Here is a 461,373-nt window from a genome sequence, read left to right as displayed (position 1 = left end):
CGCAGTCGTCGTATCACGCCATTCTGTGGGCGTTGTTGCCAGTCAATGTGATGGCTGCGGCACCAGGCATCAATCTTGAGGTCTCGCCGGTAGGTCCAGTCGTTACCGGTTTCTTCAGATGACCAGAGCGTGAAGCGGCCATATAAACGATAGAGCTCCGTCAGTACATCGTTCACCGAGCCCTGGCGAATCAATAGGGAATGGTGCTGTTGTGCCAGGCTGCTTTGCAGATCAAGAAGACTGTCACGGCAAAAATGCCAATGGCGTGCAGAGTGATCGGGCAGGCGCCAATACTCCGGTTCGATCACGAACAGAACGAGAACAGGTCCTTGATTTGCAGCTTCGTGCAAGGCCGGATGGTCGGCAAGGCGCAGGTCTCGTTTAAGCCAGACAAGCTGCAGCTGAGAAGAATTTATCATGCAGCTCATTACGTGCCGGCCATTGAGGTGGTTCAGTATGGCACTCGCTCCTGTTCATAGGTCAGCAGGCAGAGGTCTGTGCCATGAATCTTTCTGCGGTGCGAAATTGATGCGCCGATAAAGCCTCTATACTGATGGATGACCTTCTAAATCACGCAGGGCAGGGACTGTGTCATGTTGCGATTTCAAGCTGCGAGTGTGCTCAGGCTCTGCCTGGGGCTACTGTCAGTCATTGTGTTGACAGGGTGCAATGATGACCAGGGGACTGTCTCTCCGGCAGTCCACGAGATTGAGCGTCCGGCGCGCATTGAGCCGGTGACTTCTGCCAGTGCCACCGGACTGGTTTTCAATGGCACCGTTCGCGCAGCGCAGCGTGCTGAGATGGCGTTCAAAGTGGCGGGCAGGATTGACAAGCTTCTGGTCAACGAGGGCGATCGTGTTTCGCAAGGTGATCTCTTGGCTCAGTTGGATGATCGCCAGTTCCGCACAGCGCTGGCATCTGCTCAGGCCGAGTATGCCAGCGCCAATGCCGACTATCAGCGTGGGTTAACGATCTTCAAGCGCAGCCAGGCGATCTCGAAAAGTGATCTTGAGAAGCTGGCGACTCAGCAAAATCTCGCATCGAATCGGCTCAAGGAGGCGCAGTTAGCCTTGGATGAAGCCCGTCTGACTGCCCCCTTTGATGGTGTCATTGGACGCAAATTGGTGGAGGATTTTGCACGTGTCAATGCCAATCAAACGGTCCTGGTGTTACAGAATTTGCAGGATCTGGAAATCGTCATACAGGTGCCGGACCAAGTCATTTTGCGGCGTCAGCGAGAGCATCAACTGGTTGCTCGTGTGGCCGGGCTGGAGCGTGAGTTTCCGTTAAGTTTGCGTTTTTTTGCTACGGAGGCCGATGCGGTGACACAAACCTATCAGGTGGTCTTTGGGCTGGAACAGAAAGGCGATATACCGGTACTTCCGGGCATGTCTGCGCAGGTCTACGCCATTGGCAGCAGCTCGAATAATGAAGCTCGGGTAACGGTGCCGTTAAGTGCGATCATTCCCGATAATCAGGGCCAGCAGTCGGTATGGCTGGTGAATGACCAGGGACGAACGGAACGGCGTGGTGTCGAGGTGGGGCCTTTGTTGGGGGATCGCGCGGTGATTACGCAGGGGTTAGCGCTGGGGGATCGGATCATCACGGCAGGTGTGGCCAGTGTGCGTGAAGGCATGCCGGTACGTCCGCTGAACGAACAGGAGTAAGTGGACAATGGATATTGCCCGTTATTCCATCGCCAAACGCACCAGTCTGTGGGTTGTGGTCCTGTTGGTCTTGCTGGGTGGCTATATCAGCTATGGCAAGCTGGCGAGGTTTGAAGATCCGGAATTCATTATTCGTCAGGCGGTCATCGTGGCCAGCTATCCTGGTGCCAGTGCTCAGGAAGTTGCCGATGAGGTGACCGACAGGCTGGAGGCGGCCGTGCAGGCCTTGCAGGAGCTGGAACAAGTCAAGTCTGTCTCCAAACAGGGGTACTCCGAGGTCAGTGTCGAAATCAAGATGGAGTTTGCCCGTACGCACGCAGAGCTGCAGCAAGTGTGGGATAAACTGCGGCGCAAAGTGGTGGACGTTGAGCGTACCCTGCCGCCGGGGGTTGGCCCGGTGATCGTCAATGACGACTTCGCCGATGTATATGCTCTTTTCTACGCCATTACGGGAGAAGGCTATAGCGATCGCGAGCTGCAAACCTATGCTGATTGGCTCTCACGTGAGTTGGCACTGGTGCCGGGGGTGGCGCGCACGGCGTTGCTGGCCGATCGTGACGAGCGCATCTTCATTGAAATATCCCGTGAGCGTCTTGCCGGCTTTGGTCTGGAGGCTCAGCAGATTTACCAAGTGTTGCAGAAGCAGAATATGGTCACCGTTGCCGGCGAGATGGAGGCCGATGGCATGCGAGTGCCGGTGGTCCCCGTACGTGCGGTCAGTGATTTCTCCGACCTGCAGACACTGCAGGTAGGTCTTGGGCCGGATAATACCGTTCTGCGATTGTCCGACATTGCGGATGTCGTACGTGGCTATCAGGAACCTGTTGCCCTGAAGATGACCTATGACGGTCAGCGGGCCGTCGGTTTGGGTATCTCCAATGTTCTGGGTGGGAACGTCGTGGCAATGGGTGATGCGGTCAAGCAGCACCTGGCTGAACTGGAAGGGCAGCGACCCATAGGTATGGAGTTGCACCCGATTTCGCTGCAGTCCGATGCCGTAAGGGCATCAGTGTCGGCCTTTGTAAGCAATCTTGCGGCAGCCGTAGGCATCGTTTTCGTGGTGTTGTTGGTGTTCATGGGCTTGCGCATTGGGCTGATCATCGGCTTTGTGCTGTTGCTGACGGTTGCCGGCACCCTGATCATCATGCTGTTCGATAATATCGCCATGCAGCGCATCTCGCTGGGCGCGTTGATTATTGCACTGGGGATGCTGGTTGATAATGCCATTGTCGTCAGTGATGGGGTATTGGTGCGGTTGCAACAGGGAGAGGTGCGTGAAGCGGCGATTTCTGCAGTGGTTAAAAACACCATCTGGCCGCTGCTGGGGGGAACGCTGGTCGGGATTCTGGCATTCAGTGCCATCGGTCTGTCCCCCAGTGATATGGGTGAGTATGCCGGTACGCTGTTTTGGGTGATTCTATTCTCCATGCTGCTCAGCTGGGTCTTTGCCATCACGGTGACACCGCTGTTGTGCTATCAGTTTCTGAACGTTCAACCTCAGTCGGAACCACAGCCTCCGGGCAGGATGACGCGGGGATATGCGGCGATTCTGCGCTGGGTGCTGTCCCACCGTCTGGTAGCGGTCGTCATGCTGCTCGGGACGCTTGCGGCCGCGGTTCTGAGTGCGCGGCTGGTCCCGCCCGGATTCATGCCGGATTCGGAACGGCCTCAGTTTGTGGTCGATCTTTACCTGCCTCAAGGGACGGACATCGAAACGACTGCCGAGCGCATGGCCCGGGTTGAACAGGTGGTGGCCGCCAAAGATGGTGTCACCCATGTTACAGGGTTTGTTGGCGGCGGCGGGTTGCGCTTTATGCTGACCTACGCACCAGAGCCAAGGAATTCCAGTTATGCCCAGTTACTCGTCGATGTGGATGACTATCGCCGCATTGCCCCTTTGGTGGCCGAGTTGCAACAGGAGCTTTCAGAGCAGTTACCGGATACTTCGGTGAAGGTGTGGAAGTTCATGCTGGGGCGCGGCGGTGGCAAGAAGATCGAAGTAGCCTTTAGCGGTCCTGACGCTCGGGTGCTGAGGCGGCTTGCAGAAGAGGCCAAGGCGCTGATGGAACAGCAGCCCTCTCTGATTGCGATCCAGGACGACTGGCGTGATCAGGTGCCGGTCGCTCAGCCGGTATGGTTACAGGAGCCGTTGCAGCGGCTTGGTTTGACTGAATCCGAGGTCAACGCGGCGTTGGCGCAGACCCTCAACGGTCGTCAGGTTGGCGTGTATCGTGAAGGTGATGAGCTGATACCGTTAGTGGTCAGAGCCCCCGAGAGTGAACGTGAGCGTCTGCGAGCGATTGAGAACAGCTCAGTATTCAGTCCCAGTGCCGGCGTCACCGTGGCCATGAACCAGCTGCTGTCGTCGGTAAGCCTTGTGTGGCAGGACGCCTTGATCCGTCGTATCGATCGCCAGCCGACCATCATGGTACAAGCGGATCCGGCACCGGGTGTGGTGACCAATACCGCCTTTGCCCACATCAGACCGAAAATAGAGGCAATGGCGCTTCCTCCCGGCTACAGGCTGAAGTGGTATGGCGAGTATGAATCTTCTCGTGAGGCCAATGCCGGTCTTGCTGCGTCAGCTCCTTATGGCTTTGCCGCGATGATTTTGGCTGTGGTTTTCATGTTCAATGCGCTGCGTCAGCCGCTGGTCATCTGGATGACGGCACCCCTGGCACTCATTGGGGTCGTTGTTGGACTCATTCTGTTTCAGACACCGTTCGAATTCATGGCGATTCTGGGATTTCTCAGCCTGATCGGCATGATGGTCAAGAATGCCATCGTGCTGGTTGACGAGGCTGATCAGTATATTCTTGAGGGACAAGTTCCCTACAACGCCGTGGTCAATGCCTGTCTCAGTCGTGCTCGCCCAGTCGTACTGGGTGCCCTGACGACCATATTGGGTGTCGTGCCCTTGCTGGTGGATCCTTTCTTCAAGAGCATGGCAGTGACGGTAATGTTCGGTCTTTTGTTTGCGACCGCACTGACGCTGGTCGTGCTGCCGCTGTTTTATGCGCTGGTGTTTCGCATCCCTGCGAAACCCGGCGCTGATAAAAGTCTGACCTGATTGATCACGTCAGCCAGGTGATCATCTGGTGATACAGCGGAATACCGATGATCACGTTGAACGGGAAGGTAAATCCCAGCGAGGCGAGCATGGCCAGGCCGATGTTCGCCTGGGGGATGGCCGCACGAATGGCCGCCGGTGCCGCAATGTAGGAAGCACTGGCGGTCAGGCTGGCGAGCACCAGGGTTGTGCCGATCGGCAGCTCCAGCAGTAGCCCCGCGCCGATACCGAAAAGGGCCAGCAGGCTGGGAACCGCAGTGGCGAATGCCAGCAGGCGCCAGTGCTGCCATGGAATGGGACGCAGGGTTTCAGCAGCCGTAAGACCCATCTCAAGCAGGAAAAGAGCCAAAACAGCCTTGAAAGCACCGGTGAACAGGTCGGTGACCGGAGCACCGTTCATCGGGCCATACAGGTAGCCGATCACAACACCACCGGCGAGCAGGACCACACCACGGTTGGTCAGAGTTTCATGCAGCAGGCTCAGCCGAGAGTGGGTGACACCGGTGCTGCGATCAAAGTGGCGGAACAGGGCGATACCGACCATGATGGCAGGCAGTTCAAGCAGTACCAGGTAGAGTGTCACTTCCGGCCCGGTGATGAGCTGGTTGCTTTCGGCATAGGCCAGGGCAACCGCAAATGTACCGGCACTGACCGATCCGTAGTGTGCACAGATACTGGCACTGTCGGCCAGTGAAAGATTGACCAGTTTGCGCAAGAGTGGGAACAGCAGCAGCGGAATGATGCCGCCCAGCGCCATGACCAGCAGCAGTTCGGGTACCAGACTCAGCGTCAAGTTGCCATGCAGTCCCATACCTCCCTTGAGACCGATGGTGAGCATCAGCAGCAGGCTGAGCGTGTCGTAGGCGGCCTTGGGAATATTCAGGTCCGATTTGACCAGTCCAGCCACAACCCCCAGCAAGAAAAACATCACAACGATATCCGGCATAGACTCCCCTTGGTGATCAGTTTATTGAGTGGCGAGGATTGTGCATGGATCTGGATATTGTCTCTAATTAATTGTATAGATGTTATGTATAGATAATAATCTATGTATCGAGGAACTCATGAATCTGCGCCATCTCACATTCAGGCTGCTGGAAGTATATGTCACCGTTGTCAGGACCGGGTCGGTGACGGCTGCTGCTAGACAGCTGCACCTGACGCAGCCAACGGTCTCCCAGCAGCTGAAACGATTGGCAGAAACGGTGGGTGAGCCTTTATTTGAAGCGCATTCTGCTGTTACTGAGCTGACGGATGCCGGGCGTGAGCTTTACCGTACGGCCCTCGATGTCACCGGGCGCTTTGCGGATTTTCAGGACTATCTGGCGGAGCTGCATGGTGGACAGCGCGGCCGCTTCAGTATTGCTTTGGTCAACACTGCGCAGTATGTATTGCCGAAGCTGTTGGGGCCCTATTCCCGGGCTTTTCCCGACGTGGATATGACCGTTGAGATTGGCAACCGACAGCAATTGATGGAGCGTTTTGAGCGACAGTTGGATGACATCTATGTATTCAGTCACCCACCGTCGCTTGAGCAGGCTCATGCGGCGCGTTTTCTGCGTAATCCGCTCGTCATGATTGCACCTGCCCAGCACCCGCTGGCTCAGCAGGATGTGGTCACGCTTGATGAGCTGCTTCAGGAGCGTCTGCTGTTGCGTGAGCCGGGCTCGGCAACGCGAATGCTGTTCGAGAGCTGGTTGCAGGGGCAAGGGGCGCAATGGTCACACGGCCTGCAGATGGCCAGTAATGGTGCCATTCGCGTAGGGGTTGCTTCGGGGATGGGGGTAGCGGTGGTGTCGCGCCATGTATTGCCTGCCAGCCATCCTGGCATTGCGATTCTGCCGGTGGAGGGTTTTCCGATCGAAAGCCACTGGCATTTCATCATCCGGCGGGATCGCCGCCTTCCCCATGCGGCAAGGGGATTTCTTGAATATGCAGCCGGGTCACTTGAGCAGTGTTTGCCGGCTGAATATCTCTGTAACGAGGTCTCTGAGCTGTTTAATCAAACGACGGCAGGTGTGCACTAAGCTTTTGGCCTCTGTGTGGAGATCAGTCGTGCCAGAGGCGATACCAGCCATTCCTTTGAGTGACTTTCAGAGGGGTTTCGTAGAGTGCTGAAAGGCAATCGTCGGTCAAAACGTCTCCCTTGGGGCCGTCTGCCAGTATCTGTCCCCGTTGCAGCAGTATGACTCGATCGACCTCGGGAATGATCTCATCAATGTGATGGGTTGCGATCAGCACCGACCCGCCCTGTTGGCAGAAGTGTCGCATCAGCTGCAACAGCTTCATGGATGCTCCCATATCAAGCCCACTGGCGGGCTCATCCAGAATCAGTGCATCCGGCTGGTGGATCAGAGCGCGGGCGAGCAGCAGGCGGCGCTTCTGGCCGGTAGAGAGGCGTTGATACATCTGCTGGCGATATTGGGTCAGTCCCATCTCATCCAGCAACGCTTCTGCCTTGAGCAACTGCTCATCGTTTGCCTGCAGGTGGTCATGTCGTCCGATGCTGCCGAAAAAGCCCGATACAATAACGTCCAGAGCGCTGGCGTATGGCGTGTAGTCATCCTGAAGGTCGCCGGAGACAAAGCCGATACGCCGGCGCAGATCCCATAGATTGACGGTTTCGCTGCCATAGAGGCGAACATGGCTGCCGTCCTTGACGACAGGGTACAGCTCACGGCTGATCAGTTTCAGCAGGGTACTTTTACCGGCCCCATTGGGCCCCAGTAGTGCCACCTTTTCGCCTGCACGAATCTTGAGGGTGAAGTTTTGCAGTACGGCGGTCTGCTGTTGATAAACCGTGACATCTTGAATATCGATCATGGTATGGCTTCACTTGCGATTTTTGGCTTCAATCCACTGCGCCATGTATTGGGTGCTCTTCATGCTGTGGTGTCTGAGCATGGCTCCCGTGAAATTGGCCAGACGGTGGCTGTCGAGCCTGGACTTAAGCTCTTCCAGGGACTCGATCAATTTATCGGCGTGATGCTCAAAGTCAAAGCGTCGGTTATGCAACTCGAAACCGGACGTCTGAGCAGTAAGCCAGAGCTCAGAGTCGGAATAGAGTTGCACGGCCCTCTCGGCAAAGGCATCAGGGGCATCAGTTACAGGTTGGGGCCAGGGGTATTCGCCACCCATGCCTTCAGCACCGACGCTGGTGGTGACTGACGGAGTTCCACAGGCAAGTGCATCGACAAGTTTGCCTTTCAGGCCAGCGCCAAAGCGGAGAGGTGCCAAGTTGATGCGGGCCTGTTGCATCACCTGATCCACATCTTCTGCCCAGCCCTTGATCATGAATCCCTGTTTGGGGTTATGCAATTGCGTGGCTTTGGGCGGTGGATAGGCGCCATAAATATGCAGTTCGGCTTCGGGCAAGCGTTGTCGGATCAAGGGCCAGATGGTCTGCTTCAACCAGAGTACGGCATCCCAGTTGGGCGCGTGGCGAAAATTGCCAATGACGATGAAATGCTGGCGTTCGTGGTAAGAAGGAAGTTGTTGCTGCTGTTCTGGTGGCACCTTAGCTTGCATGAATGGACAATCCAGTAACAGGGACCGGTCAACCTTGAACTGTTCAGTCAGGAGCTCGATTTCTGCTCCGGATATCATCAAGGTCATATCGCTGCGCAAAATGGCGGCTACCTCCCGTTTGGCGTGTTCTGAAAACAACAGTTCAGGGGCAACGCTCAGGTTGACTCTGTCATCCTGTTTGCAGGCCTGGTGGCGGGCGTGTCGCAGGCAGGACAGGTCTTCAGTGTCCAGTAGCCGGATGGCCTGAGGGCAGTGTTTCTCAACTCGCCAGCCAAACTGTTCCTCCATCATGAAGCGGTCGAACATGACGACGTCCGGTTGTAGCTCGCAGATAAAGTTATCGAAGCTGGAACAGTTCAAGGCAATGTTAATTTCCGTGATGCCCAGAGCGGGCAGGTCGGCGCGATGGATGCTCTTCTCGGCGGGACTGGCAAAAGTGACTTGCCAACCCTTGCGGCGAAAGGTTTTCAGCAAGGCCAGCATGCGATAGCCGGCCGCACTTGAGGCCGGCTCGGGCCAGACATAACCAATCACCAGAACCTGCGTAATATGCTGCACGATGTCTCGTTGCCTCTTGTGAACCGTTCAACGGGGCAAGGATCTTAACACCTGCAGCAAGGGGAGGGTACGTAAGTACTACCCCAGGATGGCGAGCAGGGATGTCAGGGTAACAAACGACAGCGCGGTCGTGGCCAGAAGCATGCCGGCACATGGGCGGCCGTAGCCAAAACTGCCGGCAATAACCGGGAACATGCTGAACATCGGCATGGCCGCGGCCAGTACCACCGCTTTTTGAAGTTGAGGGTCAAAGTCTCGCCACAGCATTACCAGTATAAACATGAAGAAAGGGTGCATAAGCAGCTTGCCTACAGCGACCAGGCCCGTACTGCCGAGGCTGTCACTGATGCGAATGCCCACAAGGGAACCTCCGATGATGAAAAGCGCCGTTCCGGCAGAGGTCATGGCCAGCATTTCCAGGCTGCGATCCAGGGTGTCGGGTAAGGGAATCTGCAATCCCGAAAAGATCAGGCCCGCAAGGATAGCGATGATCAGCGGGTTGCGGATGACCCTTGCGAGGATGCGGCGCCAGATTTTTAACAGGGAGCCATCCTCACTGCTGTCCTGCTTACCGTATTCAAGCAACACCAAAGCGATAGGTAAAATCAGGGCGGTTTCCACTATGATCGCCATGGTAAATGGCTGCGTGGGCGGCTCTCCAAACACCTGCATAAGCACCGGGTAGCCGATGAATGCGCTGTTGGAAACGGACATTCCCATGCCGTAAAGGCTTGCTGCAACAGAACGGGTACCGAACAAAAGTCGGTGCAGGATTATCCCCGTCAAGAGCGTTGCAAGTGACCCGATAGCATAAATTGCCAGGAAGTCGATCTGTATGACCTCACTCACCTGCATACTGGAAAGCGTGCCAAATATGAGGGCGGGAAGAGAAAAATAGAGAACGAAACGGCCAAGCAGTGGCATTGCATCCTGAGAGATCAATCCGCTTCGGACAGACAGGTAACCGACAGAAATGATGATGAAAATGGGCGCGGTGATCGAAAGTACTTCAAGCATGGTGCTGAATTCCCTGTGGACATGCATTCCGAAAGTCAGTCTGGGCTCAGAGTGTGACAAACCGCGTGGATTGTTTCACATGTTCAGGTAGAAATGCGCTGTAAGGCCCAATAAGTGTTAGCGCATGGATGCGCATGTACACAAAAGAACGTGTTCGGCGATCAGGACAAAGCGAGATATAAGAAGAAATGGATGTAGAGAAGATACTTCAGGGAGTTAAGTGGTCGGAGCAGAGGGATTCGAACCCCCGACCCTCTGGTCCCAAACCAGATGCGCTACCAGACTGCGCTATGCTCCGACACTTTAGAGTGGCTCCCCGAGCTGGACTCGAACCAGCGACCAATAGATTAACAGTCTACTGCTCTACCAACTGAGCTATCAGGGAAAACCGATTACGGTAAGGTTTGGCTCCTCGAGCTGGACTCGAACCAGCGACCAATAGATTAACAGTCTACTGCTCTACCAACTGAGCTATCGAGGAACACCTCAACCGTGGTGGCGTATATTAGTGATGCATCCTCTGCCCGTCAAGCATATTTTTGAAAAAATTTTCCTGTTGCATCAATCATGTAGTGATCAATTAATGCTCAGCCCATGAGGCATATTGTGTGGTTGAAGATTCATGATGGTGAATACTGTAAGGCAGGAACAAAACAGAGGCGCATTCTGTATCAACATTGAAACAGCGCTTTCAGGTGGAGTCCTTCAGTTCGGCTGTGCTGAAGGTTTAAAACTGATCTGAATCAATACATTCAGGAGCAGGTGTACCAGAGTACAGTTGTTGAAACACCTTCCAGAGTCTTTAGTTAACAGTAACAAAAACCAAAAACAGGATTGCGGCGATGAGCATGGTAATCGGTTCAGTTTCATTCGTAGAAGGACAAGTGGTTGCAGTAGCGCCGGACGGTACCGAGCGTGTGCTGGCGCTTGGTGACCAGGTAATGGCAGATGAAGTTATCCGCACAGGGCCTGATGCAAGCATCGAAATTACCATGATGAATGGCGAACCGGTTGCTCTGGCGTCAGGCCAAAGCTGGCTGGCAGCTGAAGCCGGAATGGCAACGGCTGGATTGGAAGGTGGTATTGGTGTGGTATCTGTCACTGCCGGACAGGTGGTTGCCGTGGCAGCAGATGGCAGTGAGCGTGTGCTCATGGCGGGTGATGTGATTTTTGCCGATGAAGTGATTCGCACTTCGCCTGATGGTCGAGCCGAAATTACCATGGAAAGCGGCAACGCGTTTACCCTCTCCGGTGGTCAAAGCTGGTTGGCCAGCGCTGATACCTACACTCCAGCAGATCAGTTTGATACCAGTGAGGCAACGGCCGACATCGCAGCGCTGCAGCAGGCAATTCTTGCCGGGCAGGACCCGACCGAGCTTCTTGAGCCTACTGCTGCTGGTGCACCTGCAGCTGGAGCACCTGCGACGGGTAACGAAGGGGCTGATTTTGTTCAGCTGGACCGGACTGCAAGTGAGACTACACCTGAAGCAGGCTATGACACCATTGGGCTGGACTACACAGTTGTGACGCCTGAAGGTGAGGAACCCTTTATTGAAGTACTGCCGGTCGTCAGCGTCTCTGTTGAAGTGGAAACACCGACTGATCCCGGTGACCCCACGGATCCGACCGATCCTACTGATCCGACCGATCCAGAACTTCCGGACACCCCGACCCCCGAGCATCCGGTTCTGGTGAGCGGTAACAGTGTCAGCATTCTGGAAGGTTCTGACGTCGAGAATGTCAAGGAAGTGACTTTCAATCTCGTACTGGACAAGGTATTTGATCAGGATGTTACTGTCACTTACAAGCTCAATGGCGGTAGCGCCATCTACGGTGAAGACTGGCTGGATGGCCCAAGTCCGGACCACACCTACACCGTCACGATTCCGGCCGGTGAGTCAACTATCCCTGTAACGGTATACATCATCCAGGACAAAATGGATGAAGCTGATACCGAGTCGTTGGGCATCCAGTTGCTGAGTGCCGAAAATGCGACAATCAACCCTGATTCCGATTCCGGCACCATCACTATTTACGATGATGACACCACGCCGATGGCAGAGGATGACATTGCAGTTATTGGGCCTCAGGATAATGCCGTCGAAGGTAATGTACTGGCAAATGATACCGACGAAGATGGTGACTCCCCCTTCGTTGTAATTCCAGACGGTCAGCAGAGCATTCAGTTGAGTCATCAATATGGCGATCTGACCATTAATAGTGATGGTAACTATTCGTTTGTGCTGAATCAGGCGGGTGTAGAGGCGCTGCAAGCACTCGGTGATGAGTCTTTAAGCATCACCTTTGATAACGCATATCAAGTTACTGATGGCTTCAACAATGGTAATTATGCAAACCTTATAGTTACTATCAACGGCACCAACGACGGTCCGGTGGCAACCGCGAACACGGCCGCCGTGACCGAAGACGGCCCGGTCAGTGACAGTGGCAACCTGATCACCGATGATGACGGCAATGGCGTGGATACAGATCTGGATGGCGACGTCCTGAGCGTGACCGCCGTGGACGGTGACACCAGTGGCAGCATCGCGGGTACCTACGGCACCCTGACCTGGAACAGCACCGGCGGCTACACCTACACGCTGTACACCGAACAGGAAAACGCCGAGGCCTATGCAGCGGTGCAGGCGCTGGACAGCGACGACACGCCGCTGACCGAGACCTTTACCTACACGCTGAGTGACGGTGACGCCACCGACACGGCGGATCTGGTGGTGACCATCAACGGCACCAACGACGGTCCGGTGGCGACCGCGAACACGGCCGCCGTGACCGAAGACGGCCCGGTCAGTGACAGTGGCAACCTGATCACCGATGATGACGGCAATGGCGTGGATACGGATCTGGACGGCGACGTCCTGAGCGTGACCGCCGTGGACGGTGACACCAGTGGCAGCATCGCGGGTACCTACGGCACCTTGACCTGGAACAGCACCGGCGGCTACACCTACACGCTGTACACCGAACAGGAAAACGCCGAGGCCTATGCGGCGGTCCAGGCATTGGACAGCGACGACACGCCGCTGACCGAGACCTTCACCTATACGCTGAGCGACGGTGACGCCACCGACACGGCGGATCTGGTGGTGACCATCAACGGCACCAACGACGGCCCGGTGGCGACCGCGAACACGGCCGCCGTGACCGAAGACGGCCCGGTCAGTGACAGTGGCAACCTGATCACCGATGATGACGGCAATGGCGTGGATACGGATCTGGACGGCGACGTCCTGAGCGTGACCGCCGTGGACGGTGACACCAGTGGCAGCATCGCGGGTACCTACGGCACCCTGACCTGGAACAGCACCGGCGGCTACACCTACACGCTGTACACCGAACAGGAAAACGCCGAGGCCTATGCAGCGGTGCAGGCGCTGGACAGCGACGACACGCCGCTGACCGAGACCTTCACCTATACGCTGAGCGACGGTGACGCCACCGACACGGCGGATCTGGTGGTGACCATCAACGGCACCAACGACGGCCCGGTGGCGACCGCGAACACGGCCGCCGTGACCGAAGACGGCCCGGTCAGTGACAGTGGCAACCTGATCACCGATGATGACGGCAATGGCGTGGATACGGATCTGGACGGCGACGTCCTGAGCGTGACCGCCGTGGACGGTGACACCAGTGGCAGCATCGCGGGTACCTACGGCACCCTGACCTGGAACAGCACCGGCGGCTACACCTACACGCTGTACACCGAACAGGAAAACGCCGAGGCCTATGCAGCGGTGCAGGCGCTGGACAGCGACGACACGCCGCTGACCGAGACCTTCACCTATACGCTGAGCGACGGTGACGCCACCGACACGGCGGATCTGGTGGTGACCATCAACGGCACCAACGACGGCCCGGTGGCGACCGCGAACACGGCCGCCGTGACCGAAGACGGCCCGGTCAGTGACAGTGGCAACCTGATCACCGATGATGACGGCAATGGCGTGGATACGGATCTGGACGGCGACGTCCTGAGCGTGACCGCCGTGGACGGTGACACCAGTGGCAGCATCGCGGGTACCTACGGCACCCTGACCTGGAACAGCACCGGCGGCTACACCTACACGCTGTACACCGAACAGGAAAACGCCGAGGCCTATGCAGCGGTCCAGGCATTGGACAGCGACGACACGCCGCTGACCGAGACCTTCACCTATACGCTGAGCGACGGTGACGCCACCGACACGGCGGATCTGGTGGTGACCATCAACGGCACCAACGACGGCCCGGTGGCGACCGCGAACACGGCCGCCGTGACCGAAGACGGCCCGGTCAGTGACAGTGGCAACCTGATCACCGATGATGACGGCAATGGCGTGGATACGGATCTGGACGGCGACGTCCTGAGCGTGACCGCCGTGGACGGTGACACCAGTGGCAGCATCGCGGGTACCTACGGCACCCTGACCTGGAACAGCACCGGCGGCTACACCTACACGCTGTACTCCGAACAGGAAAACGCCGAGGCCTATGCGGCGGTCCAGGCATTGGACAGCGACGACACGCCGCTGACCGAGACCTTCACCTATACGCTGAGCGACGGTGACGCCACCGACACGGCGGATCTGGTGGTGACCATCAACGGCACCAACGACGGCCCGGTGGCGACCGCGAACACGGCCGCCGTGACCGAAGACGGCCCGGTCAGTGACAGTGGCAACCTGATCACCGATGATGACGGCAATGGCGTGGATACGGATCTGGACGGCGACGTCCTGAGCGTGACCGCCGTGGACGGTGACACCAGTGGCAGCATCGCGGGTACCTACGGCACCCTGACCTGGAACAGCACCGGCGGCTACACCTACACGCTGTACACCGAACAGGAAAACGCCGAGGCCTATGCAGCGGTGCAGGCGCTGGACAGCGACGACACGCCGCTGACCGAGACCTTTACCTACACGCTGAGCGACGGTGACGCCACCGACACGGCGGATCTGGTGGTGACCATCAACGGCACCAACGACGGCCCGGTGGCGACCGCGAACACGGCCGCCGTGACCGAAGACGGCCCGGTCAGTGACAGTGGCAACCTGATCACCGATGATGACGGCAATGGCGTGGATACGGATCTGGATGGCGACGTCCTGAGCGTGACCGCCGTGGACGGTGACACCAGTGGCAGCATCGCGGGTACCTACGGCACCCTGACCTGGAACAGCACCGGCGGCTACACCTACACGCTGTACACCGAACAGGAAAACGCCGAGGCCTATGCGGCGGTCCAGGCATTGGACAGCGACGACACGCCGCTGACCGAGACCTTCACCTATACGCTGAGCGACGGTGACGCCACCGACACGGCGGATCTGGTGGTGACCATCAACGGCACCAACGACGGCCCGGTGGCGACCGCGAACACGGCCGCCGTGACCGAAGACGGCCCGGTCAGTGACAGTGGCAACCTGATCACCGATGATGACGGCAATGGCGTGGATACGGATCTGGACGGCGACGTCCTGAGCGTGACCGCCGTGGACGGTGACACCAGTGGCAGCATCGCGGGTACCTACGGCACCCTGACCTGGAACAGCACCGGCGGCTACACCTACACGCTGTACACCGAACAGGAAAACGCCGAGGCCTATGCAGCGGTCCAGGCATTGGACAGCGACGACACGCCGCTGACCGAGACCTTCACCTATACGCTGAGCGACGGTGACGCCACCGACACGGCGGATCTGGTGGTGACCATCAACGGCACCAACGACGGCCCGGTGGCGACCGCGAACACGGCCGCCGTGACCGAAGACGGCCCGGTCAGTGACAGTGGCAACCTGATCACCGATGATGACGGCAATGGCGTGGATACGGATCTGGACGGCGACGTCCTGAGCGTGACCGCCGTGGACGGTGACACCAGTGGCAGCATCGCGGGTACCTACGGCACCCTGACCTGGAACAGCACCGGCGGCTACACCTACACGCTGTACACCGAACAGGAAAACGCCGAGGCCTATGCAGCGGTCCAGGCATTGGACAGCGACGACACGCCGCTGACCGAGACCTTCACCTATACGCTGAGCGACGGTGACGCCACCGACACGGCGGATCTGGTGGTGACCATCAACGGCACCAACGACGGCCCGGTGGCGACCGCGAACACGGCCGCCGTGACCGAAGACGGCCCGGTCAGTGACAGTGGCAACCTGATCACCGATGATGACGGCAATGGCGTGGATACGGATCTGGACGGCGACGTCCTGAGCGTGACCGCCGTGGACGGTGACACCAGTGGCAGCATCGCGGGTACCTACGGCACCCTGACCTGGAACAGCACCGGCGGCTACACCTACACGCTGTACACCGAACAGGAAAACGCCGAGGCCTATGCAGCGGTGCAGGCGCTGGACAGCGACGACACGCCGCTGACTGAGACCTTCACCTATACGCTGAGTGACGGTGACGCCACCGACACGGCGGATCTGGTGGTGACCATCAATGGCACTAATGATACCCCAACATTAACCATTCAGGTCGGTGACAGTGAGGTACAGGAATCTGGTCTACTGTCTGGCTCGAGTCCAAGTGAAGCTGACCGTACCGATAGCGGTACTATCACCCTCAATGATACAGATGGGCTTGATGACCTTGACAGCGTGCGCTTCACAGTTAGCAGCGTTGAAACTGTATTCACTATGGATCAGTTGGAAGGCATCGATGCCAGCGATGCTGGTACTTATCTGACCTTTGATGGAGTGCATGGCACTATTACCCTGACGGGCTACAGCAACGGCGTGATCAGCTACACCTACGAGCTGACAGAAGCGACCACAGATGTGGTAAATGTGGCTGAAACCGACGGTTTCCTGGTTGCGGTATCAGATGACGGCAGCACCTTCTCCACTGATGAGTCGGTTGTGATTAACATCGTTGATGACTTGCCGGAATTAACTGTCGAGTCAATATCCGTTAATAGAACCTCTGGTGTCACTAGTGGTGACATTACCTATTCAAGTGGTGCCGATACCATTGAGTTTGTTGATGATGCTGTCACCGGTCTGGTGTGGACGAATATGCCGGCTGAGTATTCATTTGGCTTGAAGACTGGCACAACTGATACCTATGAAGCGACGTATTTGGACGGCGGCCAGACCAAGACCTTCTTTGAGGTCACCGTTAATGCTGATAGCACATACAGCTTTAACCTGGTGAATCCGCTGCCTTCGTTTACAACGGATTCTGGAGACCTCTTCAGTGCAATAGGAACACCTGTCGACACAGACAATGACGGTGATGCTGATACGGCTACGATTGATAGCGCGGTATTTAATGGGGTCTTTTCCGTTGTCATCACCGGTAAAGGTAGCGGGCTGGATTATGGTGACGCCAAACTGCATAAATCTTCCACCGACATGGGTGTCAACGGGAATACCTTGCAGTCCAACAAAGGCGATAGCATCAAATTTGATATCCAGCAGCAGCCGGGTTATCAGAATGCAACCTTGAAGTCGTTCACGGTTGTGTGCGCTACTCAGGGAAGCCTGGCGGTAGGTGATCAGGTCGTTTTGACTATTACTTATCTGACTGGGCAATCAGAGCAGGTGCTACATACGGTCACTGATGCCGATCTCAATACAGCGGGTGATTATGAAATTACCTTGGCTATCGATGGGGTAGTCGGTACTAGCACCGGATTGATCGTAGACTATGTGGAAATCGCCCCTGCAGTGCCAAATAGTGGTAACACAACCATGAAGATTGTCGGTGTTTCGATGGAATACACAGAGTCCATTGATCCATCCGACATGGCGCTTGAGTTCGATATGACAGCCAAAGATGCCGACAATGATGTGGATGTGGGTTCGTTTACTGTGGACCTGCTGTCGGGTACGGCCGGAAATGACACCATTGTTTCAGGTAACAGCGATGACACGCTGAGCGGGAATGATGGTAACGATACTCTTATTGCGGGGGGCGGTAATGACATCCTCATCGGTGGCGAAGGGGATGATATTTTGATTGGCGGCCTGGGAAGTGACAGCCTGTCCGGTGGTCTGGGGGCTGATAGCTTTGTATGGGCTGCCGGGGATGCTGATGGTGGTACGGATACTATTACGGACTTCAGCATTACGGAATCGGATGTGCTGGATCTTTCAGATCTGCTGGACCCAGACGGTATTTATGAAATCAACAGCAATAATCTTAGTGCTTATCTGAGCGCCAACTTCGACAGCAATACTGGGGAAACCACTATCCAGGTCTTCTCTGGAGGCAATGCTGGAGCGGCGGATGCTACTCCAGACCAGGTCATCATCGTTAATGGCGATTTGGAAAGTAATCTGACCACTCTTGTCAATAACGGCACCATCGTGGTCGACAACAGCTAAGGTAGATCCTTGCAAGCCAATCAAAGCCCGCCCTATGGCGGGCTTTTTGCTTCTGCTCAACTCTGCAGACCATTCCCCTTATCTCGCTCCCGGTTTTTCGCTAACATAACCCGCTTAAGCTAACCGATCACAACCGGACGACCCAGTGCTGTTCAACAAGCTTCCAGAAGACATATTTCTCCCGCTTTCGGGGCAGAACCGGCAGGTGTACCAGTCGGTCCTGTTGGAATTGGCCGATCTCTTCTTTGACGAGGACCTGATCGACCCCTTTATTCCTCGTGATCTGGTGCGTTCCACCATCGAGAATGCCGTGGTGCGTCTTGGCGTACGTCGCTGGGAACATGAGGTTGGGGAAGACGCGGCTGCCGAGTTGCCGCGATCGACCGCAGAATACACCAACCGCATCTACCGCCGTCTGGTTCAGACAGGTTGGTTGGAGGAAGAGCAGAAGGTTTACCGTACCTATGTGCTGCTGTCGCCAGCGGTGAGTCACCTGCTGCGCTCATTGGTCAGTATCGCCAAACTGGAGAAGCGCAGTTACGGCGGCGCTGTGCTCAACGTGCTCAGCTCGCTTGAGTCAGCGGTCAATGACCCCGAAGGACGCGGTATCACCTTGGCGGAAGCGGCGCAGACAGCGGCAGACTTCAGTGCACACCTGACTGACATGATGCTCAGTCTGCGTGAGCTCAAGATCAACCTGTCTGCCAGCAACAATCCTCAGGAAATCGTGCGCGGCTTCTTCGAGCGTTTTGTTGAACAGGTGCTGGTTTCCGACTACAAGACGCTTAAAACGCGCAACAACCCCTTCCGTTTCCGGCGTCAGATTTTGTCGATGTTGCGGGATTTGCAGTTTGATCCGCTCAAGCTGAAGCAGTTGGCTGATCATTACAGGCAGCAGCTGGATGTTTCCTATGACGTTGCAGAGGCGCAGGTCCATCAGCATATCAACCGGATCATCCGGATTTTTGAATCCGTTGATCAGCGTTTGGCAGCTATTGACGACTTCCGCTATCAGCTGGAAAAGCGTGTGGCTGATACCGTGCGCTACATGGACAAGACGACACCGGGTATGGCTGCGCGATTGTCGCGGGTGATCGCGGCGGCTGCCAAGTTGCCTGAACATGTGATTCCGCGGGTGGATACGCTGGAAGAGGTTGGTTTCATCTCTCCGGCCAGTGTGCGGGCGCCGGTGCGTCGCCGTATCGAGGCCAAGCCTCGGGTGATCACTCAGCAGGAGATTGATCCCAAGGTGCTGGAATTGCGTCGCCTTTTCAAGGAATGGAAGGAGCGTCGAGAGGTCAATGTAGACCGCATCGAAACCTATCTGGAAAGTCAACTGGCCGGTCGTGATCAGCTCAAGGCAACGGACTTCCGCATCACGACAGTGGAGGAGTACATCTGCTTCAGCTATGTCCGCCACATGAACTCGCTGGGCAAGAAGGCACAGCAGATGCGCAAACGTTTCCGAATTCAATTTGAAGACCACTACGTCAACGTCTCCAACATGGTGGAGTGTCGTGGTTTTACCATCCACAGGAATACCTAAATGCTTGGTGATCTGCAGAAAATCGTCTCCCGCAATGAACAGCACGACGCTGATGACTTCATCCGCGCCGCCGGTCTGTTGCTGAGCAGCCAGTTCCTTTATGCGGACCGCCCGGTACACCGTGACAGCTACTTCCTGATCGCGAGCAACCTGGACTACTTCCGTAACCTGTTTGAAGCAATCGGCTGGACGCTGGCATATCAGCCCGATGAAGCCTTTCTGGGCATCATCCCCCAGGGCGAAGAGCGGGTCATGAAGCTTAAGCTGGATGAGTCCCTGCTGATGCTTTGCCTGCGTCAGCAATATGAGCAGAAGCTGGAAAACTTCGAAGTCGAGAGTGGCAAGGCCTATACCAGCACTGACGAGCTGTTGCGCCTTTTCTCCAGCCTGACCGGCAAGGATATTCCTAACGAGACGCGACTGAAGGAGATTCTGTCCCTCTTTACGCGTCACGGTCTGGTAGAGCGGGGCAAGATTGAAGAGACCGACCCGAAAAATATCCCGCTGCGCATTAACCCCACCATTCGTCAGGTAGTGGTTGAAGATTACATCGGCCAGCTCGAAGCGCTCTGCGATATGGATATTCGTGACCGAGTCGAGACTGATGAAGAGGTCGAAGACGCCGGTGCCGATATCCAGGAACAGGCTGTTACCTCCAGTGATGACACATCGGATAGTGCTGCAGAGGACGAACCTGTAACGACTGTGGATGAGGACTCAGCCGTGCCCGCTGCATCGGATGAAGCCCCTGTCGCTGCCGATAATGAAGAAGATGAACAAGCCGCCGATAAAGCGGAGGACACCCCGTCATGAAACAGCTTAACCGCATCGTTCTGGTCAACTGGTATGTACTGGGTGCCGTTGAAATTCCGATCAAGGGAAATGTGGCTATCGTGGGCCCAAACGGCTCCGGTAAATCCTCCTTGCTGGATGCGATCCAGACCGTACTCATGGGCGGGCACAAGCGTCATCTGAGTTTTAACGCTTCTGCCGGCGAAAAGAGTGAGCGTTCGCTGCGCACCTACTGCTTGGGTTTCATGGACGACCAGGGCAAGAAAGCGACAGCGCGTGAAGACTCTCTGACCTATATGGCGCTGAGTTTCTTTGATACGGAAACCGCGAAGGAGAGCTGTATCGGCATCGCCATCAGCGCCTCCACGGCCAGTGCCGAGGAAGACGTGCTGGGTCGATTTATCCTGCCGGATTTCTCCGTATCCCTGGATGACTTTTCCGTAAAAGAAGGGGCGGGTCGCATGCCGCGCCCCTGGAACGAGGTGCGTGACAGCCTGCTCAAGCAGTGTCCGGACATGATTCTCGAGAAGCGGGCCAACCGATTCATCCGTGACATGGTGACCCATCTGAGTCACGACCCGCAGATGCCGAACGACGACGACAAGTTCATCAAGAATTTCAAGAACGCGTTGAAGTTCGTGCCGATCGATAGTCCGACTCGTTTTATCCGTGAATTCGTGCTGGATGAAAACATCGTTCATGTGGGGGCCTTCCGCAAGTCGCTGGATGAATACCGGGCGATGGAGCAGAAGACTCAGGAGGTTGCCAACCGCATTGGTGAGCTTGAAAAGGTTCAGGAGCTGTGTGGGGGCATCAGCCGTAACATCAAGAATGCGGTTGAGTATGAGTGGGTAGTACACGAAACTCGTTTCGAGAATGCTGACCTGCGCAAGGAAGATACCGCGGAACGACTGGAGGAAGCGGCTGAACAGGAAGAGTCGCTGCAGCAGCAGCTGGAAGAGAACAGCGCTCGCCTGAACCAGGCCATGCAGGATTTGGCAGATGCCCGTGCCGAGCTGAATACCAGCGATTCCGCTCACAAGATCAGCGCGCTGGAGTCCACCATCAAGGCGCGTCAGCATGAGCAGAGTGTCGTGCGTGACAAGATTCAACAGGCATATAACCTGCTGCGCACCACGGTGAGCTTTGCCAACTACAACGACCTGCTGCCCGATGACTTTCGCCCCCTTGTCGAGCGCTCGGTTGAACTCTGGCGTTCCGGCGAGAGCCTGAATGCAGACGAGTGGCCAGCGGAACCGGTCAGTGTCGACAAGGTAATCGAACAGCTCAAGGCTCAGGTGGATGATGTGCGCAAGTCAATTGCGCGCCGCTACGAAGAGTCGGTGATTCGCATCAACGACCTGCGCAGCCTGATTCAGAATCAGAAGAGTGCAGTGGAACAGCTGCAGCAGGGACGTGCGCCTATTCGCCACAACACCCGCGAGCTAATGGAGCTGCTCAATGAGTACGGCATCGAGTCGACGCCGATTTGTGAGTTGGCCGACATCAATGACGACAAGTGGCGTATCGCCATTGAATCCTTCCTGGGAGCCCGCCGAGAGGCGCTGGTGGTGTCGCCGGACCGGCTTAAGGAAGCGATTACTCTGTACCGTCGCAAGGGCCGTCACCTGAAAGGCTGCCGGATCATCAATACCACCAAATCCGGTGACTGGCTGCATCGCAGCAAGCGTGGCTCGCTGGCTGAGTTTATCGACACGGATAACGACCATGCGCGCGCGTATCTGAACCGTGCGCTGGGTGGCGTGATGGCGGTGGAGACCGAACACGAGTTGTTGCAGCAGGAGCGAGCACTGACGTATGACTGCATGCTGCAGACCGAGGGCTCTACGACCTCGATCAACGAGCTGAGCCCGATCATGGGTATCCGTCGTCGTCAGGATCAGCTGGAAGTTCAGGGACGTCAGGTAGACGAACTGATTGCCGAGTTCACCAGTCTTGGGCGCCGTCACGAGTCGCTGGAGAAATTGCGTGATGCGCTGATCAATATGACATCTGGCCTGACTCAGATGACAGAAAGCGTGTTCAATCTGGTCAACCAGCGTGAGCAGTTGGGTTCAGAGATCGCCGGTTACGAGCAGGCGGTTGTGGACCTGCGCAACCACGATGACAGTGGTATCCAGAATCGTATCGCCGATCTGGCCGAGCAGCAGAAACAGATTGATGCCAAGCAGAAATCGCTGATGGAGAAGCTGCAGAAAGTCCGCACCAGCATGATCAAGGATAACGCCAGCCTTGAAGTACTGGAGCAGGAGCTGGTTGAGCATGCACAGGCGCGTACTCTCTGTGAGGAAAAGCCGCATTTCGACGCGCAATCGGCTCAGGAAAAGCGTGACTACCTCGATGAAAGCTGCGGTGGTGAACTTGAGCGAGTCATTTTCGAGGCCGCCAAGCGGGCACAGTCCGAAATTCAGCTGCATGAGAAAAAGAAGAACGCCGTTCGTGATGCAGTGGCTCAGTACAAGGCTCGCTACCACGGCGGTGGCATGAGTCATCAGGAACTGGACAATATCAGTGCTGATTCCACCCACGAAGATCTGGAGTTCTACGTTAATCAGACGGTCCAGGCGCTGCGCGACTCCGAACTGGCCGAGTACACCAAGCGAGCCGAGCGTGCCCGTCTTGAGGCGGAAACAACCTTCCGTTCAGACTTCGTTGCGCACCTGAATGATCAGATCAACAAGATCAAGGACCTGATCCGCGAACTGAACAGTCACCTGAAGAACCGTCCGTTCCATCAGGAAATGTACAGTTTCGAAATGATGCCAAACCCGGAACTCAAGGATATTCTCGAGCTGGTAGAAGCATATACGCGTCTTGATCAGGCCAACGTGGGTACGCTGTTCGATATCCAGCATCAGGGTGACAACGACCACCGTGAAGCGCTGAACAAGATCCACGAGGTGCTCAGCGACGAAGGCGAAAGCAGTCTGCTGCAGGATTATCGTAACTTCTACAACTTCGAACTGGTGGTGAAGGACCTTGAGGGTAACCGCAAGACCACGTTGACGCAGCGTATCAAGACAGGCTCCGGTGGTGAGCACCAGGTGCCTTTCTACGTGGCGATGGCGGCGGCACTGGGTGCGACCTACCGTCTGAAAGAGAGTGGTGATGGTCGACCTGTAGGGGGCATGAGCCTGTCGGTATTTGACGAAGCGTTCAACAAGCTGGACTCCGAGAACACCGTAACCTCACTGGGCTTCATGTCGGATCTCGGTCTGCAGACCATTATCGCGGCACCGGATGAGAAGTACTCGTTGCTCTCGTCCTGCATGGATACCATCATCAACGTTTGCCGTGATGGTCGTGTGGTCGATCTTGACGTGGAGTTCCCGACGGAGCTGGGCAAGGAACTGCTGGCTTCTGACCATCCCTACAAGGTTCTGGCGGCAGAGGCTGAGGACGAATCCCTGTCAGTCTGATTTCAGCGTACCGGGGCCGGCAATGAGGTCGGTCCCGTTTTCTCCACTGGTGTGTGCATTCAGATCAGTGATCAAACTGGCCAGGACCTTGCCGCGATAGGCAAGCTGTAGTCGTGGGCCGAAAGGTTGTGCCTGCCAGTCTTCATTGTGATCCAGCAGATCCAGCAAAACCGCAACAGGCCCGAGTGGCATTTCTTCCTGTTCGCAGCGCCAGTCTCGATACTGGCGGTTGGCCAGCAGACGTTTCACGCTCTCACCGTCCCATTGAGTCGGGCATGTCTTTAGCGGCGCAAGATGCCTGCTGCTCGCAGGGGCATGCAAGTGTGGGTCGCGAGGACGTGAGCGGCGTGCACTGAGGTCGCTGTGAACACCCAGCAGTTCGTTATCTCTGACGTTGCCACCGAAGTCCAGTGTGTTCAATCCTTTGACGAGTGCGCTCAGGCTCCACTGACAGCGTTTGATCAGCTGCCAGGCAGGGTCCATGGAACTGCGTGAGCCAAGTGTATAGCGCACGGGATCTCCCTTGCCAAACAGGGTCAGCTGCAGAAAATGGCTTTGAAAATCGACCAGGCAGGCGGGCGTGTCTACCAGACAATAGGGCGTCTCGCGGCGACAAAAGGCGATCCATTCTTCACGGCTTTCCAGTTGTGGCAGAACACGGACAATCATAGGCAACTCTTACAGGTATAGGCCGCAAGTATAAGGCAAAGGCCGACGCATTGACGATCCATCAGGGGTGTTCATAAGCGAAACAATTATTTAAGGTTGGTTTTTTTGCCTGGACCCATTGATGAATATCCATCCGCTGCGATCACATCTGTACGATGAGCTGCATTCTCGCCCTTTCCAGGTCATCCCCAGTCCTGCGCGCATTACTCATATTGCGGTGCTGTGCTCGGAGGCCGAAAAACAGGCCCAATATGATCATCTTCAGGAGTTGCACGCCGTCTTCGGTTGCCCGGTCAACCATCATGACCAGAACTGCTATGAATACGACTGCGGCAACTTTCGTCTGCGCCGAGAGAAGCATACCGAATTCACGACCTATACCTTTATCAATCTCGAAATTCCTGAAGACAGTGAGCCTTTTGATGTAACCGGGCTGACCCCTTTGCCGGATGGCTGGATCGAATCCTTGCCGGGTGAAGTGGTGGGTGCTTTCCACGTCAGTATCGAAGATGCCCGTCAGTCCCCCGAGCCGAACCTGCCGGATGTCAAGCGGGCCTTTGAAGAGATGCGCCTGGTCGGCAGTAGCCCCCAGAACGGCGATGCACAGGTCTGGGCCAGTTTTCAGCTGCATTCGGACGGTTTTGGTCGGATGATGGTGGTCAATAAACAGATGAGTGACAGTCAGTTGGGTCGTCTGACACAGCGACTGATGGAGATCGAAACCTATCGTTTGATGGCTCTTCTCGCGTTGCCGTTGGCACGTTCGGTGTCACCCGAGCTGGTCCGAATGGATGACCGTCTGGCACAGCTGACTCAACAGCTGGCCGGAGAGGGTGAAGTGAATGAGCCCGAATTGCTTGCCGACCTGATTGACATGGCGGCGGACATTGAGTCCTGGCGCGCGCGTTTGACGTTCCGCTTCAGCGCTACCAAGGCCTATCACGCGCTGGTCTTGACGCGCCTTGAAGAGCTGCGAGAGGACGAAGTGTCGGGTCACTTGACGTTGACCGAGTTCATGACCCGTCGCCTGACCCCGGCAGTGAGAACCTGCCAGGCCAGCGGAGAGCGCCTGGAAGACCTCTCAAGGCGTGTTGACCGCGTTTCCGATATGATGAGAACCCGTGTTGAACTGGGCATTCATCAACAGAACCAGCAGCTTCTCAGCTCCATGGATCGGCGTTCCCGAATCCAGTTGATGATGCAGCATACGGTTGAAGGGTTGTCGGTCGTTGCGATCAGCTATTACCTGATCGGTCTGCTGAAATATGTGTTCGAAGCGTTGTATGATGCCGGCATCCCGATCGACAAGTCGCTGGCAACGGGAATCTCGGTACCGGTGGTGGCCATGACGGTCTGGCTGGCGACTCGGCGCATACATCACCATTTTATTCAGTTGGCGCGCAAGGATCAGATCCGAGACTGATCGTGCTTCAGGCTTTGGCGCCAGATGAGCGGAGTTTACATGAGCGTTGCAGAACAACTGGAAAACCTGCTTCAGGCGGGTCTGAATATCCAGCATATTCAGCTGGAGAACGAGAGTCATATGCACTCGGGACCGGCGACTGAAAGTCACTTCAAACTGGTGCTGGTCAGTGCGGACTTCGAAGGCAGGCGCCTGGTTCAGCGCCATCAGCAGGTCTATGGTCTGGTCGCTGAACTGATGCAGAACCCTATCCATGCGCTGGCGTTGCACCTTCATACGCCGGAGGAGTGGGTAGCGCGTAATGGAGAAGTGCCTTTGTCGCCGACCTGCAAGGGGGGCTCCAAGGTCGATAAGGGCTGATTTTTGCTCGTCAGAGCAACTTCCCGCGTGCGCAATTACCGGCGTACGCGGGAAGGGCAGGATCAGCGCGTGATCTGCGCGAACAGCTGGAAGTATTCCGGGAATGTCTTGCGCGTGCAGCCCGGGTCGTTGATGGTGATGGGAGCATCACCGAAAGCGGCCAGTGAGAAGCACATTGCCATGCGGTGATCATCGTAGGTATCGATGGCTGCACTCTGGAGGGTCTCAGGCGGCGTAATCTCGATGTAATCCTCGCCCTCGATTACCTCGGCACCGACCTTACGCAGTTCAGTCGCCATGGCGCTCAGACGATCAGTTTCCTTTACACGCCAGTTATACACGTTGCGAATCGCTGTAGGCCCCTCGGCAAACAGCGCTGTCGTGGCAATCGTCATCGCCGCATCCGGGATCGCGTTCAGGTCCAGATCAACGCCCTTAAGCTCACCCTTGCTGACCTCGATCCAGGTCGGGCCATAGCTGACATGGGCTCCCATCTTGCCCAGTACTTCGGCAAAGGCCTTGTCACCCTGTACGCTGTCGGCTCCAACGCCGTATACGCGAACAGTGCCCCCGGCGATGGCCGCTGCGGCCAGGAAGTAGGACGCGGATGAGGCGTCACCTTCCACCATAACCTCTCCCGGAGAGCAATACTGCTGGCCGGCCTTGACCACAAAGCGCTGATAGTTCTGGTTATCCACTTCAACGCCGAACAGTTTCATCGTATGCAGGGTAATGTCGATATAGGGTTTGGAAACCAGCTCTCCCTCGACGTTGATGATCAGATCACCACTGGCCAGGGGTGCCGCCATCAGCAGAGCGGTCAGGAACTGGCTTGAAATGTTACCCTTGATGCCGACTTCACCACCTTTGAGACCACTGGCCTGGATGCGCAGCGGGGGGTAGCCGGGCTCGCCGAGGTATTCGATGTTCGCACCCAACGGCAGCAGTGCATCCACCAGGTCTGCGATGGGGCGTTCGTACATCCTTGGCTCGCCGGTGAGGGTAAACTCGCCCTGGCTGGCACAAAGTGCAGCGCATAGCGGGCGCATGGCGGTACCGGCGTTGCCCAAAAACAGCTCCAGCGCCTGCTCAACATTGAATGCCTGTCCCAGTCCTTCCAGTTCGCAGCTGCGACGGTCTTCAGCCAACACGTAATGTACGCCAAGAGCCTGAAGCGCGTTGAGCATATGACGCACATCATCGCTATCAAGCAGGTTGGTGATGCGAGTCTTGCCCTGGGCAAGGGCCGCAAGCAGCAGAATTCGATTGGACAGGCTCTTGGAGCCCGGAATCTGAACTTCGCCATTGGCATGGGCCAGCGGCTGCAGGGTCAGGGTATCCATGGATGGCAGCTTCACTCTAAGCAGGGGGTGGGCTGCATAAGCTACCGTTTATCGGCGCCGAGGTCGAGTATCCGATGGTGTATTACTCGCAGGCATGACGCGGTAGCGCTCAAGAGTGTCGGCCTGCTTGAGGGGAACCTGTTCCAGTTCAAGCAGGCGGATCTTGGTTTCCAGACCGCCACCATATCCGGTCAGGGAGCCATTGGTGCCAACGACGCGGTGGCAAGGAATAATAATGGAGATCGGATTGCGATTGTTGGCCATCCCGACTGCTCGGCTTGCCTGCGGGCTGCCGATCGCTTTGGCGATATCAGCATAACTGCGCACTTCGCCATAGGGAATCGCTTGCAGGGCATCCCATACTTTGCCCTGAAAAGCGGTGCCGACCGGTGCAAGTGGAATATCGAAGGTCGTTCGTTCGCCACGGAAATAGGCTTCAAGCTCGTTCACGGCTTGATCGAGGACTGGGTGCCCGGAAGCATTGGCAGCAACCGTTGCTCTTTGTCCAAAGTCGACGCGGCAGAGTCCCCTGGTATCGGCTTGCAGGGTGAGTGAGCCGACAGGTGTGTTCTCCATCACATAGGTGTAGATCATTCGGCCTCCTCAATCAGGTCTTGATACGTATCAATGACGTCCTTGTATGGTTGCAGGATAGTGAATGTGCGACATGACAACAACTTCAGGAAGAAATGACGAATGACCATTGAACACCATGACCTGATTCACGAACTGCCAGAGTACCGCGAGCAGATCCATACTCTGAAAGTGGAAAATACACACTTCGCTCGACTGTTCGATGAATATCACGCGGTCACTAAAGAAGTTGAGCGCATGGAAGCAGAGATTCAGCCGGTTTCTACCAAAACCGAAGAGGAATATAAGCTCAAGCGACTGCAGCTCAAGGACCAGTTGTACGCAATGCTCAAGGAAGCAGGTAACTGAGCGCGACAGACCAGGTTCTGCAAGACACCCGCTTCTGCGGGTGTTTTTCTATCCGGGGCTGGCGTACATTGAACATCAGGTAGACGTGTTTCTGCGTATACAGCTGTGATGTTCTCGGTTGCAAGGAGCTTCGGGTGTCTTTGTCCACGCCTTCCAGTTATACCTGGCGTTATATTTTTAATATCGCGCTTGAACACAAGCGTGAGCTGATACTCGCCAACCTGATTGCGATTGCCGCAACGGTGATGAGTGTGCCTCTTCCGTTGTTGATGCCACTGCTGGTCGATGAAGTCCTGCTTGATCAGCCCGGTGTCGTGGTCGCGAGTGTTAATGCACTTTTCCCGACTTATTGGCAAGGTCCACCCTTGTACATTGGTGCCGTGCTTTTGTTGACGGTGGTGCTCAGGCTCCTGGCGCTTGGGCTCAACGTACTTCAGGCGCGCCAGTTCACGATTATCTCCAAGGACATTATCTACCGCATTCGCGGCGGACTGCTTGAGCGTCTGCAGCGAATCTCCATGGCTGAATATGAGACGCTGGGCAGCGGCAACGTGGCATCTCATTTCGTGACTGATCTGGATACGGTGGATCGCTTTGTCGGCAGTTCGGTCAGCCGTTTTCTGGTGGCCGTTCTGTCGATTTTCGGTACTGCTCTGATCCTGCTCTGGATGCATTGGCAACTGGCTCTGTTTATCCTTTTTTTAAACCCCTTTGTAATCTGGCTCACCATGGCCGTGGGTAAGAAGGTCAAGCACCTCAAGGCGCGCGAGAATTCAGCATACGAGCTTTTCCAGTCAGCCCTGACCGAGACCCTTGATGCCATTCAGCAAATCCGTGCCTCTAACCGTGAGAGACACTATCTGGTTCAGCTGACGGAGCGGGCTCGGGAAGTGCGGGATCACTCGACCAGCTATGAATGGCGTTCGGATGCAGCCAACCGCTTCAGTTTCATGCTGTTCATGATCGGTGTTGACCTGTTCCGCGCCGTTTCCATGTTGATGGTGGTGTTTTCGGATCTGACGGTAGGCCAGATGATGGCCGTGTTCGGCTATCTTTGGTTCATGATGGGGCCGGTTCAGGAAGTGCTGGGGATGCAGTACGCCTGGTTTGGCGCACGGGCGGCGCTGGAGCGGGTTAACCGTTTGCTGGCCTTGAACCTTGAGCCGCGTTACCCACAGCTGCAAGACCCTTTTGCGGGCAGAAAGACCGTCAGTATCAGCTTGCGTGATCTGCACTTCAGCTATTTTCCGGGTCAGGAAGTTCTCAGAGGCATCACGCTGGATATTCCGGCCGGGCAGAAAGTCGCCCTGGTCGGTGCCAGCGGCGGTGGCAAATCGACGCTGGTTCAGGTGCTGCTGGGGCTCTACCCCCCACAACAGGGAGAGGTTTTGTTTGATGGGGTGCCAGTACAGCGGATTGGGCTGGAGCGGGTGCGCGAACATGTCGCGACGGTATTGCAGCAGCCCGCGCTGTTTAATGGCAGCGTCCGCGATAACCTGGTGATGGGACGCTCTTTTTCCGATCAGCAGCTATGGGACGCTTTGGAAGTGGCGCAGCTGAAGAGCTTTGTCATGGCTCTGGAACAGGGACTGGATACCATGGTTGGACGGCAGGGCGTTCGCTTGTCGGGTGGGCAGCGTCAACGGCTGGCGATTGCGCGGATGGTGCTGTCAGATCCGGCCGTGGTCATATTGGATGAAGCGACCTCAGCGCTGGATACCCAGACCGAATACGCGCTGCATCGGGCAATGTCCGAGTTTCTGCAGGGACGAACCACTGTGATCGTTGCACACCGTCTCAGTGCGGTGAAGCAGGCGGACCGGGTTTACGTGTTCGAGGATGGCCAGATCATCGAACAGGGCAGTCATGACGAGCTGCTGGATCAACAGGGCCTTTATGCACGGCTCTACGGCCAGCGGCAGGTGTAGAGGGAAGCATCTGAAGTTATGCGACAGCATTTTAACTGGCACGGTGGAAACCGGGTCGAGCTGATGGTGGATGGGGAAAACTTTTTCCCGGTCATGCTGAAAGCGATTGAGCAGGCAGAGTCGAGCTTGCTGCTGGAATTCTATCTGGTGATTTCCGGCAAAATCATGAATCGTTTCTCACAGGCATTGGCTGATGCGACTCGCCGTGGCGTGACCGTGCGGTTGGTCATAGATGGTTTTGGGGGGCGTCACCTTAGCCGTGCCGATCGACAGCGCCTCCAGGCCGCAGGGGTGGAACTGGTGATCTACAACCCCCTGCAACTGAACAAGTTGACCCGTAATTTTGCCCGTGACCACCGCAAGCTGATGGTGGTGGATGAGCGTATCGCCTTCATCGGGGGAACAGGACTGGCGGATGAGTATTGGCTTTCCGAGCGACCCGGATGTCCCTGGCATGAAGTGATGTGCCGGGTTGAAGGCCCCGTTGTGGCTGACCTGGTTGGTTTGTACAACCGTCTCTGGTTGCGCTGTACCGCCCAGCAGTTGCCGCCACCCTCGCCACAGCCAGAGAAAGGCAACGCGCTGATGCGAGTGACCACCGTTCAGGGCCTTTATCAGCAGGATATCAAGGTTGCCTTCCTGAATCATGTCAACGGAGCCAATGACCGCATCTGGCTGGCGACCGCCTATTTCATGCCGTCCTTCTCGATTCGAGCCGCGTTGCGACGGGCGGCAAATCGAGGTGTCGATGTGCGCATGCTGGTTGCCGGTCCCTATACCGATCAGTTCTGGGTTTACCATGCCTCCAAGCGCTATTACCGTCGGTTGCTCAAGGCTGGAGTACGCATCTTTGAATACCAGCCTCGATTTCTGCATGCGAAGATCGGTCTGGTGGATGATTGGGTTTCGCTGGGGTCCTGCAATCTTGATCACTGGAATCTGCGCTGGAATCTGGAGGCCAATGTCGAGATCATTGAACCCGAGATGACACGACAGGTTGAACAATTGATGCTGGCAGATCTCGAACAGTGTGCTGAAATTACAGTTGAGGAGTGGTCAAAACGGCCTTGGCATCGCAAACTCAAGGAACTGGTGTGGGCTTTGATCAGTCAACTGGTATTGAAGATTAAATAGAGATACGGATATGAAGAGATTGGTAGCTGTGGTTGCCCTGTCGGCAGTCACTGTTCTTGGGGGCTGTGCGCAGCAGGGATTGTATGGCACCAGCTATAGCCGCAGTCAGGTTGGGCATGCTCAGACGGTTCAATACGGCACCGTAGAGTCGGTCACGCCGGTTCGCATCGAGGGCCGTACAGACGGCATCGTCGGCAGTGGTACCGGTGCAGTCGTGGGTGGTATCGCCGGTAACCAGGTAGGGGGAGGCAGTGGCCGGACGCTTGCAACGGTGGTGGGTGCCGTAGCCGGTGGCTTGATTGGTCAGCGGGTGGAACAGGCTGCCACTGAACGTCAGGGACAGGAGATCACCATTCGTCTCGATAATGGACAGGTGATGTCAGTGGTTCAGGAAGTGGAGAATGGACAGTTTTTCCGCCCGGGTGATCGTATTCGCGTTCTGGGACAGGGGCGATCCCTGAAAGTGACGTACTGACAGCTCCGCAGGCCGGTCAGGTCAGTACATGGCCTGACTGCATTGCGAAACGGGTGAGGCTGCCACTCTCGCCTCACCCAGGGGCTGCTGTTACTTGTCCGGGGCGTGGAAATGCAGGTAGAGGTCGACCAGGACCTCAGGGATTTGTACGCACATTTCTTCGCGCAAGGCGCGGTCCTGGCTGATCTCACGGACTTCCTCATCCTCGAACAGATCTGAAGCGACCATGATCGGCAGCAGCAGGCCGGCTACGGTTTCTTCATCCTGACCGAACCAGGCATCTTCCTTAAGGAAAACGCCTTCCATGAATGACTGCGCCCATATAGTGAGCTCAGTCATCTCTTCATCATCTTCCGGCTCAAGGCTCAGTTCGCAGGGCAGCAGGATTTCCTGATCGTTGTAGAGGTCATTACCAATGGTGCGATAGAGCTTGCGAATCAGCTCAATGATTTCGTGCTTTTCTGCTTCAGATGCCCATTTGGGTTCACCGTCGAACAGCTGCTCCAGCCATTCGGACTCGGCAACAGTCTCAGGACTGATATTCAGTGCGCAGAGAAAACCGTGGGCACCAATAAGGTCCAGCGCTTCGTCGGAAACCGCCGGCGAAAACAGGAATTCTTCCAGGCGATCCAGTTCTTCTTCAGTAATGAGGGCAATATTGGCAGTCATGGCAGCAAAATCCGCAACGAAGGAAACAGCGCTGATTCTACCCTGAAGCGGCTCAGAGGGATATGGTTGCAGGATGACTTCATGCGGGGGATCACGGATAATGCCGCGCATGATTGAACGCGCCCGACAAATACTCGCCGATGTATTCGGCTTCGAGTCCTTCCGTCACCCCCAGGATGAGGTTGTGGCCACCCTGATTGAAGGGCGTGATGCGTTGGTGATCATGCCGACCGGTGGCGGCAAGTCGCTCTGCTACCAACTGCCCGCTTTGGTCCGCGAAGGCTGTGGCATTGTGGTGTCGCCGCTTATCGCTCTGATGCAGGATCAGGTCAGTGCCCTGTCTCAGTTGGGGATCAGGGCCGGTTGTCTGAACTCCTCGATGACGCTGGAAGCCCTGCAGGAAACTGAACAGCTGCTGCGAAAGGGCGAGCTGGACCTGCTTTATGTCGCCCCGGAGCGGCTGCAACAGCCTCGTACCCAGCAACTGCTCAACCAGTGCACGCTGGCTCTGTTTGCGATTGATGAAGCGCACTGCGTATCCCAGTGGGGGCATGACTTCCGGCCGGAATACATGCAGTTGAACCAGCTGCGACACCTGTTTCCCGGAGTGCCGCGCATTGCATTGACGGCCACCGCCGATGCTCGTACCCGGCAGGAGATTCTGGACCGGTTGGAGCTTATCGATGCCCGTGCTTTCGTTTGCGGCTTTGATCGTCCCAACATTCGTTATCGCATTGGTCAGAAAAACCGTGCTCGTGAACAGTTGCTCCGGTTTATCCGTGAGGAGCATCCGCAGGATGTGGGCGTGGTTTACTGTCTATCGCGCAAACGGGTTGAAGAGACAGCGGCCTGGCTCTGCGAGCGTGGCTTTAACGCCTTGCCTTATCACGCCGGCCTCGATGCTCATTTGCGACAACACCATCAGCACCGCTTCCTGACTGAAGAGCCGGTGATCATGGTCGCAACCATCGCCTTCGGCATGGGGATCGATAAGCCCAATGTGCGATTTGTCGCCCACCTCGACCTGCCACGCTCTATCGAAGCCTATTATCAGGAAACCGGTCGCGCGGGGCGTGATGGTCTTCCGGCGGATGCGTGGATGGTGTATGGCCTGCAAGATGTGATTTTCCTGCGCCAGATGCTGGAAGGTTCGGGCGCAGAGGACGCACAGAAGCAGATAGAGCGACAAAAGCTGGAAGCGATGCTGGGGCTGTGCGAAATCACCAGTTGCCGTCGCCAGGCACTGCTGGAGTACTTTGGCGAGACGGAGCATCAGCCCTGCGGTAACTGTGATACCTGTCTGGAACCTGTGCCGATATGGGATGGCACCGAGTCAGCCCGAAAGGCCCTGTCGGCGGTGTACCGCAGCGGTCAGCAGTATGGTGTCAACTACATCATCGATATCCTGCGCGGAGAGTCCAGCGACAAGACACGCCAGCGTGGACATGAGCAGCTGTCAGTATGGGGCATCGGTAAGGCGCTGGATCAGCAACAGTGGCGTTCGGTGTTCCGCCAGCTGGTGGCTCGCGGTTACCTGAACGTTGATCCTCAGGGATTTGGTGTGCTGCACCTGAGTGAAAAGTGCCGTCCGCTGCTGAAGGGGGAGGAAACCCTTGAGTTACGTCGTGATCTGCGTCAGCAGGCGCCGTCAGCCGGCAGCGGCAAGGGACGCAGTGCCGCGTCACAGCAGCGGCTCGATGCTGATGAGTCCCGTCTTTGGGATGCGTTGCGAGCGCTGCGCAAGCAACTGGCGCAGGAGCAGGATGTCCCGCCTTATGTCATCTTTCATGATGCTACGCTGATGGAGATGGTGCTTTACCGGCCGCTGAGTGCCGAACAGCTGCGCCGTCTCAGTGGAGTCGGAGAACGCAAACTGGCCTTGTACGGTCAACCCTTCCTGGATCTGATCGCGGAACATGCCGAGGGGGCTGACAGTGGCAGCGATCAGGCGGAACAGTCGCTGCTCCTGTACCGCAGTGGCATGACGGTAGAGCAGGTTGCACGTCAGCAGAAACTGTCTCCCAACGTTATATACGGCCACCTTGCCCAGGGAATCCGCCAGGGGATGATCTCGGTTGAAGAAGTGGTTGAGCTGCCTGCCAGTGAGCGTGTCGAAATCGAGAACACCATCCGTTTCTGTCGTCAGCAGTTTGGAGATTCCCTGAAGTCGGTTCACGAAGCGCTGGAAGGTCGTTATGAGTACGGCCTGTTACGTTGCATCCGTCAGGGAATGGACATGTGAGCGACGCGCTGCAAGGGCCGCTGGGGCTGTTTTTCAGTGCGCTGATCTCGTCAACGTTGCTGCCGGGCGGGTCTGAAGTGATGCTGGCCTGGCTGGTATCCGAGGCTGACTATTCTGCCTGGCTGCTGTGGAGCAGCGCAACGGCGGGCAATGTGCTCGGTAGCATGCTGACCTGGGGGATGGGGTACTGGATCGCCGCTCGCTATCCTCTAAAGGCATTGGACCGACCGCAGCATCAGCGTGCTCGCCAGTGGCTGGAGCGCTATGGCCCTTTGGGCCTCCTTTTGGCGTGGCTGCCGATCATCGGTGATCCGCTTTGCCTGGTGGCCGGCTGGCTCAGGATTGGTTTTGTTGCCAGCCTGGTGATGATTACTCTCGGCAAGGGGCTGCGCTATGCTGTGGTTATCGGACTCTTCGGCTAAACCAGGTGGCGGCACAGCCTATGACCCGCACTTTGCTGCTCAGGATCATCCAGTTGATTCTGCTGATCATATTGATGTTATTGCTTGCCAATCTTTGGCTCGGGCGTGCCAGTGAAGTCTGGTGGCAGCGCCCCGTCGTGATGACAATCTACCCGATCAATGCCGACCGGCACCCGCTCACCCAGGCATTTATCGATCAGCTGCAACCCGAACACTTCAGCAGCATTGAAGCTTTCTTCGGCCGTGAGGCAGCGCGCTACAGGCTTGCTCTGACGGCTCCCGTTAAGGTTAAGCTTGCCTCTCAAGTACACGCTCTGCCTCCACAGGTGCCCGATGATCCAAGCATCCTCGACGCTATACTCTGGTCCATCAGAATGCGACTCTGGGTATGGCGATACGATACCGGGGAAGGGGAGGTGGATGCACGGATCTTTCTGAATTATCACTTGCCCGGCAATGACCTTGCCAGACCCCAGCACTCCCTGGGGTTGCAGCGTGGCATGATTGGCCTGGTCAATGCGTATGCCGGTGTCGATTATCAGGGACAAACCAGCCTGATTGCCGTCCATGAGTTTCTGCATACGATGGGTGCCAGCGACAAATACGACCCTGATACTCAGCAGCCGATCTGGCCGGATGGATTTGCCGACCCGACACAGGCTCCTTTGTTTCCCCAGACCCGTGCCGAGATCATGGGGGGGCGTGTGCAGGTCAGCCCCGGTTGGGCACTTTTGCCGCCCGATCTGAGGCAAGTCACTATCGGCTCGGCTACCGCGATCGAGATCAATTGGCTGGCTGCGCCCCCAGCACCCTGAAAGGTGCTTCCTTGACCCTTTACGCCGCCCTGTAGGACAATAATAGACATTGTCACTCAGTCTGATTGGAGGTTTTTAGCGGGTTATCGCGGTTTTTGCAGGGTTTATCCTGCTAGTTTGCTGCTTTTTTGCTGTACAGATCCATTGTGCAACCGCCCGTTACACTTGGACTCTCCTCTCGGCTGGTATTGCTTTTTCCAGCTTATCTGAGTGCCCCTTTCATCTGTTTTGAATACAGCGCCTCCATGCTGGGAGACGCTATTGCATTTTTCCTTAACCAAATTTTGCAAGGGAGCTCATGAACTCACACACCCCCATTGATGCCATTCAGATTGCCGACCTGGACATTCCTCCGTTCAAGGTTTACACCGCCCGCCACCTGCAGCAGATACCGCAGTTGCAACGACTTCCCTCCCAACTCAAGCATGAGATGGACGTGGTTGCATCCGTTTTGCCATTTCGGGTGAACAACTATGTGATTGAGCAACTCATCGACTGGGATGACCCGATCAATGATCCCATGTTTCAGCTGACCTTTCCGCAGCGCGGTATGCTCAAACCTGAGCATTACGATGCGGTTGAAGCGGCGCTTGCGACCGAGGACAAGGTCGAAATAAAGCGTGTGGTCAATGAAGTGCGTCAGGCATTGAATCCCCATCCGGCGGGTCAGATGGAGCACAACATCCCGCGTGTGAACGGTGAACCGGTCAACGGTATCCAGCACAAGTACAACGAAACGGTACTGTTTTTCCCCAGTTCCGGCCAGGTCTGTCACAGCTACTGTACTTTCTGCTTCCGATGGGCTCAGTTCGTGGGCGACCAGTCGCTGAAAATCGCGGCCAAGGAATCCGGGCAGCTATGTGATTACCTGCGCGAGCATCCTGAAGTAACCGATGTGCTGATCACCGGTGGTGACCCCATGGTGATGAAGACCAAGAACCTGCGTGCCTATCTGGAGCCGCTTCTGGAGCCTGAGTTCGACCATATTCGTACCATTCGCATCGGGTCCAAGGCACTGACTTTCTGGCCGTATCGTTTCGTGACCGATGAAGACAGCGATGATTTGATGGCACTCTTTCGCGAGATTATTGAGGCCGGCAAGCATCTGGCGTTCATGGCGCACTACAATCACTGGCGCGAGATGGAAACCGATATTCACCGTCAGGCAGTGGCGCGAATCCGTGAAACGGGCGCCCATATCCGCAGTCAGGGGCCACTGTTGAACCATATCAACACGAGTGCCGATGACTGGGCACGCTTGTGGCAGACTCAGGTCGAGCTGGGTATTCAGCCGTACTACATGTTCGTTGAGCGTGATACCGGTGCCCAGCACTACTTCGAAGTCCCCCTGGCGCAGGCCTGGCAAACCTACCGTGATGCCATGAAGCAGGTCAGCGGTATTGCGCGTACAGCCCGTGGCCCATCCATGTCGGCAACGCCGGGTAAGGTCGAGATTCAGGGTGTTACTGAAATCAATGGTGAAAAGGTGTTCGTGTTGCGCTTTATTCAGGGCCGGAACCCGGACTGGGTACAGCGTCCGTTCTTTGCTGCCTATGACGAACAGGCGACCTGGCTGCATCATCTGAAGCCCGCCTTCGGGGAAGAGAAGTTCTTCTTCGAAAGTTGATCAAAGCGGAACATTCTTGAAAAGGCTGCCTGCGGGCAGTCTTTTTTAAAGCCAAGTCCCCAAAAGTTGTGTGGGTCTGGCATAATTCGCCGCTTCAATCACAGGAGAGGCGATCATGACACTCGAACAGGCACTGCACACACGTAGCGAATCCAAATGCGAACTTTGTGGCGCAACTGACGCGCTGGGTGCTTTTTCGGTGCCGCCATCTGCCGATGACAGTGTTGACCGATCGGCTTTGCTATGTGACACCTGTCGTAGCCAGATCGAAAACCCTGATCAGGTCGATCCCAACCATTGGCGTTGCCTGAACGATAGCATGTGGAGCCAGGTGCCGGCGGTTCAGGTGCTGGCGTGGCGCATGCTTAATCGTCTGCGCGGAGAAGGTTGGCCACGGGACCTGCTCGACATGATGTACCTGGATGATGACACCCTGGTCTGGGCTCAGGCGACCGGTGATCACCTGTCAGACGATGAAGTCGTGCGTCACCTGGACAGCAACGGTGCTGTGCTGGAAGCCGGTGACACCGTTACCCTGATCAAGGATCTGAATGTGAAAGGTTCCAGCCTGACGGCCAAGCGAGGCACCGCGGTGCGCAACATCTCACTGGTGCTGGATAACCCGGAACAGATCGAGGGGCGTGTCGAAGGTCAACAGATTGTCATTCTGACCAAGTTCGTCAAGAAGCAGAAATAATCGAGGGGGCCAACAGGCCCCCTTTCTTGATTAAAGAGAGAAGCGGGTCAGCAGGCGCTGTTGTTCCTGAGCATATTCCAGTAACTGAAGGCTACTGGCTGATGCCTGATTGGCCCCTTGAGTGGTTTCCTGAGCCGTGTCGTTAAGACCGTTCAGCGTACGGCTGACTTCCTCGACAGCGTCGGTCTGTTGACGGGCAGCTTCGGTAATCTGAGTACTGAGGCTGCCGATGTGAGCGATGGCAGCATTCAGGGAATCCAGCGATTGCTGAGAGGCGTGAGCATGGTCAACGCATGTGCGGGTCTGGGCGTAACTGGACTGCATGACGTTGACGACCTGAGCAATGCTCGCCTGCATGTTTTCCACCATCTGCTGGATCTGCCCGGTAGAGTTTTGCGTCCGGCTCGCCAGTTCGCGAACCTCATCGGCGACGACAGCAAAACCACGGCCGTGCTCACCGGCACGTGCCGCCTCAATGGCCGCATTGAGCGCCAGCAAATTGGTTTGCTCGGCAATATCGCGAATGGTCGAAAGTATGCTGTCGATTTCGCTGCTGTAGCTGGCCAGCTGGTCGCTGACGCTGACCGCTTGCTGAATACCTTCTGCCTGGGTTTCGATGCTGCTGAGGGTCTCACGCACATTTTCGGTCAAGCTTACACTCAAGTCTTCGCACTGATGAACAGCGCTCAGGGTTGTCTGGCTGTGATCGGCGACTTCGGCAACGCTGCTGGAAATCTCAGTGGCTGCTGAGGCGGTTTGTTGCAGCTGATCACTCTGCTGCGACATTGCCTTGGTGGTTTGCTCACTGATCGCTGAGCTCGCACTGGCCAGACTGGCCAACTGGCCGGAGCCACGGGTAATGGTATCGACAATCTCACGCAGCCCTGCGACCACATCATTAAGCGCCTGTCCCAGTTCGCCAAATTCGTCACGGCGCTCCTGGTCAAAGCTGACCCTGAGGTCACCGTCGCGCAGCATGGTCAATTGGGTTCTGATGGTGGAGAGTGGCTTGCGCAATGCCTGAATGGTCAGCACCGCGATACCGGTGGCCAGCAGGATGGCTGTCAGAGTGACCGCAAGAATGATGGTGTTGCTCAGGGTAACGGCCTGCTGGCCCTGATCACGCGCCTGTCGAGCCTTGGCACGCACGCTCTCGACCAGCTGGGTAGAAGTGGCGGTGAAGCGATCAACCTGGGTCGAGAGGGCCGCCAGGGTTGAATTCATGTTAACCCTTGTTTCTTCGACCTGGTTGTATAACCGGATGATGCCGTTCTCGGCAAACAGACCGGAGTCCAGCTGTTCTACGAGCTTGTCGATCTGCTTGGCTTTGGCATCAACAGCGCTGAAATTGTCAAAGGCTTCTCGAAGACCATCTCGGTTGCTCTGAGCATCAGAGTTGAGTGCCTGCAGATTCTGGTTACGCTGATAGTTGAACAGCATGAATCTGTAGGTGTTGGCAACTCGAGTGATGGGGCGAATCAGCTGGATGCCCTCGGAGTTGTCAGTGGATGCCAAATAGTTTCGAGCCCAACTGGCGAGCGCGTCGTTCTGAGTAAAAAACAGGACCGACTTCTGAGAGACCTCTGTTTCCAGCTTGCGAGACTGGTGATAAAGCGTGAACAGTGTGGCGGATAGCTGCTCGAGCTCCGCGACCTGTTGCACAAGCTTCGAAGCTGTTGCTTGCTGGCTCTCATCAAGCTCGGGCTGCAAAGACAACTGTTTCAGTTGCTCGGTCAGGTTCTGGCGACTTGTGTCGAACTGACTGCGATACTGCTCGAACGAGTTTTCATCGCGTTGTGCCAGTGCACCATAAAGTTGGGTCGTGGCGGTGCTCACTGCCAGCGTCTGCTCGTAGCTGCGTTCCATCAGTGGAATCAGCGCTTCGGTCAGTGTCGAAACATTCTGGCCCAGGGTACGGCTTGCATAGAGTCCACTCGCCCCAACCAGAATAATGAAGAGTACCAGCACAGATAATCCCAGCGCGATACGCTGAGTAATGTAAAGTTTCATGTGAGACCCTACAGTTATTGTTATTAAAGGGTTTTGCTTAAGGGTATTTGCTTATTGCTCGGGTGTAAATAGATGTTTTCGCCCCCTTTAAAGCGCCCGAATTGAGTAATGATCAACACAATATCTGATGTCTCAGCACGTCGGTCAATGGCTATGGCCTTCGTTGTGCTGTCGAACTATGCTGTCACATCTCTCGCATCAGGATCAGGAAGGAATTGATGTTCAAGTATTTATCAGACAAAAAGTCCATTCGCTATCGGATAGGCAAGGCACTGGAACGTACGCTGGAAACGACAGGTCTGCGTTCACTCGATGCGCAGTTCATGTTTTCGTACATCCTGATCTTTTTGCTGACGGCGGTTATTGGTGTTTCGGTCTGGTTGGCCGGCAGCGACGATGCTACGGCAATAAATGTTGCCGGCAAACAGCGCATGTTGAGCCAGCGCCTTGCCAAGGAAGCTCTGCTGCTGCAACAGGGGGTTGTCGCAGCGGATGTGCCGGCTGCTACCATGCGAACCTTCGAAACAGCACACCGTGCTTTGCTGGATGGCAGCGAAGAAATGGGCATAAAGGCGACCTCCGACACCGAGACCCGCGCCCAGCTGGAACGTGTCGGTCAGCTATGGCGTCATTATCGCGGTCTTGTTGAACAATTGATTCAAGGACAGGGAGCACCGGAGTCGTTGGCACAACTGCAGTCCAGCTCACTTCAGGTCCTGACCGAAATGAACAAGGCCGTCGGCATGATGGAGCAGACATCCATCGCTGAGCAGACGTTGCTGAAAAATATTGCCTTGGCTGTAACCGCGGTAGTTCTGATACTGATTGTAATGGGACGAGCTTTTGGTCTGACGGTGATGTTTCGCCAGATCAAGAATTTGCGCGACCATCTCAGAATTCTGTCACAAGGCAACTTTTCGATTCCTATTGAGATTGATAACCCCAATAACGAAGTGGGTCAGAATTACACCGCGTATAACCAGATCATCCTCGAAATAGGCGATCTGCTGCACAAGGTGGCTCAGACATCCAGCCGCATCAGTACAGGGGTCAGTCAGGTTAATTCAGACCTTGCCGACACCGATCGTGGTGTTTCTTCTCAGCAGGCGCAGATTGAGATGGTTGCAGCTGCCGTCGCTGAAATGGCAGCGACCGTGCAGGAAGTGGCTCACAGTGCCTCCAATGCGGCGGCAGCGGCCGAGTCCGCCAACGATTCGGCCAAGGGCGGTCAGCATTTGATAGCGGAAGTGAGCGATCAGATAGGAGCCGTAGCCGATCAGGTGCGCAGCTCGGTAGGCGTTATTCATGATCTGGCAAAAGGCAGTGAAGAGGTTATCCAGATCCTTGAGGTCATCACATCGATTGCCGAGCAGACCAACCTGTTGGCTTTGAATGCGGCCATAGAAGCTGCCAGAGCGGGTGAGCAGGGGCGTGGCTTCGCCGTAGTCGCTGATGAGGTCCGCACGCTGGCGCAGCGAACACGACAGTCCACGGACAGCATTGCCCGCATCGTTGAACGCCTGCAGCGCCAGTCAGCTTCGGCGGTTGATTCGATCGGTACCAGTCAGCGACTGGCCGAGGAAAGTGTGGCCAATGCAGAGGAAGCCCGCAGCGTGATTTTGCGCATCGTTGACGCTGTAAGTGTCATATCCGATATGAACGCACAGATTGCAACGGCAGCAGAGGAGCAAAGCCAGGTTGCGCATGACATGGATCGGCATATCAATGAGATCGCTGTTCAGGCCAATAGAACAGCGGTCTACTCCAAACAGTCAGTTGGGGTGACACAGGCTATCAGTGGTTATGCCAATGACCTGATTGGCGAGGTCAATCGATTTGAAACCAATGTTCAAGGCATTGATCTGAGCGCAGCCAAGGCAGCGCACTTGTCCTGGAAAACACGCCTGCGCAGCTTCCTTGATGGGGAAGCGACGTTGACTCAAAAGGAAGCCGTTTCACACTTCGACTGCGCGTTTGGTAAATGGTACTACTCCGACGGCAAGCAGAAGTATGGCCAAATGCAGGAATTCACCGGTATCGAAGCGCCTCATGAGCAACTGCACGCGCTGGTCAAGGAGGCAATTCAGTTCAAGACGAAGGGAGATCTTGCCCGTGCCGAAGCCTGTTATGATCAGGTTGCCAGCATATCAGGTGAAATTGTTGCCAAGCTGACGGCATTGGAAGACAGGGTCGAAAAGATGGGTAAGCGGTGAAAGTAAGGAAGGGGGCGCTGAGCGCCCCTTTTTTGATATCAGGCTCTCAGGGACCAGAAATGGTCGGAGAGTTGCTTCAGGTTCAAGGACATTCTGCTCATCTGTTCAACGGAGGCTTCGGTTTCTCGACCGTTCTCCAGGTTGCTGCCAGCAACGTCCTTGATCAAATCCACGTTACGTTCCACTTCGCTGCTGACTGCCAACTGTTGCTCAACGGCAGATGCGATCTGAGTATTCATGTCACTGATGTGGGTGATGCCGTTGGCAATTTGCTGCAATGCTTCAGCGGCTTCAAGAGCGCGTTCAACCGTTGTTTCGGCTTTCTGACGGCTGAGCTGCATGGCGCTGGATGCTTCTTGTGAATCGTGATGAAGGCTTGCAAGCAGTTGCTGGATCTCGCTGACTGACGACTGGCTCTGCAGTGCCAGGTTCCGCACTTCTTCTGCCACGACGGCAAAGCCTCTACCCTGTTCGCCTGCTCGTGCGGCCTCTATGGCGGCATTCAGTGCCAGCAGATTGGTTTTCTCGGCAATGGCGGTGATGACATCCAGAATGCGGTGAATATTGTTGCTGCTGTCAGCCAGGTGGCTGATGACACAGGTTGTTTGTTCAATTTCATTACTGAGGACGTGCAGTGCTTCCCGAGCTTCTGACATCAGGGAACTGCCGTTCATGGCAACCTGGGTTGAGCCGTCTGCACTGTCTGCACTGAGCTGGGCGTGGCGTGCGACATCGCTGATGCTGGCAACCATCTCGGCCATGGCTGAGGCGATAGCAGCCGTTTCGGCCTGTTGGTGGTGCAGCCCCTCGCTGCTTCGTTGGGCTGCTTGAGACAGGCGCTCGGCATTTTCACTCAACTGTTGCGCTGAGTCGTTGATTCGACCGGCGATTGCACTGGCTTCTGAACGTAAAAGAAACAGAGCGTATTCCAGCTGTCCAGCTTCATCGTTTCGGCCTGTATAGATATGTCGGGCCACAGGGTCGTTTGATACCTGGTGGCGGGTGCTTTCAACGACCCGGTGAACAGGCATGACAACCAGCAGACACAGCAGGCTGGTCAGCAGTGCTGCAGCCAGAGCCGGTAGGGCGGATTCCAGAGAAATGATCCCCGATGCCAGCACGGCTGCGATAAGCAAGCTTGTCAGTACACCGGCGGCTATGCACTTGACCGGGAGGTTCGTGCGGGCAGCCAGGCTATCAGGGAGCTTCTTGCCAGCATTCAGCCTGCTGTAGAGCGACTCTGCGCGCGCAACCTGTTCCGGATTGGGACGGGTACGTACGGATTGATATTCTACGGTCTGCCCATGAGCCTGAATCGGCGTGACATAAGCGTTCACCCAATAATGGTCACCGTTCTTGCAGCGATTCTTGACCAACCCCATCCAGGAATGCCCACTTTGAATTCTGTCCCAGAGCATTTTGAAGGCTGCCGGGGGCATATCAGGATGTCGGACAACGTTGTGGCTTTTGCCAACCAGTTCTTCCTCTTCAAAACCTGAAATATTGATCAGGGCCTGATTGACGTATGTGATGCGTCCTTTGAGATCGGTAGTGGAAAGGATATTGGTATCGTCGGGGAAATCAACGGCACGTCCGGTTACCGGGAGATTTGTTTTCATGGGCATTTTATCCTTGTTGTCGCCATGGAAATCTGATTATCAAAACAATATAGACTACCTACAAAAATTGTGGAAATTATTTGATGTATAAAAAAGGCGACTCTGTAAAGTCGCCTTTAGGATAGTTTTGCTTCCAATAAGGGTCAGTCTTTGACCACGTCTACGAAGTAAGCGTCTTTCCCATTGACCTGCTCCCGTACCAGACCATGGACATCGGTCTCGAAGCCCGGGAAACGGGAGTTGAAGTCACGGGCGAATTGCAGGTAGCGCACAATGGTCTTGTTGAAGCGTTCACCCGGAACCAGCAGCGGGATGCCTGGCGGGTAGGGAGTCACCAGCATGGCGGTCACACGGCCTTCGAGGGCATCAATAGAGACACGCTCGACTTCACGGTGTGCCATCTTGGCCCAGGCGTCCGCAGGCGTCATCGCCGGTTCGATGTTGGACAGGTACATCTCGGTGGTGATGCGTGCAACATCGTACTGCTTGTAGACGTTGTGGATCTCGGTACACAGGTCACGCAGGCCAGTGCGCTCATACTGTGGGTGCTTCTTGGCAAACTCCGGCATCACACGCCACATGGGCAGGTTGCGGTCATAGTCGTCCTTGAACTGCTGCAGCTCGGTCACCATGGAGTTCCAGCGGCCCTTGGTGATACCGATGGTGAACATGATGAAGAACGAATAGAGACCGGTCTTCTCGATGATGATGCCATGCTCGGCCAGATACTTGCTGACGATGGCGGCAGGAATGCCAACGTCGTCAAACTCGCCCTTCAGGTTAAGTCCCGGGGTGATAATGGTGGACTTGATCGGGTCCAGCATATTGAAGCCGGAGTCGATCTTGCCGAAACCGTGCCAATCGTCATCGTCATGAATGATCCAGTTGTCGCGGTCACCCAGGCCTTCTTCAGCCTGAATATCCGGCCCCCAGACCTTGAACCACCAGTCGTGCTCACCGAACTCTTCGTCTACCTTGTGCATGGCGCGACGGAAATCGATGGCTTCCAGCAGTGACTCTTCAACCAGAGCTTTGCCGCCCGGGGGCTCCATCATCGCCGCGGCTACATCGCAGGACGCGATGATCGCGTACTGCGGGCTGGTGGAGGAGTGCATCAGGTATGACTCGTTGAAACGATGGGTGTCCAGCTTGCGGTTGTTGCCGTCCTGTACCAGGATCTGTGACGCCTGTGACAGGCCCGCCAGCAGCTTGTGCGTAGACTGGGTGGCGAACACCAGGGTTTCATCCGAGCGCGGACGTCCTTCACCGATGGCGTGCATGTTGTGGTAGAAGTCGTGGAAGGAAGCATGCGGCAACCAGGCTTCATCGAAATGCAGCGTATCAATGGTGTTGCCCAGCATTTCCTTGATCGTCTCAACGTTGTAGACGATGCCGTCATAGGTACTCTGGGTGATGGTCAGAATACGCGGTTTCTTGTTCTTCGCTTCGCGAGCGAAGGGGTTGGCCTCGATCTTCTTGCGGATGGTTTCCGGATCGAACTCACTCTTCGGAATCGGACCAATGATGCCGTAGTTGTTGCGGGTCGGCATCAGGAACACGGGGATCGCGCCAGTCATGATGATCGAGTGCAGGATCGACTTGTGGCAGTTACGGTCGACCACCACGATGTCGCCCGGTGCCACGGTGGAGTGCCAGACCACCTTGTTGGAGGTGGAAGTACCGTTGGTGACGAAGAACAGGTGATCGGCATTGAAGATGCGTGCGGCGTTGGCCTCACTGGCGGATACCGGGCCGGTGTGGTCCAGCAGCTGGCCGAGCTCTTCCACCGCATTGCACACGTCGGCACGCAACATGTTTTCACCGAAAAACTGATGGAACATCTGGCCCACGGGGCTTTTCAGGAAAGCAACGCCGCCGGAGTGGCCCGGGCAGTGCCAGGAGTAAGAGCTGTCGCTGGCGTAATCCATCAGCGCACTGAAGAACGGCGGTGCCAGGCTTTCCAGGTACTTGGTGGCTTCACGGATGATGTGGCGTGCCACGAACTCCGGCGTATCCTCAAACATGTGAATGAAGCCATGCAGCTCGCGCAGGATGTCGTTGGAGATATGACGCGAAGTCCGTGTCTCACCATAGAGGAATATCGGAATGTCGGCATTGCGCTTGCGCACTTCGCCAATAAAGTCGCGGATCGACTCTAGAGCCTTGTCCACATCTTCATCGGAGCCTGAACCAAACTCTTCGTCGTCAATCGACAGGATAAAGCAGGAGGCACGGCTGGCCTGCTGTGCGAACGAAGTCAGATCACCGTAACTGGTGAAGCCGACCACTTCCATCCCCTGGCTGCTGATGGCTTCGGCCAGGTCACGAATGCCTGAGCCCGAGATGTTTTCGGAACGATAATCTTCATCGATAACGATGACCGGAAAACGAAATTTCATTCACACATCCTGCTGATTGAGTGCGGATTTCAAAGGCTGAACAGTTCGCAATTGTAGCAGTGGCGGGAGGCGTGTAAAGCGCAGTCCTGTCATTGGATCGTCATTGAGCAGCGCTAGGATGACGCGTATTGCAACTCCTGTCAGTAGAAATGAACAAGCCATGAATGCGCAGGTTTCGATTTTAAATACCAATGAGCAACGCGCACTGGAAAACGTCGTCGCGCCTAACCGTATACCGGTCAAGGTGGATGTGGCCGGTCGTGTCTGGCTGGAGGGCAAATTACTGACATGCCCGCCGCGGTTTCCCTGCTGCAGCCGGGGGGAACTGGTGTTCTCACCCTGTGACGTGACGCTGTTGTTGGGGCCCTGGGGGCCTGACCCTGACAATTACCTGACCCTTTCAGGGTGTTACTCAGCCCAGAGCGGTGACTCAGTAACCCTTGTGCTTGATAGTGGGCTGAAAATTCGCGCTTCCTTGCCGGGCGGTATTCGGTGTTCCTCAACATTGAAGCCGCTGCAGAAAGTCTGGCTGGCAATCCCTCTGGCCAAGCTTCAGTTTTGCCAGTGAGCCTTTTACAAGCCTTTATCTGGCATGATGGTATTCAGGGGCAGGCGTAAATGTATATGCTTCCCCAGTTTATCCTGTGAGCCCAGTTCCCAAAGCAGAGCCAGCCTGATGTCCCGTACCGATTATCCCGTATACCTTCAGCTTCGTGACCGCCTCTGGGAGTGGATCGAAGCCGAACAGTTGTCCAGCCAGCAGCGCCTGCCATCCGAGCGTGAGCTGTCCGAACGTTTCGGGACTACCAGGGTAACCGTGCGTCAGGCGCTGTCCCAGCTGGAGGCCGAAGGGTTGATTTTCAGGTCAAACCGGCGTGGCTGGTACATCACGCCGGAGCGCTTGCGTTATGATCCCAGTCGAGATCTTGGCTTCAACCGCTATGTCACCGAACAGGGCTTTTGTCCCCGTACCGAAACCCTGTTCAAGCAGCTGACGGAAGTGCCGCAATGGTTGAGCGAGATCAGTGGCCTTGAGGCAGGTACACCGGTCTATCATGTGTTCCGGCGCCGGTATGTGAATGAGCGCGGGCTGCTGGTGGAGCATAACTACATCAATCCGGCGCATTGTCCCGGCCTTCTCAGTGAGAGTACCAATCTCTCGATCTGGCAGCTGCTGCGCGATAAATACGACCTGCGTCCAGAGCATCGGGATATCGAGATCTACCCGCTGGCGCTGAAAGGGCTTGAAGCCGAGTCGCTTCATGTCAATCAGGGAACAGCTGGCCTTTATATTCAACGCCTGAGCTTTGATCAGCACGGTGATTTCCTGGAACTGGATCGGGAATACTGGCTTCATGACGCGCTGAAGATTTCCGTTCGTATTGGCGACCGTCATTAACTCTCACATCTGATACGCCACTCGCCGCAACATTACTGTCACGGGTCTGTCACCTTGCGTCTCGATAATCTGGTATATACCAGATTGGAGTTTGAAACATGCAAGACGCTTCGACCGACTTCCTGATCATAGGCGGTGGCATTCTTGGTGCCGCCACAGCCTGGTCTCTGGCGCAACGGGCGCCTGTGGGGACACGTATTCGTCTCATAGAGGCCGGCATGCTGGCATCGGCCACCACCAGTCAGGCAGCAGCTCTGCTGACACGGGTGCGTCCGGACCCGGCCATGGCAGCGCTGGTAGCAGAAACCTTTGTCGCCATAGAGCAGTTGAATGCGGTGCTGGATCAATCGCTGCCACTGCGACAGGTCGGCAGTTTGCATCTGGCCAGCCATGACGCAGGCAAGTCATATCTGCGTGAAACCTGGCATACGGCTCGGTCATTGGGTCTGAAAGCCGAATGGCTGGACGGCAAGGGTGCACAATCCCTGGCGCCGTGGTTGGCCCCCGGAGAAGGGAGCGAAGCACTCTTTGTGGCTGAGGATGGCTACATGGATCCGGTGCAATTGGCACAGGGCTATTTCTCCGCCGCGCGCAAACTGGGCGTGGAGGTCATGCAGAACTGCCGAGTTGAAGCGCTGATAAAGGACCAGGAGCGTGTGCTGGGGGCTCGCACCAGTAACGGAGACATTATCGCCGGCACGGTGATCTGTTGTGCCGGTCCCTGGTCTGTCAAGCTGCTGGCCGAGAGCGGCATTCAGCTGCCGATGGCACCGGTGCGCAGTCACTACTGGATTACCGAAGACAACACCGAGCTGTTTCTCGTCGAGTCACCCATGGTGATTCTGCCGGATGCCAATGCCTATGCGCGCCCCGAGGTAGGAGGGCTGCTCTTTGGTCTGCGTGATCAGCAGGCTGTTTACGGTGATCCTGCCGGATTGCCGGAAGATATTCATGGCTATCTGTTCAACTGCGATCCTGAGGGTTGGGAATGTCTTGAATCCGGCTGGACTGATCTGGCCGAGGTGTTTCCGGCGATTGAACACCTGGGCGTGGCACATTACCTGACCGGTGTCTCAAGCTACACGCCAGACGGCAAGCCTTTGTTGGGCAGGACCGCGCTTGCGGGGCTGCTGGTCGCAACCGGTTGTTCCGGCGGCGGTATTGCACTATCCGGTGGCATCGGGCGGTTACTGGCCGAACTGGCGCTCGAGCAATCATCTTATATCGACACCACGCCATTCGCGCCTGAACGCTTCGGTCCGGTGGACCCCTTCAGTGAAGCCTTTCGCATCCGCTGTGCGCTGGCTCGCAGTCAGAAACGTTCCGGTTAAAACCTGTGCAACCTTTTGTTCATCGTACTGCAATAAAGTGCTGCAAGAATTATCTGGTATATACCAGATTAAGCCCGCTTGCATTAACAGACTGAAAACGGATTCAAGGATCGCATCATGACACTGAGCCTGAACAAGACACTGCTTGCCGCTGCACTTGCCCTGACAGCTACGGCTACCCAGGCAGCCACTGAGTTGACCGTTTATACCGCTCTGGAAGCCGACCAGCTTAAGGCCTATGCCAAGGCTTTCGAGAGTGCCAACCCGGACGTGAAAATCCGCTGGGTGCGTGATTCCACCGGCATCATCACCGCGCGCCTGCTGGCTGAAAAGGAAAACCCCCAGGCGGATGCCATTCTGGGCGTTGCCGCGACCAGTCTGCTGGTGCTGAAAAACCAGCAGATGCTGGAGCCTTACAAGCCCAATGGTGTTGAAACGCTGAGTACCCAGTTTGTTGACAAGGATGAAGTGCCGTCCTGGGTTGGCATGAACGCCTGGGTGGCGTCCATCTGCTACAACCGGATTGAGGCCGAAAAGCATGGTCTGCCGATGCCGACCAGCTGGCAGGATCTGACCAAACCTGTATATCAGGGGCACCTGGTCATGCCGAACCCGAACTCCTCGGGTACCGGCTATCTGGATGTCAGCAGCTGGTTGCAGACCTTTGGTGAGGAGGGCGGCTGGGCCTTTATGGACAGCCTGCACCAGAACATCGACCGCTACACCCACTCCGGCTCCAAACCCTGCAAGATGGCGGCAGCCGGTGAAACCCCGATCGGCATCTCCTTTGCCTACCGTGGTGCCAAGCTGATCAACAAGGGCGCTCCGATCGATCTGGGTTTCCCCTCTGAAGGTCTGGGCTGGGATATGGAGGCCGCGGCTATCGTCAAGGGAACCGCCAAGCTGGCGGCAGCCCGGAAGCTGATGGACTGGGCCGTTACCCGTGAAGCCAACACGCTCTACAACGACAACTTTGCTGTCGTTGCCATGCCGGGGGTTGCCAAACCGGTGCCGAACTATCCGGCTGATATCGCGGACCGCATGATCGACAACGACTTCGAGTGGGCCGCCACCAACCGTGCGCGCATTCTCAAGGAATGGCAGCAGCGTTATGACGGCAAGAGCGAAGCCAAAAACTGAGCCTGAGCCGACGCTTAATCAGGAGGGTTGCAGCGGCAACCCTCCCTGCCTGTTTTACGGAGATTGATCATGAATACACCCACCCCTTATCTGCGGATTCAGCATCTGCGCAAATCCTTCGGCAGCTTTATCGCGCTGGATGATATCTCGCTGGAAATCAAGGAAGGCGAGTTTATCTGCTTCCTGGGTCCATCCGGTTGCGGCAAGACCACGTTGCTCAGAGCCATTGCCGGTCTGGAGCAGCAGGAGCAGGGGCGTATCGTGCAGGCAGGGCAGGATATCTCGACGTTGCCGCCGCAGCAGCGAGATTTCGGCATTGTGTTTCAGTCCTATGCGCTGTTTCCGAACCTCACGGTCAGCGAAAACATTGCCTATGGTCTGGCCAATATGAGGCTGCCGCGCCGTGAGCGCCGACAGCGAGTGGAGGCGCTGCTGGAGCAGATTCACCTGCCGGGGATCGGTGACAAGTTTCCCGGTCAGCTTTCAGGGGGGCAGCAGCAACGTGTTGCTCTGGCACGAGCGCTGGCAACGGAACCTGGCCTGTTGCTGCTGGATGAACCGCTTTCTGCGCTGGATGCTCGCGTTCGTCTGCACCTGCGCAATGAAATCTGTGCGCTGCAGCGCAAGTTTGGCATCACTACCATCATGGTCACCCATGATCAGGATGAGGCGCTGACCATGGCTGATCGTATCGTGGTCATGGATCACGGCCGTATCGCACAAGTGGGCACGCCGGAGGAAGTCTATCGTCAGCCCGCCACCGAGTTCGTTGCTCGCTTTGTCGGCAGCATGAACCTGATGCCTGCCGAGGTTCTGGATCATTGCAGTCTGATGCTGGGGAGCCGTGAGGTGAAAGTTCCGATGACACTGCCTGTCTGTGAACGCGGAACGCTGGGCTTTCGACCCGAATGCGCCCAACTGCAGTCAGCCCCCTTTGGCTTAAGCAGCGATCACAATCTGGTGCTGCAGGCTCGCCTGGATCACGTGCATTTCATGGGGGCGTTTGTTCGCCTGGAGATGATGCTGGATGAGGAGTTGCCGCCAATTCATATGGACCTGCCGGTGGAGCAAATGAGCAGTCTGAAACCCTCTGTTGGCGAGTCTTTGTGGTTGAGCGTGCCGCGTGAGGCGTTGAAATTTTACCCGGCTGAATCGCCGGGTCATGGGGAAGTATTGCCTCGATCCATTGAGGCGGATCTGCCGCAGGATATGGCGGCCATGCAGGTCACGGGAGCTTGATGATGCCTGCGACACTGTCCCTTACCTCGAGCCCGCGCGCCCTGAATACGGAAACCTGGTTACAGCGTCTGATTGTCGCCGGCGGCTTATGCTTCCTGCTGGCTGCGTTGTTGATGCCATTGCTGACCATGTTGGTCAAGAGTCTGCAGAATGCTGCCGGTGAATTTGCCGGCCTCAGTAACTTTATCGAGTATTTCAGCAATCCGGCGCTTACTCGATCGATTCTCAATTCGCTCAATATTGCTTTCTGGACCACTGTGATCGTGGTTTCAACCGCCTTTGTATTCGCCTATGCGCTGACCCGCAGTGGGATGGTGGCCAAAAGGGGATTCCGTCTGCTCAGCATGCTGCCGTTATTCGCCCCTTCGTTGCTGCCAGCGTTGAGCATGATCTACCTGTTCGGCAACCAGGGCATTCTCAGGGACTGGCTGCCGGTAGACAGCATTTACGGTCCGGTGGGTATCGTCATGGGGTTGAGCTTCTGGGCATTTCCGCATGCACTGATGATTCTGATCACTGCGTTCAGCAACAGTGATGCACGCTTGTATGAAGCGGCCCGGTCAATGAAAACACCATCCTGGCGCGTGTTTCTGACCGTAACGCTGCCATCGGTTCGCTATGGCCTGATCAACACCATCTTCGTGATTTTCACCCTCACCATTACTGACTTCGGCGTTGCCAAGGTGATCGGGGGGCAATACAACGTGCTGGCAACCGACATCTACAAGCAGGTGGTTGGACAGCAGAATTTCCAGATGGGAGCGGTCGTCAGTGTGATTCTGCTGTTGCCAGCGCTTATCTCCTTTGCTGTTGAACGCCGGGTTCAGCGCCAACAGTCGGCACAGCTGTCGTCCCGTGCCGTGCCGATGACACCGCAAAAATCACCGCTTCGTGATGCTTTGCTGGCGCTGTTCTGCGCGTTGGTGTGCGGTTTTCTGCTGCTGGTCATCGGCATGGCCGTGTATGCCTCTTTTATCACGTTCTGGCCGTACAACATGGCGCTGTCGTTCAACAACTACCGCTTCGACATGATGGATGGCGGTGGTTGGGCCTCCTATTTCAACTCGCTGCAGATGTCTGCCTGGACGGCCTTTATCGGCACGGCCATCGTCTTCCTGATTGCTTACATGAGCGAGAAGATCAAGCCAATGCCGCTGGCTCGCCGTCTGCTCCAGCTGTTGGCCATGCTGCCGATGGCGGTGCCCGGCATTGTGCTGGGTCTGGCCTACATTTTCTTCTTCAATCATCCCCAGAACCCGTTCAATGCGATCTACGGCACCATGTTCATTCTGGTGCTCAATACCCTGGTGCATTTCTACACCGTTTGCCACCTGACGGCGGTCACCAGTCTGAAGCAGATCGATAGCGAATTCGAAGCGGTGTCGGCGTCACTGAAGGTGCCGTTCTATACCACGCTGCGTCGCGTGACCCTGCCTTTGGCACTGCCGTCAGTGCTGGATATCTCGGTTTACCTGTTCGTTAACGCCATGACCACGGTTTCCGCGGTGGTGTTTCTGTACTCGTCGGAGACGACCCTGGCTTCGGTGGCGGTGATGCATATGGACGAAGCGGGTGACATCGCTCCAGCGGCAGCCATGGCGGTATTGCTGATGCTGACATCGCTGGTTGCCAAAGGTCTTCACTGGCTGATCAGCCATCAGATTCTGCAACGGACCCAGCGCTGGCGACAGCGCTGAAGCGGGATGGCATCGACCGGTGCCGCCTGGCGATGAAGCGGTGATTTTTTTTGCGTCGAAATACTGGTGTAGACCAGAAAGAGAGAGAAGTGATGAAAACAGAACAGCCCTATCTACTCACCCCCGGACCGATTACCACCACCCTGAGCGTCAAACAGGCGATGCTGCAGGATTGGGGCTCCTGGGATGCTGACTTCCGCGCCATGACGGCCCAGCTGTGTCAGAGTCTGGTGGAACTGGTGGACGGTGAAGGCAGTCACGTCTGTGTGCCGATGCAGGGGTCGGGTACCTTCGCCGTGGAGGCCACGCTGGCAACCCTGGTCCCGAAAACAGGCAAGCTGCTGATTCTGATGAACGGCGCCTATGGTCAGCGCATGGGCAAGATCATGGATTATCTGGGCCGTGCCTATGTCGCCCTGGACAAGGGCGACTACGAGCCACCGCGCGCTGAGGAAGTTGCAGCTCTGCTGGCTGCGGACCCTGAGATTACCCATGTGGCGGTGGTCCATTGCGAAACCAGCTCCGGCATTCTGAATCCGGTGGAAGAGATCGCCGAAGTCGTTGCACGCCAGGGACGCCGTTTGATTATCGATTCCATGAGTGCCTTCGGTGCGGTCGCGATCAGTGCCAAAAAAGTGGCTTTCGATGCACTGATCTCCTCGGCCAACAAGTGTTTTGAGGGTGTGCCGGGCTTTGGCTTTGTGTTGATTCGGCAGAGCGTGCTGGAAGCCGCCGCGGGCAATGCTCATTCATTGAGCATGGACCTGCTGGACCAGTGGCAGTATCTGGTCAAAACCGGGCAGTGGCGTTATACCCCGCCGACCCATGTGGTCGCGGCCTTTCTGCAGGCCTTGAAGGAGCATGCGGAAGAGGGCGGTGTCAGCGGTCGACACGCACGCTACCAGCGCAACCAGCAGCGACTGGTGGCAGGCATGCGTCAGCTTGGCTTTGAAACCCTGCTGAGTGATGAATGGTTGTCGCCAATCATCATAACTTTCTTCTCCCCGGGGCATGCCAATTTTGATTTTCAGACCTTTTACGATCGCATCAAGGCCCGTGGTTTCATCATCTATCCCGGCAAGCTGACCGAAGCGGACAGTTTCCGTCTGGGCTGTATTGGCCAGCTTTATGACACTCAGATCGATGCCGTTCTGGCCGCCGTGGCAGCGGTGCTGGATGAGATGAGCATTCCTGACGGTACCCCGGCACACGTATTGGACTCACTGGCAACCGCCTGAATTAAAGACAGATTATTGAATACAGGAGCAACCCCATGACCTTGAATTATCAATTTGAACGCCGCTACACAGGTCCGATCGAAGCTGTGATCATGGACTGGGCCGGCACTACCGTGGATTTCGGGTCCATGGCACCGATCCGTGCGTTCCAGCGTCTCTTTGCCGAAGAGGGAGTGCCTATCAGTGAAGCCGAGGCCCGTGGCCCGATGGGCACTGAGAAGCGTGAACATATCCGGCAATTGTGTGCCCATCCTCGTATTCGGGATGCCTGGCAGGAGGCAAAAGGGGCCCTGCCGAGTGAGGCGGATATTGACCGCATGTACGATGACTTCGTGCCGCTGCAGATCGATGCCATTGCCCAGACGGCTGACCTGATCCCGGGACTGATCGATGCGCTGGAGTGGATGCGAAGCAACCGCATCCGTATCGGTGGCAACACCGGCTATGCCGCCAGCATGATCGAAGGGTTGCTGGCGCGTGCAGCCGAGCAGGGTTATGCCCCGGACAGCAATGTCTGTGCTACCGAAGTGCCAAAAGGGCGTCCCTACCCGCATATGACCCTCAAAAACGCTATGGATCTGGGCGTCCAGCATCTCTGCGCCTGCGTCAAAATCGACGATACCCTGACCGGTATCGAAGAGGGCCTGAATGCCGGCATGTGGACCATCGGTGTGGCCGTCAGCGGTAACGAAGTGGGCATGAGTCTGGATGAGTGGCTGGCGCTCAGTGAAGCCGAACAGGAAGTGCGTCGCGCTGGCGCGTACCAGCGCATGGCCGCCAGTGGTGCACATTACGTGATCGACAGCATCGCGGATGTGGTGCCCTGTCTGGAGGAGATCGCCGCTCGTCTGGCCATGGGCGAAAAGCCGTGACGCCTGCCGCCATTGGTTTGATTCTGGTTTCAGCCCTGCTGCATGCAGGCTGGAACCTGATCGGCAAACGCACCGCTCAGACGGTGCGTTTTTATGCCTGGGCGATGGGGCTGGGCATGCTGATGTTCAGTCCGCTGCTGTTCCTCGTCTGGTCTGAGGTTGTCGAGCTGCCTGCTGAATTCTGGTGGCTGCTGCTGGGCTCGGGTTTATGCCAGACCCTTTATCTGACGGGGCTGGCCAAAGCATACCGTCATGGCAACCTGAATCTTGTCTATCCGCTGGCACGGGCGTTGCCGGTACTGATCGTCCCGGCCGTGGTGTTAATCACCTACGGACAGAGTCAGTTGCGGGTGCAGGATCTGTTCGGCATGGGGCTGATCATGTTTGGTTCGCTGGCCCTGCCATTGGGATGCTGGCGGGATTGGCACTGGCGTAACTACTGTACGCCAGCGATCGGCTGGGTCCTGCTGGCCGCAGGGGCAACCGCCGGCTATTCCGTGCTCGACAGTGCCGCCATTGGGCTGATGAAAGCACAGGGGATGTCGGCCTTCGGTGCCGGCAGCAGTTTTGTTGTCCTTCAGGCTGCCGCCTGTCTTCTGTGGATGCTGCCACTGGTGCGCTGGGGCTTTGGCGAGTCACTTCGGGCTTTGCCTGACCTTGGCTGGACGGTACTGGCGGGCGTCTTCATCATCGGCACCTACTTGCTCATTCTGGTCAGTATGTCGATGGTGGCTGAAGTCAGCTACGTGGTGGCACTGCGACAGGTCAGCATTCCGCTGGGCGTCCTGATCGGTGTGTTCTGGTTGCAGGAATCGATTAGCCTGCCGCGGTTGCAAGGGCTCTGCCTCATGGTGCTGGGGCTGGTGCTGGTCTCCCTCCAGGCGTGAGTGACTGACCGGATCAGGCAAGTTTCCGGTATCGGTGTCATGGCCTGTTCATGCCGGGACGCTAGCCTTGGTGTTTTGTGACCACCAAGAGGCTTCCTGTCGTGAAACAATTGTCTTTTGAACCGCTGCTGGAGCGCGAAGTGTTGATCAGTGATGTCAGCTTTGGTCGCTTCAACGAGATTGGCGCGCGCTGCAAGATCGTGAATACCTCTCTGGGTGACTACTCCTACATTGGTGACGATTCCGATGTCATCAACACCGAGATCGGTCGCTTCTGCTCCATTGCTGCCCATACCCGTCTGAATCCCGGAAATCACCCGGTCGAAAAAGCGGCGATGCATCATTTTACCTACCGCAGTTCACTGTACGGATTCGGTCAGGATGACAGCGAGTTCTTCCAATGGCGGCGAGATCAGCCGGTAACGCTGGGGCACGATGTCTGGGTTGGGCATGGAGCCGTGATTCTGGCGGGCGTGAGTGTCGGCAATGGGGCGGTGATAGCAGCAGGTGCAGTGGTATCCCGAGATGTAGCGCCCTACACCATTGTGGGCGGTGTTCCCGCCAGGCCGATTCGCAAGCGCTTCAGCGATGAGGTGATAGCAGGCTTCGAGCGCCTGGCCTGGTGGGAGTGGTCACATGAATTGCTGGCTGAACGCTTGGACGATTTTCGTCATTTGTCAGGAGAGGCTTTTCTGGCGAAGTACCTGGATTAATCGGGTCGTAAGAAAAGCGCAATCTACTGGTAAAGAAACCAACATGTATAGATAACCTCGGTGTCACATAGCCCCTCTAATCTGGTTCTACAGGATTCAAGAGGGGCCAGTCATGCCTGCTATCAAAATTACAGACCTTCATAAAACCTTCGGCGATGCCCGGGTGCTCAAGGCGATCTCGCTGGAAGTGGCCAAGGGCGAGATGGTTGCTCTGATCGGGTCGTCGGGATCAGGCAAGTCCACGCTGATGCGACACCTTTCCTGCCTGACCCTTGCGGACAGAAGCAGCAGTTCCTGCGTTGAGGTGCTGGGGATTCCGGTGCAGAAACAGGGGCGTGCTGCCAGGGATATTCGCAAGACCCGTGCCCGGATCGGCAACGTTTTTCAGCAGTTCAATCTGGTTAACCGTCTGAGCGTGCTCACCAACGTGTTGATTGGCGGCCTCAGTCGCGTGCCGGTCTGGCGCAGCATGCTGGGCTGGTTTACCCGTGAAGAAAAGCTTGAAGCGCTGAAGGCGCTGGAGCTGGTCGGGTTGCGTGAGCACGCGCTCAAGCGTGCATCTGAGCTGTCCGGGGGGCAGCAGCAGAGGGTCGCAATCGCACGAGCGCTGATGCAGAAAGCCGAAGTGATTCTTGCCGATGAACCTATCGCGTCACTGGACCCGGAGTCGTCCCGACTGGTGATGGAAACCCTGGAACGCATCAACCGGGAGTTGGGGATCACCGTCATTGTGACCCTGCATCAGGTCGATTACGCCCAGAAATACTGCCAGCGTGCCATTGCCTTGCAGGCAGGCGAAATCTTTTTTGACGGACCGATCGCTGCCATGGACGGGCAGATGCTCAGTCGCCTTTATGGCACTCAGGTGGGTGCGGAAAGTCCGGCCCACGTTGATGAAACACCCGCCCGAAATCCCGTTTACGAACTCACACCTGCTTGATAACCCAATATGGAGCCTTCCATGAAACTCAAGAAGTTGTTTTCCGGCCTGACCGCAGGCATTGCCATGACCGCTGCACTGATCGCACCTCAGGCGGCTCAGGCCGACGAGATGAAGACCCTGAACTTCGGCATCATCTCAACCGAGTCTTCGCAGAATCTGCGTACCGTATGGGAGCCGTTCCTGGCCGACATGTCTGAAGACCTGGGTATGGAAGTGAAGCCGTACTTCGCTTCCGACTATGCGGGCATCATTCAGGCGATGCGTTTCGACAAGGTTGATGTGGCCTGGTACGGCAACAAATCGGCCATGGAAGCGGTTGATCGCGCCGGTGGTGAAATCTTCGCTCAGACCGTCGACTCTTCAGGCAACCCGGGCTACTGGAGTCTGTTGATTGCGCACAAGGACAACGATGCCATCAACTCCGTTGAAGACATGCTCAAGCAGGCCGGCGAGCTGGCTTTCGGTAACGGTGACCCGAACTCTACTTCCGGTTTTCTGGTGCCGGGCTACTACGTCTTCGCCAAGAACGGTGTTGAACCCAAGCGTGTCTTCAAGCGCATGACCAATGCCAGCCATGAAGCCAACTTCCTGGCGGTGGCTAACGGTCAGGTGGATGTGGCGACCAACAACACCGAAAACCTGGCGCGTATCCAGGTGACCCATCCGGACAAGTATGACCAGGTCAAGGTGATCTGGAAATCTCCACTGATTCCGTCCGACCCGATCGTATGGCGCACCAGCCTGCCGGAAAGCGCCAAGTCCAAAATCTATGACTTCTTCATGAGCTACGGTGCGTCCGGCGACGCCAAAGAACTGGCCGTGCTTGAAGCTCTGCAGTGGGCACCGTTCAAATCTTCCAGCAATGACCAGCTGCTGCCGATCCGTCAGCTGTCGCTGTTCAAGGCTCGTGCCTCCATCGCCAACGATGACAAGCTGTCTGCTGAAGACAAGGAAGCCAAACTGCGTGAAATCGACGACCAGCTGGCTGCGCTGAACCGTCGTATGGATGCGCTGGAAGCCGCTTCTTCCAACTGATCTGCCCAAAGAGTCGGTGCCTTTGTGGCGCCGACCTTACCTCAACACACAATCGAGTTTACTCATGACCGAGTCAGCTGCTCAGAGAATCACACTTGAACACAAGCCGTTCAACTGGATTGCCGCATTAAGCTGGGTTGCTCTGTTTTCAGTTCTGTCCTGGGGATGGAGTGCTGCAGAGATCAATCCACTGTTGCTGATTACCGAAAGCGGCAATATGGCTGAATTTGCGGGTGATTTCTTTCCGCCGGATTTCAGTGATATTTCCCTCTACCTCGAAGAGATGGTCATCACCATCCATATCGCGCTCTGGGGCACGGTATTGGCCATCATCCTGTCCATTCCCTTTGGCATTCTCAGCTCCGAAAACCTGATGCCGGTGTGGATCTATCAGCCGGTGCGCCGCCTCATGGATGCGACTCGTGCCATCAACGAGATGGTGTTCGCCATGCTGTTTGTCGTTGCCGTGGGACTGGGACCCTTCGCCGGTGTGCTGGCGCTTTTCGTTCACACCACCGGTGTCCTTGCCAAGCTGTTTTCCGAGGCGGTCGAAGCCATTGACCCGCGCCCGGTCGAAGGTGTTCGTGCGACCGGCGCCAACATGCTGGAAGAGATCATCTATGGCGTGATTCCCCAGGTGCTGCCGCTCTGGATCTCCTATTCCCTTTATCGTCTCGAGTCCAATGTGCGTTCCGCGACCGTGGTGGGCATGGTCGGCGCGGGTGGTATCGGCGTGATCCTGTGGGAAAGCATTCGCGGTTTTCAGTTCCAGCAAACCTGTGCCGTGATGATCGTAATTATTGTCAGCGTGACCCTGACCGACCTGCTGTCACAGCGGCTGCGCAAGGCGTTTATTTGAGATAAATGCCGCCGAAAGGACTTGTATAGACAAATGACTCTGTATCGCAAAATCGCGACTCAGTTGCGTGATGAAATCATGTCCCAGTACAGCGCCGGTGACCTGTTGCCGGCAGAAAGCTCGCTGGCCGAGCGCTTTGAAGTCAATCGCCATACGGTGCGTCGTGCCATCGATGAACTGGTACAGGATGGACTGGTGCAGCGCTACCAGGGATTGGGGTGCAAGATCGTGCAAACCCCCATCGATTATGTGCTGCATGACCGCGCGGCCTTCTCACATAACCTCAACCAGATCGGTCTTGGTCTGGAAACTGAAATCCTGAGCTGCCAGGTCATTGAACTGCCGCAGACGCTGGCGGCGCAGCTGGACAAGCGTGCCGGTCTGCCGGTCTGTGAGCTGAAGACGCGTCGGTTGATTGAGCGGGAGCCGGTCTGCCTGATCCGTCATTACCTGTTCGATCTGCCAAAGGGTGCGCTGGACGCCTATCAGGGCGGTTCCTTGCACCAATACCTGCGTGACAACCATGACCTGGAACTGCGACGAGGGTCGACCCGTCTGCGCGCGCGTATGCCGACGCTTGAAGAGCGCAGCCTGTTGGAGATCAGTCGCGGTGTGCCGGTGATGGAGGTCCATACCCGCAACCGCTGCCGCCGGACCGGTGTGCTCCGAGAGTACTCCATCGCCCGCAGTCGCAGTGACCTTTTTGAATACAGCGTGGAGCCATGAGCATGAACAGTATTCAGCAACAGCGTCAGCACTGGATGTCGGTGTTGGCCAGAGCCCCCTCTGACCTGCTTTACCGCCTGTCGGACGAGGCCATCAAGGAGATCGGGTTCGAAATCATCCGAGCCCCAGAAATCGGCCTGACGCAGGTGCGTGCGCGCATGGGCAACCAGGGTGACAGGTTCAACCTGGGCGACATGACCCTGACGCGCTGCGTGGTGCGCTCCGAGATGGACACCCTCGGCTACAGCTATATCGCCGGTCGCAACCAGCAACATGCGCTCAGAGCCGCACAGCTCGATGCGTTGCTGCAGACGCCCTGCATGGGGGAAGCGCTGCAGGAGCGGGTGATCAAGCCGATTGAAGCGGCACTGGAGCAGGCTCGCAGCGCCAAACAACAGGAAACAGACGAGACCCGCGTGGATTTCTTCACGCTGGTTCGGGGAGAGGATTGAACATGACCACTGCCCAACTGCAACAGGGGTTTATGGAGCCGGTTCATGATGCCCAGCAGGCCTTTCGAACGCTGATGAAGGTGATGAGTGAGCCGGGTCTGCTGCGAACATTGAATCAGGCTGATGGCATAGCGCCAATGTCACCCGCTGCGGTGACCACCCTGCTGGCGCTGCTGGATCAGACGACGTCACTTTGGCTCAGCCGCTCGCTGAGCACCGCAGCGGTGTGCTCGAATCTGAGTTTTCATAGCGGTGCGCCGCTGATTGATGACCCTGCCATTGCCGACTTCGCGATCGCGGTGCCGGCTGAGCTGCCCGAACTGGACCGACTCCGCATCGGTGAGCCGGATTATCCCGATCGCAGCTGTACCCTGCTGGTACAGGTGGAGCAGCTTGCAACGGAAAAAAATACCGCAGCCTCCACCGGGTTACGGTTGTCCGGCCCCGGTATTCCGGGGCAGAGAACCTTGTATCTCTCCGATCCAGGGGCGTCCCTGCTGCGCTATCTGGTGGCAAGGCCTGATCCCTTTCCGCAGGGCATTGACCTGATTTTGCTCGCCGGTGATTGCGTCACGGCCATCCCGCGCACAACCCAAGTGGAGGTGATCTGATGTACGTCGCAGTCAAAGGCGGAGAGAAGGCGATTCAGGCAGCGCATGAGCTGCTGGCACGTCGTCGCCGCGGGAACCCTGAGCAGCCGGAAGTCGCGGTGGCACAAATACAGGATCAGCTTTCGCTGGCGGTGGATCGGGTGATGACCGAGGGTTCTGTTTACGACCCTGAACTGGCGGCGCTGGCCATCAAACAGTCTGCCGGTGATCTGGTTGAAGCCATCTTCCTGCTGCGGGCCTATCGCACCACGCTGAACCGCTTCTACTCGAGTGAGCCCATCGATACCGATGGCATGGCGATCGAACGGCGCATCTCGGCCACCTACAAGGATCTGCCGGGTGGTCAGGTACTGGGACCCACGTTCGACTATACCCATCGACTGCTGGATTTCACCCTGCTCGCGGAAGGGAACGCCGAGGCCGAACTCAGTGAACATGCAACAGCCGAGCGCATGGAAGAGGTGGTCGCCCGCGTTTCGTCACTGCTCGAGCAGGAGCAGCTGATGGTGAGAGAAGAGGATAGCGGAGCGGAACCTGCCGATATCACCCGTGATCCGCCGACCTATCCTGCCGACCGCAGCGCACGCTTGCAGGCGCTGGTTCGTGGCGATGAAGGCTTCCTGCTGGCGCTGGGGTACTCCACTCAGCGAGGCTACGGTCGCAATCACCCCTTTGCCGGTGAGATCCGCATCGGCGAGGTCGGCGTCAGCATCATTCCCGAGGAACTCGGCTTCGAAGTCGACATCGGCAGCATCCGCGTCAGTGAATGTGAAATGGTCAATGGCTTCAAGCGTCAGGCGGATGGTGATGTGAAGTTTACCCGCGGCTATGGGCTCGGTTTCGGCCAGTGTGAGCGCAAGGTGATGGCGATGGCACTGGTCGATCGCGCCTTGCAGGCAAGTGAGCATGACGAGGAGATTACTTCGCCAGCCCAGCAGGAAGAGTTTGTCCTGTCTCACTGTGACAACGTAGAAGCGGCCGGCTTCGTGTCGCACCTCAAATTACCGCATTACGTGGATTTCCAGTCGGAGCTGGAACTGCTCAGGCGCATCCGTGCTGCCGAATCCACACCGACAGAGGAGGAGCCGTCATGAGCGCTGACAACATTCGCGCGGGCTACAACTTCGCCTATCTCGATGAACAGACCAAACGGATGATCCGCAGAGCCCTGCTGAAAGCGGTGGCCATTCCCGGCTATCAGGTTCCCTTTGGCGGTCGCGAGATGCCGATGCCCTATGGCTGGGGGACGGGTGGCATGCAGGTAACGGCGGCCATCATCGGCGCCGACGACTGCTTGAAGGTGATCGATCAGGGCGCTGACGATACCACCAATGCGGTCAGTATCCGGGCCTTTTTCCGCGACTTGACCGGAGTAGCCACCACGGAACGCACCGAGGAGGCCAGCCTGATCCAGACCCGTCACCGCATACCCGAGAAAGCGCTGAAGGAAGACCAGATTCTGGTCTATCAGGTACCGATTCCCGAGCCGCTGCGCTTCATCGAGCCCAGTGAGGTTGAAACCCGCAAGATGCATGAGCTGGAAGACTATGGCGTCATGCATATCAAACTCTATGAAGATATCGCCCAGTTCGGTCATATCGCGACCTCCTATGCCTACCCGGTTCGGGTCAACGGCCGCTATGTGATGGACCCGTCGCCGATTCCAAAATTCGATAACCCCAAAATGCATCAGTCTCCGGCATTGCAGCTGTTCGGTGCCGGGCGCGAGAAGCGCATCTATGCGATTCCACCCTATACCGACGTGCGTAGCCTGGATTTCGAGGATCACCCGTTTGAAGTGCAACGCTGGGAGGCAAGCTGTGCAATCTGTGGTTCACGTGACAGCTTCCTGGATGAAGTGATCATGGATGACAAGGGCGGACACGAATTTATCTGTTCCGATACCGATTATTGCCGGACACGCATGGCTGAACAGGGGGAAATCGCATGACTGCCAAACCGTTACTGCAGGTCAGGGACGTGACCAAACTCTATGCCGCCGGGAAGGGCTGCGCCAATGTGAGTTTTGACCTCTATCCCGGTGAAGTGCTGGGCATCGTGGGTGAATCCGGTTCCGGCAAATCAACCCTGCTGAGCTGCCTCTCGGCCAGGCTGGCGCCTGATCAGGGTTCGATCCACTACGTGAACGCCGAAGGTGAGCAGCTTGATCTCTACGGTCTGAGCGAGTCCCGGCAGCGTCTGTTACAGCGAACCGAATGGGGCATCGTGCATCAGCATGCCCGTGATGGTCTGCGCATGGGGGTTTCGGGCGGTGCCAATATCGGCGAGCGTCTGATGGCGACCGGTGAGCGTCATTACGGAGACCTGCGTGCCACCGCCGAGCGCTGGATGGCTGATGTGGAGCTGGACATTGATCGCATCGACGACAAGCCGACGACTTACTCCGGTGGCATGCAGCAGCGCCTGCAGATTGCACGCAATCTGGTGACCCATCCACGGCTTGTCTTCATGGACGAGCCGGCGGGCGGGCTTGATGTCTCGGTGCAGGCACGCCTGCTGGACCTGTTGCGCAGGCTGGTCACCGAGCTGGGGCTGGCGGTCGTGATTGTTACCCATGACCTGGCTGTCGCGCGTCTTCTGGCCCAGCGCCTGATCGTGATGCGTCGTGGGCAGGTCGTGGAAACCGGGCTGACCGACCAGGTGCTCGACGACCCCCAGCATGCCTATACCCAGCTGCTCGTTTCTTCCGTGCTGACACCGTGATTTCAGGATTCTCAACATGCAAACCATGATCGAAGTACAGGGACTGACCAAGGTCTTTACCCTGCACAATCAGGGCGGCATTCAGTTGCCCGTATTCAGCGGCATCGACTTCAGCGCACGTCAACACGAGTGCACGGTCCTGTTTGGCGAAAGCGGCTCGGGCAAGAGTACCTTGCTGCGTTCGCTCTATGCCAATTACCTGCCCACCAGCGGCACCATTCGGGTTCGACATCGTGGTGAAATGGTCAACCTGACCGGTGCGCCGAGCCAGACGTTGCTGGAAATACGCCGCGAAACCATCGGCTACGTGAGCCAGTTTCTGCGTGTGATTCCGCGCGTTTCCACGCTGGATGTGGTATCTCAGCCGTTGCTGGAACGGGGCGTTGAGCAGGCTGAAGCCTACCGCAGGGCGGGAGAACTGCTGAATCGGCTGCACATTCCCGAACGCCTCTGGTCACTGGCGCCGGGTACTTTCTCCGGCGGTGAGCAGCAGCGGGTCAACATCGCACGCGGCTTCATCGTCGATTACCCCGTGTTGCTGCTGGATGAACCGACCGCGTCCCTGGATCAGCGCAATGCTGCTACGGTCGTCGAGCTGATTCGGCAGGCGCGTGATCGCGGTACCGCCATTGTCGGTATTTTCCATGACGCCGAGGTCCGTGATGCCGTGGCGGATCAGGTGTTCAAGATCAAACCCGAACAGGCTGTTGAAGTGGAGAGGGAAGCATCATGATTTTGACCAATGCGCATATCGTACTGGAAACTGAGGTGATTCACGGCTCTCTGGAGGTCAAGGACGGGCGAATCGAGGCTGTCGACACCGGTGTGATCACGCTGCCCGGTGCGGTGGACTGTGCGGGGGGCTTCCTGATGCCGGGCCTGGTCGAGCTGCATACCGACAACATGGAGAAGCACTTTACGCCGCGTCCCGGCGTCGCATGGCCGGGCATGCAGGCGTTCAAGGTGCATGATGCCCAGATGATCAGCGCCGGTATCACCACAGTATTCGATGCCATCTCAGTGGGCGATGTGGTCGAAGGCAGCGAACGGCTCAACAACCTGAGCCGGATGGCTGATGCCCTCAATGAGAGCCGTGCCCGAGGCCTGACCCGAGCCGACCATCTGCTGCATCTGCGCTGCGAGGTCAGCCACAAGGATACGCTGCACAACTTCCGCCAGCTGATGGAGGCGCACCCGCCGCAACTGGTCTCCATCATGGATCATTCGCCGGGGCAACGTCAGTTCGCCAACATCGACAAGTACCGACAGTACTACAAGGGCAAGTACAAGCTTTCCGACGCCGAGCTCGAAACGTTTATCGAGCGCCAGGTCGAAGCCAGCCGGTTGTACAGCCGCGGTTATCGGCGAGCCATTGCCGATATTTGTCTGGATAAGGGCATCCCCCTGGCCAGTCATGACGATGCCACACTTGAACACGTCGAGGAGTCTCTGGCGCACGGTATGGAAATCGCCGAGTTTCCAACCACGCGAGAGGCGGCGGCTGAAGCCCACCGGCGTGGAATGGCGGTGCTGATGGGTGCTCCGAATGTGGTGCGTGGCGGTTCGCATTCGGGCAACATCGCGGCTCATGAACTGGCGGCGGAAGGGCTGCTGGATGTGCTGTCCAGTGACTACTATCCCGCCAGCCTCATGGATGCGGTCTTCAAACTGGCTGCTGATGAGCGCAATGCCTATGGTCTGCCGGCTGCCGTGAAGCTGGTCAGTCAGCGGCCGGCACAGGCTGCCGGTCTGGATGACCGAGGTGCGATTGCAGTTGGCAAGAAGGCGGATCTGGTGTGGTGCGACAGACTGGACGATCACGCCCACATTCATCATGTCTGGAAAGATGGCAAGCGGGTATTCTGAGGTGAAAATGGCACGGGTGTTCTATTTGATGGGACCGTCCGGCAGCGGCAAGGATTCGCTGATCAACGGTTTGCGCGCGCGGTTTGGTGGGCAAAGTCCGATTCTGTTTGCTCACCGCTATATCACCCGCTGCTGGCGTTCCGGGGGGGAAAATCACTTCGAGCTTACCGAGGAGGAGTTTGATCAGCGTCTGAAGTGTGGCCTTTTTGCCCTGCACTGGGAAGCCAATGACTGTCGCTACGGTATCGGGCGCGAGGTTGAAAACTGGCTGGACTCCGGTTTCTCGGTGCTGGTAAACGGCTCCCGCGGGCACCTGCAGGAGGCTCAGGCCCTGTTTGGTGAGGCACTGGTTCCCGTGCTGGTGAGCGTTGACTCGGAGCAATTGCGTCAGCGCCTGCTGTTGCGCGGGCGGGAAGACCTGGCGCAAATTGAGCAGCGTCTTGAGCGCAATCGACGGTTCGAAAGTGCACTTGAGGGGCAGGCCCAAGTGCTCGATAACAGTGGCGATATTGAACAGGCGATCGAGAGCTTTGCCGAACTGCTTTACCAGTACAGCGGGGCCACGACTCATGTTTGAATTTCAATTCATGGGTACAGGCAATGCGGGCGGTGTTCCTCTGTGGGGGTGCGATTGCCCGGCCTGTGAAGCGGCGCGCTTGGACAGCAATCGCCAGCGCCGAAGCTGTTCGGCGCTGATCCGCACGGATGAGGGCATCACCCTGATCGATGCCGGTGTGGCGGAGCTTGGACAGCTGTTCCGTTTCGAGGAGGTTCGTCGGGTCTTGCTCACCCATTTTCACATGGACCATGTTCAGGGACTCTTCCCCCTGCGCTGGTCCGAATGTGAACAGCGCATTCCGGTCTTCCGGCCTGACGACCCCGAAGGGGCGGATGACCTGTACAAGCACCCGGGCGTATTCGAGTTTCGGCCTCCCAGTGCTGACTTTGAAACGATTGAATTACCCGGCTTCAGTCTGATGACGCTGCCGCTGATTCATTCCCGGGTCACCCAAGGGTTTCTGATTCGTCATGGCGATTGGCGTCTGGCTTATCTGACCGATACCCGTGGTGTGCCTGAGCAGACGATGAAACGGCTGCAAGATGAACCGGTGGATGAGCTGGTGCTGGATTGCAGTGAGCCGCCACGAGTGCCTGCGCCGCGAAATCACAACGACCTGACGCTGGCACTGGCGGTCTGGCGGCAGAGCGGGGCGAAACGACTCTGGCTGACCCATATCAGCCACCGGTTGGACCTGTGGCTGCAGCAGGGCGGGGAGTTGCCAGACGGTGTATACGTGGCTTCAGACAACCTGGTACTGAGCCCCGATGATGTCGCTTGATGCCCAGCTGGCCATCCTGATCTCGGTGGCCATGCATGTTACCTGGAATCTGATTGCCCGCCATCAGCCCGCCGCGGCGCTACCGCTGTGGTGGGTGTTGCTCGCACATCTCGTGCTGCTTGCTCCCTGGGGCTTCTGGTCATTGCTGACTCGGGTCAACTGGACCACGGAACTGGCACTGATGCTCTGTATTTCCGCCATTGCCAACACGGTGTACTTTCTGGGGCTGCGTCAGGCCTACCACCATGCATCGGCTGCGCTGGTCTACCCGCTGGTGAGGAGCTCACCCCTGCTGATCGCCCTGTGGAGCCTGTTGCTGCTGGATGAAAGACTGCCGGCAGGGGCCTGGTTGGGCATTGGTGTCAGTGTTGCGGGCTTGCTGCTTATGGCGTCCAGCACCGGAGGCAGTCGTGACAGGAGCGCCTTGCCCTGGGCATTTCTGGCCATGTTTGCCACCAGTGTCTATTCCATGAGCGACAAGGTGGCGGTTGCCCAGTTGCCCGATATGGGGGCTGTCGTCGGTTTTGTATCAGTGGGCTATCTGGCGTCCTGGTGTGCATTTACGCTGTTGCTGAAACGGGAGCAGGGCCGCTGGTGGCCAGCGCAGCGCATCGGCCTGCTGCCTATGCTGACGGGGGGGCTCTGTATCGGCCTGGCCTACGCTTTGGTGGTCTATGCGATGCGCACCTTGCCTTCTGCGGTGGTCGTCGCCTGTTCCAATGCCGGCATTGTGATCGCTGCACTGATCTCGATCGTTTGCTTCCATGAGCGTACCGCATGGCAACGTCGATTGTTCGGTGCTGTGGTGATTCTAACGGGAATTCTGGGCCTGCAATTGGCCTGAACAGGCCCCGCACAGCTGACTCAGCCGTGCGGGGGCTTTTGTTGCCCTTTACTGAACGGAGGGGCGCTGGGACATCTGTTGATGCCAGCGTTTGAGGTTTGACAGGGTATCATCCAGTTCAATGTCGAGTCTGCTCAGGAAACCACAGAGTATCCAGGCCGTGATGTCGGCAATGGAGTAGCGTTCGCCGGCAATCCATGGATGTTGGCTCAGCTGTCGATCCAGAGTCGGCAGGAAGGCGATCAGGCGCTTGCGAGACTCTTCCCCCCATTCCTTGATGCAGGTTTCGCGATCACTGAAAAAGCCTGAAATGTTGCGAAATGCCTGAAATGCCGGGACGACACCCTGGAACTCCAGAATGCGTTGCCACATCTCCACTTGCGCTTGTTCCAGCGGAGTATTGCCGAACAAGGCCAGTTCATTGGGGGTGATGGCGTCAAGATAACGACAGATGGCAACGCTTTCGCAGATCCAGGTACCATCATCCAGCTCCAGGACCGGAATCAGTCCATTGGGAGCCTTTTCCATAAAAGCTTCCGAGCGGTTTTCTGCTGCCCGAATATCCACATCAACGCGGTCAATATCGATACCCAGCTCGCGCATGAAAATATGTACGCGTTGGGCACTGGGAGTGGTTGCTTTCTCGTGGAGTTTCATAAAGGCCTCTTATTACTGTTATTGAATGCCTGGGCACAGTTAAGCATGCTCAGGCCTGCCCGGCCAGCCTTGTAGAAAGGCGTTGAACCACTGGCCCGAAGATGAACGAAATCACACCCGCTGCGGGCCAGGCCATACAAAAGGCACGGAACCACTTCTCCAGATAGAGTTCACTGAAGCCCAGATTCAGCCAGGTGACGTAACCGGTCATGAAAAACGTCAGCACAAGTGACATCAGAAAGGTAAACCAGAGTCTCAGTTTCATCTTTTTGGAATCCTGTGCGTTTGGAAAGCGGTGAGTGTATATACTTGCTGAAATATTCGAAATTGACGTTTATGTATTCTTGAATTGCATTTATGAAACCATCATTTGATGACCTTGCCCTGTTCGTGCAGGTGGCCAGGCGGCGAAGCCTGGCCGCTGCGGCTGAATATATGCAGTTACCAGCAGCCACCGTGACGCGACGGCTGAAGCGACTGGAAAGTGCGCTGGGATATCAACTGGTCCGACGCTCGGCACGTCACTTCAGCCTGACCAGTGAGGGAGAAATCTGCTATCAGCGTTATGCAGGACTCATGGACGAGCTGGAACTGACCCGTGCCCGATTGAGCAGGGATAACGAGGAGATGAGCGGGCTGTTGCGGGTATCGGCCCCGACCAATCTGGCCACCGGTCTGCTCAGACCCATGTGGACCGAGTTTATGCGCCAGCATCCCGGCATCCGACTGGAGTTGATGCTCAGTAACCGCACCGAGGATATGCTGGATAAGCGGATCGACATCGCCTTGCGCATCGGCCCCCAGGCGGACTCCGGGCTGTTTCAGAAAAAGCTTGGCTGGGTCAAAACCCGTCTGGTGGCGTCACCTGAGTATCTGCTTCGTGAGGGCATGCCTGAAAGGCTTGAGCAGCTGCAGCAGCACCAGACACTGGTATTCAAGCAATTCTCTCCCTGGCGTCTGCAGGAGCGTGACAACGGTCGTTTCACCGATGTTCATCTCACACCGGCTGCCTGGGCTGATGACCTGGCACTGGTGTGTCAGTTCGCCTGTGACGGTCTGGGGATCGCCCTGCTGCCCGACAACGAAACCCGGCAACCGCTGGCATCGGGAAAGCTGCAGATCATACTGCCTCAGTGGTCAGGCCCTCGCCGCGACATTTTTGCGGTCTGGCCTGACGGCAAATTACTCAATGCCCGAGCACGTTGTTTGAGAACGTTCATGCAGGGCTATATTGGTGAATTGGACGTTTTGCAGGGCGGTGATGCAAGAACAAGCGGGTAAAAAAAAACCGGCCCCAGAAGGGGCCGGTCGAAACTTGAACGCAGCAGACCCGAAGGGGTAGGCCCGCTGCGCCGTTCCAGTCCTTAGAACTTCACGCGCATACCGGCCAGGTAGCCCATGTCGGTGTTGGCAGCGTCATTGTCTGCAATTTCAGCAAACAGACTGACATTCTTCTGATTCGGGAACTTGTAAGTCACGTTCGCGTACCACTCGGTAACGTCAGCACCGACTTCAGATTCAACGTTTGTCATACCAATACCAATTTTTGTGGTCTTGGCAGCTTTGAATACTGCAGCAATGTTGTACTGGTCAGAGTGGTCTTCGCGGTCACTGTAATCAGCTGCGAAAGTGGCAAAGCCTGCGTCGTAAGAAGCGCTAACACCCCAAACATCATAGTCATCAGCACCGATGATGGGAGTAGCGTTCTGGTATGCAGCTGCCAGAGTCAGGTTAGCGAACTCGGTAGACGCGAACAGGTCGAAGTATTCGCCGTTTTCACTGCCCGCGCCTTCAGCTTCCATTTCGTAAGAAGCGGCGATATAGGCGTTTTCCAACTCGATATCCAAACGGATAGTGTCGTCACCAGCGGTTTCAGAGGCGTCGAAACGGTCTTCCTTCTGCCCCAGCTCAATGGCTTCTTCAATACCGAATTCGTCAGAAGCAAGATTCATCTTACCGAAAGAAACCGAGGTGTTACCGAAAGCCAAGCCGACATAGGCTTCTTCCAACGCAACATCTTCCTCGCCTTCTACATCAACGGAGTTGTTGGCTGCGTCCTTAAAGCCGAAATCCACACGACCGAAGGCTTTCATGTCGTCGCCCAAGTCGTAGCTGACGTAGTTTTTGATCTCAAGATCATCGAACTCAACGTCAGCTTCCTTGTCATCGCCGATTTTTTGACGAAGCTGAATCTGCAGATCACCGTTGATCTTGTAGGTGAGGCCGTTGCCCTCATAGATGGTCGCGGCGCTAGCAGAGCCGGCGGCAACGGATACTGCAACAGCCAGAAGAAGCTTTTTCATGTGCGAGACTCCAAGTATTAACAAAAAATAAAGTGAGATTTAAAGGCTGGTTTCAATCCAGCTCTTGAATTTATTCCTGGTTTCTTCATTTGCCTGCTCAAACCAGAACTGCAGCATCTTTCCAACCATTTTCTGGTCGGGATGTGAGTTGTCAGCAGGTTGATGAGAGGGGGTGTTGTTGTGGAAATTGTGAGTTTCCACGGTAAGTGAACCCAATGCCGCGTCGGCATTTGTTCGATTGAATACTTTCAGTTCTTTTTCAATGTCCCGATCAAGCTGGAAGCCTTCTTTTTCCAGTTTTCCGACATGGTAGGAAATACTTCTTCCCTGGTTATCCAGAAGCTGCCAATTCCCTTCTCGATTAAATGCTTTCAGGTCGTATTGGCTGGAAATTTCCGGTGCGCGAACAGTGACAGTAGTGTCCGATGCATCAAAGGTAATTACAAAAGTGTCACTTTTTTCAAGGATATAGTCATCAGCTGATTCAACGATCTCCGCAGTGTACTCAGCAACGATCTGGGCTTTGCCATTTGCAATCTTGAGCTGGGGTAAACCAGAAAAAAATGTTTCTGACTCCACTGGTTTTCCGTTGATGGCAATAATGTCCACCCCATTGGATGGGTTTATTTTGATTTCTGCGAGCGAAAGGGTTGGATAAAGCGCGCAGGCTGCCATAAATGATGTCAGATTTTTTTTCATGCATTACACCAAACGTGAAGCGTGTTTTAAAAGTGTGGTGCATGTTATTTTTCGATTATTACATTTCGGTTTATGTTCTGTTAAGGTTTTGTTTATTTCTATGTAGTGTTTCCTTAATAATCAATAGTTCTGCCACCATCATAATCCTGTCATTTAACTTTCTTAGTGTACGCGTCTCCATTTCATAACAGGATGCCAATCACCATGCAGTCTTTTGCTTCACGTCTTTCAGCCCTGGCGCTGGCGATCGCCGCAACCGGTGCTCAGGCGGATCAGTTCAACCGTATTGCCAGCTTCCCTGTCAGCCACAACCTGCCTGCAAACGAAATGAGTCAGGAAACTTCGGCGGAGATCATCACCGCCACAGCTGATGGCCAAATGTTGATCTACTCTGACAGCCCTCGTGGTGGTCTCGGATTCATCGACATTCGTCAGGCTAAACAGCCCAAGCCTGCGGGTTTTATGGCGCTTGATGGCGAACCGACGTCAGTCAGTGCGCTGGGCAATCAGGTAGTGACTGCGGTGAATACTTCGGGAAGCTATGTCGAGCCTGCCGGTTTCCTGGCGCTGGTGTCTCCGCAGAACAAGCAAATCCTGAGCCGCTGTGACCTGGGTGGGCAACCGGACTCTGTCGCCGTCTCTAAGGACAAGCGTTTTGTCGCGGTCGCAATCGAGAACGAGCGTGATGAAGATCTGAATGATGGTCAGATTCCCCAGTTGCCGGCAGGTGACCTGGTTATTGTGCCGGTGAAGGATCAGGGTCTGGATTGCAGTAACCTCAAGCGTGTTGACCTGACCGGTCTGGCCGAGATCGCACCGACCGACCCGGAACCCGAGTTCGTCGACTTCAATCGTCTTGGGGAAGTGGTTGTAACGCTGCAGGAGAACAACCACCTGGTGATCGTGGACGCTGCCAGTGGCAAGATCGTTAACCACTTCTCGGCCGGGAGCGTGGATCTGAACCGGATCGATACCGAAAAGGATGGTGCTCTGGTTTTCACCGAAAGCCAGCAGGGTGTGAAGCGCGAGCCGGATGCGGTGAAATGGCTCGATGATGATCGTTTCGTCATTGCCAACGAAGGCGACTACGAAGGCGGTGCACGCGGGTTCAGTATCTTCCACAAGGATGGGCGCCTGTTGTTCGAGTCGGCTGAGGCGTTTGAGCACGAAGTGATTCGTGCCGGTCATTATCCTGACAAGCGTTCCGGCAAAAAGGGCGGTGAACCTGAAGGTCTGGAAGTCGCTCGTTATGGCGATCAGACCTACATCTTTGTGATGTCAGAGCGAGGTTCAGTGATCGGTGTCTACCGTGACACGGGTGCTGAGCCGGAGTTTGTTCAGATTCTTCCGTCCGGCATCGCACCTGAGTCGGCCATTGCCATTCCTGAGCGTGGCTTGCTGGTAAGCGCCAACGAGAAAGACCTGATTGAAGATGGTGGTGTGCGTGCGCATGTGATGATGTTCCAGCTGTCCAAGGATGAAGCGCAGTATCCGCAGCTGGTATCGATGAATGATGAAGCTGGCGCACCGATCGGCTGGGGAGCTCTGTCGGGCCTGACTGCTGATCCGAAGCAACCGGGTATCCTCTATGCCGTGAATGACAGCTTCTACAAGAACCAGCCACGCATTTTTACCATCGATGCCAACCAGCATCCGGCCAAGATCATTGCGGCCACCGATGTAACCCGTGACGGTAAAGTGGCGAAGAAACTCGATCTTGAAGGTATCGTCGCCGATGGCAAGGGTGGCTTCTGGCTGGCCTCAGAAGGCAATGCCGACAAGGAAGTTCCGCATGCACTTCACCATGTGAATGCAGCAGGTGAGATCACTCGGACGATTGCTCTGCCGGAAGCTCTTTTGGCACACCAGACCCGTTTTGGTGCCGAGGGTATCGCACTGGTCGGTGATATGCTTTGGGTTGCCGTTCAGCGTCCCTGGGGGGATGACCCGGAGCATCATGCCAAACTGCTGGCCTACAACCTCAAAAGCGAGCAGTGGGGCGCGGTTCACTATCCGCTGGAGAAAGCAGCCGAAGGCTGGGTAGGTTTGTCCGATCTGGAATTGCACAGCGACCATCTTTACGTGATTGAGCGTGATAACCAGATCGGTGATAAGGCAGCGATCAAGCGTCTTTACAAGATCGCACTGTCCGATCTTGAGCCTAAGGCACTGGGGCAGACACTGCCGGTTGTCTCCAAGACGCTGGTCCAGGATCTGATACCACAGCTGAAGTCACTGAATGGTTATGTCACTGACAAGGTTGAAGGTTTTGCCATCGACGCGAAAGGCAACGGCTATCTGGTGACGGATAATGACGGTGTGGATGACAGCTCGGGTGAAACCTTCTGGCTGAAGCTCGGACAGCTGTAACACGCTCAATCCAATGCTTGGAAAAGGCTGCCCAATGGGCAGCCTTTTTTGTGGGCTGCAGGTCAGCCTCAGCGTTGTACATACCGGTGTCAGGACGAAAAAGGCATATCGGGCAGTGCCGGCTGCAAAAAAATTTAAAAATTCACATTTTGGCTTGTCGCCATTATTCAACGCTTTGGGTAAATAGTGTTCAGTTTGTATGACACACGCATAGCGGCCTGTGGTCAGGCGTCAGTTTGGGAGAGTTCTGTCTAAGATTTTGAAATTAAATGGTTTTAGTGATTTTTTCGCCTTGAATACCAGTTTTGTCTGCTTGAAGAGGGGGGGCTGAATGCCGGAATTGGCTGAATTCCAAGTGAACAAATCCGTTCGTAAGCACCAGAAAAGGGCGTTTTTGGGCTGTATGAAACGGGTGTTTCGGGCAAGGGGTGTTAATTGTCGCTTTTTGGAACACTGGTCAATATTTGATCTCAAAGCCAAAATCACACCAGCTTAAATTGTTCAATAAATGAACTGTGAGGTAGTGAGAAATGAGACCTAGCAAGCGCGAATCAGTCGCCGAGATCAAACGTCACCTGTTCAAGTACAACCTGATCTCCATGGCGGCGTCACTGGTTATCGCTGTTTGCATCTATGCACTGGCAACAGGAGAAGGAGCTTCTATCCACGCATGGCTGGGAGACCAGTCTAACGTGTTTGATCTGTTGATAGGAGCTGGTGTAATAGAATTGCTGGTGATGGCCCGCATATCCCGTTTGAACAAGCTGAAGCAGGGTGTCACGTCGCGTCGTCGAGTCATGTCCCGCGCCTGATTCCTTCCCTAACCCGGGCAGCTGTGACACACTTTGTGCCCTCCAGCTGCTCGGAGTATCTGTTTAATGATCGTTCGTAAACGCCCCGGTGCATTGGGGCTGATGCTGGCCTGGAAAGGGTCGGTCGTTCCCCATGTTCTTCCCCATATCATTCTGGCCGGTCTGTTTGCCTGTGCGGTGACCTGGGTCGCGCGTCATCACTATCTTGACGGCATTGTGGAATATACGCTGCTGCCGTTCACACTCCTGGGGATCGCCCTGTCGATTCTGCTCAGTGTGCGCAATACTGCCACCTATGATCGCTGGTGGGAGGCACGCAAGCAGTGGGGACAGATGGTTTACGAAGTGCGCAGCCTGGCACGTATCAGTGCGATTTATCTGACTCCGGAATCGCGTCGCGCGTTGCTGCTGAGGGTTCTTGCCCATACCCACCTGCTGCGCGGGCAGTTGCGTGGTGAAGATGTGCGATCAGAACTGCCATCCACATTACCCTCAGAGCTGGTGGAGGATGTCCTTGCCAAGCGTAACCCGGCCGAATTCATGCTGCAGCAGGCTGGACAGGTACTGGCTGGCGAGCGTCAGGCCGGTCGGCTGGACAGCGTTGGCGCCGCCGCGCTGGATAAACATCTGCATGCCCTGGCGGGTGTGCAGGCAGCTTCGGAGCGTATTGCTCATACGCCGCTGCCTTTCGCCTACACGCTGTTGGCACACCGTACCGCCTACATTTATTGCTACCTGCTGCCTTTCGGTCTCGTCGGCGCTGCAGGCTGGTTCACACCGGTGTTCACTGCCATCGTTGCCTATACCTTTTTCGGACTGGACCGCCTGTCGGAGCAGCTGGAGTTTCCCTTTGGCCGTGACAGCAATGACCTGCCGCTGGATGCGATCTGTCGTATCAACGAGATCAGCGTTGCCGAGGCTTTGGGTGAGCCCGCGCCTGAACTGTTGCAACCGGTGGAGTTCCAGCTGCAATGACTCTTGCGCGTTGCCCACTGTGCGGTGGGGAATCTCTGCGTCCAATCTTGTGCAAGGAGCGTCTGTACCATCGTTGTGAGCGCTGTGAACTGATTCATCTGGAACCCTCACAGCGGTTGTCCGAAGCGGATGAGAAGGCGGTCTACGACGATCACGAGAACGAGATCGATGATCCGGGCTATCGTCGTTTCCTCTCCCGTACCTTTGATGAGGTCTTGAAGCGCAAGCCGGCTCCGGCCCGAGGACTGGATTTCGGCTGTGGTCCCGGGCCTGCGCTGGTGGCGATGGCGCAGGAGGCGGGTTACCGGATGGCGCAATACGACAAGTATTTCCATCCGGATGAAGCCGCGTTGACCGGGCAGTACGACTTTATTACCAGCACTGAAGTGGTGGAGCATCTGTCGGAGCCGCTGCCGATACTGGATCGGTTGTGGTCATTGTTGGCGCCGGGCGGCCTCCTGGTGCTGCAGACCAAACGGGTGCTGGATGACGAGCGTTTTCGCAGCTGGCATTACCGTAACGATCCGACTCACATCACCTTTTTTGCCGAAGCCAGTTTCAACTGGCTGGGTGAGCGCTGGTCCAGCAACCCCAAGTACCCGCACGCCGACGTGGTCTGCTTTCAAAAGAACGCCTGAATCCCGGTTTGAGCCCGCCCAAGAATGAGGGCGTGAATATCCTGAGTGCCCTCGTAGGTATTCACCGTTTCCAGATTCATCAAGTGACGCATCACGCCGAAATCTTCCGTGATGCCATTGCCGCCGTGCATGTCTCGCGCCATACGGGCAACCTCCAGCGCCTTGCAGCAGTTGTTGCGCTTGATCAGCGAGACCATCTCCGGTGCCCAGTTGCCCGCGTCCATCAGGCGGCCCACCTGAAGCGCGGCCTGCAGGCCCAGGGTAATCTCGGTCTGCATGTTGGCCAGCTTCAACTGAATTAACTGGTTCGCGGCCAGCGGTCGATTGAATTGCTTGCGATCCAGCGTGTACTGGCGGGCGGCATGCCAACAGAATTCGGCGGCGCCCATACTGCCCCATGCGATGCCGAAGCGCGCCTTGTTCAGGCAACCGAATGGGCCAGCCAGTCCGGTGGCGTAGGGCAGGAGGTTTGCTTCGGCCACCAGGGCTTCATCCAACACGATTTCACCGGTAACCGAGGCTCTCAGGCTGAGCTTGCCCTCGATTTTCGGCGTCGAAAGACCTTTGGTACCCCGCTTGACGATAAAGCCGCGAATGGCGCCGCCGTGGGCATCGGACTTGGCCCAGACAATCGCGAGATCGGCGATGGGGCTATTGGTGATCCAGGTCTTTTGACCGCTGAGCAGGTAGCCTCCTTCAATCTTCCGAGCGCGGGATTTCATTGATCCCGGGTCGGATCCGTGGTCCGGCTCCGTCAGGCCAAAACAGCCTACCCATTCACCTCGGGCCAGTTTGGGCAGGTAACGTTGCTTTTGCTCTTCACTGCCATAGGTCTCGATGGCATGCATTACCAGCGATGATTGAACGCTCATGGCCGAGCGATAACCGGAATCGACCCGTTCCACCTCACGTGCAATCAGCCCATAGGCCACGTGACTGATGCCCGCGCCGCCGTATTTGGGAGAAATCGTCGGGCCAAGTAGACCCAGTTGGCCCATTTCCCTGTATATGTCGCGATCAAAACGCTCCTCGCGGAAGGCACTGATGATCCGGGGTTGCAGGGACTTTTGGCAGTACGCCCGCGTCGCATCACGGATCTGTCGCTCTTCGGCGGTGAGCTGTTGCTCCAGCAACAGAGGGTCTTCCCAATTGAATTGAACGGGGCTGGACATGCATGTACTCCCTTTCAAGGCTTCATCTGAACGGCCAAATGCCACCCGGGCCATACTCAACATTTAGCACCAATTGACCCATCCGACCCGCTTGGGTTGCTCATTTTTGCCAAATTTGCTGCCGAATATTGTCATGGCAGCGTTTTCGATCCTGAGACACACTAAGGTCATTCCCTTATATAGCACTGTTGCCAGGTGCAGCAGTCCAACGAATAAAACAAGGTGAGAGTGTTATGGATTTCAAGAATGTACCCGCAGTGGTAACCGGTGGCGCTTCAGGTCTGGGTGAGGGCGCTGCCCGTGCATTGGCTGCTGCCGGTGCCAAGGTTGCCATCTTCGACCTGCAGGAAGAGCGTGGTCGCCAGATCGCCGAAGAACTGGGTGGCATCTTTGTGCGTTGCGACGTTTCTTCTGCCGAAAGCGCTGAAGCGGCCTTTGCGGCAGCACGTGAAGTCCATGGTCCCTGTGGTATCGCCGTCAACTGTGCCGGTATCGCTCCGGCCTGCAAGATCGTCGGCAAGGAAGGCCCGATGCCGCTGGCCGACTTTGACAAGGTGATTCAGGTCAACCTGGTCGGCAGCTTCAACATCATGCGCCTGGCTGCGGCTGAAATGGCGACCCGTGAGCCGAATGCTGATGGCGAGCGCGGGGTCATCATCTCGACCGCATCCATCGCCGCGTACGAAGGCCAGATCGGTCAGGTCGCCTACAGCGCCTCCAAGGGCGGTGTTGTCGCGATGACGCTGCAGGCGGCTCGTGAGTTGGCGCGCAGCGGTATCCGCGTCAACACGATCGCTCCGGGCCTGTTCCTGACCCCGATGATGTCCGGCTTCCCGCAGGAAGTGCAGGACAGCCTGGCGGCCACGCTGCCGTTCCCGCAGCGACTGGGCCACCCGGATGAATACGGCATGCTGGTTGAGCAGATCGTGAAGAACCCGTTGTTGAACGGCGAAACCATCCGTCTGGATTGCGCACTGCGCATGGCTCCGAAGTAAGCAGACGTCAGGGGAGGTGAGCAAGATGAATGCAGTGGCTATCGACAACGAAGAACTGGAACTCTTTCGTGAAATGGTACTGCGCGCCCTCGAGCGTGAAGTGGCCCCGCACTATGAGCAGTGGGAACAGGACGGTATCACTCCGCGTGAACTCTGGCGCACGCTGGGTGAGGCGGGACTGCTGTGTGTTGACGCGCCTGAAGCGCATGGTGGCTGCGGCGTGCCATTTGAGTACTCCGTAATGCTGGTGACCGAGATGGCGCGCCTGGGCTACGGGGCCCTGGCTACCAACGTGATGGTTCATTCCGACATCGTGGCGCCTTACATCGCCCATATTGGTAACGACGAGCAGAAAGCCCGCTGGCTGCCGGGCATGGTGTCAGGTGATGTGGTGGGTGCGATCGCCATGACCGAGCCGGGTGCCGGCAGCGATCTGGCAGCCCTGCGTACCACGGCGGTACTGGACGGTGACGAGTACGTCATCAACGGTTCCAAGACTTTTATCACCAACGGCCAGCATGCCGACATGGTGATCGTGGCGGCGAAGACCGACCCGTCTGCCGGTGCCAAGGGTGTCAGCCTCTTCCTGGTCGATACCACGCTGCCGGGTTACAGCAAGGGCCGTAATCTGGAGAAGATCGGTCAGCACTCTGGTGACACATCGGAACTCTTCTTCGAGAACCTGCGCGTACCCAAGTCCGCGCTGCTGGGCGAAGAGGGCAAGGGCTTCATGTATCTGATGAAGGAGCTGCCCCGCGAGCGTCTGGTGATAGGCGCTATCGGTGTCGGTGCGGCCCGCGGCTCGCTGGATATGACCATCCAGTACGCTGACGAACGTACTCTGTTTGGCCAGAAACTGAAGCAGCTACAGAACACCCGTTTCCGTATCGCCGAAATGGAGACCGACTACCGCGTCAACAAGGCGTTCATCGACCAGTGCATCAGTGAGTACTCCCGTGGCGAACTGGATGCGGCGACCGCTTCCATGGCCAAGTATACCGCGACCGAGATGCAGTGCCGCGTAGCCGATGGATGTCTGCAGCTGTTTGGTGGCTATGGGTATACCACTGAGTATCCGATATCTCGCGCATTCATCGATGCCCGTGTCCAGCGTATTTACGGTGGTACGTCGGAAGTGATGAAAGAAGTGATCGCCCGCTCGGTCCTGGGCCGCGACTAAAGCGAACCTGAACGAATAACAACGACTTAACAGGAGCAAGAAGATGTCAGACAACAGCATTGTGATTCTGGGTGCGGCCCGTACGCCGATGGGCGGAATGATGGGCTCCCTCAGTGATGTCCGTTCACCGGATCTGGGTGCAGTCGCGATCGAAGCCGCCATCGAGCGTGCAGGTCTGCAACCGAGCGATATCGACGAAGTAATCATGGGCTGCGTACTGCCCGGTGCGCTGGGACAGGCTCCGGCCCGTCAGGCATCGCGCAAGGCCGGTATCCCCGATGCTGCCGGTGCAACGACCATCAACAAGATGTGTGGCTCCGGCATGAAAGCGGTCATGCAGGCGCACGACCAGATCAAGGCTGGCAGCGCTGACATCATGATCGCCGGTGGCATGGAAAACATGAGCCAGGCACCTTACATGCTGCCCAAGGCCCGCGCAGGCATGCGTATGGGCCACGGTCAGGTGATCGACTCCATGTTCTTCGACGGCCTTGAAGATGCCTACGAAGGCGGTCTGATGGGCGTGTTTGCGCAGCGCTCGGCTGATGAGTACAACATCACCCGCGAAGCGATGGACGAGTTTGCCATCGGCTCCCTGACCAAGGCGCTGGCCGCTATCGAGAATGGCTGGTTCAAGGACGAAATTGCTCCCGTCACCGTCAAGGGCCGTGGTGGCGATGTGGTTGTCGATACCGACGAGCAGCCGGGCAACGCCCGCCCCGACAAGATTCCGCAGCTGAAGCCGGCGTTCAAGAAAGACGGCACCGTGACCGCCGCCAACTCCAGTTCCATCAGCGATGGCGGTTCCGCATTGGTGCTGGCTACTCAGGCCGAAGCCGACAAGCGCGGCCTCAAGCCGCTGGCGCGTATTGTGGCGCATTCTACCCACGCCCAGCTGCCGGCTGAGTTTACCATCGCCCCGATCGGTGCCATCCAGAAGGTGCTCGACAAGGCGGGCTGGACCAAGGATGACGTGGATCTGTACGAGATCAACGAAGCCTTCGCCGTTGTCTCCCTGCTGGCAATCAACGAGCTGGGTCTGGATGCCGACAAGGTGAATGTCTACGGCGGCGCCTGCGCCCTGGGCCACCCGATCGGTTCCTCCGGTTCACGCATTCTCGTCACACTGCTTAATGCCCTTAAGCAGCGCGGCCTGAAGAAAGGGGTTGCATCCCTCTGTATCGGTGGTGGTGAAGCGACAGCCGTCGCAGTCGAGCTGCTCTGATACGCCTTAACTTGCACATCTCTGCCTTTGGCTCTTGGATTGGAGTAGGCCACCTTCGGGTGGCCTTTTTTCCCATGTCTTGAAGCAACCTTTTCACTGGCTGTTGGCTGTCAAAACCGTGTTAAGATGGCGACTATTGCCTTCTTGCTGGAGACGATCATGCCTGCGGTATTAATAGTTGAAGACTCTCAGGTCGTGATAAAGGTGCTGCGTTTCATTGCCCAGCGTACCTTGCTGACCTTTGACGTTGTCTTTGCAACCAACGCGACCGAGGCATGCCGGGCGATTGCCTCGCGTAATGACTGGTTTGCTGCCATTGTCGATTTGAATCTGCCGGATGCGCCCAATGGCGAGATGGTGGATTTCACGCTGGAAAACAAAATTCCGACCGTTGTGCTCACGGGCTCTATCGGCAATGACAAGCGTGATGCGCTGCATTGCCAGGGGATCGTGGATTATGTCCAGAAAGAAGGCCTGTACAGCTATCAGTATGCGGTTAACCTGATTAACCGGCTTTACCGAAACCGTAACATCAAGGTGATGGTGGCCGAGGATTCGTCGGTGACCCGCTCGTTTATTGTTTCACTGCTGCGCCGGCACCAGTTCCAGATCGTCGAAGCCGAAAACGGGCAGCAGGCACTGGACATGATTCTGGCGGATGATTCGATCGATATCCTGCTGACCGACTACAACATGCCGGAGATGGATGGCTTCAGCCTTATTCATGAACTGCGCCACCAGCATGAAAAGACTGAGCTGGTCATCATTGGCCTCTCGTCGGCCGATGACAAGTATTTGTCGGCCAAATTCATCAAGAACGGCGCAGATGACTTCCTTTACAAGCCGTTTTCCCATGAAGAATTTTTCTGCCGGATTAACCATGCGGTCGAGGCGATGGAGCGCAATAAGGAGCTTCACCGCATGGCGTATACCGATGCGCTGACCAACATCCATAACCGCCGGTATTTCATTGAGCAGGCACGCAAGCTGCTTCCCAAGGCCGAGAACACGCAGAAGCCTCTTAGCCTGGCTATTCTCGACATCGACTACTTCAAGCAGGTGAACGATGAATACGGCCATGATATTGGTGACCTTGTGCTGGTGTCATTCGCCAGTTCTCTTGCCAAGGCGTTTTCCCGCTTTGTCTTGGCCAGAACAGGAGGGGAAGAGTTCTGCATCCTGTTCTCGGGTTTGACGGTCGAGCGTGCAGCGCAATTGCTGGATGCGGTCAGGGAGCAGATCGAGAACAGCTCGGTGGAAATCGCTTCGGGCGCGCTGAGTTTTACCTTCAGTTGCGGTGTGGCCGAGCTGCCCGCTGACAGTCTTGAGTCACTGATGAAAGAAGCCGATCGGCGGCTCTATCATGCCAAGGATAGCGGTCGTAACTGCGTCGTATACCAGGGATAAAAGGTGCCGTCGGGGGGGACGGCACCCAGTGTTTCGTTTAGATCCCGAGGGCTGCGCTGCGGGCCTGATTGCGGCCAGAGTAGGAAAGGCGGGTCAGTTCCTTGGGCACGCTGATCAACAGCTCCGGGGCCGGCATGCCGATGAGTTCGCCTTGCGAGAAACTGATTCCCAGGCGCAATACTTCCATCTGCACCGCAGGCGAGTGCACGAACTCGGCTACCGTTTCGATCTTCATGCTGCGCGCAAGACCGACGATACCCCGTGCCACTCGGCGTGAGTTCGGGTCCTTGTCCAGGTTACGGATAAGGCTGCCATCGATCTTGATGAAGTCCACCTTCAGCTGCAGCAGGTGCTCAAAGTTGGAATAGCCGGTACCGAAGTCGTCGATGGCGATCCGGCAGCCACGTTTTTTCACTTCATCGACGAAGTGCCGTACCTGATCGTAGTTCTCGATATGGTCTGATTCCAGCAGCTCGAAAATCACCCGAGGGCCTACTCCGGTCTCATCAAGCCGCTGCAGGATAAAAGCGGTGAGTTCTTCCTGCTGTAGGTCGCTGTACGACAGGTTGATGGAAAACTGCATGGGCGAGTCTGCAAAACGTGTGAAGCACTTTTCCACCATGACACGGGTGATGTGGCCTTCCAGACGAAGCTTGCTTGCGACGCCGAGGAACTTGCCGGGGCTGACTACCTCACCGTTGGTGTCCAGCATGCGCACGAGGCATTCATATTTGTCGATGCGGCCGGTGGTATTGTTCAGAATCGGCTGGAACCAGGCAACGAGTCCCTCTTCATCCAGCGCGTCGCGCAGTTTGCCGGCCCATTTCTGGTTGTGCTCGAATTCCTGTTCAAGCGGCTCAGAGCCGTCAAAGACGCGGCAGTGAAGCCCTTTCATGCGTGCTTCGCGCAGTGCTTCGCGAGCATAAATGTACAGGCTGTGCTCTTTGGGTGAGTTAACCCAGGGGACGGCTGCCCCCGCTGTCGCGCTCAGTCCGATTTCGTGGTTGCGCCAGAACACCGGACTCTGGCGAACGCAGTTCAGAATAGCTTCCAGTTGCTGCAGTACCAGTTCGGGACGGCGGCGGGGCAGGGAGAGGGCAAATTCATCACCGGTGACTCGGTAGAGTCTGCCGCCACGGTTTTCATCCGAGGACATGAAAGACTCCAGGCGCAGAGCCACCTGTTTGAGAATCAGGTCGCCACATTCGTCCCCGAAAAGGCTGTTTACTTCACGGAAACGGTCCATGTTGACCAGAATAAGGCTCACTGAGCTGTCACGCTCAAGATCCTGCAACAAACGCAGACGGTTAGGCAGGCCGGTCAGCTTGTCATGGTCAGACAGGCGCATGTTGCGCAAGGAAGGCAACAACCGAATCAGGCCAAAGAGCGTCAATAGCAGCATCACGCCGCCGAGGACAATCAGGTAGGTGCTGCTGCGCTCCTGAAGGGATGCCAAGGGGGCGTCCAGCTCGTCCAGCGGAATGGCGACGGAAAGTTTCAGGCCGCTTTCTGCACGCGTGTAGTACAGCATGACCGGGTGTTCCGGCAGGTTCAGTGGTTGATACTCGAAGTCGCTGACAAAAATGGCCTGTGGGGTTGTTGCCTGAGCCTGAGTCATCACGGTATGAACCCGCTCGCGACGATGATCCTGATAGGGAGGGGCCAGTTGCAGGTTGCGGCTGTCAGTGAGCCAGACCAGCGTCCCCGGCGTTGCCTCCGCGTCCCTGGCCAGCTCGAGAATGGATGCTACCTGCCAGTCGAGACCCAGTAAGCCCTGCAGAACACCCTGTTCCGAGAGGATGGGCCGTACCAGTGTAATGACGGGCTCCTGACTGCCTGACATCCGGTGTACCGGACTCCACCAGACCGTATCCGCAGTGGGGTTGACCTTGAAGCTTTCCGGCAACTGCTGCAGCCATTCGGGAGCAGCGTTCGCATCGGTCTGATTGCCCTGAGGGCGCAGGGTCAGCAAGGGTGAGTGTTTGGTTTCTGCCGAATAGAGACCTGCGCCGATCAGGTCTGGTGCCATTGCCAGTGTCTGTTCAAGCAGCTGCTGTCTGGTGGACATGGACGTAAGGCGGTTGCTGAGCTGGCGCGCAAGCACCGACGCTTTATGCTCAATCTCGGCGGTACGGCGGTCCATGCTGATGAGGGCACTGTCGAAGCGGTCAAGAATGCGCTGCTGAAACTGGGCATTGACGGACTGCTTGGTGGTGTCAACGGTAATGTAGGTGTAGACCCAGAACGATGCCCAGGACAGCAGTGTGATCAGCAGAATGTTTATCAGAATCGTGTTTTGAGCGATGAAGTCCAGGTACTTGCGTTTCGGGGTGATCAAGGGGGCCGGCCTCCTGCCTGCATGTGTCCGCTACATGCTACAAAACTTAAATGTTTGTTTAATTATGCCTGAGCATCATGAGATTACTATTCCGTGACTATGACCCTGATCAGTCTCTGTGCTACAACTTGAAGCATTTGTCTTTTATTAGGGTGTGAAGGGGATAAGACAGACTGACGGCTGACTGTTACCAAATGGTTGCAGTCTATAAATCCGGCTTATAAACATAACCGCCGCTTTCTTTGTTTCATAAATCTATCTTCTCGGTGTAATCGTTTGATCATTCAGCGCTTCTAGCATCTGTATCCGAAATTACCACCGGCTGAGGCCGGAACCGGATGGATGCTGTATGAGTGCACAAAATTCCGTAATTCTGATCATCATCGATGGCCTGGCGGCCAGCACGGCACGGGACTGCATGGGTTATTTGCAGGCGCTGTGTGACCACAAGCTGGCGAGCCGCTATACCCTTGAGTCTGAGTTGCCGTCACTGTCTAGGCCCTTGTATGAAACCCTGCTGACCGGCACGACACCGATCGAAAGTGGGATTACTCACAATCGCAAGGTTCGCCTCTCTACCCAAAGCAGTGTGTTCAGCCTTGCGCAGCGTGCCGGACTGACCACCGCGGCGGCGGCCTATCACTGGTTCAGCGAACTCTATAATCGCGCACCCTATGAAGCCGAACGGGACCGCTTCACGCAGGATCCAGAATTGCCGATCCAGTTCGGCTGCTTTTACCACCTTGACCATTACCCGGACGAACATCTGCTGCTGGACGCGGATTGGCTCATGAGTACCCGTAACCCGGACTTCATGTTGATCCATCCGATGAATGTTGACGACGCCGGGCACAAGTTCGGCTTTGACAGCAGCCAGTACCGTAACGCCGCCCGCCGCATGGATGGCTATCTGTCGCAGCACCTGCCGCGCTGGATGGAGCAGGGATACCAGATTTTGATCACGTCGGATCATGGAATGAACAACGACCGCAGCCACGGCGGCACCTTGTCAGAAGAGCGCCAGGTGCCACTTTGGGTGATCGGTGATGCCTTCACCCATAGCCCTGCTTGCATGCCGCGCCAGGTTGAGGTCTGTGGTGTGGTCTGCACGTTGCTGGGCCTTGAAAATCACGGCAAGCCGGTGGCGGCCGAGATGCTGGAGGCGCTGCAATGAGGTTGGCGATCTTCGATCTGGATGACACTCTCATCGACGGCGATTCCGCGTCGCTGTTCTGCCGCTTTCTGGTGGAGCAGGGGCTGGCTGATGTGGAACTGTTGGCGCAGGAAGCGCGGCTGATGCGGGACTATGCCAATGGCTCCCTGGACATGGCCGCCTATATCCGGTTGATGACGGCACCGATCCGGCAAATGAAGCCGGATGAGCTTGAGGCGCTGACCCACCGCTTCGTCTGTAACCAGATTGTCCATCGACATTATCCGCAGGCCAGGCAGCGCCTGCAGGAGCACCGGGAGGCAGGCGATCTTTGCCTGATCGTTTCGGCAACCGCCGAGTTTATCGTGCGACCGGTGGCCGACACGCTGGCGGTGGAACATGTGCTGGCGATCGAGCTGGAGCGCGATGCGCAAGGCTGCCTCAGTGGCAAGATCAAAGGCATCCCGAGTTTCCGCGAAGGCAAGGTTCAGCGCCTGCAGGATTGGCTGTCCGAACTGGGACAGACGCCTGAAGAGCTGCTGTTTTACAGCGATTCCAGTAACGATCTGCCGTTGCTGGAGTGGGCGGATCGCCCCCATGTGGTGAACCCCGATCCGAAACTGAGCGCACTGGCCCGTCAGCGTGGCTGGCCGGTGTTGCACTGGATGCGTGCCAACGATTCCCAATCCCCCAAGACTCACTGACCAAGAGAGCATCTGTGATGAGCAAGCGTTTCCTGACCCTGAGCATTGCTGCACTGACGGCCATTCCTGTCTGGGCAACTTGCCCGGCCGTAACCGGACCTGATGCCGGTGGCGAATTTCTGCACCTGTTTGAGCGCTCTGCCTATGAGCAGCAGAACAGCTGTCGCCTGAGCTTCAGTGCCAACCCCGCCAGTGCGGAGCTGAACCGCCGTATTCTTGGCAACCCCGAGCTGCCTTCACTGGAGCAGCGCCTGCCGAAAGAACCCCTGATCATCGCCCCTTATGAGCGTATCGGTCAGTACGGCGGTGTGCTGGACGGGATCTCCAAGGCAACCGAATCCGGTACCTCCGACCTGCTGTCGGTGCGTCACGTGAACCTGGTGCGCTTCAGTGACGATCTGAGTACCATCGTGCCCAACGTCGCCAGGAGCTGGGAGTGGAACGACGACTTTACCGAACTGACCCTGCACTTGCGTGAAGGGCACAAATGGTCGGATGGCGAGCCGTTCACCGCCGAAGATATCGCATTCTGGTACAACCACTTGATCATGGATAAGGAGATCACCGGTGCACCGAAGGACCGTTTCCTGTCCGACGGCAAGCCGATGAAGGTGGAGGCCCTCAGCCCGACTCAGGTGCGTTTCACCACCAACGCCCCACGTCCGGGCCTGACCGCCATGTTTGCCACCGACTATGCCCAGCCGTTCCAGCCGAAGCACCTGCTGGGCCGCTTCCATCCGGCAATCAATCCTGAAGCGGACACGCTGGCGAAATCCCTTGGTTTCGACAATGGCTATGCAGCACTCAAGTTCTACTATGGCCAGTCCGACTGGAAAGATATCCCGACACCGCTGCTGAAGGACAAGGAGCAGGTGAAGCGTCTGCTGGCTGCCGGCTTCCCGGCGGTTGCCCCCACGCTTGAGTCCCACATCGTGGTCGAAGAGTCACTGGAAGGGCGCCGTCTGGTGGCCAATCCCTATTTCTTCCAGGTGGATACGGCCGGTAACCAGTTGCCTTACATCAACGAGATCAACGAGGTCTATATTGGTGACGAGGATATCCAGACCGCCAAGATGATCGCGGGCGAGGTGGATTACAAGGCTCAGGCGGTGAACCTGCCGTCGGCGCCGGTGCTGCTGGAAAACCGCCAGCAGGGCAACTACGAAGTGGCGTTGCGTCCAATGGTGCCGCTGCCCACGCTGGCGTTCAACCTGACCGACAAGGATGCGGAAAAGCGCGCCCTCTTCAACGAACTGGATTTCCGGCGCGCCATGTCGCTGGGCATCAACCGCGAACAGATCAATAAGGTCGCCTTCTTCGGTTTGGGCAAGCCGATGCAGTACACCGCCTTCGATCCGGATACCGCACCCTTTGTAACCGATGCCCAGAAAACGGCGTATATTGAACATGACCCCGAGCGTGCCAGGGCGCTGCTGGACAAGATTGGCCTCAAGGATCAGGACGGGGATGGCTGGCGCGATCTGCCGTCTGGCAAGCGCTTCGAGCTGGACATCCGTTATGCCACTCAGGGGATCGCCACCAAGGTGGTGGAGATCGTGGCGGCCAACTGGCGTGAGCTGAGCGTCCGTACTTCGATCAAGGAAGTGACCTCGGACGAATACCGCAGCTCTCAGACCGCGAACGATCTGAGCGTATTGAGCTGGGCCATGGGACGTCCTCAGCCGGTTCTGGCCAGCGACCCATCCTGGCTGACACCGCCTTACGGGACCTACTTCGACCTGCGTACCGGCATGGAATGGGCACGCTACCTGCAGACCGATGGTCAGGAAGGTTCCCGTCCACCGCAGACGGTCATGGACATGCTGTCGCTGGCAGAAGCCTTTACCCGGGCTGAGCTGGGCTCCGAGGAGTCTGCCGAGGTGGGGCGCAAGATTGCCCAGCTGACTGTCGATGACCTCTTCATCATCGGCACCGTCAAGGCCGTGTCTCCGGTGTACTACAGCAAGAAACTGAAGAACTTCGAACTGCCCAAGACCTCATCCTACGACTACTACCGCATGTATCCCTACCTGCCAACCCAGTGGTTCCTGGAAGAGTAAGACCCCCAGCCCCGGCCCAAGGCCGGGGCCTCGTACCAACCGGATAAAACATCATGCAAGCATTCCTGACCAACACCTGGCTGCTCTGGCTTCTGAGCGGGACCGCTGCCTTACTCTGGTGGCGGGGACGCAGCAGTCAGCTGTTTTATTACATCTTCAATCGCTATCTGCTGGCTCTGGGAACCTTGCTGCTGGTCAGCGGCATCGTCTTCAGCCTGATGGAAGTACTGCCGGGCGACTGTGCCGAGAAGATGATCGCGTACAAGAACACTCAGGGCGAGGTGATTACACAGGCCCAGATTGACGCCGAGCGGGCTCGCATGGGGCTGGACCAGCCACTGCCGGTACGCTGGGCGAGTTGGGTCGCCGACCTGACCCTTAAGGGTGATCTGGGGTTCAGTTGCGCCAAGCGCCAGTCGGTCAACATGGCACTGGGGGATCGCTTCTGGATGAGCCTCGGTTTCTGTATTGCCGGTCTTTTGTTTGCCTATCTGATCGCTGTGCCCTTCGGCATCCTGTCGGCCTGGTCTCTGAACAAGCCCTGGCTTGACCGCAAGCGTCATCACACACCCTTGCGCCGGCTGCGCAACAGTATCGGTCTGGTGATCGCCAAGCTGGTGGATCTGCAATTGCGCCTGATCAGCTATCTCGGGCTGGCATTGCCCAATTTTCTGCTCGCGCTGAGCATCATCCTGCTCTATGTCTTTGCCGGCGAACCGACGCCAACCGGCCTGTTTTCCGATGAGTGGCGGGGGCAGCCCTGGTTTGCCGAACAGGGCTTCCAGTGGGGCAAATTGAACGATTTCATGGGACATATCTGGCTGCCGATCCTGGTGATCGGCTGGGCGGCAACGGCGCTGCAGCTGCAGACCGTGCGTGCGCTGGTGGTGGATGAATCCAACAAGCTGTATGTGGAAGCCGCACGAGCCCGAGGCATCGATGGTTTCCGTCTCTGGTCCCGCTACCCGGTGCGCCACTCGATCAGTCCGCTGTTCAACTCGGTGGGATTCGACTTCCAGCGGATCTTCAACGACCTGCCGATCGTGGCCGTAGTCATCGGCTTGACCGATGCCGCTGCACTGCTGATCGAAGCACTGGCCATGACCAACGATCAGGAACTGGCGGCGGGCATTCTGTTTCTGGTGGCGCTGGTGGTGATCGGCATGAACTTCATTACCGATGTGATTCTGGCGGTGCTGGACCCACGGGTGCGCAACAGCGTCATGCAGGCAGGAGGACACTGAGATGAATGCATTGATTGCTCGTTGGCGAGGTCAGCCCAAGGCTCGGACTCCTGATGAATCCTACTATACGGCCGGGCAGTTCGCGCTGATCCGTGCCCGTTTCATGCGCAACACCACCGGCGTTATCGCCGGCGGCATTCTGTCGGTGTTGCTGCTGATGGGGCTGTTCGCACCGTTTTTCTCGCCCAACGCACCGGGCATTGAAGGCGCCAACCCCGATTACCGGCGCGGTGCGCCCCAGAGTATCCATTTTTGCGATGCGAACGGCTGCTCGTGGCGGCCTTTTACCTACACCTATACCCGTGAAGCTCCGGCATTCGACTTGAGTGCCTTGGCAGGCGGTGACCTGAGTGCCCTGGATGCCATCACCTCCGGTGACAGCCTGAATGCCTCAAGCCAGAACCGTTTTGTGGAACAGACCGACCAGCGCCGCTATCTGCACTTCTTCGTGTCAGGCTGGGAGTACAGCTTGCTCAAGATTGAGTGGCTGGGCATCGATATTCGCTCCGATCTGCACCTGTTCGGCGTTGATCAGGGACAAATCCACCTGTTCGGCACCGATGAAGACGGCAAGGATGTGTTCAGTCGCACCCTGCATGCGATCTGGGTCACCATCAGCATCGCGTTGGTGGCGCTGGCAGTGAAGCTCTTTGTTTCCCTGCTGGTAGGGGGTGTCAGTGGCTATTGCGGCGGCAGGGTCGATGCGGTGCTGATGGCGATTACCGAGGCGGTGCGCGTGATTCCGCCGATTCCGGTCTATCTGGCCTGTGCCGTGGCCCTTTCCCAGATCGACCTGACGCCGGTGCAGCGTTACTTTGCCATCGCGGTGGTGATCGGCGCGCTGGATTTTGCGGCGTTGGGCCGCCGGCTGCGCACCCATATCCTGACCGAGCGCAATCAGGACTATGTAATGGCGGCTAAGCTGTCGGGTGCAAGCAGCAGCCGGATCATCTGGCGTCATCTGGTGCCCAGTTTTTCCAGCTACATCATTGTCGATACGCTGATCAACTTTCCCTACGTGATCCTGGCCGAGACCAGTCTGAGCTTCCTTGGCCTCGGTCTGACCGAGCCGGTCAACAGTCTGGGTGTGTTGCTGCAGAAAGCGCAGGACCCGGATATTCAGCAAAACATGGTGTGGCAGTTCGCCCCTGTCGGCGTGTTCGTGCTGCTGATCATGGCCTTTGTCTTTGTCGGTGATGCCCTCAGGGATGCCGCCGACCCCTATTCGGAGCGCAAGCGATGAGCATCAACGAGAGAATTTCCGCCCCCTTGCTCGAGATTCGTGATCTGGGCATCGATTTCCACACGCCGGAAGGTGTGCACCGGGCCGTAAGCAATCTCAATCTGAGCCTGCAGCCCGGTGAGGTGATGGGGCTCGTCGGTGAGAGCGGGTCCGGCAAGTCGATTACGGCCAAGAGCATCATGCGCATGCTGCCCGGTAACGCCGAGCTGACACCCGAAAGCCGCATTCGTCTGCACGATGGCGAGCGCCCCGTGGATGTCATGGGGCTTCATGGCCGCGACCTGCGTCTGGTCCGTGGCGGTCAGGTATCGATGATCTTTCAGGAGCCGATGGCGAGCTTTGCACCGGCCATTCGTATCGGTGATCAGATTGTCGAGACGCTCCAGCTGCATACCGGCGTGGACTATGCCAGCGCTCGCCGGCAGGGGATCGAGCTGTTCGAGCGAGTGGGTATCCGGGAGCCGGAGCGGCGCTTCGACCAGTATGTGTTTGAACTCTCGGGGGGCATGCGTCAGCGGGCGATGATCGCCATGGCGCTGTCGACTCGGCCCCGGTTGCTGATCGCCGACGAACCGACGACTGCGCTGGATGTCACCGTGCAGGCACAGGTGCTGGAGCTGATGCTGGAGTTGCGTGAGCAGTTCGGCATGGCGATGCTGTTTATCACCCATGATCTTGGGGTGATTTCGCGCATCGCTGACAACCTGACGGTGATGAAACGGGGCGAAGTGGTTGAAGCCGGCAGCTGTGATCGTGTGCTGTTTGCCCCTCAGCATGAATACACCCGTCGCTTGCTGGATGCGCTGCCGCATCTGGAAGCGCTGCCACCGTCACCGGCGCACCGGCCTGAGCCGCTGGTCAGCATTCGTGACCTGTCGATCACCTATCCGGCCAGCGGTGCGGGGCAGTTGCCTTTCAAGGCAGTACCGCAGATGAATCTGGAGCTGCCGGCCGGGCAGATCATCGGTCTGGTCGGGGAGAGCGGGTCCGGTAAAACCTCGCTGGGCAAGGCGCTGCTGGGCGCAGCACCGGTGTCCGCGGGCGAAGTTCACTACCATCTTGAAACCCCAATCAGACTGGGGGCGGGACGCAAAATCAAGCGCAAAGAGCTGGCCAGAGTCGCGCAGCTGGTGTTTCAGGACCCCTACAGCTCTCTGAATCCGCGCATGACGGTGCGTGATATCATCGCAGAGCCCTTGCAGGCGCTGGGGCTGTGCCGTAATCGTGAGGAAATCGACCAGCGGGTGATCGAGGTGGCCAAACGCTGCCACATTGAAGTGAGCCATCTGCGTCGATTTCCGCATGCCTTTTCGGGGGGGCAGCGGCAGCGGATCAGTATTGCGCGTGCGCTGGTGGTCAACCCGCGTTTCCTCGTCGCCGATGAGGCGGTTGCGGCGCTGGACGTATCCATACAGGCCGAAATTCTGGGGCTGCTCAAGTCACTGCGCGACGAAATGGGGCTGACCATCCTGTTCATCTCCCATGATCTCAGTGTAGTTGCCAATCTCTGTGATCATGTCTGTGTGATGCAGCATGGCCGGCTTGTGGAAGAGGGCAGCGTACAGCAGATCTTCCTGCAGCCGCAGCAGCCCTACACCCGTGCCCTGATCGGCGCCATTCCAACACTGCGGCGTCCGGGACAGATGAACTCAGTGGTTTCGAATGAGGCTGGAGCCCATGCGTGACGCGGACCTTTCGCTGCCGGAGGTGCGCGCCTTTAATGCCGTGGTCTCAGCGGGCAACTTCACCCGTGCTGCTCAACAGTTGGGTGTTAGCCAGCCGGCGGTGACGGCGCAGATGCGTAAACTGGAAGCGCGTTTCAAGGGTCCCTTGCTGGAGCGGGTCAGTCATGGCGTGCGTCTGACGGAACTGGGCCAGCGACTGTACCGCATCACGGCTCAGTTTGCCGAGCTTGACCATAACGTACGTGCGCTGATCAAGCCCGGCAGTGCATCCAGTCTGGAAGAGATACGGCTGGCGACGGCTTCGCCACTGGTATTCATGCCGCTGATCGCACGTTTTGTGCGCGAGTACCCTGAGGTGTCGCTGAAGCTGCATACCGCCACGACAGACGAGTGCTTCAAGGTGCTGGCCAATCGCGAGGTGGATATCGGCCTGTTCCCGATGCACTGGGATGATCGACAACTCTCCAGGCTTGCCTATCGTGACCATCACCTGGTCGCGATATTGCCTAGCACGCATCCTCTGGCGGGGTTATCCCGCCTGTCGTTGCATCAACTCCAGGATGAGTCGCTGATCTTTTCTCGCCGCTATTCCTACACCCAACAGCTGCTTGATCGCCTGATCCAGCAGGAGGGTTTGGCGTTGAAATCCAGCATCTGGATCGATTCCAGAACCGATATTTGCGAAGCGGTGGCTCACGGCCTTGGGGTGGGCTTCGCTTTCAAGGGCGATATTCCTGCTCAGGGCGAGTACGCGGTGGTTCCCATCGCCGAGGCTGCCGAAGCGATTACCGAACACGTGGTTTGGCTGAAAAGTCGATCCGACCTGCCTGAAGTGCGCTGTTTTGTCGATCTCGCCCTGCGGGTACTAGGCGAGTCTCAGGCTTCCTGTTTGCGGTAGGCCAGGGGGCTGACACCGGTCCAGTGCTTGAATGCGCGCGAGAAGGCGCCGGGCTCGGCAAACCCCAGTTGGCTGGAGATGTCACTGATGCTCAGGTTTTGCCGTGTCAGCATGATGATGGCCTGGTCACGGCGCAGGTTGTCCTTGATTGCCTGATAGGACGTGCCTTCTGCCTTGAGTTTGCGGGACAGCGTGTAGGAGGTCGTGTGCAACTGGTCGGATACCCAGTCGAGGTTCGGCAGGCCACCTTCATCGAAGCTCTCGAGCAGGCCTCGCACTCGCGTGGTCAGGCTGTCATCTTCCACAGTCCAGATCAGCAGGTCACGTGGTGAGCTGAGAATGAACTCGTCCAGCTCGGCGGGCGTTCGCGTGACCGGCATGCTCAGGTAGTTCTTGCTGAAGAAGATACTGTTGCGAGGCTGCTCGAAGTGGCATTTGCAGGGGTAGATAAATCGGTACTCGTCAAAATGGGCCGGCAGGGGGTGGCTGAAATGAGCACGGCTGAGCACGATCTTGCGGCCGATCAGCCAGCCGATCAGACGGTGCCAGACCATCAGCAGCCACTCGGCCAGGAAGCTGTCCGGGTCCAGTTCGGGGTGGTGGTGGATCAGGCTCAGCTCTGCTTCCTCTCCCTCCAGATTCAGGCGAATCTCGATATCATCCGAAAACAGCCGGTAGCAGCGGATGCTCTGGCGGATCACTTCTTCGAGATTGGCACAGTGGACCACCAGCGATCCCATTAAATGAAAATGACCGATACGGACGGGTGCGGAGGTGCGGCCCATGAACTCGTCGTTCAACTCCCGCCAGATCAGTCGGAAGAGGTGAATGAACTGACCGGTACGAATTCGTGCCTTGGGCTGGCTGATGACGTCATGATCGATCTGGCAGGCGTCCAGCAGGGCGTCGATATCTAGACCTTGCGTCCGGGGGCCGTGCAGGAGGGCACGGGCGTAGTGGGATGAGAAGGTCAAATTTTTCATGGTTGCGATTGCCGGGCCTGAGAAGTTTGATGGGTTTAAATCAACGAATTAGTCGACGAATCCGAGTTGCAAAAAATGTCAATTTATCTGTCGGAAGTTGTCATTCTGTTGCCACCGACGATTGCATTAACCTGCGATCACAAGCGATGAATAAGGGAATTCCCTTGTTCGTTGTCCAGCTGCTGCGCGTGCCACATGTCAGGAAGATGGCAGCCCCATTAGAAAAATAAACAGGTTTCAGTATGGATAAAATCAGCTACAACGACTTCATCAAAGACTTCACGCCGGAGTCGATCATACAGAACTTCGTGGGTGATTTTAACGAAGGTCTTAACGTCTGTGAGGAGATCTGCGACCGTTGGGCGAATGATCCCGCCAAGGTAGCCCTGCGCTATGAGCTGGTAGATGGCACTTCGGGTGAAATGACCTTTGTCGAGCTGATGAAACGCTCGGCTCAGTTTGCCAACTTCCTCAAGTCTCAGGGTATCGGCAAGGGCGATCGCATTTCAGCGTTGCTGACGCGTACTCCGGAACTGATGGTCGCCGTACTGGGTGCTCTGCGTGCCGGTGCAGTCTATCAGCCGATGTTTACCGCCTTTGGTCCCGGTGCCATCGAGTATCGCGTACAGAAGGCCGATACCAAACTGATCATCACCAACCCGGAGCAGTGGTCCAAGCTGGCGGATGTGAATGGTCTGCCCAAGACCATGCTGGTCGCCGAAGACGGTCATGAGCTGGCGGGAGCCGCTGACTTCCTGTTCCATCAGACTCTGGATCAGCAGTCTGACCAGTTCGAGCCGGTCAAGATCGGCGCCGAAGATCCCTTCCTGCAGATGTTTACCTCTGGCACCACCGGCAAGTCCAAGGGCGTCACCGTACCGGCCAAGGCGCTGCCAGCATTTTATGTGTACATGCGCTATGCCATCGGCCTGCGCGACAGCGACAACTTCTGGAACGTGGCTGATCCGGGCTGGGCTTACGGACTGTACTATGCCGTGGTGGGTCCGCTGCTGCTGGGCTGCACGACGCACTTCAATGAAGCGGGCTTTACCGCTGACAACACCTTCGAGTTCCTGCGCAAGTACAAGATCACCAATCTGGCGGCTGCGCCAACCGCATACCGCATGCTGAAGGCCAATGATGCCCTGCTGAAGAACTATCCGGAGATCGATCTGCGTGTAGCCAACAGTGCCGGCGAACCGCTTAACCCGGAAATCGTGTCCTGGGTGCAGCGTGCCTTTGGCTGCCTCGTGTGTGACCAGTATGGTCAGACTGAAACCGGCATGACCTCGGCCAACTTCCACGAGCTGGATCATGAGTTCCGTGATGCCAGCATGGGATACCAGTTGCCGGGCTACCGTCTGGTCGCGCTGGACGCCGATTTCAACGAAGTGGGTCCGGGCGAGAGCGGTGAGCTGGCGATCGACATGGAGAATTCACCGCTGTACTTTTTCCAGGGGTACACCTGGGGCGAGAAGAGCCCGTATCACGGCAAGTACTACCTGACCGGTGACGTGGTGATCAGCAATGGTGACGGCTCTCACTCCTACACGGGACGTGATGACGACATTATTGCGTCTGCAGGCTACCGCATCGGCCCGGCGGACGTGGAAAGCACCCTGCTGGAGCACGAAGCTGTGGTTGAAAGTGCAGTCGTGGGCAAGCCGGATGATAAGCGTGGCGCCATCGTCAAGGCCTACGTGGTTGTTCACCCGCAGTTTGATGCCGATGAAAAGCTGGCTGAAGAGCTGCAGCAACATGTACGTAACCGTCTGTCGACTCATGCCTTCCCGCGTGAAATCGAATTTGTAACGGATCTGCCCAAAACCTCCAGTGGCAAGATCCAGCGTTTTCTCCTGCGCAAGCAGGCGGCTGAAGAAGTTGCCTCGGACTGAGCAATCAGGAACAGGTTCTCTGAGTGAGCCTTTAGGCCCGAAAGGGCCACCTTTTCCAGCCGAATAGATTAAAAAGGTAATAACGATGAAAGTACTGGTAGCCGTCAAGCGAGTGATCGACTACAACGTCAAGGTGCGCGTCAAGTCTGACCGCTCCGATGTCGATCTGGCCAATGTCAAAATGGCCCTGAACCCTTTCTGTGAGATCGCCGTTGAAGAAGCGGTGCGCCTGAAAGAAGCAGGTACCGCTTCTGAAGTGGTGGTTGTGTCCATCGGCAGCAAGTCCTGCCAGGAGCAACTGCGCACCGCACTGGCACTGGGCGCTGATCGCGCCATCCAGGTGGAAGCGGCGGATCAGCTCGACTCCCTGTCGGTCGCGCGTATCCTGCAGAAGATTGCCGAGGAAGAGTCCGCTGACCTGATCCTGCTGGGCAAGCAGGCGATCGATTCCGATAACAACCAGACCGGTCAGATGCTGGCGGCGTTGATGGATCGCCCGCAGGCGACCTTTGCCTCCGAAGTGGTTGTAGAGGGTGAAACCCTGAAGGTCACCCGTGAAGTTGACGGCGGCCTGCAGACCCTGAGCCTGAAACTGCCGGCTGTGGTCACCACCGACCTGCGTCTGAATGAGCCGCGTTACGCATCTTTGCCCAACATCATGAAAGCGAAGAAGAAACCGCTGGATGTGAAAACCCCGGAAGAGCTGGGTGCCCAGCTGGCTGCGGGTGTTGAACTGGTCAGCGTAGAACCGCCGGCCGAGCGTCAGGCGGGTATCAAGGTCAGCTCTGTTGAAGAGTTGGTGGACAAACTGCGTAACGAAGCAAAGGTGGTCGCATGAGCATTCTGATTATTACCGAACATGATAACCAGTCCCTGAAGCCGGTTACTTTGAATCTGGTGACCGCTGCTCAGCAGATCGGCGGTGATATCGACCTGCTGGTGGCCGGTGAAAATGCTCAGGGGGCTGCAGAGGCAGCAGCTACCATTGGCGGAGTTCGCAAGGTGATTCTGGCTGACAATGCGGCCTATGCACACCAGTTGGCCGAAAACGTCAGCAAGCTGGTCGTAGAGCTGGCTGACGGCTACAGCCACATCCTGGCACCGGGTACAACAACCGGTAAAAACATCGCCCCGCGTGTGGCGGCACTGCTGGGCGTGAATCAGCTGTCCGACATCATTTCGGTGGAAGCCGCGGATACCTTTAAGCGTCCGATCTATGCCGGTAACGCTATCGCAACCGTCAAGTCCGCAGACGCTGTAAAAGTGATGACCGTTCGTGGCACAGCCTTTGACGCGGCTGAAGCGGCTGGCGGCAGCGCGGTGATTGAAGCCTGTGGTGCTGTCCACCAGCATGCGGATGTGAGCTTCGTCGGTGAAGAGCTGGCCAAGTCGGATCGTCCCGAACTGACCGCAGCCTCTGTCGTGATTTCCGGTGGTCGCGGTATGGGTAACGGTGAAAACTTCGAGTTGCTGAACAAGGTGGCAGACAAGCTGGGCGCTGCGGTGGGGGCTTCTCGTGCCGCCGTTGACGCCGGCTTCGTGCCCAATGACATGCAGGTGGGACAGACCGGCAAGATGGTTGCACCTGAACTCTACATCGCCGTTGGTATTTCGGGTGCCATCCAGCATCTGGCCGGTATGAAGGACTCCAAGGTGATCGTGGCGATTAACAAGGATGAGGAGGCGCCGATCTTCCAGGTGGCTGACTACGGTCTGGTTGCAGACCTGTTCGAAGCGGTCCCCGAACTGGAAAACCGCCTCTAATGTGACTGGCCAGCCGGACACTAGTGTCCGGGCTGGCCTTTTCCTGTCTGACCTGCGTTGATGGCAGTCAGTGTCTCGTTAATGTCGAAGATGCGGCTGCGAATCTGTTCTGCACCCATCGCTTCCACTCGTTTCGAGTGCATCTCCAGATAGGCCTGCGCCGAGGCCCTGTCAGTAAAGTGATAGATACCGCCTGCTTCGCCGGTTGCTGCATTTTCGGTCCAGATCTTGGAGATGAATCCCGGTTCCTGATTGATCGACTCTGCCAGTTCGCGCGCTGCGTTGGTCAGGTTTTCACCGAGCATCTCGGCAGGCATGGTAAAATCGATCTGCAAGATAACAGCCATATTAGACTCCACTGATAATGCTTGCCCAAGCATAGTGATCTTCGGCTGTTGCGACAACAACAGGAGTGCACTCCTGCTCAGGCAGGAAGAGAGGGGAATCTATGGTTGCAGGTATGCTGAAACGAATCGGTTTGGTCACTTTGCTGTCGATGACTGCGGCGGGTTGCGCGGTATCACCCACTGGCCAGAAGACGCTGTTGCTCAACTCACCGGCACAGATGAACGCAATGGGGACCCAATCCTTTGAGCAGATGAAGGAGAAGCTCTCCGTCGAAGACGATACTCGGGTGAATCGTTATGTTCAGTGTGTGGCCGATGCCATCGTCATGGAGGTGCCCGGGGAGTATGGCTATGCGCCTCAAGACTGGGAGCTGGTTGTATTCAAGGATGAGGCGGTCAATGCCTTTGCGCTGCCCGGTGGCAAAATCGGTGTCTATACCGGTATGCTCAAGATGACGGATAACCAGCATCAGTTGGCGTCGGTGATCGGTCACGAGGTGTCACATGTGCTGGCGCAGCACGGCAATGCACGCATGAGCCAGCAGATGCTGACCCAGTTGGGCATGGCTGCAGCCACCATCGCCATGGCCGACCGGGTGGACTCCAAAACCCAGCAGGCGGCGATTCTGGCACTGGGCTTGGGGGCGCAGTATGGCATTCTGCTGCCATACAGCCGCCAGCATGAATCCGAGGCGGATACACTCGGGCAAGCGTTGATGGCGCAGGCAGGGTTTGATCCACGAGAGGCGACCACGCTTTGGCAAAAGATGGGACAAAAGGGCGGCGCAACGCCTCCTGAACTGCTGTCAACGCATCCCGCTCCCAATACCCGTATTCAGCAGCTGAATGCTCAGGTGGAGCAGTACATGCCAGTTTATCAGCAGGCGAGAGCGTCTGGACGCAAACCCGATTGCGACCGGCTGAAGCCGCGCTGAGTGTAAAGCTCCAATATACAAAGGGCCGCCGGTCGAATGGACAGGCGGCCCTTGTCATCTGTGGAACAGATCAGTCGATCAGGCCGTACTGGTCGCGCAGGATCTCAATGATTTCCGCTTTCGGGTTCTCCGACAACTCGATCCTGTGGCCAACGATCTTCTCGGCGATATCCAGATAGGTGCGGGACACGTCCATCAGAACCTCGGTCGGCAGGGCGTTGTCACGGGCCAGCGCTTCACGTTCCGGCATGCGATCCTTGTTGAGCAGGATGTCCGGATCCGGGAAGTGGTTGAGCAGCAACTGACGGAAACCTTCTTTCGACTTCTCGATAACCTTGCCATCACGATAGGCTGGGCCGTCCCAGATACGGGAGGAATCCGGTGTGCCGACTTCATCCATGTAGATCAGCTTTTCGTTGCCGGAAGCATCAGTGACGTAGCCGAACTCGAATTTGGTGTCGACGAAGACCTGATCCAGCTCGGCCAGAGCATCGCTGATCACGCCAAAGCCTTCCTTGAGCAGCTTCTCGTATTGAGCGATGTCATCAGCCGAGCGGAAGCCGAAAGCTGCGAAGTTGTCGGCGATATTGGCGCGGGTGATATTAACGTCATCCGCTTCAGGAACGCCCGGGATGCCGCGCAGAATGCCCTTGGTGGACGGCGTGATCAGCAGTTCGGGCAGCTTTTGGTCCTTCTGCAGACCTTCCGGCAGGGTGATGCCACAGAACTCACGCTCGCCCTTGCTGTAGGCACGCCACATGGAGCCGGTGATGTACTGGCGACAGATCGCCTCGATCATCACCGGGCGGGCCTTCTGTACGATCCAGACGAAGGGGTGCGGGATATCAACGATGTGGCTGTCGGCCAGGCCTTTCTCACGGAACAGGCCAAACCAGTGATTGGAGATCGCATTCAGTGCGGCCCCTTTGCCCGGTACGCCGTTGAGACCACCTTCACCGTGCCAGATGCAGTCGAACGCGGAAATGCGGTCGCTGATCACCATGATCGCCAGCGGCGCATCAAGGGCAACATCATAGCCCTTTTCTTCAATCAGACGACGGCTGTCCGCTTCGGTCAGCCAGTACACGGAACGTACCTTGCCGCTGTGAACGGGGCGGTCGGTACGGATCGGCAGGTCGTTGTTTACGGCCAGAACGGATTGCGCGAGGCTCATGGTGTTACAGGTCCTGTAGCTTGGATTGATCAGCCATCATGGGCAGACATGAATAGCGCGATTCTAGCACAAGGTTGGGTCATGGGCGGTAACGAAACAGGCCCCTTATTTGGCCGGGACCTGTTTTTTGATCAGCAGGCGAGCGGGTTACTTGAGCAGATGCTCATAACGCTGGTCGGTCAGTGTCTTGAGGAAGGCAACGAGCGCATCGACACGTTCATCGTCCAGTGCTGGCCCCTTTTCCAGTTCGTTCAGTGCAAGGTTGTCGGCCACTTCCGGCTTCGCCCAGGGCTTGCCTGTTTCAGGGTTAAGGGTTCGGGTCGGGTTGTTGTACTTGTCATAGAACAGCACGACGGTCCGTAGATCCTTGAATACCCCGTTATGCATGTAAGGTCCGGTCACAGCGACGTTGCGGAGGGTCGGTATCTTGAATTTGCCGGCCTGTGCGGGATCGTTTACGACCGGGTTGTTCAGCAGGCCCTGATCGATTGCATTTGCGCCTGAACCGTTGGCCAGTCGCAGTTCGGTATTCACCGGGGTGCCGATATTGCGGTATTCATAATTGGTAAAGGTTTCATCCCGCGCGCGGGCACTTTTGCGTAACTGATGACACTGGTTGCAGTTGGTGAATTGCTGCGAGAAGAACAGCAGACGTCCCAGTTCCTCCTGATCGCTCAGCCTGGCTTCACCACGCAGAAAGCGGTCATATTTGGAGTCGAAGGGCGCGAAGAAATCAGTCCTCTCAAAGGCTGCCAGGCTTTCAGCCATGGCGATATAGCCCTGCTCGGGGTTGTCGAGAATACCGTCACCAAAGAAAGCGTCAAACTGGCGGACATATTCCGGATTTTCCTTGAGACGGGCGATAACGCCAGCCTTGTCCGGCATGCCCATTTCAATCGGATTCAGGGGAGGGCCGCCGGCCTGGTCTGCGAGAGTCGCTGCACGTCCATCCCAGAACTGGCCGCCCACCCATTCACCACTGGCCTTGCGATGAAATTCGGGACTGAAAAGGGCATAACCGGCTGAAGGGGCATTTCGATCCCCGAGCGAGTGACCGTCATCACCCAGAGAGGCTCCCAGCTCGGTACCGTCTCGGTCGTCAGCAAACCCTCGGGCGGGCGAGTGGCAGGAAGCGCAGGATTGGCTGCGGTTTTGGGACAGGTTTACATCAAAAAACAGTTGCTGGCCCAGTTGTGCCTTGTCTGACGAGGAGGCGGTCAAGGGGGTGCCCGCATTGACCGCAAAAGACAGCAGGCTGATGGTGAAGGTCAGCGGCAGCAGGATTGCCTTCATATGGATATACCTGATTATTAGAAGCATTCTCATTAGCAGAAAATCTTAACATGCTGCTTCCATGACTGCAGCGTCTTTGAGCGCAAGAGTTTGACGCAGAGCAAAATCAGACCGGTGAGGTTATCTCATTGGTGAGATACAGCGAGGCATTTGACCGTAATGTGCTGCAAGAGAGTGTTATCCGTGGATAGGGCTTGAACCCTTATGGCTCAAGCCCCCTGTGCAGGGTGTGCACAGCAGTCCCCGCTCTTCATGCATTATTTTTCGAGGGGCGTTACTGGACAACGATCAACTTGCGCAGTTGCTCCAGTTCCTGAATACGTTTTTGGGTTTCCCTTATAAATGCCTGACCGGCTGCAAAACGTGCAACTTCGCCATCCTCATCATTGAGGAAGGCTCGGGTCATCGCTTCGGCGCGCTGGTCCAGCCAACGGTTCTGCAACTCGACTTCATGACGCTGTGCCTCTTCTGGCAGGTAGCCCAAAGTATCCTGAAACAGCAGGTAAAGCTGTGCATCCCACAGGTAGGCGATACTCGAGAGCGTATGGTTCTTGGCCAGCTGTGTCTCTTCAAGCGCCAATTGGGCCTCCAGCTGAGCGATAGGCTGATCCAGCTTGGGCTCCCAATTCAGGTCAGAGCTGGCGGGCAGGACCTCAACGGTCTCGGGTGCAAGAGGCTGAGGGTCTTCCGGCTGGGCAACCGGCTCAGGCGCTGGCTGAGGCTTGTTTGCAAAGGGCATAGGGATGGTCTGGCATCCTGCCAAAGTCAGGCTGAGCATCAGGCAAGCAACAGTTCCCAGTCGTGCAGTCATCGTAAACCCTTCATTTTTCATCATTGTGATATGCCGTCATTCTACCCGAGTCATTCTGACAGGCCAGTGTCGGGAGCAATTTGCCAGTGACAAACCCTGCTGCTATTATTGCGTCCGCTCTTGGGGGAGTAATCTTCTGTCCGACCACTGTCGGTAGAGTGGCTGTCAACATAATTGAGCCTCAAGCTCATGGCAGTCGCGTCCCATTTTGGGATTGATGAGACCTGAGACATGACGCACTGTCCTGGCGGGCCGGTGTGTGATGTCTTATGGAATCAACAAGCCCGCCGGAAATCGTTAAATGGACGCATTCTTGCCTTCGACCCTCGCGGTCGCCATCGCCGAAATCGGTGACAAAACCCAACTTCTGACGTTGTTCCTGACCGCTCGCTTTGCGCAGCGCAACGCGATCATTCTTGGCATCTTCGTAGCGACCCTCCTCAACCACGGCCTTTCTGCCTGGCTTGGGGCCTGGCTGGTGCAGTGGATTCCGGAAAACTGGGTGCCCTGGATCATTGGTCTCAGCTTTATTGCCGTTGGCCTCTGGGTGCTGATTCCGGACAAGGATGACGAGGATGACGCAGCCGTTCTTAAATACGGGGCTTTCATTGCAACCTGTGTGCTCTTTTTTATCGCCGAGATCGGTGACAAGACTCAAGTGGCGACTGTCATCCTGGCCGCTCGTTATGACAGTCTGTTCTGGGTCATCATGGGAACGACCATCGGCATGATGCTGGCCAACGTGCCTGTTGCCTATGCCGGTAACTGGCTGATGCAACGGATCCCTCTCAACCTGGCTCGCTGGTCGGCCTGTGGCCTTTTCGTGGTTTTGGGCGTACTCTCGATCGTGGCCATCTGATGGGTGGTTGTTCAGACAGTGCTCAGCTCCATCCCTTATACTGCGGAGCACTTGTCATGTTGAAATTCAAAAGGAGCGATGAATATGAGCCTGTATAAAATGCTGGGATCTGTTGCCTTGGCATCGACCGTGTTGCTGGTTGGATGTGGTGATGACCAGAAGGCAGCCGAGGACCAGCCTGCGGCTCCGGTGGTTGAAGAGTCCTCCTCCAAGCCTTCTGCAATGGATACCCTGAAAAAAGAAGCAGGTGAAACTCTGCAGGCGGCCGGTGAAGTGATGAAGGAGACCGAAGAAGGTCTTCGGGAGAAGGCGGACGAAGTGGTCGATAAGGCCGCAGAAGTAGGCGAGCAGGTTAAGCAAGACTCAATTGAGGCCTACCAGAAGGCAGAAGAGGGTGCTCGTGAGTTGGGCGAGAAAGCGTCTGAAGCGGCAAAAGAGCTGGAGCAGGATGCTCGTGAGCAGCTCGACTCCATGCAGCAGGAATCCGAGTCCGAAACAGCTAAATAACAGCGATTCCTCCCTCTTTGATACGCGGCCTTCGGGCCGCGTTTTTTGTCATATAAACGTCATGCATGGGTGTTAGCTTTGCTGTCGCCTTATGAATACAGTCGATCGAAAGTTCGAGCTTGAACAGGACGTTTGTTTGAATCCACCTTTGGAACGTAATCCCGCATCGCTGAATGCTCCTCAGTGGGGGGTAGCAGTATTCGCGCTGCTGCTGATTGGCATTGTCTGGCTATTCACCTTTATTCAACTCAGGGACAGTCGTGAGCAGGCACTGGCCATGCAGTCCACGGCTTTGGTCAACCTGTCCTTCATCGTGGCCGAAAATCTGGAGCAGGTTCTGGATCGTGCGAAAACTCTGCGTATTCTGGTGCAGGGCTTTCAGCAGGACGCGCAGCTGCGGGTCAACTCCGACATGTCAGCGGTGATATTGTCGGATCCGGTGTTCAACCGGCTCAGTTTGTACGATGATCTTGGCCATTTGCGTTACAGCACCTCGCCTGGAACGCTGACATACCTCGAGTCTGAATGGCGTTACCCCGATGCAAGGGGCTCCGGCGATTTATGGGTGTTGCCACGCAGCGCCTGGCAACACCCCTGGTCCATGCCTCTGCTGATGCCCTATACCGCGGATACGGGTAGCCAACATTCATTCCTCTTGCTTGAGCTGGACCTTGGTTATCTGCTCAGGCTTTATCAGAACCTCGATCTGGGCGCTCAAGCCAGTATCCATATTCTGACCTCCACGGGTGATGAGCTGTCGCAAGTGGATCAGAGTGGGTTGGTCATGGCAAAAGGGAACTTTGATAACAGTGTTATCCTGAGAACGCGCCTGCGGCATGGGCAGCTTACGGCTCTGGATCGTGAAAGGGGGCAGCCCTTTGCCAGTTTCTTTTATCACTTGGAGTCCTTCCCGTTCGTCGTAGTGGTGCGTCAGGCAGAGAGCGAAATACTGGCTCCCTACCGAGAGCAGCGTTCCATTTATATTTTTACCGTGCTGATGCTTAGCCTGGTGGTATTGATTGGGCTTGGCTGGCTGCTTTGGATGATGCACGGACGTGAAACGCATCTGAGGGCGCTGCAGCACTCGGAACAACGCAGTCAGGCGTTGCTGGAGAGGCTGCAGCGAGAGCATCGCAAGACACTGGAAGCAGCCTCGCGCGATGCCCTGACGGGGCTGTATAACCGTCGGCTTTTCCTTGAATTGGCGCACTCACATTTGCTCGGAGCCAAACGCCAGGGGCGTTTTGCCGCTGTGGTCTTTATCGATCTGGATCGGTTCAAATCGATCAATGACACACTGGGGCATAAGGTGGGGGATCAGCTATTGCAGTCGGTTTCCCGACGGCTCAACAATACGCTGCGTGAAAGTGACATTATCAGTCGTTTTGGGGGCGACGAATTCGTGCTCATGCTGACCGGTGTCCGGCGGCGTGAGGATATCGAGCACCGAGCCGGAGAACTGGTGTCGGCCCTCTCCGCACCATATGACGAATTGCAGGGATCGGGGCTCAGTACCAGCCCCAGCATTGGTATCGCGCTGTCGCCGCAGGATGGCATGGAAATCGACACTCTGGTCAAACATGCCGATATCGCAATGTATACGGCCAAACGTGCCGGGCGCGGGCGCTATGCCTTCTTTGATGCGGCCCTCAACCATCAGGAGCTGAATGCGGCTGATCTGGAGCAGCAGCTACCGGGTGTACTTGAACAGCAACTGCGCATTCATCTGCAACCCCGTTTGTCATTGCCCGGTTATCAGCTTTGTGGCTTTGAAGCGCTGGTACGCTGGGATCATCCGGAATTCGGACTCTTGCCCCCCTCGCAGCTGCTGCCGCTGACCGAGTCTCTGGGGCTCATGCCGGCACTGACGCGGCAGGTGCTGGAACAGGCATGCGAACAGTTGATGCAATGGTTGGCTGAGCAGGTGCCCATGGTGCCTGTTGCGCTCAACGTGAGCCTGTCCATGCTCAACGGGCCGGAATTGAGTCGTCAACTCAAGGCCGCCATTGAACGTTATGAGATCGACCCCGCCTGGCTGGAGCTGGAAGTCAACGAGCGTGACCTGAAACAGCTTGGAGCCGAACATCTTGGGCAGCTGCATGAGCTGCGCGAGTTTGGTATTGGGCTGACGCTCGATGACTTCGGGAGCAGTGGGCTTGATCCGGAGGAAATTCGCCGTCTGCCCTTCAGTCGCATCAAACTGGACCGTTCATTCATCCGTGATATTCGCAACAGTTTTGACGACAACGTCCTGTTGTCGGCCACGATCTCCGTGGCGCAGCGACTGGGTTTGAAGGTGGCTGCCAAGGGCGTAGAGACACCCGATCAGCTGGTTTATCTGAAACTGGCCGGCTGTGATGAGGTCCAGGGGCATCTGTTCAGTCGGGCGCTGAATGCTGAAGAGGTGCAGCAGTACCGCCAACAACCTGAACAGGAGCTGGTCGTATGAAACTGATTGTGCGGGTTTTGATCGTGATGTTGTTGTCTGGAGCAGGGTGGGCAATCGCCGAACCCGGATGCAAACAGCCGGAGGTGCTGCATTTTGCCACCATTCCAAAGAAGAGTCTGGTTCAGCAGTATCAGGAGTTCGAGCCCCTGCGCCTTGAGCTGCAGCGTGTGCTTGGCATCCCGGTCCAGACGGTTTCGGTTCACTCCTACCAGGCGGTGATTGAAGGCGTGTTGTCTGGGGCTGTTGATCTGGCTGAACTTGGGCCTGCTGCCTATATACAGACCAAGTCCAGAGACCCCGGGGTGCAGGCGTTGGCGGCATACAGCTTCAAAGGGGGAGCATTTACGCCAGAAGGCAGTTACTACCACTCGCTGCTGCTGACTGGAACCGGCGTCAACATCAAGTCCATCCACGATTTAGAGCATAGGTCTGTGGCGCTGACCGACCCCGGCAGTACCTCCGGGGCGTTGATTCCGATGACTGAGTTCAAGCGTGAAACCGGTGTGGTTCTGGCTGACTATGTTGGCAAGTTGATCTATGCCGGTTCCCATGATCGTGCGATTGAAGCCGTACTTTCCGGGGCGGTAGATGCGGCCTTCGTATCCAGCCGCAGAGCGGACGACTACATAGGCCGTGGAGAGGCGGCCAGCTCGGATCTGCGTGAGCTATGGCGCTCACGGCCAATCCATTATGATCCGTTCACGGTCAGCAGCCATCTGTGTCCCGAGGTTCAGGCACGGATTCGCCAGGTGCTGCTAACGCCCTCATCGGCCCGTCGAGTGCTGCTGGAAACAAAAGGGGCAGTAGGGATGCAGAGTGTCAGTGATGAGGACTACCGCTGGCTGGAACCTTTGGTTCGTCAGCTGGATTAGCGCCCAGGCCGTAACGCCGTTGCAGTTCGCTCAGACTCAGCCGGCAGAGCTGTTGCAACCTGTCCATCGTTTCCATGGATCGTGTGGGGCGTAGCTCCAGCTCCCGGCTCAGTTCAGCAGCTTGTTGCATACCGAAGTTGCTGAGCGTGCCTGCCAGCTTATGCAGTAACGGGGGCTGCTGGTCAGGAAGGGCTTCTCCCAATTGTTCCAGCAGTTCGAAGCATTGGGCCTGCATCTGTTGGCACAAACTATGGAACCGTTCATGTCCTAGCATGCCAAGGTGCTGGTCGAGCAGGGTTTGATTGAGCAGTGTGGCAGAGGTTTCAGACACCGGACTGGTCGTTTGATCCATCATCGGTTGCTGTCGGAGCAGGCGGTTGAGTTCGTCGAACTGCAACGGCTTGCTGACGACTGCATCCATCCCGGCTTCCTGATAGCGACGGATCTCTGTCGGCGTGACCGATGCGGTCAGGGCAATGATGCGAACAGCTGCCCGAGACGGGTCAGGGTGCTGACGCATGCGACGAGAGGTTTCGATCCCGTCCATGTCGGGCAAGTGAATATCCATCAGTACCAGATCGTAGTCATGATCGTTGTGCATCGAAAGCGCAGTGTAGCCATCGTCTGCAACGCTGACGCTGTGGCCTTCCGACTCCAGCAGACCTACCGTGACCTGCTGATTGATCGGGGTATCTTCCACCAGCAGAATATCCAGTCGCGGCTTGCCGCCTTCCTCGCGAAGATGCGAGACGGATGTGTGATTTTCTGCCTGTCTGGCAAGGGGGTATTGCAGCTCCACCCAGAAGCGGCTGCCTTTTCCCGGCTGGCTGTCAAAGCCGATCTCACCGTCCTGAAGCTCCACCAGCCGCTTGCAGATTGACAGGCCCAGGCCAGTGCCACCGAATCGGCGCGTGATGGAGCTGTCTGCCTGGCTGAAATGCATGAAAATGCGCGAGTGAGCCGATTCGGGAATGCCGATGCCGGTGTCTTCAACTTCAAAGTGAACACGGCACTGATCATCCCCCTCGGACATCAGCGGGCGAACTTTCACCAGTACATAGCCTTCATGGGTGAATTTGAGTGCATTGGTGCAGAGGTTCAGCAGGATCTGGTTCAGAGCCCGGGGATCACCGCAGACCCGATCGGGCAGCTCGGGGTCCAGTCGCAGGATCAGGTCCAGGTGTTTTTCCTGGGTCATCGGTGTCAGCAGCTGGCGCAGCTGTTCGAGTTGTTCATGCAGGCTGAACTCCACCTGCTCCAGCTCCATCTGACCGGCCTCGATCTTGGTAAAATCGAGCACGTCATTAAGAATGCTCAGCAGGGTCTGGCCGGAGCGGTAAATGGAATCCACCTGTTCCTGTTGTGCAGTGCTGAGTCCAGAGCGCATCAGCAGCTGAGCCATCCCCAGGATACCATTCATCGGGGTACGAATTTCGTGGCTCATGGTCGCCAGAAACTGACTTTTGGCCTCACTGGCGGCCTCGGCCTTTTCCCGTGCCAGCTCGGCCTGTTCCTTGGCTTTACGCTCACTGATATCCGTCAGCGAGCCTTCGTAGTAGCGAAGATTCTGTTGTTCATCGGTGATGCGATGAGCCGAGATCGAAATGCTGACCTCACTGCCGTTGCGGCGGCGCCAGCGGGTTTCAAATCCCAGTACGCGCTCATCTCGGTTAAGCCGTGCGAGGAATTGACGGCACTCTTCCCGATCCACGAAGCAGTCCCGGATGACATCGGTTACGGTGCTCAGAAACGCGTCAGCGCTGGGATAGCCCAGCAGCTTTACCAGTGCCGGATTTGCCGATATGAAGCGGCCACGGCGGTCGATGCGGAAGATCCCCTCGCTGGAGTTTTCAAACAGTGAGCGGTACTCCCGTTCGGACTGTTCCAGGCTTTGATAGAGCTTGGCGTTCTCGATCGAGATGGCAGCCTGAGAAGCGAGAATCTGCAGGGTCTTGAGTCGGTCTCGATTGAAGATGTCACGGCTTTCCGAGTGCTCGAGATAGAGAATGGCGGTGAGCTCGCCATGGTAGAGAATCGGGATCGCCAGCAGGGAGCGAGGCTGATGCTCACGGATGTAGCTATCCTGCTGGAACATTTGATGTTCCGTGGCATTGCCCAGTACCACGTCCTCTTTGGTGCGTGCCACGTAATTGATGATGCTCAGCGGCAGTAGTGCCTCGCTTTGCTCCAGCGGTTGGGCATTGAACAGACGAGGTGGCTGATTGAGACAGATCTCCGCTTCCAGAAAAAGGCCCTGATGACGGCGCAGGATGAGAATGGCACGCTGGGCCCCGGCGTTCTGCAGCGCCAGCTGCATGAGTCGTTCAAGCAGCCTTTCCAGCACGATCTCATCGGAGATGGCCTGAGACGAGTGGATTACCGAGTTGATGTCGAAGGCCTGGTTGTCCAGCGTCTGGCTCAGGGCCGGAGACTCTTTGGGCTGATTATCATCAAAGTGACGCAGAGGACGCTCCAGAGTGAACGGGTAGCGTTCCTGCATTTGTTCGAGTTTGGCTCGACCGCCCCAGTCTGCATAGCGCTCATAGGCGTCCTGCAGGTAGGTGCGGGCGATTCCGGGTTTGTCCCATTCCAGGTAGAACTGGCCTGCAAGCTCGGTGGCCATGGCTTCGTCCAGAATGAAACCCTGCTGGCGAGCCTGCTCGATCGCTTGCTCATAAAGGTCCATCGCCTTGGTGTGCTGGTGCTGACTGCGATAGAGCTCCGCTTCCAGAAGGTCGGCATGATGTCGGTGGTTTTCCGGTGAGTAACGTGCCAGCTTGCGCAAGGCGCGAAGGGTTTGACGGACCTTCTGCAGGCGTGCCGGTTGCTGCAGGATGCTGGTATGCGGCAGCTGAGCCAGAATGCTGAGTGCGTTGAGCTGTTGTAACCAGGGCACAGTGAGTGTACCGCTGATGGAAGCGCGCAGCTCCATGCCTGCATCACTGTGACGCAGTGCGCCGGCGTAGTCACCGAACAGATAGCAGAGCAGACTTTTATAGAAATGATGCAGGCTGATGGCGGTACGGTGGTTTTCCCGTTTCAATTCGGCCAGGTTGCGTTCTTCATGATAGAAGCGGCCGTCGAATCTGGTCGGGTCCGCGCTGTGACCGCGCAGATTTTCCATGGTTTGCAGGACGAACTGGGAGTACTGCAGTGACTGCTGTTGTCCAGATTCTTCCAGCAGTGCGGCATATTGCTCAAGTCTCGGCTGCAGCTCGTCCAGGTTGCGGCACAGCGGAAAGGCATACTGGATATAGGCCGCCAGTGCATAGGCACTCCATTCCATGTCACCGGCATCCAGCCCCAGTTGATGGGCGTTGAGCAGGGATTCCATGCAGTTACGCAGGGGTTCGCGATAATGGCGAATGTAACTGTTGAACAGGGACAGGGTGCGGTGATGGGTCAGCACCGAGGGCATCTGCTGGTCCAGTTGCAAAGCCAGCTTGCCCAGACGGTAGCCCTGCTCGATGGCGTTGAATTGACCGCAGAGAACACCACCATATCCCGCAAACGCCATGGCGGCAGAGGGGTTGAGCCCGTGTTTTAGCGTCAGTTCGACCTGGCGTGCCATCACCAGCGGGCGAAGCTCCGAGCTGGAAAACTTGATGGCACCGAACATGCTGGCGAGGATCGGCATTGCGGCCAGCAGCTCGGGGTCCTTCATTTTGGGCAGCTGAAGAATTTTTTCCGGTGTCATCCGGCGCAGCATCCACTGGGTACGGGCAAGTCCGTAGGCCAGTTGGCTGTCACGCGGCTTGGCCGGGATATTGACGCCCAGCTGCTGCAGTGCCAGTTGCGCTGTCTGCAACGCCTGGTGGAAAGCGTTGTTGGCTACCTGCGACTGGATCAGGATTTCATACACCCTGATACGGTCGAGCAGCTGGGACGCATGCGCTTCGACGGTGCGGATCAGCGTCAGCATGAGTTCATGCTGTCCCTTGATGTTGGCGATTTCCGCCGCAGTCGTGTGCAGTTCCAGTGCGAGGTTGTAGTCATGCAGCCAGCCGTTCGCCGGCAACAGACTCAGGCCCGTATTCAGGTATTCCATTGCAGAGTCAAATGCGGCTGACTCTTTCGCCTTTTGACCGGCACGAAGATTGAGCCGAGCCAGTTGCAGTCTCTCCTCGTCCGACGACAGGCGCTTCTGCGCCTGATTGAGATGGTTGCTGATCTCGAAGATACGGTTATCGATCTCATCTGGCTGCAGGCTTTGCTGCAACTGACGACCGATCTGCAAGTGCAGCTCTTCCAGCGTGTCATCTTCGATCAATGAGTAGGCTGCCTGCTGCACCCGGTCATGTACGAAGCGAAAACGGGTGCGCTCCGGTTCGAGGTTCTGAAACAGCCGGTAGCTGTCATCCTGAGGCACGATCAAGCCTTCGGTCAGTGCCGGCCAGAGCCGGTCGGTGGCCGCGCGTGGCTGCAGTTCGCTGACCACGGACAGGGTGCGCAGGTTGAAACTGCTGCCGATACAGGCGGCCAGCGGCAATACCTGCTGAGTGGCAGCAGGCAGGCGTTGAATCTTGCTGACCATCAACTCGATCACATTATCGGTGATCTCCTGATCACGTATTGCATCCTCATCCCACTGCCAGCGCTGCTCGCGGAAGGTGATAAGACCATCCTGATGCAGAGCATGCAGGAACTGATTCAGGAAGAAGGGGTTGCCCTGGGTCTTTTCCATACAGGCCTGTGCCAGAGACCGACAGGCCAGAGGCTCGACGCGCAGGGTGTCAGCGACCAGCTGGTTGACTTCGGGCAGTTGCAAGGGGTGGAGGCTGATCTCCAGCGGTGCCTGACCATTGTGCTGAAGGCGCTCCAGAGCGGTGCGCAGCGGATGGGTCGCGCTCAACTCATGATCACGATAACTGCCGATCAGCATCAACCCCGGTGGGGCACTGACACTGACCAGCGTTTCGATCAGGTGCAGCGAGGCGAGGTCGGCCCAGTGCAGGTCATCCAGAAACAGTACCAGCGGGCGATTCGGGGTCGCCAGCACACGCAGCATCTGGATGAAAATGCGTGAAAACCGATTCTGCTCTTCAGCCGGCGGCAAGGGGGGCAGTATGGGCTGATTGCCGATGATCAGCTCCAGTTCGGGAATCAGCTTGACCAGCACCTGAGCGTGACTGCCCAGGTTGTCGACCAGCCGCTTGCGCCAGCGGGCGATGCGTTCTTCAGGTTCGGTCAGCAGTTGGCGAACCAGTCCCTGGAGGGCCTGAACGATCGCGAAGTAGGGGCGACTGCGGCGAAACTGATCAAATTTGCCGGCGTTGAAGCTGCCCCCTTGTTCGTTGACGTACTGACGCAATTCGTTGACCAGGCTGGTCTTGCCGACACCGGCATAACCGGTGATCAACACCAGTGGCTGTCCGCCGCGGCCACAGCTGCGATATTGCTCGCGCAACTGTGCCAGCAGAGGCTGGCGACCGTAGAGTCGCTGCGGTATCTGGAAGCGAGCAGACAGGTCACGCTGGCCAGGTTGAAAACGCAGGTCATACTCCTGGCGTAGCTGCGCACGCAGGCATAGCTGCAGGTCATGGATCAGCCCGACGCTGGACTGGTAGCGCTGTGCCGCATCCTTGGAGAGCAGCTTGAGGATCACCAGTGACAGCATTTCCGGCAGTTGGGGGTTGATCAGGTGGGGGGCTTTGGGCTGTTTGGCAATCTGGTCATGCACCAGACTCATGCCATCATCACTGGTGAAGGGCGGGCGGCCGGTCATCAGCTCATACAGGGTGGCACCGAGGCTGTAATAATCGCTGCGGTAGTCGATGCTGCGGTTGATGCGCCCTGTCTGCTCCGGAGCGATATAGGCCAGCCCTTCACGGCCAAAGTCTGGCGTATGCCAGTTCGCCTGTTCACGACTCAGGCCGGTGCTGCGTGAAAAGCCGATGAGCTCGACCATCCCGGTATCGGGATTCAGCAACAGATGATCAGGGTTGATCTGCTTATGGGTAATACCCGCTTCGTGCAGACGGCCGAGCAGTTCACTGATACGGATGGCGATCGGCAGCCATTGGGGCCAGGAGAGCTGTTGTTCTGCGATCAGCTGACGCAGCGGACGGGAGCCTGAGTCCGAATAGATAATCGCGGGCCCAGTCTCCAGCTGGAGCAACTCAAAGGGTTCGATAACCCCACTGATGCGCAGGCGCGAAAGGATATCAAACTCGTGTTGAAAGCGGCTCAGCCGACCGCGGCTGCACTGACTGCGATCAAGCTGTTTGATGATGACGTCAGAGCCATCCTGCAGCCGCACGGCGCGGCTGATGCGACAGTCACCGGAGCGGTGCAGCTGGCGGTAAAGACGATAGCCTTCGGGGGCTTTCATGAGCCAGTGTTGCCGGCAAACATGTAGCCGGCGCCGTGGGCGGTCAGGATCAACTGGGGATTGGACGGGTTGTCACCCAGTTTGCGTCTCAGGCGGCCGATCAGTACGTCTACCGAGCGGTCGTTGGGCGTCCATTCACGGTCATGGATGGCATCCATCAGCTGATCGCGTGACAGCACCTGACCGGGATGGTTGACCAGCGTTTGCAGCAGCTTGAACTCGCCTTCCGGCAGGCGCTCGTGGTGGCCTTCCGGGCTGGTCAGCTGACGTTTGTAAGGGTCCAGTTGCCAGCCTTCAAAGGAGTAGATCATCTGGCTACGGCTTTCACCATTCCGCTTGGCGGTGTCGGCAATGAACATGCGCCAAAGCAGGTTCTTTGCCCGGACGAGCAGCTCGCGTGGATTGAAAGGCTTGGTGACGTAATCGTCGGCACCCAGCTCCAGCCCCACAATGCGGTCGATCTCGTCCCCCTTGCTGGTCACTAGAATGATGCCAACGGCCGAGTTGGCTCTGAGTTCACGGGTTACGGTGAGGCCGTCCTTGCCGGGCAGACTGATATCGAGCAGCACCAGATCCACCGCATCCTGATCGATTCGTTCGGCCAGATGGTCCGCGTTGTCCGTTTCCGAGACACGATAGCCTGCGTTCTCGAAGTAACTGACGAGCAGTGACCGTGAGGCCAGATCGTCTTCCACGATGAGGATGTGAATGTCAGCGGGTGTGGTCTTCATCGTAAAGCTCTCTACTGCGTGAAGCCGGGGCGGCTACCGGGACGGGTGAATCCAGGGGGCAATATCAACCGAGTGGCGGAAAAGTGAAAGTCCTTTTTACATTCTGTTACATCTGAGCACAACTTAGCACAAAAGGTGAGAAATTAATTTACATGCTAGGTTTAGCTTAGCGACAAGCACCGATTTGGGCTGAGCCATAGTGCCGTTTTGGCACTTGGGCGAACAACAAGATCCATCTCATCAGTGAGGGAGTGATGGCATTGAGTAATAATAATTCGAAGCGTGCAGCTCTGGGTACGGGCCTTCTGGCTCTGGCCGGGCTTGTCAGCACACCGGTGCTGGCTCAGGACGCACAACAGATCATCCGGGACCGCTGCCTGGCCTGTCATACCGAGACCGGTTCGGCCGAAGCGCCAAGCTTCTCACGCATCAGCGAGCAGCGTAAAACCCCTGAAGGCTGGTTGATGACGATCAACCGCATGACTCACCTGCGTGGCCTTGAACTGACCCGCGAAGAAAAACGCGCACTGGTCAAGCATCTGGCTGACACCCAGGGTCTGGCACCTGAAGAGACAGAAGGCTATCGCTATCTGCTCGAGCAGGATACCAACCTGGTTGAGAACAGCATTGATCAGGGGCTGGCTGAAACCTGTGGCCGCTGTCACTCCGAGGCGCGTTTTGCCTTGCAGCGCCGCACTGAGCAGGAATGGAAATACCTGGTCGACTTCCACATGGGGCAGTTCCCGACCACCGAACTGCACTCCCTGGCACGTGACCGCCAGTGGTACCAGATCGCCAGCAACGATACTGCCGCTGATCTTGGCAAGCGTTTCCCGCTGATTACTCAGGAATGGAACAACTGGCAGAAGGCCAGCAAAAGCGATCTGATGGGTCGCTGGCGCGTGACCGGCTTCGTTCCGGGCAAGGGCGAATTTGATGCCTGGATGACCGCCGCCAAGACCTCCGAAGGCCATTACGACGTAACGCTTGAAGGTCTGTATGCCGATGGAACCGCGCTCAACGGTGAAGGCAAGGCAACTGTATACACCGGCTATGAATGGCGAGCCAGCCTGACCATCGATGGTGTGAAAATGCGTCAGGTCATGGCAGCAGACAAGCAGGGCAACAGTCTGGAAGGCCGTATGTTTGTTGCGGCTGAGCGCGAAATCGGCGGTGAGCTGAGTGCTGTGCGTGATCAGGGTAAGGCTGCGGTGGTGGCGGTTCAGCCGTCCTATCTGCGTGCGGGTGAACCGGCAGAGCTGACCCTGATCGGACAGAATCTGAAAGGTGACATCAACCTTGGCGAAGGGGTTGTAGTCGAGAAGGTACTGTCTCGCGCCGATGATCGTATCACTGTGCTGGCCAAAGCCACCGGCAATGAAGGTCTGCGAACCGTCCGTGTTGGACAGGCCGCAAGCGAGTCTGCTTTGGCTGTATACAGCGAGCTGGCGCGTGTCGACGTGACGCCGGCCAATGCGGTGACCCGTATCGGTGGTGCCGGCGGTAATCTGCCGAAAGTTCGTGCCTCCTATCGTGCAGTAGGCTACAGCGCCGGTGCTGATGGCAAGCCGGGTACCGAGGACGATCTGCGTCTGGGTTACATGCCTGCCAGCTGGAGCATCAAGCCGGCTGACGAAGTGGCGGCTCATGACAAGGATGACAAGTACGCTGGCAGCTTCAATGCCGCAGGTATCTTCACACCTGGTGATGCGGGCCTTAACCCGGAACGCAAAATGTCGGCCAACAATGTCGGTCGTCTGACTGTTGTGGCAACCGTTGCTGACGGTAGTACCCAGGTCGAAGGCGAAGGCAGCATGCTGGTAGCGGTGCAGGATTTTGTCCGTCGCGTACTGGATTAAGCCCGAATCAAACCTGAACAAGTAGCCACCCAACAGAACAACAAAGAGGTGAATATGGGCGCCATGACGCTAGTGAAACCGAATCTGCACCGTGTCGATGTCGATGCACGGCAGATGCTGTTTCACATTCCCAGCAGCAGTATCTTTGAGCTCGATGAGCTGGGCCGTGAGCTGCTGCAGGTGTTCGATCGCCATGATCAGGTGTTGCCTGAGCATCTGGCCGAACTCCGGGCGCGCTATTCGCAGGATGCGGTTAACGAAGTGCTGGATGAGCTGCGAACCCTGGAGGTGATCTCCGACGCAGGGATCGTTGCTCGCATTAACCCGGACCCGCAGAAGGTGGAGAAGTTTCCGCTCAACACCGTTGTGCTGAACGTCAACACCGGCTGCAACCTCAGCTGCACCTACTGCTACAAGGAAGACCTGACGACGCCCTCAAAAGGGGAGAAGATGGCCTACGACACAGCCATCAAGTCGGTCGAGATGCTGCTGAAGGAGTCGCCGGGACAGCCTGCCTACAACGTGGTGTTTTTTGGCGGTGAGCCCCTGTCCAACATGCCCCTCATTCGTGAGGTTGTGGCGTACTGCGAAAAACGTTTCGCGGATCTGGAGGCAACCGTTGATTTCACCATGACCACCAACGCCACCCTGCTTACCGAGGAGCTGGTGGACTGGTTCAACGCGCACCGTTTCGGTCTGACCATCTCAATGGATGGGCCCAAGGCGATGCACGACAAGAACCGGATTACGGTGGGCGGCCAGGGCACCTACGATGTGGTCAAGCGTAAGGTGGACATGCTGCTCAAGCGCTATACCGCGCGTCCTGTCGGCTGTCGCGTGACCCTGACCCGGGGCATCACTGATGTAGAAACGATCTTTGATCACCTCTACAACGAGCTGGGCTTCTTTGAAGTCGGTTTCGGTCCGGTGACGTCCGGTGACATTGCCGAATTCAACCTCACTGGTGAAGAACTGGTCGAGGTGTTTGCAGGCATGAAGCGTCTGGGCAAGCGTTATCTGGAAGCCGCACTGCGCAATGCAAACTTCGGTTACGGCAACATGCACCAGCTGATCACCGACATGTACGAAGGCAACAAGAAACTGGTGCCTTGCGGTGCCGGTATCGGTCTGCTGGCGGTGGACAAGGATGGGGGGCTAAACCTCTGTCATCGTTTCACCGGCTCTGACCTGCCGACCTTCGGTGATGTGGAAAACGGCATCGACAAGGTCAGCCTGGGCCAGTTTGTCGAGAAGCGTCTGGACCGCAGTAACACCGGTTGTGAAACCTGCCGTATTCGAAATCTCTGTTCGGGTGGTTGCTACCACGAAAGTTACGCCAAATATGGAGATCCGACGCATCCTTCCTACCACTACTGTGACCTGATGCGAGACTGGGTCGATTTCGGCGTGGAAGTGTATTCGCGGATCATGCTCGAGAACCCCGGGTTCTTCGAAGCATACGTCTCTCCCAGGAGGAGTGCCTGATATGAAACATCTGAAGTCTCTGAACAAGAAAGCACAGCTGATCAACAAAGCGGTCAGCCCGGAAGAAGTTGAAGACGTGGTCGCCATGCAGACTGTGGTGGGCTGTACTGCCACCACTGACCCGGGTTGGGAACTGGACCCCTTCGGTGGTCTGGGCTCGCTCTGCCAGCCGATGGAATCCGACCTCTATGGTTGCGCCGATGCCTGCTGGTGGCCGGCACAGGTTCCGGACACCATGAACACCTATCCCGAGTGGGGTGACGGTGTGGCGAAGGCCGACAAGGACTGGCGCAAGCTGGATGGTATTTTCGAGGATGCTGAGTAACAGGAGTCTGGTAATGAAATTGAACAAGCTGTTTAAGTCAGCCGGACTCGTCGGCTCCCTGGCGCTGGGTAGCGCTTTGTCAGCAGTTGCACCCACGGCCATGGCCGACCAGGAGTACCTGCTGACGGTGACCCGTCCGAACCAGCTGCACGTGATCGACATGAGCACCAACAAGATCGCACGCACCTGTGATATCCCGGGACCGTTTGGCTCCGGCGCCATGGCCGTGTCCAAGGATGGTACTCATGCCTACGTGCTGGGTAACAACTGGGAAGATATTTACGGTTTCGATATCCGTAACTGCGAAATGACCTTCAGCGCCGTACAGTCGACGCCCACCATTCAGGTGAAGTCGTTCCAGTCGGTAGCGGTCAGCGCTGACGGCAAGGAACTGTACACCGTGCAGAACCCGATCAAGAAACATCGTGACCGTTTTGAGGTCATGGAACCGCGTCTGGCCGTGTTCAACATCGAAGATGGCCTGAATGCCAAGCCGGTACGCACTTTCCCGGTGGATCGTCGTATCACCAAGATTGCTGCGACCGAGAAGGGCGAAGTGATTCTGGGCGGTGCCGACGTCAAGGCAATCAACCCGCAGAATGGCGAAACCCGTGTTGTCACCAAGCTGGCCAACTGGGAAAAAGGTCCGCTGTGGTTGCCGCCTGATGCCTTTGCCATGCACTCCCAGGGTGAGCAGGCAAACGAGTACATCATGCCGTACATCACAGCCAAGTTCGATTCTGAAGAGTGGAACTTCGAAACCGCCGAGTGGTGGTGGGGCATGAGTCGCGTGGATCTGGCAACCGGTGAAGCTGAGCGCATGGAGACGATTCCGTTCGAATTCATCATCTTCAACTTCATCACTGACCCGCGTGATTCCAATATCCTGTACGGCAGCTTCAATACGCTGTCCAAGCACGATATCAGTGAGAACAAAACCCTCGCGGTCTATGAGATGCCGCACACCTACTACAACCTGAACATCTCGGGTGATGGCAAGACCATCTATGTAGGCGGCACCAGCAGCGATATCTCGATCCATGATTCCGATACGCTGGAGAAGATCGGCTCCATCCAGCTGACCGGTGACATGACCACATCCGACCTGCGTGTGGCCACCATCAGGGATTGATACCTGACTGAGTGCTCAATTCAGGTATAGTCAACGGGAGGTGCCGGCAGCGGCCCTCCCGTTTTTGTTTGCTGACTGGGCCTGCGTAACAGAAGGAAAATAGTATGTTGAACTGGCTGGTGCGCGCGATTCATGCTCCTGATCGCAGTCGTCTGGAGCAGGGATTTCGCTGGTTGTACAGCTTCGTCAAACCCCAGAAGAGAGCAATTGCCGGGCTGCTTGGCCTGTCATTTATCGGTTCGGCACTGGTGTTGCTGCAGCCCTGGCTGACCAAGTTGCTGATCGATGAAGGTTTGATCGCCAAGGATTATGGCATGCTGATACAGCTGGCCGTGGCGATGGTGCTGGTGGGTATTCTGGGGACGGCCCTTTCAGGGGTTAACCGTTATTTGCATACACGACTGTCCGGTCGCATTCTGTTTGCCCTGCGAACCGACCTCTACGCACATCTGCAACGCTTGTCACCGTCCTTCTTCGGTGGCCGCCGCATCGGCGATCTGCTGTCGCGCATCGATGGCGATGTGGCCGAAATCCAGCGTTTTGCCGTCGACAGCCTGTTTTCGGCGGTCAGCAGCATTATCGGCCTGGTGGGTGCGCTGGTACTGCTGGTGACGCTGTCCTGGAAACTGTCGCTGCTGGTGCTGGTACTGATTCCGCTGGAGGTGGTCTGGCTGCGCTGGATGCGGCGCAAGGTGGAGGTGCGTACCCGTGAAATGCGAGAACGTTCGGCGGACCTGTCCAGCTTTCTGGTTGAAACCCTGCCGGCGATGAAGTTCATCCAGTCCAGCGGTCAGGAGGGGCGTGAGCGCAAACGTCTGGGAGGGCTCAACGACAACTACCTGGATCAGCTACTGAAGCTTCAGGTGACCGAATTCTTTACCCATGCCATTCCCGGCACTCTGACCTCCATGACCCGTGCCACCGCCTTTCTGATCGGAGGCTGGTGGGTGATTCAGGGGCAATGGCAGCTGGGGTCGCTGATCGCCTTCTCTACCTATCTGGGCATGGCCACCGGGCCGGTCAACAGCCTGCTGGGGCTTTATGTCGCCATCCAGCGGATGAGTGTCAGTCTGAACCGGGTCAGCGATTTGCGCCTGACGGATGCCGATATTGACTCGCCGGCCGAACCCAGGCCTTTGCCGCAGCCTCTCAAGGGCGAGCTGCAACTGGAGGGTATCAGCTTCGCCTACGCGGACCGCGACCCCGTGCTGAACAGGGTCAGTGTCTTGCTGCCCGCCGGACAGAAGATTGCGTTGGCAGGGGCATCAGGAGCGGGCAAGTCGACCCTGATCGATCTGTTGCAGCGCCACTATGATCCCGCAGAGGGACGTGTGCTGCTGGATGGTGTGGATATCCGCGAGCTGGGGCTGTCTGATTTGCGTCGCAGCGTGGCAGTAGTGTCCCAAGAAATTACCCTGTTCCGAGGCTCACTGGCAGATAACCTGCGTTATGCCTGTCCTGAAGCGACCGATGAACAGGTGCGTGAGGCGGCACGTGAGGCTCAGCTGGAAGAGCTTATCGAGCGTATGCCCCAGGGTCTGGATACTCCGCTGGGTGAAAGGGGGCAGCAGCTCTCGGGTGGCCAGAAACAGCGAATTGCGATCGCCCGTGCCCTGTTGCAACAGCCGGCCGTACTGGTGCTCGATGAAGCCACGTCGGCGGTGGATGAAGCCACTGAACAGCAGGTGATCGCAGCGGTCGACAGGCTCTTTGCCGACCGAACCCGTATTCTGATCAGCCATCGCCCCTCCACGCTGGCCGGGGCCGATCTGCGCCTGCTGTTGCAGAATGGTCACTTGAGGGAGGTTGAGGAGGTGGCTGATGTCGGTTGAGACCATTCGCATTGGTGTCGTGGACTCTGGCTGCTCTGACGCGCAGCAGGTGAGCGAGAGCGCCGCTTTCGTGCTGGCCGACAGTCAGCTCTGGATGGCCGAGGCCGAACCCGACCGTATTGGGCACGGCAGCCGCATCATCGACATCATCCAGCAGCTCGCGCCCCAGGCCGAAGTGCTGTCGGCACAGGTCTTTCATGATCGCTTCACGACCACGGCGGCACAGGTGGCTGCAGCAATCGACTGGCTGGTTGATCAGGGGGCACAGGTGATCAACCTGAGTCTGGGGCTGCGCCATGACCGTGATTCCCTGCGCGAGGCCTGCGCACGTGCGCTGCAGAAGGGAGTCATTCTCTGTGCTGCCAGCCCGGCGCGAGGTGAGCCGGTGTTTCCCTCCGGTTACCCTGGTGTTTTTCGGATGACCGGCGATGCCCGCTGTGAGCGTGAACAGATCTCCCATCTCGAAACCGAGTTTGCCGATTTCGGTGCCTGCGTCCGACCGTTGGATGACAGTGTCGGACAGTCGGGTGCCAGCCTGGGATGTGCGCATCTGAGCGCTCATCTGGCACGTTATCTGAGCCAGACAGATGCCCCAAACCTGAGTTCAGCCCGGCAGTGGTTGATTGCTCAATCCCTTTATCATGGTCCTGAGCGCAGAGGAGGTGCTGATGATTGAGTCCGATGTTCTGGTTCTGGGGGGCGGTCCCGCCGGTGGCGCCGTTGCTATCGGGCTGCGCCGTCTTGGGTACAGCGTCACACTGATCGGAGAACCGCGTCCTTTCGATGCGGTTGAAGGCATTTCTGACCGTGTCATTCAGGGAATGAAGGGAGCCGGGTTCAATATCGCACTGAATGAAATGGCTGATCCGTCGCCGCGTCAGGTGACGTGGAACGGCGTGACCAGCGCAGCCAATACGGAGCGTCTGGTGCCCCGTCAGCGTTTCGATCAAGCCTTGCTTGTGGATCTTTCTGAGCAAGGCGTGCAGGTGATCCAGGGTCGGGTCAAGACTTGCCAGGCAGAAGGCAGCAGGCATATTGCCGAGGTGGCGCTGGCTGAAGGTGGTGAACAGCAGCTGTCTGCGAGCTTTCTGGTGGAAGCTCGAGGGCGAGCGGCCCCGGCGGCCGGGGTGCCCCGAGTCAAGGGTGCACAGACGGTATCCCTGCTGCAATATTGGCAAGGACCGCAGGCAGAGTCGCGTTCGGCCGTGCAGAGCTTTGAGGATGGCTGGGCCTGGATGGCGATGCGCAATGACGGTCGTCGTTACCTGCAGCTGACCTTGGACGTGGCCAGTGCCAACCTGCCGCCCAAGCGTGAACTGGGTGACTGGTGCCGCGCGCGGCTTGAACAGCTGGAGCAGGCACAGCCGTTCATCGAGGGGGCGGAACCGGCCGGTGACGTGTATGCGCGTACCAGTACCCCCGTACTCTGTGAACACAGTGCCGGTGACAGCTGGATTCGGGTGGGCGATGCCGCCATGGCAGTGGACCCGCTTTCCGGCAACGGTATTTTCCAGGCGCTGTCTTCGGCGCTGCAGGCCCCTGCCGTGGTGAACACCCTGATCAGGCACCCGGAACGTGCCGAACTGGCCAAGGCCTTTCACGAGGCGCGCATCGAGGGACTGTTCTACCGTTTTGCCCGTATCGGGCGCGACTTTTATGCCCAGGAAACCCAATGGCCGCTACGACCTTTCTGGCAGGAACGAAGCCAGTGGCCCGATAGCCAGCCGTTGCATCTTGAAGTCACACCGGATCAGGTCAGCATCGGTATGCGTCCCGTAGTGCAAGACGGAGTGATCACAGAGGCCCCGGTCGTGATTACGCCTGATCAGCCACTGGGCATCTGGCATCTGAATGGCCTGCCATTGGCTCCCTTGCTGGAGGCTGTGCGAGCCGAGTCGGACCGAACGGCTGATGAGGTGCTCGCGGACAGTCTCGGGGATGACAACGGCAGACGCCTGGCGCTCTGGATGCAAAATCAGGGATGGATCAAGGTCTGACCGGGTTTATGCCCTTGGTCAAGTAAGCACCTTCTATACTGTGAAAGATACTGAATCGGAGGGTGCTTGATGAAAGTGTTGGATAACGCTCAGGGTATGCTGATTGACCTTGATGGAGTGCTTTATGTAGGCAATCAGGCGATTGATGGGGCACAAGAGGCTCTGGCGCATATCCGCAAGCTGGCGTTGCCGGTTCGATTTCTGACCAACACAACCACCCAGTCACGTGGCAGTCTGTCCCGGAAACTCAAAGCCCTGGGCTTTTCCATCGAGCCTGAGGAAATACTGAGTACCCCCTCTGTCGCCGCCAACTATCTGCATCAGGCGGGTGTGCGTTCCTGCTTCCTTGCCATATCCGATGCCATTAAAAGTGAATTTGAGGCATTTGAACCTGTCGAAAATGCTCCTGATGCCGTGCTGATTGGAGACATCGGACGGGCCTGGAATTATGACCTGATCAATCGGCTTGCCCAAATGGTGATGTCAGGGGCCAGGCTGGTGGCGCTGCACAAGAACAGGTACTGGCAAACAGAGGAAGGTTTTAGGGTCGATATCGGTGCTTTTGTCGCGGCGATTGAATATGCCAGCGGTGTGGAAGCCACGATCATCGGCAAGCCTTCGGCCGCTTTCTTTCAGGCGGGGGCCCAGGCGCTGAAATGCCAACCTGAATATCTGGCCATGATCGGGGATGATATCGAGTCGGATGTGGGGGGCGCTCAACACTGTGGCATGAAAGGCGTTCTGGTGCGCACCGGGAAGTTTCGGCCAGAGCAGATGGTAAGCTCCTCAATTGTGCCGGATGTTGTGCTGGATTCCATTGCCCAGCTACCGGAACATCTTTGAAGTCTGAACAATATGGGACATGAAAGAGGCCTGACCGGGGCCTGACTGGAAAAACACCCGGTACGCGAGGCGTATCGGGTGTTCGAGAGTTTGTTCAGTGTTATGACTCAGTGATCAATCGACCAGTTCGGGCTCCATGATCTGTACCGCCTGTATATGCCGGGCGGGATTGTCAAAACGTTCCTCCAGCATTGCCCAGCGCTCTTTTGCCTGTGCAAGGTTTCTCTCCTTCACGTGACCAAAGCCCTTGATCTGCTGAGGTACGGCCGCTATCGCGATGGCTGTTTGCAGATTGTCGGTGCTGAGATTGACGATAAGCTTCTCGATCCGTTTGCGGTATTCAATGATCAGCGCGCGTTCCTGCTTGCGCTCTTCGCTGTAACCGAACAGGTCCAGTTTGGTACCACGCAGGCCCTTGAGGCGGCTCAGCAGCTTCAGGGCACCGTACATCCAGGGGCCGAACTCTCGTTTTTTCAGGTGGCCGGTTTCCGGATCACGCTTGGACAGCAGCGGTGGTGCCATGTGGAACTTCAACTTGAAGTCCCCCTGGAACTGGCGCTTGATGTTAGCCAGCCAGGCGCCGTCGGTATAGAGGCGCGCCACCTCATACTCGTCCTTGTAGGCCATGAGCTTGTACAGACTGCGGGTAACCGCTTCGGTCAACGCAATGCTGTCCTGCTGGATGGCGGTTTCGGCTCTGCGGACACGCTCAACCAGTTCGCGGAAGCTGGCGGCGTACTTCTTGTCCTGATAGGCGATCAAATCACGCTCTCGACGCTCGATCATCTGGTCAACGTTATCAGACAGAATGCGCCACTCCGGAGTGGGGAAGCCCTGCTCCATAAGCTTTTCGATCTGCTGCGGGTTATGCGCCATCAAACGCCCCAGCTTGAACGCACGCAGATTGTAGGGTACCGCTACGCCGTTCTTTGCGATTGCTGATTCCAGCGATTCGAGCTTGACCGGCAACCATCCCATCTGGCAGGCGTATCCAAGCAGCATTATATTGGCGCCGATGGTATCTCCGGTCAGGCGCAGGGCCACGTCGGTAGAGTCAAAGAAGTGTGCATTGCCCTTGCCAGTGAAACGTTCAATCGCTTCACGCATGGCCTTGACCGGAATATGAAAATCACCGTCGCGGGTGAACGCGCCGGTCACGGTTTCATGCTCGTTGACCACGGCCTGGGTAACATCGCGGCGCAAACGGGACAGGCCTTCATTGCTGGCGCTGGTGACGATGTCGGCACCGATCAGCAGGTTGGCCTTGCCGCGTGACAGGCGAGTGGCGTTGAGATCATCGACGGAGTCGCCGATCTTCAAGTGGCAATACACCGCTCCGAACTTCTGTGCCATGCCGGTCAGGTCGAGAACCTGAGAGGCCTTGCCTTCCGATTGGGCCGCTTCCCCCATCAGCGAGGAGATGGTGACAACCCCGGTACCACCGATACCGCAGACCAAAGCACCAAAAACACCCTCGGAGCTTGCAACGGCTGGTTGTGGCAGATCAGTGAACATGTCTTCGGCGATTTCGATCCCCTTGCCCTTGGCCAGATCGCCACCTTCTATGGTGACAAAGCTGGGGCAAAACCCGTTAACGCAGGAGAAGTCCTTGTTGCAGGCCGACTGGTCAATGATGCGTTTGCGGCCCAGTTCGGTTTCGACCGGTTGTACCGACAGGCAGTTGGATGCCTCACCGCAATCGCCGCAACCTTCACACAAACGGTAGTTGATGTAGGCGCGTTTGGCAGGATCTTCAGCCTGGCCGCTCTTGCGGCGCCGGCGCAGTTCGGTGGCACAGGTCTGCTCATAGATCAGAACAGTGACTCCGGGTGTCGCCTCGAGCTCTTTTTGTACCTTTATCAGGTCGTCACGGTGGTACAGGTCGGTCCCGGCGGCAAAGCGATGCTTGTCGAATTTGCCCGGGTCTGCACTGACGACGACGACACGCGTGGCGCCTTCCGCCTTCATCTCATGGGTGATCGCTTCGACACTCAGTGGGCCGTCGAAGGACTGGCCGCCGGTCATGGCGACGGCATCGTTGAACAGGATCTTGTAGGTGATGTTGATGTTGGACGCGATCGCCTGACGAATAGCAACGGAGCCGGAGTGGTAGTAGGTACCATCACCCAGGTTGACGAAAGCATGCTGCTGATCGACAAACGGGGCCGCACCCGCCCAAGTGGCACCTTCACCACCCATCTGGGTATAGCTGACGCCGTCACGCTCCATCAGGTGAACCAGATAGTGGCAACCGATACCGATCAGCTGATTGGCGCCCTCTGGCACTTTGGTTGAGCTGTTGTGCGGACAGCCGGAACAGAAATAGGGGGTGCGGTCCACGTTTTCACGCGGCACCGCGATCTCGGTATCGGTGTTATCCAGTACCTGCATCCACTGCTGCATGGATTCGGTGGCATTATCCTTGCCGAACCAGTTGACCAGCACGCGGGCGATCATGGATGGCGTCAGCTCGCCGTTGGATGGCAGCTGTTCCTTGCCGTCGTGATCACGTTTGCCCAGAACACGCGGACGCAGTTCGACAGGCATATCATACAGCACATCCTTGACCTGGGTTTCCAGGAACGGCCGGGACTCTTCCAGCACGATCAGCTCATCGACGGTCGCGGCGAATTCACGCAGCAGGCTCTCTTCCAATGGCCAGATGCAGGCCACCTTGAATACGGCCAGTCCCAGCGCGTCACGCTGCTGCTGGTCAATACCCAGGTCTTCGAGGGCCTCCAGAGTATCGAGATAGCTTTTCCCTGCCGAAACGATACCCAGACGGCGCTTGCTGGCGTCATGAGTCACCTTGTTCAGCCTGTTGGTACGGACGAATGCCTTGACTGCCGGAATGCGGGCCGCTGTCATGCGATAGTCCTGGTCCACGGACTTGTCCGGCCAGCGGATATGTACGCCGCAGTCGGGAATGTCGAAATCGTCTGGTAATACGGTTCGGGTACGGGCCGGATCAACATCGACCATATACCAGGACTCAGCGATGTCAGAGACCGATTTGACCGCAACCCAAACACCGGCATAGCGCGACAACTGATAACCGATGAGGCCGTAGTCGTAGATGTCCTGTACTGAAGAGGCGTGGAACACCGGGATGCACAGGCCGGACAGAACATGTTCGCTCTGTTGCTGGATACTGGAGGAACGGCTCATCGGGTCGTCACCGACAGCCATTACCACGCCACCGTTCTTGTGCGTACCCCAGAGGTTGCCATGGTGCAGGGCGTCAGCGGCGTGATCAACGCCTGGTCCCTTGCCGTACCAGAGACCGAACACGCCATCAAATTTGCTGGAATTGAAAAAGTCGATCTGCTGTGAGCCCCAGACTGCCGTGGCGGCCATCGCTTCGTTGACGCCGGGGTTGAATTTGATATTGCGTGCCGCGAGAGCCTTGCCGACTCTTTTGGCATCCTGATCGAAGTGGCCGAAAGGAGAACCTCGGTAGCCGGAAATGAAGCCGGCTGTGTTGAGTCCCGCTTCCCGGTCACGGCGGTGCTGTTCAAAAGTAAGACGAAGGTAGGCCTGGTTGCCGGACATGAATACCGGTCCATCCTGCTGAACGTAGGTCTGCTCTGGTGTTTTCTGGGGTGCGGACATGTTTTCTTTCCATTGAAATGCGCAAATTTTTTGACCGGCAGCTACGAAAGCGAGGCCGGTCCTGATGCAGGGGCCTGTTTGGAATCATTCCATTGCTTGCTTGACCTTCAGGGGAATCGGCTTGACCACGCCCTCACCCGTAATGATTTTCTCACCTTGCTCGTCAAAGCATTCGGTACTCAGCGTGACGGTGTTGGTGTCACTGTCGATCGCCTTGACGGTAACCACAGCGCGATAGAGTCGACCAAAAAAGGCAGGACGCAGGAACTCGACACTTTGCTTGAGCCAAAGAGTCCCAAGCCCCGGCATCTCCATGCCAAGCAGTCCGGAGAACTGCGCGACTGAAAACATGCCGTGTGCAACACGTTCCCGAAAGATACTGTTGGCAGCGTAAGCTTCGTCATGGTGGGCCGGGTTCCAGTCTCCCGAGATTTTTGAAAAGGTGACTGCATCGTCGTAATGGATGCTGTATTCCTTTTCGGCAGACATGCCAATCCTGAGATCGGCAACTGTCATGCAGGCTTTTGGCTGGGGTCGTTCCATTTGTTTTCCGTCCTTCGTCAGTTGCTGAACAGGAGTTGGCAAAGACTGAAGTGAGCAGTTGTTTGCGACTAAAGTCTTATCTCAATCCTATACAAGTTTCCTGACAGATAATGCGGAAAATCAGAGGTAACGACGGGAACTCAGGATGCCATTTTCAGGATCGATGTCGGTCGAATGTTGCTGAAACCCTCGGTATCGAAACACAGAGGGTTTTGGGGGCAGGAGTGTGAAAGATCGTCTCCAGAGCATTAAGCAGGGGAAGGGAGCATGGTTAGATTAGTGAAGAGTCAGTCGGTTAGGCTGAAATGATCACTGCGGTACGCAAGCCCTCCTTGCCGAAGCGGGCCATGCGCCAGAATCTGCTGCGAGGCACGGGTACATTCTGCGTATCCAGCAGGGTCTTCTCCTCATCCTCATCCACCTCAGGATCGTGCAGGTACACGTAATGTTCATCCATACCCGTGATGACAACCCAGTGTGGACTCTTCTGGCGGCTGAAACTCCAGCAGCTGATCAGCATCAGCGCATAGGCACCGGATGACAGTGCCTGTTCCAGCGCTTCCAGACTGATCTCTTCATCATGCTCCGGAATCCCGGCGGCCTCGACCTGCTCCTTGAAATCCTGATGGACCAGTTCCAGTACCTCTTTTTTGAGCTCGGTACGGACGCCATGGATGAACAGGGGGCCTTCACGGTTGATGTACAGTTCGACCTTGAAGCCACGTCGAGCAGCGGCCAGTGCCAGCCCTCGCGGACCGCAGCCGCCATGACCGGTGGTCATGAAAATGGAGGTGGCTTCTCGCCAGATCTGTAACTCGTGACGGCGGTCCATCTGAATATCGGGGTTGAGTGCTTTCATCGCCATCAGCAGTGAGGCCGGGCCACAGGTGAAGGGCAGCGTCTGACCATACCAGGGGACAACACCCGGCGCCTGGGTTCTGACCGCCAGTATGCGTTTCTGGAATCGCAGAGCCGGGGCATGATCGGCGTAGTAGTCGCTATACATGCCGAACTGACGGTAGCCGAGTTTGCGATACAGCCGTATGGCACTGTCATTGTCGGTGCGAACTTCCAGTCTCAATGCCAGGCAATCCTGTTCCAGCGCCGCAGTTTCAGCAGCATGCATCAGTCGCTGAGCTACACCAAGACCACGCATCTCCCCATTGACGGCCAGTGAATAGATTCGACCCAGTGAGGTGCCGCGATGGAACAGTACCAGAATATAGCCGGCCAACGCCGCTGCTTCGGCTTCGGCGACAATCAGTGCACAGTGCCCGCGCTTGAGCATCCAGCGAAACTGGCGTCGGCTGATCCGGTCTTCGGTAAAACATTGCTGCTCCAGGTGGAGCAGTGCAGGCAGATCGTTGAGAGTAGCGGGACGTAAACGGACACTTTCGGACATGGTGGTGATCCGCAGGGGTGAGAAGTACTAGGCTAATGCCAGAGCCCCTTGTCTGTCAGCAGAGCGAGAAAATATTTTTTCGCGCAGATTGCACGCCCGCTGAAACAGCTTGATAGTGGGCAAGAGTTAAACATAGCAGGATGCCGCATGACCAAGCTGATGATTATCGTTGACAGAAAAGAGGACTGGCAGGCGTTTTATCCTGCCGAGCAGTTGCTGAGTGCCCATGAATATCTGGCGCAGGGCAGCCGGAAATCCCGCACGCCGGTACAGATCATCAATCTCTGTCGTCATTACCGTTACCTGAGCTACGGTTACTATACCTCTTTGCTGGCCGAAGCGCGGGGCCACAAGGTAATCCCTTCGATTCAGACCATCAACGACCTGGGCCGCAAATCCATTTATGGTCTCAGCATGAAGGACCTGAACCTGACGCTGGGCAAACTGGTCAGCAAGCACAGCAGCCTGCGTGAACAGCTGGAGGCCGACCAGCGCCTCAAGGTGACGATCTGTTTCGGTCAGACGCTGTTTGCGCCGCTGCAGGATTTGGCACGCCAGCTTTTCGAGCAGTTTCCCTGCCCGATTCTGCATCTGACTTTCCGCAAGGGAGACGCCTGGGAAATTGAAACCGTTAAGGCCGGAGGCCTTAATCAGCTGCAGGAAGCGGAGGAAGATCTTTTCGCGTCCGCTATCGATGCCTTCAGTCGCAAGCTGTGGCGCAAGCCGGTGGCGCGCAAGAAGTATCGCTACGATCTGGCCATTCTGGTGGACCGTGAAGAACAGCAGCCACCCTCGGATGCACTGGCGATCAAGCGATTCATCCGCGCAGGGCGTCAGCTGGGCATCGACGTTAGCCTGATCGGCAAGAAGGATTTCGGTCACTTGGCCGAATATGATGGTTTGTTCATCCGTGAGACCACGTCGATCAGTAACCATACCTACCGTTTCGCCAAAAAGGCCGAACGTGAGGGGTTGGTCGTCTTCGATGATCCTACCTCCATTATGCGCTGCTGCAACAAGGTGTTTTTGTCGGACCTGTTGGCGACGAACGGGGTGGAGATGCCGGAAACGCACCTGTTGTACAAGGACGATCGCAAAGAGCTGAAGGCGCTGGCTCAGTCGCTGAGTTATCCGCGGGTGATGAAAATCCCCGATGGAGCCTTCTCCAAGGGGGTGGTCAAGGTCAATTCCGCTGAAGAGTTGATCAGTCAGGCAGAGACGTATTTCAAGCAATCGGCCATCGTGCTGGTTCAGGAGTTCATGTATACCGAGTACGACTGGCGTATCGGTATTCTGAACAACAAGCCGCTGTATGCCTGCAAGTACATGATGACGCGTGGACACTGGCAGATTTACAACTACAGCAGCGGTGATACCGAGTCCGGTGATTTTGAAACGCTGCCGATCCATGAAGTCCCGGCCAAAGTGGTCAAGACCGCATTGAAAGCCACAAAAATGATTGGTGATGGCCTTTACGGTGTGGATCTTAAGCAGTCGGGTGACCGGGTGGTAGTCATTGAAGTGAACGACAATCCCAGCATCGATTCCGGGGTGGAAGACCTGTACCTGAAGGACAGTCTGTACCGAATGATTATGGAAGAGTTCCTGCGTCGAATGGAGAGACGCAGGCTCGGTATTGGGCACTAGGGTTTTTGTGATAGCCACTTATGGTGTTGAATTGCTGAGATAAACCATGAAAAGAGGGTACGAAAACAGTACCCTCGGTGCCGAAATTCAGAAGCCCGGCCATTCGTCCTTGCTGCCCGGGCCAGATGACAAGGAATATGTGTGAAGTTTGATCCCCCACTGGAAACGGTCACTCTGCTGAAACGTTACAAGCGATTTATGGCTGACGTTCGGCATGAGGATGGCAGCGAGATGACGGTTCACTGCCCCAATACCGGCTCCATGAAAAACTGTGTTCTGCCCGGTGTGCTTCAGCCCGCATTGATCTCGGACAGCGGCAATCCCAAACGCAAGTATCGCCATACACTGGAAGCTGTGCAGGTTGCCCACGGGCATTGGGCCGGCGTCAATACCGGTCGTACCAATGCCCTGGTGGAAGAAGCCATACGGGCCGGCTTGATACATGAACTCTCGCCCGCTAGTGGCGTGGAACGCGAAGTTCAGTATGGCGATAGCCGGTTCGACCTCGCATTGGGTTCTCGCGCCGAGCCCCACACCTTTATCGAGGTCAAGAACGTGACGTTGGGCCCGGGTCCGGAGGATGAGGATGACGGCATCATTGCCTTTCCCGATTCGGTAACCGAGCGTGGGCAAAAGCATCTGCGCACTCTGATACAGGTGGCCGCTGAAGGCAGAACAGCCGTCCTGTTGTTCTGCGTGCAACACAGCGGCGCCCGAGCGGCAAGGCCAGCCGATGAAGTGGATGCTTGCTATGGTCAGCTGTTGCGACAGGCGGCGCAGGCTGGTGTGAAGGTGATGGCTTGGAAAGTACGCATAGGGCCAGATAGTTTCACGCTTGAAAAGCCAATCCCGGTTCTGCTCTGAGAGCATCATTTACGTTCATCACAGTGAAAGCATTTGCCCGCTTTGACCGTAATGAACTGATAATGTGATACAGAATGGCCGGGCTTTTGGTGATTTCCCGTATTCAGATCAATGGATATAGCTGATCTGCCTGCCTTAAGGTGTCTTTAAGTGTCAGGATTTGTCAGAATTACCATTAAGCCGACGTTCATTTCCGGTGCTCTGGATTGCCTTTGAACATCGGGAATACTCATCTTCGAGAAGCAGTCGCACATGAAGTACATTCTGATTCTCCTGTTGGCCTGGTTTTCCCTCCCGGTCAATGCTCAATCCGATCGTAACCGTCCTGTCTACACCGTCGGGGTTGTCCCGCAGTTTGCCCAGCGAAAGCTTTTTGATATCTGGCAGCCGATTCTGCAGGCACTTGAACATGAACTGGATTTCGATCTGGAACTGGTTGGAAGTCCCAAGATTCCCGTGTTCGAGAAGAAGTTTCTGGCGGGGGAGTACGACTTCGCCTACATGAACCCCTACCATATGCTCAAGGCTCATGACTCTCAGGGCTATGTGCCGCTGGTGCGTGATGGTTCGCGTCAACTCAAGGGCGTGCTCGTTGTTAAGCATGACAGTGCTTACCAGAGCGTTGCTGATCTGAACAAGAAAATCATCGCATTTCCTTCACCCAATGCTCTGGGGGCCTCGTTGTTGATGAGGGCCGATCTGGTCGGGTTGCATGATCTGGAGTTTTTCCCCCGCTACGTGCAGACGCACAGCTCGGTCTACCTGAATGTCGCGCTGGGCCAGACTGAGGCCGGCGGCGGGGTGTTGAGCACCTTGCAGAAACAGCCTCCTGAAGTACGAGAGCAGCTGCGCGTCATTTATGAAACCCGAGGTATACCGCCGCATCCACTGTCGGCGCATGCCCGTGTGCCTGAAGAAGACCGAGAAGCCATGCGGCAGGCGTGGCTTAAGCTGGCCAAGACCGAAGCGGGTCGTCAACTGATGGCCCGGATACCCATGTATCAACCGATTCATGCCGATTTGGATGAATACTTGCCCATGCGTGAGTGGGGGCTGGACAGGTTCTATATCGTTGAATAACGCCATGATTGGACAGTAAAGATGGGACTGCGCGCCAAGTTCACACTGCTGTTGGCCATTCTGGCCTGCCTTTTTCTTGCCTATGTGCATTTCTGGGTTGCTCCACAAATGAGCAATCGCGCGCTAGTGATTGAGGAAAATGCACATCGTGCACAGCTGAGCCTCACGGCGGAAGCAATTATTCCACCACTGCTCGAGAATGATCTGGCCAAGGTGTATGAACTGCTGGACGCTATTCGCTACGACAATCCGAGTTGGGTCGAACTGCAGCTGTTCTCCTCGGAAGGGGGCAGGCTGTATCCGCTGATGAAACCGTCCGTTGTTGATGGCCATTTCCCGCAGCTTTATCTTGAGCAAGCCGTCGGTTTTTTGCAGCCGCCCATTGCCAGGCTACAGCTGGCAGTGGACATGACCGAGAGCAGGCAGGCCGCCATCCAGTTTGAAACCTCCTTATGGACGGCTTTGCTCCCATTTATGGTGTTTCTGCTGGCAGTGATCTGGCTAAAGGTCGAGTGGATCATTCGACGTCCCATTGAACAGATGGTCCGGGCTTCGCGCCAGCTGGTCAGGGGCAGCTTTGACCACCCGGTTCCCAGTCACAAGCGTGATGAACTGGGTGAATTGGCACGTGCCTTTGATGACATGCGTGCATCCATTGAGCGTCACCATATCAATATTGCCGAAGAACTTGATCAGCAGCGCAAGCGTGCTTTGCTGCTGGAACAGGAAAAGCAACTGGCCGAATTTGATGCCATCCACGATGCGCTTACGGGGCTGCTGAACCGTCGTGAGCTTGAACGTCAGGTCAAAATTGCACTGGACGAGGTGCAGAGTCAGCACTGGAAACAGCATGTGTTGCTGTATATCGACCTGGATCACTTCAAGGCGGTCAATGACAACTGTGGGCATCAGGCGGGTGATCAGCTGCTCTGCGACATCAGTCGAGTCATGCGAGAGCGAATTCGTGAGAAAGATTTGCTTGCTCGTGTGGGAGGTGATGAGTTTGCGATCCTGTTGAAGGACTGCCCGCTAGAGGTTGGTGTTCGCATTGCCAACGATATTTGCAGTGCTGTGCATGACTATCGATATGTATGTGAAAAAGGCAGCTATCAAGTCGGCAGCAGTATCGGTGTGGCGCCCGTATTACCCGAAAATGCCAGTCTTGAGCATATGATAGCGGTTGTTGATTCAGCCTGTTATGCAGCCAAACGCAGGGGGCGCAATCGGGTGGAGGTTGCTGTGGGTGAAGTGCTGAAAAAAAGTGATCAGGTAGCGTGAAGCAGCCGGAGTGTTTCGCAAGGCTCCGGCTGCAGGCACGTTTATTGACGTGACAGCCACTGGTCCGTGCTGACAACTTCAGCATAGGCAAATGCCAGTGCGGCCATGAAGGCGGCATGGACCTGAGCAGCGGGAACATGTACGCCATTGAATTCAAGGTCCAGTGTGGCACAGGCATCATGGATCAGTGTGTTACTGTAGCCCAGGTCGGCTGCCGCACGTGTGATGGCGTCGATACAGATATGGCTCATCGCGCCCGCAATCACCAGCTGAGTGATCCCTTCGCGCTGGAGCAGCTCCCGCAACTCGGTGCCCTTGAAGCCGTTCACCTCGTGTTTCAGAATCTGGAACTCACCATCGGCCGGCGACAGGCTCTCATGGATGTGTGCCCCTTCGCTGCCGGGTGTAAAGAACGGAGCGTCGTTCGAGGCAAATTCATGACGGACGTGGATGACTGGCTGGCGACTTTCGCGGAATGACGTCAGCAGGCGGGCAGTATTGCCGGCGGCGGCCTCGATGCCCCTGAGTGTCCATTTGCCGTCGGGGAAATAGTCGTTCTGCATGTCGACGATAATCAGTGCGGTCTTGCTCATCATGTTGTCCCTGTTGATTGGCTGTCGCCCATCCTAGCGGTCCCTGTTAGGCTGTGCGGGTGTCACAACTGACAATAACAAGGCTGAAACTGACATGCCTCAGACAATCCATGTCGCTATCCTGACGATTCCCGGTACGGCCATGTCGGCCGTTTACGGCCTGATAGACCTCTTTCATACGGCAAACCGTATTCTTGCCGAGCTGCAGCAGGCACCAGAACTCAGCTTCCAAAGTGCATGCTGGCAGCTTAATCAGGGCCGGCTGTGTCCTCCTGAGGATGCGGATTCACGGCCGTCGCTGGTTATCGTGCCGCCAGTACTGGACGGGCACGTTTATCTGGACCCTCAGCCCGAGATCTGTGAACGACTGCAGGGGTGGCATCGACAGGGGGCCATCATCAGTTCTGCCTGTGCCGGCTCTTTTTTGCTGGCGCAGGCAGGGCTTTTGCAAGGGCGAAAGGCAACGACCCATTGGCAGCTGGAGGGGGCCTTTCGGTATGCCTATCCTGAGATCGAATTGGATACCGACGCCATGTTGCTGATGGATTCGGACCTGGTGACAGCCGGAGGTGTGATGTCATGGATGGATCTCGGGCTTCACCTGATAGGGCGTTACACGCCACCATCCGTCATTCAGGCGATGGGGCGTTTTCTGCTGGTCGATACCGGAGTGCGGCAGCAGAGTTATTACCGAAGTTTCATGCCGGTACTGGATCATAGTGATCGGGCGATACTTTCGGTTCAGCACCATATTCACCGTGACTTCGGCAAGCCGCTTTCAGTCAGCCAGATGGCGGCCCAGGCAAACCTGTCCGAGCGTACCTTCATTCGTCGCTTCTCTAAGGCCACTGGACTCAGGCCAGGCGAATATCTGCAGTTGCAACGGGTGCATAAGGCACGGGAGCTATTGGAAAATTCGGCAACGACCGTTGAGAGAGTGGCGTGGCAGGTCGGCTATGAGGATGTGGGAGCATTCAGGCGCATGTTTCAGAAGCAGACCGGCCTTACACCAAGCCATTACCGAGAGCGTTTCAGTCGTAATGGTGTCGGGCCAGGGGATTCCGTCAGTGTGCTGAGCTGAGCCTTAGTGCAGGCTCATCCTCATGACGCTATGATGAACTGACGAATGTTCTCATCAAAGGGACTGGCCATGTGGGCGGCACTCTGGCTGATTGTTTACCTGTCTGTATTCGTCTGGTCGGCATGGCAACCGGCTGATCTTGTCATCTGGTTTCTGGAAGTGCTGCCCGCGATTCTGGCGCTGCTGATTCTGGCGTTGACTCGGCAGCGATTTCCGCTGACACCGCTGGTATACCTGCTGTTACTCGCACACTGTGTCATTCTGATGGTGGGTGGGCACTACACCTATGCCGAGGTTCCCTTGTTCGACTATCTGCGGGACCTGACCGGGGGGATCCGCAACAACTACGACAAGCTTGGCCATTTTGCTCAGGGATTTGTTCCGGCCCTGGTTGCAAGAGAGCTGATTATTCGGTTGCAGCTGATTAATGGAAGGCTTTGGTCAAACTTCTTCATTCTCTGTTTCTGCCTGGCCGTGAGCGCCTTCTATGAATTGATCGAATGGTGGGTAGCGCTGCTGTCTGAAGAAGCGGCCGAATCTTTTCTGGGCACTCAGGGATATGTCTGGGATACCCAGTCTGATATGGGCTGGGCACTGTTCGGGGCGTTTCTGGCGCTTTTGCTGCTTGGACGCTGGCATGACCGGCAGATCCGGCAACTGAGCTCGGCAGGCAGGGCAGGGTAATCAGAGACTGATCTTGCCCTCAGCGCGCAGTGGCTTCAGTCAGGTCTTGGGTCCAGGTTTGTTGCGTTGCAAAGTAAAGAATATTAATCCTTGCCAACAGGACAACCAACCCGCTACCGTTCAATGTTGCCCAACCTGTCATGATACTGTTCTGAATCGGCGGTAACATACTGATTCAGAACTTGTACAACCTCACCCAAGGACATTGGCCCCATGTTGAATTTTCGAACAGTCGCTTCCGTCGCTTTGGCCGCTTCCCTGCTGTTTGGAGGTGCTTTTGCACATGCCGATACACTGGAAGAGGTAAAACGTCATGGGGACATACGCTGTGGAGTGTTTCCTGATGATCCCGGGCGCAGCGCCATTGACCTGAATGGCGAGTGGCAGGGTTTTTATGTGGACTTCTGTCGTGCGACGGCGGCCGCTTTGTTCGGGAATCCCGATCGTGTGCAGTATGTCGAGGTCGATGCGACGACCCGTTTCACCACTCTGCAACACCGGCAGACGGATGTGGTGATGTACAGCACGACCTGGACCATCGGGCGTGAGAACCGTTATCAGGTTGCTTTTCCGGCGATCTACCTGTTTGATGGTCAGGGTGTCATGGTGAGAGAACACTCAGGCATTGAGCAGCTGCAAGACCTGAGTGGCAAGACCGTTTGTGTTACTGAAAATACCTCGACCCATCAGAATCTGGTGAGTGTGTTGGCGCGTCACAAGATCGATGCGCAGATTCAGTTCAGTAATGGTGACAGCTTTTTTCGTGGACACTGCGATGCCTACAGTGCCGATCGCATGAACCTGGCCACCAACAGGGCCAATCGTGCGGACGATCCGAAAGCCTATCGCCTGCTGCCCGACAATCTGTCGCGTGAGCCCATAGGACCAATGGTGCGTAACGATGATCCCCGTTGGCAGCGAATCATACGGGCTGTGGTGGAAGGTCTGATTCTGGCAGATGAAAAAAGGATTTCCCGAGAAAATGTGGCCTATATGCGTGAGCGCAGTTCAGATCCTGAAGTGCAACACCTGTTGGGAGTAACCGGCGATTTTGGCTCACAGTTAGGACTGCGGGATGACTGGGCCTTTCAGATGCTGGCCAGCGTGGGCAACTATGGCGAGATCTATCAGCGACATTATGGCCCGGGAACGCCGATCAATGTGGAACCCGGGTTTAATCAACCCTGGTCACGCGGTGGCTTGCTCTTTGCTCCCTTGTTTAGATGAATCTACGAGTCTGGCTGAATGTTTGTACAGCGTCATAGCATAGGTACACGGCTGAATCTGATCATCGGTGTCATATTCGGTCTTTATCTGATCGTGGTATCGGCAGTGGGCTATGTCATGTACCGGCAATATGATGGCTTCAGCAATCTGGCCAGTACCCATTTCGGACGTGCGATGGCGGCGGCTGAACTGACACGGGATGCCGAAATCATCGCGGCTGAGGTTTTCGAGATCATGGTTGGCAGCCGTCGCTCTATCAGTGCCGGTAATCAGAGGACTGAAAACCTTGCGAGTCTTTACCAGACGGCTCGCGACCGGCTGGAACAGCTGGGGGCAACTGAGCAGCTCGATTCTCAAACGCGTGCTGAGCTGGAGCGTTGGCAGGAGCCATTTTTTGAGAGCCTCAGCCAGCTTGGTGACCAGCTGGACAGAGAGGAGTCATTGCGGGTGTTTCAGTTGCAGCGCTTTGATGAGCTGTTCCTTCTGCTGCAACAACTGCCGCTTGATAGTCTCAACAGCTTTTCGACGAATGAGCATCTTTTTGTCAGTCATGCTCTGGCCGCACTCACATCCGCCGCTGCTGGAATGAGTGCCGAGCGTCCAGGTCACATAGAGCAACTGGAGAAGAGCTGCAGGCAGTCTATCCAACGCATGCAAGCTTTACCGATGGACGACATTAAATGGAAAAGGCTGGCAGCCAAATTTGATCTTGTCCTGCCGGCAACGTTTGAAAGTCGGCAGCCTTTTTTGCAAAACGCCCGAGCGACCCTGGCAACCGCGCGCCATACTCGTGTATTGGCACAGAAACTGACCAGCGCAACTTACAACTATCACTTGCAACTGAAAGCTTCTGCACAAGAGGCTATTGCAGACTATCAGCGGTTGATTCGTCATTCGTTGCTGGGGTTGTTGTTGTCCTCCCTGGCTTTGATTGCCGTAACCATCGGTGCGATTCTGTATATTCGCCGCCACATTGTGAGCCGGATCAACCGTCTGAGCCACGCCATGCAAGATCATCTGAATGGCAACCCGGTGCCGATTCCTCAAAGTGGGCAGGATGAGATAAGTGTCATGGGAGCGACTTTCTCGGTGTTTGTGGATGCAAGACGAGAGGCAGAGCGTCAGCTGGAGACAGCCAATCAACACCTGCACCAGGTGAATCAGAACCTGAAGGAATTGAGCGTTACGGATGCACTCACAGGCGTTTATAACCGGCGCCAGTTTGATCAGAAATTGGAACAGGAGTGGCGACGTGCACGGCGGCAAGGTGAAAACCTGGCCCTGATCATGGCGGACGTGGATCTGTTCAAACGCTTCAACGATGCATTTGGGCACCAGCAAGGGGACAGCTGCCTGCGAAGGGTGGCTCAGGAGATGCTGTCCCAGCTTAACCGCAGCGGTGACATTATCGCCCGCTATGGGGGTGAGGAATTCATCATCCTGTTGCCGGGGCTGGACCTTCAGCAGGCCGCACAATTGGCTGAAAAGCTGCGTAGCGTCGTATATGCCCTGAATATTCCACATCATTCACCTTCCGGACGGGTGACGATCAGCCTGGGAGTTGCGGCAGAGGTCCCTTGTCAGGAGCGGCGAATGGAATCACTGGTTCATGATGCCGACCAGGCACTCTATTCAGCCAAGGATCAGGGACGTAATCGTGTCTGTCTGAGTGCCCCAGAAGTGTCCGAGTAAGCCAGGCGGTCAGTATGTTTGAAGCCCGGGGATTTGAATTTTTACGGCAGGCGATGGATGCCTATTCTCCCCTGTCGGATTCCACCTGGCAGGCATTGGTGAGTTTTTGTCGTTATCGACAGTTGGCACGCCATCAGATGTTGTGTCGGGCGGGGGAGATACCGCGCAGTTTTGCCTTTGTCTGCAAAGGGTTGTTCCGGGTATTTGCGCTGGATGACAAGGGGCATGAATACAACAAGAATTTCTTCACCGAAGGTCAGTTTCCGGGCTCGATGACGGCGCTTCTGCGTAATCTGCCATCACGGCACTCGCTGCAGGCGCTTGAAGATTCGGCCATTATCGAGATCGATTTTGGTCGTTTCCGCGAATTGCTGTACTGCTCTAAGGATCTAAAGCTCTTCCAGATTCATTATCTGGAAGCCAACTGGCTACTGGCCAAGGATGAGCGGGAGACCCAACTGGTTCAACAGGACGCCGCCGAACGCTATATGCGATTTCTGGTCGAGCGGCCGGACCTGGCTGAGCGTTTGCCGCAGTATCATATCGCATCCCACCTGGGGATTACGCCAACACAGTTGAGTCGTATCCGAAAAAAAGTCTGATTTCTCAACCTATGTAAATGAGCCTTGTGGCGCCGGTGCTTAATCTGGTTGCAGTTGGCAGCAGCATGCTGCCTGTGGCAGTCCGATTTCCAAGTACAGCACCGGAGCCGATGATGAAACTGCTTTCAGCCCTGAACAGACGCTATGCCGTCAAACGTTTTTCCGATACCTCCCTGGATGCCGAACGACTCGATACGCTGATGGAAGCGATTCGCCTGAGCCCGTCTGCGTTTGGCCTTCAGCCCTACAGGTTGCTCTTGATTAACAACCCGGTGGTGCGCGCTTCACTGGTTCATCATTCGATGGGGCAGGATAAGGTGCTTTACTCGTCACACCTGCTGGTGTTTGCGGCCTGTCGCTCGGTGGACTCAGTGATGGTGGATGAGCTGGTTGAGCTGTTGGCCACCCAGCGTGGAGAAAAGAAGGATGCCTTTGATAGTCTGTCACAGCATGTAAAAAGCTACCTGAACGACATGAATGCAGCGGAAAAGGCCGTCTGGGCAGAGCATCAGCTGTATATTGCGCTGGGCAACTGTCTGACCAGCGCAGCCCTGCTCGACATCGACTGCTGCCCGATGACGGGCATTGATCCCGAGGGCTATGATCGCGTCCTGCAGCTTCGGCCCGCAGGGTTGAGGACAGTAGCGGTGTGTGCATTGGGTCTGCGTCATCCTGAGGATACTGCTGCTACACAGTTGAAGGTTCGCCTGCCGAGCGGGGAGTTGATTCGGAGGTGGCCGTGACACATTTGTTGCCCTGGTTGGCGCTGTCTGCTGGTGCCGCCATTGCGGTTCAGGCCGGGATGAATGCCCGTCTGGGGGTGGTGCTTGGGAATACGATGCTGGGGACGAGTATCGCCTTTGCCGTTGCCTGCCTGGTATCGCTGCTGGTAGTGGTGCTGCAATTGGCTCGATTACCTGATTTTGACCGGGTTGGAGACGTGCCGAATTATCTTTGGTTGGGCGGGGTGATCAGCGCTTTTGGCGTCGGCATGTTCTATTTTCTGATTCCACGCATGGGGGTAGGGCCGATGATGGCGTTTGCCCTGACCGGACAGATCATTCTGGCCGTGATATGTAGCCATTTTGGCTGGTTTGACCAACCGGTACGGCCGATCAACACAATACGGCTGATCGGTTTACTGGTGCTGATTGCTGGCGTCAGTCTGATCTACTGGGAGTAAGGGACAATGAGCGTTTCAATCGACAAGGCCAATATCGACAACTTGACCAGCCTGTGGCGCCTGATGGGAGCGACCCAGATTACTGATGGCCTGCAGCAGTCAATCGGTTGGCCTCGCCGATGCTGGCTGGACTGGGACAACCGAAATGACTCGGTTCAATTTTCTCTCGTCGACAGAGTGCCTGAGGGCTACCTTTGCCCAATCTGGGCGGCCGGTGTGGAAACGGCCGAGCTGGAGGAGGGGCTGCTGGCGGCCGGGTTTGAAATGGGGTTGCAGCAGCGGGCTATGGTTTTGCCTTTGCTGGGGGCTGAAAGGATAGCGAATACCGGCAGGCTACAGCTGAGTACCCCTGGCAATGCAGATGAGGCAGCCGCCTGGTCTGAGCTCTGTGGTCGTGCCTTTGGCTATCAGATCGATGCTGAAATCATTGACCGGGTACGTCAGCAGCCAGACGTTGAGGTTTTATGGGGCGTCCGGGATGGGGTGCCTGTCGCGACCGCAATTGTCTATCACACAGGTTCGATCCTGGGCGTGCATCAGGTCGGAGTGTCACCTGAACAACAGGGGCGAGGGGTTGCTCGTGAACTGATGCAGATGCTTGTGGCCAGAGCGCAGGCTCGCAAAGCCCGGTATCTTTGCCTGCAGGCCTCGGCGGCGGGGGAACCCCTGTATCTCCGGATGGGGTTCCAGCCGCAGTTCACCATCCGCAGCTACCGTCGTGCCTGAGATGACTTGACAGCGGACTTGCCGCTGTCAGCTGATGGTTAGACTTTCATCAATACCGATTTGATTTCGGTATAGTGCTCGATACAGGCGGCTCCCATCTCGCGCCCCAATCCTGACTGCTTGAAGCCTCCAAACGGCAGGGAGGGGTCAAGCGCCGTATGACAGTTGACCCAGACGCTGCCGGACTTGATGCGAGGGACCATGCGGTGTACGGCCGAGAGGTTGTTGGACCAAATGCTGGCACCCAGCCCGTACTGGCTATCGTTCGCAATGCGTATGGCATCTTCGATGTCATCAAAGGGCATGGCTACCAGAACCGGGCCAAAAATTTCTTCCTGCACCAATGTTGACCGCTGATCCACATCGACAATGACGGTCGGTTGAACAAAAAAACCGGGTCCTTGAGTCCCACCGCCTGTCGTAATGCGTGCACCTTCCGCCAGACCTTTCTCGATAAAGCCATGAACTCGCTGCTGCTGAACGGCAGAGACCAGCGGACCCATCTCGGTGTCAGGGTCCAGACCATTGCCCAAACGAATATTGCTCGCTATATCGGTAATATCAGCCACCAGATTGTCGAACAATTTGCGCTGAACATAGAGTCGTGAGCCAGCACAGCAAACCTGACCCTGGTTGAAGAAGATGGCATTTGCCGCTCCGGCCGCCGCTTCCCGCGGGTCAGCATCGTCCAGCACGATGGTGGGTGACTTGCCGCCCAGTTCAAGGGTTACGCGTGTCATATGATCCATTGCTGCCTTGCCGATCATTTTGCCGACACCGGTGGAACCGGTGAACGTCAGCTTATCTACGTCGGGGTGAGCAGACAGGGCCGCGCCCGCATCATGACCAAGCCCGGGTACAACATTGAGTACGCCAGCCGGATACCCGGCCTCCAATGCCAGTTCACCCAGTCGAAGGGCTGTAAGCGGGGTATCTTCAGCCGGTTTCAGAACGACCGTACAGCCGGTGGCCAGCGCCGGTCCAAGCTTCCAGCAGGCCAGCAATAGTGGGAAGTTCCAGGCGACAATGGCCCCGACGACACCGACAGGCTCACGTGTGGTGTAACCATGAAACTGTGCACCCGGCATGAAGGGGACAGACGGCTTTACACTGCTGCCGTCGATTTTGGTAGCCCAGCCGGCCATATAACGCAGGAAGTTTACGGCAAGTTGAATATCCACGGCTTCAGCGATCGCGGCGCTTTTGCCATTATCGAGACATTCAATCTCCGCAAGAGACTGTGCATTGGCTTCAATCAGGTCAGCATATCGCCAGAGCAGGCGTTCACGCTCCACCGGAGTCATCCGGCTCCAGGCTGAGTCTTCGAAGGTCCGGCGGGCGGTCGCAACTGCCTTGTTGATGTCGGCCGCTGTGCCTCGAGCAACCTGAGTCAGTTTGTCGCCGGTTGCCGGGTTGATGACATCTATAGTGCCGCCATCACTGCCGCCAAGGCGCTGATCGCCAATCAACAGTGCGTGATTACGTTTGATAAACGCCTGAGTGTGAGGATGGAGGGAAAACTCAGTCATGGCATACCTCTTGTCTTTATCGTGATAGCTGTAGGCCATGGATCGCAATGGTTGTGCCAGTTTTGAATATCGATCTTAACCTTTTGAAAATAAATGTATTTCTTGTGGCGGGTTCGTGGTTGATGGCTACATATGGATGTCTCAGATTGAGACAGCTGTCTGCTTTTGATTCAACAACCGCTTACTGCGCAGGGAGCTGCAGGGCGCTGTGACGCAAGAGTGTTTCACGTTGATGTCGCAGATTGAAACGGATGTCTCGGAATAAGACAGAAACCGCACGGGGCAAATAGGGGTCGAAAGTCGTAAATAATCAAATAAGTTATTGTTTTGTAGCAATTAAAGCATTCTGGCACAGGCTGTGCTTCCTTCCCAGTGAGTCAACATGCCCCGGATCTCAACGGGTGTCTCGGCATTGAGAAACTCAGTTATGACCACTGAAGGAGGTCGGACCTTGAAAACAACAATACTAAAACCCTTTGGGGGAGGCTTGCTGGCGCTGGCCGTAGCGCTTGCAACCCAGAGTGCCCAGGCTGCTTCCGAAGCAGAGAAGATCATTCAGGACAACTGTCTGGCGTGTCATTCCGAGCAGGGAGAAAGTCAGTGGAGTCGCATCAGCCATCAGCGCAAAACCCCTGAAGGCTGGCTGATGACCATTGCGCGCATGCAGGTCATGCATGGGCTCAAGATCAGCGATGAAGACCGACGTACGCTGGTCAAGTATCTGGCAGACCGTCAGGGTCTGGCACCCTCGGAAACCGAAGGCGCGCGCTACGCTCTGGAACGTCGCCTTAATACTTCCGAATCCTTTGATTCCCAGAATTTCACTGAAATGTGTGCACGCTGTCACTCTGGTGCGCGGGTCATGCTGCAGCGACGCCCGGCATCCGAATGGGAGCACCTGGTTCACTTTCATCTGGGGCAGTGGCCGACAACCGAATTTCAGGCACTGGCTCGTGACCGTGACTGGCTGGATCTGGCCTTGAACAAAATGGTCCCTGAGCTGGCAGAAACCCTGCCGATGGACTCCGCGGCCTGGGAGCAATGGCAGCAGCAGGCTGAAGCGCCGGTGGCGGGTGAGTGGACCCTGGCGGGCCATATGCCTGGGAAGGGGGCTTTCAATGCCCGCATGAGTGTGACATCCGCACAAGGCGAGGATGAATATTCTCTGACGTTGACCGGACAGTATGCCGATGGCAGTGCGCTCAAGGGTAAAGGCCAGGCCGTGGTGTATACCGGCTATGAATGGCGCGCCAATGTCGAGATTGATGGTCAGGTAATGCGTCAGGTGTTTGCGCTCAAGGAAGGTCAGTTATCTGGCCGCATGTTCCTGCGTGACAAGGATGAAGTGGGTGCTGACGTAGTCGCGGCACGTGATGCTGCAGGAGTCAGCCACATTCTTGCGCTTCAGCCAGCGTATATCAAAGCCGGCAGTGAAGCCGACATCACCATCGTGGGTTCCGGTCTCAGTGGTCTGCCGGTGCTGGGTAAAGGTGTTGATGTCATTGAGGTCATCAGTGAAAGCTCCAGCCTGATCAAGGTGCGTGCCCGTGCAGCTGGCGATGCATCCGGTGTGATGACGCCAAGTGTGGGTAGTACCGAAGGTGGTCGTTTTGCCGTTTATGATCGCATTGCCAGCGTCAAAGTGGTGCCTGAGTTTGCCGTAGCGCGTGTGGGCGGAAACGGCGGCTCCACTCCGAAAGTGGAAGCCCGCTTCGAAGCAGAGGCCTGGGCGGCGGGTGCTGATGGCAAATCGGGTACAGCCGATGATTATCGTATCGGTATGGTACCGGCGACCTGGTCCGTGGCGCCGTTCGACGAAGTTGCAGAAGCCGACCGTGACGTGCATTTCTCAGGTCGAATGAACAGTGCAACCGGTGTGTTCACTCCGGCGGCAGCCGGTCCCAACCCTGAACGTCGCATGATGACCAACAATGCCGGTAACCTGAAAGTGCAGGCCACCGTGCAGGATGGTGCTGACACGCACAGTGCTGAAGGTCAGATGATTGTCACCGTACAGCGCTGGAACAATCCCCCGATCCCCTGATGAGAGGAGATGAAACAACTCAGGTGGGTGCCGTCAGGCACTTGATGTGAAATCTGAAAGGGGAGACCGGATATGGGTGCTGTACTCAATCTGGTGGAGCAAAACCTGCATGAGGTGCAGGTCGGGGAGACCCGGATGCTGTTCCATATTCCATCCAGCTCGTTGTTTGCGCTGGACAGCCTGACCTCGGGTATTCTGGACCGGCTTCGCAGCGGTTCCGAAACGGCCGAGTCGCTGGTTTCAGGCTTGAGCAGCCGCTTCTCGGCGCAGGAGATCACGGAAACGGTGCGTGAGCTGCTGGCGCTGGAACTGGTCAATGACGGTCGGCCGTTAACCGACGAGATCGGTGTGCGCCAGGTCGATCAGTTTCCGCTGACAACGGTGGTGCTGAACGTTAACACAGGCTGCAATCTCAGTTGCACCTACTGCTACAAGGAAGATCTCGATATTCCATCTGCGGGACGCAAGATGGAACTGCATACGGCCATCGACTCGGTGGAAATGCTGTTGCGTGAATCGCCAAATGAGGATCGCTATACGGTGGTGTTCTTTGGAGGCGAGCCGCTCAGCAATCGCTCGCTGATCGAAGCGATGGTGGAGTATTGCGAACGCCGCTTCGCCGAGCTCGGCAAGCAGGTGGAGTTCGTCATGACCACCAATGCCACGTTGCTCACCGATGAGATCATCGATTGGCTTAATGCACATAGGTTCGGTTTGTCGGTCAGTATGGATGGGCCCAAAGCGATCCATGACAAAAACCGGATCACGGTGGGTGGTCAGGGCACCTACGACGTCGTGCGCCGCAAGGCCCTGCGACTTCTGGAGCGCTATTACTCTCGTCCCGTCGGGGCTCGGGTTACGTTGACCCGCGGTACCACTGAAGTGGAGCGGATCTGGGACCACCTGTTCAATGAGATGGGGTTCTCCGAGGTCGGTTTTGCGCCAGTGACCTCCGGTGATATCAGCAGCTACAACCTCACTTCCGAGGAGCTGATCGAGGTGTTTGCCGGCATGAAGCGACTGGGACAGCGTTACCTGGAAGCCGCGCTGGAGCATCGCAATATTGGCTTCTCCAACATGCACCAGCTGATCACCGACCTGCATGAAGGGCATAAAAAAGCACTGCCATGCGGGGCCGGTCTCAAGATGCTGGCCGTGGATCACGAGGGCGGCCTCAATCTCTGTCACCGCTTTACCGGTTCCGACATGCCAACCTTCGGCAATGTGAAGAGTGGCGTACAGCAGGTGGAACTGGGCGATTTCCTGTCCAAACGGCTGGACCGTACCGACACCGGTTGTGCCAGCTGCCGGATTCGTAATCTCTGTTCAGGCGGCTGTTATCACGAGAGCTATGCCCGCTACGGAGACCCGACCCATCCGACCTACCACTACTGCGACCTGATGCGGGACTGGGTGGATTTCGGCATCGAAGTCTACAGCCGCATCATGGCGGCTAATCCCGCCTTCATTGACCAGTTCATCTCGCCTCGGAGGGCGCACTGATATGAAACATCTCAAAGCGATCAACAACAAGGCTCAGCTCTTGAGCCAGGCCGTGGCCGATGACAGCGTGGAAGAGGTCGTGGCCATGAGTTCTCTCGCGGGGTGCACCGCGACCACCGACCCGGGCTGGGAAATCGATGCTTTTGGTGGCGTGACCTCCCTGTGCCAGCCAATGGAAGCCGATCTCTATGGCTGCGCTGACCCTTGCTGGTGGCCAGCACAGGTGCCGGACATGATGAACACCTATCCGGACTGGAACAAGGACGCGATGAACTCGAAAGAGGACTGGCGCAACCTGGGGACCGTGTTCCCGAAAGACAAGAACTAAGCCGAAGGTGACCTGATAATGGATAAGAAACGACTCTCATCACTGATGCCCGCGGCCGCTCTGGTTCTGGGGACGGCACTGTCCGGCAGTGTGCTGGCCAAGGGGCCGGCGCTGGAAGAAGGCCATGAATACATGGTGGTGGCCAACTACCCCAACAACATGCACGTCATTGACCTGCAGAGCGACTCACTCTACAAGAGCTGCGAGCTGCCGGATGCCTTCGGTCCCGGTGTGACCCAGATGGCGCCGGATGGCAAAACCGCCTACATCCTCAATAACCACTACGAGGACATTTACGGCGTCAACCTGGACAACTGTGAAGTGACATTCCACGCAGCCATGTCCTTGCAGCAGAATGAGCGCACCAAGGCGATCTTCTCCTTTGCCATCAGTGCCGATGGCAAGGAACTCTATGCGGTGCAGAATCCGACCATGCTCAACCGGGACCACTACCGGGTCCAGCCGTCCCGACTGGCAGTCTATGACACCAGTGCGGGGTTGAACGCCAAGCCGGTTCGTACCTTCCCGTCACCGCGGCAGGTGACTGTCATGCAGACCGGTGAGGACGGCACGCTTTATATGGCCGGTGCCGAGATCTATAAGGTAGACGTCAAGACTGGCGATGTTGACGTGGCGATCCCGAGCCGCAGCTGGCAGCGCCCCTTGTACGCACCGCCGGATGTCCTGAACGCCTGGCCGATCCAGTCTCCCTCGAAGGATTTCACCATCCTGTACACAACAGCGAAGTTCCAGGATGAAACCTACAATCTGGATACCGCTGACTGGATCTACGGCTTCATGAACGTGAACCTTGAAACCGGTGAGACACAAACCACGGACTTCGGACCGATTACGGAGATCTATTTCTCCGGCATTCTCTCGCCCAAGGATCCCAACATCGTCTATGGCGTGCTCAACCGTCTTGCCAAATATGACATCGAGAAGAAGGAACTGGTGGCAGCTGCCGAGCTGGATCATTCCTACTATTGCATCGCCAGCAACCATGAAGGCAGCAAGATCTATCTGGCCGGTACCTTCAACGATGTGGCTGTCTACGATGCCGATACATTGGAAAAACTGGGCAATATTCCGCTGCCCGGCGGTGATATGGCGATCTCGACATCTCAGGTATTCATACGTTAATGGGTCCCCACAAACCTTTCATCATCCCCTGTCTGCACTCATAGCCTGACCGGGTTTGCCCGGACGATAAGTCCGGGCCCTTTTGACAGGGCCTAAGGAGAAACTTGATGCAAAAAATGATTCTGGCTGCCACCGTTGCAGCTCTAATGTCGGCGCAGGCATCGGCTTACAACCTTTACAGCGAACAGGGCACCGAGCTTAACCTCGATATCGAGGCGATACTGGGTGTCTTCACCAGTGAAGAAAACTATGGCCTGGGTGCCAAGACAGAAGCAGGCGGCTCCGATTGGCAGGAAGGCTATATCAAATATGGCCTGTCCGGCTCCCATACCTATGATTCGGGTGCCAGTGTCTATGCCGGCCTGAACCTGATCAGCTCGGCCACCTGGGGGGACGGTGATGCCGGCGGCTTTACGTCCGGTAACGAAAGTGACACCGACCTTGAAGATGCCTATCTGGGCTGGCGCTCAGGCAATCTGATACCGGCTCTGGGCGAGAATGGCCTGGACCTGTCATTTGGCCGTCAAAACTTCTCGATTGGTGACGGCTTCCTGATCAACGGTGATTCGTTGAACCTGGGTGATGCACTTAATGGTGGCGGCTACGACTTTGACCGGGGTGGTGCCTACTGGCTGGCCGCACGCAAGGCGTTCGATCGCACTGCGATCGCCCGTATCGGGGGTTCTGAAGGGCTGCGAGCCGACCTGTTCTGGATCGAATCCGATAACCCCGCTCAGGCGATGACCGAGCTGGCCGGTATCAATGCCGAGTATGTGATCCCTGAAGGCACCTTCGGACTTGCTTACATCAAAGGTCTGGATGTCGACGAAAAATATGCGGACCCAGACGTTATGGGGTTAACTCACCGTGACGGCCAGAAAACCCTGAGTCTGAGATATCAGGGTAATGCCGGGGTCGAGAATCTGTTCCTGTCCGGTGAGTTCGTGACTCAGGATCAGGGTGACAACAGCCGTGAAGATGGTGATGCCTGGTACGTCGAAGCGGGCTGGACCTTCGCCGATCTGCCCTGGTCACCCAGTGTGAACTATCGTTATGCCACTTTCGATGAGGGCTTCGATCCGCTGTTCTTCGGCTTCAGCCGTGGTTATGGCACCTGGTTCCAGGGCGAGGTGGCGGCCAACTACGCGGGTCCGTTCAACTCCGATGCTGACGTGCACCACATCGGCATTAAGGCCTCGCCAACCGAAATGCTGAGCCTGGGTGCCCTGTTCTTTGATTTCAGTGACACCGGTGCCGGCATTGGCGCACTGGACGGTCAGGAGATCGACCTTTATGCCGAGTGGGTGGTTACGCCGAACCTGATCATCAGCCCGCTGATCGGCTTTTACACGCCGGATAACAGCCTTGCTGACGAGGGCTCCCAGATCGGCAATAACGATACCAATGTTTACGGTCAGGTGATCGCAATTGTGCCTTTCTGAAACTGAAGGCTAGACCCTCTCCCTTTCACATTCGGGGCAGCCTTCGCTGCCCCTTTTTTCAGTTCCTGTTGGGCACCAGAATAATGGGCCGCATCATGAAGGGGCTGTGCAGGAAAGGATCACAATCGCAGCGTTCGGGCGGATCCTTGATTTCAGGCCACAGGTGAATTGTGCCGGTTTCCAGAACCGGAAAGGCATAAGGCTGTTCGCCAACCTTGTCTTGCTCGATGGCCGTAAATCTGCCCAGCGCTGTGACCAGTCGGCCGGGGGCATAGATCGCCGGGTCGATGAAGCCCGGTATCCTGATGCGAAAACGTCCTGTACTTATATCACTCTTCAGGGGACGACCACTGGTATTCAATGCAAACTGCACCACCTCCACCACGCTGCCGTCCGGCTGGTTGCGCACAGACGCAATTTCGCCACCCCAGCGCGCTTCAGCCGGAGGAGACATATGCAAGGCTTCGCTGAAGGGCAACAGAGCCTGCTCGTTGATCGGGCGCAGCTCATCCGGCAAGGACGCACAGCCTCCCAGCATCAAGAGCAAGATCAAAACACCGCATCGATTCCACATGAATCCTCCGTTTGATCAGTGAACTCTTTTCTCATCTTTTTGTGACAGCGACATACGCATTCGAGTTCGTTTAATCCTTGGTCCGGATATTGCTAAAGAATATTGCTAAGAGTGTAGGCAGACGCCGGGATATTTGCACCCGGGTAGTGTTTGACGTATACAGGAGTGAGCTTAATGTCCTTGCACTATCGGGAAAATAAAAATAAAGAGGCCGACATTATGGCACCCCGTTTACGTCAGGATCTCATCAGTGATCCTGTTCAGGCGGCACGCATTGCGCGTGAGCGTCTTCAAGCTGAAGGTGAGTTGCCCAGCGGTTACCTGCGCGATGAGATCGAGGCTTCCTGGCGCCGAAGCCTGGAGGCAGGGCTGGATTGTTCCGGCGACCACGGTGACATCATCGACGAAGTTCCGGATCTGAAGGCATTTAAAGAGCAGCATGAATTGCTGGTTCAGGTTGCGATGCCCGAAATCGAGCAGCTGACGCACCAGTTTGGTGACCAGGGACTTATCATGCTGGCCAACGCCGATGCGCGCATCCTGGCTTTGGAGGGAAGCGATCATCTGATAACCCCTTCACGGCAGCTTGCGTTGCGACAGGGAGTGTCCTGGAGCGAAGCGAATCGCGGCACCAACGCTGTAGGGACCGCCGTCATCGAGCACCGTCCGGTGCTGATCAATGAAGAGGAACACTTCCTCGATAAAGTTGCCCATTTCTCCTGTACGGCTTCTCCGCTGTTTGATGCCGATGGTCACCTGATGGGTGTGCTGGACCTGACTCGCGTAGGCCACAACAGTCAGCCGCAGGATACGCTGGGGGTTATCCAGTTGGCGGCACGCAACATAGAAGGACGACTCTTTACCAGCCAATACCAGAACCGGATCGTGCTGGCCTTCCATACTCGCCAGCAATATCTGCGCTCGGCCTGGCAGGGTTTGGTCGCACTGGATGAAGAGGGGCGTCTGCTGGCGATCAATGAGCAGGGGTGCCAACTGCTGGGTCGTGGACGCGAGCTGATAGTAGGCAAGACCATTGATGAGCTTGTCGGTCAAAGCGTAGGACTTCTGCTCAGTACCTGCATGCGTCAGCGTATTGCCTCGGTACAGACGCGAAGCGGTGAGCTTTACTGCGAACTGTTACAGTTTCCCAACCGACTGCTGCCGGTTGCTCCGGTTGTACGGCCTCCCTCTGTCTCTTCACCGTTACCGAATTCTGATCCCCTGGAACGTTTCGCAACGGGAGAACCCCGTTTGCAGCGCGCCATGCGTATGGCCGCAAAAGCGATGAAACAGGATATCCCGGTGCTCCTCAGTGGCGAGACCGGTAGTGGTAAGGAAGTCGCGGCCAAAGCGCTCCATGATGCCGGTGAACGTAAGGAAAAATCATTCGTCGCCGTTAACTGTGCCGCCATTCCTGAAGGCCTTATCGAATCCGAGCTGTTCGGGTATCGGGAAGGTGCCTTTACCGGTTCCCGCAAGGGTGGCATGGTCGGGCGTTTTCAGCAGGCGAATGGCGGAACCCTGTTTCTGGACGAGATCGGCGATATGCCGTTGTCTCTTCAGGCGCGGCTGCTGAGGGTTCTGCAGGAACGCAAGGTGGCGCCTCTCGGTGGCGGAGAGGAAGTGACGCTGGATATCGCGCTGATCGGGGCAACGCATCGGGATCTCAAGCAGATGGTGGCGGAAGGTCGTTTTCGAGAGGACCTCTATTATCGGCTTAACGGTGTGTGTGTACGTCTGCCTGCAGTGCGTGAGCGTCAGGATTTTGCCGGTTTGTGCGAACGGCTGCTCAAGCATCTGGGACGTGCCGATGTTGCCATAGAACCGGACCTGCAAATAAGGCTGGCCGACTACAGCTGGCCAGGCAACTTCCGCCAGTTGGAAACGGTGCTGAAAGTGGCACTGGCATTCATGGAAACGGATGAGTCCGTCTTGACTGAAGAGCACCTGAGTGATGATTTCCTTGACGAGCTGGACAGCCTTCCTGCTGGAAAAGGCACGTTGCAGGAAACTCAGGAAGCCCTCATCCGTGAGACTCTGAGTCAGCACGACGGCAAGGTGGCGGCAGCAGCCAAGGCTTTGGGCATCAGCCGTGCGACACTCTATCGCAGAATGAAAGTTCTCGGCATTGAATGACAAACCACCTGGTCCGCAGGTTGACTGGATTCGTTTAATCAATAAATCTCAAACAATATAGTTTATATGTTAACTATATCGCCGATGCTATCATCGACTTTCAGCATATCGTTGCTCTTGAATGAAAGGTTTGGTGCATGATCTCGGGTTATAAACCGCTGCTGTTGTTGCTGGGGTATCTGTTGGTGTCTTTGGTTCATGCTGAGGAGTCGACTCTGTGTATACAGTGTCACGCCAAGGAAACTGCGCAGTGGCAGCAGTCTCAGCATTCGGTTTCAATGCAAGTGGCTACAGCCGAGACGATACTGGGTAACTTCGTACAGGGTCATTTTACGGATGAAGGGTTGAAAGCCGACTTCTTCAGTGAAGACGGTGTTTACAAGATCAAATTGACCGAGGCTGATGACAGCCAGATCTGGCAGGTCAAATATGCTTTTGGCATTTATCCTCTGCAGCAATACCTGATTGATACAGGTGACGGGAAACTGCAGGCACTGAATATAGCCTGGGATACCAGGGATGCCGAAGAAGGGGGACAGCGCTGGTTTCGCCTGGATGACCCCGACCATCAGAGTCCCGGGAGCAGTTTGCACTGGCGTGGGGTTTACCAGAACTGGAACAGCATGTGCGCCGACTGTCACAGCACCGGTCTCATTAAGGGTTACCAGCCTGATACAGGCCGCTTTTCAACCCGTTTTGATCAGATCAGCGTCAGTTGCAGTGCCTGCCATAGTCGTGCACAGGCTCATGCTGCTGCGGCGGAGCAGGGGAAGAGTCTCCCCGCGGGTGAGGATCTTGCACCCAAGGGCAGCTGGGTACCCGGAACAAGGGACCGAAAGCCTCAGCATGTCGGCCCTGAATCATCCGCGGCGCAGATTGAAACCTGCGGGCGATGTCACTCGCTGCGTACCCGTTTGTCCGTGCAGCCGAATGGTCGTATGCATGACCAGTATGCGCTGACACGCCTGCATGCGCCTTTGTATTTCAATGATGGCCGCGTTCGTGACGAGGTTTTTGTGCTCGGCTCCTTCCTGCAGAGCAAAATGCACCGTGCCGGTGTTGTCTGTACCAACTGTCACAACCCGCATACCGCGAAGCCCATTCTAAAAGGCAACCAGCTCTGCAGTCAGTGCCACCAGAGCAGCGTTTTTGACAGTGCTGATCATCATCAACATGAGGAAGGTGGGCCCGGCAGTCAGTGTGTCGACTGTCATATGCCGGAACGTACCTACATGCAGGTCGATCCTCGCAGGGAACATAATTTTACCACCCCGAATCCTCGTGCAGCTCAGCGTGCGGAGAGTCCTGATCCCTGTCTGGCCTGTCATCAGGATGCTGATCGCCAATGGTCGATCAATCAGGTACAGCGCCTGTGGCCCGAACACGTTGAGCGGTCAGAATGGCTGGATGTGCAACAGGCTGAACTGCCGGCCATGGTTGCGTTTCTTGAGGATGGCCGTCAGGCAGACCTGCACCGCGCAACGTTGCTCGAGCAGCAGGGGGCGCGGTTGTCGGCCGCGGCGCCCAACGTAATTCTGCAGCATTTGCAGTCACCCAAAAGTCTTTTGCGAACCAGTGCCTGGAAAACGGCCGCCACTCTGGAGCCGACCTTACTGGTGCCCTATGCGGCTTTCGGCTTGGGGGATAGCTCACTGAGTGTTCGCCTGTCAGCCTTCGAAACCCTGCAGGGCATGAATGCTCTCCCGCGGGATGTGGGGGATGTACGTGAAGAGTATGAAGCCTATCTTGACCTGCAGGCCGATCGCCCCTCCGGGCGCACCTTGCGTGCACGTTATGCCATGTGGCAGGGGCAGATTGATTCGGCAGAGCGGGATTTGCGGCGGGCCATTGAGATGGATGACGCCTATGTTCCTGCATTCGTACTGCTGAGTGATATTTTACGAGGCCAGAGGCGCTTCGAGGAGGCCGTGATACTGCTCGGCAACGGTCTTGAAGCCCTGCCGGGCAACGCAACTCTACTGCACGTGAGAGGCCTTGCCCGGCTTCAACAGAAGCAGTTGCCCGAGGCATTGGGCGATCTCAAAGCGGCCTGGTCCGGCGCGCGAGACAATCCCGATTTCGGCTACCGTTATGGACTGGCTCTCTATCACACCGGGCATAAACAGCAGGCCCGCATCGTTTTTTCTGAACTCCAGCAGGCGTTTCCAGAGTATGCGGCAAGGGCCGGTTTGAGTGCTCTGATGAGAAACTAATCGGCTGTTTTGGCAGCGGATAGGGTTAATACTTAATATGTAAACCAAAAAGCGCATCCTGTTGCAACCTGTTACATCAATTAACATATTAACTAAATGTTTTTGTCTTTCTTGAGCTAGAGTTATCAGTGTTCGGGGGCGTTAGGCAGTGCTCCTGATGTAGCCCCCAACAATAATAAATGGCTGAGCCTCACGGCTGCATGGCAGTCGGTATGGCCCGGATAACAGTGGTAACCTGATGATGAATAGCAAGCTCCTTTCCCTTGCCATGGTGACGGCCGCTTCGGCCGCAAGCCTGACTTTCAGCCAGCAGCTGCAGGCTGCCTCCATTGACCCTCAAAAGCCCAATATCCTTGTTGTCGTTGCGGATGACCTGGGCTTTGCCGATCTTGGCAGTTTTGGTGGCGAGATTGAAACGCCAAATCTGGATGCTTTGGCACAATCCGGCGTACGAATGACCAACTTTCATACCGCACCCGCCTGCTCACCTACGCGTGCGGCCTTGCTGACCGGTGTCGATCCGCACAAGGCTGGTCTTGGCAATATGGCTGAAGAGATGGCGCCGAACCAGGAAGGTAAGCCAGGGTATGAGGGATATTTGAATAACCGTGTGGTTTCCCTGGCCACCTTGCTGAAGGACGCAGGGTACAACACCTACCTGAGTGGCAAGTGGCATCTGGGCAGAGGAGAGGGCAAGACCCCGGATGCCCGCGGCTTTGAACGCTCTTTCTCTCTGTTGGTGGGTGGTGCCAGCCATTGGCCTGATATGCGCCCGGCCTATGCGCCCACACCGGAGGCAAAAGCTCCCTACACAGAAGACGGGGTGCTGTTGACCCGCCTGCCGGACACTTTCAAGTATTCGTCCCAGTTTTACGCCGACAAGATGATCGAGTATATCGCGGCCGACAAGGATAACGGCGCGCCGTTCTTCGGCATGCTCAGCTTAACGGCTCCGCACTGGCCCCTGCAGGCTCCCGATGCTGCGATCGAGAAGTACAAGGGCCGTTATGACGCCGGTTTTGACGCACTTTTTGCCGAGCGTCTCCAAAAGCAGAAAGAAATGGGGCTGGTGCCGTCGAATGCCGAAGGTGCGCCTCGTCCGCCCAAAGGGCGAGCCTGGGACAGCCTGAGTGCGGAAGAGCAGAAGGTCGAAAAACGCGCAATGGAAGTGTATGCGGCGATGGTTGACGAGATGGATGTTCATACCGGCCGTGTATTTGACTACCTGAAACAGCACGGCCTTTACGAGAACACGGTCGTCGTGTTCCTGTCCGATAATGGTGCGGAAGGACATGATCTCGATGAAACCTGGCCTGCCGATCAGTTTCCGAAGATCCGCAAGACCATCGATGAGACAAACGACTTCAGTTACGAGCAGATGGGACGTCCCGGCTCCTATACCCTTTATGGACCCAACTGGGCTTGGGCTGGAGCTCCGGCCTTCAAGCTTCATAAGGGGTTCCCGACAGATGGTGGCACCCGCTCTATCGCAATTATCAAGGCCCCGGGTGTTCAAGCCAACGCGATCAACGACAGTCTTGCTGCGGTCGAGGATGTTACTCCTACTCTGTTGGAGCTGGCCGGGGTCAAACACCCGGGCGATGAGTACAAAGGCAGAGAAGTTGAGCCTGTTTCTGGGCTTTCGCTGATCCCGGTGCTGAACGGCAAAGCTGAAGCTGGCGAACGTGTGTTGGGTGGAGAACTCTTCGGCAAGCGTTTCATTCGTAAAGGGGACTGGAAGCTGGTGCATCTGTCCAAGCCCTGGGGAACGGACGAGTGGGCGCTTTACAACCTCAAGGATGATGTGGCTGAGCGCAACGATCTCAGTGCAGCAAACCCGCAGAAGCTTGCGGAGCTGAAACAGGTTTGGGAAGCCTATGCCGAGCAGAACAACGTGATTCTGCCGAGTTGGGTGAGCGGCTACTGATCCGGCTCATCGGGAGGGCGGAAGATCTGGCCTCCCGTTATTTCGGCCCCCTAACTGCAATCATTTCGAGTCGTTCAATATGAAAACAAAAATCATCAAAACAGCCGCTTTGGCGCCGGTCATTGGCACTCTTTTGGCGGCCCCGGCGGTCATGGCCCAGGATCACGATCTGTCCGTTACTTTCCGAACTCATTACGGGCAGGTTGATCGTCACTTTGGCCCCCAGGATAGTGAAGAGATGAGCCAGGCCATCCGTCTGGACTACCGTTCTCCCTATTTCAACGATCTCATTGGCTTCGATGGGTCCTTGTATGCCGTACTCAAATTGCATGCTGCCAAAAATACAGCCGGAATTCCTCTTCTGGATGAGGATGGGGACGGTTTCTCCAAGCTGGGTCAGGCGAATATCAAGTTGAAGCTGGGTGATGACTGGCATCTTCGTGCCGGGCGCATGCGCATCGTGTCCCCGTTGATGACGGATACAGATGGGCGTTCCGAGCCAAGCACGCGTCGTGCGATCAAGCTGGACGGTTCCATTGCCGGTGTGAGCCTGTACGGTATCTATTCGGATGAAGTGTCCACCACAGGCGAGAACACTTTCAAGGAATACACAGCGGACGGTGATGCAGTCTCCATTCTGGGTGGCTCCTATGAATTCGAAAACGGCCTGGCCCTGCACCTGTCACACGGTCATTTGGCGGACGCCAAGCGCCAGACGTTCATCAATGCCAGTTATGGCATGCCGTTGGGTGATGGCACGTTGCTGTTCGATGCCTACCACTACATGGCCAAGGAAGTCGGTGATGGTTCCAATCTGGCGGATGATCCCGGTGCAGATGGTGAACTGGATACCTACCTGAGCAACCTGGCGGTCGCTTACAAGCAGGGAGACCTGAAATATACCCTGTCCTGGCAGACGGTTGGGGATGACCTTTATGAACCCAGCTGGGATGGCTTCAATAATGATCGTTCCGTACTCTGGTCATGGAACTCGGTACAGATTCTGGACTTCTACAATGCCAACCAGGACTCCTGGCAGGCTCGAGTGGACTACAGCTCTTCTGCAGTACCCGGGTTGAGCATGATGGGACGCTACACCGAGGGCGACTACACCCAGGGTGGGGTTCGTTATGAGGACAGCGAATTCGACTTTGAGACCAAGTACGTTTTGCAGACCGGGCCGCTCAAGGATCTCAGTTTCCAGCTGCGCTATGCCGATGTCGAGATCGGTGGCGTGGGTGACCTGGAAGACATCCGCGTGATTGCCGAGTACACAAAAACCTTCTTCTAGAAAGGAGGGCTGTGCCCCGGCCAGCCGGGGCGCGGCTGTGTTACATGCTGTTACAAACTGCCACAAGTTCCTACATCCAGTGCGTAACTGGTTTACAGCCGTGTTCTATGCTTAGACAGATAGGAATAACAGCACTCAGGCAGTTTCAGGCATTCAGCTGATCGGCCTGCCATTCTTGAGGGATAATGCCCATGAAAAAACAGATCGTACGTCGTACTTCCGGATACCTGCTGAGCGCAGCTGTGGCAGCAGCCATTGCCGCTCCAGCCTCGGCTTACAACCTTTACTCTCAGGACGGCTCAGAGCTGAACCTGGATATCGAAGCTGTCTTTGGCGTGTTCTCCAGCGAGGAGAACTATCTGCTGGATGGCGATACAGGTGGTGCCGATTGGCGTGAAGGTTACATCAAATACGGTCTGTCGGGCAGCCATGCCTACGCTGAGTCCGGTGCCAGCGTATATGCAGGTCTGAACCTGATCAGCTCGGCTACCTGGGGTGATGGCGACGCCGGCGGTTTTACGTCCGGTAACGAGAGTGAAACCGACCTTGAAGATGCTTACGTCGGCTGGCGCTCCGGTAACCTGATTCCGGCACTGGGTCAGGATGGTCTGGATATCTCCTTTGGTCGTCAGCAGTTTGCCATCGGTGACGGCTTCCTGATCAACGGTGATTCTCTGAATGCTGGTCAGGGTATAAGTGATGTTTTGGGAGAAGATCTTGATCGCGGTGGTGCCTATTGGCTGGCGGCGCGCAAGGCCTTTGATCGTACCGCGATTGTCCGTCTGGGTGGTTCTGAAGGCCTGCGAGGCGACCTTTTCTGGCTTGAATCCGACAACAGGATTCAGGCTGAGATGGAGCTGGCGGGGATCAATGTCGAGTATGTGATGCCGGAAGGCACGATTGGGGCGACTTACATCGAAGGTTTGGAGGTTAATGACCAGCTGGCAAATCTTCTCGACTATACCTATCGTGACGGCCAGCAGACAGTCAGTCTGCGCTATCAGGGTAATGCAGGCGTCGAAAACCTGTTCCTGTCCGGTGAGTTCGTCACTCAGGATCAGGGCGACGCTACCGGTACTGACGCCGATGCCTGGTACGTTGAAGCCGGCTGGACCTTTGCTGATCTGCCCTGGTCACCGAGCGTGAACTATCGCTACTCAACCTTTGATGCCGGCTTCGATCCGCTGTTCTTCGGTTTCAGCCGTGGTTATGGCACCTGGTTCCAGGGTGAAGTCGCTGCCAACTATGCCGGTCCGTTCAACTCTGCTGCTGATGTGCACCACATTGGTATCAAGGCTTCTCCGACCGAAATGCTCAGCATTGGTGCGCTGTTCTTTGACTTCAGCGACGCGGCTAACCCGTTCACTGGCGATGCTGGCGGTGTTAACGGTCAGGAAATCGACCTCTATGCCGAGTGGGTCGTGACCCCGAACCTGATTGTCAGCCCGTTGATCGGTTTCTATTCGCCGGACAACAGCGCCGCTAATGGTGGTACTCAGGTTGGCAATGACGACACCAATGTCTACGCACAGATGATTGCCATCGTGCCGTTCTGATTTGACTAAGCGTTAACCCGGGGCTGTCGGCAGCGGACGCCGGCAGCACCCATTATGAACTAAGGATCCCGAGATGCAGACGGTATCGACTCTTTTTATCAATGGTCAGGCGGTCGCCGGTGAGCGTGAAGCCTTTCCGGTGATCAATCCGGCAACAGGCGACGCTTTTGCACACTGTCCTGCCGCTTCTCCGGAACAGGTGGATGCCGCCGTTGCTGCGGCTCGCGCCGCATTCAAAACCTTCCAGCATACCCCCGATGCTGAACTCAAGGCGATGTTGCATCGCATTGCGGATCTGATCGAGGCGAATGCGGACGAGCTGGCACAACTGGTCACTCTGGAGCAGGGTAAGCCGTTGGCACTGGCACAGATGGAAGTGGGTGGCGCTATCAACTGGACACGCTATACCGCCGATCTGGATATTCCGGTGAAAGTTATCGAAGACAGTGAGGCCCGCCTCGCCGAACTTCACCACAAGCCTCTGGGTGTCGTGGGCTCCATCACGCCCTGGAACTGGCCATTGATGATCGCGGTATGGCACATCATGCCGGCCATCCGTACGGGTAACACTGTTGTCTCCAAGCCGTCTTCGTTCACGCCGTTCAGCACCCTGAAACTGATTGAGCTGATCAATCAGGTCGTGCCGGCGGGCGTGATCAACATCGTGACGGGTGAGGGCGGTATTGGTCGTGCGATGACACAGCATATGGGTATCAACAAGATTGTCTTCACCGGCTCCACTCCGACCGGGCAGGACATCATGCGCAAGGCTGCCGATAACCTTAAACGCCTGACGCTGGAGCTTGGCGGCAATGATGCCGGTATCCTGCTGCCGGATGCCGATCTTGATCGTGCGCTTCCGGGCATTTTCCAGACCGCTTTCCTCAACATGGGACAGACGTGTGCCGCGCTCAAGCGTCTTTATGTGCACGAGTCTCAGTATGAAGAGGTGTGTCAGCGCTTGAGCGCCATCGCCAACGAACAGGTGGTCGGTAACGGCCTGGAAGCTGGCGTGACCTTTGGTCCGGTACAGAACAAGGCCCAGCTGGACCTGGTGATTGAGCTGGTTGAAGACGCCAAGGCCAACGGGGCACGTGTGCTCTGTGGTGGTGAGGCTCAGGCCGGTAACGGCTACTTCTACCCGCCGACCATTGTAGCAGGCGTCAGCAATGGCGTGCGTCTGGTCGACGAGGAGCAGTTTGGCCCCGTCTTGCCGGTAATTGTTTACAAGGATCTTGAAGACGCGATTGCCATGGCCAACGACAACGTCAACGGTCTTGGTGGATCCGTATGGGGATCGGATATTGAAAAGGCGCGTTCCGTGGCGACGCGTCTTGAGAGCGGTACTGCCTGGATCAACAACCACGCAGAAGTCCTGCCCCACTGCCCCTTCGGTGGATGCAAGATGTCGGGTGTGGGTGTTGAATTTGGCGAAGAAGGTCTGCTCGAGTACACCCAGCCACAATTGCTCAGCATCAGCCGCGGCTGATCACTGCATCATCTCACTTTCCAGTCTGTGCTACGGAAGTGCTTGCCGGGGCTTGTGCCCCGGCTTTTTTGTTACTGGCGTAACAGTTATTACACTTTTTTGCTGCACTCATTAGAATGTCCCTGTCACGCCAATAGAAACCGGGGGCCAGGATGACAACCGCTGATCCAAATGATGTCTACTCTTCAGCCTCCACACGCTGGTTGGCACTGATCAGTATCTGTGTTGCGACCTTCCTGATGCCGATGAGCATGTCGGCGGTTAATGTGGCCCTGCCAGCCATTGCGGCAGATCTGCGGGCCGACGCGGTACTGGTCAGTTGGATTCCGACCATGAACCTGCTGGGCGCTATCGCACTCCAGCTGCCGGCCGGTCGCATTGCCGACATGATCGGTCGCAAGAAGGTGTTTTTGTGCGGGCTGTTGCTGTTTGCACTGAGTTCTCTCGTCGTAATATGGGTCAGCCATATTGGCTGGCTGCTGTTGATGCGCCTGCTACAGGGCATTGGAGGTGCCATGGTGTTCGGCACCGGCATGGCAATTGTGTCCCAGGTGTTTGCCCAGCACGGGCGGGGGATGGCGCTTGGTTTGACCTCAACATCTGTTTACCTTGGATTGACCTGCGGTCCACCCATCGGAGGCTGGTTGACTGAGTGGTGGAACTGGCATGCCGTCTTTGTTGCCCCCTTGCCACTGACGGTGCTCTGCGCGGTGCTGGTGGCCATTCATGTTCGTGAAACCCAGCGGCAGCATGATCAAAAGCTGGACTGGGTTGGCAGCCTGCTGTTTATTGTCGCTTCGAGTCTCTTGTTTGTTGGGCTTTCTGAACTGCCCGGGCTGATGGGCGGTCTGCTGGCATTAACCGGATTACTGTTGCTGGCGGGTTTTATCTACCAGCAGGAACACTGCCCCTATCCGTTGATCCGGCCACGCAGAATGGTGCAGAACCTGACCTTCTTTCGCTCCATACAGGCCAGTTTTCTCATGTATGCAGCCAACTATCCCTTGCAGTTCCTGCTGAGCCTTTACCTGCAGTATATCCGCGGACTTTCTCCGGCGGAGGCCGGGCAGTTGATGCTGTTGCAGGCCATGATGATGGCAATACTGGCACCTTTGGCCGGGCGCTTGTCGGATCGTATGGAACCCCGTATCCCGGCCACCCTGGGGTGTGTGCTGTTTGCCATTGGATTTCTGATTCTTGCGCTGCTGGACCAGCAGAGTGGCCTGACCCAGGTTGTGATTGCGCTGCTGGTGATGGGAACCGGATTTGGGCTGTTTTCCTCGCCCAATAACAACGGTGCCCTGAGCGTCGTGCCTCATGACAAACTGAGTATTGCCTCCTCCTTGCTCAATATCTCGCGCACGCTTGGCAATATGCTGGGCATGGCGGTTGTGGTGTTCCTCTTTAACCTGCTGATCGGCAACGCTCAGCTGGTGCCGGAACAGTTTCCTGCGCTGATGCGCTTGCTGGAGATCGCCTTCATACTTTGTAGCGGCTACGCGCTGATCGCGGCCTGGAGATCCTGGTCAAGAGGCAAGGTGCGTTCGAGCTAAAGAAAGGCTTTACGGAGAGGGTTTTCATTGCGCCTGAAGTCATGACTGTTCCCGGTAAAGCCGGGAACAGTCATGCTTTGTGAGGCACCCGCAAAGGGGGGCGCAGGGGTATCAGAAATTGAAATTGATACCCACGTTCAGCTGGTTGGAGTCCTCAACGCCGTAGAGACTGCCGTCCCAGGCCATGAATTCAGCCCATACCAGCACTTTCTCGTGCAGGGTGCGCTGGTACGCCAGGATGGCAGCCGTAAAGTCCCCGCTATTGTCGTCGGCGGAGAATTCGGACAGGCCAAGGGTGTACAGGTTCTTGCCGGACGGGATGCCGAGGATCGCATCGATACCCTTGCCGGCGTTTTCTCGATCCAGGTAAGCGCCGTTGATATAGAATCCTTCACCCGAATAGTAGGCTGACAGACCATAGAGGTCATCGCCTCCCTCGGTGCCTGTGTATGCGGCTCCCAAAGTCAGGTTGCCGGTACTGTAGGTGGCACCCAGCTGAGTCTGTTCCTGATGGGTGTTGTCTTCGTCGTCGACCTGATACAGAGCTTTCAGCTTGACGCCATTCAGATCGGGGCTGCTGTAATAGACGGACTCACGGACTCTCAGAACGCCATCCAGTGTGTAGTAGACCGGTGCCGAATTCCACCACATGTAGTCGGCGGCGACGCCAACCGCTTCGTAGAAGGGAGAGTCGACCTTGCCCAGGGCAAGCGTGCCATAGCGGGTGTCGGTAAGACCGATATGCCCATAGCGCATGTCGCCAACGGTGTCGCCATCGTTACCCAGATCCAGTGCGACTTCATACTTGGCAAAGGCACTCAGATATTCGTCGAGCGCGTAAGCGCCCTTGATGCCAACACGTGAGGACGCATCCTTGTACTCGGTGTCGTCACTGTCTTTTTTCTGTTCCAGCATGATGCGCAGGCTGCCATAGACATCAATACCGGTGTCGGCGATGGGTACGGCGCAGGCAGGAGCAGCGGTTGCCAACAAAGTACATGCAGCGAGTAGTTTCTTCATTTGGTCATCTTTCCAATTGTTATTATGGTATTTCGGTGAGCGATTTCGCTCGCATGAGCTCTTGCAGGAAGGGGAGGCCGCAAGAACTCATGCGCGAGGCCGAATGCGGCCTCAGGTTGACTTCCGGGTCAGGCGCGAATGATGTCCGCAATTGCCTGGCCCAGTTCTTGAGTGCTGGCGTTGCCACCCATGTCGCGAGTCAGGGCGAGCTGGTCCCGAATGACGGTTTCGATGGCACCCATGATGGTGTCATGCATGTCATCGCATCCGAGGTGCTGCATCATCATGGCCGCGGCCCAGACGGTGCCGATCGGGTTGGCAATGTTCTGGCCGGCAATATCCGGTGCCGAACCGTGGACAGGTTCGAACATGGAGGGGAACTCTTTCTCCGGATTGATGTTGGCAGAGGGCGCAATGGCGATGGTCCCGGTACAGGCCGGACCAAGGTCGGACAGGATGTCACCGAACAGGTTGGAGCCCACAATCACGTCGTAGAATTCGGGCATGCGCACCAGATTGGCCGTGAAGATGTCGATATGGAACTGGTCCACCTTCACGTCTGGATAGCGTTCAGCCATTGCTTCCACGCGGCTGTCCCAGTAGGGCATGGAGTGGAACAGGCCGTTTGACTTGGTGGCCGAGCTCAGATGTTTCTTGTCACGTGACTGAGCAAGATCAAAGGCGTATTTCAGAATACGGTCTGTGCCCTTGCGGGTGAAAATGCTCTGCTGGGAGACCACTTCGTCGTCAGTACCTTCATACTGGATCCCGCCAATGTTGGAATATTCACCCTCGACATTCTCACGTACTACGTAGAAATCGATATCGCCGGCCTGCTTGTTGGCCAGGGGGGACTGCAAGCCTTCGAACAATCGCACTGGGCGCAGGTTGACGTACTGGTTGAAGGCGCGGCGGATCGGCAGCAGCAGGCCCCACAAAGAGATATGATCGGGTACACCGGGGAAGCCAACTGCCCCCAGGAAGATGGAATCGAACTGTTTCAGCTGATCCAGGCCATCTTCAGGCATCATACGGCCGGTGCGATGGTAGGTTTCGCAAGACCAGTCGAAATGGGTGAAGTTCAGCTCAACGCCGTGCTTGGCCGCCGCGGCTTCCAGCGCCTTGATACCTTCAGGGATGACTTCGGTGCCGATACCGTCTCCGGGAATGACGGCGATGTTGAATTGTGACATTGGCTACACCTTTTATTGTCTTAATGGGCAACTTGGTAAACCAGTTTAAGCATTACTCTGATAAGATGTAGGCACGAAGTGTAATCTGTGGGTTTACAGAACGTGGACAAGCTTCCTGCGCTTGAAGATATCAAGGTTTTCGTTACCGCGGCCCGTGTCATGAGCTTTGCAAGGGCGGCAGAACAGTTGATGGTTTCGCCGGCCTACATTTCGAAGCGTATTAAACTGCTCGAGGAAAACCTTGGGTTTACGCTTTTTTACCGTTCGGCCAGGTCGATTAACCTGACGCTCGAGGGTGAAATCGTGCTGCGTACAGGCACCCAGATGTTGCAGGATCTCGATGGCATGATGGATGAGCTGCTGGCCTGTCGTCAGGAAACCCGTGGTCTGCTCCGTATCAGCTGCAGTACCGGTTTCGGAACTGAATTCCTCAACCCGTTTATTCTCTCGCTGCGGGACCGTTACCCCTTGCTGGGAATCGACCTTCGACTGGTCGATCGCAGCGTGGACATCGTGACCGAGAATGTGGACCTTGATATCTGTCTGGGCGGCAACATTCCGGAACAGTTCATTGCCCGCAAGCTGGCACCCAATTATCGGGTGTTCTGTGCCTCGCCTCATTATCTCGAAAAGCATGGTTGCCCCTTACATCCCCGAGACCTCGAGCATGCACATGCCTGTATTTCAATTCGCGAGCGTAATCATAGCCCGGCCTCATGGAAGATCGAGCGAGGTCAGGAGCGGCTCACGGTGATCCCCAACAGTCAGCTGAGCGTCAACAACGGTAATGTCGCCAAAGAGTGGTGTCTCAAGGGAGAGGGTATCCTGCTGCGCTCGATTTGGAGCATTCGCAAAGAGTTGGCAGAAGGCAAGTTGATACAGGTCTTGCCTGAATGGCAGCAGCCCGCCGATGTCTTTGCCGTTTACACGCGGCAAATGGGGACGAGTGCCAACCTGAAAGTATTCATTGAGCAACTGGAGCTGTATCTGAAGCAGCAGATGGCTTGAGCCCCAAAGGAGAAAGAAAAAAGGATATGAGTGGAGAAGAGTTCGGCAAACGGTTGCTTGCGCTTCTGAAGGAGCGAAAGTTCAGTCAGATCAAGGTGGCCAAGGCGCTTGGAGTGTCACGCACGGCGGTCAACAAGTGGACCAAGGGCGGCATGATCGATGACAACAACCTGGAAAACCTGGCCGGCTTCCTGAACGTCGACAAGATTTGGCTCAAGTACGGGGAGTACGTTGGCGGTAACGGTGACTCGGGACGCGAAGGGCGGAATATCAACGAAGTACATATGCAGGAAAACGTTGAGATCGTGACCTGGGAATGGGATCTGTTGACTGGAGAAGTCACCTATTCCGACAACGTGGAATCGGTTTACGGCGTCAAGATCGCCAGCAACGACGATTTCTGGTCCTTGATGAGTGAGGAGTCCAGAGACAAGCTGACCAAGGGCTATGAGCAGATCATGCGTGAGGGCGGTGCCCATGAGATGGACTTCCGTGTCGGACATGATGGGCAGTATCGCTGGATTACATCGCGGGCGACCGGGGTAAAAGGGCCCAACGGCAAGGTGACCAAACTGGTCGGTATCAGTATGGACAACACCGAGCGCAAAACAGCAGAGTTGCACCTTCGGGGTATCAACCGCCTGTTTCGTGCACTTCTTGCACACATGGGGTGTCTGGTCGTGTTCACGGATGTGGCAGGCGAAATTCTGGCGACCAACCATGAAACCCGTGCGGAAAAGATCGGTTATCTCGAGCTTCAGTCACTGTTGTATCAATTCGTGCTGAAGAATGGGGAGCTGCTTGATCAGCTGAAGGCACAGGGGAGTGTTAAAACACGCTTTCAGGGCAGGAAAATGGCCGTGCATTATCATGAAGACGAGCAGGCACAGCCATTTCTGATGTTCGAGTTCGAGTAATCAGAGATCCAGTACCAGGCGTTTACCCTTGGCGCGGGATACACAGATCATCATGGTTTCCTGCGCTGCCTGCTCATCTTCGTCCAGATAGTGATCGCGGTGGTCGGCTTCACCTTCCAGAATGGTCGTTTCACAGGTGCCACAGACGCCGTTGCGGCACAGGCACTCGATGCTGACGCGCTTGTCTGCCTCGATTGCCTGAAGTATGGACTCGCCTTCTCCAACCTGAAGGCTGAAGCCTGAGCGATGGAAGTGCACCTCAAACGCATCACCGTTGCTGGCGACTTCGCCGAAGTTCTCAAAGTGTGTACGTGCCTCGCCCAGCACGCGGTTGCCGTTGGCGATAACGTCATCAATCAGAGGCTGAGGGCCGCACACGTAGACGTGGCTTTCGGCCGGCAGCTGCTCGATCAATGGGCCGACAGACAGGCGCTCTGATTTGACGTTATCGTAGGTGAACAGTCGGTCACCCAGGCGTTCCCGGAGTTCCTCGACAAACGCAGCGTTGGCACCATCTCTGAAGCTGTAGTGCAGTTCAAAGTCCAGTCCCTTTTCTTCCAGTTCATACAGGTATGAGAGGAAGGGGGTGATGCCGATACCACCGGCAATCAGGACATGCTTACTGGTGTCGTCATGAACCAGAGGGAAAAAATTCTCCGCCGGTGACAGCTGCAGCGTGTCGCCCTCAGATACACGCTGATGCATATAGGCCGAACCGCCACGGGAGTTCTCATCCAGCAGCACGGCGATGCTGTAGCGATCAGCCTGTTGAGGGTTACTGGTCAGCGAATAGGCCCGGCGGATACCGACCTCGTCCATGTGAACGCTGACGTGGCTGCCCGCAGTGAACGTCCCCAGATCATCATTCGGAGCGGTGAACTCGAACTGCTTGATGTTGGGTGTCAGTTGTTCGACGCGGCTGACTGTGACGGTAATTTTGTTCTGATTCATGACGCATTCTCACTCGTTGTAACTCAGGCGATGTCGACGCAGAGGTATTTCACCTTCAGGTAGTCTTCAATGCCGTAACGCGAACCTTCCTTGCCCAGACCTGACTGCTTGACGCCACCAAATGGAGCTACCTCGTTGGATATGATTCCGGTATTGATGCCGACCATGCCGCTTTCCAGTTTTTCGGCAACACGATAGACACGGCGCACATCATTGCTGAAGAAATAAGCGGCCAGGCCGTAGATGGTGTTGTTGGCATGGTGCAGGACTTCTTCTTCAGTCTCGAAACGGATCAGTGTCGCGATCGGGCCAAAGATCTCATCGTTGGCGATGTCCATGGAATGATCCACGCCGGTCAGTACTTTGGGGTTGAAGTACTGGCCGTGTTCCTCGATCTCGTTACCCAGGGTGATCAGCCTGGCACCTTTGGTCAGGGCGTCGTCAAGCAGGGCCTGCATGCCTTCGATGGCGCGGCCGGTAATCATGGGGCCGATGTCGGTATCGGCGTCCAGTCCGTTACCCACCTTCAGCTTGGCAACGGCAGCGGTGAATTTCTCCAGGAACTCGTCATAGACGGCGTTGTGGACATAGAAACGGTTGACGCAAACGCAGGTTTGGCCGCCGTTACGGAACTTGGCTATCACGCCACTGGCGACAGCCTTGTCGATATCCGCATCGTCAAACACGATGAACGGTGCGTTACCGCCCAGTTCAAGCGAGGTTTTCTTGATCGTAGGAGCGCACTGTTCGTACAGTGTGCGACCGACCGGAGTCGAGCCGGTAAAGGAAAACTTGCTGATCATCGGATGCTGGGTCAACTGCTCGCCCAATACACGGGACGCACCGGTCACGATATTGAAGACACCGGCAGGAATGCCTGCCTGATCGGCCAGCTCAGCCAGGGCCAGGGCCGTGAACGGTGTTTCTGAAGCGGGCTTGATGATGATGCTGCAGCCGGCGGCCAGTGCCGGAGCGGCCTTGCGGGTAATCATTGCAGCCGGGAAGTTCCAGGGTGTAATCGCACTGCAGACACCGACCGGTTGCTTGATGGTGGTCAGGCGGTTGGTGCTGACGGTCTGCGGGATGGTTTCACCGTAGATACGCTTACCTTCTTCGGCGAACCACTCGATAAAGGAAGCGGCATAACGAATCTCGCCCTTGGCTTCGTGCAGCGGTTTGCCCTGCTCCAGGGTCATGATGAGGCCAAGGTCATCAATGTTGGCTTCGATCAGATCAAACCAGCGACGCATAATCTGCGCGCGTTCCTTAGCGGTGCGTGCTGCCCAGGCCGGCATGGCGGCATGGGCCTGCTCGATAGCCGTCTCTACCTGTGCAACGCTCAGGCTGGGTACGGTGCCCAGACGTTCGCCGCTGGCCGGGTTGGTGACATCAATGTTGGTTTCCGCCTCTACCCACTGGCCGTTGATATAGCAGGCTTGGCGGAAGAGTGAAGGGGATGTGAGGGTGTTCATGGGGTACATCCTTTCGGCGGGGCACCGAAGTGCCCCGGATAAATGGGCTTAGCTCAGGTGATTCTTGGCGATCAGATGGTGGAAGTGGGCAACGCCGTGCTCACTGATGCCACTGCGCTGACGGTCGGCCATGATGCGGCCCTGACCACGGTAGCCGCGCGATTTCAAACCGCGCTGTACGCTTTCAACCAGACGCAGGTCCTCAGGGCGGAAGACATCGCGGTACCATTCAATCAGGTTCTTCTGGTATTCCGTCAGCTCTTCATTGAGGAAGTAGATGTCGTAGTGCTGCAGAGTCTCGTTGGCACTGACCGGGAATTCATAAATGACGGTCATGAAATCGCCGCCCGGCGGCATGTTGAACATGGTGCACGGCCATACCCAGAAACCAAAGAACTTGGGATCGGTGACCGACTCGTCGACCTGGAAGGAAGATTCGGAAGAGCGCGCTTCTCCGATCTGGACGGTCCAGTTACCGTTGAGCTGGTGCTCGTACACATCCACGTTAACCGAGCTGGCAAAGCTGACGTGGTTGGTCGGGCAGTGGTAACACTCGATGTAGTTGTCGACGATGGTCTTCCAGTTTGCCGGCGTGTGGCTGACGAAGCGTGCGGCCAGTTTGAGGTCTTTGATGACGCTGCACGCCTCGTTCATTTTGTCTGCCAGGCCCGGCAGCTGCTCTTCGATCGGCTGGGGTTCGCCTTCGCACAGGTTGATGAAGATGAAACCTGCATGCTCGACGACGTGGAAAGAGGTCAGACCCAGGGCGTCGGATTCAAAGTTGTTGACGTTTTCGCAGTTGGTGGCGAGAGCCAGTTTGCCATCGAGCTTGAAGGCCCATGCATGATAAGGGCAGGTGATTACATTTTTGGCCTTGCCTGCGGACTCGCTCATCAGCTGGTGTCCACGGTGCGGGCAGACATTATAGAAGCCGCGCAGAACACTATCGCGACCACGAACGATTACCAGGCTTTCACCGATGATTTCACGGGTGATATACGCGTTCTTCTCTGCAACTTCACTGCCGTGAGCAACACATACCCATGAGTTGGCAAAGAACTTTTCTTTTTCAGTCTCGAAGATCTCTTCGGACGTGTAGTACTGAGCAGGGATGGTCCACGCGTTATCGATGTCGGTGAAGTCATCCAGAGAGAGAGGGTGCTTTGTGTTCATCGCAGGCTCCATTCTTGTTTTGTAAACTAACAGTTAACATATAGCCGGATGCTATCCCCGCGATCAGCGATAGTCAACTACCGGTGACCAAAAAAAACATTAATAAAAGTCAATTCATGATAAGAAATGATCAATGAAACTCAGCTTTCATCGGCCTTGGATCAATAAATACAATTTTTTAGGCTTGATTTATTTGTTGTGTCACTATTGACAGGGGTGTTTGGGAGTCATTAGATTGTAAACCGCTAGTTTATTTGTCTCGGTTCTAATGCTGTCCTTTTCCTTCTGCACCCCGTGTAAGAAGCAGGAATAAGTGGCTTGCTCGCAAGAGCGGGTTCGGGTTGAGAAAAATACGCTTGCCACACTGATGTTGGCTGTTTGGGTGCGGGTCCCGCCCGGTCGGTAACAGCTGACTCAGAACTGAAAAAGAGGGTTGTGCAGCACTGGCTGCCCCTGCCAGATGCTGCCGATCTAATAATAATTAAATGATAGGTATCTCGAATGAGTACGAATCACAACAATAATAAGATGGCGATTGACCCCGCTATCCTCTGGCCTGCCGTCATGATGATTCTTGCTACCAGCATCCCGCTGGCCATCTACCCTGAAGCGGGTAAGGCTATTGTGGGAGATCTGCTGGGCTGGTTCACCGGTCAGTTTGGCTGGTTGTACCTGCTGTCCGGTATCGGTAGTTTTTTCTTCATGTGCTGGTTGGCTTATGGTCCGGTTGGCAAAATCAAACTGGGCGCACCGGAAGACAAGCCTGAATTCAACAAGGCTTCCTGGATCGCGATGCTGTTCTGTGCTGGTATCGGTATTTCCATTTGTAACTGGGCCTTTGTCGAGCCTCTTTACTTCCTTTCTTCTCCTCCTCTGGGTGTTGCGCCCAATACACATGCCGCGGCCGAATGGGCAGCCATGTACCCGATGTTTCACTGGGGGGTGGTGCCCTGGGCGCTGTATCTGATGCCGGCGCTGCCGATCGGCTACGCCCTGTATGTCCGCAAGGTTCATGTGTTGCGCCTGAGTGAGGCATGTCGTGGTGTGCTCGGTGACCTTGTGGATGGTCCTCTGGGTAAAATCATCGATATTGTGGTGATCTTCTCAATCGTCGGTGGTGTGGGCACCTCTCTGGGTCTGTCGGTCCCACTGGTATCGGAACTCTTTCAGGAGATGTTCGGTCTGGAAGATTCGTTCGGTTTGCAGATGTTCATCCTGGCGGCCTGGATTGCCATGATTGCCTGGAGTGTATACAACGGCCTTAACAAGGGCATCCAGACGCTTTCCAATATCAATGCTGTACTGGCGTTTCTTCTTCTCGCCTTTGTACTGGTGGCGGGTTCGACGGTCTTCCTGCTCAACCTGTGGTCCAACAGCTTTGGCCTGTTCATGGATAACTTCTTCCGTATCAATTTCTGGACTGATCCGATCGACAAGGGTGGCTTCCCGGAAGGCTGGACCATGTTCTACTGGGCCTGGTGGATTGCCTATGCGCCGATGATGGGGCTGTTCGTGGCACGTGTTTCCCGTGGTCGTACCATTAAGGAGCTGATCGTAAACGGTGTTGTCTGGGGCAGTATCGGCTGCTGGGCCTTCTTCGCCATCTGGGGCGGTTATGCCATCGATCTGAGCGTGAATAACGGTGTGGATCTCCAGGGCATCCTGAGCAGCCAGGGGATTCCTGCTACCGTTGTGGCGGTGCTTCAGCAGTTGCCGGGAACCGAGCTGCTGATTCCGGTATTCACACTGCTGTGTTTCGTCTTTCTGGCGACCACAGTGGACTCATCAGCCTACATGCTGGCTGCAATCTGCACCAAAGAGATCACCGGCTATCAGGAGCCTGCACGCTGGAACCGTATCCTGTGGACTCTGTTGCTGGCAATGGTGGGTATCGGGCTGCTGTCAGTCGGTGGACTCAAGGCTGTTCAAACCTCTACGATTCTGGTCGCACTGCCGATGATCCCTGTCCTGTTCATCATGGGCGCGTCACTGCTGCGCTGGGCGTATGAGGACTTCGGCGCAGACTTGGCTCCGCATGCGATTGCCCGCTGCCAGGTGAAGGGTGAGAACGTCAAGGTATGCACCTATGAGGGTGCTGTAAATAAGGCATCCAGCTAAGTACATTCAGGCAGCCCGGGGCTGCCTGGTTACTCTCCCGCGTTGATCTGGCGGCGAGAGTGTTGAACCCGATATCCGGTCTGCCGGTATCGGGTTTTTTATTGCCGCAGTTCTGAAAGGGACTGCGGCCTTGCAGCAGGTGAGGTTTGGGGGCGGGTGTGTTTTGTATCATTCGTCGAATGAGGCCTGCTGCAGGCTTCAACGGGCAGTGGCGGTGGTCGGGATGAGCTTCGTCAGGGCGGTTAAAGTAGGCGCGTTGTGTGCCCTCAGGGAGCTCGCGACGTGACAGGTATCGTTGGTGACAACAACAAAAAGCCCCCGGAGGAGGTTGCCGTCCGGGGGCTATTGGGCTTTGCGTTTAAGCTGAAGTCGTTACAGCAGGTTGTACAGGAAGACCACAGCGATACCTGCAGGAGTCAGGAAGCGCAATACGAACATGAAAGCTCGGTAAACCGCTCCCTGCAGACCAATCTCCTGATCCAGACCTTCGCGCTTCATGGCCCACCCGGCAAAGAGCGCGATAGCCAGGCCGCCCAGCGGCATCATCAGGTTGGAAACCAGGAAGTCCAGCAGATCGAATACGGTCTTGCCTTCAAAGAAGGGGATGAAAGCCAGCGGGTGGAATTCGGCCCAGTCGTTGAACGACAGCACGGTGCCGATACCGACCAGCCAGATTGCCAGGCCGCCGAAAAATGCGCTCTTGGCACGGCTGACGCCCTTGTGTTCTTCCAGCCATTCGACAACGGGTTCCAGCATGGAAATTGCGGAGGTCAGTGCCGCAACCAGCAGCAGTGCAAAGAACAGGGTGCCGAAAACCACGCCGCCGCCCATCTGGCCGAATGCCAGTGGCAGAGTAACAAAGATCAGCCCCGGGCCTGCGCCGGGCTCCAGGCCGTTGGCAAATACCAGCGGGAAGATCGCCAGACCCGCCAGCAGCGCCACGCCGGTATCCATGAACGCGATGGTCATGGCCGTGCGAGCAACGTTCACCTTCTGCGGCAGGTAGGAACCGTAGGCCATCATGACGCCGATACCGATGCTGAGGGTAAAGGCTGCATGACCCAGAGCAGTGAGGACGCCTTCAGTGGTCAGCTTGCTGAAGTCCGGGGAGAACATGAAACTGACCGCTTCGCCGAACTTGCCGGTTGTGGTGGCATACCCCACCATGATGAACAGCAGCAGGAACAGCAGGGGCATCAGGGTATTGATCGCTTTTTCCATGCCGGAGCGAATGCCGCGGCCGACAATCAGTACAACAATTGCCATGAACACGCTGTGCCAGAGCAGCAGGTCGCCCGGGCTGGCGAGCATACCGCCAAAGGCACCGCCGATGGTGTCGGCGTCAGCACCCGTGAACATGCCGGAAGCCGCCTTGCCCACGTAGGACAGGGACCATCCGCCAATAACAGAGTAGAAGGAAAGTACCAGGAAGGAGGCGATAATGCCGTTCCAGCCAATCAGGCGCCAGCCTTTGGAGGTGCCTTCAGAGGTGGTCAGTTCGCGCATGCTGGCGACCGGACTTTGGCCGCCGCGGCGACCGATCATGACCTCGGCGATGAGTACAGGAATACCAACGATGGCAATACAGGCCAGATAGACCAGAACGAATGCACCGCCGCCGTTTTCGCCGGTGATATAGGGGAACTTCCAGATGTTGCCCAGACCTACAGCGGAGCCAACGGCTGCCAGGATGAAGGCCATGCGTGAAGACCAGAGGTTTCCAGCCTGCTGGTGAGCTTTGGGTGTTGCTTGACTCATTATTAAGAGTTCTCCGGTATCGTTATTGTTATCGGTCAGTGCCGGTACTGAAAAGCCTCCACCGTCGGGGAACGGCAGAGGCTTGTTTCTGGCTACTCAGTACGTCCGAGCACATCCTGCAAGGCGTTGGCAACCTGTGGCAGGGTGGCAGCGGACAAACCGGCAATATTGATCCGACTGGAGTCCAGCATGTAGATGCCGAACTCGTCGCGCAGGATCTGTACCTGTTGCGGGGAGATTCCCAGGAAGGAGAACATCCCACGCTGCCGCTCGATAAAGCTGAAATCACCGGCAGGGGCCAGTGACTGGCTCAGGGCTGCACGAAGCTCGAGGATGCGAGAACACATCGCGCCGAGTTCGTGCTGCCATTGCTGCATCAGCTCGGGGGTGTCGAGGATCATCTCGACAACCGCTGCGCCATGCGAGGGAGGCATGGAATAGTGCGACCGGATTGCACTCAGCAGCTGGCTGGTGGCGGCCTGTCCCTGCTGGGCATTGGCTGCAATCAGCATCAGGGCACCGGTTCGTTCACGGTAGAGACCGAAGTTCTTGGAGCAGGAGGAAGCCACGATGACTTCCGGCAGGCGTTCTGCCATCAGACGAACGCCATGCGCATCCTGTTCCAGTCCTTCGCCCAGGCCCTGGTAAGCGATATCGATAAACGGCAGCAGTCCCTTGCGCTCAACCAGGTCCGTGATAGCGGACCATTGGTCGGCGTCCAGATCTGCGCCGGACGGATTATGACAGCAGCCGTGCAGGAGTACCACATCGCCAGCTTCGGCCTGTTCCAGGCAGGAGATCATGGCATCGAAGTCGACGCTGAGTGTTGCCTTGTCCAGATAGGGATACTCGCGAATGGTCAAACCGGCGCCGCCCAGCAACGGGATATGGTTGGCCCAGGTCGGGGTGCTGACCCAGACGGTTGTATCCGGCTTGCACAGCTTGAGGAACTCGGCAGCCATGCGCAGTGCGCCACATCCGCCCGGTGTCTGTACCACATTGACGCGGCCATCCTTCAGCACCGGGTGCTCGGCACCCAGCAGCAGCTGCGCCATCAGGCGGTTGAAGCCCTCTGCGCCGGCCGGGCCGATATAGGCCTTGGTGGTTTCGGTTTCCAGCAGGCGCTGCTGGGCAGCCTGCACCGCTGCCATGATCGGGGTCTGGCCGGCTTCGTCACGGTAAACGCCGACACCCAGATCCACTTTGTCGGTGCGTGGGTCTTCACGAAAGAGCTTCATCAGTCCCAGAATCGGGTCCTGGGGCAGGGTTTTCAGTTGTTCAAACATGTGCTTTCTCCTCTGCCTGGGCAACCTTGATCAGCGTGGCCTGTCCGGTCTCGAAGGCTTTCATCAGGAGTTTGCGTTTTTCCGCCACACCCTCAGCCGCCTGCTCACGAACCGGACCGTAGCCGCGGATTTCGGACGGCAGCTCGGCCAGTTCGACCGCAAACTCGTAGTTGCCGGTATTCAGGTCTTTGGCAATGCGGTTCAGCAACTCGCGGTAGTCTGCCAGCAATGTGCGATCCAGCTTGCGATCGGCAGAAAAACGGAAGGGGTCGAACGCAGTGTTACGGAGCCCCTTCAAAGGTGCCAGAACTTTCAATGCCTTCAGCATCCATGGGCCGAACTGACGCTTCACGGGGCGGCCTTTTGCATCCTTCTTGCCACCCAGAATCGGCGGTGCCAGGTTGAAGTTGATGCGGTAGTCGCCTTCGAAGGTCTGTTCAACCTCTTTCAGGAAGTCGGTCTGGGTGAACAGACGTGCAACTTCATATTCATCCTTATAGGACATCAGGCGGAACAGCTGTTGGGCAACGGCGCGAGTCAGTGCCATATCCTGCTTGCCCAGAGAGAGTTCAGCAGTACGGGTCTGTTCAACCAGTTGCTTGTACTGCGCAGCCCAGTCTGCATCCTGATAGTCGGTCAGGTGCTTCATGCGGCGCTCGATCAGCTGCTCCAGTGTCTCTTTTTCCGGGCTCACCGGCTTTTCGCGAGCCTCTTCACTCAGCAGAGACATGACGTAGTCACGGTCAGTGGCAGCAAGACGTCCCCAGCCAAAAGCCTGCTTGTTGCGATCGATGGCCACGCCGTTCAGCTCAATGGCGCGCATCAGTGCCTCAAGTGTCACCGGTACCAGGCCTTTCTGCCAGGCAAAACCAAGCATCATGACGTTGGAGAATACGGTGTCGCCCAGCAGCTTTTCGGCGATCAGGTTGGCATTCAGCTGGTCAAAAGCGTCCTGACCCACGGCATCCTGCAGCAGCTTCAGGCGCTTCTCGGCCTGCATGTCGGCATCGCGGTACAGTACGTAGTCGGCAGTGGCGAGTTCGGCTTCGTTCGCAACGATGCGGGTGTGGTTCGGGCGCAGAACGTTCAGCGCTTTCTGCGATGTGGCCACGACCATGTCGCAGGCGACCATGGCGTCGGCCTGACCGTTCTCGATACGCACCTGATGCAGGCTGTCCGGGGACGGGGCCAGACGCACGTAGCTCAGTACCGTGCCGCCTTTCTGGGCAAAGCCCATGAAATCGAGTACCGAAGCACCCTTGGACTCCAGGTGCGCGGCCATGGTGATCAGCTGGCCCACAGTGACCACACCGGTGCCGCCGACGCCGCCGACCAGCAGGTCATAGCTGCCGGACAGTGCCGGAATGGACGGTGCGCTGATTCGGCTCAGGCGCTGTTCCAGCTCGCTGCCCAGATCAAGGCCCTTGGACTTGCGCAGCTGGCCGCCCTCGATGGTCACGAAGCTCGGACAGAAACCGGTGACGCAGGAGAAGTCCTTGTTGCAGGAGGACTGGTCGATCTTGCGCTTGCGGCCCAGCTCGGTCTCACGCGGAATCACGGACAGGCAGTTGGACTGAGTGGAGCAGTCGCCACAGCCTTCACAGACGTGATGGTTGATGAAGGCGCGTTTGGCCGGGTCCGGGAACTGGCCGCGCTTGCGACGACGGCGCTTTTCGGCGGCACAGGTCTGATCATAGATCAGCACGGTACAGCCCGGGATTTCGCGCAACTCGCGCTGAACGGCATCCAGCTCGGAGCGATCATGGAAGGTCACGCCCTGCGGGAACAGGTGTTCGTTGCCTTTGTACTTCTCCGGCTCGTCACTGAGTACCACGACGCGCTTGGCGCCTTCGGCCGAGACCTGCTTGGCGATGGCATCTACGGTAATCTGGCCGTCAACCGGCTGGCCGCCGGTCATGGCTACGGCATCGTTGAACAGGATCTTGTAGGTGATGTTGATCCCGGCAGCGATCGCCTGGCGGATTGCCATGGAACCGGAGTGGAAATAGGTGCCTTCTCCCAGGTTCTGGAAGATGTGCGGATTACCGGTGTAACGGCTCTTGCCGATCCAGTTCACGCCTTCGCCACCCATCTGAATCAGGGACTCGGTGTCGCGTCCCATCCATGACGCCATGAAGTGACAGCCGATACCGGCCAGCGCCTTGCTGCCTTCCGGGACCTTGGTCGACGAGTTGTGCGGGCAGCCGGAGCAGAAGTACGGCATGCGACGCACGCCACCCGGGTCGGTAATGCCCAGTGAGCAGTTGATCTGCTCCAGGCCATCGGTGAATTTCACCCCGAAGAAGCGATCCAGTCGGGCAGCCAGGTAACCTGCCAGCAGTTTCGGGCTCAGCTCGCCAACGTAGGGAATCAGCGGCTCGCCGTTCTGATCCTGCTTGCCGGTGATCAGGACTTCGCCCGGACGGTCAGGTTCGGACATGTATTCCTTGATCTGGCTTTCGATGATGCCGCGCTTCTCTTCGATCACCAGCACTTCTTCCTTGCCGTGAACGAAATCAAGAATGCCCTTGCGCTCAAGCGGCCAGACCATACCGACTTTATAAATGTCGATACCCAGCTCCTTGGCGCGGGCTTCATCGATACCCAGCAGCTGCAGCGCTTCCATCAGGTCCAAATAACCCTTGCCGGTGGTTACGATACCGAAGCGCGCATCCGGGTGATTGAAAATGCGGCGATCGATAGGGTTGGCACGGGCAAAGGCCTGGACCGCGGCGAGCTTGTGCTCGATACGGGTTTCCAGCTGAGGACCAGGCAGATCCGGCCAACGGTAGTGCAGACCGTCAGCCGGCGGGGTGAAATCGGTAGGAGTTACAAATGTCGGCAGCGGCTTGAGTTCGACAGATGCCGCGCTTTCCACGGTTTCCGAGATTGCCTTGAAGCCGACCCAGCAGCCGGAGAAACGTGACAGGGCGTAGCCCCAGAGACCAAATTCCAGATACTCGGAGATGTTGGCCGGATTAATGGTTGGCATGAACCAGGCCATGAACGCCACATCGGATTGGTGAGGCATGGACGAAGACACGCAGCCATGGTCGTCACCGGCGACAACCAGTACACCACCATGGGGTGAGCTGCCGTAAGTCGTGCCATGCTTAAGGGCGTCACCGGCGCGGTCTACGCCCGGTCCCTTGCCGTACCAAAGGCCGAATACGCCATCGACCTGTTTGGCTTCATCGGTCTCGACCTGCTGGCTGCCCAGTATAATAGTGGCACCCAGGTCTTCGTTGATGGCCGGGACGAAATCGATCTTGTGCTCATCAAGCAGTTTCTTGGACTGCCAGAGTGCCTGGTCGTAGGCGCCCAGCGGCGATCCACGATAGCCACTGATCAGGCCGGCAGTGTTGAGGCCGTTCTGCTTGTCGAGGCGAGCCTGCATCAGGGGGATGCGTACCAGTGCTTGAGTACCGGTCAGGAAGACGCGACCTGTGTCGCGCAGATAGCGGTCCTCGAGACGATAGTCATCGAGCGCGGGTGTATTGGCAGACATACCCGGATACCTCTCTGTGTTGGATCTTGTTGTTATCGGGGCCGGCGCCGGATGGCAAAGCGACAACACCCGTATTCATGGAATGGAATTGTAGGGAGAAGGCCGATAAAGGTGCTTGCTATTTAGGGGGGGGAGGACGTTATTTTTGCAAGAAGCTTCCAAATTATAGTCAGATAGGAAAGAATGTTTTAAAAATCTGGAGTGTTACAAAATGAAACGGGTTGAGCTCGACGGTTATGACCGCAAGATTCTGCACCACCTGCAGCAGGATGGCCGCATCAGTAACCAGCAATTGGCCGAAAAGGTGGGGTTATCTCCGGCGGCCTGCTGGCGCCGTGTCAGGGCGCTGGAGGAGCAGGGCGTTATTGAGGGGTACAGTGCGCTGCTCAATGCTGAAGTGATGGGGCAAGCCATGAGTGTATTTGTACTCGTGTCCCTGCAGCGCCACAACCTCGACAGTACCGAAGAGTTCGAGCACCAGGTGATGACCTACCCCGAAGTGTTACAGTGTTTTGCCGTGACCGGGAATGCGGATTTTGTGCTCAGGGTCGTGGTACCCGATATGCGGTCCTATGACCGGTTCCTGAATGAAAAGATCTTTACCTTGCAGGGAATTGCTCAGGTGCATTCCAATTTCGCCCTGCGCGAGATCAAGAATACACAACATTTGCCGCTTTGAGATCGGTTATCGTTTGCGATACCTCTTTGCGTGGTGATATAAAACTGCAACTTGTATCTTCGTTCGGTGTGGCATGGATAGATCCGAACGAGAGCTGTTACATATCTGCAGAGACTTGAAGATGTCACTTATCATCAATGCAGACACCTTGCCACGCTACCAAACTCGAGTGATCCTCGGCATGGTCAGTGTGTTGATGCTGGCCGTGTCCGCCTTCTTTATTTTCAATGCCTACCGTTCCGGTCAGGCACACATTCAACAGCAGTGGCAAACACAGCTGGAACGAAGTCACCAAAGCCTGCGCGATCATGTCGATGCTACGCTGGACTACATCGAGTATGTGCGGCAGCAAACAGAGTCCGTACTTAAACGACAAGTCCGCGATGAAGTGCGTCAGGCCATGACGCTGGCCAGGTCCATCTATGCAGAAGAGCAAATTCGTAATCCTGATGATTCGGAGTCGACGGAGCGATTGATACGAGAGGCGCTGCGGGATCTGCGTTTCTTTGACGGTCGCGGTTATATCTTCATCGACACCCTGGAGGGTCAGTGTGTATTGCTGCCGACCTTGCCGAGCGTTGAAGGCCAGTCTCTCTATGATAACCAGGACGACACCGGCCATTACATCATGAGGGGGCTGATCGATGCGGCCCTGCAGCCAAGAGGGACAGGCTACTCGCGTTACCGCTGGTATGCCCCCGATTACCCGGACGAGATGCGGGAAAAAATCGCCTATGTTGAACTCTTTGAGCCGCTGAACTGGATCATTGGCAGCGGTGACTACCTGTATCAGGTTGAAAACGATCTGAAGCAACAGACGCTGTCACGACTGCAAACCCTCCGGCTCGACAATGAAGGCTACATCGCGGTGCTGAAGCGGGATGGTCAGGTTCTGCTGTCGCCCTCCAGGCCCGATACCGAGGGTCTGTCGCTGGACGAGCTGGATGAGGCCCATCAGCGAATGGTGAGTTGGCTGATTGCTCAGGCTTCTCCGGAGGGGCGGTTTGTCGAATACCAATGGTATGGCCCGAATAGCAATGAAACTGAAGACAAGCTGGCGCTGGTGCAACTGGTACCTGAATGGGACTGGGTACTGGTGGCGGGTGTTTATCAGAAGGAGTTGACCAGAAGTCTTGATGAGCAGAAGCGCCGTCTGGAGTCGGGTTTACATAAGGACTTGCAGGCACTGGTGATGTTGCTGGCATTGGCGCTGGTGGTTGCCATGGGCGTAACCCTTGTGATTACTCGCTGGCTACGTGTATTGATGAAGCGCTATCAGCGCCAGATAGATGATCAGCGTGAACAGCTGCAGGCCCGTTCCCGACAGTTGCAATTGGCTGGTCGGGTGTTCGAGTCGGCTGGCGAGGGCGCGATGATCAGCGATGCCAACAACCGCATCATGGCGGTGAACCCCGCGTTCTGTCGCATCACAGGCTACAGTGCAGATGAGGTCGTAGGGCAGACCCCTGCGTTGCTGGCATCCGGTCGTCACAGTCAGGCCTTCTTCAAGGAAATGTGGAAGAAACTGCATGAGGATCACCGTTGGCAGGGGGAAGTGTGGAATCGTCGCCGCAACGGTGAAATCTATCCCCAATGGCTGTCCATAACTCTGGTTGTCGATGAGGAGGGTCAGCCGAGCAATTATGTGGCGATGCTCAACGATATTACCGAGCGCAAAGCCGCCGAGGATCAGGTACGTTATCTGTCCGACTTCGATGCCCTGACCGATCTGCCCAACCGGCAATTACTGCGTGAGCGTACCCGGCAGGCGATCGACTGGGCGAGAAGCCGTGATCAAAAGGTTGCGCTGGTTATCTTCGATCTGGACCGCTTCAAGAACATCAATGACACCCTGGGCCATGGTGCCGGTGATTCCCTGCTGCAGATGGTTTCTCAGCGGTTATCGAATGAGCTGCGTGGTGGCGTGACGTTGAGTCGTATCGGAGGGGACGAGTTCGTGGCACTGCTGTCGAATACCACCGCTCTGAAGGACCTGAATGCGGTGGTAACCCACTGCCTGGCACAGGTCTCTCGTCCGCTGAATCTTGATGGTCACTCTCTGGTTGTAACCGCCAGTGCCGGGGTGGCGGTCTATCCCGATGATGGCGACAACTTTGAAACGCTCCTGAAAAATGCCGATACGGCACTCTATTACGCCAAGGGGCAGGGGCGAAACAATTTCCAGTGCTTTACTTCATCGATGAACGAGAAGGTATCTGAACGGTTGCTGTTGGAAACTGGACTCAGGGATGCGCTGTTACGGGATGAGTTTGAACTCTACTACCAGCCTCAATACGATTTTGCCCGCAATCGTCTGTCGGGCTGCGAAGCCTTGATTCGATGGAACAGCCCGAGCGGGATGGTGATGCCGGATCGATTCATCCCGCTGGCTGAAGAAACGGGGCTGATCATCTCGATCGGGGCCTGGGTTCTGGAAGAAGCCTGTCGTCAGGGGGAATTGTGGAACCGGGATTCAGTCGAGCCGCTGTCGGTTGCGGTTAATGTTTCCGCGGTGCAGTTCCGTCCCGAGCTGGTGGATGAAGTGCGTAATGTTCTGGATAGCACCGGTTTTGATCCTGAGTTGCTGGTACTCGAAGTCACCGAGAGTGTGCTGATGAGCGATGTCGACAGCTCCGTGCTGTTGCTGCAGCAGTTGCGTGATCTGGGTATTCGAATCGCACTGGATGATTTCGGTACCGGATATGCGAGTCTGGCATATCTGAAGCGATTCGTACTGGACAAGTTGAAGATCGACCGCGCCTTCATCATGGGCATTCCAGAAGACAGGGACGATGTCGCCATCACCTCATCGATCATCGATATCGCACGCCACCTGAATATCATGACCGTGGCTGAAGGGGTTGAGACGGAGGCGCACTGTGAGTTCCTGCGTGCCGCCGGCTGCAATCTGGCGCAGGGGTACTATTTCGATAAGCCATTGTCAGCCGACGAATTTACTCAACGGCTGAAATGAAAAGGGCTGGTTACAGCCAGCCCTTGTGCTTGAAAAACAGGTAAGGCGAGATCGCTGATACCACCATCAATCCCAGTGCCATCGGATACCCGAAGACCCAGTCAAGCTCCGGCATGGTATGGAAGTTCATTCCATAGACCGTGCCAACCAGCGTGGGGGGCAGAAACACCACGGCGGCGATTGAGAAGATCTTGATGATCTGGTTCTGGCGGATGTTGATGAAACCCTGGGCCGCGTTGAGCAAGAAGTTGATCTTCTCGAATACGAAGGTGGCGTGTGCCATCAGAGTATCCAGGTCGCGCAGGATCTCACGGCAGGTATCCACCCCGGCCGTATCTTGACGGATGTGGCGCAGCAGGAAGGACGTCGAACGCTGGGTATCCATCAGACAGAGTCTTATCTGGCCATTGCTGTCTTCCAGTTTGGCCAGCCGGTCCAGTTGCTCGCCCAGGTCGGCTTCCCGGTTTTCCAGTACCTCATTACTGACCTGCTCGAGGCTGCGATGCAGATCCTCCAGCTGGTCTGCCAGGTTGTCGACCTTCTGCTCAAACAGCGCAATCATGACCTGCAAGGGGGAGCTGGCTTCAATCCAGCCGCGTCGTGCCCTGAGGCGTGTCAGACGGAAGTCGGGCAGTTCCACATCACGGGTGCTGATCAGGCGATGCGGGTTCAGGGTGAACGCCACGGTCGCGGTACGGAATCGGCCTTCGCTCTGGTACAGGAAAAGTGAGTGCACGTGCAGGTCGTCGCCTTCAACGAAGTAGCGGGCACTGGACTCGATTTCCTCAACCTCGTTGGCATCGGGCAGGCTCTGCGGGAACAGACGTTCAATCGCCTGGCGCTCGTTCTGCTCTGCATCCTGCAGATCAATCCAGCTGGCGCTCTGGAGATCAACCTCAGAGGGCGGATCTGCCAGCTCCTGTTCACGCAGTTTGCCGCTTTCCAGTGCAAAGGTACGGATCAAAGGCGTTGCTCCTGTCGGACTTAGGCGTTTACGACACCGTATACCAGATAGCCGGTGTAGGCGACAAAGATGGCAAGCAGCAGTCCACCCTCGGCACGGTTGATACGGCTTTGTCCACGGAATCCGTAGCCGAGCACAAACAGTGACAGGGTCAGGCCTGCCATCACAACCCAGTCGCGGGTCAGCACTTCAGGGCTAACACTCATTGGATGAATGGCACCGGCAATACCTACGACCGCCAGGGTGTTGAACATGTTTGAGCCGATCACGTTGCCCAGCGCCAGGTCATGTTCGTTCTTGCGTACGGCAATGATCGAAGACGCCAGTTCCGGCAGAGAGGTACCGATCGCGACTACGGTCAGACCGATGATCAGATCACTGACACCCATGGCGCTGGCAATATCCACGGCACCCCATACCAGAATACGGGAGCTGGCAATCAGCAGTATCAGACCGATCAATAGCCAAATCAGGGCTTTTCCCAGCGGCATGATCACGTCACTGGCGAGTTCATGCTCGACGTCGCTTCCGAGTGTGTCGCCACGCTGACGCATGCCTTGAACGATTGACCAGCCCATCATCAGGAAGAAAACGCCCAGCAGAGTCCAGGCTTCTGTCGCGGTGATCTGACCGTCCATCAGCTGGTAGCCGGCCAGCAGGGTGATGACGGCCAGCAGTGGCAATTCCTTGCGCAGAATCTGTGAGTGCACGGCGATGGGGCTGAGCAGTGCGGTAATGCCCAGAATCAAGGCGATGTTGGTGATATTGGAACCATAGCCGTTACCCAGCGCCAGATTCGGGTTGCCCTGAAGGGACGCAAAAGCCGATACAACCATTTCCGGTGCGGAGGTGCCAAAGCCGATAATGACCATACCGATCAATAAGGGTGGCATACCGGCATGTCGAGCCGTTGCGGCAGCGCCATCAATGAACCGGTCAGCACTCCAGACCAGCAGAGCCAGTCCACCCACTACGGCTAAAATTGCCATCAACATTTGAATCAGAACTCCTCGTTGTTCACATCGTCAGTGCAGTTGCGCATCATACTCTGACACGGCCTCTGCGTCTGCGTTATGGCGAAAGTGAAAAAAAATTAGGGGAGGGGGTTGTGCTTTGAAAACAACGATCTATAATACGCGCCATCATTTGATGAGGCGCTGCCTACCGCGGTAACAAGACATCGAATGCAATATGGTCAGGTGTCCGAGTGGCCGAAGGAGCACGCCTGGAAAGTGTGTATGTCGAAAGGCATCGAGGGTTCGAATCCCTCCCTGACCGCCATTATTTATCAGAAAAGCCCGCTTAGCGCGGGCTTTTTTGTGCCTGTCACCATGCAGTCTTTCTTACAGCCTCCTCTCAAAAAACCGCCTGAGTTAATTCTCTTTCGATCCGTATTTCACTGCTTCTGCCGACGCAAGCTCTACAGGGGTTGCTATATTCAATGCAGGCCGGACGTTTTGGCAGGAGCCTTCAGGTAGCATGGGAAGGGCGCGTCCTTGATAGCGGGTATCGAGTTCGGGAGAGTTCCACCTGATCTCGAGGTCAAAAAAGGCATCCTGTCATGATCACGCGGCACCTTCTCCTGATCGTTTCGAGTGTTCTCCTGTTTCTAGTCACTATGACGTCGGCACAGTCGGCTTCTATCGCCGAGGCTGGAGCAAAAGCGGAGGCTTACAACTTGCCGCCGGACATGCGGCTTGAAAGGACGTTCAAGCTGCAGGGCGGGCTGTCCTTCGAGCGTTATCAGCAATACCACGGCAATGCCCGTGTATTGGGTGGACAGATTACCCTGTACCGTAATCCAAGCACCGAGGTCGAACCGGTGATCGGCGCGCATTACCCGAAAGTTCTCCCCGTCAATCGGGTCGGCATCAGCCGAGCGCAGGCGATGGCGGCGGTAGATCCTGATATCGGCCCGGATCTGGATCGGCGTGCAGAGCTGATGATTGACCCTGCCAGCGGTCGATATTTTTATCGTATTGAGAGCCGCCGGCCGAATAGCCGCTGGGTACACTGGATCGATGCTGGTTCGGCAGCAGTCCTGAATCGTTATGACGCTTTGATGACCGAGTGCGCAGGTCGCCTGTCAGCCCCCTGCGGTCAGGGTGCGCACTTTGATTTTCCCGGCGGCATCACAGCCGATATCAAGGACCTGGCCGGCCTGACGACGCCTTCCGGCAGCGGATATCTGCTCTTGAATGCGCGTGTGGTCACCCACGATCAGGGCTCTACCCGCCGTCCGTTTCTGGGTCCGGTCGCTGCGGACAGCAACGATGAGTGGATCACGGAAGGACGTGAGTCACCGGGACAGGGGGCTCTTGTCGATGCCCATTATTACGTCAATCTGGCTGATGACTACTTCCGTGACACTCACGGCTTCAATCTGGGCGTCTTTCACCCCATGCCGTTGGAGGTGCATGCCCACTACACCAAGAACTATGTCAATGCCTTCTGGAATGGCAGTTATCTGGCGTTTGGTGATGGTGACGGCGTTGACTATGACGAGCTGACATCCCTGGATGTGGCCGTGCATGAATTCACCCATGCGGTCACCGAGTACACCTCTGGCCTTATTTATCAGAACGAATCGGGGGCTCTAAACGAATCCTTTTCCGACATCATGGCAACCAGTGTTGAGCTGCTCTTCATCGAGCCGGGCGAGGGCGATTGCTCCGGCGTTGGTGACGTGTTGTGTCCGGACTGGCTGATTGGTGAGGATTTTGACCGCACCGGAGATGCCATGCCCGGATTCCGTAACATGGCTGATCCTGAAGAGGATGGCCTGAAGATTGACCATTACAGTGAGCGTTACACCGGAACCAGTGATAATGGCGGTGTGCACTGGAACAGTGCCATTCCCAACCATGCCTATTACTTATTGGCGCAACCGATGGGCACTCTGACCTTGAATGCCAGTTGCGCCAGTAAGGCTGATCATGCCTCTGCGCACTGTGATGATCTGCTGGATCGGCAGGACAATGACCGAACGGTTGCCGGGATTGGTCTTGCAGATGCAGAACAGGTTTTCTTTCTCGCTTTCATCGGTCTGAACGCTGATGCGGACATGTGTGAGGCCCGTGCCGCGACAGAAGCCATTGCATCGGCACGCTTTGGTAAAGACTCCCCGCAGAGAGTCTCTACGGCCGATGCCTGGATCGCAGTGGGCCTGACGGATATTGTCTGTGGGGGAGCAGGGTCAGGTCCCGCAGATAATCCACCCAGTGCATCCATTATCAATCCGTTGGACGGAGCAACTGTTACCGGGCTGGTCAGGGTGCAAGTCAGCGCAACTGACGATCTCGATCCTGTGAACACCCTGGATGTTGAATTGGTGATTGATGGGATCGCGCATGGCGCCACCTTCAATGCGCAGACGGGCTATTTCGAGTATGACTGGGATACGGCTCCACTGGCCGGTGGCAGTCTTCACTCACTGGTTGCCAGGGTGACTGACAGTGGTAACAACAGTAGCGACAGTCAGGAAGTTCAGGTTAGTGTTCAAGGCTCCACACCATCCGGTAATGGCAGTCATATTTCGGATCTTGATGCCTACGCCTCAAGTCAGGGGGGAACCTGGACAGCGGATGTGGAGGCTGAGGTACGTGATACCGGAGAGCTGGTTGCGGGCGCTGTCGTTGAAGGTACCTGGTCATTGGCCGGTGCCGTATCATCCGCCTGTACAACGGATACCTCAGGGCGCTGTCGAGTCAGTCATGCTGGAATTCGAAAGCGGGAGGGGCAGGTGACCTTTACCGTTACCCGTATCCGTGCAACCAGCTCGTATAATGCAGAACTGAATTTCGACCCGGATGCAGACAGTGATGGCACCCGCATAACGGTCTTAAAGCCCTGAAGCGGTTAATGAATGCACTGTCTGAACTTCGCCTGGAAGTGGGGGGTACCCCCCAATCGAACATTTATCCCGGATCGTCGTTAAAATGCACGGGCGGTATGACTTGGCGATTCACTTCAAGCTTGAACAGGTCGGGGCGGTTGTAATGCCCGCTGACATCAAGCGCTTTTCTTGCCGCCCGCGCCTCTTCCAGGTCGATATCGGCGTAAAGAATTGCCTTCTCCTGATGCAGAGGGCCGGCAATCACACCACCGAAGGGCTTGATCACCACGGCATCGCCAGGGTTGATCCATTCATCCGGTGTGAACAGTCGGTCACGTTCAGGGAAGCTCTCTGGAAGGTCGCTCCCCTGAACAGCGGTTGCCGTGCTGAGTACGTAGCAACCTCCCTCACGGGCAATATGATTCATCGAGGCCCGCCAGGTTTCGCCAGAATCCCAGGTAGGGGCCAGGTACAGCTCGATATTTTGCGCATAGAGGGCAAATCGGGCCAGCGGCATGTAACTTTCCCAACAGATCAAGCAACCGATCCGTCCGACCGCTGTGTCGACCACTTTCAGCCCTGATGCATCTCCCATGCCCCAGACCATGCGTTCAGGGTTGGTTGGCATCAGTTTTCGATGCACATTCAACAGCTTGCCATCACTGTCGATAACGGCCACAGAATTGAACAGGGTCGTACCGCTATAGTGTGAATCGAGTTCATGCATGCCAATGACGACTACGGTACCGGATGTCTTGACCGCTTCACGAAAGCTGTCCAGGTCTCCATGAGCCAGATCGACGGCATTCTGCCGCAGGCGACTATGCAGCTGATTGCCCAGCGCCATGTCGCCGCCCGGTTTGAGTCGCCATATCCACGTCGGGTAGCCGGTCAGGTAGGCTTCCGGGAACATGACCAGCTGCGCACCCTGATTAGCGGCTTCCTGCAAGGATTCAGTCGCTGCTGCCAGTGTCGCGGGGAGATCCAGCCAGACGGGGGGCTTTTGGACGATGGCAACCTTGATTGATGAGGCCATATTGAGCCTCCCCATACTTCTTAGATTAGAAGGGTGCAGCCAGGGAGAAACAGCATGAGGCTGTCCGAGAGTATGTTCTAAGCCTAGTGGATCATGATGGGCTGTCAAAGTCGCAGATGCGAAGACTTGCGATCATGCTTGTCGATAGAGGCTGGGTGACACGCCTGTCCATTGCTTGAAGGCGCGGGTGAACGCAGCTGGCTCGGAAAAGCCCAGTCGGCGCGATATCTGAGAAATCGGCAGTGACGATTGGCTGAGCAGGTGAATGGCGGTATCGCGGCGTACGCCGTCTTTAAGCTCCTGAAAACTGGTGCCCTCGTCGGTCAGCTTGCGCCTGAGGGTACGAGAGGTCATATGAAGCTCGGCCGAAACGACTTCCATGCAGGCTGCGGCAAGGTCATCGCTGCTCTCCAGGTAATCCATCACCCGCCGGGTATAGACCGAGTAGTAGGCCTGCCGCTTGAACCAGTCCAGCGGCAGTGAGCGCAGATACGCTCTCAGAGTGTGAGATGTCTGGACAACCGGCGCGTTAAGCAGGTCAGCATCGAACACGAAGCTGTTCGTTGGCTGGCGGTACAGCACTTCGCAGGGGTACATCAGCCGATGCTCTTCCCTGTGCGCAGGGGCTGGAAAGTCGAGAGTGACATAACGCAAGGGGATCTTCTGGCCGATGAGCCAGCTGGGGAAACGGTGCAGGAGCAACAGCATAAACTCACGTAAGGTAAAATCCGGGTCCTTATCCGGTTCAATTAACGTCAGCGAAAATGAAGCGGTATTTTCTTCAACTCTGAACTCCAGCCTGAACGCATCACCGACCAGGTTATAGAACCTGCTCATATTGTAGAGCACCGGTCGGAGCGTGCGGCAACGCACGACCTGTTTCGCCATCAGTGCAAACACGCCATGTCGGGAGGGCCGACTCCCCATACAAAGAAACTCGTCATCAGCCTGACGCCATATCCCCTGTGTCAGGCGGCTCAACTGTTCTGGTGTGATTCGAAGTCCCGGCGTGTTGATCAGCTGCTCAGTCAGCCCGGCGTCCTGCAGCAATGTGTCATGGTCCAGGTGATGCCGCTTCGCCGCCGCGATCATGGTACGAGCAAAGTGGGTTGAGACTGAATGACGGTCGTTGCGCATGTCCGTTTAGGGTAGTCCTTCGAGGCCAGAGTGTTGAGCAGGTATATAGAGTTTAGGCAAAGTGTCCGAAAATGTTAAGTATCGGGCTGAATTGGTTATTGTTGACCAGACCGCATATCGGGACACTGGCTGGACATTTTGATAGCGAGCTTTCAGGTACGGGAAACGAATGCCGGGCTCAGCATTTAATGGCCAGTTGTTCAACTCCAAGGCAGAGAGCACGCATGATGACAGAGGTTCCGAGCCTTGCGGAATCCAGGAGCAGAAGCGATGAGCGAATACAAGCATCCCCTGAAGGACACCGAGTTTGTGTTGAATGAGGTGGTCGGTCTCGATGATCTCTGTCATGAAAGCGGCTTCGAGGAGATCAATGCCGAATTGGCCTCGGCAATTCTGACGGAAGCGGGCAAGTTCGGATCGGCTGTCCTGTCACCGCTGAATGTGGTCGGTGATACTCAGGGCGTCAAACTGACTGAGAAAGGCGTTGAAGAGACGTCGGGTTTCAAGCAGGCCTACCGTCAATTTGCCGAAGGTGGCTGGAACTCGCTGATCGCTGATGAGGCGTTTGGCGGCCAGGGACTGCCTAACGTACTGGGAACGGCGGTGAATGAAATCTGGCAGTCCGCGAACCTCTCTTTCGGGCTCTGTCCGCTGCTGACTCAAGGTGCGGTAGAGGCGATCTCCCACCATGGGTCTGACGAACTGAAGCAGACCTGGCTGCCGAAGATGATCTCTGGCGAGTGGACCGGCACCATGAATCTTACCGAGCCGGATGCGGGTACCGATCTGGCTGCGATCAAGACCCGGGCCGTACCCGAAGAGGACCATTACCGAATCATCGGCCAGAAAATCTTCATCACCTGGGGTGATCATCAGATGACCGGAAATATTATCCATCTGGTACTGGCACGTTTGCCGGATGCACCGGCCGGAGTGAAAGGCATTTCCCTGTTTGTAGTACCCAAGTTCCTGCTGGACGAAAACGGCCACCCTGGTAAGCGCAACGATGTTCATTGTGTCTCCGTTGAACACAAGCTGGGCATTCATGGCAGCCCTACCTGTGTCATGAGCTACGGTGACAATGAAGGAGCGATCGGCTATCTGGTCGGCGAACCTCATAAGGGGCTGTCCTGCATGTTCACCATGATGAACTGTGCCCGCCAGGCTGTCGGGCTGCAGGGCGTAGCCATTGCCGAGCGTTCCTACCAGCAGGCATTGGCGTACGCCAAGGAGCGCCTGCAGGGTACAAACCGGGATGGCAGCCGTTTCTCGATCATCAAATTCCCCGATGTGCGTCGCATGCTGATGCAGATGAAGTCCTCCATTGAGGCGATGCGCTGCGTGGCATTGGTCGGCGCGGCTTCCGTGGATCGTGCCGGTCGCGCTCAGGATGAAGCGACTCGGCGCAAGGCGTTGGCAAGGCTGGAACTGCTGACCCCGATCGTCAAGGGGTGGTGTACTGAGCTGGCGCAGGAGGTGACTTATCTGGGTACCCAGATCAATGGCGGGATGGGCTTTATCGAGGAAACCGGTTCGGCCCAGCACTACCGAGATGCCCGCATCCTGACCATCTACGAAGGTACCACCGGTATTCAGGCGCTGGATCTGGTAGGGCGTAAAACCCTGCTGAACCGAGGCGAATCGCTGGCGGAACTCATGACCGAGATCGAACAGACTGTGATGGCGCTAGAAGATCAGGCGACCTTGGCCGCTCAGGGCCGTGCGCTGCGCAAGGCGCTGGACGCCGGTCAGGCTGCCCGTCGCTGGTTGCTGGACAATGCCTCCAGCGATCCTTCGGCTGCTGGCAGCGTGAGCGTCCAGTTCATGATGCTGTTTGGCTACCTCTGTGGGGGCTGGCTGATGGGGCACTCGGCCTTGCGTGCACAGACACTCCTCGGTGCGGGAAAGGGTGATCCTGAATACTTGAAGGCCAAGCTCGTCACAGCCCAATTCTTTTCCGAGCAGCTGTTGCCCCGCACTCAGGCCAGCCTTGAAGCGATTCAGGCCGGTAGCGGCAGCATTATGGCACTGAATGAAGACCAGTTCTGACCAAGCGTGTCCCCTGAATGTAGTGGTGGTCGACTTTCTCAGACCACTGCCGTCAATACCCTGAGCCAGCTCAGCTGGAAAGGCTGTTTTGCAGGGATAACAAGAACGAAATGAGCGATGGGTTTAAAGGCCCATCGGTAAGAGAGGTTGAGCATGAAAGTACTTGTCGCCGTCAAGCGCGTCATCGACTACAACGTCAAGGTGCGCGTCAAGTCGGACCACACCGACGTGGATCTGGCCAATGTCAAAATGGCCCTGAACCCCTTTTGTGAAATCGCCGTGGAGGAGGCCGTGCGCCTGAAGGAAGCTGGCACCGCTTCTGAAGTCGTGGTGGTATCCATCGGCCCCAAGGCGTGCCAGGAGCAGATCCGTACCGCGCTGGCGCTGGGCGCTGACCGAGGTATCCAGATCGAAACCGACACGATGCCGGAGTCCCTGAACGTGGCCAAACTGCTGGCCAAGGTGGTCGAGGCCGAGCAGCCGCAACTGGTGATTCTGGGCAAGCAGTCCATCGATGCCGACAACAACCAGACCGGACAGATGCTGGGCGCGCTGCTGGACCTGCCGCAGGGGACCTTTGCGTCTGACGTGAAGGTTGCCGGCGATAAGGTCAACGTCACCCGTGAAGTGGACGGCGGCCTGCAGACGCTGGCACTGAACCTGCCGGCGATCGTCACCACCGATCTGCGTTTGAATGAGCCGCGCTACGCCTCGCTGCCGAACATCATGAAAGCGAAGAAGAAGCCGCTGGAGGTGAAGACCCCGACCGATCTGGGCGTCGAGCTGAAGTCGCATACCCGACTGCTGAACGTGACGCCGCCAGCGGAGCGCCAGGCCGGGATCCGCGTCAGCAGCGTGGACGAGCTGGTCGATAAACTGAAAAACGAAGCCAAAGTACTCAGAGGGGGGTGAATCCATGGCCATTCTGATCGTTGCAGAACATGACAACCGCACCCTGAAGGGTGCCACGCTGAACGCCGTCAGCGCCGCGTCTCGGATCGGGGGCGAACTGCACCTGCTGGTCGCAGGCGAAGGCTGTGGCGCGGTGGCTGAAGCTGCTGCACAGGTCGCTGGTGTCAGCAAGGTACTGGTCGCGGATAACGCGGCCTACGGCCACCAACTGGCTGAAAACCTGTCTCGGTTGGTTGCAGAGCTGGGCAGAGACTACAGCCACCTCATCGCCCCAGCAACCACCACTGGCAAGAACGTCATGCCCCGTGTGGCCGCGCTGCTGGACGTGGCGCAGCTGTCCGATATCGTTGCGGTTGAGTCCGAGAACATCTTCAAGCGTCCGATCTATGCCGGTAATGCCATCGCCACCGTCGAGTCACTGGACCCGATCAAGGTGATCACCGTGCGTGGGACCGCCTTCGATGCCGCGGCTGAAACCGGTGGTTCCGCCCGCGTGGAAAACCTGAGCGCGGTTCATGATGCCGGTACGTCTGCCTTTGTCGGCGAGGAAGTGGCTCAGTCCGACCGTCCCGAGCTGACCGCTGCCAAGGTCGTTGTGTCCGGTGGCCGGGGCATGGGCAACGGCGAGAACTTTGCCCTCCTGGAACAGCTGGCCGACAAGCTGGGTGCGGCGGTTGGCGCGTCCCGTGCCGCGGTGGATGCCGGTTTCGTACCCAACGACATGCAGGTCGGCCAGACCGGCAAGATTGTCGCGCCGGAACTGTACATCGCCGTGGGTATCTCCGGTGCAATCCAGCATCTGGCCGGGATGAAAGAGTCCAAGATCATCGTGGCGATCAATAAGGATGAAGAAGCGCCGATTTTCCAGGTGGCCGACTACGGGTTGGTGGCGGACCTGTTCGAGGCGGTGCCGGAGCTTGAATCCCGGCTCTAATCCTCAGCACCTGCTCTACATCCGACGTGCCCTGGGCTCACTGTGAGAACAGGGCATTTTTGTTTTCTGACTGATCAGTCAACAGAGCCGTTGCCGGGGACATTACGTTTTCGATGCTGGGTGGAAGACCCAGCCACAACGTGTTTATGTCCTCGGTGCTGTGAATACACGTGCATTGAAGGTGAAGAGTGACAGTCTCAGAGCGCAAGCTGGTAGCGACGTTCGGGGCGCCCGACAGTACCGTAGCTGACGCCTGCCTTGAGCTCTCGGGTACTGACCAGATATTCCAGATAGCGTCTGGCGGTAGTGCGGCTGGCGCCGATGGCGTTGCCGACCTCTTCTGCGCTCAACGGCTCCTTCTCTCCGGTGAAAACGGCACGAATCTTTTCCAGCGTGAGGCTGTCGATACCCTTGGGTAGGCGGGATTCTTGACCGGGACCGGGACCGGGACCGGGACCGGGAGCGGGAGCGGGAGTGCTTGCTGTGCTGTCGGGCGAATTCGATGTGCGGCGTGGAAGCATGCTGTCCACGTCGGCCTGAGCCAAAGAGTCCAGCGCGTGCAGTCGGTTGAGATGATCGCGGTAGTGTTGCAGCGCTTCCTGCAGGCGTTCAAATACCAGAGGTTTGAGGATGTAGTCAAAAACACCGCCACGCAGGGCTTCTTTCAGGGTATCAACTTCCCGAGCGGCCGTGATCAGGATGACATCGGTTGCGCTGTTATCAATGCGCATCTCGCGCAGCAGCTCCAGTCCGGTGCCGGTGGGAAACTGGATGTCCAGCAGAAGCAGCTCCGGCTTGAGCACTTCCACCAGATCCCTTGCGGTATCAAGGCTGTGTGCGATACCGACCAGCTCGAAACCCTGAATGCGGTCAAGAAAGCGCTGCTGTATTTCGGCAATTTGAGGGTCATCTTCAGCGATCACAACTCGAATAAGCTCAACCATGCATGCCTCCCGGGTGTTTGGGGATATAGATGGTGATACGAGTACCGGCAGACGTTCCCGGTTCGATGGTCAGCGTCCCGCCAAGCTGTTCAAGCTGAGTACTTACCAGGTGCAGCCCCAGGCCGTGACCGGGCTCGCTCTTGCTGGTGACGCCCTTGGCGAAAATCTGTTGCTGGGTTTCGGCGGGGATGCCGGGGCCTTGATCCTCAATCTCGAAAATCAGGTCATCACCCAGGTCGGTCATGCTTAGTGTGATGACCGGTTGTGTGCTGCCATGACTCAGCGTGGCCTCGAATGCGTTGTCGAGCAGGTTGCCGATGATGCTGACCAGTTTCTCTCGTGGCAGCTCTGGTGGCAGGTCCCGCATCTGACTATCGGGATCGATAGTCAACATCAAACCCAGTTCACGTGCCCGGTTGTATTTGCCCAGCAGGCAACCGGCCAGAATAGGGTCCGGTACCGCTTCTACCAACAGGTGAATCAGAGCCTGATGATCACGGGTTTCCTGCCCGATGAGGTTGAGCGCCTCGTCGGTGGCACCGATCTGGATTAAACCGGCAATAGTGTGCAGCTTGTTGGAGTATTCATGGGCCTGACTGCGAAGACTGTCTGCGTACTGACGGATTCGGGTCAGCTTGCGACTGAGCAGATCCAGCTCATCCTTGCGCCGAAAACTGGACACAACCCCCGTGACTTTATTGCCCTGGTGCAATGGCAGCCGGTTGACAATGAGTTGAAGGTCGCCGACCCGCACCTCCTGATCAAACTGAGGGGTGTCACTGGTCAGTACCTCCAGCATGCGGGTATCGGGAAACAGCTGCTGGATCGGTGTGCCAATCAGAGCAGTGTGCTGTGGCAAGGAGAGCATGCGGCAGGCGGCCTGATTGACGGTGGTGATCTGCCCCTGTGAGTTAATGGCGATGATGCCTTCACGAACAGATTGGAGCGTGGCATCACGCTCCTGAAACAGACGCCCGATCTCTTCAGGTTCAAGTCCAAAGATTGCTTTTTTGAAGTGGCCGGCAAACCAGATAGCGGTCAGTACACTGAAAGCAAAGGCAGCCAGGATGACCAATGCCAGTGTCAAGCGGTAGCGATCGACGAGGGCTTCGACACTGTCCAACAGATAACCAACTGAGACAATGCCGATTATTCGGTTGCCATCAATGCTCCAGATGGGGGCCCGTGCGCGCATGGAACGCCCCAGACTTCCTTCGGCACGCGTCACCTGAGCCAGTCCCTGATGCAGGGTGGGGGAGAGGACATCATCGTCATCTTCAGACATGGACAGCCCCAGCCGTTCGGGCATTGGGTGGGCCAGACGCAGTCCATCCGCATCACCGATGACGACGAATCGTGCCTGGGACGTCCGTGCCAGGAGGCTGGCAAGAGGTTGTAGCTCAGAGGAGTCGCGCGCATCAACGGCATTGATGATTTGCGGCATGGCTGCAATGGTTTTGGCGACGTGAAGGGCGCGCTCGCCCATCTGCTCCTGAAGGGACTGGCTTAAATGGTGCAGAGCGAAGAGGCCCAGTGCGCCGGTCTGCAGCAGCGCAATCAGTCCCAGAATCAGAACCATGCGCGTTTTGAGCGGGTAGTGCCGGATGGAAAATCGCATAGGCGTTATTATCGTTATGGTTCCCCGGATGATACCTGAAGCTTATGTAAAAACCTCGTGAACAGTATGAACAAAATGTCGTTTAAACACTAAAAGATCTTTAGTTTCATAAGCTTTTTGCACAACACAAGGCTGCATACCCTTTCCTCAAGGCTCAGGCTGACACAACAATAAAAGAGGAAAAGCTATGCTCTCCAAAATGATTTCTCGTCGCCGCTCCACTCTGATGGCTACTGCACTGGTGGCCTGTCTTGGCACTGGGGTGGCACAGGCCGCCGTAGACAGTGTTCACTTCCTGATCCCCGGCGGGGCCGGTGGTGGCTGGGATGGTACTGCCCGTGGTACGGGTGAAGCGCTCTCCAAGTCCGGTCTTGTTGAGACTGTGTCCTACGAGAACCTCTCTGGTGGCGGCGGTGGCAAGGCGATCGCTCACCTGATCGAGATCGCCGACCAGTCTCACGATACGCTGATGGTCAACTCAACGCCCATCGTGATCCGGTCCCTGTCCAAGATGTTCCCGCAGTCCTTTCGTGATCTCACCCCGGTTGCGGCTACCGTTGGTGACTTTGGCGCATTTGTCGTTAAGTCCGATTCCCCATATACCAGCTTCAACCAACTTGCCGATGCCTACCTGGAGAACCCGCGCTCGGTAACCGTCGTGGGAGGGTCGGCACGTGGCAGCATGGATCATCTGGTGGCGGCTATGGCGTTCAAGGCGGCTGGCGGTGATCCGCGTCGAGTGAAATATCTGGCCTATGACGCAGGTGGTAAGGCAATGGCCGGCCTGCTTTCCGGTGAGGCGGATGTGCTCTCGACCGGATTCAGTGAAGCGCTGGTACTGGCTGAAGCCGGCGAGGTACGCATCCTGGCGATGACCGGCCACGAGCGCTCTTCAGCCGCGCCCGATGTGCCGACGCTGAAGGAGCTGGGCTATGACACCAGTTTCGTAAACTGGCGTGGTTTCTTTGGCGCTCCCGGCTTGCCGCAGAGCAAGCGTGATGAATTCATCGCTGTGCTCGAAAAAATGTATGACACCCCCGAATGGAAAGTCGTGCGTGATCGTAACGGCTGGGCCGAGGATTTTCGTCCGGGTGACGAGTTCGTCAGTTTCTTGGAGCAGCAGGAAGAGGAGATCGGTGCATTGATGCGTGAGCTTGGGTTCCTGAAGTAACCCGCAGTTTGGCCCGGGCGCGCACCCGGGCTTGCCAGGGAAGGGACGATGATCGTTGTCCCTTCCTGTTCCGTTTGAGGAGTTTCCCATGTCCATTACCAAAGACCATATCGGTGGCCTGGTTTTCCTCTGCCTCTCAGTGGCCTATGGCTACTATGCAGGTCAGATTCCGCTGCTGCCTGGGGATGAATATGAGCCGTTCAACGCTCAGTCGCTGCCCAGTGCATTGGCAATCATAGGCGGTGTGCTCTCGATCGCGCTGCTGGTAACCGCCGACCGTTCTGTTGAAGGGCGCCTGAAGCTGGCCGGATATGATTTCTGGCTGGTGGCCAAACTGTTGTTGCTGGTGTCCCTGTTTGCCATGGCGCTGCCCTGGATGGGTTTCACGCTGTCGACCATCCTGTTTCTGGTGGGTGGCTACTGGCTGCTGGGGGTTCGCAGCATTAAAACATTGTTGGTGGCCTCGGTGCCCTTTGCGGTCGTGCTCTGGTTCCTGTTGTCCCAATTGCTGGATATCTATTTGGCACCGGGGCGTTTTTTCACCCTAATGCTGGGAGTCTGAAGCCATGTGGGATGGAATTCTGACGGGGCTGACCACTGCGGTCATGCCTTTCAATCTGCTGATGGTTGTGGTTGGCTGTTTTGCGGGCACGTTCATCGGCATGCTGCCAGGGCTGGGCCCCATCTCTGCCGTTGCGTTGATGATCCCGATCACCTATGGGCTTGACCCTGCGTCCGGCATCATTCTGATGGCGGGGGTTTACTATGGCGCGGTGTTCGGTGGTTCCACGTCTTCAATCCTGATTAACGCACCGGGGTGTGCCAGTACCGTTGTCACGGCGTTTGATGGCTACCCTATGGCTCAGCAGAACAAAGCCGGCAAGGCGCTGGCATTGGCGGCCTATTCGTCGTTTACCGGCGGCACCATCGGCGCCATCATTCTGCTGTTTGCTGCACCGGCTCTGGCGTCAGTGTCCCTGAGCTTCCAGTCCGGCGATTATTTTGCCCTGATGCTGCTGGGCCTGACGGCGGTTGCGGCATTTTCCGGCAAGGGACAGGTCATCAAGGCGCTGCTGATGACCGTGTTTGGCCTCATGATTGCCACGGTCGGCACCGACATCACCTCGGGGACCACCCGTTTTACCTTTGGCAGCGTTGATCTGATCGATGGGGTCAGCTTCCTGTTGCTGGCGATGGCAACGTTTGCATTGACGGAAGTGGTTATGACGGTCATGCGTGGTCAGCACAACGAACAGGAACCCGAGATGGATATGGCGGCGCTCGGCAGCATGAAACTGAGTCGTGAAGAGGTGAAGGAGGTCGCACCGACCATTGGCCGCTCTTCGGTATTCGGCTTCATCGTGGGAGTGCTGCCGGGAGCTGGTGCCACCATTGCTTCCTTTCTGGCCTATGGACTGGAGCGCAATCTGGCTTCGGCCAAGGAGAAACTGAAATTTGGCAAAGGAGCACTGCGTGGTCTTGCGGCGCCGGAGTCTGCCAATAATGCGGCCTCTACCGGCTCATTCGTACCGCTTTTGACTCTGGGTATTCCAGGTTCAGGTACTACCGCTATCATGCTGGGGGCGCTGATCGCCTATGGTATTCAGCCGGGACCGCGTCTGTTCATGGATAACCCCGATGTGTTCTGGTCGGTTATCATTTCCATGTACATCGGCAACCTGGTGCTGCTGATCCTGAACCTGCCGCTGATTCCTTATATTTCGCGTCTGCTGGCCATTCCGCGGCCGATCCTGATCCCGCTGATTCTGTTCTTCTCGATCACCGGGGTGTATCTGGTCAGCTTTAATACCTTCGATATTCAGATGATGGTGCTGATCACGGTGATCGCCATCTTCCTGAAGCTGTTGGAGTTTCCGATGGCTCCCATGCTGCTGGGCTTTATTCTTGGGGGCATCATGGAAAAGAACCTGGGGCGTGCCCTGACTATGACCGATGGCAGCTTCTCCTTTCTCTGGGATCGGCCCCTGACGCTGACAATCACTCTGATAGCGGTGTTTGTACTGCTGTTCCCGCTGTTGTCCGCGATGATTGGCAAGGCACGTACCCGCGGGGCTGAAGTGGCTGTCAATGAAGGTGAGGGGTGAAGTTCTGATTGAAGTTGTGAGCGTGCTCGGTCAGCGACAGCCAGAAAATTAGCTGCGCTGACCATTTCAGATGCCGGCAGATGCCGGCATTTTTTTGCCAGTTGAAAGTCTGTGAGGTGGGGTCAGTTGAGAAAGCGAACCTGGCAAAGGCTGGCCATGATTCCCTGGTTGACGAAAAACGTCATCCAGAGTCGCTGGTGATCCTGCAGTCGGTCGTTGGGTCCTTTTACTTCAATCAACCTGTAGTGATGCTGTTCAGGGTCCAGCCAGATCAGATCTGGCATTCCACGGCGGTGATGCCTCAGATCGAGCAGCAGGTGTCGGAAAATGGCGTTTAAATCTCTGGCCGGAATACAGGCCAGAGCATTTTCAATCAGCGCGTCATCAAGCGTGGGCCAGTGGATCAGGCTACAGCGGATTCCCCGCTTTTGTTGCAGCGTATCCAGAATGGTATCGCGATAACGGCCATCCTCGAGTTGTTTGAACCCTTCGTCGATCAGAGCCTGTCGCTTACCCGCAAAATCAGGTCGATAGAGGTCTGCAGGCCCTGCCTGGAAGGGGTGGAAGAAGGCGCCTTTGACGGGGGCAAAAAGTGCGGGCCAAAAAAGCAGAGCAAAGAGCCCGGTAAACAACCGGTTCTCGACATGGTATGCCTGCCCCGATTCGGTTTGCAGATGTTGGATAACCAGCGCTTCCACACGTAATTCGCCGGATGGCTGCAGCTCGAGTGTCTGTTGCGGAATCACTGTTTGGGAGCTGGGTGTGAAGGGGCGCCCCGCTTTTTTTGCACTCCGCTGCAGAATGCGCTCGATACGGATACGCGCTTCCGGCTGTGTTATCTGCTCCATGGCCAGTTGGGCCGATGTGAAAGTCCGTTCCGGTGAAGCGGATTTCTCCATCAGACGCAGGAATCGAAGACGGGCTTCTCGGTGTGGGTTGTCCCGGTACATTGCAAGAGCGGCTCGGGTATCGCCTTCACGCTCGATGACCTGGGCGAGGGCAAATGCCAGTTTCTGACGGCGGTTTTCCAGCCAGCGGTTTTGGCATTCCCCCGGTAGCTGATCACACAGCTGTTTTGCATCGGCCCCCTCATCCAGATCCTGTTGCAGCCGGAACAGCTGAACGTAGAGGTCCACCTCGGATCTACAGCTGAAGGCACGGTTATCGGTAGCCAGCTGGACAGTCTCATAGCGTTGATGTCCCAACTCTGTCAGCACAAACTCTGACCAGTCCTGATGCAGGTTGCCGAAAAACATCAGTCGCATGCGATCCATCAGTGGCATGCAGGTCAGTCGAATCAGCCTGAAAGGTGCCAATGGCCACCAGTCGAGCAGAGCTTGCGCCGGGCGCTTCGGCTCGAGCAACATCTGCATCAACTCACGCTTGCGTGTCTGTCTGGGAAGCGGTTTGTCCGGCCAGAGGTACTGACACAGTTGCAGCAGCTCATCCTTGCGACAGAGCGCAGCAAGCGTCTCGGCCTCGCAGCAAGGGGCGGTGTCGATCAGGCCCGTCTGTTCCAGGGTATTCAAGGCCTCGTCGATTTCAGTCAACTCGCCGTATTTCAACTGGTCGCGGCGGAACCACTCACCCTTGCGCATGACCATTCTGAACAGCAGGCCCTGGGCCTCATCTGGTAAACTGAACAGCTGTTGTAACAACTGCGTCTCGTCGGTCTGCAGGAGGTCGCCGTGGGCCTGCATCACCCATGACAGCAGCGTGCGGGCGTTGTGCAGATAGTATAACGGGTCCGAAAGATCGGCCGGGCGCAGGGCAGAGAAAGATGGGTTCACCACGGATGATCGGGAAGTGCCTGAGCAACTGTTGGATGTTGGAAAGTCGGGAGCAAGTCATGACGATACAGAAAAAGGCATTCTATCGCCAGGGGCCGGATCACCGTCGGGGCCAGGCAGTGGATTTCGTCGATATCCGTCGTCGTTTTGATTTTCGTTCAATCGAGCTGGGACGCTGGGTGACTGCCGCCGAGCGGGAAAGAGCAGCCCTGCTGTTCTACGATGCGCTCTGCGATCTGATGCAGATCTTGCGTGGCCCTGAACCGCTGATTTCGCTGCGAGGTACTCTGGGGCTGCAGTATGGTACCGGAGGTCGGCCGGGTGTATCAGCACATTACGATCCGACACAGCGAACCTTTGCGCTGGCCAAGAACGCAGGGCCGGGCAGCATCGCTCATGAATGGTTTCATGCTCTGGACCACTATCTGGCCGATAAGGTGTTCAGTGATGTGCCGGCAGGCATGTTTGCATCTTCGGCCTGGTTGAAAGATGCAACGCCTGTCGTCCACCCATTGAATGACCGCTTCTTGCGGTGTCTTCAAGCTGTTTTGCTGGCGCCCGATGGAAAGGAGGCCAGTGATCTGTTTCGATGCTCGGCCGCGATGGATCGACGTTTGGGCGTGGTGTACTACAGTCGTCCAGAGGAGTTGTGTGCACGCGCTTTTGAAGCCTTTGTTCAGGACAGTGCAATCAAAAATCACTTTCTGGTTAAGGGTACGCTGCAATCTGAAGAAGCCAAAGCAGGTTTGTATCCTCGAGGCCTGCAACGGGATAGCGTCAATTCAACTTTTGCAGACTATTTTTCAGCACTGGGATCTGCCTTGAAAAAGGCGTCATCATAGGTGCAACACAATGTTGCCGTATTAGCCTAAATGTCCATTGTTATCTGATAGTTACGTACCTAGAATCGCGCGCTCTTTCCATCCGACAACATAGAGCGCATATGTCTAAGGCACACACTTCGAGCTACCAGGGACGGCGAAAACCACGTGCGGAATTTGCCACGCGTGCCGACTATCTGGATCACGAACTGCAGAGCATGGAGCCACGGCGCTGGCGCCCCAATCTTCCGTTCCGCGATTATCGCTTCGAAATAGAAGACTGGGTACCGGCCATGGCCGCCACCATCGGCAAGATCGTGATGGTGGCGGCGATTGTCGCTGCATTTGCAACGCAGTTGGGCTTGCCCGACGCGTTTGTGATCGAAAACGTCCGTTACGAGTTGCTGATTGCCGCCGTACTCTTTGTCATTCTGGTGTCGGGTTTCCTGAACCCGACGGCTAACCTTGCCGGTACTCACGGCCCTCTGATTCCCTTGATCCCGCTGATCGTTGCCTCAGGTGGCCACCCCATGGCTCTGGGACTTCTGGTCGGGGTGTTCGGGTTTATCCTGGGCATTACCAAAGGTGGAAGCCTGCTGGCTAAACTCACCAGTAATGGGGTGTGTGGCGGCCTGTTGTTGTATCTGGGTTTTATCGGCGTGACCGGCCAGATCAAGAAGCTTTTTGCCTGGGCTGAAGGGTTTGATATGGCCTATCTGGCCTTCATCGTTATTCTCGGCACCATCATCATGTATGCCTATCTGGAGCATATTCAGAAGCGCTGGTTGGCGGTACCGCTGGGTGCCTTGCTGGCTGCCGGGCTGTCCTTTGCTTTTGGCGCACCTTTCGAATTTACCACTGAACCCGGTATACCCAACCTGAATCCGATGTATTGGTGGGGTGATGAGACCGGCTGGCAGTTGGGCTTGCCGCAACTGCATCACTTTATCGCGGTGGCGCCGTTTGCCATTCTTGCTGTCGCCATGTGGTCTCCGGACTTTCTGGGGCATCGTGTGTTTCAGGAGATCAATTATCCTCCCAAAACCGAAAAAGTTTTGATGGATATCGACGATACGATGGTATCGGCATCGGCGCGGCAGGTCACCGGAAGCCTGCTGGGGGGCGGCAACATTACGTCCTCCTGGGGAACTTATATCGTACCGGCCGCCATTGCCCGCCGCCCAATTGCGGGAGGCGCCATCCTGACGGGGCTGCTGTGTATTGTGGCCGCCATTTGTGGCTACCCGATGGACCTGGCGATCTGGCAGCCGGTATTGAGTGTGGCACTGATTGTGGGAGTCTATTTGCCCTTGCTTGAGGCAGGCATGCAGATGACCCGTGAAGGCAAGACCACTCAGTCGGCTGCGGTGGTGATCTTCTCCTCGGCACTGGTGAACCCTGTGTTTGGCTGGTCTTTGACCGTATTGCTGGACAATCTGGGGCTGATCGGCTGCAAGGAGCGTGGCAAGGAGCTTGGCCATGTGGGCCGCTGGGTTGTGCCTGGCTGTGTCTTCGTAATCCTTTGTGCACTGATGGCCGCTATCGGCATGTTTCCTGGTTTGCCGCCACTGCTTGAATCTTTCCATACCTCGCAGTAATTGCTTGTCATGAGGAGGCCGGATAGATGCCGGTCTCCTGCTTTCGCTGAATATTCAGCACCATCCCGGCTCTTCTATTGTTTCAACCCTCTCCTAATCCGTTAAGATTGGATTAATGTGTCACAAATGTCGTTCTTTTACTAAAAGTCTTATGTTAGCATTATCTGTTAAAGCAACTATGTTTGTTTAAGATGAAAACGCTCTCACTCTGGTGGTGAATGAGAGTTGGAAGGGGGGCTTGCCTTGACGATAAAAGGCACGATCAGTGGTGCAAAAACTATCCTCATTGTGGACGATGTGCCCGAGAATCTGTTGTTGCTAGGGGAAGTCTTGCAGCCGGAGTACCGTGTGCTTGCAGCGAATTCTGGTCAGACCGCTTTAAAGGTTGCCGGCAGCGACCCTCGACCTGATCTGATATTGCTGGATGTCATGATGCCGGGCATGGATGGTTATCAGGTCCTGGAAAAGCTGCAGATGCAAAAGGATCTCCAGCACATCCCGGTCATTTTCATTACTGCATTGGGTGCAGCCGAAGATGAGGAAAAAGGGCTCGAATTGGGCGCAGTGGATTACATCAGCAAGCCATTCAGCCCTGCTGTCGTTAAAGCACGAGTTAAAACCCATCTTGAACTTAAAGCTTCACGTGATCGTCTGGCTTCCCACAATCGCTGGCTGGAGGGTGAAGTGAATCATCAGGTTCAGGAAAATCACCTGATTCGTGACCTGAGTGTGCGTGCTCTGGCCTGCCTGGCTGAAATTCGTGATCAGGAGACCGGTTTCCATATTGCACGAACACAAGCCTATGTTGAGATCCTGGCAAACCGCTTGTCCGATCACCCTCGTTTCAGAGAGGCCCTGAAGGGCAGTAAACTCGAAGAGATCGTACGCGCGGCACCATTGCATGATATCGGCAAAATAGGAATCCCGGATTCCATTTTGCTCAAACCGGGCAGCCTGACGTCCGAAGAATATGAAGTGATGAAAACTCACTCCGAGATTGGCAGTTATGCCATTGATAATGCGATTGAACAGGCTCTCGCCGGGGTGAAGGAATACAATTCGGAGCAGGCACAGGAAGCGGTCAGCTTTCTGCATATCGCCAGTGAAATCGCGCGATACCATCATGAAAAATGGGATGGTAGCGGCTATCCGGCAGGACTGTCTGGAAATGATATACCCGTGTCTGCTCGGCTGATGGCGTTGGCTGACGTATTCGATGCCCTGACCAGTCACCGTGTCTACAAGGATGCCATGGAGATTGATGAAACACTCCACATCATTGCGTCGGGCAGGGGGACTCACTTTGACCCGGATGTGGTGGATGCCTTCATGGCCTGCCGGGATCAATTCATCGCTATCTCACACACCTTACGCGAAAAGTGTTCCATTTAAGTGGTAGCCGCCTGACTGCGCGGAATGACAGTGTTCGTCCACGCTGGGTGATTCACGAACTCAGATCAGCGAATGGAGAACCCTGATGATCTGCTCATGGCTTAAAGCATCTATTTGGGTGTTGTTGGCTCTGGCAACAGTGGTAATGCTGTGCAGCAAACCGGCACGCGCTGACGCTGAGCGGCCACCTCTGCGCGTGGTGGTTGCCGACCGCCAACCACCTTTCGCATACAGAGATTCTAATGGTGAGTTGCGTGGGCTGATCATCGACCGCTGGGCCTTGTGGCAGCAAAAGACGGGGCGGATGGTTCAGCTTGAAGGCATGCCATGGGCTGAAGCCCTGCGTCGTGTACAGCACGGTGAGGCCGATGTGGTTGATGCAATCGCAACATCCCCTGAGAGAATGCAGACCTTCCTTTTTTCCGAGCCCTGGATCCAGGCTGATGTGGTGCTGTTTTTTCATGAGGAAATCAGAGGAATTACGGATGCAGCTTCTGCAGAGGGCTTCCTGATCGGGGCACGAAAGGGCGATCTGTGTTCTACCTATTTGCAACAACAGGGCTTGGGTAACCAGCTTCTCTTTGAAACTTATCCGGAGATGGTTGAGTCTGCCGCACAGGGCAATATCCATGTCTTTTGCGGGCATTCTCCGATTGCTCACTATTTTCTGGGGCAGAAGGGACTGGAATCGCAGTTCCGCCATACCGCTCCCCTATACACCGCCTCCGGCCGCTGGGCAGTCGGGATTGGTAATGAGCAGCTGAAAATCGAAGTGGAGCAGGGGTTTGGTCTGTTCTCCGCTGAAGAAGAGCAGGATTTATCGGACTATTGGCTTGGTATTGCGCTTAACCCAGCCAAAACACCGGCTTGGGTTTCCTGGGTCCTCTATACCTCTCTATTCCTGCTGTTGGCACTTCTGGCTGCGTTGGCATGGCTGAGAACCCTTAGCCGGGCAGTCGAGCAAAGGACAGCAGCACTGACCGATAGCGAAGAACGCTTTCGTATGCTGTTCGAGAATACACGTCAGGCAATCGCATTAATTGAGAACGGCCATTTCATAGCCGCGAACCAGGCAACACTGGATATGCTGCAGATGCAGAGTTTCAAGCAGTTGAAGGGATTGACGCCCCTGGATATCTCGCCTGAAGTGCAGCCTGACGGAGAGCGTTCAGCCGTTGCATTGCTCAAGATACTGGCGACGGCTGAAACAAAAGGCAGCGTCCGTACGGAGTGGCAAAGTCTTAGAGCCAGCGGACAGTCCTTTCCGGCCGAACTGATGATTACCGCCATTCGCCGCGACGAGAAGGACATTCTGCATGTGGTGTCGAATGACATTTCCGACCGCAAAAAAACCGAGGAAGAGCTGCAGCAACATCGTCTGCATCTCGAGGATCTGGTTGAAGCACGTACCCGAGAGCTTAGTGCATTGGCGCAAAGTCTTCAGGAGGCAAACAGCCAGCAGCAGGCTTTGTTTGACGCGGCCATGGCGGGCATTGTGTTTGTTCGTAATCGTGAGATTTTGCGCTGCAACCGCTGTCTTGAACAGATGATGGGCTACGAGGCCGGTGAACTCATAGGTCAGTCAACCCGATGCTGGTATCCAGACGAGTGTGCTTTTGTTGAGGTAGGCAAGCATGTCAAAACTGATATAGGGGATCGAGGCTTTTTCGCCGAAGAGCGAGAGCTGGTGCGTAAGGATGGATCACGTTTCTGGAGTCGAATGCAGGCACGAGCGGTAGACCCGGATGATATGAGCAAAGGCCTTGTCGGCATGCTGATTGATATATCGGCTGAGCGTCAGGCGATGGAGCGCATGGAGCAGGCCAGGCGTCTGGCAGAAGACGCTGCACAAACCAAGGCTGATTTTCTGGCGAATATGAGTCACGAAATACGCACGCCCATGAATGCCATTATTGGCATGACTCATTTACTGCAACAGACCGAGCTTGATGAACGTCAAAGCAATTATATGAGCAAGGTCGAACAGTCCAGCAGGCACCTCCTGAGCATCATTAATGACATTCTCGATTTTTCCAAAATTGAGGCCGGCAAGCTGAAGCTGGAGCGAGTGGAATTCAGCCTCGAAGAACTGGTCAGCGAAATGACCGACCTGTTGGCTCCAAAAATCGCAGAGAAGGGGGTAGAACTGATTGTCCATCTGGATGAGCAGCTGCCTGACCGGCTCATGGGTGACCCCCTGCGCTTGCAGCAGATTCTCCTTAATTTTGCCAATAATGCGGTCAAGTTCACTGACAAGGGTGAAATTGAAGTGCGTGCCGAGCTGAGTTGTCGTCAAGGCTCTGCAGGAGATCTTGAGCTGAGTGTACGTGACACGGGCATAGGTATTTCGGAACAACAGCAGAAAAAACTGTTTCACAGCTTTGCCCAAGCGGATGGTTCTACCACGCGCAAGTATGGTGGTAGTGGTCTGGGGTTGGCAATTTCCAGGCATCTGGTCGAGATCATGGGAGGTTGCATAGGGGTAGAAAGTGCGCTGGGCGAAGGCGCCCGATTCTGGTGCACCCTCCCGCTTGATCCCGCAACCGGGCAACGAGAGAACCGTTTCCAGCCCGGGCATGATCTCAGGGGACTTTCGGTGCTGGTTGTCGATGACAATGCGTGTGCCCGCGAGGCGATAGCCGCCATGTTGGCTCGGATGCAGTTCAACGCTGATATTGTGGCTTCGGCAGATGAAGCGATGGGGCAACTGGCTGCTTCCCGGTTGCAAGGACACGTCTATGACGTGGTTCTCCTGGACTTGCACATGCCCCATCAGGACGGAATATCGACAGCCAAACAGATTCGCAAAGTATATCCGACTGCGCTTCCTCGGGTGATTTTGATGACGCCTTTTGGTGAGGCGTTGACCGATCAAGTCAGTAACCTGCTGGATGCCATTCTGACCAAGCCGATACAGCCCTCGCTGTTATTTGATGTCCTGACTCAATCGCCCGGCAAGCATCATGCGGCTGATGCCCGCAAACAAGAGCGGTCGCGTTCTCTGGCCTGGCGGGTTGGGCTGCGAAATACTCTGCGAGGGTCGAATGTGCTGCTGGTAGAAGACAATCTGCTCAATCAGGAAGTAGCTGTTGAGCTGCTGAAGCAGGTGGGCGTGGAGGTCAACGTTGCCAATAACGGTGCTGAAGCCCTGCAGATGATCGGCAAAAACCGTTATGACCTGGTATTGATGGACATGCAGATGCCGATCATGGATGGCTTGACTGCGACCCGCAAACTGCGGGAGCTACACAACCATCAGACCCTTCCTGTTGTGGCGATGACAGCCAATGTGATGAGTGATGATCGTGAAGCTTGTCTGGCAGCAGGAATGAACGATTACCTGGCCAAACCGATTGATCCTGAGCGGCTCTGGGATGTCCTGTTGAAATGGATGAGGCCGGCTCAAAAGAATGCGATCAGATCACAGACCGGCCCGGAAACGCCCTCAGGGGACCTGACAGCACTCCAAATCGATGGTGTGGATACCTTGACGGGATTGCGCCTGGCGATGCATGACCACTCCCTCTACAGACGACTTCTGCAACGATTCATTGTCGGCCAGCAGGCGTGCATTGCGCTGGTAATCGGCGCCCTGCGAAGGGATGACAAGGAAGAAGCAAGACGATTGATACATTCCTTGAAGGGCAGTGCAGGGCAGATCGGTGCTTATAAGGTTGCGCAGCTTGCCGCAGAGTACGAGCAGCAGGTGAAAGACGTGCTGTCATCAGGGACAGGTGGGGTGCCACACCCGCCGGCTGAATTGAAAGAGAGCCTGCAGTGCTTGCTTGCCGCATTGAAACGACTGGATCTTACTGAAGCAGAAGCCCCTGAAGCCAGCCTTGATGTAACAAGAGATACCTTGGATTCGATCTGTGATGAGCTGGAGCAGTTGTTGGATGCGGCTGATTTTGAGGCTGTCCGGTTTTTACATGACCAGACTGCCGTGTTGAAGTTGGTATTGGGCAATCAGTTTGATGTTCTCTGCAAGGCAGTAGATGAATTCGACTATGAGCAGGCACAAGTTATCCTTCGGCAACAGCGGGGCGCTATTGACCAATGCAGGAATTAGTCTAAATTATCCAAATGTCTTAAATGTCACTTAAACGCTAAGCGCATATGGCCGTTACAATCGTCTCGGGCTGTAGCGAGGTACAGGATGAAAACACTCACCACCGGTGAAATTGCCAAGATGTGTGACGTTAACCTGCGGACTGTAATCCGTTGGATTGACCGTGGTGATTTGAAAGGCTTCAAACTGCCCGGGCGAGGGAATAACCGGGTTCAGATAGAGGACTTCGTCCATTTCCTGAATGAGCATGGTATGCCGATCCCGCCTGAGCTCGTCGGAGAGGGCAACCGCCGCATTCTGATCATTGATGACGAAGCGGCAGTGGCGCGCTCCATCGGTCGTGTGCTGAGAACTGCCGGTTATGACACCACTATCGCGACCGACGGTTTTCAGGGAGGCAGTTTGCTGATGAAGCAGCAGCCTGCGCTGGTGACCCTGGATCTTCGCATGCCGGGTATCAGCGGCTATGACGTACTCAAGTTCATACGCACCACTCCCGAAACCGCGGCTACCAAAGTTATCGTCATTTCAGCTCTGGATCAGCTCTCTTTACAGCGAGCTCTGGATGAGGGGGCTGATGCGGTTCTTGCCAAACCATTCGACAATCAGCAGTTAATGAATCTGGTCAAGAAGATGGTACCGCTGGCCAGTGAACATGTTACCCATTCGGTGGAATAAGCCCTAAAAGTCGGTGGAGAGCGGTTTGGATGGAAAACCCGTCAATTTTTTTTATTGATGACGAACCCAGGGTCCTGAATGCGGTGCGCAGAATGCTGCGGTTGAGCCATCGCGATTGGGAGATGCACTTTTTTAACTCGCCAGATCAAGCACTGGAAGCACTGAAGTCTATTTCGCCTTGGGTTGTCGTCGCAGACAAGCACCTGGCGCATATGGATGGCGTCGAGCTGTTGCAAAAAGTTGCTGAAGTGTTACCCGAAGCTCTGCGGATATTGCTGACGGGGGATGCTCGGTTGAACAGTGCGGTGCAGGCGACGGCCGCCGCCCATTTCATTATGCGTAAGCCCTTCGAGCAGGAAACGATCGAGAATGTGCTGACCAAAGCTCGGGTACTGCACCAATTGCCGATAAGCCTTCATCGTCGGCAGCAGATGGGGCAACTGAATGGCCTGCCTGTTTTACCTAAAGTTTACCAGCGCATCACACAGGAGCTTGAAAGCAAGGAACCGGATGTGGCAAATGTAGCGGCCTTGATTCGTGAGGATCAGAGCCTTTTGAGCAAGATACTGCAGCTGGTCAATTCACCATTCTTTGGCTTCAGTTCACGGACCCAGGAAATCGAAGTGGCGGTGATGCGTTTGGGATTGGAAACCATTCACAACCTGGTGCTGATAGCTGAACTCTATCATCAGGGCCCCTCACGCTTGCTGAAAGTGGGTGATCGACTGATGCGTGAGGCTTTGCTGTTGGCGGAGCAGGTGTGTGTCGTGTGTGATCTGCACAGAGTCAGCAAACCGGTCAAAAATCTGGCGATTATCAGTGCGCTGCTGCACAACGTTGGTCAGCTGGTCCTGGAACTGCATGTTGAAAAAAACTTGGCAGAGGCTCCCACTGACCTCCACGAAGCGTCAGTTGTCGGTGCTTACCTGCTTGAACTTTGGGGGTTTGATCCCGAAGTTGTCGAAGCGGTTCAGCACCAATGTGATGATGAGCTTCCAGGTGAGTGCGAGCCCGTTAGCGAGATGTTGAATCTCGCCCTGAAAATGAGGCACGGCGGGTTCGATAACGAGCAGATAGTGCAGATGGTTCCAAATGGTTGAAGACGGTAATGTCTCGACCGCAGGGGTATCCTCGCGGGCGGTGGCCGATGTTGAGCGGGATCAAAACGATGCGTCCGCGTTGCCGGGAGGCCGGACAGTGGATCACCGTATGTTGCAGTCTGAAAAACTGGCCACCCTGGGGAAACTGACCTCCGGGGTTGCGCATGAGCTTAATAATCCGGTCTGCTATGTCAAAACCAACCTGCAAACATTACAGCATTACACGGGCAATCTGGATCAGCTGCTGAGTGAAGTGCTGGAACTGGTCGGTACGACAGGTAATGCCGAAATGGTATCGGCTATCAAACAGCTCAAGCAAAAATTCGACTATGAATACCTCCATGATGAGTTGCCGATTCTGCTCAGCGAAACCTCTGATGGTTTAAACAGAGTCGAGGAGATCCTCTCAACACTGCGCGATTTTGTTCGCAATGATGCCGATGATGCACGGTGGGTTGAGTTGAACCCCCTGATCGATGCAGCGCTGAAACTGGTGCATCACGAGCTCAAGTACGTAGTAACCGCAGTACGGAAATGCTACGGCGACATTCCCCCGATCTGGGGACATCCTTCGCAGCTGTCTCAGGTCATCATTAATGTGCTCGTTAATGCGGCTCAGGCAATGCCCAAAGGCGGAGACATTGAGGTGAGTACGCGTCTTCTCGAAGCCGAGAACATGATTGAAATCTGTGTCTGCGACCAGGGAGAAGGGATAGCGGATGAGATCATGCCGTTGCTCTTTGAACCTTTCGTTACGTCGAAACCGTCTGGTGAAGGAACCGGGCTTGGACTGTCTGTCTCGCATCAGATTATCAAGCATCATCAGGGTTCAATTTCGGCGACCAACCGCGAAGGTGGTGGAGCCTGTTTCAGTATCCTGTTACCGGTTACCGCCGGAGATTAATCCTTCAATTCGAGAGCTGAACATGATCAAGCAAGGCCTTGGTAAGGGAAAAAGCGTTTTTCGAGTACTGTGGGGAACCTATATTCGGAACGCCCTGATTCCTATCATTTTTATCGAATTGGCCTTGATTGTCGCATATCTGGTGACGAACTATCTGGTTCGAGACCAGAACATAGCGACCATGCAGCGCAGCGCTCAGGAATCGTTGCTGGAGACTGCCCGGATCGAGTCAGACGTGATTACAGCCCAGTTGCAGGGCGTTGCCGAAATGACCGATCTTTTCGCTGCGCTTGTAACCCAGGCTTACGACCAGCCCTATGTGCCTGATGACGTTGAGCTTTCCCGCTATCTCCACAGTGACAGCGGGGTCTGGTATACCCGGCCTGAAACGCCTGGGGCTGCAATGTTTTATTCTTCGATCACAGATATTGGCGATGCCGAAAGAGCCAAGGCCTGGCAACTGGTTCAAATTGATCCGTTGATGAGACAGTTGGTCGAAAGCAGTGCGCTGGTGACTCAGGCTTATCTTAACACCCATGATTCCATGAACCGGATTTACCCCAGTTTCAATGTCCTGGAGCAGTATCCGGTTGACCTCAATGTAAGGGATTATAACTTCTACTACGAAGCAGATGCTGAGCATAACCCGGAGCGGCAAGTGGTCTGGACCGATGTCTACATCGATCCAGCGGGACAGGGCTGGATGGCTTCTGCCATTGCGCCGGTCTATCGCAAGGGGTCCGATTTTCTTGAAGGGGTGGTTGGGCTGGATATTCAGGTGTCAGAAATTATTCGACAGGTTCTGGCTCTGAAACTGCCCTGGGACAGTTACGCGCTGTTGGTGGACAGTACCGGTACGATCATGGCGATGCCGCAAAGCGCAGAGTATGACTGGCAGCTGAGAGAGTTAACCGACCACGATTATGCAACGGCGATAAAGCAGGATACGTTCAAACCGGAGGAGTTTAACCTCTTTCGTCGCATTGACAGCCGACCCCTGGCCCAGAACCTCGATCAATCCTCTTCGGGGGTGGTTGCGCTTGAACTGAACGGACAGCCGAAACTGGCTGCCTGGTCACGTATACCGGGAGCGGACTGGCATCTGTTAGTGGTGGCAGACCAGGCTCGTCTGTATGCGGATGCCAACGCGCTGAAAGATCGTGTCGATCAGATTGCGGTTGCCATGATTCTGGCTTTGTTGGCCTTCTATGTACTGTTTATGATCTATCTCTACCAGAAATCGGTGAGCGTCAGTTTGCGACTATCCGAGCCCATGCGAGCTCTGCGTCAGATGATTCGGCTCATTGGTCAAGGACAGTATCGTACTCAACCTGTGGAATCCGACATCCTGGAGCTGTCTGCAGTATCGGCAGGCTTGTCGGATATGGCCACGACACTTGAGCACAGTCGTAGCCAGCTGGATGAGGCTAATCGACGTCTTGAGGGTATGAACCAGGCCTTGGAGCTTCGAGTGGAGGAGCGTACCCAGAAACTCAAGCAAGCGAATAAGGAGTTGCGTCACGAACGTGAGGCTCATGCCGGATTGATTCGCAAGCTCAAGGAGACTCAGGCCCAGCTGGTTCAGTCCGAAAAAATGGCCTCTGTTGGCGTGTTGGCGACTGGTGTGGCCCATGAAATCAATAACCCTTTAGCCTTTGTCAGTGCCAACGTAGCGATCCTCAATGACTATGTTCCCGCCCTGGTACGTTTATATCAGGGAGCAGTTGAGCTGATAGACGAAGGGGAACGCACGGTTTTGAAGAAGATGGAGCAGCGGGAAAAGTTTGCCTATATGGAGGAAGACTTGCCCGACCTTCTTGCAGATTCGCTGGAAGGTATTCGTCGCATACGGCACATCACGGAAAGCCTGTTGGAGTTCTCGCATGCGGGTGATACCGCATGGCAGGAGTGCGATATCAATCATTGTGTCGAAACGACGCTGGTGATTTGTCGTCATGAGTACAAGAACAGGGCAGAAGTCATAACAGAACTGGATCCAAAGTTGCCAAAAATCCAGGCGGTACCTGCGCAAATCAACCAGGTCATCATGGCGTTGGTGGTCAACGCTGCACAAGCGCTTCAGCTTAACGGCTGCATTCGGATCTCAACTTCGCGAGAGGACGGTGAAATTCGTCTAGTGGTTGACGATAACGGCAGCGGTATCGCCCCGGAAGAGCTGAATCATATCTTCGAACCCTTTTATACCACCAAGGATGTGGGGCAGGGTACTGGACTGGGACTGGCGGTCACCTACGGCATCGTCAATGCTCATCATGGACGCATTGAAGTAGACAGCACTCCGGGTGAAGGCAGCCGCTTCACGGTCATCCTGCCGATAAATCAGGGAGCTCAGTCATTTACGTCTGACATGGAATGATAACTGCACCATCAGTTGCCGAATGGGGTACAGATACGCGTCGAGGTTTGCATCAATCCCGGGTAGAGGCAGCCGGCCGCGGCCGGGATTGATGTAGCGTGTTAACTGATTCATGTATAATCCGCGCATAGTTTTTAACCCGTGGATCTCACAGCGACCTATGCACATCGACAGCCTCGACAAACAGACCAAAACCCGCCTCAACAAGCTGCAGAAGCGTCTGCGTCGAGAGGTAGGCCAGGCCATTGAAGCCTTCAACATGATCGAAGAAGGCGACAAGGTGATGGTGTGCCTGTCGGGTGGCAAGGATTCCTATGCCATGCTCGATATACTGCTCAATCTGCAGAAGAGTGCGCCGATCCGCTTCGAACTGGTGGCAGTAAACCTCGATCAAAAACAGCCGGGCTTTCCCGAAGACGTTTTGCCCAATTACCTCGAGTCGATCGGGGTGCCTTTTCATATCGTCGAGCGCGATACCTACTCCATCGTCAAATCCGTAGTGCCGGAAGGCAAGACCACCTGTGCGCTGTGCTCACGTTTGCGTCGAGGCACCCTGTACGGGTTCGCTGACGAAATCGGCGCCAACAAGATTGCATTGGGCCATCACCGTGACGATATTCTGGAAACCTTTTTCCTCAACATGTTCTACGGTGGCAAGCTGAAGTCCATGCCGCCGAAGCTGGTGTCAGACGATGGCAAGAATATGGTGATCCGTCCGCTGGCTTACGCCCGTGAAAAGGATATCGCCGAATACGCCGAGCTTCGCGAATTCCCGATCATCCCCTGTAACCTCTGTGGTTCCCAGGAAAACCTGCAACGTCAGGTGATCAAGGAGATGTTGCAGGGCTGGGACAAGAGCCACCCCGGTCGTATCGAAACCATGTTCCGTGCCCTGTGCAACGTAGTACCTTCACATCTGGCCGATCATCAGCTGTTCGATTTCAAGGGCCTGCAGCTGGGCTTCCCACATGGCATTGCTCCGAATACTGGCAGTGTGCTTGGCCCTCTGGGGGATGATGAAGAGACTGGTGCCAATGGCTCCGGCGTTCAGGTGATGGAAAAGATCGATATCCTTTCGGTTTGACCGTTCGGTCAAAGCCAAATGCTTGACCTATGACTCCCTTTTGCGGATATTCGGGCTTACCCTAATAAATAAGCCGAATAACAACAAAAGGGAGTTCGCATGTCTCAGTCACTTCTGCAGCGGCAGGACCATGAGGGTGTCGCCACCCTGACGCTGTCTCGTCCTGATGCCTACAACAGTTTATCTTTGGAGCTGATGCAGGCTTTACACGCCGAACTGGACATCATCGCCGAGGATGTTGAGGTGCGTTGTGTCGTGGTACGCGGTGCCGGCAAGGGGTTCTGTGCTGGTCATGATCTCAAGCAGATGCTGGGAGAGGGCGAGGAAGACTATTACCGGTGTACCTTTGAAACCTGCTCCAAATTGATGCAGCGTATCGTCAGTCTGCCGGTACCGGTGATTGCACAGGTACACGGTGTCGCGACGGCGGCAGGGTGCCAGCTGGTTGCCAGCGCTGACTTGGCCGTGGCTGCTGACACTGCCCGCTTCGCAACGCCCGGGGTTAATATAGGACTTTTCTGCTCTACCCCGATGGTAGCACTTAGCCGTGCGGTACAGCCCAAGCATGCAATGGAGCTGTTGCTCACCGGAGAGTTGATCAATGCGCAACGTGCCTTTGATATCGGATTGATCAACCAGCAGGTTGCAGAAGAAGAGCTGGATCAGACGGTTAATGCTCTGGCTTCAAAGATCGCTTCAAAGTCTCGCAAGGCGCTGCAGATCGGCAAGCAGGCGTTTTATCGTCAGCGTGAAATGCCATTGGCCGACGCCTATGCGCTCTGCAGTGAAGTGATGGTCGGCAACATGCTGACCGATGATGCACAGGAAGGTATCGACGCATTCATCAATAAGCGCAAGCCGCAATGGAAGCACCGTTGATTTCCGGTGCCAATGCTTGGACGTAAATAGATAAAAAGGCGGCAATTGCCGCCTTTTTTAATGCAACTCCAGCTGGATATGGAAGGTGGTACCCACCTCAAGATCGGACGTAACCGCCATATGTCCCCGGTGCTGCTCGGTAATGACGAAGTAGGCAAACGAAAGCCGCCTGTCGGCCGCAGCTGAAGGCTGCTCCACGTTTGCGCTGTTCACATAGGGCTCGAACAGGTGCATCTGCTCCTCGTTGCTCAGGCCGGTACCGTTATGCTGGATACGGACCGACAGGGCATCATAGGACTGGCCGACATAGAGCTTGATGGTGGGTACGAAGTCCATGCCTTTTGCCTTGGCTTTTTCGGCCAGAGATTGATAGGCATGGCGGAACAGGCTCAGGAATACCTGTTGCAGCTCTGTGATATGGCAGGGGGCCAGCGGGATTTCCTTTTCAAAGTGGCGCTCAACGTTGATCTTGCCAAACGGAATGGCATCCGGCAGCGACAGAGCCTCGCTGGCTTGAGTCAGGGAGTGCTCCAGAATGTCGACAACGTTGGCCGGCTCGGCCGTTGCATTTCGGCCTCGTGCGAACTGCAGCAGGTTGCGAATGACGGATTCAACCTGGCGACCATTATCGGAGGCATGTTCCAAAAGACCTTCAAGGCGTTTGAATTCACTGTCCTGCTGGCTGTCCTTGGGCAGCAGTTGGCCGCTTTCAAGCGCTTTATGGAAACTGCGCAGGTCGAACAGAATGGCCTGCAGAGGGGTGTGAATGTCATTGGCCATGGCTGTAGCCAGCTCACCCATGGACGAGAGCTTGTCATGCTGAATCAGCATGTTCTCGGTAATCACCCGTCGGGTGACATCATCCACCAGCACCACTACGCCGGGTTCCACGTAGTTTTCCAGCGGATAAACGGTGATATCCATATGGTAACTGCCTGGCTGGCTGTATCTCAGTGTGACCGGTTTGCGCTTTGCCAACGCCTGCTTGATATGCTCGGGCGTGACCGTGATATCAGGGTAAATGGACCAAAGGTTCCGGCCGATAGCCGCTTCAGCCTTGGTGCCTGATACCTGCTCTGCACGACGGTTCCAGTGAGTGACCACACCATCCCCGTTGACACCTACCAATACCAGAGGCATGGAACTGAGGATGTTCTGGATGTATGACTCCGATGCCTGAAGTCTCTGTGTGGTGACGACATGTTCCGCCACCTCTTTTTCCAGTTTTGCCGTGCGGTCCTGAACCCGTTCCTCCAGGTGGCTGCGAATCTCTTCCAGTTCGAGGTTATAGCGTCGAGCACGACGCCAGGTGACGAACAGTACGACGGCCGCGATGGTCAGCAGGATGATCAACACGCCACTGGAAAAGTTGGCGACATATTGCCAACGTGTACTGCCGTCCTCATTGCGGAAAGGCGCCAGTAGACTGGCATGAGTCAGGGGAGCAGTCAGTAACAGCGTCGTCAGTAAAAGAAATCGAGTCATGATGGTGTAGGGGCAGAATGTCCGCGTGGCAAGGATGAATGAACGTTGACTGGAAGTATAACGGATAGCGGGGGGGCTTAGGTACGTTGTTGCCGATTTAACGTTGGCCGTGGACACGACAGGTGTGCACCTGACTGTAAGGACTTCCACTGAGACAGGTCTGAAGCGGTGTAGAAGATCTGTACCTGCGTTAATGGGGGTCGAAAGTGCTGGTCAAAACAGTCTTATCGTATAAGAGAAATGGATTGACAGAGTTGTAAGTATAAGAATTGGCACAAAGCGGGATACCCCATAAACAAAGCCGGAGGGATCGCATGCGCAGATTGAGGTCCACCCTGTGGGCAATGATGGCGTCCTGTGCCTTCTGTGGCCCTGTAACAGCGGTCACGCAGGAAGAGATGATACGGTTGGGGCGCGACATCTACCACGACAAGAGTCGGGGCAATTGTATTTCATGTCATAACATCAGCGACCCTGTAACCAATCTCCCTGGCAACCAGGGACCCATGATGATCGCCATGAAACAACGCTATCCCGACAGGCGCAAGTTGCGTGCCCAGGTTTGGGATGCAACGGCTGCAAACCCGTTGAGTATCATGCCTCCTGTTGGCAAGCACTGGATTTTGTCAGAGGACGAAATTGATGCGGTCGTGGAATATATCTACCAGTATTGAGGCCCCTGTCGGGGCAACGGGGGAGACCTCTAGATGACAATAAAGCGGCGAACTCTGGTCAAGGCCCTTGCAACGGGTGGTGGCCTGCTTGGATTGTGTGCGTTGGTGCCCCAGTGGGCAATGGCGGCCTGGATGCGAGAGGCCTTTGCGGCCGGAGAAACCAATGCTGCGATCAAGGCGCTTTACGGAGGCGATTTGCCTGTAGAAAGTGCCGAAGTAATGCTAGATGCGCCTGATATTGCGGAAAACGGCGCCGTTGTGCCGCTCACGATCAGTACCACTCTGCCTAATGTTGAGACGGTGAGTGTTTTTATCGCAGAGAATCCCTCTCCTTTGGCTGCACAGTTCATTATTCCGGAAGGGACGCTGGCTGAGGTTTCTACCCGTGTTCGTATGGGACAGACCACTCATGTCACAGCTGTGATTCAGTCGGATGGCAAGCTCTATAGTGCAACCAAAGAGGTCAAAGTCACGATTGGTGGCTGTGGCGGCTAGACAGGACAGAATTTCAAGAGGTACATCATGGGGATCATAAGAGTCAAGGCCAGGGCGATGAACGGCAAAACCGAAGTGAAGATGTTGATCAAGCACATCATGGAAACGGGGCGGCGCCGTGATACATCCGGCAATATCATCCCGGCAGAGTTTCTGTCTGAACTGGTGGTCAGGCATGCCGGGAAATTGGTCTTTGCCGCCAATCTTGGGCCTTCGGTTTCGAAAAATCCCTTTTTCTCATTCAGTTTCGCCGGTGGGGCTGTTGGCGATACCCTGGAGCTGAGCTGGAAGGAAAACACAGGCAAGTTCGGCATCGAGACTGCCGAAATCACATGAAATCCAGTTGCCGGGTTTTTATGCATGTACGAAGAGGCAGTTTGCTTGCACTCAGCTTGATGCTCGTGTCTCAGGTGATGTTGGCGGCAGAAACGGGGACTCAGCTTCAAAGGGTTGATCCTGAGGCAGACCGCCTCGCGCTTCAACAGTACTACCTGAAGCGGTTTCCGCATGTCCCAATGGATGAGTATGTGAACGGTATTTATGCTGTTGATGCGGACTCGCGCAAGCAGTGGGATGCGCTGATGGCGTTTCCACCCTATGAATTTGATCTGGAGGAGGGTGAGGCGCTGTTCAATACGCCCTTTGCCAACGGCAAAGGGTATGGAGACTGCTTTGAAAATGGCGGTATCGGCATACGCCATCAATATCCCTATTGGAATCGAGAGGAAGGCACCGTCAAAACCCTCGAGCAGGAGATTAACGAGTGTCGCGTTGAGAATGGCGAGGCACCCTTGCCGTGGAAAAGGGGGGATATCGCCAAAATCTCCGCTTACATGGCATTTACTTCCCGTGGAAAACGGTTCGCTATCCAGATCCCTGAGGATGACCCCAGAGCACTCCAGGCGTATCTCGACGGCAAGAAATTCTTCTATTCCAAGCGTGGCCAGTTGAATCTTTCCTGTGCCAACTGCCATTTGCAGGGTTCCCGGATACTCATACGTGCAGACTTGCCGGGGCCTGCTCTGGGCCATCCAACGCACTTTCCGGTTTTTCGCTCCAAATGGGGTGAAATCGGCACCTTGCATCGCCGCTACGAAGGTTGTCACCGTGATACACGCTCGGTCCCGTTGCCTCCCCAATCAGACGCGTTTCGCAAGCTCGAATACTTTCAGACATATATGAGTAACGGCTTGCCTGTGAACGGGCCCGGGGCTCGCAAGTAAGGAGGCAGTGTGATGAAGAGGAAGATGCTGGTTCCGGCTGTTGTCACCTTGTTGCATGCCCAGGGGCTTTATGCCGCTTCTTTTGAGCAGGTGTTCAATGAGCAGCGGGCGTTGTACGGCAAAGGGCACGAGTTCAGCTACGGGGGCAAGATCCACACAACCTTCCACCCGGAAGAGATCGAGGCGATGGCTGAGCCTAATGCCGCCAATGCCAGAGCGTTGATTGACGGCGCAGAAGCCCTCAGAGTGGAATCGGCAGCGGTGGGATACGAATGGCGAGGTCCTGCCATTTATATACGCCAGGCCCGTGAAGCCTTGGCAGCAGGCCGGTATCAATCTGCAATGGAGCTGGCAGCCCGCGCCAAATACCTGGCGCGTATGTCGCTCAAACAATACCGTAACGCAGAAGCCAACTGGCAGCGGGCCGTGCCGGAATAGACCTTTGCCAGTCACTCTTGCTCGTTAATCGAGTGAAAGCGTCCAGGCCCTTTCAGGGGAATGCCATGTCGATGACACGCCGTGAATTTGCAAAGATGCTGGGTATCGCCGGCATGGCTGGAGTACTGCCGTTAAAGACGGGAGCAGCCAGCAGGGAGGCTTCTGATCTATATGAAGTCCCCCGGTTCGGCAACGTGCGCCTGTTGCATATGACAGACTGCCATGCTCAGCTACTGCCGATCTACTTCCGAGAGCCCAGCGTTAACCTTGGAGTGGCGCAGGCGGCAGGCAGGGTTCCTCATTTGGTCGGTGACCGACTGCTGCAGCATTTTGGCATTCAGCCCGGCAGTCTCGAAGCCCATGCATTTACTCACCTCGATTACGCCGATGCCGCTTTGCAATATGGCAAGGTGGGCGGCTTTGCTCATCTGAAAACACTGGTTGAGCGCTTGAGAGAGGAATTTGGTCGCGAGAATACCCTGTTACTGGACGGAGGCGACAGTTGGCAGGGTTCGGGAACGGCATATAAAAGCCGTGGCATGGACATGGTGGAAGCCAGCAATTTGTTGGGCGTGGACATCATGACCGGTCATTGGGAGTTCACCTACCATCAGGCTGAAATTCTCAGCAACATCAAAGCTTTCAACGGTGAATTCCTGGCGCAGAATGTGTTCATCACTGAAGAAGCAATGTTCTCAAGTGATGTGGAGTACCTGTATGACGATTTTTCGGGGCGTGTTTTCAAGCCTTACACCATCCGTGAGCTTGGTGGTGTTCGTGTTGCAGTGATCGGCCAGGCTTTCCCGCGCACACGAATCACGAACCCGGCTCGCTTTATTCCCGACTGGACCTTCGACATCTACGATGACCGGTTGCAGATGCTCGTTGAGCAGTTGCGGGCCAAGGAAAAAGTGGATCTTGTGGTTCTGTTATCGCACAACGGCATGGATGTGGATCTGGCCATGGCCCGTCGGGTATCGGGCATCGACCTGATACTGGGCGGACACACTCATGATGCCGTGCCGGCACCGACTCTGGTCAAGAACAGCGGGGGGCAGACGCTGGTCTTCAATGCAGGTTCACACGGCAAGTTTCTCGGGGCTTTGGACCTGGATATCCGCAATGGCAGGCTTGAGGGCTACCGCTACTCACTGCTCCCGGTATTTTCCAAACTCATTCCGGCTGATGCAGGCATGCAGGCGCTGATTCACGAAAAACGTGCCCCCCATCTTGATTGGCTTAACGAAGAGTTGGCAATCGCGGGGGATCTGATGTTCCGCAGGGGCAACTTTAACGGCACTTTTGATCAGGTGATCTGTGATGCTCTGCGAGCGGTGGGGGATGCACAGATTGCACTTTCGCCCGGATTTCGCTGGGGCTCCACTGTACTCAAGGGGCAAATGATCACTATGGAGCGGGTGTTGGATCAGACCTGTCTGACCTATCCGGAAACCTATGTGCGTGACATGAAAGGTTCTGAATTGAAACTGATTCTGGAAGATGTGGCCGATAACCTATTCCATCCCGATCCCTACCTTCAATCCGGAGGAGACATGGTGCGCGTAGGCGGCTTCAATTATGTCTGCGAGCCGGGCCAGCGTATCGGGTCGCGCATCAGTGAAATGACCCTGGATAACGGCGACAGAATTGACGCAAACAAAACCTACAAGGTGGCCGGTTGGGCCACGGTCAGGGAGCCCTCGGCTGGCCCGGCTGCCTGGGACGTAGTGGCTGAGTACCTGCGTGACCGTAAAGAAGTTCACGTCAGTAAACTCAATACTCCTGTACTCAAGGGTGTCAGAGGCAATCCGGGATTGTCGGAATACCCGAACAATGTCACCGGTTAGGCTCCATGCAAAGGTTTCGATAGAATAGGCTTTTTCGACTCACAGAGGCCTGTGCATGTGCTTGATACGACCCTGTGTCGCCGTGTTGGCGATGTTGCTCGCTGGTTGTAATGCTGCCACTCCAACTCAGCCAGCATCTTCTTCTGCTCCTGAAACGACAGCGTCAGCTCAGGATCAACGGTTGCCTGACGCCAGCCAGTCCAATACAGCAGCTCCGTCACGGACGATTGATGCAGCTTCAAGTCAACGCCAGTCGCAGGCCAATCCAGTACAGAGTGGTTTTGATCAGCTCAGTGGTCGGTTGACGCTGTTGCAGGAGCAGGTACTGCAGCTGCGTACCGACAGCCAGCGATTGCTTGAACAGAATCAGATGTTGCTTAATCGTCTGCAATTGCTAAGCACTGAACCAGAGGCAACGAATGACCCGGACAGTGCAAAGCCGGCCACAGATGGTGCTGCATCCGAGCAGCTTGATGCCGCCATTGGACAGTTGATGCAGATGCTGAATCAGATGGAAATGCCGTCGGACGAGGGTGGGCAGTTTGGTATTGCGACTACCTATACTCGACAGGGTGGTTGGGTTCTGGTGCGCTTTGATCGACGCACCGGGGAAACCTGGCTGGCTGATGCCGGACGTTGGCAGCCCCTCGCGGATGTGGACTTCATGAATCTGTCATCCTACAGGGTGTTGGTACATCGTGCCGATCAGGATGCCAAGGGATATGTTGCCGTTCGTTTCGATGAGCAGACCGGCATGACCTGGTGGCTAAACGGAAATCGCTGGCAGGAGTACGAACAGTGAGCACGCCGGATTACCAAGTGCTGATTGAGATGTTCGATCGGCTTTTTTTGCCGACCTATAACACCGTGCTGGTGGCTGGCGATGATGAGCCCATCTACCTGCCCGCTGATGCCGAACATGCTCATCATCGGGTTATTTTTGCACATGGTTTCTATGCCAGTGCGCTGCATGAAATTGCCCACTGGTGTGTGGCGGGCCCACAGCGGCGATTGCTGGAGGACTTTGGCTACTGGTACAAGCCAGACGGGCGCAGTGCCGCCGAGCAGGCCGAGTTTGAACGGGTCGAAGTTCAGCCTCAGGCATACGAATGGATCTTCAATCAGGCGGCAGGGCGCAAGTTCCATTTCAGTGCCGACAATCTTTCGGCAGGACTGGGAGCGAGTGAAGAGTTCAAGCAAAACGTGCTGAACCGTGTACACCAGCTGCTTGCGGATGGGCTCCCGCCTCGCGTGCAGATGCTGGTGGATGCGCTCAGAGAGCATTATGACACGCCTGAACTTGTGCCCGAGCAGTTTGAGCTACAGCAAGAGTGGGCATGTCATGCGTAATCTCAGGGTTTTGGCCAGTGATTGGATTTCCTGTCTGCCCAGTGAGCCCTTCGTCATGCCAGAAGGTGAGGAGCTGCTGACGCTGGAAAGTTGTGGCTATGACGACTGGCACTACCAGCGCCTTGCTGTGAGCCGTTTGGAAGAACCGTTCCATTACCTCTATGCTTCTTCATCTGAAGGGGTATGGGTGCTGGGCGTCTTTGATACGCCGGGTCAGGCAGACGTTTTTCTTGCATTGCACAACGAAAATCCGCTGAAAGTGCCGGCATTGAAGCAAACGGGGCTTATGGGTGACGCTGTCAGGGTAGAGGAAGGCGTGCTGAGCTATCCGCGATATCAAGGACTGTATCGAGTTGGCTTCAAGTCCTATCAGGTGAACCCTGATCCGCTTGATGCACGTCAGAGGCTATTGACCTATGTGGATCGCTATAACAGTCAGGGATTGGGATCACTGCCGGAGAAAGAAGCCTGTCTGACAATATACAGCCACTTCGACGGGCGTCTTCGTGGCTGCAAGATGTGTTGACGGGATCAAACCTGGCCTAGTTGCGCTTGTCGTGTGACATCGACTGGCCATGCCCCATGCCTGCAGGCATCACGTGTTGAACCGGAACCATCAGCGCTTCTGATGTACCATCTGCGAACTCCAGCACCATGTCGATCTGGCTGCCAGCCTTGAGCGGGGACTCCAGCCCGATCAGCATGATATGAAGGCCTCCCGGTGCCAGTTCGATCTGGCTCTTTGCCGGCAATTCAATGGCATCTATTTTGCGCATGCGCATGACGCCTTGATCATGCAAGTGTGCATGCAGTTCAACCACTTGGGCTGCGTGGCTGCTGGCTCCCACCAGGCTGGTGGCATCTCCGCCGTTACCTATCTGCATGAAAACCGCACTGTTGGGCTGCCCGGGCGCGGTTGCGCGTGCATAGGCGCCTTCCACGGATATGTCGGCTGCCGTGGCCGCACTGCTGAGCAGCAGGCTGCTGGTGAAAAGAGTAAGCAGTTTCTTCATGGTGCTATCCCTGATTGGTAAGAATCGCTTTAAGGCTGTCAACAAGCGCTTGCGGTGAGCTGTTGTGCAGCAATGTTTTTTCCAGATGACCTTCCTGATTCACCAGATAAAGCCTTGATGAATGGTCCACTGCGTACCCCATGGCAGAATCTTTCAGCTCTACCTTGCGATAAAAAGCGCCGTATTGTCTTACGACCTTGTTAATCTGATCGGTAGTGCCTGTAACACCGATAATTCGAGGCGAAAAGAAGGCAGTATATTCGGCCAGTTTTTGCGGAGTATCCCGCTCAGGATCAACACTGATAAAAATGCCCTGTATCTGCTCGCGCTGGTCTTCGGGTAATTGTTTGATTGCCTGAGTCAGCACGGCTAGCCCCGTGGGACAGACGTCCGGGCAGGAGGCGTAGCCGATGAAAATCACGCTGACCTTACCGCGAAAATCGGACAGGGAAACGGGACCCTGTGCGGAGGTCAGGGTGAAGTCTCCACCGAGGTTGGTATCGCCCATGGCAAGCCTGGTATCCACCGGCTGGGGACGAAGCACAAATGCCAATGCAAGGCCTGCAAGCAGACAGGCAGTCAGTAAAAGCAAAATTCTGAGTGTTTTCAACTGCGTATTCATTGTGCTTCAAACTCGAAAAGATGTTGTTGCAGCCCCGCTGGAGTTTCTATCTTCAGAGTGAGCTGCCAGGTCATTCTCCCGGTTACGCAAACCGCCAGTTCGGTATGACCCCGCCAGCGCAGCGCTGAATCACGCTGAAATTCAAACTGGTTGACACCCATATACATGTCGGCACCTTGAAGATCGGCCCAGATGCGGCGTGCGTCCAGACCTTCCAGATTTAAAGTCAGATTCAGCTGGCTCAGCGAACGTATTGGCAGAGGTCCGGCTTCCAGCTCGAGGCGACTGTTGTTAAGCTCTATATAACAGAGGCCTTGCTGCAGGTCGCAATCGTGGCGAACCGTGCCATCCTGTGGAGCCAGCGTTTGCTGGTACCAGCTGGCGCCCGCCAGTACTGCCAGCAAGAGCATGCCAAGCAGGGCAAACTTGATCAAAGCGTCTTTTTTCTCAGGTTCCTGATTCTGGTGACGTTGCAAGGTCATTAGGGTCTCAGTCTAGATAGGCCGGGCTGGGAGTGGAAGTGACAGATTGTCGCACCTGTGTCACCAAAGAGTCGAGTTTGTCTGGCATGGTTGAACCGTATTCGCTATCGTGAGGCCTCAGCGACAGGCAATAACAGAGATTGAATTCGATGAGTGATAACACCACTATGCAGGCCGAAGGGGAAAACGCAGTATCCAGCCACAATCTGATGCAGCTGATGGATACCCTGGATGAGCTGGTGATGGTACTGAGTCTTGATGGAACCTGCTCCTGGTGCAACCTGGCGTTTGCCGAGCTGCTGGGTAAAACCCGTGAGGAGCTTCAGGGTAGGGCTTACCCGTTGTCCCAATTGCGTGAGCTGATGGTGGCCGAACCTCAGCAGTCAATTGAGGCCTGGATTGAGACCGCAGCAAAAGGGATGCGCCTGATCCGGTTCCGTGCGGTGACCGGCCAAGACGCCGAGGGCTGTGTCGAGTCTTTGCTGATTACTGGGCGCGATATGACGCCGCTTTATCGCCTGCAGCATCCATTGCATGTGAACGGAAACGCTGAACTTCTGCCCGTAACAGCTCCGCAGACGGCAGCACGAATTGAACATGCCCTGCAGCGTGCAAAGCGAGCAGAAGAGTATGTTGTCTTTCTGGCATTGCAGATCAGCGGTGCCGAACCTGCCGTTACCGAAAATGGTTACAGTGCGTCTCTGGAGAGAATGGCCACTGCTTTACAGCAGAAAATTCGTCAAGGCGACACCTTGGCACGTCTGGACTCGGGTGCATATCTGATCGTGCTGGAGCAGGTGGACTGTCCTGAAGCGATTGCGGCCGTTGTCGACAAGCTCTCATCGACGCTGAGTGAGAACCAGCCGGCTGACTTGCCTGCGCTGGCGGTTAACATCGGGGTTGCGATCAGCCCGGATGATGGTACTGAGGCGCTTGAACTGGTGGATCGCGCACATCAGGCGTTGCAGCGCGCCATCATGACTGACGAGCAGATCTGTTATTTCTGATCCGCTTTATATGCCAGGCTTGTGCGGTTATCGCACGGGATGCGTTAAACAGAAAAGGGAGGCCATGAGGCCTCCCTTTTGTTATGGGGTTCTGTAAGCTGGTTAAAGTCCCAGCTTCTGCGCCACGTAATCGGCGTCCTTGTCTCCACGACCGGACAGGTTAACCAGGATGGTCTGCTCCCTGGTCAGAGTGGGGGCGGTACGGATAGCCCAGGCAACTGCGTGGGAGCTTTCCAGAGCCGGGATGATGCCTTCAACACGAGACAGGGTCATGAAAGCATTTAGACACTCATCATCGGTGGCGGTGTCATACTGCACACGCCCCAGGTCCTTGAGGTAGCTGTGCTGCGGGCCAACGCCCGGGTAATCCAGGCCGGAAGCAATGGAGTGTACCGGCATCGGCGTGCCATCTTCCTGTTCGAGAACGTAGCATTTCATGCCGTGGATCTCGCCCGGTTTGCCCAGTGTCATGGTGGCAGAGTGCTTGTCGGTGTCCAGGCCGTAACCTGCCGGCTCGACACCGACCAGGCTGACATCCTCGTCATCCAGGAATGCGGTGAACATGCCAATGGCATTGGAACCACCGCCGACGCAGGCAGTGACATAATCCGGCAGTTTGCCTTCACGCTGCTCGAACTGCTTGCGCGCTTCGTTGCCGATGATGCTCTGGAAGTCGCGTACCATTTTCGGGAAAGGGTGTGGGCCGACGACTGAACCGATGGCGTAAATAAAATTCTTGGGGTCTTTAAGGTACTCTTCAAACGCACTGTCGACAGCGTCCTTGAGGGTAGCGGTGCCACGGGTCACGGATACCAGCTTACATCCCAGAATCCTCATCTTAACGACGTTGGGGTGCTCTTTCTCGATGTCGACCTGACCCATGTGGATCTCACAGGGAATACCGACGAGTGCACAGGCTGTAGCGAGCGCGACACCGTGCTGGCCGGCACCTGTCTCCGCGATCACCTTGGTTTTGCCCATGTACTTGGCCAGCAGGGCTTCGCCAAGGCAGTGGTTGATCTTGTGGGCTCCCGTGTGATTGAGGTCCTCGCGCTTGAGGAAGATGCGAGCACCGCCCAGCTGGTCGCTCAGTCGGCGGGCATAAAAAATGGGGCTGGGTCGGCCAACATAGTCTGCGAAGAGATCGGTCAGTTCCTGCTGGAACTCCGGCATCTGGCGGATCTCTTCGTAGGCTGTGTTGATTTCGTCCATCACGGTTTTCAGTTCAGGCGGGATCAGCTGGCCACCGTATTCGCCGAAATAACCGTCAGCATCAGGCATTGGGGAAAAATCGAATTTGCTCATACTCACTCCACGTGTACGGGCCGCTAGCAGTTGTCAGCTTCGTTTGGCTGGCTTTGCTATATCACAGCAACATTTGCTTAGGGTAAGTGACTATAAAGCGCTGTAGAGAGAGTGCCAAGCAGCAGTCGACAAAAACTCAACTGAAATCAAAGCCTAGCTGTTCTTCACGGCCTTGCTTGCGGCGGAAACCCAGCTGGCGCTGTTCACGTCCGATTTCGCGCAGCAGCTCGAGAGCATCGCTGTAGGAGTTAACCAATGTGTGGTTAAAGGAACTGGAACCCTGATTGTTGCCCCAGCACTGAGTGACCACCCAGTCGCCTACGAGGTCGCGATAAATCCTGACGACCAGGTAATCGTTTTTTTTCTGCCAGCGCACAACCAAGGAAGCGTTACCGTTCAATGACCCGGAGGGAGTATGTCTCTATAATGTGGCGCGTGATTGAGCCTGAATCCCCGGCGTTTGTAAAGCCCTGTGCATGAATAAAGGACATCTTCAGTGACAGCAGTACCCCATTTGACCATTGTGGCTGACGAGAATATACCCGCCCTGGTTCCCCTGTTTCAGCGCTTCGGGACTTTGCGTACCTGTGCCGGGCGAAGTATGACCGCTGAGGACCTCAAGGACGCCGATGTCCTGCTGGTGCGCTCCGTGACGCGAGTCAGCTCCGAGCTGCTGAAGGATACTCCGGTGCGCTTTGTAGGTACGGCGACCATCGGTACTGACCATGTTGATCAAGAGTGGTTACACCAGCAAGGCATCGGGTTCAGCAGCGCCCCGGGCTGCAATGCTGACTCGGTAGTGGAGTACGTGCTCAGCAGCCTGCTTCAGCTGGCGTTTGAACAGCGTTTCAGTCTCCTCGACAAAGCGGTTGGCATTGTGGGTGTCGGCAATGTGGGGGGGCGTCTGCAGCAGCGTTTGCAGGCGATGGGTATTCAAGTGCTGCTCTGTGATCCGCCCAGACAGGCAGTGGAAGGTGGTGATTTTGTTTCGCTTGACCATGTCCTGAAAGAGGCTGACATTCTGGCCTTGCATACGCCATTGACCCGAGAGGGCGACTGGCCCACCTATCATTTGCTTAACGCGAACAACCTGCCGCGTTTGAAGCAGAACGCTGTTCTGCTGAATGCGGGGCGTGGCCCTGTCATCGATAATGCTGCATTGCTGGCGGTGAGTCAGTCTCGTCCCGATCTGACACTGGTGCTGGATGTCTGGGAGCATGAGCCTGCTGTTGATGTCCGGCTTGCCGAGCGGTGCGCTATCGCGACACCACATATCGCCGGTTATTCCCTGGATGGCAAAATCCGGGGGACGTGGATGCTGTACAAGGCTCTCTGTGAGCACCTTCAGTTGCCGGCAGAGCTTGAGCTTGGCGAGGTGCTGCCGCCGTCTACGGTGCGCGAGTTGAGAGTCTCAGATGCTGAAGATCTGCTGACCCCGGCGCGGCTTGTCTTTGATCCTTACCGGGATGACCGGGCATTTCGCAAGACGCTGTATTTGCCTGCAGATGAGCAACGGCTCGCGTTTGACCGCTTGCGGCGCGAATATCCGGAACGAAGAGAATACTGCACGCTGAAACTGGTGATTGAAGGCGACCGGGTTTCCAGTCCACTGTGGGCTATGGGTTTTGACTGTGCCGGGGGAGGCGCATGACGGATATCGCTGCTTTGCTTAAAGGGCGCCGTGACGCCACCCTGGCTGAAATTGGTCCGCAGCCCGGTGAGAAGATTCGGCTTGAAGTACGCTCACCTCACCAGCGGTTGATGGTGCAACTGCTTGGTTTGAAGGAATTTCAGAGTGTGATGGTAAGCGCTCCCCGCCAACAGGGAACGGTATTGATGGAAGGGGTGAGGTTCACCGCACGGCTCATGAGTGGCAATTATTTATGCACCTTTGAGACGCGTCTGCTGCAGTCGCAGTCTCGTCCCTTCGCCTACTGGCATCTTGAGTATCCCGACAGGGTTGAGATGCATCGAATACGTGCCCATACACGGGTACCGATCATCCTCAGTGTTCGAGTCGAGCATGATGAACCCGGTATGCTGGTGTCGAACGGGTCACAATCCGCCATCTGCCGTGACATCAGTCTGCAGGGGGCACAGCTCGAATGCAGTCAGCCTCTGGCGCAGCCGGGTGAAAGTCTCTTTGTGACGGCTCGTGTACAAGTAGCGGGTATCGATCATCTGCTGTTGCTGCCAGCAGTCGTGCGTAACGTTCAGCAATTGGAGAGCGGTCTTATCAGTGCTTTCACTCATGGTGTTGAATTTGTGGATCTCGAAGAGGAAACGCGACTGGTACTGGCAGGTTTTGTCTATGAGCAGCAATTGATAAGTTTGGGTGAGCTGGAGGGGGTTGAGTCATGAGCTTTCGCCTGGGATTGATCGTGAATCCGTTTGCTGGGCTCGGGGGCAGCGTGGCGCTCAAGGGGAGTGATGGCGCCGAGGTGGCGCGTCAGGCGCTGGCGCTGGGAGCTGTGCCGCGTGCGCAAGAGCGCACTCGTGCAGCTCTGCAGCCTCTGCAGGGGCTGGACGTGGAGGTGCTGACCTGGGCAGGCGAGATGGGGGGCGATTTGGCCTCTGACATGGGCTTTGTGACCCACATACTTGGACAGGCTGAAGATGTGCCGAGTACAGCAGAGGATACCTGTCGCGCGGCTCAAGCGCTGTTGGAAGCGCGTGTCGATCTGGTGCTCTTTGCTGGCGGGGATGGCACTGCTCGCAATATTTGTGAGACGGTGGGCGAACGTATCCCGGTATTGGGAGTGCCGGCGGGGGTCAAGATCCATTCCGGCGTTTATGCTCTTACGCCACAGGCCGCTGGCCAGCTGGTGGCCATGTTGGTCCGGGGCGAACTGGTTTCCATAGATGAACAGGAAGTTCGTGACCTTGATGAAGAAGCCTTCAGGGAAGGTAAGGTACGGGCCCGCTTTTATGGCGAGATGCGTGTGCCTTCTGAGCATCGTTATTTGCAGCATGTCAAAAATTCCAGTAACCGAGAAGACGAGACCCTGGTACTGGATGAGATTGCTGCAGGCTTTGTAGAACAGATGGAACCGGAAGTGCTCTACCTGATGGGCTCGGGGTCGACTGTCGCGGCAATCATGGAGGCGCTGGGACTGAACAATACCCTGTTGGGTGTGGACGCTGTGCTGAATGGCGAAGTGATAGCGGCCGATTGTACCGCTCAAGAATTGCTGGCATTGAGCCAGGGGCGGGATGTGCGCATCGTGATTACCTTAATTGGTGGTCAAGGGCATATTATCGGGCGCGGTAACCAGCAACTCAGCGCTGAACTGCTCAAGCATGTCGGGCGTGAAAACCTGTACCTGGTGGCGACAAGAACCAAATTGAACGCGCTGGAAGGGCGCCCGCTGATCATCGACTCGGGAGAGCCTCAGCTGGATCACGACTGGAGTGGTCTGATAGAGGTTCATACGGGCTACCGTGATGCCGTGCTCTACCGTATCGCGGTTCCTTGATCGGAATGGCAAGCAGAAAAAAGGCACCCGAGGGTGCCTTTTTTGATCAAATCATCATCGCTGCTGCTTAAGTGCGGCGATGCGATCATCCAGCGGCGGGTGGCTGGAGAACAGCTCCATGAAACCTTGCTTGAGATGGCTGTTGATGCCGAAGGCTGTCATCTGTGACGGCATCTGGTCAGGGATGCCATACTCGGCTTTCAGGCGGGCCAGTGCGCCGATCATGGCGTGCGGGCTTGCAAGCTGAGCGCCGGCTTCGTCGGCACGGTACTCGCGACGGCGCGAGAACCAGGCCACGATCATGGACGCAATAACACCAAAAATGATTTCGAATATGAATGTTGTAATGTAGAAGCCGATGCCTACGCCACCCTGACCTTCTTCGTCACGGCGCAGAAAAGAGTCGACTGCGTAGCCGACGATGCGGGCGAAAAACATCACGAAGGTGTTTACCACGCCCTGAATCAGCGCCAGGGTGACCATGTCACCGTTGGCCACATGGCCGATCTCATGAGCCAGAACTGCTCGGATCTCTTCAGGACGAAAACGCTGCATCAGACCTGCACTGACAGCTACCAGGGCATCATTTTTGTTCCAGCCGGTGGCAAAGGCGTTGGCCTGCTGCGCCGGAAAAACACCGACCTGCGGCATTTTAATACCTGCCTGCTGTGAAAGCTCGGCAACGGTATCAAGCAGCCAGCGTTCCTCTTCGCTGCGCGGTTGCTCAATCAGCTGAGTACCCGTGGACATTTTTGCCATGGTTTTGGACATCAGCAGCGAGATAATCGAGCCGGCAAAACCAAATACGGCACAGAAGATCAGCAGTGACGTCAGGTTGAGGCCGGAACCACTCAAATAGTGGTCAACGCCCAGCAGGCTCAAAGTGACACTGGCAACCAGTATGACGGCCAGGTTGGTGGCTAGAAAGAGGATGATTCGCATCATGGTGGTTCATCGTTCCTTAAGTTGGGTTTGCTGATTAGATATGGGCGTCAGCGTAAAGTTTCAATGTGCGTTGTCTGTACTTTCCAGCAATGGTTATACTGCGCGACTTTTGTTAAGGAAATAGGCATGCAGTCGATCATCGAGTGGATGGAGCAGCAGCTGCGAAAAGCAGAAGGCGAAAGTCGTCGGCTATTCCATGGGCGGGGTGGCATGGTGCCCGGCTATGAGTGGCTGGTGGTCGACTGGTTGCCGCCTGTTGCCGTCATTCGGGTCTACAAGCAGCCTGCCGAGCCTGTCGAAATTGACAGGGTTATCTCCTGGCTATCATCACAGGTCGAGATCGAAGCAGTGGTATGGCAGGCACGAGGGGTGGGTGCTGAGGGTGATGTCAGGGTTCTTCAGGGTGAAGTGCCAGAAAGGCATGTTATCCGGGAGGCCGGGCTTCACTATCAGGTTGACGCTTTGGCACCTCAGAACTCCGGTCTGTTCTTGGATATGCGTCCTGGACGTCAATGGGTGCGTGATCATGCGCAGGGGGCTCGTGTACTTAACCTGTTTGCCTATACCTGCGCGTTTTCCGTTGCTGCAGTGGCAGGGGGCGCAGCCTGTGTGGTGAATGTCGATATGAGTTCGCGCGCACTTTCGGCGGGGCGACAGAATCACCGGCTGAATCAGCAGGAAAAGGCCGACGTGCGTTACCTGGCAGTCAACTTGCTCAAGTCGTGGAGCCGCGTGCGCAAGCCGGGGCCCTATGAGCTGGTAGTGATTGATCCACCCAGCTTTCAGCCGGGCAGTTTTGTGGCTGTAAAGGATTACATCAAGGTTTTGCGGCGCTTGCCGGAACTGACCGTTCCAGGCTCAAAAGTGGTTCTGTGCCATAATGACCCTAAGGAAACACGACAGTTTCTTGAGGTGCTGATGGAGGAAAACCTGCCGGATTTCACCTGCATTGAATGCTTTGGCGCCGGTGAGGATTTCCCCGAGTTGGGCACGCTGCAGGGGCTCAAGGTAACGGTCTATCAGCGAGAGGAGTTGACTGCTTGATCTGTATTGACCTGGAGGCCAGTGGTCTGGCACGTGAATCTTATCCGATCGAAATTGCCTGGAAATGTACTGAAACAGGTGCGTTCGACAGCTTCCTGATTAATCCCGAGAGTGTGCCTGACTGGCAATACTGGGATGAGTTTGCCGAGGAGCTTCACGGCATTGAGCCTGAGCTATTGCAGCAGGAAGGGATCAGCGCTGAGCAGGCTTGCATACGACTTAATCGTGCCCTGAAGGGACGTGAGGTGATCAGTGATGCACTGGAGTACGACGGCTTCTGGTTACGCCGCCTGTTTAATGCCTGTGACATACAACCGGGCTTTCACCTTGTTGGGCTGGAAGCGGTTCTGAGCGCCGAGGAGCGAATACAATACCAGTTCATTGCCCGTTCTCAGTTCAGGCGACACCGGGCGCTACAGGATGTTGAGGATCTAATCCTGGCCATCGCCGCAGCCCGCAGTGGTGTCGTCAGCTAATCATTTTTAGAGGTTGCCGACCTGCGCTTCGATCAGGTTGCGTAGCTCCTCGTAGGTATCCACGTTCTCGGGCGCAAAGTAGAGCTTGTAGTACTGGCGTTCGACCAGTCTTCCTTTGTTGCCGTTGATGGTTTCCTTGTAAGTTGCATAGAGGTAGGCCATTTGCAGATGAATCACTCGGCTCTGCAGCGGCAGTTCAAGCTCATGCCCTTCCAGATCAAGGCGCGTTTTGCGCTCTTTTATGGTGTAGAAAGAGACTTCTGCAACCTGATCCAGATTGAGTAGAAAGTTTGAGGTCACGGGCACCAGGCGGCCTTTTTCCAGACCATTGTGTTCCATCTGAATGCCGCTGTTTTTCTTGATCTTGATAAACATGGGAAGGCTCTCTGTCAGGGGTGGCTACTGACTAGAGTATATGTCGAACTGATGACATTTTGCTGACAGCCCTCCGAAAGGAAGAGGGCTGTACTCAGGGAGCGTTATTGCTCGTAGGTGCGCAGGAAGGTTTCCAGTCGCTCGATTGCGTCGCTGAGGATCTCTTTCGAAGGCAGGAAAACCAGACGGAAATGCTGAGTGTCAGGGTGGTTGAATCCGCTGCCCTGGACGATCAGCACCTTTTGCTGCTGAAGCAGGTCCAGGGCGAATTTCTCATCGTTACGGATTGTATAGCGAGCAGGGTCCAGTTTCGGGAACAGGTACATGGCCCCCTTGGGCTTGACGCAGGACACCCCTGGAATGCTGTTCAGCATCTCCCAGGCCAGAGTGCGCTGCTCGTGTAGCCGGCCTCCGGGCACGATCAATTCGTTAATGCTCTGGTAACCGCCCAGTGCGGTTTGAATGGCATGCTGGGAGGGAACATTCGAGCACAGACGCATGTTGGACAGCATTTCATAACCTTCAATCAGGTCGCGAGCCTTGTGCTTGGGCCCGCTAATGATCATCCAGCCGGAGCGAAACCCTGCCGCTCTGTAGGTTTTGGACAGGCCGTTGAAGGTGACGCAAAGCACATCATCTGCAAGTGAAGCCAAAGAGGTGTGTTCGCTGCCGTCATACAGAATCTTGTCGTAGATCTCGTCAGCAAACACAATCAGCTTGTGCTCGCGGGCCAGCTCCAGAATTTCCAGCAGCAGTGATTCGGGGTACAGGGCGCCCGTTGGATTGTTCGGGTTAATGACCACGATCCCACGGGTATTGGGCGTGATCTTGCTGCGGATATCATCTATGTCCGGGAACCAGTCCTGCTGCTCGTCACAGACGTAGTGGACCGGATTGCCACCGGCCAGACTGACTGCTGCTGTCCAGAGCGGATAGTCAGGGGCCGGAATGAGCATCTCGTCATTATCATTCAGCAGGCCTTGCATCGCCATCACGATCAGCTCGGACACGCCATTGCCAATATAGATGTCTTCAATGCCGACATTGCGGATATTCTTGCGTTGGCACTCCTGCATGACGGCTTTACGAGCGGAAAACAGCCCTTTAGAGTCGCAATAGCCTTGAGACGCAGGGAGATTGAGGATGACGTCCTGCACAATCTCTTCTGGTGCTTCAAATCCCCATGGCGCAGGATTGCCAATATTCAGCTTGAGGATGCGATGACCTTCCTCTTCGAGGCGCTTGGCCTCTTGCAGGACGGGGCCCCGAATGTCGTAGCAGACGTTTATCAGCTTGTTTGATTTGCGAATTACAGACATCTTCTCGTTCCTGAGAGCTCCAGGAGCGACGGACGGAGGTGGTAACAATAACCGGGCGTGGCTCTGACTGGACAGCAAATTTAAAGTGCCCAATCATACGCGCTCGGATGTGGCTGTGACAATGGCTGCACGGGCTCCTGCCGGTAAGGTCTGGGCAGGTAGTTACCGAAGGTCAGGCATCAAATTCAGATGAGAAGGAATCTATGAAAAGCTGGTCGGATTTATGTGCACAGGCGATGAATTTCCATCCCGAGAGTTCACTGGATGAGTTGCTGGGTCAGGCGCCTTTGCGGCGTGAAGAGCTGTTGGTGCTGGCTGATGATCGAATATTCTCGACACTGACGCGACGTATTTTCCGTGCCGGGCTAAAACACTCGCTGGTGGATGCCAAGTGGCCTGCATTTGAAGAGGCTTTCTATCATTTCAATCCTGAAGCTGTTCAGGAGATGAGTGACGAGATGCTCGAAGGGCTCATGCAGAACGATCAAATCATTCGTCATTTTGGCAAGATCAAGGCGACGCGAGCGAACGCCATGCTGATGGTGGATTTGGCGCAAGAATACGGCAGTGTGGCAAAAATGATCGCAGACTGGCCGGAAGAGGAAATTGTCGAGCTTTGGGCATTGCTGAAAAAGAGGGGTAAGCAGTTGGGGGGCAACTCCGCGGCCTATTTTTTGAGAATGTTAGGCAAGGATACTTTCATGCTGACGGATGATGTGGTGACGGCGCTCAAGGCTCAGGGGGTCATTGATAAAAAGCCGACAGCACATAGAGATCTTATACAGGTGCAGTCGGCGTTCAATCAGCTGCGAGAACAATCCGGCAAGCCTCTGTGTCAAATCAGTCGGCTGTTGGCGCACAGTATTGGTCAGGTTTGATCATCAATCGCCAGAGGCATCAGGGTAAGCAGAAAATCGGCCATTGAGTTGGCCAGCTTTTCTTCCGGTGCCTTGCCTGGGCGCTCAAGCCAAATACTGCCATCCTGATTGTCCAGGCTGAGGAAATAATCACTCTCGGGCTCAAGCGTGGCGAAAAACAGTGTAAGAGGGCGCTTTTGTTTATGCTTGCTGAGTGCGTGCCCGATAAGGTTGCTGCGAAGACGCTCCAGGTCCTCCGAATTCCAGGTTTGCAACAGGCAGATGCGGCGACCATCAGGAAGCTGGGCGGGCAGGGGGTCTGACCAGTAGCGACTGAAATACTCGACGATGGCCGGATGTATCCCAATCTCCAGGGCCTGTTCCAGCCGTTGAAACATGTCGGTGCCTTCAGTGTTCAGAACAGGGCGCCAGCCTACGGCGATGCCGTTATCCGCGGTTTGTAGATAGCAGTGACTTGGCCAGTCTGAATCATAGGGGAGGCGGGGCCAGCCGTTAGAGGCATGAAGCTGTTCCAGCTGTGACATAAAATGGTCCAGTGCTTTTGCTGTATTGGCGTCTATCATGTTCCTACCACTGTTTATGCGACTGGTGTGGACTCTGGCTGAACAGAGTCGTTACCGCAAGTGCTTGTTACAGATTGATTAATCTTTGTACTGCCCTGTAATGAAAAGAAATTTTTTGAATATAGTGATTGACAACTTTCAGAAACTCCTTAGAATGCGCACCTCATTCACGGGGTGTATTCGTAAGAGCATATCCTGCTGAATGATTTGTACGGAGCGGTAGTTCAGTTGGTTAGAATACCTGCCTGTCACGCAGGGGGTCGCGGGTTCGAGTCCCGTCCGTTCCGCCACTTCTTCTCGAAGCGCTGAGGAGTCGTAACAAGCCACCATGTTTTGGGCGAATAGCTCAGTTGGGAGAGCATCTGCCTTACAAGCAGAGGGTCGGGGGTTCGAACCCCTCTTCGCCCACCAAAGCACGGAGCGGTAGTTCAGTTGGTTAGAATACCTGCCTGTCACGCAGGGGGTCGCGGGTTCGAGTCCCGTCCGTTCCGCCACTTCTTCTCGAAGCGCTGAGGAGTCGTAACAAGCCACCATGTTTTGGGCGAATAGCTCAGTTGGGAGAGCATCTGCCTTACAAGCAGAGGGTCGGGGGTTCGAACCCCTCTTCGCCCACCAAAGCACGGAGCGGTAGTTCAGTTGGTTAGAATACCTGCCTGTCACGCAGGGGGTCGCGGGTTCGAGTCCCGTCCGTTCCGCCACTTCTTCTCGAAGCGCTGAGGAGTCGTAACAAGCCACCATGTTTTGGGCGAATAGCTCAGTTGGGAGAGCATCTGCCTTACAAGCAGAGGGTCGGGGGTTCGAACCCCTCTTCGCCCACCAAAGCACGGAGCGGTAGTTCAGTTGGTTAGAATACCTGCCTGTCACGCAGGGGGTCGCGGGTTCGAGTCCCGTCCGTTCCGCCACTTCTTCTCGAAGCGCTGAGGAGTCGTAACAAGCCACCATGTTTTGGGCGAATAGCTCAGTTGGGAGAGCATCTGCCTTACAAGCAGAGGGTCGGGGGTTCGAACCCCTCTTCGCCCACCAAAACGCGGAGCGGTAGTTCAGTTGGTTAGAATACCTGCCTGTCACGCAGGGGGTCGCGGGTTCGAGTCCCGTCCGTTCCGCCAATTTTGAGAGATGAGAGGTTAGAATACCTGCCTGTCAGCTCACGAGGAGTGTTCTGGGTCGCGAGTCCAGTCTATTCCGCCACTTCTTCTCAAAGCGCTGAGGAGTCGTAACAAGCCACCATGTTTTGGGCGAATAGCTCAGTTGGGAGAGCATCTGCCTTACAAGCAGAGGGTCGGGGGTTCGAACCCCTCTTCGCCCACCAAAACGCGGAGCGGTAGTTCAGTTGGTTAGAATACCTGCCTGTCACGCAGGGGGTCGCGGGTTCGAGTCCCGTCCGTTCCGCCAATTTTGAGAGATGAAGAGGTTAGATGCCAGCCTGTCAGCTCTCTATGGAATGTTCTGGGCCGCAAGTCCAGGGTTCCGTCAATTTCAAATTCAATGCCTATTTCTGGCAAGTCTTGCTGAAGTCGCGGGGCGTAACGTCCTGAGAACATCCGGTCTTTCAATTCCCCTTACTCGTATTCGTCTCGGTTAATTCGATGATGGCCTTCTTTCTGGCCGTTGGTGCGATAAAAAACATACCTTTGGACGATTCTGGTCGCGCCCCGCTTTGAGCTTGATGCTGTAGAATCAAACTTATTTGTCTGGCGTCTAGCATGTCTGCTTCCCCTTTTGCCTTATCTCCGTCTGAAATCGCTCTGGACAGAATTCCAAGCCGCTTTTTTGCCCGCCATGGAATTATTCTGTCCGTGTTGAGACTGGACCTCACTGATGCCGCGATCAGTGGCAATAAGTGGTTCAAGTTGATGCCTGTCCTTGAACAAGCTTGTCAGGAGGGTATGGCGTTGCTCAGCTTTGGTGGGGCCTGGTCAAATCATCTTCATGCCTTGGCATATGCCGGTCATTCTCTTGGTATCAAAACGATAGGGATAGTTCGCGGGGAGCCTGAATATGCAGCAAATGCCATGCTCTCTGATGCGCGTCGCTGGGGCATGCAATTGGAATTTGTAACCCGCGATGAATATCGGCGTCGATACGACTCCGATTATCATGACAGGCTTCGTGCACGGTATGGTGCTATCCGGGTAATACCCGAGGGAGGTACCAATGTCGCGGCTGTACACAGTGTTCAGGAGATCTGGGGTTTACCGGCCCTGAAGCATGCGGCGTGTGATTACATGGTGACAGCGGTCGGTACCGGAGGGACGCTTGCGGGTCTGGTGGCCGGGCGACCAGCTGGCGCGAAGGTGCTGGGCGTGCCTGTGCTCAAATACGGCGAAAGGCTGCTTCAGGATGTGAAACTGCTACTTGAGTCCACAGGTGTTGATCAGGATGCCGGCTGGTCGTTGATTCCGGATGGGCATTTGGGCGGATACGCACGTTTGTCACCCGAGTTGGCGCGTACGCTGGTCGAGATTGAGCAGCGTTATCAGTTGCCTCTTGATCCTGTTTACACTGTGAAAGCGTTTATGGCATTGGTTCGCCATGTTTTGCGAGGTGGCATAGGGCGGGGCAGTCATGTCATTCTGTTGCATACCGGTGGCCTTCAGGGGCGTAGAGGAATGGCGACCCGGTTGCAAGGTCTGACACCTGATTTTGTCGGCCCCCTGGCTTTATAATAGTGAAATCAAAATATACTCGGACTGGAGTCGTGGCTAGGAATGGATAACTTTCGAAATATTGGTTTGATCGGGCGGCTTGGCAGCAAATCCGTGATCGACACCCTGAAAGAACTGATCCGTTTTCTGGATGACAGGGGGTTGAACGTTATTTTGGATCAGACCATCGCTGAAGTGATGCCTGGCCATGGGCAGCAGGTTTGTAAGCAAAAGATGATGGGGGAGATCTGTGATCTGTGCATTGTCGTAGGAGGTGATGGGAGCCTTTTGGGGGCGGCGCGTTCACTGGCACAGAACAATATTCCGGTACTGGGTATCAATCGTGGCAACCTGGGATTTCTGACTGACCTGCCACCTCAGGACTTCGAGGATAAGTTAAGCCAGGTTCTGTCAGGGCGCTATACCGTTGACACCCGGTTCCTGCTGGATGTGGAGATCAAGCGTAATGGTGAGCCGGTTGGTGAGATGACGGCCTTGAACGACTGTGTGTTGCACCCGGGTAAGGCAACGCGAATGATCCAGTTCGAGTTGTACATTGAAGGCCAGTTTGTTTACACCCAGAAATCGGATGGCCTGATCGTTTCGACTCCAACTGGATCTACCGCTTATGCCTTGTCCGGGGGTGGTCCGATTATGCATCCGAAACTGGATGCTTTGGTGTTGGTGCCAATGTTCCCGCATACGCTTTCCAGCAGACCGATCGTCGTTGACGGTAACAGTGAGCTTAAGCTGGTGATCAGCGAAGAGAACAAAACCTATCCATCCATTTCCTGTGATGGCCAACTTAACCATAGCCTTGCGCCCGGGGATAGCGTGACCATTCGCAAGAAGTCGCACAAATTGAAGTTGCTCCATCCTCTGGATTACGACTTCTATCGTACCTGTCGAGAGAAATTGGGCTGGGGTACCAAACTGGGCGAACAGGAGTAAGTTGTGAGTTGCCAAGGATATGACCTGATCGGAGATATACATGGCTGTGCTCTTAGCCTGCGCATGCTGCTTGCGCGCATGGGTTACCGCCAGGTCAACGGAGTGTACCGACACCCTCAGCGGAAGGTGATATTCATTGGTGATGTGATTGATCGTGGTCCACACATCCGTGAGGCGCTGCAACTGGTTCGTGAAATGGTTGAGGCGGGTCAGGCTCACATCGTTATGGGCAATCACGAATACAACTACCTCTGCTACATGACCCCTCATCCTGACAAGCCGGGTGAGTACCTCAGGGCACATACTGCCCGACATCAGCGCATTCTTCAGCAGACTCTCGAGCAGCTCTCGCCTTATGAGGGTGAGCAGCAGGATTATCTCGACTGGTTTCAGCAGTTGCCCCTGTTCCTCGAGTTTGAACGTTTTCGAGTAGTGCATGCATGCTGGCATCAGGAACTGATTGATCGCTTTCGAAAGGAATATGGTGGCAACTGCATCGATAAGGCATTTCTTTATCGTTCAGCGGTCGAGGGCAGTTTTGAATGGGAGGTGATGGATCGGCTGTTGCGTGGTACGCATCTGCGCTTGCCCAACAATGAAGTCATGGTCAGCAAGGATGGTTTCAGGCGTCATTTTTTCAGAACCAAGTTTTGGATGCCTGATCCTCAGTATCTGGTTGATGTGGTGTTTCAGCCTGATCCCTTGCCTGCGCATTTGGCGCGTTTACCCATCACTGACGATCAGCGTCAGGATCTTCTGTGCTATGGAGCGGAAGAAAAGCCGCTGTTCATTGGCCATTACTGGCGTCAGGGAACCCCTCAGCCAGTGACATCCAATATCGCCTGTCTCGATTACAGCGCCGTTAAATTCGGCAAGCTGGTCGCTTATCGGCTTGATGACGAGAGCCGAATCCTGCCGGAAAAATTCGTTTGGGTGGATGTCGCGCGTGAAGTGCATTTGGCCAATGCCGAGGTTGGCGCTTCATGATTCCCGTTATTGAAGCGCCTCTGCAGGAAGATCTAACGGAATTCACCGCCTTTTTGTGGCAACACTCGATTCCACATCGGGTGTTGGAAGAAGGCGAGCGCCAAGTGCTTTGGGTTGCAGACACTCAGGATCCTGTCCAGCTTCAGGAGCTCTACCGTTATTGGCGAAATGGAGGTGACCTGGCGCGGGTTCAGGTCCAGGAAGAAGGTCGACGTCGTCGCATACGGCCCGTTGACTGGACGGAGTTGCCGGTTACCTTAAGCCTGATTGTGCTGAGCTTTGTGGTCAGTTTTTTTATCGGTTTCGGTGCCGACCTGGATCGGATGTCATGGTTCAGCTTTACGCCTTTTGAGGTCAGGGGTAATGCCATGCTCCATGCGCTGCTGGGCCAGACGCTGATGTCAGGAGAGGTCTGGCGACTGGTGACCCCGATCTTCATGCATTTCAGTCTGTTGCATATCCTGTTTAACCTCTTATGGGTCTGGATCGTTGGTACCCGTATGGAGCCTTCTCAAGGCAGTTTGTCTCTGTTGGCTTTGGCGCTGTTCAGTGGCATCGCTTCCAACCTTGCGCAATACCTGGTTAGTGGGCCCATGTTTGGAGGCATGTCTGGGGTGGTATTTGCGCTGTTGGCTTACAGCTGGCTATGGGACCGTCAGGGCGGACGGCCGCGTATCGGTTTGCCGCCGGCGCTGATGGGAATGCTGCTGCTTTGGTTGGCGCTCGGATTTACGGGTGTACTTGAGGGAGTTGGGCTTGGTTCGATCGCCAATACTGCCCATCTGGTTGGTCTTCTGGCAGGGTTGTGCTGGTTGCCCATCGGGCGTCTGCTGAACAGGCGCCAGGGTTAGTGGCTGTGCTAGAATCGAAGCCATTAGATCGAGAGAGTAGTGATCATGACATTCGACAAAATGATTGAGGCGATGACGCCTGACGTCTATCAGTCACTGAGACGCGCCGTTGAACTGGGTAAGTGGCCAAATGGTGAGCGCCTGACTCAGGAGCAGCGGGAAACCAGCCTGCGTGCGGTCATTGCCTATGAGCACAAGCACAATGTGGCTGAAGACCAGCGTGTCGGCTTTATTGACAGAACTCGGCCGGATGGCAGTCAGCATGGTACAGATCCCCTGCAGCCACAGGTTTTGAAGATCCTGACTGATGGCTGAAATGAATACCGGTCTGTGTGGCCCGCTTCGAAAAATGCACACTCGTCTGGATTCACCGGTTACGTATCAGTTGCCATTGGGAGATACCCTGGTTGACCTCAATGTTCATCTGGGTAAACCGATCAAACTGGTGCATACCGGTGATATCAACTGCCTTCACTGCGGCCGCAAGACCAAGAAAAGCTTCAATCAGGGCTATTGCTACCCCTGTTTTACGCGTCTGCCGCAATGTGACAGCTGCATCGTCAAACCTGAGAAGTGCCATTTTCAGGAAGGGACCTGCCGTGATCCCGCGTGGGGAGAGCGACACTGCTTTCAGCCGCACGTGGTATACCTCGCCAACTCATCCGGCGTCAAAGTGGGCATTACGCGTTGTGAGCAAGTGCCGACGCGATGGATGGATCAGGGTGCCATTCAGGCCCTGCCTATCCTTGAAGTGGACACCCGGCTGCATTCCGGCCTGATCGAGCAGATCATAGCCGCCCATGTCAGTGACAAGACCAACTGGCGGACCATGCTGAAAGGTCAGGTTGAGCCGATCGACCTGCTGAGCGAACGTGATCGTCTGCTCGACTTGTGTGCGTTGCAGCTGGATGCCCTGCGTGACCAGTACGGTCAAGCGGCCATCCGAGCCCTTGATGCTGATGTGGTTGATATTGATTATCCTGTCCTTGAGTATCCGACCAAAGTCGCCACGCATAATTTTGACAAGAATCCTGAAGTGGCCGGTGTACTTTTGGGCATCAAGGGGCAATATCTGATCCTTGATACGGGTGTGATCAATATTCGCAAGTTTGCGGCGTATAACGTGCAGCTAAGTTTTTAACCTGGAGTTGTAATGTCATCTAAGCAGCATGAAACCATTTATCTGGAAGACTATCAGCCGCCGGCCTGGTTGATCAGTCATACCGAGCTGCGGTTCGAACTGGAAGAAGAACAGACTCTGGTGCGTGCACAGCTCAGCGTCCAGGCCAATCCGCTGGTATCCGATAAACGCAGACCACTGGAGCTATTCGGCGACGTCGATATGGAGCTCTGTCGCCTTAGTATCGACGGTGAAATTCTTGAGGCCTGCGATTACCAGCGCAAGGGCGATCGGCTCCTGATAGAGAATGTGCCCGAGAGCTTCACGCTGGAGTGCGTGACACGACTTTTGCCGCATGAGAACACCGCACTGGAAGGGTTGTACAAGTCGGATGGCATGTTTTGTACTCAGTGTGAAGCGGAAGGTTTTCGTCGTATCACCTTTTTCCCGGATCGTCCTGATGTGATGTCAATTTTCAGGACGACGCTGGTTGCAGATAAAGCGCTGTACCCTGTACTGCTTTCCAACGGCAATCCGATCGAGTCGGGCGAAGATGGAGAAGGGCGTCACTGGGTGACCTGGGATGACCCCTGGCCCAAGCCCAGTTATCTTTTTGCCCTGGTTGCCGGCGATCTGGCCATGCTGGAAGATCGATATACCACGACATCAGGGCGAGAGGTCGCACTTCGCATCTATGCTGAGCCCAAGGACCTGGACAAGCTCGACTACGCCATGCAATCCCTCAAGAACGCCATGCGTTGGGATGAGGATGTATACGGACGTGAATATGACCTTGATATCTACATGATCGTTGCCGTTGACTTCTTCAACATGGGGGCGATGGAGAACAAGGGACTTAACATCTTTAACACTTCCTGTGTGTTGGCGCACCCTAAAACGACGACTGACCAGGGTTTCCAGCGAGTGGAAGGTGTGGTCGCGCATGAATACTTCCATAACTGGTCCGGAAACCGTGTGACCTGTCGTGACTGGTTCCAGCTGAGTTTGAAAGAAGGCTTCACGGTTTTCCGGGATGCCGAGTTTTCCGCAGACATGAACTCCCGAACCGTCAAGCGAATCGAGGATGTATCCCTGCTTCGCACAGCGCAGTTTGCCGAGGATGCGGGACCCATGGCGCATCCGGTGAGGCCTGAGTCTTACATGGAAATATCCAACTTCTACACCCTGACTGTCTATGAAAAGGGTGCTGAGGTGGTGCGCATGCTGCATACCCTGCTGGGGGCAGATTTGTTCCGCAAGGGCAGTGACCTGTACTTCGAGCGCCATGATGGCCAGGCTGTGACCACCGATGATTTCGTTGCCGCCATGGAAGCTGTATCCGGTCGGGATCTTGGCCAGTTCAAGCGCTGGTATTCCCAGGCAGGTACGCCGCGTCTGGAGGTCAGTGACAGCTACAATCCAGAGACTTGTGAGTATACCCTGACGGTGCGTCAGAGTTGCCCTCCGTCTCCTGGCCAGGATCATAAGCAGCCTTATCTGATTCCATTGAATATCGGGTTGCTGGCCGAGGACGGGCAGGAGCTCTACAGCGGCATGCTGGAGTTGACCAAGGAAATCCAGCAGTTCCGCTTTGACAACATCGCCAGTCGACCTGTGCCGTCCTTGCTTCGTGGTTTCTCCGCGCCGGTTAAGCTGGAGTATGACTACAGCGACGAACAGCTGTTGATGTTGCTGAGTAATGATCCTGATGGATTTAACCGTTGGGATGCGGGCCAGCGTCTCTGCATTCGACTTTTGCAACAGCAGATGCAGCGCTACCGAGACGGAGTGCCGATGACCTGCCCTGAGACATTGGTGACAGCCTGGCGACAGCTGCTGTTGGATGAATCTCTCGATCCTGCCATGGTTACCCAATGTTTGCGCCTGCCATCTGAAGCTCAACTCGCTGAGTTGGCTGGCGTGATTGACGTAGCAGCCATTCATGATGCAAGGGAGTTCATGCGAAAAGCGTTGGCCGAAGCGCTGGAGCAGGAATGGCTGATGGCTTATCAGCGTTGCGATACGGGTGAAGCCTACTCGCCAGATGCTGAATCGACAGGACGACGCAGTCTTAAAAATCTGGCACTGGCCTATTTGATGGCGACGGGGCGTGAACCCTGGCTTGAGTTGACTCGTCAGCAGTATGAGCAAAGCGACAATATGACCGACCAACTGGCTGCCTTGTCACTGGTTGCACATTCGGAGTTCCGTGAAACAGCGGAAGAGCTGTTGCAGGAGTTTTATCAGCAATGGCAGCATGAATCTCTGGTCATGAATCAATGGCTCGCCGTTCAGGCTTCTGACCCAACAGAAGGGGCGCTGGAACGAGTAAAAGAGCTTGCTCAGCATCCGATCTTTGATGCGCGTAACCCGAACAAGCTGCGCTCGCTGATAGGCTCATTTTGTGCGCAGAATCTGTCCAGCTTCCATGCCGAGGATGGATCAGGCTACATTTGGCTGGCAGACTGGATTTTGAAGCTGGATAAGCAGAATCCGCAGGTAGCAGCTCGCTTGCTGACCCCTTTGACTCGCTGGAAGCGCTACACAGCCGAGCGTGGCAGTCTGATGCGAGCTCAGCTTCAACGAATTATCGATACCAACGAACTCTCGGCTGATGTATACGAGGTTGTGAGTAAGAGCCTCATATGAAGACGGGTATTCATGCCCCGACATGTTTACGATCATCGGGCTGCAAGTGCGGCCCAACAACTTTTAGCTGTGAAGGATACGCAGATGGAACCCTATTTTGATGCGAGTGATAAGTTCGATCTTCAGCAGAACTACCGTCGTTACCTCAAATTTCATGATCAGAGCCTGGCGGCCAATGAAGTGCTCAAGGATGCCAGAGCCAGCCGGGTGTGGGTTGCAGGGATTGTGCTAATGGTGTTTGCCCTGGCGTCCGAGTTCTTTCTCGGTGCTGCAGCAGGTTTGTTTGGTCTGTATTTCTACCGTATTTTGGCAGCATGGTACCGAGTCAGTCAGGCTGAAGAAGGGCTGGAAGAAACGACTCGCTGGTTTGCGGGCAAGGGCCTCAAGTTTGAAGGCCGCATTCTGTACCCCCGCACTGATGAACAGCTGGAGCGCCCGCTGGATCCGTTCAATGAAGCGCTGTACCGCTGATTAGAGCGAAACCATGCAGCGTGAATATCGACGCTTAAGCCGCCGGACTCAGTACCTGCTATCGTTGCCCGAGGGCTTGAATGTCGATTTCAAACGCGAGACGCAGGCGGTCAAGAGTTCGGATCTGGTCGCCTTTGCCAACACCCCTCAGGGGGGCACCCTTCTTATCGGTATTGATGAGTACACGGCCGACAATGGTGTACAGCGCGGGCGTGTAGTGGGGTGCGACGTCGATGACAAGGCCCGTTTGACTCTGGTGAACAAGTCAACGGGCTGTATCCCCAACGTTGAAATTCTAATCTTCACGGAAAACCTGGCGGCATCCAAGCCGATATTCAGGGTCGAGATTCCTCCGGGCCTGCACAAGCCCTATTGCACCCAGCGTGGAGAATATGCGATTCGAACTGATGGTCGCAATCGTGCCCTGTTGCCAGAAGAGCTGTTGGCGATCTTCATGGAGCGTGAAGGTGAGCAGTTTCTGTCCCGTTTTCGTGATGCGGTTTACCAGCTGGAGAATCAGCTGGGAACAGTCAGTCATGCGCTGAGCGAGGGCATGCTAGGCGTCAGTGATCGCCTGTATGAACTCGATCATCAGTTGCAGCGCACCCTTGGTCGTATCGAACAGCTCACAGACAGTAACAAAAAGCGCTCGCGGAATTTAATGCAGGCATTACGGCAAAGTCAGGCCGGCATTGTGCAGTTGGAGAACAGTATTGCGCCGGTCATCAATGATCAGGGCCAACATCTGCTTCAGGATATCGAGCATAAATTGGGCATGCTGCTCGATTTGCTGGATATCGACAGCAGTAATGGTGGTCAAAGCCATTGAGAAGCTCATGTACTTCGCTTGATGCGCATCAAGAAGAGGTATACAGAGTCGTCTATAGTGAAGTGAAACTTCCTGATCCGGAGATAAGCGCTATGGATATACTGTCAGAACTGCACCAGGATCATGTTAACCTCAGCCGACTGCTTGAAATACTTGATCGGAAGGTCGACCGTTTAAGGGCGGGCAACCATCCCGATTTTTCCCTCATGGCCGAAGTGGTCAGTTATGTCGGCAGCTATGCCGATCAGCACCATCACCCTCGCGAAGACAAAATGTATGCTTTTTTCCAGGGGCGTGACGACGAGCTGGATAAGGCGCTCTCACGTTGTGAAGAAGAGCATAAGCAGCTGAAGCAGCTTTCCACGCATCTGGAGGAGTCCATTGACGGTATTCTCAATGATGTAGTAATGCCAATGGACAGGTTTACTGACCAGCTTGATGAGTTTGTGCAGGCTGAAAAACGCCACCTCGACTTTGAAGAGCAGGAGATTTTCAGGCTGCTGCGCAGTCATGCCAGTGAAGCAGACTGGCAGCAGTTGGATCAGCAGCTGCCGCGGTCAGAAGACCCTCTGTTTGGTGAGAAACAGGCTGATGAGTACCGTGCCCTGTACAAGGCACTGATGGAAGACATGAACCGCACCGACTCAGCGGGCTGATTCGTTCTGTAAAGCCATATACCGCTGAACGGTGTCGACTACCGCCTGGGTTTGGGGGTCGACTTCCAGGTTGACGCTATCACCGACCTGCAGTAGGCCAAAGGTGGTCTGTTTCAGTGTTTCCGGGATCAGGGAGATGCTGAAACTTTCAGTGTCGACTTCTGCCAGCGTCAGGCTGCAGCCGTTCAGGCCCACAAAGCCCTTGGGGAGCAGATAGGGGGCTGCCTCGGCTGGGGTGGCAAAACGAATCTTCCGATTGTTGCCGCTGGATCTGACTTCGACGATTTCGGCTCGGCAAAGAATGTGGCCGGACATCAGATGACCACCAATTTCGTCCCCGATTCTGGCGGCGCGTTCAAAATTGACCTTGTCACCTGCCGCGAGTGTACCCAGGTTGGTCAGTTGTAAAGTGGTATCTATGACATCGAAGCGAACACGATTTCCATTGTATTCTGTGATGGTCAGGCAGGTGCCGTTGACGGCGATGCTGGCACCAAGTGAGAGCTTGTCCGCATGGGTTTGCGGCAACTCAAGCTCAAGCTGCATGATGCCTGCATTCTGCTCGCAACCAGTAACGCTTGCCATACCCTGAACAATACCCGTAAACATGCTGTGCTAACCTCTAATTGTGCGATCCGAATCTTCATCCAAGACGTAATCTTACCCCAAAGGGCGAAGGAGAATGCAAAATGCGAGTGCTGATTACCGGAGGGAGCGGCTTTATCGGCCAGGCATTGACTCAGGCATTGCTGGGCAGGGGGGATCAGGTTGTTATCCTCAGTCGACGGCCTGATGGCATACCAATCAGGTCCGGCCAGGAATGTGTCGCCAGTCTGAATCAAATCAAGGGGCAAGTTCATGCCGTGGTCAATCTTGCGGGTGCTCCCATTGTCGATCGCAGGTGGAGTGATGCACGCAAGCAACTCTTGCGTGACAGCCGAATTAAAACAACTCGTGAACTGGTGAGCTGGATTGCCCGGCAGGAAAAACCGCCTGCCGTCTTGGTCAGTGGATCGGCAATTGGTTATTACGGCTCTCATCAGGATGAAGTGCTGGATGAGACGGGTGATATTGCACCAGGGTTTCCGCATGAGTTATGCCGCGACTGGGAACAGGAAGCACTGGAAGCTGTTTCTCAGGGGGTGCGGGTCTGTTTGATCAGGACAGGTGTAGTACTGGGCAAGGGGGGTGGTGCTCTTGCCAAAATGCTGCCGGCTTTCAGGCTAGGGCTGGGTGGCCCGATCAGCGACGGTCAGCAGTGGATGTCATGGGTGCATATGGATGATGAGATCGGAGCGATTCTCTATCTGCTGGATAATCCTTCGCTGCAGGGGCCTTTCAACCTGACGGCGCCGGAACCGGTGAGCAATGAGGTATTCACCCAGACCCTGGCCGGCGTGCTCGGGAGACCTGCTTTTATGCGTGTGCCTGGATTCATGATGCAGCTCTTGCTCGGGGAAGCCAGTGAGTTGCTGGTTGAAGGTCAAAGGGTGGTTCCGGCGAATTTGAATACCGCAGGTTACCAGTTCAAATACAAGAGCCTTGAGCCAGCATTGAAGGCATGCTTGAGGTAATCAACGTCATGATGCCATCTTGAGTGATGAGATTGGACTGTCGTCGTTGATTTCGTTATCGCTGCGCAACCGTCGGCTGCGCAGTTTTTCTATGGCTTCGAGCAACAAGTCCCCCTGCCACGTATAAGGGTCCTGGTGCAGGTGGTGGTCCAGATCGAGCACCAGGAAGTCAAGTGTTTGGCTGCGTCCTGCTTCGCAAAGGGCTTCCAGGCTATCAATGCTATGTTCAGGCCAGAAGTTCTGGCCCCATTCGACCAGGCGCAAGCGTGCGTTCTCTGCATCATTTTGTTGGCAGGCGATTGCGAGCGCCTGGAAGGTATTGCGTTCGGCACGTTGATGGGACAGCAGTAGTTTTTGCGCACGCCGCTGCTCTTCCTCTTCACCTTGCTGCTGGCTTTTGTTTTTGAGCTGGCGCAGCTGTAACCAGCTGTATGCCCAGCCGCCACTTGTAGTCAGGCATAGCAAAGCCAGAAGTCCAATAATGGCATAAAGACTATTAGAGTCTGAGCTGTTTGCAGTAGGCTGGACATCGTTGGCTGGAGACTGAGCGTCATAGGCCGCTTCCATAAGCGCGGGTGGCTGAACGTCCAGGGTGCGTGAGGGTAAGGTGGCCGTCGATGCGCGATCTGCCAGTGTGTTCCACCAGTTCAGATCAATAGAGGGAAGCGTCAGTAACCCTGGCCCAAGAGGTTCAATTCGTATGCGCTCGATTCGAGTGCTGATGAGCCCCTGAGGGGTAAGTTTCTCTGTCAGACTGACATCTTCCACTTGTGCGAAGAAACTGTCGCTATCGGTGCTGAACAGACTGGGTAATGCATCTGATGGCAGGCCCAGAGCCGTCAGCTTTATTTCACGAATGAAGCTGTCTCCTGGCTGAAGCACTGCAGGTGGTTGCCAGTTTTCCTCAAGGCTAAGACGCTCTGAAGGGAGCCAGTAACCTCGGCTGTTCTGGTGGGCGGCGGGTAGCACTTCGATCTCAAAGGTCTCACGCTTGTCACCGGCAATCACGGGCTCACCATCAACCAGCACGCTCGCTCCAATCAGAGTGTGTAGTCCTGTTGTGGACGGAAAGAGCGCGAACGTCTGCTCAAGCACGTCCCATTTATCGCCGTCACGCTCGGTCGTATAGCGGCGAGGCTCGTTAAGGGTCAGTACCAGTGCCCCGGGGAGCTGCGGCGCCCCGAAGGTGATGCTGTCCTCAAAAGGTTCTTGCTGGAACAGCCGAGCGGTGAATAGTAGCTGAGCGTGGGAGTAAAGCTGGTCCTGGCTGATCAGACTGTCCATGAAGCGGCCAGCGCCCTGTGCCTGCGCGGGCGTACGGCCGCTGACATGCACCTCAAGGGGAGCGCTCAGTTCACTGCCCAGCCGAATGGGAGGAATGACCAGTGTTCCAGTATTTCGGGGCTTGAGTTGCAGGTGCCATCGGGTCCAGACATCGCGATTGGCAGAGGTATGACTGGACACGATTATCTTTTGGCTGCTTTGCAGACGGAAATCCGTTTCAAGCACGCTCAGGTCCGGTCGCTGCTCCACCTGCTCCGAAACCTCAAGCGTCAGAGTCAGGGTGTCTGCAGCAGTCACAGCATAGCGATCAAGAGTTGTTCTGATCTCAGCAGAAAGAACCGGCGAAATAATAAACAGCAGCAGTGCCAGAAATGCACGCATGAGCGGTGCCCGTTTTGAAAATAAAACACGAATATACCGACTTATTATCAGTCATGAACCGAATCAGATCAATTTAAATACTGGACATTAACCCGTGTTTTTCTCATTGATAGCGACTGTAGCGGGTGACTTGAATAAGACTTTAACTATACTGCTGAAAAATGAACCATTAAATTCAAGCAGAGGATGCATATGTCCCGTCGAGCAGCTGAAAACAAGACCGAAATGCTCAAGCAATTGAAGGCGATGGTGGCAGAGCGGTTGCCGGATAAGCGTTCGGAGCCTCTGGTCCGTTTTATTGAAGGTTATTTTGCCCATGTGGCTGAAGCTGATTTACTGCAGTGGCGACTTGATGATCTATATGGTGCCACGTTGGCTGCCTGGCAATTTATGCAGGATCGGTCTTCCGATGAAACCCTAATCCGGGTTTTCAATCCCGATTATGAACGGCATGGCTGGCAGTCTACCCATACGGTCATTGAGGTTTTGCAAAGTGATATGCCGTTTATAGTCGATTCACTCAGAATGGAGTTGAATCGACGAAATCTCTCGATTCACGCCATTTTGAATACTGTATTCAGCACGCGTCGCGACAAGGACGGCAAGCTGGTAGAGCTGATGGAACGTGATGCTCGCGGTCGTGGTGTTCAGCAGGAGTCACTGGTAGCCATCGAGGTTGATCGTCACACCAATCCGCAACAGCTTGATGAATTGAAACAGGCATTGCTGGATGTTTTGAATGAAGTGAAAGCCGCTGTAAGTGATTTTGATGCCATGCTGGCCAAGGCAGATGAATTGCTGGAAGGTTACGCTCAGGTACCGCAGGGGTTTGATGAAGCCGATGTGCAGGAAACCCGGGATTTCATTCGTTGGCTAAAACAGCATTTCACTTTTCTGGGCTATGACGAGTATGCACTGAAGGCTCAGGACAAGCAGCAAGGGCTGGAACTGGTCAGTGGCAGTGGGCTGGGGTTGTTGAGGCATGACACCGTCCGCAGTGGGCAGGCGCGCCTTTCGACAGAAGCACAGGATGCCGGTGTGTTTACCCTGATTCCTGATCTGTTGTCTTTTACCAAGTCGTCTCGCAAATCCCGTGTTCATCGTCCTGCCTATCCTGACTACATCAGTATTCAGCGTTTCGATGGCCAGGGTAAGTTGATTGGCGAAGTGCGTTTCCTGGGGCTTTATACCTCAGCGGTATATCTGCATGGTGCAACTGAAATTCCGGTAGTTCGCCGCAAGATTGAAGAAGTTATGAAACGCTCCGGGTTGCATCGGCATGGTCATGACTGGAAGGAGCTGCAGCAGATTCTGGAGATATATCCACGCGATGACCTGTTTCAGTCCAGCATCAATGAGTTATTCGATATAGCGACCGGTATTCTTCATATTCATGAGCGTCGTCAGATCAGGTTGTTCCTGCGCAGGGATTATTATGGCCAGTTTTTCTCAGCTCTGGTCTATGTGCCCAGGGAGATCTACAGCACTGATTTTCGTCTTCGGGTCCAACAAATACTGCAGCAAGCCCTGGGGTGTGACCAGGCCGAATTCACGACCTATTTCTCCGAGTCGGTACTGGCGCGGACCCAGTTCCTGCTCCGGCGCAGTGATCATAAGAAGGTGACTGCCAAGTATCGTGTAGATGAGCTTGAGCAGCAGGTTAGTCACGCAGCCAGCAGCTGGAGTGAAGAGCTCTACGAGGCCCTGATCGACTCGCTTGGCGAAGAGCAGGGGATTCGAGCCTATAACCACTACCACTCGAGTTTCTCGGCGGGTTACCGTTCGGACTTTGCGCCACGCGCGGCAGTGGTCGACATTCAGCACATGGAAACGCTGGATAGCGAGCGCAAAATGGCTTTGAGTTTCTACGAAGCGCTGGAGCGAGAACCGGAAGAACTGAACTTCAAACTGTATCACCATGGCGAGGCATTGCCGCTGTCTGATGTGCTTCCCATCCTGGAGAATCTGGGGTTAAGAGTCATTGATGAACATCCCTATCAGGTCGAAGTCAACGGTGAGTGCATCTGGATTCATGACTTTAATCTGCGTTATACCGGCTCTCAACAGGTTACGACCAGCACGATGCAAAGTGTCTTCGAAGAGGCCTTTCTCAATGTCTGGTATGGCCGTGCAGGGAATGATGAATTCAACAAACTGGTGCTGGGAGCTCAGCTGCACTGGCGAGAAGTGGCCCTGTTACGAGCCTATGCCGGCTATATGAAGCAGATCCATTTTCCGATTGGGCAGGAAGCGATCAGTATCGCACTCAGACATCATGTCGACCTGACGCGGTTGTTGATAGAACTATTCGAAGCACGTTTCGACCCTAAGCAGGCTTCGGTCAAAAAGGAAGAGAAGGTCAAGGAGAGGATTCTTGAAGGGCTTGAGCACGTTGCCAGCCTGAACGAGGATCAGGCCATTCGACAGTATCTCACCCTTATCGAAGCGACCTTGCGCACGAATTTCTATCAGTTGGTGCAGGGGCGACCGAAAGAGTATTTTTCTTTAAAACTGTCGCCACGTGATATTCCCCAGGTGCCAGAGCCCAAACCCTTATATGAAATCTTCGTTCACTCTCCACGCGTCGAGGGGGTACATCTGAGAGGTGGCAAGGTGGCGCGTGGCGGACTTCGCTGGTCGGACCGTCTGGAAGACTTCCGTACAGAGGTTTTGGGGCTGGTGAAGGCGCAACAGGTCAAAAACGCCGTGATCGTTCCCGTTGGGGCCAAGGGTGGATTTGTTGCCCGTCAGCTTCATACCAATATGACTCGTGAGGAGTGGATGCAGGAAGGTATTGCATGCTATCGCACCTTCATCCGAGCGTTGCTGGATGTAACCGATAACCTGGTGGATGGCGAGGTTGCACCACCGGACCAGCTGGTCCGTCATGACGAAGATGATACCTATCTGGTCGTGGCTGCAGACAAGGGTACAGCGACTTTTTCCGATATCGCCAATGAGATTGCGGCCGAGTATGGTTTCTGGTTGGGCGATGCCTTCGCTTCAGGGGGCAGCCAGGGGTACGACCACAAGAAAATGGGGATTACCGCAAGAGGAGCCTGGGTTTCGGTTGAGCGGCATTTCCGTGAGCTTGGAATTAATACAGCCACTGATCCCTTTACGGTTATCGGTGTAGGCGATATGTCCGGAGATGTATTCGGCAATGGCATGTTGCGCTCGGACAAGATTCGCCTTGTGGCGGCATTCAACCATCAACATATCTTTATCGACCCCGATCCTGATCCGGCGACCTCTTTCGCTGAGCGCGAGCGACTTTTTGCTCTGCCTCGCTCCGGTTGGGCAGATTATGATGCCGAGTTGATTTCCCGGGGTGGCGGCGTATTTCAGCGCAGTGCCAAGTCCATTACGTTGACGCCTGAAATCAAGGAGATGACCGGGCTGAGCGGCAGCCGAGTCACTCCCACCGAGCTGATCTCTGCCCTGCTGTGTGCCAAGGTTGACCTGATCTGGAACGGCGGCATCGGCACCTACATCAAGGCCAGTGACGAGAGCCATGCCGAGGTGGGAGACAAGTCCAATGATAGCCTGAGGGTCAACGCAGGAGATGTTCGCGCCAAGGTGATTGGCGAAGGGGGGAATCTTGGTGTGACTCAGCGTGGTCGCATGGAATTGGCTGCCAAAGGCTGTCGTCTGAATACCGACTTCATTGATAACGCGGGTGGCGTGGATTGCTCAGACCATGAAGTGAATATCAAGATTTTGCTGAACACTGCGGTCAATAACGGAGACATGACCGCGAAGCAGCGAAATCGACTGCTCAGTGACATGACTGACGATGTGGCAGAGTTGGTGCTACAGAACAACTATCGTCAGGTACAGGCGATTTCGTTGGCTGAAGTGCGCTCAGCGGTCTCGATGGCAGAATATCGACGCTTTATAAATGCACTCGAGGCTCAGGGCAAACTGAACCGGGCATTGGAGTTTCTGCCAGGTGATGACCAATTGGCTGAACGTCAGAACGCGCGTGAAGGGTTCAACCGGCCGGAGCTGTCGGTGCTGGTTTCCTACAGCAAGGCCGATTTGAAGGAGCAGCTGCAGACGTCGTCGGTTGCCGATGAACCCTATTTGGCGAAGGAATTGATGACAGCCTTCCCCGCGCGGCTGCAGAAGTCTCACAGCGGCGAGCTGGAACAACATCGTCTGCGGCGTGAAATTATAGCGACTCAGATTGCCAACCAGATGGTCAATCTCATGGGCATTAATTTTGCCGAGCGTTTGCTGACATCGACCGGTGCCGAAATTGAACATGTCGTACGTGCGTATGTATTGGCCAGGGATGTGTTTTCGCTGCAGCCGATCTGGGAAGGGGTCGAGGCGCTGGATTACCGGGTGGATGCAGGGGTCCAGCTGGATATGATGCATGATCTGCAGCACCTGATCAGAAGAGCGACGCGCTGGTTTGTGCGTAACCGCCCCTCGTCACTTGACTGCCAGAGTGAGCGGGATCACTTTGCACCGCACCTTGAAGCCATTACACGTAATCTTGGCGAACTGTTGTGTGGCGAGCCCTTTGAAATCTGGCATTCTGCCTATAGTCGCTATACGGACGCAGGGGTACCTGCACGCCTTGCCCAAGTCGTTGCCGGGTCCAGGTCACTGTATTCTTCATTGAGTATCATTGAGGTTGCCAGCAAGCTGGAGGTCACGGTTGAGGCGGCTGCACAGGCCTTCTTTGGTCTCGGTGAACGCCTGGAGCTGCAGTGGTTCAGTTCCCAGTTGAACGAATTGAGCATCAGCAGTTATTGGCAGGCCCTGGCGCGCGATACCTTCAGGGATGATCTGGATGCGCAGCAGCGTGCACTCACCGCCTCAGTGTTGCGGGCGGCACAGCATGACAACAAGCCGGTGCCGGAGCAGTTGGCCAGTTGGCTGGAACAGAATCAGCCCCACATTGAACGCTGGTTGAATGTGCTGGCAGAGCTGAGAAACGCCACCACTCAAGACTATGCGATGTATACTGTCGCGGTTCGAGAGCTGGCCGATATGGCACGTTGCAGTGCGCAAATGGAATAACAATGTTGTATGAACGAAATAATCGTTGATCTCAGGATCAGCAGCGATGAATACCTGAAGCTTTATCGAGGGCATTCTTGCATGGTTTCAACCCGCGCCCGTGACGGGCGCCGGGTACATTTTCCTGCCAATATTCTGCGTCCCTGGGTGTTGCATGATGGCATCAGGGGCTGTTTTCGCATCCGTTTCACTGCCGATGGCAAATTTCAGGATATTCAGCGTTTGAGTTGAGCTGTGTTCATAATAGGCTGGCTCGCCTATAATGCGCGCATCCGAAAATTAACCATCAGTGAACATCATGCTATACGATCTTGCACGCGCACTAATGTTCAGGCTGGATGCCGAAACCTCGCATGAGCTGGCACTGGGCAGCATGAACTTTGCCGCCAATGTGGGGCTGCACAAGCTTTTGGGAGCGGGTACACCCTCGCTGCCGACCAAGGTGATGGGTATTCGTTTTCCCAACCCTGTCGGCCTTGCTGCCGGCTTGGACAAAAATGGCACCGCCGTTGATGGTCTGGCGGCCATGGGGTTCGGCTTCGTGGAGGTTGGTACGGTTACGCCTCGCCCGCAGTCCGGCAACCCTAAGCCACGGCTGTTCCGTATTCCGGAACATCAGGCGATCATCAATCGTATGGGGTTCAATAATGCGGGTGTGGATCAGTTGCTGAAGAACCTTGATCGCAGCAGCTATCAGGGTGTTCTCGGAATTAACATCGGCAAGAACAAGGATACCCCCAACGAGCAGGCACACCTTGATTACCTGCTTTGCCTGCGCAAGGTTTATGCTCGTGCCAGTTATATTACGGTTAATGTTTCATCGCCGAATACGCCGGGACTGCGGACGCTCCAGTTCGGTGAATCGCTGAACAGTCTGCTTGATGCCCTGAAAACCGAACAGGCCAAGCTGGCAAGCCTGCATGGGCGCTATGTTCCGATTGCAGTCAAAATCGCACCCGATATGACGGATGAAGAGCTCGGACTGGTGGCAGGGTCGCTTAAGACCTACGAAATTGACGGGGTAATCGCAACCAACACCACGCTCTCGCGCGAGGGAGTCGAGGACAGTCCCGTATCGGAAGAAGCGGGTGGGCTCAGTGGTGCGCCGGTACGTAATCGCTCGACAGCAACCATCCGCTCTTTGGCAGAGCATCTGGATGGTGCGCTGCCAATCATCGGTGTCGGAGGTATTACCGAAGGATTTGATGCAGCCGAGAAGATCGAGGCGGGCGCTAGCCTGGTGCAGATCTACACCGGTTTCATCTACCGGGGGCCGTCTTTGGTCCGTGATGCTGTTGCGGCGATCGCTGAACTGAAGCAGCAATCCTGACGCAGAAACGAAGACAGGCTCCTTTTGGGAGCCTGTCGATCAGTAAAAGGGATGTGTTATCAATGTAATGAAGGGTTGGCCTGAATTGCAGAAACACCGGACATTCCACCCCAATGCGCTTCACGTCCTTCGCGCCAGCCACTCATCCAGTGACTGCGCAGTTCAACTGTCTGGACTGGGCATTCTTCACGGGATCGCCCGTTGATGCCAGCCATGAATCCACGATTAAACAGAGTAGATGTACGATCCCGTTTCTGTTTCTTCATATTGCGCCTCACATATTCTGATTATACTCTCCCCGTCGGTTGAACTGCTGTCGATGGGGATGCGCTGTTCTATCGTTTCTCTGTGACGTCACCCCTCATTGATAACTGAAAACGCAGGCTGTGGCGATTTAAAAAAACTATACTGTTACACAAGTGTCATAAAGTTTGTCCGAGCGCATCTGCAGCATTTCATTGTGAAACAATGGCTTATTGGTCGATCGCCTTGTGTGCGATGGCGTTGAATTTTTTTCACCTTGCAATCCAGTCATGGCACTGTATTGCCAGGTGTTCCAGTATCGGAGTCTTCCTGCCTCATGAAATTGTTTATTACCTGCCCCAAAGGTCTGGAGAATCTCCTTCAGGATGAGATCGAGCGCCTTGGCGGGCAAAATACCCGTCAGACGGTAGCCGGTGTCTACACCGAGGGTGAGCTGGAGCTTGCCTACCGTATCTGTCTCTGGTCTCGATTGGGAAACCGTGTGCTGATGCCGGTAGCAGAGGGTGATGTTGAGGAAGCCGATGCACTTTATGCGCTGGTGCAGCAGGTGGACTGGTTGGCACACCTGCGGCCTTCAGGCACTTTGACTGTTGACTTTAACGGCCGTTCCCGAGCCATCAACAACACCCATTTTGGCGCGCTCAAGGTCAAGGATGCGATCGTGGACCAGATTCGCACTGCGACGGGACAGCGCCCTACGGTTGAACGGAATCAGCCTGATCTTCGGATCAATGTGCACCTGCATCGAGGTAAGGCCGTGGTTGCACTTGACCTGTCCGGCGAAAGTTTGCATCGACGTGGCTATCGTCTTAAAGCCGGTGCGGCTCCGATGAAGGAAAACCTGGCAGCGGCTGTTTTGGCCAGATCAGGCTGGCCTTTCGCCAGCAGCGAAGCCCCCTTGGTCGATCCCATGTGTGGTTCGGGTACTTTGCTGATTGAAGCTGCGCTTATGGCCGCGGATATTGCACCGGGTCTGTTCCGCCAGCGTTTCGGCTTCAGCCGCTGGCTGGGTCACGACGGACGAGTGTGGACTGCCTTGCTGGAAGAGGCCCGAGAGCGCAGAGAGCAGGGATTGGCGGATCTGTTGGCGGTCTATTTCGGCTTTGATGCCGATGAGACGGTACTGGAGCGTGCTCGTGAGAATGCCAGGCGTGCGGGTGTAGCCGATTACATCCGGTTTGTACGGCGCCCTCTGGAGCAGTTGGTGTCACCGGGCAATGATGTGCCCGGTTTGTTGGTGACCAATCCGCCCTACGGGGAACGTCTGGGGGAAGCGTCATCTCTGATGTTCCTGTATCGCACGTTGGGAGACAGGCTGAGAGTCGGTTTCACGGGTTGGGAGGCGGCTGTTTTCACCGCCAACCCGGAGTTGTGCAAGGTGATGAAGCTGCGAGCTGACAAGCAGTACCGCATGTTTAACGGCGCGCTTGATAGCAAGTTGTTGCTGTTCAAGGTGCATGAGCGTGACGAAAGCGAGCAGAAGGCTCCCGAGACCGAGGCCGCAACGGGGCTGAGTGAGCAGGCGCAGATGTTTGCTAACCGTTTGAAGAAAAATCTGAAGCAGCTGGCACGCTGGGTTAAACGGGAACAAATCAGCTGTTACCGTGTGTATGATGCCGACATGCCTGAATATGCCGTGGCGATCGATGTGTATCCCGGTCATGCAGTCGTGCAGGAGTATGCGCCGCCGGCCAAGGTTGATCCTGTAAAAGCCTTCTCACGACTGCAGGATGTGATGCAGGCGGTACCGGTTGTATTGGAGCTGCCGGCTGAGCGTGTCGTTCTCAAGCAGCGTAAGCGCCAGCAAGGGCAGCAGCAGTATGAACGTCAGGACCAGACTGGGCATTTTATGGAGATCATCGAGCATGGCTGCCGCCTGCAGGTGAATCTGCATGACTACCTGGACACCGGCCTGTTTCTGGATCATCGTCCGGTACGTCATCGTTTGCAGCAGCTGGCCCAGGGCAAGGATGTGCTCAATCTTTTCTGTTATACCGCCACTGCCAGTGTGCATGCAGGCGTGGGCGGTGCAGCAACCACGACCAGCGTCGATATGTCGGCAACCTACCTTGAATGGGCGCGTCGTAATATGGAATTGAACGGCTTACCCAAGGCGCGGCATAAGCTGGTGCAATCTGATTGCTTCAAGTGGTTGGAACAGCCGCATGCTGAGCGCTATGACCTGATCTTCATGGATCCACCGACATTCTCCAATTCCAAGCGCATGCAGGATGTACTGGATGTTCAGCGTGATCATGTGCGCCTGATCGAAGGTGCCATGCAGCTGTTGAGGAAGGATGGCCTGCTGATCTTTTCAAACAACTATCGGCGTTTTGTCATCGATCGTGAGGCCTTGTCGGCTTTCGATATCAAGGATATTACCCCGCAAACTCTTGATCCTGATTTCAAGCGCAACGCCAAGATTCACTGCTGTTTCGAGATTCGACACGGCAGTTAAAGCGGATTGTTACTGATTGCGCATCAGTCTGTTCCGTATTTGGCACGAATCCTGCTTAAGATACAGCCCAAGTGATGCCCAATTCTGGTGCGGCCCGTAATACGGCTGCACCAAAGCGGGCTCCGTCATTTTGAGCAGCAGGTGCTATGGTGAAAGTGCTGTATTTTGGTGCAGCCGCACTTTTTTGGAGCACCTGAAACCTTTACGGAGGGAAAAGCGTGGAATCGATCAGCAGTGCGATCAGTGAAATCTCGCAGAGCGCGAATACAATGTTTATCCTGCTGGGGGCGATCATGGTGTTTGCCATGCATGCAGGATTTGCCTTTCTTGAGGTCGGTACTGTCCGCCGCAAGAACCAGGTGAACGCCTTGGCCAAGATCATGAGTGACTTCGGCTTTTCGGCGTTGGCCTACATGATCGTCGGCTATTGGCTGGCGTATGGCATCACCTTCTATGACAGTGCCGAGGTGCTGTCAGAAGGCAATGGATACGAGCTGGTCAAGTTCTTCTTCCTGATGACGTTCGCTGCAGCCATCCCGGCGATCATCTCTGGCGGCATTGCGGAACGAGGGCGTTTCTGGCCGTTTCTGACAGCCTCTGCTTTGGTCGTTGGACTGGTCTACCCGCTGTTTGAAGGTATTGCCTGGAACGGCAACTATGGGGTTCAGAGCTGGTTGGAGAACCAGTTTGGTGCACCTTTCCATGACTTTGCCGGCTCCGTTGTGGTGCATGGCGTGGGTGGATGGCTGGCACTGGTTGCCGTTGTCTTCCTGGGTATCCGTAATGGTCGCTATAAAGGCGGTAAGCTGGTGGCTTTCCCGCCGTCCAACATTCCCTTCCTCGCCCTGGGCGCCTGGATTCTCTGCATTGGCTGGTTCGGTTTCAACGTGATGTCCGCACAGACACTTGATGGCATCTCGGGGCTGGTAGCCGTGAACAGTCTGATGGCCATGGTGGGAGGTATCATCAGTGCGCTGATTGCCGGTCGAAATGACCCGGGCTTTATTCACAACGGCCCGCTGGCCGGTCTGGTGGCAGTGTGTGCCGGTTCCGACGTTATGCACCCCTTTGGTTCCCTGCTGGTAGGTGCTGTGGCTGGTGTCCTGTTTGTCTGGACGTTCACCCTGGTACAGAACCGCTGGAAAATCGATGATGTGCTGGGTGTGTGGCCGCTGCACGGGCTCTGTGGCGTTTGGGGCGGTATTGCTGCCGGTATTTTCGGCAGTGAAGCGCTGGGAGGCCTGGGTGGTGTCAGCTTCATGTCACAGTTGTTGGGTACTGCACTGGGGGTGATCATTGCCCTTGTCGGTGGTGTGATCGTGTATGGCCTGATCAAGAAGCTCGTTGGGCTGAGACTGGACGCGGAAGACGAGTACAACGGTGCGGATTTGAGCATTCACCGTATTGAAGCGACTTCCGACGATCGCTGAATGCGAAGTGCCTCCTGTCCGCAGGCAGGAGGCTCAGTGGTCAAACAAAAAATCCGGCTCCTGATACAGGGCCGGATTTTTTTGATGCGTCACAGCCGCAGCGACATTCTGCCGCCGAGGTTACGGCTTAGTGGTGATGGCCACCCGCACCGTGAGCATGACCGTGCTCGAGTTCTTCCTCGGTAGCATCACGTACTTCAACAACTTCAACGTCGAAGGTCAGGGTCTGACCGGCCAACGGGTGGTTGCCGTCCAAAGTGATACTGTCTCCTTCGACCTTTACTACAGTAACCGGCTGCTCGCCCCAGGGAGTCTGCGCCATGAACTGCATGCCGATCTGGATGTCATCGATACCGGTGAAGGCGCTGCGGTCAACGTCCTGAACCAGTTCTTCACGCACCGGGCCGTAACCTTCTTCAGGCTCAACGGTCACTTTCAGGCTGTCACCAACGGATTTTCCGACCAGCGCATTTTCCAGACCAGGAATGATGTTGCTGGCACCCTGCAGGTAAGCCAGAGGCTCCTGACCATTGGAGCTGTCCAGTACGTTGCCTTCGGCATTGGTCAGTGTGTAGTGAATCGATACGACGGTTTTTTCGGCGATCTGCATCAGGTGTCTCCTGGTTGCAAGGAGATGCTTCGATGCTCAGGCTACCAGTGACATGGCCCCTGCCAGTGATGACACAGGGCTCAATGAGCCGGTAACAGGGCAGCTTGGCAGGGCTCCCGGTTGGTTTGAGAGACATGCTAACGGTCGTGTCCCAAGGGTGCAACCTGAAACCTGCCCGTGAGTGATCCCACCTTGTAAAAAATGCGTAATTGCGAAATTTGGACGGGAGAACACGATGTTCGCGGACGAACGAATTGCAGTGATCGGTGCCGGGCTTGCCGGGTGTCTGGTAGCGCGTCAGTTGGCTGACCGGGGGGGGATGCCAGAGGTCTTCGAAAAAAGCCGCGGAACCGGTGGCCGGCTTGCTGCAGCACGTTTGGGTGGTGCGTCGGCAGATCTGGGTGCTGCCCTGATCGATTCCAAGGCAGCCATGCACCTGCTCGATGCGAGGGCACAGCTGCCGTTGGAGCAATGGCCTCACAAACGATCAGATATGAAATTGATGACCTGTGCAGAAGAGGAAGGCTGGGTGCCAATGCCGCGTGCCAGTTCGTTGACGCGTGCTTTGTTGGAAGGTGTGCCGCTATACACTGAAACGCGCATCGTTGCTCTAGAAGAACATAATCAGGGTGGCTGGTGGCTACATACAGAGGCGGGTGAGACAAAAGGACCCTATACGCGTGTTGTACTCGCCGTGCCGGCTCCTCAGGCGGTGCCATTACTGGCGGCTTCTGACCCGTTGCAGCGAGCAGCCTCGAGTGCACGCATGACGCCATCCTGGGTGTCGCTGCTGGAACTGCCTGAAAGGCCAGTCAAGCTGGCTGAAGTGGATGTGCTTGAAGGTGACCATCCGATACTGGCGCGTATCTGTCGTGACAGTAGCAAGCCCGGTCGCTCAGGTGAAATTTGGCAGCTGCAGGCCAATACTCGATGGTCGGAGCAATATGTGGATGCCGACCCTGGTTGGGTGGGCCAGCAGTTGATCGGGGCGCTTTCGGCACTGCTGGGAGAATCCGTGAAGCCAGACGCTCTGCGTGTGCATAGGTGGCTCTATTCCAACGTTGAGTCGAGCCAGAAAATAAGGCCGGTTTCTTCTTGCGGCAGTCTGGCGGTATGTGGTGACTGGGTGTGTGGTCAGGGGATTCTGGCAGCGGTAGAGAGCGCTAATCTCTTGATCCGGGCACTGGAGACGAATGACTGAGCGCTGTTAGACTTGCGACCACATTAGGAGGGCGTGGTTGTGGTTGAAACACTAAGGACACATATTGATCAAGCACTGAAATCGCTGTCATCAGTGCTTCTGGGCAAGGAGCGGCAGGTAAGGCTGGCGCTGACCTGCCTGTTGGCCGAGGGGCATCTGCTGATCGAGGATTTGCCCGGCATGGGGAAGACGACGCTTGCTCACGCGCTGGCCCGAGTGCTGGGCCTGGATGACAAACGTATTCAGTTCACCAGTGATATGCTGCCGGCCGACATCATCGGTGTATCCATTTTCGAACCTCGAGAGAGTCAATTCCGCTTCCACCCGGGTCCGGTGTTCACCCAGCTGCTGCTGGCCGACGAAATCAATCGTGCAACACCGAAGACGCAGTCTGCCCTACTGGAAGCAATGGAGGAAGGGCAGGTCAGCGTGGAGGGAGAGTCTTACACCCTGCCCAGGCCTTTTTTCGTGATCGCCACTCAGAACCCTTCCAGCCAGTTCGGGACATTTCCGCTACCGGAATCCCAACTGGATCGTTTCTTGATGCGTGTCACCCTGGGTTATCCGGCGCCCGAAGTGGAGCGTGAGCTTTTGGCGGGCGGTGGTACACGTGAGCGCGCACAGCAGCTGGAACAGTGTTTGACGCCCCCGCAGCTGAAACAGGTGCAGGAGGGCTGTCGTCAGGTGCACGCCTCGGCAAGTCTGATCGACTATGTTCAACGATTGCTGCAATACACCCGTGAGTCCGAAGAGTTCAGCTATGGTGTGTCGCCCCGGGGCGGCTTGGCTTTGCTGCGTTGCGCACGCTGCTGGGCCTGGCTGGCAGGGCGTGACCATGTGGTTCCCGAAGATGTACAGGCTGTGCTGGGGGCCGTGGTAGCGCATCGTGTTCGCTCGGCAAGTGACCTGTCTGGGCATGAAGGTGAACGTTTGGTTGCAAGGCTGCTGGCTGAGGTTGATGTCATTGGCCACTGAGTTGCGTCGATACCTGCAGACAAAAATCAGGCAGTGGACACTTGCGCGTCAGCGGCGTGCGCCGTCACATACCCTGACTCAGAATCGTATCTTTATCCTGCCCACGAAAGCCGGTTGTGCCTGGTTGCTGTTGCTGCTCATGCTGCTGGTTATGGCGATCAACTACGAAAACAACCTGATCTATGCGGTGACGTTCCTGCTGTTGGGCGTTTTCCTGACGGCCATTTTCCACACCTATGCGAATCTGGCTGGTATTGAAGTAAAGGCGCTGCCCTCCCGACCCTGTTTTGCCGGACGACAGGCCGAGTTTGAACTGGAGCTGCAGCGTCACTCGACCCGCTGTTTTGAACAGCTTCACCTCAGGCTTGAGTCATCTGAGGAGACTCAGGTCGTTGATCTGCTGAATGACCGTCAAAGAGTGCGGCTGTATTGCCCGGCACCAAGGCGAGGCTGGCTGAGCCCTGGAGGGGTTAAGCTGGAAACCTGTTATCCGTTGGGGCTATTTCGTGCCTGGTCATGGCTGAATCTTGAGATTAAGACACTCGTCTATCCCGAGTTGTTGGTCACGCCTTTGCCAAGCTCGTTACAGGAGCCGTCAGCCAAAGGATGTGATCGCATGAGTACCCGAAGTGGTGACGATGACTTTGCCGGCCTCGAACGTTTTCAAGCGGGCATGTCTCCCCGTCAGGTCGACTGGAAGAGCTATGCGCGGGGCAGGGGGCTGCACGCCAAACACTTCGCAGGACACCAGGACCCGGATCTATGGCTCGATCTTGATGCAATGGGGGGCGAAGCGCTGGAACGGAGGCTGTCGCGGCTCGCGGCCTGGGTTGAGGCCTTGTCTGTACGCGAAGTGAGGTTCGGACTTCGTTTGGGTAGCTTTAGCCTGGCACCGGCCATGGGGGAGTCACATAGAAGCCGCTCGCTTGCCGCCTTGGCACTTTACGGTCTGGAGGATCGTGAATGAAAGGTGGGCTCATAAGCCGTACGGCGGTCGGTTGGCAGTTGCTTGTGGTGCTGTTATCGGTGTTACCCCATATGGAGTGGCTGCCATTATGGGTGCCTGCGCTGGTGGTCAGCACCGCTGGCGCAAGGTTGATGATTCACAGCGGGCGCTGGTCTTTCCCTCACTGGTCAGTCAAGACCGCATTGGTCATTGCTGCCTGTATGGGCCTGATTCTCAGTTTCAATCAAACGGCAGGACCTGAAACCATGGTGGCGCTGCTGGTTGTCGGCCAAGCGTTGAAACTGTTGGAGATTTATCATCGAAGAGATGCCCTTGTGGTGCTCTTTGTCACTCTGTTCGTGACGGCGACCACGTTTCTGTTCAATGAAACGGTTTGGATGGCCGCTTATGTTTTTCTGGTCGTGACGCTGGTACTGGCCGCGATGAACAGTATTCAGCAATCCGATCATAATAACCTGTATGCAGACCATCTCAGGAATGCGGTACGACTTTTGTTTCCGGCGATTCCCTTTATGCTGGTACTGTTTTTTCTGTTCCCCCGCCTGGAGCCCTTTTGGTCTGTAACGCTCGATACGGGGCAAGCCCAAACCGGTTTGTCTGACGAGCTGTCACCGGGTGATGTCAGTAAGCTGGCACAGTCAAGTGCGCTTGCCTTCCGTGCCTCATTCTCCGGGCCTGTGCCGCCTCCCGAGCAGCGTTATTGGCGCATGCTGGTTTTGAGTGAGTTCGATGGACGTCGCTGGACTCGACCGGCACTTCAAGTGCGCCGTCAGTTGAGGACCGAAAAACTGTATCCACTGGTTGAAGGGCAAAATTATGAAGTGATTATGGAAGCCAGTGGTCGACCCTGGTTGCCTGCATTGGATCAGCCCATGAAGGCCGAGGCTGGATTTTTCATGACACCTGTCAGGACGTTGCGTGCGAGTCAGGCAGTTGATCGTCGTCTTCAATACCGGCTCCAGTCGGTGCCTCTTTACCGGCTTCAGCCTTTGCTGACAGCTCAAGAGGAACAGCGTTATCTGCAGTTGCCGGCAAGGGGTAACTCGGACAGCCGGGAGTTGGCACGTCAACTGGTGGCAGACAGTGGCGGTGATACGAGCCGGGTGATTCGACAGTTGATGGAGCTTTTCAATCGGGAATTCATTTATACGCTGGAGCCCGGCCGGCTTGGGCGAGACAGTGTGGATCAGTTCTTATTCGAAGCCAAGCAGGGATACTGTGAGCATTTTGCCAGCGCGACTGTATTCGTCTTGCGCAGTGCCGGCATACCGGCCCGTGTAGTAACCGGGTATCAAGGAGGTGAGTGGAACCCCTATGAAGGGTATCTTCAGGTACGTCAGTATGATGCCCATGCCTGGGTTGAATACTGGACTCCCGGTTCAGGTTGGCAGCGACTCGATCCGACCGCAGCGGTTGCACCGGAACGCATTCGGTCCTCGGCGCAGGAGTATTTTCGTGCCTATGAAAACCGTTTCGCCGGGGCTGTCTCGAGATTGGGGGCTGGTTGGCTGCGCGATCTGGCGCAACGTTATGATGCCTTCAATTATGCCTGGCATCGATGGGTGCTGAATTATGAAGGGCAGCAGGCAGACCTGCTCCGTGATTGGCTGGGTGGTGGTGAGCAATGGCGGCAAGTGCTGGCATGGATAGTGCCGAGTGCTATGGTTTTTGGTGGCCTCGCCTGGTATCTGATGAGACCCCGTCGGGCATCACCCCGGGATCCTCTGGAGCGTGTGTTGCAACGTTTGCAGCAGCGCTTGTCTGTATTGGGTAATGAGCGCTTGCCGGCTGAGTCGCTGTCAATGTGGCTGCGGCGATCCGCTGATGACTGGCCGCGGCAGAAGGGTATGCTTCTGAAGCTGGCGCTGCTGGATGATCGACTGCGTTATGCGGAACAGGCAGACCCTGAGCAACGCGGTGAAATGATCCATTTGAGTCGACAATTATTGAGAGAGCTACCTCGCGGGAAAAGGCATGAATCCTGAATACCAGTTGCTGCTCAGCGCCAGGCGCAAGACTCTGTCCATTCAGGTACGCGATGGTCAGGTGATCGTGCGCGCGCCTGAGCGAGCCAGTCAGGCGGTGGTGGAGGCCTTTGTGCAAAGTCGCCGGGAATGGATCCACCGACATCAGCAGCGACAGCAGAATGAAATCGAAGCCTTGCGCATATGCCTTCACCAGGGAGGCGCTGTGCCCTGGAACGGCGAGATGCTTGCCCTGAACTGGAAACGTGGGTCTGCCAGCGGAGTCGAGCGGGGAGTTGGGAGCATTCATGTGACTCTGTCACACCGGGTACGTCGCAACGAAACAGATGCAGTGGCAGAACAGTTGAGGCGTTGGTTCTCCTCACAGGCGGAGGAACTGTTGATTGCACGAACTCACGAGATATCTGCCCGGACGGGTCTGGTCCCCACTGAAATAGGCATTGGCAACTGGCGAGGGCGCTGGGGGCAATGCTCAAGTCGTGGTGAGGTGAAGCTGAACTGGCGGCTGTTGCATCTGCCAGCAGAACTGCAGGACTATGTGATCCTGCATGAACTTTGCCACCTGCGGTATCTCAATCATGGCCCCTCATTTCATGCCTTAATGTTGCAGCATTGCAAGGAGCACAGAAACCTGTATCGAAAAATGCAACGTTATACGTCCTGGCTGAGGTGGTGAACGATACCTTCGGAGGATGGTGATTGATTGAAGGCTGTGGCAAAAATAACACACCTGTTACGTGGGGCCATTGGATTGGCGCAAATCCGTGATAACGATAATTAACGGGATGACCATGAGCCTTTACACTGCAATAGAAAAAGCGGCATTCAATACACTGACAAAGAAAATAGTAGGTAACGTGCTTTTCCTGCTATTGCCACATTTAATCCTTATTGTCCTTGGCAGCTATTTTGCGGCCGATATCCGTCAGGTGGTGGCTAATCTGGCGCTTAGCCCAGACCAGCAGCAGGCGATAGAAGGCAGCCTGTCCGCATTGCTGTGGACGACGGGTATCACTATCAGTGTGGCGTTGGTAGCAGGTATCGGAACCATCTTTTTCATGCGTCATCTGTTTTTGCGTCCGATCCGAGAAATCACCAATGTCTTAAGAGCGATCAAGGACAAGGATGGCGATATCTCAGGCACCTTGCCAGAGTATACCCACGACGAGATATCCGAGATGGCAGCGGCATATAACGAGTTTGCCGACAGCCTCAAGAAGATGATTGCTGAGAGCCAGCGTCGTTCAGTCAGCGTGGCGCTGTCCGCAACTCGTCTGCAGAAAGTCGTCATGCAGGCGCATGCCTCTGCCGAAAACCAGGAGCAGCAGGCACAGCTGGTGTTTCAGTCCAGCCAGGAATCCACTCAGGCGATTGATGAGATCGCCGGCAGCACTCTGACAATCAGCGAGCAGAATAACAGCAACATGCAAGAGGTTCATGCCTCACGAGATGAACTGCGTCGTGTACATGAGCAGGTCAGTGCTGTATGTGAACTGGCTGCCGGTTTCCAGCAGACGGTGGACAAGCTCAGTGAAAATTCCGGTAATATCACCAATATTCTGTCAATGGTTAAGGACTTTTCGGATCAGACTAACCTGCTTGCGTTGAATGCTTCCATTGAGGCCGCGCGTGCTGGAGAAGCTGGACGGGGCTTTGCCGTAGTGGCAGACGAGGTGAGAACGCTGTCACAGAAAGTCAGTATTGCGACTCAGGAGATTGATAAGAACATCAGTGAGATGTCTTCACTGGTGGACGATACCCGCTCCAGTGCGCATAACATTCTGGAATACGTCGAAAATACCGATCGCTTTATTACTTCTACCAACGAGCAGTTTGCGCGCATGGTTTCTGATTTCGAGGAGGTCAATGCCCAGTTGACCGGAATCAGTGCCGCAATTGATGAACTGTCTCATACCAACCGAGAGTCTCATGGACATGTGCAGTCGATCACAGAGCTGTCGACCGAGATTCGTGACGAAATGGCAGAATCCCGCAGTTACTCTGAACGACTGGAGATTTCCACCGAGGAAACCCAGGAGCTGCTGTCACGCTTTGTAATCGGTTATGGTGGCTTTGAACGCATGATTCAGACCGGCAAGCAATGGAGCCAGCAAACGGTCGCAGCCATGGAACAGCTGCAGGCGGAAGGGGTTAATCTGTTCGATCACAACTATCGCCGTACCAATGAGGGTCAGACCCCCGAGAAGTTTGACTGCAGTTACACGGATCGTTTTGAAAGGGTGCTGCAACCGATGTTCGATCGCTTCATTTCCGAGCGTCCGGAATTTATCTATGCGATTGCAGTTGATCGCAACGGCTATGCACCTGCGCATCATGCCAAGGTTTCCAAACCGATGACTGGCGATCCCAAGGTCGACAATCTTCAGAGCCGTCATCGCCGTATCTTTGCGGGCAACCGTGCTGAGAAGCGTCGTGCTTCACATACTTCACCGTTCCTGCTGCAGACCTTTATTCGTGATACGGGCGAGGTTTTGAATGACCTGTCGATTCCGCTTTACATCGACGGCAAGCACTGGGGGGCTTTGATCATGGGCTTCAATCCTGAACAGCTGCTCAAGGATGTAAACTGATCGAAAGGTAACTGTGGCACCGATCTACTGATCGGTGCCCGTGGTGAACTGACGAACCATCTGTTTCAGAGTGTCATAGTTAAGCGGTTTATTGCAGATGGCAGAGACCTCGGCGCTCTGAATGGCGGCCAAACGGCTCTCATTCTGTTCGGAAGTAACCATCATGACCGGAACTGTCGGCTGGTCGCTGTAGTGTCGAATGTGTTCGACCAGTTCAAGGCCGTCAATGTTCGGCATGTTGTAGTCTGAAATTACCAAATCGAAGCGACGCTGCTTCATGATCTGCAAGGCTTCAGCTCCATCCTTGGCTTCCAGAATATGCTCGATGCCGATGGCGTTCAGGCCCTTGCGGATGTACTTGCGTGACATGGAGCTGTCGTCAACGATCAGAATCTGCATGAACTCCAGGTCTGAGTGCTCTTCATTCTCAAGCTCATAGAGATCACGAATGTAATGCATGGTGTTGCGCAAAGCGGTTGCCAGCTCTTCCTTGCGGAACGGCTTGGGCAATATGGCGATGGCACCGGCCTGACGAATCGGTTCCAGGTAGCGGTAGTGCGTCTCCGAAGAGATCAGCAGGAAGGTAACATCCATCAGATCCGGACTCTTTCGCATCTGGGTAACCAGATCGGTGCCGGTCATGTCCGGAAGGTGCATGGACGAAACGACAATATCAGGCACCACCTGCTGCATACGTTCAAGTGCAGGCGCCGCCTCCTCAAAAGCCTCTATCTCTTTGAGGCCGATCTCACGCAGATAGTCAATGATGATCGTGCGTTGCAGCTTGGAAGGCTCAATCACCAGTACCAGCAGTTCATCGAGAGTCATATTCTGTTTCATCCAGTTAAGGCGGCAGATCAATACAGGTGGTAAACCCTGTATTGTGCAATATACAAAAACTGAGCCTCAGTGTCTCAAATTATGCACGCTAAATCTTCCTCTTCAGGTTTACGCGTTCTTGGTTCTGAGCGGTTCAATGGAGCCGCTGGCTTGCATAGGGACGCAGGAACGCCTTAAATGAGCGATCGTTTTATATGAGATTGTTATATGAATAGAGATGTTTGGCTGTTGGCGCTTTGTCAGGCGTTGCTCAATACCGGCAATGTGTTGCTGGTGTCAGTCAATGCTCTGATCGGGCAGCAGCTAGCCCCATCGGAAGCGCTGATTACCTTGCCTGTTGCTTTTCAGTTTGTCGGCTTGATGTTGGCAACGATTCCGGCATCACTGATCATGCAACGTATCGGTCGGCGCAATGGCTTCCTGCTGGGTAATTGCATAGGACTTGCGGGTGCAATCACCTGTTTGCTGGCGTTGCAGGTTGCTTCATTTTCGCTTTTCTGTCTCGGGACATCGCTCTTGGGCGTTGGCATAGGGTTTGGCATGCTCTACCGCTTTGCGGCGGTGGAGGTCTGCGAAAAGGGCTATGAGAGCCGTGCGATCTCAATGGTGATGCTGGGTGGCATCATCGCTGCAGTACTGGGACCCAACCTGGCCGTTTACAGCCGATCAGTGTTGTGGGAGGTCGATTTCAGTGGGGCTTTTGCCGTTTTGGCTGGGGTCTATTTGCTGGCGCTCATGCTGCTGATGTGGATTCGTATTCCACCCATGCCACGCGACATCCAGGGCAGCACGCGACCACTCAAAATAATCATGTTGCAGCCTCGTTTCCTGATGGCCGTGCTGGCTGGCATGGTCAGTTTTGCAGTCATGAATCTGCTGATGACCGCAACACCTTTGGCGATGGGACGGTGCGGCTATAGTTTTTCCAGTGCTGCCAATGTCATTGAATGGCATGTGCTGGGCATGTATTTACCATCATTTTTTACCGGTCACTTGATCCGCCGTTATGGTGAAGTACTGTTGATGAAAACCGGTGCCGTGATCATGCTGATCTGTATCGCCATCAACTTGCATGGACAGACTGAGTGGCACTTCTGGACCGCCTTGCTCCTTCTGGGCGTAGGCTGGAATTGGATGTTCATCTGTGCAACATCCTTCCTGACGAAGGCCTATGAGCCGGCAGAAAAGGCCAAGGCACAGGCTGCCAACGAATTTCTGGTGTTTGGCATGGTGACCTGTTCGGCTCTGGCGGCCGGTTGGCTGGAAGCCAGTGTCGGCTGGGCGACCATGAACGTGTTGATGATCCCTGTGGTGGCCATTACGCTGGTGGCATTGTTTATGCTGGAATCGGTAAGGCGCGACGCTGAAGCCGTTGTGCAGCCATTGAAGGTAAGTTGAACCATGTGTGAACTCCTGGCGATCACCACTTCAGAGCCCGTTGAGCTGTCTTTGTCACTGGCCCGTTTTGCTCGGCATGGAGGCCGGGATGGGCTTCATGGTGACGGCTGGGGCTTCGCCTGGTACGAACAGGGCGACGTTCAGCTGATTCGAGAGGCCGGAGCTTGTGCACATAGCGAAACAGCTCGTTGGTTGACCGAGCGTCACCGCCCATCTCAGTTGTTTCTTGGTCATATTCGCCATGCGACCCAGGGAGAAATTGCGCTGCGAAATACTCAGCCGTTCCAGCGAGAGACGGGTGGGGCGACACATCTTTTTGCGCATAATGGTGATCTGAACAGGTTTATTCATAATCCCAAGCGCTTTCCGAGCGGTCATTTTCGGCCTGTAGGAGAAACGGATTCTGAACGGGCTTTTTGCGTGTTGATGGCACGTATGGCCGCGGTTTGGCAGGAGGGGCGTCCTGAGTCGGATGTGCGGCTGGCAGTGGTGGCAGACTTTGCAGCCCGCCTGCGCCAGCTGGGGCCCGCAAACTTCCTCTATTCAGACGGTGAATTACTGTTCGCGCACAGCGATCGCCGGCGCCAGGCCAGTGGTGAGATCTCGGCCCCCGGGCTGCACTTGCTTCAGTGCGAAGCCAGTGGCAGTCGCGATATTGATGGCCTTCAGCTCGAGCAGCGTGAAGGCGTGTCAACGGTCATGCTGGCAAGCGTCCCGCTGGATGACCGTCCCTGGGAGCCCTTGCCCGAAGGTGAGGTGTTGATGTTCAGAGATGGTGTGCTACTGGAAACTTGCCCGCGGCTGACTCTCTGGCACGAAACCCTGGAAGCAATGACCGACTAGGGGGCTTCCTCACTGGTAATGGCGGCCGGGTCGTTGGCCGACAGGCGGCGTACAGCCTTCTGCAGAACAAGGTTGTTCGGGTAGTGAATGGTTTCCCCATTGTCACATTGAATGTGCAGGTGAAAGAGGCTTATCTCGGTGATCACACCGGTAATATCATCATCCTTGTCCAGGATCTTGATGCGATCACCGATACGGTAGGGAAAAGCAAAGAAAATGATGATGCTGCCGGTAATGTTGCTCAGGATTGACCATTGGGCAAAGAGCGCCACACCGATGACGGCGAAGGCCGACGAGAACAGAATCATCAGTTCGGCATAATCCACGCCCCAGATAATACAGATCAGCATCACCGTGATAATCAGTTGCAGCAGGCCGAAAAAGCGTTTGACCATCAGCAGGCGGCGGTTGGCAACCTGCTTCTGAAGACCGATACGGTCCAGAATCCGGCTGCTGATCCAGCGTGCGGCAAAGAGCGCGCCAATCGCAACCGCCGTCAAGGTGAGCTGTGTCTCCCACATGTTCAGACTCCTGTCCTGATTCAGCGAATGCAGTTCACCAGATACGTAATCTCCGGACTGCAGCTTTGAGGGTTTAACAGACTGTGCGGCAGGTAGGCAGGTGATTCAACGAGTCCACGTGCCAGCAGTTCATTGATCAATGGAAGGTAAGTGAACCCGGTCTTACCCACGTACAGACCAGTGATATCTCCTTCGCGCCATAGCTTCAGTGCCTGGCTGAAGCCGCTCAGATACAGGTGGTCCTTGGTAAATCCTCCGCCACGGTGAACGCGAGCCGTAATCTTGAACGCCTCCTCCTCCTGGCAGTGGTAATCCTCGACCAGCGTGCGCCAGGTCCGACAGAAGTCGTTGTAACGCAGCATCTGGTCAACCGCAATCACTCTAAGAGCAAGCGTTTTCAGTCGCTTCAGTGTCATATGGCCGCAGAGGTACTCGCTCAGGATTGCCAGCCCTTCTTGAGCATGGGTGTTGCCCGGCAGACCAAGGGTAAACACTTTCAGGGGCTGTGCTGCGGCATTGAGCGACGTTACCATGTGCACACCCAGTTCGTGGTGGGCCAGAGCATGCAGTTCAGACTCACTGGCACTGGTGCTGCGGCGAACCAGGAGGGCTTTTCGGCCATTGTTGACCATTGCTTGAGCCAGCAGCCGATCCGACAGTTCCACTCGACATTCGAGCCCCCACTCCTGAGCTTTCTGCTCAAAAAACGGGATCATTTCGTCGGCGCTATAGCGCCGTCCGTTGCTTTCCTCTGGCCTGTCCATGGCATGCAGCAGAAAACGCGCATTGGCCAGGTCTTCCGGTGTCGGCTCACCATAGTAACGCAGCGAATTGTAGAGGAAGCGATCACTGCCGATGCTGACCAATAGGTCGATACGCTCGGCAAGCGCATCGATCACCTCGCGATAGAGCTGGCGCAAGGCCGGATCGCGGATGCGGTCAACGGGAAGGCGATAGAGTTGCTCCCGGTGTACATAGGGGTCAATGCGCAATTGACGATAGCGAAACTGCGGCTGGTAGCGCCCCTTGCTGCGCATAAATTGGCGTTCTTCCCGAGCAATATTGATCGGGTTGATGTAGAGCAGAGTTTCCAGTCCTTTCGCCAGTTTCTTCAGCGCGCGGTCAACCCTGAGAACCTCTTTGGGCAGCTCACTGGGCATCAGGTCGTGCCCACTCAATGGGCGGTTGGACCCCTGGCGGGCCAAAGTTGCGGCCGCTTCATACAGACTGCTGTGCAGGCCATTACGCAATGCGTCGACAACCAGCGGGTACAGGTTGCCACTGCTATCCCTGAAGATAGGATCAATCTGTAAAGGGACTGTCAGCGTTTGTTCGTGTCGTGTGTTGACGTGGGCGCTGAGGTAGTCGCCCTGATAAGCAGACTCGCCACTGGATGTGCTGACTTCCTGATGAGGTAGCTCAATGGCCTGCAGTTGATCGCGCAGGCAGTTGATGACCGTCTCGCCCTCCGGCATCCGTACCTGGCTATCGATGATATGGAAGACGCCGCTGTCGCTGTCGAAGCTACGAGGCTGGCTGTTGAGGTCAACCAACAGACACTGGCCATGATCTTCCTCCAGTGCATCCAGAAGAGAATCCAGCAGATGATAGAAGCGCTGATGGCGTCGGTGGGCGTACTGCTGCATCGCCTTGGTTGGCGGTCGCCGCCAAAGGCTTCGACCGTCCAGCCGTTTCCGCATGCATTGAGTCAATGAGAAGTTCAAATCACAGGCCAGACGTGATTCTTCAGCGATCAATGTGATCGGCAGCAAGTCAGCCAGTTCTGCCGTCCCTGTAGACTCGAAAAGACGCCGCTGTTCACTACTGATCAGCAGTCGTTTCTCTACATCAGCCTTGAGCTGGGTGCCAGAGTGCAAAACGGTACAAACCAGCGGAACGTATTCATCGATTCTGATTACCAGGCCGCCATTACGAAGCCGTGCATGAACCGGTTCTCGATTCTGGATGCGGGCTAGAATGGCGGCTTCAGACAGCGTCTGCATCTTCGATCACCTTGCGGAAGGCACTCTTGCGTTGTTCAACCATGTTACGAGCCTCGATCACATTCTCGACAAAGTCGATTACCTGGCGCTGCAGGCGAACACGATTGAGCTTATTGATGCGTACGATGCCGCCCGGTGCCATGACGTTGACCTCAATCAGTTTGCCATTGATTACATCCAGACCGGTGAAGTAAAGGCCGTCGCGAACCAGTTTGGGACCGATGCTGCGACATAGTTCCAGCTCTTCTTTGCTCAGAGTATGTTTCACCACACGGCCACCGGCGTGAACATTGGAGCGGACGTCATTATCTGCAGGAATGCGGCGCATTGCGCCAATCGGCTCACCATTCAGCATCAGGATGCGAACGTCACCGTTTTCTGCGCCATCGACATATTCCTGAAGAATAACGTAGTTGCTGTTGCTGCCGCTACCAATGTAGAAATCCAGCAGGGAGCGGAAGCTCTGGCGTGCGCTTTTCTCGATCACGATCACGCCCTTGCCGCCAAAACCGTTCAGGGGTTTGAGGATCATGCGCTCGCCTGGTGACTCCTCGAGGGCTTTTTCCAGGTATTCCTTGTTCTTGGACACGTGGGTGACAGGCATGTACTTGGATGCGGGACCATTGAAGGCAGCGGTATAAAGTTTGTTGTTACCGATACGTAACCCGTCCAACCCATTCATGATGAAAACATCACCATGAATCGAATCAAGGAAGTTGAGCACAATCGTGTCCAATGGCGGGTTCAGGCGAACGATGATGGCATCAAAACCGGCCAGCGGAAGTCGGCTGCGGCGGAATTCGGCATGACGGTAGAATGACGGAATATTTTCCGATACCTTGCCCTTGCGCAATACGTTGCAGAAAGCGCTGCTGATGTTGTCACGGATGGTCAGGTTCGCCGGAGACGTGATGGCAACAGTGTGACCCCGTAAGGCGGCCTCATGGACCATGCGCAGGGTAGTGTCGGTATCCGGTTTAACCTGTTCCCAGGGGTACATCAGAAAGCAGATTTTCATCATCATTCTCCTGCAGACAGATGAGTGTAGCGGGCGACATGGCGTGCCCTTGGCAATGGCTGTCGGCGTTGGGTAATCAAATAGGAAATGTGCCAGGGCTCAGGGCTGAGCGACCTGTGGCAAGTGCGCGCATTGGACGCCATAACCCCGTGTTGGGCAAGCACTTTTGTGCCCGCAATACGTTATTTTTTTTCATCTATCGTTGGCAGTATAGTGCCTGATTTCACAATGATGGCGCAGATGCCATAAAGTGATAAAAATGCGCTGGTGCCAAAGCCCTGTGGAGCTTAATATCGCGCCATCTTTTTTCAGGAGTTGCATAACCGATGCTGGGCTGGATTCTGTACAAGTCCGATCATACTCTGGTCAAACAGGAAACTTACGAAATAGAGCGACTGGTCGCTCAAGCCAGTGCGCACGGCATTGATATCAAGGTCTATACCCCAGAGGCTTTCGACCTCACAGTCACCCGTGATGACCGTAACAGTGTCATGATTGATGGTGAGCCAACACCGCTGCCGGATTTCTTTCTGCCGCGTATGGGGGCCGGGACCAACTATTTTGCACTGGCCGTCATTCGGCACCTTGAGCGCCTGGGGGTGCACAGCTTCAATTCGGCCGAGAGTATCGATACGGTCAAGGACAAACTCTACAGTCATCAGATTCTGGCGCAGAATGGCTTGCCGGTGCCGAAAACGATGCTGGTCAAGTTCCCGGTTAATCCGGAACTGGTCAAGAAACAGATTGGCTTTCCCGTCGTGGTTAAAACCCTGTCGGGCTCTCAGGGCAGTGGCGTTTTCCTGTGTGAGACGCTGAGCCACTTCGAGGACCTGATGCAGTTGGTAGAAGTGACCAACCCCAAGGCGAACATCATTCTGCAGGAGTTCATTGCCGACAGTCGTGGGCGGGATCTGCGCGTCATCGTGATCGGCGGTCGTGCCGTGGCCTGTATGGAGCGAATAGCGGAAGAAGGCAGCTTCAAGGCCAACTTCTCAAGGGGCGCATCGGTTCGAGAATTTCCAATGACGCCTGAAGTGGAATGGCTGGCGATCGAGACAGCCAGAGTGCTCGGGTTGGAGATCGCCGGAGTAGACCTGCTGTTTGCCGGTGATCACTACAAGGTTTGTGAAGCCAACTCTTCACCTGGGTTCGAGGGTGTCGAAAGCTGCTGTGAAGTGGACGTTGTCAACGAAATCTACAACTTCCTCAGAATCCGGTTGGGGCACTTCCAGTAAGTTGAAGGCGCTCATTGAGCGCCTTCTGTTTCCTCGTCCGGCAGGTTGGGGCGTTTGTCCTGCCTCCACCCGACCTGCTCCAGTACCGGCGCAACCAATGCGCGCACTTCGGCTTCACTGCTGCACTGACGACTTTGCTCCAGCAGATCCGAAAGCGATTCGCGACTGATCGAGCGGATCAACAACTTTACTCGTGGGATGTTATAGGCGCTCAGACTCAGGCAGCGATACCCCATGGCCACCAGCAGAAGCACGGCTGCAGGGTCTGAGGCCATTTCTCCGCAGAGTGAAACCGGAAGCGAGAGCGCTTCACACTGCTGCTGGATTTGTTCCAGCGCAACCAGCACAGCCGGGTGCAAGTGGTCAAACAGGTTGGAAACCCGCGGGTTATTACGGTCGACGGCCAGCAGGTATTGGGTCAAGTCATTGGAGCCGATCGATACAAAGTCGATATAAGGTGCCAGTCTCGGCAGCAGCAGCATGGCAGATGGCACTTCGATCATCATGCCGATTTCCGGCATGCGAACGGCAAAGCCTTCTCGGGTCAGTGCATCAACCGACTTTTCCACGTAACGGCGAAAGCTCTGCATCTCGTCAACGCGGCTGACCATGGGGACCAGCAAGCGCAGGTTGTTGTTATCTACATCAGCACGCAGCATGGCGCGGATCTGGGCAATCAACAGCTGGGCGTTATCCAGACTGAAGCGGATGCCGCGCCAGCCCAAATAGGGATTGGTCTCTGTGATATCGAAGTAAGGGAGCTGTTTGTCACCACCGATATCCAGGGTGCGCATGCTGACTGGCCGCGGTGCATAGGCTTCCAGAACCTTGTGATAGAGCATGAATTGCTCATGCTCGGTCGGGAAGCTGTCATGAATCATGAACGGGATTTCGGATCGGTACAGCCCAACGCCTTCTGCACCCCGCTGCAAGCCAGGAGTCGCGTCGGCCAAGAGGCCTGTATTGGTCAGCAGGCTGACTGTGAAACCGTCCGTTGTCACTGCCGGCTGGTCACGAAGACGCTCAAGTCCCTGCATGAAGCGTTGTTCTTCGTCGATCATGCGACGATATTCGGTCAAAAGTGCCGCTGGAGGATTCAGCACGCATTCGGCTCGGTGACCGTCAGCGATCAGCATGGCGCCTTTATGTTGCTCCGGCTCAAACTGCTCGACGCCCATAACGGCGGGTATGCCCAGCGCATTGGCCAGAATGGCAGTATGAGAAAGTGTTGACCCCTGAGTGCAGATGATGCCGTGAATCTGGTGTAGCGGAAAATCAGCGAGATCGGCAATACTGATCAGCTCGCCTGCCAGTATGAGCGCTTCATCAGGGGTCTCCATGGATGGCCGCTCACGTGAAATCAACTGATTCAGAATACGCTGGCCAATATTGCAGATGTCCTCGGCACGGGCTTTAAGATAGGGATCATCGGCTTGTCTGAACTGCTCGGCCATGGCCGTGATGGTTTGCTTGAGCGCCCAGGGAGCATTGTCACCTGCATCAATACGTGCGGTGATCTGCTGGCTCAATTCAGGACTCTGCAGCATCATCTGATAGACATTGAAGAGGGCATGCAGGTCGCCCGGGAGGTGTTGGCCCAGATGGCCGGAGCCGGATTCCAGCTCCTCGCTGACCGCCGCGATCGCCTCGGTAATGGCAGTCTTATCCTTTTCCGGCTCAGCGGTGCAGGCGGCGCGTACCTGGTCAAGCGAAAGATGTGGCCGCACAAGCCAGAGCTTGCCCAGTCCCAGTCCCGGTGCACCCTTGAGACCATGAAACCGCCGGTATCCCCCCCGTGTGCTCTTTTTTTCATACCAGCCGCCTTTGCTTTGCAGCTGTGACAAGGTGCCGGCCAGCTGAGAAGCAACGGTAATCAGGAAGGCTTCGGCTTCCTGAGGGAAGGGCTCACGCTCTCGTCCCTGAATCACCAAAACGCCGATCAATTTCCGCAGGTGTAGCAGCGGGACACCCAGGAAACGGTGGTAAGGCATTTCATGGGTTTCGGGAATGAAGACAAAGCGATCATCTGCAGGGGCGTCGCCAAGGTTCAGGGTGCTAAGGGATGCGGCAATGTGACCTACCAGACCTTCGTCCAGCCCCAGTTTCGCCTTGCCAACAGACTGTGGAGACAGTCCTTCGGTAGCGGCAAGAATGAGATGCTGAAAGTCAGGTGTGCACAAGTACAGGCTGCAGACCTCAACGTGCATGATATCCCGCAGGCGCTGGACAATATTGCTCATCACCGTTCTGGGATCTCCGGTGCGGGCAATCTGTTCAACGATGGAGGTCAAGGCACTGAGAGAGGGTTGCTGCATCACCGTAATTCCGAGTCTTGCGGGGTAGGTGCTTGATGCTGGCACAGTGGGCGAATCAGGGCAATCCTTCTAAGAAAGTAAATGATTGGGAGCTGATCCTTATCTGCCCTCAAATTGAAACAGCTGTGATATTCTGCGTCAATGAACGATAACTCCCGACATACAACTCCACTGAAAGTGGCCTCTATCTGTCAGCCTGACATCATCAGCATCGAGCTGGGTGAGTCGCTGGCTCGAGCGCTGGAGCTCATGGTTGCGTACCATGTTGGCTCCGTTGTGGTTGAAGAGTTGGGTCTGGCTCAGGGGGTTCTCACTCGGCGGCAGGCGATAGGGATGGCGCTATCTGACCAAGGCGATGTGGCGATAACCCGAGAGGCGTTGCAGCCAATCCCGAAGGTCAATGCCGATCTGGAGCTTGGTGAGTTGGGACTTGAGCTGATCAGCAAGAACGTCAACCATGCGATGGTGTATTCAGCCGCGGGGGAGCGGCTGGGTATTGTCAGCCAGAGTGATATCGTCAATCACCAAGGGCTGGAGCATGACCTTTTCTTGAAGCCTCTGCAGGAAGTTACACATTACGAAGTGCTGCGTTTGAGCAAGCACTGCAGTTTCCGCAAGGCAATGGAGCGGATGCACGGAGTCAACTACTCCGCAGTTCTGGTTGGCGAAGAAGAGAGCGGGTGGCAAATCATGACGGAAACGGATGTTGTTCGTTTCCTGAGAGCAGGTGTGGACCCGGACTCGGCTTTGGAAGATCTCGAACTGCCACGCCTGATTTGTGTCGACAGTGACATGAGTCTCTTCAATGTGCGCAGCTATTTCAAACGTCATGAATTTCGCCATATCGGTGTCCGGGATGCCTCCGGGAAAGTGGTGGGGTTGGCTTCCTACGCCGACATTTTGCGCAGTGTTGAAATGGACTACGTGTACCGCTTACGCGAGTTGTTGAATGATCACAGTCGTGCTCTGAAACAGTCACAGCATGACCTGAGGCTCATTGAGAAAGTGATCAATGCCTCCCGAGAAGGAGTCGTCATCACCGATGCCGATGGCTGCATACAGAGTGTGAACCCTGCGTTTACGCTGATCACCGGTTATGAAGCCTGGGAAGCTCTGGGCAATAATCCGAGCATGCTCAGTTCGGGGCGTCATGATAAGCAATTTTACAGCGAACTTTGGCAGACACTGGTGGAAGACGGTAGCTGGCAAGGCGAGATCTGGAACCGGCGAAAAGACGGCAGTGTATATCCTGAGTGGCTCAGCATCACCGCGATTGAAAATGATCAGGGTCTGGTCTGCCAGTATGCCGCGATTTTCCACGACCTGACCGAATTAAAGCGGTCTCAGGCCAGAATGCAACAGCTGTCCTGGTTTGACGCGGTGACGGGGCTCGCCAACCGGCGCTTGTTCGAAGACCGCTTGCAGTTGGCATACAACTACAGTCGAGAACAAGGGCAAATGATGGCATTGCTTGCGCTTGATATTGACCTGTTCAAACAAATAAATGACCGCTTTGGTCATAAAGGCGGCGACTTGTTGTTGCAGCAGGTTGCCGAGCGAATTGGGGCGACCCTTGGCGATCGTGGAACCGCAGCACGTCCTGCGGGGGATGAGTTCAATATCATCCTGACAGAAGTGGCGGATACGAGCGAATTAACGGCCTTTCTGGATGAGTTGACCCGTGTATTGTCGATGCCTTTCTGGCTTGAACGCGATGAAGTTCGTGTGATGGTCAGTATCGGTGTGGCCGTTGCTCCAGGTGATGCGGGTTCCGGTGAAGCGCTTATTCGCTGTGCTGAAATTGCGTTACAGCATTCCAAGGAGCAGGGGCGAAACAGTATTTGCTTCTTCTCACCGGCCCAGCATGAAGCGACCCTAAGCCGCTATCGTATAGCCGGGCTATTGCAGCAAGCGCTTGATAATGATGAGTTCCACATGGTGTATCAGCCTCAGATCGAGGTCGACTCCGGAAAGCTGATCGGTGTGGAAGCCTTGATACGCTGGTATAGCCCTCAGCTTGGGCAGGTGTCACCGGAAGTCTTTATTCCGGTTGCGGAAGATGCCGGTCTGATCGAGGCCGTTGGCTACTGGGCGCTGGAACAGTCTATCGCTGAAACGATGAAGTGGCTTGAGAAGGGTCTTGAACTGAAAATTTCAGTGAACTTCTCTGCAAGGCAGTTTCAGCGTGGGGAAGTGGCCAGTCGATTGCTGGCTTTGCTGAACAAGTATCAGTTGCCAGCGGAGCTGTTTGTCGTTGAGTTGACCGAAACCTGCTTCGTGCATAGTGCCGAGGCAACCGAGTGCGAGCTGGTTCGGCTTCGTGAGCACGGCGTGCGCATTGCCATTGATGATTTTGGTACCGGCTTTTCGAGTCTGAGTTATATCCGCAATATGTCGCTGGACATGATCAAGATTGACCGCAGTTTCATCAGTCAGATTAATGCTGAGAATTCAGGTGGGCGGCTGGTACAAGCCATGATAGACATGAGTCATGCCATGGAGCTGGAGGTTGTTGCTGAAGGAGTGGAGTCTGCGCAAGATCTTGCGGTGCTTAAACAGCTTGGCTGTGACATGGCACAGGGATACCATATTGCGCGTCCCATGACAGCAAGCGACCTGGAGGGCTGGGCCATGAGTTATGAGCCTGGTCAGGCGAGCGGCTGAGGCATCTGATCCATGTATGAACGGAGTACGGATTGAAGAGCTATATCTTTGCCACTGATAATGACCGTGGCGGTGTTATTCTTTGCGATATCGAAACCCTGGAGGAGGCGGTTGGCTATCTTCAGCAACGCTTCAAAGGTGTGGTAAGGGTCGAGCAGGGACGCAAGTACTGGGCCGATGGAGAGGGCTACGGAGAACTCGAACCGCTGAAGCCTGAGGCGACTCACAGCGGTTGAGTGTTGAAGGCTGAAACCGTCGCGCTCTTTAGCGCCGACGTCGGCGAACAGGCGGGTGTTCAACCCGGATGCGCTGGGGGCGCATCGAGGAGCCTAGCACTTTGACTTCTCGGGCAAGCAATATGCCAGCCCCAACGGCAATCGCCAGTACCAGTGATGTGGTTAATAGTGTACTCAGCATGGTGTCATCTCCTGTTGTCTAAGGCTATGACCATCAAAACTCAGCCGGGTTTCCCTTTCTGGCTGTCGCCTGACTTGTCACTACCTTGCCGTAAGCCTATGCGAACCATTTAAGCGGTTCGGTCACAACAAAGCAAAGCTATCTCGACTAGGTTATCAAAGCTCCGTGAGGCTGCGGTCAGCAGCCCCGCATTACTCTGATATCAATGTAAAGTTACGCCAAACCGCAGGTTGTGCAACTTATTTTGCCGGTCTTGCCGAAACTCCAATTCTTTACGCAGGATGCATGCCTCGGGATCACTAGAACCAGTCGTCGCTGCGTTTACGTCTGCGCGGCAAATGGGGAACGATCAGGCCCAGAACGACACCCCCGAAAGCGATCAAGCCGCCATACGTCAGCCAACGCATCAGATTGCTTTGATCCATATTGGCAATTTGAGACTGCAGATCACGAATTTCTGTTTTCAAAGAGCGTATCTGGTCAGTGTAGGTGCTGCTTTCATTTTGCAGCTGTTCCAGACTGCTGTTGAGCTGCTCAATGGTGTCGGCTTGTTCACTGATAGTGCTGCGGCTTTGTGCCAGGGCGGCTTCAAGTTTGGGCAGCTCGATCAGTTTGCTCTCGCCTTGGCCAACCAGAGCGTCGGGCAGCCAGCCTGTTTTACCGTTGGACGTCCGAATCTGTACATACTCCGTCTGACTGTTGCGATCCAGAATGTCCACGGATTCGCCGCTGTTAACGCGTCCAATGATTCGGTACTGATTGCTTGGTCCGCTATGAAAAAACACATAGGCATCATCTGCAATATGACCTTTCGCGGCCCAGGCCGGCATGGAGGCGCAGAGTAGAGCGCCAATGAACAGAACTTTTTTCATACTGATTCCAACAACTGAAGCGACAAATACATGATTTTACACTACAAACACTTTATCGTTTAGGAGCTGTCCCGAATCTTAACGGCAGCCTGATTGATGCTTCCTAATTTGCATTCAAAGGGGAATTTACATGGAGTCCTTCTCTCAAGACTATATTTTGCCTTGGGTGATCAATATTGCCCTGGCCATTGCCATTTTTATGGTCGGTCGCTGGGTCGTCAAGTTGTTGATTAACCTGCTCGGACGAATGCTGCGCAAAACCAAAATGGACAACATGCTGATCAACTTTGTCAGCTCCATTGCGCATGCTCTGTTGCTGCTGTTTGTTGTGGTTGCGGCATTGGGTCAGCTGGGTGTCGACACGACCTCGCTGATTGCCCTGATTGGTGCCGCCGGTTTGGCAATCGGTCTATCGCTGCAGGATTCACTGAAGAACTTTGCGGCCGGTGTGATGTTGATTGTGTTTCGACCTTTCCGTGAGGGTGACTTCGTTGAGGCTGGCGGTGTCAGCGGGATTGTTGAACATATTACTATTTTCAATTCGGTGTTCCGCACCGGTGATAACCGCGAGATCATTTTGCCGAATGGCAAGATCTACAGCGACTGTATCATCAACTACTCCAAGCGCGACACGCGTCGAGTTGATATGGTGTTCGGTATTGGTTATGGCGATGATCTGCTGAAGGCCAAGCGCGTTCTGATGGAAATTCTGGAGCAGGACGAGCGAGTGCTCAAGGATCCGGCCCCGGTGGTGAGTGTGGCGGCACTTGGTGACAGCAGTGTCAACTTCAATGTCCGTCCCTGGGTGAAAACGTCTGACTACTGGGCCGTGCTTTGGGATACCACCGAGAAGGTCAAGCTGGAATTCGATCGCCAGGGTATCAGCATTCCTTTCCCGCAGATGGATGTGCACCTGCATACCGAGAAAACGGTCGAAGACTAAGTCTGCGACCGTGGCAGTACCGAGGTGTCGACCTGACCCTCGGTCAACAACTGCTGTCGCAGCGCCTCGTTCTCATGCCGCAGGCGCTGCGCTTCTACCCGATAGTCAAAGATCTCCTGATACTGCCGCTCCAGTTTGGCTTCCAGTTGTTCAAGTTCGCTGCCTTGCTGGTCTATCTTGAGCTGCATGTGCTCAAGCTGATCCTGCAGGTCGTCCAGCATTTCAAATCCACGGCTTTGCGGCTCGTTGGCCTTGTCAGGGTGGAAACGATAGGAGCCTTGTAGCTCGTTGACGATATGACTGTACAGCGCAGTCAGGTCCGAGCGCTCGCGATCGGTGTAGCGAATGTTTTCCTCAATGGCTGTGTGCGCACTGGCCGCGCCAATGGCTCCGGCCAGAATTTGCTCCAGCATGCGGTGAAACTCCATCAGTTCAACGACAGAGATATGGCTCTTGTCGTAAACCTGGAGGTCTTCAGCGATACGATTTACGCTTTGTTGTGCCTTCTCATCACCGAGGTAACGGCGCAGCAGTTGTTCAGCTTCAATAAGCTTGGGAGCCAGCTCTATGTAGGCATTGAGCCCGGTCGGGCGTGCTTTCTCCTGAGTGCGAAGTGCACGAGTGGTATAAAGAAACTCGGTGGTCAGTGTGCGTTCATGCTTCTGTGGATTATAGAACCAGGAGCCCAGCATGTAGGCCAGTACATTTAAAGTCAGTGACCAGAAAACGGCATGTGGAATCTTGGGCAGCTCAAGACCAAAAAGTGCCAATGGCGATAGCCAATGGATGCCGAAAGGTCCCTCCTGCAGCAGCTCAATGGGTAGCCAACCTTCTTCAACCCACGCGGGGACAATCAGCGTCCATGTCCAGATGCCGAATCCGGCCAGCAGGCCAAGCATGGCCCCCATGCTGTTGCCTCGATTCCAAAAAAGTCCGATGAAGGTTGCTGGAGCAAACTGAAGTGCAGCAACAAAGGAGATCATACCTACGGCAACCAGCATGTAGGTATCGGTCAGTAGACGAGCCAGCAGCAGGCTGCCAAACAGAATGCAGGCAACCAAAATCCATCGGACCTGCAGCAGCCAGGTTCTCATCCAGGCAAGCTGCTGGAACTTCTCGCACACTGGCAGCAGGAGGTGGTTCGAAACCATGGTGGCCAATGTCATGGTGGTAATGATCACCATACCGCTGGCAGCAGCGAAACCGCCCAGAAACGAAAGCAAGGCCAGATAAGGCTGATCGAGAGCCTGAGGAACCAGCAGCATGAAGAAATCTGCTGACTTCTCAGGCAGGCCCAGGATGCTGCCAGCTGCAGCTACCGGAACCACAAACATGACAATCAGAACGGTGTATACCGGGAGCACCCAAAGAGCACGTCCCAAGTGGTTGGGCGATACATTCTCAACAACACTGACGTGGAACTGACGTGGCAGCAGTTGCACGCCCACGAAGCTCAGAACGATCAGGGTGAGCCATTGTATTCCGCTATCCTCTCCACCCAGGCTGATCAGGTGCTGCAGGTTGTGCTCTTCAATTTTGTGGTAAATATCGATTGGGCCATCAAAGAACTGATAGCTGATGAAGAAGCCGATGATCAGATAGGCCAGCAGTTTGACGATACACTCGGCCACCAGCGCCAGAATCATGCCCTGATGGCGTTCGGTCGGATCTAGGCGTCGCACGCCGAAAATGATGGTGAAAACCGTCATCAACAGAGTGATCAGGATGCCGGAGGAACTCCAGTGAATATGTCCTGCGCCTTCGTGTGTTATCAGGCGTAGAGACCGAATGACCGCTTCGAGCTGGAGGCTTATATAGGGCAGCAGACCAAACAGTGCAATCAGGGTAACCAGCGCGGCAATACGCTGGGAGCGGCGATAGCGTGTCGAAATCAGGTCGGCAATGCTGGTAATGTGAAAGGTCTCTTTAACGGCAATCATCCGCCTGATGGTGAAACGCCAGAAAAACAGAGATAGTAAGGAACCAACATAGATCGCAAGATAAAGCAGGCCTGACTGAGAGGCGAAGCCAACACTGCCGTAGAAGGTCCATGTGGTGAAATAAACACACAGCGACAGCGCGTAAATGGTGGCTGAATTGATGGGGCGCCCGCGTCGGGTGCGGTGTTCGCCCCACTGCGCCAGGCCAAACAAGACTCCGGTATAAACAGTAATAACCAGCAGGACACTCAAGGGGGAAAACATCAGTACACCTCTAACTGGCGGATATTGCTTATTTATTCAGTGTAGTCGGTAGCGGTGGAATCATTTCGCTGGCCAGAATGTTGGCAGCGTGGCGGAACAGGATCGAGTCCGCCGTCAGAGTAGGGGTGGCAACGCAGAAGGCGGCGAGTGCCCAGGTACACACCTTTGAGTACGCCATGCAACTGGATCGCCTCGATCATGTAGCTGGAGCAGCTGGGATAAAACCGACAGTTGTTGCCAAGGAAGGGACTGATGGCGACCTGGTACAGCCTTACCAGCAAAATCAGAAAGTCAGTGACCAGGCGGTTGATCATATGCAGGCATCCCTAAAACGTCTGTTGCAGATGATAGCCGCTGGCACGTGAAGAGACCAGCTGTGAAACGAAACCGGGAGCCCTTGGGCTCCCGGTGGTAGATCAGGACTGTCGATCCAGTTCAAGAACGGACAGGGTCCGGGCGCGGACTTGTTGCATCAGCTCAGCATCTTCAGTCAGATTCTGGCCGTAGGAAGGAACCAGTTCACGGATTTTCTGTTTCCAGCTGTCTTCATTCATGCGGTCGGCGAAGCAGCGCTCAACGATGCTCAGCATCGCGCTGACGGCGGTAGAAGCACCCGGGGAAGCTCCCAGCAGGGCTGCGAGGCTGCCGTCCTGGGCCGTGATGACTTCGGTGCCGAATTCCAGTTTGCCGGCAGTTTCGGTGCCCGGCTTGATGATCTGAACACGCTGGCCGGCGTAGGACAGCTCCCAGTCATCATCCTTGGCTTCCGGGAAGAAGTTACGCAGGGAATCAACACGAGATGAGTGCGACTGCATCACTTCGCTGATCAGGTAACGTGTCAGGTCCATGTTGTTCTTGGCGACTGACAGCATCGGCTTGAGGTTGCTCATGCTGATGCTGCAGGGCAGGTCCATGAAAGAGCCCTGCTTGAGGAACTTGGTTGTGAAGCCGGCGAACGGACCAAACAGCAGCGACTTCTTGCCATCAATAATGCGCGTGTCCAGGTGCGGCACTGACATGGGAGGCGCACCGATAGGGGCCATGCCGTAAACCTTCGCCTGGTGCTGCTCGATGATCTCGGGGCGTTTACACACCAGCCACATGCCACTGACCGGGAAGCCGCCGTAGCCCTTGCCTTCAGGAATTCCTGACTTCTGCAACAGCGGGAGAGCGCCACCGCCGGCACCCAGAAACACAAAACGGGTGTTGATGACTTCACTGCCACCCTTCTCGGTATTTTTGAGCTTGACGTTCCAGGTGCCATCGGCCTGCTGGGTCAGATCATCAACGATTCGGCCAAGCAGCAGATCGAAGTTGTCCTGTTGCTCCAGATTCAGCACCATAGAACGCGCTAGAGCGCCGAAGTTGACATCTGAGCCGTAACGCACACGAGTGCCAGCCACTTTATCAGACGGGTCTCGGTCTTTCATGACCAATGGCATCCACTCACGCAGCGTCTCGTGGTCCTCGCTGTACTCCATGTCCTTGAAACAGTGATGCTGGCTCAGCGCCTGATAGCGCTTGCGCAGGAATTCAACATTCTTTTCACCCCAGACGAAACTGGAGTGAGGGGTCGGGTTGATGAATTCCTTGGGAGCGGGCAGGTTGCCCTGCTCGACCAGGTATGACCAGAACTGCAGGCTGACCTCAAAGGAGGTGTTGATCGCAAAGGCCTTGGTTGTGTTGATACTCCCATCAGGCTGCTCCGGAGTGTAGTTCAACTCACAGTAGGCAGCGTGGCCGGTACCGGCGTTGTTCCAGCCATCGGTACTTTCACGGGCAACATGGTCAAGACGTTCGACCATACAAATCTTCAGGCTCGGATCCAGTTGCTTGAGTATCATCCCGAGAGTGGTACTCATCGCGCCGGCACCGACTAGCAGCACATCTACAGTTTTAGTGGTCATATGAGTTCGCCATTTGATCGTAAACAATGGAGTTGGAGACAACGGAAGGTGGCTTTTGGCACGCCCCGGCCCGCATTCTATGCCTGGCCCTCAGGACTTCCGGGTCTCACTGCCGCTTGCATCATCCGATTGGGTGATGTGCGTGGCAGATTGCTAGATTATTTACGCTTAGTACTTAGGTGCGGTGCATTATATTCAACTGTCTACAGAATAAAACTCGAAGTGTCGGCAAAGATGAAGCACAGAGGCTGGTCACAAGGCTGTAACCCGCATGGTGTAAGGATTTAGTCCGATTTTTAGACTTTGGTCTGGCGAAAGGAAAAGCTGTGTTGCAGTGGGCAGCGCCCACTGCAGGAGGGGGTTCAGAGATGTTCTTCGGCGTACTCGGCCAGGCGAGAGCGGAAGATTCCCTCGAAATGAACGCTGGCAGAGCCTTCGAAGTCACGGAAACGCTCAACGATATAGGTAAGACCTGATGTGAGCGGAGTCAGGTAGTTGGAATCGATCTGAGCCAGGTTGCCCAGGCAGACCATTTTGGTGCCTTTGCCGCAGCGGGTGATGATGGTCTTGAGCTGCTGTGGCGTCAGGTTCTGAGCTTCATCGATCAGCACAATGGCGTTCTGAATGCTTCGGCCGCGGATGAAATTGAGTGATTTGAACTGGATATTGGCTTTTTCCAGCGCGTACTTCACGCTGCTTTGAGGGCGCTCATCCTGTGCGTGCATGGCTTCCAGGTTATCGTTGATTGAACTCATCCACGGTGTCATTTTCTCTTCTTCGGTGCCGGGCAGGAAGCCAATATCTTCAGCCACTGGCGGTGTGGAACGAGTGACGATGATCTTGTTGAAGCGCTGCTCCTCGATCACCATCTCCAAGGCACAGGCCAGTGCAATAAGAGTCTTGCCCGATCCCGCTGCACCCAAAAGAATACTGAGGTCAATCTCTGGATCCATCAATGATTGCATGGCAAATGCCTGCTGTACGTTGATAGGCTGAATGCCCCAGCAAATCTGATTCATCAGTCGCTCATAACCCAGATCGAGCAGAGTAACGCTGGTTTCGTCCATGGAGACAGTGCGAGCGGCAAAGTCCTTGCTGTCATCGTAGATGAATTCATTGGGGTAGGTTTCAGGCAGCAGGCTTCGATCCACCTTGTGGTAGGTTCTGCCCTCCTGCTGAAAACTGTCGACCTTATCGACGCCTTCCCAGAAAGGCGTTGCCAAGTGTTGGTGACCCGCAGGCAGCATCTCGATATCCGATACCAGCTGGTCGGTACGGTAGTCTTCTACGCGCTGTAATCCGGCACCCAGCGCCTTGAGGCGCATATTGATGTCCTTGGTGACGAGGATGATCTGGCGGTGCGGGAAGGTGGCCTGCAGGTGCAAGGCGCAGTTAATGATGCGGTTGTCCTTGTTGCTTTCGTCCGGCAAGAAACCCTGTCGGCTGGTCAGTTCATGGTCCGGGAAAATCGAGAGCTTGCCCAGCTTTTGTTCACGTTCCTTGCCTTCGATAAGAATCCGAACGCCCTTGGTAATCTGGCTGGCGCTGCTGGCAGAGGACAGGATATTGTCGATGACGCGAATGGCATGGCGGGCCTCGGCGGCCACGCTCTGTTTGCGATCCTTGATCGAGTCAAGCTCCTCCAGCACTGTCATAGGGATCGTGATGTCCTGTTCCTTGAACTGAAACAGACACTTGGGATCGTGCAACAGCACGTTGGTGTCGAGGATATACAGTTTTGATGCAGACATCGAAGGGCTTCCTTGTACAGCGGTTGTTGTATTCAAGCTAATTCAAGGTGGGCGCAATTACAATTGCCATCAGCGGGTTTCTGGCAGCGGCTTGAGCCTGGTGGCTGTCATCGGCTTGTCACGAGATGGTAGTAAATCTCATCGAGTGAGTTCATAGTTAAATAGACACGTACTTTCATGTGTTTAGCAGTATCCGCACGGAACAAGGAGGTCAGCATGATGACCGAGCACTACATTACGTCCAGCGTGACGCCGCTGGACAATCTCGATGTTCTTTCTCCCTACGAAGTGGCCAGACTGCAGGATAAAAGCCAGGGTGGGCTCTACAACCTTTTCCGCCAGTGTGCCCTGGCGGTGCTCAACTGCGGCAGTGAACTGGACAGCACTCGCAAGGTGCTTGACCGTTTTCGCGACTTCGATATTCAGATCAGTCAGAAGCATCGTGGAGTACAGCTGGATCTGATCAATGCCCCGGCAACCGCTTTTGTCGATGGTGAGTTGATACAGGGTATCAACGAGCACCTGTTCTCAGTGCTCAGAGACCTGTTGTATGTCGCCGATAAGGTCGAATACTGCTGTGAAGGGCTGGATCCATCGGCCATGATCACCAACCAGGTATTCAATCTGCTCAGGCATGCAGACGCTTTCAGGCCTCATGTGAAACCCAATATGGTGGTGTGCTGGGGTGGTCACTCGATTGGCCATGCAGAATACGAGTACACCAAGCACGTGGGGTATGAACTGGGGCTACGGGGAATGGACATCTGTACTGGCTGCGGGCCCGGCGCAATGAAGGGGCCGATGAAAGGGGCAACCATTGCGCATGCCAAGCAACGTCTCCTGGATGGCCGTTACGTCGGTATCTCCGAGCCGGGCATCATTGCGGCCGAGTCTCCCAATCCGATTGTCAATGAATTGATCATTATGCCTGATATCGAGCGCAGGCTTGAGGCGTTTGTTCGCCTGGGGCACGGCATTGTCGTATTCCCGGGGGGGGTGGGAACAGCAGAAGAGATTCTCTACATTCTTGGCATCCTGCTGCAGGAGCGAAACAGTGCTCATCCGTTTCCATTGATCTTTACCGGCCCTGCGGGCAGTGAAGAATACTTTGAAACAGTGGATCGTTTCATTCGCGCGACGTTGGGTGAGCGGGCAGCGCAGTGCTACCAGATCATCATTGATGATGCGCACGAAGTGGCGACGCGCATGCGAGATGGTCTTGCTGAAGTCACCACCCACCGCAAGGCAACCGGTGAGGCCTATCACTACAACTGGCAACTGCATATACCGCTGGTGTTGCAGCAGACGTTCGAGCCGACGCATGACGCCATGCGTGAGTTGTGCCTGTCACGCCGTCAGCCCGATCATGAACTGGCGGCACAGCTGCGTTGTGCGTTGTCCGGGATAGTGGCCGGTAACGTCAAGGAGCCGGGCATTCGAGCCATTGAAGAGCACGGGCCTTTTGAGCTGCATGGAGAGCCGGACGTGATCGAAGCGCTGGACAGGTTGTTGCAGGCCTTTGTCGATCAGCGTCGCATGAAAATAAATCACGAAGAGTATGAGCCTTGCTTCCGTCTGGCGAAAGCAAGCAGAACTTCCTAGCCTATTCCCGTCGGCAAGTGATGGCACGTTCGCGGACGAATGCCATCAGGTAGTTGGGCCCTCCATAAAGAGGGCCCGTCCCCGAGAAGCCGGAGCTGCCAGCCGGGTGGATGCTGGCACAGGTGTCGGACAACGGGCGGTTAACAAGCAGACGACTGGCCTGAAGTCCATCCACTGCCCGGTCAATCAGGGCATCATCGTTTGAGTAAATGCTGCATGCCTGACCCGGACAATAGCGATTTATCTCCGTAATGACCCTGCCCAAACCTTCTTGATCAAAACGAATCAAATGCAGCAGCGGGCCGGGGGTTGGTGTTGGCAGCTCATCAAGGCTGTATAGACGCAGCAAGGTAGGGGAAACATAGTACCCGTGATCATGCTCTTCCCCCGGTTCCAGTTGGGTAATGATTCTCTGACGCAGTCGGAAGCGCTCAATGTGCTCATGGCATTGTGTCATCAGGTTTCGATGGCTCATCGGGCCGATATCCGTCTCAAGTTGCAGCGGGTCTCCCATCTGCAGCAGCTGCAGACTGTCAGCTAATTGCTGCTCTATTTCGTCTGCAACGGTGCTTTCGATATATAGAATGCCAAGGTTGGTGCGTTTTTGGCCTGAATGGCTGAAGGCGCTTTGGAGAGTTTCACGTATTTCCAGTGTGGTCAGGCGACGCGTGATGATCTGGGTGCCCGGGATGCTGCTGTGTGATAACAAAGGCACCACCGGGGCGCCCTTGCGATTGCTGAGCACAGCATTCATCGCAATGGTTTGTCCCGGGTCCGTAAAGCAGATGGCGCCAGCGACGCGGTAATCTTCCAGCATCCACTGGTAGACCTGCTCGTCGCCAGGGAGCAGGGACACCAGCCCTGATGGCAATCCCGATTTCAAAAGGTGATCAATGACGAGATTCAGGCTGGCTGTACAGCAAGGATCAGGATTCAACAGTACCGCATTGCCACAGACCAATAGCGCCGAGAGTTGGCCTATGGCAGTAGCGAAGGGTTCATTATGATCGGTTACGGCAACGTATATGCCTCTGCCATGCAGCTCGAGTCGGTTGGCTTCCTGCTGATGACCGTGCAAGGGGCGAGAGGAAAGCTTGGTGAGTGCCTGATTACAGTAGTAATGGCAGAGGTTAATCGCAGTGCGCAGATCTGACGCGGCATCACGAATGCTTAAACCTGTCTCATGGATGCAGCAGGCGAGCAGTTCGTGCTGAGATTGTTGCAGGCGCTCGGTCCAGCGCTGAATGATCGCGATTCGGTGCTCAATGAGCAGTCGATTCCACTGCGGTTGAGCGTCGGAAGCCAGTGAAAAAGCGCGCCTGATCTGATCTTCGCTGGCGGGATGAAATTCACCGATTGTCCGTCTGACGTCAATGGGGCTTGAGCGTTCCAGATGCGTTTGGGAGCCCAGACTTTCGCCGTTCAACACGGGATAGGCGTTGAGCGGCTTTTCGCCATATGCTTGGAGGGTTCTTGCTAACGCGATATCGGCAAGGGTTTGACCCGCAGGTGCCATCGTTGCATTGCTGCGAATGGGCAAAAAGATATCGGATGGCGGCGGGGGAGCCTGATAGTGTTTAGGTATCGGGCGGTGCAGCAAGCGACTTGCGCGCAGGCGTGAATTGTTGCTGCTAAGCAGAAACTGGTGACAGCATTCAAAGTTGCTTCGGCAATGGTCAGGATTGGTCAAAACCGGGTAACACACATGGCCTGCGTGTTGGGCTTCACGAATCTCTTCCCTGGTCGGCATGCCGCTGATCAGCTTGACGGGAATATTGGTATTCAGTGAGCGCCCCAGATGTTCCAGCCAGCCCAGAGTGGGAAGTGCGCGCTTGCTGCATGTCTGCAGACAGATGCCCAAATGACCCCAGTGTTCAAGGCCCGGCAAGGTCAGTGTGCACGCCAGAATCTCCAGCGTAAGTTCGACTGTAGCCTCATTGGGCGCTCTTAGCACAAGCTGGTGCATGTTCTCTCTGGCCTGCAGGGCCAGAACGTGCAGGCGGTTACAGATACCTTCCCGAATTCGGTTTCGATTCAGGGCTTCATATCGTGGATGAAGGTCGGCCGGGTTGATCACCAGAACGCAAGAAGTCACCTGTTCCAGTCGCTTCAGATATTCGTTGAACCGCTGGTTGGCTTCTACGGCATTTAAGGGGGGCTCTGAGTGAGGGGCATCTATATGGTGTGTCCCAGCTTCCATGATATCGCCGGCAGACAAAGAGGGCAGTGCGTCTTTTAATGTCTTCCATTCCAGCATCAGAGTCTGATCCGGCAGGACAAAGTATTGGCCGATGCCCTTTGCCAGCTGTTGGCGAGACAGCAGTCTATATTCGTCCGAGAAAAATATGCTGAGCGGTAACATCCCTCTACTCCGCAACGTTGCTGAAATCTGAGCCCAAGTCTAACGTAAAACCTGGCTCTGCTGTGGGAGTTCAGCGCATGAAGGTGTTGTCCTGCCAGATTTGTACGTAGAGCTGGTGTCGGTAATCGCTTATAGTTGCTCATTTTGATTTACAGGGTATCTCTTTTGCGACGCAAACTTGTCCTGACAATGACGACTCGCCATGGGTCGCGGCAAATTTTTCTGCACCAGCTTTTGGCTTATCTGCTGTTGACCTTTGTTCTGCTCTCAAGCCTCAGTTTTTTCGTTTCCAACTGGTTACTGGTCAAAACCCATGATGACCTGTCAGACCTGACACGAGACCATCAGGATCTCAATGAGCAATATCAGTTGTTGCTCGGGACGCAGCAGCTATACATCTCTGAGCTGGACGAATTGGGCAGCTCACTGTCTGAACTCAGCGCTGAGCGTGAGCGGTTATTGGAGGAAAATCAGGAGATTGGTGCGACACTCAGTACGCTGGAGAATCGATTGGGGCTATTGCAGGAGCCCAAGGGAATGAGTGTGGAGGAGCGGTTACAGTTGACACGTATGGCCGCACGGCAAAGGCTGTTCCTTCTGCACAGTATCCCTAACGGAGTGCCTATTTCAGCAGAGAGAGTGAATGACAGCTATGGGATGCGTTTGCACCCGGTTCTCAAGACACGAAAGATGCACAACGGCATGGATTTCAAGGCGGATATCGGCACCCCTGTATATGCCACTGCAGACGGAGTGGTTGAGTACGCCGGCTATCGCAAGGGGAGTGGTTTTGGCAACCTCGTGGTTTTACAGCATAATTTCGGCTTTAAAACCTATTACGCGCATTTGCAGAAGGTGTTGGTCAAAAGTGGCACCTTTGTACACAAGGGGCAGCAGATCGCGCTGAGTGGGAATAGTGGCCGTTCTACCGGTGCACATCTGCACTACGAAGTGCGATTCATGTATCGTCCCTTGAATCCTGAGCCGTTCCTGCAGTGGGGGCTGGACAGTTTTAATGCCCTGTTTACAGAAGTTGAGGAGGTACCTTGGGAATCCTTAAGCGCGATGTATCCGCTAAATCAGGCCGGAACGCAGTAACCATCATCGCTCGGGGGAACCATCTGTCGGGTGATATGCGTGTCAGTGGCAAGGTGCATGTCGATGGTGTTGTCGAGGGACGGCTTGAGGTGACAGATGATGTGACCATCGGGCGTCATGGTGTGGTGCGTGGTTTTCTGACCGCTCAGCATGTCAATGTCAGCGGTCTGATAGAAGGTGATGTTTTCTGTGATTCCCTGCACATAGAGCGAGGCGGCAAGGTCCGGGCCAGAGTGTGCAGCGAAAAATTGACCATTGATCCTCAAGGGTGCTTTCTCGGCGAGCGGCATTTGCAGAAAGCGACACCACGCCTGGAATATCACCCTGATCTGACTGCTGAAAAAGAGGCTACGGGTGAAGTGCTCGATTATGCGTTGATCGATACCTTGCCAGATCGAATTACCCTGAGCCGAGGGGAGGGCTGATAAATGTGCGAATTGCTCGGGATGAGCGCCAATGTGCCGACAGATATCTGTTTCAGTTTCACCGGGCTGATGCAGCGTGGTGGCCGCACAGGGCCGCACCGTGATGGCTGGGGGATCGCTTTCTATGAGGGCAAGGGTTTGCGCTGCTTTCATGATCCCGAGCCCAGTGCCGATTCGCGTATAGCCGGTTTGGTGGCTGAATATTCGATCAAAAGCCGTGTTGTGATCAGTCATATCCGGCAAGCCAATGTGGGTTCGGTATGCCTGGAGAACACGCATCCTTTCAGTCGAGAGCTTTGGGGCTATACCTGGACCTATGCCCACAACGGACAGTTGGACAAAACGCTTTTTGATTGGCCCTTGGACTTCTATCAGCCCGTCGGGACCACTGATAGTGAGTATGCATTTTGCTGGCTGCTAGGTCAGCTGCGCAGTCGTTTTCCAGAGCGGCCTGAAGACTTTGCCGAGTTACAGCGTTTCATCCACGAATGCTGTGAGCAATTGAGGACACTTGGGGTCTTCAATATGTTGCTCAGCGAGTCGACCCATCTGTTCTGCTATTGTACGACCAAGCTGGCATGGATTACGCGACGTTCACCCTTTGGTGAAGCCAGGCTTAAGGATTGTGAAGTCAGTGTTGATTTCGGTGCCGAGACAACACCCAATGATATAGTGACAGTCATCGCAACGGAGCCCTTGACCGATAATGAGCGTTGGCAGAAGCTCGAGACCGGCGAGCTGGTTGTGTTTGTTGATGGTGAGGTTGTGTCTCAGTTGAAGGAGTAGCCTGATGCAGGCTGTCAGCCCGGACGTTGCCAGTTTATCTGATTTGCTGATTCAGTTGGCGCGGCGCTTTGACGAACGGCCTGCCTTTGGTCATCTGGGGGCACGTATCAGCTTTGCTGATCTTGACCGTTTCTCCCGACGTTTTGCGGCCTGGGTGCAGCATGAAACCGACCTTCAGCCGGGTGACAGGATCGTACTTCAGTTGCCCAACCTGATGCAGTATCCGATACTGCTGTTTGGTGCTCGTCGTGCGGGGCTGGTGGTCGTGAACGCCAACCCCCTTCTTGGTGTCGAAGAAGCTACCCTGTTGCTGCGTGATTCGGGCGCGCGTGCGCTGGTCAGGCTGGCGCCGCTGCCGGTCGAGAGCCTGCAGGCACTGGTCAACTCTCCAGTCGAGTATCTGATTACGACAGAACCCGGTGATCTGCATCCTGTTGCGGGCCGTGTGCTGCTGAACCTGTTGTCAAGGTTCAAAAGTGGAGGTGTTGGCAGAGCGAGGTCCAATGGGCGAATTGGCCCAGCAATCGAACAGGTGTCTTTGAGTTCGATCATGCAAAAGGGGGCTGGTTTGGTTTGGTTGCCTCCTGAGCGATACCCAGAGCTGGCGTTGCTGCAGTACACAGGCGGGACTACGGGGCCAGCCAAGGGGGCCATGCTCAGTGAGCGAGCGTTGCTGAGTAATCTGGCGCAGCTTCAGGACCGGATGCAGCCTTTCGTCCTCCCCGGGCGCGAGCGCCTGCTGCAGCCGCTACCGTTTTACCATATTTATTCTTTCACTCTCACTCTGCTGATGTTGAGTATTGGTAGTTACATTGAGCTGGTTCCGGACCCGCGGCGCACCCGGTCTCTGGTGCGTTGCTGGGATAGGCTCAATCCGACCATTTTGGCTGGCATCAATCCTCTGTTTATCCATTTGTGCCAGCAGCCCGAATTTCAGCGACTGGATTTTTCAGCGCTGAAACTGACCGTTTCGGGAGGGATGGCACTGACGAGATCCGTTGCCTCACGGTGGAAGGAGGTTACAGGAGGTGAGATCTGTGAGGGGTATGGCCTGACGGAATGCTCTCCGGTCGTCAGCGTCAATCGCCCTGATGCCATTCGTTTGGGCACGGTTGGCAAACCTTTGAGTGGAACCGAAATACAAATCCTCGATGAGGAGCGCAAACCATTACCTCATGGTGAAGTCGGTGACATTTGGGTACGAGGTCCGCAATTGATGTCAGGCTATTGGCATCAGCGTGAAGCAACCGAAAGCGCCATGCCGGCTGGCTGGCTGGATACGGGTGATATTGGCCTGATTGATGGTGAAGGGTTTCTCAGAATCATCGACCGTCGTAAGGAAGTGATCAATGTGTCCGGCTTTAAAGTCTATCCCAGTGAGCTGGAGGATATCATCGCCTGTCATCCGGATATTCTGGAATGTGCCGTGGTGGGTTTGCCAGAGCACTGTGGTGGTGAGCAGATCAAGCTTTATGTGGTTCCTGCCAATCAGCAGCTCTCCATACGGCAGGTGCGCGACTATTGTCGAGAGCGGCTCACGGCCTATAAGGTGCCCCGATCGGTAGAGTTTTGTCGCTGGCTACCCCGAACCCCCGTGGGGAAAGTGTCCCGGAGGGATCTGCGCGAGATGGCGCTGCAAGGGCGTCGACCACATTAGTAATTGGATGTTCCATGATGGATAATGTGCGGTCGTTCCATTCATCCGCCACAGGGTCGTAGCAGTTTGTCCATCTCCATCAAGACACTCCAGCAGCAACTGATTCACTGCCGCATTGCCGATCGATTTTCTTTACGCCGAGAAATCGACAGATTAAAGCGCCAGTCTCCCCCGGATAACGAGAAGCTGGCGAGACTGGCCGAGCGTCTGGAGGCGTCCCGTCAGCGGGTCGAACGGCTTAAAGCCTTGTCGGCTCAGCCGGAATATCCGGACCTGCCGGTTTCGGAACGTCGACAAGAGTTGCTCAAGGTGATCGCTGACAATCAGGTGGTTGTTATTGCGGGCGAGACCGGTTCGGGCAAGACGACACAGATTCCCAAGCTGTGTCTTGAATTGGGGCTTGGTTGCTACGGTGTGATCGGTCATACCCAGCCCAGACGGCTTGCCGCTCGAACAGTTGCCTCGCGTATTGCCGAGGAATTGAAAACGCCTTTGGGCGAGCGTGTAGGCTATCAGGTCCGTTTTCATGACCAGGTGTCCGACAATACCCAGGTCAAGTTGATGACGGACGGTATTCTGTTGGCCGAAACCCAGCATGATCGTTTTCTGGAACAGTACGAAGTCCTGATCATCGATGAGGCGCATGAACGCAGCCTCAATATCGATTTCCTGCTGGGCTATATCAAACGCATTCTGCCACGACGCCCTGACCTCAAGGTGATTATTACCTCGGCAACCATCGATCTGGAGCGTTTTTCGCAGCACTTCGATAATGCGCCGGTCATTGAAGTGTCTGGGCGAACCTATCCGGTCGAAACCCTTTATCGTCCATTGCATGAAATGGAAGCAGAGGACGAAAAAGCCGTCGATCTGCAGCAGGGCATTCTGGCAGCGGTTGATGAATTGATCGAAATCGATCGTGCGAAACAGAGTGGCGGGCCGGGGGATATTCTCGTGTTCCTGCCCGGTGAGCGAGAGATCCGCGAAACAGCGGACTCCCTGCGCAAGGCGCAGCTGCGTGATACCGAGATTATCCCACTCTATGCCCGTTTGTCGCTCGCGGAGCAGAATCGCGTATTCCATGAAAACCGCAAGGCGGGTCGGCGTATCGTATTGTCGACCAATGTGGCCGAAACCTCGTTAACGGTGCCGGGTATTCGCTATGTCATTGATCCCGGTGTGGCGCGTATCTCGCGATACAGTTACCGCTCAAAGGTTCAGCGGTTGCCTGTCGAGGCGATCTCGCAAGCCAGTGCGAACCAGCGGGCAGGGCGGTGTGGTCGTGTGGCTCCGGGTGTTTGTATTCGCCTTTATTCGGAAGAAGACTTTCTGGCCAGGCCTGAGTTCACGGATGCCGAAATACGACGGACGAATCTGGCCGCCGTTATTCTGCAGATGCTGCAATTGAAACTTGGGGATATCCGCGAGTTTCCCTTTGTTGATCCACCCGATACGCGCCTTATTAACGATGGTTACAAGTTGCTGGAAGAGTTGGGTGCGGTCGATGATCGGCGAGGTATTACGCAAATCGGGCGACAGTTGGCGCGTTTGCCGGTCGATCCCAGAATTGCACGGATGGTGATTGAGGCTTCGAAGCAGGGCGCGTTGCGGGAAGTGCTGGTCATCGCCAGTGCGCTCAGCGTGCAGGACCCAAGGGAGAGGCCGCATGATAAGCGTCAGGCGGCAGATCAAAAGCATAAGGAATATGCAGACGAAGAGTCTGACTTCATGACCTTGCTTAATCTCTGGCAGTTGTGGCACGAACAGCGGGAAGAACTGAGCCAGAGTCAGTTGCGTCGTTGGTGTCAGAAACAGTTCCTGTCGTTCATGCGGCTGCGAGAGTGGCGAGATGTGCATCGACAGTTGCTGCTGAGCGTTCGAGACCTGGGCCTGAAAGAGAATACCGAGCCGGCCGAATATCCGGTGGTGCATAAGTCACTGTTGGCCGGTTTGCTTAGTCATATCGGTTTCAAGCAGGAAAAGGGGGAGTACCTCGGTGCTCGCAATCGTCGCTTCAAGATATTCCCGGCCTCGGGCGTGTTCAAGAAAGCGCCCAAGTGGGTGATGGCGGCTGAATTGCTGGAAACCAGTCAGTTGTTTGCACATCAAGTGGCGCGTATTGAACCGGAATGGATCGAGCCGCTAGCCAAGCATCTGGTCAAGCGCAGCTGGATGGAGCCGCACTGGGAAAAGAAAAGGGCTCAAGTGGTTGCGACTGAGCAGGTTAGCCTGTTCGGAGTGATCATTGTGCCACGTCGCCGAGTTAACTACGGTGGCATCGATCCAGTGGTATCACACGAAATCTTTATTCGCAGCGCACTGGTCGAAGGTGAATACCAGACTCAGGCGCCATTTTTTGCTCATAACCGACAGTTGCTCGAAAGTGTTGCTGCGCTGGAAGATAAATCCCGTCGGCGTGATCTTCTGGTCGACGAAGAGCAGCTTTACCGGTTCTATGCTGAGCGCCTCGATAAGCTGAATGGCTCCCATGTGGTCAATGGCAAGGGGTTCGAGCATTGGCGCAAGCAGGTTGAGCAAGATGATGCTGAGGCGCTGTTCATGCGTCAGGAAGATATCCTGCAGCGGGGGACCGAGCATGTCAGTGGTTCACTTTATCCCGATGTGCTGTCGATTGACGGGGTAGACCTGCCGTTGAGTTATCACTTCGAGCCTGGTGCCAAGGATGACGGCGTCACGCTTGAGCTGCCGCTGGCGTTGCTGCGCATAGCTCCCTTGCAGCGTTTGGAGTGGCTGGTGCCGGGAATGCTAGAGGAAAAGGTGGTTGCCATTCTCAAGGGGTTGCCTAAACAGTTGCGCAAGCATTTTGTACCTGTACCCAATTATGCCGAGGCATTCTGCAATGCGGTGGTGTTTGCCGAAGGTGATCTCTATGAGGCTCTATCACTTCAACTGTTGCGCATGACGGGCACAAAAGTGACCGTGGAGGCCCTGCGTGCGGTAGTTCTGGAAGAGCATCACCTGTTCAACCTGCGCCTGAGAGATGATCGAAACCAGGTCATCGGCAGTGGGCGTGATTGGGAATTGCTGAACCGACGTTTTGGCGTCCAGGCTGAGGAAGCATTGCAGTCGGGCCCGTCAGAGCAGTGGGGGCAAGCCAATTTGACTGATTGGAGCTTTGGAGAGCTGCCAGAATCGATTCATCTGCGTCAGGCAGGAGGGATTGAGGTCGAGGCATGGCCGGCGCTGATTGATCGCAAGGACAGCGTGGAGCTGAAAGTGCTGCCGTCCAGTGAAATGGCACACCATGAAACTCTGCGCGGGGTGGCTCGCCTGTTGTTGTTGTCATTGCCTGCGCAACAGGTCAAATACCTGCGTCGTGATATTCCCAGGCTTAATGAGAGCCTGATTCTTGCAGGAAAGCTTTTTGAGCGAAAAGCCCTTGAAGATGATGCCTTGGTGCTGGCAGCCCAGAGGGCTGCGTCATTGTCAGTCGATAACTTGCCACGTAATAAAGAAGCGTTTGAACAGCAGCGCGAACTGATGAGAGCGAATATAGCGGATGAGCTCGAAAAGTTGGGCCGCTTTATATATGCCTGTCATCAGTCAGTTCATAGAATCAATAAGCAGCTTAATGGTCGTATTAACTTGCAGGCCGTGCCGGTTTTGAATGATATCAAACAACAGTTGGCCGAGTTGATGCACAAGCATTATCTGGTTGAAAGTGATCAGGCTTGGCTGCAAGAGTTTCCGCGCTACCTGCAGGGGATTGAAATTCGGCTTGATAAATATCAGCGAGACTTGCGTCAGCAATGTCTCTGGTCGGAGCAGTTGGCGCAGTTTCGACAGCAGTATTTGAAAAAGCTGCAGGAGCATGTGGCGCGTAATGAGCGGCCGGAGGGGCTGGTACGCTTCCGCTGGTTGCTGGAAGAATACCGAGTCTCGCTGTTTGCCCAGCAACTGGGCACCCGGGAAAGTGTATCTGAAAAGCGCCTTAAGCAAGCATTAGAGTCATTTTGAACCTAAAGAATGCAGGTTGTTTAAGTTTTCTTGTTGATGGGTATCAAACAATGGTCTAGCACCGGCCATTAAAGGGATTCAGAGCTTGCGCCTCTGGTGGGTGTATGGTGTAATGCCGGCAATTTAGGTAGTTGCTCAGCCGCAGCGAGCCGAGTTCGTCGCTATGGAAAGCAGTTACCCGCTAGAATCGCAGGCAAAATGACACAAAATATAAAATCTTTTTGTCGTCATTGGTTTGCAATAATCTGGATTTATAGTATTTTTCTGGGAGCACTCCATGTGCTTAAGAAAAACTAGAATTCACTACTAGTATGTTGAATGAAGGGGAAATGTTGATGAAAAAGTCACTGATCGCTCTGGCTGTTGCTGGCGCAATGACTGCTCCGATCGTCGCTCAGGCTGACGCTACTCTGTACGGTTCTATCCGTGTAGGTCTGGCGAATGCTGATACTTCTGATAACGATGGCGACTGGCAGGTTACTGATGAAACCTCTCGCATCGGTATCAAAGGTGATGTTGACCTGGGTCTGGAAGGCACTACCGGTTATTTCCAGTTTGAAACGCGTCTGCGTGCTGATAATGGTGAATTTGCTGGTGTGGGCGAGAAGAACGCTCGTTTGGCACTGGTAGGTGCTAAGGGTGCATGGGGTGCTGCACAGGCCGGTCGTATGTACACTCCGCACTGGCTGTGGACTTCTTCAGTAGCTGACGCTGGTTGGAACCACGCTAACGCAGGTGTAATCCGTGAAGTGGGTCTGCGTCAGCCGAACACTGTTGCGTACATCTCTCCGGACATGAGCGGCTTCCAGATTGCTGGTGCGGCAATCATGGGGGGGGTCGCTGGTGATGCTGCCGGTGGTGATGAAAATGACAATGATATGGATGCTTACAACGTTGCAGCTAAGTTTTCTGCGGCCGGTGCGTTTGTAGGTCTGTCTTACATGTCTGTTGATAGCGATTACATTGGCGGCTCCGACTACGATATCCTGGGTGTTGCGGCTTCCTATACCGTAGATGCGTTCAAAGTCTACGCGCGCTACCAGGACGAAGAAAGTGTTCTGGGTACGGTTGGTGATGATATCGAAACCACTCAGGTTGGTGGCTCTTACACTATCGGCGACACCATTCTGCAGGCTCGTTGGACTAACATCGATAGCACTGCGGCAGGAACTGATGGTGATCAGTGGATGGTAGGTGTACAGCAGAATCTTGGCAAGCGTGCTCGTGTGTGGGTTGAATATGCTGATGTAGACGACGAACTCGTCGAAATCGGTGAAGACTTCACAAATGAAGCACGTGGTTTTGCTAACACCGGTGGTTTCGGTGATACTCTGTCCATCGGCTACCGTCTGGACTTCTAATATCCCTTGATATTAGTCTTGTCTACGAAAAGGCTCCTTCGGGAGCCTTTTTGCGTTGTGGGTAAATGTCATTGTTGGGGTAAAGGCTTCTTACAATGCTTTCATCCCGTTGCATGCCTCGCTAAAATAGCCTGACATGTGAATCGGCTTATCAAGGATAAATTATGCTGACTTCTTCTCTGCGTAGCGGTATTACGGCGGCGAGCTTGGGTGTGGTGCTGGTGGCTGCGCCTGTAATGGCGGAAACCGAGCAGGATCCCTGGGAGGGGTTTAATCGCTCAATCTACAGCTTTAATGAAACTGTTGATCGCTATGCGCTGAAGCCGCTGGCGCAGGGTTATCGTTATGTAACGCCTGATGTTGCCGAGAAAGGTGTCAGCAACTTTTTCGATAATATCGCCGATGTCGGTAACCTGTTTAATAACCTGTTGCAGTTTAAGTTCGAGGCAGCGGGTAAAACCTTTGCTCGCCTGACGTTTAACAGTACTTTTGGTCTTGCCGGTTTGATTGATGTTGCCACGCCGATGGGTATTGAAGCGCATGAAGAAGACTTCGGCCAGACTCTGGGGTACTGGGGGGTAGGTTCAGGTCCGTATCTCATGCTGCCGTTGCTGGGCCCGAGCACCGTGCGTGACGGGTTGGCCAAGCCGGTTGACTGGATGGTTGACCCTGTTGGTGATGTAGACCATGTGCCCACGCGAAATACTCTGTATGGCCTGCGACTGGTTGATACGCGCAGCCGTTTGCTGAAAGCGGAGCAGATTATCAGCGGTGACAAGTATGCCTTCATCCGTGATGCCTATCTGCAACGTCGTGAATACCAGATCAATGATGGGGCAGTTAAGGTCAAATACGACAGCGACTTCTAATCGACTTGCAACGTCAGTGGCTTGGGGATACTGTTGAGGTTCCTGCAGCAGTATCACATGAACGGCTGATCAATGGGTCCTATCACGCAAAGGGTGCTGCTATTATCGGCTTGCACCCACACGATCGATCGAGTTTTTGAGCTATGCGAGCAGTGCGATCATCAGCAACTTCGTCTGGTCGTGTGTTCGGATGCTGATGAAATTGATCAGCAGCTCGAGCATTTCGATACATCCCTGATAATCTTCGACTTGGCCACCATTGGCAGCAGTCTGTTGATGGATCGGCTGGCTCAAAGAATAAGTCCAAAGCCATTGTTGGCTCTTATTCGCGAAGGTACCGCAGAACAATTGGTTGCGGCCTTGCGCAGTGGTGCGGACGATGTGTATGTGGCGGGTGAGCTTGATCTTCATCCTGAGCTTTTTGTTCGATCCGTTGATCGCCAGCTGAGGCGCGCACGCTATATCGAAGAGGTGCACAGCCTCAGAGATAGCCTGGAGCGGAGTCTGGATGAGCTGCGTGAAGATCAGCATGCCGCCCAGCAGGTGCAGCAGAACCTGTTGCCGCCTGAGCACCAGCGCATCAATGGTATTGATTTCGACTATTGCCTCAAGCCTTCGCTGCTTTTAAGTGGCGACTTTGTGGATGCGCTGGCCATCAATGAAGAGTTGAGTCTTTTTTATCTGGCTGATGTTTCCGGTCATGGGACTTCATCCGCGCTGGTGACGGTGCTGTTGAAAAATATGACGCACCGTTTGCTGCGTAATTACCGCCGTAATTCCAGTTTCGATATCCTTTCACCCTCGGATACACTCCATCGCATCAATAAAGAGCTCCTTTTAACTTCGCTGGGCAAGCATCTGACCATGTTTGTGGGGCTTATTGATCACACAAAAAATACGCTGCGTTATGCGGTAGGCGGTCATCATCCGATGCCGATCCTGCAACAAGGTGGAGAGTTGCGCTATCTTGAAGGCAGGGGAATGCCGCTGGGTTTGTTTGAGGCTCCGGCATTCGATGAGTGTGAACTGGGTCTTGAGAATGACTTTACCCTGACGCTGTTTTCCGATGGCATTCTTGAGGTTTTGGCCGGGGATTCCCTGTTGGATAAAGAGCATCAATTATTGCAGCTTTGTCGAGACAATATGGGGTCGCCAGCGGCGTTTTTGCAGAGTATGATGCCTGCGGAGAGGGTTCATCCCGATGATGTGGCGATCATGACTGTACGCAGAGAATCTTTATGAGCGATGGCGCGATTTATTACGCGTGCTGTGACGGGCACTATGTCCTGAAATTTGTCGGTGATGTGCGTTTGACTTTGTGCTCAACGATTGAGCGGCATCTCGAGGCGGTATTACAGCGTGAAGATGTCACTGATACGCTGGTTGATTTGACCGAAACCGAAAATATCGATAGCACTTCACTGGGTTTGATTGCAAAGCTGGCAATCAAGGCGACCGAGAAAGGGATGCCTCAACCGACGTTGGTGTCCACTAATGAGGATATTACCCGCATCCTGTTAAGCATGGGCTTCGACCGGGTATTTGTGTTGCTTCAGCAATTGCCGACCAGTTGTTGTGACCTGAAACACGTGCCTTTTGTTCAAGAGTCCGAAGAAGAGGTAAGGTTGCGTATTCTGGATGCCCACAGGGTTCTCATTGGTCTCAATGAGAAGAACCGTGAGGCGTTCAAGGATCTGGTCGCCACCCTGGAAAACTGCCGCTGAGGGCGTTCAGGGTGGCGTGCCGGCAAGGTCGCTCTAATCAGGATTGACCCAGCAGGCTCTCCAGTTTGATTTGATCACTGGCGAAGTTGCGGATACCTTCTGCCAGTTTCTCCTGTGCCATTACATCTTCATTCATTGCCCAGCGAAAACCGCTCTCGTCCAGAACATCTTTGCTGTCATTGCTTTCCATGTCGGGTCGCAGGCGTTGTATCAGCGCACCGTCATTGTCTGCAAGCTCCTGCATCAGTGCCGGGCTGATGGTCAGCCGGTCACAGCCGGCCAAGGCCTGGATTTCACCTGTGTTTCGGAAGCTCGCACCCATGACAACGGTGTCATAGTTGTGTGCCTTGTAATAACGGTAGATGCGGCTGACTGACTGTACGCCGGGGTCCTTTTCAAAACTGAAATCAGCCTCAGGCTGGCGCTGCTTGTACCAGTCCAGAATGCGTCCAACAAAAGGCGAAATCAGGAAAATGCCGGCATCAGCGCAAGCCTGCGCCTGAGCGAAGCTGAAGAGCAGAGTCAGGTTGCAGTTGATGCCTTCGCGTTCAAGCTGACGGCCGGCCTCAATCCCTTCCCAGGTCGACGCGATCTTGATCAGCACGCGGTCGCGGCTAATACCCAGAGCTTCATACTGCTCAATCAACTGATGTGCCTTGGCAATGGTGGCCTGAGTGTCAAACGACAGGCGGGCATCCACTTCGGTGGAGATGCGGCCTGGTATAAGGCCTGAAATTTCCCGGCCGATTAATACACCAAAACGATCCGTCATGAGTGCAAGGCGGCTATGTGACGTATCTGTGTGCTGGCGGGCCCACTCGCGTGCTTCGGTCAGCAGGTGAGCGTATTTGGCATCCTGAGCGGCTTTTAGCAGCAAAGAGGGGTTGGTAGTGGCATCCACTGGCTGAAACTGACGAATGGCGTCGATGTCGCCGGTGTCTGCAACGACCGTGGTCATCTGCTTTAGCTGTTGTAACTGGTCCATCGTTTGGTGTCCTGTGCCCATTCCTGAAATTCTTAATGATCCTGTTGGGAAACGCATGCCAGTGCGGCTCTAAAGGTATCTTCCGCGGCGCCACGTTTGTGGCCGTTCTCGCTGAGGTAGCGTCGAAATTGCTTGCCGCCCCGCTGGCCGTGGAAAAGACCCAGCAGGTGTTTGGTAATTGCATAGAGTGGTGCGCCTTCAGCAAGGCGTTTCTCGAGATAAGGGATGAAAGCCAGAGCGACTTCCATCCGGCTCGGTATTGCGTGGCTGTCACCAAAGTATCGAGAGTCCACCTGGCTCAGCAGGGGCCAGGGATTCTGGTATGCCTCGCGTCCGATCATCACACCATCGACATGTTGCAGATGTGTGTCACACTCTTCGAGCGTTTTGATGCCCCCATTGATGATGACTTCCAGATCCGGGAATAGCTCCTTGATGCGGTAAACACGGTCGTACATCAGGGGGGGGATGTCACGATTCTCTTTAGGGCTCAGGCCATCAAGAATGGCCTTGCGCGCATGAATAGTGAAGCTACGGCAGCCGCTTGTGCGTACGATTTCGATGAATTGGTGCAGGTGCTCGAAGCTGTCAAGATCGTCAATGCCAAGGCGGTGTTTGACAGTAACCGGAATCCTGACCCCGGCCTGCATCTCGGCCAGGCAATCGGCAACACGCTGCGGATGTGCCATCAGACAGGCGCCGATCATGTTGTTCTGCACGCGGTCGCTGGGACAGCCCACGTTCAGGTTCACCTCATCGTAACCCCATTCCTCTGCCATACGGGTACAGCGCGCAAGCTCCTTCGGATCGCTGCCGCCCAGCTGCAGCGCAACAGGGTGTTCACTGTCATGATATTGCAGGTGCCGTGCGGCATCGCCATGAATAAGAGCGCCTGTAGTGACCATCTCGGTATAGAGCAGAGTATGCCTTGACATCAGTCGATGAAAGACACGGCAGTCACTGGTGGTCCAGTCCATCATCGGTGCAACTGAGAAGCGTCGACAGACAGTGTCTTGGGTGACTTCGGGTTTCTGGTGCAAGGGGGCTGGTGCTGCTGCGGGATGGTTTGAGCTCATCAATCGCCTGTGTACATGTTGTCGCGGCCTCTGCGGAGCAATGTATTGTCACGTTGGGCGCGAGATCATTGATTAATGGCGTAATGATACCATGTTGAGTAAAACTGAGGGGCAGCGGGATGAATTGGCAACAAAAAAAGCCGGCTGTAAAGCCGGCTTGTGGTGTCACAGTAGCATTTACATATTGGGATAGTTCGGGCCGCCTGCACCTTCAGGAACAACCCAAGTGATGTTTTGGGCTGGGTCCTTGATGTCACAGGTCTTGCAATGGACGCAGTTCTGGGAGTTGATCTGGAACTGGGGGCCATTGTCACCTTCTACGACTTCGTACACGCCAGCCGGGCAGTAACGTTGTGCCGGCTCAGCAAACTTCGGCAGATTCTGGCTGATCGGGATGCTCGCATCCTTCAGCTGCAGATGACAGGGTTGGTCCTCTTCGTGGTTGGTATTGGAGAGGAAAACTGACGACAGCTTGTCGAATGAGATCACCCCATCGGGTTTAGGATACTGAATTTCCTCACACTCGCTGGCAGGTTTGAGCTGCTCGTGATCCTTGTGGGTGTCATGCAAGGTGACCGGTATCTTGCCGCCAAACCAGTTCTGATCGATATAGTTGAATGCGCCACCCAGGTAGGGACCAAACTTGTGCATAGCCGGTCCGAAGTTGCGGGCGCGATATAGTTCGTCATACAGCCAGGAGGACTGATAGGCTGTAGTGAAGTTGCTCAGGTCCTTGCCGCCTTCGTCGCCGTTTTTAAGGGCTTCGACGATGGACTCAGCTGCCAGCATGCCGGACTTCATGGCCGTATGGATGCCCTTGATCTTGGAGAAGTTCAGGGTGCCGGCATCGCAGCCGACGAGCAGTGCGCCGGGCATGGTCATTTTGGGTAGAGTGTTGAAACCGCCCTTGGTGATTGCACGGGCACCGTAAGCGACCCGTTTACCACCCTCAAGATACTGTTTGATCTCGGGGTGATGCTTCATGCGCTGGAACTCATCAAACGGACTCAGGTAAGGGTTTGAGTAGTTCAGATCAATGATCAGACCCACGACTACCTGATTATCTTCGGCGTGATAGAGGAAGAAGCCGCCGCTGGCGCCGTCAGTCAAAGGCCAGCCTGAACCATGTACAACCAGGCCGGGTTTGTGCTTGGCAGGATCGATATCCCAGAGTTCCTTGATACCAATGCCGTAGTGCTGCGGATCGGCATCCTTGTCCAGAGCGAATTTTTCGATCAGCTGTTTGCCAAGGTGGCCGCGACAGCCTTCAGTGAAAATGGTGTATTTGGCGTGGAGTTCCATGCCGGGCATGTAGTTGGGACCCTGCTCGCCGTTGGCTGTGACGCCCATGTCACCGGTGGCAATACCTTTGACGCTGCCATCTTCATTAAAGAGTACTTCTGCAGCGGCGAAACCGGGGAAAACTTCAACGCCCAGTTGCTCTGCCTGCTCGGCAAGCCAGCGAGTTACATTGCCCAGGCTCACGATATAGTTGCCGTCGTTGTGCATGGTCTTGGGCACGAACGCATTGGGCAGCTTGGCGGCGCTGGTTGCGTTCTTCAGCATGAAGACCTGGTCCTCGGTTACCGCTGTTTTCAGCGGTGCGCCACGCTCTTTCCAGTCCGGAAAGAGTTCATCCAGTGCGCGGGTTTCCATCACGGCTCCGGAGAGTATATGTGCTCCGACTTCAGAGCCTTTTTCCACCACACAGACGGTCAGTTCCTGCTCGGCAGCCTGAGCCTCTTGCATCAAGCGACATGCAGCAGACAGTCCTGCCGGGCCTGCGCCGACGATTACTACATCAAATTCCATCGATTCACGATTCACGGTTGTTCCTCCATCGGTGTGGATGGTTGATTCTTCTAATTATTGAGTGCCACAGCGTATGCTATTAATGTATGCAGACATAATAAGTAAAAACCCTTATTTGTAAAGTTTGAGGCGCGGTAATTGACAGTTTTGAACTCGCCATTAGCCTGTGCTGCTTTTGTATAAGGGATATTGCTTATTTTCGTTCTGTGGTTATGATGCAGAACAACACCCATAAGAGGTGAGGCTGCCGAGCGCGGCTCATAACACAATCAAAGGGTATGACGATGAAGGTCCTGGTAACGGTAAAGCGAGTAATCGATTACAACGTCAAGGTGCGGGTCAAATCCGATAATACCGACGTTGATCTGAATAATGTCAAAATGGCGATCAACCCCTTCTGCGAAATTGCAGTCGAGGAGGCTGTTCGTCTGAAAGAGTCCGGCCAGGCCAGTGAAGTGGTAGTGGTTTCTCTGGGGCCCCAGGCGGCTCAGGAGCAGCTTCGTACAGCGCTCGCACTGGGCGCCGACCGAGCGATTCTGGTTCAGAGCGAAGACAATCTGGAATCTTTGTCCGTGGCCAAGCTGCTGGCCAAGATTGTCGAAAAGGAGCAGCCTGATCTGGTGTTGATGGGCAAGCAGGCGATCGATTCCGATAACAACCAGACCGGCCAGATGCTGGCGGCATTGACCGGCATGGGGCAGGGAACCTTTGCGTCCGAAGTGAAAATCGACGGTGATCAGATTCTGGTGACTCGAGAAGTGGACGGTGGTTTACAAACCGTTGCGTTGAACAAGCCGGCAGTCGTTACTACAGATTTGCGCTTGAACGAGCCGCGATATGCCTCTCTGCCGAATATCATGAAAGCCAAGCGCAAACCGCTTGAGACGTTGACTCCGTCAGATTTGGGCATCGAAATCAAGGCGCATACCAAGCTACTGAAAGTTGAGCCACCTGCTGAGCGCTCTGCGGGCATTAAAGTGGCTGATGTGGCTGAGCTGGTCGACAAACTGAAAAACGAGGCGAAGGTGATCTGATGAGTATTCTGGTAATTGCTGAACATGATAATCAGACGCTGAAGCCGTCTACCCTGAGCACTCTGGCCGCAGCAGCGCAAATCGGCGGTGATGTGACTCTGCTGGTGGCGGGTAATGGCTGCAGTGCAGCTGCTGAGGCCGCATCCAAAGCGGAAGGCGTAGCCAAGGTGCTGCTGGCCGACAACGCCGCGTATGACCACGAGATCGCTGAAAACATGTCAGCCTTGATCGTTGCTATCGCTGATGGTTACAGCCATATTCTGGCGCCGGCGACGGCCAACGGCAAAAACTTCATGCCGCGTGTGGCGGCTCTGCTGGATGTGGGGCAGATCTCAGACATCATTAAGGTCGAGTCGGCAGATACCTTTGCGCGTCCGATTTACGCGGGCAATGCTATTGCAACGGTCCAGTCCCTTGATGCAGTTAAAGTGATCACCGTACGTGGCACCGCGTTTGATGCGGTGAGTGCTGAAGGTGGCAGTGCTTCCATCGAATCCTTGGAGCAGGTTGAAGATACCGGCCTGAGCTGTTTTGTCAGTGAAGAAATGGCAAAGTCTGATCGTCCGGAACTGACGGCAGCCCGGGTAGTCATTTCCGGTGGTCGCGGCATGGCTGACAGTGAGCATTTTCATCTGCTTGAGAAAGTGGCGGACAAGTTGGGTGCTGCGGTCGGTGCCTCTCGTGCTGCCGTTGATGCCGGCTTTGCGCCGAACGATATGCAGGTCGGTCAGACGGGCAAGATCGTGGCGCCTGAGCTGTATATCGCCGTTGGCATTTCAGGTGCCATCCAGCACCTTGCGGGCATGAAAGATTCCAAGGTGATAGTGGCAATCAACAAGGACGAGGAGGCTCCGATCTTCCAGGTCGCTGATTATGGACTGGTAGCAGATCTGTTTGCGGCGTTGCCTGAGTTGGATAGCGCACTCTGATTGAAAACAGCCACAGCTTTGCTGTGGCTTGCATAACAAGACCGCGAAGCATGGCTGGCGCGGTCTTTTTGTTTTCAGGGACGAGTCGTTTATTGCAGGCGGGTACTGCTTGCATGCTGGGGGTGGTTGGCGACGAAATGGCGCAGGGCTCCATACAGAAGCGCCTGCTTATTACGATCACCGCAGCGCTTTGCTCGCTCGATATCATCAAGAATGAAGCGCTGAATCCTTTGTTCACCATCGTGGGTGATCAGGTAATGCCCAAGAGCGACTGCAATCATTGGGTCCATGTGTTCATGTTCGGCGATGGCGGAGATATCGTCAGACGTCAGGTCGCTCATCTCCAGACACTCTTCATAGGTCAACATACCGCTAATCCTCCTCGGTTCCTCTGCCAGGCATGAAGTAAAAGAGCAAGTTGTGCAGGGACTCTCAGTGTAGGCGGCTTTGAATGGAAAACGAGGAGAGGAGGGTGCGTTTTTTTCATCATGGTTCTTAAACACAATCATTCAGGCTCATGTTGCGGTTGCACATAATCTGAGTATGGCCCGGGGCAGGGGTGTTATGATTTGCGGCTAACTGAGAAAAGTGCGGAGCAGCAATGATATTTTCAGCACACACAATGGCCTCAACCGATATCTATCACACATTGACCCAGATCATAATTCCGCGACCGGTTGCCTGGGTTTTAAGCCCTAACGATGAAACCGGAAGCAGTCATAACCTGGCACCCTTTTCGTTTTTCAATGTCGTGTGCAGTGATCCGCCTGTGCTGATGCTGTCGATAGGTGTCAAATCGGACGGTACCATGAAGGACAGCTGCCGCAACCTGCTCGAGCGCAAGCGCTGTGTCATCCATATTGGATCGGACGATCAGGCACAAGCCATTTCGGATACGTCACGGGAGCTGGCATTTGGTGAGTCGGAGCTTGAAATGATCGGCAATGGGCTGGTTCCATTTGAAGGTACCGATATGCACCGTTTACAGGATGTGCCGATTGCGCTGGCATGCCGGTTGTATCAGCACATTGAAGTAGGCAACAAGCCACAGCATCTGTTGTTGGTCGAGGTGGAGCAGTTCTGGATCGATGATGCTGTGTGTTATGTCGACAGTAAGGGGCGAAGCCGTGTGGATGCCGATAAGTTGAGACCCTTGGCACGTTTGGGTGGCTCGGAATACGCCCGCCTTGGTGAAGTGTTTCGGATTGAGCGGCGCTAAGTTGGTTTGACAACACGGCAGTACTGCTGCAGAGTTCGCGCTTTTTTACCATTTGCCCCCTCAAATCCTTGGAGAAAAATTGATGAATGCTGTACTCGCAGCGGTGGTCGTGATGCTGGCGCTAAGCCTGTTGCGTACACCGGTTGTGGTCGCACTGGTATTGGGTGCGCTGACTGCCGGCTTGCTGGCGGGAATGGGACTTGAACAAACCATGGATGCGTTTACTGGCGGTATCGGTGGCGGTGCCGAAGTGGCGCTCAGTTATGCCATGCTGGGCGGTTTCGCCGTGGCGATCGCGCAGTCCGGTTTACCCCATGCAATGGCTGATCTGGTGCAGCGTAAGCTGGGCAGTGGAGAAGGGCAGGCCAGCAAAATGGTCAAATACTCCCTGATCCTGGTGTTGGTGGCTGTTGCGATCTCTTCACAGAACCTGATTCCGATTCATATCGCTTTTATTCCATTGCTGGTGCCGCCCTTGCTGATGGTGATGGGCAAGATGCAGCTGGACAGGCGTCTGATCGCATGCGTTCTGACTTTTGGCCTGGTAACGCCTTACATGTTTCTGCCCGTCGGTTTTGGTGGCATTTTCCTGAATAATATTCTGCTGAAGAATGTCGCTGATAATGGTTTGGTCACTGAAGGTGTCAACGTGATGGCCGCCATGTGGATTCCTGCCGCAGGCATGTTGGTCGGTCTGTTGCTGGCGCTGTTCAATTACCGCAAACCGCGTCGCTACGACATGGAGCGCCTGCAGGCAGCAGAGCGGGTTGAAGTCAACTACAGTACGGCCCGTCTGGTGGCCGTGGTTGTCGCTATGCTGGCTGCCTTTGGTGTGCAGTTGTGGACCGGATCCATGGTTTTGGGTGCGCTGTCCGGCTATATGATCTGCACCCTGACCGGGATTATCCGCTGGAAACAGGCTGATGGTGTGCTGATTGATGGCATGAAGATGATGGCCATGATCGGGTTTATCATGATTACAGCAGCCGGTTTCGCTGAAGTTATGCGTCAAACGGGTGAGATTTCAACTCTGGTCAACAGCACAGCTGACTTGATTGGTGACAACAAAGGGCTGGCGGCGCTGTTGATGCTGATGGTGGGGCTGCTGGTCACCCTGGGTATCGGCTCTTCGTTTTCTACCATCCCCATCATCGCGGCAATTTACGTGCCCTTGGCTTTGTCGCTGGGGTTCAGTCCTTTGGCGATCGTGGCTTTGGTGGGTACCGCCGGTGCGTTGGGGGATGCCGGTTCGCCGGCTTCCGACTCAACACTGGGTCCAACCGCTGGCCTGAACGTGGATGGCCAGCATCACCATATCTGGGATACGGTGGTGCCGACTTTCTTGCACTACAACCTGCCGCTGCTGGTGGCCGGTTGGGTGGCTGCGATGATCCTTTGATAGGTCTCTATTGATCTGGCTGTTTGAACGGCAGCCAGGTTGTTAACTGCGTGATCTGTTGTTCCATCAGATCGCGCTCCTCCTCCAGGAATACTTCTACGGCCCGTTCAAACCTTGGGTCTGCCATGTGGTGAAGGGAAAAGGTCCGCACGGGCTCGAACCCGCGCTGGATTTTGTGTTCACCCTGAGCGCCGGGATCAAAGCGTTGAATACCCTTCTCGATGCAATATTCGATGCCCTGATAGTAGCAGGCCTCAAAATGCAGGCTGTCATGTTCTGAGTGGCAGCCCCAGTAACGACCGAATAAGGTGTTCTTGCCGATAAAATACAGGGCGGCCGCAATGGCGGTATTATCCCGGCAGGCCTGGACCAGCAAAAGCCGTTCCGGCATGACCTTGAGTAACTGGTCGAAAAACTCAGCTGACAGGTATCCTCTGCGGCCTCGTTTGAGATAGGTCGACTGGTAGAAATGATAAAAGGTTTGCATATCCCGGTTTTTAATCTGCCTGCCGGACAGGCGTTCAATAGTGATCCCCTGTTCCTGAATCTTGCGCCGCTCGCGTTTAACCGACTTGCGTTTGCGTGAATTGAACCTGCTTATAAAGTCATCGAAATCACGATATTCATGATTGAACCAGTGGTACTGGCAGCCGAGTCGAGTGAGGCAGGAGTCTGGTGCCTGCTGAATTTCGTTCGGGTCCGGGAAGAGGCAGTGCCATGAGGATGCCTTTATCTGAGTCATCACCTGATTCAGCAGTTGTGGGAGCAGAGCCCAGGCTTCATCTGCGGGCAGTGAGCTGCCAAACCTGGGACCGCTTGCGGGTGTAAACGGGACGGCATTGACCAGTTTGGGATAGTAATTCATGCCATTGCGTTCGTAGGCATCTGCCCACGCCCAGTCAAACACATATTCCCCCCAGGAGTGGGATTTGATGTACAGAGGCATGACCAAAATAGAGTTGTCCTGATCTGTCACCTCAATGTGAAGTGGTTGCCAGCCGGTATCGGCACCAACGGAACCCGAAGTTTCCAGTGCCTTGAGGAAGGCATGGCGAAGGAAAGGGTATTCGGGATCGCATAGTGTGTCCCAGCGGTCTGCCGGTATGCCATCGATACTGGTGTGTAGATTGACTTTATACATGCTGACCTATACTAATTCTGGTAACACTCGGATTAACAAGCATATTTTAAGGAGCAGGGCGATGGACGAACTGGAGCTGGAATTTGAACTTGACCCCAGGCTGGTGACGGACACCATAGCACTTGGAGACTTCCCGTTATGCCGCCTGCTGTTGATGAATGACAGTCAGTACCCTTGGTTGATTCTGGTGCCTCGCCGTGCCGGAGTCACAGAGCTTTATCATCTCCCCGCCAGTGAGCAACAGCAACTGATCCATGAAGTCAGTGAGTTGTCGGAGACGTTGGCTGACCTCTTTTTGGCGCGCAAAATGAATGTTGGTGCCCTTGGTAATATGGTGCCTCAGCTGCATGTGCATGTCATCGTACGAAAAGAGTCTGACCCGGCATGGCCTGGGCCTGTTTGGGGCAGGCATCCAGCCGTACCCTATACGGATGAAGAACTGGCGCGGGTGAGAGGGAAATTGGAGCGGCTGCTCGACGGCGAGTTGGCATTTGAACCTCACGACTGACCCCGGTCTATCAAACCCTGCTGCCGGGCCTGTCAGGCCCGGCCAAATCGGTTATAATTCCCGCCTTTGATTTCCATGTTGCATTCGGATACAGGAACAGGACACTATGCGCAGCCATTATTGCGGCGACCTCAGAGCAGATCATATTGGAGAAGACATCACCCTGACTGGCTGGGTTCACCGCCGTCGAGATCACGGTGGTGTCATCTTCCTTGACCTTCGTGACCGTGAAGGCATTGCCCAGGTTGTATTCGACCCGGACCGTGAAGAGAGCTTCAATCTGGCTGACAGCGTGCGTAATGAGTACGTGGTTGAAGTCCGTGGTACTGTCCGTGCGCGTCCTGAAGGTACTGCCAACAAGGAGATGGGTACCGGCGAGATCGAAGTACTGGGCAAAGAGCTCGTTATTCTGAACAAGGCCGAAACCCCTCCGTTCCAGCTGGATGAACACCAGCAGGTAGGCGAAGATGTTCGTCTGCGCAACCGTTTCATCGATCTGCGTCGCCCTGAAATCCAGCGCAAGCTGCGTTTCCGCTCCAAGATCACCCACAACATCCGTAACTATCTGGAAGAGAACGGCTTTCTCGATATCGAAACGCCGATTCTGACCCGTGCAACTCCGGAAGGCGCGCGTGACTACCTGGTGCCGAGCCGCACCCATGAAGGCAGTTTCTTTGCGCTGCCGCAGTCGCCGCAGCTGTTCAAGCAGCTTTTGATGGTGTCCGGCTTCGACCGTTACTACCAGATCGCCAAGTGCTTCCGTGACGAAGACCTGCGTGCCGATCGTCAGCCCGAATTTACCCAGATCGACCTTGAAACCTCGTTCATGGACGAGGAAGGCATCATGGGTCTGACCGAAGGGATGATCCGCAAGCTCTTTATCGAGCTGCTCGATGTGGATCTGGGTGAATTCCCGCGCATGCCTTACTCAGAAGCAATGCAGCGTTACGGTTCCGACAAGCCGGATCTGCGCATTCCTCTGGAGCTGGTGGATGTTGCTGACCTGCTGCAGGATATCGAATTCAAGGTGTTCGCTGGCCCAGCCAAGGATCCGAAGGGCCGCGTAGCTGCCCTGAAGGTGCCGGGTGGTGCTGAGTTGACCCGCAAGATTATCGATGAATACACCAAGTTCGTTGGTATCTACGGTGCCAAGGGGTTGGCTTGGATCAAGGTCAATGAACTGGAGAAAGGTGCTGAAGGCCTGCAGTCTCCAATCGTCAAGTTCCTCGGTGACGATGTGGCCATGAAAGTCATGGAGCGCCTGGAAGCCAAGAACGGCGATATCGTCTTCTTCGGTGCTGACAAGGCAACCATCGTCAATGAGGCGTTGGGTGCGCTGCGTATCAAGGTCGGTGAAGACATGAACCTGATTGAGCGTGAATGGGCGCCGCTGTGGGTTGTTGACTTCCCGATGTTTGAAGAGACTTCTGATGGTGGTTTGACCGCGCTGCATCACCCGTTTACTGCACCGAGCTGCACACCTGCTGAATTGCTGGAGCAGCCTGAGGGTAAACTGTCCCGTGCCTATGACATGGTGCTGAACGGTACCGAGCTGGGTGGTGGTTCTGTTCGTATCCACGATCAGGAAATGCAGCGAGCAGTATTCAAGGTGCTGGGTATCAATGATGAAGAAGCTGAAGAGAAGTTCGGCTTCCTGCTGAATGCACTGAAATTCGGTGCGCCGCCGCACGGTGGATTGGCATTTGGTCTGGATCGTCTGGTTATGCTGATGACTGGCTCATCTTCCATCCGTGAAGTGATTGCATTCCCGAAAACTCAGAGTGCAGCGTGCTTGCTGACCGACGCTCCTGGAGAGGTCAGCGCCGCACAGTTGCGCGAACTGAATATCAAGTTGCGCAAGACTCCCTGATTGCGCAACCGGGCGGCTACGAGTGCCGCCCCATTACAGTTAAGACACGCATTTGGATCACAGGGTCTTGCCAGGCCCTGCTATCAGTCGAGGATGTTTTATGGCAGGTCATTCCAAGTGGGCTAACATCAAGCACCGCAAGGCGGCTCAGGACGCCAAGCGAGGCAAGATTTTCACCAAACTTATTCGTGAACTGACAGTAGCCGCCAAAGAAGGTGGTGGCAGTGTGGAAGATAACCCGCGTCTGCGTGCGGCTGTCGACAAGGCGCTTGGCGCCAACATGAAGAAGGACACTATCGAGAAGGCGATCGCGCGTGGTGCCGGTGGTGGAGAAGGTGAAAACTACGATGAGCTGACCTACGAGGGTTATGGTCCCAATGGTGTAGCGATTCTCGTTGAGTGCATGACTGATAACGTCAACCGCACAGTGTCCCAGGTGCGTGCTGCTTTCAACAAGGCAGGTGGTAACCTGGGTACCAATGGCTCAGTGGCTTACCTGTTCGAAAAGAAAGGTCAGATCACCTTCGGTGAGGGTGCCGATGAAGACGCCATCATGGAAGCAGCCCTGGAAGCAGGTGCGGATGATGTGGTGACCAATGAAGATGGCTCCATTGATGTATTTGCACCTTGGCAGGACTTTATGGACGTTAAGCAGGCTTTGGTGGATGCTGGCCTGGAGCCGGTCTATGCCGAAGTGGGCATGATACCTGCCACAACTGTTGAGCTGGATGTGGAGACCGGTATCAAGGCCTATAAGCTGATTGATGCCCTGGAAGATCTGGACGACACCCAGAACGTCTACCACAACGCAGACATCCCTGAAGAAGCGATGGAGTGATCATCGCTTGGGAGCGTAAATCAGAAACCGGGGTCGCTCCCCGGTTTTTTTATGTTCAGGGCATTCAGAGGCTGAGGGCAGTCGTTCAGATGACCGGGATGTAAGGAGCTGCACATGTTGATACTGGGAATTGATCCTGGATCAAGAATTACCGGGTACGGCGTGATCAATGCCGTGGGCGCCCGAATCGAGTATGTGGCCAGTGGTTGTATCCGTATCAGTGGTGATATTCTGGCCGAGCGTCTGCAGCAGGTTTATGCAGGTGTTACCGAGGTGATCGAACGCTACCAGCCGCATGAAATGGCCATCGAACAGGTCTTTATGTCACGTAATGCGGATTCGGCCTTGAAGCTGGGACAGGCGCGTGGCGTTGCGATTGTCGCAGGAGCCAACCAGGCATTGCCTGTGGCAGAGTATGCCGCGCGGCGGGTAAAACAGTCCGTGGTGGGTAATGGGGGGGCCGACAAGGTCCAGGTTCAGCATATGGTAGCCCATTTGCTCAAGCTCCCGGGGCTGCCGCAGGCAGATGCTGCCGACGCTTTGGCAATAGCGCTCTGTCATGCCCATACCACTGCCGGTCAGGTACAGCAGGCTCGGAGCAGGGCGGCACGGCGCTGGCGTTATTGATTTTTTATGGAGACAGTTGATTCGTGATCGGACATCTCAGAGGTCGAATTCTGGAAAAACAGCCGCCCTGGCTATTGCTTGAGGTTAATGGTGTCGGCTACGAGGTTGAGGCCTCGATGAACACTTTCTACAAGCTGCCCGAGCTTGGTGCGGAAGTTGGGTTGCATACGCATTTCGTGGTACGTGAAGACGCCCAGCTGCTCTATGGCTTTGCGGATCAGAAGGAAAAGCAGCTGTTTCGATCCTTGATAAAGGTGAACGGTGTTGGGCCCAAGATGGCTTTGGCAATCCTCTCGGGTATCAGTGCAGAAGACTTTATTCGTACGGTTCACAGTGAAGATACAACTGCTTTGGTGCGTGTGCCTGGAGTGGGCAAGAAAACGGCTGAACGTTTGATTGTCGAAATGAAAGACCGTCTTGACAAGCTGCAGCTGCCAACGCTGACCGAGCTTGAGCTGAGCTCGGGCAATCTTCCGGTGGCTGAGGTGTCGAGGACAGATTATCGGGCTGAAGCCGAAAGTGCATTGATCGCCCTTGGATACAAGCCGCAACAGGCAACACGTGCGATCGAACAGGCGGCGAAAACCCTGGGAGAGGGGGCTGCGACCGAAGATTTGATTCGTCAGGCGCTCAAGACCATGGTGACCGGCTAGTGAGGGAGTAAGGCATGAAAATTGAAGCGGATCGTTTTATTACTCCTATGGCGTCACCGATAGAAGAGGTCAGTGATCGTGCGATCAGGCCTAAGCTGCTGGCTGACTATGAAGGCCAGCCTGCTGTACGTGAGCAGATGGAAATATTCATCGATGCGGCCCGGCGTCGTGAAGAGGCATTGGATCATACGTTGATATTTGGTCCTCCCGGCTTGGGCAAAACGACATTGGCGAACATCATCGCCCACGAGATGGGTTCGCAGATCAAGACAACTTCTGGTCCGGTGCTTGAGAAGGCGGGTGATCTGGCTGCGCTGCTCACGAATCTGGAGCCAGGTGATGTTCTGTTTATCGATGAAATTCATCGTTTGAGTCCTAACGTCGAAGAGGTGCTGTACCCGGCGATGGAGGACTATCAGCTGGATATCATGATCGGAGAAGGCCCCGCGGCTCGTTCCATCAAGCTTGATTTGCCGCCCTTTACCCTTGTCGGTGCAACCACGCGCGCCGGCTTGTTGACATCCCCGTTGAGGGATCGCTTCGGCATAGTACAACGGCTGGAATACTATTCGGTGGAGGATTTGACAGGGATTGTAATGCGTTCCGGTCAGTTGTCTGGAACAGAAGTGGATGTGGACGGTGCGCGCGAAATTGCCCAGCGTTCAAGGGGGACGCCTCGTATTGCAAACCGGTTGCTGCGTCGCGCGCGTGACTTCGCAGAAGTAAAGGGTGATGGCTGCATCACGAAACCCATTGCAGACCTGGCACTGAATATGCTCAACGTGGATGAGCGTGGTTTCGACCACATGGATCGCCGCCTGTTGCTGGCAATGATCGAGAAGTTTGGCGGGGGACCGGTCGGAATCGATAGTCTTGCAGCCGCAATAAGTGAAGAGCGGGACACCATCGAGGATGTGTTGGAGCCTTACTTGATTCAGCAGGGCTTTATCATGCGGACTCCGCGTGGACGAATTGTGACAGACCATGCCTATATTCACTTTGGTATCGAAAGACCTGACTGATATCAATCGTTTCGCACTCATGGAAGAGTGTGCGTGCTGCAGGTGATGAAGATCAACTTTTAACCACCTTGGGTCGCAGTAAGATCGGGCTTCGATAAAACGGAGGCCTGAATCATGGCAGCAGTACTGAGTCGCGATGAGTTGGAACACATGGCGGATACCCTGCACGAGTTGCTGGAAGCACTGCATGAAGAGCTTGCCGATGAGCTGAATGAGATTGAACACGTCCGGCATCTGCTCAAACGTCATGCTCATGGTCAGGGTGACCGGCAAGCGACGCTGGAGGTGGCGCGCAGGTTGAATCTGGAGCATATGCGTCACCACCTTGAGTCTATTGCATCCTGCAACCAGGCCCTTGAGCGGATCAACAGGGGGCGATTTGGTCGCTGTCGGTGTTGTGGCGAAGCGATAGAGCTGAACCGCCTTCGGGCAGACCCGTTGATCGATACCTGCCTTAGCTGTCAGAGCTGAGACTTTGTTTTAAAACCGGCTACTGTTATTGTTTGTGCCAATTTGCAACCTGATCAGGTTATTGGCATGTCGTTTCAGTGGCCGATACGAGTTTACATAGAAGATACCGACCTGGGCGGTATCGTGTATTACGTCAATTATTTGAAGTTCATGGAGAGGGCGCGTACCGAATTGCTCCGGCATTTCGGTTATTCTCAGCAATATCTGGCTGAGAATGATGTGCTGTTCGTGGTAACTCATGTTGAAGGTCGATATCTTAAGCCGGCCAAACTCGATGATGAACTTCTGGTCAGTGTCGCCGTCGAACGTGCATCCGGCGTGCGTGTGACCTTTCTTCAAAAAATCACCCGCGCTTCAGATTCTGTTCTGCTATGCCAGGCTAAAGTGGATGTCGCCTGTGTATCCGCTTCGCACTTAAAACCGCAACGCTGGCCGGCTAATATGCTGCAACAACTGACGTCAAGTTCCGTTCAACAGCTTACCCTTGAGGAGAAATGATGGAAGACAAGCTGTCTATCTGGAGTCTCGTGATGAACGCGAGCCTGGTCGTGCAACTGGTAATGCTGCTTTTGTTACTGGCTTCCTTTCTTTCCTGGGTAATGATCTTTCAGCGCAATCAGGTCATGCGCAAGGCGCGCCGTGCGCTGCGTCAGTTTGAAGACCGCTTCTGGTCAGGTGTGGACTTGGGTGAGCTTTTTCGTGAAGTGAATCAGATGCCCAACACCCACAGTGGTGCCGAAAATATCTTCAGGGCCGGTTTGCAGGAATACACGCGCCTGACCCAAAAAACAGGCAGCGACCCCGAGATGGTGATGAACGGAGTTCAGCGCGCAATGCGTGTCGCGATTGCGCGAGAAGAGGAGCGTCTTGAACGTCACCTTCCGTTTCTGGCGACAGTAGGTTCCACAAGTCCCTACGTGGGTCTGTTCGGTACTGTCTGGGGCATCATGAATGCCTTTCGTGGCTTGGCGAATGTTCACCAGGCAACTCTGGCATCTGTGGCTCCCGGTATATCCGAGGCGTTGGTGGCAACCGCCATTGGTCTTTTTGCGGCTATTCCGGCGGTCATAGCATTCAACCGGTTCTCCGCTCAATCGGAAGGATTGTTGAATGCCTACGACACCTTTGCAGATGAATTCTCCAGCATCCTCTATCGTCGCGTCCATCGTGCGGGCTGAGGCTGAGTCATGATTCGCAAAGAGCGTAAGAAGCGTAAGCTGAATTCGGACATCAACGTGGTCCCTTACATCGATGTGACACTGGTATTGCTGGTGATCTTCATGGTGACTGCTCCGATGTTGACACAGGGTGTCAACGTAGAGTTGCCGCAGGCGGCTGCTGAGCCTGTTGATGATCAGAATGAGGAACCTGTCATTCTGACCGTAGATGCTGAGGGTGCCTACTACATTAATGTGGGCGGCGATGAGAAGGCGCCTTTGAGTCGGGATGAAGTCGCTGACCGCGTCGGTAAAATTCTGGCGTCAGCTCCTGAAAAACTGCTGCTGGTTCGGGGCGACAAATCGGTCAACTACGATCAGGTGGTTCAGTTGATGGTTCTGCTGCAACAGGTAGGCGCCACCAGTGTTGGTCTGGTCACGGAATAGGGCTGATTGTGGAGATCAGAAGCTACATTGTTCCTTTTATACTGGCGTTCGCTGTACATGCCGTTGCGTTGTTGCTGCTGAGTGCTCACTGGATTGATCACTCGGAGCCCACGCATCAGGTGCCGCGTCATATAGAGGCTCAGATGATTGATCTCACGGCCCTGGCCAAGCGTGAGGCAGAAAAGGCACGCATTGCTGAAGAGCAGGCGCGAAAGGCGGAACAGCAGCGCCAGGCCGAACTGAGGAAGCAGGAACAGGCCGCGGCCGAGAAGCGCCGTCAGGAGCTGGCAAAACGTCAGGCAGAAGCAGAGGCAAAGCGAAAGACGCAGCAGGAAGCCGAGCGAAAGCGCCAACAGGAACTGGCACGACAGCGTGCGGCGGAACAGAAGCGTCAGGCTGAGCAGGAGGCCAAGCGTAAGGCTGAAGTTGCCGAGCGCAAGCGCAAGGCTGAAGAGCAGGCACGTCAGCAAGCCGCTGATGCGAAACGCAAGGCTGAAGCGGCTGCTAAGGCAGAAGCAGAGCGACAAAAACAGCAGGCATTGGCTGAAGCTGAGCTTCAGCAGGCCTTGAAGCGTGAACAACAGGCTCGAGAGGCGGCCGCCAGACAGGCTTCGCAGGCCGTTATCGGCGATATTCAATCCTATATTCAGGCGATGCTTCAGAACAGTTGGCGAATCCCAAGCACCGCGCGAAATGGTATGGAGGCAGTCGTGGCCATTCATTTCCTGCCCAGTGGTGAAGTGGACCAGGCTTACATCGATACAAGCAGTGGCAACGCGGCATTCGACAATTCCGCCATACAGGCCGTCTATCGTGTTCAGCGATTCCCGCGTGTGGCTGATATCGACCCGATACTGTTTGAGCGCCGCTTGCGGAAATTATTGGTTAAATTCAGGCCGGAGGGACTTAGGTGGTGAAATTCAGGCGTGTAACCGTATTGCTGTTAATGGTACTGGCGTCCGTTGCGGCCAGGGCAGAGCTGGTTGTTGAAGTCACTCAGGGGGTCGAGGCGCCGACAACGATTGCAGTTGTGCCTTTCTCGAACGAAACCGGCCGTGCGTTGCCAGAGGATGTGGCCGCCATCGTTCAGCAGGACCTTCAGCGCAGCGGCTTTTTCCAGCCGATGCAACGGGAAAACATGCTCGGATTCCCTGTGCAGCGATCTGAACTCTATTTCCGTGACTGGCGCATTGCGAAGATGGACTATGTGGTAATTGGCCGCGCAGTGCCTGTCGGGGCTGATGAGGTCAGTGTGCGCTTCGAGCTGTATGACGTCTTGCGTGAGCAGTCAATTTTGAGCGAACAAGTCACTACGGGGCGAGAAAATCTGCGTGATGGTGCTCATTTCATTGCGGACCGTCTTTTTGAGCGGCTGACAGGGCTTAAGGGAGCCTTCTCTACCCGTATTGTCTATGTAACAGCCGAACAGGTTTCAGCCGGTAAGCAACGCTTCAGGTTGCAGCTTGCAGACTGGGATGGGGCACGAGCACGGACAATACTGGAGTCCTCTGAGCCGATCCTCTCGCCCGTCTGGTCGATGGATGGAAGCAAGCTGGCATATGTTTCTTTCGAAACCGGGAAGCCGGCTATTTATGTCCAGTACCTGGCCACAGGGCGCCGAGAACGTATTCAGTCCTTTCCGGGGTTGAACGGTGCACCTGCCTGGTCTCCAGACGGCAGCCGCCTGGCATTGGTTTTGTCCCGTGATGGTAATCCTGAAGTTTATGTGCTCGACTTGCAGAGCCGTCAGTTGCAGAGAATCACCCGTCATTACGGCATCGATACTGAGCCAAGCTGGTCACCTGACGGGCAATCGCTGATCTTTACCTCCGATCGAGGTGGGCAGCCGCAGATTTACCGTCTGGATCTGGCCAGTCGTAATCTGGAGCGCCTGACCTTTGAGGGTAATTACAATGCCCGTGGTCGTCTGACGCAGGATGGACGATTCCTGGCAATGGTTCACCGAAGCAGTGGTGGTGGGAACGGTTTTGATATTGCTGTGCAGGATTTGAAAACGGGGCGACTGGATATTCTGACGCGCTCGGGGATGGTTGAATCACCCAGCATAGCGCCCAACGGCAGTGTTGTGATCTATGCGACCCAGGAAGGAACGCGGGGCGTACTGTCGGCTGTTTCGCTGGATGGGCGAGTTCAGTTCAGAATGCCGGCTGCCAGTGGCGATGTGCGTGAACCCGCCTGGTCGCCATACCTGCGTTAAATGAAATGGTAATGGCTGATTAGCATTACGGCATTACACTGAATTTCGGTTTGTGTAATTATTGTTTGAAATTTGATTCCAAGACTAAAACAGGGGAAACAACATGCAGGTAGGCAACCTGACCAAATCTGTCATCATCTCGGCGGCCATGATCTGGGCTGCGGGCTGTAGCACAACCAGTACCACGACTGACTCAGGTGCCGCGGGTGCCGGTACAGGTGATCAGGCCGGTGGTGCCAGCAGTTATGGTACTTCAGGTGGTAGCCTGAGCAGTGGGGCTGTGGTGACAGCCGAAGATCTTAAGCAGCTGCGTACAGTGTTCTACTTCGATTTCGATCAGTCGGTGGTGCGTCAGGAGGGCTTTGCTGATCTTGAAGCTCATGCGCGTTATCTGGCACAGAATCCGTCTGCTTCTGTACGTCTGGAAGGACACGCCGATGAGCGTGGCACTCGCGAGTACAATATCGCACTGGGTGAGCGTCGAGCGCAGTCGGTTGAGCGCTTGCTGGTCGTCAATGGTGCAGCTGCAAACCAGGTGGAAACAGTGAGCTTCGGTGAAGAAAAGCCTGCGGTACTGGGTCATGATGCTGAATCCTGGTCGCAGAATCGCCGTGTTGAGTTGAAATACCTGAGCAAGTAATCACATGATGATTAAAGGTTCTCGTTGGCTGTTCTTGCCTGCATTGGCGTTGTCTGCACTGGCTGTGCAGGCGGCGCCCGTGCCAGTGGTGGAAGTCTCCGAAGCCGGCTCGGCTGGCGCAGGTACTCATCAGCAGCGTTCGCTCTCAGGGCAGAACGAGATGTTCTTCATGCTGCAGCAACTGCAGGATGAGGTCCGTAGCTTGCGTGGAATCATTGAGCAGCAGCAATATCGTCTGGATCAGTTGGAGCGTCAGCAGCGTGACCGCTATCGCGACATGGATAAGCGGATCAGCCTGCTGTACCAGCAGTTGCCGCAGGGTTCAGCAGCTGTACCGCCTGTAGAGTCGACCGATGCAGGCTCTTCGGTTGTGCCTTCTGAGTCGGAGGTCGCCGAGGCTTCCTCGGTACAACCTGCTCAGCCTGCGCCGCCGAATGCTTCTGGTGAGGTGCAGCGTTACGAGGCCGCCTTTGCGAAGGTTCGGGCGCGTGATTTTGGTCCTGCCGAGGCTGAGTTCAAGGGGTTTATCGATCAGTATCAGGGCAGTGAGCTTGAGCCGAATGCCTGGTACTGGTTGGGAGAGGTGTATCTTGCTCAGCAAAAAACGAAAGAGGCTGAAGGCGCGTTCGATCATGTTGTGCAGCATTTTGGCCAGCATGGAAAAGCCGCAGATGCGCTCTATAAGCTGGGTGTGCTATCCGGGCGTGCCGGTGACACCGCCAAGGCTCGGCAGTTGATGCAGAAAGTGGTGCAAGATTATCCGCAGGCACCTGCGGCTGATCTGGCACGTGGTTACTTGAAGCCGTAAATAAGATTGGTATTGATGAAACAAGATGTTAAACGAGCGGTTGTTCTGCTCTCGGGTGGCCTGGATTCTGCTACAGCTCTGGCTATGGCGAAGGATCAGGGATATGACTGTTATGTACTCAGTTTTGATTACGGTCAGCGGTCGCTGACAGAGCTGAATGCAGCGCGCGCCATTGCGGCTCAACTTGGCGTGGTCGAACACCGGGTGCTGCGCTTGCATCTGGAAGATTTTGGTGGCTCTGCCTTGACGGATACCAGCATCGAAGTGCCGGAGGGCGAGTCCGAGGGTGTGCCTGTAACGTATGTGCCGGCCCGGAATACAGTGTTTCTGTCTTTGGCTCTTGGGTGGGCTGAAGTGCTGGATGCCGATGCCATCTTTATTGGTGTTAATGCGGTTGACTATTCCGGTTATCCTGACTGCCGTCCGGAGTTCATCGCTGCCTTTGAAACCATGGCAAACCTGGCAACGCGCCGGGGTATCAGTGGTAACCCCATCCATATCAAAACGCCTCTGATGGACCTGACCAAGGCAGATATTATTCGTCGAGGGGTGGCTCTTGGAATCGACTATGGTTTAACCCTGTCCTGTTACCAGGCGGATGATGATGGTAGGGCTTGTGGTCGTTGCGACAGCTGTCGTTTACGTGCAAACGGGTTCGCCGATGCAGGGGTGAAAGACCCTACTCGTTACGTCTAAAAAAGTGCAAAAAAGGGGTTGCCATCCTGCGGGATTAACGTAAAATGCGCAGCCCATCGGGTCGTTAGCTCAGTTGGTAGAGCAGTTGGCTTTTAACCAATTGGTCATAGGTTCGAGTCCTATACGACCCACCATCTTCCCTTCGCTTAATCAGGCTGTCTGTCTGATTCTTGTATGGGTCGTTAGCTCAGTTGGTAGAGCAGTTGGCTTTTAACCAATTGGTCATAGGTTCGAGTCCTATACGACCCACCATTTTCCCGCTTTTCTGTTACAGTTAAACGACTTCAGGGTACCCAAATACAAGTTGAAGGGTAAATCGTGCGTTAACCGTGGTCCAACTATGGTATAATCCACGCCCCTTTATTTTTGCCCTCAATGGCATCAACCCGCGGGATGATAAGAACCAGAACTATGTTGAGTAAGCAAGATATTGATGATCGCATCCTGGTGCAGGAGCACTTTGCGCAAGAGCACCTGCCGCCGCAGATGGGGTCAGCTGAAATCGAAGAGTACAAGAACAAGATTCGTCAACTGCTGGTTGAAAAGGATGCTTGTCTTGTTGCGCACTATTATACCGATGATCTGATCCAGCAGCTTGCGGATGAAACCGGTGGCTGTGTCGCGGATTCACTTGAAATGGCGCGCTTCGGCTCTCGTCACCCTGCATCTACCCTGATCGTGGCTGGTGTTCGCTTTATGGGTGAAACTGCCAAGATTCTGAATCCGGAAAAACGCATCCTGATGCCAACCCTGGAAGCGACCTGCTCCCTTGATATCGGTTGTCCTGCTGATGAGTTTGCGGCTTTCTGTGATCAGTACCCTGATCACGAAGTGGTTGTCTATGCCAACACATCGGCTGCAGTGAAGGCGCGTGCCGATTGGGTGGTAACTTCCAGCATTGCGCTCAAGGTGGTCGAGCACCTTGCGGATCAGGGCAAGAAAATCATTTGGGCTCCTGATAAGCATCTTGGTGAATACGTGCGTAAGGAAACCGGTGCCGAGATGATTCTCTGGGACGGCAGTTGCATCGTCCATGAGGAGTTCAAGGCGAAAGGTATTCTGGATCTTAAGCAGGTTTACCCGGATGCGGCTGTCCTGGTCCACCCTGAGTCACCTGATGCGGTTGTGGAAATTGCTGATGCGGTCGGTTCAACCAGTCAGTTGATCAAGGCTGCCCAGGAGTTGCCTAATGAGACCTTTATCGTTGCAACCGATCGTGGCATTTTCTACAAGATGCAGCAGGCTGCACCGGGCAAGCGTTTTCTTGAAGCGCCGACCGGAGGTTCAGGTGCGACCTGTCGCAGCTGTGCTCACTGTCCATGGATGGCGATGAACGGTCTGGATAATATTTTGTCTGCTCTGGAGCATGGAGCAGATGAGATTCATGTCGATGCGGATCTGAGGGAGAAGGCCCTCAAGCCGTTGCAGAGGATGCTGGACTTCTCGGCTAATTGATCGAACCGTTATCGAAAAAAGCCCGCTCACTGATCAGGTTAGCGGGCTTTTTTGTGTGCGGTGTCAGAACTGCTGTTTCATCTCCTGACGAAGAGCGCGCGCTTCCTGCTCGCGTTGATCGAGCCGCGCAATATCGGATGGCGTCAAGTCTTTGCCGCGTCGTGCATAAGTGATTTGCTTGAGCGCCTGGTCAAGCTGCGCTGTCAGCATGAAATATTCAATTCGTGCTTCGTGGACGCCAAGGGTATTGCCTGCAAGGCCTTCTGTCTCGGCCAGCTGAAACCAGAGTTGGGCGTCATTTGGGTAGTCACGGCTTAGAGACTTGTAAACCCTCAAGGCTTCTGCAAATTGGCCGCTATCGCGCAAAGCACGGGCATACAGTGTTCTCGTGGGTCGGCTGTCTGGATAGAGCGCCAATAATTGGCGAGACTGATCAAGCGCTTCCTGGTAGTTGGCCGATCGCATCAGCCCCTCAATATAGCCGAGCTGGACATAAAGGTGCTGTTTGAGCGTGACAGGCATTTGCTGATATACCTGTTTGGCCAATGCATAATCCCGGTTGGCAATTGAAGCAAGCATCAGGCCGTATCGGCTGTACGCATTGTCGTTCAGTTTCAACGCACTACGAAAATGCTCGACGGCTAGGGCGGGGGACTCAGAAAACTGCACTTCCATGCGTGCCTTAATCAAAGAAAATTCAACGCCATGTTGATGGCTCCTTACAACAGGCAGTTGGCTGGCCCTGTTCAGCGAGTCGGCGATGCGTGACTCGGTGACAGGGTGGGTGAGCAGAAATTCGGGAGGGCGTTGTCCGTAAAATTGATAGTTTCGTTGCAGGCGGCTAAACATCTCGGGCATGGTGTGAGGATCATAATTGGCTGAAACCAGTGTTTGCATGCCAACTCTGTCTGCTTCCTGTTCGTTACGGCGACTGAAGGCCAGCTGATTTTGCGCCGAGGCTCCCAGCGTTGAAGACATGACCGCTACACCGCCTTCCGTATCGGCAGCCGCGACCAGGATGCTGGCAAGTACACCGGCCAGCATCAGGGGGCGATTTCGGCGTTCATCTTCGAGTCGCTGAGCATAGTGGCGCTGGCTAAGATGGGCGAGCTCGTGTGCGATTACGGAGGCTAATTCTCCTTCACTCTCAGCTGCCAGAATCAGACCGCCATGTACGCCGATAACGCCGCCAGGCACAGCGAAGGCGTTGAAGCTCGGGTTGGCCAGCAGAAACAGTTCCAGTCGTCGATCCTGAACCTGACTGTGTGGCAGGAGTCGCCAAAGCAGGTCTTCGAGGTACTGATAGGTGATTGGGTCATCCAGCATCGGCGCCTGCCCTCGCAGTATGCGAGCCCAGTTCCTGCCGAGCCGGTATTCGGCTTCAAGACTGACAATGGACGAACTGCCATCATTAAGAAGGGGCAAATTGAAGGGTTCTTCGGCACGGCTTGGCTGAGTTGTAAGCAGCAAGGAGAGGAAAGTACAGATAAAAGTAACGCGATTGAGCATTGGAGATGGCCTTCCGAATTATTCTGGCATGGGTTTAATGATATAGTGATTGCCATTCATATGTGTCGCCAGTGTATCGCAGGAGTCGAGTAGATGAGACCTCCAGAACATGATGAGGAGCTTGATGCCAGTGGTTTGAGCTGTCCTATGCCGTTGCTCAAGGCTAAGCTTGCGCTGCATCAGCTATCGCCGGGGCAGGTGCTCAAGGTGATCGCCACTGACGCGGGTTCCGTTCGTGACTTTCCGGCCTACACCCAAGTATCAGACCATGAGTTGCTGCATACGTTCAGTGACGATAACCATTTCATTTATTGGATTCGGCGTGGCAAGGACGCCTGAGGTGCAACATGCGCAAGATTTTCAGTAAGTGGATCGACCGTTATTTTTCCGATGAAGAAGCATTGTTCCTGTTCCTGCTGTTGGGTGCAGCCCTGGTTATTATCTGGGTGCTGGGGCAACCGCTGGCACCGGTCATCGCCAGTGTAATTCTGGCATTCCTGATGCAGGGGGCTGTTGACTGGCTTCAGCGGCGTGGAGCAGGGCATCTACTTGCCGTGATCTCGGTGTTTCTGGTTTTTATCGGTTTTGTATCCGCGTTTCTGTTGTTCGTATTGCCGATCGTCTGGCAGCAGTTGGTCAACCTGTTCACTGAAGCACCGAGAATGGTCTCTGAGGTGCAGGCCCAGTTGCTGGTGTTGCCTCAGCGTTATCCCGAGCTGATATCGGAGGCACAGATACGTGACCTTTTTGCGGCAGCAGCAAGTGAACTGAGTCGGTTAGGGCAATGGGTATTGACCTTTTCGCTTAATTCCATCACCGGCATTGTCACAGTACTGATTTACGTGGTGCTGGTGCCCATACTGGTGTTTTTCTTCCTTAAGGATGGCCGCAAGCTGGTGGCGGGCTGGACTGCATTTCTGCCGGAAAAGCGTCAGATGATGACGCGGGTGTGGCATGAGATGGACGAGCAGATCGCCAACTATGTGCGTGGCAAGGCGATTGAAATTCTCATAGTGGGCGCGGTGAGTTACGTGACCTTCATCTTCTTCGGTATCAACTATGCGGCGTTGCTGGCGATTATGGTAGGTCTGTCAGTGGTGATCCCCTACATAGGGGCGACGTTGGTGACGCTGCCGGTAATGCTGATTGCGCTCTTTCAGTGGGGCTGGAGCAGCGAATTCATGTACGTGATGATCGCCTATGGGATTATCCAGGCTCTGGATGGCAATGTGCTTGTGCCATTGCTTTTCTCGGAAGCCGTGAATCTGCACCCAGTCTCCATTATCGTAGCAGTATTGGTATTTGGCAGTTTCTGGGGTTTCTGGGGTGTGTTTTTTGCCATTCCGCTGGCTACGCTGGTCAAGGCGATCGTAAGCGCCTGGCCGGGTTCAATCGAGCAGTCTGAGGCCTCGTCCGGCTGAGCGGAGAGGCCAAAGGCAGGGTCGGTTAGAGCGCCTTGGTTGCCTCCAGAACTTCAGCTGCATGGCCTTTGACCTTAACCTTGCGCCATTCCTGACGCAGTACACCTTCCTTGTCGATCAGGAAGGTGCTGCGCTCAAGGCCCATATATTCACGGCCATACATCTTTTTCAGCTTGATGACATCGAATAGCTGGCAGACCGCTTCATCCTTGTCGCTGATCAATTCGAACGGAAAGGACTGCTTGGTTTTGAAGTTTTCGTGGCTCCGCAGACTGTCTCGGGAGATGCCGAAGATTTCGGTGTCCAGCGCCTGGAATTCGTCATACAAGTCACGGAAATCCTGGCCTTCGGTGGTGCAGCCTGGAGTGCTGTCCTTGGGGTAGAAGAAGAAAACGACATTCTTGCCCTTGAGTTCACTCAGGGTGACTTGGGAATCGCTGGTTGCCGGAGCGGAAAAATCTTGAACCGGCTGGCCGATGGCGGGTGCTGTCATGTTGAAATGTCCTCAGTGACTAAAAAGTACTGCGTACTACTACGCGCAATACACATTATTCGTTTAGAATGCGGCCTTTACGATATCAAAAAAGTGTCTGCTGGTTGAGGGTAAGACCCGGCGCCGGTAGCATGTTGCAACAAGTTGAGAGTTCTCAGACAAATGGAGACAGAGATGATTCGCGGCAGTATTGTAGCGCTCGTGACCCCGATGACAGCCAATGGAGAGATCGATTGGGCTGCTCTGGACAAGATAGTGGATCTCCATATCGACAAGGGTACGGACTCAATTGTTGCCGTGGGGACGACAGGGGAGTCGCCGACACTGGATTATGATGAGCACCTGGAAGTGATCAAGGCGATCATCAAGCGTGTTGATGGTCGTATTCCGGTGATTGCCGGTACGGGTGCCAACTCGACGCGTGAAGCGATTGAGTTGACAGAGCGTGCTGCCAAGGCTGGCGCTGATGCGTGCCTGCTGGTTGCGCCCTATTACAACAAGCCAACGCAGGAAGGCCTGTACCAGCACTTCAAGGCAATTGCTGAAGCGGTCGCCATTCCGCAGATCCTGTACAACGTACCGGGTCGTACTTGCAGTGATATCAAGCCTGAAACCGTTTACCGTTTGGCTAAGATCGACAATATCGTCGGCATTAAGGAAGCGACGGGTGATCTGGATCGCGCACGTGAACTGATCGCCAACCTGCCGGCTGATTTCGCAGTTTACTCCGGTGATGATGCGACTGCGATCGAGCTCATCCTGATGGGTGGTCAGGGCAATATTTCCGTTACCGCTAACGTGGCTCCGGCTGAAATGGCTGAGCTGTGCCGTCTTGGGCTTGCAGGTGAGGCAGATGCCGCGCGCGCGCTGCAGCAAAAACTGATGCCCTTGCATACCAATCTGTTCGTGGAAGCCAATCCTATCCCGGTGAAGTGGGCGATGGCTGAAATGCAACTGATCGGTGAAGGCATCCGCTTGCCGCTTACTGTACTTTCCGAACAGTACCATGATCTGGTACGCACCTCTTTGCGCGAAGCTGGCATCATCTAACAGGACTTGGCATGACTACACTTCGGACCACCTACCTTCCGCTGGCCTTGGCTGTTAGCGTCGCCTTGACAGGCTGCAGCATGGTTGAGAACAACCCGATCTATGGAGACAACGGTGTTATTCGCGATCGTAGCCAGGATTATGAGCTGGCCAGCAAAAGCGAACGCCTCCAGCTGCCACCTCATTTGCGTGCCAAAGAGATGCAGGAGCAACTGGTGGTACCGGATGTCGGGGTGACCGCCACACGAAGCGAAGGTGAGTTCGAAGTGCCACGGCCTGAGTTCTTCTACGCTGAATCGGGTACTGACAGTGTCAACTTCCGTCGTATTGAAGGCGAGAAAGTGATTCTGGTGGATGAGCCGATTGCTGATGTCTGGATGAAGGCGCGTGATTTCTGGGCCTTCAATGACATCGATATCGTTCGTTTCGATCCGCGTCAGGGGGTAATGGAATCCGACTGGATTCTGTTGGATGGTCGTGATTACAGCTTTGTCGACTTGTGGGTCAAGCGATTGACCTTGCAGAATGTCGAAGGGCCTACGCGCAACAAGCTGCGTATGACGCTGCGCCCTGACCCGGATAACTACGGTCGTACTGCCGTTCGTATCAAGCATGTTCAGTACCCTGAAGATACGGATGTGGCAAGCATCGACTGGGATCAGCAGGCACGCGATATCAGCTACAAGTCGGATATGATGTTTGAGCTGTTGCGCTACCTGAGTAAGGCCAGTACTCAGCAGACGGCCAATACTCTCGTTTCGTTGCAGCAGCAGTCTGCCGAACGGCCACTGTTGGGGCGTGATTCTCGTGGCAACCCCGTTCTCAAGATCAGTGCTCCTATCGACACAGCCTGGGATCAGGTGAATGAAGCGCTGGATGCTGCACAGGTTGATGTGGGAACGCGTGATCAGGAGGCCGGTATTTTCTACCTGACCTATACCACTACGACGCCGTTCGATGATACCGAGAAGATGGGCTTCTTTGAGTGGTTGCACTCTGATCGTGGTGACATCAAGCTCGATACCAGCATTATCAGTGCCGCACTGGGTGGCGCTGAGGAAGAAAATGATGGTGTAAGCTACAGTTCAGTGGGAGCTGTACCTTCATCGGTTCGCGTTGAAGAAGACGGCGAACTGGCGACCGAATTGTCTGATCCCAATAATCCTGCAAACCAGAAGGGTTATAAAATCTGGTTTGGTGGCAAGGTTGTGTATGTCTTTGGTGGCGGAGAAAGCGGCAATTACAACGCGGAAACCGGCAATTACGAGCATACCGGTCGCTATCAGTTGAAGCTGAACAGAACCCGCTCCGGTGTGTTCCTGTCTGTGCAGGATGAGAGTGGTCTGGACGCACCTGCTATCGTGGCAGAGGAAGTGCTTTGGACGATTAAGGATCAGCTGCCTCAGGCTGAGTAACCGGAGCCTTCATCAATTCACATAAAAACGGGAGCCTTGGCTCCCGTTTTTATGTGTGACAATAGCGGGTACAAGAGACTGCCTAGAAAGGGCAGGAGCTGTCGAAATCCATCCATTCGCCGCTGATCGGATGCCGGACTCCCAAGTGTTCAGCGTGTAGCAATAGTCTGTCGCTTGCGCTGATGAAAGGTTCGCAGGCATAGAATTGATCGCCTACAATCGGATGACCCATCGCCTGCATGTGTACGCGCAATTGATGAGAGCGGCCGGTAATAGGGCTAAGGTGAACCCGTGACCGGTCCTGATAGGTCTCAATGCAGCTCCAATCCGTTATGGCGGGTTTGCCATCAATTGAATCAACGATCTGGCGGGGGCGGTTATCCCAATCGCAGCGCAAGGGTAGCTCTATCCGGCCCGAATCCTGTTGCGGCACTCCGGCGATAATGGCCTGATAGCGCTTGGTGGGTATGCGTTGCTGAAATTGAATGCTCAGGTTTCGATGTGTTTCAGCGCTCAACGCAAGGATCAGCAGGCCGGACGTGGCCTGATCAAGTCGGTGGACAATACGGGCTGTCGGGAAGCGCTGCTGTACGCGTCGCCAGAGGCAGTCCTGCTTGTCTTCACCCCGGCCGGGGACGCTCAGCAATCCTGCAGGCTTGCTGACCACTACAATGCTGTCGTCCGAATATATGTAGTCAGGCATCTGTTCGCTCAAGCAGTAGCATGGATTCAACGTGTGCGGTGTGGGGGAACATGTCCATGATGCCGAAACGGGTAACCCTGTACCCGGCCGCTGTCAGTAGCGGCAGGTCTGCCACCAGCGCGGACGGGTTACATGAGATATACAGAACCTTCGCGGCGCCATAATGTGAGAGCTGTTGAACGGCTTCTCGTGCGCCCGTGCGCGGTGGATCCAGCAGAATCAAATCGAACCCTTCACGGAACCATGTTGCATGACGGAAGCTTTCGCTAAGGTCAGCACGATAAAACTCCGCATTCTGAATCCCGGCGTTAGCAGCATTCTGGCGAGCACGACCAACCATCTCGGCAGATCCTTCGACGCCAACAATCTGAGCCGCCTTGCGGGCCAAGGGCAGGGTAAAGTTGCCAAGACCGCAAAACAGGTCGAGCACACGCTGGTCAGGCTGAGGTGCCAGCCAGGCAATGGCCTGATTGATCATGGCCTTGTTGACACCCGCATTGACCTGAATGAAGTCCGTACTGGAAAAGCCCAATTCAATATCAGCTTCCGGCAGGGTGTAATGGGCAAGACCTTCATCGATCGGCATGTCACCATCATTTAATCCGATGACAAGCTTCAGTTGCAGTTGCTGACTAACCGCTTTGAGCCGGCTCATAAGTGTTTCATTGGGTCTGCGTGTGCAGCGGAACCGGATAAAGCCATCATCGTCACCGCAACTGACATCGACATGAGTCAGGCTGCGGATGTCATTCAGGTCTTTAAGATGTTCCCGAAGCGTAGCAAAAACCGGTTGCAGTCGTACGTCGAGAACCGGGCAGGTATCAATATTCAGAAGTTTGTTGCTGCCGCGTCGGCGGAAGCCAACCAGTAGTTCACCGTCACGCTGACGCTGGTTGATACCAATGCGGGCTGCACGACGATAACCCCTGTCCGGGCCAAGGATCGGTTCTTCGATCTGTTCGGGAATTACAGAGGCAAAACGTGCCAGCTGATCAAGTACCTGTTGTTGCTTGTGCGCACGCTGCTGGTCAATGTTCAGGTGTTGAAGATCACAGCCGCCACACTGCTGAAAATGTGGGCAGAATGCTGGTGAACGGTCAGGGCTGGCGGTCTGAATTTCAACCAGTTCGGCCTCGTTATACCGCTTGTGTTGAGCGGTAATTCGCGCGGTAAGCGTTTCACCAGGAAGGCCTCCGGCGACAAATATTGTCTTGCCGTCAACTCTGGCGATACCCCGTCCTTCATGGCTCAAGCGCTCTATGTTTAATGTTAGAGGCGCCTGGGGCAGTGAAGGAGATTTGCGCACGCGTGACGGCGCACCGAACTGTATTCTGTTTTTACGGCTCATGTCATACTTTCCGTGATATCAACGCGCAATTGTAGCAAAGCGCTGTCCGACACGTTACTCCGTCGAAGATTGAGAAGAGGAAAAGCGATGAATCAGGAACACCCGTTTGCCCCCTTTGTGCGAGTGCTGGGGAAAGGCAAGAAGGGCAGTCGTTCACTGACAGCAGATGAAGCCGAAGTGGCGATGGGCATGATTCTGGATCAACAGGTGTTGCCGGAGCAGTTGGGTGCATTTCTGATGCTGATCAGAATGAAAGAAGAAGCGCCCGAGGAGCTAATGGGTTTTGCGCGAGCGGTCAAGGCACGATTGGCAGTGCCTGAAGGGATTGCCGTAGATCTTGACTGGTCGAGCTATGCGGGCAAAAAGCGCCGGTTGCCATGGTTCCTGCTGGCGGCATTGCTGCTTGCACAGAAGGGCACAAAGGTCTTCATGCATGGCGCACGTGGCCACACACCCGGTCGTCTCTACACTGAGGACATGTTAACGATCTTTGGGCTGCAGGCAGCACAAAACTGGGAACAGGTCGAACAGAGTGTTGCAAGTGACAACTTTGCCTTTATGTCGATCGATAACATGGTGCCACGCCTGGGTGAGATGATTGCCTTGCGTCCAATTCTGGGGCTTCGTTCACCCGTTCATACACTGTGTCGTTTGCTCAATCCGCTTGAGGCTCCCTGTTGTGTTGATGGGGTCTTTCATCCTCCCTATGCCCCTATGCATCAGAAAACTTCGCAGCTGTTGGGAACAGAGTTCAGCCTGACCATCAGAGGGGATGGGGGTGAAGCCGAAATGAAGCCCGACTCGGATTCAGAGCTGCATTGGGTGTGTAATGGTGAGCTGATGAAAGAGGAATGGCCGCGGATGCACAGGCAGCGGTTGGTGCGGGAGGATGACCTTGATCCCCTGGACTTGTTGCGATTGTGGCGTGGGGAAATTGGACATGAGTACGGTGAGGGTGCCGTCATCAGTACCTTGGCCGGTGTACTGCGCCTTTTGTCCAAAGGTGAGCACAAGCCCGTTGGCGAGTGGGTTGAGCAAGCAAATGCATTGTGGGGTCAGCGGGACAAGCAGGCATTCTGATTAATATCCGATCAATTTACTCGGGTTTGTTTTGGGTGTATCCTGAGTTCATCTGAGATACAGGATTTTCACAAGGTTTGGTTATGACAATTACAGTTACAAAATCCGCCGAGCGTTATCTGGCAGAGCTGCTTGAAAAACAGAATGTAGAAGGGATCGCCGTCCGTTTGTTCGTGACTCAGCCGGGTACAGCTTATGCCGAAACTTGTCTGGCTTATTGCCGCCCGGATGAAGTCAATCCGGAAGACGAGATTATGGACTTTGAGTTGCTGCGTTTTTATATGGAGCGCAACAGTCTTCCTTACCTGGAAGAGGCCTTTATTGATTTTGCCGAAGATCGAATGGGTGGCCAGTTGACCATCAAGGCACCCAATGCCAAGGTGCCCAAGGTTTCTCCGGACAGCCCCATGGATGAGCAGATCAACTACATTCTGTACTCGGATATCAATCCGGGCCTGGCTTCTCACGGTGGTGAAGTGAAGTTGGTTGAGCTGGTCGAGGAAGAAGCCGGCATGATTGCGATATTGCGTTTCGGTGGTGGCTGTCAGGGTTGCAGCGCGGTTGATATGACCCTCAAGGACGGTGTTGAAAAAACGTTGATCGAGCGTGTCCCGGGTCTGGTTGGTGTGCGTGATGCGACCGATCACAGTGTGCGCGAGAACGCTTATTTCAAGTAAGCGTTCCCTGTCATGCCTGCAGAGGTGGCTTCTGTCTGCCTCTGTTTTCCTCTCCAGCCAAATGAACATCGAAAAAACCTCTTTAAGCGGTTGTAATTGCTGGATCCACCCCCATTGAAAGACTAACCTGACATTACCCAAGTCGCGTCATTACCCGAATGGCGCCCTGTAAAGAGGCACTCCATCATGGATCAATTTGAAGCAAAAGATGACGCTGTGACCGTCGAGCTTCCGGTTCTGCCGCTGCGCGATGTGGTGGTTTATCCCAATATGGTGATTCCGCTGTTTGTCGGCCGCGAAAAGTCCATCCATGCGCTGGAGCTGGCGATGGCGAGTGACAAGCAGATCCTGTTGGTGGCGCAAAAGAGTGCCTCCGAGGATGAACCGAATGCAAACGACCTCTTTGCTGTCGGCTGTGTAGCCAATGTGCTGCAGATGTTGAAGCTGCCCGATGGCACGGTCAAGGTTCTCGTTGAAGGTGATTATCGTGCAAGTATCGAAGCCTTGTACGAACAGTCAGACTATTTCAGCGCGGCTGTCAGCGTGATGCCGGTTGAAACTGTTGGTGTTGCAGAAGCGGAAGTCTACAAGAAAACGGCACTGGATCAGTTTGAGCGGTTTGCTCAGGTGAACAAGAAAATTCCGTCTGAAGTGCTGGGTTCACTGCAGAATATTGATGAGATTGGTCGCCTGGCCGATACGATCGCCGCGCATATGTCTCTGAAGCTCGATGAGAAACAGAATATTCTGGAGATCCTCGGGGCTCGCCAGCGGCTTGAGCACCTGATGTCGTTGATGGAAGCCGAAATCGATTTGGTTGAGGTGGAAAAACGCATCCGCGGCCGTGTCAAAAAGCAGATGGAAAAGAGCCAGCGTGAGTACTATCTGAATGAGCAAATGAAGGCGATTCAGAAAGAGCTGGGTGATATGGATGAAACCGGTGCTTCCGATATGGAGGAGCTGAAAAACCGTATCGAAGCCGCTGGCATGCCTCAGGAAGCACTGGACAAAACCCTGAGTGAATTCAATAAGCTGAAAATGATGTCGCCGATGAGCGCCGAAGCCACTGTGGTAAGGGGCTATATCGATTGGATGCTGCAGATCCCCTGGGTCAAGCGTTCCCGCGTGCGTCTTGACATGAAGAATGCCGAAAAGATCCTCAATGAAGACCACTATGGTCTTGAAGAGGTCAAGGATCGCATTCTGGAGTATTTGGCTGTGCAGAAGCGCGTCAAGAAGCTCAAGGGGCCGATTCTCTGTTTGGTTGGGCCTCCCGGTGTGGGTAAAACATCGCTGGGGCGCTCCATTGCGCGTGCTACCAACCGCAAGTATGTGCGTATGGCCCTGGGGGGCGTGCGTGACGAGGCCGAAATTCGTGGCCACCGTCGTACCTATATTGGTTCCATGCCGGGTAAGCTGATCCAGAAAATGTCCCGTGTCGGGGTAAAAAACCCGCTCTTCCTGCTCGATGAAATCGACAAGATGGGCATGGATCATCGTGGTGACCCTGCATCGGCATTGCTCGAGGTGCTGGACCCGGAGCAGAACAGCAGCTTCAACGATCACTACCTTGAGGTGGATTATGATCTCTCCGATGTCATGTTTGTCTGCACATCCAACTCGATGAACATTCCGGGTCCGCTGCTGGACCGTATGGAGATCATCCGTATTCCGGGGTATACCGAGGATGAAAAACTCAACATTGCTCGCAAGTACTTGATTACAAAGCAGCTCAAGAATAACGGAATCAAGTCCAGTGAGCTGGAAATCACAGATGAAGCAGTGATCGGACTGATCCGCTACTACACGCGTGAGGCGGGTGTGCGTGGACTGGAGCGCGAGATTGCCAAGATAGCCCGTAAAGTGGTGCGTGAACTGGCGCTTGAAGACAAGAAAGGCTTGGTGCGCGTGACCGCGGATGAGCTGGAACACTATAACGGTGTGAAAAAATTCAAGTTTGGCATGGCCGAAGAGCAAGACCAGGTGGGTCAGGTGACAGGCCTTGCATGGACATCAGTCGGGGGGGATATCCTCACGATTGAGTCGGCTGTTGTGCCGGGTAAAGGGCGCCAGATTAATACAGGTTCGCTCGGTGATGTGATGAAAGAGTCCATTCAGGCGGCGATGACCGTTGTTCGCAATCGTGCGCGATCACTCGGTATTTCCCCTGATTTCCATGAGAAGCGTGATATTCACATTCACGTGCCTGAAGGCGCAACGCCGAAAGATGGTCCCAGTGCCGGTATTGGCATGTGTACCGCTGTTGTGTCTGCGCTGACTGGCATTCCGGTTCGCTCCGAGGTTGCCATGACAGGTGAAATTACGCTCCGGGGACAGGTGCTTGCGATTGGCGGGCTGAAGGAAAAACTGCTGGCCGCGCACCGTGGGGGGATTCAGACCGTGATCATCCCGGAGGAAAATACCCGTGATCTCAAGGAAATTCCCGACAATATCAAGGCTGATCTCGATATTCGTCCGGTGAAGTGGATCGATGAAGTGTTGGATATAGCACTGGCCTATCAGCCCAAGCCGCTTCCTGAACCGGAAGAGGGCAGTGCTTCGGCTGAGACAAACAACACACACAATGGCACAAGTCAGTTAAGTACGCATTAACGCAAAGCCGCGGCAGAAAAGGGCTGCAGCCAGTTGACACCGGTTTCGGGCAGTTGGTATAAAGTTGCAGACTATGCGCTGGGCAACGACAACGGATAGAAAAAGACAACGATTTTTACAAGGGGAACATTGTGAATAAATCTGAACTGATTGACGCTATTGCAGCATCAGCTGACATTCCTAAAGCAGCTGCTGGTCGTGCACTGGATGCGACTCTGGAAGCAGTGACCGAAGCGCTGCAGCGTGGTGAGTCTGTTGCTCTGGTCGGTTTTGGTACCTTCTCAACCAAGGAGCGCGCAGCACGTACTGGTCGTAACCCGCAGACTGGCAACCCGATCGAAATTGCTGCTGCTACCCTGCCGACTTTCAAGCCGGGTAAAGCGCTGAAAGACGCAGTAAACAAGTAAGCAGGATCTGAAGTCCTGATTGCGACGGAGCGGTAGTTCAGTTGGTTAGAATACCTGCCTGTCACGCAGGGGGTCGCGCGTTCGAGTCCCGTCCGTTCCGCCAACTTACGATCATGTTCGATTCAGTTTCGAATATTTAATGTGATCCGAAAAAGCGCATTCGTCAGAATGCGCTTTTTTTATAAATCAGAGTGTACGCAAACAATGCTTCAAACCATCAGGGAAAATTCACAGGGGATCATTGCCAAGGTGATCGTTGGTCTGATCATCGTCACCTTTGCTCTCTTTGGTGTCGAGTCGCTGATCGGCCTGGCCAATAGTGAAAGGGCGCCGGCAGAAGTCAACGGACAAGAGATCAGCAACATCGACCTGCAGCGTGAGGTCGAGCTGCAGCGCCGGCAGATTCTGTCTCAGATGGGTGAAGATGCCGATCCGGCCGCGATTGATGAAGTGGCCTTGCGCCGTGCTGTACTTGATCGCTTGATTGATCGAGAAATACTGCTTCAATCTGCCAAAGGTCAGGATCTGTATATTTCCGAGCAGATGATTGATCAGATCATCGTTGCGGACACCAGTTTCCAGGGTGAGGATGGTCGCTTTGACCGGAATCAGTTTGAAGCGGTCCTGCGCACCGTGGGTTTGACACCCCTGATGTATCGTGACCAGCTGCGTAAGGCGCTGCTGACAGCGCAGGAGCGAAACGCGTATGCGCTGTCTTCGTTTGCAACTCCTGCTCAGGCCGAGCAGTTGGCCAAACTGGCCGCACAGACAAGGGATATCGATTGGGTAACCTTCTCGCTTGAAGAGTCCCTGGCCAAGGTGGAAATTACCCAGGAGCAACTTCAGGCCCGCTATGATGAAAACCCGCAGCGTTTCATGACTGAAGCTCAGGTCGTGCTTTCGTACATCGAGCTGAACCAGTCTGACTTTGCTGATCCCGATAGCGTTACAGAGGCTGACATTCGAAGCGCATACGAGCAGGAGCTCGCTCGATTCCAGGCTGACGAAGAGCGTCAGGCTGCTCATATTCTGTTTGAGCTGGGTGAAGGCTCTGAAGGTGATGCGCGTGATGCGGCAGAAGCAGTGCGTGAGCGTATTCTTTCAGGCGAGCTGAGTTTTGCGGCTGCTGCTGCGGAGTTCTCGGCTGACCCTGGTTCAGCGACAGCTGGTGGTGATTTGGGCTTTAACGGTCGTGGTGTTTTTGTCGGTCCGTTTGAAGATACCCTTTTTGCCATGCAGGAGGGTGAGATTTCTGCACCGGTGCGTACCGAATTCGGTTATCACCTGATCCAGTTGAATGCTGTGCGCGCAACTGAGGCCCCGAGCTACGCTGAGCGTGCACCTGCACTCAAGGCTGAACTGGCAGCAGCCTCTGCTGAAGCTGACTATGTTGAGGCACTGGATCGTTTGGCTGATCTGAGCTTCTCCGCAGCTGACCTGCAGGTTCCTGCAGAAGAGCTTGGGCTGGAAATTCAGCAGACGGAGGCTTTCGGTCAGAGTGGTGGCAATACTGAGCTGACTGCCAATCCCAAGGTGCTGCGCGCGGCTTTCAGTAACGAGCTGCTGGATGAAGAACTCAACAGCTCACCGATTGAATTGAGCCGTGAACGTGCGGTTGTTATCCGTGTGCAGCAAGAAATCCCTGCGCGTCAGCAGACACTGGCAGAGGTTCAGGATCTGCTTGAGTCTGAGCTGCGCCAGGAGCAGGCGATGGCCAGTATGAAGGACCGTGCCGAACAGCTGGTCGAAGCGCTGAGTGCGGGGCAGACCCTTGAGCAGGTAGACCCAATGTTGGCATGGAATTCCGCCGAGGGTGTGGCGCGTGATGCCGGTAGTATGCCGCTGAATGTTAATCGAGCTGCTTTTGAATTGCCGCGTGCGGGGGAAGGCAAGCCCAGCCTCAAGGCGATTGAGTTGGTTGGCGGTGACTACGCTGTGGTTCGTGTGCGTGGAGTGCATGAGCCTGAGGAGATTGATGAACTGCTTGCTGAGCAGCTGAAACAGTCACTGGGGGCTCGTCAGGCTGACTCTTTCTTCAGCGCCCATGTTCAGGGGCTGAATGCCACAGCAGAGGTCGAAAGAAACTGATAACGCCTTGCGTTGAAGAAAAAGCCACCTTGGGGTGGCTTTTTTTGTGGAAATGGAAAGAGCGGCTTTAGTCAGTCGACGTCATCAAGTCCCGGTGTCAGGCTTTCAGCGAGGCGGCTTCCAGCAGGCGCTGGGTATAGGCCTGCTTCGGGCTGTTAAAGAGTTCATCGGTTGAGGCTGACTCAACCACGCGCCCTTGTTGCATGACCATGACACGATGGCTCATGGCTCTAACGACGGCAAGGTCATGGCTGATAAAAAGATAACTGAGACGATAGCGTTTTTGCAGGGTGCGCAATAATTCAATGATTTGTTTTTGCACCGTACGATCAAGTGCTGAAGTCGGCTCATCCAGAATAATCAATTCGGGCTTGAGTACCAATGCGCGAGCAATGGCTATGCGTTGGCGTTGTCCTCCAGAGAACTCATGAGGGTAGCGATGGCTAACCTCGGGTTCCAGGCCAACATCCTGAAGTGCCTGTGATACCAGAGCGTGTTGTTCATCGGGGTCCTTGCAGCCTTGCACCTCCAGTCCTTCCGCGATGATTTCGAATATACTCATGCGTGGGCTCAGGCTGCCAAAAGGGTCCTGAAATACGATCTGGAGCTGCTTGCGCAGGGGGGTAATCTGTTTTTGTTTCAGTGTTGAGATTGACTGCTGTTTGAACCGTATATCACCCTGGCTACGAATAAGTCGAAGTATCGCCAATGCCAACGTTGTCTTGCCGGAGCCTGATTCACCCACAATTCCCAGTGTTTCTCCGGCTCGCAGTTGCAGGTCGATGCCGTCAACGGCACGGTGCTCGTCATGATTGCGCTTGAACAGGCCTTTGCGCTGCTGAAACGTGACCTTCAGCTGGTGTGTTCGCAAGAGGTCTTCAGCCCCGGAATCGACCGGAGCAGGCACTCCTTCTGGCTCTGCGGCCAGCAGCTTACGGGTATAGTCCTCGGCAGGGGCTGCAAACAGCTCCTCGCAGGGGCGATTTTCCAGCAGTCTGCCTTTGTGCATCACACAGATGCGGTCAGCGACTCTTCGAACTACGTTCAAATCGTGGGAAATGAGCAGAATGGCCATGTTGAACCGCTGCTGCAGGGATTGGAGTAACTCGAGAATCTGCTGTTGAATTGTGACGTCCAGGGCTGTGGTCGGCTCATCGGCGATCAGCAGTTCGGGCTCATTGGCCAGTGCCATGGCAATCATGACCCTCTGACGCTGCCCACCGGACAACTGGTGCGGGTACTGTCCCAGGCGTTGCTCAGGCTTGTCGATACCCACCAGATCCAGGAGTTCAATGACACGCTTTCGGCAGGCGGCCAGGCGAATGCCCTTGTGAAGGCGTATCGTTTCGCTGATCTGTTTCTCCAGCGTGTGCAGGGGGTTAAGTGAGGTCATCGGTTCCTGAAAAATGATACCGACACGATTACCCCTGATGAGCTGCATCTGCCCTTCATCAGCTTTGAGCAGGTCCTCTCCGTTATAGAGAACACTGCCGCTGGGATAGCTCACCTGGCGTTCCGACACCAACCGCATGAGCGACAGTGCCGTGACTGACTTGCCGGAACCTGACTCACCGACCAATGCCAGGGTTTTGCCGGCCTCAATGTCGAAGCTGACATCCTTGACGGCGGGGTTATCAGTACCACTGAACTGAACTGAAAGATGCTTGACCGAGATGAGAGGAGGGTTCATGTCAGACTTTCCTTGGGTCAAAGGCATCGCGTACCGCCTCGCCGATAAAGATCAACAGTGTCAGCATCAGCGCCAGAGAACAGAACGCGGTGATTCCGAGCCAGGGCGCGTGCAGGTTTTCCTTGCCCTGAGCGACCAGTTCACCCAATGAAGGTGAGCCCGGAGGCAGGCCAAAACCGAGGAAATCGAGCGCGGTCAGTGTGACGATGGCACCGTTGAAGACGAAAGGCATGAACGTCAGGGTTGCGATCATCGCGTTTGGCAATACGTGTCGATACATGATCCGCAAGTCGCTCAGGCCCAGTGCTTTGGCCGCACGAACATATTCCAGGTTACGCCCACGGAGAAACTCGGCTCTGACCACGTCGACCAGATTCATCCAGGAAAACAGCAACATGATCCCCAGCAGCCACCAGAAATTGGGCTGTACCAGACTGGCAAGAATGATCAGCAGGAAAAGCACCGGCAGGCCTGACCAGATTTCGATGAAACGTTGAAACAGCAAATCTATGCGGCCGCCATAATACCCCTGAATGGCTCCGGCGCAGACGCCGATCACAGAACTGGCAAGAGTGAGTGCGAGTGCAAACAGCACGGAGATGCGAAAACCATAGATGACCCGTGCCAACACATCACGCCCCTGGTCATCCGTGCCCAGCCAGTTGGTGGCCGATGGTGGCGAGGGGGCGGGCTGATCCAGGTCGTAGTTAATCGTGCTGTAGCTGAAGCGAATGAGCGGCCAAAGCATCCAGCCACCCTGGTCCTCCACCAGCTCTTGCAGGTAAGGATCTCGATAGTCGGCTGGAAGTGGGAATTCGCCGCCGAAATCGACTTCGGTGTAGTCATTTAACAGGGGCCAGTAAAGCTGTTGCTGGTGGCTAATAATCAATGGGCGATCATTGGCAATCAATTCAGCAAACAGGCTGGCCCCAAACAGCAGCAGGAAGATCCACAGTGACCAGTAGCCGCGACGGTTGCGTTTAAAGGTTTGCAGGCGGCGTCGCTGAATAGGAGTCAAGGTCATGCGTCAGACCTCCCGGCTGGCAAAATCTATACGTGGGTCAACCAGCGTATAGGTGATGTCACTGATCAGCTTCATCAGCAATCCAACCAGTGTAAAAATGTACAGCGTGCCGAAAATGACCGGATAATCACGGTTGATGACCGCTTCATAACCGAGCAGGCCCAAGCCGTCCAATGAAAAGATCACCTCGATCAACATGGAGCCGGTAAAAAAGATGCCGATCAGTGCCGCAGGCATCCCGGCGATGATCAGTAGCATGGCATTGCGAAACACATGCCGATACAAAACCGCATTCTCACTTAACCCTTTTGCTCTGGCGGTCAGCACATATTGTTTGTTGATTTCATCGAGAAAAGAGTTCTTGGTGAGCATGGTCAGTGTTGCGAAGCTGGAAATGACCGACGCCAGCACGGGAAGAGCGATATGCCAGAAATAGTCTCCAATCTGCTGCCACCAGGTCAGTTCATGAAAGTTTTGTGAGGTCAGTCCGCGCAAGGGGAACCATTCGAGGTAGGTGCCTCCAGCGAAAAGTACAATCAGCAGGATGGCAAAGAGAAAGTTGGGGATGGCATAGCCGATGATAATGGCACTGCTGGTCCAGACATCGAATGCTGATCCATCGCGAACCGCCTTGCGAATACCGAGAGGGACAGAGATCAGGTAGGTCAGTAATGTAGTCCACAGGCCCAGTGAGATCGATACGGGAAGCTTTTCGATGATCAATTCGGTTACGGTCTTATCGCTGTAGAAGCTCTTGCCGAAATCGAACTGGAGATAATTGACCAGCATCTGGTAAAAGCGTTCATGGGCAGGTTTGTCGAATCCGTACAGCCGCTCGATCTCCGCGACCAGAGCAGGGTCCAGACCCTGAGCGCCTCGGTAGCCTGATTCGGTCTGACTGCCTGCAGCAATATCTGACTGTGGACCGCTGCCAATTCGGTTGCCAGCGGTAACCCCCAGCCCCTGAAGTTGAGCCAGCGTCTGCTCAACCGGTCCGCCGGGAGCAAACTGAACCAATACGAAATTCAATAGCAGGATGCCGAACAGCGTAGGAATTATGAGCAGAAGTCGTCGGAAAATATAGGCGGCCATCAGGGCTTCATCCACCAGGTGTCAAGGCCAAGATCATAAGTTGGACTGATCTTGGGGTGTTCAAATTTATCCCAATAGGCAATTCGCCATGCGCTGATGTGGTAATGCGGGATCACAAAGTGATTCCATTGCAGCACTCTGTCGAGTGCTCGAGCACGATAGACCAGTTGTTCCCGGTCGGGCGCTGCAATCAGCTGCTCTACCAGGTAGTCGATCGCAGGGTCCTGAATGCCAATCAGATTACGGCTGCCCGGGAGCTGTGCTGCTTCTGAATGCCAGTAATCCCGCTGCTCGTTGCCCGGTGAACTGGACTGGCCGAAGCCATAAACCACCATGTCAAAATCGAATTGGCGCAATCGATTGATATACTGTGACACATCAACAATTCGAATATCGGCTGAGATGCCCAGGCGTTCAAGATTGCGGATGAAGGGCGAGACCACGCGTTCGAACTCCTTCTGTACCAGCAGAATCTCGAAATGGAAGGGTTCTCCTGCTGCATTGACCAGTTTGCCACCCTCGAGTGTCCAGCCTGCTTGCTGCAAAAGGCGCAGGGCAGTGCGCAGTTGTTGGCGGTTACGGCCGCTGCCATCGGTACTGGGAGCCTTGTACACCTGAGTGAACACCTCGGGAGGGACCTGATCACGCACAGGCTCAAGGATCGCAAGTTCTTCAGGGCTGGGCAGTTCGTTTGCAGCCATGTCCGAATTGGAAAAGTAACTGTTACTCCGGGTGTAGGCGCCGTAGAACAGATTTTTATTGGTCCATTCGAAGTCAAACGCGTAGGTCAGCGCTTCACGAACCCGCTTGTCCTCAAACTTGGTGCGGCGGGTATTCATGATGAATCCTTGCATTCCGCGCGGGTTTCCGTGCGTGATCTCTTCCTTGCGAATGCGCCCATCCTCGAAAGGGGCGCCGGTGTAACCGGTTGCCCAGGCTTTGGAAGCATGTTCGCTGCGGAAGTCATACTCGCCAGCTTTGAACGCTTCAAGGGCGACTGTGCTGTCCCGGTAATAATCGAACTGACGTTGGTCAAAATTGAAGCGACCGCGATTGACTGGCAGTTCAGATCCCCAATAGTCGGCACGCCTTTTGTAAATGATGGTGCGGCCCGGGTCGATATGACTGACTGCGTAGGGGCCAGAGCCTACAGGAACCTCCAGGGACGGTGACTCGAAATCACGGTTTTGCCAATAATGTCGAGGCAAAATGGGGATTTCACCCACAATGAGTGGCAATTCACGGTTTGTGCTGCCGCTGAATTCAAAGCGCACGCTACGATCTGACAGTGCCTTGATCTCGTTGATGCCGGCGTAATAGCTTTTGAAAAATGGACTGCCCTTTTCCAGCAGAGTGTTGAAGGTGAATACCACGTCCTGGGCGGTGACTGGCTGGCCATCACTGAAGCGGGCTTCAGGGCGCAAGTCGAACTCGATCCAGCTCCTGTCGTCAGCGACACGCAGGTGTTCAGCGAGCAGGCCATAGAGCGAGAAGGGTTCGTCCAGTGCCCGACCCAGCAAGGTATCGTAGATAAGGCTGGTGCCATCCGCGACCGTGCCTTTGATGATAAAGGGATTGAGGCTGTCAAAGGTACCAATGGAGGCTTCGCGCAGCTGGCCACCCTTGGGAGCTTCGGGGTTGACGTAGTCAAAGTGCTGAAAGTCGGCAGGGTATTTCAACGTGCCGTGCATGGCGATCCCGTGCCGGGATTCAGTCGCCATCGCCAGATTGGAAAGCAGTCCAATGAGTAGTGTACTAACTGCAAGAAGGTAGCGGTGGGTAGTGACTGAGCAGGACACGGTTTTCCCCTTCAGGTCATGCGTTTGATTTTTATAATGTTTTCAAAAGCCTGTGACAGTTCAATCCTGTGCCGGTTCGCTGTCGCGGGCAAATTCTTGCAGCCGCTCATGTAATTCTGAACGTTTTACACCCTGGGTCAGCAGTTGCTGATGGTGCTCGTGAAGTCGGTCCTTTAAAGCCTGGCTACCACCGGCAAGCTGGTTAATCAGGTCCTGATCCATCCAGTGCCGGATTTTTCGGATCAGAACCCACTTGAAGGCCACTGCCAGAATGACAGACAAGACTATGATGAAGATACTCAGTGCGTCCATGATTCAGCGTGCATCCGCTATGTTGACGTAAATCGTCAGGGGTTGTCCCGGGCGCAACAGGTCGTCAGCATCCAGACGGTTCCAGCTCAAAATGTCAGTGACACTAACACCAAAGCGACTGGCGATCAGCGACAACGAATCCCCTTTGCGGATACGGTAGCCGACTTTTCGTGTCATGTCGCGTGATTGCATAGCAGGCATAGCAGGCATAGCAGGCATAGCAGGCATGGCAGGCATGGCAGGCAATTCGATCTCGGCCTGTTCCTGACGGACATTCAACACCAGAAGTTTCTGACCGGGGCGCAGGGTGTCGCCTGGTGCCATCTGGTTCCAGCCCGCAAGCTCTCGAACGCCGACGCCGTATTTGCGCGCAATACTCCAGAAACTCTCTCCTGAGCCTACCTCATGGTAGAGCTTGCGGCTGTGTCGTTGTTCAAGCTGCTGCATGCGAGCACGCTTGCGCTGGGACTCACTGAGTGCGTAATCGCTGGCTTCTCGTGCGGGTTTAGGCACAACCAGGCTTTGGCCGATGCGGATATTGCTGCCTTTGAGGTTGTTACCCTGACGGATGACCGCGACTGAACTGTTGAAGCGTTTGGCGATGGCGCCCAGGGTGTCGCCGGCCTTGACAGTATAATGATGCCAGCTTACGCGTTGCTGGGGTGGGAGTTTGGCAAGCCTGGTGCGTAGCATATCTGCCTTCTCAATGGGAACCAGGAGCTGATGGGGGCCCTCGGGGTCTGTTGCCCAGCGGTTGAAGCCTGGGTTGAGCCGGTACAGTGCCTTGAGCTCCATGTCTGCCATCTCGGCAACCTGGGCCAAATCAATCTGGCCACCGGTTTCGACAATATCAAAATGCGGTTTGTTCTCGATAGGGGTCAGGGTCAAGCCGAGTTTGTCAGCATCACGGACCAGTCTGGCCACTGCGAGCAATTTAGGGACATAGGCTTCTGTTTCGCGAGGCAGGTCCAGTGACCAGAAGTCGGTCGGCTTGCCTTGCTCTCGATTACGGCGGATTGCACGGTTCACGTTGCCGCCACCGGCATTGTAAGCGGCCAGAGCCAACAGCCAGTCACCATCAAAACGTTTATGCAATTGCTCGAGATAGGTCAGGGCTGCATCGGTCGAAGCCAGAATGTCGCGGCGGCCGTCGTACCACCAGTTCGACTTCAATCCAAAGTGCCGAGCTGTGCCAGGTATAAACTGCCAGGGGCCTGCGGCTTGGCCATGGGAATAGGCAAAAGGATCATAGGCACTTTCAACCACTGGAAGCAGCGCGATTTCAGCCGGCATGCCGCGTTTGAGCACTTCGTTGAGAATGAAGTGGTAGTAGGGCTGGGCACGTTCAGAAACCCGCTTAAGGTAGGATGGGTGGCGTTGATACCAGTTTAGCTGGGTCTGGATGCGCGGGTGATCCAGATCCAGCGGCAACTGCATGTTCTGACGTGTCAGGGTCCACAGACTGAGTTCAGTCAGCGGTTTCTCAGGTGCTGAAGTGCGGACCTGGGACTTCTGTTCTGATCGCACCTCAGGGGAGGCTGGTTTCGGGCTGTTGGGCTTTACGGATTGAGTTTGACAGCCGGCGAGTAGTATCCCCAGTGTCGCAGCCATAACGGCAGCAGGCACAAGTCGCATCGAATTTCAGTCCTGAAATAACCTTAAAAAACATGATTCTATGGACCCTGATAAGGTGGGTCAATCAGAACTGGTTTTTCCATTCTCGCAATGCCGCCAGCACCTCTACTTCCGAGTGAAGCGGGTTGCCACAGAAGTGCTCAGCTGCAGAAGCCACGCTTGGGTGGTCGGTGCGCATAAACGGGTTGATACGCTTTTCCTGTCCGATGGACGATGGCAGGGTTGGCTGGTTGTTCAGGCGCAGTTGGTGGCATGTCTGTCGTGCCTCCTGAATGTCTGTGTTGCCTGGCTCGACATGGGCGGCAAATGCCAGGTTGGCAAGCGAATATTCATGGGTGCAATAGACCTCTGTATCATCGCTGAGGGATGAGAAGTACTGCATGGCCGTCAGCATCTGCCTGGCAGTACCTTCGAACAGTCGTCCGCATCCGGCCAGGAACAGAGTGTCACCGCAGAACAATTGAGGTGTCGTGTTGGGCTGCAAAAAGCTGATATGGTCGCGAGTATGGGCGGGTACCTCATGGATGATCAGCTCATGGTCCAGTAGAACAATGCGATCACCCGTTTTCATGGGGTGGGTAATGCCATCAAAGGGAGAGTTGGCCGGACCATAGACAGCCACATCAAACTGCTCGCGAAGTAACTTGACCCCGCCTGTATGATCATTATGGTGGTGCGTGACCAGAATCCCCTTGAGGGTTCGGTGCTCCTTTGTCAGCCACTGTTGAACCGGTTCCGCGTCACCAGGGTCTACCACTACGACAGACTCGAGGTCGGCTTCGGTGGTCAGTGCCCAGATATAATTATCGTTGAAGGCAGGAATTGGAGTGACGATAAACATGATGCTTTCCTGTTGGTTGCAGCATTGGACGGGGGTGTTTCGAGTTCAGAGCCCTTTGAGGGTACTGTATACTGAAACGTTTTTACATTCAGGCCGGATGGGGACTTAGCATGAAGTTTACTGAGCAACTGCCTTATTCGCAGCTGATCCCCTTGCTCAGCCACTGGTTTGACAGCCCGCTTGGCCAGGAGCTATTGCAGCGTGAGCATGAATTTGCTGAGGAAGTGTTGCCAACACTCTTCGGCTATCATCTGCTCCAGGTTGGCTGGGATCATCGTCAGCGTCTTTTTACGGCCAGTCCCGTATCACGCAAGGTCATGCTGATTCCTCAGATGCAATTGGGTGCTGATGCGCGCACACTGATTGCCAATCCGACCGAGTTGCCTGTTGTATCCAATGAAATTGATGTGGTGATCCTGCATCATGCCCTCGATTATGCCGATAATCCGCATCAGGTTTTACGGGAGGCTGCGAGGGTTTTAAGGCCTGGGGGGTACTTGTTGAGTTTCAGTTTTAACCCGGCCAGCTATTGGGGGCTCTGTCGATTGGTCAGACGCAGGGTGCCTCCGCTTTCCGGAGGGCATCTTATCCGGCAGGGGCGCCTGCATGACTGGCTGGGCTTGCTGGAGATGACGGAGTTGAAAACGCGCAGTGCCTGCCATCATTTGCCACTGGAGAGTGAGTCCTGGCGGCGTAGGTTGGGGGCGTTTGAGTGTTTCAGTCGGCGCTTGCCCATCAACAGCGGTGCTGTCTTGATGGTGTTGGCCAGAAAGGATGTAGTGGGCATGACACCTTTAAAGCCAGAATGGAAACAGAAACGATTACTGGGCATGCCGGTGGCCGAGCCGAAGCCGACCGCCAGAGGATGATTGATTTGAAAGCTGTAGAAATATTCACCGACGGTGCCTGTAAGGGCAATCCCGGGCCCGGGGGCTGGGGGGCTTTGCTGCGATATGGCGAGCAGGAAAAAGAATTATTCGGTGGCGAGCCGGAAACAACAAATAATCGCATGGAGCTGCAGGCTGCTATCTCAGCGCTGGCCAGCCTTAAGCGTCCCTGTAAGGTAATACTGACAACTGACTCACAGTACTTGCGTCAGGGGATTATGAGTTGGCTGGCGGGATGGAAGCGGAATGGCTGGAAAACAGCTTCCAGGCAACCCGTCAAGAATCAGGATCTGTGGCAGGCGCTTGATGAGCAGGTGGTTCGGCATGAAATTGATTGGCGTTGGGTCAAGGGGCACAGTGGGCATCCTGAAAATGAACGCGCTGACCAGTTGGCTAATCGAGGTGTAGAGGAGTTCGGCAAGTCATGAGTGCTCGACAGATTATTCTTGATACCGAAACGACCGGTATTGACCCTGAAGCCGGTCATAACATCATCGAGATCGGTTGTGTCGAAATGGTGCGCCGCAAGTTAACGGGCAATACCTGGCACAAATACCTGAAGCCGGATCGTGAAGTGGAAGCCGAGGCGATTGAAGTTCATGGCATCACCAATGAGTTCCTCGCAGACAAGCCAAAATTTGCCGAGTTGGGAGCTGAGTTCATAGAGTTTGTGCGCGGGGCCGAGCTGATCATTCATAACGCGGCCTTCGATATCGGCTTTCTTGACACAGAGTTGGCTCGTAACGGATTTGCCGAGCGCATGGAGCAGATCTGCACGGTGACGGATACGCTGGCGCTGGCACGGAAGAAGTACCCGGGGCAGCGCAACAGTCTTGATGCCTTGTGTCGCCGCTACGGCATCGATAATTCGCACCGTGAACTGCACGGCGCACTGCTGGACTCCGAGATTCTGGCTGATGTGTATCTTGCTCTGACAGGGGGGCAGACCACGTTACAGCTTGGACAGTCCGGGCAGGGTGATGACTCGGGTGATGAGCCTATTCGCCGTGTAAACGCCGCCGGACTGACACTTCGAGTTCTGCGGGCGTCAGCGGAAGAGCTTGCCGAACATGACGCTTTTCTGGATCTGCTTGACAAAAAAAGTGATGGTGCCGTTTGGCGTCGTATGGAGACGGAAGGGCAAGAGGCATGATGTCGCCAGTACGAGCTGAGCGCTTTTACCTGTGTTATGCCGGTAAGCTGGTTTGGTTTGCCGAGAAGCTGGAGTTTGATGCTTCCGAACTCTCCTGCTTTGACATGGAGGTAGAGAGCTGCCTGCAACTTGAAAAGGGGTATGCGCTCAAAGTGCTCAGGGATTGTCCCGCTGGCATGACGACCGAGATGAGTCTGCGCAAGGCCCTGGCGCAAGCTGAGGATGAGAGTGAATACAGTCGTCTTGCGCGCGCGGCCCAGCTTGCCACCTGGTTTGATCAGCATCGATTCTGCGGTCGCTGCGGTGGGACTCTGGAAGCGCATGAACAAGATCTCGCGCGTGAGTGTCGTGCCTGTGGGCTGGTGCAGTATCCACGCATATCTCCCTGTGTCATCGTGCTGGTGCGCCGTGGTCAGCAGTGTCTGCTGGGTCGCTCAGGGCGTTTTCCACCGGGGCGTTTCAGCACCCTGGCCGGTTTTATCGAGGCAGGCGAAACTGCAGAAGCCGCTGTCAGGCGTGAGGTACGTGAAGAGGTGGGTGTCGAGGTGGATAACCTGGAGTTCTTTGCCAGCCAGTCCTGGCCTTTTCCCCATCAGTTGATGTTGGGTTTTTTTGCCGATTATGCTGGCGGAGAGTTGGTGCCGGACGGTGAGGAGATACTTGAGGCGGGCTGGTTTTCCAGGGATGATCTTCCGGATTTGCCGCCTCCATTCAGTATTTCACGGCGCTTGATTGACCGTTTTTTTGCTGAGCAGGAAGCACTTAGCGACTGAACAGCTTACCCAGACGGGTTGCCAGCATGACGTTGCCTTCGGCTCGCAATTGACCCTTGAGGTACGCGCTCATGCCGTCCTGTTCGCCGGTGATCACACGGATCAGTGTGCTCTCGTCCAGGTGCAGAACCAGGTTGGGGTCCTCATGCTCACCAAAGCTGCTTTGGCAGTTCTGGTCATCGATGCTGATGAAGAAAGGCTCGGCATCCGAGATGCGGAACTGGAAGACCGCATTCAGGCCTTTAGCCTGGTCGGGGTTGAACTTTTCCGGCAGCTTGTTAACGATGCGTTCAAGCGTCAGAGGCGAATTCATGGTTGCTCGGTCCTGATGTACATATAGGCATGATCTGTATCGGGTTTATGTTACAGTACCCCGGACTTTGAAGCGAATCCCTGTGCTCTAGCGGAGAGATAGATTGACAGCTTTTTTTGTAGAATATGGACTCTTTTTGGCCAAGCTGATCACCCTGATCCTGGGTGTGTTTTTGCTGGTTGGCGGGATCGGCGCCTTGGTTGAGCGTCGTCGTGAGCACCGCGAAGGGCACATTGAGGTAAAAAGCCTTAATGATCACCTTGAGGATATGAAAACCGATATTGAAGCGGTTGTGGTTGACGAGGCCCTGGCTCGACAGCATGAAAAGGCTCGTCGTAAGCAGGAAAAAGCCGATGCGAAGGCGCTGAAAAAAGCGTTGAAGCAAGGCAAAGAGCCCGAGAAACCGCGTAAGCGAGTCTTCGTTCTCAGTTTTGATGGTGATATTCACGCTTCTGCGGTGGAATCCTTGCGTGAGGAAGTGACGGCTGTTCTCACCATGGCAGACAAGGAAGATGAAGTGGTGGTTCGGCTCGAAAGCCCCGGCGGCCTCGTTCATGCCTACGGTTTGGCAAGCTCTCAACTGGAAAGGATCAAGAGCAAGGGAATCCGTCTGACAGTATGTGTCGACAGGGTTGCGGCCAGCGGGGGGTATATGATGGCGTGTATTGCCGATCATCTGGTTGCGGCGCCCTTTGCGTTGATTGGCTCTATTGGCGTCGTGGCTCAGTTGCCCAACTTTCATCGATTGCTGCAGAAGCATGATGTGGACTATGAGGTGCTGACGGCTGGAGAATACAAGCGCACGCTGACGGTTTTTGGTGAAAATACCGACAAGGGTCGAGAGAAGTTCATTGAGGAGCTGGAAGATACCCATGACCTGTTCAAAACATTTGTCGCGGAATACCGGCCTCAGCTGGATGTTGAAAAAGTTGCGACGGGTGAAGTCTGGTTTGGTCGCAGGGCATTGAATGAGCAGCTGATTGATGCCATCTCAACCAGTGATGACTATCTGTTTGAATTGTGTCAGGAACATGACGTTTACGAGCTGCATTACGAAGTCAAAATGGGCTTGCAGGAGCGGCTGGGGCAGCTGGCGGTTAAAACCACTGATGGCTTGCTGTTACGGTGGTGGCAGCGTGTCATGAACAGTCGCCTGTTGTCACGTTAACTCTTAGACTGAATGGCTGAGATGCCTAGGCCCGAGTGGGGAAGTACCAATAATATGTCTGCAGATAACACCTTCATGTGCCCGACTGCCGATACGTCAACACGCATCGTTCAGGCAGCGGAAAAGCTCTTTGCCGAGCAGGGGTTTAAGGAAACGACGATGCGCCAGATTACGGCACTGGCAGACGTGAACCTTGCAGCTGTGAACTATCACTTCGGTTCCAAGAAGGGATTGATCCACTCAGTGGCTGAGCAGTCACTGAGCCCTTTGTGTGATGCCATTGATGAGGGATTGGAAAAGCTCGGATCCAAATCCTCAGCCCCTGGCTTGAAAGATCTTCTCCAGGTTCTCGCAGTCGCTCTGGTGCGAGTCCATCATCGTACCGATTATTCATTGGCTGTATTGATGCGTTTGCTTGATCAGGCTTATCGGCCTTCCCAGCAGGATTTGCAGGAGTTTATCCGTCAGAAATACGGCAAACGCATTGCCGTTTTCCTGCACTATCTGCGTGAAAATACACGTGAGTTGAGTGAGCGAGAATTTTTCTGGCGACTGCATTTTCTGATGGGGTCCGTCATTTTTACCTTGTCAAACATGCATGCCCTGGTGGCGCTGGATCAGCCGAATGAGCGCGAGGAGATCGAAGTCGAGACGATTTTGTTGAGAATGATCCCGGTCATTTGTGCCGGTATGCAAGCACCAGAACAGGGGCATTGATGCCTGCACGGATCCAGATTTCAATTTCGCGTCAAACCCTTGAGCTGATAATCGCGGAGAACGTCAGTTTACGTTACCCGGTGTCAACTGCGCTGGCGGGAGTAGGTGAAAAAGAGGGGTCCGGGTGCACGCCTCGCGGAAAGCACTATATTCGTGCCTGTATCGGCAGTAATCAGCCCAAAGGCGCTGTTTTTGTTGGTCGGCGCCCGACTGGCGAAGTCTATAGTTCCGAGCTCTCGGAGCAATTCCCTGAAAGGGACTGGATACTGACGCGAATACTCTGGCTTTGCGGGCTGGAGAAAGGTTTCAATCGTGGCGGCAAGGTGGATACCCAGCGCCGCTACATCTACATTCATGGAACACCAGACACTGAGCCTATGGGCACACCGCGTTCTCACGGCTGTATTCGGATGCGCAACGCAGATTTGATCGAATTGTTTAGCCAGGTGCAACCAGGAACGCCCGTTCTGATTGAAGAGTGATCACGTATGACTACAGGTGTATTGATGCTGGACCTGGAGGGGCTGGCGCTCACTCCTGATGAGGCCAATGTTCTGCAATCTCCGGAAGTGGGCGGTTTGATTCTGTTCAGCCGTAACTTCGAAGACCCGGAGCAGCTTCGTTCGCTGATGCAGTCCATTCGCAGTTTGCGACCGGATCTGCTCGTGGCGGTTGATCAGGAAGGTGGGCGTGTGCAGCGCTTCAGGGAAGGATTTACCCGCTTGCCCCCCATGTCGGTCCTGGGCAAACGCTGGCTGGAAAACCCTCATCGAGCAATTGCGCAGGCGCATGAAATTGGTTGGCTGATGGCGACCGAGTTGCGGGAATACGACATCGATATCAGCTTCGCTCCCGTGTTGGATCTTGACTGGGGGCGCAGTAGTGTCATCGGTGACCGTTCATTTGGTCAAAGCACCGACGCCGTGATCGAGCTGGCCGGAGGTCTGATGGCCGGGATGCACGAGGCCGGCATGGCTGCGACCGGCAAGCATTTTCCCGGGCATGGCTGGGTTGAAGCTGACTCCCATCACGAACTTCCAGTGGATGAGCGCAGTTTTGATGAAATCGAGCAGCAGGACCTTCGCCCCTTCGATGCATTGATTCGTCGTGGTCTGGATGGCTTGATGCCGGCGCATGTGGTCTATCGTCAAGCCTGCTCCGCTCCGGCAGGTTTTTCGACCTTTTGGTTGCAGCAGATCCTTCGCCAGCGATTGCATTTTGATGGCGTCATTTTCAGTGATGATTTGAGCATGGAAGGAGCCAGTCTGGCCGGCAGTTATGCTGAGCGCTGTGATCGTGCTCTGGCTGCCGGCTGCGATATGGTGTTGGTCTGTAATCATCCCGATGGGGCTCAGGAGGTGCTGAAACATCTGCAGCAACACCCTGTGGCGGTCTCCCATCGCTTGGCCCGGATGCGTGCTCGACCCGCCCGTATCCCTGATCAGGAACGTCTGCAACAAAGCCGATTGCTGGCTGCAGAGCTCATAGAGGAGGTCTGATGCTGGAGCAGTTTCTCGAACCTTTGCTGACGCCACTGTTCAACCGGTGGCCCGGTTTGGTGGACTATTCCTGGCAAGTCGCGGCCACCGTTGTGGTGGCGCTGGTCTGGATATTGACTGTCGGTTTCAACTGGATTACGGGTCGACTGATCAAGCGGCTGAGCAAAAAGGCCCCGGTATGGGATGAATTGTTTTTGAAGTCCATTCGGACGCCGCTTCGGCTATTGATCTGGGTAATCGGACTTTCGCTGCTGCTTGAAATCTTTAGCCGTAATGGACTTCCGGTCAGCACCGAGTTCGGTGCCGGCCTGCGTCGTTTTGGTGCCATTCTGCTAGTTGCCTGGGGGGTGCTGCGCTTTATCACGACGGCAGAGACCTATTTCACGACACCGGTCAAAGGGCGTAGACAGGTGGATCGCACCACGGCCGATGCAGTAGCCAAACTGTTGCGCCTTGTTGTGGCGGTTCTGGCAGGTTTGACCCTGCTGCAGTCCGCAGGGGTAAGCATTTCGGGCATTCTGGCCTTTGGGGGGATCGGCGGTATTGCGGTCGGTTTTGCCGCCAAGGATCTGCTGGCCAACTTTTTCGGTGGCCTCATGGTTTATATGGACCGGCCTTTCAGAGTGGGCGACTGGATACGCTCACCTGACAAGGATATCGAAGGGACAGTTGAGCATATCGGCTGGCGCTTGACGCGTATTCGGACGTTCGATCAGCGGCCCCTATATGTTCCTAATGCGACCTTTGCCAATATCTCGGTTGAGAACCCCTCCCGCATGCGTAACCGCAGAATCTACGAGCATGTCGGTGTGCGCTATGATGATGCAGCGAAAGTGAAGCAGATTGTTGACGATGTGCGCAGCATGCTGCAGGCGCATCCTGAAATCGATACGCGGCAAACCCTGATTGTACACCTGAACCGTTTTGGTCCCTCATCTCTTGATTTTATGGTGTACACCTTCACCAAAACGACTCAGTGGGTCAAGTATCATCAGGTGAAAGAGGATGTGATGCTGAGGATTGCCGATATCATTTTCAGTCATGGTGCCGAGTTCGCATTCCCGACTCAGACGGTGCATCTCGAAGGGCTGGAAGGGCCCGAACCCGCACCTGCACTGGTGTCCTCCGTTTCCAGCCAGTAGGGCAGGGAACAGGTTCGTCGCTCGGGTGGTGTGATGTAAATGGCAAATGCGCGCGAGCAGGTTTGATCTGCCGCGCGCTTTTTTGATCAGGAATCGACCGGTCGAATGCGAAGCAACACGCCAAAGCGCGGGTGGTCGATGTAGTGCGTTTCATTGGATCGCATGCGTCGCGACTGCTCCATTCTCCAGCGCTGGGTCAGGTCCAGCGGCTCACCCACCGGTGTGAGGGTCTTAATCCCTGAATCACCCACATTAGAGCCAGATACGTCGGGTTGCTCCTGATTCAACATGGGGCTTGCTGTCAGTTCGAGCGTGGGTTGCGCATGTAGAAAGCGGTTCTTGTAAACGCGGATATTGCCATCCAGTTGCAGGTCGTCGAAGTCCACCTTGATACGGATGGAGCGGGCGCTGGACTTGCCTCCAACGGGTTGTAGCCATCCGCGATGGTAGAGCAGTTTGTAATTGCCGCTTCGAGAAAGAGCAGCCGCCTGTCCGCCCAGTACCAGATCGTTTTGTGGCAGCTCCTCAAAGCTGCTCAGGGGGTAGCCATCCCAGGGTTGTGGAAACAGGCTGGCACTCAAGTCCAGCGGTGGCAGCTGTGGCCAATATTCCTGCTCGACGCTATTGGGGTTTTCATGGCTGAACACCACGACTTCCACCTTGAACAGGTCTGCAGCAAAAGCAGTGGCAGGCAGAGAGGTGAGCGCCGCCAGTGCCAGCGAGCGGGGCAAAAGGAAGGCCATGAGTTACGAATTCTCCTTGGGTGACAGTTGGGTCAGCAGGCGCTCGACCGCTTCAAAACGGGATGCGACTTTCTCCATTGGCTGAGTAAAACGCAATATGTTGCCTCCGTCCAGACGGAAGCGGTCCGGCTGGCGCTGAATCATGGTGATCAATGTCATGGGGTCTACGTTTGGTTCGGCTTCAAACTCGATGCGCCCGGATTTGTCACCGGCATCCAGTTTTACGATGCCAAGTGTTTCGGCACGCAGTTTGATGTGCGTGAGTCGAAGCAGGTTTTTAGTCGGCTCGGGCAGCAGGCCAAAACGATCAATCATTTCAACTTGAAGCTCGTCGAGCGCAGAGTCGTTTTCAGCGTTGGCTATGCGCTTATAGAGGATCAGCCGATTGTGCACATCCGGGATGTAGTCTTCAGGGATCAGTGCGGGCAGGTTGAGATTGATCTCGCAGCCATGATGCAGGGGCTTGTCCAGGTCTGGCGTTTTGCCTTCCTGGATGGACTTGATCGCCTGGTCCAGCATTTCCATGTAAAGACTGAAACCAACGCTTTGCATCTGACCGCTTTGTTCTTCACCAAGCAGTTCGCCGGCGCCGCGAATTTCGAGGTCGTGTGTGGCGAGTGTAAAGCCGGCACCAAGGGTGCTGGACTGACCAATGGCCTCCAGGCGTTTGAGTGCATCCTGTGTCATGGCTTTTGGCGGCGGTGTCAGTAAGTAGGCGTAGGCCTGGTGGTGTGAGCGGCCAACACGTCCGCGTAGCTGGTGCAGCTGAGCGAGGCCGAACTTATCTGCACGGTCAATAATGATGGTGTTGGCGCTGGGGACATCAATGCCGGTTTCAATAATGGTCGTGCAGACCAGAACATTAAAGCGCTTGTGATAAAAGTCACTCATCACTTGCTCAAGTTCGCGTTCACGCATTTGTCCGTGGCCGATGGCGACGCGGGCCTCTGGTACCAGATCACTGATCTCAGCGGCAACCTTGTCAATGGTCTTGACCTCATTGTGCAGGTAATAAACCTGACCGCCACGAAGAAGCTCACGCAGTATGGCTTCCTTGATCATCGGCCTTTCGCTTTGGCGGACAAAGGTTTTGATCGACAGCCGTCGCGCCGGTGGCGTGGCGATAATTGACAGATCTCGAATCCCCGACATGGCCATGTTGAGTGTACGGGGAATTGGCGTGGCGGTCAGGGTCAAGATATCGACTTCTGAGCGAAGTGACTTGAGTCGTTCTTTTTGCTGAACACCAAACCGGTGTTCTTCATCGATGATAAGCAGGCCCAGGTCGCTGAAACGAATATCACCCTGCAGCAGTTTGTGGGTGCCGATCAGTATATCCACCTTGCCTTCGCCCAGTGCCTCTATGGTGGACTGTTGCTGCTTGGCGCTCTTGAAGCGTGAGATCAACTCAACCTCAACAGGCCAGTCTGCGAAGCGGTCACGAAAGTTTTCAAAATGCTGCTGCGCCAGAAGGGTCGTGGGAACCAGAACGGCAACCTGTTTGCCACTCTGAATCGCGATGAAAGCTGCGCGCATGGCAACTTCGGTTTTGCCGAAGCCGACATCACCACAGACCAGTCGATCCATTGGGGAAGGTGCTCGCATGTCATTGACCACCGCATTGATGGCGTTGGCCTGATCAGGCGTTTCTTCAAATGGAAAGCTGGCGGAGAATCGAAGATATTCCTCTTCGGTACAATCGAAACTGAAGCCCTTGCGAGCCGCGCGACGGGCGTAGATATCCAGCAATTCGGCAGCGGAGTCGCGCACTTTTTCAGCCGCTTTGCGTCTGGCCTTGTTCCATTGTTCGGTACCAAGCTTGTGCAGGGGAGCGGATTCGTCGCTGGCCCCGGAATAGCGACCAATCAGGTGCAGTGATGAAACCGGGACGTACAGTTTGGCCTGGTCTGCATACTCCAGAACCAGAAATTCTGCAGCCTGATTGTCAACGTTGATGGTCTGTAGCCCCAGATAGCGGCCGACACCGTGATCGATATGAACAACAGGTGCGCCAATGCTCAGCTCGGAAAGATGCCGAATCGCCTGGTCGGCATCAATCTGCTCTTTCTCGCGCCGGCGACGCTGGAAGATCTGTCGGCCGAACAGCTGGCTTTCGGTAACAATGCGCAGCTCTCCATCGATCGTCAGGCCCAGCTCAAGTGGGAAGGTGGTGATGGCAAGAGAAGGGCGCTCGGTAACGAAATTGTCCCAGTCGGTGCACTCGGTGAGCTTGAGTCCGGCCTTGCGGGCGTGTTCAATCAATGCTTCCCTGCGACCGGCTGATTCAGCACAAATCAGTGTTGGCAGAGGATGTTCCTTGATGGCCCCTTGAAGTCCTGCCAGAGGAGACTGACTATCGTTGCTGCCAAGTTCTGCTGGCGCAAGGCAGGGCAGATTGTTTCGTCCGGGTTTCAGCTCCTCTGGGTCTTGGCTGAGGCGCATGACCGGATGGTTTTTCAACTGAGTAAACAGTTCCTCTGTCGACAGGAAAAGTTCATCAGGGCTAAGTACGGGGCGCTGAAGGTCCCCGCTGCGCTCATCGTACCGTGAGCGGGCATCTTTGCAGAATTGATCTGCAGCGGTTTTCAATGCCTGTTCATGGAGTACCAGAGTGCTGTCCGGCAGGTAGTCAAACAGGGTTGCAGTATCATCGAAAAACAAGGGGGCGTAGTACTCGACGCCCGGTGGTGTCAGGCCGCTGGAAACGTCTTGGTAGATTGGGCAGCGGGTATGATCGACATCAAAACGTTCACGCCAGCGCTGTTTGAAACGTGTAATGGCGTTCTGATCAAACGGAAATTCCCTGGCGGGCAGCAGGCGGATGCGCTCAACCTTGTCGATTGATCGTTGCGTTTCCGGATCAAAGGTTCGAATGGTGTCGATTTCGTCATCAAACAAGTCAATGCGTAGAGGCTGATCGGCTCCCATTGGGAAGAGATCAATGATGGCCCCGCGTATGGCAAATTCACCGTGCTCGTATACTGTGTCGACTGCGTGATAGCCAGCATCGGTAAAGCGTTGACGCAGAGCGATACTGTCGAGCCGTTGTCCTGTTTCAAGGAATAGTGCATTAGCACTGACGAAACTCACTGGCGGCAGTCTGTGCATCAGGGTAGAAGCAGGAACAACCAGTACACCACGCTGTTGGTCTGGCAGTTGATGTAAGGTTTGAATGCGGCTGGAAATAATGTCCTGGTGAGGGGAGAAGCTGTCGTAAGGCAGTGTTTCCCAGTCAGGCAGCAGTGTGGCGGGAAAGCGGTCGCCACAAAAAAAGCGAACCTCTTGCATGAGACGTTCGGCGCTTTCCATATCCTGGCTGATCAGCAGAATCATCCCGGTATGCTGTCGACTGATCTGTTCGATCAATAGTCCAGTCGAACTGCCGATAACCTGTCCAAGTCGCTTTTGATCACCCGGGCCTTTGGGGGTAGGGATGCTGAATACCGCAGACAACTCTGACTCCTTGATCCTGCAAAAAAGTAAAGTTTACCTGTTGAAGCGGTTGCGCGCAGCCGTTGTAAACAGATAGGGACCAAAGTCTACGATCATGGGTTTGCTCCGGATCGCCGAAAAGAGGATAATGCGCGCACCCAAATTGAGCGATGACAATTTCGGAGTTACCCCGTGAGCCAAGAACTGATTTTTGCAGACTGGAAAGCCCGCGAAGCGATTGCTGAAGCAATGGTCCCTCTGGTTGGCCGTCTGTACCGTGACCGTAATATTGAAATTTCTGTTTACGGTCGTCTGATCGTCAAGCGGTCTGTGATTGACATTCTGAAAGCACACCGTTTCGTGCGCCAGGTTGAAGGTGAAGAGATCTCTGTTGTAGATACTTTTCCCGTCCTGGAAGCAGTTGCTGAAATGGATGTAACCAATGCGCACATCGATATTGGCAAGCTGGCGGTAAAATTCCGCGCTGAAAGCAACGGCCGTACTCTGCAGGCGTTCCTGCAGGACGAGCTGGCAGGTGCTTCAACCGAGCCTGCTGAAGCTCACGAAAGCACTGATGTGGTCCTGTATGGCTTTGGTCGTATCGGTCGCCTTCTGGCGCGTCTGATGCTGGATCGTGCCGGTAGCGGTCACTCACTGCGTCTGCGTGCAATCGTAGTGCGCAAGGGTAAGGCGGAGAACGATCTGGAGAAGCGTGCGAGCCTGCTGCGTCGTGACTCCGTTCATGGTTCCTTCAAAGGCACCATCCAGGTTGACGAAGAAAACAACGCAATCATCGCCAATGGCAATTATATCCAGGTGATCTTTGCTGATGGTCCGGATCAGGTTGATTACACCCAATACGGCATCAAGAACGCACTGGTAATCGACAATACCGGTATCTGGCGTGACGAAGCGGGCCTGTCCCTGCATCTGAAGTCCAAGGGTGTTGCTCGTGCGCTGTTGACTGCGCCTGGTAAAGGCGTCAAGAACATCGTTATGGGTGTGAATCATAACGATATCTCTGACGATGATCGTGTGCTGTCTGCTGCTTCCTGCACCACCAACGCGATCGTGCCGGTACTGAAGGCTGTTAACGATCAGTTCGGCGTGGTGAATGGTCACGTTGAGACTGTGCATTCTTACACGAACGACCAGAACCTGATCGACAACTATCACAAGGGTGATCGTCGAGGTCGTGCAGCTGCGCTGAACATGGTTCTGACCGAAACCGGTGCTGCCAAGGCTGTTGCCAAGGCGTTGCCGGAGCTGGAAGGCAAGTTGACCGGTAACGCTATCCGTGTTCCGACACCGAACGTTTCCATGGCAATCCTGAACCTGAACCTGGGTAAGGAAACCACCAAGGACGAGCTGAACAACTATCTGCGTGATGCGGCTGTTCACTCTGACCTGCAGAAGCAGATTGATTACAGCAACTCTCCAGAGGCTGTTTCTTCTGACTTTGTCGGCTCTCGTGCCGCAGGTGTTGTAGATGCTTTGGCGACCATCGTCGATGGCAACCGCTGTGTCCTGTACGTATGGTACGACAACGAGTTCGGTTACAGCTGTCAGGTTATTCGCATGGCTCAGCATCTGGCGAAATGCACGCTGGATGCATTTCCTAAAGCCAAGCATTAATTATCGAAGCAACATGAAAAGGCCGCTATTTAGCGGCCTTTTTTGTGTTCGCAAGGCAATGGTTAAAAAGGTTATAAGCATATTCATATAAATTCTATTTCAGTTAATACAAACTATTAGCCATTCGCCTAAGTAAAACAGTGGTTTGTAGCAAAACGACAACCGACTCGGTTATACTTGCAGGGATTTTTTGGTGGGAAATCTTTCAGTTGGTCTGCAGCAGCGGGGCACGTTATGTGTGCTGCGTGGCTTCGCATGAGCAGCGGAAAGCCTCCTGAATTTTTTTGAAAGTTGGGTGAGACGAATGATCAAGATCAATAAGGGTCTGGATCTACCGATCGCAGGTGCGCCTGAACAGACCATCCAGGATGGTCCCAAGGTTCGCACTGTGGCCCTGCTTGGCCAGGATTACATCGGCATGAAGCCGACAATGATGGTCAAAGAGGGAGACCGGGTAAAACTCGGTCAGGTGATCTTTACCGATAAAAAAACAGAAGGGGTTCAGTATACGGCTCCGGGCGCTGGTACTGTACGTGCCATCAACCGTGGTGAACGTCGTGTCCTGCAATCCGTGGTCATTGAACTGGATGATCAGGAAGAGTCTGTCGAGTTCGCCAGCTACCCGGCGACCGAGTTGGGCAAGTTGACCCGTGAGCAGATTGAAGAGAATCTGCTGGCTTCGGGTTTGTGGACAGCGTTCCGTACACGCCCATTCAGCCGTGTGCCCCAGGTCGGTACTACTCCCAGCTCTATCTTCGTTACAGCAATCGACAGCAACCCGCTGGCAGCTAATCCCGAGCTGATCATCAATGAGCAGGCAGAAGCTTTCACGAACGGTCTGACGTTGCTGACCCGCATGGGCAGCAAGCAGGTGTTCCTGTGCAAGGCTGGCGGTGCCAACGTTCCTTCCGTGGACGGCGTTCGTGTTGAAGAGTTTGCCGGTAAGCACCCTGCAGGTAATGCAGGTACTCACATCCATTTCCTGGATCCGGTATCCGCTGAAAAGACCGTTTGGGCGATCGGCTATCAGGACGTGATTGCAATCGGCAAGCTGTTCGTTGAAGGTCGACTGCCGACTGACCGTGTTGTCGCTCTGGCTGGTCCACAGGTTGAAAAACCACGTCTGCTGCGCACTCGTCTGGGTGCTTCTACAGAAGAGCTTTGTTCGGGTAGCCTGAAAGCCGGCAAGAATCGTGTCATCAGCGGTTCTGTATGGAATGGTCGTGCTGCTAACGGTCCCTATGCTTTCCTGGGTCGTTATGCCAACCAGGTAAGTGTGCTTCTGGAAGGTGATAGCCGTGATTTCATGGGCTGGATTGCACCGGGCAGCGACAAGTTCTCAGTGCTGAACATGTTTGCGTCCATTTTTACGCCCGGCAAGAAGTTCGATTTCACCACAACCACGAACGGATCCGAGCGGGCGATGATTCCCGTAGGTCAGTTCGAAGCGTTGATGCCGCTGGATATCCTGCCGACACAGTTGCTGCGTGCACTGGTGACCGGCGATATCGTGACCGCGATGCAGCTCGGCTGTCTTGAGCTGGATGAAGAGGACCTGGCCCTTTGCACGTTCGCGTGCCCGGGCAAATACGAGTACGGTCCGATTCTTCGCGACAACCTGACGCGCATCGAGAAAGAGGCGTAAGAGAGGCTGGTCATGAGTTTGAGAACCGTTCTGGATAAAATGGAGCCGCATTTCCACAAAGGCGGCAAATACGAAAACTGGTATGCGCTTTACGAAGCGGTCGATACCATTTTCTATACTCCGGGTCATGTGACCAAAACTGCTGCGCATGTGCGTGATGGCGTTGACCTTAAGCGCATCATGATTCTGGTGTGGCTGTGTACTTTCCCGGCAATTTTCTTCGGCATGTACAACGTTGGTCTGCAGGCCAACACTGCCATGGCCGAACTGGGCTTGGCTGAGTCCACTGGCTGGCGTGGCGCGCTTGCCGCTTCTTTGACCGGATTCAACCCGGACAGTATTTGGGACAACATCATTCATGGTGCTGTCTACTGGCTGCCGATCTATATCACTACATTTGTAGTGGGCGGTTTCTGGGAAGTGCTGTTCGCCATGAAGCGTGGACATGAAGTAAACGAAGGTTTCTTCGTCACTTCCGTGCTCTTTTCGCTGATCCTGCCGCCGACCATTCCGCTCTGGCAGGTTGCTTTGGGTATCAGTTTCGGCGTTGTCATCGGTAAGGAAGTTTTCGGTGGTACCGGCAAAAACTTCTTGAACCCGGCGCTGACGGGTCGTGCCTTCCTGTTCTTTGCCTATCCGGCGCAGATGTCCGGTGATGCGATCTGGACAGCTGTCGATGGATTCTCTGGCGCTACTCCGCTGGGCCTGGCGGCCATGGGTGGTGTGGAAGCGATCCTGAATGCCAATGTGACCTGGTTTGATGCCTTTATCGGCACCATTCAGGGCTCCGTCGGTGAGACCTCTACACTGGCAATCCTGATCGGCGGCGCGGTGATTCTGTTTGCCCGTATCGCTGCATGGCGCATTGTGGCAGGGGTGTTCCTTGGCATGGTTGCCATGTCGACACTGTTCAACCTGATCGGCTCCGAAACCAATCCGATGTTCAATATGCCGTTTTACTGGCATCTGGTACTGGGTGGTTTTGCCTTCGGCATGATCTTCATGGCCACAGACCCGGTTTCTGCGTCCATGACCAATACCGGCAAGTGGGTGTTTGGTGCGCTGATCGGTGTAATGGTGGTGCTGATCCGTGTTGCCAACCCGGCCTTCCCGGAAGGCATGATGCTGGCGATTCTGTTTGCCAACCTGTTTGCACCGCTGATCGACAACTTTGTTGTTCAGGCGAACATTAAGCGGAGGATGAAGCGTAATGTCGGCTAATAACGATACTATGGGCAAAACTCTGCTGGTGACCATCCTGCTGTGCGTAATCTGCTCAGTAGTGGTATCAGCGGCAGCAGTGATTCTGAAGCCCAAGCAGGTCGCGAACAAGGAACTCGACCGTAAGAGCAATATCCTTGCAGCCGCCGGCATCTCTGATCCGAGCAAGAGCATTGATGAACTGTTCCAGCAGATCACGACCAAGTACGTCGATTTGGACAGTGGCAAGTTTGTTGATGTGCCTGCCGGTTACGACGAAGCCAAGGCTGCTAAAGATCCTCAGCAGGGCACCAAGCTTGCTCGTGAAGACGATATTGCCGGTATCAAGTACCAGGCCAATATCAAACCGGTCTACCTGGTTCAGGGTGCTGATGGTTCTGTAGAAAAAGTGGTCCTGCCGGTTCATGGCAAGGGCCTGTGGTCTACCCTTTACGGTTTCCTGGCGCTGGAAGGTGACTTGAATACCGTTGTGGGGCTGGGCTTCTACTCTCACGCTGAAACCCCAGGTCTGGGTGGGGAAGTGGATAACCCTGCCTGGAAAGCGCTGTGGCCTGGCAAGAAGGTGTATGGCGAAGATACTACAGATCCCCAGATTGGCCTGATCAAGGGTGCTGTTGATGCTTCAACACCGAATGCCGAGTACAAGATTGATGGTCTGTCCGGTGCGACGCTGACCAGCAACGGCGTGACAAACCTGGTTCAGTTCTGGATGGGCGAGAATGGCTATGCGCCGTTCCTGAACAACCTGCGTGCAGGGGAGGCTTAATCCATGTCCAATACTAAAGACGTTCTGGTAACGCCAATTTTCAAGAACAACCCGATCGCTTTGCAGATCCTGGGTGTATGTTCTGCGCTGGCCGTTACCTCCAATATGGCGACCGCCCTGGTAATGACGTTGGCAGTAACCGCTGTTACGGCATTCTCCAACTTCTTCGTGTCGCTGATCCGTAACCACATCCCGGGCAATATCCGTATCATCGTGCAGATGACCATCATTGCGTCGCTGGTAATTGTGGTTGACCAGATTCTCAAGGCGTTCGCTTATGAGATCTCCAAGCAATTGTCGGTATTCGTTGGTCTGATTATTACCAACTGTATCGTGATGGGTCGTGCAGAAGCCTATGCTATGAAAAACCCGCCCATGGCCAGTTTCATGGACGGTATCGGCAACGGTTTGGGCTACGGTGTGGTACTGCTTTTCGTCGGTTTCTTCCGCGAACTCTTCGGTGCAGGCTCACTCTTCGGTGTCGAGATTCTGCCGTTGGTCAACAACGGGGGCTGGTACCAGGGTAATGGTCTGATGCTATTGCCGCCGAGCGCATTCTTCCTGATCGGTATCTTTATCTGGATCATCCGTACCTGGAAGCCGGAGCAGGTCGAGAAACCTGATTTCGAAATGGCGCCGAATACCAAGAAGGAGGCTGCGTAAATCATGGAACAGCTGATCAGCCTTGCTGTTAAGGCAATTTTTGTCGAAAACATGGCGCTGGCTTTCTTCCTCGGGATGTGTACCTTCCTGGCGATCTCGAAGAAGGTTCAGACAGCGATTGGTCTGGGTATTGCCGTAATCGTGGTGCTTGTTATCACGGTCCCGGTCAACAACCTGATCTTCAACTATCTGCTGCGTGAAGGTGCACTGGCCTGGGCCGGTTATCCTGAAGTCGACCTGAGCTTCTTGGGTTACATCTCCTACATCGGTGTAATTGCCGCGATCGTGCAGATTCTGGAGATGTTCCTGGACAAGTTCGTACCGTCGCTTTACAACGCGTTGGGTGTGTTCCTGCCGCTGATCACCGTGAACTGCGCCATCATGGGTGCTGCTCTGTTCATGGTAGAGCGTGATTACAGCTTCGGCGAAAGCGTTGTGTACGGTGCAGGTGCTGGTATCGGTTGGGCGCTGGCAATTGCTGCTCTTGCGGGTATCCGTGAGAAGCTCAAGTACAGCGACGTGCCGCACGGTCTGCGTGGCCTGGGCATCACCTTCATCACTGTGGGTCTGATGTCTCTTGGCTTCATGTCGTTCTCCGGCGTTCAGCTGTAAGCGGTCGGCACGGGAAGCTTAAAGGATAGGATAAACTGATGAATACAGAAGTCATTATCCTCGGTGTTGTGATGTTTACGGCGGTGGTGCTTGCACTGGTTGCCGTGATTCTCGCAGCTCGAGCCAAGATGGTCAGCTCCGGCAATGTGACCATCGAGATCAACGATGATCCGGAGAAGTCGATCACCGTTCCAGCGGGTGGCAAGCTGCTGCAGACCCTTGCTGACAAGGGTGTGTTTCTTGCCTCTGCCTGTGGTGGTGGTGGTACCTGTGCGCAGTGCAAGTGCCAGGTTTTCGAAGGTGGTGGCTCCATGCTGCCGACCGAAGAGTCGCACTTCACTTTGCGTGAGGGCAAGGAAGGCTGGCGTCTGTCCTGCCAGGTTGCTGTAAAACAGGACATGAAAATTCACGTTGAAGACGACGTTTTCGGCGTGAAGAAGTGGGAGTGTACCGTTGAGTCAAACCCGAACGTGGCGACCTTCATCAAGGAGCTGACCCTGCGTCTGCCGGAAGGCGAGAACGTGGACTTCCGTGCTGGGGGTTATGTTCAGCTGGAAGCGCCGCCGCACGTGGTGAACTACAAGGATTTCGATATCCAGCCCGAGTTCCGCGGCGACTGGGACAAGTTCGACATGTGGCAGTTTGTGTCCAAGGTGGATGAAACGGTTATCCGTGCGTACTCCATGGCAAACTACCCGGAAGAGCGTGGTCTGGTTAAGTTCAACATCCGTATCGCGTCACCGCCTCCGGGCAGCCAGGGCATCCCGCCAGGTCAGATGTCTTCTTACGTCTTCAGCCTTAAGCCGGGTGACAAGATCACTGTTTACGGACCCTTCGGTGAGTTCTTCGCCAAGGATACCGATAATGAGATGGTCTTCATCGGTGGTGGTGCCGGCATGGCGCCGATGCGTTCACACATCTTCGACCAGCTCAAGCGCTTGAAGTCCAAGCGCAAGATTTCCTTCTGGTACGGTGCTCGTTCCGTGCGCGAAGCCTTCTATGTCGAAGAGTTTGACAAGCTGGCGGAAGAGAACGAGAACTTCACATGGCATCTGGCGCTGTCCGATCCGCTGCCGGAAGATAACTGGACTGGTTACACCGGCTTTATCCATAACGTGCTGTATGAGCACTACCTGCGTGATCACGAAGCGCCGGAAGATTGCGAATACTACATGTGTGGTCCGCCCATGATGAACGCTTCTGTGATCAAGATGCTGGAGGATCTCGGTGTCGAGCCTGAAAATATCCTGCTGGATGATTTCGGTGGCTGATATCGATGGCTAATCAGATGCGTCTGACAAAATGGCTGGCAGCTTCGCTGCTGGCCGTTTTTGTTTTTGGGGTGCTGGGCTGTAGTCCTTCCCCCAGGGAGCAGGTTGTCAGCTTCCAGGGTTTGACCATGGGGACCAGTTTCAGCATGAAATGGGTGGCAGCTGATGACAGTCAGTTGGTTCCTGTTCGTCGTGAAGCGGGTGCACTACTGGCCCGAATTAATCAGCAGATGTCGACATACATCGACGACTCCGAACTGTCCAGGCTTAACCTGGCCGAGGCAGGGCAGTTACAGACCATCAGTCCAGAATTGCAGGAAGTGCTGCTGCTGGCCGCTGAAATCAGTGATCTGACCAGCGGTGCCTTCGATGTCACGGTTGGACCCTTGGTTAATCTGTGGGGGTTTGGTCCAGATGGGCGAATTACGCACCAGCCTGATCAGGCCGAGGTGGATCGCTTGCGCAGCAAGGTTGGTTATCAGTATGTTCACATCGATCCTGCGAACTCGATGTTGATGAAGGAACATGATCAATACATTGACCTGTCGGCTATTGCCAAGGGGTATGGTGTTGATCAGTTGGCAGAGTTGCTTGAGTCACACGGTATTCAGCGCTATCTGGTTGAAATCGGTGGAGAGCTGCGCGTCAAGGGTGTTAAACCTGGTGGTGAGCCTTGGCGTTTAGCCATTGAAGCGCCACATGCAGGTGCCCGTGAAGTGCAACAGGTTATCAGTATTGAACAGGGTGCTGTCGCGACATCAGGTGACTATCGGAATTACTTCGAGGAAGATGGTGTTCGCTATTCCCACACCATTGACCCGAGAACAGCCTATCCCATCCGGCATCGGCTGGCGTCTGTTACTGTTATCACGGATACCTGCGCAGAAGCGGATGCATTAGCAACGGCCCTGATGGTGATGGGCGAGGAACAAGGTTACAATTTTGCACTCGAACAGGGAATCAAAGCCCTGTTCATCAGTAAGGCGGACGAGGGTTTCGTTACTCGATTCACACCCGGGTTTGCGCCTTATCTGCAAGCGTCCATTGGGAGGTAATAATGGAAACGATGATTCTGACATTTGCGGCATTGTTGTTGATTGTAATTGCCATGTCAGTTGGTGTATTGCTGGGTCGTAAGCCGATTGCAGGGTCCTGTGGCGGCATGGCTTCATTGGGTATGGATACGGTTTGTGATATCTGCGGTGGTGATCCCAACAAGTGCGATGAAGAGCAGGAGCGTACTGCATCTAGCGCGCCTGCAGATCTTGCATATGAGATTAAATCTAAAGGTTAATTGTTGTTGTAACAGGGATCTTTAAGCTGGTGTTCGGCCGCGATTTACTTGGGTCAGCATTGGTTTTGATCAACTAAGGGGAAAGTAATGGCTGTATATGACTATGATGTCGTGGTGATCGGTTCCGGTCCCGCTGGTGAAGGGGCTGCTATCAATGCGGCCAAGCAGGGCCGACGGGTGGCAATTGTCGAGGAGCAGGATACCGTTGGCGGCAATTGCACCCATAAAGGAACCATCCCGTCTAAGGCACTGCGTCATTCTGTCAAACAGATCATAGAGTTCAATACCAACCCGATGTTTCGTGACATTGGTGAGCCTCGCTGGTTTTCTTTCCCGAAGGTGCTGAAGCGTGCCGAGAAGGTCATTTCCAACCAGGTCATGCTGCGTACGAACTTCTATGCACGTAACCGTATAGATGTTTTCTTCGGTCACGCAAACTTCCTCAAGCCGGGTGAGATCCAGGTTGAAGGTCGTAACAGTGGACGCGAAATTTTGCGGTCGAAAAACTTTGTGATCGCCACCGGTTCAACACCCTGGTGCCCACCGGATATCGATTTCAGTCACCCGCGTATCTACAACTCTGACACCATTCTCAAGCTGAGCCATACACCGCGCACACTGGTGATTTTTGGTGCAGGAGTCATTGGCTGTGAATATGCCTCAATCTTCAGTGGCCTGGGTGTTAAGGTTGACCTGATCGACATGCGAGATCGTCTGCTGTCATTCCTCGATGACGAAATTTCAGACGCGCTCAGTTACCACCTTCGTAACAATGCCGTGAAAATCCGTCATAACGAGGATTACGAGTCCGTTACCGGTGATGCGCATGGGGTCACCATCTCGCTGAAGTCCGGGAAGCGTATCCGTGCCGATGCCTTCCTGTGGTGTAACGGCCGTACCGGCAATACCGCGGGTATGGGGCTCGAGAATATCGGTTTGGAAGCCAACAGTCGCGGTCAGCTGACGGTGGACGAGCATTATCGTACCCAGGCAGAAGGTGTTTATGCTGTGGGCGATGTTATTGGCTGGCCGAGCCTTGCATCTGCTGCATTGGATCAGGGGCGCTCAGCTTCTGCGGACATGCTTTCTGCTGATGACTTCCGCTACATTAATGACGTGCCGACAGGTATTTATACGATTCCTGAAATCAGTTCTATCGGTAAGACCGAGGAAGAGTTGACCGCCGAGTGTATTCCTTATGAAGTGGGCCAGGCGTTCTTCAAGGACACCGCTCGTGCGCAGATTTCCGGTGAGCCAGTGGGCATGCTGAAGATTCTGTTCCATCGTGAGACGCTGCAGATTCTGGGTATCCACTGTTTCGGTGACCAGGCATCCGAGATCATCCATATCGGTCAGGCAATCATGCGTCAGGATGGTGAAGCCAATACACTGAAGTATTTCATCAACACCACTTTCAACTATCCGACTATGGCAGAGGCCTACCGAGTTGCGGCGATTTCCGGTCTCAACCGTATTGCCAATCTGTAAAGCGGCAGGCGCAATAAAAAAACCAGAGCGTTCAGCTCTGGTTTTTTTTATCCTTTTTTGGCGGTAAATAGACCTCATCTTCAAGAAAGCGTCCTTTGACCTTTAGTCTGGACTCAATCCAGCGATTATAGAATTTCCACAGCAAAAACCCTGGGGTCATCATCAACATGATCGCAATCATCAGTCCTGCACCAGCGTGAGATGCGGGGAAGAAATCAACGATCCATTGCAGTACTCCCAGCTCGCGACCGACATAAAACCAGACTATAAGGCCGACAAATCCGACAGCTGTTGCCAGCAGGTAAAGTCTGGGGTGGGGAGTATCGAGGGGCTTGAGGCTCATGTTTACTTTCTACGTGGTTATGGGGTGCTTGAAGTGCATCATAACAGCTGCGCTGATCGTTGCTAATAAGCATGATGTTGCTCTGTTGCAACAGCGATGGGGAAAGGGTCAGTAATTTTTCGAATCTGTTAGAGCTTGCACAATAACTGTGATTTAATCCTGCACCATGTTTAGACCATTATCGATATTTGTCGGCTTGCGCTATACCGCAGCGAAGCGCGGCAACCATTTCATTTCGTTTATATCTCTGGTGTCCATGCTTGGCTTGATGCTGGGTGTGGCGGCGTTGATTGTTGTGCTATCGGTCATGAATGGTTTTGACCGTGAGTTGCGGCAACGCATTCTGGGTATGGTGCCCCATGCGACTCTGGCCGGTTACGCCGAGAATGGACTTGAAGACTGGGGTACTCTACGTCAGCAGGTGTTGAATCAACCCGGTGTGGAAGGTGCTGCGCCTTATGTTCAGGCGCAGGGCATGCTGACCAGTCGCGGTCGGGTTCAGGGCGTCCTGGTAAACGGAATTGATCCCGAGCTTGAGTCCACTGTTTCCATCATCGACAGGCACATGCAGCAGGGCAAGCTGTCCGAGCTTGAGCTGGGTGGCTACGGTATCGTGCTGGGGGAACTGTTGGCGCGTCATCTGGGAGCAGGGGTTGGTGACAAGGTGACACTGGTGTTGCCTGAGGCATCGATCAGTGTCGCCGGTGTTATTCCAAGGCTAAAGCGCTTCGATGTGGTTGGAGTGTTCTCGGTGGGTGCCGAGCTGGATGCGAATCTCGCCTATATTCATCTGGCAGATGCGGCTCGAATCAAGCGTATGCCTGCTGGTCATGTCGATGGGTTGAGAGTCAAATTTGACGATCTATTTACGGCGCCCGCTCAGGCTCGTGCTATTGCTCAGACGCAGTCCCGACCTCTCTATGTCAACGACTGGACTCGCAGTCACGGTAATCTGTTTCAGGCAATCCAGATGGAAAAGCGGATGATTGCCTTGCTGTTGTTGTTGATCGTTTTCGTAGCGGCTTTCAATATTGTGTCAACATTGGTCATGGTTGTGACCGACAAGCAGTCCGACATTGCCATACTGAGAACAATGGGGGCTACTCCGGCGGTCATTCTTCGAATCTTTATGGTGCAGGGCATACTGATCGGTGTGATTGGCACCGCGCTTGGGGTACTGCTGGGTGTAACGCTTGCACTGACCGTGACAGACCTTGTGGCCTGGATAGAGCGAGCACTGGGAATCCAGTTCCTGTCCGCCGATGTGTATTTCATCAGCTACCTGCCATCCCAGTTGATCTGGTCCGATGTTGGCCTGATTACAAGTGCAGCCTTGGCCATCAGTTTTGTTGCAACACTGTATCCGGCCTGGCGCGCATCACGAACTCAACCGGCGGAGGCTTTGCGTTATGAATGAGGCCGTTTTGACCTGTCATGGTATTGATAAGAGCTATCAGGAAGCGGGTCAGCCGATTCATATTCTGAAATCCATCGAGCTTGCGGTGGCGCAGGGCGAGCGTTTGGCCATCGTTGGCAGTTCGGGCAGTGGCAAGAGTACATTGCTTAATATCCTGGGCGGGCTGGATAAGCCGGACGCCGGTGAAGTTGTCGTATCCGGGCAATCGCTGTACGGCGTTAGCGAACGTCAGCGTTCAAGTATTCGCAACCGAAAGCTGGGTTTCGTTTATCAGTTTCATCACCTGCTTCACGAATTTACTGCGCTGGAAAATGTGGCAATGCCATTGCTGATTGCAGGACACTCTAGCGCGGAGGCGGGTGAGCGGGCTGCTACGCTGCTGGCGCGGGTTGGTTTGCAGCATCGCGTGCGGCACAAACCGGCACAATTGAGTGGCGGTGAGCGACAGCGTGTGGCAATCGCGCGTGCATTGGTCAATGAGCCAGCCTGTGTCCTGATGGACGAGCCAACGGGAAACCTGGACCGTCACACGGCCGAAGATGTGCAAAGCTATCTCAATGAGCTCAACGAGACTTTGGATACCGCATTTGTCATTGTGACGCATGACATGCAGTTGGCAGGGCAGATGGGGCGTGCGCTCGAGCTGGTCGATGGGGAGTTGAGCGAGTTTCGGGGCTAGGTTAGCGGTTTTTGTTTTTGCGTTTATTGCGCAGCTGTACGCGTTTGCGCCAGGTTCTATTGACGTGCCAGATCCAGAAGCGGCTAATCGTTAAATAGCCGAGCAGGCTGAAAACCAGACCGCAAACCATGCTTCCCAGGAGTAAGGGCCACCAGATTGAAGCGAACTCTGCCTGAATGGTCTCCAGGTCCCAGGACCAGTTTTGCCCAAGACTGGACTCCATTCCGAGGATCCATATGCCGAGACGGTAGCAGGCATAAAATATGGGTGGCATGGTGAAGGGATTGGTGATCCAGACCAGTCCAACCGAAATTGGAAGGTTGCTCGACATAAGTAGTGCGAGTAAAGCTGCCACGATCATCTGCCCCGGGATGGGCATGAATGCACACAGTATCCCCACCAAAAAGGCACGCGCAACGGATTTGCGGGTCAGATGCCAAAGGTTGGGATCATGCAGGTGTCGGCCAAGCCAGCTGAGATGACGATGCGATCTAAGCATCTGTTCATCCGGCATGTATTTTTTAATCAGCTTGCGTGGCATTGAGACAGACTTACCAGTTCTGACAGGTGGGCTCATTATGCCGCCAGAACTTCATTAAGCCAACCGTAAGGATCAAGGATGATCGCTTATCTGTTTGGAATTCTGGCAGTTACCTTCGTACCTGCATTGTCATGGGCCTGGTTGCTGTTGGCACTTGCCCTACCAGTCCTTATGTCGAACGGCATTCGCCGGTTAGTACTCCCTTTCGTGATGGGGCTGCTGGTTGCGACCTTGTACGGTCATTGGCAACTTGCGCATCGTTTTGAGCACTCCCCAAGCGATTATGTTTTTACAGCAGAAATTGTCGACTTGCCCCGCTATCAAAATGGGCGTTATGTACTGCTGTTGAAGCCAATTAATTCCGCTGAGCTGGCTTCAGAAGTGAAATCTCTCAGACTTATTCGTGCAACCTACTATGGGCAGGAATACACCTTGTACGAGGGGGATGAGCTTGAAATGCTTATCCGCTTGAAGTCGCCGGGTGGTTTGCGCAACCCTTCCGCGTTTGATCTTGAACGCTATTACCTTGCCAATGGAATTGATGCCCGAGGTTACATAAAGGAGATCAGGTCTCATTTAAGTGTAAAGCCGGGGCTTGGGAATCTTAGGCAAAGACTTGCCTCATATTTTGAGGATGCTTTCCCGGCAGCCAGCGCAGTGATGTTCAGGGCGCTTGTACTGGGGGATCGCAGTCAGATCTCTCCCGATCAATGGCGGATTCTACAGGTTACTGGAACGGCTCACCTCTTTGTCGTCAGTGGTTTGCATGTGGCTGTGGTGGCCGCACTGGGCTGGGGGCTGGGACGGCTCTTGCAACTGCCGACATTGTTGCTTGGCTGGCGCCATGTTGGCTGGTACATGTTTCCATCAGCGACAGCCTTGCTGATTGCCGGCAGCTATGCATGGCTATCGGGTTGGGGGATACCTGTTCAGCGTGCCTGGTTGATGCTGGCTGTTTTTGTGATCGCCGGTTGGATGCTTCGGCCCTTGTCGGGGTGGGAAAGGTGGAAATTGGCTTTGGTCGTGATTGTCAGCCTGCATCCGCTGGCTGTTCTTGAAGCAGGCCTTTGGCTTTCATTTGGGGCGGTGGCGTTAATCCTGTTGATGCAAGGTGATTCAGAACTACCTCGTCCCTGGAGTCATGTTGAGCTAGGCGCCAGGCTTCAATTGATGCTGTTTGTCGGTATGTTGCCCTTGATGGCCAGTGTCTTTAATCAGTTCAGTCTGCTATCGATACCGGTCAACCTTGTCGCGGTTCCGATGCTGACCCTTGTCATCTGGTCGTTGCCGGTGGTGCTGTTATTGCCCTGGATTGATACTGGGCTGACCGCGGGTATAGAGCGTGTGGTTGAGGTGCTTTGGCAGTTGCTGTTCTGGTGTGGGGATGTATTGGGGCTACATGCTCAAGTCGCTGCACCTGGCGGTGTTGTGCTGATCATTGGCGGAGTGGCGGTGCTGCTGCTTTTGCTTCCAATACCGCTTTTATACCGTATGTTGGTAGTGCCTCTGCTCGTACCGTTGCTATCCGTGCAAGCAGCGAAGCCATCTGAGGGTCATTTTCGAGCCTGGCTGTTTGATGTGGGGCAGGGGCAGGCCGTGTTGGTTGAAACTGCAGGTGGAGCTGTGTTGTATGATACCGGTCCAGGTTACTCATCAGGTGGTGCGGCTTTTGGATATGCGGTTCAACCGATGCTGGTTGACAGGGGAATACGTGCCCTCCAGGCACTTATTGTCAGTCATGGTGACAGTGATCATGCCGGCGGTTATGAGGTCGTGAGACAGTATTTCAGCTATTCGATGGTCTATGCCGGTGAGCCCGAACTGACCCCTGGAGCAATGGACTGTTCCGATCAGCAATGGCAACTGGGGGGTGTCAGCTTCGGTTTTCTGCGTGCCTACGATAAGTCTGAAGGACTTAGCAGCAATAACCGTTCCTGCATTCTGCGTGTTGAAAATGGAACCTGCAGCCTGTTGATCACGGGGGATCTGGATATGAGTGGCGAATATAAGCTTTTATCCGGCGGTCATCATGCCCCTGTTACCTGGTTGGTTGCAGGTCATCATGGCAGCCGTGATTCGACCACAGGGGCAATACTGGATTTGCTTGCCCCTGAATGGGTATTGATAAGTGCGGGTAAATACAACCGTTTTGGCCACCCCCATAAAGAGGTGATCGCAAAACTGGAGGCGCGTGATATTCCGTGGATGGTGACGGCCAATGCCGGAGCAATTGAAATGGTTGCCGATATGGAACACTGCTCCACTCAGGCACTCCGAGAGCAGGAAAAGCGTTATTGGACAGCCGGTTAACGCCTTACTCCCGGTAAGGATGCTGTGATAAAGTGAACCCACTAACAGGAGGTGAGTTTAAGGTGTTTGAGATTATTGTTGCAGGTGGCTGGTTGATGCTGCCTATCGTGGCCTGCTCCATTGTTGCGCTAGCAATCTGCGCTAACCGTTTGCTGGTGCTCCGTCCTCAGCTGATCACACCATCTGGACTCTTGGCTGAAGTATGGGAGCTAACACGCAGCGGTCATATGACAGCCGAGCGCATGGGGGCCATTCGGGCCGGAAGCCCTCTTGGACGGATTATCGTTTCCGGACTGAACAACTCTCGCCATGGCCGCGAAATTATGAAGGAAAGTATTCAGGAGGAAGCCTCTCATGTGGTGCATGATCTTGAGCGATTCCTGAACCCGCTCGGAACTATTGCTGCCATCACCCCATTGCTGGGGCTTTTGGGGACTGTTATCGGCATGATCAAGGTATTTATGGAGATCATGATCCAGGGAACCGGGAATGCGAGCATTTTGGCCGGTGGTATTTCAGAGGCATTGATCACGACAGCCGCAGGGCTTTCAGTCGCAATCCCCGCCCTGGTGATGCATCGTTATTTCCAGCGCCGTATCGACAGTCTGGTGCTGACCATGGAGCAGGAGTCGATCAAACTGGTCGAAGCCATCCATGGTGACCGTGAAGTTGATATCCACTAATCCGGAGGTGGCGGTGAAATTTCAACGTCAGCGGCGTGAAGAGATCAGTATCAACCTGACCCCACTGATCGACGTGGTGTTCCTGTTGCTGATCTTTTTCATGATTACGACCACCTTTACGCGAGAATCACATCTAAGCATCAGTTTGCCTGAAGCCGCGACTGAGTCGGATCAAACCACGCCTGAGCTTGAGTCTGTAGATGTTGTTGTGGGGGCGGAAGGACAATATTCCGTCAATGGGCAGCCATTGGTGACCAGTGATGCCCTGACCCTCAAAAGGGCTGTCATCAAGCTCGTGGGTGATGAACGTGATTTGCCCTTTATTATTACCGCTGATGCCAACGCTCGACATCAGTCTGTTGTGACGGTTATGGATGTGGCGGGCCAGCTGGGCTTTTCCGGTCTGAGTATTGCAACGCGGAAATCCGACGACTGATGTCACTTGAGAAGTCCTGGTATTCATCCGCAACCTGGCTGAAGGGATTGCGGCCAATCTCTTCGCTCTTTCGCCTGCTGGTTTTGCGAAGGCTGGGCAAGCAGAGACGTCTGGGGGCATTGAAAGCAGGAATACCAGCCCCGGTTATCATTGTCGGCAATATCAGTGTTGGCGGCACTGGAAAGACACCGCTGGTTATTGCCTTGATCGAAATGCTCAGAGAAGAGGGCTATAGGCCGGGGGTTATCAGTCGCGGCTATGGCGCCAAGCCTCCGTCTTACCCTGCATTGGTAACGCATGAGACTCGGCCGACGGAAGGTGGGGATGAGCCTTGCCTGATTGTGCAGCGAACCGGGGTGCCCCTGATCATTGATCCGAATCGCCCGCGAGCGGCCCAGCGACTCCTGTCCAGTCATGACTGTAATGTGATCATCAGTGATGATGGTCTCCAGCATTATGCGTTGGCGCGTGATCTGGAAATTGCTGTTGTTGATGGCGTGCGTGGTTTGGGTAATGGGCGTTGCCTGCCCGAGGGGCCGCTGAGAGAACCCCCTGAACGGCTTTCACTGGTCGATTGGGTCGTCATTAATGGCGCTGAGGGTTGTTCAGGTCTGCCAAAGCTGGAAAATCCACCTGTCAGCATGCAGCTCGCACCTACAATGCTGACTTCTCTGGTATCAGGTTCAAGTATCAGTATTGAGCATTGGTCCCAGGGACGTAAGGTGCATGCTGTTGCCGGTATCGGTAATCCTGCGCGTTTCTTCGATACGCTGAGGGCGTTGGGGTTCGAGCCGATTGAGCATCCCTTGGCCGATCACGCCGAAATAACGCCTGAAATGCTCGACTTCGACTCGCCATTGCCTATTATCATGACGGAAAAGGATGCGGTGAAGTGCCGAGACTTCGCCAAGCAGGGTTGCTGGGCACTTCGAGTTGATGCGCAGTTGAATACACAGTTTCGAACACAATTCTTAAAGCGTCTGGCGCACGTGCCAGCGCAACAGACAGGACAACGTAATGGATCCTAAATTGCTTGATATTCTGGTATGTCCCGTTTCCAAGGCGCCGCTGGAGTGGAACAAAGAAAAGAATGAGCTGATCTGCCGTGCAAGTGGCCTGGCTTATCCAATACGCGACGATATTCCTGTGATGTTGGAGTCAGAAGCACGTACTCTGACGTCGGAAGAACGCTTGAAGGAGAGTCAGTAATCCCATGAGTTTCTCTGTTGTTATTCCTGCACGCTATGCTTCCAGCCGTTTTCCGGGTAAGCCCCTGGCTGATCTGGCTGGAAAACCCATGGTGCAACATGTGTATGAGCGTGCATGTGAGAGTGAAGCTACCCGTGTGATTATCGCAACAGACGATGAGCGTATCGCTGAAGTCGCGCTGGAGTTTGGTGCCGAGGTGTGTATGACTTCGGCTGAGCACCCATCGGGAACCGATCGTTTACAGGAAGTGGTGCACAAGCTTGGCTTTTATGCCGATGATATCGTGGTGAATGTTCAGGGTGATGAGCCGCTGATTCCACCGCGAATCATTAATCAGGTTGCTCATAATCTGATGGCCATGCCTACTGCCGGTATCGCAACGCTATCCGAGCCGATCGAAACCCTTGAAGCACTGTTGAACCCCAATGTCGTGAAGGTGGTGACTGATCATCAGGGTATGGCGCTTTACTTCAGCCGTGCTCCCATTCCCTGGCCGCGAGACGCCTTTATGCAGAGTCAGGACGTCATGCCTGAAGGATTTTCCTGGCAGCGGCATATAGGCATGTATGCCTATCGGGTCAAAATGCTGAATGACTTTGTTTGCTGGCCACCGGCTCCGCTGGAGCAAACCGAGTGTCTTGAGCAGTTGCGTGCGCTTTGGCATGGCGTTGGTATTCATGTGGATGCAGCGGATGAGGCACCGCCTGCCGGTGTTGATACCCCTGAAGACCTTGAGCGGGTTGCCACAATATTGTTGGCCAGATGAATGTTCGCCACAGACAATGACAGAGTAAGGTGCTGCCGTGACACAACAAACCTCTATCCTTTTTGTTTGCCTTGGGAATATATGCAGGTCGCCCACTGCACATGGCGTATTTGAACGCTTGATCGAACAGGAAGGATTGTCCGCGCGTTTTTACATCGATTCAGCTGGTACTGCTGCATATCATGTAGGCAAGGCTCCCGATCCGCGTACACAGGCAGCTGCAAAGCGTCGTGGTTATCCGCTTGAACACTTGCGGGCAAGAGCGGTTGATATGTCTGATTTCGAGCGCTTTGACTACATTTTGGCGATGGATGATGCCAACTTGCGTGAACTGCGCAGCTTATGCCCACGGGGTTTTCGTGGTCATTTGGGGCTCTTTCTTGATTTTGCTGAAGGAGTAAAACACAAGGAAGTCCCTGATCCTTACTACACATCGGGTGATCAGGGGTTCGAAGAGGTCTTGGATCTCGTTGAAAAGGCCAGTCAGGGGCTTTACCGCCATCTTCTGCAGGAAGCAGGGCGTTGACGGATTTGTATATAAAGCGAAAAGCATCGCTCAGTGAATGGAATACGTTCGGTTTTAATGTAACTGCCGATCAGCTGGTGATCATCACCGAAGCTGATCAGTTGATACAGCTGGAGAGTCTCCTGCAGGACAAGCCTCAACCGCTACTGGTGTTGGGAGGTGGCAGCAATCTGGTCTTGTCGGATCATTTGCCTGGTATCGTGGCACGGATGGCGATCAAGCGTTGGGAAGCGCGTGTTGAAGGTGATGATGTGTTGCTCTGGGCGGGTGCTGGTGAGTCCTGGCATCAAACGGTCGAGCGCAGTCTTAAGCAGGGGTGGTATGGTCTTGAAAACCTGGCGCTCATCCCAGGTACGGTTGGTGCCGCTCCGATTCAGAATATCGGTGCCTATGGCGTAGAGCTGAAAGATCGGCTGACACGGGTTGAAGTGTTTGACCGTGAGCAGCTTGGCTTCAGATTGCTGGACCGAGATGATTGCTGCTTCGGATATCGCGACAGCCTGTTTAAGTCGCAGATGCCGGGGCGTTATATCATTACAGCGGTCGAGTTTAGATTAAGCCGCAAGCCCAGTGTGCAAATAGGGTATGCAGGTTTGCAGGCCGAACTTGAAGAGCAGGTCAATCCGACTCCAGAACAGGTCTTTGATGCTGTTTGTAGAGTTCGTCGGCGTAAGCTTCCATCGCCTGACGTATTAGGTAACGCCGGCAGCTTTTTCAAAAATCCAGTGGTTACGGCTGAACAGTGCCAGAGCTTGCATCAGATGGAGCCTGGGCTTGTGTCCTTTCCGGATGCTTCGGGGGGATATAAGCTCGCGGCTGGATGGTTGATCGATCGCTGTGGTCTGAAAGGCTATCGTCAGGGCTCGGTCGGTACCTATTCGGAACAGGCGCTTGTTCTGGTGAATCTCGGAGGTGGAGATCGTCAGGCGGTCGAACACTTGGCTGCTCATATACAGCGGGAGGTCAGGGAGCGTTTTGGTGTAGAGCTGGAACCAGAGCCGCGTTTTTATCCCTGATTAAACGCTTTAAGCTGATAAAACTAAAAAGCCGCTGCGGTTTACTCTCCGCAGCGGCTTTTTTGTGGATCAATAACGGGTCAAGTTACTGATCGCTATCGCTTTTCTCAGTCTGAGCCTGCTGGCGGCGACGCACTTCGCGAGGATCATTTGGTGCGCGCCCAGCACGACGACGGCGAGGCTGTTCATCGGTTGATGATGCTACAGGCGTTGTTTCCTTGTCTTCAGCTTCGGTCTCGGTCGCCTGGGATTCGGTCGGCTGAGATGAAGTCTCAGGGGTTACAGGTGCCTCAGTATCAGCGATCTCTTCAGCTGATTGCTCGCTTTGTACATCAGAGACCAGAGAATGCTCAGTCTCGCTCTGAACAGTTGTTACGTCAGGAGTCTCTGACTCTTGATGAGTAACAGCATTCTCCGGAAGGCTGCTTTCATCGGACTCAGGCACCGCAGTCCCTGCTGTTTCAAGTGGCAACTCCTCCTGTTGCGTCTCCTCTGCTGCAGACGCCGGTTCTGACTCGCCCTCAGGTGCGGTTTGATCACCGGATACCTGATTTTCGGACTTGCCGCGCGAGCGCGGAGAGCGGCGACGACCGCGTGAGCCGCGTTTGGGCTTTTCGGATTCCTCAGCTTCTGCTTTGGACTCAGTGTTTTCGTCAGTATTGACCTCATCACTGCCAGAAGCATCTGTTGTTACCGTTTCAGTTGCATCAGACTTGGCCGTGCTGTCGGTCTCATCATTCAGCGTGCTGGTAACTGCTTCACTTTTAGCCTCAGCTGCAACCTCAACTTCAGCAGAGTGCTCTTCGGCCTGCTGTTGTGGCTGCTGTTCCTCGGTTTCATTGATTACAGAAACCTGTTCTTGGGTTGAAGAGGCCTCAGGGCTCAGGTTTTCATTGGTGATTTTCTGTTCACCCAGCAGTGCCTGAATCTCTTCTTCGGCTTTGGCGTCACGCATGTCATCAGGCAGCGGAGTGCGAGTTGATGTGCGTTCATCAGTATTGCGGCGGCGACGGCCACGACGACGTGAAGCACGGCTGCTATCGTCGTTGTTATCGGACTTATCCGCTTTTGCACCTTGCTGCACTTCATTGACAGCGATGTCACTGGTGCTTGCTTCCTGAGCCTGTGTGTCATCACGGCGGCTGCGACGACGGCGGCGACGACCCTCTTTCTTCTCGCCATTTCTTTCAGAGGATTCATTTTCTCCGATAGCCGGAAGATTCTGGTCGCGCTCTACGGTGATGATTTCATCACTGTCGCGCTTATCTCGACCACCGCGACGGCGATCGCCATCGCGACGGTTGCGGGCGCGGCGATCACGGCCACTTCTGGAATCGCCGCTACGACCTTCACGTCGGTCGGACTTGTTCTGGGCAGACGATTCCTGAGTATCGTTGCTGTCACGGGGCGCGGATTTCTTGCTGTCCTTGGCAGGCTTCTCGGCTTCGGTCTTGCCGCCGCCGAAGATGTTGCGCAGCACGCCAAGAATACGTTCACCAAAAGATAGTGTCTGTGTATTCGAGGGTTGTGCTTCACTGGATACGGATGGCTTTTGAGCCTGTGCTTTTTCCGCTTTAGGTGCTTTCTGCGCCTCGGCCTCATCCACAGCGGGTTGGGGCGCGCGCGTGGGCGGGACGACGGCCTTGACGGCGGCCTGTTCTCGTTTGACTACCGGCGTGCGGCTGGTCTCCTGTGAAACCGGCTCGGATTCAGGCTGCAGGTTGTAGCTCGGATCCTGAGTGGTGGTTACCGTATGATCTTCACGCAGGCGTACGACCTCGTAGTGCGGTGTTTCCATGTTCGGGTTCGGCACGATGACGACTCGAACCTGATGGCGCATCTCGATTCCATGTACTTCATGACGCTTCTCATTGAGCAGGTACGTCGCCACAGAAACCGGGAGGATGGCACGAATTTGGGCAGTGCGATCCTTGGAAGACTCCTCCTCAATGAGGCGAAGGATCGACAGTGCAAGTGATTCGGTATCACGGATAGTGCCTTGGCCGTGGCAGCGTGGGCAGACACTGCCACGAGATTCGGCCAGAGAGGGGCGCAGGCGCTGGCGAGACATCTCAAGCAGGCCAAAGCGTGAAATGCGACCCATCTGAACGCGGGCGCGATCCAGTTTCAAGGAGTCACGGAGACGATTTTCGACCTCGCGCTGGTTCTTGATCGGCGTCATGTCGATAAAGTCGATCACGATCAGGCCGCCAATATCACGCAAGCGAAGCTGGCGTGCAATCTCTTCAGCCGCCTCCAGGTTGGTCTGCAAAGCAGTTTCTTCGATGTCGCCGCCACGTGTCGCGCGTGCCGAGTTGATATCGATGGAGACCAGTGCTTCGGTCGGATCAATGACAATGGAGCCGCCGGAAGGAAGTTTGACCTCACGCTCGAACGCCGTCTCGATCTGACTCTCAATCTGGAATCGGTTGAACAGCGGAGTCTGTTCCTTGTAAAGCTTGATGCGGTTTTCGTAGCTGGGCATCACCTGCTGTACGAACATCAGGGCCTGTTCGTAGACGCTGGGGTTGTCAATCAGAACCTCGCCGATATCAGCGCGCAGATAATCACGAACGGCACGGATAACGACATTGCTCTCCTGGTAAACCAGGAAAGGCGCAGGGCGTTCGTTAACTGCCTGAACGGCCTCCCACAGAGTGATCAGGTAGTCCAGATCCCACTGCAGCTCTTCCGAGCTGCGGCCAATACCGGCTGTGCGAACAATAGCGCCCATGCCATCGGGGATATTGACTCCGGACAGCGCTTCTTTGAGTTGGGCGCGATCATCACCTTCGATGCGTCGAGAGATGCCGCCAGCACGCGGGTTATTGGGCATCAGAACCAGGTAGCGACCGGCAAGGCTGATGAAAGTGGTCAGGGCTGCACCCTTGTTACCACGCTCTTCCTTGTCGACCTGAACGATGACTTCTGTGCCTTCCTTGACCATTTCCTTGATGTTCGGACGCTGGCCGCGTTCAGGCTGTTTGCAGAAGTATTCTCGGGAGATTTCTTTTAGTGGCAGGAAGCCATGACGTTCAGCGCCGAAGTCGACAAAGGCAGCTTCAAGGCTAGGCTCGACGCGTGTAATGCGGCCCTTGTAGATGTTTGCCTTTTTCTGTTCGCGGCTGTCGGATTCGATATCGAGATCGAAGAGACGTTGGCCATCAACCAGCGCAACGCGCAACTCTTCAGGCTGAGTTGCGTTGATCAGCATTCTTTTCATCTTATGTGCGTTCTCATAAACGCAACGCTTCTCGCCCTGTCTATGAGGGAGAATATTCTGTGTCCAGTCTTTGGATGTGGCTGCCAGTCATTCAGGCAGCCTGAGCAGCCACGCAATCGGCGGGCTGCCACGATCGTCAGTGAAGGAAACGCTAACCCATGTAGTTCTAGTAATGGGCTGTGGCTGCAACGGCGGCAAGCGCGTGCAGGTTCCTGGTTAGCGTACGTCTTCACCTCCAACTGAACCTTCCGTCCGCGAAGGTCGTGAAAGCGTTACGTGAAAGTGTTTTATTTCACGAAAAATCTTGTGTTCTGCCGTCGGTCGGGGTCTCAGCGGCCACTCGTCCAGGATAAATAGCGGGGCCTGCTGTATGGATTTGAAATTTACTAAAGCCAACCGCCCGCGGCATCGCTAGAATATACCAGCTAACACCCCAAGGCATCAATTAAGAGTCAATCCGTCGGTATGACGCATAAACAAGACCAGCAGCAACAAGTCCGCTTTATCGAAGTGGATTCAGACCAGGCAGGGCAGCGCATTGATAACTTTTTGCGCACAGCGCTCAAAGGTGCGCCCAAAAGCCTAATCTACCGAATTCTCCGCAAGGGTGAGATTCGAGTAAACAAGAAGCGAGTGAAGCCCGATACAAGGCTTAATGCCGGTGACCAGATCAGAATTCCCCCGGTTCGCGTTCCTGAGCGTGGAGAGAGTGCACCTGTAGGGACTGGTTTGGCAGAGCACCTTGAGAGTGTCGTTCTCTATGAAAGTGACAGCCTGATTATCATCAACAAGCCTGCGGGGCTGGCTGTGCATGGCGGCAGTGGCGTTTCGCTGGGGCTGATCGAAGCCTTGCGTCAAATCCGTCCAGACAGCCGTTTTCTGGAACTGGTGCATCGACTTGATCGTGACACATCCGGTTGCATCATGGTTGCCAAAAAACGCAGCATGCTGCGATATCTTCATGACGCCCTGCGCATGCGTAAGGTCAACAAGGTCTATCATGCACTTGTGGTTGGTCGATGGCCTGGCCGCCGTAATAAAGTCGATGCGCCCTTGCAGCGCTTTGAGCTCAAGTCAGGGGAGCGAATCGTTAAAGTGCATCCTGAAGGCAAGCCCTCTGTAACTGAATTCAAAGTGCTCAAGCGCTATCAGGATTTTGCAACGCTTGTTGAGGCAAGACCTCTAACCGGACGGACGCATCAGATTCGTGTGCACACTCAGTTTGCCGGGCATCCTATTGCAGGGGATGTCAAATATACGCCCGATGAGGACAATCGACATTTTCGCCAGGAGGGTATAAAGCGGCTGATGCTGCACGCAGCATGTCTGGAATTGACTTTGCCAGACGGTGAGCGCTTAAGAGTCGAGGCGCCTCTGGATGACGAAACAGAAAGTGCTTTGTCCCGGCTGGTGGAAAAAAAAGCTGAGTGAAGAATGGAAAGGATGGTCATGGATTCACGGCTGAAGAACGAATTTTTTGCATCTGCTGATCGCTACCTGATAACGGGTACGGCGCCTACGCCCGAGTTAATGAGGGAAAGCCAGACCGCGCTTGATTCGGCCCAAATCGAGTTGTTGTTGTCCGAGTGGTGGCAGGCTCTGCCGTCACGGATGCGCCTGCTGGAGCAGCCTCAAGCCAGCGTGCCTGAAATGCCTGACTCCATGCATCAGTTGTTTGTACGACTGTGGCAGCAGGCTGTCGCTGAGGCCGCTGTTGCCCTGGAGCATCAGGGACAGCAGGCCGAGCCTGTGGCTGATGTACAGCTGCGCTCCTGTGATGAATCATTGAAGCGCGCTCGAGATGAAGTGGCTGAGCTGGAACAGCGTTGCCGTGAGCAGGAGTACAAGCTGAGTCAGCTGTTGGAGCGTCAGGGGGAGCTGGAGGCCGAACTGCAGCAACTGCGCCACGACAAGGCGCTACAGTCTGATGAGCTGAACAAGGAAGGTCAAATCAGGGCAAATGTTGAGCAGGAGCTGGCGCAGCTTCGCAAGACATATGAAGATGCGCAGCGCGTGTTTGACCAGCGTGTTCGCGATGAGCAGTTGCATAATCTGGAGGCACTTGCCAAGGCTGATGTCGAGACACGGCATTTTCGTAATGCGCTTGAAAGGTTGCGTGACGAGAGTGGTCGGAAGGAAGCTGATCTGACCCGTGAGTTGCACGAATTGCGAAATCGTCTGGGCAAGAGTGAGGCCAAAGCTGAAGCCCTCGGTAACCAGGTTCGGGCGCATGAAGAGGCGATGCGTGAGTTTCAGTCACAGGACGCACAACAGCAACGACAGCAGGCTCAAATCAATGCTCAATTGCTTTCGGCTAGCAATCGAAGCAAGCGCAGTGAAGAGCAGGTTCGCCAGCTGGAAGAAAGGTTGCAGGTACTCAATCGCAAACAGGCTGAGGCCAGTAGTGAGAATGCGCGTCGAGAGGCCCAGTTGCGTGCTCAGCTGCAGCAGAGTGAGGATGAGGTGCAAAAAGTAAAAGTCAGGGCTCAGGTTGCAGAGAAGCGTGCTGAGGCACTTGAAGAAGAGATTCGACGACTTAAGCAGCGAGCCTGATAAGGCTTTGATACATCGGTGGAATTGACTGCATATTCCTTGGTGTTATATTAAAAAAATATTTATAACCTTGTTAGGATAAAGTCCATGAAGCTGCAGCAGTTGCGCTACATCTGGGAAGTGGCTCGCCATGACCTGAACGTGTCGGCCACCGCACAGAGTTTGTACACATCCCAGCCAGGTATCAGCAAGCAGATCCGACTGCTTGAAGATGAGTTGGGTGTAGAGGTGTTTGCACGTAGCGGCAAGCACCTGACACGTGTGACTCCGGCAGGGGAGGCGATTCTGGCGATCGCGGGCGAAGTGCTGCAGAAATGTGATGCCATTCGTCAGGTTGCCCAGGAGTTCAGCGATGAGCGCAAGGGTAAGCTGGAAGTGGCAACGACTCATACCCAGGCCCGTTATGCCCTCCCGTCCACCATTCATGATTTTATCAAGGTCTATCCTGACGTCTCGCTGCACATACATCAGGGTACTCCAATGCAGATTTCCGAGATGGCGGCTGATGGTACAGTTGACTTCGCAATAGCTACTGAAGCGATGTCACACTTCAGTGATCTGATCATGATGCCCTGTTATCGTTGGAATCGGTCAGTGGTCGTTCCTGAGGGACATCCGCTGACTGAACTGCCTGAGCTGACCCTTGAAGCCTTGGCAGAGTGGCCGATTATCACTTATGTATTCGGATTCACGGGACGCTCAAAGCTTGATGAGGCCTTTACCAATAAAGGCCTGGAACCCAAGGTGGTTTTGACCGCTGTGGACTCTGATGTCATCAAGACTTATGTCCGGCTTGGACTGGGTGTCGGCATCATCGCCACGATGGCCTTTGAAGAAGGTAAAGATGATGGTCTGGTTGCTCTTGATGCCAGTCACCTGTTTGAACCCAGCATTACTCGTATCGGCTTCCGTAAAGGCAGTTTCCTGCGTGGTTACATGTACGAGTTCATCCAGACCTTTGCGCCGCACCTGACGCCGGATGTCGTGCGTGAGGTTCAGGCCTGTGGCAACCGGCACGATGTCGAGGCGCTATTTGAAGGACTTGAACTCCCTGAGCATTGAAAGGGGATAGGTGACAGGGTAAATTGTGGCGCTATCTTTTAACTGACTGGAGGCGTCCCGCGTGGAACTGGCTTGTCTTGACCTGGAAGGTGTTCTCATCCCCGAAATCTGGATTGCATTTGCCGAGGAAACCGGCATCAAGGAGTTGAAGGCCACGACCCGGGATATTCCTGATTACGATGTTCTCATGAAACAGCGTCTGCGCATCCTGGATGAGCATGGTCTGACTCTGCCTCAGATTCAGGACACCATCAGTCGTTTGTCTCCACTGGAAGGTGCTCGTGAATTCGTGGATTGGCTGCGTGAGCGCTTTCAGGTTGTCATCCTGTCCGATACTTTCTACGAGTTCGCAGCTCCGTTAATGAAGCAGCTGGGCCATCCGACTCTGTTGTGCCACAAGCTGGAAGTCAACGAGCAAGGGCGAATTACGGACTACACGTTGCGTCAGCGTGATCCCAAGCGTCAGTCGGTTCGTGCGTTTCAGCTTTTGAACTACCGCGTGATTGCGACGGGTGATTCTTATAATGACACCACCATGCTGGAGCAGGCTGAAGCCGGTATTCTGTTCCATGCGCCGCAGAACGTGATCGAGGAGTTCCCGCAGTTCCCGGCCGTTCATAGCTATGAAGATCTCAAGGCCGAGTTTGTTAAGGCCAGTGTGCGTGATCTTGCGATCTAAGCTGTCGTGTTATTCCGCCTCGTGCTCATTTGTACAAGGCGTTTTGTTGGAGGTCTCGAAATGAAGAGATATTTGCGTAAGCCGTTGATGCTGGGTATCTACCTGCCCGCCGCAGCGCTGACTCTCGGGGCCTTTTCCTACCAGCCTCTGGAATACTCTCTGCCACTTGACCTGCCACAGCCCGTGGCGGCACAGACGCAGGCAGATGAGCCCCCTCAGTTGGCTGACCTCAATCTACCTGATTACGTTTACACGATTCAGCCAGGTGACACTCTAAGCACGATCTTTGAACGGCTGGGGGTTTCTCAGAAGGAAATGTATCAGGTGCTTGAGAGTGATGTGTCCATTCTTGCACTTGATACGCTCAAGCCGGGCGACAAGCTTGGCTTCTGGCTGGATCAGGGCCGGTTGGTTCAGCTTGAATTGAGTTTCGATATTTCCCATCAGGTGGTATTCACTCGTGCCTCTGAGGAAGAGTTTGAATACGCCGAAGTCCGCCTGGAAGGCGAGTGGCGTGAGCAGGTCATCGCCGGGGAAATCAATGGCAGTTTCTTTACCTCAGCCAAGCGCGCAGGTTTGAGTGCGGCCGAAGTGCAGAGTATTTCTTCACTGCTGCAGGACAAGATCAATTTCCGTCGTGACCTTCGAGCGGGTGACCGCTTTCAGGTGGTGAGATCCGAGCAGTATGTGGACGGGGAACCGACAGGTAAAACACGCCTTGAAGGCCTGCGTGTACTCAATCGCTCGCGCGAACTGACGGCCTTCATGTTTGATGGCAATTACTATGATCTGAATGGCGAAAGCCTGGCGCGGGCCTTTATGCGTTACCCGACCAAGCGTAGCTATCGTCTGAGTTCGCATTTCAACCCTAACCGCAAGCACCCGGTGACGGGTCGGGTCAGGCCGCATAACGGAACCGACTTTGCAACGCCGATCGGAACACCTGTGCTTGCCACCGGGGATGGTGTTGTTACACGTGTTACCAAGCATCCTTATGCCGGTTTGTATATCGTCATCGAGCATGGCGAAAAATACAAAACACGTTTTTTGCATTTGAGCAAAGCACTGGTGCGCAAGGGGCAGACGGTGAGTCGTGGCCAGAAAATCGCTTTATCCGGTAATTCCGGTCGTTCAACTGGGCCGCACCTGCACTATGAGCTGCATATTAATGGTCGCCCGGTTAATGCCATGAAAGCGCCGATACCGGTCGCGGATGCGGTCGGCAAGGATGATCGGATGGCGTTTAATCAAATCAGGGATCGCCTGCTTGACCAGATGAATGCCAGTCAGGGCTGAGCCTTGCTCAGGCCCTGCAGGCAGTTGATAAGGTTATTGACCTTGTTGAACGTCTCCTGATACTCCTCCTCAATATTTGAATCCGCCACAATCCCGCCGCCAGCCCAGCAATAGATGGAATCGTTCTGGCACAGCAGGGTGCGAATGGTGATGCTGGTATCCATGCGGCCACAACAGCTGATGTAACCTATAGAGCCGCAATAGATCGAGCGTCGCTGAGGCTCGAGCTCGTCTATGATTTCCATTGCTCTGATTTTGGGAGCGCCGGTAATGGATCCGCCGGGAAAGGCATCCCGCAGTAACTCCAGCGGGCTTGTGCTCTCCTTCAACTGCCCACACACCACGCTCACCATATGGTGAACGTTCGGGTAATGTTCAATGCTGAACAGGGCTGGCACTTCAATGCTGCCGGGCTTGCAGCTGCGGCTCAGGTCGTTACGCAGCAAGTCCACAATCATCAGGTTTTCAGCGCGATCCTTCGCTGAGTCAGACAATTCCTGTGCGAGCTGTTTGTCCCTTTCAGGCGTATTGCCCCGTGGGCGGGTCCCTTTGATCGGGCGAGTTTCAACCCGGCCATCAGCTTCACTGAGCAGAAAGCGTTCGGGTGAAAGCGAAAGAATGGCGCCCTCTGGCATGTCCATAAAAGCTGCAAAGGGGGTCGGTGCTACCTGTCTGAGGGCTTTATAAGCATGCCAGGGGTCACCCTGATAAGTCGCCTTGAACCGCTGTGCGAAATTAATCTGATAACAGTCGCCTGCATGGATGTAGTCATTGATGCGCTGAAGAGCATCCCGGTAATCGCTGGCGGAAAGGTTACTGTTGAAAGGCGACACCAGCTGGAAGGCTTCAGTGCTCGCGAGTTGCGTAGCTGAAATGAGATAAGTGACCTCAGCCAGCAGGGCAGGATCAGTCATTGGGTGGCTGACCAGTCGACAGGTGCCAAGCTGGTGATCAATCACAATAGCCCAAAGGTAGCGACCGACCAGCAGCCAGGGGAAGTCTATATCGGCTTCTGCCTGCTCAGGCAGGGTTTCCAGAGCTCTGCCCAGGTCATAACCGAAAATGCCGATCAGCCCTCCGCAGAAGGGTGTCTCATCATTCGGTTGTATTGTGCCTAGCTCAGCCAGACACTGGTCAAGGTAGTCGAATGGGAGCAGAGTATCTGCATCGAGTGGCTTCTGGTCACCATCAACAACGCTGAGTCCCTTTTGGGTAAAGCGGATCAGTCGATCGGGTGCTGCAGAGATAATATCAAAGCGACCGCTAACGGATGTCGGCTGGCTGCTGTCGAGCAGGATGGCATGACCCAGGGGGCGAATCCTCTCCAGCAATTCGTGCGCGCTCAGCCTGTTCTCGATGTACTGCTGCTGAATCAACCCGTAACCTCTATAAAAGCCGCTATTCTAGCATTCCTGTAAGTGTTGGCTACGCCCATTGCATACAGCACCTTATAATATGCATTGTCTACACAATGGATATGGAACATGAAGCACCCATTTGATATCGAGGAATCCACGTTATTGCTGCCTGATCAGCAGTTGCATTATCGCTTGTATCGAAATCGTCAGGTATCCAGCTCGCGTCGATTGCTATTGATACACGGAGCAGGGGTTGCCGGCGAAGATACCTGGCACATGTTGATCGCATTCCTGACACAATGGAGTGAAGTGCTGGTCCCGGATTTGCGAGGTGCCGGCAATAGCCACTACCCGGATCGCCAGGAGCATGGTTTTGATGTGCATGCGCTGGTAAATGATATGAGTGCGCTTGTTGATCATCTTGGATGGTGGCAGTTCGACCTGGGAGGTTACTCTCTCGGCGGGTTGGTGAGTATGCTTCTTAAGCAGCGTCAGCGTGATCGAATCGGGAAGCAGTATCTGCTGGAGTCAGCGGTGCTGGACCGCCCTGATTGGGACAGTACGGTCGAGCTGCGCCGGCGCTATTCCGAGGCGGCGGTTCATCTGCGTTCTGAGGATCGTGATCAGGGTATTCGTCAGTTTCTGGATACCATTTCCCCAAACCGTAAGGTATCCGCGCAGACTGAGTCAGTTGCTGTCAGTAGACTGGCTCGACGCCCGCTCGGGTTCGCGCATTCGCTGGATGCGGTGACTGCAGCGATAAATACCATTGATCGCGAAGAGCTGTTGTCTGCCCAGGGCGATGTCAGCAGTTTTATCGGTGGTCAAAGTGTGGAGCTGATGCATCAGCTACACTTGAGTCTGGCGGAACGAATGGCAAATTGGCACTACTTCATGGTGCCTGGAACCGACCATTCGCTGCCGTTTCAAAAGCCGCGCCAGATTGCGCGGATCATGAACGAGGAGCTTGAACGCTACCTCGAAAGTGTCTGAGGGAATCCCCCTAGACTTTTGTCTGATGTTGACAATTTTTCTGTTTGCTTGAGTTGACGCCCGGTTTAGGCATCGGTATTGTTGGTTCTGAAAATATTGTCGACAATCTTGATCAGGGTTGTGCAAAACGTGAGTGAGAAAAACGGAGAGCTGAAAGTGGTTCCATTGGAACCTGAAGCGAGAACACTGGCAGATCGTGTCTGTCGGCAGATCGTGACGGCCATCGTCAAGGGTGAAATCCCCCCTGGCCAGAAGATCAGTGAGCCGGAGCTGGCGCGTACCTACGGTATCAGTCGTGGTCCTTTGCGTGAGGCGATTCGTCGTCTTGAGGGATGGCGGTTGGTAGAGCGTAAGGCTCATGTCGGCGCTCGAGTGGTTCAGCTGTCGACACGTGAACTGATCGAGATTTACCGGGTCCGCGAGGCGCTTGAAGGCATGGCCTGTCGTCTGGCGGCGAAGAATATGACAGATGAAGAGATCGAAAGCCTTAAAAACCTGCTCGACGAACATGAAGCGTCCGTCGATCAGCGTGAAGGGCGTTCCTACTTCCAGAAAGAGGGCGATCTGGACTTTCATTACCGAATCGTACAGGGCAGCAAAAACTCCAAGTTATTGGAACTGCTGGGAGATGACCTGTACCACCTGGTACGCATGTACCGTTATCAATTCAGCGTATCCAGTTCACGTCCCAAGCGGGCACTCAAGGAGCATCGTCAGATCATCGATGCTATCGAGTCCAGGGATGAGGAACTGGCCGAGATGCTGATGCGTCGCCATATCAGTGCGGCACGTCGCAATATCGAAGCCAAACTGGATGCCGAGACCAAACCAGAAGGGGATAAACATGGCTGAGAAACTGACTGCGGGTGCGCGTTTCCGTAAGGCGCTGGCTGAGAACAAACCGCTGCAGATCGTGGGTACTGTTAACGCATACAACGCGATGATGGCGACCCGTGTTGGGCATCAGGCGATCTACCTGTCCGGTGGCGGCGTTGCTAACGCATCTTACGGTCTGCCGGATCTGGGCATGACGTCCATGAATGATGTTCTGGAAGACGTGCGCCGTATCACCAGCGCAGTTGATACCCCGCTGATGGTCGATATCGATACCGGGTGGGGTGGTGCGTTCAACATTGCACGTACTATTAAAGAGATGGAAAAAGGTGGTGCTGCCGCCGTTCACATCGAAGACCAGGTTGCTCAGAAACGCTGCGGTCATCGCCCGAACAAGGAAATTGTCTCTCTGGAAGAGATGGTTGATCGCGTCAAGGCTGCGGTTGACGCCAGGACCGATGATAACTTCTTCATCATGGCGCGTACCGATGCGTTCCAGATGGAAGGTCTGAATGCCGCCGTTGAGCGTGCCCAGGCATGTCTGGAAGCCGGCGCTGATGGCATCTTTGCAGAAGCCGTGCATACCCTGGATGACTACCGTGCCTTCTCGAACGGTATCAAGGGTGCACATCTGCTGGCTAACATTACTGAATTTGGTGCTACTCCGCTGTTCAATAAGGCTGAACTGGCCGAAGCGGGTGCGAGCATGGTGCTGTATCCGTTGTCCGCTTTCCGTGCGGCCAACAAGGCAGCCTTGAATGTATACGAGCATCTCCTGAAAGACGGTGACCAGAAGGCAGTTGTCGACACCATGCAGACCCGCATGGAGCTGTATGATTTCCTGAATTATCACGACTTCGAGCAGAAGCTGGACGCCCTCTTCAAAGAAGGCAAAAACAAATAACAATACGTCATCATCCGCTTGGCGGATCGAGATAACTGGTACAGGGAGGCGTGACCTCCCGACAACAGATTAAGGAGAGACAGATGGCAGAAGCAAAGAAACTCGGTGGTGCCGGTCTGCGTGGTCAGTCCGCAGGTGAAACCGCATTGTGTACTGTCGGCAAAACCGGTGCCGGCCTGACCTATCGTGGTTACGATATCAAAGAACTGGCTGATAAGGCCCAGTTTGAAGAAGTTGCTTACCTGCTGCTGTACGGCAAGCTCCCGAACCAGGCTGAGCTGGATGCCTACAAAGCCAAGCTGAAGGGCATGCGTGGCCTGCCTGAAGCTCTCAAGGTTGTATTGGAACAGATTCCGAAGAGCGCTCATCCGATGGATGTGATGCGTACCGGTTGTTCAATGCTGGGTAACCTGGAAACTGAAGAGGACTTCAGCGAGCAGCACGACAAGATTGATCGCATGCTTGCGGTTTTCCCGTCGATTATCAACTACTGGTACAACTTTGCTCATAACGGCAAGCGTATCGATACTGAAACCGACGCGGACTCTATTGGTGAGCACTTCCTGTGGACCCTGCATGACAAGAAGCCGGATCCGCTGCACGTCAAGGTGATGCACGCATCCCTGATCCTGTACGCCGAGCACGAGTTCAATGCGTCTACCTTTACTGCACGTGTTTGTGCTTCGACACTGTCTGACATCCACAGCTGCGTGACCGGTGCCATTGGCTCCCTGCGTGGTCCGCTTCACGGCGGTGCTAACGAAGCCGCCATGGCGATGATCGAAAACTGGAAATCTGCCGATGAAGCAGAAGAAGCGATCATGGGCATGCTGGCGCGGAAGGACAAGATCATGGGCTTCGGTCACGCGATCTATCGCGAGTCTGACCCGCGTAACGCCATCATCAAGGAATGGTCCAAGAAGCTGGCTGAGCAGGTAGGTGACACTGTTCTGTACCCGGTTTCCGAACGTGTTGAAGCCGTCATGTGGCGTGAGAAGAAGCTGTTCTGTAATGCCGACTTCTTCCATGCATCTGCCTATCACTTCATGGGTATTCCGACCGAGCTGTTCACGCCGATCTTTGTATGTTCGCGTGTTGCCGGCTGGACTGCTCACGTCATGGAACAGCGTGCCAACAACCGCATCATTCGTCCGTCTGCGGACTACACCGGCCCTGAATCGGCCCAGTGGGTGCCGATCGAAGAGCGCGCCTGATGCGTCGGGGTGTGTTCTCAGGGACGCACCCCTTCTTCAATCGGTATATGGCCGGATGCATTCGCATCCTCAAGGCCAGCGTCAATGAATACTACTCGATGGACTCCCGACGCCATGAATACAGAATTTCGCAAATCTCTTAACGGTACCGGCCTGGATTACTTTGACACCCGCGCGGCAGTCGAAGCCATTGAACCCGGTGCCTATGCCAAGCTGCCCTACACCTCGCGTGTACTGGCTGAGCAGCTGGTACGTCGCTGCGACCCTGCAGCGCTGACCGATTCCCTGAAGCAGTTGATCGAGCGCAAGCGCGATCTGGACTTCCCCTGGTATCCGGCGCGTGTGGTCTGTCACGATATCCTGGGTCAGACGGCACTGGTTGACCTGGCGGGGCTGCGTGATGCCATCGCCGAGCAGGGCGGTGACCCCTCCAAGGTTAACCCTGTTGTACCGACTCAGTTGATCGTTGACCATTCTCTGGCCGTTGAAGCGCCGGGCTTTGATCCGGATGCGTTCGAAAAGAACCGCGCCATTGAAGACCGTCGTAACGAAGACCGCTTCCATTTTATCGACTGGACCAAGACTGCATTCAAGAATGTGGATGTGATCCCGGCGGGTAACGGCATCATGCACCAGATCAACCTGGAGAAAATGTCTCCGGTGATCCAGGCGCGTGACGGTGTCGCTTACCCGGACACCTGTGTCGGTACCGACTCTCACACCCCGCACGTGGATGCTTTGGGTGTTATCGCCATCGGTGTCGGTGGCCTGGAAGCCGAAACCGTCATGCTGGGTCATCCGTCCATGATGCGTCTGCCGGATATCGTCGGCGTTAAACTGGTTGGCAAGCGTCAGCCGGGCATCACTGCAACTGATATTGTTCTGGCGCTGACCGAATTCCTGCGCCAGGAGCGTGTTGTGGGCGCCTATCTGGAGTTCTTTGGTGAGGGGGCCGATTCACTGTCCATCGGCGACCGTGCCACCATCTCCAACATGACTCCGGAATTCGGTGCCACCGCTGCGATGTTCTACATCGATGAGCAGACCATCGATTACCTGAAACTGACCGGCCGTGAACCGGAACAGGTTGCGCTGGTTGAACAGTACGCCAAGGAAACCGGCCTCTGGGCAACGGCTTTGGAAAACGCCGAATACGAGCGTGTACTGGAATTTGACCTCTCCACTGTCGTACGTAACATGGCTGGTCCCTCCAACCCGCACCGTCGTCTGCCGACCAGTGCTCTGCACGAGCGCGGCATTGCCGATGAAGCCAAGCTGGAAGCGGCACGTAAAGAGGAAGAAGAAGGTCTGCTGCCGGACGGTGCCGTCATCATTGCGGCGATCACGTCCTGCACAAACACCTCTAACCCGCGTAACGTGGTAGCGGCAGGTCTGCTGGCGAAAAAAGCCAACGAGCTCGGTCTGATCCGCAAGCCATGGGTGAAATCCTCCTTCGCTCCGGGTTCCAAAGTGGCGCGCCTGTACCTCGAAGAGGCAGGTCTGTTGCCAGAACTGGAAAAGCTGGGCTTCGGTATCGTGGCGTATGCTTGTACCACCTGTAACGGTATGTCAGGTGCTCTGGACCCGCAGATTCAGCAGGAAATCATCGATCGCGACCTGTATGCGACTGCGGTACTGTCTGGCAACCGTAACTTCGATGGCCGTATCCACCCGTATGCCAAGCAGGCGTTCCTGGCGTCTCCGCCACTAGTCGTTGCCTACGCTATCGCGGGTACCGTTCGCTTCGACATCGAAAAGGATGTGCTGGGTACCGACAAGAACGGTAACCCTGTCACCCTGAAGGATCTGTGGCCGTCCGATGAAGAGATCGATGCCATCGTTAAGGAAAGCGTGAAGCCGGAGCAGTTCAAGCAGGTCTACATCCCGATGTTCGACCTGGGTCAGGTCGAGGAAGCGGAAAGCCCGCTGTACGACTGGCGTCCGATGTCTACGTACATCCGTCGTCCGCCATACTGGGAAGGTGCTCTGGCCGGTGAGCGTACTCTGAGCGGCATGCGTCCGTTGGCGGTACTGGGTGATAACATCACCACTGACCACCTGTCGCCGTCGAATGCGATTCTGGCCAGCTCAGCTGCTGGTGAGTATCTCGCCAAGATGGGTCTGCCGGAAGAGGATTTCAACTCCTACGCTACCCACCGTGGTGACCACCTGACCGCTCAGCGCGCAACTTTCGCTAACCCGAAGCTGCTGAACGAGATGTGCCGTGATGCCAACGGCGAGATCATTCAGGGTTCTCTGGCGCGACTTGAGCCGGAAGGTCAGCAGATGCGCATGTGGGAAGTGATTGAAACCTACATGAATCGCAAGCAGAACCTGATCATCGTGGCCGGTGCCGACTACGGTCAGGGGTCTTCCCGTGACTGGGCAGCCAAGGGTGTGCGTCTTGCCGGTGTAGAAGCGATCGTTGCTGAAGGCTTCGAACGTATCCATCGTACCAACCTTGTGGGCATGGGTGTGTTGCCCCTGCAGTTCAAGGAAGGCGATACCCGTCATACCTACGGTATTGACGGTACCGAGACCTATGACGTTAAAGGCGATATTTCCCCGCGTTGTGAGCTGACGCTGGTGATCAATCGTCGTAACGGTGAAAGTGTTGAAGTGCCGGTAATCTGCCGTCTGGATACTGCTGCCGAAGTAGAAACCTACAAGGCTGGCGGTGTACTCCAGCGCTTTGCCAAGGAGTTCCTGGAAGCAGAAGGCGCCGCCTGATTTCCGAACTTCTGAGTCCCGAACCGTCTTTGACGGTTCGGGTGTTTCCCGGACCTGGAGCTGGTTCCGTGCCGGGATGTAACTGCATCAGGCACGCAGAAAACCTGTCATCATGACAGCGGTGCCGCTGCAGCCACACCCCGCTATTTCCTTAACCCTCCTGCAGTATTCTGCCCGTCCGGCAACCGACTTATTTTGGAGCATCTACATGTCCAGTGTTCCCCAGATTAAAGTACCGGCTACCTATATCCGTGGCGGTACCAGCAAGGGTGTTTTCTTCCGTCGTCAGGACCTGCCTGCAGCCTGTCAGGAACCCGGAGAGGCTCGCGACAAGTTGCTGATGCGTGTTATCGGCAGCCCTGATCCCTACGGTCAGCAGATTGATGGTATGGGTGGCGCGACTTCATCGACATCCAAGACCGTTATCCTGGACAAAAGCACTCAGCCTGATCATGACGTTGACTACCTGTTCGGTCAGGTTGCGATCAATAAGGCATTCGTTGACTGGTCAGGTAACTGCGGCAATCTGACGGCTGCGGTCGGTGCGTTTGCCATCAGTGGTGGACTGGTTGATCCCGAGCGCATTCCTGAAAACGGTATCTGCACCGTGCGCATCTGGCAGAAAAACATTCAGAAGACCATCATCGCTCATGTCCCAATCACCAATGGTGAGGTGCAGGAAACCGGTGATTTCGAGCTGGATGGCGTGACCTTCCCGGCCGCTGAAGTGGTCATTGAGTTCATGGACCCGGCCGATGGTGAAGGTTCCATGTTCCCGACCGGCAATCTGGTCGATGATCTGGAAGTGCCGGGCATCGGTACCTTCAAGGCGACCATGATCAATGCCGGTATCCCGACGATCTTCGTTAATGCCGCAGATATCGGTTACACCGGTACCGAGCTGCAGAAGGACATCAACGGCGATGCTGATGCGCTGGCACGTTTTGAAACCATGCGTGCCTACGGGGCGGTGAAGATGGGCCTGATCCAGGACATTGAAGAAGCAGTAGCCCGTCAGCATACGCCAAAAATCGCATTTGTTGCGCCAGCAACTGATTATGAAGCGTCCAGCGGAAAACAGATCAGTGCCAGCGATATCGATGTGTGCGTGCGCGCGCTTTCCATGGGCAAGCTGCATCATGCCATGATGGGCACCGCATCCGTCGCCATTGCCACGGCTGCTGCCGTGCCGGGCACGCTGGTGAATCTGGCCGCAGGGGGTGGTGCTCGTGAAGCGGTAACCTTCGGTCACCCATCCGGTACCCTGCGAGTGGGCGCGGCGGCGGAAGAAGTAAACGGTGAATGGACTGCCAAAAAGGCGGTTATGAGTCGAAGCGCTCGCGTATTGATGGAGGGATTTGTTCGCGTGCCTGGTGATACCTTCTAACCATCAATGTCTGACGGAATGAGCACATTCCGACACCCAGAGAAAAGCCTGATGAGTTTTCATCAGGCTTTTTTTGTTTTCTCGAATTCCCCGTGGATCTAAGCAGTAAATTAACCGTATCTAAAAGACATCATTCGATAAATTGCTTAAACTTATCGTAATAGTCCGAAAAGAGTAGATCCCTGTATGAAGCGCACATTTTTGCGTTCAGGTCTTGGGCCTGAAGGCATATACCTGATTGTTGCGCTGCTGTTAGTGGTTGGTGTTGTTCTGACGGAATATGTCGTCGGTATGGCCAAACAGCGGGCTGCCCAGATACGTAGTATGGAAGCTACAGCTTTGCTTGCCAGCATGAGAGCCCAGTTGGAAACTGAGGTTAATTCCGTACTTTACCTGTCTCGTGGATTGTTAAGCTTTGTATCAGCGTACCCGGAAAGCACATCTGACCGCTGGTACGAATTATCAAAAGAGATCGTTCGTGAAGCGCCATTGGTACGTAACATTGGACTGGCACCGGACAATGTGATGCGTTTTGTTTACCCGCTGAAGGGAAATGAGGCTGCAATTGGCCTGGATTACCGCCAAAACAAGAATCAGTGGCCTGCCGTTGAAGAAGCAATCATCAGTGGCAGGATGAAGATGGCGGGTCCTTTGAAACTTGTTCAGGGTGGTCTTGGGGTAATCGCTCGAGAGCCTATCTATTTTCGTCGCGATGGTGAAAAGCATTATTGGGGGCTTGCATCGATCGTTATCGACTATGACGCACTGATGCTGAAAGCCGGTATTGCTGAATCTACATCAGGTTTTGATATTTCTATTCGAGGTCGTGATGGTACCGGTGAAACTGGTGAGGTATTTTTTGGCGACCAGGCTGTTTTCGTGAATCCAGTTGCCAAGATGAATATGGTTTTTCCCGGTGGTAATTGGGTCATAGCTGCGACGCCTGTTAATGGTGCCAGTGCATCGGTCGTGTGGATGCGGCTCACTGCCTGGTTGCTGCTGGCCGCGCTGTCAGGCGTGATAATTCTTATCTATCGTCTGTATCGCCTTGCTTACTGGCAATCACTGACCGACACATTGACCGGTGAGGCCAATCGCCGCTGTTTGATGAATCGTACAGAGCATCTGGCTCAACTTTATCCAAGAACAGGTATCGGCTTTGCATTGTTGTTTATCGATCTGAATCACTTCAAGTCGGTCAATGACACCTTTGGCCATCAAATTGGTGACTTGTTGCTTATCGCGGCAGCTAAACGTCTACGCGAGAACTGTCGTGCCTCCGATACTCTGGCGCGTAATGGGGGAGACGAGTTCATTCTTTTGCAGCCCGGTGTGGGTCGAGAGGATGTACACAAGCTGGCCGCCAAGATCGAAGAACTGATGGTAGTGCCTTTCGAGATCGATGGGCAGGTGCTTAATATTTCGGCCAGTGTGGGTTATGCGGTTTTTCCTGAAGACTCCAGTGAGTGTGAAGCTGTAATCAGCCTTGCGGACAGTCGCATGTACACGCGCAAACGAAATAAGAAAGCGTTGGAGCGAGCAGAAAAGGAAGCTAACGAGCCCTTGGTCAGGGTTTAGTCGAGTGAAAAATAAGGGCGGCGTCAAGCCGCCCTGTTACCGATTAGCGCTGGTCAAGCACGCCTTTCAGTTTGGCATCCATCTCGCGCATGCATTTTTCTGTTGCGTTCCAATCGATACAGGCATCGGTGACCGATACGCCGTGCTTCAGTTGGGTCAGGTCTTCAGGAATAGACTGATTACCCCATTCCAGGTTGCTCTCGATCATCAAGCTGACGATAGAGGTATTACCTTCGAGAATCTGATTCGCAACATTCTCTGCTACCAGCGGCTGCAGTGCAGGGTCTTTGCTGGAGTTGGCGTGGCTGCAATCCACCATGATGTTGGCTTTCTGGCCCGCTTTTTCCAGTGCCTGCTCGCACAGCTTCACGCTTACGGAGTCATAGTTGGGCTTGCCGTTACCCCCGCGCAGCACTACATGGCCATAGCGGTTGCCGCGGGTACGAACGATCGATACCTGGCCATCGCCGTTCATGCCGAGGAAGCTGTGTGGATGCAGGACGGATTTCATGGCGTTGACGGCCACATCCAGACCGCCATCCGTGCCGTTCTTGAAGCCAACCGCGCAGGATAGACCGGACGACATCTCGCGGTGGGTTTGCGATTCGGTGGTGCGTGCACCTATGGCTGACCAGCTGATCAGGTCTTGAAGATACTGCGGTGTGTTGGGGTCAAGTGCTTCTGTAGCCAGCGGCAGGCCCATCTCGGACAGATCGATCAGCAGTTTGCGCGCAATGTGCAGACCCTCTTCAATATCAAAGGAGTCATTCATGTGCGGGTCATTGATCAGACCTTTCCAGCCAACAGTGGTGCGGGGCTTTTCAAAATAAACGCGCATGACCAGATACAGGGTGTCTTTTACTTCTTCAGCCAGGGCCTTGAGCTTGCGGCCATACTCAAGTGCTGCTTCGGGGTCGTGGATAGAGCAGGGGCCTACCACAACGAACAGTCGCTTGTCCTTACGATCAAGAATGTCCTTGATCACCTGGCGACCTTCCATCACGGTGGCAGCAGCAGCTTCGGTGATCGGCAGTTTTGCCTTGAGGGCTTCCGGCGTGATGAGCGGAATGTTGGATTCAATATTAAGGTCTTCTACGCGTGTATCGGTCATCTTATAGTCCTGGCAGCGGCTTAAATGCTGAATGTCGGCTTTATTGGGCTAGCCGATCATTCTGTTTTACCACATCGTTGCGGCGGTTATAAGTATCTGAAGGTTTGAGATTTAATGCTGGATACCGGTGATTGGAGGGTGAGTGTTAAACTTGTTGCAACTTCAGCTGTTGAAACGAACATTTTGTCGCCCTCAGGGTCAGATTGTGGGTAATGTGACTGGATAAGGAAGATGGTTTTGTTGAATCGTGTACTCTGGAAGCCATTGCTGGTTTGGGTGTTGGCACTGCTGGTGAGTGTGACGTCTGCTCACGCAAGTCTCTTCGGAACCGCTTCGAGTAATCAGCCGCTTGATGTAGAAGAGGCTTTCAAGCTCCGTGTTGAAGCGGCCTCCATGGGGGTCACCCGACTCGTCTGGGAAGTCGAGCCTGATTACTACCTGTATCGAGATCGGATCCAGATTGATGTCCCCGCGGGGGTTGAGCTTGTAGATCGACGTGATATCAGTGGCGACATGAAGGATGACCCTCTGTTTGGCAGAGTGGAGGTCTATCACAACCGTGCAGAGGTTGCGTTGCTGTTGGGGCACGTGCCTGGAGAGGGTGGGAGTGCTGATCTGGAGGTGACGTATCAGGGTTGTTGGGAAGGGGGGGTTTGCTACCCACCAGTGACCAAAACCGTCAGCGTCAGTAATTTACCGGCGGCTGCCGGGTTGAGTTGGCCTGTAGACACGAAGGATGGGGCGGTTTCAGCTGATGGCAGTGAGAGCGCGGATGCATTCGTAAGCGAGCAGGACCAGTTTGCTCGCCTTTTGTCCGGTGGAAACTGGCTATTGATGCTGGGTGGTTTTTTCCTGGCGGGGCTGGCGCTTTCCTTGACGCCCTGTGTATTGCCGATGATCCCAATCCTCTCAAGCATTATCGCGGGCCAAGGAACTCATCTGAGTACCCTGCGTGCCTTTATGCTTTCCCTCGTCTATGTGTTGGCGATGGCCGCCACGTACACAGTTGCAGGGATAATCGCGGGGCTTTTTGGTGCCAACCTGCAGGCTGCCTTCCAGAACCCTTGGGTGATCGGGAGTTTTAGTGCTGTCTTCGTATTGCTGGCGTTTTCAATGTTCGGTTTTTATGACTTGCAGCTGCCGTCAGCGCTACAGAGCCGATTAAGTGGTGTCAGCCATCGTCAACAGGGTGGAACCCTGAGCGGTGTGGCCATTATGGGGCTGTTATCTGCTTTGATCGTGGGGCCTTGTATGGCAGCCCCCTTGGCGGGGGCGCTGATCTACATTGGTCAGAGTGGAGATCCTGTGCTGGGTGGTGTTGCGCTGTTTACCCTGTCAATGGGGATGGGGGTGCCCCTGTTGCTGGTCGGTGCGTCGGCAGGCAAGTTGATTCCCCGTGCAGGGGCGTGGATGGAAGGCGTCAAGGCCGGTTTTGGTGTTGTGTTGCTGCTGATGGCGGTCTGGATGCTGGATCGACTGATGCCAACCATTATTACGATGTTGCTGGTCAGCCTGATTCTGATGGTCAGCGCGGTTTACCTGGGTGCGCTTGATCGTTTACATGATCGCGCGCGTGGCTGGCACCGTTTCTGGAAAGGGATCGGAGTCATTCTGCTGGTTTACGGTGCTGCGCTCATGATCGGCGTGCTGTCCGGTGGCAAAAGTCTCCTCTATCCCTTGCAGGGAGTGATGGGGGGTGTGTCTGCCCAGGCTGGGCAGACCGCTCGCTTGCCTTTTGAAATCGTCAGTCGTGAGAGTGATCTGGACAGGCTTTTGGTGCAGGCCAAACAGCAGGGGCAGCCAGTGATGCTGGATTTCTATGCAGACTGGTGTATCTCGTGCGTTGAGCTGGAATATGTGACGTTCAGCGATGCCTCTGTCCAGCAGTCATTGGCACCGTTCAAACTGATTAAGCTGGATGTGACGGCAAATGACGAGGAGGCCAAGGCCCTGTATCGCCGTTTCTCAATCATCGGTCCGCCTGCACTGATTTTCTATGATGCGAGTGGCCAGGTGCGTCCTGAATTGACGCTGATCGGTGTGATTGACCCGGCGGACTTTGTTGCTCAGGTGGGACGTGTGCGTTTCTGAACGGCTTTCAGTATTTGATTCAAAAAGGCCCCGCAGTATGCGGGGCCTTTTCGTTCATGATTGAAGTTCGGGCAGGTCCCGGAAGAGTTCAAGTGCTTCGGGGTTGGCCAGAGCGTCCTTGTTTTTAACCTCTTCACCCATGACGACTTTGCGCACGGCCAGTTCGACAATCTTGCCGCTGATCGTGCGCGGGATGTCGCTGACCTGAATAACACGAGCCGGAACGTGTCGCGGCGTGGTATTGGCGCGTATGGTATCCCGAATGGTTTTGATCAGCATGTCGTCAAGTTCAATACCATCCTGCAGGCGCACAAACAGCACCACACGTACATCATTATCCCAGGGTTGGCCAATGCACAGGCTTTCGAGAACGCCTTCAACCTTTTCTACCTGCCGGTAGATTTCGGCTGTACCAATTCGAACCCCACCGGGGTTGAGAACTGCATCAGAGCGGCCATGGATGATCAGACCATCATGTGCGGTGATCTCGCCATAGTCTCCATGCGCCCAGATATTCTCGAATTGTCTGAAATAGGCATCATGATATTTGCGCCCGTCCGGATCGTTCCAGAAACCGATCGGCATGGACGGGAAGGGTTGGGTGCACACGAGTTCGCCTTTTTCGCCACGGACAGGCTGGCCATCATCATTGAAGATGTCGACCGCCATACCCAGCCCTCGGCACTGGAGTTCACCTGCATAGACAGGGCGAATCGGGCAGCCCAGTGCGAAGCAGGAGATGATATCAGTGCCGCCCGAAATGGATGACAGCTGGAGGTCTGCTTTGATGTCCCGATAGACATATTCAAAGCTTTCATGCGCAAGGGGGGAGCCGGTCGATAATACAGCCTTCAGCGCTGTCAGGTCATGGCTTTCACGGGGTTTTACCTCCGCTTTTTCCAGTGCGGCGATATACTTTGCACTGGTGCCGAAAATGCTGATCTTTTCCTGTTCGGCTATATCCCAGAGCACACTTGGCTGAGGTGCGAAAGGCGAACCGTCAAAGAGGATGAGTGTACAGCCGGTGGCCAGGCCGCTTACCAGCCAGTTCCACATCATCCAGCCACAGGTCGTGTAGTAAAAGAGTCGGTCATCACGGCCCACATCCGTATGCAGCATATGCTCTTTCAGATGCTGGAGCAGAGTACCCCCAGCACTGTGTACGATGCACTTGGGGACTCCAGTGGTGCCAGAGGAGTACATGACATAGAGAGGGTGGTCGAATGGCAGTTGCTCAAAAACAATCTCTGCCGCATCCTGGTCAACAAAGTCATCCCAGAGCACTGCGCGCGGGATGTGGCTGACATCCGGGCGGGCTTCGATGAAAGGGATCACCAGTATCGTTTCAACGGAATTCAGCTTGTCTGCGATACCTTGTACGCGTTCGAGGCTGTTCAGTACCTTGCCGTTATATCGATATCCGTCGGTGGTCAGCATAACCTTGGGTTCTACCTGACCAAAGCGGTCCAGGACACCGTTAATGCCAAAATCCGGCGAGCAGGAGCTCCAGATAGCGCCGATTGAAGCCGTGGCAAGCATGCCGACCAACGTGGCCGGGATGTTGGGCATGAAGCCCGAGACACGATCGCCCTTGGTAACCCCCTGTTTGCGCAATGCGCTGGCCAGCTGTGCTACCTGGCGGTAAAGCTCAGCATGGCTTAATTCGATACGGGTATCATCTTCGCCACGGAAAATGACGGCTGGCTGCTCGTCGCGATAACGCAGCAGGTTCTGGGCAAAATTCAGCTGTGCTTCCGGGAACCAGCGTGCACCTGGCATTCGCTCAGGGTGCTCAAGTACCGTCGAACCGCGTTGAGAAGCAATGACATCGGCATAGTCCCAGAGCTCACTCCAAAAAGCGGTGCTGTGCTCGATGCTCCATTGGTGCAGGCTTTCATAAGTGTCCAGAGACAGGTTGTGCTTCCTGTTCAGCTGCTGCATGAACTGAAACATGCGTGTTTGTTCGCAACGGGACCGTTCCGGTGTCCAGAGTGGCGCTGTCATCGACCTCTCCTGATCTAATTTTTATGTGAGATATCGTAAAGCGATTAAGCAATGAAAGTTTACGTTAACGTAAACTTTCATTGATATGCGATGCGGAGTCAAGAGGGGCTAGGGAAAATACCTAGAGGGCAGTGTCTCAGCGGAGGTAGTTCTTGCTGATTTCTCTGAAGCTGTCGGTGCCTGCTCGGCGCATCCATTCGAAGGCGACCATCTCACGGCTGACGACATAAATTCCGCATTGGCGGAAGCGGGCGAGTGCTGCAGCCTTGTCAGCAGGAGAGCGCGAAGAGACACAATCCTCAACTACATAGACTTCTCGTGCCTGCTGCTTAAGCTCTAGAGCTGTTTGCAGAACGCATACATGTGATTCCATGCCTACCAGCACCACCTGATTGTATTTGCCAGCATTGATGACACGATTGGGGGTGGCATCTGACATCGCTGAAAAATGAATTTTTTCGATAATGTTTTCCGGCTTGATACGCTGGCGAATGCCAGAGAGCGTCACTCCAAGTCCCTGGGGATATTGTTCGGTCGCCAAAACGGGCACATTCAAGCGGTTGGCTATATCGATCAGCCACTCACAGTTGGCGACAGTCTGTTCAGCCTGGTGGATGACGGGGGCCATCTTTTCCTGAATATCGACTACCAGCAGGCAGGACTTGTCGGGATGAATCAGCATGGTTTCTTCCTCCTGTAATGCGTGCCTGCAGCATAGCCTGAACAGACGTTACAGTGAATTGCATGGCTCGATTTTAGAGTTTCAGGATTGAGAAAAAGTGGCAGACCTGAGTCTGCCATGTAAGGGCAAAGTATCATTGCTTGCTTCGGATGGATGGAGATCCGAAGGGAAGATGAGAGAGTTGCCTGACTGCTTAAAGGCAACATGCGGCTATATTAGCACAAAGGGTAAAGAGATACAGATTAATTATTTAAAATCTAAATAATGTATCGCTTTCGGTGTTGTCTGAAATAAGATCTTGCTGGAGCCTGCCCTGTTTGCATGTTAGAAATGATGCCCATAATGCTAAGTAAGTAGTCTAGGAGACCTCATGAAAGTCTATTCCATCGACGGTATTACCCCGGTTATCGACCCGACAGCTTTTGTTCACCCGAGCGCGGTACTCATTGGTGACGTGATCGTGGGGCCACGATGTTATGTTGGGCCTGCCGCCTGTCTGCGTGGAGATTTCGGTCGTCTGGTGCTGAAAGAGGGAGCCAATATTCAGGATACCTGTGTCATGCATGGTTTTCCCGGCACGGATACTGTCGTAGAGGAAGATGGGCATATTGGTCATGGTGCCGTTTTGCATGGATGTGTCATCAAGCGAAATGCTCTGGTGGGTATGAATGCGGTCGTCATGGATGGTGCTGTGGTAGGTGAGTCTTCAATTGTCGCCGCGATGGCGTTTGTTAAAGCCAAGTTTGAAGTGCCTGATCGTACGTTGGTTGCCGGCTCGCCGGCGCGCGTGGTGCGTGAGCTGGGTGAAAAGGAGATTGCGTGGAAGTCGGCGGGTACGCGCCAGTATCAGGATTTGGCCGTGCGCAGCCTGAATACGATGCAGGAAGTGGAAGCGCTCACAGAGGTTGAGCCGGATCGCAAAAGACTCAGTTTTGAAGAGGATGTGATTCCTCTGTATCAGGTCAAGGAAAAATCCGAATAAGCCGCCAGGTGGAGGCCGGCACCTCCACCCCCTGTCTTCATTTTTCTACCTTGTCATCACCTTGGTAAAAATCGGGCCAGTAGCGTGCGACCACCGGTCCGCGTACGTCGAAAGTATGGCAGGTGTTCAGCATGGGGGGAGGGTTGCCGCCCTTGGCGCCAAAATCTTCCCGTTTCTCGCGCTCATGATGGGTGGTCTGGTAGGCCGTAGTTGCCAGTACGCCCAGCATTTCCAGTAGATGAGTACAGCCCTGAGTGCCGCCAAGCAGTTCTCGTGTCAGCCGGGTAAAGCCGGGTGCAATACGGTGGCCAATCAGTTTTCGGAAGCTGTCTGCAATTTCAGGGCAATAACGGAACGGTGTGTAGTCCATGCTGGCTTCGACATCGAGAATGTTGAGGTCGTAGTCGATGGTCAGGCGCAATGACATTTTATGCAGCGGCTCGCCAGCCGGGATAATGCCATCATTGCGTTCAGCAACCTGCAGATCAAAGCTCTTGATGTCAATGAGCTCGCCTTCGATATCCCAGAGGCCATCCTTGCGCTTGTAACCGTTACAGGTGACATGACGTGTATGCACCGATTCTCGTTCGGCAGGCGTAGACAGTGGCATGGTGTATTACCTCAAAATATACGTAATCAGAGACCGCCAAAGCGCTTGTAGAAGCGAGGGGCTGGTTCTGGCAGAGGGCCGTCGGCCGTTTCCTGAGTTTCGGAAAGCCATTGGTCTGCCTGAGCATAGATCAGGCGGTAGATATTGCGACAAAGTACTCTCGCTGAAGTACCCGCCCAATCGGCAGGCAGGAGTTTTTCAGGTAGCAGTGGATCGCGCAGCAATAGTCGACGGTAGTTGTGAATCAGCAGTGTACGCAGCTGGAAGCACTGCTCTGGCTCAAGCTCATCAGCTGACTTAACCGCCCGCAGGATCGGGCGAAAGCGGTCGAGGAACTGCTGATAGTCTTCGGCCAGCTGCTGCAGGTTCCAGCATTCGTGCACAAGCTGCTTCAGCGCTTCGGAGGTGTGGGTGCCGACCATTTCGGCACGCATGTGAATCACTTCATTCTGGACACAGAGTTCTTGCAGGGTATTGTTCAGCTCTTGAGCGTCGGCCATGGGGTGCGCCATGATGCTGGGCGCGATATTACCGAAACCCTGCCACTCCAGCTCTTTCTTAAGGACCTTGCGCAGCTCATTGTCGAGCTGGTTGGCGAGTACCATGTCCCATTTGCCATCCCACTCAGGGTATAGCTCGGCATAAATGCGTCGGAAAGCGCTTTCGAAGCGGCGGCGCCCAGAGTCTGTCAGGCTGTAGTAGCTGCGGCGGCCAATCTGATTCGAGGTTAACCAGCCGTCCTTGGTCAGGCGGAAGATGGATGTGCGGACCAGGCGCTGATTCAGGCCCAGCGGCTCAAGCAGGTTGATCAGACTCCCCAGCCAGACGGTGCCGCCACGTGCGGCTATCGCATCACCGAATATGGTGATGATAAGTGAGCCACCACGAATGGGCCTTTGTTCCTGGAACTCCTGAACGAGCTCTTCTATACAGCGTATTTTGGTCATGCCTCGAATCTGTTTGGTCGGTACTGGCCGTGCTGCCAAGCTGACCTCTGGTCACTTGATAATACCGGGCAGTGGATTCTATGTCGCCCTGCACGGTTCATCAAGGATGGGTGTGAGCGTGTGCAGCAATGTGTATTAGATGATACATTCAAAATAGTTATTATAAATATAAAGTGTCATAACTTTTTGTCTAATGCAGGGTCAATGTGGCGGTTTACCAGGTGCCTGTTTCAGGCCTGAACGCTATTGATGACGATCGACTGATCGCAGGCAAGTCAAGGATGTGCTGCGGATTAAGTGCCAAGACCGGTTGCTCTGTTCATGAGATTCAGGCTTGGCTGTAGGCCTTTTATATCGAAAGGGCAGTCAAAGAATGGTGTCAGGGCAGTCTGGGCTGCCCTGACAGCTCATATCATGCACGTGACAGGAATTTACCGGTCTCGGTATTGATTTTGACTTTCTCACCGGCTTCCAGATATTCGGGAACCTGCAGTTCCAATCCGGTAGCGAACTTGGCCGGTTTGGTACGCCCGGTGGCGCTGGCGGCCTTCATGCCCGGAACGGTTTCAACAATTTCCATGATGACGGTAGAGGGCAGCTCAATAGTCAGAATGGTGCCATCAACCAGCAGTGCCATGATGCCTTCCATGCCATCCATCAAGAAGGGCAGTTGATCTTCGATCGCGTCCCCGTTAAGCATGTACTGTGAGTAATCTTCAGAGTCCATGAACGTGTAGAGATCCCCTTCCTTATACAGATAGGAGACCTTGCGTCGTTCCAGTGCGGCATCCTTGAGCATGTCGTCACCCGTAAAGGTTTCCTCGTATTTGCCACCACCCGGTAACTTGCTGAATCTCATGCGGTATAGGGTTTTGGCACCACGAGCAGTCGGACTGGAGATGTCGATCTGCTGCACCAGCATATACTGACCGTTGATTTCGACCAGATTGCCGCGTTTAACATCAGCCACTTTTGGCATGACTGGAACTCCACACAATGGGTTGAATAGAAACAGGTCGCCATTTTATGAGAAAAGGCAGTCGTGGCACAGATAGCGCGGGTGGATTTGTTTAAGGTTCAAGAGGTACTTACACTTGTGTCCAGTCTCGATGTAAAAGGGAAATGCCTGAATGTCCGCAACGCCAGAGTTTTATCCGGTTAATTGTCACAAAGCCTATCATGCGCATATCTATTTTGATCAGCAAAGTGTTCAGCAGGTGACCGATATATGTATGCAGATTGAAGATCAGTTCGGTCTGAAAGTCGGGCGTATGCACCAGAAACTGGTCGGTCCGCATCGGCGCTGGAGTGTGCAGGTTCTTTTCAGCCACCGTGACTTCGATGTCTTTGTTCCATGGCTGGACAGTGCACGAGAAGGCCTGGATGTGCTGGTGCATGGCGTAACCGGTGATGAATACAAGGATCATACCGATTACGCCTATTGGCTGGGACAGCCGGTTGATCTGGATCTTTCGATCTTTACCGAACGTCTTTGATCAGCTGATTCGGCGAGTCAGACCTGCATCGTTGATGATGCGTGTTGCAATCTCTTCAATTGAAAAGTTGGTTGTATTGATGCAGTTCAGGCCTTCTTTCTGGAACAGGCGTTCCACGGTTCTGACCTCGAAATCGCACTGATCGAGGGATGCATATCGGCTGTTTGCGCGGCGCTCGTGTCGAATGGCTGCCAACTGAAACGGATCGATGGTCAGGCCGTACAGCTTGTGGCGGTGCTCCTGCAGGCAGTCAGGCAGGCGGTTCGCTTCCATGTCTTCCTCGGTGAGAGGGTAGTTGGCGGCGCGGATGCCGAACTGCAACGCCATGTAGAGGCACGTCGGCGTTTTGCCGCAACGTGACACCCCGACCAGGATAATGTCGGCCTGATTATACTGACGTGTGCGCGCGCCATCGTCGTTATCCAGCGCAAAATTGACCGAGTCGATTCGGTCCTTGTAGCGCTCCATCTCGTTAATGGCGTGAGATTTGCCTACGGAATAGGACGAGTGGGTTTCCAGTTCGGCTTCCAGAGGTTTAAGGAAAGTGGAGAACACGTCGATCTTGAAACCGTTACAGCTCGCCAGGAGGTCGCGTATCTCATCATTCACGATGGTGTCCAGCACAATTGGCGGCCTGCCATCTTCCTCTGCCTGGCGGTTGATGCGTTCTACAACCGAGCGCGCTTTTTCAATGGTGTCGACATAGGGCAGCGTGATCTTTTCGAACCGAATTGCCTCGAATTGCGAGAGCAGACTATGGCCGAGGGTTTCGGCGGTAATGCCGGTGCCATCAGAGATAAAGAAGGCAGTTCTTTTCATGTAGCGGTCCTGATTGTCGACAATGTTGCTGGGTTGTACTTTGCGTCAGGCTGCTACTTTAGCAGAAAATCAACCCTAAGGTTTTGTAAATAAATTACATTTGGCCGAAGCCAAGATTTTTTGCTTTTTCTGCAGTATCATCCGGCTTTCGGTGAAAATAATAATAATGATCCTTACGTCAAACGGCTCAGACTCAGGAGAATTGGCTTTGCAGGATTATGTACTTCGCCTGGAACAGGCGGGCATGGGAGATGTCGACAAAGTCGGCGGCAAGAATGCGTCTTTGGGTGAAATGATCCACCAGCTCAGCGATGCCGGTGTGCGTGTGCCCGGCGGTTTTGCCACCACCGCGCTTGCTTATCGCGATTTTCTGGCGCAAAGCGGTCTTGCTGATCGCATCAACGAAGCGCTGGATGCACTGGATGCAGATGATACACGTGCTCTGATCGAGACGGGCAGCAAGATTCGTCAGTGGATCATGGAAGCCGACTTTCAGCCGGAGCTTGAGCAAGCGATCGATGCTGCTTGGGCTGAAATGACCAACGGTGACGAGATTGCAGTTGCTGTGCGCTCCTCTGCTACAGCAGAAGACCTGCCGGACGCATCTTTCGCCGGTCAGCAGGAAACCTTCCTGAACATCCGCGGGCTGGACAACGTCAAACACGCCATCAAGGAAGTGTTTGCCTCCCTGTATAACGATCGAGCCATCTCCTATCGTGTACACAAGGGTTTTACCCACGCGGAAGTGGCCCTTTCAGCAGGCATCCAGCGCATGGTGCGTTCTGAAACCGGTTCTTCCGGCGTCATGTTTACCATGGATACCGAATCCGGCTTCAACCATGTTGTCTTCATCACCTCGGCCTATGGTCTGGGTGAAACCGTCGTTCAGGGTGCCGTTAACCCGGACGAGTTCTACGTGTACAAGCCAACCCTTGCACAGGGTGCGCCGGCGATTTTGCGTCGTACGTTGGGCTCCAAAGCGATCAAGATGGTGTACACAGACGAGGGCAGTGCCGGCAAGGCTGTTGAAACCGTTGATGTGCCCAAGGCAGACCGTAACAAGTTCTCGATCAATGATGCTGATGTGGAAGAGCTGGCGCGTATCGCCGTAATCATCGAGAAACACTATGGCCGTCCGATGGACATCGAGTGGGCCAAGGACGGTGATGACGGCAAGCTGTACGTGGTGCAGGCGCGTCCTGAAACCGTACAGAGCCAGAACAAGGGCACCGTGATTGAGCGTTACCTGCTGAAAGAAAAAGGCAAAGTGCTGGTTGAAGGTCGCTCCATCGGCCATCGTATCGGCTCAGGCCCCGTTCGCATCGTCAGCGGTCTGGAACAGATGCATGAAGTTCAGCCGGGCGATGTGCTGGTTACTGATATGACCGACCCGGATTGGGAGCCGGTAATGAAGCGTGCGGCAGCGATTGTCACCAATCGTGGTGGTCGCACCTGTCACGCCGCGATCATTGCCCGTGAGCTGGGGATTCCAGCGATCGTCGGCTGTGGTGATGCCACCGAAAAGCTGACGGATGGGCAGGACGTCACCGTGTCCTGTGCAGAAGGCGACACCGGCCGTGCCTACGAGGGTAAGCTGGCGTTTGAGCATCAGAGCAACAGCGTCGAGTCCATGCCGAACCTGCCGTTCGATATCATGATGAACGTGGGCAACCCGGATCGCGCGTTTGATTTCCAGTCCCTGCCCAACGCCGGTGTTGGTTTGGCGCGTCTGGAATTCATCATCAACCGCATGATTGGTGTTCACCCGAAAGCATTGCTCAACTTCGATGAGCAACCACGTGACGTCAAGCAGATCATTGAACGTCGCATCGGCGGCTATGCTTCGCCGGTCGATTTTTACGTCGATAAGCTGGTGGAGGGGATCTCAACCCTGGCGGCGGCCTTCTATCCGAAGAAGGTGATCGTGCGCATGTCCGACTTCAAGTCGAACGAATATGGCCATCTGATTGGCGGCGACCGTTACGAGCCGAGCGAAGAAAACCCGATGCTGGGCTTCCGTGGAGCGGCACGTTACATCTCTGACAACTTCCGCGACTGCTTTGAACTGGAATGTCGTGCGCTCAAGCGTGTGCGTGACGAAATGAAGCTGACGAACATTGAGATCATGCTGCCGTTCGTGCGTACCCCGGGTGAGGCCAAGCAGGTGGTTGAACTGCTGGCGGAAAATGGTCTTCAGCGAGGCAAGAATGGCCTGCGCCTGATCATGATGTGTGAGATCCCGTCCAACGCGCTGTTGGCCGATCAGTTCCTGGAATACTTCGATGGTTTCTCCATTGGTTCCAATGACCTGACTCAGTTGACCTTGGGTCTTGATCGTGACTCCGGCATCATTGCGCACCTGTTTGACGAGCGTAATGAAGCGGTCAAACGACTGCTGGGCATGGCTATTGAGGCCTGTCGCAAGCAGGGCAAGTACGTTGGTATCTGTGGTCAGGGGCCATCCGACCATCCGGATCTGGCGCGCTGGCTGATGGAGCAGGGAATCAGCAGTGTTTCCCTGAATCCGGACTCCGTGCTGGATACCTGGTTCTTCCTGGCCAATGAAAAAGCCTGATCATCCGTGACACCCCAGGGCCCCGACTTGTTCGGGGCCTTTCTGTTTATGGCTAAGGCCGCTGAAAAATACGCGTCAGTGAATTGGCTGAGAGTCGGTATCCAGTGAAATGCCCATAGCGATCAACTGGTCGGCAAGTGCCGGGTTACGTGTGCAAAGCCATCGCTGGTAAAGCGCCATGATCTCGCCTGCCGTGTACCTTCGTTCGCGGTGACAGATGCGGGCAATCAGTTCAAGTGCCTGTGCGAATCGTGCTGCCAGCTCGGCAAAGACGTGTTTCCAGTCACGGGCATGTCCGGCCAGATAGGAGTAGGCACCGCTACCCATGCCGATGAAATAGTCACGTTGTATTCCCTTGCGGGCATAGTGCTCAGGAAACAGTGCCCCCATGAAAAGGGCCTGGTCACCCAATTGGCGCAGCAGCAAACAGCGTTCTCGTTCGTTGTGGCATTGTTGAGCATCACCGTAAATCAGTGCCAGTGGGCGGATGCATATTTCCTCGCCCTCATAACTGAATAGCGCATCTTTACGCGTAAATCGTGCCAGTAAATTGCCCAGATACCAGCGGGTGTCCTCTCCTGTATGCTGATCAGCCTCTTCCTGAAGTCGGCGACGGAAAAATTCAGTCAACCCGTGACGGGCAGTGTAATCCAGTCCATGCATCGACCTGATCTCCTGTTGCTTTGTACACTTTCAAATTAGCAAAAGCTTACTCATGCAAAAGCAAAATTAAGTGAATTTTTTTCAATTATTGATGGGCTTGAAACCGGGTTTGTCCGCTCATATTTGTGTATCAGCGAAATCAATCGCACGTTCATGTTTTCTTTTTGTTGCCTGCTAGAGGCAGGTTGGAAGGAGGAAAAATTGGTATGAGCATTCGACCTCTTGATGATCGACTGGTGGTTCGGCGTGTAGAAGCGGAAACCACAACCAAAGGTGGAATCGTGATACCAGACAAGTCGGCTGAAAAGCCGAGTCAGGGTGAGGTGGTTGCTGTGGGCGAGGGTGCGGTCCTCGAAAACGGCGAACGCCGAAAGTTGGAAGTGAAGGTTGGTGACCGCGTGCTGTTTGCAAAATACGCGGGTAATGAAGTGAAGCTGGATGGCGAGAGCCTGCTGATCATGCGTGAATCAGATGTGCTGGCCATCATCGAAGACACCCCGGCTGAGGAGGAAGCTGCATGAGCGCAAAAACCGTTAAGTTTTCAACCGATGCCCGCGAACGCATGCTGGCGGGCGTGAACATCCTGGCAAACGCCGTTAAGGTTACTCTGGGTCCCAAAGGTCGCAACGTAGTGCTGGACAAGAGCTTTGGTGCGCCGCGTGTGACCAAGGATGGCGTCTCCGTCGCCAAGGAGATCACCCTGAAGGACAAGTTCCAGAACATGGGTGCCCAAATGGTCAAGGAGGTTGCATCCAAGACTGCAGATGTGGCTGGTGACGGCACCACCACGGCAACGGTGCTGGCCCAGGCGCTGGTGCGTGAAGGCCACAAGGCGATTGCATCCGGCATGAATCCAATGGACCTCAAGCGCGGCATCGATGCGGTCTGCAAGGCGGCTGTAGAGGAGCTTCAGGCACTGTCGACACCTTGCGCTGACAGCAAGGCGATTGGTCAGGTGGGTACCGTATCGGCTAACTGGAACAGTGACATTGGACAGATTCTGGCAGATGCGATGGACAAGGTCGGCCGTGATGGTGTGATCACGGTTGAAGAGGGTAAATCCCTTGAAAACGAACTGGAAGTCGTTGAAGGCATGCAGTTCGATCGCGGTTACCTGTCGCCGTACTTTGTCACCAACCAGGAAAAAATGCAGACCGAACTGGATAATCCCTACATTCTCCTGTTCGACAAGAAAATTACCAGCATTCGCGACCTGGTTCCGACGCTGGAAGCGGTTGCCAAGGCCAATAAGCCGTTGCTGATCATTGCCGAAGACATCGAGGGTGAGGCACTGGCGACGCTGGTGGTGAACAACCTGCGCGGCATCCTTAAGGCAGCTGCCGTCAAGGCGCCGGGCTTTGGTGATCGTCGCAAGGCGATGCTGGAAGATATCGCTATTCTGACTGGCGGTACCGTCATCTCTGAAGAGATCGGCCTGTCACTGGAGAAGGTTGAGCTGGAGCAGTTGGGTACTGCTCAACGTGTGGTAATCAGCAAGGAAAATACCACTATCGTCAACGGTTCCGGCACCAGACAGGCGATTGATGCCCGGGTCGAGCAGATCCGCAAGCAGATCGAAGAAACCAGCTCCGACTATGACCGTGAGAAGCTGCAGGAACGCGTTGCCAAGCTCTCTGGTGGTGTTGCCGTCATCAAGATTGGTGCGGCGACCGAAGTCGAAATGAAGGAGAAAAAAGATCTGGTGGATGATGCCCTCCATGCAACGCGTGCAGCCGTGGAAGAAGGTATTGTACCGGGTGGTGGTGTTGCGCTGGTGCGTACCGCTGCAAAATTGGCGGAAAAGCAAATTGAAACCGCCAATGCCGATCAGGATATGGGTGTGCGTATCGCGCTGCGTGCGATGGAAGAGCCTCTGCGCCAAATCGTTACCAATGCGGGTGAAGAAGCCAGTGTGGTGCTGAACAAGGTCCGTGCTGGCGAAGGGAACTTCGGTTACAACGCCCAGACCGGTGAATATGGCGACATGCTTGAAATGGGCATTATTGACCCGGCCAAGGTCACTCGTTCTGCACTGCAGAATGCGGCGTCTATCGCCAGCCTGATTCTGACCACCGAGGCGATGGTGGCCGACCTGCCGGAAGAGAAGTCAGCCTCTGCTCCTGCCGCTGGTATGGGCGACTGGGGCTGATTTCAGGCACATACTTTGGCTCTCCTCACTTCAACACCCGCCGGGGAAACTCGGCGGGTTTTTTTATGTTGACTCAAGCTAAGGGCCCGCTGATATAAAGTCGATCAGTAAAGCAGTATGAGGCCAAAACAGATGTGGGTGTAGACTCTTGACTGCAGGCCTGTACGGATTGCCACAGAGTGCCTGTCTCGAATGAGCAGGGCGTGCCTTGGGACGCCCTGTCAGGGGTGGGGTTAAAGATGGGTCAATATTTCGTTTTCCGGCAGTCGGGACTTAGGCAGTTTGGCATTAAAGTCGTCGACAGCACGGTAGCCCAAAGCAATGGCTGCTACAGCGGTGAAGCCTTTCTGCGGCAGCTCGAATTCCTCATTCAGTACGGCGGTATCGATACCTTCGAGGGGAACAGCATCAACCCCCAGCGCGGCTGCGCCCAGTAGCAGGGAGCCCATGTTCAGGTATACCTGTTTTTCCATCCATTGAGGTGCATCACCCAGATCGACGCGATGTAGATTAACGAAATGTGCACGAACACCTTTCGTCATCTCTTTCACCGAGTCGTCAGGAAAACGACCGTCGGCTTCTTCCGTTGCCAACAGATGATCCAGATAGTCGTCGTCGATCTCGGTTTTGGCGCAGAAGAGCACCACATGCGATGCATTGAGTACCTTGGCTTCGTTGGCCTTGAAAGCCCCCTGTGTCCCTTTGGCTAAACGCTGTTTGCCCTCATCAGTGTGGGCAATGATGAAATGCCAGGGCTGGGAATTGACGCTGGATGGGCTGTATCGCAGCAGTGACTGGATCTGGTCAAAGGCTTCTGGCGCAATTTTTCGGGACGGATCGAAGGCTTTGGTGGAATAACGTGTCAGTGCAATATCAGTCAGGTTCAAGGTGAGTCCCCTTGTTAATGAATGTGTCTGTCGTTGACCTATATTGGGTTGGTTTGAGACGAAACAAGTACATCAGTGCTGTGATTGCAGGATCTGTTGACAGGTGAAGCTCGACAACCCGATCAGGGTTACTCATCATACGGGTGAGCAATCAGTTTGAGAGGTCAGGCTATGTCGGATGAAAAGGTCGTGAATTTTGGTTCAGCAGCGGATCGACATCGGGAGCGCAAACAGCATGAACGCAAGGAAAGCCGTGTTGAGTCAATGCGTGAGCGATTTGCCGCCGCCTTGCCTGACAAGCCGACGCCGGTGAAGGACTATTTCAAAAAGAAACGGGCGAAGAAAAAACGCTAGTGACGTTTATGGAGAGGGTGAATTGTGATCGATCGAGACTGATCGACCTGCATCAATGAGAGTAAACTCGGGTATACTGTGCAAGGCACTCAGGTGAGTGCCTTTTTTGTTGTCACCGCACTGGTTGCATGTGTTGTGGTGAGTGTAAAGACAGGATCAGGGGTACTAAATGGCCGATACGGGGCAGTTCAACAAGCTGAAAGTCATCCGCGAAGTGGAATTCGGCGTTTATCTGGATGGCGGGAGTGCCGGCGGTATTCTGCTGCCCAAGTCTGAAGTCCCCGAAGGTGCTCGTCTGGGTGACCGGCTGCATGTATTCGTCTATCTGGATTCCAACGACGAGCCGATTGCAACGACACGGCGCCCCCGTGCCCAGGTGGGTCAGTTTGCCAACCTGAAAGTGGTCGAAGTGAATAAGGTGGGGGCATTCCTGGACTGGGGACTGCCGAAGGATCTGTTTCTTCCCTTCAATGAACAGGTTAAACCGCTCCAGGCGGGAGACTATGTCACCGTATTCCTGTATCTGGACAATACCAATCGTATTGCTGCGACAACAAAGCTGGAGAAGCACCTGGAGAGCGGAGAAGACTACAAGCAGGCGCAGCTTGTTGAGTTGTTGGTTGTTCGCCCTACTGATATTGGATATCAGGTGATCATCGATAACCGTGTCATGGGGTTGCTGCATCAACAGGATATCCATCGCCCCGTTCGTCCTGGACAGCGTATGTCCGGCTTCATCAAGCATGTACGCGAGGATGGCAAAATTGACGTCATGTTGGAGAAGCCGGGTTATGGGCGCGTGGACCCGCTGTCTCAGCAGGTTCTCAAGTACCTTGAAGCGCGCAGCGGCTTTTGCCCGCTGGGTGACAAGAGCGATCCTGATGCGATTCGTGAAACCTTCGGTGTCAGCAAGAAGGCCTACAAGATGGCACTGGGGAAGTTGATGAAGTCAGGCCGGATACGGCAGGATGAAAAGGGTATTTATCTTCAGAACTGACCAGACGGCCTGCTTTCTTTAAGTTTCATTTCATCCCGCCTCCCTAAACTGACTCCTGTTAACCAATACAGGAGTCAGTTACATGAAAACACTGCTTGCATCTCTGTTGATTTCATCAGCCATTATTTCCGCACCCGCGATAGCGGGGGACAAGTGCGATGTGCCCAAGGATGAATGGCAGAGCGAACAATCGTTTCGCGATGCAATACAGGCCAAAGGCTGGGAGATCAAAAAATTCAAAGTTGATGACGGCTGTTACGAAATCTACGGGTACGACGATAAGCAGCGCCGTATTGAAGCCTACTTCGATCCCAAAACTTTTGACACTGTGAAAATGAAAGTCGAGGACTGAGGAGGCGATGATGGTCACTGTGAAAGTGTGGGATCCCTTTGTACGTTTCTTTCACTGGGCACTGGTATTCTGCTTCACAGTGGCCTGGTTGAGTGCTGACGAGTGGCAGGACCTCCATGAGCTTGCTGGTTACACGGCAGCCATACTGGTGAGTTGTCGCGTCATCTGGGGTTTTGTTGGTCCTCGTTATGCTCGCTTCACGCAGTTTGTACACCACCCTGCAAAAGTACTGGAGTACCTCAAAACAATGTGGAGCGGCCATGAGCTGCGGTATATTGGCCATAATCCGGCAGGTGGATTGATGGTAGTGGTTTTGCTGTGCTCATTAGCGCTGCTGACATTCACTGGCTGGCTGGGCACTGACATCCTCTGGGGTGAATCCTGGGTAGAGGAGGTCCATGAATCGGTGGCCAATCTATTACTTATTCTGGTTCTGTTGCACCTGAGTGGAGTCGTGTTGGCAAGCCTCAGGCACCGTGAAAGCCTGATCAAGGCGATGCTGACCGGGCGCAAGCGTGGCCCCGGTCATGCTGACATAGAGTAATCATGCCTTTGATAGCCGTTGAACAAAGCCGGGGGACTGCGTGGTTCAGTTCAAGCATCTGTTTTCATTAACGATACTGTTGGTGGGGGGGCTGGCCTCTGCGACCAGCTTCGCTAGCCGTCATCTGGATCAGGATGAGGTGCTTGAGCTGGTGCGAGAAGGAAAAATCCGGCCTTTGAGTGAGCTGATGGCGTTGAATCCCGAACGCTTCCGGGGGCATCTGCTGGATGTGGAAATCGAGTATGAAGATGGCGTGCTCATTTACGAGATTGAACTTCTGGACAGCTCAGGTGTGGTACGTGAGTTTGAGCTGGATCCACTGACCGGGGACGTACTCAAGGAAGAAATCGAGGACTGATCATGAGGCTATTGCTGGTCGAAGATGATGCCGAACTGGTGGATCGTCTCAAAGCTTTTCTGAATAAAGCGGGTTATGTCGTGGAGACGGCTTCTGATGGAGTTGATGGGCAGTTTCTGGGCCTGGAAGAGTCCTTCGACGCGGTCATTCTGGATCTTGGTCTGCCCAAAAAATCCGGTATGGATGTGCTGAAGAGCTGGCGAAAAACCGGGCGGGACATGCCGGTACTGGTTCTGACCGCCCGTGATGCCTGGCATGAGCGGGTTGATGGCCTCAAGGCTGGTGCTGATGACTATCTTGGCAAACCCTTTCATCCTGAGGAACTTCTGGCACGCCTTGAAGCCTTGGTCAGGCGTAATCATGGTCATGCCAGTAGTCAGCTGGAAGTGGCAGGCATTCAGTTGGATATCAGCCGACAGATTGTTGCAGATGCGCAGGGGCGAAAGCATCAACTGACTGGAACGGAGTTCCGTCTATTGCGGTATATGATGTTGAATGCTGATCGTATTCTCTCCAAGACCGAATTAAGTGAACATGTGTACGAGGAAGAGCATCTGCGTGACAGCAATGTCATTGAAGTTTATATCAACCGGTTGCGGCAGCTTTTGGGTAAGGAGGTCATCCTGACACGTCGAGGTCAGGGGTATTGTCTGCCATCCTCATCCGGGCAGGTTATCTGAGATGCGTCGGGAAGAGGGATCGCTTGAGTGGCGAATCCGTCGGCAGCTTCTGTTTGGGTTGTTGGCGGTGATGGCATTATTGTTGGCTGTGGTTCATATCAGTGTGACCCATCTGACTCGAAACTTTATCGTCAACGGGCTGGATGCTGAGGCCGAGAATCTGATCGCAGTGCTGGAGCGCGATGCCCAGGGGGGCTGGCAGCTCAACAACGACGGGTTGGCACAGGCTTATCAGCGTGTTCACTCGGGTCACTATTTCAGGCTCGTATCCGAAACGGCCAGCTTCAGATCGCGCTCGCTTTGGGACTATGAGCCCGTCATTGAAGTACATTCCTCAGGGCAGAAAAGTGTACAGGTGATGTCGGGTATTGGTGATCAGCACTGGCTGGTGGTCCAGCGGGGGTTTATCAGGCAGGGGGAACTGTTTACGTTGTGGCTTGCAGAGGATATTGCTGAGCTGCGGCAGCGACAGTGGCGCTTCGAGTTTTCTTTGCTGGTCTTGTTTGGTTTGAGTATTCCGGCACTCCTGTTGTTGCAAAAACGTGTACTGAAACGAGGCTTTGCGCGTCTGGAGCCCTTGCGCAAGGTGCTGGCACAACAGCAAGCTGGTGAAACGGTTGACTTGCCAGGCGACGTGCCCGACGAGGTGGCGCCTTTGGTCGCCAGTATTACTCAGCTGTTACACCAGTCCGGCGAGCAGATTAGCCGTTCACGTATGGCTGTGGGTAATCTGGCGCACGAACTTAAACGCCCCCTGCAACAGTTGCAGTGGCTGGCCGATCAGCACCCTGACCCTGAGCAGGGCGAGCAATTGATGCTGCTTTACAGGGAATTGCATCAGAAAGTTGAGCGTGAACTGAGAAGAGCACGTATTGCCGGGACGCCGGGCCCGGGACGTCAGTTTGTACCGCGCGAGGAAGTGCCTCATATTGTCCGGCTTTTGCAGCGAATCGGTCGCAGCGATCTGGATTTATCAGCCGAATTGCCCGATGGTGCCATGCCGTTTGATCGTGATGACATGCTGGAGCTGGTCGGGAATCTTCTGGATAACGCATGGCGCCACGCATCCTCTCGCGTCCAGTTGCGTGTGAAGGCGCCCTCAGCTGACAATCCTTTGTGGTCTCTTTGTGTCGAAGATGACGGTCCAGGTGTAGAAGATCAGCATCTTGAGGTGCTCGCCGAACGAGGCATGCGTATCGACGAAACCAGTGGCGAGGGCAGCGGCCTTGGCCTGTCGCTGTGCAGGTCCATCGTCGAAAGCTACAACGGTCGCCTGGAGTTCAGGCATGCCGACGCCGGGGGGCTTCAGGTATGTGTGCTCCTGGCTCCACCGGCCTAGTGTCAGCAGTCGTACCCCTGGAGCAGCTGTTTTATGGTTTCTCCCTATTATTGCATGCTGAAGCGAGAAGGCGTGTTAACTCCCCGGCCGATACAGGCCTGCAGCCGGTGACATTTTGTCCGGCCCAGAGTGGTGTAAAGTCACCAGAGCCGAGGCTTTCAGCCCGAGACCGTAAGGGGGCAGACGCAGCCGTAGCCAGGGGGAAGGGGGGAGCTGCCGGATTGATCGGTCCCTGTTCACGAATCATGCGGTTTACAATCCCCCTTGCCAGACGCCCACTGAATACATTGGTCAACACCGTATGCCGTGCTGCATCACTTTGTAACACTTCACGATGGACAGGCGAGGTTTTGGCTTCGTGGCAGAGCAAGTAAGCCGTTCCGACTTGCACACCCGAAGCCCCTAATGACATGGCGTTTCGCACATCTTCGGCATCAGCGATGCCGCCGGCGGCGATTACAGGTACGTTGACGGCAGTAACGATCTGCGGCAGAAGCGCAAAGATGCTCGTCTGGCTGTCGGGGTCTTCTGTCAGGAACATGCCTCGATGTCCACCCGCCTCAATACCCTGAGCGATGATTGCATCCACCCCTTGCTGCTCCAGCCAGCAAGCCTCCTCAACTGTGGTGGCGGAAGAGATGATTTTGGCACCACTGTCTTTTACCTGCTGCAATAACACGGTGTCGGGTAGCCCGAAATGAAAGCTTACGATTTCAGGTTTTAACTCGCTGACCACCCGGGCCATTTCCTGATTGAACGGCTGTCGGCTCGCGCCAGAAGGGGCTGAGGCCATATCGACATCCAGCTCTGCATAGTAGGGACGGAACCGCTCGAGCCAGCGTCGCTGTTGTTCGTCTATCACAACAGGTTGGCGATGGCAGAAAAAGTTGAGATTGACGGGGTGAGATGTTCGCTCACGAAAATGGATGACTGACTCGCGCACATCCTGTGGTGTCAGCATGGCGCAGGGAATTGAACCCAGCCCTCCTGCAACAGAGACCGCGGCAGCGAGCTCCCAGTCCTGAACACCGGCCATGGGAGCCTGAATGATAGGGCGCTGAATGTTGAGTAGATCAGTCAATGGAAGCATGAGAGTTCCGTCATGGTAAGAGTGAGTTGCGCTCTTTATTAGACAGGAGTCGGATATAATTAAAAACTGAATTTTCGTATTGGATTGTTCAGCAAATGAGAACTATAACGCTCGAAGATCTGCACATTTTCCAGACAGTCGTACGTGAAGGGGGCATACACAAGGCGGCTGACGTGCTCAACCGTGTGCCTTCCAATATCACAACCCGAATCAAAAGGTTTGAAGAACGGTTGGGGTGTTTGCTGTTTCGCCGTCAGGGGCGGGGGCTGGTTCTGACGGAAGCAGGGAAGCGGTTGCTGGGTCATGCTGACAAGATGCTGCGCCTGGCTGACGAAGTGGCCCGGGATATGACTCAGGCTGGCGTGGCTGGAGTCTTGCAGCTGGGGTCACTGGAAAGCGCAGCAGCGGTTCGCTTGCCGGACCTGTTGTCGAGCTATCATGTCCGTTACCCGGAAGTCTCTGTACATCTCAAGACCGGAAGTACAGGTGCGCTTCTGTCCATGCTGAAGGATCACGAGATTGAGGCGGCACTGGTATCTGAGCCGTTCAATGCAGATCAGATGAACGCTCTGCCAGTCTTTCAGGAAGAATTGGTGTTGATTACCGCATTGGGGCATCCGAACATAAGGTCACCGAAAGATCTGCAGGTCGATGCAGTGGCAGCCTTTCCACACGGGTGTTCTTACCGTCGCTGCCTGTTGGAATGGCTGGGCGCGGCGGGGGTATCGCCCAAGCGCATCATGGATCTGGGGTCCTATCATGCAATTGTGGCATCTGTTGCTGCGGGTGCTGCCTTCGGCATCCTGCCGATATCGGTCTTGAACAATGCGGTTCAGGGCAGCAATGTGCAGCAGCATACATTACCGCAAGCACTGTCGGTCAATGTGACTCACCTTGTATGGCAGGGGCCGTCAAGCCTGGCGTTGCAAGGCCTCATTGATCTGCTGAGTGAGGCCAGGGCAGAGGGGGAGTAGGGTCAGCGGGCGTTTTCCGGGAGCTGCTTGAGATATTCGCTTGCGTCTATGCTGCCTTCATCTGCTGCGCGTTTTAGCCACTTGAGCCCTTCGGACTCGCTTTTTGCAGTCCCTATACCTTCATACAAGGCTCTGCCGTAATGATAACGCGCCAGTATTGAATAGCCTGCTTCGTCATCCAGTTCTGCGCCTTTTTTCATCAGAGCGGTTGCGTAGGCAAGATCCCGGGGAACGCCTATGCCGGATTCATAGATCTGGGCCAGCCAAATCATGGAGTAGACATCATTCCAGCGCTCAATACAGTCTTCAAAAATACGAATGGCAGCTGCATGGTTGCCTGTTTTGTCAGCAGCATAGCCATAGAGACACTTGATGCGTTTGTCTGACTCAATATAAGACTCGTAACTGAGGTCGCTGGTGGTGCCATCAGCGTGAGCAGAAAGTGAAAAAACTGAGGCCGCTATGGTGACAATGACTTTTCTTTTGAACATGACAGATTCCTTCTGGTTTGTTCGTAGGCCGTGAACAGGGCAGTCTCTGGATGAGAAAAACAGGCCGTCCACGCACTGTGGGTCAGGCCAAACATCCGCTATTGCTGTTGTAGGACTGAAGACAGGGCTATTCAAGGCGCGAATTAAAGAACAGGCCCAAAGTATGTGAAGCTGGCGAGACTAAAGCCTCAGGGTAACGGCCAGAGGGTGTACGTTCGATACCCGGGAGCTGGACATGTCATTGAACGATGATCGTCAAGTTGATGAAGCTTACGAGTAATGGGAAACGGCGCCAACAGGCGCCGTTTTGGATATTTCATGTTGCTTAATGGCTGATCCTGCCGTGGGGATACGCAGCCATCAGGTGAGCGAACGAAGACTTGTCCAGTCGCAGCAGGTCCATATGATCGCCGCATTCGAAATAGCAATCATCTTCCTCTGCCAAGGCATCATCCCAGATGACGGGCATATTGTAAGCCTGACCCAGTGAGGGTACGGCGCCCTGTTTGCAGTCACTGAAGAGGATATTGACGTCCTGTTGCGAAGCCGGCTCAAGCAAACGATTCATGCTGTGATTGATGGCCTCCAGATCGGCCATGCGGTCAGAGGGCACCATGGCCATAACAAAGCCTTCTTCGTCTTTGAGCACCACTCCCTTGGCGACTTTCCGTGCAGGCAACTGGGCAGCCATCGCAGAACTCATCATGGTTTCGGCATAGGTGTGGTGAAGCATGCGGTAAGCGACGTGCTGACCCTCGAGAAACCTTTGCACAGTGGGAGCAAGGGACATAATACTAACCTCCCCGAAAGAATCGGATTAAGGTTTATGCAGGAAGATCTGCACCCTTTAGCATAGTGCATTTTCCGATTTGGGCTATAGCCCATGCTGATGATTGTTACCGTTCAGCGCGGTGGCAGCTTGCAGCCTTGGTTGCACCGTTTTCGAAAACGCCAGCGCGCAAATGTGTGATAGAAAACATCCAGCGGACGCGCAAGGTGAAGTGCTCTTATCAGCCATGCCAGGTGGCGGTAATAGGGAAGGCTTTGCCAAACGATCAAGAATGCATATACGCCCTTGCATACAGAACCGTCTGAATCCACTGCATGGATTACACGCATGGCGTTCGTTGTGTCGATGCCATAGGTCCTAACCGTGCAGTCAGGGGCAAACAGGTCCTGCCAGTCGACCCTTTGATGATGATCCAGTCTCTGATAATGGGCAATTTCCCGGCGGCATAGGGGACATTGCCCATCATAAAAAAGGACAGGTCTACGCAATGGAATTCCTCACTTTTTACTGACGAACTATCGTACGAGCAGACTTCTCTTTCGGATTGCATAACCTCCATGAGATCCGGTGGATAGAACAGACTGAGCGAAGCACTCAACCAGAGGTGCAGACCCACTCGGGCAGGCTGATGTTCCCAAGATGCTGGCGCAGCGTGTTAAGTAAAGCCGCAGCAGCCGGGCTGAGTGCTCGACCCTGGCGCGTAATGATGCAGATTTCACGCTCGATGATGGGCTCATCCAGAGGGATAAACGTGAGGCCGGCAAATGAATGTACGTCTGCAGCCAGGGCGGGCAGCAACGTAATCCCGAGCCCCTGGCTGATCAGTGCGGCCATTCCGGCCGGATTTGAAACCTCGATCTGGGGCGAGTCAACTCGAATCGGAATCTTGCCGCTTTGACTGAACCGTTTCAGTTGGGCGCGAATGCCGGTGTCTGCGGACAACAGCAGGAGGTTGCTGTTGGGGACCTCCCGCCATTGCACTGAAGACCGGTCAGCTAGAGGATGGTCGCTGGGAACGACGAGACCATAGCGGTCACGTATGAGCGGGGCGTAATCCAGTTCTGACTGCTGAGAGTGGTTGCCGGCAATGGCGAAGTCGACTTCATTGTTGAGTACCCGCTGTTCAAGGCTGCCGGCACTTTCGTCTCGTATATTGATCTGAATGGATGGGTACTGGTTGCGGAACTGCGATAAAGCGCTGGGCAGCAGTCGGGTCACGACGGATGGAGAGCCTGCCACACTGACATGACCCTGCTGTAGTTGGGCGCGAGCCCGGAGATCGGCCAATGCGGCCGTAAAATCAGACACCAGACGCTCGGCCACCGGTAGAAAGCGCTCGCCCTCGGCGCTGAGGATCACGCGGCGTGTTGTCCGATCAAACAGTGTGAGGCCGGCGTCCTGCTCAAGCTGCTTGATGGTTGCCGTCAAGGCTGATTGAGTCAGATGGAGATGTCCCGCTGCTCGGGTAAAGCTGCCGCAGCGAGCCACTTCTATGAACGCCTGAAGATGGCGTACCCCGATAGGAGAGCTCATAATTAATAAATATAAGTGTCTAATTAATAGAATTTAATCGTTTGAATGATAAATCAGGATTCTGCATCATTACCCGCTATTGAACAATGGCTGTAACTGTTGGCAGCCATACTCGGCCCTGTAGGCCCGTGCGTACAGTATTTAGCCCCGGAGAGCACCATGATCCCTCGCATTGACAAGATCGATGACACCCAAAGCCTGTATCTGGACTTTATCGAAACCCTCAAGCAGCAGGGCTTCAAGGGGGACTTGAACCCGGACTATGCCAACCGAGTGGTATTGGCAACGGATAACAGTATTTATCAGGTACTGCCTCAAGGTGTGCTGTACCCGAAAAACACCGATGACCTGGTCATGATCGCCAGCCTGTCCAACGAGCCTCGCTTCCGTGAGGTGGTACTGAGCGCGCGAGGCGGTGGCACCGGCACCAACGGTCAGTCACTGACGGATGGTCTGATCGTGGATGTTTCCAAGCACATGAATCGCATCCTCGAGATCAACCCGGACGAGCGTTGGGTACGTGTTCAGGGCGGGGTGGTAAAGGATCAGCTCAATGCAGCACTGAAGCCCTATGGCCTTTTCTTTGCGCCAGAACTGTCGACCAGTAACCGCGCGACGGTCGGCGGGATGATCAATACGGATGCCAGCGGCCAGGGCTCAGTGCTGTATGGAAAGACCCGTGATCATGTGCTGGAACTGACCAGCGTATGGCTGGATGGCAACCTGTGGCAGTCAGGTCCAATCAGCGACGAGGAACTGGAGCAGATCAAGCAGCGAGAGGACCGTGTCGGTGAAGCTCACCGCCTGCTGGACTCAATCCAGAAAGACAAACAGGCCGAGATCGATGCCTGTTTCCCCAAACTCAACCGTTGCCTGACCGGTTACGATTTGGCACATATCCGTGATGAGTCCGGTCGTTTCAACCTGAACTCAATTTTATGCGGTGCAGAAGGCTCGTTGGCCTTCATTGCCGAGGCCAAGCTCAATGTGCTGCCCATCCCCAAACATGCGGCACTGGTCAATATCAAATATGACAGTTTCGAGTCTTCACTGCGTGACGCCAAGGCGTTGATGGAGTGGCAGCCGACCTCCATCGAAACCATCGATTCGAAGGTGCTGAATCTGGCAATGGGGGACATCGTATGGGATACGGTGCGTGATTACTTCCCGGAAAAGGAAGGGGACCCTGCGATTCAGGGCATCAATCTGGTTGAGTACACCGGTGATGACGAGGCCGAGCTGCGGGCGAAGGTGGAAAAACTGTGTCAGCACCTGGAAGCGGTCAGTGGCCAAGCGGGTAAAAGCTTTGGCTATACCGTGGTCTATGGTGCGGCCGAGATCAACAAAGTCTGGGGTATGCGCAAGAAAGCGGTGGGGTTGCTGGGCAATGCTCAGGGTCAGAAACGCCCGATTCCGTTTGTTGAAGATACCGCTGTTCCGCCTGAAAACCTGGCTGATTTCATTATGGCTTTCCGCAAGGTGCTGGATGACAGAGGGCTGGCCTACGGCATGTTCGGACATGTGGATGCCGGTGTGCTTCATGTTCGTCCGGCGATCGACATGAAAGATCCTGCACAGGAAACGCTGATCCGCGAGATCACCGATGAAGTGGTACGCCTGACCCAGGAGTACAAGGGACTGTTGTGGGGAGAGCACGGTAAAGGTGTGCGTTCCGAATATGCACCTGAATTCTTTGGCCCGCTGTATCCGGTATTGCAGCAGATCAAGGGCTGTTTCGATCCGCGAAACCAGCTCAACCCCGGCAAGATCGCCACACCCATGATTGAGGGTGCCGAGCTGTTGAAAGTCGACAATGTGGCCACTCGTGGACAGTTCGACCGCCAGATCGGTGAGGCGACGCGCAACCAGTTTGATTCGGCGATGAACTGTAATGGCAACGGCGCCTGCTATAACTACGATCCTAACGACGCCATGTGCCCGAGCTGGAAAGGAACGCGAGAGCGTATTCATTCTCCCAAAGGGCGTGCCTCCCTGATTCGCGAGTGGTTACGACTGATGGCAAACCGTGGCGTTGAAGTGACCGCGGAAGCGGAACAGGTGCGCCAGCGGGGGTTTGTCCGTTCCCTGCCGAGCCGTATTCGAAACACACTGGCCAAGCGGAGAGGGGATTATGATTTCTCCAATGAGGTCCATGAGGCAATGATGGGGTGCCTGGCCTGTAAATCCTGTGTGGGCCAGTGTCCGATCAAGGTCAATGTGCCGGATTTCCGCGCCCGTTTCCTGGAAGTGTATTACGGCCGATATCTGCGCCCGATGAAGGACTACCTGGTGGGCAGTCTGGAGTACATGATTCCGACGTTATCGAAATTCCCGGCACCCTACAACTGGGCAATGCGCAACACTCTGGTGCGCAGTTTCATGCGCCGTGTGGGCGGTATGGTCGACAGCCCGGTCATTTGTACCAACAGCCTTAAACAGGGGCTGGATGCGCGGGGGATCGACTGGGCGACGCCCGCAGTAATCGAAGGGCTGACCGAAGCACAACGCAAGCGCACTGTCGTGATTGTTCAGGATGCCTTTACCAGCTATTTCGAAACGCGCCTGGTGCTGGATTTGGTTGATCTGCTTGGCAAGCTGGGTTTCTTCGTGCTGGTGGCACCCTTCATGCCCAACGGCAAGCCGTTGCATGTTCACGGCTTCATGAAGGCCTTCGATAAGGCGGCCAGGCGCAATGCGCAGATGTTGCAACAGATTGCGGCTTATGAAGTACCGCTTATTGGTATTGACCCCTCAATGACCCTGACGTATCGCCAGGAATACAAGGATGTGATTGAAGGTGAACTGCCGCCTGTGCAGTTGATTCAGGAATGGCTGAGTGCCCGGCTTGATCAAATGGAACGGCCGGAAATGGTGCCCAGTGTGTACCGTCTGCTGGCGCATTGTACCGAAAAGACCTCCGCTGCACCCACAATTCGTCAATGGCAGTCGATCTTCGAAGCGCTGGGGCAGACATTGGAGGTAGTCTCCACGGGGTGCTGTGGCATGTCGGGTACCTTTGGTCACGAAAGCGACAATCTGCAACGCTCGAAGGATATCTATGAATTGAGCTGGCGCGGGATCGTCAACGAGCCCGAGAACAAGGGCAAGCTGGTGGCCACGGGCTATTCTTGCCGCTCGCAGGTGAAGCGCTTTGATGATCAGCAGTTGCCGCACCCGGTTCAGGCGCTTCTGGCTGCCATGCGGGACTAGAAAGGCATCTCTTGTGTGCCGATTCTACTGCATAAGTTGTAGTGCAAATGCGGCATGGATCGGCGATCATCCCCGGCAACATTATTCGAATTGAAGGAGCACCCGATGGAAGACCTGCTGCCCGATCTGTGTGATCACTTTGAAGACCTGGTTCAGGTAGTCGAGCCCATGTTCGGCAACTATGGCGGTCGCGAAACCTTTGGTGGTCAGATTGTTACCATCAAAGCGTTCGAAGATAACTCACTGGTGCGTGAGCAGGTCGCTCAGCCAGGTGAAGGCAAGGTGCTGGTCGTTGATGGTGGCGCCTCCATGCGTCGTGCCATGCTGGGCGATATGCTGGCAGAAAAAGCGCAGAAGAACGGATGGGAAGGTATTATCATCTACGGCTGTATCCGTGACGTGAATGCGATTTCCGAGCTCGAGCTGGGTGTACAGGCACTGGGCACGCATCCAATGAAAACCGAAAAGTTGGGTGTTGGCCAGCTGAATGTACCGGTTACCTTTGGTGGTGTGACTTTCCGTCCGGGCGAGTATGTCTACGCGGACAACAACGGTGTGCTGGTTTCAGCGCAAAAACTGGAACTGCCCCAGGGCTGATTCCCGCCGGGGCTGTCGCTCTGATAGTCCCCGTTTTTCCCTTGTTCCTGACACTTTTTCATGTACGACCTTAAGCAATGCATGTAAGCATATGCTTTTATTGCACTTGTAAAAAAGTATAAAAAATAGGCAGAATTTCTGCGCGAAAAATTTTCAACGCTGTCTATACTGGTATTTAACAGCGCACGGGAGGTGTGTTGGCCTGCCCAGACAGGAGAATATGGAAATATGTTGCACGCATTCGGGCTTCCCCTTCACCGAATGCGTGCCTTTTATCGTCTAAAGTATGGGGTTATTCGTACATCGCCTGCATGGACTCCTTGGTCCATTTAAGGCTGTGGCGGTAAGTGGCTTCGTACAGGGATACATCAAAGTTGCTTGGCAGCAGGTCCCAGTCGCCTGATTCGTAGGCCATGACCTGCTTGAGCATTTGCCCCATCTCTCCCTTGCCCTCACTCAGTGCCAGTTTGATGTCATCACCCAGTGGCAACTGCTCGAGCAGGGTTGGCTGGTCGATATCGAGCATGGCGTGCAAGCCGGACATCATGCCGACCATGAAAAAACCGGATGGATTGGGCAGGTTAAGGCTCTGAGCAATCATCTCACACATGTGGCCACGAGTGAGCAGAATACGGGTCAGCTCTTCAGGCTTGTCCTTGTTGGCAGACATGGCGATCAGGGTGGCCCACTTGCGAACCTGTTCCATGCCCAGCAGTACCACCGCTTCAGCGACGGACTCCACCTGTCGAACCAGAGAGTACGCAGCCGAGTTGACGATGCGCAGGAGTTTGTAGGTCAGGATCGGATCGCGGATGATCATGTCTTCCAGGGCTTCCGGTGTGGTGGAAGGTTTCTGCAGTTCCTGAATCAGCTGCATCAGTGCAATCTGGTTGGCACTGACCTTACGGCCCTTGACGACTTTCGGCTTGCTCAGGAAGCTTCCCTGAAACAGCTTGTATCCACTCTGAATGCAGTCTTCAAGCGCTTCGAAGCTGGAAATGTTGCTGGCCAGCAGGGTGGACTTGTATGGGGCCAGGTGCTTTGCCTGTTCGTCAATTTCGTCTGTGCTCAAGTCGCTGACGTCGATACGTACGATCTTGGCCAGTTTAAGGGCGGTATCGTAGGCCGGGCTGTAGCGGAAGTCATGCAGCGCAAAGCGGTATCCTTCCTTGACCATGGCGTGAATGGCCCGCAGCAGTTCCATGTTGTCAGGCTCCGTGATGCGCACGGAGATCACCACCTGCTTGGCAGGCAGAGCGGGCATGCTGCCATCCAGGATCATTTTCTGACTTACGCGGATAAAAGCGGGTACGCGCTTGATCTCGCCCTGATCGGAAATGCTGGTGTAGGCATGCAACAGCAGTTCAGAGCCCGACTCGGCCTCCGGATCGATTTCCAGCATGGCATTCAGATGGCCTGCGTCATTGGCAACCAGTTCATAAGCGATCACGCGTTGCTGATGATCGAAGATAGGTTGCCGCGCCAGCAGGGTCTGGCTCTGTTCCGATGTGCTTTCCATGGATCTCCCCGGGTAGAGCTGAATTTAAAAGAGGATTTTATCATCACTTTCGGGCTTGCAGGTATGGTTGAGTTCATATGGCAGGTATAATGTGCAGCCTTCCGAACACAAGCACTGGATAGAGCATGACCCGTATCAACTGGTTTCCCGGCCATATGCACAAGGCGCGCAAAGAAATTGCGCAGGTAATGGATGAGATCGATGTGGTGATCGAAGTCCTGGATGCACGCCTGCCGATGTCCAGCGAAAACCCGTTGGTTGATCAGCTGCGCAAGGGTAAGCCGGTTCTGAAATTGCTGAACAAGCAGGATCTGGCAGACCCCGAACGTACTCAGGAATGGCTGGATTTCCTCAATGCCAAAGAGGGAATCACCGCCATGGCGCTTGATACCCAACAGAAGTCGCTGATCAAGCGTATTCCGGACATCTGCAAGAAGATGGTACCGGCTCGAGTACGTCAGGATCGTCCTGTACGTGCCATGATCATGGGGATTCCCAATGTGGGCAAATCAACCCTGATCAATGCGCTGTTGGGGCGCAAGATTGCCAAGGTTGGTAACGAACCGGCGGTTACCAAGGCACAGAAAAAATACAGTGTTCACAACGGCATGGCGCTGTCGGATACCCCCGGTATTCTTTGGCCCAAGATCGAGGATGAGGATTCCGGTTATCGCCTGGCTGCCAGCGGTGCGATCAAGGATACGGCCATCGAACACGAGATGGTGGCAGCCTATGCGGCAGGGTTCCTGTTGCACGATTATCCGCAGCGATTGCAGGAGCGTTACAAGTTGAAATCCTTGCCACAGGGTCAGGATGAGCTTCTGGACGAAATAGGCCGTAAACGCGGCTGCCTGCGTCCGGGTGGGGTTGTGGATCGCCATAAGGCATCGGAAATTTTGTTGACCGAGATGCGTGCCGGCAAACTGGGTCAAATCACCTTCGAAACCGTCGAAGAGTGGGAGCGTAAACGTATTGAGGCCGAACTGGCTGCAGCCGAAGCGGCTGCAGCAGAAGCGGCCGCCGCCGAGGCGGAGGAGCAGAAGTCATGAGTCGTAACAAGAAATCACGCAAACTGGGCAGCCTGATGACCGTTCTTGAGCGTAAGCCCAAGAAGCAGGAACTTTTGGCCGATCCGACCAGTAAGGAAAGTCGTCGCAAGAAAGCACTGGAGCAACGCAAGAAGCACCAGGCAATTGCTGACCGCAATAAAGATGCCACCATGCCGGCCAAAGAGCGTGACATCAAGGCAGGCCGCAAGGGAACACGTCATGGCGGTCCCCTTGCAGACAAGATCCGTAAGCTGAACGCTGAAAAGCGTGAGCACGAACAGGCGGCAAACGAGTAACCCCGTACCGGGTGGCCCCGGTGGAGTCATATGTGAATTACGATGTTGTGATTATTGGTGGTGGCGCTTCGGGATTGATGTGTGCTGCCACCGCTGCTTATCGGGGCCGCAAGGTACTGTTGCTGGAACATACCAGGAAAATCGGGCGCAAGATTCTGATGTCCGGTGGTGGGCGGTGTAACTTTACCCATCTGCACAACTCGCCGGTCAACTTCCTTTCCGGTAATCCCCATTTCTGCAAATCAGCATTGAGCCGTTTCAGTGCCGCGGATTTTGTCGAATTGGTAGATCGGCATGGCATTGAATATCACGAGAAAACGCCGGGCCAGCTGTTTTGCAATGAGTCCAGCAAGGAAATTTTGCAACTGCTGCTGACCGAGTGTGAGTGGGCTGGCGTCGAGATAATGACCGAAACCAGCGTGTTCGAGATTCAGCCGGGAGAGCAGGGGTATCACCTTAAAACGTCCCGTGGCCAATTTGATGTTGAGTCCGTTGTCATTGCGACCGGAGGGCTGTCGATCCCCAATGGTGGCGCAACCGGCTTTGCCTATGATGTTGCAGAGCAGTTTGGTCTTAACGTGACGCCAAGGCAGGCCGCTCTGGTTCCGTTTACGCTTCAGCCTGACCTGCTTGAGCATTTAAAGCCCCTGTCGGGCGTCTCACAGCCGGTGACGGTGACCTGTAACGGCATGAGCTTTACCGAGAACCTGTTGCTGACCCACCGAGGCCTCAGCGGCCCCGCCATTCTGCAGATCTCCTCGTACTGGCATGCCGGGGATGAGATCGAAATTGATCTGTTGCCAAAGCTGGCGCTGTCGGAATGGCTTAGAGATCAACGTCAGCAGCGGCCAAAAGCTGAACTGCGAACATTAATAGCGCAGCATATGACCAAACGCCTCGCGCAAACCCTTTGTGACCTTTGGGGTTTCGAAGGCGAGATTGGGCAGTACAGCAATGCGCGTCTGCAAGCGGTAGAGCAGCAGTTCAAACACTGGAACATCAAACCATCCGGCACCGAGGGCTATCGAACGGCTGAGGTGACTCTGGGGGGAATCGACACCAATGAAGTGTCACAGAAAACCTTTGAAGCCAATAAAGCGAAGGGGCTGTACTTCATCGGTGAATGCCTCGACGTTACCGGCCATTTGGGCGGCCACAACTTCCAATGGGCCTGGGCATCGGGCTTTTGTGCCGGCCAGTTCGTATGATTTGGCCGCTTTCGCTCGACTGTATCTGCCAGATCAATTCAAATTTCTAATCCAGAAAGTGACGTAATGGAAATCAAGGTAAATTTTTTAGATAACCTCAGGCTCGAGGCCAAATTCGATGACTTCACCGTTACGGCGGATCAGCCGATCCGCTACAAGGGTGATGGCTCCGCGCCGAGTCCCTTTGATTACTTTCTGGCGTCATCAGCGCTGTGCGCGGCCTATTTTGTAAAGGTTTACTGCAAAGCGCGTGATATTCCCACAGACGATATCAGGCTGTCGCAGAACAACATTGTTGATCCCGAGAACCGCTACAATCAGATCTTTCAGATTCAGGTCGAGTTGCCGGATACCATTTCCGAGAAGGATCGGCAGGGCATTTTGCGTTCCATCGATCGTTGTACCGTGAAGAAAGTGGTGCAGGAAGGTCCTGAATTCAAGATTGAAGAAGTCAGCAGTCTGGATGAAGACTCGGCGCTGCTGTTTTCAGGTATGACCGAGGGTGAAGCCCGCACCTATATTCCGGGTAAAGACCTGCCACTGGAAGATACGATCACCAACATGACCAGAGTGCTGGAGCAGCTCGGCATGAAGATCGAAGTCTCGTCCTGGCGTAATATCGTACCCAATGTCTGGTCGTTGCATATTCGTGATGCGGCTTCACCCATGTGCTTCACCAATGGCAAGGGCGCCAGCAAGGAAAGTGCACTCTGCTCCGCGCTGGGCGAATTCATTGAGCGTGCGAGTTGCAACTTCTTCTACAACGATCATTTCTTTGGCGAAGAGATTGCGAACAGCGATTTTGTCCATTACCCGAACGAGAAATGGTTCCCGCTGACCGAAGATGATGACATTCCCGAAGGGCTGCTGGATGAACACTGTCTGTCCATTTACAACCCGGATGGGGAACTGCGTGGCTCCAACCTTATCGACACCAATTCAGGTCGTATTGACCGGGGTATCTGTGCCATTCCTTACGTACGCCAGTCCGATCAGGAAGTGGTTTACTTCCCGTCAAACCTGATCGAAAACCTGTTCGTCAGTAACGGCATGAGTGCCGGTAATACTCTGTATGAGGCACAGGTTCAGTGCCTGTCCGAGATTTTCGAACGTGCGGTTAAAAAGCAGATCATCGAAGAGGAGATCGCGCTTCCTGATGTTCCCATGAGTGTGCTGGAAAAGTACCCGCATATTCTCGATGGCATCAACGGGTTGGAGGAGCAGGGTTTTCCAGTGCTGGTTAAGGATGCGTCGCTGGGTGGCCAGTTCCCGGTGATGTGCGTCACGCTGATGAACCCGCGTACTGGAGGTGTTTTTGCTTCCTTCGGGGCTCACCCATGCTTTGAGGTAGCACTGGAGCGCAGTCTGACTGAATTGCTTCAGGGGCGCAGTTTTGAGGGCCTGAACGATGTGCCGCCGCCGACCTTCAACAGCCATGCGGTGACGGAACCCAACAATTTCGTTGAGCATTTCATTGATTCAACGGGTGTGGTCTCCTGGCGATTCTTCAGTGCGCGTTCCGATTACGAGTTCTGCGAGTGGGATTTCTCCGGCAGCAACGAGGAAGAAAACGCACGCCTGATGCAGATTCTTGAAGCGCTGGATAAAGAGGTCTACATCGCGGTCTTTGACGACTTGGGCGCGACGGCCTGCCGTATCCTGGTGCCCGGATATTCGGAAATATATCCGGCTGAAGATCTCATCTGGGACAACACCAACAAGGCTCTGGCTTTCCGTGAAGATATATTGAACATCCATTCACTGGATGAGGATGCGCTGGCAGATCTGGTTGAGCGCCTTGAGGAAAGTGAACTGGATCACTATACCGAGGTGCCGACACTGATCGGGATCGAGTTCGACGAAAATACCGTCTGGGGTCAGCTCTGTGTCGGTGAGTTGAAAGCATTGATCTATCTGGCCTTGCAGCAGTATGAAGAGGCCTATGATCTGGTCTGTGAGTTCCTCGATTACAACGACAATACCGTCGAACGAGGGCTCTTTTATCAGGCGCTCAGGGCGGTATTGGAAATCACCCTGGATGACGAGCTTGAGCTGGATGATTACCTGCCCAATCTGGTCCGCATGTTCGGTAACGAAACCATGCAGAATGTGGTGGGCTCAATCACCGGGGAAGTGCGTTTCCACGGCCTGACCAGAACCAGTATTGGGCTTGAAGGACTGGAGCGGCATCAGAAACTGATCGAGAGCTATAAGAAACTGCATCAGGCTCGGGCGGCACGAGCGGCCCTCTGAGCACAGGATGAGTCAGGCTGAAACATAAAAACCCGGATGCTTTGTCGGGCATCCGGGGTTTGCTTTTGCCGAATCGATGCAATTCTTACTTCAGGTCAAAGCGATCGGCATTCATCACTTTGGTCCATGCGTTCACGAAGTCCTTAACGAATTTCTCCTGATTGTCATCCTGAGCGTAGACCTCAGCGTAGGCACGAAGAATCGAGTTTGAACCGAACACCAGATCTACTCGGGTAGCCGTCCATCTCACTTCACCGCTTTTACGATCAACGATTTCGTACAGGTTTTTGCCAGCGGGCTTCCAGCGGTATGCCATATCTGTCAGGTTGACGAAGAAGTCATTCGTCAGCACGCCTTCTCGGTCTGTAAACACCCCATGTTTGGTGTCACCGTGATTGGTGCCAAGAACGCGCATGCCGCCTACCAGAACGGTCATTTCTGGTGCTGTCAGCCCCATGAGCTGGGTTCTATCCAGCATCATCTCCTCGGGTGTTACCACGTAGTCTTGCTTGACCCAGTTGCGATATCCATCGTGGAGGGGCTCCAGGTAGTCGAACGATGCGGCATCTGTCATCTCCTCTGTAGCATCCCCGCGGCCGGGCGCGAAAGGTACAGTAATGTTAACACCCGCATCACGGGCTGCTTTTTCGACAGCGGCGCTACCGCCAAGCACGATAAGATCCGCCAGACTCACCGGTTTGCTGAGACCTGACTGAATGCTCTCGAGCACACTCAAGACTTTCTTCAGGCGTTCAGGTTCATTGCCTGCCCAGTCTTTCTGCGGCGCGAAGCGGATGCGGGCTCCATTGGCGCCACCACGGAAGTCTGAGCCCCTGAAGGTGCGGGCGCTGTCCCAGGCAGTGGCTACCAGCTCGGAGATACTCAAGCCACTGGTCAGTATTCTGGCCTTGAGTTCTGTAATCTCCGACTCGTCCAGACTGTAGTCAACCGCAGGGATCGGGTCCTGCCATATCAGATCTTCCTGAGGCACATCAGGGCCGAGATAGCGGCTCTTCGGCCCCATGTCGCGGTGGGTCAACTTGAACCATGCGCGGGCGAAAACCTCATCAAAATAGGCCGGATCCTTGTGGAAGCGCTCGGAAATCTTGCGGTATTCCGGATCCATTTTCAGCGCCATATCGGCATCGGTCATGACCGGCATGCAGCGAATGGACGGATCTTCAACATCCACCGGCATGTCATCTTCCTTGATGTCTACCGGTTTCCACTGATTGGCACCGGCAGGACTCTTGGTCAGCTCCCACTCATGGTTGAGCAGCATGTCAAAATAGCCATAATCCCACTGGGTCGGGTTGCTGGTCCATGCACCTTCAACGCCACTGGTGACGGTATTGCGCCCAACACCTCGGGTCTTGTGATTCATCCATCCGAAACCCTGCTCTTCGATCGGTGCACCCTCAGGTTCAGGGCCAAGATTATTGGCATCACCGTTACCGTGTGCCTTGCCCACGGTGTGACCACCTGCGGTGAGCGCAACGGTTTCTTCGTCATTCATTGCCATGCGCTCGAAAGTGACACGCATGTCCTGGGCGGTTTTCAGCGGGTCCGGCTTGCCGTCAACCCCTTCTGGATTCACGTAAATCAAACCCATCATCACGGCTGCCAGCGGATTCTCCAGATCACGTTCGCCGGAATAGCGGCTGCCTTCGCTACCGCTTGGAGCAAGCCATTCGCGCTCTGAGCCCCAGTAGATATCCTTCTCGGGGTGCCAGATGTCCTCGCGGCCGCCCGCAAATCCGAAGGTCTTGAAGCCCATGGACTCATAGGCCATGTTCCCGGCCAGAATGATCAGGTCCGCCCAGGACAGCTTATTGCCGTATTTCTTCTTGATTGGCCATAGCAGTCGCCGAGCCTTGTCCAGGTTGCCGTTGTCCGGCCAGCTGTTGAGAGGGGCAAAGCGCTGATTGCCTGTGCCGGCGCCACCACGGCCGTCTGCTATACGATAGGAGCCTGCGGCATGCCATGCCATACGGATCATCAGGCCACCATAGTGACCCCAGTCGGCGGGCCACCATTCCTGACTATCGGTCATCAGTGTCTTGAGGTCATTCTTGACGGCATCAAGGTCAAGAGACTTGAATGCCTCAGCGTAATCGAAATCCTCGCCCAGAGGATCGGTCTTTTTGTCATGCTGATGAAGAATGTCCAGATTGAGTGACTTCGGCCACCAATCCATGGTGCCATTGCCTGTAGCCGTATTACCACCGTGCATCACAGGGCATTTGCCCGCAGGGCTGCTGTTGTTCTGGCTCACGTCAAAGTTCCTTATGTTGGTTGACTTGCTGCTGACCGTCATCGAACAGCTGCGAAATGTTCGATACTTCATGCTGTTCAAAAAAACGGTCAGTACTGAATGTCAAAATCCGATTACATTGAACGGATCAAAATGGTGACTGTGTCTTGAAGATAGTCGTGCTGATGGGAGTTTTAAAATTTCCATTTCCAATATGCATAATAGGGAAAGGCTATTTAAGTATCAGAGACCACCAGTAGAGGGCGCTGAGATGATGGGCAGGGTTGTGTGAAATTCTGTGTGCTGGTTGGTTCTCAGCGTGCATCATGAGAGTCTATGCGATTACCGCAGTGAAGGATCAAGGAGTGAGAGCGATGGAACATCGCGACAATATGGCCGTTCGTGTATTCAGTCTTACCAGCTTGGCAATGATTGCATTCGCTGGAAATTCCTTGCTCTGCCGTGCTGCCCTGCAGGACACCACTATTGATGCTGCAAGTTTTACTTCAATACGCATGATCTCAGGTGCCCTGGTACTCTGGCTGCTGATTCAGCTGCGCAATGGAGAGGCTGTTGGGCGTGGCAGCTGGCTATCCGCCCTGGCTCTGTTTGTCTATGCAGCCGGGTTTTCCTATGCCTACCTGTCGCTGGGCGCCGGGACAGGGGCCTTGCTGCTGTTTGGTGCCGTACAGGCTACCATGATTGGATATGGTCTTTGGCAGGGAGAGCGTTTCACCGCGGTACAAGTCATGGGTCTGTTGCTTGCGTTGTCAGGGTTGGCAGGGCTGCTGTTGCCCGGTATGTCAGCACCACCCCTGTCAGGGGCGGTGTTGATGCTGGCCGCCGGTTGCGCCTGGGGTGTTTATTCATTGCGAGGCAGGGGGGCGGGTGATCCGACGCGTGTTACCGCCGGTAATTTCATGCGCGCGGCTCCGTTGGCCCTGTTGCTGAGTATCGTAACCATGTCGCAGGCCAACCTTGATATCGCAGGCGTGGCGTATGCAATAGCCTCAGGTGCGCTGGCATCGGGCGTTGGGTACGCCATCTGGTATACCTCGTTGCCCATGCTGAAAGCGACCAGTGCAGCCACCGTTCAGCTCAGCGTGCCCGTGATCGCCTCGGTAGGCGGTATTCTGCTGTTGGGTGAAGCGCTGACGTTGCGGCTGGTGCTGGCATCTATCGCTATTCTGGGTGGTATCGCACTGGTGATATGGCAGAAGCGCTGAGTCACATAATCCCGCATGTAATATTGAGTGCAAAGGTTGATTAAATAGTCGAATGACAAATTGAAACAGGGACGCGTAAGCAGATGAGAAGACGGACGGGTATGGCGATGGTCTTCATCGTGACAGCACTCAGCGGATGTGCGGATAACATAGTTGAGGAGCATGCCTTTGAAGACAAGGCGCTGAAGGCTTGTATCGCGGATACCCTGAGGAAAAAGGGACTAAGCCGGGTCGAAGAGATCACTCAACTGAGCTGCCAGGATGAAGGTGTAAGAACACTGAGCGGACTGGACGCGCTGTCCGGCCTTGAAGCGCTTTATCTGCAGGACAACGAACTCACCAGTCTACAGGGACTGGGACAGTTACCCCGGCTCAAGGTGATTTCAGTAGCCGGGAATCGCGAACTGACGTCACTGGACGGTTTAGAAGGTGCCTCGGCACTGGAAGAGTTTCAGGCGAACAAGTGCAGCCAGCTATCGGACATCAGTGCTCTGGGCGAGTTGCCCAGGTTGAGGATTGTCGCAACGATGATGGCACAGGTCTCTGATATATCCGCCCTGTCATCGGCAAACGCCCTTGAAGAAGTGACTTTCAACTACAACCGGATCCGCACTATTGACGCTCTGGCAGACAAGCCAGCCTTGCGCGAAGTGATGTTGTATTCGAATCCGTTGGGAGATATCTCGCCGCTGCTTGGCAATGCTGCATTGGAAGCAGTGGGTATTGGCGGTGAAAATATGGGGCATTGCGATGTCATCGCGCAGCTGAAAGCCAATATGGGGCCGGACGCGATTCTTTATGGTCCGGAGCGTTGCCCAGAATAGTCTCACGGAAATGCGGGGCGGGCATGAGGCATGCCCCGCACTGCCAAGTTTCAGAGGTTCTTGGCCAGCAAACGATAACTGTCCATGCGATCATGATGGCTGTGGGTTACGGTAACAGTGGAAATCTCGTCACAGCCGAATGACGTGGCCAGTGCTTCAATTTCCTGCCAGCACTGATCCGGTGTGCCTACGGTATAGCCTTTCAGGATGTGATCGTAGTATGCCTGATCGGATTTCGACATGGCGTTATAACGGTCCTGCACTTCCGATGGCGTCAGGAAATCTTCACGCATCCCCATCTGGGCGGCCAGTTTGCGATACACGGCAGTACCGGCACGCAGTTTTGCTTCTTCCTCGGTATCAGCGCAGATGCAGGCGATAGCCAGCATCTTGTTCGGAGTGCCTTCGTGCCCGGCTTTTTTCCATTCCTCAGTGTAGGCGGCAAAGATCGACGGATGGCAGTTATCGGGATCAATGAAGCGCGCCAGAGCGATATTGTAGCCAAGGTGACCGGCCAGTCCGGCACTGCCACCACTTGAACCGAGCATCCATAACTCCGGTTTTGGGGAGTTGTCCGGCAGTACGTTGATCTGGCTGTAGGGGTTGTCAGCGGGAAGGGTTCCATTGACAAAACCTTCGAGCATCTGGGCCTGATGGGCATAGAGATCGCCATGGTGCGGCTCGTGCGGGAATGCCAGGGCATGGGACGTCAGGCCTGTTCCGCCCGGCGCGCGGCCTACACCAAGATCAATACGCTCAGGGTGCAGTGTCGCCATCATTTTAAAGCACTCAGCGACTTTTAACGGGCTGTAGTGTGACAGCATGACGCCGCCACTGCCGACACGAATGCGTTGGGTCTGGCTGGCAATGGTAGCGACCAGGATTTCGGGGCAGGGGTTGGCAAAATGAATGCTGTCGTGATGCTCTGCCACCCAGTAGCGATGGTAGCCCAGCTCGTCACAGAGTTTAGCGAGTTCCACAGTCAGCCGAGGTGCATCAATCTTGCTATGGGAGCCATGCACCGGTGACTGGTCAACAACAGACAGCTTTATGTTCATTCAAACCTCCTTCATAAGGTTAATATGTTAACTAATCAGGGAGGAGGCATCAATCGCTGTGATCTGATGAGCAAATAACGGCAGGCGAGAGCGGCTCAGACGTTATTGGGTAATGAGGTCGACCAGGGTTTCGGCAATTTCTTCCAAATCCGTGCGATCAAGATAGACGCCATCGATCAGCAAACGCGTAAGACCGTGCAGCGATGCCCAGCTGGCCTGAGCTGTTTTCAATGCGGGATGCTGGCACGAGAGTACCCCCTGTTGCTGCATATGATCGACGAGGTCGACCCAGAGGCGGAAACTGGCTCTGGAAACCTGTTGCAGTGATTCGGTTGGTTCGCCTCGTTTCCAGATTTCCCTGCCGTACATCAGGTCGTAGGTTTCTGGATTCTCATGGGCGAAGCGGATGTAGGCACGAACCCATCGCTTGAACCTTTGCCTGTTTTGGTCAGGTCCAAGTTTGTCCATCAGTTCTTGAACCATCGCGTCCTGATGCTCAAAGCCCTTCTCGGCGATAGCGCACAGCAAGGCGTTCTTGTCCTTGAAATGGTGATAGGGCGCCGTTCGAGAGACGCCAACCTGATCGGCAAGGCGGCGCATCGACAAGCCGTCAATACCGGACTCACAAATGATGCTGCTGGCAGCCTCGAGCAGTGCCGTCCGCAGGTCGCCATGGTGATAGGGCTTGTTGTCTGATCGTGTCATGTCTGAACATTAATCGCACAACTTGACGGCGTCAAGTTGGTGGTCTAACTTGACGCTGTAAAGATTGCCTAATAACGATAAAAACGGCTGATAAAAGGCCTCGAGGTTCCTGAAATGACAGCAAATGGTTATCCGCACCTTTTGGCGCCCCTGGATCTGGGATTTACCACACTGAAAAACAGAGTCTTGATGGGTTCGATGCATACCAATCTGGAGGAGGTGCCTGGAGGTTTCGAAAAGCTGGCCCGTTTCTATGCGGCCCGTGCACGAGGTGGTGTCGGAATGATCGTCACCGGCGGCATCTCACCAAACTCTGCAGGTGTGGTGTTTCATGGCGCGGCGCGGATGGATGATCCAGCGGAAATTCCGCATCATCGTCTGGTAACCGATGCAGTACATCAAGCGGGTGGCAAAATCTGCATGCAGATACTCCATGCGGGTCGTTATGCAGTCACTCCAGAAGCTGTGGCACCGTCCCCAATCCGGTCCCCGATCAGTCCATTCTCTCCGCATGAACTGACAGACGCTGAAGTAGAACAGCAAATTGAGGATTACGCGCGCGCTGCCGAACTGGCCCGGGAAGCGGGTTATGACGGCGTGGAAATCATGGGGTCAGAGGGGTATCTGATCAATCAGTTTATTGCCCCGCGCACCAATCAGCGTTCTGACCGCTGGGGAGGAAGCTTCGAGAACCGCATCCGTTTTCCGCTTGAAGTGGTCAGCCGTGTGCGGCAGCGTGTCGGCAGTGATTTCATCATCATCTATCGGTTGTCGATGCTTGACCTGGTTGAAGGAGGCAGTGACTGGGAAGAGGTTGTAACCCTGGCAAAGGCTATCGAAACCGTCGGTGCAACGATCATCAACACCGGTATTGGCTGGCATGAAGCACGTATTCCTACAATCGCTTCCAGTGTGCCAAGGGCGGCTTTTTCCGGTGTGACCGCCAAGTTGCGTAAAGAAATCAGGATACCGGTGATTGCCTGTAACCGAATTAACGCTCCCGAAATCGGCGAGCAGATCATTTCTTCAGGACAGGCGGACATGATCTCGATGGCGCGTCCCTTCCTTGCGGATCCGGACTTTGTGGTCAAATCAGCCGAGGGCCGCAGTGAAGAGATCAATACCTGTATTGGCTGCAATCAGGGCTGTCTGGACCATGTCTTTGAAGGCAAATTGACAACCTGTCTGGTCAACCCTTTGGCATGCCGTGAAGCCGAGTCCAGTGTGGAGATGGCCAAAGTCCCGCGGCGAATTGCCGTCGTGGGGGGCGGCCCGGCCGGCATGATGGTTGCGGCAGTGGCGGCTGAGCGGGGCCACCGGGTGACTATGTTCGAATCCCGAACGACTCTGGGAGGCGAATTTGAACTCGCGGCACGGATTCCCGGCAAGGAAGAGTTCTATGAAACCCTGCGTTACTACGAGTCACGTTTCAGAAAGGCAGGAGTCGAGGTGTGTCTGGGGCAGATGGCTGACAGGGAACAGCTACTGAAAGCCGGCTTTGACGATATTGTCGTGGCTACGGGCGTTCGTCCCTGGATGCCGCCAATTCCGGGTATCGAGACGGCACAGTGTCTTGATTACCTGGATGTACTTGAGCACGGCAAGCCGGTTGGCCAACGGGTGGCGATCATTGGTGCAGGTCCGGTAGGTTTTGATGTGGCCGAGTATCTGACCGAGTCGGATGAGCATGTGCATCAAGGCAAGGAAGGCTTCATGTCTGAATGGGGTATCGATGGCAGTTTTGAGGTACGCGGAGGTCTGATCGAGCCGCAACCGGTACCGGCAGTCGATCGCCAGGTTTATCTGCTCGAGGTAAGGGATATCAAGGTAGGCGCCGATTTAAGTAAAACGACCGGCTGGATTCGCCGTGAAGTGCTGAAGAAGCGCAATGTCGTGATGCTGGGCGGAGTGACATTCAATCAGGTTGAATCGGGTCGCATCCTTCTGGAGCATCGAGGCGAGCCGCAGACCTTGCAGGTGGATACGGTGATTGTCTGTGCGGGTCAGCGTTCACGTGCTGATCTGGCGGAGCAGCTTGAGGGGAGTGGAGTTCGGGTGCATAGAGTAGGGGCTGCACGGGAAGCTCGTGGCATGGATGCCAAGGTTGCCTTTGCGGAGGCGTTTGAACTGGCCAGAAACCTCTAGAGGGGTATTAAAGCTGTGCAGGGGCGATTCATATGTGGAAGTGCACCTGCACAGTCAGCTCTCATGGCGTTTAACGCAAAGCCTGCACCATCAGGCTCTCAAGAGGCCAGACGTTGAGCCTTCTCAGTTCAGTGCCTGAGCACCAGATACAGACCCGCACTGCCCATGATCGCACCGGCACTGCGATTCAGGCGTTTCATCGCACGCTCCGAGCTGAAAAAACCGCGTGCTCTGGCAGCAAAAACAGCGATCGACATCACGCCCAACATTAGAGCGACTACGGTCAGTGCTGATGCAAGCACAATATCACCTGTTCCCAGCACACTCAGGTCCATGAATGTCGGCAAAAAGGCGATATAAAACAGAATCACCTTTGGGTTCGATGCTGAAATCAGAAAACCCTGAAGAAAGCTGGTTGCCATATCTGAACGGCTGACGCGGCTATGTGTCATGTCTGAGGGTGAAGCGGGTGCTGTCCACATCCTGTATCCCAGGTAGAGCAGGTAGGCGGCGCCCAGGATTCGAATAATCGTAAACAATTCCGACCAGTGGGTGGCGATAGCGGCCAGTCCCAGGCACGCGGCGACAAGATAAACAATGTCACTGAGGATCATGCCTGATGCCAACAGGACACAACTGCCGGCGCCATTAACAAGGGCGCGGGCCAGAATGGCAAAAATACCGGGGCCTGGTGTAATACCGAAAATCAGTACGGCAAGGAAAAAAGAGAGTGCGCTTTCTGCAGTCATCTGAATCACGTGGGGGCTGATTAAAACGGGATTATGCGGTAGATCCTGCTGTCAGGCCAGTCTGGTGTCACTGTGTGGATTTACGGCCGTAACCTGGGTACAGATGGCTGTTGATCGCTTTGGCCGGTCAAGGGGCTGACTGCGATAAGTAAATAATATTTCAACTTTATTAATTTAAAGAAAGTTTATTCGAATAATTAAGATTTTGAGCCCCTAAATTCTAAGCACCTTTCCTTTACAAAGGGATAGACTCTCTAATCAGCTAAGACAGGTCATGCGGCAGTCCCCGTGTCCTGCATAACAATAAAAAAGTAGTGCTGAGGTGCGGAATGAACCGCAAAACTTTCCTTTCATATCGGTTGGTCAAACCTGGCTTTCGTGCCCAGTGTGCAAGGCTCACCGACGTTCTTGCTTCAGGCGACCAGCGTAAGCTGAACGGACCTTATATCGACTTCCTGCTGCCATCAGCTCGCCATTATCCCGCTCTTCCAGCCCGCGATCAGACATTACTGCTCAACCGATCACATCATCATTGGACAGTCGGCCACTTTGGCCAGGCTTTCGTGCTGGTTTGATCTGATGTGCAGAAAGAATCCGAGATGTAACCCATGACGACCTTAATGAAAACCACATCACACAGGGACAGATCCCTCCAGACTGCCACCTGTTCGCACAACCTGAATAAAGATAACGACTTGGAGTGCTAGCCATGAAACCTGCCATGACCCTGAAAAAACTGATGAGCACCGCCATCGCAGCTGCCGCTTTGACCATGACCACGGCCCATGCGGCACCGGTTTATGTGGCAACGACTGCAATTGTCGAACATCCCGCACTGGATTCAGTACGAGACGGCATCAAGCAAACCCTGGAAGAGAACGGGTATAACGAATCCAACCTGAAATTTACCTATGAAAGCGCACAGGGCAACCCGGCCATTGCGGCGCAGATTGCACGTAAACTGGTTGGCGAAGGGCCTGACGTTGTCGTGGGTATCTCTACGCCCTCGGCGCAGAGTCTGGTCAGTGCCACCCAGGATATTCCAGTGGTCTTTTCTGCTGTGACCGATCCCCTGTCTGCCAAGCTGGTTTCCAACTATGAAGCGCCGGGCGGCAATGTCACCGGTCTGTCCGACAAGACTCCGGTTGCTCAGCACCTTGATCTGCTGCGCGAATTTCTGCCTGACATGAAAAAACTGGGCGTTCCCTACAACCCGGGTGAGCCGAATGCAGTGGCAATCGTTGCACTGCTGAAGGAGGAAGCGGCCAAGAAGGGTATCGAGATTGTCGAAGCACCGGCTCCCAAGTCCTCCGATGTCATGATGGCCACTCAGAAGCTGATTGGCGATGTAGATGCAATTTACTGCCCAACCGATAACACCATACTGACAGCGCTTGAGTCAGTGGTAAAAGTAGGCATCGATGCTCGTATCCCGGTGTTCTCGGGTGATACCGGTTCAGTTGAGCGTGGTGCGGTTGCAGCGCTTGGTTTCAATTACCATGATATCGGTCGCCAGACAGGTGATGTGATTGTGCGCATCCTCAAGGGAGAAAAGGCAGGGGAGATCCCGGTACGCGTCGCGACTGGCTCTGACCTGTTCGTAAATACCAAAATGGCCGGTCTGATGGGGGTCGAAATTCCTCAGTCCGTGCTTGAGCGCGCTACAAAAGTGATTCAGTAAAAACCCTTTCCGGTGTTGCCTGGCACACGAGGCGCTCGTGATGACCAGGCTGCGCCGGACTGTGGCACCTGTCGAGGTATCTGCTATGTCTCTCTTCTCTTTTCTTGGCACACTGGAGATCGGTTTTATATTCGGTCTTGTGGCGGTCGGTGTTTACCTGACATTCCGCGTGCTTGATTTTCCCGATCTGACAGTTGATGGCAGCTTTACGATGGGGGCTGCATTGGCTGCGGCTCTGATCATTGCCGGGATAAACCCCTATGTTGCTACTGTCTGTGCCGTCATCGGCGGTGCTGCTGCCGGGCTGGTAACGGCCTGGCTGAACCTGCGTTTCAATATTCTGCACCTTCTGGCCAGTATCCTGACCATGACGGCGCTCTATACCATCAACCTGCGTATCATGGGCAAACCCAATCTGGCGCTGATTACTGAGCCCACCGTGCTTTCACCCTTTCAGTCGCTTGGCATTCCCAACATGTACCTGAAAGTGATCTTTGTCGCGGTGGTCGTGATTGCGATTGGACTGCTTCTGGCCTGGTTCCTGAAGACCCAGTACGGACTGGCCATGCGTGCAACCGGTGCCAATCCCCGAATGGCACAGGCTAATGGCATCGTCATCAATCAGAAAATTTTCGCGGGTCTGGCCCTGTCCAATGGTCTGGTGGCGCTTGCAGGTGCTCTATTTGCACAAACCAACGGTTTTGCCGATTCCACAATGGGTATCGGTACGATTGTGGTGGGCCTGGCGGCAGTCATTGTGGGTGAGAGCCTGTTTAACAGCCGCTCCATGCTGGTGATCGTCGTCAGCTGTATCGTCGGCTCCTTGCTCTATCGACTGGCAGTATCGGTCGCCCTGAATGCCGACTTTATCGGCTTCAACACATCTGACCTCAACCTGATTACTGCGGTACTGGTGGGTCTGGCACTCATCCTGCCGCATCTGCGTCGTGAGTGGAAAGCACGCAAGGCGGCGAATGGAGGTGAAGCATGATTCGTTGCGAACATCTTAAAGTGACCTTTAATGCGGGACAGGCAACCGAAAAGCGTGCTCTGCGAGGCGTCAACCTGACTATCCCCCAGGGCGAATTCGTGACCGTGATCGGTTCCAATGGCGCCGGCAAGTCGACGCTGCTTAACACCATCGCCGGGGACATTCGCAGCTCCTCGGGTCGACTGCACTTCGATGATCGTGACGTCACATCATTGTCGGCTGCTGCGCGGACCCGGGACGTGGCGCGTGTATTCCAGGATCCGCTGGCAGGCACCTGTGGAGACATGACCATCGAAGAGAACATGGCGCTTGCCTACGGTCGTGGTCAGAAAGGTGGTTTGAGACTGGCGCTGAATGAAGGCTTGCGCAAGCTGTTCCGCGAACAGTTGTCACGCCTGAACCTAGGGCTGGAAGATCGACTGGATGCCAAAATGGGGCTGTTGTCCGGTGGTCAGCGCCAGTCCGTAAGCCTGCTGATGTCCGCGTTGCAGCCGAGCAAGATCCTCCTGCTGGACGAGCATACGGCAGCACTGGATCCGAAAACGGCTGCATTGGTGATGGACATTACCGATCAGATCGTAGCGGAGAAAAAACTGACGGTCTTGATGGTGACGCACTCCATGCGCCAGGCGCTGGATCACGGCACAAGGACGATCATGATGCACGAAGGGCAGGTGGCGTTTGACCTTCAAGGTGATGAGCGCAGTAACTATGGCGTCAAGGACCTGTTGAACCTGTTTGCCCAGATCCGTCCCGATGGCGAGGAACTGGACGACGACAAACTCTTGCTGGGCACCTGAACAGCAACGGCCGATTGTATCGGTCAGACAAGGCTTCACTGACTTCACGTATCCGATCCTGGTCGTGGAGTCAGGGTTGACGAGCGGCACTCCCTCATTGACCGCTTTCCATGGAGGCCTCGGCCTCCATTTTTTGTGCCAGCTCCCTGGCAATGGCAGGCCCATGTTGGCACCTTGAATACGATCAGCGATGATGGGGTGTCCATTCCACTGAATCGGTTTTCCAATGAACGATGCTCAGATTGTCCTGTTAATGGTGCTGGTCTTTGTCATGTTGGTCATATGGCGAAAACAAAGACCCAGGCAACGCCCAGCCAGAACTTCTCGCAAAAATGGGAGAGGTTTTTCCAGACGACATAGACGTAATGGGGGCGGTGAACCGGGGTTCGGAGATGTCTCTGACAGGGATGCCGGAGGGGACGCGGGTGGTGATTAAGTCTGCCTCTTGCTAGCGGAAAAATGCCTGAAATTGACCGGGTGTCAGTGCCGTACGCTGGCGGAAATGGCGCTGGAAATGAGCCTGATCGGCAAAGCCAAGTTGCTGGGCAATATCACTCAGAGAGCTGTCGGGCTGCTTGAGTAGCTGGCGGGCTCGACGGATGCGCTGATCCAGCTGCCAGGCATGGGGCGGCAAACCATAATGTTTCCGAAAAAGGCGTATTAACTGATAACGGCTCAGTCCGCTGACAGCCCCCAATTCCTCCAGGGTCAGGTTGTCGTCCAGCCGATCCAGAATCAGCTCGCTCATGCGCTGCAGTTCGGGCAGGCATTTGTAGCGTTCATGCTCGATGGCGGTGTGGCCCTCAAACAACGGATACAGAAACTCGATAAGATCACTTTCTGCCGCCATGGCCAGCGAATGGTCTGACAGCTTTCGGTACAGCTGATCGAAGGCGTGATAGCCGCCATCCTGACTCATGTAGTCCGATTTGAACGGGCAATAGTCCAGGTTCTGTGTGCTGTATATTTCAGACTGCAACTCACCCAGCCAGCGGGTGTCGATAAACAGCATCCGGTATGACCAAATGCCCTTTTCAGGATTGCAGGAATGGATATCTCCGGGGTTGATAGTCACCAGCATGCCTCTATGAGCGTGATGCTGCTGTTGACGATTGCGATAGCTGGCGCATCCGGCATCAATTACACCAAGCGAAAATTCGTCATGAGCGTGAGCCTGATAGCAGGCTGACGACTGGTTCGCAGCACGCATCTCAACCCAGGGCAATGCGGGGCTCTGGGCGAGATACATGGTGTCGGTGCTCTGTCTTTCCTGCGCCATGATCAAACTCCCATTTGTTCTGTGAACATCGTCAGTACCGTGAGTGCAAGCAAGGCAGCAAGAAGTCGGTTGAAGGCAACCTGACGTTTTTGACTGTTCAGCCAGCCCTGGATTGCCTGCCCGGCAAATGCCCAAAACCCTACTCCCACAAAACACATGCTGAAAGAAATCGCACAAAATGCCAATAGCCACTGCATGCTGTCGGACTGATTGCTGACAAAAAGTGCAACACCAGACATTGAAACCATCCATGCCTTGGGGTTGAGTACCTGAACAAGTGCGCCCTCTATCAGGCTGGGCGGTTTGGCTATTGAGTTAACATCGGAGCTGCCAATCCGCTTCATCGAGCCTATGCGATAGGCCATGTAGAGCAGGAACAAACCCCCAATGTAGTAAAGGGGCAGGGTAAAGCCCGTGATGCGCTCACCCAGAAGGATCAGCAGAAGGCCCGCTGTCAGCACCACAGCAGTATAGCCAAGCGTTGCCCCCAGTACATGTGGGCAGGTTCGTGCCGCGCCGTAGGTCCCGCCGGAACTGGTGGCGATGATATTAACCGGACCGGGGGTGATGGCGCCTATGAGGGCAAATGCCGCCATGGAAAGGATAAGACTGATCATTGCTTGCCTCCGATTCTTAAGCTTGTGGCAGTCTAGATGCGGGGCAGGGATGGGTATTGAACAAAATTGCGAGCGATCACGTGGGTGTGAAAGCTCGCATCAAGGCAGAGTGTGGGCTAATTACCCTGAGGTCCAGCTGGCGGGGCTGCTGCGAGAAAGGTAGTCTTTTTGGTTGTTTCCACCCCATGGCCCCGGAAGTTGAAGGCCAGCTCAGAACGCGGATGGTTAATATCAGTGGCACACACTCGATAGGGCAGCCAGGCGGCTCCGGACTCATTCAGATCGATTTGACTGGGGCCAAAGAGCTCATAGTTTTGATTGCCGGTGACAGACACCTGAATCATATCTGCTTCAGCAAAGTTCTCGACCTTGACCCGGTAGGTATTGCAGAAGGTCGTTTCATCCAGCTGGATAAACAGTGCGTGCCGATCACGCCGGACTTCGACAAGCAGATGGGTGGTAGCGGTGAAACCATAGAGCACAGCAGCCACTGCAAAGATGAGGACGAAACCATAGCCCATCAGGCGTGGACGCATAAAGCGAGGTTTTTCTCCGGACAACTCGGTTTCCGAAGCAAAACGGATCAGCCCCGCGGGTTTGTCGAGCCGTTCCATGACCAGGTCACAGGCATCAATACAGGCAGCACAGTCGATGCAGGCCGCCTGCAGGCCATTACGAATATCAATTCCAGCCGGGCACACCTGAACGCACAGGCCGCAATCAACACAGTCGCCACTTTGAGGGTGTCTGTCATGCTTTTGTGCGCGTGGTTCGCCGCGGTTGATGTCATAACTGACCGTACGCGTGTCAGAGTCAAACATGACGCCCTGAAAACGGGAGTAGGGACAGGCGTGCAGGCAGATTTTTTCGCGAACCAGCCCCGCGTTGGCATAGGTCAGTCCGCTCATGATGATCAGCCATCCGGCCAGTGCCGGTGACATTTGCAATGTAATCAGGCTGTCGGCAATCTCGCGTACCGGTATGAAATAACCGGTAAAGGTGATGGCCGTTATCAGTGACAGCAATGACCAGAGCAGGTGCTTGGTAACGCGCCGCAAAACCAGCTCCGGCGTGAGGCCTTTTCGATCATGTCTGGCACGAATGCTGGCGCGTCCTTCGGTTACATCTTCAATGCGGATGAACAGCCAGGTCCAGATGCTTTGGGGACAGGCAAAGCCGCACCATACGCGCCCCCAGGCAACTGCCATGAAAAACAGCAGGCAGGCTCCGGCGATCATCAGTCCCGCCAGTAATGGCAAATCGTGCCATGACAGCGCTGAACCGAACAGCAGGATCCGCCGTTGCTCAAACGAGAACAGCAGCCAGGGGTTGCCATCAAACTGGACCCAAACAAGACCAAAAAACAGGGTGATCAACGGCCAGGTGGTCAGTCTGCGCAGATTTTGAAAACGTCCTTCAATCAAACGAACATGGAACTTTCCGTCTTTGACAAAAGCGGGAGTGTGCACCTGAACAACCGGTATCTTTTCCATCTTGAATATCCAATCGAAAACTTAATCGGCAGGTTACGCTTGTAATCTGGGTAGGTGCAGGTATAAAAAATATAATTTTTATAGGAACAGATGAGGGCGCTTTGACCTATCGCTACCAGCAATTGGAAAAATGGATTCTGCAGGGGATTCGGGATCAGCGATGGCCGCCGGGTGAGCGGCTGCCGTCCATACGAGAGCTGTGTGAGTACAAGCAGCTGTCGAAAGCAACTGTGATGCATGCACTGCAGCGCCTTGAAGCCCAGGGGATTTTGGAAGCTCGGCCAAAGTCCGGCTATTACGTGACGCATCCAGCCAATACTCCCAGTGTATCTTCCAGAATTGCACCGCCAAGGCCCGTGACGGTCAGTGATCTGTTACTGGATATCATGCAAAGAAGCGCCGCCTTCGACCTCTTGCCGATGCTGAACGCCGGTGACTTGCCAGTGGCAATGGTGTCATTAAATCGTTGTATAGGACGTGCCCTGCGGCGTCAGAAAGGAAGCGCTCATCAGTACTATGACCAGCCGGCGGGAGATGCAGAACTACGCAAGCAGCTTGCGCTTCATGCTGCCCGGCGCGGATGGTCGACAGGTCGGGATCAGCTCTGTATCACCTCCGGTTGCCAGCATGCACTTTTTCTTGCGCTTATGGCGTGCTGTGAGCCGGGCGATGTGATAGCGGTAGAGGCTCCCGGCTTTTATGGTGTGCTTCAACTCTTGCAGCAACTGGGCCTCAAGGCTGTTGAGGTGCCGACGACCATCGATAGTGGCATGGACCCTGAGGCACTGGAGCAAGTATTGACGAAGTGGAAAGTCCGGGCCTGCGTGCTGTCCCCGGCCTTTTCCACGCCCAGTGGGGCGCTGATGCCGGAGCAAAGCAGGCGAAGGATACTTGAGTTGGCAAGTCGTCATGATATGGCAGTGATTGAGGATGATATCTATGCCGATACGGGGTTCACTGAGACACCGCCTCCAATCAAGGCACTGGATACTGAAGAAAGGGTCATCCTGTGCAGTTCGTTTTCAAAGTCATTGTCGAGAGATTTGCGGCTTGGCTGGATTTCAGGGGCTCGCTGGCATGAGCGCATCCAGCATTTGAAACTGGTGACTCAGCTCGCGAGCAGCCGTTATCTCCAACAGGGTGTGGCTGAATTCATGGCAGATGGCGGTTATGCGAGCCATCTGCGTCGACAGCGCAGTGTACTGTCTGCACGCCGAGACCAGCTAATGCGTGAGCTCAGTAGATGGCCTCATGTGCAATCGTTCAGTCGCCCTGCCGGTGGCCTGGCGTCTTGGGTTGAATTTTCGCCCGACGTTGATGTATTGGCGATGTACCATCAGGCTTTGAAACAAGGGGTCGTGCTGACACCGGGCCCTTTGTTTTCGGTGAGTGGACAGTATCGCAACTGTTTACGCATCAGTTTTGCCCATCCCTGGGACGAAAAGCGACTGGAAGCGTTGGCAAAAGTGCCCCAACTTATCAGGCATGCCAAAGCTGGACCTATACTTTGATAAGGTCGATAAAGGCTGAATTCAGTACAAAGGTAGTCAGTGATGAGCGTTCAAATGCAGCAGCGTGTCAGTGTGATCACGCTCGGTGTGGAGGATCTGGACAGGGCACGTGCTTTCTATGAGTTCATGGGGTGGAAAGCCGGTGTTTGCGAAGGGCAAATTGTATTTTTCCAGCTCAACGGACTCGTGCTTGCCCTTTATCCACGAGAGGCGCTGGCCGCAGATGCGGAAATGGAATGCGCTCCTCCCGGCTTTGCCGGTATTACACTGGCCTACAATACGGCCTCCATCGAAGAAACGGATGTGATTTTGTCTCGTGCAATCGAGGCGGGTGGGCAGCTTGTCAAGCCAGCACAAAAGGTGTTTTGGGGTGGCTATTCAGGCTATTTCCGTGATCCTGACGGTCACCTCTGGGAGGTGGCATTTAACCCGTTCTGGCGTTTGGATGAACAGGGAAACCTTCATCTGGGCTAGGGCATCAGCACGCTACCGGCTTGTGGTGCTTTATCGCCAGGTTCAATGT

The 461,373-nt window shown here is 55.1% G+C and carries 392 protein-coding genes, 18 tRNA genes and 2 pseudogenes (1 of these 412 cut by a window edge); 291 read left to right on the top strand and 121 right to left on the bottom strand.

Features of this window, described 5'->3' with window-relative positions:
• Positions 1 to 419: the 5' portion of an FAD-binding domain-containing protein gene (locus tag LN244_RS10605; RefSeq protein ID WP_239039761.1), read on the bottom strand. 1,096 nt of this gene lie to the left of the window's left edge; the window shows 419 of its 1,515 coding nt (coding positions 1–419); the start codon lies at positions 417 to 419; the stop codon falls past the left edge of the window.
• A gap of 174 nt (positions 420 to 593) precedes the next feature.
• On the opposite strand from LN244_RS10605, the gene LN244_RS10600 reads away from it, so the two are divergent.
• The gene (locus LN244_RS10600; protein ID WP_239039760.1) at positions 594 to 1,667 is read left to right on the top strand and encodes an efflux RND transporter periplasmic adaptor subunit; all 1,074 of its coding nucleotides are present in this window, start codon (positions 594 to 596) and stop codon (positions 1,665 to 1,667) included.
• A gap of 7 nt (positions 1,668 to 1,674) precedes the next feature.
• Positions 1,675 to 4,737, top strand: a complete 3,063-nt coding sequence (locus tag LN244_RS10595; RefSeq protein WP_239039759.1) for an efflux RND transporter permease subunit — start codon at positions 1,675 to 1,677, stop codon at positions 4,735 to 4,737.
• A gap of 4 nt (positions 4,738 to 4,741) precedes the next feature.
• On the opposite strand, the gene LN244_RS10590 is transcribed toward LN244_RS10595, so the two are convergent.
• Complete coding sequence (locus tag LN244_RS10590; protein WP_239039758.1) at positions 4,742 to 5,683, bottom strand: sodium-dependent bicarbonate transport family permease; 942 nt, start codon at positions 5,681 to 5,683, stop codon at positions 4,742 to 4,744.
• Positions 5,684 to 5,801: 118 nt separating this feature from the next.
• Here LN244_RS10590 and LN244_RS10585 point away from each other — a divergent pair, with 118 nt between their 5' ends.
• Positions 5,802 to 6,764 (top strand): LysR family transcriptional regulator, encoded by a 963-nt coding sequence (locus tag LN244_RS10585; RefSeq protein ID WP_239039757.1) that lies wholly within the window; start codon positions 5,802 to 5,804, stop codon positions 6,762 to 6,764.
• A gap of 22 nt (positions 6,765 to 6,786) precedes the next feature.
• On the opposite strand, the gene LN244_RS10580 is transcribed toward LN244_RS10585, so the two are convergent.
• From LN244_RS10580 to LN244_RS10555, 6 genes are all read right to left on the bottom strand, one after another.
• Entirely contained in the window at positions 6,787 to 7,560 is a 774-nt protein-coding gene (locus tag LN244_RS10580; RefSeq protein WP_239039756.1) for an ABC transporter ATP-binding protein, read from the bottom strand.
• 9 nt (positions 7,561 to 7,569) lie between these two features.
• On the bottom strand, positions 7,570 to 8,823 hold the full coding sequence (locus tag LN244_RS10575) for a glycosyltransferase (RefSeq protein ID WP_338037870.1): 1,254 nt from the start codon (positions 8,821 to 8,823) through the stop codon (positions 7,570 to 7,572).
• Positions 8,824 to 8,901: 78 nt separating this feature from the next.
• Complete coding sequence (locus LN244_RS10570; RefSeq protein WP_239039755.1) at positions 8,902 to 9,840, bottom strand: AEC family transporter; 939 nt, start codon at positions 9,838 to 9,840, stop codon at positions 8,902 to 8,904.
• A gap of 221 nt (positions 9,841 to 10,061) precedes the next feature.
• Positions 10,062 to 10,138 (bottom strand) — tRNA-Pro (locus tag LN244_RS10565).
• A gap of 11 nt (positions 10,139 to 10,149) precedes the next feature.
• Positions 10,150 to 10,225: transfer RNA gene (locus tag LN244_RS10560), tRNA-Asn, on the bottom strand.
• A gap of 20 nt (positions 10,226 to 10,245) precedes the next feature.
• Positions 10,246 to 10,321: transfer RNA gene (locus LN244_RS10555), tRNA-Asn, on the bottom strand.
• A 361-nt stretch (positions 10,322 to 10,682) separates the two neighbouring features.
• Here LN244_RS10555 and LN244_RS10550 point away from each other — a divergent pair.
• From LN244_RS10550 to LN244_RS10535, 4 genes are all read left to right on the top strand, one after another.
• Positions 10,683 to 18,194, top strand: coding sequence for a retention module-containing protein (locus LN244_RS10550; RefSeq protein WP_239039754.1), 7,512 nt, complete (start codon positions 10,683 to 10,685; stop codon positions 18,192 to 18,194).
• 205 nt (positions 18,195 to 18,399) lie between these two features.
• Complete coding sequence (locus tag LN244_RS10545; RefSeq protein ID WP_239039753.1) at positions 18,400 to 19,740, top strand: Wadjet anti-phage system protein JetA family protein; 1,341 nt, start codon at positions 18,400 to 18,402, stop codon at positions 19,738 to 19,740.
• Positions 19,741 to 20,553, top strand: a complete 813-nt coding sequence (locus LN244_RS10540; RefSeq protein WP_239039752.1) for a DUF4194 domain-containing protein — start codon at positions 19,741 to 19,743, stop codon at positions 20,551 to 20,553.
• The gene (locus LN244_RS10535; RefSeq protein WP_239039751.1) at positions 20,550 to 23,972 is read left to right on the top strand and encodes an SbcC/MukB-like Walker B domain-containing protein; all 3,423 of its coding nucleotides are present in this window, start codon (positions 20,550 to 20,552) and stop codon (positions 23,970 to 23,972) included. Before LN244_RS10540 ends, LN244_RS10535 begins: the two co-directional genes overlap by 4 nt.
• On the opposite strand, the gene LN244_RS10530 is transcribed toward LN244_RS10535, so the two are convergent.
• Positions 23,964 to 24,641, bottom strand: a complete 678-nt coding sequence (locus tag LN244_RS10530) for a hypothetical protein (protein ID WP_239039750.1) — start codon at positions 24,639 to 24,641, stop codon at positions 23,964 to 23,966. The genes LN244_RS10535 and LN244_RS10530 overlap by 9 nt on opposite strands.
• A gap of 121 nt (positions 24,642 to 24,762) precedes the next feature.
• On the opposite strand from LN244_RS10530, the gene LN244_RS10525 reads away from it, so the two are divergent.
• Complete coding sequence (locus LN244_RS10525; protein WP_239039749.1) at positions 24,763 to 26,064, top strand: DUF3422 family protein; 1,302 nt, start codon at positions 24,763 to 24,765, stop codon at positions 26,062 to 26,064.
• A gap of 39 nt (positions 26,065 to 26,103) precedes the next feature.
• Positions 26,104 to 26,424, top strand: coding sequence for a BolA family protein (locus tag LN244_RS10520; protein ID WP_239039748.1), 321 nt, complete (start codon positions 26,104 to 26,106; stop codon positions 26,422 to 26,424).
• Positions 26,425 to 26,486: 62 nt separating this feature from the next.
• Here the strand turns inward: LN244_RS10520 and aroA are convergent, their stop codons facing one another.
• Entirely contained in the window at positions 26,487 to 27,767 is a 1,281-nt protein-coding gene (gene aroA, locus LN244_RS10515) for a 3-phosphoshikimate 1-carboxyvinyltransferase (protein WP_239039747.1), read from the bottom strand.
• A 48-nt stretch (positions 27,768 to 27,815) separates the two neighbouring features.
• Entirely contained in the window at positions 27,816 to 28,361 is a 546-nt protein-coding gene (locus tag LN244_RS10510) for a methylated-DNA--[protein]-cysteine S-methyltransferase (protein WP_239039746.1), read from the bottom strand.
• A 102-nt stretch (positions 28,362 to 28,463) separates the two neighbouring features.
• Between LN244_RS10510 and LN244_RS10505 the strand changes: the two genes are divergently transcribed.
• The 4 genes from LN244_RS10505 to LN244_RS10490 all read left to right on the top strand — a co-directional run bounded on the left by LN244_RS10505 (position 28,464) and on the right by LN244_RS10490 (position 32,246).
• On the top strand, positions 28,464 to 28,709 hold the full coding sequence (locus LN244_RS10505; RefSeq protein ID WP_239039745.1) for a YdcH family protein: 246 nt from the start codon (positions 28,464 to 28,466) through the stop codon (positions 28,707 to 28,709).
• Positions 28,710 to 28,843: 134 nt separating this feature from the next.
• A complete protein-coding gene (locus LN244_RS10500) occupies positions 28,844 to 30,637 on the top strand; it encodes an ABC transporter ATP-binding protein (RefSeq protein WP_239039744.1) in 1,794 nt (597 codons plus the stop codon).
• A gap of 18 nt (positions 30,638 to 30,655) precedes the next feature.
• Positions 30,656 to 31,771 (top strand): phospholipase D-like domain-containing protein, encoded by a 1,116-nt coding sequence (locus LN244_RS10495; protein ID WP_239039743.1) that lies wholly within the window; start codon positions 30,656 to 30,658, stop codon positions 31,769 to 31,771.
• 10 nt (positions 31,772 to 31,781) lie between these two features.
• Complete coding sequence (locus LN244_RS10490) at positions 31,782 to 32,246, top strand: outer membrane lipoprotein (protein WP_239039742.1); 465 nt, start codon at positions 31,782 to 31,784, stop codon at positions 32,244 to 32,246.
• A gap of 90 nt (positions 32,247 to 32,336) precedes the next feature.
• On the opposite strand, the gene LN244_RS10485 is transcribed toward LN244_RS10490, so the two are convergent.
• Complete coding sequence (locus tag LN244_RS10485; protein ID WP_239039741.1) at positions 32,337 to 32,915, bottom strand: YecA/YgfB family protein; 579 nt, start codon at positions 32,913 to 32,915, stop codon at positions 32,337 to 32,339.
• A 109-nt stretch (positions 32,916 to 33,024) separates the two neighbouring features.
• Between LN244_RS10485 and recQ the strand changes: the two genes are divergently transcribed.
• The 5 genes from recQ to LN244_RS10460 all read left to right on the top strand — a co-directional run bounded on the left by recQ (position 33,025) and on the right by LN244_RS10460 (position 38,718).
• Positions 33,025 to 35,157 (top strand): DNA helicase RecQ, encoded by a 2,133-nt coding sequence (gene recQ, locus LN244_RS10480; RefSeq protein ID WP_239039740.1) that lies wholly within the window; start codon positions 33,025 to 33,027, stop codon positions 35,155 to 35,157.
• Positions 35,154 to 35,579 carry a YqaA family protein gene (locus LN244_RS10475; RefSeq protein ID WP_239039739.1) on the top strand — a complete coding sequence of 142 codons (426 nt, stop codon included), beginning with the start codon at positions 35,154 to 35,156 and terminating at the stop codon, positions 35,577 to 35,579. Before recQ ends, LN244_RS10475 begins: the two co-directional genes overlap by 4 nt.
• Positions 35,580 to 35,599: 20 nt before the next feature.
• Positions 35,600 to 36,394, top strand: a complete 795-nt coding sequence (locus LN244_RS10470) for a hypothetical protein (RefSeq protein ID WP_239039738.1) — start codon at positions 35,600 to 35,602, stop codon at positions 36,392 to 36,394.
• A 298-nt stretch (positions 36,395 to 36,692) separates the two neighbouring features.
• Positions 36,693 to 38,021 (top strand): KamA family radical SAM protein, encoded by a 1,329-nt coding sequence (locus tag LN244_RS10465; protein WP_239039737.1) that lies wholly within the window; start codon positions 36,693 to 36,695, stop codon positions 38,019 to 38,021.
• A gap of 115 nt (positions 38,022 to 38,136) precedes the next feature.
• Positions 38,137 to 38,718 (top strand): PhnA domain-containing protein, encoded by a 582-nt coding sequence (locus tag LN244_RS10460; protein ID WP_239039736.1) that lies wholly within the window; start codon positions 38,137 to 38,139, stop codon positions 38,716 to 38,718.
• Between the two features lie 30 nt (positions 38,719 to 38,748).
• Here the strand turns inward: LN244_RS10460 and LN244_RS10455 are convergent, their stop codons facing one another.
• A complete protein-coding gene (locus tag LN244_RS10455) occupies positions 38,749 to 40,728 on the bottom strand; it encodes a methyl-accepting chemotaxis protein (RefSeq protein WP_239039735.1) in 1,980 nt (659 codons plus the stop codon).
• A 218-nt stretch (positions 40,729 to 40,946) separates the two neighbouring features.
• Here LN244_RS10455 and LN244_RS16495 point away from each other — a divergent pair.
• The 3 genes and pseudogenes from LN244_RS16495 to LN244_RS16485 all read left to right on the top strand — a co-directional run.
• A pseudogene (locus LN244_RS16495) lies at positions 40,947 to 41,414 on the top strand (type IV pili methyl-accepting chemotaxis transducer N-terminal domain-containing protein); the annotation flags it as partial.
• Between the two features lie 39 nt (positions 41,415 to 41,453).
• Positions 41,454 to 42,404 (top strand): annotated as a pseudogene (locus tag LN244_RS16490) (methyl-accepting chemotaxis protein); the annotation flags it as partial.
• Positions 42,384 to 42,941, top strand: a complete 558-nt coding sequence (locus LN244_RS16485) for a CZB domain-containing protein (protein WP_408904467.1) — start codon at positions 42,384 to 42,386, stop codon at positions 42,939 to 42,941. The pseudogene LN244_RS16490 and the gene LN244_RS16485, both read left to right, overlap by 21 nt.
• A 38-nt stretch (positions 42,942 to 42,979) precedes the next feature.
• Here the strand turns inward: LN244_RS16485 and LN244_RS10445 are convergent, their stop codons facing one another.
• Both LN244_RS10445 and LN244_RS10440 read right to left on the bottom strand, forming a co-directional pair.
• Entirely contained in the window at positions 42,980 to 44,560 is a 1,581-nt protein-coding gene (locus LN244_RS10445) for a methyl-accepting chemotaxis protein (protein ID WP_239039733.1), read from the bottom strand.
• A 143-nt stretch (positions 44,561 to 44,703) separates the two neighbouring features.
• Entirely contained in the window at positions 44,704 to 46,959 is a 2,256-nt protein-coding gene (locus LN244_RS10440) for an arginine/lysine/ornithine decarboxylase (RefSeq protein WP_239039732.1), read from the bottom strand.
• 160 nt (positions 46,960 to 47,119) lie between these two features.
• On the opposite strand from LN244_RS10440, the gene LN244_RS10435 reads away from it, so the two are divergent.
• The 24 genes from LN244_RS10435 to LN244_RS10320 all read left to right on the top strand — a co-directional run bounded on the left by LN244_RS10435 (position 47,120) and on the right by LN244_RS10320 (position 68,875).
• The gene (locus LN244_RS10435) at positions 47,120 to 47,527 is read left to right on the top strand and encodes a hypothetical protein (RefSeq protein WP_239039731.1); all 408 of its coding nucleotides are present in this window, start codon (positions 47,120 to 47,122) and stop codon (positions 47,525 to 47,527) included.
• Between the two features lie 108 nt (positions 47,528 to 47,635).
• Positions 47,636 to 48,358, top strand: a complete 723-nt coding sequence (locus tag LN244_RS10430; RefSeq protein WP_239039730.1) for a UTRA domain-containing protein — start codon at positions 47,636 to 47,638, stop codon at positions 48,356 to 48,358.
• Positions 48,359 to 48,456: 98 nt separating this feature from the next.
• On the top strand, positions 48,457 to 49,689 hold the full coding sequence (locus LN244_RS10425; RefSeq protein WP_239039729.1) for an NAD(P)/FAD-dependent oxidoreductase: 1,233 nt from the start codon (positions 48,457 to 48,459) through the stop codon (positions 49,687 to 49,689).
• A gap of 117 nt (positions 49,690 to 49,806) precedes the next feature.
• Complete coding sequence (locus tag LN244_RS10420; protein ID WP_239039728.1) at positions 49,807 to 50,829, top strand: putative 2-aminoethylphosphonate ABC transporter substrate-binding protein; 1,023 nt, start codon at positions 49,807 to 49,809, stop codon at positions 50,827 to 50,829.
• Between the two features lie 69 nt (positions 50,830 to 50,898).
• A complete protein-coding gene (locus LN244_RS10415; protein WP_239039727.1) occupies positions 50,899 to 52,068 on the top strand; it encodes a putative 2-aminoethylphosphonate ABC transporter ATP-binding protein in 1,170 nt (389 codons plus the stop codon).
• The gene (locus tag LN244_RS10410) at positions 52,068 to 53,765 is read left to right on the top strand and encodes a putative 2-aminoethylphosphonate ABC transporter permease subunit (RefSeq protein ID WP_239039726.1); all 1,698 of its coding nucleotides are present in this window, start codon (positions 52,068 to 52,070) and stop codon (positions 53,763 to 53,765) included. The genes LN244_RS10415 and LN244_RS10410 overlap by 1 nt, the downstream gene beginning before the upstream one ends.
• Before the next feature lie 92 nt (positions 53,766 to 53,857).
• The gene (locus LN244_RS10405) at positions 53,858 to 55,003 is read left to right on the top strand and encodes a 2-aminoethylphosphonate--pyruvate transaminase (RefSeq protein WP_239039725.1); all 1,146 of its coding nucleotides are present in this window, start codon (positions 53,858 to 53,860) and stop codon (positions 55,001 to 55,003) included.
• 35 nt (positions 55,004 to 55,038) lie between these two features.
• Positions 55,039 to 55,875, top strand: coding sequence for a phosphonoacetaldehyde hydrolase (phnX, locus tag LN244_RS10400; protein WP_239039724.1), 837 nt, complete (start codon positions 55,039 to 55,041; stop codon positions 55,873 to 55,875).
• Positions 55,872 to 56,762: an EamA family transporter gene (locus LN244_RS10395; protein WP_239039723.1), complete on the top strand. Its 891-nt coding sequence runs from the start codon at positions 55,872 to 55,874 to the stop codon at positions 56,760 to 56,762. The genes phnX and LN244_RS10395 overlap by 4 nt, the downstream gene beginning before the upstream one ends.
• Before the next feature lie 101 nt (positions 56,763 to 56,863).
• Entirely contained in the window at positions 56,864 to 57,475 is a 612-nt protein-coding gene (locus LN244_RS10390; RefSeq protein ID WP_239039722.1) for a DapH/DapD/GlmU-related protein, read from the top strand.
• A gap of 112 nt (positions 57,476 to 57,587) precedes the next feature.
• On the top strand, positions 57,588 to 58,415 hold the full coding sequence (phnC, locus tag LN244_RS10385) for a phosphonate ABC transporter ATP-binding protein (protein ID WP_239039721.1): 828 nt from the start codon (positions 57,588 to 57,590) through the stop codon (positions 58,413 to 58,415).
• 21 nt (positions 58,416 to 58,436) lie between these two features.
• Positions 58,437 to 59,453 carry a phosphonate ABC transporter substrate-binding protein gene (gene phnD, locus LN244_RS10380; RefSeq protein ID WP_239039720.1) on the top strand — a complete coding sequence of 339 codons (1,017 nt, stop codon included), beginning with the start codon at positions 58,437 to 58,439 and terminating at the stop codon, positions 59,451 to 59,453.
• A gap of 64 nt (positions 59,454 to 59,517) precedes the next feature.
• Positions 59,518 to 60,312 (top strand): phosphonate ABC transporter, permease protein PhnE, encoded by a 795-nt coding sequence (phnE, locus tag LN244_RS10375; protein ID WP_239039719.1) that lies wholly within the window; start codon positions 59,518 to 59,520, stop codon positions 60,310 to 60,312.
• Between the two features lie 33 nt (positions 60,313 to 60,345).
• Entirely contained in the window at positions 60,346 to 61,038 is a 693-nt protein-coding gene (phnF, locus tag LN244_RS10370; RefSeq protein ID WP_239039718.1) for a phosphonate metabolism transcriptional regulator PhnF, read from the top strand.
• Positions 61,039 to 61,040: 2 nt separating this feature from the next.
• On the top strand, positions 61,041 to 61,490 hold the full coding sequence (gene phnG, locus LN244_RS10365; protein WP_239039717.1) for a phosphonate C-P lyase system protein PhnG: 450 nt from the start codon (positions 61,041 to 61,043) through the stop codon (positions 61,488 to 61,490).
• Positions 61,491 to 61,492: 2 nt separating this feature from the next.
• Positions 61,493 to 62,101, top strand: a complete 609-nt coding sequence (phnH, locus tag LN244_RS10360; protein ID WP_239039716.1) for a phosphonate C-P lyase system protein PhnH — start codon at positions 61,493 to 61,495, stop codon at positions 62,099 to 62,101.
• On the top strand, positions 62,101 to 63,195 hold the full coding sequence (locus tag LN244_RS10355; protein WP_239039715.1) for a carbon-phosphorus lyase complex subunit PhnI: 1,095 nt from the start codon (positions 62,101 to 62,103) through the stop codon (positions 63,193 to 63,195). The genes phnH and LN244_RS10355 overlap by 1 nt, the downstream gene beginning before the upstream one ends.
• Entirely contained in the window at positions 63,192 to 64,052 is an 861-nt protein-coding gene (locus LN244_RS10350; protein ID WP_239039714.1) for an alpha-D-ribose 1-methylphosphonate 5-phosphate C-P-lyase PhnJ, read from the top strand. Before LN244_RS10355 ends, LN244_RS10350 begins: the two co-directional genes overlap by 4 nt.
• The gene (gene phnK, locus LN244_RS10345; protein WP_239039713.1) at positions 64,049 to 64,825 is read left to right on the top strand and encodes a phosphonate C-P lyase system protein PhnK; all 777 of its coding nucleotides are present in this window, start codon (positions 64,049 to 64,051) and stop codon (positions 64,823 to 64,825) included. The genes LN244_RS10350 and phnK overlap by 4 nt, the downstream gene beginning before the upstream one ends.
• Positions 64,826 to 64,841: 16 nt before the next feature.
• Positions 64,842 to 65,558 carry a phosphonate C-P lyase system protein PhnL gene (gene phnL, locus LN244_RS10340; RefSeq protein ID WP_239039712.1) on the top strand — a complete coding sequence of 239 codons (717 nt, stop codon included), beginning with the start codon at positions 64,842 to 64,844 and terminating at the stop codon, positions 65,556 to 65,558.
• Complete coding sequence (gene phnM, locus LN244_RS10335) at positions 65,555 to 66,691, top strand: alpha-D-ribose 1-methylphosphonate 5-triphosphate diphosphatase (RefSeq protein ID WP_239039711.1); 1,137 nt, start codon at positions 65,555 to 65,557, stop codon at positions 66,689 to 66,691. Before phnL ends, phnM begins: the two co-directional genes overlap by 4 nt.
• A gap of 7 nt (positions 66,692 to 66,698) precedes the next feature.
• Complete coding sequence (phnN, locus tag LN244_RS10330; protein ID WP_239042403.1) at positions 66,699 to 67,268, top strand: ribose 1,5-bisphosphokinase; 570 nt, start codon at positions 66,699 to 66,701, stop codon at positions 67,266 to 67,268.
• A complete protein-coding gene (gene phnP / locus LN244_RS10325; RefSeq protein ID WP_239039710.1) occupies positions 67,261 to 68,031 on the top strand; it encodes a phosphonate metabolism protein PhnP in 771 nt (256 codons plus the stop codon). The genes phnN and phnP overlap by 8 nt, the downstream gene beginning before the upstream one ends.
• Positions 68,018 to 68,875 (top strand): EamA family transporter, encoded by an 858-nt coding sequence (locus LN244_RS10320; RefSeq protein ID WP_239039709.1) that lies wholly within the window; start codon positions 68,018 to 68,020, stop codon positions 68,873 to 68,875. The genes phnP and LN244_RS10320 overlap by 14 nt, the downstream gene beginning before the upstream one ends.
• Before the next feature lie 48 nt (positions 68,876 to 68,923).
• Here LN244_RS10320 and LN244_RS10315 read toward each other — a convergent pair whose 3' ends face one another.
• Together LN244_RS10315 and LN244_RS10310 are read right to left on the bottom strand one after the other, a co-directional pair.
• Positions 68,924 to 69,532, bottom strand: a complete 609-nt coding sequence (locus tag LN244_RS10315; RefSeq protein ID WP_239039708.1) for a glutathione S-transferase family protein — start codon at positions 69,530 to 69,532, stop codon at positions 68,924 to 68,926.
• Positions 69,533 to 69,581: 49 nt separating this feature from the next.
• Positions 69,582 to 69,797 (bottom strand): DUF2798 domain-containing protein, encoded by a 216-nt coding sequence (locus tag LN244_RS10310; protein ID WP_239039707.1) that lies wholly within the window; start codon positions 69,795 to 69,797, stop codon positions 69,582 to 69,584.
• Positions 69,798 to 69,889: 92 nt separating this feature from the next.
• On the opposite strand from LN244_RS10310, the gene LN244_RS10305 reads away from it, so the two are divergent.
• A complete protein-coding gene (locus LN244_RS10305) occupies positions 69,890 to 70,813 on the top strand; it encodes a LysR family transcriptional regulator (RefSeq protein WP_239039706.1) in 924 nt (307 codons plus the stop codon).
• An 83-nt stretch (positions 70,814 to 70,896) separates the two neighbouring features.
• On the opposite strand, the gene LN244_RS10300 is transcribed toward LN244_RS10305, so the two are convergent.
• The gene (locus tag LN244_RS10300; protein WP_239039705.1) at positions 70,897 to 71,835 is read right to left on the bottom strand and encodes a porin; all 939 of its coding nucleotides are present in this window, start codon (positions 71,833 to 71,835) and stop codon (positions 70,897 to 70,899) included.
• 39 nt (positions 71,836 to 71,874) lie between these two features.
• Complete coding sequence (locus tag LN244_RS10295; protein WP_239039704.1) at positions 71,875 to 72,534, bottom strand: YccT family protein; 660 nt, start codon at positions 72,532 to 72,534, stop codon at positions 71,875 to 71,877.
• Positions 72,535 to 72,738: 204 nt separating this feature from the next.
• Here LN244_RS10295 and LN244_RS10290 point away from each other — a divergent pair, with 204 nt between their 5' ends.
• From LN244_RS10290 to LN244_RS10275, 4 genes are all read left to right on the top strand, one after another.
• Complete coding sequence (locus LN244_RS10290; RefSeq protein WP_239039703.1) at positions 72,739 to 74,904, top strand: esterase-like activity of phytase family protein; 2,166 nt, start codon at positions 72,739 to 72,741, stop codon at positions 74,902 to 74,904.
• Between the two features lie 530 nt (positions 74,905 to 75,434).
• Positions 75,435 to 75,716, top strand: coding sequence for a hypothetical protein (locus LN244_RS10285; protein WP_239039702.1), 282 nt, complete (start codon positions 75,435 to 75,437; stop codon positions 75,714 to 75,716).
• Positions 75,717 to 75,782: 66 nt separating this feature from the next.
• Positions 75,783 to 76,691: a bestrophin family protein gene (locus LN244_RS10280; protein WP_239039701.1), complete on the top strand. Its 909-nt coding sequence runs from the start codon at positions 75,783 to 75,785 to the stop codon at positions 76,689 to 76,691.
• Complete coding sequence (locus tag LN244_RS10275; protein WP_239039700.1) at positions 76,688 to 77,329, top strand: class I SAM-dependent methyltransferase; 642 nt, start codon at positions 76,688 to 76,690, stop codon at positions 77,327 to 77,329. Before LN244_RS10280 ends, LN244_RS10275 begins: the two co-directional genes overlap by 4 nt.
• Here the strand turns inward: LN244_RS10275 and LN244_RS10270 are convergent.
• Entirely contained in the window at positions 77,314 to 78,501 is a 1,188-nt protein-coding gene (locus LN244_RS10270) for an acyl-CoA dehydrogenase (protein ID WP_239039699.1), read from the bottom strand. The genes LN244_RS10275 and LN244_RS10270 overlap by 16 nt on opposite strands.
• Before the next feature lie 233 nt (positions 78,502 to 78,734).
• Between LN244_RS10270 and LN244_RS10265 the strand changes: the two genes are divergently transcribed.
• The 4 genes from LN244_RS10265 (at position 78,735) to LN244_RS10250 (ending at position 83,308) form a co-directional block, all read left to right on the top strand.
• A complete protein-coding gene (locus LN244_RS10265; RefSeq protein WP_239039698.1) occupies positions 78,735 to 79,496 on the top strand; it encodes an SDR family NAD(P)-dependent oxidoreductase in 762 nt (253 codons plus the stop codon).
• A 25-nt stretch (positions 79,497 to 79,521) separates the two neighbouring features.
• Positions 79,522 to 80,676 (top strand): acyl-CoA dehydrogenase family protein, encoded by a 1,155-nt coding sequence (locus LN244_RS10260; RefSeq protein ID WP_239039697.1) that lies wholly within the window; start codon positions 79,522 to 79,524, stop codon positions 80,674 to 80,676.
• Positions 80,677 to 80,719: 43 nt separating this feature from the next.
• On the top strand, positions 80,720 to 81,901 hold the full coding sequence (locus tag LN244_RS10255) for a thiolase family protein (protein WP_239039696.1): 1,182 nt from the start codon (positions 80,720 to 80,722) through the stop codon (positions 81,899 to 81,901).
• Positions 81,902 to 82,060: 159 nt separating this feature from the next.
• Positions 82,061 to 83,308, top strand: coding sequence for a GGDEF domain-containing response regulator (locus LN244_RS10250; RefSeq protein WP_239039695.1), 1,248 nt, complete (start codon positions 82,061 to 82,063; stop codon positions 83,306 to 83,308).
• A gap of 37 nt (positions 83,309 to 83,345) precedes the next feature.
• Here LN244_RS10250 and LN244_RS10245 read toward each other — a convergent pair whose 3' ends face one another.
• Entirely contained in the window at positions 83,346 to 85,646 is a 2,301-nt protein-coding gene (locus tag LN244_RS10245) for a bifunctional diguanylate cyclase/phosphodiesterase (RefSeq protein ID WP_239039694.1), read from the bottom strand.
• A 349-nt stretch (positions 85,647 to 85,995) separates the two neighbouring features.
• Here LN244_RS10245 and LN244_RS10240 point away from each other — a divergent pair, with 349 nt between their 5' ends.
• The 7 genes from LN244_RS10240 to LN244_RS10210 are packed head-to-tail and all read left to right on the top strand — an operon-like array spanning position 85,996 to position 94,633.
• The gene (locus tag LN244_RS10240) at positions 85,996 to 86,820 is read left to right on the top strand and encodes an alkaline phosphatase family protein (RefSeq protein ID WP_239039693.1); all 825 of its coding nucleotides are present in this window, start codon (positions 85,996 to 85,998) and stop codon (positions 86,818 to 86,820) included.
• Entirely contained in the window at positions 86,817 to 87,503 is a 687-nt protein-coding gene (locus LN244_RS10235) for an HAD family hydrolase (RefSeq protein WP_239039692.1), read from the top strand. Before LN244_RS10240 ends, LN244_RS10235 begins: the two co-directional genes overlap by 4 nt.
• Before the next feature lie 17 nt (positions 87,504 to 87,520).
• The gene (locus tag LN244_RS10230; protein ID WP_239039691.1) at positions 87,521 to 89,563 is read left to right on the top strand and encodes an ABC transporter substrate-binding protein; all 2,043 of its coding nucleotides are present in this window, start codon (positions 87,521 to 87,523) and stop codon (positions 89,561 to 89,563) included.
• Positions 89,564 to 89,616: 53 nt separating this feature from the next.
• On the top strand, positions 89,617 to 90,807 hold the full coding sequence (locus LN244_RS10225) for an ABC transporter permease (protein WP_239039690.1): 1,191 nt from the start codon (positions 89,617 to 89,619) through the stop codon (positions 90,805 to 90,807).
• 1 nt (position 90,808) lies between these two features.
• Positions 90,809 to 92,050 (top strand): ABC transporter permease, encoded by a 1,242-nt coding sequence (locus tag LN244_RS10220; RefSeq protein ID WP_239039689.1) that lies wholly within the window; start codon positions 90,809 to 90,811, stop codon positions 92,048 to 92,050.
• Positions 92,047 to 93,735 (top strand): dipeptide ABC transporter ATP-binding protein, encoded by a 1,689-nt coding sequence (locus LN244_RS10215; protein WP_239039688.1) that lies wholly within the window; start codon positions 92,047 to 92,049, stop codon positions 93,733 to 93,735. Before LN244_RS10220 ends, LN244_RS10215 begins: the two co-directional genes overlap by 4 nt.
• On the top strand, positions 93,728 to 94,633 hold the full coding sequence (locus tag LN244_RS10210; protein ID WP_239039687.1) for a LysR family transcriptional regulator: 906 nt from the start codon (positions 93,728 to 93,730) through the stop codon (positions 94,631 to 94,633). The genes LN244_RS10215 and LN244_RS10210 overlap by 8 nt, the downstream gene beginning before the upstream one ends.
• On the opposite strand, the gene LN244_RS10205 is transcribed toward LN244_RS10210, so the two are convergent.
• Entirely contained in the window at positions 94,612 to 95,616 is a 1,005-nt protein-coding gene (locus LN244_RS10205) for an AraC family transcriptional regulator (protein WP_239039686.1), read from the bottom strand. The two genes, LN244_RS10210 and LN244_RS10205, sit on opposite strands and share 22 nt — an antisense overlap.
• A gap of 242 nt (positions 95,617 to 95,858) precedes the next feature.
• Here LN244_RS10205 and LN244_RS10200 point away from each other — a divergent pair, with 242 nt between their 5' ends.
• From LN244_RS10200 to LN244_RS10190, 3 genes are all read left to right on the top strand, one after another.
• Entirely contained in the window at positions 95,859 to 97,511 is a 1,653-nt protein-coding gene (locus tag LN244_RS10200) for an AMP-binding protein (protein WP_239039685.1), read from the top strand.
• An 85-nt stretch (positions 97,512 to 97,596) separates the two neighbouring features.
• Positions 97,597 to 98,349 (top strand): electron transfer flavoprotein subunit beta/FixA family protein, encoded by a 753-nt coding sequence (locus LN244_RS10195; protein ID WP_239039684.1) that lies wholly within the window; start codon positions 97,597 to 97,599, stop codon positions 98,347 to 98,349.
• On the top strand, positions 98,346 to 99,275 hold the full coding sequence (locus tag LN244_RS10190) for an electron transfer flavoprotein subunit alpha/FixB family protein (protein ID WP_239039683.1): 930 nt from the start codon (positions 98,346 to 98,348) through the stop codon (positions 99,273 to 99,275). Before LN244_RS10195 ends, LN244_RS10190 begins: the two co-directional genes overlap by 4 nt.
• Positions 99,276 to 99,295: 20 nt before the next feature.
• Here LN244_RS10190 and LN244_RS10185 read toward each other — a convergent pair whose 3' ends face one another.
• Positions 99,296 to 99,622, bottom strand: a complete 327-nt coding sequence (locus LN244_RS10185; protein ID WP_239039682.1) for a monooxygenase — start codon at positions 99,620 to 99,622, stop codon at positions 99,296 to 99,298.
• A gap of 113 nt (positions 99,623 to 99,735) precedes the next feature.
• Between LN244_RS10185 and LN244_RS10180 the strand changes: the two genes are divergently transcribed.
• The gene (locus tag LN244_RS10180) at positions 99,736 to 100,557 is read left to right on the top strand and encodes a M48 family metallopeptidase (protein ID WP_239039681.1); all 822 of its coding nucleotides are present in this window, start codon (positions 99,736 to 99,738) and stop codon (positions 100,555 to 100,557) included.
• 70 nt (positions 100,558 to 100,627) lie between these two features.
• Here the strand turns inward: LN244_RS10180 and LN244_RS10175 are convergent, their stop codons facing one another.
• From LN244_RS10175 to LN244_RS10165, 3 genes are all read right to left on the bottom strand, one after another.
• A complete protein-coding gene (locus LN244_RS10175; protein ID WP_239039680.1) occupies positions 100,628 to 101,731 on the bottom strand; it encodes a phosphoribosylaminoimidazolesuccinocarboxamide synthase in 1,104 nt (367 codons plus the stop codon).
• Between the two features lie 147 nt (positions 101,732 to 101,878).
• The gene (locus LN244_RS10170) at positions 101,879 to 103,024 is read right to left on the bottom strand and encodes a cytochrome-c peroxidase (RefSeq protein ID WP_408904441.1); all 1,146 of its coding nucleotides are present in this window, start codon (positions 103,022 to 103,024) and stop codon (positions 101,879 to 101,881) included.
• 274 nt (positions 103,025 to 103,298) lie between these two features.
• Positions 103,299 to 103,835: a hypothetical protein gene (locus tag LN244_RS10165; RefSeq protein ID WP_239039679.1), complete on the bottom strand. Its 537-nt coding sequence runs from the start codon at positions 103,833 to 103,835 to the stop codon at positions 103,299 to 103,301.
• Positions 103,836 to 104,136: 301 nt separating this feature from the next.
• Between LN244_RS10165 and LN244_RS10160 the strand changes: the two genes are divergently transcribed.
• From LN244_RS10160 to LN244_RS10145, 4 genes are all read left to right on the top strand, one after another.
• On the top strand, positions 104,137 to 104,694 hold the full coding sequence (locus LN244_RS10160; RefSeq protein WP_239039678.1) for a TMEM165/GDT1 family protein: 558 nt from the start codon (positions 104,137 to 104,139) through the stop codon (positions 104,692 to 104,694).
• Between the two features lie 84 nt (positions 104,695 to 104,778).
• Positions 104,779 to 105,201 carry a hypothetical protein gene (locus LN244_RS10155; protein WP_239039677.1) on the top strand — a complete coding sequence of 141 codons (423 nt, stop codon included), beginning with the start codon at positions 104,779 to 104,781 and terminating at the stop codon, positions 105,199 to 105,201.
• 136 nt (positions 105,202 to 105,337) lie between these two features.
• Complete coding sequence (locus tag LN244_RS10150) at positions 105,338 to 107,650, top strand: putative bifunctional diguanylate cyclase/phosphodiesterase (protein WP_239039676.1); 2,313 nt, start codon at positions 105,338 to 105,340, stop codon at positions 107,648 to 107,650.
• Positions 107,647 to 108,522, top strand: a complete 876-nt coding sequence (locus tag LN244_RS10145; RefSeq protein WP_239039675.1) for a phosphate/phosphite/phosphonate ABC transporter substrate-binding protein — start codon at positions 107,647 to 107,649, stop codon at positions 108,520 to 108,522. The genes LN244_RS10150 and LN244_RS10145 overlap by 4 nt, the downstream gene beginning before the upstream one ends.
• Here LN244_RS10145 and LN244_RS10140 read toward each other — a convergent pair.
• Positions 108,470 to 114,853 (bottom strand): AAA family ATPase, encoded by a 6,384-nt coding sequence (locus LN244_RS10140; protein ID WP_239039674.1) that lies wholly within the window; start codon positions 114,851 to 114,853, stop codon positions 108,470 to 108,472. The genes LN244_RS10145 and LN244_RS10140 overlap by 53 nt on opposite strands.
• On the bottom strand, positions 114,850 to 115,584 hold the full coding sequence (torR, locus tag LN244_RS10135) for a two-component system response regulator TorR (protein ID WP_239039673.1): 735 nt from the start codon (positions 115,582 to 115,584) through the stop codon (positions 114,850 to 114,852). The genes LN244_RS10140 and torR overlap by 4 nt, the downstream gene beginning before the upstream one ends.
• Positions 115,585 to 115,838: 254 nt before the next feature.
• Between torR and peaA (LN244_RS10130) the strand changes: the two genes are divergently transcribed.
• The 8 genes from peaA (LN244_RS10130) to LN244_RS10095 all read left to right on the top strand — a co-directional run bounded on the left by peaA (LN244_RS10130) (position 115,839) and on the right by LN244_RS10095 (position 125,057).
• Positions 115,839 to 117,443 (top strand): quinohemoprotein amine dehydrogenase subunit alpha, encoded by a 1,605-nt coding sequence (gene peaA / locus LN244_RS10130; RefSeq protein ID WP_239039672.1) that lies wholly within the window; start codon positions 115,839 to 115,841, stop codon positions 117,441 to 117,443.
• 54 nt (positions 117,444 to 117,497) lie between these two features.
• Positions 117,498 to 118,928, top strand: a complete 1,431-nt coding sequence (gene peaB / locus LN244_RS10125) for a quinohemoprotein amine dehydrogenase maturation protein (RefSeq protein ID WP_239039671.1) — start codon at positions 117,498 to 117,500, stop codon at positions 118,926 to 118,928.
• A gap of 1 nt (position 118,929) precedes the next feature.
• Entirely contained in the window at positions 118,930 to 119,253 is a 324-nt protein-coding gene (gene qhpC / locus LN244_RS10120) for a quinohemoprotein amine dehydrogenase subunit gamma (RefSeq protein ID WP_239039670.1), read from the top strand.
• A gap of 13 nt (positions 119,254 to 119,266) precedes the next feature.
• Complete coding sequence (peaD, locus tag LN244_RS10115; protein ID WP_239039669.1) at positions 119,267 to 120,385, top strand: quinohemoprotein amine dehydrogenase subunit beta; 1,119 nt, start codon at positions 119,267 to 119,269, stop codon at positions 120,383 to 120,385.
• Between the two features lie 104 nt (positions 120,386 to 120,489).
• Positions 120,490 to 122,217: an ABC transporter ATP-binding protein gene (locus LN244_RS10110; RefSeq protein WP_239039668.1), complete on the top strand. Its 1,728-nt coding sequence runs from the start codon at positions 120,490 to 120,492 to the stop codon at positions 122,215 to 122,217.
• Positions 122,207 to 122,893: a subtilisin-like serine protease QhpE gene (qhpE, locus tag LN244_RS10105; RefSeq protein ID WP_239039667.1), complete on the top strand. Its 687-nt coding sequence runs from the start codon at positions 122,207 to 122,209 to the stop codon at positions 122,891 to 122,893. The genes LN244_RS10110 and qhpE overlap by 11 nt, the downstream gene beginning before the upstream one ends.
• Positions 122,886 to 124,214, top strand: coding sequence for a flavin-dependent monooxygenase QhpG (qhpG, locus tag LN244_RS10100; RefSeq protein ID WP_239039666.1), 1,329 nt, complete (start codon positions 122,886 to 122,888; stop codon positions 124,212 to 124,214). Before qhpE ends, qhpG begins: the two co-directional genes overlap by 8 nt.
• A 69-nt stretch (positions 124,215 to 124,283) precedes the next feature.
• The gene (locus LN244_RS10095) at positions 124,284 to 125,057 is read left to right on the top strand and encodes a TIGR01458 family HAD-type hydrolase (RefSeq protein WP_239039665.1); all 774 of its coding nucleotides are present in this window, start codon (positions 124,284 to 124,286) and stop codon (positions 125,055 to 125,057) included.
• Positions 125,058 to 125,171: 114 nt separating this feature from the next.
• On the opposite strand, the gene LN244_RS10090 is transcribed toward LN244_RS10095, so the two are convergent.
• From LN244_RS10090 to LN244_RS10080, 3 genes are all read right to left on the bottom strand, one after another.
• On the bottom strand, positions 125,172 to 128,669 hold the full coding sequence (locus LN244_RS10090) for an indolepyruvate ferredoxin oxidoreductase family protein (RefSeq protein WP_239039664.1): 3,498 nt from the start codon (positions 128,667 to 128,669) through the stop codon (positions 125,172 to 125,174).
• Between the two features lie 84 nt (positions 128,670 to 128,753).
• Positions 128,754 to 129,212, bottom strand: coding sequence for a MaoC family dehydratase (locus LN244_RS10085; RefSeq protein ID WP_239039663.1), 459 nt, complete (start codon positions 129,210 to 129,212; stop codon positions 128,754 to 128,756).
• Positions 129,213 to 129,507: 295 nt separating this feature from the next.
• Positions 129,508 to 130,614, bottom strand: a complete 1,107-nt coding sequence (locus LN244_RS10080; protein WP_239039662.1) for a GNAT family N-acetyltransferase/peptidase C39 family protein — start codon at positions 130,612 to 130,614, stop codon at positions 129,508 to 129,510.
• Positions 130,615 to 130,761: 147 nt separating this feature from the next.
• Between LN244_RS10080 and LN244_RS10075 the strand changes: the two genes are divergently transcribed.
• From LN244_RS10075 to LN244_RS10060, 4 genes are all read left to right on the top strand, one after another.
• Complete coding sequence (locus tag LN244_RS10075; protein WP_239039661.1) at positions 130,762 to 132,261, top strand: RimK family protein; 1,500 nt, start codon at positions 130,762 to 130,764, stop codon at positions 132,259 to 132,261.
• 141 nt (positions 132,262 to 132,402) lie between these two features.
• On the top strand, positions 132,403 to 133,125 hold the full coding sequence (sfsA, locus tag LN244_RS10070; RefSeq protein ID WP_239039660.1) for a DNA/RNA nuclease SfsA: 723 nt from the start codon (positions 132,403 to 132,405) through the stop codon (positions 133,123 to 133,125).
• Positions 133,126 to 133,377: 252 nt separating this feature from the next.
• Positions 133,378 to 134,205, top strand: coding sequence for a phosphate/phosphite/phosphonate ABC transporter substrate-binding protein (locus tag LN244_RS10065; RefSeq protein WP_239039659.1), 828 nt, complete (start codon positions 133,378 to 133,380; stop codon positions 134,203 to 134,205).
• 21 nt (positions 134,206 to 134,226) lie between these two features.
• Positions 134,227 to 135,483 carry a diguanylate cyclase gene (locus LN244_RS10060; RefSeq protein WP_239039658.1) on the top strand — a complete coding sequence of 419 codons (1,257 nt, stop codon included), beginning with the start codon at positions 134,227 to 134,229 and terminating at the stop codon, positions 135,481 to 135,483.
• A gap of 41 nt (positions 135,484 to 135,524) precedes the next feature.
• Here LN244_RS10060 and LN244_RS10055 read toward each other — a convergent pair whose 3' ends face one another.
• The gene (locus tag LN244_RS10055; protein ID WP_239039657.1) at positions 135,525 to 136,076 is read right to left on the bottom strand and encodes a cysteine hydrolase family protein; all 552 of its coding nucleotides are present in this window, start codon (positions 136,074 to 136,076) and stop codon (positions 135,525 to 135,527) included.
• Between the two features lie 94 nt (positions 136,077 to 136,170).
• On the opposite strand from LN244_RS10055, the gene LN244_RS10050 reads away from it, so the two are divergent.
• From LN244_RS10050 to LN244_RS10015, 8 genes are all read left to right on the top strand, one after another.
• Entirely contained in the window at positions 136,171 to 137,157 is a 987-nt protein-coding gene (locus tag LN244_RS10050) for a GlxA family transcriptional regulator (RefSeq protein WP_239039656.1), read from the top strand.
• A 45-nt stretch (positions 137,158 to 137,202) separates the two neighbouring features.
• Entirely contained in the window at positions 137,203 to 137,841 is a 639-nt protein-coding gene (locus tag LN244_RS10045) for a DUF2238 domain-containing protein (RefSeq protein ID WP_239039655.1), read from the top strand.
• A 213-nt stretch (positions 137,842 to 138,054) separates the two neighbouring features.
• A complete protein-coding gene (locus LN244_RS10040; protein ID WP_239039654.1) occupies positions 138,055 to 139,068 on the top strand; it encodes an amino acid ABC transporter substrate-binding protein in 1,014 nt (337 codons plus the stop codon).
• An 18-nt stretch (positions 139,069 to 139,086) separates the two neighbouring features.
• On the top strand, positions 139,087 to 140,760 hold the full coding sequence (locus LN244_RS10035) for a GGDEF domain-containing protein (RefSeq protein WP_239039653.1): 1,674 nt from the start codon (positions 139,087 to 139,089) through the stop codon (positions 140,758 to 140,760).
• A gap of 14 nt (positions 140,761 to 140,774) precedes the next feature.
• Positions 140,775 to 141,362, top strand: a complete 588-nt coding sequence (locus LN244_RS10030; protein ID WP_239039652.1) for a Crp/Fnr family transcriptional regulator — start codon at positions 140,775 to 140,777, stop codon at positions 141,360 to 141,362.
• Positions 141,363 to 141,475: 113 nt separating this feature from the next.
• Positions 141,476 to 142,105 carry a nitroreductase family protein gene (locus LN244_RS10025; protein ID WP_239039651.1) on the top strand — a complete coding sequence of 210 codons (630 nt, stop codon included), beginning with the start codon at positions 141,476 to 141,478 and terminating at the stop codon, positions 142,103 to 142,105.
• A complete protein-coding gene (locus LN244_RS10020) occupies positions 142,102 to 142,545 on the top strand; it encodes a DMT family transporter (RefSeq protein ID WP_239039650.1) in 444 nt (147 codons plus the stop codon). Before LN244_RS10025 ends, LN244_RS10020 begins: the two co-directional genes overlap by 4 nt.
• A 6-nt stretch (positions 142,546 to 142,551) precedes the next feature.
• A complete protein-coding gene (locus LN244_RS10015) occupies positions 142,552 to 143,271 on the top strand; it encodes a GNAT family N-acetyltransferase (protein ID WP_239039649.1) in 720 nt (239 codons plus the stop codon).
• 38 nt (positions 143,272 to 143,309) lie between these two features.
• Here LN244_RS10015 and LN244_RS10010 read toward each other — a convergent pair whose 3' ends face one another.
• Positions 143,310 to 144,800 carry an aldehyde dehydrogenase family protein gene (locus LN244_RS10010; RefSeq protein ID WP_239039648.1) on the bottom strand — a complete coding sequence of 497 codons (1,491 nt, stop codon included), beginning with the start codon at positions 144,798 to 144,800 and terminating at the stop codon, positions 143,310 to 143,312.
• A 451-nt stretch (positions 144,801 to 145,251) separates the two neighbouring features.
• Here LN244_RS10010 and peaA (LN244_RS10005) point away from each other — a divergent pair, with 451 nt between their 5' ends.
• From peaA (LN244_RS10005) to LN244_RS09985, 5 genes are all read left to right on the top strand, one after another.
• The gene (gene peaA, locus LN244_RS10005) at positions 145,252 to 146,844 is read left to right on the top strand and encodes a quinohemoprotein amine dehydrogenase subunit alpha (protein WP_239039647.1); all 1,593 of its coding nucleotides are present in this window, start codon (positions 145,252 to 145,254) and stop codon (positions 146,842 to 146,844) included.
• Between the two features lie 72 nt (positions 146,845 to 146,916).
• Complete coding sequence (gene peaB / locus LN244_RS10000; protein ID WP_239039646.1) at positions 146,917 to 148,347, top strand: quinohemoprotein amine dehydrogenase maturation protein; 1,431 nt, start codon at positions 146,917 to 146,919, stop codon at positions 148,345 to 148,347.
• A gap of 1 nt (position 148,348) precedes the next feature.
• The gene (gene qhpC, locus LN244_RS09995; protein ID WP_076461943.1) at positions 148,349 to 148,675 is read left to right on the top strand and encodes a quinohemoprotein amine dehydrogenase subunit gamma; all 327 of its coding nucleotides are present in this window, start codon (positions 148,349 to 148,351) and stop codon (positions 148,673 to 148,675) included.
• An 18-nt stretch (positions 148,676 to 148,693) separates the two neighbouring features.
• Positions 148,694 to 149,818, top strand: coding sequence for a quinohemoprotein amine dehydrogenase subunit beta (gene peaD, locus LN244_RS09990; protein ID WP_239039645.1), 1,125 nt, complete (start codon positions 148,694 to 148,696; stop codon positions 149,816 to 149,818).
• A 107-nt stretch (positions 149,819 to 149,925) separates the two neighbouring features.
• On the top strand, positions 149,926 to 151,260 hold the full coding sequence (locus LN244_RS09985; protein ID WP_239039644.1) for an alginate export family protein: 1,335 nt from the start codon (positions 149,926 to 149,928) through the stop codon (positions 151,258 to 151,260).
• A 58-nt stretch (positions 151,261 to 151,318) separates the two neighbouring features.
• Here LN244_RS09985 and LN244_RS09980 read toward each other — a convergent pair whose 3' ends face one another.
• Positions 151,319 to 151,834, bottom strand: coding sequence for a Slp family lipoprotein (locus LN244_RS09980; RefSeq protein WP_239039643.1), 516 nt, complete (start codon positions 151,832 to 151,834; stop codon positions 151,319 to 151,321).
• Positions 151,835 to 152,053: 219 nt separating this feature from the next.
• Between LN244_RS09980 and LN244_RS09975 the strand changes: the two genes are divergently transcribed.
• The 7 genes from LN244_RS09975 to LN244_RS09945 all read left to right on the top strand — a co-directional run bounded on the left by LN244_RS09975 (position 152,054) and on the right by LN244_RS09945 (position 163,999).
• Positions 152,054 to 153,970: a sigma-54-dependent Fis family transcriptional regulator gene (locus LN244_RS09975; RefSeq protein WP_239039642.1), complete on the top strand. Its 1,917-nt coding sequence runs from the start codon at positions 152,054 to 152,056 to the stop codon at positions 153,968 to 153,970.
• A gap of 137 nt (positions 153,971 to 154,107) precedes the next feature.
• Positions 154,108 to 156,183 carry a cytochrome c3 family protein gene (locus tag LN244_RS09970; protein WP_239039641.1) on the top strand — a complete coding sequence of 692 codons (2,076 nt, stop codon included), beginning with the start codon at positions 154,108 to 154,110 and terminating at the stop codon, positions 156,181 to 156,183.
• 241 nt (positions 156,184 to 156,424) lie between these two features.
• The gene (locus LN244_RS09965) at positions 156,425 to 158,110 is read left to right on the top strand and encodes an arylsulfatase (protein WP_239039640.1); all 1,686 of its coding nucleotides are present in this window, start codon (positions 156,425 to 156,427) and stop codon (positions 158,108 to 158,110) included.
• 79 nt (positions 158,111 to 158,189) lie between these two features.
• On the top strand, positions 158,190 to 159,401 hold the full coding sequence (locus LN244_RS09960) for an OprD family outer membrane porin (protein WP_239039639.1): 1,212 nt from the start codon (positions 158,190 to 158,192) through the stop codon (positions 159,399 to 159,401).
• A 191-nt stretch (positions 159,402 to 159,592) separates the two neighbouring features.
• Positions 159,593 to 160,957 (top strand): alginate export family protein, encoded by a 1,365-nt coding sequence (locus tag LN244_RS09955; RefSeq protein ID WP_239039638.1) that lies wholly within the window; start codon positions 159,593 to 159,595, stop codon positions 160,955 to 160,957.
• Between the two features lie 73 nt (positions 160,958 to 161,030).
• Positions 161,031 to 162,446, top strand: a complete 1,416-nt coding sequence (locus LN244_RS09950; protein ID WP_239039637.1) for an aldehyde dehydrogenase family protein — start codon at positions 161,031 to 161,033, stop codon at positions 162,444 to 162,446.
• 152 nt (positions 162,447 to 162,598) lie between these two features.
• The gene (locus LN244_RS09945; RefSeq protein WP_239039636.1) at positions 162,599 to 163,999 is read left to right on the top strand and encodes an MFS transporter; all 1,401 of its coding nucleotides are present in this window, start codon (positions 162,599 to 162,601) and stop codon (positions 163,997 to 163,999) included.
• Positions 164,000 to 164,110: 111 nt separating this feature from the next.
• Here LN244_RS09945 and LN244_RS09940 read toward each other — a convergent pair whose 3' ends face one another.
• Positions 164,111 to 165,019 (bottom strand): porin, encoded by a 909-nt coding sequence (locus LN244_RS09940; protein WP_239039635.1) that lies wholly within the window; start codon positions 165,017 to 165,019, stop codon positions 164,111 to 164,113.
• A gap of 128 nt (positions 165,020 to 165,147) precedes the next feature.
• Positions 165,148 to 166,212 (bottom strand): tartrate dehydrogenase, encoded by a 1,065-nt coding sequence (locus tag LN244_RS09935; protein ID WP_239039634.1) that lies wholly within the window; start codon positions 166,210 to 166,212, stop codon positions 165,148 to 165,150.
• Positions 166,213 to 166,314: 102 nt separating this feature from the next.
• On the opposite strand from LN244_RS09935, the gene LN244_RS09930 reads away from it, so the two are divergent.
• Both LN244_RS09930 and LN244_RS09925 read left to right on the top strand, forming a co-directional pair.
• Entirely contained in the window at positions 166,315 to 167,220 is a 906-nt protein-coding gene (locus LN244_RS09930; protein WP_239039633.1) for a LysR substrate-binding domain-containing protein, read from the top strand.
• A 26-nt stretch (positions 167,221 to 167,246) separates the two neighbouring features.
• Positions 167,247 to 168,137, top strand: a complete 891-nt coding sequence (locus tag LN244_RS09925; protein WP_239039632.1) for a helix-turn-helix domain-containing protein — start codon at positions 167,247 to 167,249, stop codon at positions 168,135 to 168,137.
• Here LN244_RS09925 and LN244_RS09920 read toward each other — a convergent pair whose 3' ends face one another.
• From LN244_RS09920 to LN244_RS09910, 3 genes are read right to left on the bottom strand one after another with little or no spacing between them, the layout of a single operon-like run.
• Positions 168,138 to 169,088 (bottom strand): PDR/VanB family oxidoreductase, encoded by a 951-nt coding sequence (locus LN244_RS09920; protein ID WP_239039631.1) that lies wholly within the window; start codon positions 169,086 to 169,088, stop codon positions 168,138 to 168,140. It abuts the gene before it with no gap.
• A 23-nt stretch (positions 169,089 to 169,111) separates the two neighbouring features.
• Entirely contained in the window at positions 169,112 to 170,560 is a 1,449-nt protein-coding gene (locus LN244_RS09915) for an NAD-dependent succinate-semialdehyde dehydrogenase (protein ID WP_239039630.1), read from the bottom strand.
• Between the two features lie 48 nt (positions 170,561 to 170,608).
• Positions 170,609 to 171,733, bottom strand: coding sequence for an aromatic ring-hydroxylating oxygenase subunit alpha (locus tag LN244_RS09910; RefSeq protein ID WP_239039629.1), 1,125 nt, complete (start codon positions 171,731 to 171,733; stop codon positions 170,609 to 170,611).
• Between the two features lie 501 nt (positions 171,734 to 172,234).
• On the opposite strand from LN244_RS09910, the gene LN244_RS09905 reads away from it, so the two are divergent.
• Positions 172,235 to 173,851, top strand: coding sequence for a BCCT family transporter (locus tag LN244_RS09905; RefSeq protein ID WP_239039628.1), 1,617 nt, complete (start codon positions 172,235 to 172,237; stop codon positions 173,849 to 173,851).
• 372 nt (positions 173,852 to 174,223) lie between these two features.
• Here the strand turns inward: LN244_RS09905 and LN244_RS09900 are convergent, their stop codons facing one another.
• The 3 genes from LN244_RS09900 to LN244_RS09890 all read right to left on the bottom strand — a co-directional run bounded on the left by LN244_RS09900 (position 174,224) and on the right by LN244_RS09890 (position 180,403).
• A complete protein-coding gene (locus LN244_RS09900) occupies positions 174,224 to 175,609 on the bottom strand; it encodes a sodium-dependent transporter (RefSeq protein ID WP_239039627.1) in 1,386 nt (461 codons plus the stop codon).
• Between the two features lie 92 nt (positions 175,610 to 175,701).
• Positions 175,702 to 176,895: an amino acid aminotransferase gene (locus tag LN244_RS09895; RefSeq protein ID WP_239039626.1), complete on the bottom strand. Its 1,194-nt coding sequence runs from the start codon at positions 176,893 to 176,895 to the stop codon at positions 175,702 to 175,704.
• Positions 176,888 to 180,403, bottom strand: coding sequence for an indolepyruvate ferredoxin oxidoreductase family protein (locus tag LN244_RS09890; protein ID WP_239039625.1), 3,516 nt, complete (start codon positions 180,401 to 180,403; stop codon positions 176,888 to 176,890). Before LN244_RS09890 ends, LN244_RS09895 begins: the two co-directional genes overlap by 8 nt.
• A gap of 211 nt (positions 180,404 to 180,614) precedes the next feature.
• On the opposite strand from LN244_RS09890, the gene LN244_RS09885 reads away from it, so the two are divergent.
• Together LN244_RS09885 and LN244_RS09880 are read left to right on the top strand one after the other, a co-directional pair.
• Complete coding sequence (locus LN244_RS09885) at positions 180,615 to 181,082, top strand: Lrp/AsnC family transcriptional regulator (protein ID WP_239039624.1); 468 nt, start codon at positions 180,615 to 180,617, stop codon at positions 181,080 to 181,082.
• 121 nt (positions 181,083 to 181,203) lie between these two features.
• Entirely contained in the window at positions 181,204 to 184,056 is a 2,853-nt protein-coding gene (locus LN244_RS09880; protein WP_239039623.1) for a bifunctional diguanylate cyclase/phosphodiesterase, read from the top strand.
• Between the two features lie 10 nt (positions 184,057 to 184,066).
• Here LN244_RS09880 and corA read toward each other — a convergent pair whose 3' ends face one another.
• Both corA and LN244_RS09870 read right to left on the bottom strand, forming a co-directional pair.
• A complete protein-coding gene (gene corA, locus LN244_RS09875) occupies positions 184,067 to 185,020 on the bottom strand; it encodes a magnesium/cobalt transporter CorA (RefSeq protein WP_239039622.1) in 954 nt (317 codons plus the stop codon).
• Between the two features lie 20 nt (positions 185,021 to 185,040).
• On the bottom strand, positions 185,041 to 186,015 hold the full coding sequence (locus tag LN244_RS09870) for a calcium/sodium antiporter (protein WP_239039621.1): 975 nt from the start codon (positions 186,013 to 186,015) through the stop codon (positions 185,041 to 185,043).
• 198 nt (positions 186,016 to 186,213) lie between these two features.
• On the opposite strand from LN244_RS09870, the gene LN244_RS09865 reads away from it, so the two are divergent.
• Both LN244_RS09865 and LN244_RS09860 read left to right on the top strand, forming a co-directional pair.
• Positions 186,214 to 186,301: transfer RNA gene (locus LN244_RS09865), tRNA-Ser, on the top strand.
• 397 nt (positions 186,302 to 186,698) lie between these two features.
• Positions 186,699 to 188,873, top strand: coding sequence for a M4 family metallopeptidase (locus tag LN244_RS09860; protein ID WP_239039620.1), 2,175 nt, complete (start codon positions 186,699 to 186,701; stop codon positions 188,871 to 188,873).
• 64 nt (positions 188,874 to 188,937) lie between these two features.
• Here LN244_RS09860 and LN244_RS09855 read toward each other — a convergent pair whose 3' ends face one another.
• Both LN244_RS09855 and LN244_RS09850 read right to left on the bottom strand, forming a co-directional pair.
• A complete protein-coding gene (locus tag LN244_RS09855; RefSeq protein ID WP_239039619.1) occupies positions 188,938 to 189,891 on the bottom strand; it encodes a carbon-nitrogen hydrolase family protein in 954 nt (317 codons plus the stop codon).
• Between the two features lie 132 nt (positions 189,892 to 190,023).
• Complete coding sequence (locus tag LN244_RS09850) at positions 190,024 to 191,028, bottom strand: AraC family transcriptional regulator (RefSeq protein ID WP_239039618.1); 1,005 nt, start codon at positions 191,026 to 191,028, stop codon at positions 190,024 to 190,026.
• Between the two features lie 270 nt (positions 191,029 to 191,298).
• Between LN244_RS09850 and LN244_RS09845 the strand changes: the two genes are divergently transcribed.
• From LN244_RS09845 to LN244_RS09835, 3 genes are all read left to right on the top strand, one after another.
• Positions 191,299 to 193,077 (top strand): acyl-CoA dehydrogenase, encoded by a 1,779-nt coding sequence (locus tag LN244_RS09845; RefSeq protein ID WP_239039617.1) that lies wholly within the window; start codon positions 191,299 to 191,301, stop codon positions 193,075 to 193,077.
• A 153-nt stretch (positions 193,078 to 193,230) separates the two neighbouring features.
• Positions 193,231 to 193,989 carry an electron transfer flavoprotein subunit beta/FixA family protein gene (locus LN244_RS09840; protein WP_239039616.1) on the top strand — a complete coding sequence of 253 codons (759 nt, stop codon included), beginning with the start codon at positions 193,231 to 193,233 and terminating at the stop codon, positions 193,987 to 193,989.
• Positions 193,990 to 193,993: 4 nt separating this feature from the next.
• On the top strand, positions 193,994 to 194,923 hold the full coding sequence (locus tag LN244_RS09835; RefSeq protein WP_239039615.1) for an electron transfer flavoprotein subunit alpha/FixB family protein: 930 nt from the start codon (positions 193,994 to 193,996) through the stop codon (positions 194,921 to 194,923).
• Between the two features lie 197 nt (positions 194,924 to 195,120).
• Here LN244_RS09835 and LN244_RS09830 read toward each other — a convergent pair whose 3' ends face one another.
• Positions 195,121 to 195,867 carry a response regulator gene (locus tag LN244_RS09830; RefSeq protein ID WP_239039614.1) on the bottom strand — a complete coding sequence of 249 codons (747 nt, stop codon included), beginning with the start codon at positions 195,865 to 195,867 and terminating at the stop codon, positions 195,121 to 195,123.
• Positions 195,860 to 197,485, bottom strand: a complete 1,626-nt coding sequence (locus tag LN244_RS09825; RefSeq protein WP_239039613.1) for an ATP-binding protein — start codon at positions 197,483 to 197,485, stop codon at positions 195,860 to 195,862. The genes LN244_RS09830 and LN244_RS09825 overlap by 8 nt, the downstream gene beginning before the upstream one ends.
• A 187-nt stretch (positions 197,486 to 197,672) precedes the next feature.
• On the opposite strand from LN244_RS09825, the gene LN244_RS09820 reads away from it, so the two are divergent.
• The 3 genes from LN244_RS09820 to LN244_RS09810 all read left to right on the top strand — a co-directional run bounded on the left by LN244_RS09820 (position 197,673) and on the right by LN244_RS09810 (position 200,761).
• Positions 197,673 to 198,656 (top strand): tripartite tricarboxylate transporter substrate binding protein, encoded by a 984-nt coding sequence (locus LN244_RS09820; protein WP_239039612.1) that lies wholly within the window; start codon positions 197,673 to 197,675, stop codon positions 198,654 to 198,656.
• An 88-nt stretch (positions 198,657 to 198,744) separates the two neighbouring features.
• Positions 198,745 to 199,218, top strand: coding sequence for a tripartite tricarboxylate transporter TctB family protein (locus LN244_RS09815; RefSeq protein ID WP_239039611.1), 474 nt, complete (start codon positions 198,745 to 198,747; stop codon positions 199,216 to 199,218).
• Positions 199,219 to 199,222: 4 nt separating this feature from the next.
• Positions 199,223 to 200,761, top strand: a complete 1,539-nt coding sequence (locus LN244_RS09810) for a tripartite tricarboxylate transporter permease (RefSeq protein WP_239039610.1) — start codon at positions 199,223 to 199,225, stop codon at positions 200,759 to 200,761.
• Positions 200,762 to 200,883: 122 nt separating this feature from the next.
• On the opposite strand, the gene LN244_RS09805 is transcribed toward LN244_RS09810, so the two are convergent.
• Complete coding sequence (locus LN244_RS09805) at positions 200,884 to 202,554, bottom strand: VRR-NUC domain-containing protein (protein ID WP_239039609.1); 1,671 nt, start codon at positions 202,552 to 202,554, stop codon at positions 200,884 to 200,886.
• Positions 202,555 to 202,610: 56 nt separating this feature from the next.
• On the opposite strand from LN244_RS09805, the gene LN244_RS09800 reads away from it, so the two are divergent.
• The 10 genes from LN244_RS09800 to LN244_RS09755 all read left to right on the top strand — a co-directional run bounded on the left by LN244_RS09800 (position 202,611) and on the right by LN244_RS09755 (position 217,453).
• Positions 202,611 to 203,393: a CLCA_X family protein gene (locus LN244_RS09800; RefSeq protein ID WP_239039608.1), complete on the top strand. Its 783-nt coding sequence runs from the start codon at positions 202,611 to 202,613 to the stop codon at positions 203,391 to 203,393.
• Between the two features lie 101 nt (positions 203,394 to 203,494).
• Complete coding sequence (locus LN244_RS09795; RefSeq protein ID WP_239039607.1) at positions 203,495 to 204,970, top strand: DUF3360 family protein; 1,476 nt, start codon at positions 203,495 to 203,497, stop codon at positions 204,968 to 204,970.
• A 243-nt stretch (positions 204,971 to 205,213) separates the two neighbouring features.
• On the top strand, positions 205,214 to 206,362 hold the full coding sequence (locus LN244_RS09790; protein ID WP_239039606.1) for a response regulator: 1,149 nt from the start codon (positions 205,214 to 205,216) through the stop codon (positions 206,360 to 206,362).
• 85 nt (positions 206,363 to 206,447) lie between these two features.
• The gene (locus LN244_RS09785) at positions 206,448 to 210,431 is read left to right on the top strand and encodes a response regulator (protein ID WP_239039605.1); all 3,984 of its coding nucleotides are present in this window, start codon (positions 206,448 to 206,450) and stop codon (positions 210,429 to 210,431) included.
• A gap of 87 nt (positions 210,432 to 210,518) precedes the next feature.
• Positions 210,519 to 211,109 (top strand): response regulator, encoded by a 591-nt coding sequence (locus tag LN244_RS09780; protein WP_239039604.1) that lies wholly within the window; start codon positions 210,519 to 210,521, stop codon positions 211,107 to 211,109.
• Between the two features lie 29 nt (positions 211,110 to 211,138).
• Entirely contained in the window at positions 211,139 to 212,209 is a 1,071-nt protein-coding gene (locus LN244_RS09775) for an HDOD domain-containing protein (protein ID WP_239039603.1), read from the top strand.
• A 109-nt stretch (positions 212,210 to 212,318) separates the two neighbouring features.
• On the top strand, positions 212,319 to 213,113 hold the full coding sequence (locus tag LN244_RS09770) for a sensor histidine kinase (protein ID WP_239039602.1): 795 nt from the start codon (positions 212,319 to 212,321) through the stop codon (positions 213,111 to 213,113).
• A gap of 22 nt (positions 213,114 to 213,135) precedes the next feature.
• Positions 213,136 to 215,490, top strand: a complete 2,355-nt coding sequence (locus LN244_RS09765) for a sensor histidine kinase (RefSeq protein ID WP_239039601.1) — start codon at positions 213,136 to 213,138, stop codon at positions 215,488 to 215,490.
• A 160-nt stretch (positions 215,491 to 215,650) separates the two neighbouring features.
• On the top strand, positions 215,651 to 216,574 hold the full coding sequence (ttcA, locus tag LN244_RS09760; RefSeq protein ID WP_239039600.1) for a tRNA 2-thiocytidine(32) synthetase TtcA: 924 nt from the start codon (positions 215,651 to 215,653) through the stop codon (positions 216,572 to 216,574).
• Positions 216,575 to 216,673: 99 nt separating this feature from the next.
• Positions 216,674 to 217,453: an enoyl-CoA hydratase gene (locus LN244_RS09755; RefSeq protein ID WP_239039599.1), complete on the top strand. Its 780-nt coding sequence runs from the start codon at positions 216,674 to 216,676 to the stop codon at positions 217,451 to 217,453.
• Positions 217,454 to 217,510: 57 nt separating this feature from the next.
• Here the strand turns inward: LN244_RS09755 and LN244_RS09750 are convergent, their stop codons facing one another.
• Entirely contained in the window at positions 217,511 to 218,938 is a 1,428-nt protein-coding gene (locus LN244_RS09750) for a two-component system sensor histidine kinase NtrB (protein ID WP_239039598.1), read from the bottom strand.
• Positions 218,939 to 219,252: 314 nt separating this feature from the next.
• Here LN244_RS09750 and soxX point away from each other — a divergent pair, with 314 nt between their 5' ends.
• From soxX to LN244_RS09705, 9 genes are all read left to right on the top strand, one after another.
• Positions 219,253 to 219,612 (top strand): sulfur oxidation c-type cytochrome SoxX, encoded by a 360-nt coding sequence (gene soxX / locus LN244_RS09745; protein ID WP_239039597.1) that lies wholly within the window; start codon positions 219,253 to 219,255, stop codon positions 219,610 to 219,612.
• Between the two features lie 33 nt (positions 219,613 to 219,645).
• Positions 219,646 to 220,107, top strand: coding sequence for a thiosulfate oxidation carrier protein SoxY (gene soxY / locus LN244_RS09740; RefSeq protein WP_239039596.1), 462 nt, complete (start codon positions 219,646 to 219,648; stop codon positions 220,105 to 220,107).
• 27 nt (positions 220,108 to 220,134) lie between these two features.
• On the top strand, positions 220,135 to 220,443 hold the full coding sequence (gene soxZ / locus LN244_RS09735; protein WP_239039595.1) for a thiosulfate oxidation carrier complex protein SoxZ: 309 nt from the start codon (positions 220,135 to 220,137) through the stop codon (positions 220,441 to 220,443).
• 41 nt (positions 220,444 to 220,484) lie between these two features.
• A complete protein-coding gene (soxA, locus tag LN244_RS09730) occupies positions 220,485 to 221,330 on the top strand; it encodes a sulfur oxidation c-type cytochrome SoxA (RefSeq protein ID WP_239039594.1) in 846 nt (281 codons plus the stop codon).
• 12 nt (positions 221,331 to 221,342) lie between these two features.
• Positions 221,343 to 221,768, top strand: coding sequence for a hypothetical protein (locus LN244_RS09725; RefSeq protein WP_239039593.1), 426 nt, complete (start codon positions 221,343 to 221,345; stop codon positions 221,766 to 221,768).
• Between the two features lie 65 nt (positions 221,769 to 221,833).
• Positions 221,834 to 223,615, top strand: a complete 1,782-nt coding sequence (soxB, locus tag LN244_RS09720) for a thiosulfohydrolase SoxB (RefSeq protein WP_239039592.1) — start codon at positions 221,834 to 221,836, stop codon at positions 223,613 to 223,615.
• A gap of 55 nt (positions 223,616 to 223,670) precedes the next feature.
• Positions 223,671 to 224,417: a hypothetical protein gene (locus tag LN244_RS09715; protein ID WP_239039591.1), complete on the top strand. Its 747-nt coding sequence runs from the start codon at positions 223,671 to 223,673 to the stop codon at positions 224,415 to 224,417.
• The gene (locus LN244_RS09710) at positions 224,414 to 224,965 is read left to right on the top strand and encodes an elongation factor P hydroxylase (protein ID WP_275424677.1); all 552 of its coding nucleotides are present in this window, start codon (positions 224,414 to 224,416) and stop codon (positions 224,963 to 224,965) included. Before LN244_RS09715 ends, LN244_RS09710 begins: the two co-directional genes overlap by 4 nt.
• A complete protein-coding gene (locus LN244_RS09705; RefSeq protein WP_239039590.1) occupies positions 224,958 to 225,491 on the top strand; it encodes a hypothetical protein in 534 nt (177 codons plus the stop codon). The genes LN244_RS09710 and LN244_RS09705 overlap by 8 nt, the downstream gene beginning before the upstream one ends.
• Before the next feature lie 16 nt (positions 225,492 to 225,507).
• Here the strand turns inward: LN244_RS09705 and LN244_RS09700 are convergent, their stop codons facing one another.
• From LN244_RS09700 to LN244_RS09690, 3 genes are read right to left on the bottom strand one after another with little or no spacing between them, the layout of a single operon-like run.
• Positions 225,508 to 225,978 (bottom strand): copper chaperone PCu(A)C, encoded by a 471-nt coding sequence (locus LN244_RS09700; RefSeq protein ID WP_239039589.1) that lies wholly within the window; start codon positions 225,976 to 225,978, stop codon positions 225,508 to 225,510.
• Between the two features lie 4 nt (positions 225,979 to 225,982).
• Positions 225,983 to 226,588 (bottom strand): SCO family protein, encoded by a 606-nt coding sequence (locus tag LN244_RS09695; protein ID WP_239039588.1) that lies wholly within the window; start codon positions 226,586 to 226,588, stop codon positions 225,983 to 225,985.
• Between the two features lie 8 nt (positions 226,589 to 226,596).
• Positions 226,597 to 227,082, bottom strand: a complete 486-nt coding sequence (locus LN244_RS09690) for a hypothetical protein (RefSeq protein ID WP_239039587.1) — start codon at positions 227,080 to 227,082, stop codon at positions 226,597 to 226,599.
• 149 nt (positions 227,083 to 227,231) lie between these two features.
• Here LN244_RS09690 and LN244_RS09685 point away from each other — a divergent pair, with 149 nt between their 5' ends.
• Positions 227,232 to 228,089: a diguanylate cyclase domain-containing protein gene (locus LN244_RS09685; protein ID WP_239039586.1), complete on the top strand. Its 858-nt coding sequence runs from the start codon at positions 227,232 to 227,234 to the stop codon at positions 228,087 to 228,089.
• Between the two features lie 102 nt (positions 228,090 to 228,191).
• On the opposite strand, the gene trpB is transcribed toward LN244_RS09685, so the two are convergent.
• Together trpB and LN244_RS09675 are read right to left on the bottom strand one after the other, a co-directional pair.
• Entirely contained in the window at positions 228,192 to 229,394 is a 1,203-nt protein-coding gene (gene trpB, locus LN244_RS09680) for a tryptophan synthase subunit beta (protein ID WP_239039585.1), read from the bottom strand.
• Positions 229,395 to 229,530: 136 nt separating this feature from the next.
• Complete coding sequence (locus LN244_RS09675) at positions 229,531 to 229,770, bottom strand: hypothetical protein (RefSeq protein WP_239039584.1); 240 nt, start codon at positions 229,768 to 229,770, stop codon at positions 229,531 to 229,533.
• A 120-nt stretch (positions 229,771 to 229,890) separates the two neighbouring features.
• On the opposite strand from LN244_RS09675, the gene pdxB reads away from it, so the two are divergent.
• From pdxB to LN244_RS09660, 3 genes are read left to right on the top strand one after another with little or no spacing between them, the layout of a single operon-like run.
• Positions 229,891 to 231,045: a 4-phosphoerythronate dehydrogenase PdxB gene (gene pdxB / locus LN244_RS09670; protein WP_239039583.1), complete on the top strand. Its 1,155-nt coding sequence runs from the start codon at positions 229,891 to 229,893 to the stop codon at positions 231,043 to 231,045.
• A complete protein-coding gene (locus LN244_RS09665) occupies positions 231,042 to 231,755 on the top strand; it encodes a flagellar brake protein (RefSeq protein WP_239039582.1) in 714 nt (237 codons plus the stop codon). Before pdxB ends, LN244_RS09665 begins: the two co-directional genes overlap by 4 nt.
• Positions 231,752 to 232,870 (top strand): ATP-NAD kinase family protein, encoded by a 1,119-nt coding sequence (locus tag LN244_RS09660; RefSeq protein ID WP_239039581.1) that lies wholly within the window; start codon positions 231,752 to 231,754, stop codon positions 232,868 to 232,870. The genes LN244_RS09665 and LN244_RS09660 overlap by 4 nt, the downstream gene beginning before the upstream one ends.
• A 54-nt stretch (positions 232,871 to 232,924) precedes the next feature.
• On the opposite strand, the gene htpX is transcribed toward LN244_RS09660, so the two are convergent.
• On the bottom strand, positions 232,925 to 233,815 hold the full coding sequence (gene htpX / locus LN244_RS09655; protein ID WP_239039580.1) for a protease HtpX: 891 nt from the start codon (positions 233,813 to 233,815) through the stop codon (positions 232,925 to 232,927).
• 126 nt (positions 233,816 to 233,941) lie between these two features.
• Here htpX and LN244_RS09650 point away from each other — a divergent pair, with 126 nt between their 5' ends.
• Both LN244_RS09650 and LN244_RS09645 read left to right on the top strand, forming a co-directional pair.
• Entirely contained in the window at positions 233,942 to 234,859 is a 918-nt protein-coding gene (locus tag LN244_RS09650) for a class I SAM-dependent methyltransferase (RefSeq protein ID WP_239039579.1), read from the top strand.
• Entirely contained in the window at positions 234,856 to 235,335 is a 480-nt protein-coding gene (locus LN244_RS09645; RefSeq protein ID WP_239039578.1) for a 3'-5' exonuclease, read from the top strand. Before LN244_RS09650 ends, LN244_RS09645 begins: the two co-directional genes overlap by 4 nt.
• Before the next feature lie 6 nt (positions 235,336 to 235,341).
• On the opposite strand, the gene LN244_RS09640 is transcribed toward LN244_RS09645, so the two are convergent.
• Positions 235,342 to 235,710 carry a hypothetical protein gene (locus LN244_RS09640; protein ID WP_239039577.1) on the bottom strand — a complete coding sequence of 123 codons (369 nt, stop codon included), beginning with the start codon at positions 235,708 to 235,710 and terminating at the stop codon, positions 235,342 to 235,344.
• A 104-nt stretch (positions 235,711 to 235,814) separates the two neighbouring features.
• The gene (locus LN244_RS09635; RefSeq protein WP_239039576.1) at positions 235,815 to 237,029 is read right to left on the bottom strand and encodes a pyridoxal phosphate-dependent aminotransferase; all 1,215 of its coding nucleotides are present in this window, start codon (positions 237,027 to 237,029) and stop codon (positions 235,815 to 235,817) included.
• Positions 237,030 to 237,232: 203 nt separating this feature from the next.
• Here LN244_RS09635 and LN244_RS09630 point away from each other — a divergent pair, with 203 nt between their 5' ends.
• Positions 237,233 to 237,907 carry a DNA-3-methyladenine glycosylase I gene (locus LN244_RS09630; protein ID WP_239039575.1) on the top strand — a complete coding sequence of 225 codons (675 nt, stop codon included), beginning with the start codon at positions 237,233 to 237,235 and terminating at the stop codon, positions 237,905 to 237,907.
• Here LN244_RS09630 and syd read toward each other — a convergent pair.
• Positions 237,898 to 238,470 carry a SecY-interacting protein gene (syd, locus tag LN244_RS09625; protein ID WP_275424676.1) on the bottom strand — a complete coding sequence of 191 codons (573 nt, stop codon included), beginning with the start codon at positions 238,468 to 238,470 and terminating at the stop codon, positions 237,898 to 237,900. The two genes, LN244_RS09630 and syd, sit on opposite strands and share 10 nt — an antisense overlap.
• A gap of 213 nt (positions 238,471 to 238,683) precedes the next feature.
• Here syd and LN244_RS09620 point away from each other — a divergent pair.
• The 21 genes from LN244_RS09620 to LN244_RS09520 all read left to right on the top strand — a co-directional run bounded on the left by LN244_RS09620 (position 238,684) and on the right by LN244_RS09520 (position 249,629).
• Positions 238,684 to 238,760: transfer RNA gene (locus LN244_RS09620), tRNA-Asp, on the top strand.
• 45 nt (positions 238,761 to 238,805) lie between these two features.
• Positions 238,806 to 238,881, top strand: a tRNA-Val gene (locus LN244_RS09615).
• 6 nt (positions 238,882 to 238,887) lie between these two features.
• A tRNA-Asp gene (locus tag LN244_RS09610) sits at positions 238,888 to 238,964 on the top strand.
• A 45-nt stretch (positions 238,965 to 239,009) separates the two neighbouring features.
• Positions 239,010 to 239,085 (top strand) — tRNA-Val (locus LN244_RS09605).
• A gap of 6 nt (positions 239,086 to 239,091) precedes the next feature.
• Positions 239,092 to 239,168, top strand: a tRNA-Asp gene (locus LN244_RS09600).
• Positions 239,169 to 239,213: 45 nt separating this feature from the next.
• Positions 239,214 to 239,289, top strand: a tRNA-Val gene (locus LN244_RS09595).
• A gap of 6 nt (positions 239,290 to 239,295) precedes the next feature.
• Positions 239,296 to 239,372 (top strand) — tRNA-Asp (locus LN244_RS09590).
• Positions 239,373 to 239,417: 45 nt separating this feature from the next.
• Positions 239,418 to 239,493: transfer RNA gene (locus LN244_RS09585), tRNA-Val, on the top strand.
• A 6-nt stretch (positions 239,494 to 239,499) separates the two neighbouring features.
• A tRNA-Asp gene (locus LN244_RS09580) sits at positions 239,500 to 239,576 on the top strand.
• A 127-nt stretch (positions 239,577 to 239,703) separates the two neighbouring features.
• Positions 239,704 to 239,779: transfer RNA gene (locus LN244_RS09575), tRNA-Val, on the top strand.
• Between the two features lie 6 nt (positions 239,780 to 239,785).
• Positions 239,786 to 239,862, top strand: a tRNA-Asp gene (locus LN244_RS09570).
• Positions 239,863 to 240,173: 311 nt separating this feature from the next.
• On the top strand, positions 240,174 to 241,136 hold the full coding sequence (locus LN244_RS09565) for a 1-aminocyclopropane-1-carboxylate deaminase/D-cysteine desulfhydrase (RefSeq protein WP_239039573.1): 963 nt from the start codon (positions 240,174 to 240,176) through the stop codon (positions 241,134 to 241,136).
• Positions 241,137 to 241,178: 42 nt separating this feature from the next.
• On the top strand, positions 241,179 to 242,066 hold the full coding sequence (locus LN244_RS09560) for an NAD(+) kinase (RefSeq protein WP_239039572.1): 888 nt from the start codon (positions 241,179 to 241,181) through the stop codon (positions 242,064 to 242,066).
• 3 nt (positions 242,067 to 242,069) lie between these two features.
• A complete protein-coding gene (locus LN244_RS09555; protein ID WP_239039571.1) occupies positions 242,070 to 243,053 on the top strand; it encodes a metallophosphoesterase in 984 nt (327 codons plus the stop codon).
• A complete protein-coding gene (locus LN244_RS09550) occupies positions 243,050 to 243,904 on the top strand; it encodes a rhomboid family intramembrane serine protease (RefSeq protein WP_239039570.1) in 855 nt (284 codons plus the stop codon). The genes LN244_RS09555 and LN244_RS09550 overlap by 4 nt, the downstream gene beginning before the upstream one ends.
• A gap of 45 nt (positions 243,905 to 243,949) precedes the next feature.
• Positions 243,950 to 244,219 (top strand): YeaC family protein, encoded by a 270-nt coding sequence (locus tag LN244_RS09545; RefSeq protein WP_239039569.1) that lies wholly within the window; start codon positions 243,950 to 243,952, stop codon positions 244,217 to 244,219.
• Entirely contained in the window at positions 244,212 to 245,045 is an 834-nt protein-coding gene (locus LN244_RS09540) for a DUF2797 domain-containing protein (RefSeq protein WP_239039568.1), read from the top strand. The genes LN244_RS09545 and LN244_RS09540 overlap by 8 nt, the downstream gene beginning before the upstream one ends.
• Positions 245,046 to 245,057: 12 nt before the next feature.
• Positions 245,058 to 247,673 carry an aminopeptidase N gene (gene pepN / locus LN244_RS09535; protein ID WP_239039567.1) on the top strand — a complete coding sequence of 872 codons (2,616 nt, stop codon included), beginning with the start codon at positions 245,058 to 245,060 and terminating at the stop codon, positions 247,671 to 247,673.
• An 84-nt stretch (positions 247,674 to 247,757) separates the two neighbouring features.
• Entirely contained in the window at positions 247,758 to 248,144 is a 387-nt protein-coding gene (locus LN244_RS09530) for a hypothetical protein (RefSeq protein WP_239039566.1), read from the top strand.
• 13 nt (positions 248,145 to 248,157) lie between these two features.
• Entirely contained in the window at positions 248,158 to 248,973 is an 816-nt protein-coding gene (locus tag LN244_RS09525; protein ID WP_239039565.1) for an AlbA family DNA-binding domain-containing protein, read from the top strand.
• A 92-nt stretch (positions 248,974 to 249,065) separates the two neighbouring features.
• Positions 249,066 to 249,629: a hemerythrin domain-containing protein gene (locus LN244_RS09520; protein WP_239039564.1), complete on the top strand. Its 564-nt coding sequence runs from the start codon at positions 249,066 to 249,068 to the stop codon at positions 249,627 to 249,629.
• Here the strand turns inward: LN244_RS09520 and LN244_RS09515 are convergent.
• Positions 249,618 to 250,238, bottom strand: coding sequence for a riboflavin synthase subunit alpha (locus tag LN244_RS09515; protein ID WP_239039563.1), 621 nt, complete (start codon positions 250,236 to 250,238; stop codon positions 249,618 to 249,620). The genes LN244_RS09520 and LN244_RS09515 overlap by 12 nt on opposite strands.
• A gap of 80 nt (positions 250,239 to 250,318) precedes the next feature.
• On the opposite strand from LN244_RS09515, the gene LN244_RS09510 reads away from it, so the two are divergent.
• Entirely contained in the window at positions 250,319 to 251,203 is an 885-nt protein-coding gene (locus tag LN244_RS09510; RefSeq protein ID WP_239039562.1) for a TIGR01777 family oxidoreductase, read from the top strand.
• Between the two features lie 6 nt (positions 251,204 to 251,209).
• Here the strand turns inward: LN244_RS09510 and LN244_RS09505 are convergent, their stop codons facing one another.
• Positions 251,210 to 252,868 carry a BatD family protein gene (locus LN244_RS09505; RefSeq protein ID WP_239039561.1) on the bottom strand — a complete coding sequence of 553 codons (1,659 nt, stop codon included), beginning with the start codon at positions 252,866 to 252,868 and terminating at the stop codon, positions 251,210 to 251,212.
• A 192-nt stretch (positions 252,869 to 253,060) separates the two neighbouring features.
• On the opposite strand from LN244_RS09505, the gene LN244_RS09500 reads away from it, so the two are divergent.
• The 3 genes from LN244_RS09500 (at position 253,061) to LN244_RS09490 (ending at position 259,232) form a co-directional block, all read left to right on the top strand.
• Positions 253,061 to 257,902, top strand: coding sequence for an NAD-glutamate dehydrogenase (locus LN244_RS09500; protein WP_239039560.1), 4,842 nt, complete (start codon positions 253,061 to 253,063; stop codon positions 257,900 to 257,902).
• 9 nt (positions 257,903 to 257,911) lie between these two features.
• On the top strand, positions 257,912 to 258,133 hold the full coding sequence (locus LN244_RS09495; RefSeq protein WP_239039559.1) for a DUF2835 domain-containing protein: 222 nt from the start codon (positions 257,912 to 257,914) through the stop codon (positions 258,131 to 258,133).
• A 67-nt stretch (positions 258,134 to 258,200) separates the two neighbouring features.
• A complete protein-coding gene (locus tag LN244_RS09490; RefSeq protein WP_239039558.1) occupies positions 258,201 to 259,232 on the top strand; it encodes a quinone-dependent dihydroorotate dehydrogenase in 1,032 nt (343 codons plus the stop codon).
• Between the two features lie 59 nt (positions 259,233 to 259,291).
• On the opposite strand, the gene rmf is transcribed toward LN244_RS09490, so the two are convergent.
• The gene (gene rmf / locus LN244_RS09485) at positions 259,292 to 259,498 is read right to left on the bottom strand and encodes a ribosome modulation factor (RefSeq protein WP_239039557.1); all 207 of its coding nucleotides are present in this window, start codon (positions 259,496 to 259,498) and stop codon (positions 259,292 to 259,294) included.
• Positions 259,499 to 259,812: 314 nt separating this feature from the next.
• Between rmf and rlmKL the strand changes: the two genes are divergently transcribed.
• Both rlmKL and LN244_RS09475 read left to right on the top strand, forming a co-directional pair.
• The gene (gene rlmKL, locus LN244_RS09480) at positions 259,813 to 261,954 is read left to right on the top strand and encodes a bifunctional 23S rRNA (guanine(2069)-N(7))-methyltransferase RlmK/23S rRNA (guanine(2445)-N(2))-methyltransferase RlmL (RefSeq protein WP_239039556.1); all 2,142 of its coding nucleotides are present in this window, start codon (positions 259,813 to 259,815) and stop codon (positions 261,952 to 261,954) included.
• A gap of 218 nt (positions 261,955 to 262,172) precedes the next feature.
• Positions 262,173 to 263,384 carry an ammonium transporter gene (locus tag LN244_RS09475; protein ID WP_239039555.1) on the top strand — a complete coding sequence of 404 codons (1,212 nt, stop codon included), beginning with the start codon at positions 262,173 to 262,175 and terminating at the stop codon, positions 263,382 to 263,384.
• A gap of 127 nt (positions 263,385 to 263,511) precedes the next feature.
• Here LN244_RS09475 and LN244_RS09470 read toward each other — a convergent pair whose 3' ends face one another.
• Complete coding sequence (locus LN244_RS09470; protein WP_239039554.1) at positions 263,512 to 263,994, bottom strand: FKBP-type peptidyl-prolyl cis-trans isomerase; 483 nt, start codon at positions 263,992 to 263,994, stop codon at positions 263,512 to 263,514.
• A gap of 235 nt (positions 263,995 to 264,229) precedes the next feature.
• On the opposite strand from LN244_RS09470, the gene LN244_RS09465 reads away from it, so the two are divergent.
• The 6 genes from LN244_RS09465 to LN244_RS09440 all read left to right on the top strand — a co-directional run bounded on the left by LN244_RS09465 (position 264,230) and on the right by LN244_RS09440 (position 271,713).
• Positions 264,230 to 265,195, top strand: coding sequence for an NAD(P)/FAD-dependent oxidoreductase (locus LN244_RS09465; protein WP_239039553.1), 966 nt, complete (start codon positions 264,230 to 264,232; stop codon positions 265,193 to 265,195).
• A 39-nt stretch (positions 265,196 to 265,234) separates the two neighbouring features.
• Positions 265,235 to 266,170, top strand: a complete 936-nt coding sequence (locus LN244_RS09460; protein WP_239039552.1) for an AAA family ATPase — start codon at positions 265,235 to 265,237, stop codon at positions 266,168 to 266,170.
• On the top strand, positions 266,154 to 267,137 hold the full coding sequence (locus LN244_RS09455) for a DUF58 domain-containing protein (protein WP_239039551.1): 984 nt from the start codon (positions 266,154 to 266,156) through the stop codon (positions 267,135 to 267,137). The genes LN244_RS09460 and LN244_RS09455 overlap by 17 nt, the downstream gene beginning before the upstream one ends.
• On the top strand, positions 267,134 to 269,122 hold the full coding sequence (locus tag LN244_RS09450; RefSeq protein WP_239039550.1) for a transglutaminase family protein: 1,989 nt from the start codon (positions 267,134 to 267,136) through the stop codon (positions 269,120 to 269,122). The genes LN244_RS09455 and LN244_RS09450 overlap by 4 nt, the downstream gene beginning before the upstream one ends.
• A complete protein-coding gene (locus LN244_RS09445) occupies positions 269,112 to 269,798 on the top strand; it encodes a M48 family metallopeptidase (RefSeq protein WP_239039549.1) in 687 nt (228 codons plus the stop codon). The genes LN244_RS09450 and LN244_RS09445 overlap by 11 nt, the downstream gene beginning before the upstream one ends.
• 115 nt (positions 269,799 to 269,913) lie before the next feature.
• On the top strand, positions 269,914 to 271,713 hold the full coding sequence (locus LN244_RS09440) for a methyl-accepting chemotaxis protein (protein WP_239039548.1): 1,800 nt from the start codon (positions 269,914 to 269,916) through the stop codon (positions 271,711 to 271,713).
• Positions 271,714 to 271,737: 24 nt separating this feature from the next.
• On the opposite strand, the gene LN244_RS09435 is transcribed toward LN244_RS09440, so the two are convergent.
• On the bottom strand, positions 271,738 to 272,541 hold the full coding sequence (locus LN244_RS09435) for a response regulator (protein ID WP_239039547.1): 804 nt from the start codon (positions 272,539 to 272,541) through the stop codon (positions 271,738 to 271,740).
• A 219-nt stretch (positions 272,542 to 272,760) separates the two neighbouring features.
• Between LN244_RS09435 and LN244_RS09430 the strand changes: the two genes are divergently transcribed.
• Together LN244_RS09430 and LN244_RS09425 are read left to right on the top strand one after the other, a co-directional pair.
• The gene (locus tag LN244_RS09430; RefSeq protein ID WP_239039546.1) at positions 272,761 to 273,951 is read left to right on the top strand and encodes an MFS transporter; all 1,191 of its coding nucleotides are present in this window, start codon (positions 272,761 to 272,763) and stop codon (positions 273,949 to 273,951) included.
• Positions 273,952 to 273,954: 3 nt separating this feature from the next.
• Positions 273,955 to 274,794 carry a class II glutamine amidotransferase gene (locus LN244_RS09425; protein ID WP_239039545.1) on the top strand — a complete coding sequence of 280 codons (840 nt, stop codon included), beginning with the start codon at positions 273,955 to 273,957 and terminating at the stop codon, positions 274,792 to 274,794.
• Here LN244_RS09425 and LN244_RS09420 read toward each other — a convergent pair.
• Genes LN244_RS09420 through LN244_RS09410 form a run of 3 tightly spaced genes read right to left on the bottom strand, consistent with a single transcriptional unit; the run spans position 274,791 to position 278,336 of the window.
• Positions 274,791 to 275,315 (bottom strand): mechanosensitive ion channel domain-containing protein, encoded by a 525-nt coding sequence (locus LN244_RS09420; protein ID WP_239039544.1) that lies wholly within the window; start codon positions 275,313 to 275,315, stop codon positions 274,791 to 274,793. The genes LN244_RS09425 and LN244_RS09420 overlap by 4 nt on opposite strands.
• Before the next feature lie 20 nt (positions 275,316 to 275,335).
• A complete protein-coding gene (locus tag LN244_RS09415) occupies positions 275,336 to 277,318 on the bottom strand; it encodes a flavohemoglobin expression-modulating QEGLA motif protein (RefSeq protein WP_239039543.1) in 1,983 nt (660 codons plus the stop codon).
• Positions 277,302 to 278,336, bottom strand: coding sequence for a glutathione synthetase (locus LN244_RS09410; protein ID WP_239039542.1), 1,035 nt, complete (start codon positions 278,334 to 278,336; stop codon positions 277,302 to 277,304). The genes LN244_RS09415 and LN244_RS09410 overlap by 17 nt, the downstream gene beginning before the upstream one ends.
• A 326-nt stretch (positions 278,337 to 278,662) precedes the next feature.
• On the opposite strand from LN244_RS09410, the gene LN244_RS09405 reads away from it, so the two are divergent.
• A complete protein-coding gene (locus tag LN244_RS09405) occupies positions 278,663 to 279,571 on the top strand; it encodes an ATP-grasp domain-containing protein (protein WP_239039541.1) in 909 nt (302 codons plus the stop codon).
• 11 nt (positions 279,572 to 279,582) lie between these two features.
• Here LN244_RS09405 and ptsP read toward each other — a convergent pair whose 3' ends face one another.
• Positions 279,583 to 281,886 (bottom strand): phosphoenolpyruvate--protein phosphotransferase, encoded by a 2,304-nt coding sequence (gene ptsP, locus LN244_RS09400; RefSeq protein ID WP_239039540.1) that lies wholly within the window; start codon positions 281,884 to 281,886, stop codon positions 279,583 to 279,585.
• A gap of 141 nt (positions 281,887 to 282,027) precedes the next feature.
• Here ptsP and LN244_RS09395 point away from each other — a divergent pair, with 141 nt between their 5' ends.
• Positions 282,028 to 284,550 carry an EAL domain-containing protein gene (locus LN244_RS09395; protein ID WP_239039539.1) on the top strand — a complete coding sequence of 841 codons (2,523 nt, stop codon included), beginning with the start codon at positions 282,028 to 282,030 and terminating at the stop codon, positions 284,548 to 284,550.
• Between the two features lie 32 nt (positions 284,551 to 284,582).
• Entirely contained in the window at positions 284,583 to 284,786 is a 204-nt protein-coding gene (locus tag LN244_RS09390; protein ID WP_239039538.1) for a hypothetical protein, read from the top strand.
• Positions 284,787 to 284,814: 28 nt separating this feature from the next.
• On the opposite strand, the gene LN244_RS09385 is transcribed toward LN244_RS09390, so the two are convergent.
• Together LN244_RS09385 and LN244_RS09380 are read right to left on the bottom strand one after the other, a co-directional pair.
• Positions 284,815 to 284,967, bottom strand: a complete 153-nt coding sequence (locus LN244_RS09385; RefSeq protein WP_239039537.1) for a hypothetical protein — start codon at positions 284,965 to 284,967, stop codon at positions 284,815 to 284,817.
• A 299-nt stretch (positions 284,968 to 285,266) separates the two neighbouring features.
• Positions 285,267 to 285,839, bottom strand: coding sequence for a TIGR04211 family SH3 domain-containing protein (locus LN244_RS09380; protein WP_239039536.1), 573 nt, complete (start codon positions 285,837 to 285,839; stop codon positions 285,267 to 285,269).
• A 130-nt stretch (positions 285,840 to 285,969) separates the two neighbouring features.
• On the opposite strand from LN244_RS09380, the gene LN244_RS09375 reads away from it, so the two are divergent.
• Positions 285,970 to 286,782: a mechanosensitive ion channel family protein gene (locus LN244_RS09375; RefSeq protein WP_239039535.1), complete on the top strand. Its 813-nt coding sequence runs from the start codon at positions 285,970 to 285,972 to the stop codon at positions 286,780 to 286,782.
• Here the strand turns inward: LN244_RS09375 and LN244_RS09370 are convergent.
• The 4 genes from LN244_RS09370 to LN244_RS09355 all read right to left on the bottom strand — a co-directional run bounded on the left by LN244_RS09370 (position 286,779) and on the right by LN244_RS09355 (position 292,644).
• The gene (locus tag LN244_RS09370; RefSeq protein WP_239039534.1) at positions 286,779 to 288,986 is read right to left on the bottom strand and encodes a sodium:solute symporter family protein; all 2,208 of its coding nucleotides are present in this window, start codon (positions 288,984 to 288,986) and stop codon (positions 286,779 to 286,781) included. The two genes, LN244_RS09375 and LN244_RS09370, sit on opposite strands and share 4 nt — an antisense overlap.
• A gap of 32 nt (positions 288,987 to 289,018) precedes the next feature.
• Positions 289,019 to 289,300: a membrane protein insertion efficiency factor YidD gene (gene yidD / locus LN244_RS09365; RefSeq protein WP_239039533.1), complete on the bottom strand. Its 282-nt coding sequence runs from the start codon at positions 289,298 to 289,300 to the stop codon at positions 289,019 to 289,021.
• Positions 289,301 to 289,402: 102 nt separating this feature from the next.
• A complete protein-coding gene (gene mqo, locus LN244_RS09360; RefSeq protein WP_275424722.1) occupies positions 289,403 to 290,911 on the bottom strand; it encodes a malate dehydrogenase (quinone) in 1,509 nt (502 codons plus the stop codon).
• Between the two features lie 344 nt (positions 290,912 to 291,255).
• Positions 291,256 to 292,644 (bottom strand): PhoH family protein, encoded by a 1,389-nt coding sequence (locus LN244_RS09355; RefSeq protein WP_239039531.1) that lies wholly within the window; start codon positions 292,642 to 292,644, stop codon positions 291,256 to 291,258.
• A gap of 216 nt (positions 292,645 to 292,860) precedes the next feature.
• Between LN244_RS09355 and ppnN the strand changes: the two genes are divergently transcribed.
• Positions 292,861 to 294,246: a nucleotide 5'-monophosphate nucleosidase PpnN gene (gene ppnN, locus LN244_RS09350; protein ID WP_275424675.1), complete on the top strand. Its 1,386-nt coding sequence runs from the start codon at positions 292,861 to 292,863 to the stop codon at positions 294,244 to 294,246.
• A 1-nt stretch (position 294,247) separates the two neighbouring features.
• On the opposite strand, the gene LN244_RS09345 is transcribed toward ppnN, so the two are convergent.
• Positions 294,248 to 296,608 (bottom strand): proline dehydrogenase family protein, encoded by a 2,361-nt coding sequence (locus tag LN244_RS09345; RefSeq protein WP_239039530.1) that lies wholly within the window; start codon positions 296,606 to 296,608, stop codon positions 294,248 to 294,250.
• 165 nt (positions 296,609 to 296,773) lie between these two features.
• On the opposite strand from LN244_RS09345, the gene LN244_RS09340 reads away from it, so the two are divergent.
• From LN244_RS09340 to LN244_RS09310, 7 genes are all read left to right on the top strand, one after another.
• Positions 296,774 to 297,706 carry a M23 family metallopeptidase gene (locus LN244_RS09340; RefSeq protein WP_239039529.1) on the top strand — a complete coding sequence of 311 codons (933 nt, stop codon included), beginning with the start codon at positions 296,774 to 296,776 and terminating at the stop codon, positions 297,704 to 297,706.
• Positions 297,655 to 298,131: a bactofilin family protein gene (locus LN244_RS09335; RefSeq protein ID WP_239039528.1), complete on the top strand. Its 477-nt coding sequence runs from the start codon at positions 297,655 to 297,657 to the stop codon at positions 298,129 to 298,131. Before LN244_RS09340 ends, LN244_RS09335 begins: the two co-directional genes overlap by 52 nt.
• 3 nt (positions 298,132 to 298,134) lie before the next feature.
• The gene (locus LN244_RS09330; protein WP_239039527.1) at positions 298,135 to 298,917 is read left to right on the top strand and encodes a class II glutamine amidotransferase; all 783 of its coding nucleotides are present in this window, start codon (positions 298,135 to 298,137) and stop codon (positions 298,915 to 298,917) included.
• A gap of 4 nt (positions 298,918 to 298,921) precedes the next feature.
• The gene (locus LN244_RS09325) at positions 298,922 to 300,574 is read left to right on the top strand and encodes an AMP-binding protein (protein ID WP_239039526.1); all 1,653 of its coding nucleotides are present in this window, start codon (positions 298,922 to 298,924) and stop codon (positions 300,572 to 300,574) included.
• Between the two features lie 24 nt (positions 300,575 to 300,598).
• Positions 300,599 to 304,552: an ATP-dependent RNA helicase HrpA gene (gene hrpA, locus LN244_RS09320; protein ID WP_239039525.1), complete on the top strand. Its 3,954-nt coding sequence runs from the start codon at positions 300,599 to 300,601 to the stop codon at positions 304,550 to 304,552.
• A 335-nt stretch (positions 304,553 to 304,887) separates the two neighbouring features.
• Positions 304,888 to 305,913, top strand: coding sequence for a porin (locus tag LN244_RS09315; RefSeq protein ID WP_239039524.1), 1,026 nt, complete (start codon positions 304,888 to 304,890; stop codon positions 305,911 to 305,913).
• A gap of 164 nt (positions 305,914 to 306,077) precedes the next feature.
• Entirely contained in the window at positions 306,078 to 306,782 is a 705-nt protein-coding gene (locus LN244_RS09310; RefSeq protein ID WP_239039523.1) for an MlaA family lipoprotein, read from the top strand.
• Between the two features lie 141 nt (positions 306,783 to 306,923).
• Here the strand turns inward: LN244_RS09310 and LN244_RS09305 are convergent, their stop codons facing one another.
• On the bottom strand, positions 306,924 to 307,355 hold the full coding sequence (locus LN244_RS09305; protein ID WP_239039522.1) for a hypothetical protein: 432 nt from the start codon (positions 307,353 to 307,355) through the stop codon (positions 306,924 to 306,926).
• On the opposite strand from LN244_RS09305, the gene LN244_RS09300 reads away from it, so the two are divergent.
• Positions 307,341 to 308,024, top strand: coding sequence for a PP2C family protein-serine/threonine phosphatase (locus tag LN244_RS09300; RefSeq protein WP_239039521.1), 684 nt, complete (start codon positions 307,341 to 307,343; stop codon positions 308,022 to 308,024). The two genes, LN244_RS09305 and LN244_RS09300, sit on opposite strands and share 15 nt — an antisense overlap.
• Positions 308,021 to 308,506 carry an STAS domain-containing protein gene (locus LN244_RS09295; RefSeq protein WP_239039520.1) on the top strand — a complete coding sequence of 162 codons (486 nt, stop codon included), beginning with the start codon at positions 308,021 to 308,023 and terminating at the stop codon, positions 308,504 to 308,506. The genes LN244_RS09300 and LN244_RS09295 overlap by 4 nt, the downstream gene beginning before the upstream one ends.
• Before the next feature lie 37 nt (positions 308,507 to 308,543).
• Here the strand turns inward: LN244_RS09295 and tal are convergent, their stop codons facing one another.
• The 3 genes from tal to LN244_RS09280 form a co-directional block, all read right to left on the bottom strand.
• Entirely contained in the window at positions 308,544 to 309,491 is a 948-nt protein-coding gene (gene tal / locus LN244_RS09290) for a transaldolase (protein WP_239039519.1), read from the bottom strand.
• 32 nt (positions 309,492 to 309,523) lie between these two features.
• Positions 309,524 to 310,567 carry a tRNA dihydrouridine(20/20a) synthase DusA gene (dusA, locus tag LN244_RS09285; RefSeq protein ID WP_275424674.1) on the bottom strand — a complete coding sequence of 348 codons (1,044 nt, stop codon included), beginning with the start codon at positions 310,565 to 310,567 and terminating at the stop codon, positions 309,524 to 309,526.
• 177 nt (positions 310,568 to 310,744) lie between these two features.
• The gene (locus LN244_RS09280) at positions 310,745 to 312,379 is read right to left on the bottom strand and encodes an electron transfer flavoprotein-ubiquinone oxidoreductase (RefSeq protein WP_239042398.1); all 1,635 of its coding nucleotides are present in this window, start codon (positions 312,377 to 312,379) and stop codon (positions 310,745 to 310,747) included.
• A gap of 284 nt (positions 312,380 to 312,663) precedes the next feature.
• On the opposite strand from LN244_RS09280, the gene LN244_RS09275 reads away from it, so the two are divergent.
• A complete protein-coding gene (locus LN244_RS09275) occupies positions 312,664 to 313,413 on the top strand; it encodes an electron transfer flavoprotein subunit beta/FixA family protein (RefSeq protein WP_239039518.1) in 750 nt (249 codons plus the stop codon).
• Entirely contained in the window at positions 313,413 to 314,342 is a 930-nt protein-coding gene (locus LN244_RS09270; RefSeq protein ID WP_239039517.1) for an electron transfer flavoprotein subunit alpha/FixB family protein, read from the top strand. Before LN244_RS09275 ends, LN244_RS09270 begins: the two co-directional genes overlap by 1 nt.
• 89 nt (positions 314,343 to 314,431) lie before the next feature.
• Here the strand turns inward: LN244_RS09270 and LN244_RS09265 are convergent, their stop codons facing one another.
• Positions 314,432 to 314,710 carry a hypothetical protein gene (locus LN244_RS09265; RefSeq protein WP_239039516.1) on the bottom strand — a complete coding sequence of 93 codons (279 nt, stop codon included), beginning with the start codon at positions 314,708 to 314,710 and terminating at the stop codon, positions 314,432 to 314,434.
• 254 nt (positions 314,711 to 314,964) lie between these two features.
• Here LN244_RS09265 and LN244_RS09260 point away from each other — a divergent pair, with 254 nt between their 5' ends.
• Both LN244_RS09260 and LN244_RS09255 read left to right on the top strand, forming a co-directional pair.
• Positions 314,965 to 315,561: a flavin reductase family protein gene (locus LN244_RS09260; protein WP_239039515.1), complete on the top strand. Its 597-nt coding sequence runs from the start codon at positions 314,965 to 314,967 to the stop codon at positions 315,559 to 315,561.
• 82 nt (positions 315,562 to 315,643) lie between these two features.
• Positions 315,644 to 316,960, top strand: coding sequence for a Na+/H+ antiporter family protein (locus tag LN244_RS09255; protein WP_239039514.1), 1,317 nt, complete (start codon positions 315,644 to 315,646; stop codon positions 316,958 to 316,960).
• A 7-nt stretch (positions 316,961 to 316,967) separates the two neighbouring features.
• On the opposite strand, the gene LN244_RS09250 is transcribed toward LN244_RS09255, so the two are convergent.
• Positions 316,968 to 318,101, bottom strand: a complete 1,134-nt coding sequence (locus tag LN244_RS09250; RefSeq protein WP_239039513.1) for a GNAT family N-acetyltransferase — start codon at positions 318,099 to 318,101, stop codon at positions 316,968 to 316,970.
• 61 nt (positions 318,102 to 318,162) lie between these two features.
• Between LN244_RS09250 and LN244_RS09245 the strand changes: the two genes are divergently transcribed.
• From LN244_RS09245 to nadA, 18 genes are all read left to right on the top strand, one after another.
• The gene (locus LN244_RS09245; RefSeq protein WP_239039512.1) at positions 318,163 to 318,609 is read left to right on the top strand and encodes an HIT domain-containing protein; all 447 of its coding nucleotides are present in this window, start codon (positions 318,163 to 318,165) and stop codon (positions 318,607 to 318,609) included.
• A 106-nt stretch (positions 318,610 to 318,715) separates the two neighbouring features.
• A complete protein-coding gene (aspS, locus tag LN244_RS09240) occupies positions 318,716 to 320,479 on the top strand; it encodes an aspartate--tRNA ligase (protein ID WP_239039511.1) in 1,764 nt (587 codons plus the stop codon).
• Between the two features lie 100 nt (positions 320,480 to 320,579).
• A complete protein-coding gene (locus LN244_RS09235) occupies positions 320,580 to 321,317 on the top strand; it encodes a YebC/PmpR family DNA-binding transcriptional regulator (protein WP_239039510.1) in 738 nt (245 codons plus the stop codon).
• Positions 321,318 to 321,431: 114 nt separating this feature from the next.
• A complete protein-coding gene (gene ruvC / locus LN244_RS09230; protein WP_239039509.1) occupies positions 321,432 to 321,944 on the top strand; it encodes a crossover junction endodeoxyribonuclease RuvC in 513 nt (170 codons plus the stop codon).
• Between the two features lie 23 nt (positions 321,945 to 321,967).
• Complete coding sequence (gene ruvA / locus LN244_RS09225) at positions 321,968 to 322,597, top strand: Holliday junction branch migration protein RuvA (protein ID WP_239039508.1); 630 nt, start codon at positions 321,968 to 321,970, stop codon at positions 322,595 to 322,597.
• A gap of 14 nt (positions 322,598 to 322,611) precedes the next feature.
• Positions 322,612 to 323,619, top strand: a complete 1,008-nt coding sequence (gene ruvB, locus LN244_RS09220) for a Holliday junction branch migration DNA helicase RuvB (RefSeq protein WP_239039507.1) — start codon at positions 322,612 to 322,614, stop codon at positions 323,617 to 323,619.
• A 114-nt stretch (positions 323,620 to 323,733) separates the two neighbouring features.
• On the top strand, positions 323,734 to 324,090 hold the full coding sequence (locus LN244_RS09215) for a TraR/DksA family transcriptional regulator (RefSeq protein WP_239039506.1): 357 nt from the start codon (positions 323,734 to 323,736) through the stop codon (positions 324,088 to 324,090).
• A 66-nt stretch (positions 324,091 to 324,156) separates the two neighbouring features.
• Entirely contained in the window at positions 324,157 to 324,588 is a 432-nt protein-coding gene (gene ybgC, locus LN244_RS09210) for a tol-pal system-associated acyl-CoA thioesterase (RefSeq protein WP_239039505.1), read from the top strand.
• Positions 324,588 to 325,268 (top strand): protein TolQ, encoded by a 681-nt coding sequence (gene tolQ / locus LN244_RS09205; protein WP_239039504.1) that lies wholly within the window; start codon positions 324,588 to 324,590, stop codon positions 325,266 to 325,268. The genes ybgC and tolQ overlap by 1 nt, the downstream gene beginning before the upstream one ends.
• A 9-nt stretch (positions 325,269 to 325,277) precedes the next feature.
• Positions 325,278 to 325,694: a protein TolR gene (tolR, locus tag LN244_RS09200; protein WP_239039503.1), complete on the top strand. Its 417-nt coding sequence runs from the start codon at positions 325,278 to 325,280 to the stop codon at positions 325,692 to 325,694.
• Positions 325,695 to 325,837: 143 nt separating this feature from the next.
• The gene (gene tolA / locus LN244_RS09195) at positions 325,838 to 326,611 is read left to right on the top strand and encodes a cell envelope integrity protein TolA (RefSeq protein ID WP_239039502.1); all 774 of its coding nucleotides are present in this window, start codon (positions 325,838 to 325,840) and stop codon (positions 326,609 to 326,611) included.
• A 29-nt stretch (positions 326,612 to 326,640) separates the two neighbouring features.
• Complete coding sequence (tolB, locus tag LN244_RS09190) at positions 326,641 to 327,912, top strand: Tol-Pal system beta propeller repeat protein TolB (RefSeq protein ID WP_408904466.1); 1,272 nt, start codon at positions 326,641 to 326,643, stop codon at positions 327,910 to 327,912.
• A gap of 103 nt (positions 327,913 to 328,015) precedes the next feature.
• The gene (pal, locus tag LN244_RS09185) at positions 328,016 to 328,552 is read left to right on the top strand and encodes a peptidoglycan-associated lipoprotein Pal (protein ID WP_239039500.1); all 537 of its coding nucleotides are present in this window, start codon (positions 328,016 to 328,018) and stop codon (positions 328,550 to 328,552) included.
• A 4-nt stretch (positions 328,553 to 328,556) separates the two neighbouring features.
• Entirely contained in the window at positions 328,557 to 329,360 is an 804-nt protein-coding gene (ybgF, locus tag LN244_RS09180; RefSeq protein WP_239039499.1) for a tol-pal system protein YbgF, read from the top strand.
• A gap of 15 nt (positions 329,361 to 329,375) precedes the next feature.
• Positions 329,376 to 330,056: a 7-cyano-7-deazaguanine synthase QueC gene (gene queC / locus LN244_RS09175; protein WP_239039498.1), complete on the top strand. Its 681-nt coding sequence runs from the start codon at positions 329,376 to 329,378 to the stop codon at positions 330,054 to 330,056.
• Between the two features lie 58 nt (positions 330,057 to 330,114).
• A tRNA-Lys gene (locus LN244_RS09170) sits at positions 330,115 to 330,190 on the top strand.
• 42 nt (positions 330,191 to 330,232) lie between these two features.
• Positions 330,233 to 330,308, top strand: a tRNA-Lys gene (locus LN244_RS09165).
• Positions 330,309 to 330,467: 159 nt separating this feature from the next.
• Positions 330,468 to 331,511 carry a quinolinate synthase NadA gene (gene nadA, locus LN244_RS09160; protein WP_239039497.1) on the top strand — a complete coding sequence of 348 codons (1,044 nt, stop codon included), beginning with the start codon at positions 330,468 to 330,470 and terminating at the stop codon, positions 331,509 to 331,511.
• Positions 331,512 to 331,574: 63 nt separating this feature from the next.
• Here nadA and LN244_RS09155 read toward each other — a convergent pair whose 3' ends face one another.
• Positions 331,575 to 333,020 carry a M48 family metalloprotease gene (locus LN244_RS09155; protein WP_239039496.1) on the bottom strand — a complete coding sequence of 482 codons (1,446 nt, stop codon included), beginning with the start codon at positions 333,018 to 333,020 and terminating at the stop codon, positions 331,575 to 331,577.
• A 93-nt stretch (positions 333,021 to 333,113) separates the two neighbouring features.
• Here LN244_RS09155 and LN244_RS09150 point away from each other — a divergent pair, with 93 nt between their 5' ends.
• Together LN244_RS09150 and LN244_RS09145 are read left to right on the top strand one after the other, a co-directional pair.
• Complete coding sequence (locus LN244_RS09150) at positions 333,114 to 333,359, top strand: sulfurtransferase TusA family protein (protein ID WP_239039495.1); 246 nt, start codon at positions 333,114 to 333,116, stop codon at positions 333,357 to 333,359.
• Positions 333,360 to 333,367: 8 nt separating this feature from the next.
• Complete coding sequence (locus LN244_RS09145) at positions 333,368 to 334,441, top strand: AI-2E family transporter (protein ID WP_239039494.1); 1,074 nt, start codon at positions 333,368 to 333,370, stop codon at positions 334,439 to 334,441.
• A gap of 25 nt (positions 334,442 to 334,466) precedes the next feature.
• On the opposite strand, the gene LN244_RS09140 is transcribed toward LN244_RS09145, so the two are convergent.
• Entirely contained in the window at positions 334,467 to 334,934 is a 468-nt protein-coding gene (locus LN244_RS09140; RefSeq protein ID WP_239039493.1) for a peroxiredoxin, read from the bottom strand.
• A gap of 174 nt (positions 334,935 to 335,108) precedes the next feature.
• Here LN244_RS09140 and dapA point away from each other — a divergent pair, with 174 nt between their 5' ends.
• Complete coding sequence (dapA, locus tag LN244_RS09135; RefSeq protein ID WP_239039492.1) at positions 335,109 to 335,984, top strand: 4-hydroxy-tetrahydrodipicolinate synthase; 876 nt, start codon at positions 335,109 to 335,111, stop codon at positions 335,982 to 335,984.
• Between the two features lie 11 nt (positions 335,985 to 335,995).
• A complete protein-coding gene (gene bamC / locus LN244_RS09130; RefSeq protein ID WP_239039491.1) occupies positions 335,996 to 337,399 on the top strand; it encodes an outer membrane protein assembly factor BamC in 1,404 nt (467 codons plus the stop codon).
• A gap of 82 nt (positions 337,400 to 337,481) precedes the next feature.
• On the opposite strand, the gene LN244_RS09125 is transcribed toward bamC, so the two are convergent.
• On the bottom strand, positions 337,482 to 338,102 hold the full coding sequence (locus LN244_RS09125; RefSeq protein ID WP_239039490.1) for an RluA family pseudouridine synthase: 621 nt from the start codon (positions 338,100 to 338,102) through the stop codon (positions 337,482 to 337,484).
• Positions 338,095 to 339,450, bottom strand: a complete 1,356-nt coding sequence (gene rlmD, locus LN244_RS09120; protein WP_239039489.1) for a 23S rRNA (uracil(1939)-C(5))-methyltransferase RlmD — start codon at positions 339,448 to 339,450, stop codon at positions 338,095 to 338,097. The genes LN244_RS09125 and rlmD overlap by 8 nt, the downstream gene beginning before the upstream one ends.
• Positions 339,451 to 339,537: 87 nt before the next feature.
• Here rlmD and LN244_RS09115 point away from each other — a divergent pair, with 87 nt between their 5' ends.
• The 6 genes from LN244_RS09115 to LN244_RS09090 all read left to right on the top strand — a co-directional run bounded on the left by LN244_RS09115 (position 339,538) and on the right by LN244_RS09090 (position 346,315).
• Positions 339,538 to 340,530: a glycosyl transferase family protein gene (locus LN244_RS09115; RefSeq protein ID WP_239039488.1), complete on the top strand. Its 993-nt coding sequence runs from the start codon at positions 339,538 to 339,540 to the stop codon at positions 340,528 to 340,530.
• An 83-nt stretch (positions 340,531 to 340,613) separates the two neighbouring features.
• The gene (gene nfuA, locus LN244_RS09110) at positions 340,614 to 341,207 is read left to right on the top strand and encodes a Fe-S biogenesis protein NfuA (protein WP_239039487.1); all 594 of its coding nucleotides are present in this window, start codon (positions 340,614 to 340,616) and stop codon (positions 341,205 to 341,207) included.
• A 186-nt stretch (positions 341,208 to 341,393) separates the two neighbouring features.
• On the top strand, positions 341,394 to 343,820 hold the full coding sequence (gene lon / locus LN244_RS09105) for an endopeptidase La (RefSeq protein WP_239039486.1): 2,427 nt from the start codon (positions 341,394 to 341,396) through the stop codon (positions 343,818 to 343,820).
• Positions 343,821 to 343,951: 131 nt separating this feature from the next.
• Positions 343,952 to 344,227 (top strand): HU family DNA-binding protein, encoded by a 276-nt coding sequence (locus LN244_RS09100; protein ID WP_239039485.1) that lies wholly within the window; start codon positions 343,952 to 343,954, stop codon positions 344,225 to 344,227.
• Positions 344,228 to 344,253: 26 nt separating this feature from the next.
• A tRNA-Asp gene (locus LN244_RS09095) sits at positions 344,254 to 344,330 on the top strand.
• A 101-nt stretch (positions 344,331 to 344,431) separates the two neighbouring features.
• Positions 344,432 to 346,315 carry a SurA N-terminal domain-containing protein gene (locus tag LN244_RS09090; RefSeq protein WP_239039484.1) on the top strand — a complete coding sequence of 628 codons (1,884 nt, stop codon included), beginning with the start codon at positions 344,432 to 344,434 and terminating at the stop codon, positions 346,313 to 346,315.
• Between the two features lie 97 nt (positions 346,316 to 346,412).
• Here the strand turns inward: LN244_RS09090 and LN244_RS09085 are convergent, their stop codons facing one another.
• The 7 genes from LN244_RS09085 to gloB form a co-directional block, all read right to left on the bottom strand.
• A complete protein-coding gene (locus LN244_RS09085; RefSeq protein WP_239039483.1) occupies positions 346,413 to 348,005 on the bottom strand; it encodes an ABC transporter ATP-binding protein in 1,593 nt (530 codons plus the stop codon).
• A 1-nt stretch (position 348,006) separates the two neighbouring features.
• Positions 348,007 to 349,029: an ABC transporter permease gene (locus LN244_RS09080; protein ID WP_239039482.1), complete on the bottom strand. Its 1,023-nt coding sequence runs from the start codon at positions 349,027 to 349,029 to the stop codon at positions 348,007 to 348,009.
• 3 nt (positions 349,030 to 349,032) lie between these two features.
• Entirely contained in the window at positions 349,033 to 350,121 is a 1,089-nt protein-coding gene (locus tag LN244_RS09075; RefSeq protein WP_239039481.1) for a microcin C ABC transporter permease YejB, read from the bottom strand.
• Positions 350,121 to 351,842, bottom strand: a complete 1,722-nt coding sequence (locus LN244_RS09070) for an extracellular solute-binding protein (protein ID WP_239042397.1) — start codon at positions 351,840 to 351,842, stop codon at positions 350,121 to 350,123. Before LN244_RS09070 ends, LN244_RS09075 begins: the two co-directional genes overlap by 1 nt.
• A 138-nt stretch (positions 351,843 to 351,980) precedes the next feature.
• A complete protein-coding gene (locus LN244_RS09065; protein ID WP_239039480.1) occupies positions 351,981 to 352,232 on the bottom strand; it encodes a hypothetical protein in 252 nt (83 codons plus the stop codon).
• A 3-nt stretch (positions 352,233 to 352,235) separates the two neighbouring features.
• On the bottom strand, positions 352,236 to 353,759 hold the full coding sequence (locus LN244_RS09060; protein WP_239039479.1) for a lytic transglycosylase: 1,524 nt from the start codon (positions 353,757 to 353,759) through the stop codon (positions 352,236 to 352,238).
• A gap of 172 nt (positions 353,760 to 353,931) precedes the next feature.
• Positions 353,932 to 354,708, bottom strand: coding sequence for a hydroxyacylglutathione hydrolase (gene gloB / locus LN244_RS09055; protein WP_239039478.1), 777 nt, complete (start codon positions 354,706 to 354,708; stop codon positions 353,932 to 353,934).
• 110 nt (positions 354,709 to 354,818) lie between these two features.
• Between gloB and LN244_RS09050 the strand changes: the two genes are divergently transcribed.
• Genes LN244_RS09050 through nudC form a run of 4 tightly spaced genes read left to right on the top strand, consistent with a single transcriptional unit; the run spans position 354,819 to position 357,521 of the window.
• Positions 354,819 to 355,577, top strand: coding sequence for a class I SAM-dependent methyltransferase (locus LN244_RS09050; RefSeq protein ID WP_239039477.1), 759 nt, complete (start codon positions 354,819 to 354,821; stop codon positions 355,575 to 355,577).
• Positions 355,578 to 355,582: 5 nt separating this feature from the next.
• Positions 355,583 to 356,023, top strand: a complete 441-nt coding sequence (gene rnhA, locus LN244_RS09045; RefSeq protein ID WP_239039476.1) for a ribonuclease HI — start codon at positions 355,583 to 355,585, stop codon at positions 356,021 to 356,023.
• Positions 356,020 to 356,748, top strand: coding sequence for a DNA polymerase III subunit epsilon (gene dnaQ, locus LN244_RS09040; protein ID WP_239039475.1), 729 nt, complete (start codon positions 356,020 to 356,022; stop codon positions 356,746 to 356,748). Before rnhA ends, dnaQ begins: the two co-directional genes overlap by 4 nt.
• Positions 356,748 to 357,521 carry an NAD(+) diphosphatase gene (nudC, locus tag LN244_RS09035; RefSeq protein WP_239039474.1) on the top strand — a complete coding sequence of 258 codons (774 nt, stop codon included), beginning with the start codon at positions 356,748 to 356,750 and terminating at the stop codon, positions 357,519 to 357,521. The genes dnaQ and nudC overlap by 1 nt, the downstream gene beginning before the upstream one ends.
• Here nudC and LN244_RS09030 read toward each other — a convergent pair.
• Positions 357,511 to 357,834, bottom strand: coding sequence for an SCP2 sterol-binding domain-containing protein (locus LN244_RS09030; RefSeq protein WP_239039473.1), 324 nt, complete (start codon positions 357,832 to 357,834; stop codon positions 357,511 to 357,513). The genes nudC and LN244_RS09030 overlap by 11 nt on opposite strands.
• 103 nt (positions 357,835 to 357,937) lie before the next feature.
• Here LN244_RS09030 and sohB point away from each other — a divergent pair, with 103 nt between their 5' ends.
• The 5 genes from sohB to LN244_RS09005 are packed head-to-tail and all read left to right on the top strand — an operon-like array spanning position 357,938 to position 362,360.
• Positions 357,938 to 359,002 carry a protease SohB gene (gene sohB / locus LN244_RS09025; protein ID WP_275424673.1) on the top strand — a complete coding sequence of 355 codons (1,065 nt, stop codon included), beginning with the start codon at positions 357,938 to 357,940 and terminating at the stop codon, positions 359,000 to 359,002.
• Positions 359,003 to 359,056: 54 nt separating this feature from the next.
• The gene (locus LN244_RS09020; RefSeq protein WP_239039471.1) at positions 359,057 to 359,719 is read left to right on the top strand and encodes a TetR/AcrR family transcriptional regulator; all 663 of its coding nucleotides are present in this window, start codon (positions 359,057 to 359,059) and stop codon (positions 359,717 to 359,719) included.
• The gene (locus LN244_RS09015; RefSeq protein WP_239039470.1) at positions 359,719 to 360,201 is read left to right on the top strand and encodes a L,D-transpeptidase; all 483 of its coding nucleotides are present in this window, start codon (positions 359,719 to 359,721) and stop codon (positions 360,199 to 360,201) included. Before LN244_RS09020 ends, LN244_RS09015 begins: the two co-directional genes overlap by 1 nt.
• A 6-nt stretch (positions 360,202 to 360,207) precedes the next feature.
• The gene (gene nagZ, locus LN244_RS09010; RefSeq protein WP_239039469.1) at positions 360,208 to 361,218 is read left to right on the top strand and encodes a beta-N-acetylhexosaminidase; all 1,011 of its coding nucleotides are present in this window, start codon (positions 360,208 to 360,210) and stop codon (positions 361,216 to 361,218) included.
• A complete protein-coding gene (locus LN244_RS09005; RefSeq protein WP_239039468.1) occupies positions 361,218 to 362,360 on the top strand; it encodes a mechanosensitive ion channel family protein in 1,143 nt (380 codons plus the stop codon). The genes nagZ and LN244_RS09005 overlap by 1 nt, the downstream gene beginning before the upstream one ends.
• A gap of 86 nt (positions 362,361 to 362,446) precedes the next feature.
• Here LN244_RS09005 and LN244_RS09000 read toward each other — a convergent pair whose 3' ends face one another.
• Together LN244_RS09000 and mfd are read right to left on the bottom strand one after the other, a co-directional pair.
• The gene (locus tag LN244_RS09000; RefSeq protein ID WP_239039467.1) at positions 362,447 to 363,103 is read right to left on the bottom strand and encodes a peptidoglycan binding protein CsiV; all 657 of its coding nucleotides are present in this window, start codon (positions 363,101 to 363,103) and stop codon (positions 362,447 to 362,449) included.
• A gap of 3 nt (positions 363,104 to 363,106) precedes the next feature.
• Positions 363,107 to 366,556: a transcription-repair coupling factor gene (gene mfd, locus LN244_RS08995; RefSeq protein WP_239039466.1), complete on the bottom strand. Its 3,450-nt coding sequence runs from the start codon at positions 366,554 to 366,556 to the stop codon at positions 363,107 to 363,109.
• A 171-nt stretch (positions 366,557 to 366,727) separates the two neighbouring features.
• Here mfd and LN244_RS08990 point away from each other — a divergent pair, with 171 nt between their 5' ends.
• The 10 genes from LN244_RS08990 (at position 366,728) to sthA (ending at position 377,130) form a co-directional block, all read left to right on the top strand.
• Positions 366,728 to 368,170: a glyceraldehyde-3-phosphate dehydrogenase gene (locus tag LN244_RS08990; RefSeq protein ID WP_239039465.1), complete on the top strand. Its 1,443-nt coding sequence runs from the start codon at positions 366,728 to 366,730 to the stop codon at positions 368,168 to 368,170.
• Between the two features lie 304 nt (positions 368,171 to 368,474).
• Positions 368,475 to 369,815 carry a Na(+)-translocating NADH-quinone reductase subunit A gene (locus LN244_RS08985; RefSeq protein ID WP_239039464.1) on the top strand — a complete coding sequence of 447 codons (1,341 nt, stop codon included), beginning with the start codon at positions 368,475 to 368,477 and terminating at the stop codon, positions 369,813 to 369,815.
• Between the two features lie 12 nt (positions 369,816 to 369,827).
• Positions 369,828 to 371,036: an NADH:ubiquinone reductase (Na(+)-transporting) subunit B gene (locus LN244_RS08980; RefSeq protein WP_239039463.1), complete on the top strand. Its 1,209-nt coding sequence runs from the start codon at positions 369,828 to 369,830 to the stop codon at positions 371,034 to 371,036.
• Positions 371,026 to 371,802 carry a Na(+)-translocating NADH-quinone reductase subunit C gene (locus LN244_RS08975; RefSeq protein ID WP_239039462.1) on the top strand — a complete coding sequence of 259 codons (777 nt, stop codon included), beginning with the start codon at positions 371,026 to 371,028 and terminating at the stop codon, positions 371,800 to 371,802. Before LN244_RS08980 ends, LN244_RS08975 begins: the two co-directional genes overlap by 11 nt.
• A 3-nt stretch (positions 371,803 to 371,805) precedes the next feature.
• Positions 371,806 to 372,465 carry an NADH:ubiquinone reductase (Na(+)-transporting) subunit D gene (locus tag LN244_RS08970; RefSeq protein ID WP_239039461.1) on the top strand — a complete coding sequence of 220 codons (660 nt, stop codon included), beginning with the start codon at positions 371,806 to 371,808 and terminating at the stop codon, positions 372,463 to 372,465.
• A 3-nt stretch (positions 372,466 to 372,468) separates the two neighbouring features.
• A complete protein-coding gene (gene nqrE, locus LN244_RS08965) occupies positions 372,469 to 373,077 on the top strand; it encodes an NADH:ubiquinone reductase (Na(+)-transporting) subunit E (RefSeq protein ID WP_239039460.1) in 609 nt (202 codons plus the stop codon).
• 38 nt (positions 373,078 to 373,115) lie between these two features.
• On the top strand, positions 373,116 to 374,348 hold the full coding sequence (nqrF, locus tag LN244_RS08960; RefSeq protein WP_239039459.1) for an NADH:ubiquinone reductase (Na(+)-transporting) subunit F: 1,233 nt from the start codon (positions 373,116 to 373,118) through the stop codon (positions 374,346 to 374,348).
• Positions 374,349 to 374,353: 5 nt separating this feature from the next.
• The gene (locus LN244_RS08955; RefSeq protein WP_239039458.1) at positions 374,354 to 375,403 is read left to right on the top strand and encodes an FAD:protein FMN transferase; all 1,050 of its coding nucleotides are present in this window, start codon (positions 374,354 to 374,356) and stop codon (positions 375,401 to 375,403) included.
• 2 nt (positions 375,404 to 375,405) lie between these two features.
• Complete coding sequence (gene nqrM / locus LN244_RS08950) at positions 375,406 to 375,642, top strand: (Na+)-NQR maturation NqrM (protein WP_239039457.1); 237 nt, start codon at positions 375,406 to 375,408, stop codon at positions 375,640 to 375,642.
• Positions 375,643 to 375,729: 87 nt separating this feature from the next.
• Entirely contained in the window at positions 375,730 to 377,130 is a 1,401-nt protein-coding gene (gene sthA / locus LN244_RS08945) for a Si-specific NAD(P)(+) transhydrogenase (protein ID WP_239039456.1), read from the top strand.
• A gap of 31 nt (positions 377,131 to 377,161) precedes the next feature.
• Here the strand turns inward: sthA and LN244_RS08940 are convergent, their stop codons facing one another.
• Positions 377,162 to 377,473 (bottom strand): hypothetical protein, encoded by a 312-nt coding sequence (locus tag LN244_RS08940; RefSeq protein WP_239039455.1) that lies wholly within the window; start codon positions 377,471 to 377,473, stop codon positions 377,162 to 377,164.
• Between the two features lie 166 nt (positions 377,474 to 377,639).
• Between LN244_RS08940 and LN244_RS08935 the strand changes: the two genes are divergently transcribed.
• Together LN244_RS08935 and lolD are read left to right on the top strand one after the other, a co-directional pair.
• Positions 377,640 to 378,890, top strand: a complete 1,251-nt coding sequence (locus LN244_RS08935; RefSeq protein ID WP_239039454.1) for a lipoprotein-releasing ABC transporter permease subunit — start codon at positions 377,640 to 377,642, stop codon at positions 378,888 to 378,890.
• Positions 378,883 to 379,569, top strand: coding sequence for a lipoprotein-releasing ABC transporter ATP-binding protein LolD (gene lolD / locus LN244_RS08930; protein ID WP_239039453.1), 687 nt, complete (start codon positions 378,883 to 378,885; stop codon positions 379,567 to 379,569). Before LN244_RS08935 ends, lolD begins: the two co-directional genes overlap by 8 nt.
• A 1-nt stretch (position 379,570) precedes the next feature.
• Here lolD and LN244_RS08925 read toward each other — a convergent pair whose 3' ends face one another.
• Positions 379,571 to 380,146, bottom strand: coding sequence for a DUF2062 domain-containing protein (locus LN244_RS08925; RefSeq protein ID WP_239039452.1), 576 nt, complete (start codon positions 380,144 to 380,146; stop codon positions 379,571 to 379,573).
• Between the two features lie 42 nt (positions 380,147 to 380,188).
• On the opposite strand from LN244_RS08925, the gene LN244_RS08920 reads away from it, so the two are divergent.
• The 8 genes from LN244_RS08920 (at position 380,189) to murB (ending at position 387,056) form a co-directional block, all read left to right on the top strand.
• Positions 380,189 to 382,420 (top strand): DNA internalization-related competence protein ComEC/Rec2, encoded by a 2,232-nt coding sequence (locus LN244_RS08920; RefSeq protein WP_239039451.1) that lies wholly within the window; start codon positions 380,189 to 380,191, stop codon positions 382,418 to 382,420.
• A 62-nt stretch (positions 382,421 to 382,482) separates the two neighbouring features.
• Entirely contained in the window at positions 382,483 to 383,103 is a 621-nt protein-coding gene (locus LN244_RS08915) for a MotA/TolQ/ExbB proton channel family protein (protein WP_239039450.1), read from the top strand.
• A 13-nt stretch (positions 383,104 to 383,116) separates the two neighbouring features.
• A complete protein-coding gene (locus LN244_RS08910) occupies positions 383,117 to 383,539 on the top strand; it encodes an ExbD/TolR family protein (protein WP_239039449.1) in 423 nt (140 codons plus the stop codon).
• Positions 383,539 to 384,567 carry a tetraacyldisaccharide 4'-kinase gene (gene lpxK / locus LN244_RS08905; RefSeq protein WP_239039448.1) on the top strand — a complete coding sequence of 343 codons (1,029 nt, stop codon included), beginning with the start codon at positions 383,539 to 383,541 and terminating at the stop codon, positions 384,565 to 384,567. Before LN244_RS08910 ends, lpxK begins: the two co-directional genes overlap by 1 nt.
• Positions 384,557 to 384,748: a Trm112 family protein gene (locus LN244_RS08900; protein WP_239039447.1), complete on the top strand. Its 192-nt coding sequence runs from the start codon at positions 384,557 to 384,559 to the stop codon at positions 384,746 to 384,748. The genes lpxK and LN244_RS08900 overlap by 11 nt, the downstream gene beginning before the upstream one ends.
• A gap of 4 nt (positions 384,749 to 384,752) precedes the next feature.
• The gene (gene kdsB / locus LN244_RS08895) at positions 384,753 to 385,514 is read left to right on the top strand and encodes a 3-deoxy-manno-octulosonate cytidylyltransferase (RefSeq protein WP_239039446.1); all 762 of its coding nucleotides are present in this window, start codon (positions 384,753 to 384,755) and stop codon (positions 385,512 to 385,514) included.
• Positions 385,515 to 385,551: 37 nt separating this feature from the next.
• Positions 385,552 to 386,040, top strand: a complete 489-nt coding sequence (locus LN244_RS08890) for a low molecular weight protein-tyrosine-phosphatase (protein WP_239039445.1) — start codon at positions 385,552 to 385,554, stop codon at positions 386,038 to 386,040.
• Positions 386,037 to 387,056: a UDP-N-acetylmuramate dehydrogenase gene (murB, locus tag LN244_RS08885; RefSeq protein WP_239039444.1), complete on the top strand. Its 1,020-nt coding sequence runs from the start codon at positions 386,037 to 386,039 to the stop codon at positions 387,054 to 387,056. Before LN244_RS08890 ends, murB begins: the two co-directional genes overlap by 4 nt.
• Before the next feature lie 85 nt (positions 387,057 to 387,141).
• Here murB and rne read toward each other — a convergent pair whose 3' ends face one another.
• Positions 387,142 to 390,279, bottom strand: coding sequence for a ribonuclease E (rne, locus tag LN244_RS08880; RefSeq protein ID WP_343773756.1), 3,138 nt, complete (start codon positions 390,277 to 390,279; stop codon positions 387,142 to 387,144).
• 465 nt (positions 390,280 to 390,744) lie between these two features.
• On the opposite strand from rne, the gene rluC reads away from it, so the two are divergent.
• The 5 genes from rluC (at position 390,745) to LN244_RS08855 (ending at position 395,869) form a co-directional block, all read left to right on the top strand.
• On the top strand, positions 390,745 to 391,710 hold the full coding sequence (gene rluC, locus LN244_RS08875) for a 23S rRNA pseudouridine(955/2504/2580) synthase RluC (protein ID WP_239039442.1): 966 nt from the start codon (positions 390,745 to 390,747) through the stop codon (positions 391,708 to 391,710).
• A gap of 18 nt (positions 391,711 to 391,728) precedes the next feature.
• Positions 391,729 to 392,832 (top strand): coiled-coil domain-containing protein, encoded by a 1,104-nt coding sequence (locus tag LN244_RS08870; RefSeq protein ID WP_239039441.1) that lies wholly within the window; start codon positions 391,729 to 391,731, stop codon positions 392,830 to 392,832.
• Positions 392,833 to 392,919: 87 nt separating this feature from the next.
• A complete protein-coding gene (gene cysB, locus LN244_RS08865; protein WP_239039440.1) occupies positions 392,920 to 393,894 on the top strand; it encodes an HTH-type transcriptional regulator CysB in 975 nt (324 codons plus the stop codon).
• A 61-nt stretch (positions 393,895 to 393,955) separates the two neighbouring features.
• On the top strand, positions 393,956 to 394,573 hold the full coding sequence (gene thrH / locus LN244_RS08860; protein WP_239039439.1) for a bifunctional phosphoserine phosphatase/homoserine phosphotransferase ThrH: 618 nt from the start codon (positions 393,956 to 393,958) through the stop codon (positions 394,571 to 394,573).
• 60 nt (positions 394,574 to 394,633) lie between these two features.
• Complete coding sequence (locus tag LN244_RS08855; protein WP_239039438.1) at positions 394,634 to 395,869, top strand: peptidoglycan DD-metalloendopeptidase family protein; 1,236 nt, start codon at positions 394,634 to 394,636, stop codon at positions 395,867 to 395,869.
• On the opposite strand, the gene pabB is transcribed toward LN244_RS08855, so the two are convergent.
• Complete coding sequence (gene pabB, locus LN244_RS08850) at positions 395,860 to 397,245, bottom strand: aminodeoxychorismate synthase component I (RefSeq protein ID WP_239039437.1); 1,386 nt, start codon at positions 397,243 to 397,245, stop codon at positions 395,860 to 395,862. The genes LN244_RS08855 and pabB overlap by 10 nt on opposite strands.
• A 108-nt stretch (positions 397,246 to 397,353) precedes the next feature.
• Here pabB and LN244_RS08845 point away from each other — a divergent pair, with 108 nt between their 5' ends.
• The 7 genes from LN244_RS08845 (at position 397,354) to LN244_RS08815 (ending at position 406,867) form a co-directional block, all read left to right on the top strand.
• The gene (locus LN244_RS08845) at positions 397,354 to 398,220 is read left to right on the top strand and encodes an alpha/beta fold hydrolase (protein WP_239039436.1); all 867 of its coding nucleotides are present in this window, start codon (positions 397,354 to 397,356) and stop codon (positions 398,218 to 398,220) included.
• A gap of 129 nt (positions 398,221 to 398,349) precedes the next feature.
• A complete protein-coding gene (locus LN244_RS08840; protein WP_239039435.1) occupies positions 398,350 to 399,072 on the top strand; it encodes a GntR family transcriptional regulator in 723 nt (240 codons plus the stop codon).
• Positions 399,065 to 399,958 carry a methylisocitrate lyase gene (prpB, locus tag LN244_RS08835; RefSeq protein ID WP_239039434.1) on the top strand — a complete coding sequence of 298 codons (894 nt, stop codon included), beginning with the start codon at positions 399,065 to 399,067 and terminating at the stop codon, positions 399,956 to 399,958. The genes LN244_RS08840 and prpB overlap by 8 nt, the downstream gene beginning before the upstream one ends.
• Before the next feature lie 83 nt (positions 399,959 to 400,041).
• Positions 400,042 to 401,172 carry a bifunctional 2-methylcitrate synthase/citrate synthase gene (prpC, locus tag LN244_RS08830; RefSeq protein ID WP_239039433.1) on the top strand — a complete coding sequence of 377 codons (1,131 nt, stop codon included), beginning with the start codon at positions 400,042 to 400,044 and terminating at the stop codon, positions 401,170 to 401,172.
• Between the two features lie 114 nt (positions 401,173 to 401,286).
• Positions 401,287 to 403,902 carry a Fe/S-dependent 2-methylisocitrate dehydratase AcnD gene (gene acnD, locus LN244_RS08825; RefSeq protein ID WP_239039432.1) on the top strand — a complete coding sequence of 872 codons (2,616 nt, stop codon included), beginning with the start codon at positions 401,287 to 401,289 and terminating at the stop codon, positions 403,900 to 403,902.
• A gap of 208 nt (positions 403,903 to 404,110) precedes the next feature.
• Positions 404,111 to 405,289, top strand: a complete 1,179-nt coding sequence (gene prpF, locus LN244_RS08820; RefSeq protein WP_239039431.1) for a 2-methylaconitate cis-trans isomerase PrpF — start codon at positions 404,111 to 404,113, stop codon at positions 405,287 to 405,289.
• Between the two features lie 186 nt (positions 405,290 to 405,475).
• A complete protein-coding gene (locus LN244_RS08815) occupies positions 405,476 to 406,867 on the top strand; it encodes a diguanylate cyclase (protein ID WP_239039430.1) in 1,392 nt (463 codons plus the stop codon).
• Between the two features lie 43 nt (positions 406,868 to 406,910).
• On the opposite strand, the gene LN244_RS08810 is transcribed toward LN244_RS08815, so the two are convergent.
• Positions 406,911 to 407,978 carry a 3-deoxy-7-phosphoheptulonate synthase gene (locus tag LN244_RS08810; RefSeq protein WP_239039429.1) on the bottom strand — a complete coding sequence of 356 codons (1,068 nt, stop codon included), beginning with the start codon at positions 407,976 to 407,978 and terminating at the stop codon, positions 406,911 to 406,913.
• Positions 407,979 to 408,215: 237 nt separating this feature from the next.
• Here LN244_RS08810 and dsbD point away from each other — a divergent pair, with 237 nt between their 5' ends.
• Positions 408,216 to 410,069 carry a protein-disulfide reductase DsbD gene (gene dsbD / locus LN244_RS08805; RefSeq protein WP_239039428.1) on the top strand — a complete coding sequence of 618 codons (1,854 nt, stop codon included), beginning with the start codon at positions 408,216 to 408,218 and terminating at the stop codon, positions 410,067 to 410,069.
• Positions 410,070 to 410,123: 54 nt separating this feature from the next.
• Here the strand turns inward: dsbD and LN244_RS08800 are convergent, their stop codons facing one another.
• Entirely contained in the window at positions 410,124 to 412,073 is a 1,950-nt protein-coding gene (locus LN244_RS08800; protein WP_239039427.1) for an acetoacetate--CoA ligase, read from the bottom strand.
• Positions 412,074 to 412,209: 136 nt separating this feature from the next.
• A complete protein-coding gene (locus tag LN244_RS08795; protein WP_239039426.1) occupies positions 412,210 to 412,755 on the bottom strand; it encodes a hydrolase in 546 nt (181 codons plus the stop codon).
• A gap of 370 nt (positions 412,756 to 413,125) precedes the next feature.
• Here LN244_RS08795 and paaY point away from each other — a divergent pair, with 370 nt between their 5' ends.
• Positions 413,126 to 413,737: a phenylacetic acid degradation protein PaaY gene (gene paaY / locus LN244_RS08790; RefSeq protein WP_239039425.1), complete on the top strand. Its 612-nt coding sequence runs from the start codon at positions 413,126 to 413,128 to the stop codon at positions 413,735 to 413,737.
• A 37-nt stretch (positions 413,738 to 413,774) separates the two neighbouring features.
• Here paaY and LN244_RS08785 read toward each other — a convergent pair whose 3' ends face one another.
• From LN244_RS08785 to efpL, 3 genes are all read right to left on the bottom strand, one after another.
• Positions 413,775 to 414,347, bottom strand: a complete 573-nt coding sequence (locus LN244_RS08785; protein WP_239039424.1) for a DUF2889 domain-containing protein — start codon at positions 414,345 to 414,347, stop codon at positions 413,775 to 413,777.
• A gap of 26 nt (positions 414,348 to 414,373) precedes the next feature.
• Positions 414,374 to 415,294, bottom strand: coding sequence for a phenylacetic acid degradation operon negative regulatory protein PaaX (gene paaX / locus LN244_RS08780; protein ID WP_239039423.1), 921 nt, complete (start codon positions 415,292 to 415,294; stop codon positions 414,374 to 414,376).
• Between the two features lie 412 nt (positions 415,295 to 415,706).
• Complete coding sequence (gene efpL / locus LN244_RS08775) at positions 415,707 to 416,273, bottom strand: elongation factor P-like protein EfpL (RefSeq protein ID WP_239039422.1); 567 nt, start codon at positions 416,271 to 416,273, stop codon at positions 415,707 to 415,709.
• 151 nt (positions 416,274 to 416,424) lie between these two features.
• Here efpL and LN244_RS08770 point away from each other — a divergent pair, with 151 nt between their 5' ends.
• Positions 416,425 to 416,790: a DOPA 4,5-dioxygenase family protein gene (locus LN244_RS08770; protein ID WP_239039421.1), complete on the top strand. Its 366-nt coding sequence runs from the start codon at positions 416,425 to 416,427 to the stop codon at positions 416,788 to 416,790.
• Here the strand turns inward: LN244_RS08770 and ppsR are convergent, their stop codons facing one another.
• Positions 416,791 to 417,609, bottom strand: coding sequence for a posphoenolpyruvate synthetase regulatory kinase/phosphorylase PpsR (gene ppsR, locus LN244_RS08765; protein WP_239039420.1), 819 nt, complete (start codon positions 417,607 to 417,609; stop codon positions 416,791 to 416,793).
• Positions 417,610 to 417,853: 244 nt separating this feature from the next.
• On the opposite strand from ppsR, the gene ppsA reads away from it, so the two are divergent.
• Entirely contained in the window at positions 417,854 to 420,184 is a 2,331-nt protein-coding gene (ppsA, locus tag LN244_RS08760; protein ID WP_408904465.1) for a phosphoenolpyruvate synthase, read from the top strand.
• 75 nt (positions 420,185 to 420,259) lie between these two features.
• Here the strand turns inward: ppsA and LN244_RS08755 are convergent, their stop codons facing one another.
• A complete protein-coding gene (locus tag LN244_RS08755; protein WP_239039418.1) occupies positions 420,260 to 420,847 on the bottom strand; it encodes a hypothetical protein in 588 nt (195 codons plus the stop codon).
• A gap of 206 nt (positions 420,848 to 421,053) precedes the next feature.
• On the opposite strand from LN244_RS08755, the gene groES reads away from it, so the two are divergent.
• Positions 421,054 to 421,368, top strand: a complete 315-nt coding sequence (gene groES, locus LN244_RS08750; RefSeq protein WP_239039417.1) for a co-chaperone GroES — start codon at positions 421,054 to 421,056, stop codon at positions 421,366 to 421,368.
• Positions 421,365 to 422,996: a chaperonin GroEL gene (gene groL, locus LN244_RS08745; RefSeq protein WP_239039416.1), complete on the top strand. Its 1,632-nt coding sequence runs from the start codon at positions 421,365 to 421,367 to the stop codon at positions 422,994 to 422,996. The genes groES and groL overlap by 4 nt, the downstream gene beginning before the upstream one ends.
• A 233-nt stretch (positions 422,997 to 423,229) precedes the next feature.
• Here the strand turns inward: groL and nfsB are convergent, their stop codons facing one another.
• Positions 423,230 to 423,883 (bottom strand): oxygen-insensitive NAD(P)H nitroreductase, encoded by a 654-nt coding sequence (gene nfsB / locus LN244_RS08740; protein WP_239039415.1) that lies wholly within the window; start codon positions 423,881 to 423,883, stop codon positions 423,230 to 423,232.
• Between the two features lie 171 nt (positions 423,884 to 424,054).
• Between nfsB and LN244_RS08735 the strand changes: the two genes are divergently transcribed.
• From LN244_RS08735 to LN244_RS08705, 7 genes are all read left to right on the top strand, one after another.
• The gene (locus LN244_RS08735; protein ID WP_239039414.1) at positions 424,055 to 424,237 is read left to right on the top strand and encodes a tRNA (uracil-5-)-methyltransferase; all 183 of its coding nucleotides are present in this window, start codon (positions 424,055 to 424,057) and stop codon (positions 424,235 to 424,237) included.
• Between the two features lie 169 nt (positions 424,238 to 424,406).
• Positions 424,407 to 425,234, top strand: a complete 828-nt coding sequence (locus LN244_RS08730; protein WP_239039413.1) for a CvfB family protein — start codon at positions 424,407 to 424,409, stop codon at positions 425,232 to 425,234.
• 82 nt (positions 425,235 to 425,316) lie between these two features.
• Positions 425,317 to 425,586: a PepSY domain-containing protein gene (locus tag LN244_RS08725; RefSeq protein ID WP_239039412.1), complete on the top strand. Its 270-nt coding sequence runs from the start codon at positions 425,317 to 425,319 to the stop codon at positions 425,584 to 425,586.
• Positions 425,587 to 425,596: 10 nt separating this feature from the next.
• Complete coding sequence (locus LN244_RS08720; protein WP_239039411.1) at positions 425,597 to 426,130, top strand: cytochrome b/b6 domain-containing protein; 534 nt, start codon at positions 425,597 to 425,599, stop codon at positions 426,128 to 426,130.
• A gap of 40 nt (positions 426,131 to 426,170) precedes the next feature.
• The gene (locus tag LN244_RS08715; RefSeq protein WP_239039410.1) at positions 426,171 to 426,488 is read left to right on the top strand and encodes a PepSY domain-containing protein; all 318 of its coding nucleotides are present in this window, start codon (positions 426,171 to 426,173) and stop codon (positions 426,486 to 426,488) included.
• 2 nt (positions 426,489 to 426,490) lie between these two features.
• Positions 426,491 to 427,168 (top strand): response regulator transcription factor, encoded by a 678-nt coding sequence (locus LN244_RS08710; protein WP_239039409.1) that lies wholly within the window; start codon positions 426,491 to 426,493, stop codon positions 427,166 to 427,168.
• Between the two features lies 1 nt (position 427,169).
• Positions 427,170 to 428,507, top strand: a complete 1,338-nt coding sequence (locus LN244_RS08705) for a sensor histidine kinase (protein ID WP_239039408.1) — start codon at positions 427,170 to 427,172, stop codon at positions 428,505 to 428,507.
• 31 nt (positions 428,508 to 428,538) lie between these two features.
• Here the strand turns inward: LN244_RS08705 and LN244_RS08700 are convergent, their stop codons facing one another.
• Positions 428,539 to 429,597 carry an NAD(P)H-dependent flavin oxidoreductase gene (locus LN244_RS08700; RefSeq protein ID WP_239039407.1) on the bottom strand — a complete coding sequence of 353 codons (1,059 nt, stop codon included), beginning with the start codon at positions 429,595 to 429,597 and terminating at the stop codon, positions 428,539 to 428,541.
• 95 nt (positions 429,598 to 429,692) lie between these two features.
• On the opposite strand from LN244_RS08700, the gene LN244_RS08695 reads away from it, so the two are divergent.
• On the top strand, positions 429,693 to 430,571 hold the full coding sequence (locus LN244_RS08695; protein ID WP_239039406.1) for a LysR family transcriptional regulator: 879 nt from the start codon (positions 429,693 to 429,695) through the stop codon (positions 430,569 to 430,571).
• A 2-nt stretch (positions 430,572 to 430,573) separates the two neighbouring features.
• On the opposite strand, the gene LN244_RS08690 is transcribed toward LN244_RS08695, so the two are convergent.
• The 4 genes from LN244_RS08690 to LN244_RS08675 form a co-directional block, all read right to left on the bottom strand.
• Positions 430,574 to 431,062, bottom strand: a complete 489-nt coding sequence (locus LN244_RS08690; protein ID WP_239039405.1) for a Sel1-like repeat-containing protein kinase family protein — start codon at positions 431,060 to 431,062, stop codon at positions 430,574 to 430,576.
• Between the two features lie 325 nt (positions 431,063 to 431,387).
• Positions 431,388 to 431,852, bottom strand: a complete 465-nt coding sequence (locus tag LN244_RS08685; protein WP_239039404.1) for an aminoacyl-tRNA deacylase — start codon at positions 431,850 to 431,852, stop codon at positions 431,388 to 431,390.
• 113 nt (positions 431,853 to 431,965) lie between these two features.
• The gene (locus LN244_RS08680; RefSeq protein ID WP_239039403.1) at positions 431,966 to 432,340 is read right to left on the bottom strand and encodes a thiol-disulfide oxidoreductase DCC family protein; all 375 of its coding nucleotides are present in this window, start codon (positions 432,338 to 432,340) and stop codon (positions 431,966 to 431,968) included.
• Positions 432,341 to 432,446: 106 nt separating this feature from the next.
• The gene (locus LN244_RS08675) at positions 432,447 to 433,385 is read right to left on the bottom strand and encodes a LysR family transcriptional regulator (RefSeq protein ID WP_239039402.1); all 939 of its coding nucleotides are present in this window, start codon (positions 433,383 to 433,385) and stop codon (positions 432,447 to 432,449) included.
• A gap of 159 nt (positions 433,386 to 433,544) precedes the next feature.
• Here LN244_RS08675 and ydiJ point away from each other — a divergent pair, with 159 nt between their 5' ends.
• Positions 433,545 to 436,595, top strand: a complete 3,051-nt coding sequence (gene ydiJ / locus LN244_RS08670) for a D-2-hydroxyglutarate dehydrogenase YdiJ (protein ID WP_239039401.1) — start codon at positions 433,545 to 433,547, stop codon at positions 436,593 to 436,595.
• A gap of 105 nt (positions 436,596 to 436,700) precedes the next feature.
• Positions 436,701 to 437,192 carry a ribonuclease E activity regulator RraA gene (gene rraA, locus LN244_RS08665; protein ID WP_239039400.1) on the top strand — a complete coding sequence of 164 codons (492 nt, stop codon included), beginning with the start codon at positions 436,701 to 436,703 and terminating at the stop codon, positions 437,190 to 437,192.
• 292 nt (positions 437,193 to 437,484) lie between these two features.
• On the opposite strand, the gene LN244_RS08660 is transcribed toward rraA, so the two are convergent.
• Positions 437,485 to 438,711 carry an EAL and HDOD domain-containing protein gene (locus LN244_RS08660; RefSeq protein WP_239039399.1) on the bottom strand — a complete coding sequence of 409 codons (1,227 nt, stop codon included), beginning with the start codon at positions 438,709 to 438,711 and terminating at the stop codon, positions 437,485 to 437,487.
• A gap of 125 nt (positions 438,712 to 438,836) precedes the next feature.
• Here LN244_RS08660 and ylqF point away from each other — a divergent pair, with 125 nt between their 5' ends.
• The 4 genes from ylqF to LN244_RS08640 all read left to right on the top strand — a co-directional run bounded on the left by ylqF (position 438,837) and on the right by LN244_RS08640 (position 443,517).
• Positions 438,837 to 439,760, top strand: a complete 924-nt coding sequence (gene ylqF, locus LN244_RS08655; protein ID WP_239039398.1) for a ribosome biogenesis GTPase YlqF — start codon at positions 438,837 to 438,839, stop codon at positions 439,758 to 439,760.
• Entirely contained in the window at positions 439,757 to 440,056 is a 300-nt protein-coding gene (locus LN244_RS08650; protein WP_239039397.1) for a hypothetical protein, read from the top strand. The genes ylqF and LN244_RS08650 overlap by 4 nt, the downstream gene beginning before the upstream one ends.
• Before the next feature lie 32 nt (positions 440,057 to 440,088).
• Positions 440,089 to 441,264 (top strand): BaiN/RdsA family NAD(P)/FAD-dependent oxidoreductase, encoded by a 1,176-nt coding sequence (locus LN244_RS08645; protein WP_239039396.1) that lies wholly within the window; start codon positions 440,089 to 440,091, stop codon positions 441,262 to 441,264.
• Positions 441,265 to 441,330: 66 nt separating this feature from the next.
• Entirely contained in the window at positions 441,331 to 443,517 is a 2,187-nt protein-coding gene (locus LN244_RS08640) for an OsmC domain/YcaO domain-containing protein (RefSeq protein ID WP_239039395.1), read from the top strand.
• 85 nt (positions 443,518 to 443,602) lie between these two features.
• Here the strand turns inward: LN244_RS08640 and katG are convergent, their stop codons facing one another.
• Entirely contained in the window at positions 443,603 to 445,792 is a 2,190-nt protein-coding gene (gene katG, locus LN244_RS08635; protein ID WP_275424672.1) for a catalase/peroxidase HPI, read from the bottom strand.
• Positions 445,793 to 446,145: 353 nt separating this feature from the next.
• On the opposite strand from katG, the gene LN244_RS08630 reads away from it, so the two are divergent.
• Together LN244_RS08630 and LN244_RS08625 are read left to right on the top strand one after the other, a co-directional pair.
• A complete protein-coding gene (locus LN244_RS08630; protein ID WP_239039394.1) occupies positions 446,146 to 446,997 on the top strand; it encodes a DMT family transporter in 852 nt (283 codons plus the stop codon).
• Between the two features lie 83 nt (positions 446,998 to 447,080).
• Complete coding sequence (locus LN244_RS08625; RefSeq protein ID WP_239039393.1) at positions 447,081 to 447,821, top strand: leucine-rich repeat domain-containing protein; 741 nt, start codon at positions 447,081 to 447,083, stop codon at positions 447,819 to 447,821.
• A gap of 50 nt (positions 447,822 to 447,871) precedes the next feature.
• Here the strand turns inward: LN244_RS08625 and LN244_RS08620 are convergent, their stop codons facing one another.
• Positions 447,872 to 448,879, bottom strand: coding sequence for an MsnO8 family LLM class oxidoreductase (locus LN244_RS08620; RefSeq protein WP_239039392.1), 1,008 nt, complete (start codon positions 448,877 to 448,879; stop codon positions 447,872 to 447,874).
• A gap of 102 nt (positions 448,880 to 448,981) precedes the next feature.
• The gene (locus LN244_RS08615) at positions 448,982 to 449,584 is read right to left on the bottom strand and encodes a TetR/AcrR family transcriptional regulator (protein WP_239039391.1); all 603 of its coding nucleotides are present in this window, start codon (positions 449,582 to 449,584) and stop codon (positions 448,982 to 448,984) included.
• A gap of 114 nt (positions 449,585 to 449,698) precedes the next feature.
• Between LN244_RS08615 and LN244_RS08610 the strand changes: the two genes are divergently transcribed.
• Entirely contained in the window at positions 449,699 to 451,729 is a 2,031-nt protein-coding gene (locus LN244_RS08610; RefSeq protein WP_239039390.1) for an oxidoreductase, read from the top strand.
• Positions 451,730 to 451,857: 128 nt separating this feature from the next.
• Here the strand turns inward: LN244_RS08610 and LN244_RS08605 are convergent, their stop codons facing one another.
• Complete coding sequence (locus tag LN244_RS08605) at positions 451,858 to 452,478, bottom strand: LysE family translocator (RefSeq protein ID WP_239039389.1); 621 nt, start codon at positions 452,476 to 452,478, stop codon at positions 451,858 to 451,860.
• 329 nt (positions 452,479 to 452,807) lie between these two features.
• Between LN244_RS08605 and LN244_RS08600 the strand changes: the two genes are divergently transcribed.
• The 4 genes from LN244_RS08600 to LN244_RS08585 all read left to right on the top strand — a co-directional run bounded on the left by LN244_RS08600 (position 452,808) and on the right by LN244_RS08585 (position 455,950).
• On the top strand, positions 452,808 to 453,053 hold the full coding sequence (locus LN244_RS08600) for a hypothetical protein (RefSeq protein WP_239039388.1): 246 nt from the start codon (positions 452,808 to 452,810) through the stop codon (positions 453,051 to 453,053).
• 134 nt (positions 453,054 to 453,187) lie between these two features.
• The gene (locus LN244_RS08595; protein WP_239039387.1) at positions 453,188 to 454,159 is read left to right on the top strand and encodes an ABC transporter substrate-binding protein; all 972 of its coding nucleotides are present in this window, start codon (positions 453,188 to 453,190) and stop codon (positions 454,157 to 454,159) included.
• Positions 454,160 to 454,244: 85 nt separating this feature from the next.
• On the top strand, positions 454,245 to 455,150 hold the full coding sequence (locus tag LN244_RS08590; protein WP_239039386.1) for an ABC transporter permease: 906 nt from the start codon (positions 454,245 to 454,247) through the stop codon (positions 455,148 to 455,150).
• Positions 455,147 to 455,950, top strand: coding sequence for an ABC transporter ATP-binding protein (locus LN244_RS08585; RefSeq protein WP_239039385.1), 804 nt, complete (start codon positions 455,147 to 455,149; stop codon positions 455,948 to 455,950). Before LN244_RS08590 ends, LN244_RS08585 begins: the two co-directional genes overlap by 4 nt.
• Before the next feature lie 448 nt (positions 455,951 to 456,398).
• Here LN244_RS08585 and LN244_RS08580 read toward each other — a convergent pair whose 3' ends face one another.
• From LN244_RS08580 to ccoG, 3 genes are all read right to left on the bottom strand, one after another.
• On the bottom strand, positions 456,399 to 457,229 hold the full coding sequence (locus LN244_RS08580; protein WP_239039384.1) for an AraC family transcriptional regulator: 831 nt from the start codon (positions 457,227 to 457,229) through the stop codon (positions 456,399 to 456,401).
• A gap of 2 nt (positions 457,230 to 457,231) precedes the next feature.
• Positions 457,232 to 457,846 carry a LysE family translocator gene (locus LN244_RS08575; protein ID WP_239039383.1) on the bottom strand — a complete coding sequence of 205 codons (615 nt, stop codon included), beginning with the start codon at positions 457,844 to 457,846 and terminating at the stop codon, positions 457,232 to 457,234.
• A 116-nt stretch (positions 457,847 to 457,962) separates the two neighbouring features.
• Entirely contained in the window at positions 457,963 to 459,339 is a 1,377-nt protein-coding gene (gene ccoG, locus LN244_RS08570) for a cytochrome c oxidase accessory protein CcoG (protein ID WP_239039382.1), read from the bottom strand.
• A gap of 101 nt (positions 459,340 to 459,440) precedes the next feature.
• Here ccoG and LN244_RS08565 point away from each other — a divergent pair, with 101 nt between their 5' ends.
• Entirely contained in the window at positions 459,441 to 460,850 is a 1,410-nt protein-coding gene (locus LN244_RS08565) for an aminotransferase-like domain-containing protein (RefSeq protein WP_239039381.1), read from the top strand.
• 42 nt (positions 460,851 to 460,892) lie between these two features.
• A complete protein-coding gene (locus LN244_RS08560) occupies positions 460,893 to 461,324 on the top strand; it encodes a VOC family protein (RefSeq protein WP_239039380.1) in 432 nt (143 codons plus the stop codon).
• The last annotated feature ends 49 nt before the right edge of the window (positions 461,325 to 461,373 follow it).

Origin of the sequence: Marinobacterium sediminicola (genome assembly GCF_022343685.1) — a bacterium.
GTDB lineage: Bacteria > Pseudomonadota > Gammaproteobacteria > Pseudomonadales > Balneatricaceae > Marinobacterium > Marinobacterium sediminicola.
Note: the sequence above shows the minus strand (reverse complement) of the source record. Positions and strands in the feature narration are given on the sequence as shown.

Coding starts and splice junctions, on each gene's coding strand:
- LN244_RS09550 (WP_239039570.1), top strand. CDS start 243,050: ATGATTCCCGTTATTGAAGCGCCTCTGCAGGAAGATCTAACGGAATTC.
- LN244_RS09405 (WP_239039541.1), top strand. CDS start 278,663: ATGCTGGGCTGGATTCTGTACAAGTCCGATCATACTCTGGTCAAACAG.
- LN244_RS09275 (WP_239039518.1), top strand. CDS start 312,664: ATGAAGGTCCTGGTAACGGTAAAGCGAGTAATCGATTACAACGTCAAG.
- LN244_RS09755 (WP_239039599.1), top strand. CDS start 216,674: ATGTCTCAGTCACTTCTGCAGCGGCAGGACCATGAGGGTGTCGCCACC.
- qhpG (WP_239039666.1), top strand. CDS start 122,886: ATGATTGAGTCCGATGTTCTGGTTCTGGGGGGCGGTCCCGCCGGTGGC.
- lon (WP_239039486.1), top strand. CDS start 341,394: ATGGATCAATTTGAAGCAAAAGATGACGCTGTGACCGTCGAGCTTCCG.
- LN244_RS09980 (WP_239039643.1), bottom strand. CDS start 151,834: ATGTGGAATCGATGCGGTGTTTTGATCTTGCTCTTGATGCTGGGAGGC.
- groES (WP_239039417.1), top strand. CDS start 421,054: ATGAGCATTCGACCTCTTGATGATCGACTGGTGGTTCGGCGTGTAGAA.
- LN244_RS10285 (WP_239039702.1), top strand. CDS start 75,435: ATGAGACCTAGCAAGCGCGAATCAGTCGCCGAGATCAAACGTCACCTG.
- LN244_RS09810 (WP_239039610.1), top strand. CDS start 199,223: ATGTGGGATGGAATTCTGACGGGGCTGACCACTGCGGTCATGCCTTTC.
- pal (WP_239039500.1), top strand. CDS start 328,016: ATGCAGGTAGGCAACCTGACCAAATCTGTCATCATCTCGGCGGCCATG.
- LN244_RS10585 (WP_239039757.1), top strand. CDS start 5,802: ATGAATCTGCGCCATCTCACATTCAGGCTGCTGGAAGTATATGTCACC.
- LN244_RS10180 (WP_239039681.1), top strand. CDS start 99,736: ATGCTGAAACGAATCGGTTTGGTCACTTTGCTGTCGATGACTGCGGCG.
- bamC (WP_239039491.1), top strand. CDS start 335,996: ATGACTACACTTCGGACCACCTACCTTCCGCTGGCCTTGGCTGTTAGC.
- LN244_RS09470 (WP_239039554.1), bottom strand. CDS start 263,994: ATGCAGATCGCCGAAAAAACCGTCGTATCGATTCACTACACACTGACC.
- rraA (WP_239039400.1), top strand. CDS start 436,701: ATGGAAGACCTGCTGCCCGATCTGTGTGATCACTTTGAAGACCTGGTT.
- LN244_RS08975 (WP_239039462.1), top strand. CDS start 371,026: ATGTCGGCTAATAACGATACTATGGGCAAAACTCTGCTGGTGACCATC.
- LN244_RS10225 (WP_239039690.1), top strand. CDS start 89,617: ATGCAAGCATTCCTGACCAACACCTGGCTGCTCTGGCTTCTGAGCGGG.
- LN244_RS09945 (WP_239039636.1), top strand. CDS start 162,599: ATGACAACCGCTGATCCAAATGATGTCTACTCTTCAGCCTCCACACGC.
- nagZ (WP_239039469.1), top strand. CDS start 360,208: ATGACTACAGGTGTATTGATGCTGGACCTGGAGGGGCTGGCGCTCACT.
- LN244_RS09650 (WP_239039579.1), top strand. CDS start 233,942: ATGCAGTCGATCATCGAGTGGATGGAGCAGCAGCTGCGAAAAGCAGAA.
- LN244_RS09560 (WP_239039572.1), top strand. CDS start 241,179: ATGGATAACTTTCGAAATATTGGTTTGATCGGGCGGCTTGGCAGCAAA.
- LN244_RS08630 (WP_239039394.1), top strand. CDS start 446,146: ATGGAACATCGCGACAATATGGCCGTTCGTGTATTCAGTCTTACCAGC.
- nfuA (WP_239039487.1), top strand. CDS start 340,614: ATGACAATTACAGTTACAAAATCCGCCGAGCGTTATCTGGCAGAGCTG.
- LN244_RS10255 (WP_239039696.1), top strand. CDS start 80,720: ATGTCAGACAACAGCATTGTGATTCTGGGTGCGGCCCGTACGCCGATG.
- LN244_RS09525 (WP_239039565.1), top strand. CDS start 248,158: ATGCAGCGTGAATATCGACGCTTAAGCCGCCGGACTCAGTACCTGCTA.
- LN244_RS10485 (WP_239039741.1), bottom strand. CDS start 32,915: ATGACTGCCAATATTGCCCTCATTACTGAAGAAGAACTGGATCGCCTG.
- LN244_RS09085 (WP_239039483.1), bottom strand. CDS start 348,005: ATGAACCCTCCTCTCATCTCGGTCAAGCATCTTTCAGTTCAGTTCAGT.
- LN244_RS10010 (WP_239039648.1), bottom strand. CDS start 144,800: ATGACTGAGTTTTCCCTCCATCCTCACACTCAGGCGTTTATCAAACGT.
- LN244_RS09490 (WP_239039558.1), top strand. CDS start 258,201: ATGCTATACGATCTTGCACGCGCACTAATGTTCAGGCTGGATGCCGAA.
- LN244_RS10160 (WP_239039678.1), top strand. CDS start 104,137: ATGGACGCATTCTTGCCTTCGACCCTCGCGGTCGCCATCGCCGAAATC.
- LN244_RS10140 (WP_239039674.1), bottom strand. CDS start 114,853: ATGAAAGCCCCCGAAGGCTATCGTCTTTACCGCCAGCTGCACCGCTCC.
- tolA (WP_239039502.1), top strand. CDS start 325,838: ATGATTGATCTCACGGCCCTGGCCAAGCGTGAGGCAGAAAAGGCACGC.
- LN244_RS09500 (WP_239039560.1), top strand. CDS start 253,061: ATGTCCCGTCGAGCAGCTGAAAACAAGACCGAAATGCTCAAGCAATTG.
- LN244_RS10170 (WP_408904441.1), bottom strand. CDS start 103,024: ATGAAGGCAATCCTGCTGCCGCTGACCTTCACCATCAGCCTGCTGTCT.
- LN244_RS08650 (WP_239039397.1), top strand. CDS start 439,757: ATGAGTCGTAACAAGAAATCACGCAAACTGGGCAGCCTGATGACCGTT.
- LN244_RS09075 (WP_239039481.1), bottom strand. CDS start 350,121: ATGGCCGCCTATATTTTCCGACGACTTCTGCTCATAATTCCTACGCTG.
- LN244_RS09885 (WP_239039624.1), top strand. CDS start 180,615: ATGAAACGGGTTGAGCTCGACGGTTATGACCGCAAGATTCTGCACCAC.
- LN244_RS08920 (WP_239039451.1), top strand. CDS start 380,189: ATGATCGCTTATCTGTTTGGAATTCTGGCAGTTACCTTCGTACCTGCA.
- LN244_RS09950 (WP_239039637.1), top strand. CDS start 161,031: ATGCAGACGGTATCGACTCTTTTTATCAATGGTCAGGCGGTCGCCGGT.
- aroA (WP_239039747.1), bottom strand. CDS start 27,767: ATGGATACCCTGACCCTGCAGCCGCTGGCCCATGCCAATGGCGAAGTT.
- LN244_RS09890 (WP_239039625.1), bottom strand. CDS start 180,403: ATGTCTGCCAATACACCCGCGCTCGATGACTATCGTCTCGAGGACCGC.
- nudC (WP_239039474.1), top strand. CDS start 356,748: ATGTCGCCAGTACGAGCTGAGCGCTTTTACCTGTGTTATGCCGGTAAG.
- LN244_RS08935 (WP_239039454.1), top strand. CDS start 377,640: ATGTTTAGACCATTATCGATATTTGTCGGCTTGCGCTATACCGCAGCG.
- LN244_RS09905 (WP_239039628.1), top strand. CDS start 172,235: ATGAGTACGAATCACAACAATAATAAGATGGCGATTGACCCCGCTATC.
- LN244_RS10510 (WP_239039746.1), bottom strand. CDS start 28,361: ATGATCTACACCTATGTGATGGAGAACACACCTGTCGGCTCACTCACC.
- LN244_RS09700 (WP_239039589.1), bottom strand. CDS start 225,978: ATGAAGAAACTGCTTACTCTTTTCACCAGCAGCCTGCTGCTCAGCAGT.
- peaD (WP_239039669.1), top strand. CDS start 119,267: ATGAAATTGAACAAGCTGTTTAAGTCAGCCGGACTCGTCGGCTCCCTG.
- qhpE (WP_239039667.1), top strand. CDS start 122,207: ATGTCGGTTGAGACCATTCGCATTGGTGTCGTGGACTCTGGCTGCTCT.
- paaX (WP_239039423.1), bottom strand. CDS start 415,294: ATGACCAAAATACGCTGTATAGAAGAGCTCGTTCAGGAGTTCCAGGAA.
- ylqF (WP_239039398.1), top strand. CDS start 438,837: ATGACCCGTATCAACTGGTTTCCCGGCCATATGCACAAGGCGCGCAAA.
- LN244_RS08690 (WP_239039405.1), bottom strand. CDS start 431,062: ATGTTCAAAAGAAAAGTCATTGTCACCATAGCGGCCTCAGTTTTTTCA.
- yidD (WP_239039533.1), bottom strand. CDS start 289,300: ATGATCAACCGCCTGGTCACTGACTTTCTGATTTTGCTGGTAAGGCTG.
- LN244_RS08925 (WP_239039452.1), bottom strand. CDS start 380,146: ATGAGCCCACCTGTCAGAACTGGTAAGTCTGTCTCAATGCCACGCAAG.
- LN244_RS09910 (WP_239039629.1), bottom strand. CDS start 171,733: ATGAACACAAAGCACCCTCTCTCTCTGGATGACTTCACCGACATCGAT.
- prpB (WP_239039434.1), top strand. CDS start 399,065: ATGGCTGAGAAACTGACTGCGGGTGCGCGTTTCCGTAAGGCGCTGGCT.
- LN244_RS09800 (WP_239039608.1), top strand. CDS start 202,611: ATGACGATACAGAAAAAGGCATTCTATCGCCAGGGGCCGGATCACCGT.
- LN244_RS08810 (WP_239039429.1), bottom strand. CDS start 407,978: ATGACCGATACACGCGTAGAAGACCTTAATATTGAATCCAACATTCCG.
- LN244_RS09925 (WP_239039632.1), top strand. CDS start 167,247: ATGAGTGGAGAAGAGTTCGGCAAACGGTTGCTTGCGCTTCTGAAGGAG.
- LN244_RS10275 (WP_239039700.1), top strand. CDS start 76,688: ATGACTCTTGCGCGTTGCCCACTGTGCGGTGGGGAATCTCTGCGTCCA.
- LN244_RS09635 (WP_239039576.1), bottom strand. CDS start 237,029: ATGTCTGTAATTCGCAAATCAAACAAGCTGATAAACGTCTGCTACGAC.
- LN244_RS09935 (WP_239039634.1), bottom strand. CDS start 166,212: ATGTCACAATTCAACATCGCCGTCATTCCCGGAGACGGTATCGGCACC.
- ccoG (WP_239039382.1), bottom strand. CDS start 459,339: ATGGAAAAGATACCGGTTGTTCAGGTGCACACTCCCGCTTTTGTCAAA.
- LN244_RS08695 (WP_239039406.1), top strand. CDS start 429,693: ATGAGAACTATAACGCTCGAAGATCTGCACATTTTCCAGACAGTCGTA.
- LN244_RS08955 (WP_239039458.1), top strand. CDS start 374,354: ATGGCTAATCAGATGCGTCTGACAAAATGGCTGGCAGCTTCGCTGCTG.
- soxB (WP_239039592.1), top strand. CDS start 221,834: ATGTCGATGACACGCCGTGAATTTGCAAAGATGCTGGGTATCGCCGGC.
- LN244_RS09125 (WP_239039490.1), bottom strand. CDS start 338,102: ATGCCTGACTACATATATTCGGACGACAGCATTGTAGTGGTCAGCAAG.
- LN244_RS10270 (WP_239039699.1), bottom strand. CDS start 78,501: ATGTCCAGCCCCGTTCAATTCAATTGGGAAGACCCTCTGTTGCTGGAG.
- soxY (WP_239039596.1), top strand. CDS start 219,646: ATGACAATAAAGCGGCGAACTCTGGTCAAGGCCCTTGCAACGGGTGGT.
- LN244_RS09515 (WP_239039563.1), bottom strand. CDS start 250,238: ATGTTTACGGGTATTGTTCAGGGTATGGCAAGCGTTACTGGTTGCGAG.
- LN244_RS08970 (WP_239039461.1), top strand. CDS start 371,806: ATGTCCAATACTAAAGACGTTCTGGTAACGCCAATTTTCAAGAACAAC.
- phnF (WP_239039718.1), top strand. CDS start 60,346: ATGACTCTGTATCGCAAAATCGCGACTCAGTTGCGTGATGAAATCATG.
- torR (WP_239039673.1), bottom strand. CDS start 115,584: ATGAAGACCACACCCGCTGACATTCACATCCTCATCGTGGAAGACGAT.
- LN244_RS09920 (WP_239039631.1), bottom strand. CDS start 169,088: ATGAATCAGAACAAAATTACCGTCACAGTCAGCCGCGTCGAACAACTG.
- LN244_RS08800 (WP_239039427.1), bottom strand. CDS start 412,073: ATGACAGCGCCACTCTGGACACCGGAACGGTCCCGTTGCGAACAAACA.
- phnM (WP_239039711.1), top strand. CDS start 65,555: ATGATTTTGACCAATGCGCATATCGTACTGGAAACTGAGGTGATTCAC.
- LN244_RS09270 (WP_239039517.1), top strand. CDS start 313,413: ATGAGTATTCTGGTAATTGCTGAACATGATAATCAGACGCTGAAGCCG.
- LN244_RS09895 (WP_239039626.1), bottom strand. CDS start 176,895: ATGTTTGAACAACTGAAAACCCTGCCCCAGGACCCGATTCTGGGACTG.
- LN244_RS09435 (WP_239039547.1), bottom strand. CDS start 272,541: ATGACTCTCGATGAACTGCTGGTACTGGTGATTGAGCCTTCCAAGCTG.
- LN244_RS09830 (WP_239039614.1), bottom strand. CDS start 195,867: ATGGTTGAGCTTATTCGAGTTGTGATCGCTGAAGATGACCCTCAAATT.
- LN244_RS09690 (WP_239039587.1), bottom strand. CDS start 227,082: ATGACCTTGCAACGTCACCAGAATCAGGAACCTGAGAAAAAAGACGCT.
- LN244_RS16485 (WP_408904467.1), top strand. CDS start 42,384: ATGAACGCACAGATTGCAACGGCAGCAGAGGAGCAAAGCCAGGTTGCG.
- LN244_RS10145 (WP_239039675.1), top strand. CDS start 107,647: ATGAAACTGATTGTGCGGGTTTTGATCGTGATGTTGTTGTCTGGAGCA.
- LN244_RS09770 (WP_239039602.1), top strand. CDS start 212,319: ATGTTGCAGTCTGAAAAACTGGCCACCCTGGGGAAACTGACCTCCGGG.
- LN244_RS09295 (WP_239039520.1), top strand. CDS start 308,021: ATGAGCGATGGCGCGATTTATTACGCGTGCTGTGACGGGCACTATGTC.
- LN244_RS09355 (WP_239039531.1), bottom strand. CDS start 292,644: ATGTCTGCATCAAAACTGTATATCCTCGACACCAACGTGCTGTTGCAC.
- LN244_RS09005 (WP_239039468.1), top strand. CDS start 361,218: ATGCTGGAGCAGTTTCTCGAACCTTTGCTGACGCCACTGTTCAACCGG.
- LN244_RS09325 (WP_239039526.1), top strand. CDS start 298,922: ATGCAGGCTGTCAGCCCGGACGTTGCCAGTTTATCTGATTTGCTGATT.
- LN244_RS08985 (WP_239039464.1), top strand. CDS start 368,475: ATGATCAAGATCAATAAGGGTCTGGATCTACCGATCGCAGGTGCGCCT.
- ybgF (WP_239039499.1), top strand. CDS start 328,557: ATGATGATTAAAGGTTCTCGTTGGCTGTTCTTGCCTGCATTGGCGTTG.
- LN244_RS10470 (WP_239039738.1), top strand. CDS start 35,600: ATGACCCGCACTTTGCTGCTCAGGATCATCCAGTTGATTCTGCTGATC.
- dusA (WP_275424674.1), bottom strand. CDS start 310,567: ATGAGCTCAAACCATCCCGCAGCAGCACCAGCCCCCTTGCACCAGAAA.
- LN244_RS09850 (WP_239039618.1), bottom strand. CDS start 191,028: ATGCGCAACGACCGTCATTCAGTCTCAACCCACTTTGCTCGTACCATG.
- LN244_RS10460 (WP_239039736.1), top strand. CDS start 38,137: ATGACACTCGAACAGGCACTGCACACACGTAGCGAATCCAAATGCGAA.
- LN244_RS10045 (WP_239039655.1), top strand. CDS start 137,203: ATGTTCTCATCAAAGGGACTGGCCATGTGGGCGGCACTCTGGCTGATT.
- LN244_RS09715 (WP_239039591.1), top strand. CDS start 223,671: ATGTGCTTGATACGACCCTGTGTCGCCGTGTTGGCGATGTTGCTCGCT.
- sthA (WP_239039456.1), top strand. CDS start 375,730: ATGGCTGTATATGACTATGATGTCGTGGTGATCGGTTCCGGTCCCGCT.
- LN244_RS08725 (WP_239039412.1), top strand. CDS start 425,317: ATGAAAACACTGCTTGCATCTCTGTTGATTTCATCAGCCATTATTTCC.
- LN244_RS10185 (WP_239039682.1), bottom strand. CDS start 99,622: ATGGCTGTTATCTTGCAGATCGATTTTACCATGCCTGCCGAGATGCTC.
- LN244_RS10015 (WP_239039649.1), top strand. CDS start 142,552: ATGAGCGTTTCAATCGACAAGGCCAATATCGACAACTTGACCAGCCTG.
- LN244_RS08730 (WP_239039413.1), top strand. CDS start 424,407: ATGGCCGATACGGGGCAGTTCAACAAGCTGAAAGTCATCCGCGAAGTG.
- LN244_RS10300 (WP_239039705.1), bottom strand. CDS start 71,835: ATGAAAAAGCTTCTTCTGGCTGTTGCAGTATCCGTTGCCGCCGGCTCT.
- LN244_RS10495 (WP_239039743.1), top strand. CDS start 30,656: ATGCGACAGCATTTTAACTGGCACGGTGGAAACCGGGTCGAGCTGATG.
- LN244_RS10455 (WP_239039735.1), bottom strand. CDS start 40,728: ATGAAACTTTACATTACTCAGCGTATCGCGCTGGGATTATCTGTGCTG.
- rluC (WP_239039442.1), top strand. CDS start 390,745: ATGACGCATAAACAAGACCAGCAGCAACAAGTCCGCTTTATCGAAGTG.
- LN244_RS10290 (WP_239039703.1), top strand. CDS start 72,739: ATGCAGTCTTTTGCTTCACGTCTTTCAGCCCTGGCGCTGGCGATCGCC.
- LN244_RS10030 (WP_239039652.1), top strand. CDS start 140,775: ATGTTTGAAGCCCGGGGATTTGAATTTTTACGGCAGGCGATGGATGCC.
- LN244_RS10520 (WP_239039748.1), top strand. CDS start 26,104: ATGAGCGTTGCAGAACAACTGGAAAACCTGCTTCAGGCGGGTCTGAAT.
- LN244_RS09345 (WP_239039530.1), bottom strand. CDS start 296,608: ATGTTACCGCTCAGCATATTTTTCTCGGACGAATATAGACTGCTGTCT.
- LN244_RS08735 (WP_239039414.1), top strand. CDS start 424,055: ATGTCGGATGAAAAGGTCGTGAATTTTGGTTCAGCAGCGGATCGACAT.
- soxX (WP_239039597.1), top strand. CDS start 219,253: ATGCGCAGATTGAGGTCCACCCTGTGGGCAATGATGGCGTCCTGTGCC.
- LN244_RS08640 (WP_239039395.1), top strand. CDS start 441,331: ATGGAAATCAAGGTAAATTTTTTAGATAACCTCAGGCTCGAGGCCAAA.
- trpB (WP_239039585.1), bottom strand. CDS start 229,394: ATGAGCAAATTCGATTTTTCCCCAATGCCTGATGCTGACGGTTATTTC.
- LN244_RS09430 (WP_239039546.1), top strand. CDS start 272,761: ATGAATAGAGATGTTTGGCTGTTGGCGCTTTGTCAGGCGTTGCTCAAT.
- rlmD (WP_239039489.1), bottom strand. CDS start 339,450: ATGAGCCGTAAAAACAGAATACAGTTCGGTGCGCCGTCACGCGTGCGC.
- LN244_RS10205 (WP_239039686.1), bottom strand. CDS start 95,616: ATGAAAAATTTGACCTTCTCATCCCACTACGCCCGTGCCCTCCTGCAC.
- qhpC (WP_239039670.1), top strand. CDS start 118,930: ATGAAACATCTGAAGTCTCTGAACAAGAAAGCACAGCTGATCAACAAA.
- LN244_RS10265 (WP_239039698.1), top strand. CDS start 78,735: ATGGATTTCAAGAATGTACCCGCAGTGGTAACCGGTGGCGCTTCAGGT.
- LN244_RS08595 (WP_239039387.1), top strand. CDS start 453,188: ATGAAACCTGCCATGACCCTGAAAAAACTGATGAGCACCGCCATCGCA.
- queC (WP_239039498.1), top strand. CDS start 329,376: ATGAAACAAGATGTTAAACGAGCGGTTGTTCTGCTCTCGGGTGGCCTG.
- rlmKL (WP_239039556.1), top strand. CDS start 259,813: ATGAAATTGTTTATTACCTGCCCCAAAGGTCTGGAGAATCTCCTTCAG.
- LN244_RS09765 (WP_239039601.1), top strand. CDS start 213,136: ATGATCAAGCAAGGCCTTGGTAAGGGAAAAAGCGTTTTTCGAGTACTG.
- LN244_RS09545 (WP_239039569.1), top strand. CDS start 243,950: ATGACATTCGACAAAATGATTGAGGCGATGACGCCTGACGTCTATCAG.
- LN244_RS08675 (WP_239039402.1), bottom strand. CDS start 433,385: ATGAGCTCTCCTATCGGGGTACGCCATCTTCAGGCGTTCATAGAAGTG.
- lolD (WP_239039453.1), top strand. CDS start 378,883: ATGAATGAGGCCGTTTTGACCTGTCATGGTATTGATAAGAGCTATCAG.
- LN244_RS10410 (WP_239039726.1), top strand. CDS start 52,068: ATGATGCCTGCGACACTGTCCCTTACCTCGAGCCCGCGCGCCCTGAAT.
- LN244_RS09795 (WP_239039607.1), top strand. CDS start 203,495: ATGTCTAAGGCACACACTTCGAGCTACCAGGGACGGCGAAAACCACGT.
- peaD (WP_239039645.1), top strand. CDS start 148,694: ATGGATAAGAAACGACTCTCATCACTGATGCCCGCGGCCGCTCTGGTT.
- LN244_RS09425 (WP_239039545.1), top strand. CDS start 273,955: ATGTGTGAACTCCTGGCGATCACCACTTCAGAGCCCGTTGAGCTGTCT.
- phnX (WP_239039724.1), top strand. CDS start 55,039: ATGACCTTGAATTATCAATTTGAACGCCGCTACACAGGTCCGATCGAA.
- ydiJ (WP_239039401.1), top strand. CDS start 433,545: ATGATCCCTCGCATTGACAAGATCGATGACACCCAAAGCCTGTATCTG.
- LN244_RS09380 (WP_239039536.1), bottom strand. CDS start 285,839: ATGAAAAAAGTTCTGTTCATTGGCGCTCTACTCTGCGCCTCCATGCCG.
- LN244_RS10530 (WP_239039750.1), bottom strand. CDS start 24,641: ATGATTGTCCGTGTTCTGCCACAACTGGAAAGCCGTGAAGAATGGATC.
- LN244_RS09315 (WP_239039524.1), top strand. CDS start 304,888: ATGAAAAAGTCACTGATCGCTCTGGCTGTTGCTGGCGCAATGACTGCT.
- LN244_RS09510 (WP_239039562.1), top strand. CDS start 250,319: ATGCGAGTGCTGATTACCGGAGGGAGCGGCTTTATCGGCCAGGCATTG.
- ttcA (WP_239039600.1), top strand. CDS start 215,651: ATGCACATCGACAGCCTCGACAAACAGACCAAAACCCGCCTCAACAAG.
- LN244_RS09750 (WP_239039598.1), bottom strand. CDS start 218,938: ATGACTCGATTTCTTTTACTGACGACGCTGTTACTGACTGCTCCCCTG.
- prpC (WP_239039433.1), top strand. CDS start 400,042: ATGGCAGAAGCAAAGAAACTCGGTGGTGCCGGTCTGCGTGGTCAGTCC.
- LN244_RS09820 (WP_239039612.1), top strand. CDS start 197,673: ATGCTCTCCAAAATGATTTCTCGTCGCCGCTCCACTCTGATGGCTACT.
- LN244_RS10295 (WP_239039704.1), bottom strand. CDS start 72,534: ATGAAAAAAAATCTGACATCATTTATGGCAGCCTGCGCGCTTTATCCA.
- LN244_RS10420 (WP_239039728.1), top strand. CDS start 49,807: ATGACACTGAGCCTGAACAAGACACTGCTTGCCGCTGCACTTGCCCTG.
- LN244_RS08605 (WP_239039389.1), bottom strand. CDS start 452,478: ATGACTGCAGAAAGCGCACTCTCTTTTTTCCTTGCCGTACTGATTTTC.
- LN244_RS09090 (WP_239039484.1), top strand. CDS start 344,432: ATGCTTCAAACCATCAGGGAAAATTCACAGGGGATCATTGCCAAGGTG.
- LN244_RS09250 (WP_239039513.1), bottom strand. CDS start 318,101: ATGTATAAAGTCAATCTACACACCAGTATCGATGGCATACCGGCAGAC.
- LN244_RS10175 (WP_239039680.1), bottom strand. CDS start 101,731: ATGAGCCTCGCGCAATCCGTTCTGGCCGTAAACAACGACCTGCCGATC.
- LN244_RS08855 (WP_239039438.1), top strand. CDS start 394,634: ATGAAGAGATATTTGCGTAAGCCGTTGATGCTGGGTATCTACCTGCCC.
- LN244_RS09955 (WP_239039638.1), top strand. CDS start 159,593: ATGAAAAAACAGATCGTACGTCGTACTTCCGGATACCTGCTGAGCGCA.
- LN244_RS10110 (WP_239039668.1), top strand. CDS start 120,490: ATGTTGAACTGGCTGGTGCGCGCGATTCATGCTCCTGATCGCAGTCGT.
- LN244_RS08815 (WP_239039430.1), top strand. CDS start 405,476: ATGAAGCGCACATTTTTGCGTTCAGGTCTTGGGCCTGAAGGCATATAC.
- LN244_RS08615 (WP_239039391.1), bottom strand. CDS start 449,584: ATGACACGATCAGACAACAAGCCCTATCACCATGGCGACCTGCGGACG.
- LN244_RS10435 (WP_239039731.1), top strand. CDS start 47,120: ATGAATGCGCAGGTTTCGATTTTAAATACCAATGAGCAACGCGCACTG.
- LN244_RS10505 (WP_239039745.1), top strand. CDS start 28,464: ATGACCATTGAACACCATGACCTGATTCACGAACTGCCAGAGTACCGC.
- LN244_RS10060 (WP_239039658.1), top strand. CDS start 134,227: ATGGGACTGCGCGCCAAGTTCACACTGCTGTTGGCCATTCTGGCCTGC.
- LN244_RS09530 (WP_239039566.1), top strand. CDS start 247,758: ATGGAACCCTATTTTGATGCGAGTGATAAGTTCGATCTTCAGCAGAAC.
- LN244_RS09775 (WP_239039603.1), top strand. CDS start 211,139: ATGGAAAACCCGTCAATTTTTTTTATTGATGACGAACCCAGGGTCCTG.
- LN244_RS09265 (WP_239039516.1), bottom strand. CDS start 314,710: ATGTTGACCTATGAAGAGTGTCTGGAGATGAGCGACCTGACGTCTGAC.
- tolB (WP_408904466.1), top strand. CDS start 326,641: ATGGTACTGGCGTCCGTTGCGGCCAGGGCAGAGCTGGTTGTTGAAGTC.
- LN244_RS09975 (WP_239039642.1), top strand. CDS start 152,054: ATGGCACCCCGTTTACGTCAGGATCTCATCAGTGATCCTGTTCAGGCG.
- LN244_RS10490 (WP_239039742.1), top strand. CDS start 31,782: ATGAAGAGATTGGTAGCTGTGGTTGCCCTGTCGGCAGTCACTGTTCTT.
- phnE (WP_239039719.1), top strand. CDS start 59,518: ATGACCGAGTCAGCTGCTCAGAGAATCACACTTGAACACAAGCCGTTC.
- prpF (WP_239039431.1), top strand. CDS start 404,111: ATGTCCAGTGTTCCCCAGATTAAAGTACCGGCTACCTATATCCGTGGC.
- ppnN (WP_275424675.1), top strand. CDS start 292,861: ATGATGACCGAGCACTACATTACGTCCAGCGTGACGCCGCTGGACAAT.
- LN244_RS09660 (WP_239039581.1), top strand. CDS start 231,752: ATGAGCTTTCGCCTGGGATTGATCGTGAATCCGTTTGCTGGGCTCGGG.
- phnK (WP_239039713.1), top strand. CDS start 64,049: ATGACTGCCAAACCGTTACTGCAGGTCAGGGACGTGACCAAACTCTAT.
- LN244_RS10440 (WP_239039732.1), bottom strand. CDS start 46,959: ATGAAATTTCGTTTTCCGGTCATCGTTATCGATGAAGATTATCGTTCC.
- rmf (WP_239039557.1), bottom strand. CDS start 259,498: ATGAAGAAACAGAAACGGGATCGTACATCTACTCTGTTTAATCGTGGA.
- LN244_RS08560 (WP_239039380.1), top strand. CDS start 460,893: ATGAGCGTTCAAATGCAGCAGCGTGTCAGTGTGATCACGCTCGGTGTG.
- LN244_RS09080 (WP_239039482.1), bottom strand. CDS start 349,029: ATGACCTTGACTCCTATTCAGCGACGCCGCCTGCAAACCTTTAAACGC.
- LN244_RS10415 (WP_239039727.1), top strand. CDS start 50,899: ATGAATACACCCACCCCTTATCTGCGGATTCAGCATCTGCGCAAATCC.
- LN244_RS09450 (WP_239039550.1), top strand. CDS start 267,134: ATGAAAGGTGGGCTCATAAGCCGTACGGCGGTCGGTTGGCAGTTGCTT.
- LN244_RS09880 (WP_239039623.1), top strand. CDS start 181,204: ATGTCACTTATCATCAATGCAGACACCTTGCCACGCTACCAAACTCGA.
- LN244_RS10445 (WP_239039733.1), bottom strand. CDS start 44,560: ATGAAAACAAATCTCCCGGTAACCGGACGTGCCGTTGATTTCCCCGAC.
- LN244_RS08685 (WP_239039404.1), bottom strand. CDS start 431,852: ATGTCCCTTGCTCCCACTGTGCAAAGGTTTCTCGAGGGTCAGCACGTC.
- LN244_RS09815 (WP_239039611.1), top strand. CDS start 198,745: ATGTCCATTACCAAAGACCATATCGGTGGCCTGGTTTTCCTCTGCCTC.
- LN244_RS10465 (WP_239039737.1), top strand. CDS start 36,693: ATGAACTCACACACCCCCATTGATGCCATTCAGATTGCCGACCTGGAC.
- LN244_RS10040 (WP_239039654.1), top strand. CDS start 138,055: ATGTTGAATTTTCGAACAGTCGCTTCCGTCGCTTTGGCCGCTTCCCTG.
- cysB (WP_239039440.1), top strand. CDS start 392,920: ATGAAGCTGCAGCAGTTGCGCTACATCTGGGAAGTGGCTCGCCATGAC.
- efpL (WP_239039422.1), bottom strand. CDS start 416,273: ATGCCAAAAGTGGCTGATGTTAAACGCGGCAATCTGGTCGAAATCAAC.
- tal (WP_239039519.1), bottom strand. CDS start 309,491: ATGGACCAGTTACAACAGCTAAAGCAGATGACCACGGTCGTTGCAGAC.
- LN244_RS09395 (WP_239039539.1), top strand. CDS start 282,028: ATGAACGATAACTCCCGACATACAACTCCACTGAAAGTGGCCTCTATC.
- kdsB (WP_239039446.1), top strand. CDS start 384,753: ATGAGTTTCTCTGTTGTTATTCCTGCACGCTATGCTTCCAGCCGTTTT.
- LN244_RS09070 (WP_239042397.1), bottom strand. CDS start 351,842: ATGGCGACTGAATCCCGGCACGGGATCGCCATGCACGGCACGTTGAAA.
- LN244_RS10405 (WP_239039725.1), top strand. CDS start 53,858: ATGAAAACAGAACAGCCCTATCTACTCACCCCCGGACCGATTACCACC.
- phnC (WP_239039721.1), top strand. CDS start 57,588: ATGCCTGCTATCAAAATTACAGACCTTCATAAAACCTTCGGCGATGCC.
- dapA (WP_239039492.1), top strand. CDS start 335,109: ATGATTCGCGGCAGTATTGTAGCGCTCGTGACCCCGATGACAGCCAAT.
- LN244_RS10195 (WP_239039684.1), top strand. CDS start 97,597: ATGAAAGTACTGGTAGCCGTCAAGCGAGTGATCGACTACAACGTCAAG.
- LN244_RS09115 (WP_239039488.1), top strand. CDS start 339,538: ATGAATCAGGAACACCCGTTTGCCCCCTTTGTGCGAGTGCTGGGGAAA.
- LN244_RS10235 (WP_239039692.1), top strand. CDS start 86,817: ATGAGGTTGGCGATCTTCGATCTGGATGACACTCTCATCGACGGCGAT.
- LN244_RS09440 (WP_239039548.1), top strand. CDS start 269,914: ATGAGCCTTTACACTGCAATAGAAAAAGCGGCATTCAATACACTGACA.
- LN244_RS09960 (WP_239039639.1), top strand. CDS start 158,190: ATGAAAACAAAAATCATCAAAACAGCCGCTTTGGCGCCGGTCATTGGC.
- LN244_RS09370 (WP_239039534.1), bottom strand. CDS start 288,986: ATGTTTTCCCCCTTGAGTGTCCTGCTGGTTATTACTGTTTATACCGGA.
- LN244_RS09845 (WP_239039617.1), top strand. CDS start 191,299: ATGAGCGAATACAAGCATCCCCTGAAGGACACCGAGTTTGTGTTGAAT.
- LN244_RS10525 (WP_239039749.1), top strand. CDS start 24,763: ATGAATATCCATCCGCTGCGATCACATCTGTACGATGAGCTGCATTCT.
- LN244_RS10210 (WP_239039687.1), top strand. CDS start 93,728: ATGCGTGACGCGGACCTTTCGCTGCCGGAGGTGCGCGCCTTTAATGCC.
- LN244_RS10535 (WP_239039751.1), top strand. CDS start 20,550: ATGAAACAGCTTAACCGCATCGTTCTGGTCAACTGGTATGTACTGGGT.
- LN244_RS10570 (WP_239039755.1), bottom strand. CDS start 9,840: ATGCTTGAAGTACTTTCGATCACCGCGCCCATTTTCATCATCATTTCT.
- LN244_RS09410 (WP_239039542.1), bottom strand. CDS start 278,336: ATGAAAATCTGCTTTCTGATGTACCCCTGGGAACAGGTTAAACCGGAT.
- LN244_RS09155 (WP_239039496.1), bottom strand. CDS start 333,020: ATGCTCAATCGCGTTACTTTTATCTGTACTTTCCTCTCCTTGCTGCTT.
- LN244_RS10540 (WP_239039752.1), top strand. CDS start 19,741: ATGCTTGGTGATCTGCAGAAAATCGTCTCCCGCAATGAACAGCACGAC.
- LN244_RS09970 (WP_239039641.1), top strand. CDS start 154,108: ATGATCTCGGGTTATAAACCGCTGCTGTTGTTGCTGGGGTATCTGTTG.
- LN244_RS09540 (WP_239039568.1), top strand. CDS start 244,212: ATGGCTGAAATGAATACCGGTCTGTGTGGCCCGCTTCGAAAAATGCAC.
- LN244_RS09020 (WP_239039471.1), top strand. CDS start 359,057: ATGTCTGCAGATAACACCTTCATGTGCCCGACTGCCGATACGTCAACA.
- phnP (WP_239039710.1), top strand. CDS start 67,261: ATGTTTGAATTTCAATTCATGGGTACAGGCAATGCGGGCGGTGTTCCT.
- LN244_RS09985 (WP_239039644.1), top strand. CDS start 149,926: ATGCAAAAAATGATTCTGGCTGCCACCGTTGCAGCTCTAATGTCGGCG.
- LN244_RS09050 (WP_239039477.1), top strand. CDS start 354,819: ATGAAGTTTACTGAGCAACTGCCTTATTCGCAGCTGATCCCCTTGCTC.
- LN244_RS09705 (WP_239039590.1), top strand. CDS start 224,958: ATGCGTAATCTCAGGGTTTTGGCCAGTGATTGGATTTCCTGTCTGCCC.
- phnN (WP_239042403.1), top strand. CDS start 66,699: ATGGCACGGGTGTTCTATTTGATGGGACCGTCCGGCAGCGGCAAGGAT.
- LN244_RS09375 (WP_239039535.1), top strand. CDS start 285,970: ATGGAGTCCTTCTCTCAAGACTATATTTTGCCTTGGGTGATCAATATT.
- LN244_RS10315 (WP_239039708.1), bottom strand. CDS start 69,532: ATGAAACTCCACGAGAAAGCAACCACTCCCAGTGCCCAACGCGTACAT.
- LN244_RS09840 (WP_239039616.1), top strand. CDS start 193,231: ATGAAAGTACTTGTCGCCGTCAAGCGCGTCATCGACTACAACGTCAAG.
- syd (WP_275424676.1), bottom strand. CDS start 238,470: ATGATAGACGCCAATACAGCAAAAGCACTGGACCATTTTATGTCACAG.
- LN244_RS08795 (WP_239039426.1), bottom strand. CDS start 412,755: ATGCTGATTCATCCCGACAAGTCCTGCCTGCTGGTAGTCGATATTCAG.
- LN244_RS09150 (WP_239039495.1), top strand. CDS start 333,114: ATGAGACCTCCAGAACATGATGAGGAGCTTGATGCCAGTGGTTTGAGC.
- LN244_RS08900 (WP_239039447.1), top strand. CDS start 384,557: ATGGATCCTAAATTGCTTGATATTCTGGTATGTCCCGTTTCCAAGGCG.
- LN244_RS08620 (WP_239039392.1), bottom strand. CDS start 448,879: ATGAACATAAAGCTGTCTGTTGTTGACCAGTCACCGGTGCATGGCTCC.
- LN244_RS10220 (WP_239039689.1), top strand. CDS start 90,809: ATGAATGCATTGATTGCTCGTTGGCGAGGTCAGCCCAAGGCTCGGACT.
- LN244_RS09385 (WP_239039537.1), bottom strand. CDS start 284,967: ATGCTGAGTACACTATTAACCACATCACTGGTACTGGCGATTGCCGTT.
- LN244_RS08870 (WP_239039441.1), top strand. CDS start 391,729: ATGGATTCACGGCTGAAGAACGAATTTTTTGCATCTGCTGATCGCTAC.
- LN244_RS10080 (WP_239039662.1), bottom strand. CDS start 130,614: ATGTCCGAAAGTGTCCGTTTACGTCCCGCTACTCTCAACGATCTGCCT.
- LN244_RS09665 (WP_239039582.1), top strand. CDS start 231,042: ATGACGGATATCGCTGCTTTGCTTAAAGGGCGCCGTGACGCCACCCTG.
- LN244_RS09145 (WP_239039494.1), top strand. CDS start 333,368: ATGCGCAAGATTTTCAGTAAGTGGATCGACCGTTATTTTTCCGATGAA.
- qhpC (WP_076461943.1), top strand. CDS start 148,349: ATGAAACATCTCAAAGCGATCAACAACAAGGCTCAGCTCTTGAGCCAG.
- LN244_RS10190 (WP_239039683.1), top strand. CDS start 98,346: ATGAGCATTCTGATTATTACCGAACATGATAACCAGTCCCTGAAGCCG.
- LN244_RS09465 (WP_239039553.1), top strand. CDS start 264,230: ATGTTCGCGGACGAACGAATTGCAGTGATCGGTGCCGGGCTTGCCGGG.
- LN244_RS10025 (WP_239039651.1), top strand. CDS start 141,476: ATGAAACTGCTTTCAGCCCTGAACAGACGCTATGCCGTCAAACGTTTT.
- dnaQ (WP_239039475.1), top strand. CDS start 356,020: ATGAGTGCTCGACAGATTATTCTTGATACCGAAACGACCGGTATTGAC.
- LN244_RS09260 (WP_239039515.1), top strand. CDS start 314,965: ATGGCCTCAACCGATATCTATCACACATTGACCCAGATCATAATTCCG.
- LN244_RS10590 (WP_239039758.1), bottom strand. CDS start 5,683: ATGCCGGATATCGTTGTGATGTTTTTCTTGCTGGGGGTTGTGGCTGGA.
- LN244_RS08580 (WP_239039384.1), bottom strand. CDS start 457,229: ATGGCGCAGGAAAGACAGAGCACCGACACCATGTATCTCGCCCAGAGC.
- LN244_RS08700 (WP_239039407.1), bottom strand. CDS start 429,597: ATGCTTCCATTGACTGATCTACTCAACATTCAGCGCCCTATCATTCAG.
- LN244_RS10250 (WP_239039695.1), top strand. CDS start 82,061: ATGCCTGCGGTATTAATAGTTGAAGACTCTCAGGTCGTGATAAAGGTG.
- LN244_RS09495 (WP_239039559.1), top strand. CDS start 257,912: ATGAACGAAATAATCGTTGATCTCAGGATCAGCAGCGATGAATACCTG.
- LN244_RS09630 (WP_239039575.1), top strand. CDS start 237,233: ATGAAAAGCTGGTCGGATTTATGTGCACAGGCGATGAATTTCCATCCC.
- ptsP (WP_239039540.1), bottom strand. CDS start 281,886: ATGCAGCAACCCTCTCTCAGTGCCTTGACCTCCATCGTTGAACAGATT.
- phnG (WP_239039717.1), top strand. CDS start 61,041: ATGAACAGTATTCAGCAACAGCGTCAGCACTGGATGTCGGTGTTGGCC.
- LN244_RS10035 (WP_239039653.1), top strand. CDS start 139,087: ATGTTTGTACAGCGTCATAGCATAGGTACACGGCTGAATCTGATCATC.
- LN244_RS10260 (WP_239039697.1), top strand. CDS start 79,522: ATGAATGCAGTGGCTATCGACAACGAAGAACTGGAACTCTTTCGTGAA.
- LN244_RS10580 (WP_239039756.1), bottom strand. CDS start 7,560: ATGATCGATATTCAAGATGTCACGGTTTATCAACAGCAGACCGCCGTA.
- peaB (WP_239039671.1), top strand. CDS start 117,498: ATGGGCGCCATGACGCTAGTGAAACCGAATCTGCACCGTGTCGATGTC.
- LN244_RS08575 (WP_239039383.1), bottom strand. CDS start 457,846: ATGATCAGTCTTATCCTTTCCATGGCGGCATTTGCCCTCATAGGCGCC.
- LN244_RS10215 (WP_239039688.1), top strand. CDS start 92,047: ATGAGCATCAACGAGAGAATTTCCGCCCCCTTGCTCGAGATTCGTGAT.
- phnL (WP_239039712.1), top strand. CDS start 64,842: ATGCAAACCATGATCGAAGTACAGGGACTGACCAAGGTCTTTACCCTG.
- LN244_RS09785 (WP_239039605.1), top strand. CDS start 206,448: ATGATCTGCTCATGGCTTAAAGCATCTATTTGGGTGTTGTTGGCTCTG.
- ppsA (WP_408904465.1), top strand. CDS start 417,854: ATGGGAGATGTCGACAAAGTCGGCGGCAAGAATGCGTCTTTGGGTGAA.
- LN244_RS09520 (WP_239039564.1), top strand. CDS start 249,066: ATGGATATACTGTCAGAACTGCACCAGGATCATGTTAACCTCAGCCGA.
- LN244_RS09445 (WP_239039549.1), top strand. CDS start 269,112: ATGAATCCTGAATACCAGTTGCTGCTCAGCGCCAGGCGCAAGACTCTG.
- ybgC (WP_239039505.1), top strand. CDS start 324,157: ATGTCGTTTCAGTGGCCGATACGAGTTTACATAGAAGATACCGACCTG.
- LN244_RS10320 (WP_239039709.1), top strand. CDS start 68,018: ATGATGTCGCTTGATGCCCAGCTGGCCATCCTGATCTCGGTGGCCATG.
- LN244_RS09825 (WP_239039613.1), bottom strand. CDS start 197,485: ATGCGATTTTCCATCCGGCACTACCCGCTCAAAACGCGCATGGTTCTG.
- LN244_RS09330 (WP_239039527.1), top strand. CDS start 298,135: ATGTGCGAATTGCTCGGGATGAGCGCCAATGTGCCGACAGATATCTGT.
- LN244_RS09065 (WP_239039480.1), bottom strand. CDS start 352,232: ATGGACGCACTGAGTATCTTCATCATAGTCTTGTCTGTCATTCTGGCA.
- hrpA (WP_239039525.1), top strand. CDS start 300,599: ATGTGCGGTCGTTCCATTCATCCGCCACAGGGTCGTAGCAGTTTGTCC.
- LN244_RS09420 (WP_239039544.1), bottom strand. CDS start 275,315: ATGTGGGAGACACAGCTCACCTTGACGGCGGTTGCGATTGGCGCGCTC.
- LN244_RS10055 (WP_239039657.1), bottom strand. CDS start 136,076: ATGAGCAAGACCGCACTGATTATCGTCGACATGCAGAACGACTATTTC.
- peaB (WP_239039646.1), top strand. CDS start 146,917: ATGGGTGCTGTACTCAATCTGGTGGAGCAAAACCTGCATGAGGTGCAG.
- LN244_RS08600 (WP_239039388.1), top strand. CDS start 452,808: ATGAACCGCAAAACTTTCCTTTCATATCGGTTGGTCAAACCTGGCTTT.
- phnD (WP_239039720.1), top strand. CDS start 58,437: ATGAAACTCAAGAAGTTGTTTTCCGGCCTGACCGCAGGCATTGCCATG.
- LN244_RS10075 (WP_239039661.1), top strand. CDS start 130,762: ATGACCAAGCTGATGATTATCGTTGACAGAAAAGAGGACTGGCAGGCG.
- LN244_RS08720 (WP_239039411.1), top strand. CDS start 425,597: ATGGTCACTGTGAAAGTGTGGGATCCCTTTGTACGTTTCTTTCACTGG.
- LN244_RS08705 (WP_239039408.1), top strand. CDS start 427,170: ATGCGTCGGGAAGAGGGATCGCTTGAGTGGCGAATCCGTCGGCAGCTT.
- LN244_RS09900 (WP_239039627.1), bottom strand. CDS start 175,609: ATGAGTCAAGCAACACCCAAAGCTCACCAGCAGGCTGGAAACCTCTGG.
- LN244_RS08585 (WP_239039385.1), top strand. CDS start 455,147: ATGATTCGTTGCGAACATCTTAAAGTGACCTTTAATGCGGGACAGGCA.
- LN244_RS09855 (WP_239039619.1), bottom strand. CDS start 189,891: ATGGCCTCATCAATCAAGGTTGCCATCGTCCAAAAGCCCCCCGTCTGG.
- LN244_RS08660 (WP_239039399.1), bottom strand. CDS start 438,711: ATGGAAAGCACATCGGAACAGAGCCAGACCCTGCTGGCGCGGCAACCT.
- LN244_RS08980 (WP_239039463.1), top strand. CDS start 369,828: ATGAGTTTGAGAACCGTTCTGGATAAAATGGAGCCGCATTTCCACAAA.
- LN244_RS08940 (WP_239039455.1), bottom strand. CDS start 377,473: ATGAGCCTCAAGCCCCTCGATACTCCCCACCCCAGACTTTACCTGCTG.
- LN244_RS10425 (WP_239039729.1), top strand. CDS start 48,457: ATGCAAGACGCTTCGACCGACTTCCTGATCATAGGCGGTGGCATTCTT.
- LN244_RS10240 (WP_239039693.1), top strand. CDS start 85,996: ATGAGTGCACAAAATTCCGTAATTCTGATCATCATCGATGGCCTGGCG.
- LN244_RS10595 (WP_239039759.1), top strand. CDS start 1,675: ATGGATATTGCCCGTTATTCCATCGCCAAACGCACCAGTCTGTGGGTT.
- LN244_RS08710 (WP_239039409.1), top strand. CDS start 426,491: ATGAGGCTATTGCTGGTCGAAGATGATGCCGAACTGGTGGATCGTCTC.
- LN244_RS10155 (WP_239039677.1), top strand. CDS start 104,779: ATGAGCCTGTATAAAATGCTGGGATCTGTTGCCTTGGCATCGACCGTG.
- LN244_RS09870 (WP_239039621.1), bottom strand. CDS start 186,015: ATGTTGATGGCAATTTTAGCCGTAGTGGGTGGACTGGCTCTGCTGGTC.
- LN244_RS08770 (WP_239039421.1), top strand. CDS start 416,425: ATGTCCGCAACGCCAGAGTTTTATCCGGTTAATTGTCACAAAGCCTAT.
- LN244_RS09835 (WP_239039615.1), top strand. CDS start 193,994: ATGGCCATTCTGATCGTTGCAGAACATGACAACCGCACCCTGAAGGGT.
- LN244_RS09245 (WP_239039512.1), top strand. CDS start 318,163: ATGGACGAACTGGAGCTGGAATTTGAACTTGACCCCAGGCTGGTGACG.
- ruvB (WP_239039507.1), top strand. CDS start 322,612: ATGAAAATTGAAGCGGATCGTTTTATTACTCCTATGGCGTCACCGATA.
- LN244_RS09640 (WP_239039577.1), bottom strand. CDS start 235,710: ATGTTTATCAAGATCAAGAAAAACAGCGGCATTCAGATGGAACACAAT.
- LN244_RS09415 (WP_239039543.1), bottom strand. CDS start 277,318: ATGCAGACGCTGTCTGAAGCCGCCATTCTAGCCCGCATCCAGAATCGA.
- LN244_RS09000 (WP_239039467.1), bottom strand. CDS start 363,103: ATGGCCTTCCTTTTGCCCCGCTCGCTGGCACTGGCGGCGCTCACCTCT.
- LN244_RS09015 (WP_239039470.1), top strand. CDS start 359,719: ATGCCTGCACGGATCCAGATTTCAATTTCGCGTCAAACCCTTGAGCTG.
- nqrF (WP_239039459.1), top strand. CDS start 373,116: ATGAATACAGAAGTCATTATCCTCGGTGTTGTGATGTTTACGGCGGTG.
- tolR (WP_239039503.1), top strand. CDS start 325,278: ATGATTCGCAAAGAGCGTAAGAAGCGTAAGCTGAATTCGGACATCAAC.
- LN244_RS08590 (WP_239039386.1), top strand. CDS start 454,245: ATGTCTCTCTTCTCTTTTCTTGGCACACTGGAGATCGGTTTTATATTC.
- LN244_RS08755 (WP_239039418.1), bottom strand. CDS start 420,847: ATGCATGGACTGGATTACACTGCCCGTCACGGGTTGACTGAATTTTTC.
- pepN (WP_239039567.1), top strand. CDS start 245,058: ATGTCATCTAAGCAGCATGAAACCATTTATCTGGAAGACTATCAGCCG.
- phnH (WP_239039716.1), top strand. CDS start 61,493: ATGACCACTGCCCAACTGCAACAGGGGTTTATGGAGCCGGTTCATGAT.
- LN244_RS10095 (WP_239039665.1), top strand. CDS start 124,284: ATGAAAGTGTTGGATAACGCTCAGGGTATGCTGATTGACCTTGATGGA.
- aspS (WP_239039511.1), top strand. CDS start 318,716: ATGCGCAGCCATTATTGCGGCGACCTCAGAGCAGATCATATTGGAGAA.
- LN244_RS09030 (WP_239039473.1), bottom strand. CDS start 357,834: ATGAATTCGCCTCTGACGCTTGAACGCATCGTTAACAAGCTGCCGGAA.
- LN244_RS10550 (WP_239039754.1), top strand. CDS start 10,683: ATGAGCATGGTAATCGGTTCAGTTTCATTCGTAGAAGGACAAGTGGTT.
- ruvC (WP_239039509.1), top strand. CDS start 321,432: ATGTTGATACTGGGAATTGATCCTGGATCAAGAATTACCGGGTACGGC.
- LN244_RS10165 (WP_239039679.1), bottom strand. CDS start 103,835: ATGACTGCACGACTGGGAACTGTTGCTTGCCTGATGCTCAGCCTGACT.
- LN244_RS10200 (WP_239039685.1), top strand. CDS start 95,859: ATGGATAAAATCAGCTACAACGACTTCATCAAAGACTTCACGCCGGAG.
- LN244_RS09255 (WP_239039514.1), top strand. CDS start 315,644: ATGAATGCTGTACTCGCAGCGGTGGTCGTGATGCTGGCGCTAAGCCTG.
- LN244_RS10085 (WP_239039663.1), bottom strand. CDS start 129,212: ATGGAACGACCCCAGCCAAAAGCCTGCATGACAGTTGCCGATCTCAGG.
- nadA (WP_239039497.1), top strand. CDS start 330,468: ATGTTGAGTAAGCAAGATATTGATGATCGCATCCTGGTGCAGGAGCAC.
- nqrE (WP_239039460.1), top strand. CDS start 372,469: ATGGAACAGCTGATCAGCCTTGCTGTTAAGGCAATTTTTGTCGAAAAC.
- LN244_RS08845 (WP_239039436.1), top strand. CDS start 397,354: ATGAAGCACCCATTTGATATCGAGGAATCCACGTTATTGCTGCCTGAT.
- peaA (WP_239039672.1), top strand. CDS start 115,839: ATGGCATTGAGTAATAATAATTCGAAGCGTGCAGCTCTGGGTACGGGC.
- acnD (WP_239039432.1), top strand. CDS start 401,287: ATGAATACAGAATTTCGCAAATCTCTTAACGGTACCGGCCTGGATTAC.
- tolQ (WP_239039504.1), top strand. CDS start 324,588: ATGGAAGACAAGCTGTCTATCTGGAGTCTCGTGATGAACGCGAGCCTG.
- LN244_RS09780 (WP_239039604.1), top strand. CDS start 210,519: ATGAAAACACTCACCACCGGTGAAATTGCCAAGATGTGTGACGTTAAC.
- LN244_RS10600 (WP_239039760.1), top strand. CDS start 594: ATGTTGCGATTTCAAGCTGCGAGTGTGCTCAGGCTCTGCCTGGGGCTA.
- groL (WP_239039416.1), top strand. CDS start 421,365: ATGAGCGCAAAAACCGTTAAGTTTTCAACCGATGCCCGCGAACGCATG.
- LN244_RS09565 (WP_239039573.1), top strand. CDS start 240,174: ATGTCTGCTTCCCCTTTTGCCTTATCTCCGTCTGAAATCGCTCTGGAC.
- LN244_RS09215 (WP_239039506.1), top strand. CDS start 323,734: ATGGCAGCAGTACTGAGTCGCGATGAGTTGGAACACATGGCGGATACC.
- rne (WP_343773756.1), bottom strand. CDS start 390,279: ATGAAAAGAATGCTGATCAACGCAACTCAGCCTGAAGAGTTGCGCGTT.
- LN244_RS10230 (WP_239039691.1), top strand. CDS start 87,521: ATGAGCAAGCGTTTCCTGACCCTGAGCATTGCTGCACTGACGGCCATT.
- LN244_RS10350 (WP_239039714.1), top strand. CDS start 63,192: ATGAGCGCTGACAACATTCGCGCGGGCTACAACTTCGCCTATCTCGAT.
- LN244_RS09940 (WP_239039635.1), bottom strand. CDS start 165,019: ATGAAGAAACTACTCGCTGCATGTACTTTGTTGGCAACCGCTGCTCCT.
- LN244_RS09965 (WP_239039640.1), top strand. CDS start 156,425: ATGAATAGCAAGCTCCTTTCCCTTGCCATGGTGACGGCCGCTTCGGCC.
- htpX (WP_239039580.1), bottom strand. CDS start 233,815: ATGATGCGAATCATCCTCTTTCTAGCCACCAACCTGGCCGTCATACTG.
- recQ (WP_239039740.1), top strand. CDS start 33,025: ATGATTGAACGCGCCCGACAAATACTCGCCGATGTATTCGGCTTCGAG.
- LN244_RS10065 (WP_239039659.1), top strand. CDS start 133,378: ATGAAGTACATTCTGATTCTCCTGTTGGCCTGGTTTTCCCTCCCGGTC.
- LN244_RS09505 (WP_239039561.1), bottom strand. CDS start 252,868: ATGCGTGCATTTCTGGCACTGCTGCTGTTTATTATTTCGCCGGTTCTT.
- paaY (WP_239039425.1), top strand. CDS start 413,126: ATGAAAGTCTATTCCATCGACGGTATTACCCCGGTTATCGACCCGACA.
- lpxK (WP_239039448.1), top strand. CDS start 383,539: ATGTCACTTGAGAAGTCCTGGTATTCATCCGCAACCTGGCTGAAGGGA.
- LN244_RS10310 (WP_239039707.1), bottom strand. CDS start 69,797: ATGAAACTGAGACTCTGGTTTACCTTTCTGATGTCACTTGTGCTGACG.
- ppsR (WP_239039420.1), bottom strand. CDS start 417,609: ATGAAAAGAACTGCCTTCTTTATCTCTGATGGCACCGGCATTACCGCC.
- LN244_RS09725 (WP_239039593.1), top strand. CDS start 221,343: ATGAAGAGGAAGATGCTGGTTCCGGCTGTTGTCACCTTGTTGCATGCC.
- LN244_RS08610 (WP_239039390.1), top strand. CDS start 449,699: ATGACAGCAAATGGTTATCCGCACCTTTTGGCGCCCCTGGATCTGGGA.
- LN244_RS09140 (WP_239039493.1), bottom strand. CDS start 334,934: ATGACAGCACCCGCCATCGGCCAGCCGGTTCAAGATTTTTCCGCTCCG.
- LN244_RS09455 (WP_239039551.1), top strand. CDS start 266,154: ATGTCATTGGCCACTGAGTTGCGTCGATACCTGCAGACAAAAATCAGG.
- LN244_RS09915 (WP_239039630.1), bottom strand. CDS start 170,560: ATGAACACCCTCACATCCCCTTCACTCTTCCGCCAAGCCTGCTATATC.
- LN244_RS10090 (WP_239039664.1), bottom strand. CDS start 128,669: ATGTCCGCACCCCAGAAAACACCAGAGCAGACCTACGTTCAGCAGGAT.
- LN244_RS09280 (WP_239042398.1), bottom strand. CDS start 312,379: ATGGAATTTGATGTAGTAATCGTCGGCGCAGGCCCGGCAGGACTGTCT.
- LN244_RS09310 (WP_239039523.1), top strand. CDS start 306,078: ATGCTGACTTCTTCTCTGCGTAGCGGTATTACGGCGGCGAGCTTGGGT.
- LN244_RS08625 (WP_239039393.1), top strand. CDS start 447,081: ATGAGAAGACGGACGGGTATGGCGATGGTCTTCATCGTGACAGCACTC.
- soxZ (WP_239039595.1), top strand. CDS start 220,135: ATGGGGATCATAAGAGTCAAGGCCAGGGCGATGAACGGCAAAACCGAA.
- gloB (WP_239039478.1), bottom strand. CDS start 354,708: ATGTTTATCGTCACTCCAATTCCTGCCTTCAACGATAATTATATCTGG.
- LN244_RS08785 (WP_239039424.1), bottom strand. CDS start 414,347: ATGCCACTGTCTACGCCTGCCGAACGAGAATCGGTGCATACACGTCAT.
- LN244_RS10305 (WP_239039706.1), top strand. CDS start 69,890: ATGAAACCATCATTTGATGACCTTGCCCTGTTCGTGCAGGTGGCCAGG.
- LN244_RS10355 (WP_239039715.1), top strand. CDS start 62,101: ATGTACGTCGCAGTCAAAGGCGGAGAGAAGGCGATTCAGGCAGCGCAT.
- LN244_RS10050 (WP_239039656.1), top strand. CDS start 136,171: ATGCCTCAGACAATCCATGTCGCTATCCTGACGATTCCCGGTACGGCC.
- LN244_RS10280 (WP_239039701.1), top strand. CDS start 75,783: ATGATCGTTCGTAAACGCCCCGGTGCATTGGGGCTGATGCTGGCCTGG.
- LN244_RS09235 (WP_239039510.1), top strand. CDS start 320,580: ATGGCAGGTCATTCCAAGTGGGCTAACATCAAGCACCGCAAGGCGGCT.
- LN244_RS09685 (WP_239039586.1), top strand. CDS start 227,232: ATGAGTGATAACACCACTATGCAGGCCGAAGGGGAAAACGCAGTATCC.
- LN244_RS10430 (WP_239039730.1), top strand. CDS start 47,636: ATGTCCCGTACCGATTATCCCGTATACCTTCAGCTTCGTGACCGCCTC.
- nqrM (WP_239039457.1), top strand. CDS start 375,406: ATGGAAACGATGATTCTGACATTTGCGGCATTGTTGTTGATTGTAATT.